The 442,486-nt window shown below is 68.7% G+C and carries 447 protein-coding genes, 1 tRNA gene, 4 pseudogenes and 1 riboswitch; of the genes and pseudogenes, 201 read left to right on the top strand and 251 right to left on the bottom strand.

Annotated elements, in window-relative coordinates; genetic code table 11:
* Positions 1-78 precede the first annotated feature (78 nt).
* Both aspS and A37E_RS0102285 read left to right on the top strand, forming a co-directional pair.
* On the top strand, positions 79-1,851 hold the full coding sequence (gene aspS / locus A37E_RS0102290; RefSeq protein WP_029555147.1) for an aspartate--tRNA ligase: 1,773 nt from the start codon (positions 79-81) through the stop codon (positions 1,849-1,851).
* Positions 1,852-1,958: 107 nt separating this feature from the next.
* A complete protein-coding gene (locus tag A37E_RS0102285; protein ID WP_029555146.1) occupies positions 1,959-2,417 on the top strand; it encodes a DUF2059 domain-containing protein in 459 nt (152 codons plus the stop codon).
* Positions 2,418-2,466: 49 nt separating this feature from the next.
* On the opposite strand, the gene A37E_RS0102280 is transcribed toward A37E_RS0102285, so the two are convergent.
* On the bottom strand, positions 2,467-4,506 hold the full coding sequence (locus tag A37E_RS0102280; RefSeq protein ID WP_029555145.1) for a hypothetical protein: 2,040 nt from the start codon (positions 4,504-4,506) through the stop codon (positions 2,467-2,469).
* 247 nt (positions 4,507-4,753) lie between these two features.
* On the opposite strand from A37E_RS0102280, the gene A37E_RS0102275 reads away from it, so the two are divergent.
* Positions 4,754-7,033: an NADP-dependent malic enzyme gene (locus A37E_RS0102275; protein WP_029555144.1), complete on the top strand. Its 2,280-nt coding sequence runs from the start codon at positions 4,754-4,756 to the stop codon at positions 7,031-7,033.
* Positions 7,034-7,102: 69 nt separating this feature from the next.
* Here the strand turns inward: A37E_RS0102275 and A37E_RS0102270 are convergent, their stop codons facing one another.
* Positions 7,103-7,774 (bottom strand): hypothetical protein, encoded by a 672-nt coding sequence (locus A37E_RS0102270; RefSeq protein WP_029555143.1) that lies wholly within the window; start codon positions 7,772-7,774, stop codon positions 7,103-7,105.
* A gap of 165 nt (positions 7,775-7,939) precedes the next feature.
* On the opposite strand from A37E_RS0102270, the gene A37E_RS0102265 reads away from it, so the two are divergent.
* From A37E_RS0102265 to A37E_RS0102250, 4 genes are all read left to right on the top strand, one after another.
* Positions 7,940-8,887, top strand: coding sequence for a GGDEF domain-containing protein (locus A37E_RS0102265; RefSeq protein ID WP_245279247.1), 948 nt, complete (start codon positions 7,940-7,942; stop codon positions 8,885-8,887).
* A 114-nt stretch (positions 8,888-9,001) separates the two neighbouring features.
* The gene (locus tag A37E_RS0102260) at positions 9,002-9,937 is read left to right on the top strand and encodes a sensor domain-containing diguanylate cyclase (RefSeq protein ID WP_051679347.1); all 936 of its coding nucleotides are present in this window, start codon (positions 9,002-9,004) and stop codon (positions 9,935-9,937) included.
* Positions 9,938-10,512: 575 nt separating this feature from the next.
* Positions 10,513-11,106, top strand: a complete 594-nt coding sequence (locus A37E_RS25765) for a helix-turn-helix domain-containing protein (protein ID WP_081837408.1) — start codon at positions 10,513-10,515, stop codon at positions 11,104-11,106.
* A gap of 4 nt (positions 11,107-11,110) precedes the next feature.
* A complete protein-coding gene (locus tag A37E_RS0102250) occupies positions 11,111-12,382 on the top strand; it encodes a terminase family protein (protein WP_029555139.1) in 1,272 nt (423 codons plus the stop codon).
* Positions 12,383-12,386: 4 nt separating this feature from the next.
* Here A37E_RS0102250 and A37E_RS0102245 read toward each other — a convergent pair whose 3' ends face one another.
* Positions 12,387-12,662 carry a hypothetical protein gene (locus tag A37E_RS0102245; RefSeq protein WP_029555138.1) on the bottom strand — a complete coding sequence of 92 codons (276 nt, stop codon included), beginning with the start codon at positions 12,660-12,662 and terminating at the stop codon, positions 12,387-12,389.
* 297 nt (positions 12,663-12,959) lie between these two features.
* On the opposite strand from A37E_RS0102245, the gene A37E_RS0102240 reads away from it, so the two are divergent.
* The 6 genes from A37E_RS0102240 to A37E_RS0102215 all read left to right on the top strand — a co-directional run bounded on the left by A37E_RS0102240 (position 12,960) and on the right by A37E_RS0102215 (position 17,379).
* Complete coding sequence (locus tag A37E_RS0102240; protein ID WP_348550871.1) at positions 12,960-13,382, top strand: HPP family protein; 423 nt, start codon at positions 12,960-12,962, stop codon at positions 13,380-13,382.
* A gap of 231 nt (positions 13,383-13,613) precedes the next feature.
* Positions 13,614-14,777, top strand: a complete 1,164-nt coding sequence (locus tag A37E_RS0102235) for a phage portal protein (protein ID WP_029555136.1) — start codon at positions 13,614-13,616, stop codon at positions 14,775-14,777.
* A 362-nt stretch (positions 14,778-15,139) separates the two neighbouring features.
* Positions 15,140-15,328, top strand: a complete 189-nt coding sequence (locus A37E_RS0102230) for a hypothetical protein (RefSeq protein ID WP_029555135.1) — start codon at positions 15,140-15,142, stop codon at positions 15,326-15,328.
* 27 nt (positions 15,329-15,355) lie between these two features.
* Complete coding sequence (locus A37E_RS0102225; RefSeq protein WP_029555134.1) at positions 15,356-15,547, top strand: hypothetical protein; 192 nt, start codon at positions 15,356-15,358, stop codon at positions 15,545-15,547.
* 3 nt (positions 15,548-15,550) lie between these two features.
* Positions 15,551-16,066: an HK97 family phage prohead protease gene (locus A37E_RS0102220; protein WP_051678726.1), complete on the top strand. Its 516-nt coding sequence runs from the start codon at positions 15,551-15,553 to the stop codon at positions 16,064-16,066.
* Positions 16,067-16,092: 26 nt separating this feature from the next.
* Positions 16,093-17,379 (top strand): phage major capsid protein, encoded by a 1,287-nt coding sequence (locus A37E_RS0102215; protein ID WP_051678725.1) that lies wholly within the window; start codon positions 16,093-16,095, stop codon positions 17,377-17,379.
* Between the two features lie 165 nt (positions 17,380-17,544).
* On the opposite strand, the gene A37E_RS0102210 is transcribed toward A37E_RS0102215, so the two are convergent.
* From A37E_RS0102210 to A37E_RS0102200, 3 genes are all read right to left on the bottom strand, one after another.
* Positions 17,545-18,441, bottom strand: a complete 897-nt coding sequence (locus A37E_RS0102210) for an AraC family transcriptional regulator (RefSeq protein WP_029555131.1) — start codon at positions 18,439-18,441, stop codon at positions 17,545-17,547.
* Between the two features lie 78 nt (positions 18,442-18,519).
* Positions 18,520-19,398: a lytic transglycosylase domain-containing protein gene (locus A37E_RS0102205; protein WP_051678724.1), complete on the bottom strand. Its 879-nt coding sequence runs from the start codon at positions 19,396-19,398 to the stop codon at positions 18,520-18,522.
* A gap of 1 nt (position 19,399) precedes the next feature.
* On the bottom strand, positions 19,400-20,164 hold the full coding sequence (locus tag A37E_RS0102200; protein ID WP_051678723.1) for a trypsin-like serine protease: 765 nt from the start codon (positions 20,162-20,164) through the stop codon (positions 19,400-19,402).
* A 624-nt stretch (positions 20,165-20,788) separates the two neighbouring features.
* Here A37E_RS0102200 and A37E_RS0102195 point away from each other — a divergent pair.
* The 5 genes from A37E_RS0102195 (at position 20,789) to A37E_RS0102175 (ending at position 23,023) form a co-directional block, all read left to right on the top strand.
* Positions 20,789-21,352, top strand: coding sequence for a head-tail connector protein (locus A37E_RS0102195; RefSeq protein WP_029555128.1), 564 nt, complete (start codon positions 20,789-20,791; stop codon positions 21,350-21,352).
* On the top strand, positions 21,349-21,672 hold the full coding sequence (locus A37E_RS0102190) for a head-tail adaptor protein (protein ID WP_029555127.1): 324 nt from the start codon (positions 21,349-21,351) through the stop codon (positions 21,670-21,672). Before A37E_RS0102195 ends, A37E_RS0102190 begins: the two co-directional genes overlap by 4 nt.
* Positions 21,669-21,962, top strand: a complete 294-nt coding sequence (locus A37E_RS0102185; protein WP_029555126.1) for a hypothetical protein — start codon at positions 21,669-21,671, stop codon at positions 21,960-21,962. The genes A37E_RS0102190 and A37E_RS0102185 overlap by 4 nt, the downstream gene beginning before the upstream one ends.
* Positions 21,959-22,393, top strand: coding sequence for a DUF3168 domain-containing protein (locus A37E_RS0102180; protein WP_029555125.1), 435 nt, complete (start codon positions 21,959-21,961; stop codon positions 22,391-22,393). Before A37E_RS0102185 ends, A37E_RS0102180 begins: the two co-directional genes overlap by 4 nt.
* A 108-nt stretch (positions 22,394-22,501) precedes the next feature.
* Positions 22,502-23,023 carry a phage tail tape measure protein gene (locus A37E_RS0102175; RefSeq protein WP_051679346.1) on the top strand — a complete coding sequence of 174 codons (522 nt, stop codon included), beginning with the start codon at positions 22,502-22,504 and terminating at the stop codon, positions 23,021-23,023.
* Between the two features lie 4 nt (positions 23,024-23,027).
* Here the strand turns inward: A37E_RS0102175 and A37E_RS0102170 are convergent, their stop codons facing one another.
* Both A37E_RS0102170 and A37E_RS25760 read right to left on the bottom strand, forming a co-directional pair.
* Positions 23,028-23,402, bottom strand: a complete 375-nt coding sequence (locus tag A37E_RS0102170) for a hypothetical protein (RefSeq protein ID WP_029555123.1) — start codon at positions 23,400-23,402, stop codon at positions 23,028-23,030.
* Between the two features lie 763 nt (positions 23,403-24,165).
* Entirely contained in the window at positions 24,166-24,861 is a 696-nt protein-coding gene (locus A37E_RS25760; RefSeq protein WP_029555122.1) for a hypothetical protein, read from the bottom strand.
* Positions 24,862-24,970: 109 nt separating this feature from the next.
* Between A37E_RS25760 and A37E_RS0102160 the strand changes: the two genes are divergently transcribed.
* The 13 genes from A37E_RS0102160 to A37E_RS0102095 all read left to right on the top strand — a co-directional run bounded on the left by A37E_RS0102160 (position 24,971) and on the right by A37E_RS0102095 (position 38,268).
* On the top strand, positions 24,971-25,612 hold the full coding sequence (locus tag A37E_RS0102160) for a DUF2460 domain-containing protein (protein WP_029555121.1): 642 nt from the start codon (positions 24,971-24,973) through the stop codon (positions 25,610-25,612).
* Between the two features lie 8 nt (positions 25,613-25,620).
* Positions 25,621-26,511, top strand: a complete 891-nt coding sequence (locus tag A37E_RS0102155) for a DUF2163 domain-containing protein (RefSeq protein ID WP_029555120.1) — start codon at positions 25,621-25,623, stop codon at positions 26,509-26,511.
* On the top strand, positions 26,508-26,948 hold the full coding sequence (locus A37E_RS0102150; RefSeq protein ID WP_029555119.1) for an NlpC/P60 family protein: 441 nt from the start codon (positions 26,508-26,510) through the stop codon (positions 26,946-26,948). The genes A37E_RS0102155 and A37E_RS0102150 overlap by 4 nt, the downstream gene beginning before the upstream one ends.
* 408 nt (positions 26,949-27,356) lie before the next feature.
* Positions 27,357-31,256 (top strand): glycoside hydrolase/phage tail family protein, encoded by a 3,900-nt coding sequence (locus A37E_RS0102140; RefSeq protein ID WP_029555118.1) that lies wholly within the window; start codon positions 27,357-27,359, stop codon positions 31,254-31,256.
* A gap of 29 nt (positions 31,257-31,285) precedes the next feature.
* On the top strand, positions 31,286-31,987 hold the full coding sequence (locus tag A37E_RS0102135) for a DUF2793 domain-containing protein (protein WP_029555117.1): 702 nt from the start codon (positions 31,286-31,288) through the stop codon (positions 31,985-31,987).
* 33 nt (positions 31,988-32,020) lie between these two features.
* A complete protein-coding gene (locus A37E_RS0102130) occupies positions 32,021-32,341 on the top strand; it encodes a hypothetical protein (protein WP_029555116.1) in 321 nt (106 codons plus the stop codon).
* 14 nt (positions 32,342-32,355) lie between these two features.
* Complete coding sequence (locus A37E_RS26760; RefSeq protein WP_156026214.1) at positions 32,356-32,499, top strand: hypothetical protein; 144 nt, start codon at positions 32,356-32,358, stop codon at positions 32,497-32,499.
* A gap of 92 nt (positions 32,500-32,591) precedes the next feature.
* Complete coding sequence (locus tag A37E_RS0102120) at positions 32,592-33,992, top strand: GDSL-type esterase/lipase family protein (protein WP_029555115.1); 1,401 nt, start codon at positions 32,592-32,594, stop codon at positions 33,990-33,992.
* An 85-nt stretch (positions 33,993-34,077) separates the two neighbouring features.
* A complete protein-coding gene (locus A37E_RS0102115) occupies positions 34,078-34,926 on the top strand; it encodes a glycosyl hydrolase 108 family protein (protein WP_029555114.1) in 849 nt (282 codons plus the stop codon).
* Positions 34,923-35,243 carry a hypothetical protein gene (locus tag A37E_RS0102110; protein WP_051678722.1) on the top strand — a complete coding sequence of 107 codons (321 nt, stop codon included), beginning with the start codon at positions 34,923-34,925 and terminating at the stop codon, positions 35,241-35,243. Before A37E_RS0102115 ends, A37E_RS0102110 begins: the two co-directional genes overlap by 4 nt.
* Before the next feature lie 233 nt (positions 35,244-35,476).
* Positions 35,477-36,148, top strand: a complete 672-nt coding sequence (locus A37E_RS0102105) for a response regulator transcription factor (RefSeq protein WP_024277889.1) — start codon at positions 35,477-35,479, stop codon at positions 36,146-36,148.
* A gap of 39 nt (positions 36,149-36,187) precedes the next feature.
* Entirely contained in the window at positions 36,188-37,606 is a 1,419-nt protein-coding gene (locus A37E_RS0102100) for a HAMP domain-containing sensor histidine kinase (RefSeq protein ID WP_051679345.1), read from the top strand.
* A 224-nt stretch (positions 37,607-37,830) separates the two neighbouring features.
* Positions 37,831-38,268, top strand: coding sequence for a hypothetical protein (locus A37E_RS0102095; RefSeq protein ID WP_024277891.1), 438 nt, complete (start codon positions 37,831-37,833; stop codon positions 38,266-38,268).
* A 115-nt stretch (positions 38,269-38,383) separates the two neighbouring features.
* On the opposite strand, the gene A37E_RS0102090 is transcribed toward A37E_RS0102095, so the two are convergent.
* On the bottom strand, positions 38,384-39,223 hold the full coding sequence (locus A37E_RS0102090) for a universal stress protein (protein ID WP_029555111.1): 840 nt from the start codon (positions 39,221-39,223) through the stop codon (positions 38,384-38,386).
* A 137-nt stretch (positions 39,224-39,360) separates the two neighbouring features.
* Here A37E_RS0102090 and A37E_RS0102085 point away from each other — a divergent pair, with 137 nt between their 5' ends.
* Positions 39,361-39,996, top strand: coding sequence for a MarC family protein (locus tag A37E_RS0102085; protein WP_029555110.1), 636 nt, complete (start codon positions 39,361-39,363; stop codon positions 39,994-39,996).
* A 34-nt stretch (positions 39,997-40,030) separates the two neighbouring features.
* Here the strand turns inward: A37E_RS0102085 and A37E_RS0102080 are convergent, their stop codons facing one another.
* The 8 genes from A37E_RS0102080 to A37E_RS0102050 all read right to left on the bottom strand — a co-directional run bounded on the left by A37E_RS0102080 (position 40,031) and on the right by A37E_RS0102050 (position 48,904).
* Positions 40,031-41,092, bottom strand: a complete 1,062-nt coding sequence (locus A37E_RS0102080; protein WP_029555109.1) for a DUF3445 domain-containing protein — start codon at positions 41,090-41,092, stop codon at positions 40,031-40,033.
* Positions 41,093-41,106: 14 nt separating this feature from the next.
* Positions 41,107-42,063, bottom strand: coding sequence for a PDR/VanB family oxidoreductase (locus A37E_RS0102075; RefSeq protein WP_029555108.1), 957 nt, complete (start codon positions 42,061-42,063; stop codon positions 41,107-41,109).
* On the bottom strand, positions 42,060-42,647 hold the full coding sequence (locus A37E_RS0102070; RefSeq protein WP_029555107.1) for a dimethylamine monooxygenase subunit DmmA family protein: 588 nt from the start codon (positions 42,645-42,647) through the stop codon (positions 42,060-42,062). The genes A37E_RS0102075 and A37E_RS0102070 overlap by 4 nt, the downstream gene beginning before the upstream one ends.
* A gap of 11 nt (positions 42,648-42,658) precedes the next feature.
* Positions 42,659-44,341 carry an APC family permease gene (locus A37E_RS0102065; protein WP_029555106.1) on the bottom strand — a complete coding sequence of 561 codons (1,683 nt, stop codon included), beginning with the start codon at positions 44,339-44,341 and terminating at the stop codon, positions 42,659-42,661.
* Positions 44,342-44,567: 226 nt separating this feature from the next.
* On the bottom strand, positions 44,568-45,092 hold the full coding sequence (locus tag A37E_RS27595) for a glycine cleavage T C-terminal barrel domain-containing protein (RefSeq protein WP_348550894.1): 525 nt from the start codon (positions 45,090-45,092) through the stop codon (positions 44,568-44,570).
* Positions 45,020-46,861, bottom strand: a complete 1,842-nt coding sequence (locus A37E_RS25070) for a DUF1989 domain-containing protein (protein ID WP_348550870.1) — start codon at positions 46,859-46,861, stop codon at positions 45,020-45,022. Before A37E_RS25070 ends, A37E_RS27595 begins: the two co-directional genes overlap by 73 nt.
* Positions 46,862-47,374: a flavin reductase family protein gene (locus A37E_RS0102055; protein ID WP_029555105.1), complete on the bottom strand. Its 513-nt coding sequence runs from the start codon at positions 47,372-47,374 to the stop codon at positions 46,862-46,864. It lies immediately after the preceding gene.
* A gap of 126 nt (positions 47,375-47,500) precedes the next feature.
* Positions 47,501-48,904: an acyl-CoA dehydrogenase family protein gene (locus A37E_RS0102050; RefSeq protein WP_029555104.1), complete on the bottom strand. Its 1,404-nt coding sequence runs from the start codon at positions 48,902-48,904 to the stop codon at positions 47,501-47,503.
* A 400-nt stretch (positions 48,905-49,304) separates the two neighbouring features.
* On the opposite strand from A37E_RS0102050, the gene A37E_RS0102045 reads away from it, so the two are divergent.
* Positions 49,305-50,435, top strand: a complete 1,131-nt coding sequence (locus A37E_RS0102045) for an aminomethyltransferase family protein (protein ID WP_029555103.1) — start codon at positions 49,305-49,307, stop codon at positions 50,433-50,435.
* 81 nt (positions 50,436-50,516) lie between these two features.
* Here A37E_RS0102045 and A37E_RS0102040 read toward each other — a convergent pair whose 3' ends face one another.
* Positions 50,517-51,482 carry a ring-cleaving dioxygenase gene (locus tag A37E_RS0102040; RefSeq protein ID WP_029555102.1) on the bottom strand — a complete coding sequence of 322 codons (966 nt, stop codon included), beginning with the start codon at positions 51,480-51,482 and terminating at the stop codon, positions 50,517-50,519.
* 308 nt (positions 51,483-51,790) lie between these two features.
* Between A37E_RS0102040 and A37E_RS0102035 the strand changes: the two genes are divergently transcribed.
* The 3 genes from A37E_RS0102035 to queD all read left to right on the top strand — a co-directional run bounded on the left by A37E_RS0102035 (position 51,791) and on the right by queD (position 54,064).
* Positions 51,791-52,951, top strand: a complete 1,161-nt coding sequence (locus A37E_RS0102035) for an alpha/beta hydrolase (RefSeq protein ID WP_197022912.1) — start codon at positions 51,791-51,793, stop codon at positions 52,949-52,951.
* A gap of 85 nt (positions 52,952-53,036) precedes the next feature.
* Complete coding sequence (queE, locus tag A37E_RS0102030; RefSeq protein ID WP_029555100.1) at positions 53,037-53,672, top strand: 7-carboxy-7-deazaguanine synthase; 636 nt, start codon at positions 53,037-53,039, stop codon at positions 53,670-53,672.
* 35 nt (positions 53,673-53,707) lie between these two features.
* Entirely contained in the window at positions 53,708-54,064 is a 357-nt protein-coding gene (queD, locus tag A37E_RS0102025) for a 6-carboxytetrahydropterin synthase QueD (protein ID WP_029555099.1), read from the top strand.
* A gap of 7 nt (positions 54,065-54,071) precedes the next feature.
* Here the strand turns inward: queD and A37E_RS0102020 are convergent, their stop codons facing one another.
* The 6 genes from A37E_RS0102020 to A37E_RS0101995 form a co-directional block, all read right to left on the bottom strand.
* Positions 54,072-54,632 carry an NADPH-dependent FMN reductase gene (locus A37E_RS0102020; protein ID WP_081837404.1) on the bottom strand — a complete coding sequence of 187 codons (561 nt, stop codon included), beginning with the start codon at positions 54,630-54,632 and terminating at the stop codon, positions 54,072-54,074.
* Between the two features lie 94 nt (positions 54,633-54,726).
* Positions 54,727-55,872, bottom strand: coding sequence for a DUF1513 domain-containing protein (locus A37E_RS0102015; RefSeq protein WP_245279246.1), 1,146 nt, complete (start codon positions 55,870-55,872; stop codon positions 54,727-54,729).
* Positions 55,873-55,876: 4 nt separating this feature from the next.
* Positions 55,877-56,968, bottom strand: a complete 1,092-nt coding sequence (locus A37E_RS0102010) for an imelysin family protein (RefSeq protein WP_029555096.1) — start codon at positions 56,966-56,968, stop codon at positions 55,877-55,879.
* A 48-nt stretch (positions 56,969-57,016) separates the two neighbouring features.
* Positions 57,017-58,264, bottom strand: coding sequence for a di-heme oxidoredictase family protein (locus A37E_RS0102005; protein ID WP_029555095.1), 1,248 nt, complete (start codon positions 58,262-58,264; stop codon positions 57,017-57,019).
* Between the two features lie 2 nt (positions 58,265-58,266).
* Positions 58,267-59,664 carry a multicopper oxidase family protein gene (locus tag A37E_RS0102000; protein ID WP_156026213.1) on the bottom strand — a complete coding sequence of 466 codons (1,398 nt, stop codon included), beginning with the start codon at positions 59,662-59,664 and terminating at the stop codon, positions 58,267-58,269.
* Between the two features lie 113 nt (positions 59,665-59,777).
* Positions 59,778-61,052, bottom strand: coding sequence for an imelysin family protein (locus A37E_RS0101995; protein ID WP_029555093.1), 1,275 nt, complete (start codon positions 61,050-61,052; stop codon positions 59,778-59,780).
* A gap of 514 nt (positions 61,053-61,566) precedes the next feature.
* Here A37E_RS0101995 and A37E_RS0101990 point away from each other — a divergent pair.
* Together A37E_RS0101990 and A37E_RS0101980 are read left to right on the top strand one after the other, a co-directional pair.
* A complete protein-coding gene (locus A37E_RS0101990; RefSeq protein WP_029555092.1) occupies positions 61,567-62,433 on the top strand; it encodes an FTR1 family protein in 867 nt (288 codons plus the stop codon).
* Positions 62,434-62,565: 132 nt separating this feature from the next.
* A complete protein-coding gene (locus A37E_RS0101980) occupies positions 62,566-63,042 on the top strand; it encodes a winged helix-turn-helix domain-containing protein (protein ID WP_051678720.1) in 477 nt (158 codons plus the stop codon).
* On the opposite strand, the gene modC is transcribed toward A37E_RS0101980, so the two are convergent.
* The 4 genes from modC to A37E_RS0101960 all read right to left on the bottom strand — a co-directional run bounded on the left by modC (position 62,936) and on the right by A37E_RS0101960 (position 66,463).
* Positions 62,936-64,150 (bottom strand): molybdenum ABC transporter ATP-binding protein, encoded by a 1,215-nt coding sequence (gene modC, locus A37E_RS0101975; RefSeq protein WP_081837403.1) that lies wholly within the window; start codon positions 64,148-64,150, stop codon positions 62,936-62,938. The genes A37E_RS0101980 and modC overlap by 107 nt on opposite strands.
* Positions 64,147-64,839 carry a molybdate ABC transporter permease subunit gene (modB, locus tag A37E_RS0101970; RefSeq protein ID WP_029555089.1) on the bottom strand — a complete coding sequence of 231 codons (693 nt, stop codon included), beginning with the start codon at positions 64,837-64,839 and terminating at the stop codon, positions 64,147-64,149. Before modB ends, modC begins: the two co-directional genes overlap by 4 nt.
* Before the next feature lie 111 nt (positions 64,840-64,950).
* Positions 64,951-65,748: a molybdate ABC transporter substrate-binding protein gene (gene modA, locus A37E_RS0101965; RefSeq protein WP_029555088.1), complete on the bottom strand. Its 798-nt coding sequence runs from the start codon at positions 65,746-65,748 to the stop codon at positions 64,951-64,953.
* A gap of 190 nt (positions 65,749-65,938) precedes the next feature.
* Positions 65,939-66,463, bottom strand: coding sequence for a DedA family protein (locus tag A37E_RS0101960; RefSeq protein ID WP_029555087.1), 525 nt, complete (start codon positions 66,461-66,463; stop codon positions 65,939-65,941).
* A 451-nt stretch (positions 66,464-66,914) separates the two neighbouring features.
* On the opposite strand from A37E_RS0101960, the gene A37E_RS0101955 reads away from it, so the two are divergent.
* Together A37E_RS0101955 and infA are read left to right on the top strand one after the other, a co-directional pair.
* Positions 66,915-68,558, top strand: a complete 1,644-nt coding sequence (locus tag A37E_RS0101955; RefSeq protein WP_051679344.1) for a DEAD/DEAH box helicase — start codon at positions 66,915-66,917, stop codon at positions 68,556-68,558.
* Between the two features lie 148 nt (positions 68,559-68,706).
* Positions 68,707-68,982 carry a translation initiation factor IF-1 gene (infA, locus tag A37E_RS0101950; RefSeq protein WP_012115181.1) on the top strand — a complete coding sequence of 92 codons (276 nt, stop codon included), beginning with the start codon at positions 68,707-68,709 and terminating at the stop codon, positions 68,980-68,982.
* An 88-nt stretch (positions 68,983-69,070) separates the two neighbouring features.
* Here infA and A37E_RS0101945 read toward each other — a convergent pair whose 3' ends face one another.
* The 8 genes from A37E_RS0101945 to A37E_RS0101910 form a co-directional block, all read right to left on the bottom strand.
* Positions 69,071-70,675, bottom strand: a complete 1,605-nt coding sequence (locus A37E_RS0101945; RefSeq protein WP_029555085.1) for a GMC family oxidoreductase N-terminal domain-containing protein — start codon at positions 70,673-70,675, stop codon at positions 69,071-69,073.
* Between the two features lie 20 nt (positions 70,676-70,695).
* Positions 70,696-72,897, bottom strand: coding sequence for an alpha-ketoacid dehydrogenase subunit alpha/beta (locus tag A37E_RS0101940; RefSeq protein ID WP_038192429.1), 2,202 nt, complete (start codon positions 72,895-72,897; stop codon positions 70,696-70,698).
* A gap of 137 nt (positions 72,898-73,034) precedes the next feature.
* The gene (locus A37E_RS0101935; RefSeq protein WP_029555083.1) at positions 73,035-73,787 is read right to left on the bottom strand and encodes an SDR family oxidoreductase; all 753 of its coding nucleotides are present in this window, start codon (positions 73,785-73,787) and stop codon (positions 73,035-73,037) included.
* The gene (locus A37E_RS0101930) at positions 73,784-74,626 is read right to left on the bottom strand and encodes a shikimate dehydrogenase (protein WP_029555082.1); all 843 of its coding nucleotides are present in this window, start codon (positions 74,624-74,626) and stop codon (positions 73,784-73,786) included. Before A37E_RS0101930 ends, A37E_RS0101935 begins: the two co-directional genes overlap by 4 nt.
* Positions 74,627-74,642: 16 nt before the next feature.
* Positions 74,643-75,347: an ABC transporter ATP-binding protein gene (locus A37E_RS0101925; RefSeq protein ID WP_024277923.1), complete on the bottom strand. Its 705-nt coding sequence runs from the start codon at positions 75,345-75,347 to the stop codon at positions 74,643-74,645.
* Positions 75,331-77,187 (bottom strand): branched-chain amino acid ABC transporter ATP-binding protein/permease, encoded by a 1,857-nt coding sequence (locus tag A37E_RS0101920; RefSeq protein WP_029555081.1) that lies wholly within the window; start codon positions 77,185-77,187, stop codon positions 75,331-75,333. Before A37E_RS0101920 ends, A37E_RS0101925 begins: the two co-directional genes overlap by 17 nt.
* A gap of 4 nt (positions 77,188-77,191) precedes the next feature.
* Positions 77,192-78,064 (bottom strand): branched-chain amino acid ABC transporter permease, encoded by an 873-nt coding sequence (locus A37E_RS0101915; protein ID WP_024277925.1) that lies wholly within the window; start codon positions 78,062-78,064, stop codon positions 77,192-77,194.
* Positions 78,065-78,257: 193 nt separating this feature from the next.
* Positions 78,258-79,487: an ABC transporter substrate-binding protein gene (locus A37E_RS0101910; protein ID WP_029555080.1), complete on the bottom strand. Its 1,230-nt coding sequence runs from the start codon at positions 79,485-79,487 to the stop codon at positions 78,258-78,260.
* Between the two features lie 300 nt (positions 79,488-79,787).
* On the opposite strand from A37E_RS0101910, the gene A37E_RS0101905 reads away from it, so the two are divergent.
* The 4 genes from A37E_RS0101905 (at position 79,788) to A37E_RS0101890 (ending at position 83,089) form a co-directional block, all read left to right on the top strand.
* Complete coding sequence (locus tag A37E_RS0101905) at positions 79,788-80,771, top strand: NAD(P)H-quinone oxidoreductase (RefSeq protein WP_029555079.1); 984 nt, start codon at positions 79,788-79,790, stop codon at positions 80,769-80,771.
* Complete coding sequence (locus A37E_RS0101900) at positions 80,768-81,529, top strand: SDR family NAD(P)-dependent oxidoreductase (RefSeq protein ID WP_029555078.1); 762 nt, start codon at positions 80,768-80,770, stop codon at positions 81,527-81,529. Before A37E_RS0101905 ends, A37E_RS0101900 begins: the two co-directional genes overlap by 4 nt.
* Positions 81,530-81,538: 9 nt before the next feature.
* Positions 81,539-82,279 (top strand): SDR family NAD(P)-dependent oxidoreductase, encoded by a 741-nt coding sequence (locus tag A37E_RS0101895; protein ID WP_029555077.1) that lies wholly within the window; start codon positions 81,539-81,541, stop codon positions 82,277-82,279.
* A 69-nt stretch (positions 82,280-82,348) separates the two neighbouring features.
* Entirely contained in the window at positions 82,349-83,089 is a 741-nt protein-coding gene (locus A37E_RS0101890) for a FadR/GntR family transcriptional regulator (RefSeq protein ID WP_029555076.1), read from the top strand.
* A gap of 368 nt (positions 83,090-83,457) precedes the next feature.
* Here A37E_RS0101890 and A37E_RS25065 read toward each other — a convergent pair whose 3' ends face one another.
* Positions 83,458-84,501 (bottom strand): hypothetical protein, encoded by a 1,044-nt coding sequence (locus tag A37E_RS25065; protein ID WP_029555075.1) that lies wholly within the window; start codon positions 84,499-84,501, stop codon positions 83,458-83,460.
* A gap of 98 nt (positions 84,502-84,599) precedes the next feature.
* On the opposite strand from A37E_RS25065, the gene A37E_RS0101880 reads away from it, so the two are divergent.
* Positions 84,600-85,298 carry a TIGR00266 family protein gene (locus A37E_RS0101880; protein WP_029555074.1) on the top strand — a complete coding sequence of 233 codons (699 nt, stop codon included), beginning with the start codon at positions 84,600-84,602 and terminating at the stop codon, positions 85,296-85,298.
* 120 nt (positions 85,299-85,418) lie between these two features.
* On the opposite strand, the gene phnN is transcribed toward A37E_RS0101880, so the two are convergent.
* The 8 genes from phnN to phnG all read right to left on the bottom strand — a co-directional run bounded on the left by phnN (position 85,419) and on the right by phnG (position 92,148).
* Positions 85,419-86,012 carry a phosphonate metabolism protein/1,5-bisphosphokinase (PRPP-forming) PhnN gene (gene phnN, locus A37E_RS0101875; RefSeq protein ID WP_038192426.1) on the bottom strand — a complete coding sequence of 198 codons (594 nt, stop codon included), beginning with the start codon at positions 86,010-86,012 and terminating at the stop codon, positions 85,419-85,421.
* Positions 86,009-87,145 (bottom strand): alpha-D-ribose 1-methylphosphonate 5-triphosphate diphosphatase, encoded by a 1,137-nt coding sequence (locus tag A37E_RS0101870; protein ID WP_029555072.1) that lies wholly within the window; start codon positions 87,143-87,145, stop codon positions 86,009-86,011. The genes phnN and A37E_RS0101870 overlap by 4 nt, the downstream gene beginning before the upstream one ends.
* Before the next feature lie 109 nt (positions 87,146-87,254).
* Positions 87,255-88,043: a phosphonate C-P lyase system protein PhnL gene (phnL, locus tag A37E_RS0101865; RefSeq protein WP_081837401.1), complete on the bottom strand. Its 789-nt coding sequence runs from the start codon at positions 88,041-88,043 to the stop codon at positions 87,255-87,257.
* Positions 88,044-88,138: 95 nt separating this feature from the next.
* Positions 88,139-88,915 (bottom strand): phosphonate C-P lyase system protein PhnK, encoded by a 777-nt coding sequence (phnK, locus tag A37E_RS0101860; RefSeq protein ID WP_029555070.1) that lies wholly within the window; start codon positions 88,913-88,915, stop codon positions 88,139-88,141.
* The gene (locus A37E_RS0101855) at positions 88,908-89,789 is read right to left on the bottom strand and encodes an alpha-D-ribose 1-methylphosphonate 5-phosphate C-P-lyase PhnJ (protein WP_029555069.1); all 882 of its coding nucleotides are present in this window, start codon (positions 89,787-89,789) and stop codon (positions 88,908-88,910) included. The genes phnK and A37E_RS0101855 overlap by 8 nt, the downstream gene beginning before the upstream one ends.
* Positions 89,790-89,815: 26 nt before the next feature.
* Positions 89,816-91,030, bottom strand: a complete 1,215-nt coding sequence (locus A37E_RS0101850) for a carbon-phosphorus lyase complex subunit PhnI (RefSeq protein WP_029555068.1) — start codon at positions 91,028-91,030, stop codon at positions 89,816-89,818.
* Positions 91,031-91,033: 3 nt separating this feature from the next.
* On the bottom strand, positions 91,034-91,648 hold the full coding sequence (phnH, locus tag A37E_RS0101845) for a phosphonate C-P lyase system protein PhnH (protein ID WP_029555067.1): 615 nt from the start codon (positions 91,646-91,648) through the stop codon (positions 91,034-91,036).
* On the bottom strand, positions 91,648-92,148 hold the full coding sequence (gene phnG / locus A37E_RS0101840) for a phosphonate C-P lyase system protein PhnG (RefSeq protein ID WP_280938438.1): 501 nt from the start codon (positions 92,146-92,148) through the stop codon (positions 91,648-91,650). The genes phnH and phnG overlap by 1 nt, the downstream gene beginning before the upstream one ends.
* A gap of 152 nt (positions 92,149-92,300) precedes the next feature.
* Here phnG and phnF point away from each other — a divergent pair, with 152 nt between their 5' ends.
* A complete protein-coding gene (gene phnF, locus A37E_RS0101835; RefSeq protein WP_081837400.1) occupies positions 92,301-93,098 on the top strand; it encodes a phosphonate metabolism transcriptional regulator PhnF in 798 nt (265 codons plus the stop codon).
* A 60-nt stretch (positions 93,099-93,158) separates the two neighbouring features.
* Positions 93,159-93,800, top strand: coding sequence for a pyridoxamine 5'-phosphate oxidase family protein (locus A37E_RS0101830; protein ID WP_029555064.1), 642 nt, complete (start codon positions 93,159-93,161; stop codon positions 93,798-93,800).
* A 205-nt stretch (positions 93,801-94,005) separates the two neighbouring features.
* Here the strand turns inward: A37E_RS0101830 and phnE (A37E_RS0101825) are convergent, their stop codons facing one another.
* The 7 genes and pseudogenes from phnE (A37E_RS0101825) to A37E_RS0101790 form a co-directional block, all read right to left on the bottom strand.
* A complete protein-coding gene (gene phnE, locus A37E_RS0101825; protein ID WP_029555063.1) occupies positions 94,006-94,866 on the bottom strand; it encodes a phosphonate ABC transporter, permease protein PhnE in 861 nt (286 codons plus the stop codon).
* Complete coding sequence (phnE, locus tag A37E_RS0101820) at positions 94,863-95,747, bottom strand: phosphonate ABC transporter, permease protein PhnE (RefSeq protein ID WP_029555062.1); 885 nt, start codon at positions 95,745-95,747, stop codon at positions 94,863-94,865. The genes phnE (A37E_RS0101825) and phnE (A37E_RS0101820) overlap by 4 nt, the downstream gene beginning before the upstream one ends.
* A gap of 244 nt (positions 95,748-95,991) precedes the next feature.
* Positions 95,992-96,900 (bottom strand): phosphonate ABC transporter substrate-binding protein, encoded by a 909-nt coding sequence (gene phnD / locus A37E_RS0101815; protein ID WP_029555061.1) that lies wholly within the window; start codon positions 96,898-96,900, stop codon positions 95,992-95,994.
* 152 nt (positions 96,901-97,052) lie between these two features.
* Positions 97,053-97,799: pseudogene (phnC, locus tag A37E_RS0101810) on the bottom strand (phosphonate ABC transporter ATP-binding protein); the annotation flags it as partial.
* A gap of 749 nt (positions 97,800-98,548) precedes the next feature.
* Positions 98,549-99,808, bottom strand: coding sequence for an amidase (locus tag A37E_RS0101800; protein WP_029555059.1), 1,260 nt, complete (start codon positions 99,806-99,808; stop codon positions 98,549-98,551).
* Between the two features lie 222 nt (positions 99,809-100,030).
* A complete protein-coding gene (gene glyA / locus A37E_RS0101795; RefSeq protein ID WP_029555058.1) occupies positions 100,031-101,305 on the bottom strand; it encodes a serine hydroxymethyltransferase in 1,275 nt (424 codons plus the stop codon).
* 162 nt (positions 101,306-101,467) lie between these two features.
* Positions 101,468-102,814, bottom strand: a complete 1,347-nt coding sequence (locus A37E_RS0101790) for an L-serine ammonia-lyase (protein ID WP_029555057.1) — start codon at positions 102,812-102,814, stop codon at positions 101,468-101,470.
* Positions 102,815-102,965: 151 nt separating this feature from the next.
* Between A37E_RS0101790 and A37E_RS0101785 the strand changes: the two genes are divergently transcribed.
* On the top strand, positions 102,966-104,015 hold the full coding sequence (locus A37E_RS0101785) for a GlxA family transcriptional regulator (RefSeq protein ID WP_038192423.1): 1,050 nt from the start codon (positions 102,966-102,968) through the stop codon (positions 104,013-104,015).
* Positions 104,016-104,049: 34 nt separating this feature from the next.
* On the opposite strand, the gene A37E_RS0101780 is transcribed toward A37E_RS0101785, so the two are convergent.
* The 4 genes from A37E_RS0101780 to A37E_RS0101765 all read right to left on the bottom strand — a co-directional run bounded on the left by A37E_RS0101780 (position 104,050) and on the right by A37E_RS0101765 (position 110,183).
* Positions 104,050-106,317, bottom strand: a complete 2,268-nt coding sequence (locus A37E_RS0101780) for a fibronectin type III domain-containing protein (protein ID WP_029555055.1) — start codon at positions 106,315-106,317, stop codon at positions 104,050-104,052.
* 386 nt (positions 106,318-106,703) lie between these two features.
* Complete coding sequence (locus A37E_RS0101775; RefSeq protein ID WP_029555054.1) at positions 106,704-108,749, bottom strand: NAD(+) synthase; 2,046 nt, start codon at positions 108,747-108,749, stop codon at positions 106,704-106,706.
* A 230-nt stretch (positions 108,750-108,979) separates the two neighbouring features.
* Positions 108,980-109,471 carry a ferritin-like domain-containing protein gene (locus tag A37E_RS0101770; protein WP_029555053.1) on the bottom strand — a complete coding sequence of 164 codons (492 nt, stop codon included), beginning with the start codon at positions 109,469-109,471 and terminating at the stop codon, positions 108,980-108,982.
* 217 nt (positions 109,472-109,688) lie between these two features.
* The gene (locus A37E_RS0101765; protein ID WP_029555052.1) at positions 109,689-110,183 is read right to left on the bottom strand and encodes an Rrf2 family transcriptional regulator; all 495 of its coding nucleotides are present in this window, start codon (positions 110,181-110,183) and stop codon (positions 109,689-109,691) included.
* 136 nt (positions 110,184-110,319) lie between these two features.
* On the opposite strand from A37E_RS0101765, the gene A37E_RS0101760 reads away from it, so the two are divergent.
* Positions 110,320-110,778, top strand: coding sequence for a carboxymuconolactone decarboxylase family protein (locus A37E_RS0101760; protein WP_029555051.1), 459 nt, complete (start codon positions 110,320-110,322; stop codon positions 110,776-110,778).
* 26 nt (positions 110,779-110,804) lie between these two features.
* Here A37E_RS0101760 and A37E_RS0101755 read toward each other — a convergent pair whose 3' ends face one another.
* Complete coding sequence (locus A37E_RS0101755; RefSeq protein ID WP_029555050.1) at positions 110,805-111,197, bottom strand: DUF4180 domain-containing protein; 393 nt, start codon at positions 111,195-111,197, stop codon at positions 110,805-110,807.
* A 101-nt stretch (positions 111,198-111,298) separates the two neighbouring features.
* Here A37E_RS0101755 and A37E_RS0101750 point away from each other — a divergent pair, with 101 nt between their 5' ends.
* Positions 111,299-111,844, top strand: a complete 546-nt coding sequence (locus A37E_RS0101750) for a hypothetical protein (RefSeq protein ID WP_051678718.1) — start codon at positions 111,299-111,301, stop codon at positions 111,842-111,844.
* Positions 111,845-112,432: 588 nt separating this feature from the next.
* Here the strand turns inward: A37E_RS0101750 and A37E_RS0101745 are convergent.
* The 4 genes from A37E_RS0101745 to A37E_RS0101730 form a co-directional block, all read right to left on the bottom strand.
* Positions 112,433-113,095: a uracil-DNA glycosylase family protein gene (locus A37E_RS0101745; RefSeq protein WP_029555048.1), complete on the bottom strand. Its 663-nt coding sequence runs from the start codon at positions 113,093-113,095 to the stop codon at positions 112,433-112,435.
* Positions 113,079-113,822: an MBL fold metallo-hydrolase gene (locus tag A37E_RS27325; protein WP_029555047.1), complete on the bottom strand. Its 744-nt coding sequence runs from the start codon at positions 113,820-113,822 to the stop codon at positions 113,079-113,081. The genes A37E_RS0101745 and A37E_RS27325 overlap by 17 nt, the downstream gene beginning before the upstream one ends.
* A 4-nt stretch (positions 113,823-113,826) precedes the next feature.
* Positions 113,827-114,438: a glutathione S-transferase gene (locus A37E_RS0101735; RefSeq protein WP_029555046.1), complete on the bottom strand. Its 612-nt coding sequence runs from the start codon at positions 114,436-114,438 to the stop codon at positions 113,827-113,829.
* A 98-nt stretch (positions 114,439-114,536) separates the two neighbouring features.
* A complete protein-coding gene (locus A37E_RS0101730; protein ID WP_029555045.1) occupies positions 114,537-115,028 on the bottom strand; it encodes a thermonuclease family protein in 492 nt (163 codons plus the stop codon).
* A gap of 114 nt (positions 115,029-115,142) precedes the next feature.
* On the opposite strand from A37E_RS0101730, the gene A37E_RS25755 reads away from it, so the two are divergent.
* The gene (locus A37E_RS25755) at positions 115,143-116,222 is read left to right on the top strand and encodes a HAMP domain-containing sensor histidine kinase (protein ID WP_051678717.1); all 1,080 of its coding nucleotides are present in this window, start codon (positions 115,143-115,145) and stop codon (positions 116,220-116,222) included.
* Between the two features lie 2 nt (positions 116,223-116,224).
* Here A37E_RS25755 and cobT read toward each other — a convergent pair whose 3' ends face one another.
* The 3 genes from cobT to A37E_RS0101710 all read right to left on the bottom strand — a co-directional run bounded on the left by cobT (position 116,225) and on the right by A37E_RS0101710 (position 118,212).
* Positions 116,225-117,247: a nicotinate-nucleotide--dimethylbenzimidazole phosphoribosyltransferase gene (gene cobT / locus A37E_RS0101720; RefSeq protein ID WP_029555043.1), complete on the bottom strand. Its 1,023-nt coding sequence runs from the start codon at positions 117,245-117,247 to the stop codon at positions 116,225-116,227.
* 117 nt (positions 117,248-117,364) lie between these two features.
* Positions 117,365-117,553 (bottom strand): hypothetical protein, encoded by a 189-nt coding sequence (locus A37E_RS0101715; RefSeq protein ID WP_029555042.1) that lies wholly within the window; start codon positions 117,551-117,553, stop codon positions 117,365-117,367.
* A complete protein-coding gene (locus A37E_RS0101710; RefSeq protein ID WP_029555041.1) occupies positions 117,505-118,212 on the bottom strand; it encodes a hypothetical protein in 708 nt (235 codons plus the stop codon). Before A37E_RS0101710 ends, A37E_RS0101715 begins: the two co-directional genes overlap by 49 nt.
* Positions 118,213-118,414: 202 nt before the next feature.
* Here A37E_RS0101710 and A37E_RS0101705 point away from each other — a divergent pair, with 202 nt between their 5' ends.
* Positions 118,415-119,011, top strand: a complete 597-nt coding sequence (locus A37E_RS0101705) for a superoxide dismutase (RefSeq protein ID WP_024277967.1) — start codon at positions 118,415-118,417, stop codon at positions 119,009-119,011.
* 395 nt (positions 119,012-119,406) lie between these two features.
* Positions 119,407-121,035, top strand: a complete 1,629-nt coding sequence (locus tag A37E_RS0101700) for a glycosyltransferase family 39 protein (RefSeq protein WP_029555040.1) — start codon at positions 119,407-119,409, stop codon at positions 121,033-121,035.
* 90 nt (positions 121,036-121,125) lie between these two features.
* Here A37E_RS0101700 and A37E_RS0101695 read toward each other — a convergent pair whose 3' ends face one another.
* The 5 genes from A37E_RS0101695 to A37E_RS0101675 all read right to left on the bottom strand — a co-directional run bounded on the left by A37E_RS0101695 (position 121,126) and on the right by A37E_RS0101675 (position 127,712).
* Positions 121,126-122,535 carry an esterase-like activity of phytase family protein gene (locus A37E_RS0101695; RefSeq protein WP_029555039.1) on the bottom strand — a complete coding sequence of 470 codons (1,410 nt, stop codon included), beginning with the start codon at positions 122,533-122,535 and terminating at the stop codon, positions 121,126-121,128.
* Between the two features lie 95 nt (positions 122,536-122,630).
* Positions 122,631-123,626: a zinc transporter ZntB gene (locus tag A37E_RS0101690; protein WP_029555038.1), complete on the bottom strand. Its 996-nt coding sequence runs from the start codon at positions 123,624-123,626 to the stop codon at positions 122,631-122,633.
* A 107-nt stretch (positions 123,627-123,733) separates the two neighbouring features.
* Positions 123,734-125,125, bottom strand: a complete 1,392-nt coding sequence (locus tag A37E_RS0101685; protein WP_029555037.1) for a M20/M25/M40 family metallo-hydrolase — start codon at positions 125,123-125,125, stop codon at positions 123,734-123,736.
* A gap of 111 nt (positions 125,126-125,236) precedes the next feature.
* Positions 125,237-125,668, bottom strand: coding sequence for a hypothetical protein (locus A37E_RS0101680; protein ID WP_156026210.1), 432 nt, complete (start codon positions 125,666-125,668; stop codon positions 125,237-125,239).
* Between the two features lie 289 nt (positions 125,669-125,957).
* On the bottom strand, positions 125,958-127,712 hold the full coding sequence (locus tag A37E_RS0101675) for a helicase HerA-like C-terminal domain-containing protein (protein WP_081837398.1): 1,755 nt from the start codon (positions 127,710-127,712) through the stop codon (positions 125,958-125,960).
* Positions 127,713-127,938: 226 nt separating this feature from the next.
* Here A37E_RS0101675 and A37E_RS0101670 point away from each other — a divergent pair, with 226 nt between their 5' ends.
* The 4 genes from A37E_RS0101670 to A37E_RS26275 all read left to right on the top strand — a co-directional run bounded on the left by A37E_RS0101670 (position 127,939) and on the right by A37E_RS26275 (position 129,943).
* Positions 127,939-128,319, top strand: a complete 381-nt coding sequence (locus A37E_RS0101670; protein WP_029555034.1) for a hypothetical protein — start codon at positions 127,939-127,941, stop codon at positions 128,317-128,319.
* 90 nt (positions 128,320-128,409) lie between these two features.
* Entirely contained in the window at positions 128,410-128,817 is a 408-nt protein-coding gene (locus A37E_RS0101665) for a DUF4332 domain-containing protein (RefSeq protein ID WP_029555033.1), read from the top strand.
* Positions 128,818-128,933: 116 nt separating this feature from the next.
* Positions 128,934-129,009 (top strand) — tRNA-Thr (locus tag A37E_RS0101660).
* Positions 129,010-129,331: 322 nt separating this feature from the next.
* Positions 129,332-129,943: a site-specific integrase gene (locus tag A37E_RS26275; RefSeq protein WP_348550869.1), complete on the top strand. Its 612-nt coding sequence runs from the start codon at positions 129,332-129,334 to the stop codon at positions 129,941-129,943.
* A gap of 18 nt (positions 129,944-129,961) precedes the next feature.
* Here the strand turns inward: A37E_RS26275 and A37E_RS25050 are convergent.
* The 3 genes and pseudogenes from A37E_RS25050 to A37E_RS26750 all read right to left on the bottom strand — a co-directional run bounded on the left by A37E_RS25050 (position 129,962) and on the right by A37E_RS26750 (position 133,555).
* Positions 129,962-131,131, bottom strand: a pseudogene (locus tag A37E_RS25050) (IS3 family transposase).
* Positions 131,132-131,265: 134 nt separating this feature from the next.
* The gene (locus A37E_RS0101640) at positions 131,266-132,675 is read right to left on the bottom strand and encodes a hypothetical protein (protein ID WP_051678715.1); all 1,410 of its coding nucleotides are present in this window, start codon (positions 132,673-132,675) and stop codon (positions 131,266-131,268) included.
* A gap of 25 nt (positions 132,676-132,700) precedes the next feature.
* Positions 132,701-133,555: an IclR family transcriptional regulator gene (locus A37E_RS26750; RefSeq protein WP_024278050.1), complete on the bottom strand. Its 855-nt coding sequence runs from the start codon at positions 133,553-133,555 to the stop codon at positions 132,701-132,703.
* Positions 133,556-133,849: 294 nt separating this feature from the next.
* On the opposite strand from A37E_RS26750, the gene A37E_RS0101630 reads away from it, so the two are divergent.
* From A37E_RS0101630 to A37E_RS0101605, 6 genes are all read left to right on the top strand, one after another.
* Positions 133,850-134,893 (top strand): NAD(P)-dependent oxidoreductase, encoded by a 1,044-nt coding sequence (locus tag A37E_RS0101630; protein WP_245279245.1) that lies wholly within the window; start codon positions 133,850-133,852, stop codon positions 134,891-134,893.
* 12 nt (positions 134,894-134,905) lie between these two features.
* Positions 134,906-135,664: a DUF4286 family protein gene (locus A37E_RS25745; protein ID WP_156026207.1), complete on the top strand. Its 759-nt coding sequence runs from the start codon at positions 134,906-134,908 to the stop codon at positions 135,662-135,664.
* The gene (locus tag A37E_RS0101620; protein WP_029555028.1) at positions 135,661-136,500 is read left to right on the top strand and encodes a fumarylacetoacetate hydrolase family protein; all 840 of its coding nucleotides are present in this window, start codon (positions 135,661-135,663) and stop codon (positions 136,498-136,500) included. The genes A37E_RS25745 and A37E_RS0101620 overlap by 4 nt, the downstream gene beginning before the upstream one ends.
* 11 nt (positions 136,501-136,511) lie before the next feature.
* A complete protein-coding gene (locus A37E_RS0101615; protein ID WP_051678713.1) occupies positions 136,512-137,336 on the top strand; it encodes an ABC transporter permease in 825 nt (274 codons plus the stop codon).
* Between the two features lie 224 nt (positions 137,337-137,560).
* The gene (locus A37E_RS0101610) at positions 137,561-138,589 is read left to right on the top strand and encodes an ABC transporter substrate-binding protein (protein ID WP_081837395.1); all 1,029 of its coding nucleotides are present in this window, start codon (positions 137,561-137,563) and stop codon (positions 138,587-138,589) included.
* Positions 138,586-139,410: an ABC transporter ATP-binding protein gene (locus A37E_RS0101605; RefSeq protein WP_081837394.1), complete on the top strand. Its 825-nt coding sequence runs from the start codon at positions 138,586-138,588 to the stop codon at positions 139,408-139,410. The genes A37E_RS0101610 and A37E_RS0101605 overlap by 4 nt, the downstream gene beginning before the upstream one ends.
* Before the next feature lie 146 nt (positions 139,411-139,556).
* Here the strand turns inward: A37E_RS0101605 and A37E_RS0101600 are convergent, their stop codons facing one another.
* Entirely contained in the window at positions 139,557-140,420 is an 864-nt protein-coding gene (locus A37E_RS0101600; RefSeq protein WP_029555024.1) for a transglutaminase family protein, read from the bottom strand.
* A 335-nt stretch (positions 140,421-140,755) separates the two neighbouring features.
* Here A37E_RS0101600 and A37E_RS0101595 point away from each other — a divergent pair, with 335 nt between their 5' ends.
* From A37E_RS0101595 to A37E_RS0101575, 5 genes are all read left to right on the top strand, one after another.
* The gene (locus tag A37E_RS0101595; RefSeq protein WP_024278065.1) at positions 140,756-140,968 is read left to right on the top strand and encodes a cold-shock protein; all 213 of its coding nucleotides are present in this window, start codon (positions 140,756-140,758) and stop codon (positions 140,966-140,968) included.
* A 205-nt stretch (positions 140,969-141,173) separates the two neighbouring features.
* On the top strand, positions 141,174-141,302 hold the full coding sequence (locus A37E_RS27590; RefSeq protein WP_280938289.1) for a hypothetical protein: 129 nt from the start codon (positions 141,174-141,176) through the stop codon (positions 141,300-141,302).
* Positions 141,303-141,311: 9 nt separating this feature from the next.
* Entirely contained in the window at positions 141,312-141,617 is a 306-nt protein-coding gene (locus A37E_RS0101585) for a hypothetical protein (RefSeq protein WP_051678712.1), read from the top strand.
* A 27-nt stretch (positions 141,618-141,644) separates the two neighbouring features.
* Positions 141,645-141,908 carry a DUF1488 domain-containing protein gene (locus A37E_RS0101580; protein ID WP_029555022.1) on the top strand — a complete coding sequence of 88 codons (264 nt, stop codon included), beginning with the start codon at positions 141,645-141,647 and terminating at the stop codon, positions 141,906-141,908.
* Positions 141,909-142,004: 96 nt separating this feature from the next.
* On the top strand, positions 142,005-142,226 hold the full coding sequence (locus A37E_RS0101575) for a hypothetical protein (protein WP_029555021.1): 222 nt from the start codon (positions 142,005-142,007) through the stop codon (positions 142,224-142,226).
* Between the two features lie 43 nt (positions 142,227-142,269).
* Here A37E_RS0101575 and A37E_RS0101570 read toward each other — a convergent pair whose 3' ends face one another.
* The 12 genes from A37E_RS0101570 to A37E_RS0101515 all read right to left on the bottom strand — a co-directional run bounded on the left by A37E_RS0101570 (position 142,270) and on the right by A37E_RS0101515 (position 153,796).
* Positions 142,270-143,082, bottom strand: coding sequence for a MipA/OmpV family protein (locus A37E_RS0101570; protein WP_051678711.1), 813 nt, complete (start codon positions 143,080-143,082; stop codon positions 142,270-142,272).
* The gene (locus A37E_RS0101565; protein ID WP_029555019.1) at positions 143,075-144,460 is read right to left on the bottom strand and encodes a sigma-54 dependent transcriptional regulator; all 1,386 of its coding nucleotides are present in this window, start codon (positions 144,458-144,460) and stop codon (positions 143,075-143,077) included. Before A37E_RS0101565 ends, A37E_RS0101570 begins: the two co-directional genes overlap by 8 nt.
* An 8-nt stretch (positions 144,461-144,468) precedes the next feature.
* Positions 144,469-146,205 carry an ATP-binding protein gene (locus A37E_RS0101560; RefSeq protein WP_029555018.1) on the bottom strand — a complete coding sequence of 579 codons (1,737 nt, stop codon included), beginning with the start codon at positions 146,203-146,205 and terminating at the stop codon, positions 144,469-144,471.
* 5 nt (positions 146,206-146,210) lie between these two features.
* Positions 146,211-146,699: a DUF2147 domain-containing protein gene (locus A37E_RS26745; protein ID WP_051678710.1), complete on the bottom strand. Its 489-nt coding sequence runs from the start codon at positions 146,697-146,699 to the stop codon at positions 146,211-146,213.
* Positions 146,687-147,115 (bottom strand): EamA family transporter, encoded by a 429-nt coding sequence (locus tag A37E_RS26740; RefSeq protein ID WP_029555016.1) that lies wholly within the window; start codon positions 147,113-147,115, stop codon positions 146,687-146,689. The genes A37E_RS26745 and A37E_RS26740 overlap by 13 nt, the downstream gene beginning before the upstream one ends.
* Positions 147,112-148,320 (bottom strand): GNAT family N-acetyltransferase, encoded by a 1,209-nt coding sequence (locus A37E_RS0101545; protein WP_081837392.1) that lies wholly within the window; start codon positions 148,318-148,320, stop codon positions 147,112-147,114. The genes A37E_RS26740 and A37E_RS0101545 overlap by 4 nt, the downstream gene beginning before the upstream one ends.
* Positions 148,310-149,230, bottom strand: coding sequence for an alpha/beta fold hydrolase (locus tag A37E_RS0101540; protein WP_051678709.1), 921 nt, complete (start codon positions 149,228-149,230; stop codon positions 148,310-148,312). Before A37E_RS0101540 ends, A37E_RS0101545 begins: the two co-directional genes overlap by 11 nt.
* Positions 149,231-149,237: 7 nt before the next feature.
* Complete coding sequence (locus tag A37E_RS0101535) at positions 149,238-149,603, bottom strand: EamA family transporter (protein WP_029555013.1); 366 nt, start codon at positions 149,601-149,603, stop codon at positions 149,238-149,240.
* Positions 149,600-150,523, bottom strand: coding sequence for a hypothetical protein (locus A37E_RS0101530; RefSeq protein ID WP_051678708.1), 924 nt, complete (start codon positions 150,521-150,523; stop codon positions 149,600-149,602). Before A37E_RS0101530 ends, A37E_RS0101535 begins: the two co-directional genes overlap by 4 nt.
* Before the next feature lie 5 nt (positions 150,524-150,528).
* Positions 150,529-151,938, bottom strand: a complete 1,410-nt coding sequence (locus tag A37E_RS0101525; RefSeq protein WP_029555011.1) for an aminotransferase class III-fold pyridoxal phosphate-dependent enzyme — start codon at positions 151,936-151,938, stop codon at positions 150,529-150,531.
* Positions 151,931-152,605, bottom strand: a complete 675-nt coding sequence (locus A37E_RS0101520) for an HAD-IB family phosphatase (RefSeq protein ID WP_038192415.1) — start codon at positions 152,603-152,605, stop codon at positions 151,931-151,933. Before A37E_RS0101520 ends, A37E_RS0101525 begins: the two co-directional genes overlap by 8 nt.
* Before the next feature lie 207 nt (positions 152,606-152,812).
* The gene (locus A37E_RS0101515; protein ID WP_245279244.1) at positions 152,813-153,796 is read right to left on the bottom strand and encodes a GlxA family transcriptional regulator; all 984 of its coding nucleotides are present in this window, start codon (positions 153,794-153,796) and stop codon (positions 152,813-152,815) included.
* Positions 153,797-153,905: 109 nt separating this feature from the next.
* Between A37E_RS0101515 and A37E_RS0101510 the strand changes: the two genes are divergently transcribed.
* From A37E_RS0101510 to A37E_RS0101485, 6 genes are all read left to right on the top strand, one after another.
* A complete protein-coding gene (locus tag A37E_RS0101510) occupies positions 153,906-154,652 on the top strand; it encodes a DJ-1/PfpI family protein (RefSeq protein WP_081837391.1) in 747 nt (248 codons plus the stop codon).
* Positions 154,652-155,728 carry a Glu/Leu/Phe/Val dehydrogenase dimerization domain-containing protein gene (locus A37E_RS0101505; RefSeq protein ID WP_051678707.1) on the top strand — a complete coding sequence of 359 codons (1,077 nt, stop codon included), beginning with the start codon at positions 154,652-154,654 and terminating at the stop codon, positions 155,726-155,728. The genes A37E_RS0101510 and A37E_RS0101505 overlap by 1 nt, the downstream gene beginning before the upstream one ends.
* A 123-nt stretch (positions 155,729-155,851) precedes the next feature.
* The gene (locus A37E_RS0101500; protein WP_245279243.1) at positions 155,852-157,111 is read left to right on the top strand and encodes an ABC transporter substrate-binding protein; all 1,260 of its coding nucleotides are present in this window, start codon (positions 155,852-155,854) and stop codon (positions 157,109-157,111) included.
* Positions 157,112-157,195: 84 nt separating this feature from the next.
* The gene (locus A37E_RS0101495; protein WP_029555005.1) at positions 157,196-158,716 is read left to right on the top strand and encodes an amidohydrolase family protein; all 1,521 of its coding nucleotides are present in this window, start codon (positions 157,196-157,198) and stop codon (positions 158,714-158,716) included.
* On the top strand, positions 158,709-159,638 hold the full coding sequence (locus A37E_RS0101490) for a GTP-binding protein (RefSeq protein WP_029555004.1): 930 nt from the start codon (positions 158,709-158,711) through the stop codon (positions 159,636-159,638). The genes A37E_RS0101495 and A37E_RS0101490 overlap by 8 nt, the downstream gene beginning before the upstream one ends.
* 46 nt (positions 159,639-159,684) lie before the next feature.
* Positions 159,685-160,899 (top strand): FAD-dependent oxidoreductase, encoded by a 1,215-nt coding sequence (locus A37E_RS0101485; RefSeq protein ID WP_029555003.1) that lies wholly within the window; start codon positions 159,685-159,687, stop codon positions 160,897-160,899.
* Between the two features lie 15 nt (positions 160,900-160,914).
* Here the strand turns inward: A37E_RS0101485 and A37E_RS0101480 are convergent, their stop codons facing one another.
* Positions 160,915-161,601 carry a DJ-1/PfpI family protein gene (locus A37E_RS0101480; RefSeq protein ID WP_029555002.1) on the bottom strand — a complete coding sequence of 229 codons (687 nt, stop codon included), beginning with the start codon at positions 161,599-161,601 and terminating at the stop codon, positions 160,915-160,917.
* Positions 161,602-161,695: 94 nt separating this feature from the next.
* Here A37E_RS0101480 and A37E_RS0101475 point away from each other — a divergent pair, with 94 nt between their 5' ends.
* The gene (locus A37E_RS0101475; RefSeq protein ID WP_029555001.1) at positions 161,696-162,634 is read left to right on the top strand and encodes a GlxA family transcriptional regulator; all 939 of its coding nucleotides are present in this window, start codon (positions 161,696-161,698) and stop codon (positions 162,632-162,634) included.
* Between the two features lie 306 nt (positions 162,635-162,940).
* Here A37E_RS0101475 and A37E_RS0101470 read toward each other — a convergent pair whose 3' ends face one another.
* Entirely contained in the window at positions 162,941-165,049 is a 2,109-nt protein-coding gene (locus tag A37E_RS0101470; RefSeq protein ID WP_038193741.1) for a HEAT repeat domain-containing protein, read from the bottom strand.
* A gap of 753 nt (positions 165,050-165,802) precedes the next feature.
* Between A37E_RS0101470 and A37E_RS0101465 the strand changes: the two genes are divergently transcribed.
* From A37E_RS0101465 to A37E_RS0101455, 3 genes are all read left to right on the top strand, one after another.
* A complete protein-coding gene (locus tag A37E_RS0101465; RefSeq protein WP_156026206.1) occupies positions 165,803-168,226 on the top strand; it encodes an arylsulfatase in 2,424 nt (807 codons plus the stop codon).
* Between the two features lie 66 nt (positions 168,227-168,292).
* Positions 168,293-168,907, top strand: a complete 615-nt coding sequence (locus tag A37E_RS0101460; RefSeq protein ID WP_029554998.1) for a hypothetical protein — start codon at positions 168,293-168,295, stop codon at positions 168,905-168,907.
* A gap of 406 nt (positions 168,908-169,313) precedes the next feature.
* Positions 169,314-170,447, top strand: coding sequence for a helix-turn-helix domain-containing protein (locus A37E_RS0101455; RefSeq protein ID WP_081837388.1), 1,134 nt, complete (start codon positions 169,314-169,316; stop codon positions 170,445-170,447).
* Here A37E_RS0101455 and A37E_RS0101450 read toward each other — a convergent pair.
* On the bottom strand, positions 170,437-171,678 hold the full coding sequence (locus A37E_RS0101450; RefSeq protein WP_024278076.1) for an ABC transporter substrate-binding protein: 1,242 nt from the start codon (positions 171,676-171,678) through the stop codon (positions 170,437-170,439). The two genes, A37E_RS0101455 and A37E_RS0101450, sit on opposite strands and share 11 nt — an antisense overlap.
* Positions 171,679-172,027: 349 nt before the next feature.
* On the opposite strand from A37E_RS0101450, the gene A37E_RS0101445 reads away from it, so the two are divergent.
* The 5 genes from A37E_RS0101445 to A37E_RS0101425 are packed head-to-tail and all read left to right on the top strand — an operon-like array spanning position 172,028 to position 176,439.
* Positions 172,028-172,495 carry a thioesterase family protein gene (locus A37E_RS0101445; protein WP_029554996.1) on the top strand — a complete coding sequence of 156 codons (468 nt, stop codon included), beginning with the start codon at positions 172,028-172,030 and terminating at the stop codon, positions 172,493-172,495.
* The gene (locus A37E_RS0101440) at positions 172,496-173,269 is read left to right on the top strand and encodes an enoyl-CoA hydratase-related protein (protein WP_029554995.1); all 774 of its coding nucleotides are present in this window, start codon (positions 172,496-172,498) and stop codon (positions 173,267-173,269) included. It abuts the gene before it with no gap.
* A 25-nt stretch (positions 173,270-173,294) separates the two neighbouring features.
* Positions 173,295-174,056: an N-acyl homoserine lactonase family protein gene (locus tag A37E_RS0101435; protein WP_029554994.1), complete on the top strand. Its 762-nt coding sequence runs from the start codon at positions 173,295-173,297 to the stop codon at positions 174,054-174,056.
* 47 nt (positions 174,057-174,103) lie between these two features.
* Positions 174,104-174,856, top strand: coding sequence for an SDR family oxidoreductase (locus A37E_RS0101430; protein ID WP_029554993.1), 753 nt, complete (start codon positions 174,104-174,106; stop codon positions 174,854-174,856).
* Between the two features lie 44 nt (positions 174,857-174,900).
* Positions 174,901-176,439 (top strand): class I adenylate-forming enzyme family protein, encoded by a 1,539-nt coding sequence (locus A37E_RS0101425; RefSeq protein ID WP_029554992.1) that lies wholly within the window; start codon positions 174,901-174,903, stop codon positions 176,437-176,439.
* 100 nt (positions 176,440-176,539) lie between these two features.
* Here the strand turns inward: A37E_RS0101425 and A37E_RS0101420 are convergent, their stop codons facing one another.
* The 3 genes from A37E_RS0101420 to A37E_RS0101410 are packed head-to-tail and all read right to left on the bottom strand — an operon-like array spanning position 176,540 to position 180,287.
* Positions 176,540-178,924 carry a xanthine dehydrogenase family protein molybdopterin-binding subunit gene (locus A37E_RS0101420; RefSeq protein ID WP_029554991.1) on the bottom strand — a complete coding sequence of 795 codons (2,385 nt, stop codon included), beginning with the start codon at positions 178,922-178,924 and terminating at the stop codon, positions 176,540-176,542.
* On the bottom strand, positions 178,921-179,403 hold the full coding sequence (locus A37E_RS0101415) for a (2Fe-2S)-binding protein (protein WP_029554990.1): 483 nt from the start codon (positions 179,401-179,403) through the stop codon (positions 178,921-178,923). The genes A37E_RS0101420 and A37E_RS0101415 overlap by 4 nt, the downstream gene beginning before the upstream one ends.
* Positions 179,403-180,287: a xanthine dehydrogenase family protein subunit M gene (locus tag A37E_RS0101410; protein ID WP_029554989.1), complete on the bottom strand. Its 885-nt coding sequence runs from the start codon at positions 180,285-180,287 to the stop codon at positions 179,403-179,405. The genes A37E_RS0101415 and A37E_RS0101410 overlap by 1 nt, the downstream gene beginning before the upstream one ends.
* A 127-nt stretch (positions 180,288-180,414) precedes the next feature.
* Here A37E_RS0101410 and A37E_RS0101405 point away from each other — a divergent pair, with 127 nt between their 5' ends.
* Together A37E_RS0101405 and A37E_RS25740 are read left to right on the top strand one after the other, a co-directional pair.
* The gene (locus tag A37E_RS0101405; RefSeq protein WP_029554988.1) at positions 180,415-181,545 is read left to right on the top strand and encodes a zinc-dependent alcohol dehydrogenase family protein; all 1,131 of its coding nucleotides are present in this window, start codon (positions 180,415-180,417) and stop codon (positions 181,543-181,545) included.
* A 101-nt stretch (positions 181,546-181,646) separates the two neighbouring features.
* Entirely contained in the window at positions 181,647-182,435 is a 789-nt protein-coding gene (locus tag A37E_RS25740) for a carbon monoxide dehydrogenase subunit G (protein WP_051678704.1), read from the top strand.
* Between the two features lie 85 nt (positions 182,436-182,520).
* On the opposite strand, the gene A37E_RS0101390 is transcribed toward A37E_RS25740, so the two are convergent.
* Both A37E_RS0101390 and A37E_RS0101385 read right to left on the bottom strand, forming a co-directional pair.
* On the bottom strand, positions 182,521-183,762 hold the full coding sequence (locus A37E_RS0101390) for an amidohydrolase family protein (protein WP_029554986.1): 1,242 nt from the start codon (positions 183,760-183,762) through the stop codon (positions 182,521-182,523).
* 40 nt (positions 183,763-183,802) lie between these two features.
* Positions 183,803-184,750 (bottom strand): LysR family transcriptional regulator, encoded by a 948-nt coding sequence (locus A37E_RS0101385; protein WP_029554985.1) that lies wholly within the window; start codon positions 184,748-184,750, stop codon positions 183,803-183,805.
* Positions 184,751-185,047: 297 nt separating this feature from the next.
* Between A37E_RS0101385 and A37E_RS0101380 the strand changes: the two genes are divergently transcribed.
* From A37E_RS0101380 to A37E_RS0101355, 6 genes are all read left to right on the top strand, one after another.
* On the top strand, positions 185,048-186,247 hold the full coding sequence (locus A37E_RS0101380; RefSeq protein ID WP_197022911.1) for an ABC transporter substrate-binding protein: 1,200 nt from the start codon (positions 185,048-185,050) through the stop codon (positions 186,245-186,247).
* A gap of 114 nt (positions 186,248-186,361) precedes the next feature.
* Positions 186,362-187,237 carry a branched-chain amino acid ABC transporter permease gene (locus tag A37E_RS0101375; protein WP_024278090.1) on the top strand — a complete coding sequence of 292 codons (876 nt, stop codon included), beginning with the start codon at positions 186,362-186,364 and terminating at the stop codon, positions 187,235-187,237.
* Positions 187,234-189,042 carry a branched-chain amino acid ABC transporter ATP-binding protein/permease gene (locus A37E_RS0101370; protein ID WP_029554983.1) on the top strand — a complete coding sequence of 603 codons (1,809 nt, stop codon included), beginning with the start codon at positions 187,234-187,236 and terminating at the stop codon, positions 189,040-189,042. The genes A37E_RS0101375 and A37E_RS0101370 overlap by 4 nt, the downstream gene beginning before the upstream one ends.
* Positions 189,039-189,797, top strand: coding sequence for an ABC transporter ATP-binding protein (locus A37E_RS0101365; RefSeq protein ID WP_029554982.1), 759 nt, complete (start codon positions 189,039-189,041; stop codon positions 189,795-189,797). Before A37E_RS0101370 ends, A37E_RS0101365 begins: the two co-directional genes overlap by 4 nt.
* A 41-nt stretch (positions 189,798-189,838) precedes the next feature.
* Entirely contained in the window at positions 189,839-190,534 is a 696-nt protein-coding gene (locus tag A37E_RS0101360) for a cyclase family protein (RefSeq protein ID WP_029554981.1), read from the top strand.
* Positions 190,535-190,661: 127 nt separating this feature from the next.
* A complete protein-coding gene (locus tag A37E_RS0101355) occupies positions 190,662-192,068 on the top strand; it encodes an amidase family protein (RefSeq protein ID WP_029554980.1) in 1,407 nt (468 codons plus the stop codon).
* Positions 192,069-192,170: 102 nt separating this feature from the next.
* Here the strand turns inward: A37E_RS0101355 and hpaI are convergent, their stop codons facing one another.
* The 4 genes from hpaI to A37E_RS0101335 are packed head-to-tail and all read right to left on the bottom strand — an operon-like array spanning position 192,171 to position 195,855.
* Positions 192,171-192,932, bottom strand: a complete 762-nt coding sequence (gene hpaI / locus A37E_RS0101350; protein WP_029554979.1) for a 4-hydroxy-2-oxoheptanedioate aldolase — start codon at positions 192,930-192,932, stop codon at positions 192,171-192,173.
* 22 nt (positions 192,933-192,954) lie between these two features.
* Positions 192,955-193,737, bottom strand: coding sequence for a 2-oxo-hept-4-ene-1,7-dioate hydratase (gene hpaH / locus A37E_RS0101345; protein ID WP_029554978.1), 783 nt, complete (start codon positions 193,735-193,737; stop codon positions 192,955-192,957).
* Positions 193,738-193,759: 22 nt separating this feature from the next.
* The gene (locus A37E_RS0101340; protein WP_081837386.1) at positions 193,760-194,599 is read right to left on the bottom strand and encodes a cyclase family protein; all 840 of its coding nucleotides are present in this window, start codon (positions 194,597-194,599) and stop codon (positions 193,760-193,762) included.
* Positions 194,596-195,855, bottom strand: a complete 1,260-nt coding sequence (locus tag A37E_RS0101335; RefSeq protein WP_029554976.1) for an MFS transporter — start codon at positions 195,853-195,855, stop codon at positions 194,596-194,598. Before A37E_RS0101335 ends, A37E_RS0101340 begins: the two co-directional genes overlap by 4 nt.
* Positions 195,856-196,074: 219 nt before the next feature.
* On the opposite strand from A37E_RS0101335, the gene A37E_RS0101330 reads away from it, so the two are divergent.
* Complete coding sequence (locus A37E_RS0101330; protein ID WP_051678702.1) at positions 196,075-196,971, top strand: LysR substrate-binding domain-containing protein; 897 nt, start codon at positions 196,075-196,077, stop codon at positions 196,969-196,971.
* Positions 196,972-197,007: 36 nt separating this feature from the next.
* Here the strand turns inward: A37E_RS0101330 and A37E_RS0101325 are convergent, their stop codons facing one another.
* Positions 197,008-197,943: a LysR family transcriptional regulator gene (locus tag A37E_RS0101325; RefSeq protein WP_051678701.1), complete on the bottom strand. Its 936-nt coding sequence runs from the start codon at positions 197,941-197,943 to the stop codon at positions 197,008-197,010.
* A gap of 112 nt (positions 197,944-198,055) precedes the next feature.
* On the opposite strand from A37E_RS0101325, the gene A37E_RS0101320 reads away from it, so the two are divergent.
* Both A37E_RS0101320 and A37E_RS0101315 read left to right on the top strand, forming a co-directional pair.
* Entirely contained in the window at positions 198,056-198,841 is a 786-nt protein-coding gene (locus A37E_RS0101320; RefSeq protein ID WP_081762565.1) for a class II aldolase/adducin family protein, read from the top strand.
* Between the two features lie 38 nt (positions 198,842-198,879).
* On the top strand, positions 198,880-200,190 hold the full coding sequence (locus A37E_RS0101315; RefSeq protein ID WP_029554973.1) for an MFS transporter: 1,311 nt from the start codon (positions 198,880-198,882) through the stop codon (positions 200,188-200,190).
* 109 nt (positions 200,191-200,299) lie between these two features.
* On the opposite strand, the gene A37E_RS0101310 is transcribed toward A37E_RS0101315, so the two are convergent.
* The 8 genes from A37E_RS0101310 to A37E_RS0101275 form a co-directional block, all read right to left on the bottom strand.
* Positions 200,300-200,827 carry a flavin reductase family protein gene (locus A37E_RS0101310; protein WP_038192410.1) on the bottom strand — a complete coding sequence of 176 codons (528 nt, stop codon included), beginning with the start codon at positions 200,825-200,827 and terminating at the stop codon, positions 200,300-200,302.
* Entirely contained in the window at positions 200,827-202,146 is a 1,320-nt protein-coding gene (locus A37E_RS0101305; RefSeq protein ID WP_029554971.1) for an LLM class flavin-dependent oxidoreductase, read from the bottom strand. Before A37E_RS0101305 ends, A37E_RS0101310 begins: the two co-directional genes overlap by 1 nt.
* A gap of 139 nt (positions 202,147-202,285) precedes the next feature.
* Complete coding sequence (locus A37E_RS0101300) at positions 202,286-203,512, bottom strand: ABC transporter substrate-binding protein (RefSeq protein WP_051678700.1); 1,227 nt, start codon at positions 203,510-203,512, stop codon at positions 202,286-202,288.
* Complete coding sequence (locus tag A37E_RS0101295) at positions 203,509-204,090, bottom strand: carboxymuconolactone decarboxylase family protein (protein WP_051678699.1); 582 nt, start codon at positions 204,088-204,090, stop codon at positions 203,509-203,511. Before A37E_RS0101295 ends, A37E_RS0101300 begins: the two co-directional genes overlap by 4 nt.
* Positions 204,090-205,010 (bottom strand): branched-chain amino acid ABC transporter permease, encoded by a 921-nt coding sequence (locus A37E_RS0101290; RefSeq protein ID WP_038192406.1) that lies wholly within the window; start codon positions 205,008-205,010, stop codon positions 204,090-204,092. Before A37E_RS0101290 ends, A37E_RS0101295 begins: the two co-directional genes overlap by 1 nt.
* Before the next feature lie 10 nt (positions 205,011-205,020).
* Positions 205,021-205,884: a branched-chain amino acid ABC transporter permease gene (locus A37E_RS0101285; RefSeq protein ID WP_029554967.1), complete on the bottom strand. Its 864-nt coding sequence runs from the start codon at positions 205,882-205,884 to the stop codon at positions 205,021-205,023.
* Between the two features lie 3 nt (positions 205,885-205,887).
* A complete protein-coding gene (locus A37E_RS0101280) occupies positions 205,888-206,646 on the bottom strand; it encodes an ABC transporter ATP-binding protein (RefSeq protein ID WP_051678698.1) in 759 nt (252 codons plus the stop codon).
* Positions 206,643-207,413, bottom strand: coding sequence for an ABC transporter ATP-binding protein (locus A37E_RS0101275; RefSeq protein ID WP_029554965.1), 771 nt, complete (start codon positions 207,411-207,413; stop codon positions 206,643-206,645). The genes A37E_RS0101280 and A37E_RS0101275 overlap by 4 nt, the downstream gene beginning before the upstream one ends.
* Before the next feature lie 180 nt (positions 207,414-207,593).
* Between A37E_RS0101275 and A37E_RS0101270 the strand changes: the two genes are divergently transcribed.
* Positions 207,594-208,475 (top strand): LysR substrate-binding domain-containing protein, encoded by an 882-nt coding sequence (locus A37E_RS0101270; protein WP_081837382.1) that lies wholly within the window; start codon positions 207,594-207,596, stop codon positions 208,473-208,475.
* A gap of 24 nt (positions 208,476-208,499) precedes the next feature.
* Here A37E_RS0101270 and mdoH read toward each other — a convergent pair whose 3' ends face one another.
* From mdoH to A37E_RS0101240, 6 genes are all read right to left on the bottom strand, one after another.
* On the bottom strand, positions 208,500-210,623 hold the full coding sequence (gene mdoH / locus A37E_RS0101265) for a glucans biosynthesis glucosyltransferase MdoH (RefSeq protein ID WP_029554963.1): 2,124 nt from the start codon (positions 210,621-210,623) through the stop codon (positions 208,500-208,502).
* The gene (locus A37E_RS0101260; protein WP_029554962.1) at positions 210,611-212,101 is read right to left on the bottom strand and encodes a glucan biosynthesis protein G; all 1,491 of its coding nucleotides are present in this window, start codon (positions 212,099-212,101) and stop codon (positions 210,611-210,613) included. The genes mdoH and A37E_RS0101260 overlap by 13 nt, the downstream gene beginning before the upstream one ends.
* Before the next feature lie 177 nt (positions 212,102-212,278).
* Positions 212,279-213,709 (bottom strand): fatty acid--CoA ligase family protein, encoded by a 1,431-nt coding sequence (locus A37E_RS0101255; RefSeq protein WP_029554961.1) that lies wholly within the window; start codon positions 213,707-213,709, stop codon positions 212,279-212,281.
* Between the two features lie 10 nt (positions 213,710-213,719).
* Positions 213,720-214,541, bottom strand: a complete 822-nt coding sequence (locus A37E_RS0101250; RefSeq protein WP_029554960.1) for an enoyl-CoA hydratase-related protein — start codon at positions 214,539-214,541, stop codon at positions 213,720-213,722.
* Between the two features lie 20 nt (positions 214,542-214,561).
* A complete protein-coding gene (locus A37E_RS0101245) occupies positions 214,562-215,791 on the bottom strand; it encodes an MFS transporter (protein WP_029554959.1) in 1,230 nt (409 codons plus the stop codon).
* 1 nt (position 215,792) lies between these two features.
* Entirely contained in the window at positions 215,793-217,028 is a 1,236-nt protein-coding gene (locus tag A37E_RS0101240) for an ABC transporter substrate-binding protein (protein WP_029554958.1), read from the bottom strand.
* 172 nt (positions 217,029-217,200) lie between these two features.
* Between A37E_RS0101240 and A37E_RS0101235 the strand changes: the two genes are divergently transcribed.
* Together A37E_RS0101235 and A37E_RS0101230 are read left to right on the top strand one after the other, a co-directional pair.
* Complete coding sequence (locus A37E_RS0101235; RefSeq protein ID WP_029554957.1) at positions 217,201-217,941, top strand: FadR/GntR family transcriptional regulator; 741 nt, start codon at positions 217,201-217,203, stop codon at positions 217,939-217,941.
* 56 nt (positions 217,942-217,997) lie between these two features.
* The gene (locus A37E_RS0101230; protein ID WP_029554956.1) at positions 217,998-218,984 is read left to right on the top strand and encodes an MDR family oxidoreductase; all 987 of its coding nucleotides are present in this window, start codon (positions 217,998-218,000) and stop codon (positions 218,982-218,984) included.
* A gap of 211 nt (positions 218,985-219,195) precedes the next feature.
* Here A37E_RS0101230 and A37E_RS0101225 read toward each other — a convergent pair whose 3' ends face one another.
* The 4 genes from A37E_RS0101225 to A37E_RS0101210 form a co-directional block, all read right to left on the bottom strand.
* Positions 219,196-219,870, bottom strand: a complete 675-nt coding sequence (locus A37E_RS0101225; protein WP_029554955.1) for a L,D-transpeptidase family protein — start codon at positions 219,868-219,870, stop codon at positions 219,196-219,198.
* Positions 219,871-220,210: 340 nt separating this feature from the next.
* The gene (locus A37E_RS0101220; protein WP_024278119.1) at positions 220,211-220,417 is read right to left on the bottom strand and encodes a hypothetical protein; all 207 of its coding nucleotides are present in this window, start codon (positions 220,415-220,417) and stop codon (positions 220,211-220,213) included.
* 154 nt (positions 220,418-220,571) lie between these two features.
* Complete coding sequence (locus tag A37E_RS0101215; protein ID WP_024278120.1) at positions 220,572-220,781, bottom strand: cold-shock protein; 210 nt, start codon at positions 220,779-220,781, stop codon at positions 220,572-220,574.
* Positions 220,782-220,995: 214 nt separating this feature from the next.
* Complete coding sequence (locus tag A37E_RS0101210) at positions 220,996-221,187, bottom strand: hypothetical protein (RefSeq protein ID WP_024278121.1); 192 nt, start codon at positions 221,185-221,187, stop codon at positions 220,996-220,998.
* Positions 221,188-221,402: 215 nt separating this feature from the next.
* Between A37E_RS0101210 and A37E_RS0101205 the strand changes: the two genes are divergently transcribed.
* Positions 221,403-221,702: a hypothetical protein gene (locus tag A37E_RS0101205; protein ID WP_029554954.1), complete on the top strand. Its 300-nt coding sequence runs from the start codon at positions 221,403-221,405 to the stop codon at positions 221,700-221,702.
* Positions 221,703-221,756: 54 nt separating this feature from the next.
* On the opposite strand, the gene rpsU is transcribed toward A37E_RS0101205, so the two are convergent.
* Entirely contained in the window at positions 221,757-222,041 is a 285-nt protein-coding gene (gene rpsU / locus A37E_RS0101200; RefSeq protein ID WP_024278123.1) for a 30S ribosomal protein S21, read from the bottom strand.
* Between the two features lie 137 nt (positions 222,042-222,178).
* Positions 222,179-222,994 carry a transglutaminase family protein gene (locus A37E_RS0101195; RefSeq protein WP_029554953.1) on the bottom strand — a complete coding sequence of 272 codons (816 nt, stop codon included), beginning with the start codon at positions 222,992-222,994 and terminating at the stop codon, positions 222,179-222,181.
* Positions 222,995-223,098: 104 nt separating this feature from the next.
* Here A37E_RS0101195 and A37E_RS0101190 point away from each other — a divergent pair, with 104 nt between their 5' ends.
* The gene (locus tag A37E_RS0101190) at positions 223,099-223,917 is read left to right on the top strand and encodes an N-formylglutamate amidohydrolase (protein ID WP_051678697.1); all 819 of its coding nucleotides are present in this window, start codon (positions 223,099-223,101) and stop codon (positions 223,915-223,917) included.
* A 142-nt stretch (positions 223,918-224,059) separates the two neighbouring features.
* Positions 224,060-225,424, top strand: coding sequence for a hypothetical protein (locus A37E_RS0101185; RefSeq protein WP_029554951.1), 1,365 nt, complete (start codon positions 224,060-224,062; stop codon positions 225,422-225,424).
* Between the two features lie 61 nt (positions 225,425-225,485).
* Here the strand turns inward: A37E_RS0101185 and A37E_RS0101180 are convergent, their stop codons facing one another.
* The 10 genes from A37E_RS0101180 to A37E_RS0101135 all read right to left on the bottom strand — a co-directional run bounded on the left by A37E_RS0101180 (position 225,486) and on the right by A37E_RS0101135 (position 236,832).
* Positions 225,486-226,190 carry an ABC transporter ATP-binding protein gene (locus A37E_RS0101180; RefSeq protein ID WP_029554950.1) on the bottom strand — a complete coding sequence of 235 codons (705 nt, stop codon included), beginning with the start codon at positions 226,188-226,190 and terminating at the stop codon, positions 225,486-225,488.
* Complete coding sequence (locus A37E_RS0101175; RefSeq protein ID WP_029554949.1) at positions 226,183-227,007, bottom strand: ABC transporter ATP-binding protein; 825 nt, start codon at positions 227,005-227,007, stop codon at positions 226,183-226,185. Before A37E_RS0101175 ends, A37E_RS0101180 begins: the two co-directional genes overlap by 8 nt.
* Positions 227,004-228,053 carry a branched-chain amino acid ABC transporter permease gene (locus tag A37E_RS0101170; protein WP_051678696.1) on the bottom strand — a complete coding sequence of 350 codons (1,050 nt, stop codon included), beginning with the start codon at positions 228,051-228,053 and terminating at the stop codon, positions 227,004-227,006. Before A37E_RS0101170 ends, A37E_RS0101175 begins: the two co-directional genes overlap by 4 nt.
* The gene (locus A37E_RS0101165; protein WP_024278130.1) at positions 228,050-228,922 is read right to left on the bottom strand and encodes a branched-chain amino acid ABC transporter permease; all 873 of its coding nucleotides are present in this window, start codon (positions 228,920-228,922) and stop codon (positions 228,050-228,052) included. Before A37E_RS0101165 ends, A37E_RS0101170 begins: the two co-directional genes overlap by 4 nt.
* A gap of 152 nt (positions 228,923-229,074) precedes the next feature.
* Positions 229,075-230,235 (bottom strand): ABC transporter substrate-binding protein, encoded by a 1,161-nt coding sequence (locus A37E_RS0101160; RefSeq protein WP_156026204.1) that lies wholly within the window; start codon positions 230,233-230,235, stop codon positions 229,075-229,077.
* 34 nt (positions 230,236-230,269) lie between these two features.
* Positions 230,270-231,484 carry a 2Fe-2S iron-sulfur cluster-binding protein gene (locus A37E_RS0101155; RefSeq protein WP_029554946.1) on the bottom strand — a complete coding sequence of 405 codons (1,215 nt, stop codon included), beginning with the start codon at positions 231,482-231,484 and terminating at the stop codon, positions 230,270-230,272.
* The gene (locus A37E_RS0101150) at positions 231,481-232,344 is read right to left on the bottom strand and encodes an FAD binding domain-containing protein (protein ID WP_029554945.1); all 864 of its coding nucleotides are present in this window, start codon (positions 232,342-232,344) and stop codon (positions 231,481-231,483) included. The genes A37E_RS0101155 and A37E_RS0101150 overlap by 4 nt, the downstream gene beginning before the upstream one ends.
* Positions 232,341-234,698, bottom strand: a complete 2,358-nt coding sequence (locus A37E_RS0101145) for a xanthine dehydrogenase family protein molybdopterin-binding subunit (RefSeq protein WP_029554944.1) — start codon at positions 234,696-234,698, stop codon at positions 232,341-232,343. The genes A37E_RS0101150 and A37E_RS0101145 overlap by 4 nt, the downstream gene beginning before the upstream one ends.
* Positions 234,695-235,558 carry an alpha/beta hydrolase gene (locus tag A37E_RS0101140; protein WP_029554943.1) on the bottom strand — a complete coding sequence of 288 codons (864 nt, stop codon included), beginning with the start codon at positions 235,556-235,558 and terminating at the stop codon, positions 234,695-234,697. Before A37E_RS0101140 ends, A37E_RS0101145 begins: the two co-directional genes overlap by 4 nt.
* Entirely contained in the window at positions 235,555-236,832 is a 1,278-nt protein-coding gene (locus A37E_RS0101135) for an amidohydrolase/deacetylase family metallohydrolase (RefSeq protein WP_029554942.1), read from the bottom strand. Before A37E_RS0101135 ends, A37E_RS0101140 begins: the two co-directional genes overlap by 4 nt.
* Before the next feature lie 199 nt (positions 236,833-237,031).
* Between A37E_RS0101135 and A37E_RS0101130 the strand changes: the two genes are divergently transcribed.
* Positions 237,032-237,490, top strand: coding sequence for a MarR family transcriptional regulator (locus tag A37E_RS0101130; RefSeq protein WP_245272364.1), 459 nt, complete (start codon positions 237,032-237,034; stop codon positions 237,488-237,490).
* Positions 237,491-237,539: 49 nt separating this feature from the next.
* Here the strand turns inward: A37E_RS0101130 and cls are convergent, their stop codons facing one another.
* The 7 genes from cls to A37E_RS0101095 form a co-directional block, all read right to left on the bottom strand.
* Entirely contained in the window at positions 237,540-238,985 is a 1,446-nt protein-coding gene (gene cls / locus A37E_RS0101125) for a cardiolipin synthase (protein ID WP_029554941.1), read from the bottom strand.
* A gap of 143 nt (positions 238,986-239,128) precedes the next feature.
* Complete coding sequence (locus A37E_RS0101120; protein WP_029554940.1) at positions 239,129-239,974, bottom strand: 3-keto-5-aminohexanoate cleavage protein; 846 nt, start codon at positions 239,972-239,974, stop codon at positions 239,129-239,131.
* A 16-nt stretch (positions 239,975-239,990) separates the two neighbouring features.
* Positions 239,991-241,364: a sigma-54 dependent transcriptional regulator gene (locus tag A37E_RS0101115; protein ID WP_029554939.1), complete on the bottom strand. Its 1,374-nt coding sequence runs from the start codon at positions 241,362-241,364 to the stop codon at positions 239,991-239,993.
* The gene (locus A37E_RS0101110; RefSeq protein ID WP_029554938.1) at positions 241,354-243,231 is read right to left on the bottom strand and encodes an ATP-binding protein; all 1,878 of its coding nucleotides are present in this window, start codon (positions 243,229-243,231) and stop codon (positions 241,354-241,356) included. The genes A37E_RS0101115 and A37E_RS0101110 overlap by 11 nt, the downstream gene beginning before the upstream one ends.
* Before the next feature lie 77 nt (positions 243,232-243,308).
* Positions 243,309-244,166, bottom strand: a complete 858-nt coding sequence (locus A37E_RS0101105; RefSeq protein WP_081837380.1) for an ABC transporter ATP-binding protein — start codon at positions 244,164-244,166, stop codon at positions 243,309-243,311.
* An 8-nt stretch (positions 244,167-244,174) separates the two neighbouring features.
* Positions 244,175-244,996 (bottom strand): ABC transporter permease, encoded by an 822-nt coding sequence (locus tag A37E_RS0101100; RefSeq protein ID WP_029554937.1) that lies wholly within the window; start codon positions 244,994-244,996, stop codon positions 244,175-244,177.
* Between the two features lie 10 nt (positions 244,997-245,006).
* Complete coding sequence (locus tag A37E_RS0101095; protein ID WP_029554936.1) at positions 245,007-245,978, bottom strand: ABC transporter substrate-binding protein; 972 nt, start codon at positions 245,976-245,978, stop codon at positions 245,007-245,009.
* Between the two features lie 353 nt (positions 245,979-246,331).
* Here A37E_RS0101095 and A37E_RS25735 point away from each other — a divergent pair, with 353 nt between their 5' ends.
* The 6 genes from A37E_RS25735 to A37E_RS0101065 are packed head-to-tail and all read left to right on the top strand — an operon-like array spanning position 246,332 to position 251,268.
* Positions 246,332-246,949: a thermostable hemolysin gene (locus tag A37E_RS25735; protein WP_051678695.1), complete on the top strand. Its 618-nt coding sequence runs from the start codon at positions 246,332-246,334 to the stop codon at positions 246,947-246,949.
* Positions 246,933-248,384, top strand: a complete 1,452-nt coding sequence (locus A37E_RS0101085; RefSeq protein WP_197022910.1) for an AMP-binding protein — start codon at positions 246,933-246,935, stop codon at positions 248,382-248,384. Before A37E_RS25735 ends, A37E_RS0101085 begins: the two co-directional genes overlap by 17 nt.
* Before the next feature lie 36 nt (positions 248,385-248,420).
* A complete protein-coding gene (locus A37E_RS0101080) occupies positions 248,421-249,089 on the top strand; it encodes an iron-containing redox enzyme family protein (protein WP_029554933.1) in 669 nt (222 codons plus the stop codon).
* Entirely contained in the window at positions 249,079-249,891 is an 813-nt protein-coding gene (locus A37E_RS0101075) for an SDR family NAD(P)-dependent oxidoreductase (protein ID WP_245279242.1), read from the top strand. Before A37E_RS0101080 ends, A37E_RS0101075 begins: the two co-directional genes overlap by 11 nt.
* 43 nt (positions 249,892-249,934) lie before the next feature.
* Positions 249,935-250,606: a tetratricopeptide repeat protein gene (locus A37E_RS0101070; protein WP_029554931.1), complete on the top strand. Its 672-nt coding sequence runs from the start codon at positions 249,935-249,937 to the stop codon at positions 250,604-250,606.
* Complete coding sequence (locus tag A37E_RS0101065; protein ID WP_029554930.1) at positions 250,606-251,268, top strand: class I SAM-dependent methyltransferase; 663 nt, start codon at positions 250,606-250,608, stop codon at positions 251,266-251,268. The genes A37E_RS0101070 and A37E_RS0101065 overlap by 1 nt, the downstream gene beginning before the upstream one ends.
* A gap of 4 nt (positions 251,269-251,272) precedes the next feature.
* On the opposite strand, the gene A37E_RS0101060 is transcribed toward A37E_RS0101065, so the two are convergent.
* The 3 genes from A37E_RS0101060 to A37E_RS0101050 form a co-directional block, all read right to left on the bottom strand.
* The gene (locus tag A37E_RS0101060) at positions 251,273-252,625 is read right to left on the bottom strand and encodes a HAMP domain-containing sensor histidine kinase (protein WP_051678693.1); all 1,353 of its coding nucleotides are present in this window, start codon (positions 252,623-252,625) and stop codon (positions 251,273-251,275) included.
* 10 nt (positions 252,626-252,635) lie between these two features.
* Positions 252,636-253,313: a response regulator transcription factor gene (locus A37E_RS0101055; RefSeq protein ID WP_024278151.1), complete on the bottom strand. Its 678-nt coding sequence runs from the start codon at positions 253,311-253,313 to the stop codon at positions 252,636-252,638.
* Positions 253,314-253,512: 199 nt separating this feature from the next.
* A complete protein-coding gene (locus A37E_RS0101050) occupies positions 253,513-254,685 on the bottom strand; it encodes an MFS transporter (protein ID WP_029554928.1) in 1,173 nt (390 codons plus the stop codon).
* Between the two features lie 103 nt (positions 254,686-254,788).
* On the opposite strand from A37E_RS0101050, the gene A37E_RS0101045 reads away from it, so the two are divergent.
* Together A37E_RS0101045 and A37E_RS0101040 are read left to right on the top strand one after the other, a co-directional pair.
* Positions 254,789-255,712, top strand: coding sequence for a LysR family transcriptional regulator (locus tag A37E_RS0101045; protein ID WP_029554927.1), 924 nt, complete (start codon positions 254,789-254,791; stop codon positions 255,710-255,712).
* An 81-nt stretch (positions 255,713-255,793) separates the two neighbouring features.
* Positions 255,794-256,747, top strand: coding sequence for an aldolase/citrate lyase family protein (locus A37E_RS0101040; protein ID WP_029554926.1), 954 nt, complete (start codon positions 255,794-255,796; stop codon positions 256,745-256,747).
* Here the strand turns inward: A37E_RS0101040 and A37E_RS0101035 are convergent.
* Positions 256,714-257,892: a GGDEF domain-containing protein gene (locus A37E_RS0101035; protein ID WP_051678692.1), complete on the bottom strand. Its 1,179-nt coding sequence runs from the start codon at positions 257,890-257,892 to the stop codon at positions 256,714-256,716. The two genes, A37E_RS0101040 and A37E_RS0101035, sit on opposite strands and share 34 nt — an antisense overlap.
* Positions 257,893-258,298: 406 nt before the next feature.
* Here A37E_RS0101035 and A37E_RS0101030 point away from each other — a divergent pair, with 406 nt between their 5' ends.
* The gene (locus tag A37E_RS0101030) at positions 258,299-259,783 is read left to right on the top strand and encodes a carbohydrate porin (RefSeq protein WP_051678691.1); all 1,485 of its coding nucleotides are present in this window, start codon (positions 258,299-258,301) and stop codon (positions 259,781-259,783) included.
* 70 nt (positions 259,784-259,853) lie between these two features.
* On the opposite strand, the gene A37E_RS0101025 is transcribed toward A37E_RS0101030, so the two are convergent.
* The 7 genes from A37E_RS0101025 to A37E_RS0100995 form a co-directional block, all read right to left on the bottom strand.
* Complete coding sequence (locus tag A37E_RS0101025) at positions 259,854-260,384, bottom strand: 4-vinyl reductase (RefSeq protein ID WP_029554923.1); 531 nt, start codon at positions 260,382-260,384, stop codon at positions 259,854-259,856.
* Between the two features lie 27 nt (positions 260,385-260,411).
* The gene (locus A37E_RS0101020; protein WP_029554922.1) at positions 260,412-261,386 is read right to left on the bottom strand and encodes a dipeptidase; all 975 of its coding nucleotides are present in this window, start codon (positions 261,384-261,386) and stop codon (positions 260,412-260,414) included.
* A gap of 39 nt (positions 261,387-261,425) precedes the next feature.
* The gene (locus A37E_RS0101015; RefSeq protein WP_029554921.1) at positions 261,426-262,481 is read right to left on the bottom strand and encodes an ABC transporter ATP-binding protein; all 1,056 of its coding nucleotides are present in this window, start codon (positions 262,479-262,481) and stop codon (positions 261,426-261,428) included.
* 11 nt (positions 262,482-262,492) lie between these two features.
* Positions 262,493-263,299 carry an ABC transporter permease gene (locus tag A37E_RS0101010; protein ID WP_029554920.1) on the bottom strand — a complete coding sequence of 269 codons (807 nt, stop codon included), beginning with the start codon at positions 263,297-263,299 and terminating at the stop codon, positions 262,493-262,495.
* 7 nt (positions 263,300-263,306) lie between these two features.
* Entirely contained in the window at positions 263,307-264,233 is a 927-nt protein-coding gene (locus A37E_RS0101005) for an ABC transporter permease (protein WP_081837377.1), read from the bottom strand.
* Positions 264,234-264,244: 11 nt separating this feature from the next.
* The gene (locus tag A37E_RS0101000; protein ID WP_029554918.1) at positions 264,245-265,312 is read right to left on the bottom strand and encodes an extracellular solute-binding protein; all 1,068 of its coding nucleotides are present in this window, start codon (positions 265,310-265,312) and stop codon (positions 264,245-264,247) included.
* A 91-nt stretch (positions 265,313-265,403) separates the two neighbouring features.
* Positions 265,404-266,114, bottom strand: coding sequence for an isochorismatase family protein (locus A37E_RS0100995; protein ID WP_029554917.1), 711 nt, complete (start codon positions 266,112-266,114; stop codon positions 265,404-265,406).
* A 126-nt stretch (positions 266,115-266,240) separates the two neighbouring features.
* Between A37E_RS0100995 and A37E_RS0100990 the strand changes: the two genes are divergently transcribed.
* Positions 266,241-267,134, top strand: a complete 894-nt coding sequence (locus A37E_RS0100990) for a LysR substrate-binding domain-containing protein (protein ID WP_029554916.1) — start codon at positions 266,241-266,243, stop codon at positions 267,132-267,134.
* Positions 267,135-267,220: 86 nt separating this feature from the next.
* Here the strand turns inward: A37E_RS0100990 and A37E_RS0100985 are convergent, their stop codons facing one another.
* The 7 genes from A37E_RS0100985 to A37E_RS0100955 are packed head-to-tail and all read right to left on the bottom strand — an operon-like array spanning position 267,221 to position 274,680.
* Positions 267,221-269,017 (bottom strand): BatD family protein, encoded by a 1,797-nt coding sequence (locus A37E_RS0100985; RefSeq protein WP_029554915.1) that lies wholly within the window; start codon positions 269,015-269,017, stop codon positions 267,221-267,223.
* On the bottom strand, positions 269,014-269,343 hold the full coding sequence (locus A37E_RS0100980) for a hypothetical protein (RefSeq protein ID WP_029554914.1): 330 nt from the start codon (positions 269,341-269,343) through the stop codon (positions 269,014-269,016). The genes A37E_RS0100985 and A37E_RS0100980 overlap by 4 nt, the downstream gene beginning before the upstream one ends.
* Positions 269,313-271,073, bottom strand: coding sequence for a VWA domain-containing protein (locus tag A37E_RS25030; RefSeq protein ID WP_038192373.1), 1,761 nt, complete (start codon positions 271,071-271,073; stop codon positions 269,313-269,315). Before A37E_RS25030 ends, A37E_RS0100980 begins: the two co-directional genes overlap by 31 nt.
* Positions 271,073-272,131 (bottom strand): VWA domain-containing protein, encoded by a 1,059-nt coding sequence (locus A37E_RS0100970; protein ID WP_051678690.1) that lies wholly within the window; start codon positions 272,129-272,131, stop codon positions 271,073-271,075. Before A37E_RS0100970 ends, A37E_RS25030 begins: the two co-directional genes overlap by 1 nt.
* Positions 272,128-272,763, bottom strand: coding sequence for a DUF4381 domain-containing protein (locus tag A37E_RS25730; RefSeq protein WP_051678689.1), 636 nt, complete (start codon positions 272,761-272,763; stop codon positions 272,128-272,130). The genes A37E_RS0100970 and A37E_RS25730 overlap by 4 nt, the downstream gene beginning before the upstream one ends.
* Positions 272,760-273,746 carry a DUF58 domain-containing protein gene (locus A37E_RS0100960; RefSeq protein WP_051678688.1) on the bottom strand — a complete coding sequence of 329 codons (987 nt, stop codon included), beginning with the start codon at positions 273,744-273,746 and terminating at the stop codon, positions 272,760-272,762. The genes A37E_RS25730 and A37E_RS0100960 overlap by 4 nt, the downstream gene beginning before the upstream one ends.
* 13 nt (positions 273,747-273,759) lie before the next feature.
* Positions 273,760-274,680, bottom strand: coding sequence for a MoxR family ATPase (locus A37E_RS0100955; protein ID WP_051460815.1), 921 nt, complete (start codon positions 274,678-274,680; stop codon positions 273,760-273,762).
* Positions 274,681-275,168: 488 nt separating this feature from the next.
* On the opposite strand from A37E_RS0100955, the gene A37E_RS0100950 reads away from it, so the two are divergent.
* The 4 genes from A37E_RS0100950 to A37E_RS0100935 are packed head-to-tail and all read left to right on the top strand — an operon-like array spanning position 275,169 to position 280,274.
* Entirely contained in the window at positions 275,169-276,422 is a 1,254-nt protein-coding gene (locus A37E_RS0100950; RefSeq protein WP_029554909.1) for a sarcosine oxidase subunit beta family protein, read from the top strand.
* A gap of 9 nt (positions 276,423-276,431) precedes the next feature.
* Positions 276,432-276,719, top strand: coding sequence for a sarcosine oxidase subunit delta family protein (locus tag A37E_RS0100945; RefSeq protein WP_029554908.1), 288 nt, complete (start codon positions 276,432-276,434; stop codon positions 276,717-276,719).
* Complete coding sequence (locus tag A37E_RS0100940; RefSeq protein ID WP_029554907.1) at positions 276,719-279,724, top strand: sarcosine oxidase subunit alpha family protein; 3,006 nt, start codon at positions 276,719-276,721, stop codon at positions 279,722-279,724. Before A37E_RS0100945 ends, A37E_RS0100940 begins: the two co-directional genes overlap by 1 nt.
* Positions 279,717-280,274: a sarcosine oxidase subunit gamma family protein gene (locus tag A37E_RS0100935; protein WP_029554906.1), complete on the top strand. Its 558-nt coding sequence runs from the start codon at positions 279,717-279,719 to the stop codon at positions 280,272-280,274. The genes A37E_RS0100940 and A37E_RS0100935 overlap by 8 nt, the downstream gene beginning before the upstream one ends.
* A gap of 3 nt (positions 280,275-280,277) precedes the next feature.
* Here the strand turns inward: A37E_RS0100935 and A37E_RS0100930 are convergent, their stop codons facing one another.
* From A37E_RS0100930 to A37E_RS0100915, 4 genes are all read right to left on the bottom strand, one after another.
* Entirely contained in the window at positions 280,278-280,946 is a 669-nt protein-coding gene (locus tag A37E_RS0100930) for a hypothetical protein (protein ID WP_029554905.1), read from the bottom strand.
* 81 nt (positions 280,947-281,027) lie between these two features.
* Positions 281,028-282,740, bottom strand: a complete 1,713-nt coding sequence (locus A37E_RS0100925; protein WP_245279241.1) for a solute carrier family 23 protein — start codon at positions 282,738-282,740, stop codon at positions 281,028-281,030.
* A gap of 225 nt (positions 282,741-282,965) precedes the next feature.
* Entirely contained in the window at positions 282,966-283,280 is a 315-nt protein-coding gene (locus A37E_RS0100920) for a hypothetical protein (RefSeq protein WP_024278177.1), read from the bottom strand.
* Between the two features lie 108 nt (positions 283,281-283,388).
* Positions 283,389-283,586, bottom strand: a complete 198-nt coding sequence (locus A37E_RS0100915; RefSeq protein ID WP_024278178.1) for a DUF2735 domain-containing protein — start codon at positions 283,584-283,586, stop codon at positions 283,389-283,391.
* Between the two features lie 538 nt (positions 283,587-284,124).
* Between A37E_RS0100915 and A37E_RS0100910 the strand changes: the two genes are divergently transcribed.
* Positions 284,125-285,159: a glutamine synthetase beta-grasp domain-containing protein gene (locus A37E_RS0100910; protein WP_024278179.1), complete on the top strand. Its 1,035-nt coding sequence runs from the start codon at positions 284,125-284,127 to the stop codon at positions 285,157-285,159.
* Between the two features lie 294 nt (positions 285,160-285,453).
* Positions 285,454-286,227 carry a trans-aconitate 2-methyltransferase gene (gene tam, locus A37E_RS0100905; RefSeq protein WP_029554903.1) on the top strand — a complete coding sequence of 258 codons (774 nt, stop codon included), beginning with the start codon at positions 285,454-285,456 and terminating at the stop codon, positions 286,225-286,227.
* An 18-nt stretch (positions 286,228-286,245) separates the two neighbouring features.
* Here tam and A37E_RS0100900 read toward each other — a convergent pair whose 3' ends face one another.
* From A37E_RS0100900 to A37E_RS0100865, 8 genes are all read right to left on the bottom strand, one after another.
* Positions 286,246-287,025 (bottom strand): MetQ/NlpA family ABC transporter substrate-binding protein, encoded by a 780-nt coding sequence (locus A37E_RS0100900; protein ID WP_197022909.1) that lies wholly within the window; start codon positions 287,023-287,025, stop codon positions 286,246-286,248.
* Between the two features lie 44 nt (positions 287,026-287,069).
* Positions 287,070-287,732, bottom strand: coding sequence for a methionine ABC transporter permease (locus A37E_RS0100895; protein WP_029554901.1), 663 nt, complete (start codon positions 287,730-287,732; stop codon positions 287,070-287,072).
* Between the two features lie 16 nt (positions 287,733-287,748).
* Positions 287,749-288,879, bottom strand: a complete 1,131-nt coding sequence (locus A37E_RS0100890; protein ID WP_029554900.1) for a methionine ABC transporter ATP-binding protein — start codon at positions 288,877-288,879, stop codon at positions 287,749-287,751.
* A gap of 292 nt (positions 288,880-289,171) precedes the next feature.
* Positions 289,172-289,735: a TetR/AcrR family transcriptional regulator gene (locus A37E_RS0100885; protein ID WP_029554899.1), complete on the bottom strand. Its 564-nt coding sequence runs from the start codon at positions 289,733-289,735 to the stop codon at positions 289,172-289,174.
* Positions 289,735-290,199, bottom strand: a complete 465-nt coding sequence (locus A37E_RS0100880) for a nuclear transport factor 2 family protein (protein ID WP_029554898.1) — start codon at positions 290,197-290,199, stop codon at positions 289,735-289,737. Before A37E_RS0100880 ends, A37E_RS0100885 begins: the two co-directional genes overlap by 1 nt.
* Before the next feature lie 120 nt (positions 290,200-290,319).
* Positions 290,320-293,451 (bottom strand): efflux RND transporter permease subunit, encoded by a 3,132-nt coding sequence (locus A37E_RS0100875; RefSeq protein WP_038192361.1) that lies wholly within the window; start codon positions 293,449-293,451, stop codon positions 290,320-290,322.
* Positions 293,451-294,695, bottom strand: coding sequence for an efflux RND transporter periplasmic adaptor subunit (locus A37E_RS0100870; protein WP_029554896.1), 1,245 nt, complete (start codon positions 294,693-294,695; stop codon positions 293,451-293,453). Before A37E_RS0100870 ends, A37E_RS0100875 begins: the two co-directional genes overlap by 1 nt.
* Positions 294,696-294,796: 101 nt before the next feature.
* Positions 294,797-295,447, bottom strand: a complete 651-nt coding sequence (locus A37E_RS0100865; RefSeq protein ID WP_029554895.1) for a TetR/AcrR family transcriptional regulator — start codon at positions 295,445-295,447, stop codon at positions 294,797-294,799.
* A gap of 196 nt (positions 295,448-295,643) precedes the next feature.
* Here A37E_RS0100865 and A37E_RS25025 point away from each other — a divergent pair, with 196 nt between their 5' ends.
* Together A37E_RS25025 and A37E_RS0100855 are read left to right on the top strand one after the other, a co-directional pair.
* Complete coding sequence (locus A37E_RS25025) at positions 295,644-296,141, top strand: DUF3574 domain-containing protein (RefSeq protein ID WP_051678686.1); 498 nt, start codon at positions 295,644-295,646, stop codon at positions 296,139-296,141.
* A 300-nt stretch (positions 296,142-296,441) separates the two neighbouring features.
* Positions 296,442-297,155, top strand: coding sequence for a sulfate transporter family protein (locus A37E_RS0100855; RefSeq protein ID WP_029554893.1), 714 nt, complete (start codon positions 296,442-296,444; stop codon positions 297,153-297,155).
* A gap of 179 nt (positions 297,156-297,334) precedes the next feature.
* On the opposite strand, the gene A37E_RS0100850 is transcribed toward A37E_RS0100855, so the two are convergent.
* The 3 genes from A37E_RS0100850 to A37E_RS0100840 are packed head-to-tail and all read right to left on the bottom strand — an operon-like array spanning position 297,335 to position 300,843.
* On the bottom strand, positions 297,335-298,681 hold the full coding sequence (locus tag A37E_RS0100850; protein ID WP_029554892.1) for an AarF/ABC1/UbiB kinase family protein: 1,347 nt from the start codon (positions 298,679-298,681) through the stop codon (positions 297,335-297,337).
* A 31-nt stretch (positions 298,682-298,712) separates the two neighbouring features.
* On the bottom strand, positions 298,713-299,210 hold the full coding sequence (locus A37E_RS0100845; RefSeq protein WP_029554891.1) for a DUF6790 family protein: 498 nt from the start codon (positions 299,208-299,210) through the stop codon (positions 298,713-298,715).
* A 37-nt stretch (positions 299,211-299,247) separates the two neighbouring features.
* Positions 299,248-300,843 carry a serine hydrolase gene (locus A37E_RS0100840; protein WP_029554890.1) on the bottom strand — a complete coding sequence of 532 codons (1,596 nt, stop codon included), beginning with the start codon at positions 300,841-300,843 and terminating at the stop codon, positions 299,248-299,250.
* 143 nt (positions 300,844-300,986) lie between these two features.
* Here A37E_RS0100840 and A37E_RS0100835 point away from each other — a divergent pair, with 143 nt between their 5' ends.
* A complete protein-coding gene (locus tag A37E_RS0100835) occupies positions 300,987-301,841 on the top strand; it encodes a hypothetical protein (protein WP_029554889.1) in 855 nt (284 codons plus the stop codon).
* 196 nt (positions 301,842-302,037) lie between these two features.
* Here A37E_RS0100835 and A37E_RS0100830 read toward each other — a convergent pair whose 3' ends face one another.
* Positions 302,038-304,350, bottom strand: coding sequence for a PAS domain-containing sensor histidine kinase (locus tag A37E_RS0100830; protein WP_029554888.1), 2,313 nt, complete (start codon positions 304,348-304,350; stop codon positions 302,038-302,040).
* Positions 304,351-304,826: 476 nt separating this feature from the next.
* Here A37E_RS0100830 and aroB point away from each other — a divergent pair, with 476 nt between their 5' ends.
* The gene (aroB, locus tag A37E_RS26255; RefSeq protein ID WP_081837770.1) at positions 304,827-306,545 is read left to right on the top strand and encodes a 3-dehydroquinate synthase; all 1,719 of its coding nucleotides are present in this window, start codon (positions 304,827-304,829) and stop codon (positions 306,543-306,545) included.
* 184 nt (positions 306,546-306,729) lie between these two features.
* On the opposite strand, the gene A37E_RS0100820 is transcribed toward aroB, so the two are convergent.
* The 3 genes from A37E_RS0100820 to trxA form a co-directional block, all read right to left on the bottom strand.
* Positions 306,730-307,953 (bottom strand): FAD-dependent oxidoreductase, encoded by a 1,224-nt coding sequence (locus tag A37E_RS0100820; RefSeq protein ID WP_029554886.1) that lies wholly within the window; start codon positions 307,951-307,953, stop codon positions 306,730-306,732.
* Between the two features lie 55 nt (positions 307,954-308,008).
* Entirely contained in the window at positions 308,009-308,347 is a 339-nt protein-coding gene (locus A37E_RS0100815) for a Rieske 2Fe-2S domain-containing protein (RefSeq protein ID WP_024278198.1), read from the bottom strand.
* Positions 308,348-308,441: 94 nt separating this feature from the next.
* Entirely contained in the window at positions 308,442-308,915 is a 474-nt protein-coding gene (gene trxA, locus A37E_RS0100810; RefSeq protein ID WP_051678685.1) for a thioredoxin, read from the bottom strand.
* 184 nt (positions 308,916-309,099) lie between these two features.
* Between trxA and A37E_RS0100805 the strand changes: the two genes are divergently transcribed.
* The gene (locus A37E_RS0100805; RefSeq protein WP_029554884.1) at positions 309,100-309,399 is read left to right on the top strand and encodes an antibiotic biosynthesis monooxygenase family protein; all 300 of its coding nucleotides are present in this window, start codon (positions 309,100-309,102) and stop codon (positions 309,397-309,399) included.
* Between the two features lie 76 nt (positions 309,400-309,475).
* Here the strand turns inward: A37E_RS0100805 and A37E_RS0100800 are convergent, their stop codons facing one another.
* Both A37E_RS0100800 and A37E_RS0100795 read right to left on the bottom strand, forming a co-directional pair.
* On the bottom strand, positions 309,476-310,381 hold the full coding sequence (locus A37E_RS0100800) for an AEC family transporter (RefSeq protein ID WP_029554883.1): 906 nt from the start codon (positions 310,379-310,381) through the stop codon (positions 309,476-309,478).
* A 119-nt stretch (positions 310,382-310,500) separates the two neighbouring features.
* Positions 310,501-311,679: an amidase gene (locus A37E_RS0100795; RefSeq protein WP_029554882.1), complete on the bottom strand. Its 1,179-nt coding sequence runs from the start codon at positions 311,677-311,679 to the stop codon at positions 310,501-310,503.
* A gap of 182 nt (positions 311,680-311,861) precedes the next feature.
* Here A37E_RS0100795 and A37E_RS0100790 point away from each other — a divergent pair, with 182 nt between their 5' ends.
* The gene (locus tag A37E_RS0100790; RefSeq protein WP_024278203.1) at positions 311,862-312,755 is read left to right on the top strand and encodes a LysR family transcriptional regulator; all 894 of its coding nucleotides are present in this window, start codon (positions 311,862-311,864) and stop codon (positions 312,753-312,755) included.
* 205 nt (positions 312,756-312,960) lie between these two features.
* Here the strand turns inward: A37E_RS0100790 and A37E_RS0100785 are convergent, their stop codons facing one another.
* The 7 genes from A37E_RS0100785 to A37E_RS0100755 form a co-directional block, all read right to left on the bottom strand.
* Entirely contained in the window at positions 312,961-314,010 is a 1,050-nt protein-coding gene (locus A37E_RS0100785) for a phenylacetaldoxime dehydratase family protein (RefSeq protein ID WP_029554881.1), read from the bottom strand.
* A gap of 30 nt (positions 314,011-314,040) precedes the next feature.
* Positions 314,041-314,772, bottom strand: a complete 732-nt coding sequence (locus A37E_RS0100780; RefSeq protein WP_029554880.1) for an ABC transporter ATP-binding protein — start codon at positions 314,770-314,772, stop codon at positions 314,041-314,043.
* Entirely contained in the window at positions 314,769-315,545 is a 777-nt protein-coding gene (locus tag A37E_RS0100775) for an ATP-binding cassette domain-containing protein (RefSeq protein WP_029554879.1), read from the bottom strand. Before A37E_RS0100775 ends, A37E_RS0100780 begins: the two co-directional genes overlap by 4 nt.
* Positions 315,542-316,735, bottom strand: coding sequence for a branched-chain amino acid ABC transporter permease (locus tag A37E_RS0100770; protein ID WP_197022908.1), 1,194 nt, complete (start codon positions 316,733-316,735; stop codon positions 315,542-315,544). Before A37E_RS0100770 ends, A37E_RS0100775 begins: the two co-directional genes overlap by 4 nt.
* 7 nt (positions 316,736-316,742) lie before the next feature.
* Positions 316,743-317,663 carry a branched-chain amino acid ABC transporter permease gene (locus tag A37E_RS0100765; RefSeq protein ID WP_029554877.1) on the bottom strand — a complete coding sequence of 307 codons (921 nt, stop codon included), beginning with the start codon at positions 317,661-317,663 and terminating at the stop codon, positions 316,743-316,745.
* Positions 317,664-317,866: 203 nt separating this feature from the next.
* A complete protein-coding gene (locus A37E_RS0100760) occupies positions 317,867-319,060 on the bottom strand; it encodes a branched-chain amino acid ABC transporter substrate-binding protein (protein ID WP_245279240.1) in 1,194 nt (397 codons plus the stop codon).
* Between the two features lie 76 nt (positions 319,061-319,136).
* Positions 319,137-320,195, bottom strand: coding sequence for a carbon-nitrogen hydrolase family protein (locus A37E_RS0100755; RefSeq protein ID WP_038192355.1), 1,059 nt, complete (start codon positions 320,193-320,195; stop codon positions 319,137-319,139).
* Between the two features lie 451 nt (positions 320,196-320,646).
* Between A37E_RS0100755 and A37E_RS0100750 the strand changes: the two genes are divergently transcribed.
* The 8 genes from A37E_RS0100750 to A37E_RS0100715 all read left to right on the top strand — a co-directional run bounded on the left by A37E_RS0100750 (position 320,647) and on the right by A37E_RS0100715 (position 327,317).
* A complete protein-coding gene (locus A37E_RS0100750; protein ID WP_029554874.1) occupies positions 320,647-321,192 on the top strand; it encodes a sigma-70 family RNA polymerase sigma factor in 546 nt (181 codons plus the stop codon).
* Between the two features lie 9 nt (positions 321,193-321,201).
* Entirely contained in the window at positions 321,202-321,837 is a 636-nt protein-coding gene (locus A37E_RS0100745; protein WP_029554873.1) for an NrsF family protein, read from the top strand.
* Positions 321,838-322,038: 201 nt separating this feature from the next.
* Positions 322,039-323,325: a hypothetical protein gene (locus A37E_RS0100740; protein WP_156026202.1), complete on the top strand. Its 1,287-nt coding sequence runs from the start codon at positions 322,039-322,041 to the stop codon at positions 323,323-323,325.
* Positions 323,326-323,413: 88 nt separating this feature from the next.
* Positions 323,414-324,376 (top strand): amidohydrolase family protein, encoded by a 963-nt coding sequence (locus A37E_RS0100735; RefSeq protein WP_029554871.1) that lies wholly within the window; start codon positions 323,414-323,416, stop codon positions 324,374-324,376.
* Between the two features lie 243 nt (positions 324,377-324,619).
* Positions 324,620-325,045: a hypothetical protein gene (locus A37E_RS0100730; RefSeq protein ID WP_029554870.1), complete on the top strand. Its 426-nt coding sequence runs from the start codon at positions 324,620-324,622 to the stop codon at positions 325,043-325,045.
* Between the two features lie 45 nt (positions 325,046-325,090).
* Positions 325,091-326,002 (top strand): hypothetical protein, encoded by a 912-nt coding sequence (locus A37E_RS0100725; RefSeq protein ID WP_051678684.1) that lies wholly within the window; start codon positions 325,091-325,093, stop codon positions 326,000-326,002.
* Positions 326,003-326,043: 41 nt separating this feature from the next.
* The gene (copC, locus tag A37E_RS0100720; protein WP_029554868.1) at positions 326,044-326,409 is read left to right on the top strand and encodes a copper homeostasis periplasmic binding protein CopC; all 366 of its coding nucleotides are present in this window, start codon (positions 326,044-326,046) and stop codon (positions 326,407-326,409) included.
* Positions 326,409-327,317 carry a CopD family protein gene (locus A37E_RS0100715; RefSeq protein ID WP_029554867.1) on the top strand — a complete coding sequence of 303 codons (909 nt, stop codon included), beginning with the start codon at positions 326,409-326,411 and terminating at the stop codon, positions 327,315-327,317. Before copC ends, A37E_RS0100715 begins: the two co-directional genes overlap by 1 nt.
* A gap of 10 nt (positions 327,318-327,327) precedes the next feature.
* Here A37E_RS0100715 and A37E_RS0100710 read toward each other — a convergent pair whose 3' ends face one another.
* From A37E_RS0100710 to A37E_RS0100655, 11 genes are all read right to left on the bottom strand, one after another.
* Positions 327,328-328,017 (bottom strand): response regulator transcription factor, encoded by a 690-nt coding sequence (locus A37E_RS0100710; RefSeq protein WP_029554866.1) that lies wholly within the window; start codon positions 328,015-328,017, stop codon positions 327,328-327,330.
* The gene (locus A37E_RS0100705; RefSeq protein WP_029554865.1) at positions 328,014-330,731 is read right to left on the bottom strand and encodes a sensor histidine kinase KdpD; all 2,718 of its coding nucleotides are present in this window, start codon (positions 330,729-330,731) and stop codon (positions 328,014-328,016) included. The genes A37E_RS0100710 and A37E_RS0100705 overlap by 4 nt, the downstream gene beginning before the upstream one ends.
* Positions 330,732-330,769: 38 nt before the next feature.
* A complete protein-coding gene (locus A37E_RS0100700) occupies positions 330,770-331,378 on the bottom strand; it encodes a K(+)-transporting ATPase subunit C (protein ID WP_029554864.1) in 609 nt (202 codons plus the stop codon).
* Positions 331,379-331,566: 188 nt separating this feature from the next.
* Complete coding sequence (kdpB, locus tag A37E_RS0100695; protein ID WP_029554863.1) at positions 331,567-333,630, bottom strand: potassium-transporting ATPase subunit KdpB; 2,064 nt, start codon at positions 333,628-333,630, stop codon at positions 331,567-331,569.
* 17 nt (positions 333,631-333,647) lie between these two features.
* Positions 333,648-333,779, bottom strand: coding sequence for a hypothetical protein (locus tag A37E_RS27585; RefSeq protein WP_280938437.1), 132 nt, complete (start codon positions 333,777-333,779; stop codon positions 333,648-333,650).
* A gap of 1 nt (position 333,780) precedes the next feature.
* Positions 333,781-335,490 (bottom strand): potassium-transporting ATPase subunit KdpA, encoded by a 1,710-nt coding sequence (gene kdpA, locus A37E_RS0100685; protein WP_029554862.1) that lies wholly within the window; start codon positions 335,488-335,490, stop codon positions 333,781-333,783.
* Between the two features lie 10 nt (positions 335,491-335,500).
* Positions 335,501-335,590, bottom strand: a complete 90-nt coding sequence (locus A37E_RS26250) for a K(+)-transporting ATPase subunit F (protein ID WP_081762578.1) — start codon at positions 335,588-335,590, stop codon at positions 335,501-335,503.
* 389 nt (positions 335,591-335,979) lie between these two features.
* On the bottom strand, positions 335,980-336,702 hold the full coding sequence (locus tag A37E_RS0100670; protein WP_024278224.1) for an ABC transporter ATP-binding protein: 723 nt from the start codon (positions 336,700-336,702) through the stop codon (positions 335,980-335,982).
* Between the two features lie 10 nt (positions 336,703-336,712).
* Positions 336,713-338,704: a branched-chain amino acid ABC transporter ATP-binding protein/permease gene (locus A37E_RS0100665; protein WP_024278225.1), complete on the bottom strand. Its 1,992-nt coding sequence runs from the start codon at positions 338,702-338,704 to the stop codon at positions 336,713-336,715.
* Positions 338,705-338,709: 5 nt separating this feature from the next.
* Positions 338,710-339,609: a branched-chain amino acid ABC transporter permease gene (locus tag A37E_RS0100660; protein ID WP_029554861.1), complete on the bottom strand. Its 900-nt coding sequence runs from the start codon at positions 339,607-339,609 to the stop codon at positions 338,710-338,712.
* 370 nt (positions 339,610-339,979) lie between these two features.
* Positions 339,980-341,200: an ABC transporter substrate-binding protein gene (locus A37E_RS0100655; protein WP_029554860.1), complete on the bottom strand. Its 1,221-nt coding sequence runs from the start codon at positions 341,198-341,200 to the stop codon at positions 339,980-339,982.
* Positions 341,201-341,527: 327 nt separating this feature from the next.
* Positions 341,528-341,728: riboswitch (cobalamin riboswitch) on the top strand.
* Between the two features lie 105 nt (positions 341,729-341,833).
* Between A37E_RS0100655 and A37E_RS0100650 the strand changes: the two genes are divergently transcribed.
* From A37E_RS0100650 to A37E_RS0100635, 4 genes are read left to right on the top strand one after another with little or no spacing between them, the layout of a single operon-like run.
* Positions 341,834-343,822, top strand: a complete 1,989-nt coding sequence (locus A37E_RS0100650; RefSeq protein WP_038192347.1) for a TonB-dependent receptor — start codon at positions 341,834-341,836, stop codon at positions 343,820-343,822.
* A gap of 31 nt (positions 343,823-343,853) precedes the next feature.
* Positions 343,854-344,771, top strand: a complete 918-nt coding sequence (locus A37E_RS0100645; protein WP_197022907.1) for an ABC transporter substrate-binding protein — start codon at positions 343,854-343,856, stop codon at positions 344,769-344,771.
* On the top strand, positions 344,771-345,757 hold the full coding sequence (locus tag A37E_RS0100640; RefSeq protein ID WP_038192344.1) for an iron ABC transporter permease: 987 nt from the start codon (positions 344,771-344,773) through the stop codon (positions 345,755-345,757). The genes A37E_RS0100645 and A37E_RS0100640 overlap by 1 nt, the downstream gene beginning before the upstream one ends.
* Positions 345,754-346,509 (top strand): ABC transporter ATP-binding protein, encoded by a 756-nt coding sequence (locus tag A37E_RS0100635; protein ID WP_029554856.1) that lies wholly within the window; start codon positions 345,754-345,756, stop codon positions 346,507-346,509. The genes A37E_RS0100640 and A37E_RS0100635 overlap by 4 nt, the downstream gene beginning before the upstream one ends.
* A 9-nt stretch (positions 346,510-346,518) precedes the next feature.
* Here A37E_RS0100635 and A37E_RS25725 read toward each other — a convergent pair whose 3' ends face one another.
* From A37E_RS25725 to hflK, 3 genes are read right to left on the bottom strand one after another with little or no spacing between them, the layout of a single operon-like run.
* Positions 346,519-347,628 carry a YjbE family putative metal transport protein gene (locus tag A37E_RS25725; protein WP_051678682.1) on the bottom strand — a complete coding sequence of 370 codons (1,110 nt, stop codon included), beginning with the start codon at positions 347,626-347,628 and terminating at the stop codon, positions 346,519-346,521.
* Positions 347,629-347,667: 39 nt separating this feature from the next.
* Positions 347,668-348,636, bottom strand: coding sequence for a protease modulator HflC (locus A37E_RS0100625; RefSeq protein ID WP_081837373.1), 969 nt, complete (start codon positions 348,634-348,636; stop codon positions 347,668-347,670).
* Entirely contained in the window at positions 348,633-349,718 is a 1,086-nt protein-coding gene (hflK, locus tag A37E_RS0100620) for an FtsH protease activity modulator HflK (protein WP_029554853.1), read from the bottom strand. The genes A37E_RS0100625 and hflK overlap by 4 nt, the downstream gene beginning before the upstream one ends.
* A gap of 455 nt (positions 349,719-350,173) precedes the next feature.
* Between hflK and uppP the strand changes: the two genes are divergently transcribed.
* From uppP to A37E_RS0100605, 3 genes are all read left to right on the top strand, one after another.
* Positions 350,174-351,046, top strand: a complete 873-nt coding sequence (gene uppP, locus A37E_RS0100615) for an undecaprenyl-diphosphatase UppP (protein WP_029554852.1) — start codon at positions 350,174-350,176, stop codon at positions 351,044-351,046.
* Between the two features lie 65 nt (positions 351,047-351,111).
* Positions 351,112-351,714: a cation transporter gene (locus A37E_RS0100610; RefSeq protein WP_029554851.1), complete on the top strand. Its 603-nt coding sequence runs from the start codon at positions 351,112-351,114 to the stop codon at positions 351,712-351,714.
* A 140-nt stretch (positions 351,715-351,854) separates the two neighbouring features.
* Positions 351,855-353,180, top strand: a complete 1,326-nt coding sequence (locus tag A37E_RS0100605; protein WP_081837372.1) for an MFS transporter — start codon at positions 351,855-351,857, stop codon at positions 353,178-353,180.
* Here A37E_RS0100605 and A37E_RS0100600 read toward each other — a convergent pair.
* From A37E_RS0100600 to A37E_RS0100590, 3 genes are read right to left on the bottom strand one after another with little or no spacing between them, the layout of a single operon-like run.
* The gene (locus A37E_RS0100600; RefSeq protein WP_051678680.1) at positions 353,093-353,560 is read right to left on the bottom strand and encodes a nuclear transport factor 2 family protein; all 468 of its coding nucleotides are present in this window, start codon (positions 353,558-353,560) and stop codon (positions 353,093-353,095) included. The genes A37E_RS0100605 and A37E_RS0100600 overlap by 88 nt on opposite strands.
* Positions 353,557-353,955 (bottom strand): VOC family protein, encoded by a 399-nt coding sequence (locus A37E_RS0100595; RefSeq protein ID WP_029554848.1) that lies wholly within the window; start codon positions 353,953-353,955, stop codon positions 353,557-353,559. Before A37E_RS0100595 ends, A37E_RS0100600 begins: the two co-directional genes overlap by 4 nt.
* 7 nt (positions 353,956-353,962) lie before the next feature.
* Positions 353,963-354,436 (bottom strand): cupin domain-containing protein, encoded by a 474-nt coding sequence (locus A37E_RS0100590; protein WP_029554847.1) that lies wholly within the window; start codon positions 354,434-354,436, stop codon positions 353,963-353,965.
* A gap of 97 nt (positions 354,437-354,533) precedes the next feature.
* On the opposite strand from A37E_RS0100590, the gene A37E_RS0100585 reads away from it, so the two are divergent.
* Positions 354,534-355,424: a LysR substrate-binding domain-containing protein gene (locus A37E_RS0100585; protein ID WP_029554846.1), complete on the top strand. Its 891-nt coding sequence runs from the start codon at positions 354,534-354,536 to the stop codon at positions 355,422-355,424.
* 37 nt (positions 355,425-355,461) lie between these two features.
* On the opposite strand, the gene A37E_RS0100580 is transcribed toward A37E_RS0100585, so the two are convergent.
* Positions 355,462-355,881: a DUF1330 domain-containing protein gene (locus A37E_RS0100580; RefSeq protein ID WP_029554845.1), complete on the bottom strand. Its 420-nt coding sequence runs from the start codon at positions 355,879-355,881 to the stop codon at positions 355,462-355,464.
* Between the two features lie 3 nt (positions 355,882-355,884).
* Positions 355,885-356,694, bottom strand: coding sequence for a crotonase/enoyl-CoA hydratase family protein (locus A37E_RS0100575; RefSeq protein ID WP_029554844.1), 810 nt, complete (start codon positions 356,692-356,694; stop codon positions 355,885-355,887).
* Positions 356,695-356,778: 84 nt separating this feature from the next.
* Here A37E_RS0100575 and A37E_RS0100570 point away from each other — a divergent pair, with 84 nt between their 5' ends.
* The 3 genes from A37E_RS0100570 to A37E_RS26735 all read left to right on the top strand — a co-directional run bounded on the left by A37E_RS0100570 (position 356,779) and on the right by A37E_RS26735 (position 358,843).
* On the top strand, positions 356,779-357,480 hold the full coding sequence (locus A37E_RS0100570) for a TetR/AcrR family transcriptional regulator (protein ID WP_081837371.1): 702 nt from the start codon (positions 356,779-356,781) through the stop codon (positions 357,478-357,480).
* A gap of 67 nt (positions 357,481-357,547) precedes the next feature.
* A complete protein-coding gene (locus tag A37E_RS0100565) occupies positions 357,548-358,522 on the top strand; it encodes an aldo/keto reductase (protein ID WP_029554842.1) in 975 nt (324 codons plus the stop codon).
* Between the two features lie 162 nt (positions 358,523-358,684).
* The gene (locus tag A37E_RS26735; RefSeq protein WP_155982261.1) at positions 358,685-358,843 is read left to right on the top strand and encodes a hypothetical protein; all 159 of its coding nucleotides are present in this window, start codon (positions 358,685-358,687) and stop codon (positions 358,841-358,843) included.
* 9 nt (positions 358,844-358,852) lie between these two features.
* On the opposite strand, the gene A37E_RS0100555 is transcribed toward A37E_RS26735, so the two are convergent.
* The 6 genes from A37E_RS0100555 to A37E_RS0100530 all read right to left on the bottom strand — a co-directional run bounded on the left by A37E_RS0100555 (position 358,853) and on the right by A37E_RS0100530 (position 364,377).
* A complete protein-coding gene (locus tag A37E_RS0100555) occupies positions 358,853-359,671 on the bottom strand; it encodes an alpha/beta fold hydrolase (protein ID WP_029554841.1) in 819 nt (272 codons plus the stop codon).
* Entirely contained in the window at positions 359,671-360,387 is a 717-nt protein-coding gene (locus tag A37E_RS0100550; protein WP_029554840.1) for an ABC transporter ATP-binding protein, read from the bottom strand. Before A37E_RS0100550 ends, A37E_RS0100555 begins: the two co-directional genes overlap by 1 nt.
* Positions 360,380-361,123 (bottom strand): ABC transporter ATP-binding protein, encoded by a 744-nt coding sequence (locus A37E_RS0100545; protein WP_029554839.1) that lies wholly within the window; start codon positions 361,121-361,123, stop codon positions 360,380-360,382. The genes A37E_RS0100550 and A37E_RS0100545 overlap by 8 nt, the downstream gene beginning before the upstream one ends.
* Complete coding sequence (locus tag A37E_RS0100540; RefSeq protein ID WP_051678679.1) at positions 361,116-362,102, bottom strand: branched-chain amino acid ABC transporter permease; 987 nt, start codon at positions 362,100-362,102, stop codon at positions 361,116-361,118. Before A37E_RS0100540 ends, A37E_RS0100545 begins: the two co-directional genes overlap by 8 nt.
* Positions 362,099-362,959 carry a branched-chain amino acid ABC transporter permease gene (locus A37E_RS0100535; RefSeq protein ID WP_029554837.1) on the bottom strand — a complete coding sequence of 287 codons (861 nt, stop codon included), beginning with the start codon at positions 362,957-362,959 and terminating at the stop codon, positions 362,099-362,101. The genes A37E_RS0100540 and A37E_RS0100535 overlap by 4 nt, the downstream gene beginning before the upstream one ends.
* Positions 362,960-363,129: 170 nt before the next feature.
* A complete protein-coding gene (locus tag A37E_RS0100530; RefSeq protein ID WP_029554836.1) occupies positions 363,130-364,377 on the bottom strand; it encodes an ABC transporter substrate-binding protein in 1,248 nt (415 codons plus the stop codon).
* Positions 364,378-364,524: 147 nt separating this feature from the next.
* Between A37E_RS0100530 and A37E_RS0100525 the strand changes: the two genes are divergently transcribed.
* Positions 364,525-365,208, top strand: a complete 684-nt coding sequence (locus A37E_RS0100525) for a GntR family transcriptional regulator (protein ID WP_245279239.1) — start codon at positions 364,525-364,527, stop codon at positions 365,206-365,208.
* 20 nt (positions 365,209-365,228) lie between these two features.
* The gene (locus A37E_RS0100520; protein WP_029554834.1) at positions 365,229-366,749 is read left to right on the top strand and encodes an aldehyde dehydrogenase; all 1,521 of its coding nucleotides are present in this window, start codon (positions 365,229-365,231) and stop codon (positions 366,747-366,749) included.
* 65 nt (positions 366,750-366,814) lie between these two features.
* Here the strand turns inward: A37E_RS0100520 and A37E_RS0100515 are convergent, their stop codons facing one another.
* From A37E_RS0100515 to A37E_RS0100455, 13 genes are all read right to left on the bottom strand, one after another.
* Positions 366,815-367,603 carry a DUF4239 domain-containing protein gene (locus A37E_RS0100515; RefSeq protein ID WP_029554833.1) on the bottom strand — a complete coding sequence of 263 codons (789 nt, stop codon included), beginning with the start codon at positions 367,601-367,603 and terminating at the stop codon, positions 366,815-366,817.
* A gap of 144 nt (positions 367,604-367,747) precedes the next feature.
* Entirely contained in the window at positions 367,748-368,689 is a 942-nt protein-coding gene (locus A37E_RS0100510) for a YncE family protein (RefSeq protein WP_051678678.1), read from the bottom strand.
* A complete protein-coding gene (locus A37E_RS0100505; RefSeq protein WP_029554831.1) occupies positions 368,686-369,234 on the bottom strand; it encodes an SRPBCC family protein in 549 nt (182 codons plus the stop codon). Before A37E_RS0100505 ends, A37E_RS0100510 begins: the two co-directional genes overlap by 4 nt.
* Positions 369,231-370,205 (bottom strand): vWA domain-containing protein, encoded by a 975-nt coding sequence (locus A37E_RS0100500; RefSeq protein ID WP_038192340.1) that lies wholly within the window; start codon positions 370,203-370,205, stop codon positions 369,231-369,233. The genes A37E_RS0100505 and A37E_RS0100500 overlap by 4 nt, the downstream gene beginning before the upstream one ends.
* The gene (locus tag A37E_RS0100495) at positions 370,205-370,777 is read right to left on the bottom strand and encodes a hypothetical protein (RefSeq protein WP_029554829.1); all 573 of its coding nucleotides are present in this window, start codon (positions 370,775-370,777) and stop codon (positions 370,205-370,207) included. The genes A37E_RS0100500 and A37E_RS0100495 overlap by 1 nt, the downstream gene beginning before the upstream one ends.
* Positions 370,774-371,817: a vWA domain-containing protein gene (locus tag A37E_RS0100490; RefSeq protein WP_029554828.1), complete on the bottom strand. Its 1,044-nt coding sequence runs from the start codon at positions 371,815-371,817 to the stop codon at positions 370,774-370,776. Before A37E_RS0100490 ends, A37E_RS0100495 begins: the two co-directional genes overlap by 4 nt.
* Entirely contained in the window at positions 371,817-372,683 is an 867-nt protein-coding gene (locus A37E_RS0100485; RefSeq protein ID WP_051678677.1) for a hypothetical protein, read from the bottom strand. The genes A37E_RS0100490 and A37E_RS0100485 overlap by 1 nt, the downstream gene beginning before the upstream one ends.
* A gap of 73 nt (positions 372,684-372,756) precedes the next feature.
* Positions 372,757-373,617: a DUF58 domain-containing protein gene (locus A37E_RS0100480; RefSeq protein ID WP_029554826.1), complete on the bottom strand. Its 861-nt coding sequence runs from the start codon at positions 373,615-373,617 to the stop codon at positions 372,757-372,759.
* Between the two features lie 8 nt (positions 373,618-373,625).
* Complete coding sequence (locus A37E_RS0100475; protein ID WP_029554825.1) at positions 373,626-374,657, bottom strand: MoxR family ATPase; 1,032 nt, start codon at positions 374,655-374,657, stop codon at positions 373,626-373,628.
* A gap of 170 nt (positions 374,658-374,827) precedes the next feature.
* The gene (locus A37E_RS0100470) at positions 374,828-375,118 is read right to left on the bottom strand and encodes a methanol dehydrogenase [cytochrome c] subunit (protein ID WP_029554824.1); all 291 of its coding nucleotides are present in this window, start codon (positions 375,116-375,118) and stop codon (positions 374,828-374,830) included.
* Between the two features lie 34 nt (positions 375,119-375,152).
* Positions 375,153-375,755, bottom strand: coding sequence for a cytochrome c(L), periplasmic (gene moxG / locus A37E_RS0100465; protein WP_029554823.1), 603 nt, complete (start codon positions 375,753-375,755; stop codon positions 375,153-375,155).
* 47 nt (positions 375,756-375,802) lie between these two features.
* Positions 375,803-376,762: a methanol oxidation system protein MoxJ gene (gene moxJ / locus A37E_RS0100460; protein ID WP_081837370.1), complete on the bottom strand. Its 960-nt coding sequence runs from the start codon at positions 376,760-376,762 to the stop codon at positions 375,803-375,805.
* Positions 376,763-376,903: 141 nt separating this feature from the next.
* Positions 376,904-378,790, bottom strand: coding sequence for a methanol/ethanol family PQQ-dependent dehydrogenase (locus A37E_RS0100455; RefSeq protein ID WP_024278268.1), 1,887 nt, complete (start codon positions 378,788-378,790; stop codon positions 376,904-376,906).
* Between the two features lie 508 nt (positions 378,791-379,298).
* Between A37E_RS0100455 and A37E_RS0100450 the strand changes: the two genes are divergently transcribed.
* Genes A37E_RS0100450 through A37E_RS0100440 form a run of 3 tightly spaced genes read left to right on the top strand, consistent with a single transcriptional unit; the run spans position 379,299 to position 382,167 of the window.
* Positions 379,299-380,003: a hypothetical protein gene (locus A37E_RS0100450; RefSeq protein ID WP_156026200.1), complete on the top strand. Its 705-nt coding sequence runs from the start codon at positions 379,299-379,301 to the stop codon at positions 380,001-380,003.
* Positions 380,000-381,517, top strand: a complete 1,518-nt coding sequence (locus A37E_RS0100445) for an ATP-binding protein (RefSeq protein ID WP_051678675.1) — start codon at positions 380,000-380,002, stop codon at positions 381,515-381,517. The genes A37E_RS0100450 and A37E_RS0100445 overlap by 4 nt, the downstream gene beginning before the upstream one ends.
* Positions 381,514-382,167, top strand: a complete 654-nt coding sequence (locus A37E_RS0100440) for a response regulator transcription factor (RefSeq protein ID WP_024278271.1) — start codon at positions 381,514-381,516, stop codon at positions 382,165-382,167. The genes A37E_RS0100445 and A37E_RS0100440 overlap by 4 nt, the downstream gene beginning before the upstream one ends.
* Positions 382,168-382,428: 261 nt before the next feature.
* Here the strand turns inward: A37E_RS0100440 and A37E_RS0100435 are convergent, their stop codons facing one another.
* The 23 genes from A37E_RS0100435 to A37E_RS0100320 form a co-directional block, all read right to left on the bottom strand.
* Positions 382,429-383,667, bottom strand: coding sequence for a tyrosine-type recombinase/integrase (locus A37E_RS0100435; protein WP_051678674.1), 1,239 nt, complete (start codon positions 383,665-383,667; stop codon positions 382,429-382,431).
* Positions 383,668-383,878: 211 nt separating this feature from the next.
* Entirely contained in the window at positions 383,879-384,373 is a 495-nt protein-coding gene (locus tag A37E_RS0100430; protein ID WP_156026199.1) for a thermonuclease family protein, read from the bottom strand.
* Positions 384,357-384,812 (bottom strand): single-stranded DNA-binding protein, encoded by a 456-nt coding sequence (gene ssb, locus A37E_RS0100425; RefSeq protein ID WP_029554817.1) that lies wholly within the window; start codon positions 384,810-384,812, stop codon positions 384,357-384,359. The genes A37E_RS0100430 and ssb (A37E_RS0100425) overlap by 17 nt, the downstream gene beginning before the upstream one ends.
* 3 nt (positions 384,813-384,815) lie before the next feature.
* Positions 384,816-385,151: a hypothetical protein gene (locus tag A37E_RS0100420; protein ID WP_197022905.1), complete on the bottom strand. Its 336-nt coding sequence runs from the start codon at positions 385,149-385,151 to the stop codon at positions 384,816-384,818.
* 2 nt (positions 385,152-385,153) lie between these two features.
* Entirely contained in the window at positions 385,154-386,407 is a 1,254-nt protein-coding gene (locus tag A37E_RS27320; RefSeq protein ID WP_245279238.1) for a hypothetical protein, read from the bottom strand.
* Positions 386,404-386,775, bottom strand: a complete 372-nt coding sequence (locus A37E_RS0100405; protein ID WP_029554815.1) for an ASCH domain-containing protein — start codon at positions 386,773-386,775, stop codon at positions 386,404-386,406. Before A37E_RS0100405 ends, A37E_RS27320 begins: the two co-directional genes overlap by 4 nt.
* Positions 386,772-386,975, bottom strand: coding sequence for a hypothetical protein (locus tag A37E_RS0100400; protein WP_029554814.1), 204 nt, complete (start codon positions 386,973-386,975; stop codon positions 386,772-386,774). Before A37E_RS0100400 ends, A37E_RS0100405 begins: the two co-directional genes overlap by 4 nt.
* A complete protein-coding gene (locus A37E_RS0100395) occupies positions 386,972-387,988 on the bottom strand; it encodes a phage Gp37/Gp68 family protein (protein ID WP_029554813.1) in 1,017 nt (338 codons plus the stop codon). The genes A37E_RS0100400 and A37E_RS0100395 overlap by 4 nt, the downstream gene beginning before the upstream one ends.
* A complete protein-coding gene (locus A37E_RS0100390; RefSeq protein ID WP_029554812.1) occupies positions 387,981-388,163 on the bottom strand; it encodes a hypothetical protein in 183 nt (60 codons plus the stop codon). The genes A37E_RS0100395 and A37E_RS0100390 overlap by 8 nt, the downstream gene beginning before the upstream one ends.
* 3 nt (positions 388,164-388,166) lie before the next feature.
* Positions 388,167-388,535 (bottom strand): hypothetical protein, encoded by a 369-nt coding sequence (locus A37E_RS0100385; protein ID WP_051678672.1) that lies wholly within the window; start codon positions 388,533-388,535, stop codon positions 388,167-388,169.
* A 3-nt stretch (positions 388,536-388,538) separates the two neighbouring features.
* Positions 388,539-389,711 (bottom strand): DNA polymerase III subunit beta, encoded by a 1,173-nt coding sequence (gene dnaN / locus A37E_RS0100380; RefSeq protein ID WP_029554810.1) that lies wholly within the window; start codon positions 389,709-389,711, stop codon positions 388,539-388,541.
* Between the two features lie 12 nt (positions 389,712-389,723).
* Positions 389,724-389,990: a hypothetical protein gene (locus A37E_RS0100375; protein WP_029554809.1), complete on the bottom strand. Its 267-nt coding sequence runs from the start codon at positions 389,988-389,990 to the stop codon at positions 389,724-389,726.
* Positions 389,987-390,244, bottom strand: coding sequence for a hypothetical protein (locus A37E_RS0100370; protein ID WP_029554808.1), 258 nt, complete (start codon positions 390,242-390,244; stop codon positions 389,987-389,989). Before A37E_RS0100370 ends, A37E_RS0100375 begins: the two co-directional genes overlap by 4 nt.
* A gap of 4 nt (positions 390,245-390,248) precedes the next feature.
* Positions 390,249-391,256, bottom strand: coding sequence for a DUF2303 family protein (locus tag A37E_RS0100365; protein WP_051678671.1), 1,008 nt, complete (start codon positions 391,254-391,256; stop codon positions 390,249-390,251).
* A gap of 38 nt (positions 391,257-391,294) precedes the next feature.
* Positions 391,295-391,627 (bottom strand): hypothetical protein, encoded by a 333-nt coding sequence (locus A37E_RS0100360; RefSeq protein ID WP_029554806.1) that lies wholly within the window; start codon positions 391,625-391,627, stop codon positions 391,295-391,297.
* A gap of 17 nt (positions 391,628-391,644) precedes the next feature.
* Positions 391,645-392,310: a hypothetical protein gene (locus tag A37E_RS25720; RefSeq protein ID WP_051678670.1), complete on the bottom strand. Its 666-nt coding sequence runs from the start codon at positions 392,308-392,310 to the stop codon at positions 391,645-391,647.
* Positions 392,307-392,672, bottom strand: a complete 366-nt coding sequence (locus A37E_RS0100350) for a hypothetical protein (protein WP_029554804.1) — start codon at positions 392,670-392,672, stop codon at positions 392,307-392,309. The genes A37E_RS25720 and A37E_RS0100350 overlap by 4 nt, the downstream gene beginning before the upstream one ends.
* Positions 392,669-392,992: a hypothetical protein gene (locus tag A37E_RS0100345; RefSeq protein ID WP_029554803.1), complete on the bottom strand. Its 324-nt coding sequence runs from the start codon at positions 392,990-392,992 to the stop codon at positions 392,669-392,671. The genes A37E_RS0100350 and A37E_RS0100345 overlap by 4 nt, the downstream gene beginning before the upstream one ends.
* Positions 392,992-393,327 carry a hypothetical protein gene (locus A37E_RS0100340; RefSeq protein WP_029554802.1) on the bottom strand — a complete coding sequence of 112 codons (336 nt, stop codon included), beginning with the start codon at positions 393,325-393,327 and terminating at the stop codon, positions 392,992-392,994. The genes A37E_RS0100345 and A37E_RS0100340 overlap by 1 nt, the downstream gene beginning before the upstream one ends.
* The gene (locus tag A37E_RS0100335) at positions 393,327-393,569 is read right to left on the bottom strand and encodes a hypothetical protein (RefSeq protein WP_029554801.1); all 243 of its coding nucleotides are present in this window, start codon (positions 393,567-393,569) and stop codon (positions 393,327-393,329) included. The genes A37E_RS0100340 and A37E_RS0100335 overlap by 1 nt, the downstream gene beginning before the upstream one ends.
* Positions 393,566-393,856 (bottom strand): hypothetical protein, encoded by a 291-nt coding sequence (locus A37E_RS25715; RefSeq protein ID WP_029554800.1) that lies wholly within the window; start codon positions 393,854-393,856, stop codon positions 393,566-393,568. The genes A37E_RS0100335 and A37E_RS25715 overlap by 4 nt, the downstream gene beginning before the upstream one ends.
* A complete protein-coding gene (locus A37E_RS0100325; protein ID WP_029554799.1) occupies positions 393,856-394,311 on the bottom strand; it encodes a hypothetical protein in 456 nt (151 codons plus the stop codon). The genes A37E_RS25715 and A37E_RS0100325 overlap by 1 nt, the downstream gene beginning before the upstream one ends.
* A gap of 1 nt (position 394,312) precedes the next feature.
* Positions 394,313-394,663: a hypothetical protein gene (locus A37E_RS0100320; RefSeq protein ID WP_029554798.1), complete on the bottom strand. Its 351-nt coding sequence runs from the start codon at positions 394,661-394,663 to the stop codon at positions 394,313-394,315.
* 135 nt (positions 394,664-394,798) lie between these two features.
* Between A37E_RS0100320 and A37E_RS0100315 the strand changes: the two genes are divergently transcribed.
* Entirely contained in the window at positions 394,799-395,338 is a 540-nt protein-coding gene (locus A37E_RS0100315) for a hypothetical protein (RefSeq protein ID WP_029554797.1), read from the top strand.
* A gap of 8 nt (positions 395,339-395,346) precedes the next feature.
* Here the strand turns inward: A37E_RS0100315 and A37E_RS0100310 are convergent, their stop codons facing one another.
* Both A37E_RS0100310 and A37E_RS0100305 read right to left on the bottom strand, forming a co-directional pair.
* The gene (locus A37E_RS0100310; RefSeq protein WP_029554796.1) at positions 395,347-395,694 is read right to left on the bottom strand and encodes a hypothetical protein; all 348 of its coding nucleotides are present in this window, start codon (positions 395,692-395,694) and stop codon (positions 395,347-395,349) included.
* 9 nt (positions 395,695-395,703) lie between these two features.
* A complete protein-coding gene (locus tag A37E_RS0100305; protein WP_029554795.1) occupies positions 395,704-396,327 on the bottom strand; it encodes a LexA family transcriptional regulator in 624 nt (207 codons plus the stop codon).
* Positions 396,328-396,401: 74 nt separating this feature from the next.
* Here A37E_RS0100305 and A37E_RS0100300 point away from each other — a divergent pair, with 74 nt between their 5' ends.
* The 52 genes from A37E_RS0100300 to A37E_RS0100040 all read left to right on the top strand — a co-directional run bounded on the left by A37E_RS0100300 (position 396,402) and on the right by A37E_RS0100040 (position 438,501).
* Positions 396,402-396,668, top strand: coding sequence for a hypothetical protein (locus A37E_RS0100300; protein ID WP_029554794.1), 267 nt, complete (start codon positions 396,402-396,404; stop codon positions 396,666-396,668).
* Positions 396,669-396,673: 5 nt separating this feature from the next.
* Positions 396,674-397,222, top strand: a complete 549-nt coding sequence (locus tag A37E_RS0100295; RefSeq protein WP_156026198.1) for a hypothetical protein — start codon at positions 396,674-396,676, stop codon at positions 397,220-397,222.
* A 65-nt stretch (positions 397,223-397,287) separates the two neighbouring features.
* Positions 397,288-397,785, top strand: a complete 498-nt coding sequence (locus A37E_RS25710; protein ID WP_051678669.1) for a hypothetical protein — start codon at positions 397,288-397,290, stop codon at positions 397,783-397,785.
* A 3-nt stretch (positions 397,786-397,788) separates the two neighbouring features.
* Positions 397,789-397,944 (top strand): hypothetical protein, encoded by a 156-nt coding sequence (locus A37E_RS26730; protein ID WP_156026197.1) that lies wholly within the window; start codon positions 397,789-397,791, stop codon positions 397,942-397,944.
* Entirely contained in the window at positions 397,934-398,632 is a 699-nt protein-coding gene (locus tag A37E_RS0100280; RefSeq protein WP_029554791.1) for a hypothetical protein, read from the top strand. Before A37E_RS26730 ends, A37E_RS0100280 begins: the two co-directional genes overlap by 11 nt.
* A 3-nt stretch (positions 398,633-398,635) precedes the next feature.
* Positions 398,636-399,019, top strand: a complete 384-nt coding sequence (locus A37E_RS0100275; RefSeq protein WP_029554790.1) for a DUF4326 domain-containing protein — start codon at positions 398,636-398,638, stop codon at positions 399,017-399,019.
* Positions 399,016-399,285: a hypothetical protein gene (locus tag A37E_RS0100270; RefSeq protein ID WP_029554789.1), complete on the top strand. Its 270-nt coding sequence runs from the start codon at positions 399,016-399,018 to the stop codon at positions 399,283-399,285. The genes A37E_RS0100275 and A37E_RS0100270 overlap by 4 nt, the downstream gene beginning before the upstream one ends.
* Positions 399,282-400,715 (top strand): CHC2 zinc finger domain-containing protein, encoded by a 1,434-nt coding sequence (locus tag A37E_RS0100265; protein ID WP_051678668.1) that lies wholly within the window; start codon positions 399,282-399,284, stop codon positions 400,713-400,715. Before A37E_RS0100270 ends, A37E_RS0100265 begins: the two co-directional genes overlap by 4 nt.
* The gene (locus tag A37E_RS0100260; RefSeq protein WP_029554787.1) at positions 400,712-401,359 is read left to right on the top strand and encodes a GcrA family cell cycle regulator; all 648 of its coding nucleotides are present in this window, start codon (positions 400,712-400,714) and stop codon (positions 401,357-401,359) included. Before A37E_RS0100265 ends, A37E_RS0100260 begins: the two co-directional genes overlap by 4 nt.
* On the top strand, positions 401,359-402,858 hold the full coding sequence (locus tag A37E_RS25015; RefSeq protein ID WP_245279418.1) for a DNA methyltransferase: 1,500 nt from the start codon (positions 401,359-401,361) through the stop codon (positions 402,856-402,858). Before A37E_RS0100260 ends, A37E_RS25015 begins: the two co-directional genes overlap by 1 nt.
* A complete protein-coding gene (locus tag A37E_RS0100250) occupies positions 402,855-405,008 on the top strand; it encodes a DNA cytosine methyltransferase (RefSeq protein ID WP_081837368.1) in 2,154 nt (717 codons plus the stop codon). Before A37E_RS25015 ends, A37E_RS0100250 begins: the two co-directional genes overlap by 4 nt.
* Entirely contained in the window at positions 405,005-406,972 is a 1,968-nt protein-coding gene (locus A37E_RS0100245; RefSeq protein ID WP_051678666.1) for a phage/plasmid primase, P4 family, read from the top strand. The genes A37E_RS0100250 and A37E_RS0100245 overlap by 4 nt, the downstream gene beginning before the upstream one ends.
* A 363-nt stretch (positions 406,973-407,335) precedes the next feature.
* Complete coding sequence (locus A37E_RS0100240) at positions 407,336-408,217, top strand: hypothetical protein (protein WP_038192324.1); 882 nt, start codon at positions 407,336-407,338, stop codon at positions 408,215-408,217.
* Between the two features lie 188 nt (positions 408,218-408,405).
* Positions 408,406-408,597 (top strand): hypothetical protein, encoded by a 192-nt coding sequence (locus tag A37E_RS0100235; RefSeq protein WP_029554782.1) that lies wholly within the window; start codon positions 408,406-408,408, stop codon positions 408,595-408,597.
* Positions 408,597-409,298, top strand: a complete 702-nt coding sequence (locus tag A37E_RS0100230; protein WP_051678665.1) for a phage tail protein — start codon at positions 408,597-408,599, stop codon at positions 409,296-409,298. Before A37E_RS0100235 ends, A37E_RS0100230 begins: the two co-directional genes overlap by 1 nt.
* A gap of 224 nt (positions 409,299-409,522) precedes the next feature.
* Positions 409,523-410,101, top strand: coding sequence for a hypothetical protein (locus tag A37E_RS0100225; protein ID WP_051678664.1), 579 nt, complete (start codon positions 409,523-409,525; stop codon positions 410,099-410,101).
* A complete protein-coding gene (locus A37E_RS0100220) occupies positions 410,098-412,041 on the top strand; it encodes a terminase gpA endonuclease subunit (protein ID WP_051678663.1) in 1,944 nt (647 codons plus the stop codon). The genes A37E_RS0100225 and A37E_RS0100220 overlap by 4 nt, the downstream gene beginning before the upstream one ends.
* Positions 412,038-413,723: a phage portal protein gene (locus A37E_RS0100215; RefSeq protein WP_197022903.1), complete on the top strand. Its 1,686-nt coding sequence runs from the start codon at positions 412,038-412,040 to the stop codon at positions 413,721-413,723. The genes A37E_RS0100220 and A37E_RS0100215 overlap by 4 nt, the downstream gene beginning before the upstream one ends.
* Complete coding sequence (locus tag A37E_RS0100210; RefSeq protein WP_029554777.1) at positions 413,720-413,950, top strand: hypothetical protein; 231 nt, start codon at positions 413,720-413,722, stop codon at positions 413,948-413,950. The genes A37E_RS0100215 and A37E_RS0100210 overlap by 4 nt, the downstream gene beginning before the upstream one ends.
* Before the next feature lie 120 nt (positions 413,951-414,070).
* Positions 414,071-415,153 carry a head maturation protease, ClpP-related gene (locus tag A37E_RS0100205; protein ID WP_029554776.1) on the top strand — a complete coding sequence of 361 codons (1,083 nt, stop codon included), beginning with the start codon at positions 414,071-414,073 and terminating at the stop codon, positions 415,151-415,153.
* Positions 415,154-415,208: 55 nt separating this feature from the next.
* A complete protein-coding gene (locus tag A37E_RS0100200) occupies positions 415,209-415,877 on the top strand; it encodes a head decoration protein (protein ID WP_029554775.1) in 669 nt (222 codons plus the stop codon).
* A gap of 79 nt (positions 415,878-415,956) precedes the next feature.
* Positions 415,957-416,982 carry a major capsid protein gene (locus A37E_RS0100195; RefSeq protein WP_245279237.1) on the top strand — a complete coding sequence of 342 codons (1,026 nt, stop codon included), beginning with the start codon at positions 415,957-415,959 and terminating at the stop codon, positions 416,980-416,982.
* Positions 416,983-417,015: 33 nt separating this feature from the next.
* Complete coding sequence (locus tag A37E_RS0100190; RefSeq protein ID WP_029554773.1) at positions 417,016-417,408, top strand: hypothetical protein; 393 nt, start codon at positions 417,016-417,018, stop codon at positions 417,406-417,408.
* 114 nt (positions 417,409-417,522) lie between these two features.
* Positions 417,523-418,263 carry a hypothetical protein gene (locus tag A37E_RS0100185; RefSeq protein ID WP_029554772.1) on the top strand — a complete coding sequence of 247 codons (741 nt, stop codon included), beginning with the start codon at positions 417,523-417,525 and terminating at the stop codon, positions 418,261-418,263.
* Between the two features lie 74 nt (positions 418,264-418,337).
* The gene (locus A37E_RS0100180; RefSeq protein WP_029554771.1) at positions 418,338-418,565 is read left to right on the top strand and encodes a DUF2635 domain-containing protein; all 228 of its coding nucleotides are present in this window, start codon (positions 418,338-418,340) and stop codon (positions 418,563-418,565) included.
* A gap of 29 nt (positions 418,566-418,594) precedes the next feature.
* Positions 418,595-420,067: a phage tail sheath subtilisin-like domain-containing protein gene (locus A37E_RS0100175; protein WP_051678662.1), complete on the top strand. Its 1,473-nt coding sequence runs from the start codon at positions 418,595-418,597 to the stop codon at positions 420,065-420,067.
* Between the two features lie 83 nt (positions 420,068-420,150).
* Positions 420,151-420,351 (top strand): hypothetical protein, encoded by a 201-nt coding sequence (locus tag A37E_RS0100165; protein ID WP_029554769.1) that lies wholly within the window; start codon positions 420,151-420,153, stop codon positions 420,349-420,351.
* A 170-nt stretch (positions 420,352-420,521) separates the two neighbouring features.
* A complete protein-coding gene (locus tag A37E_RS0100160; protein ID WP_029554768.1) occupies positions 420,522-420,905 on the top strand; it encodes a phage tail tube protein in 384 nt (127 codons plus the stop codon).
* 5 nt (positions 420,906-420,910) lie between these two features.
* Positions 420,911-421,300 carry a phage tail assembly protein gene (locus tag A37E_RS0100155; protein WP_029554767.1) on the top strand — a complete coding sequence of 130 codons (390 nt, stop codon included), beginning with the start codon at positions 420,911-420,913 and terminating at the stop codon, positions 421,298-421,300.
* A gap of 72 nt (positions 421,301-421,372) precedes the next feature.
* Complete coding sequence (locus tag A37E_RS0100150; protein WP_029554766.1) at positions 421,373-423,241, top strand: phage tail tape measure protein; 1,869 nt, start codon at positions 421,373-421,375, stop codon at positions 423,239-423,241.
* Positions 423,242-423,321: 80 nt separating this feature from the next.
* Positions 423,322-424,530 carry a DNA circularization N-terminal domain-containing protein gene (locus tag A37E_RS0100145; RefSeq protein ID WP_029554765.1) on the top strand — a complete coding sequence of 403 codons (1,209 nt, stop codon included), beginning with the start codon at positions 423,322-423,324 and terminating at the stop codon, positions 424,528-424,530.
* Between the two features lie 29 nt (positions 424,531-424,559).
* Positions 424,560-424,802, top strand: coding sequence for a hypothetical protein (locus tag A37E_RS0100140; RefSeq protein ID WP_029554764.1), 243 nt, complete (start codon positions 424,560-424,562; stop codon positions 424,800-424,802).
* Between the two features lie 9 nt (positions 424,803-424,811).
* Entirely contained in the window at positions 424,812-425,861 is a 1,050-nt protein-coding gene (locus A37E_RS0100135; RefSeq protein ID WP_029554763.1) for a phage baseplate assembly protein, read from the top strand.
* A gap of 112 nt (positions 425,862-425,973) precedes the next feature.
* Complete coding sequence (locus tag A37E_RS25705; RefSeq protein WP_051678661.1) at positions 425,974-426,450, top strand: phage baseplate assembly protein V; 477 nt, start codon at positions 425,974-425,976, stop codon at positions 426,448-426,450.
* A 97-nt stretch (positions 426,451-426,547) separates the two neighbouring features.
* Positions 426,548-427,120 (top strand): phage GP46 family protein, encoded by a 573-nt coding sequence (locus A37E_RS25700; protein ID WP_051678660.1) that lies wholly within the window; start codon positions 426,548-426,550, stop codon positions 427,118-427,120.
* Positions 427,120-428,223, top strand: coding sequence for a baseplate J/gp47 family protein (locus A37E_RS0100120; RefSeq protein WP_051678659.1), 1,104 nt, complete (start codon positions 427,120-427,122; stop codon positions 428,221-428,223). Before A37E_RS25700 ends, A37E_RS0100120 begins: the two co-directional genes overlap by 1 nt.
* Positions 428,216-428,869, top strand: coding sequence for a hypothetical protein (locus tag A37E_RS0100115; RefSeq protein WP_029554759.1), 654 nt, complete (start codon positions 428,216-428,218; stop codon positions 428,867-428,869). Before A37E_RS0100120 ends, A37E_RS0100115 begins: the two co-directional genes overlap by 8 nt.
* Complete coding sequence (locus A37E_RS27580; protein WP_029554758.1) at positions 428,870-429,979, top strand: hypothetical protein; 1,110 nt, start codon at positions 428,870-428,872, stop codon at positions 429,977-429,979.
* 11 nt (positions 429,980-429,990) lie between these two features.
* Positions 429,991-430,506 carry a DUF4376 domain-containing protein gene (locus tag A37E_RS0100105; protein WP_051678658.1) on the top strand — a complete coding sequence of 172 codons (516 nt, stop codon included), beginning with the start codon at positions 429,991-429,993 and terminating at the stop codon, positions 430,504-430,506.
* Between the two features lie 11 nt (positions 430,507-430,517).
* On the top strand, positions 430,518-430,958 hold the full coding sequence (locus A37E_RS0100100) for a hypothetical protein (RefSeq protein ID WP_029554756.1): 441 nt from the start codon (positions 430,518-430,520) through the stop codon (positions 430,956-430,958).
* A complete protein-coding gene (locus A37E_RS0100095) occupies positions 430,958-432,973 on the top strand; it encodes a hypothetical protein (RefSeq protein WP_156026196.1) in 2,016 nt (671 codons plus the stop codon). The genes A37E_RS0100100 and A37E_RS0100095 overlap by 1 nt, the downstream gene beginning before the upstream one ends.
* Entirely contained in the window at positions 432,973-433,977 is a 1,005-nt protein-coding gene (locus A37E_RS25690; protein WP_029554754.1) for a hypothetical protein, read from the top strand. Before A37E_RS0100095 ends, A37E_RS25690 begins: the two co-directional genes overlap by 1 nt.
* 75 nt (positions 433,978-434,052) lie before the next feature.
* A complete protein-coding gene (locus A37E_RS0100085) occupies positions 434,053-434,544 on the top strand; it encodes a TIGR02594 family protein (RefSeq protein WP_029554753.1) in 492 nt (163 codons plus the stop codon).
* Complete coding sequence (locus A37E_RS0100080; RefSeq protein WP_051678657.1) at positions 434,534-434,845, top strand: hypothetical protein; 312 nt, start codon at positions 434,534-434,536, stop codon at positions 434,843-434,845. Before A37E_RS0100085 ends, A37E_RS0100080 begins: the two co-directional genes overlap by 11 nt.
* 9 nt (positions 434,846-434,854) lie before the next feature.
* Positions 434,855-435,298, top strand: coding sequence for a hypothetical protein (locus A37E_RS0100075; RefSeq protein ID WP_029554751.1), 444 nt, complete (start codon positions 434,855-434,857; stop codon positions 435,296-435,298).
* The gene (locus A37E_RS0100070) at positions 435,295-435,597 is read left to right on the top strand and encodes a hypothetical protein (RefSeq protein ID WP_029554750.1); all 303 of its coding nucleotides are present in this window, start codon (positions 435,295-435,297) and stop codon (positions 435,595-435,597) included. Before A37E_RS0100075 ends, A37E_RS0100070 begins: the two co-directional genes overlap by 4 nt.
* Positions 435,594-435,749 (top strand): hypothetical protein, encoded by a 156-nt coding sequence (locus A37E_RS26720; RefSeq protein ID WP_156026194.1) that lies wholly within the window; start codon positions 435,594-435,596, stop codon positions 435,747-435,749. Before A37E_RS0100070 ends, A37E_RS26720 begins: the two co-directional genes overlap by 4 nt.
* 14 nt (positions 435,750-435,763) lie before the next feature.
* Positions 435,764-436,165 carry a hypothetical protein gene (locus A37E_RS0100060; protein ID WP_029554749.1) on the top strand — a complete coding sequence of 134 codons (402 nt, stop codon included), beginning with the start codon at positions 435,764-435,766 and terminating at the stop codon, positions 436,163-436,165.
* Between the two features lie 82 nt (positions 436,166-436,247).
* Positions 436,248-437,549 carry a hypothetical protein gene (locus A37E_RS0100055; RefSeq protein ID WP_029554748.1) on the top strand — a complete coding sequence of 434 codons (1,302 nt, stop codon included), beginning with the start codon at positions 436,248-436,250 and terminating at the stop codon, positions 437,547-437,549.
* The gene (locus tag A37E_RS24995) at positions 437,546-437,956 is read left to right on the top strand and encodes a DUF6378 domain-containing protein (protein WP_038192312.1); all 411 of its coding nucleotides are present in this window, start codon (positions 437,546-437,548) and stop codon (positions 437,954-437,956) included. The genes A37E_RS0100055 and A37E_RS24995 overlap by 4 nt, the downstream gene beginning before the upstream one ends.
* Before the next feature lie 109 nt (positions 437,957-438,065).
* On the top strand, positions 438,066-438,275 hold the full coding sequence (locus A37E_RS0100045) for a hypothetical protein (RefSeq protein ID WP_038193684.1): 210 nt from the start codon (positions 438,066-438,068) through the stop codon (positions 438,273-438,275).
* 1 nt (position 438,276) lies between these two features.
* A complete protein-coding gene (locus tag A37E_RS0100040; RefSeq protein WP_029554746.1) occupies positions 438,277-438,501 on the top strand; it encodes a hypothetical protein in 225 nt (74 codons plus the stop codon).
* Positions 438,502-438,672: 171 nt separating this feature from the next.
* Here the strand turns inward: A37E_RS0100040 and A37E_RS27310 are convergent, their stop codons facing one another.
* The gene (locus tag A37E_RS27310; protein ID WP_245279236.1) at positions 438,673-439,281 is read right to left on the bottom strand and encodes a tyrosine-type recombinase/integrase; all 609 of its coding nucleotides are present in this window, start codon (positions 439,279-439,281) and stop codon (positions 438,673-438,675) included.
* A complete protein-coding gene (locus A37E_RS27305) occupies positions 439,254-439,910 on the bottom strand; it encodes a hypothetical protein (RefSeq protein WP_245279235.1) in 657 nt (218 codons plus the stop codon). The genes A37E_RS27310 and A37E_RS27305 overlap by 28 nt, the downstream gene beginning before the upstream one ends.
* Before the next feature lie 344 nt (positions 439,911-440,254).
* Between A37E_RS27305 and A37E_RS27135 the strand changes: the two genes are divergently transcribed.
* Complete coding sequence (locus A37E_RS27135; RefSeq protein WP_051678656.1) at positions 440,255-440,524, top strand: hypothetical protein; 270 nt, start codon at positions 440,255-440,257, stop codon at positions 440,522-440,524.
* 179 nt (positions 440,525-440,703) lie between these two features.
* Here the strand turns inward: A37E_RS27135 and ssb (A37E_RS27300) are convergent.
* The 5 genes and pseudogenes from ssb (A37E_RS27300) to A37E_RS27290 all read right to left on the bottom strand — a co-directional run.
* Positions 440,704-441,050 (bottom strand): annotated as a pseudogene (gene ssb / locus A37E_RS27300) (single-stranded DNA-binding protein); the annotation flags it as partial.
* Between the two features lie 97 nt (positions 441,051-441,147).
* Positions 441,148-441,345, bottom strand: coding sequence for a hypothetical protein (locus A37E_RS0100020; protein ID WP_156026193.1), 198 nt, complete (start codon positions 441,343-441,345; stop codon positions 441,148-441,150).
* 46 nt (positions 441,346-441,391) lie between these two features.
* Complete coding sequence (locus A37E_RS26715) at positions 441,392-441,562, bottom strand: hypothetical protein (protein ID WP_156026192.1); 171 nt, start codon at positions 441,560-441,562, stop codon at positions 441,392-441,394.
* Positions 441,563-441,635: 73 nt separating this feature from the next.
* The gene (locus A37E_RS26710; protein WP_156026191.1) at positions 441,636-442,112 is read right to left on the bottom strand and encodes a hypothetical protein; all 477 of its coding nucleotides are present in this window, start codon (positions 442,110-442,112) and stop codon (positions 441,636-441,638) included.
* Positions 442,094-442,486 (bottom strand): annotated as a pseudogene (locus A37E_RS27290) (hypothetical protein); the annotation flags it as partial. The pseudogene A37E_RS27290 and the gene A37E_RS26710, both read right to left, overlap by 19 nt.

Here is a 442,486-nt window from a genome sequence, read left to right as displayed (position 1 = left end):
TGGCCTGCGCGCGGGCGTCCGGGCTGCAGGGCCTGATCGCCCCGTGTCTTCCCCGTTCAGCCTTGAAAGGGCGACCCCATGCATCGTTACCGCTCACATACCTGCGGCGCGCTTTCGACCGCCGAGGTGGGCCAGATCGTCCGCCTGTCCGGCTGGTGCCACCGCATCCGCGACCACGGCGGCGTGCTGTTCATCGACCTGCGCGACCATTACGGCCTCACCCAGGTGGTGGTGGACCCCGATAGCGCGGCCTTCAAGGACGCCGAGAAGGCGCGCTCCGAGTGGGTCATCCGCATCGACGGCAAGGTGCGCCTGCGCCCCGAGGGCACGGAGAACGCGGACCTCACGACAGGTGCCATCGAGGTCTATGCCACCGACCTCGAAGTGCTGGGCCCGGCGGCCGAGCTGCCGCTGCCGGTGTTCGGCGATGTGGAATACCCGGAAGAGACGCGGCTCAAGTACCGCTTCCTCGACCTGCGCCGCGAGAAGCTCCACCGCAACATCATGACCCGCGGCGCCATCATCGACGCCATGCGCCGGCGCATGAAGGATCAGGGCTTCTTCGAATTCCAGACGCCCATCCTCACGGCCTCCTCGCCGGAAGGCGCGCGCGACTTCCTCGTGCCCTCGCGCCTCCATCCCGGCAAGTTCTACGCGCTGCCGCAGGCGCCCCAGCAGTACAAGCAGCTCATCATGATGAGCGGCTTCGACCGCTACTTCCAGATCGCCCCCTGCTTCCGCGATGAGGACCCGCGCGCCGACCGCCTGCCGGGCGAGTTCTACCAGCTCGACCTGGAGATGAGCTTCGTCGAGCAGGAAGACGTGTTCGCCGCCATGGAGCCGGTCATCACCGGCGTGTTCGAGGAGTTTGCCGGCGGCAAGCCGGTGACCAAGAACTGGCCGCGCATTCCCTATGCGGAAGCCCTGCGCAAGTACGGCACCGACAAGCCGGACCTGCGCAACCCGCTGGTCATGCAGAACGTGTCGGACCATTTCCGCGGCTCGGGCTTCAAGGTGTTCGCCCGCATGCTGGAGGTGGAGAAGAACGAGGTGTGGGCCATCCCCGGCCCCGGCGGCGGCTCGCGCGCCTTCTGCGACCGCATGAACAGCTGGGCGCAGGGCGAGGGCCAGCCGGGCCTCGGCTACATCATGTGGCGCGAAGGCGGGGAGGGCGCCGGCCCGCTCGCCAACAACATCGGCCCCGAGCGCACCGAGGCGATCCGCGAACAGCTCGGCCTGAAGGCCGGCGACGCCGCCTTCTTCGTGGCGGGCGATCCGGAAAAGTTCGTGAAGTTCGCCGGCCTTGCCCGCACCCGCATCGGCGAGGAACTGAACCTCGTCGACAAGGACCGCTTCGAGCTGGCCTGGATCGTGGACTTCCCCTTCTACGAATATTCGGAGGAGGAGAAGAAGGTGGACTTCTCCCACAATCCCTTCTCCATGCCGCAAGGTGGGCTGGAAGCGCTGAACACGCAGGACCCGCTCACCATCAAGGCGTTCCAGTACGATATCGCCTGCAACGGCTACGAGATCGCCTCCGGCGGCATCCGCAACCATCGCCCCGAGGCCATGGTGAAGGCATTCGAACTGGCCGGCTATGACGAGGCGACCGTGGTGGAGCGGTTCGGCGGCATGTATCGGGCCTTCCAGTACGGCGCGCCGCCTCATGGCGGCATGGCGGCGGGCGTGGACCGCATCGTCATGCTCCTGTGCGGCACCACCAACCTGCGCGAAATCTCCATCTTCCCCATGAACCAGCAGGCGCTCGACCTGCTCATGGGCGCCCCGAACGAGGCGAGCCCGAAGCAGTTGCGCGAACTCCACATCCGGTCTGCGCCGCAGCAGAAGTGATGCGGTCCCCCAGTTGGGGGAGAAGCGCGGCCACGCCGAAGCCGATATAGATCCTCTCCGGGACATCACCGCGGGACGAAACCGCGGGCGCTCCCGGGAGGATGCAGATGCGGTTCGCCTATCCAATGCTCTTGGCCGCGGCCCTCGCGGTCCAGATTCTCGCCTTTCCCGCCGGCGCCGCAGCTGACGAGGCTTCGGACAAGGCCGCGCTGGCGCGGCAGGTGGTCGACTTCGCGGTCGTGCCGGGACTGGAGAAGCATTTCGGCCGGATGATCGGCCAGGCCGCCGAGAAGATCCCGGCTGACAAGCGGGATGCCGCACGTGACGTGCTCACGAAGGAATCCGCCAGCATCCGCGAGGATCTCGTGGGGGTCTTCGTGGGCTATTATGCGGATGCCTACACCCTGGCCGAACTCAAGGAACTGGCCGCCTTCTACGGCAGCCCCCTCGGCCTGAAGATGGTGCGGGTCCAGGAAAATCCACCGGAAGCCGTCAACATTGCCGTTCAGCAGCAGATCGTGAAGCTGGTGGCGTTCCTGAGCGCGGCCACCGGCGCCCCCCGGTGAGGGGCGCCGGGCTCTGAACCCGGCGCTTCCATCGCGCGCCTGAGCGCCCTCAGGGCGCCGTGGCGGTCGCCTCGAAGGTGAAGGTTTCCAGCATAACGGTCGGGTCGCCTGAGGAGACGAGGGCGATCAGCGGCACGAAGCCCTTCGGCTTTGCCGTCACCTTCAGCGTGCCCGGATTGCGCAGGAACGACACCAGGGCGGCACCCACCGGAGCCATCTCGGGCATGCCCTCCTCCATCTCGGCCGCGAAGCTTTCGGCCAGCGCCACGACCTGCTCGCGATAGTCCGCCTCGCTCACCCCGGCCGCCTTGGCGAACTGGGCGTACATGAGCTTGGCGAGCCCGAGGTCCGTCAGCGTTACCGTCACCGGCCCGGCACCGATTGCCGGCAGTTCGTTGACGAAGCCGCCGGCGTCGGCGAAGGCTGACTGCGGCACATCGGAAAGCTTGGTCTCGATGATGACCCGGAAGGCGTCCTTCACCTCGGTGGTGATGGGCGCCAGCGTGAGCGTGCTCTCGTTGACGTCGTAAAATGCCTTGGCGCCGAGCGAGACGGTCGCCCGCTTCATGCCTGCGTTCATGAGATAGATGAAGGGCTCGCCATCCTCCGGCCGGATCGGGCCCGAGACGTCGGTCAGCGCGAAGTCCACGTAGGACGGCAGCACCCCCAGCGACCCACCCCAGGACAGGGAGAAATTGCCGATCTTCACCGGCTCGTCCTTCGCATCCCCCTCGCCGTACGGCACTTCCAGATTCTTGATCTCGATGCCCGAGATCACCCGGAACAACACCAGCGCCGTGGTGGGGGAGGGGCTCTGCGCTTCGGCGGCGAGCGCCGCGAGCTGGTTGAAATCGAGCTGGCGCACGGCGATGCGGCCGATCTTGCCGGTGCCGCCCTCGGGCGTCTTGCCGTCCGCCCGTTCCAGCACGAACCCGTCGAGCACGCCGTTGGCGAGGCCGTCCATGCGGATCAGCCCGACACGCCCCGTCTCGCCCTTCTCCGAGGTGTAGGCTTCCGTGACCGCGACAGTGGTGAAGGAGATGCCGCCGATGGTATCGCGCACCAGCTCGGCGGCGCGGCGGCTGTCCTCGACGGACGGATTGGCCGGCGGCTTCGTCACCAGAGCCTGGAACTTGGCGAGCCGCCCGGCATCGAAGGCCGAGGGGCGGATGGCGAAATTCTCCATCAGCATGGAGGCGCCGCCCTGGGTGGGGCCGCCGTCCTGGGAGATGACGTAAGGGCCGGTGACCACCTTGCCATAGATGCGCCCGTAGGCGTCGGCTGCCTTGCCGGCGGGGCCGCCCGGCTGGGTCATCAGCAGCAGCGGCGCGGTGTCGATCTGCGCCGCGACCAGTCCCTCGATGCGCAGGTTGAACTTACCCGGCGCGGCCTGCCCATCGGCGGGCGCCGCGGCCGGCAGCACATAGGAGGCGGTCGAGCGGTCGATGATGAGGCTGCGGATCGCCCCGGCATTGATGCCCTCGGCGGCGAGATTGGTGTAGGTGGCCTCCATGGGCGGAGCACCGGCCGGCGCCATCCGCACGCGCGCCTCGGGGATGGTCACCTTGGCGGCGGTCGTCGCCGCCAACTGGCGCAGGGCCACCCGCAAGGCGCCATAGGCGCCGCCACCCTCGCCAGCCGCGATCAGGGTCATGGGACCGTTGTAGCGGTCGATCATCACCTGCGGCAGGCTGTAGGTGACGGTCCCGCCTTGTGCGGAATCGCCGGTGAGCGTCACCTCCACGCCGTCGAGGTCGAGGGCTTCCAGCGTCACCCGCCGGTCGATGGGCTTCTCGCTGCCCCGCGCGACGAGGCGCGCGATCTTCACGGCCGCTGTGCCGTCGGCCGAGGCGATGGCGATGCCCGAGACCGTGACGGCGCGATCGGCGGGGTCGAAGCCGGCATCCGTGAAGGACGCCTTGCTGCCCGCCGCGCGGATGCCGGCAAACGCCTGGTCCACTTCCGCCCGCACCTTGGCCCGCGACCAGGCGGCGAAGCCGAACCAGCCGCCCGCCCCCAGCACGGCGACGATCCCGATCGCAACGGCAACCTTCGTCCCGATTCCGCGCCCCGCCTTCCCCTCGGTCATATCCATTCCTTCCAGGCATCCGCCCGCATCATACCCGCAGACTCGCCGCCAAAAGGGCGAATCGCAGGCGCCCAAATTGCGAGCGCGCATCAGACACGCCCAAGATCGCGGCACCTGCGCCCCTCAGACCCGCCATGCGTGCGCAACATAACCTAATTTGTGCGGTCGCCCGTGACATAAGCATGCGTGGCCGCTAGGTTGCCGGCCGATTTTCCGCGGCGATCGTTATTCACGAAGGGGGAGGCGTATGGCGTCCAACATTTCCGAGGATCTGCGTTCGGGCGCACTTTATTACCATCGCACGCCGCGGCCGGGAAAGCTTGAGATCCAGGCCACCAAGCCCCTCGGCAATCAGCGCGATCTGGCGCTCGCCTATTCGCCCGGCGTCGCCGCCGCGTGCGAGGCCATCGCCGCCGATCCGCTGCAGGCTGCCGAGCTGACCATCCGTTCGAATCTCGTGGGCGTCGTCTCCAACGGCACCGCCGTGCTCGGCCTCGGCAATATCGGCCCCCTCGCCGGCAAGCCGGTCATGGAAGGCAAGGCCGTCCTGTTCAAGAAGTTCGCCGGCATCGACGTGTTCGACATCGAGATCGATGCCCTGACCGTCGAGCGCATGGTGGACGTGGTGAGCGCGCTCGAGCCCACTTTCGGCGGCATCAATCTCGAGGACATCAAGGCGCCAGAGTGCTTCGAGGTGGAAGCCCAGCTGCGCCAGCGCATGAAGATCCCGGTCTTCCACGACGACCAGCACGGCACCGCCATCATCGTCGCGGCTGCGGTGCGCAACGCGCTGGAGATCGGCAACCGCAAGATCGAGGATCTGAAGATCGTCACTTCGGGCGCCGGCGCCGCCGCGCTCGCCTGCCTTGGCCTCCTCGTCACCATCGGCGCGAAGAAGGAGAACATCTGGGTCACGGATATCGAGGGCGTGGTCTATGACGGCCGCAACACCCTCATGGATCCCTACAAGGAGATCTATGCCCAGAAGACCGACAAGCGCACCCTCGACGAGGTGATCGAGGGCGCGCACATCTTCCTCGGCCTCTCCGCCGGCGGCGTGCTGAAGCCGGAGATGGTGAAGAAGATGGCGGACAAGCCGCTCATCCTCGCTCTCGCCAATCCCATGCCCGAGATCATGCCCGAGGCCGCCCGAGAGGCGCGCCCGGATGCCATGATCTGCACCGGCCGGTCGGACTTCCCGAACCAGGTCAACAACGTCCTGTGCTTCCCCTACATCTTCCGCGGCGCGCTGGATGTGGGCGCCACCGACATCAACGCCGAGATGAAGATGGCCGCGGTGGAGGCCCTGGCCGCCCTCGCCCGCGAGACGCCGTCGGACGTGGTGGCCCGCGCCTATGGCGGCGAGACCCGCTCCTTCGGCTCCGATTCGCTCATCCCCTCGCCGTTCGATCCGCGCCTCATCCTGCGCATCGCGCCGGCGGTGGCGAAGGCTGCCATGGACACCGGCGTCGCGACGCGTCCCATCACCGACATGGACGCCTATATCGACCGGCTGGACACCTTCGTGTTCCGCTCCGGCTTCATCATGCGGCCGCTGTTCGCCAAGGCGAAGCAGTCCATCAAGCGCGTGATCTATGCCGAGGGCGAGGACGAGCGCGTGCTGCGGGCCGTGCAGGCTGTGGTCGAGGAAGGCATCGCCCGGCCCATCATCGTCGCCCGCCCAAGCGTCGTTGACACCCGCCTGAAGCGCTTCGGCCTCTCCATCCAGCCCGGCCGCGACTTCGACCTCATCAATCCTGAGGACGATCCGCGCTACCGCGACTATGTGCGCGATTACGTCGAGGTGGCCGGCCGTCGCGGCGTGACGCCGGATGCCGCCCGCACGCTGGTCCGCACCCATCCCACCGTGATCGCGGCGCTGGCCGTCCATCGCGGCGAGGCGGATGCGATGCTCTGCGGCATCGAGGGTCGGTTCGTGCGCCACCTCCGGCAGGTGCGCGACATCATCGGCCTCGCCCCCGGAGTCAAGGAGCTGGCGGCGCTCTCGCTGCTCATCACCTCCAAGGGCAATTTCTTCATCTGCGACACGCAGATCCAGACCGAGCCCACCGCCGCCGACCTCGCCGAGATGACGGTGCTGGCCGCCGCCCACGTCCGCCGCTTCGGTCTGGAGCCGCGGGTAGCGCTGCTCTCGCACTCCAATTTCGGCAGCCACGAGACGCTCTCGGCCAAGCGCGTCCGCTCCGCCCTCTCCATCATCCGCGAGCGCGATCCGAACCTTCAGGTCGACGGAGAAATGCAGGCGGATGCAGCACTTGTGGAAGATATCCGCAAGAAGTCCTTCCCCCATTCCGGGCTGTCCGGGGTGGCCAACGTGCTGGTGATGCCGGACCTCGACGCGGCCGACATCGCCTTTAACATGATCAAGGTGCTGGGCGATGCCCTGCCGGTCGGACCCATCCTCATGGGCACCGCCAAGCCGGCCCACATCCTCGGCCCGTCGGTGACGACCCGCGGCGTGGTCAACATGACCGCCGTGGCCGTGGCCGAGGCGCAGACGGACTGACAAGCCTCTGAAAAGACGGACCTTTCCTCCTCCCCGCGCGGGAGGGGGGAGGGGCCCCGGCGAGGCGCTTCAGCGCGACGGCGGGGGGCCGAGGATGCCGGCCGTATAGCGCTCGATCAGGGCGCTGAAGGGGGTGCCGTCGGGCAGGGTCAGCACCGCCCGGTGGCTCAGCACGAAGGCCGGCAGGGGCAGCGCGGCACCGGGGGCGGGCTTGAAGCCGGTTTCGTCCGCCGGCATCCACAGAACTGTGGAATCGAGGGTTTTGCGCCGAAAATCGAGCGGTTTCACCACCTTGCCGAACGGGGTATCGGTGGTGTCCAGCACCTGGTTCATGTCGGGTGTCAGCTTTTCCGGCAGATAAAAGTTATCCGCCTCCGACAAAACCGTGGGTCCGCACACCAGCCGCACCCGGCGATGCCGCACCGGCGTGTCGGGTCCGGCGCCGAGCAGAGCGCGCACCTCCGGGGGGGCGGCGCCCTCCCGCTCGTAGACCCGCTCGGCCACCACCTTGGACGGATCGGAGATGCCGCGGGTGGCGCACCAGCGCTCCAGGGTGGCGGTGGCGCTCGGATGGGCGAGGAGGTCGGCGTTCAGCGCCTCCACCAGTTCCTGCGCCTGCTGGCGGGCGGAGGCGGTGTCCGGCCACTGGGCCTCCAGCGCGTGGGCCGGCACCATCAGGCAGGCGGCCAGCATCAGCGGCACCAGCAGCGGCAGGCCGGACGGGAAGCCGGGCGGAAACATGGGATCGCGCACCCTCCAGAGTGGCGCGCCAGCGCGCCACCCCTCTCCATACCGCAGCGCGAAGCCGCTTTCCATGGCGGCCGTTGCCGCCGACCCGGCCCGCCCGCCAGCTGAGACAGCAGCACGCACCATGCGGCCGATCTGTACGTGCCCAAACAGACACGCATGACGTATAATGTCCTTGGTATGATCCTTGTCCCCGACCAGCTCGCTGCCCTCTACGACGCCACGCAAGTGCTGGTGGCGGCTTATGATTCCTTCGATCGGCTGCGCTATGCCAACGCCGCCTTCCGCTCTGCCTTCTTCCTGGCGCCGGGCGAGGAGGTGACCTGGGCGGAGATCATGCGCCGCAACCATGCCGAGCGGCGGGGCACCGTCATCACCGCCCCCGATTTCGACGCTTGGCTGGTCTCCACCTCCTCGCGCCGCGGCAAGGTGCCCTACCGGGCGTTCGAGACCGACCTTTACGACGGCCGCTGGCTGCTGATGACGGAGGGCGTCTCCGCCTCGGGATGGATGCTCTGCATCGCCAGCGACATCACCGCCTTGAGGGAGGACGGGCGGGATGTGCGGCAGGCCCGCGACCGCGCCATCAAGGAAGCGCAGACCGACGATCTCACCGGCATCGCCAACCGCCGCTTCATCACCGCGCGGGTGGACGACATGCTCTCGCCCGGCGCCCTGGGCGGGGCGCTGTGCGTGCTGGACCTCGACAATTTCAAATATATCAACGACCTGGTCGGCCACCTCGCGGGTGATGCGGTGCTGCGCGACTTCGCCGCCCGCATCAATGGCCTCATCCGCCGCAAGGATTGCTTCGGGCGGATCGGCGGCGAGGAGTTCGTGCTGGTGCTGCCGCAGACCGCGGCGGAGGAAGCGGTGCTCATCGTCGAGCGGATGCTCTCGCTGGTGCGCCAGTCGCGGCCGCTGCCGCAATGGCCGGACTTCGCCTACACCTTCTCCGCCGGCATCGCCACGGGCGGGCCGGGCACCACCTTCACCGATCTCTACGGCCGCGCCGACCGCGCGCTCTACATGGCCAAGATGAGCGGCCGCAACCGCATCCAGGTGGACGGCGAGGCGCCGCCCGCGGTCATGGCGGCACGGGGCTAGGGCAGGGGACGGGGCCGGGCCGGGCGCCCGCCGTCGTCTCACCCGAAAGCAGGAGGCAGGTGCTACAAAACCACTGCCCGTCGTCCCTCCACTTACGGTATGCTCGGCCGGGCCATGTTCGACATCCGTGACTTCGGAAACGCGGGCGCCGAAGACGGCGTGCCCGGCCTCCTGACCCGCCTCCGCACCCTCTACGAGGCGACGCCGCTGCTTGTCGGCCTTTACGATCCCACCGACCGGCTGCGCTACACCAACCCGGCCTACCGTGCCACCTTCGGGCTTCCGGAGGGCGATTTCCCCACCTGGGAGGAAATGGTCCGGCGCAGTCATGCGTCGGGGCACGGCATCAACATCACGGCGGATGATTTCGAGACCTGGCTCGCCTCCGCCAAGTCGCGCCGCGGCAAGGTGCGCTTCCGCAGCTTCGAGAGCGATCTCAGGGATGGCCGCTGGCTGCTGGTGAACGAGACCATGGACGCGGACGGCTGGATGCTGACCGTGGGGGTGGACGTCACCGCCTTCCGCGTCGACACGCGCGACATCCGGCAGGCCCGCGACCATGCGCTGCGCGCCGCCCAGACGGACGAGCTGACCGGCGTCGCCAACCGCCGCTTCGCCATCCACCGCGCCAACGAGATGATGGCGCCGCACGGCCCCGGCGGCACGCTCTGCGTCATCGATCTCGACAATTTCAAGCACGTGAACGACCGCTTCGGCCACCAGACCGGCGACGTGCTGCTGCGCGCCTTCTGCGCCCTGATGGCCGGCGCCATCCGCCGCTCCGACTGCTTCGGCCGGGTGGGCGGCGAGGAATTCGTGCTGGTGCTGCCGCAGACCGACCTCGCGGAGGCCGAGCGCCGCGTCGCCGACCTTCTCGCCCGCGTCCGCGCCTCCCGCCCGCTGCCGGATGTCCCTGACTTCACCTACACCTTCTCTGCCGGCCTCACCTTCACACCCCCCGGCGACACCTTCTCCGACGCCTACGGCCGGGCCGACCGCGCGCTCTATCTGGCGAAGCTGGCGGGGCGGGACCGGGTGATGCTGGGGTGAAGGAAGGATTTTTGGGATTTTAGTCCTTGACAGCGGTGCGCTGCCTGGGTATCTTTTCCCCATGTTCGAGACGTGTGCCTGATGGCCGAGGCCGGGGCACCTTCTCCCCTCGACCATCGTGATTTCTCACAGGCCGTCATGGCCGGGTTTGTCCCGGCCATCCACGTCGTGGGGCCGGGTGCCCGTTCAGGGCCATCGTCCCGTCGGCCCGACGTGGATTCCCGGCACGAGGCCGGGCATGACGGCGGCGCGGGGGGCTCCGTTGCCGATGTCCCCTCGGCTCCGGCTCGCCGGTCGTCATGCGATGAGTCTTCGCTCCTTTCACAGGTCGTCATGGCCGGGCTTGTCCCGGAAGTCGGCTGCTGCCGACTTCCGTCTCAGAGAACGGAACCCGCAAACATGCGGGTTCCGGCCATCCACGTGGTGGGGCTGGGCGCACATTCACGGTCATCGTCCCGTCGGCACGACGTGGATGCCCGGCACGAGGCCGGGCATGACGGCGGTGCGGTGGCGCGGTCGTCCTGCCGAACCGGCGCCCGCGCCTCTTCCTTCCTCCTCACCTCAGAGGTCCAGCCATGGAGCAGCCTCACGGCAGCGCCGTGCCGTCCGCGCGTCCGGCGCGGGGGGCGTTGGCGCGGCGGCTTTATCTGGAGGGGGCCAGCATGGCGGAGATCCGCCGGCAGACCGGCCTTTCCAGCGCCACCGTCTATTACTGGATCGACCGTGAGATGGGGCCGGACGGCACCTTCCTCTTCAATCCCGTGCCGCGCCGCACCGCCCACCCCGTGGGCGGGCAGCCGGCGAAGGCGCGCGCCGCCAGAGGCCCCGCAAACGCCCCCGCGAACGCCTCCGGCAAGCCGGACCGGCGCGGCCTGCTCAAGCGGCTGTGGCGGGCAGCGGAGCGGCAGATCAACGAGATCGAGGACCGCCTCGCCCGCGTCGCCGACCCCTCCGAGGCGCCGCGCCCCGAACCCGAGAAGGACGCCCGGGCGCTGGCCGTGCTGGCGCGGACTTTGCGCGAATTGACCGCCCTGGAAGCGGAGGCCCGCAAACGGCGCAAGGCGAAGGACCAAGATGGAACCGTCCGCGACCTCGACACCTTCCGCCGCGAGCTTGCGCGCCGCCTTGATCGCCTGCGCGAAGAAGGGGACGGCCCGGACGCTTCTTGAAAGCCTGCCCGAGGAAGACGCCGGCCGCCTCCTCGCCGACTGGGCCCTGTGGGCGCGGCCGGACCAGCTTCCGCCTCTGGAAGCCCAGGGCGGCGGGGCGTGGTCCACCTGGCTGGTGCTGGGCGGGCGCGGGGCCGGCAAGACGCGGGCGGGCGCCGAATGGGTGCGTGGCCTCGCCACCGGTACGGCCCCCTTCGCGGTGGCGCCGGTGAGCCCCATCGCGCTCATCGCCGAGACCATGGCCGATGTGCGCGAGGTGATGGTGGAGGGCGTCTCCGGCGTCCTCGCCGTCCATCCGCGCGGCGAGCGTCCGCGCTGGGAGCCCACCCGCCGCCGCCTCGTCTGGCCCAATGGCGCGGTGGCGCAGGGCTTTTCGGCGGAGGATCCCGAAAGCCTGCGCGGCCCGCAGTTCGCCGCCGCCTGGCTGGACGAGCTGGCCAAGTGGAAGCGGGGTGAGGCCACCTTCGACATGCTGCAATTCGCGCTGCGCCTCGGCGCCCAGCCCCGCCAGATGGTGACGACCACGCCGCGCCCCACCGCGCTGCTGCGCCGTCTTCTCGCCGATCCCGCCACGGCGGTGAGCCGGGCGAAGACGGCGGACAATGCCTTTCACCTCGCCCCCACCTTCCTTGGGCAGGTGATGTCCCGCTACGGCGGCACCCGCCTCGGCCGGCAGGAGCTGGACGGCGAGATCATCGAGGACCGATCCGACGCGCTCTTCTCCCGCCCCCAATTGGAGGCGCTGCGCGAGGCCGAGGCCCCGCCGCTTGCCCGCATCGTGGTGGCGGTGGACCCGCCCGCCTCCTCCCGCGCTGGCGCCGATTCCTGCGGCCTCGTGGCGGCGGGGGTGGATGGGGCGGGGGTGGTGCATGTGCTGGCCGACGCCACCGAGCAGGGCCTGCGCCCGGCGCAATGGGCGGCGAAGGCGGTGGCGCTGTTCCACCGCTTTTCCGCCGATCGCATCGTCGCCGAGGTGAACCAGGGCGGCGAGATGGTGCGCGCCGTCATCGCCGAGGTCGACCCCGCCGTGCCGGTGGAGCAGGTGCGCGCCACGCGCGGCAAATTCCTGCGCGCCGAGCCGGTGGCCGCCCTCTACGAACAGGCCCGCGTCCGCCACGCCGGCGCCTTCCCGGAGCTGGAGGACGAGATGTGCGACTTCGGCACGGACGGCCTCTCCTCCGGCCGTTCGCCCGACCGGCTCGATGCGCTGGTGTGGGCGGTGACGGCGCTGGCGCTCGGCCCGAGGGCCGGCGCGCCACGGGTGCGGGGGCTTTAGGCCGTCAGCTGCCGACCACGACGCCGCCCACCGGGATCTCCACCTGCACGCACAGGCCGGTGACGCTTTGGCCGGGCGCGAAGTCCGGCCATCGCTCGTTGCGCTTCAGGCTGGCGCCGAGGCAGCCGCGTTCGCTGCGGAAATAGCCGACGATCTGCTGCGAGGTCTCGGTGGTGACGAACCGGGCGCCGGCATAGGGGCCGCCCGCATAGCCCATGGCGGATGTCGCCGCGGGCTGGACCGTGGTGGTCGTGACGATGAGGACCAGGGCATAGAGCATGACGCCCTCCCGATCTGCTCCCAACCCACGGCCCGCATTCATTCTACGCCTGTGCTGCCCCAGCGCGAACCGGTTTGTTGGCTCCTTTGCGGCGACGACGCTTGCGTGGCATCCAGAATACGTCCATCATGTGCCTACAAATGAGGCTGCATGACAGTGTTGTGTGCAGACATTTGCCTTCCCTTGGCCCTCTCTGCCCCGTCTGGAGCCATGAGACATCATTGGAAAGCATTTTTCGCACGTCATGAGCCCCATTGCGGCTCCGTCCAGGTCGGGCTGAAGTCCGGCGCGGGCGGCATGCTGGGCATGGGCCTTGTCGGTGGCGCCGCGGCCTTCACCAGCCTTCCGCTGCTCATCGCGCCGTTCGGCGCGAGCGCGGTGCTGCTGTTCGGCCATCCCTCTTCGCCACTGGCGCAGCCGGCCAATGTCATCGGCGGCTATGCCCTGTCGGTCACGGTGGGCATCGTCTTCGCGCTGTTGTTTCCCGGTGCCTGGTGGGCGGCGGCGCTGGGGGTGGGCCTTGCCATCCTCGCCATGCTGCTGCTGCGCGTGTCGCATCCGCCCGCCGGCGCCGTGCCGGTGCTGATGGCGGCCTCGCCCATCGATCCGTTCGAACTGTCCGGCATCGTGATTGCGGGCGCCATCTGCCTCGTGGCGGTGGCGAGCCTCTACCACCGGCTGCCGCCGCGCCACCACGAATATCCGCGCCGGGCGGGCTAAGGCCCTGTTGCCGCGCCGGGCGGGCTGACGCCCTGTTGCCGCGCCGGCTGATGCCGGTCGTCGTTCCGCACGCTTTAACGCCGGCCGCCGCGCCGGCGCATCCTGTGGCCTGCAGCCGGTTCGCCGGTTTGCACCCTCCGGCCGCTCCTTGATCCGCACTTCCCGCAGAAGCCCCGATCTGCTGGAATGAGCGGCCTCAGGGGGCGGCCGTTTTCATTTCGGAGCCCCCTCATGCTGGCCAGCCTGCTTGCCCCCTTCCGCCGTGCGCCCGAGGAGGCGAAGGCGAGCCGCGCCGGACGCCTCATCGCGCTGCTCTCCGCCGGCCGGCCGCGCTGGACGCCCCGCGATTACGCGTCCCTCGCCCGCGAGGGCTATGCCCGCAATGCCATCGCCTATCGCGCCGTGCGGCTCATCGGCGAGGCGGCGGCCACCGTGCCCCTGGTGCTCACCGTGAACGGGCGCGAGCACGACACCCATCCCTTCCTCGATCTCCTCGCCCGGCCCAATCCCCGCCTCACCCGCGCGGCGCTGTTCGAGGCCATCGGCTGCCATCTCCTCGTGGCCGGCAATGCCTATGTGGAGGCGGTGGCCCTGGAGGGCGCCGTGCGCGAGCTGCATCTGCTGCGGCCGGACCGGGTGCGTGTGGTGCCGGGGCCGGACGGCTGGCCCGAGGCGTTCGACTACACCCTGGGCGCCGAGACGGTGCGCATTTCGCAGGACACCCTGGTGCCTGGCGCCGACGTGCCGCCCATCCTGCACTTGTCTTCCTTCAACCCGCTGGACGACCATTACGGCTTCGCCCCGCTGGAGGCGGCGGCGCAGGCGCTCGACCTCCACAATGCGGCGAGCGCCTGGAACAAGGCGCTCATCGACAACGCCGCCCGGCCCTCCGGTGCCCTCGTCTATGGCGGCACGGGCGCGCTCACCGAGGAGCAGTTCGAGCGGCTGAAGGGCGAGCTGGAAGCCTCCTTCCAAGGCGCGGTGAATGCCGGCCGCCCGCTGCTGCTGGAAGGCGGGCTCGACTGGCGCCCGCTCTCCCTCTCGCCCAAGGACATGGACTTCGAGGCCGCCCGCAATTCCGCCGCGCGGGAGATCGCGCTGGCCGTGGGCGTGCCGCCCATGCTGCTGGGCATTCCCGGCGACAACACCTATGCCAACTACGCCGAAGCCAACCGCGCCCTGTGGCGCCAGAGCGTGGTGCCGCTGGTGCGCCGCGTGTGCGACGCCCTCGCTCTGTGGCTCGCCCCGGCCTTCGGCGGCGGCCTGACGCTCGTGCCCGACCTCGACCAGATCGAGGCGCTTGCCGCCGAGCGCTCGGAGCTGTGGGCACGCGTGGGGGCGGCGGACTTTCTCACCGACGCGGAGAAGCGGGCGGCGGTGGGGTATCAGGGGTAGGGGAATTTCCCCGGACAAGCGACACCGGAGGTGGAGCGCTAATCCGGGGTCCAGCGTAAAGGTTCGCGCAGCGGGCAAAATCTGAGAGCGCCGAGGTTCGGAAGCGCCTTCGGCGGTCCCTTGCGCTGGGCCCCGGCGCGCATTCCGCTGGCGCTCCATGCGTCCAGGGCGCGAGGGCCGTTGCCGCCCCCGTCACGGTCATGCCCGGGCTTGTCCCGGGCATCCACGTCTGGCCGACGGCGCGTCCGTCCGGTGCGTGTTCCCGGCCGCTCCACGTGGATGCCCGGGACAAGCCCGGGCATGACAATGGTGCGGGTTTGCAGGTGCGCCGCCGCAACTACCAACACCTTCGCGAGCCCCCCATGGACACCCTCATCCGCACCTTCGCCGAGCGGGGCGATCTCGCGCATCTGGCGCTGCTCTTGTGGGCGCTGGCGGCCACTGCCGGCCTGTGGCGGACGCTGACCGAGCTGGCCCGCGCCAATGCGCGGATGGACGCGCTGGTGCGCGAGCTGGCCCGCTTCAACGCGCGGTTCGACGACCTCTCCTGACCTCCCAACACATTCCCGGAGACACCCATGCGATCGCCATTCCAGAAGGCGTCCTCGCCGCGCATCCGCGCGCTCACCGGCGGCCCCAAAACCAAGGCGCGTCCGCCCGCGCCCGCCGCCCCGGCGGGCACCGTCTTCCGCGAGTTCGTGGCCACGCTGGAGCGGCTGGAGAAGAGCCGCCGCCGCAAGAAGCCCAGCGCGCCCGGCGGGGGTGCGTGAGCCATGATCGCGCGTGTTTCCCCGGTCGCGTCTGACCTTCAGGCCGACGGCTACGCGATCGAGGGCTATGCCTGCCTGTTCGACGTGCCCGACCTCGGCCGCGATCTTATCGAGCGCGGCGCCTTCGCGGCGAGCCTCGCCCGCCAGGGCGCAGGCGGCGTGCGCATGCTCTACCAGCACGATCCGGCCGAACCCATCGGCGTGTGGACCGACCTGATCGAGGACGGGCGCGGCCTCTACGCGCGCGGCCGGCTCTCGCCCTTCGTCGCCCGCGCGCGGGAGGTGGCGGCGCTGATCCGCGACGGGGCGCTGGACGGCCTCTCCATCGGCTTCAAGGCGGTGACGGCCCGCACCGATCCGCGCACCCGCCTGCGCCGCATCGCCCGCATCGATCTGTGGGAGGTGTCGGTCGTCACCTTTCCCATGCAGCCTGACGCCCGGATCCGGCGCCCGGCCCCTTCGCCGGCCGCGATGCTCACCGCCGCCGCCGCCCGCCTGCGCGCCGCCGCCGGCGCCTGATCCCTCTTCAACGGAAGGTCTTTCCCATGTCGCTGAACATTGGTGCCCATGAGGGCTTGCCCGAAACCCGAGGCGCTCGCGAGGGCGCGCCTGAGACCAAGGTGGCCGGTGCCGAGCAGCGCATCGCCGTCGCCGATTTCCTGTCCGCCTTCGAGGCCTACAAGGAGACCAACGACGCGCGCCTCGCACAGATGGAGCGCCGCGGCGCCGACGTGCTGACCACCGAGCAGCTGACCCGCATCGATGCGGCTCTCGACGCCCACCAGGCGCGGCTCGATGCCCTGGCCACCAAGGCCCGCCGTCCGGCGCTGGGCGCCGCGCCGGAGCGCACGGCCGATGCCTCCCAGCACGGTTCCGCCTTCGACACCTATGCCCGCCACGGCGAGGCCGGCGGCCTGAAGGCGCTGGAGGCAAAGGCGCTTTCCGCCGGCTCCGGCGCGGACGGCGGCTATCTCGTGCCCTACGAGGCAGAGCAGGAGATCGGCCGACGCCTCGCCGCGCTCTCGCCCATCCGCGCGCTGGCCTCGGTGCGGGTGATCGGCGCCGGCACCTATCGCAAGCCCTTCATGACCTCCGGCCCCGCCTCCGGCTGGGCGGCGGAGACGGCCGCGCGGCCGCAGACCGACAGCCCGGTGCTGGCCGAACTCGCCTTCCCCGCCATGGAGCTCTACGCCATGCCGGCGGCGACGCAGGCCTTGCTCGACGATGCGCAGGTGAACATCGAGGAGTGGCTGGCGCAGGAGGTGGACGCGGCCTTCGCCGAGCAGGAGGGCACCGCCTTCGTCACCGGCGATGGCGTGGCCAAGCCCAAGGGCTTCCTCGCCTACACCAAGGTGGCCGACAGCGCCTGGGCGTGGGACAAGGTGGGCTATGTGGCGACCGGCGCGGCGGGCGGCTTCCCCTCCGCGACGCCGGCCGATCCGCTCATCGATCTCGTCTATGCGCTGAAGGGCGGCTATCGCCAGAACGCCACCTTCGTCATGAACCGCAAGACGCAGGGCGCCGTGCGCAAGCTGAAGGACGAGAACGGCAACTACCTCTGGTCGCCGCCCGCGGGGGTGGGCCAGCCGGCCAGCCTCCTCGGCTTCCCGGTGGCCGAGAGCGAGGCCATGCCTGATATGGCGGCCGACGCCTTCGCCATCGCCTTCGGCGACTTCCGCCGCTTCTACCTGGTGGTGGACCGCGCCGGGGTGCGGGTGCTGCGCGATCCCTATTCCGCCAAGCCCTATGTGCTGTTCTACACGACGAAGCGCGTGGGCGGCGGCGTACAGAACTTCGAGGCGGCCAAGCTGCTGAAGTTCGCGGCGAGCTGAGCCTGTTCCCCGGACCAGCGACGGCGCGAGCCGGAGCGCCGATCCGGGGGCCAGCGCAAATCCCCCGCGCAGCGGACAATGCCGAGGGCGCTCGATACGGAAGCGCCTTCGGCGTTTCCTTGCGCTGGGCCCCGGCCCAGCGCTCCACCTGCGGTGTCGCACGCCTCAGCCGGCCGGGGGCGACCTGAGCGGCAGGAACAGGTCGGTGACGGTCTCGTGCTCCGGAACGTCGGGGAAGAAGCTCAGCCTTTGGCAGAACAGCGGGAAGTCTCCCGCCTCCTCGCCGCTGTCCGGCAGCCAGTCGCGATAGAGGAAGAGCGCCGCGGGCTCCAGATCCTCGCTGTGACCGATGACGCGGAGCACCGCGCAGCGGCCGGCGGGGATGAGGCCGGCGGCGACGCCTTGCGCCGTGTCCGGGATGGGCCGGTCGCTGGCGGCGCACAGGTCGAGGCGGAAGTCTTCCGGGGGCGTCGTGCGCGGGTCGCTGTGGAACACCGTGAAGGTCGCGGCGACGCCGCGTCCGAGCCCCGCCGCACGCCGCCATGCGATGAAGCGCCGGACGGTGTCGTAGACCGCGGCCGGATCGCCCCTATGGGTCATGACCGCGACCGGGGTGGCGGGAAAGTCGCGAACTTCGACGTCTGTGGTGGTCCAGGTGGTCATGCGCAGGGTCCTTGCGTTGGTGAGCGGCGCGCAGGCCGCAAGCCACGGTTCCCACGCGGGCGATGTCCGGAACGCCGAAGGCGACTGGTCGAACCGCTGCCGGAAGGCGCGGGCGAAGGCGTCGGGCGCATCGTAGCCGGCGTCCAGGGCGACCTCGGTCACGCTGGCCCCCGTCCGGAAGGCGAGCTGATACGACGCGCGCCTCAGGCGGGCGAGCTGGACATAGCGGTGCACGGTGACACCGAACGTGGCGGTGAACTGCCGGTGGAAGTGAGCCTGCGAGAAGGCCGCGACGGCACTGAGCGCCTCAAGGCCGAGATCTTGATCGAGATGCCGGTCGATGTGGTCCAGCACCCGCTGCATCCTCGCCCGGTAGCGCCCGCGTGCGGCGTTGGTCATTGGCTCCTTCCCTGATGGCCCCGCCAGTGAACTGCGCCGCGGCGGCCCGCGCTCGACCGATCCTGCTGTTCTTCGCCCTCAGTTGGGCAGCACCAGGCAGGCGCCGCCGGCCTTGCGGAGGCGGTCGCACATCTTCATGCCCTCGGCCTTGGACTGGGCCGGCAGGCGCACGCGATAGAAGGTGCGCGGGCCGCGCCCGCCCACGCGGGTGGAGATGATGACCGGGGTCAGGTCCGCGAACACCTGCGGCGCCCGCTGCGCCTCGCGCCGGAAGGAGGCGAGGGCGATGTCGCGCGAATAATTGCCGGAGATCTGCACGCCCCAAGGCGCGAACAGCGCATTCGCCGGCTGGCCTGCGGCCGGGGCCGGCGCGCCCTTGCGTAGGGAAGCGACGGTGGCGAGGCAGGGCTCGGGCGGGAAATCCGCCGGGCCGAAGGCCGCCGTGCCCTGCTTCTTCAGGCCGGCCCAATCCTCCGCCGTGCGGCCGGTGATGATGCGCACATAGGCGCGCGTCTCATTGGGCAGGCCGCCGCCGGCCAGAAACCCGTTCACCCGCCCCGGCCCGGCATTGTAGGCCGCCGCAGCGAGGCCGAGATTGCCGAACCGCCGGTTGAGATCGGCAATCAGCGCGGCGGAGGCGGGGATCGCCGCCTCCGGATCGAACGGATCGACAAGCCCGCGCTCCTTCGCCGTGCCCGGCATGAACTGGGCGATGCCCTGCGCGCCCGCGCGGCTCACCACATCCGGGCGGAACGAGCTTTCCTGCCAGATGAGGCGGGTGAGGAAGGCGGCGGGCAGCCCCTCCTTCGCCGCCGCCCCGTCGATGAGGCGGCAGATGGCATGATCCACGGTCTCGCCGCCGGGCGACTGGGCAAGGGCCTGTGTATTGGCCGGCGCCGCGAGCGCGAGCAGGACGACGCCGCCGCGCCATGCGTGATGCAGGGCGGCGGTGCGCATGTCAGAGCCCGGTGGCGGGGAGGGGGCTCCCCAGGGCCTTCGCCGTGGCCATGATCCAGTCGCGATGCAGCGATACCAACGTGACGCCGGTGACGCCGCCACAGCCGCGCGCGCCGCCCGCGGCGGTGGCCCATCCGACCACGCCGGCCACCGCACCATCGAGGAAGGCCGGGCCGCCGGAATCCCCGGTGCAGGCCCCGGCCGCGCCCTCTGGCGTGGAGAGCCGCACCATGATGCCCCCGGTGGTGCCGATGGAGGGCAGGGCCACGCTGCGCAGCGTGCCCGCGCTCTTCATGGCGCCATCGGCGGTGACGCCATAGCCGGCCAGCAGAAAGGTGACGCCCTTCTCCGGCAGCCCCGCGGCCGCGCCGAGGCGGGCGACGCGGAACCGCGCGGGCAATGGCTCGGCCAGTTTCACGAGGGCGAGGTCCGGCGTCGGCCGGCGGGTCTGGAACTGGTCGGCGTCGAAGCGCGGATGCACCATCACGCGCGCCGCCGGCACCAGCCTGGGCTCGCCATCGCCGATGATGGCCACCGCATAGTCCGCCTTCGGCCCCACACAGTGTGCCGCCGTCAGCACCAGGTCGCGCGCCAGCACCGTGCCGGTGCAGGAGGCGCCGCGGGTGGAGACGATGAGCACCGTCTGCGCCGCCACATCCGCCGTCGCCGGCCCTCCGCCAACGATGGCGTGGGCCGCGTTCGGGCCGATGAGCGCGAGGGCGAGCGCCAGAAACGGCGCTGGGGCAACGAGGCGGAAAGGCTTCATCCCCCGTTTCTGCCGCCCGTGGCCGGAAGCGTCAATGGTTCCCCGGACAAGCGACACCGAAGCTGGAGCGCCGATCCGGGGACCAGCGCAAGACTTCCGCCCGGCAGGCAAACCCCGTCGTCCTCCGGCTCGACCGGAGGACCCATGGCGCCGTTTGTCCCGGCGCGCGGATGACGGCGCGCACGGAGGGATGGGCCCTCCGGTCGAGCCGGAGGGCGACGGCAGCGCAAGTTCCTCCCCTCTCCCCTCGCGGGAGAGGGGCCGGGGGTGAGGGGGGACGGCCTCACAGAAAGACCCGCCCCCCGTCCTCGCGGCGCCGCACCCCTCACCCCAACCCTCTCCCGCAAGGGGAGAGGGAGTTCTTCGGCCGGTACAGGGCGAGGCGCTGATCTCGGGGCGCGCATTTCTCCCCTCTCCCCTCGCGGGAGAGGGGCCGGGGGTGAGGGGGAGAGACCTCTCCTCAAGACCCGGCCCCCGTCCTCGCGGCGCCACACCCCTCACCCCAACCCTCTCCCGCAAGGGGAGAGGGAGCTTCCGCCGGTTTGGGTGGGCGGGCCTCTCCACCCCACAGGCGCCCGCCGCGCACCCAGCCTTTCGCCCATCCCTTTCACCCGGAGCCCCCCCATGGCCGAACTTCTCTCCGGCCCCGCCGCCGAGCCGCTGACGCGGGCGGAGGCGAAGGCCTTTCTGCGCGTCGAGACCGACGCCGAGGACACCCTCATCGATGCCCTCATCGCCGCCGCCCGCCGCCATGTGGAGGCGGAGACGGGTCGTATCCTGATGGAGCAGACCTGGCGCTTCTCGCTGGATCGCTGGCCCCTGCGCGGGGTGATCCCGGCGCCCGTCGCCCCGGTGCGCACCATCCTCTCGGCCACCGTGGCGGCGGCGGATGGCACGCCGGTGGCGCTGCCCGAGGGCGCGCTGACCCTGGTGGGGGACCGCGCCCCCGCCCTGATCCGGGTGGAGCCCGCGCGCGTCTCGGCGCCGCTCGTCTCCCATGGCGGCATCGTCATCACGCTTCTCGCCGGCTATGGCCCGGACGCGGCCGACGTGCCTGCGGATCTCGTGCAGGCGGTGCGGCTCATGCTCGCCCATCTTTATGAGCATCGCGACGGGCCGGGGGACGCCACGGCGCTCCCCGCCGCCGTTCGCGCGCTCATCGCGCCCTATCGCGTGGTGCGGCTGTGAGCGGCATCGGCGCGCTGCGCCATCGCCTCACCCACCAGACGCCGCTGGAGGTGCCGGATGGCGCCGGCGGCGTCGCGCGCAGCTTCATCTCGGTGGATGTGCTGTGGGGTGCGGTGGAGGAGGTCTCCACCGCCTACGGCCTCGGCGAGGATCGCCCCCGCGCTGCGCGCGTGCTGCGCATCACCGTGCGGGCGCCCAACACCATCGCCGCCGGCGACCGGCTGATCCATGCCGGCCGTGTGCTGGCGGTGGAGTCCATCATCGATGCGGACGGGCGCGGCCGGTTCCATCGCATCCGCTGCAGCGAGGAACAGATATGAGGACGGAATTCAGCGTCCGCACCCGCGGCCTCGACGGCCTCGCCCGCCGCATCGCCGCCCGCCATTTCCCGGATGCGGAAGCCGCTGCCGCCGCCCGCGCCGCCGCTGACTTGGCGGGGGAGATCGGGGCCGAGGCCGGCGCCGTCGCATCCGTGGCGGGCACGCCTGCGCAGCCCGTCATCGAGGTCTCCGGCGCGGCGTTCCTCGACCGCGTGCGCGGCGGCTTCGACCGGCCGGGCGATCCGGTGCTCGATCGCATCCGCCTGCTCTTCGCCCGGAGGCGCCCATGAGTCCTCCCCTCGACAGCCTGCCCCTCGACAGCCCCGCGCTGGCGTTGCGCGCCGCCATCCATGCCGCCCTCGTGGCGGATGCGGCACTGGTGGCGCTCCTCGGCGCGCCGCGCGTGCATGACGTGCCGACGGGCGATGCGGATTTTCCCTTCGTCACCCTCGGCGAGGCGGTGGTGGCGGACTGGTCCACCGCCACCGAGGCGGGCACCGAGCAGGCGCTGACGCTGCACGTCTTCTCCCGCTCCGGCGGGCGGGCGGAAGCCTTCGCCATCGCCGCGCGCTTGCAGGCGGCGCTGCACGACGCGGCGCTCACGCTTGAAGGCCATCGCCTCGCCAACCTGCGCGCCACCACCGCCGAGGTCCGCCGCGAGAGCGACGGGCGCACCTTTCACGCTCTGGTGCGGTTCCGCGCCGTCACCGAGCCCGTTTGACCGGAGACGAAAATGGCCGCGCAGAAGGGCAAGGATCTGCTGCTGAAGGTGCATGACGGCACCTCCTTCATCACCGTGGCGGGGCTGCGCACGCGCACCCGCAGCGCCATGGCGGCGCTGGGCGCGGCGGAAGTTTCCGCGCGTGGCTTTTCTTCCGCGCTCGCCTCCGCCTTCACCGGCCTCGCCGTGCAGGGCAAGGATCTCGGCACGGTGCTGGAGCAACTCGCCACGCGCCTCGCCAACCTCGCGCTCACGGCGGCGCTGAAACCGCTGGAGAGTTCGCTGACCTCTCTTCTCTCCGGCGCCGGCGGCGGGCTCGGCTTCGCCAAGGGCGGGGTGATCGGGGAGGGGCAGGTGAAGCCGTTCGCGCGCGGCGGCGTGGTGGCGGCGCCCACCTATTTTCCCCTCGGCGCCTCCCTTGGCCTGATGGGGGAGAAGGGGGCGGAAGCCATCCTGCCGCTGGCGCGCGGCGCCGATGGGCGGCTCGGCGTGCGAAGCGCCGAAGGGGCGGGGCGCGGGGCGGTGACGGTGAATATCGCGACGCCCGACCTCTCCGGCTTCCGCCGCTCGGATGCCTATGTCTCGGGCCTGGTGGCGCGGGCGGTGGCGCGGGGCCAGCGCGGCGGGTGAGCCTTCAGCGCGCGGTTTTCCACGGGTCCGCCGCCGGCGCCGTCGTGGAGGGCAGCGCGGACGACGAAGAGTTGTTGAACTGGTTGGGCGCGTTGCTCACCGAGCTGCCGCTATAGGCATCGCTGCGCACGACGGCGCCGGTCTTCACGCAGGAATCCGAGCCCGGCACCCGCTGGAAGCCCGGGCCGTAGCTGGCGCAGAAGCTGTCGCTCTTGCTGCCGGAAGGACTGCTTTTGCCGCTGGCCTGCGCCAGCGCCGGGCTTGCGGCGGCCGCAGCCACCGTCGCGCCGAGCACCACCGCGCCGCAGAGGCGCGCGAGGTCGAAGGCGGCGCCGGAGCGTCGTGCGGAGGAGAGGGGGCGGGGGGCGCTGATCGTCATGGCACGAAGAGTGGCGGTCCGGCAGCTCGCCCGGTGCGAGCCATCGGACCATAGCGTGGCCGCGCCCACCGGGAAATCCCCTGACGGACCGGCAGCTTGCCGGTAATGGCGACGTGTCGCGGCCGAGACATGTCGCGATTGACCCGCGGTCAATCGACTGAGGCGCCCGGCGAGGGAAGGCCTGCGCGCAGTCCGGCCTCAGCTGGGCGGCGGGCGCGTCATCCTTCGCCCGGATCTTTCGCCAAGGTCTTGCGCCAAGGTCCTGCACCAGGGTCCTGCACCCATGCGCGGCCCAAAGGCGCGGGGAAGCTCCGGCATGACGTGCGCGATGGCGCCGTCGTTCCGCTCGCGGCATTCCAGCCTTGCCCCACTGGCCGATGCCTGAACGGATACGACGTCCACCCGGATCAGCCCCCCGGACATCGGGAGGCCCGAACACACAAAGGCCCAGGCCTCACAGTGCCTGGGCGCACAGGGTGCAACACATGAAGAGCCCGGACATGAAGGCTGGGCGCCGATCGTGCCTGCGGCCCAGCCGGCCTGCCACCGATGGCGGCAATCGTCACGTCCGCTGCGCCTGAGGCGCCTTGCGTGATGACGCGCCGTGAGGCGGCCTCGTCTCATCTTGCCGCCCGTGGGCGGCAGGGTCCTGGCGACCTGATACGCCGCCCGTGGGCGGCCATATGGCTTGCGCCGCACCCGGCGGCGCTCCGATGGCGGTGGCGCGGGCCCTGAGCCGCACGCCGCCATCGGGGAGCGAAGATCACTTCTTCGCGGGAGCCTTGGGAGCCTTGGGCGCAGCGGCCTTCTTGGCAGCGGGCTTGGCGGCAGCCTTGGGGGCGGCGGGCTTGGTCTCCGGCGCGGGCGCGGGAGCAGCAGCAGGCTTCGCAGCGGCCTTGGGGGCAGCAGCCTTCTTGGGAGCGGCAGCCTTCTTCTCGGCGGCGGGCTTGGCAGCTGCCTTCGGAGCGGCAGCCTTGGGCGCAGCGGCGGGCTTGGCAGCGGCCTTGGGAGCCGCAGCCTTGGCAGGCGCCTTCGCGGCCTTGGGAGCGGCGGCCTTCTTCTCGGCGGCCGGAGCCTCGGCGGGCTTGGCGGCAGCCTTCGCGGAAGCGGCCTTGGGGGCAGCAGCCTTCTTGGCGGCAGCCTTCGGTGCGGCGGCCTTGGCTTCAGCCTTGGGCGCGGCGGCCTTCTTGGCGGGAGCCTTAGGGGCAGCAGCCTTCGGTGCAGCGGCCTTGGCCTCGGCCTTCGGCGCAGCGGCCTTGGGGGCAGCAGCCTTCGGGGCGGCGGCCTTCTTGGCAGGAGCCTTCGGTGCAGCTGCCTTGGCTTCGGCCTTCGGCGCGGCAGCCTTGGGGGCGGTGGTCTTGGGTGCTGTGGTCTTGGCTGCGGCCTTGGGGGCTGCGGCCTTCTTCTCGGCAGGTTTCTCGGCGGCGGCGGCCGGCTTCTTCGCGGGCTTGGTAGCCATGCTTTCGCTCCATGCTCAACGGGGCACAGGAAAGTCAAGGCGTCACGTTCAACTATGTCAAGGCCATCTCTACTGTTTTCGGCCAAGAATTAGGGGATGGGGGCATCATATGGCCGCCTTTCATGAGATTTTGTTTCCTCTGGAGGTCGCTCTCGGCGCTTCGGGCGGTCCGGAGCGCGTCACCGAGGTGGTCACGACCGCCTCCGGACGCGAGGAGCGCAACACGCGTCAGGCTGATTCGCGACGTCGATGGGACGCCGGTTACGGGGTGAAGACCTTCGCCGCTCTGGCCGAAATCGTCGCCTTCTTCGAGGAGCGCCGCGGGCGTCTCCACGGCTTCCGCTGGCGCGATCGTCTCGACCATTCCTCGGCCGCTCCGGAAGACGAGGTGAGCGCCCTCGACCAGCTCATCGGCGCGGGCGACGGAGCGCGCGCGACCTTCGCGCTGACGAAGCGCTACGGCGCGCTCCACGCGCCCTATCTGCGCGCCATCACCAAGCCTGTCGCGGGCAGCGTGAAGGTTGCGGTGAATGGCATCGAACACGTTGAAGGCGCACACTTCTCGCTCGACACCGCGCGCGGCGAAATCACCTTCGCGGAAGGTGCCATCCCGGCTCCCTCCGCGGTCGTCACGGCGGGCTTCCGCTTCGACGTTCCGGTGCGCTTCGACACCGATTTTCTCGAGGTGGATCTCTCCGCCTTCGCGGCCGGCGCGATCCCCCGCATCCCCATCATCGAAATCCGCGTGTGAGGCTCGCCATGCGCACTCTCGATCCCGCCCTCGCCGACCATCTCGCGAGCGGCGTCACCACGCTGTGCCGTGCCTGGCGCGTGACCCGCCGCGACGGCACCGTGCTGGGCTTCACCGACCATGATCGCGACCTCGTCCTGGAGGGCGTGACCTTCCTCGCCGCCTCCGGCATCGCAGGCTCGGAAAGCACGCAGGCGCAAGGACTTTCCGTCACCGGCGCGGAACTCTCCGGCGCCCTCAGCGCCGACGCGCTTGATGCCGCGGACCTCGCCGCCGGCCTCTATGACGGGGCTGGCGTGGACCTCCTGCTCGTCAATTGGCAGGCCCCCGCGCAGCACCTCCTGCTGCGGCGGGGAACCATCGGCGAGGTGCGCTGCGAGGACGGCGTGTTCACCGCCGAGATCCGCGCCCTCGCGGATGGCTTCAACCAGACGCGCGGCCGCCTCTTCACGCCCACCTGCGATGCCGATCTCGGCGACGCCCGCTGTGGCGTGGACCTCGCCGCGCCGGCCCATTCCGCGAGCGTGGCGGTCAGCGCGGTGGAGGGCGCGCTGCGCCTGCGCGTCACCGGCCTCGACGGCTTCGCGACCGGCGCCTTCGCGCGGGGCCGCGCGGTGTTCGCGAGCGGCGCCAATGCGGGTTTCGCCACCGAGGTGAAGGCACATCTGGTGGATGGGGAAGGGGTGGTCCTGCGCCTGTGGCAGCGCCCGCCGTTCGATGTGGCGGAGGGCGACGAGATCACCCTCACCGCCGGCTGCGACAAGCGCTTTGCGACCTGTCGCGACCGCTTCTCAAACGCACTCAATTTTCGCGGCTTCCCGCACATGCCGGGCAACGACGCGATCATCTCCGTCGCCATCCCCGGCGAGGGCGGATACGACGGGAGCCTCAGGGAATGAGCGGGGCTCCTGATCGTGCCGCGATCCTGGCCGAGGCCCGCGCCTGGATCGGCACGCCCTATCTCCATCGTGCCTCCCTGAAAGGTCACGGCGCGGACTGCCTCGGCCTCGTGCGCGGCATCTGGCGCGTCGTGGTGGGGCCGGAGCCGGAGGCGCTTCCCGCCTACGCCCCCGACTGGGCCGAGGCGGGCCGGCGCGAGACGCTGGCTGATACCGCGCGGCGCCATCTCGTCGCCGTTCCGCTCGCTGAGGCGCAGCCCGGCGACGTGCTGCTGTTCCGCTTCCGGGAGCACCTTCCGGCCAAGCACGCGGCGCTGCTCTCCGAGGGCGGGCGCATGATCCACGCCTATGACGGCGCGAGCGTGTGCGAGACCGCGCTGACGCCCTGGTGGCGCCGGCGGCTGGCCTATGCCTTCGCATTTCCAGGGGCGGGGTAGGGGGGCTCATCGAAACAGTTCCCCGGACAAGCGACACCGCAGGTGGAGCGCCGATCCGGGGTCCAGGGGCAAGGTCGGCGAAGCCGGCACCCGCCCGGAGAGCCTCGGAAAAGAGCCGCCTTCGGCGACGTGTTGCGCTGGGCCACGGCTCTCCTGCCACTGCGCTTCGCTCCGTTCCAGTCGGCCGAGGCGCGAGAGCGAAGCGGGGCGCTTGCACCGTCCTCCCCACCGTCCTCCCCACCGTCATGCCCCGGCTTGTCCGGGGCATCCACCGGGCCGCTTGCGCGCTGTCCGGACACCCGAACCCGCCCAACCGTGGATCGCCCGGGCACGCCGGGCGATGACGGCGCAATGTCGGGGTGAGGGGCCACCTTCTTCCCACATCCCTCCCATCCCGGAGCCTCACCCATGGCGACGCTGCTTCTCGGCGCGGCTGGCGGCCTTATCGGCGGCGCGCTGTTCGGACCCATCGGCGCGGTGGCGGGGCGGGCGCTGGGCGCGCTCGGCGGCTCGGTCATCGATGGCGCGCTCCTCGGTGGCAACCGCTCGCGCCATGCGGAAGGCCCGCGCCTCACCGACCTCGACGTGATGGCCTCCACCGCCGGCGCGCCGCTCCCCCGCATCTACGGCCGCGCGCGGCTCGCCGGGCAGGTGATCTGGGCGCTGAAGCTGAAGGAGGTGAAGAAGGAGGAGACGCAATCCGTCGGCGGCAAGGGCGGCAGCCTTTCGGCCAGCACGACCACCTACACCTATTACGCCAATTTCGCCGTCGCCCTGTGCGAAGGCCCGGTCTCGCGCATCGGCCGCATCTGGGCGGACGGCAAGCTGCTGGACACGCGGCGCCTCCACATCACGCCCCATCTCGGCGGCGCGGGCGAGGCGCCCGACAGCTGGATCGAGGCGAAGCAGGGCGCGGCGGGCACGCCGGCCTATCGCGGCGTCGCCTACCTCACCTTCCGCAATCTGGAGCTGACCGACTATGGCAACCGCCTGCCGCAGATCACGGTGGAGGTGGAACGCGCCATTGGCGCGCTGGAGAGCCAGGTGCGCGCGGTGACGCTGATCCCCGGCGCCACCGAGTTCGGCTACGACACGCGCAACATCCGGCAGGTCTATGGCGAGGCGAGCTACGGGCCGGAGAACCGGCACGTCACCAGCTTCTTCAGCGATTTCGAGGCCTCCCTCGACCAGCTCCTCGGCGCGTGCCCGAACCTCGCGCGCGTCTCGCTGGTGGTCTCCTGGTTCGGCGACGATCTGCGCGCCGGCCAATGCGCCGTGCGGCCGAAGTGCGAGCGCCTCAACAAGGCGACCGCTCCGGCGCTGTGGAGCGTGGGCGGGCAGACGCGCCTCACCGTCCCCGCCGTCTCCCAATACGAGGGCCGCGCGGCCTATGGCGGCACGCCTTCCGACGACAGCGTGGTGCGCGCCATCGCCCGCATGCGCGAGGCGGGGCTGAAGGTGACGCTCAACCCCTTCGTCATGATGGACATCCCCGCCGGCAACACGCGCCCCGACCCGTGGACCGGCGTCGCGTCCCAGCCGCCCCATCCCTGGCGCGGGCGCATCGTGTGCGATCCGGCGCCGGGGCGGGCGGGAACGGTGGACGGCACCGCCGCCTGCCGCGCGCAGGTGGCGGCGCTGTTCGGCACGGCCGTGGCGGACGACTTCACGCGGGTCGGCACGAGTGTGATCTATCACGGGCCGGACGAATGGAGCCTCAGGCGCATGGTGCTGCATTACGCCCATCTCGCCGTCGCGGCGGGCGGGGTGGAGGCGATCCTCATCGGCTCGGAAATGGCCGCGCTCACCCGCCTCACCGATGACACCGGCGCCTTCCCCGCCGCCGCCGCGCTCGCCGCGCTGGCGGCCGAGGTGAAGGCGGTGGTGGGGCCTTCCACCCGCGTCTCCTATGCCGCCGACTGGACCGAATATGGCGCGCAGGTGCTCGCCTCCGGCGACGTGCGCTTTCCCCTCGATGCGGTGTGGGGCGCCGATGCAGTGGACTTCATCGGCATCGACTACTACCCCCCGCTCGCCGACTGGCGCGACGGATCCGCCCATCTCGATACGGCGCTCACCCAGTCCATCCACGACCGCGCCTATCTGAAGGCCAACCTGCGCCGTGGCGAGGCCTTCGACTGGTTCTATCCGGACGATGACGCCCGCGCCGCGCAGGATCGCAGCCCGATCACCGATGGCGCCTTCGGCGAGCCGTGGGTGTATCGCCAGAAGGATCTCTGGTCCTGGTGGGCCAACGCCCATCACGAGCGCATCGCGGGTGTGCGCATCCCCGCGCCCACCGCCTACGTGCCCGGCGCCAAGCCCATCCGCCTGATGGAGGCGGGATGCCCGGCGGTGGACAAGGGCGCCAACCGGCCGAGCGCGTTTCCGGATGCGAAATCCGCCGAGAACCGCCTGCCGCCCTTCTCCTCCGGCGCCCGGGACGACCTCATCCAGCGCCGCGCGCTGGAGGCCATCCTCGCCACCTTCGGCGCGGACGCGGACACCGCCGACAACCCCGCCGCGACCCTCTATCCCGGCCGCATGGTGGAGCCCGACGCGCTCTTCCTGTGGAGCTGGGATGCGCGGCCCTACCCGCAATTCCCCTACGCCACCGAGGTGTGGGCGGACGGCGCCAACTGGGCCACCGGCCACTGGCTCACCGGCCGCCTCGGCGCTGCGCCTCTGGATGCGCTGGTGGCGACCCTCGCCGCCGATTTCGGCATTGCCGACGTGGACAGCGCGCACCTCTCCGGCGCCGTCGAGGGCTATGTGGTGGAACAGCCCATGACTGCCCGCGCGGCACTGGAGCCGCTTGCCCGCGCCTTCGCCTTCGAGGCGGGGGAGGAGGACGGCCGCCTGGTGTTCAGCCCGCGCGGGCAGGGCACCGTTGTGGAGGTCGCTACCGAGGATTTGGTTCAGGTGGAGGGCACGCCGCTTCTCGCCGTCACCCGTGCGCAGGAGACGGAGCTGCCGCTGGAGGTGACGGTGGGCTTTGTCGATGCCCTGCGCGACTATCGCCGCGCCACCGTCTCCTCCCGCCGCCTCGCGGGGAAGAGCCGGCATGTGACGCAGGCGGATCTCGCGGTCGTCGCCTCCGACGCCGTGATGGTGCGTGCCGCCGATGTCTGGCTTCAGGACCTGTGGGCGGGGCGCGAGACGCTCTCCTTCTCGCTGCCCCTCTCGTTGCTCGCACTGGCGCCCGGCGACCTCGTGCGGCTCACCTTCGATGGCCGCACCCGCCTCGTGGAGATCGTCCGCGTGGAGGAGGCGGAGGCGCTGGCGATGACCGCCCGCACCATCGAGCCGGAGGTGTTCGACGTGGCGCTGGCGGAGGAAGGGGCGGGGCACATTGCGCTGCCCGGCGCCTCCGGACCGCCCGCCGTGCGGGTGCTCGACCTCCCGGCCTTGTCGGAGGCGGAACCCGTTCCGCTGCAATGGCTTGCTGCCGCCGCCTCGCCGTGGCCGGGGACCCTCGCCATCTGGCGCTCCACCGATGGCGCGAGCTTCGAGACGCTGGCGCCCATCACCGCCTCCGCCACCTTCGGCACCCTTATCGCGCCGCTGCTGCCGGGGCCGCTCTGGCGGTTCGACCGGCACAACGGGATGGAGGTGACGCTTGAGACGTCTCTCCTCGTCTCGGCGAGCGAGGCCGAGGTGCTGGCCGGTGCCAACCTCCTCGTGCTCCTCGCCGAGGATCGCGCGCCGGAGATCGTCGCCTTCACCGAGGCCGAGCTGGTGGATGCGGGCAGCTACCGCCTCACCGGCCTCCTGCGCGGCCTCGCCGGCACGGAAGCGGCGGGGGCAGAAGCGTGGCCGGCGGGCACCTGCCTCGTGCGGCTCGACGGCACGCTGGTGAGCGTCGCCAGCGGCGTCGCGGCGCTGGGGCGCAGCTTCCGCTATCGCGTCGGTTCGGCGCGGGACGACCAGGGCGCGGAGGAGGTGACGGAAGTCGCCGCCACCATCTCCGGCCGCGCGCTCACGCCGCTTTCGCCGGTGCATGTGCGGGCGCGGCGGACCGAGGCGGGCGTCGCGCTCTCCTTCATCCGCCGCACCCGCATCGCGGGGGATGGATGGGAGGCGGTGGAGGTGCCTTTGGGCGAGGCGAGCGAGGCCTACCGGCTCGACATTCTCGACGGCGAGACCGTGCGGCGCAGCTTCACCCTCGCGTCGCCTGAAACTCTCTATGCGGCCGCCGACGAGATCGCCGATTTCGGCGCGCCGCAGGGCGATCTCACCGTCCGCATCGCGCAGCTCTCGGCCAGCGTCGGCGCCGGCGCGGCGGTGACGGCGACCGTAGCGCCGTAAGGCTCTTCTCCTTCCATCGAGGTCCAGCCATGTCCGAGCAATCGGCGAACCTGGCGCTGCCGTACATCGCGGCGGCCCAGGCGCAGAAGCATGTCACCCATAACGAGGCCATCCGCCGCCTCGACGCCTTCGTGCAGCTGGTGCTGGAGAGCGCCACCGCGCCCGCCCCGCCACCCTCGCCCGCCGAGGGGGCGCGCTGGTTCGTGCCGTCCGGCGCCACCGGCGCCTTCGCGGGCCGGGCGGGGATGATCGCGGCCTATGAGGCGGGCGCGTTCGACTTCCTGCCCCTGGCGGCGGGCTTCCTCGCCTTCATCCGCGATGAGGGGCGGCTCGCAGTGTTCGACGGCGGCGCGTGGGTCTCGCCTCTGGCGGCCAGCGCCCACCGCGGCGCCATCTCGGCCGAGGTACGGGAGGCGGATGTGCTCCTCTCCGGCGCCTTCGTGGACACCGCGCTCATTATTCCCGATCGCGCCATCGTGCTCGGCGTCTCCACCCGCACCCTCACCGCCGTGAGCGGCGCCTCCGCCTACGACTGCGGCATCGCCGGGGATCAGGCGAAGTTCGGCGGCAGCCTCGGTGTCGCGGCGGGCGCCACGAACATGGGGGTCATCGGCCCCACCGCCTTCTACGCGCCGACGCCGGTCCGCCTCACCGCCATCGGCGGCAGCTTCGGCGGCGGCACGGTGCGCGTTGGCCTGCACCTCCTCCTCCTCGCCATTCCCGGCGCGTGACCCGCGCCTCGCGCCCGCCTTTCGGAGCTTCCCATGTCCTATGATTCCAGCCGAGACCCGCTGCGCGGGCTCGCCGCCTCGCTCTCCTCGCCGACGCGGCTGATGAGCCGCATCACCCCCTCCGACAGCGACGAGCTTCCCGTCTACGCCAAGGCCGTTTGGGTGTTCGTGCCCGAGGAGGTTTCCGGCGGCGTCGCCACGGTGCGCCTCACCCCTGTCGGCGCGGACGATGCCACCCGCATCGACGTGCGCGCCTTGCCGGGCCTTCAGCCCTTGCCGCCGTGCCAGGTGCGCCGGGTGTGGGCGACAGGCACCAGCGCGGGCATCGACATCTACGCCTTGATCGACCGCTGAGCGGAGCGGCGGCGATGCTGTCCCTCTCCCTCTTCGCGGGCGCGGTCCTGCGCGGCCGGCGCGGCCGCCGGCCCCCGCGCGGCTTCATCTTTCTCGTCGATGCCGATGGCACGCCGCTGACCGACGCGGACGGCGCACGCCTCATCGAGCGCATCTGAGCCGCCGCTTCACCCCTTTCCCCATCCCCCGATCACCCGCGCCGGACACTCCGGCGCGGGCATGCCTGTGCTTTCGCCAAGGGAGTTGTTTCATGTCTTCTCGAAACTGGAACCAGAGCACTGCGGCCCTGAAGATCCGCCTCCAGCAGGCGCTGGATGCAGGCCGCCCGCTCTGGGCGCGCCCGTGGATCGCGCCCACTGCCTGGACCTCCGGCCAAACCATCCAGGTGGGCGAGGTGCGCAAGAATTCCGCGACGCCCGCGCAGTGGTACATCGCCGCCGCGCAGGGCGGCGTCTGCGGCGCCATCGAGCCGACCCAGACCAACGGCTCGGCCGTCTGGGACGGCACCGCCAACACCAGCGTCCTGTGGACCCATCTCGGCAGCTCGGCCGACTGGGACAATGTGGACGATCCGGCGGCGCCGACCCTGACGGCCACCGGCAGCACCAGCGTCCCGGCCGGCTATGTCAGCTTCAACCCGTGGGCCAACCGCCAGCTCCTGACGGTGCGCGGTGCCTATCTCACGCAGCATGTGGGCTCGGGCACCGGCATCGTTCTCAACACCTTCGACAGCAAGAGCGGCACCACCGTATACGGTGGCAGCGGCATCGCCTTCATGAGTGATGCGACGGGCATCTCGTTCCAGGTTCCCGCGTCCGTGCAGGGCATCCGGGTCTATGTGGACGGACGACCCGTCACCATGTCCAACATCGGCCCCAACCAGGGCGGCTGGTATTACCACACGATCGCCTTCGGCAAGCGCAAGGAGCGGCTGTGGGAGGTCTTCTTCGGCAAGGACACCGCGGCGATCTACAACGTCGCCATCCCGTCCAACGCCCAGATCTGGCCTGCGCCGTCGGTGGTCCCTCTCGTGGGGGCCTTCATCGGCGACAGCTACCTGCAGGGCTCCGGCTACGGTCCTTTCCTCGATGGCAACACGCTGTCCGGCCATGTCGGCCGGCTGATCGGCATCGACAATATGTGGCGCTTCGGAACCGGCGGCACGGGCCTGCTCAATCCGGGCTCCGGACCCTTCTATACCTATCGCGAGCGTCTGCCGCAGGTGCTGGCGCAGAGCCCCAACGTCATCCTCGTGCAGGGCTCCACCAATGACGCGAGCTATACCCAGGCGCAGGTGAACACGGAGGCGCTGGCCTTGCTCGATGCCATCCGGGCCGCCACCACGGCCCCGGTGTTCTGGTTCGGGCCGGCGCCGCTGTCGGGCGGGTATTCCAGCATCCAGATCGTGGATACCGCCATCGCGATGGCCATCGCGGCGCGGCCGAACAGCAACATCTTCTACAAGTCGCTGGTCACCTCGGTGCCGCCGGTCTTCATCGGCTCGCACAACAACACCAACTTCTCCGCGTTCAGCACCATCGGCGAGTACATCGGCGGCGACAATGTCCACCCGGTGGACAAGGGCACCATGTATCTCGCCCGGCGCATGGCCTCGGCCTACGCCAACGAGATGCTGCCGCTGGTCGCCTGACGCAGGCCATCGACGAGGCGGGGGCGCTCCGGCGCCCCCGCTTTTTTCCGTTTCTGTCGAGAGCCTTTTTCAGGAGAGCCTTGCCATGGCTGCCGAAAGCTTCGCGCCGGCGCTCGCCGCCGTGCTCCGCCACGAGGGCGGCTATTCCAACCATCCCGACGACCCCGGCGGCCCGACCATGAAGGGCATCATCCAGCGCGTCTACGACGCCTGGCGCCGCTCGAAGGGGCTGCCCGAGCGCCCGGTCCGCGAGATCGAGGATGCCGAGCTGAAGGAGATCTACCGCCGCCAGTATTGGGACGCGGTGCGGGCCGACGAGCTGCCCGCCGGCATCGACTATGTGGTGTTCGACGGCGCGGTGAATTCCGGCCCGGCCCAGTCCGCCAAATGGCTCCAGCGCGCGCTCGGTCTTTCCGCCGACGGGCAGGTGGGGGAGGTGACGCTCGCCGCTGCCCGCGCAGCCGCCGAGCACGCGCCGGCTCGCCTCGTGGACGAGATCTGCGACCGTCGCCTCGCCATGCTCCGGGCGCTGCGCACCTGGCCGGTGTTCGGCAAGGGCTGGGGCCGGCGCGTCGCCGACGTGCGCAAGCTCGGGAAATCCTGGGCGACCGGGGGGCGGACCTCCTCCGTCGCCGTGCCCGCGAAGGACGGGGAGGGGGCCAAGGGCGCGCTTGCCAGCGCGAAGCCCGCGCCGCGGCCGGAAGCCGGGGCGGGCGCGGTGGCTGGCGGCATCGTCGCCTCCACGGTGGCCGAGGCGGCACGGCAGATCGAGCCCCACACCGTTGGCTCGCCCCTGCTGGCGAATGTGTTCGCCACCCTAACTATCCTCGGCCTCGCCGCCACCCTCGCCGGCCTCGCCTGGGTCTGGTGGAGCGCGCATGCCGGTGCGAAGCGGGCCGAGGTGCTGGACCTCGGAACCGGGGCGAAGCCGTGAGCGGCGCGCTCGACGCGGTGGCCGGTGTCCTCGGCTATGCCGTGCCGTGGTGGGCCTGGGGCATTCCCGGCGCCCTCGCCGTGGCGGTGCTTCTGCGCCTGTTCGGCGTGCGGGCGGCTGGGATTGCCGCCGCTGTCCTCGCTCTCGTGCTCGTCACCCGGCGCGCCGCCCAGCGCGGCTATGACCGCGCCCTGAAGGAAGGAGAACGCGATGTCTCGAAGAGCCTTTCTGCCGCGCGGTCTGCGCGGGATGCTGCCGCTCGCCGCGACGGCGATGCTCGCCGGCTGCGCGACGACGACGGGTTCCGGCGCGACTAGGGTCTATTGCGGTGCGGCCGCGCCCATCCGCTGGTCGCTCTCCGACACCGACGAGACCATCCGCCAGGCCAAGGCCGCTAATGCGGTGGGGCGGCGGCTGTGCGGCTGGCGGTGACCCGAAGGACCAGCAAAGCTCACGGTGCGGCCTCCCGTCATCGCTGACAGGCGCGCAAGGCTCTGTCATTCTTTGTCTCTCTCGCTTAAGGAGGTTGTGGCGAAGGCGGAGGGGCACCGTGCGCTTGTTGGTGATCGAGGACGATCCCGAGCTGAACCGACAGCTCGTCGAGGCGCTCGGCGATGCCGGCTATGCCGTGGACCGCGCCTATGACGGCGTGGAGGGGCAGTTCCTCGGCGAGACCGAGCCTTACGACGCCATCGTGCTCGACATCGGCCTGCCCAAGCTCGACGGCATCTCCGTGCTGGAAAGCTGGCGGCGGGCGGGCAAGACCACCCCGGTCCTCATCCTTACCGCCCGCGACCGCTGGAGCGACAAGGTGCAGGGCTTCGATGCCGGCGCCGACGATTATGTGGCCAAGCCCTTCCACATGGAGGAGGTGCTGGCCCGCCTGCGGGCCCTGCTGCGGCGGGCCACCGGCCATGCGTCCAGCGAGATGTCCTGCGGCCCGGTGCGGCTCGACACCCGCTCCGGCCGCGTCACGGTGGACGGCAATCCGGTCAAGCTCACGTCGCACGAATATCGCCTGCTCTCCTATCTCATGCACCATGCGGGGCGGGTAGTGTCCCGCGGGGAATTGGTGGAGCATCTCTACGATCAGGATTTCGACCGCGATTCCAACACCATCGAGGTGTTCGTCGGCCGCCTGCGCAAGAAGCTCGACTGCGACGTGATCCAGACCGTGCGCGGCCTCGGCTATCTGCTCGCCGCCCCCGAGGAGCCGCGCTGAGATGGCGACCTCCTGACATGCCGGCCGCCTGACATGGCCATGGACGCAGCGCGACGCCCGCCGGAATACACGCCCGGCTCCCTCGCCTTCCGCCTCGTGCTCTCGGCCATGGCCATCACGGTCGTGGTGCTGCTGGTGGTGGGCTTCGTGCTCGCCTCCCTCTACCGCAGCTCCGCCGAGCGCGCGTTCGACCGGCAGCTGGACATCTATCTGAAGATCATCGTCGCCGACGTCGCCAATGCATCCGAGCGCCTCCCCGAGCCGGAGGCGCTGGCCGACCCGCTGTTCGCCTTCCCCAATTCTGGCTGGTACTGGCAGATTGCCCTCAATTCAGGTGAAAAGCTGGAGCGGCGCACGTCCCGCTCGCTGGTGGGCGCAAGCCTCCCACTGCTCGCGGAGCAGGGCATTCGCGGCCGCCCCGGCCTGATGCGGCAGGGCTATGCGACCGGCCCGGGCGGCGTCGCCCTGCGCATTGTCGAGCGCGACGTGGACCTCGGGGCGGATGCCCGTTACGTGGTTTCGGTTGCAGCGGTGGCGTCCGACCTTGAGGCGGAGATCTCCGCCTTCAACTTCTCGCTCGCGGCCACGCTGGTGGTGCTGGCCTGCGCCTTCCTGCTGGTGGTCATCGTTCAGGTGCGGTTCGGGCTGAAGCCGCTCACGCGCATCTCGGAGGCGCTGTCGGACGTGCGCTCCGGCAAGGCCGAGCGCCTGGAAGGCACCTATCCCATCGAGATCGTGCCGCTGGTGCGCGAGGTGAATGCCCTCATCGATGCCAACCACGAGATCGTGGAACGCGCCCGCACCCACGTGGGCAACCTCGCCCACGCCCTCAAAACTCCCCTTTCCGTGCTGATGAACGAGGCCGGCACCCGCGACGACCCGCTCGCCGTGCGCGTGCGCGACCAGGCCGGCGTGATGCGGGATCAGGTGGCCCACCATCTGGAACGCGCCCGCATGGCGGCCCGCATCTCGGTGGTGGCGAGCGTGTGCGAGGTGACGCCGGTCATCACCTCGCTCGCCCGCACCATGGAGAAGATCCACCGCACCAAGGACCTCGCCATCGACGTGCGCATCCCGGAAGACGTGCATTTCCGCGGCGAGCAGCAGGATCTCGAGGAGATGTTCGGCAATCTCATCGACAATGCCTGCAAATGGGCCTCCTCCCGCGTGGAGGTGGAGGTGCTGGTGGAGCGGCCGCGCACGCCGGGAGACCGGGTCTATTTCCACGTCAGCATCGACGATGACGGCCCGGGCCTTGATCCCGCCCGGCGGGTGGATGTGGGCCGGCGCGGGCGGCGGCTGGACGAATCCAAGCCCGGCTCCGGCCTCGGCCTCTCCATCGTGCACGAGCTGGCCCTGCTCTATGGCGGGCGGTTCGAGCTGAGCTCTGCCCCCATCGGCGGTCTTCGGACCGAGCTGGTGCTGCCCGCCGCCGCGGCGCCGCCCCCGACCACCTGACGCCTCGGGATGACGCGGGGCAGGGGGTGACACCGTGGCGCCACAGCCTGCGGCAAACCGTCTTCACACTGAGGCTTGCGGCGCCTAAGAGAGGCCGTCAGCCTCTCCGTCGCCCCATTCGGTGATCCGATGTGGTGGCCCGATCGTTGATGACGTGCACGGCGATTTGCCCGCAAAGGCAGATGGCCGCTGCGTCGCCCCGCTGTTTTGCCTGAGGCCCGTTCATGTCCGTCCGCGTGTTCCGCGTTTCTCCCGCATCCGCAGCGGTCCTCGCCCTTGCGCTGGGCGGGTGCGCGACCGACACGACCGGGACCAAGGCGACGGCGGCCCTCGCGGCCCTGCCCACGGCGCCTGTCATGTCGGGCACGGTCTCCGGCGGCCTTATCAGCGGTGGCATCGGCAACGGGCTCGACGACGCCGACCGCCAGCGCGCCTACGACGCCGAGATTTCCGCGCTGGAGACGGGCGGCCCCGGCTATCCCATCGGCTGGAAGGGCGACGGCACCGCGCGCGGCACGGTCATCGCCGGCCCGCCCTACAACCGCGCCGGCTACCAGAGCTGCCGCGACTATTCCCACACCATCTATATCGACAACCGCCCCCAGATCGCCCGCGGCGCCGCCTGCCGCACGGCGGAGGGCCGCTGGCAGCCGGTGAGCTGAGCGCCGGTGGAAGGCCCGCCGCCTGAGGCGGTGCGGGCGCAAAGCGGGCGTGACTTCTTGGGGTGATTTGGAAAAGCGACGCGAGGCGGCCTGAGGCGCGCCGCGCTGGCTGGCCTCAGTAGGACATCAGCAGGGGGACCTTGCAGTCCTCCAGCAGGGACTCGGTGACACCGCCCAGCACCCATTCGCGAATGCGCGAGTGGTTGAAGGCGCCCATCACGATGAGGTCCGCGCCGATCAGCCCGGCCTGCTCGCGCAGGGTCTCGGCGACGCCGTCCGGGCTCACCACCAAATTCTTCACGTCCACATGGACGCCGTGGCGGGCAAGGTGGGGGGCCAGCTCGGCGCCGGGAATTTCATGCGCCAGCTCCTTCTCCGAGCCGATGGCGAGCACTTCCACCGAGGCGGCGGACTTCAGGATGCCCATGGCGTCGTTGACGGCACGGGTGGCCCGTACGCTCGCATCCCAGGCGATGAGAACGCGGTCGTGCTTGAAGGTCTCCACCCCCGGCGGCACCACGATCACCGGCCGGCCGCTTTCGAACAGCAGCGCCTCGATGAGCCCCCGGTCGGCGTTGACGGTGGCGACCTCGGCATCCAGCACGGCGATGTCGTGCACCCGCGCCTGGGCGACGAACAGCTCCACCAGCTGGCCATAGCCGAGCTGCGGCGTCTCCACCGAGGCGGCGACGCCAGCGGCGGCCGCATCGCCCCGCGCCCGCTCTGCCACGTCCTGCGCGAGCTGCTTCAGCCGCCGGTTGTGGGCGGCGACGAGGCCGGTCGCGACATTGCTGACAAAGGTGTTGCCCATCACCACCTTGAGCGAGGCCGCCTGGATGGTCGCGTGGGCACCGGATTGCTGCGCCAGCGACAGGCCGTAGGCGAGCGCGGAGGACGGCTCGTCCACGCCCTCCTCCGTCATGCCGATGAGCACGCTTTTTATGTTCTGCACCATTTGGCGTTTCCTCCTGACACAAGATCAAGGTACCCGAAGGCTTCAGCTTGTCGTTGCGTCATGTCAAGGCTCGTCATTCCCGCCTGCCGGTTGCCAGCCCTTTCCCTTGAGGTAATAAGGGGCGCAAGGGAGCGCCCATGATCGATGATCTGAACCTGTTTGCGAGCCAGCTGGTCACGCTCTGGGTCGTGCTGGAGCCGCTGAGCCATCTCAGCATGTTCCTCGCCACCACCTCCCACCTCGACCGGCAGGAGCGCCACAAGGTGGCGGCGATGGGCACCGCCTTCGCCTTCCTCATCCTGGTGGTGTTCACGCTCCTCGGCCGGATGCTGCTGGAGGCGATGGGCATCTCCATCCTCGCCTTCCAGATCTCCGGCGGCATCATCCTGTTCTATTTCTCGATGACCATGATCTTCGGGGCGATGACGCGGCATGCCGTCACGCCCGATCCCGAGCGGCGGCTGGTCCATATCGCGGTCTATCCCATCGCGACGCCCATCGTGGCCGGGCCGGGCGCGATCCTCGCCATGGTGCTGTTCTCCGACAACAACCGCGGCGCGCCGCTGTCCCAGCACCTCGTCACGGTGAGCGTGCTGGTGCTGATGTCGCTGGTGCTGTTCGTCATCTTCTGGCTCGGCGACTACATCGCCAAGGTGCTGGGGGAGGGCGGAGCGAGCCTGCTGCGGCGGATCATGGGCATCCTGCTCGCCGCCTTCTCGGTCAATCTGGTGCTCAACGCCTTCCAGAAATGGCTCAACCTGCCGCCGATCTGAGCGGCGGCAGGCTGGTTGTCGCGGGGCCTGAGGATCAGGCCTCGATCTTCTCCATATCCGGGGCGATGCCGGGCGAGGTGGCCGAGCCGTCATCCAGCGGCGCCAGATAGTCCACCACCATCTGCTGATAGCGCGGGATGCCCTTGTAGGCGGCGATGTCCGGATGCAGGTCGCGCAGCACCCGGTGCAGCCGCCGGCGCCACTTCGGCACCTTGGCGATGTCTGCGACGCTGGTGAGATAGCAGCGGATGCCGAACAGGATGGCGTTGGAGCGGGGCAGGCGATAGAGCGTCTGCAGCTCCACGCGCAGATGCACCTTCTCCGCCACGTTCTCGGGCGTCACCGACGCCTTGTCCGGCCCCCAAACGGGATAATTCTCCGGCGAGGTGTCGAGGCGCGGGTTCACCGTCATGGTCCAGTTGAGGCGGCGCACCGGCTGGCCGTACTGGAGGCGCAGGAGATACTTCAGGGCGCGGTCGAACACGCCCTTCTCATGCGCCAGCGGCACCGGGCCGTGCCACTCCTGGAAGCTCATGCCGATATCGAATTCCAGCGACCAGTCGGCCTGGCTCGTCACCATGCCGCCGTCCACGAAGAGGTTGTCCTCGCGCTGGTCCTGAAGGGTGAAATCGCCCTGCGCCTGCCGGGTGATGTACTCGAACGGCCCGCAGGGCAGCGTCTCCGCCTTGCCGAAGATGAAGCTCTGCTGGATGCCGAGCGGCCGGTTCACCCAGGTCCAGGCGTCGCCGTCCTTCGACAGGGTGAAGTGCTCGGGATAGTCGGCCGCGAGGTTCTCCATGATCATCTCGAGGCTGTCCCACTCCGCCGTCATCATGTGCGGCAGCACCTGACAGCGCTTGGGGTCCTCGGCGAGGATGCGGGCGCGCTCCTTGCATTCGGCGATATAGTGCTCGTCAACGTCGAACTGCGCCTGGAAGGCGGCCGTGGGGCCACCGCGCACGTGCGGCTCGATGTTCACCGAATACATGTAGCTGTCTTCGGGGAACGGGAAGGGGAAGCGCAGGAGGTCCTCGGGCGACTTCTTGTAGGTGAAGGTGTCGCGGAAGGTCTCTGCGGGCTTGAACTGAACGGTCATGGGACCTCCCGGGATCACAGGTCGATGACGATGCGCGGGCCGCGGGCGCGCGACACGCAGGTCATAATGAGGGTGCCGGCCGCCTTCTCCTCCGCGGAGAGGAAGTCGTCGCGGTGTTCCGCCTCGCCCTCGACGAGGGGGGTGGCGCACTGGCCGCAGGCTCCGCCACGGCACAGGCACGGGGCCTCGACGCCGGCCGCCTCGATGGCCTCGAGCAGGCTCTGGCTCTCGCCCACCTCCACCTCAATGCCGGACTTGCGGAGCACGGCGCGGAAGGGCAGGCCGGTGATGTCACCGCCGAAGCTCTCCTTGTGCACCTTGGTCCTGGGCCAGCCGAGGGCCGCGGCGGTGGAGGCGACCGCCTCCATCAGGCTGTGCGGCCCGCAGACATAGACATGGGTGCCGAGCGGCTGGCGCGCGAGCAGGCCGGCGAGATCGAAGGCGGCGCGGCCGCCGCCGTGCACGCGGATTTCCTCACCCGCCGCATAAGGCGCGAGCAGGCGCTCGAACACCGGCACTTCCTCCAGCGTCGCGAGCTGGTGCAGCTCGAAGCGGGCCCCGCGCGCCTTCAACTCCGGCAGGAAGGAGAGCATCGGCGTGATGCCGATGCCGCCGCCGATGAGCAGGTGCTTCTTCGCGGTGGAGATGAGCGGGAAGAGGCTCACCGGATTGGCCATCTCCAGCACGTCGCCGGGGGCGACCTTGCGGTGGAGATGGGAGGAGCCGCCGCGCGACTGGGCGACGAGGCGCACGATGATGTCGTAGCGGCTCCGCTCGGAGGGCGGGGAGACGAGGGAATAGGCGTTCTTCATCACCCGGGCGCCGTCGCGCAGGGTGAGGAGGACGTGTCCGCCCGCCGGAGGGGTGGGGAACACGCCGCCATGGACGGGCTCGAAGGAGAAGCGCTTGAGGCTCGGCGCGAGCTCGACGATTTCGCGCACGCGCACATTGAAGGGCTGGGCGGCGGTCATGCGTAGAGCTCCTCGGCCTCAGGCACCTCACCCGGCACCTCGGCATCCACCTGGACGCCCATGAAGGCGGCGAGCCGCCGTGAGAAATGATCGCGCACGAACAAGGATGCGCCGCAACCCGGGCAGGTGAAGATGGAGGTGGTGACACCCTCGGTCACCGTCCGGCAGTGGACGCAATAGATGCGTCGCGCCTTCGGGCCGGCCTCGGCGAAGGCCGTCTCCTGGCGGCTGAGGCCGGCTTTTTCGGCGCGGCCCCACACGTCCCACAGGAACGGCTCGGCACCCGCCGCATAGAGGCGCAGCCCCATGGTCTCGCGGGCGAGCCGCTCCTCCAGCGCGGAGAAGAGGTGCGTCACGGACCGGAAGATGGCGACGCTGCCCGGCGCCTCCTCCATGGCCGGGGCGGCGGGCACGGCGCTGCGCCGGGCCACCGTCCAGACCTCGAAGGCGGAGGGGACAACCCCCTCCGCCAGTGCTTCAGCCGGAACCTCGGCCGCCTCGACCACCAGCAGGTGGTGCCGGCCGGACGGGTCCGGGGCCAGCGGGGCGTACGTCGGGCGGCTCTTCATACCCTGGTCGCTCATTTCGTCTCCGTTCAATAGACCGCAATGCTGCGGGCCACGATGATGACAACGGCGCCAAGCACGAGAGCGAGGTAGGGCAGCATCCCCGCTCGCGTGCCGGCACCGGGTTCGGCCTTGAGGTGCATGTCCTCCATCATCGCCGCCGGGAACTGACCCTTGTCCGTCACATAGTGGCGGAACAGGAACACCGGGATGATGGCGGCCGATACGATGAGCCCGGTGACCAGCGTGCCTGCGCCCCAGATGTCGGCACCCATGCCGAGCAGGAACAGGTTCACGTAGGCCAGCACCGTACCCATGCCGATGAGCCACATGGGGGCCTTGAAGGGGCGATCCCAGGCGGGACGGTCGATGCGGTGCATCCAGGCGGAATTGAGATTCAGGAAGTTGAACAGGATGTAGCAGACGTTGGAGATGGCGAGGATGAACACATAGTCCGACATCATCAGCAGGATGAGGTTGAAGCCAAGGTCCGTCCACATGGCGCGGGTGGGGGCGCCGTTCTCGTTCACGTGGCTGAGGTACTTGGGCAGCCAGCCGTCCACCGAGGCCTGGTAGAGCGTGCGCGAGGAGCCGGCCATGGAGGTGATGATGGCGAGCATGAGCGCGAGGATCAGCATCACCACGATGATGTTGTGCACCAGCGGGCCGCCCTTGAGCATACCCGCCATGGCGCTGGCGACGCCCATGCCGGAATAGATGTCGGCGGACAGGATGCCGTCATAGACCGCCGGCGTGGTCACGGTGCCGGAGGCGTCCACCACCGCCGGGGTCACGAGCTGGCCGAGGCCGAGCACGCCCTGGAAGGAGATGGGCACGATGGTGAAGACGAAGATGCACAGGAGCCCGGAATAGAGGATGGCCTTGAAGGTATCCTTCTTCGGGTCGCGGAACTCGCGCGTGTAGCAGACGGCGGTCTCGAAGCCGTAGGTGGACCACGCGGCGATGAACAGGCCGCCGGCCATCAGGGTGAGGCCCGCCATGTTCCATTCGCCGGCGATCACCCGGCCGGCCTCGTCCTTGGCGAGCGGGGCAAACGGCCCGAGATGGGCGGCGAGCACGTCGCCGGTGAACAGCGGCACGAGGCCGATGAGGATCAGCGGCAGCAGCGCCACGACACCGAGGATGACCTGCACCTTTGCGGTCTGGCTGATGCCGCGATGCTGGATGGCGAAGGCGATGAGCAGCAGCACGGCGCCGAGGACGAAGGTGGCGTTGATGCGCAGCGCGAGGCCCGCCTTCAGCCAGCCGAGATCCACCAGCGTGAGCTGCCAGGTATTGATGGCGGCATCGGGCGCGAACAGGATGGAGAGCACGTAGCCCGCCGCGAGGCCGGAGCCGATGGACAGCACCGGCGACCACGCCAGCCAGTTGCACCACACCGAGAACGGCGCGAGCAGCTTGCCGTAGCGCACCCAGGCGATGGCGCCATAGACCGAGGCGCCGCCCGACTTGTGCGGGAACAGGCCGGCGATTTCGGCGTAGGAAAAGGCCTGGATGAAGCCGAAGATGATGGACAGGATCCACACGAACCAGGCCGGCGCGCCCACGGTGGCGCCGATGGCGCCGATGGAGAAGAGCACGAGGGCGGGCACGCCGCTCGCGATCCAGAAGGCGCCGGTCCAGCTGATCTTGCGTTGAAGCGAGCCGGCCTCAGGCGCGGCGACCGCCTCGTTGGTTGCTGCGATACTCATTGTTTTTCCCCTCGAATTATGAGGGGAGTTTCCGGAGAAGAAACTTTTTTGTCAATGTATAAATTGGCCGACTGGACGGTAAAAGCGGCTCAATTTGCACGCATCTCCCGCCCAATGCATGAGCATTCTGTCGTTAGGGAAAGAAACGCCTTCGGCCCCGCGGCGCAACGCGCGGGGCCGGGCTGTTTCTACAAGGACCAAGGTGTCATCGTAGGGCGATGACAGGTCAGGCTCTCACCCTCGTCTTCTGCGGGTCGAAATGGGGGAAGGGCACGATCTCAGCGCCGATGCGCTTCCTGTGTCCGTCCAGCTTGCCGATCTCGATGCCCGTGCCGGTCGCGGCATGGGCGACATCGATGCGGGCAAGGGCGATCTGGGCTTTCAGGATGGGCGAGCGGGTGGCGCTCGTGATGACGCCCACCTGCGCCCGGCCGACATAAAGCGGGTCGCCGTGGCCCACCGCGTCGTTGCCCTCGATCACGAGGCCCACGAGCTTCCGCGCCGGGTTCGCCTTGCGCCGCGCCAGCGCCGCCTTCCCCACGAAATCCTCGTCCTTCTCCGCCACGGCGAAGCCGATGCCGGCCTCAAAGGGGTCGGTCTGGTCGCAGAAGTCGTAGCCGGCGAAGACCAGCCCCGCCTCGATGCGCAGCATGTCCAGCGCGGAGAGGCCGAGCGGCTTCATGCCCTTCGGCGCGCCGGCCGCCCACACCGCATCAAACAGCGCCTTGCCGTCCTTGGGATGGCACCAGATCTCGAAGCCCAGTTCGCCCGTATAGCCCGTGCGCGAGACGACCAGCGCCGGCCCGGTCGGCCCCCGAGGCGCGCGACCGCGAAGCGGAACCACTTCAGCTCGGTGATGGCGGGCTGGGTGGCCCCGGTCCAGATCACCTCGGCGAGAATCTTCCGCGACAGCGGCCCCTGCACGGCGATGTTGTGCAACTGGTCCGTGGACGAGCGCACATGCACGTTGAGGCCCCACTCCGCCGCCTTGGTTCGCAGCCAGGTGCCGGTGAATTCCTCGCCGCACACCACCCGGAAATTGGTCGGCGACAGGCGGAACACGGTGGCATCGTCGATCATGCCGCCGTGGTCGTAGCACAGGGCGGTATAGACCACCTGGCCGACGGCCAGCTTGCGCATGTCGCGCGTCACCGTGCGCTGGAGCAGGATCTCGGCGTCCGGCCCCGTCACCTCGAATTTGCGCAGGGGAGACAGGTCCATCACTGCCGCTTTCTCGCGGCAGGCCCAGTATTCGGCAATCGGCCCCTCGCCGGTGAAGCAGGTGGGCAGCCAGAAGCCGCGATACTCCACGACGTTGCGCGTGTGGGCGGCAAGGCTCTGGTGGAAGGCGCTCTCGCGCGTCAGGCGCGGCTCGGCGTCGGCACTCATGCGGAACGCGATCCCCTTGGAGAAGTTTTCGGCGCCGTCATAGACGCGCACATGGATGTCGGTGGGCTCCCAGCCATTGGCGGGGTCGATGTCGTCGGCGCAGGAGGAGGTGGCGCACACGAGGTCGGTGAGCGCCCGCAGCAGCACATAGTCGCCCGGCCGCGACCACGGCTCGTCCATGGTGATCGCGTTGGTGTGGTCCACGGCCGTATTGTAGAAGAAATTGATGGCCGGCCAGCCAGCGCGCTCGCGGATGCCCAAAGGCGCGAGCACGGCGTTGAAATTGTCCGTGCAGTTGGCGTGGCCGGGATAGCCCATGTCCTCGTAATATTTCGCCGAGCAGGCGAGGGCGAAGGTGTCGTGGCGGCCCACCGTGTCGCGGATCACCTCCACCAGCGGGAGCTGGCGCTCGTCATAATATCTGGAATGGAGCCCCGGCCCCGGATAGGCGGCGCCCATGAGGGTGCGGGTGGTGGTGGCGTCGAGGCCGAACTCCTCGCCCGTCTCCAGCGCGGCGGCGTCGAAGGCGAGGAAGTCCGCGCACTGGCGGCCATCCACGTCGATGATCTGGATGTAGTCGCCGGCCTTCACCGTATAGGCGCGGGCCTCGGCCGCGGGCACGCGCACATCGAGCTTCGGCGGCGCGAGCGGGGAGGGGAGGGGACGGCCGCGGCCCCGGGCGCGGGTCACAGTCACGATGAGGTCGGTGGGTGCGTCCTGCGCATCCGGCGACATGGGGCCACCGGGGGCGGCGACCACCACGAGCACATCGGCCTGCGCGACGATCTCCGCCGTCGCGCCCGCGCCGCCATCTCGCGACAGCAATGCCCGTCCCGCCAGCGATGCCGGCGCGCAGCTGTTTTCCGCCAGCAGCCGGGCGACCTCTGCGCTGCCCTCTCCCCCCTGGTCCATCAACGCCGGCAGCGTCTCCACGCTGGCGGCCTCCCAATCCTCCACCGCATCTCCATCGGTGACGAAGACCAGCGCCGGCTGGAGCCCTTCCGGGTCCAGCACGGTCAGCCGGTCCCCGGCGCCGAGCGTGAGGGCGGCCATACCGCCGCCGCGCACCACCACCCGCTCTCGGGCGGCGGTGGTCGGGGAAGGACCGGGCGGAAGCAGGGAGGCGTCCATTCACCCCTCTTGAGCGATGGAGGCGAGCAGTCGGTAGCTGCCGCGGTAATAGAGCAGCGGATCGCCCTCGCCCTCGGCGTGCAGATGCACCACGCGGCCGACGAAGATCACATGATCGCCGCCGTCGTAATGGGCATAGGGCACGCATTCGAAGGTGGCGTGGGCGGGCACGAGGCGCGGCGCACCGGAGGGACCGACCTCCCAGGGCGTGGCGGAGAACTTGTCCTCGCCGGCACGGGCGAAGCGGTTGGAGATGTCCTGCTGGCTCTCCATGAGGATGTTGACCGAATAGGCCTTGGCCTTCTCCAGCCGCGCCAGCGAGTGCAGCGAGCGGGCCATGGAGAAGAGAATCAGCGGCGGGTCCAGCGAGACGGAGGAGAAGGAATTCACCGTCACGCCGATGGGGCCGTCCTCGTCCTGCGCCATCACCACGGCGATGCCGGTGGCGAAGCGGCCGAGGGCGTTGCGCAGTTCGCGCGGATCAAAACGGGCGTCGAGATCAATGGTCGTCATGGCAAGGTACTTCCTGAAATGCGACAGCCCGTCCATGATAATCCCCTTCGATGGCGGGCGCGCGGGCCTTCGCCCCTCTCCTGAGCGACGGAGAGGGACGAAGGCTCCGCGTGGTGGCGTCCCGCGTTACGCCACCTTGGCCGGCTGAAGCTCGGCCAGCAGCTTTTCGGCGAAGGCGCGCTTCTCCGCCTCGTCCATCTTCTTGATCTCGTTGTTGAGCACGCGCTCGTTGATCGACTTGTTCCAGTAGTCCAGCGAGCCGAAGCCCAGCAGCGCGGCCTTGCCCACGAACTGGCGCAGCACCTCGTTGGTGGGGCCCATCACCCAGCCGGCCTTGCCGTCGCGCAGATAGCGCTCGATCTGGAGCGCTGGGCGGAAGCCCGTGCCGCCGGTGGCGTGGAGCATCTTGTCCACCACGTGGGCGACGTTCTTGGCCGCCTCGAACTTCACCTGCCACAGCCAGTGGAGCAGGGAGGACCGAGGCAGGGCATCGATGTCCTTGTGGATCGACCAGTCGCAGTTGTTGGTCACCGAATCCAGCGCCTGCGCCATCTGGTAGTCGAAGGCGCGGCAGGAATTGGTGTCCATGATCGCCTCGCCCACATAGTCCTGGATGGTGGGGTAGTCGGCGACGCGCATGCCCACGTCATTGTGGGTCTTGCGGGTGGTGTGGCGCTTGGCGATGTCGATGACCGCCAGCGAGATGCCGTTCCAGCAGGCCGACGAGCAGGTGAGGAAGAAGGGGTCCACCACCTCGTCGTTGGACTTGGCGCCGTCGCCGATGGGGCCGACGAGGGCCTCCTTCGGCAGCACCGCATTCTCCACCACGATGGGGCCGGACTGGTTGCCGCGCAGGCCGAGGCCGTCCCACTCGGAGGGGTTGGCCTTCACCTCGTCCTTGGTGACGAGGAAGCAGGAGAGGTCGGAATAATCGCCGGAGAAGCCGGGGCTGGTGGTCTGCACGATGTACCAGTCGGCGAAGCCGCCGGAGGTGGTCCAGGAGGCCTTCTTGGTCACCTTCCAGCCCTCGCCATGGGCTTCGGCCTTGGAGGAGATGGGATACCAGAAGTGCGAGCCGGTCTCGGGATCGGAATAGGAGAGCGTGCCGATGAGCACGTCCTTGTCCAGCCGCTTCAGGATGTCGGTGAGCAGCGGGTTGTCGTGGTGCCGCAGCAGCGCGGCGGCCACGGCGCCGAGGTGCATGGTGTAGCACATGGCGGTGGAGGGGCAGCCGTAGCGGGCGATGGTCTCGACGACCATGGCGGCGCAGACATGGTTCTGGCCGAGGCCGCCCAGGTCCTTCGGCACGTTCAGCGAGAGCAGGCCGAGGGTGGCCAGCGCCTCGAAATTCTTGCGGGGGTAGATGTAGTTGGCATCGCTCTCCACGGCGTTCGCGCGCAGCGTGGTCTCGCACAAGGCGATGAGCTTTGCCTGCAGATCCTTCTGCTCGGCGCTCAGCAGCCACTGGGGGTCCCACTCGAAGCCGAGCCCCCAGAACTCTTCCTTGCCCCACATCTTCGTCTCGGACATGTCTCAAGCTCCGCCCGGGCCGGCGCGCGGGCAGTCCCCGCGGCCGTCCCTGCCATTTGCGATCACGCTGTGGCGCGCCTGTTCCCCTCAGTGAACTTTTTTGACGCGGTAGAAACGAGAGTGCCACGGGCCAATTTTGGTGCAAGCCCATTAGTTGGGCGTTTGAGGCCCGCAGGATGACCACGATCTGGGCGACGCATGGGTCCACCTCGCTTTCCTTTGCCGCCTTTCGCGCCATGCTACCAAAGAAATTTCTTCTGAGGAAAAGTAATTGACAGGAGCGTTGGCCCGCCATCAGGATGCGGTCGTCGCGGCGCGCATGGCTGGCCTTGAGGCCGCCTGAGCCGCCCGCCTTAACGACGGGCCCGGCTACGGGCCGGCATCCTTCAAGAGAGGGCACATGACCAGCGCGACCATTCTGCGCCAATCGATCCTCAACGACCGTCACCGGGAACTCGGCTCCAAGCTCGAGGAATCCTGGAACGACATGGCGATCCCCCAGCACTACGCGACCGATCCCTATATGGAGACGGAGACGGTGCGCACCCGCGCCGGCCTGTTCGATGTGTCCGCGCTGAAGATCATCGACCTCTCGGGGCCGGACTCCCTCGCCTTCCTCAACAAGCTGCTCACTGCCGATATTTCCAAGATCCCGGCCGGCCGCTCCATGATCTCCTCCATCGTCGATGACGAAGGCGGGCTCATCGACGACGTGCTCGTCTATGTGGACGGCGACGGCAAGTTCCGGCTCTCCCACGGTGGCGGCGCGCTGGAAGAGGCGCTGCCGGTGGTGGCGCAGGGCTTCGATGTCACCTTCTCCCGTGACAACGACGTCCACATCCTCTCCCTGCAGGGCCCCCTCGCCCTCGACATCCTCTCCCCCCACACGCCAATGGTGCTGAAGGACCTGCCCTATTTCGGGCATGGCAAGACCACCCTGTTCGGCATCCCGGTGTCGGTGGCGCGCGGCGGCTACTCGGCCGAGCGCGGCTATGAAGTCTTCTGCGCGGCGAAGGATGCGGTGTTCCTCTGGGACAAGATCCTCGAGGTCGGAAAGCCGTTCGGCGCCATGGCCGTGTCGTGGGATTGCCTCGACATCGTGCGGGTGGAAGGCTCCCTGCTGTTCTTCCCCTTCGACATGCCGCACAAGGACACCACGCCCTTCGAGGTGCTGATGGACTGGTCGGTGGACCTCTCCAAGCCGGACTTCCGCGGCAAGGCCGCTCTCGTCGCCCGCAAGGGCACCGAGCGCACCCATCAGGCCGGGCTCGAGGTGCTGGCGGCGAAGGCGATCACGCCCGGCGCGAAGATATTCAAGGATGGCGCCGAGGTGGGCGTGGTGAATTCCACCACCTACAGCCGCCACCTCATGAAGTCGCTGGCGCTGGTCTCGCTGCGGCCCGACGTCACCGCGCTCGGCACCGCGCTCACCGTGGTGGACGGGGACGAGAGCTTCGAGGCCAACGTGGTGCGCACCCCCTTCTACGATCCCATGCGGCTGCGCACGCACCCGCTGGAAGAGCGGGCCTGACGCCCGCCTGAGACGCAAACAAAAGGCCGGCCGGACGGGATCTCCCCGTCCGGCCGGCCTTTTTTGCGTTTGGAGCTGCCCTCAGAGCGGCTTGAGCCCGGCCTCGATGGCGCTGCGGCGGCCTTCCAGGAAGGGCGGCAGGGCGAGGCGTTCGCCCAGATGGGCGGCATCCTCGTCGGCCGCAAATCCCGGACCGTCGGTGGCCAGTTCGAACAGCACGCCGTTGGGCTCGCGGAAATAGAGCGAGCGGAAGTAGAAGCGATCCACCATGCCGCTGTTGGGAATGCGCAGCTCCTTCAGCCGCCGCGCCCATTCCTCGTACTGGTCGAAGGTGGTGACGCGGAAAGCCACATGGTGCACCGCGCCCGCGCCCTGCCCCGCGGGGGACAGGCCCGGCTCCACCTTCACATGCACTTCCGCGGCTGGGCCTCCCGCGCCCATCTCGAACACATGGATGGCGCGGCCGTCCTCGGCGGCATAGGTGCGCACCTCCTTCATGCCCATCACGTGGAGAAGCACGGCGGCGGTGGGCGCAAGGTCCGGCACCGAGATCAGGATCGGCCCGAGGCCACGGATCTGGTGCGCCTCCGGCACCGGGCTCTTCGCCCAGGGCACGCCCGGCCCCTTGCCGTCATCCACGATCAAGGCGAGGCGCTGGCCTTCGCGGTCCTCGAACGGAAGCTGGTGGCGGTCGTCGCGGGTCTCGATGCCGGCATGGGCGACGCCCGCGTCGGTGAGGCGCGCGGCCCAGTATTCCAGCGCCGCCTCGTCCCGCACCCGCAGCGAGGTGCGCACGGCCGCATGGGTGCCCCGGTGCTCGCGCGGCACCGGCCAGTCGAAGAAGGTGAGGTCGGTGCCGGGGTTGGCTTCCCCATCCGCATAGAAGAGGTGATAGGCGGACACGTCGTCCTGATTCACCGTCTTCTTCACGAGGCGCATGCCGAGCGTCTGGGTGTAGAAGCGATGGTTGTAGGGCGCGTCGGCCGTGATGGCCGTGACGTGGTGAAGTCCGGTGAGCGGCCCGGTGGTCTCGGTGGTGTTCTGCATGGTGTCCTCCTCCGGCGTGCGGAGCCTCGTATCTGTCTGGCGCCAGAGATAGGCGGACAGCCGCTCCGGTACGAGAACCACGGGCGCAATCTGGGCTTGCCAATTTGCAAGTCGATTGGATGGAATAGGGCTCGGTCGCCTCTCTCATGCAATTTGTGGTAACCGGGAGCGTGGCCGCGATGGCACCATTTCACCGGTGTTCAGCATTTCCCGAGATCGCCGTTCATCCGCCTCATTGTTTGTGCCAAGAAAGTCCTCCATGCGGGGGGCATGCACTTGCGAGCGGCAGATTTCGGGGGATGTGGCGCATGACGCAGCGCAATCTGGTTCTGCGCCTCGTGGCGGCTGCGACGGTGGTGATGCTCGTCGCCGGCTGCTCCGACCGCCCCGGTATCGATGCGCTCATCCCGGTCTCCGCTCCGCTGGCTGAGGGCGCGCGCGAGCAGGTGATCCTCGTCGCCTCCACCCGCGAGCGCGATCCGCGGCCCGGCGTCTTCTTCAACGGCGAGCGCTCCGCCCAGCTCAATTTCGCGAAGATCGACCTCTCGGTTCCGCCCACGCACAAGCCGGGTGAGATCGAGTGGCCCAAGAACGGCCTCGGCAATCCCGCCACCGACATGGTGGTGCGGGAGGCCGTCTATCGCGACACCGAAAGCGAGTTCCTGCGCGACCTGAAGAGCGAGCTGGCCCGCCGGCCGGCCGGCAAGCGCAAGGTCTTCATCTTCGTGCATGGCTACAACACCATGTTCTCCGAGGCGCTCTACCGCCTCGCGCAGATGGCGACGGATTCCGATGCGTCGGCCGTTCCTGTCCTCTTCACCTGGGCCTCGCGGGCGACCACGGAGGGCTATGTCTATGACAACAACAGCGCCACCGCCGCCCGCGACCAGCTGGAGGAAACCATCCGCCTCGCCTTCGGCAGCGGCGCGGAACAGGTGAGCATCCTCGCCCATTCCATGGGCAACTGGCTGACGGTGGAGGCCCTCCGCCAGATCCGCATCTCCGGCAAGACCCTGCCGCTCAACAAGATCGGCGACATCATCCTCGCCGCGCCCGACATCGACGTGGACGTGTTCAAGACCCAACTCCGGCGCTTCGGCAAGCCGCCGAAGCCGTTCGTCGTCGTCGTCTCCCGAGACGACAAGGCGCTCGGCTTTTCCGACTTCCTCGCCGGCAAGAAGCCGCGGCTCGGCGAATACGCCAACGACACCGAACTCGTTGGTCTGGGCGCCGTCGTGGTGGACATGACCAACGTGGAGGCCCTCGACAGCTTCAACCACGGCAAGTTCGCGCAACTCGCGGCAATGGCGCCGCAGTTGCAGAGCGCCATTGCCGGCGCCAAGGGCACCGCAACCGCCGATACCGTGCAATTGCAGGGCGTGCGCATCACCGGCCTCGATCCGGCTCGGGCAGCACAGTCGGCCGGCCCTGCGCTGCCGGCCACCGCCCAGCCGGCTCCGGCGCAATAGGGCCAGGCCGGCGAGCCTTTCGCGGATGTGCCATGCCCGGCCGGCGCTTCCCTCGCGGGCGCGTTCGGTCTAAAGGCGTCGCCTCATGGCCTATTCAGTCAAGGAAATGTTCCTCACCCTGCAGGGGGAGGGGGCGCAGGCGGGGCGTGCTGCCGTCTTCTGCCGGTTCGCGGGGTGCAACCTGTGGTCCGGGCGGGAGGAGGATCGCGCCGCCGCCCAATGCCGTTTCTGCGACACGGATTTCGTCGGCATGGATGGCGAGGGCGGTGGCCGCTTTGCCGATGCCGCGGCCCTTGCCGAGGCCATCGCCGCCGTCTGGGGACAGGCCGGCGCCGAGCGCCGCTTCGTCGTCTTCACCGGTGGGGAGCCGCTGCTTCAGCTCGACCCCGCCGCCATCGCGGCGGTGCATGCGCGGGGCTTCGAGATCGCGGTGGAGACCAACGGAACGGTTGCCGCGCCGGAGGGGCTCGACTGGATCTGCGTCAGCCCCAAGGCCGGAACCGAGCTGAAGCAGCGCGCGGGTCACGAGCTGAAGCTCGTCTTCCCACAGGCCGGGCTCGATCCCGCCGAGGTTGCGGGCCTCCCCTTCGCCAATTTCTTCCTCCAGCCCATGGACGGGCCGGATCGCCGCGCGAACACCGATGCGGCGGTGGCTTATTGCCTCGCCAATCCGCGCTGGCGCCTGTCCGTCCAGACCCACAAGATGATCGGAATTCCATGACCACCCCTGACACCCCGGCGGCGCTGCCCGGCCGCGTGCGGATCACCCAGGGCTTCACCTTCGAGGCCGCGCACTTTCTGCCCAACGTGCCGGAAACCCACCGCTGCCGGCGCGTGCACGGCCATTCCTATCGCGTGGACCTCGCGCTGGAGGGGCCGGTGGACCCTGTGACCGGCTTCGTGGTGGACTTCTTCGACGTGGAGAACGCCTTCGGCCCGCTGCTGAAGCAGCTGGACCATTATTGCCTCAACGACGTCGAAGGACTGGAGAACCCCACCGCCGAGATCATCGCGGCGTGGATCTGGACGCGGATGAAGCCGCTCCTGCCCACGCTCGCGTCCGTGCGGGTCTACGAGACGCCCATGTCCTACGCGGAATATTCGGAGGGCTGAGCGGGCCTCAGCCTGCGGCATCCCCCGCCTGCGCCTTCTTCACGAAGGTCGCGAAGGCGGCAAGCTGCTTCTTCACGAAGTCCAGCGTGCCCTGGTCCGTGACGATGCCGTCGGCGATCTTGGTGTGGGCCTGGGCGACCATCACCTCCGGCACGTTCATGACGTGGGCGTTGAGCGCCACCAGCACCTGCCGCAGGTGATATTGCGCGCGCCCGCCGCCCATGGTGCTGGGCGAGGCGGACATGATGAGGGTGGGCTTGCCGGCGAGCGGCTGCGGCTTCAGGCGCGAGAGCCAGTCGATCGCATTCTTGAGGCCGCCCGGAACCGAGTAATTGTATTCCGGCGTGACGATCACCAGCGCATCCGCCGCCGCGACCTTGGCGCCCATGGCCGTCACCGGGGCCGGGAAGCCTTCCGCCTCGATGTCCCCGTCATAGATGGGGAATTCCGCGACGGAGGGCAGAATCGTGAGCGTCGTCCCCTCCGGCGCGATGCCGGCCAGTGCGCGGGCGAGCGCGGCATTGAGGGACCCCTTGCGAACGCTGCCGACAAGCACGACCCAGTTCATCGCCATTCTCCCGCTGCCCGCCATGGGCTCGCCGGGGATAATGGCGCAAAACCGGGAAGGTTGCGTGAGCCCAGGTGAAAACCACCGGTGAAAATCAGCCGATCCGCACCATGTGGTTGTCGTAGCGCGGCCCGCCGGTGCGCCGCGCGGTGATGGCGACGCCCTCGGGCGCGGCCTTCACCACGATCACTTCCCCATAGCCGGACGCGGCCACGAACATCCCCGCCTCCGCACCGGCCGCGAGGCCGCAGCCATCGGTGAGGGGCACTGCGCCGATATAGCGGCCGTCCGCCTGCCACACGGCGACCTGGTTTCCGCGCGGGGTGGCGCAGGCGACGAAGCGGCCGGACGGGTCATAGGCGACCGAGCCCACATATCCCCGCAGCGCCCGCCACGCCTCGTCCGGCGCGTCGAAGGGGGTGAGCGCGCCATCGGCGGCGATGCGGAAGAGGAGGGGGCGGGCCTCGCCGTCCTTCAAGAGGTCCTGCGCCGCCACCACGGTGCCGCCATTGCCGTCGCGGGCGAGGTGGCGGAGCGACAGGCTGGCGAGGTCGGCGGAGAGCTTGCCTTCGCCGCGCACGGCGCCGGTTGTGGGATCGACGAGGGTGACGCCGGAGCCCGTCACCTCCGCGTCGCGCGCCTCCGGCGTGTTGGGCTCGATGCCGCCATTGGCGATGACGAGGGCGGCGCCCGAGCGCATGAGATCATGCGGGCCGTCGCCGCCGCTCGGCCATTCATCATGGATGGCAAAGCCGCCATCGACCGCGCGCACGGCGACAACGCCCCGGCCCATGGCGCGAACGCCGTCCGCGGGATGCTCGATCTCGTTGGTCAGAAGCAGCCGGCCGTCCGCCGTGAAGCGGCCATGGCCGGAAAAGACGCGGCCTTCGCCCGGCCCGAAGCGTGCGACCACGCCGCCCTTGCGGCGGTCGAACACGAGGGCGATGCGCCCCGGCCGCCGCCCCACCGCCACCGCGAGCGGGCCGACGGGGCTCGCCTCGATGCCATGCAGCCGGGCGTCGGAGGGGGCCTCCGGTGTGGCCGCGAAGCTGGTGTCGAGGCCGACTGCGGCGAACCCCTCGCCCACGCCCGCCGTCGCCAGCCAGCCCTCGTCCAATTCGGCGGCACGCGGGCCGCCCGGCAGGGCCGCAGCGGCGAGGAGCGCGGCGCCGCCGAGCAGCAGGCCGCGCCGGCCGATGAGCGGGGCGTGGTCGAGGCGGGCGCGCATGTCCGTCGCCATGGCCTCAGTCGCCATCGAGGGCGTTGAAGCCCAGCGAGATGCCGAAATAGGACGCGATGGGCTTGTAGACAGCGAGCTGCGCCGCCTTGAAGGTCTTGATGGTCGCGTGGATGCCCTGCGCGCCCGATGCGGTGGCAGCAGCGGCGCCGATATCGGCGGGCAGCTTGTCGGCGGCGGCATCGGCGGCGGTGGCGGCCTTGTTGACCACGAATTGCGGCCGGCTCGGCATCTGCGTGCCCACGGCGACGAGGAGGGCGTCGGCGCTGTGGATCATGTTCGCGGCGACGCGGCCGGAGCGGCCGGAGCGCCAGCTGTCGGCGACCGTCGGCTTGGCGTCCGCAGGGCTGGCGCCCAGCACGGGCAGCAGCTTGGTGTCGGTCACGCGCTGGTAGGCGCCGGACAGGTCGGTGAGGATCATGCCGGGCAGGGCGCCCACATCCGGGAACAGGGCGGGATCGCCCTTGCCGGAGACGATGGCGCCCAGCGCGCCGGAGGACTTGTCGCCCCACGCGGTGCGGATTTCGCCGGTGATGGTGGCGAGATTGTTGGCGATGGCGGTGCCGAGCGCGCAGCGCCGTGCCGCCTCGGGGCCTGCGACCAGCGCCTCGGCTGCGCCTTCCTCATAGAGCAGCCGCTCCAGCGCCGGCAGGCCCTGCACCGCCGCGCTCGACTGCATGAAGCGCTCGGGCGCGAGGCGGGCGGGATCGCTGTCGGCGATAATCTCGGACAGCCCGCGGCTGATGCCGTTGCGCCGGTCCGGGAAGAAGGAGATGCGGTCGGCCCGGAGCGACAGTGTGATGGGGCCGAAGGTGACGAACTCCACCGCGTTCCACGCATCCGCGGCCTTGCCATAGGCCTCCTTGAGCGGGGCCATGCCGGCCGCCGAGGGGGCGGGGCAGAAGGCGGCCCAGGCCTTCGCCTGCGCGGCGGTGGCGGCGGCAAGCGCATCGTAGCGCGGCAAAAGCCAGCCCTCGATGAGCGGCACGGGATCGAGCTTCGGATCGGCCGCAACGGCGGGGCCTGTCCCAAAAGCGAGCATGGCGGCGAGGGCCGCGCCAGCAAGGCGGAAGGAAGAACGGTGCGTGGCTTCAATCATGACGTCGATCCGCAATATCAGGCCCACACCGGCAGCGGCCGGCAAAAATCACAGGGAAGAAACGTACCGCACCAGCGCCGCCCTGTCCTTGGGCGGAAGCGCGCCGAAGCGCCGCTGGGCCGTCGCCGCCTCGCCGCCGTGCCAGGCAATCGCCTCCTCCACCGTGCGCGCGCGGCCATCGTGCAGCAGGCCGGTGTTGGCGGCGAGCGCATCGGAGAGGCCGGCGAGGGGCGCGGTGCGCCAATGCGAGGCGCCCACACCGGGCTCCGGCATGGTGTCGCCGAGGTCCGGGCCCATCTCGTGCAGCAGCAGATCGGTGTACATGCGGGCCGCGCCGCCGTCGGCAGTGGGCAAGGACGGCCGGTGGCACTGGGCGCAGCCGGTTGAGGCGAACAGCGCAGCGCCACGCTTGGCCTCGGCCTTGGGCAGGTCTTCCGGCTCGGGCTGGGGCAAAGAGGCGACATAGGCGACCACCCGGTCGAGCACCGCCGAGCCGATTTCCAGTGCGTCGTCCGCATCCCCGGAGGTGGCATTGGCATTGCCGTGGAGGGCCTGCCGGCAGGCGGTCTGGGTGGGCGTGCAATCGCCCCACGGCTCGGGGTGGAAGCGGTTGGAGAGGCCGAGATCGAGGAAGAAGGCTTCCGCCGACTGGCCGGCGAGGGTCGGCTGCGAGGCCTTCCAGCCGAAGCGGCCGATGGCTGTGCTGCCGTCGGCCTGCGTCACACGCCGCGCCATGCCCTTCACGCCGTCTTTGCCCTTCGCCTGCTCGCGCTCCACCGCGAGGATGGCGGCATCGGGCACAGCGGCGAGCGCCCCGCGGCCCTTGAGGTCCGGCCCGACGCGGAGAGACAGGCCGCTCGCGGGATCGAGCGGGCCATAGCCCAGCGCCTCGGGGTGGGGCTTGCGGGCGATGCGGCCGTCCGGCAGCGGCGTGTCGGTGACGCCGATCATCCCCTCGCTGGGAATGCCCGGCACCGCATCGATCTGGAACCGGCGGCCATAGACGGGATCACCGCTGCCGTCCGGCCGTCCGATCATCAGCACGAAGCCGCGCTCCGCCGTGCCCTTCTCCAGACGCGCGGGGGCGCGGCGGTCGGCGGGATGGCAGGTGGCGCAGGAGCGGGCATCGAACAGCGGGCCGAGGCCGTCGTCGCCCCGGGTCGAGGCGGGGGCAGGCACCCAGGGGCGCTTGAACAGGGCCTTGCCGATGGCGAGGTCCAGCTTGTCCAGGGTCTCGGCAGTGGCCGGCGTCGCGGAGAGGGCAGCGAGCAGCGCGAGGAAAAGACGCACGCGCATCCTCACACCACCCTGATCCAGCCCATGAGACCGGAATCCATGTGCTCCAGGATGTGGCAGTGGAACACCCAGTCGCCGCTGGTGGCGCGGAAGGCGATCTCCACCGTCTCGTTGGGCTCGGTCATGACCGTATCTGCGAGATAGGGCGGGATGTCCTTCTTCTTGGAGGAGGACAGCACGCGGAAGACGTGCCCATGCAGATGCATGGGGTGGACGTGCTTGGTGACGTTGGTGATGGAGACGACGTAGCTCGCCCCGTCCTTCAGCGTCGCCAGCGGCGGCGGCAGGCGCAGGTCCGCGCCGGCGCCCCAGGAATTGCGGTTGATGGCCCAGAAGGTCTTGCTGCCGACGCAGGCGGAGGCAATCAGCGCCTTGGCCAGCGGATCGTCCGGCGGCAGGGGATCGCCGCTCACGATGGGGCCGGCGGCGGTCTGCACGAGATAATCGATGCGGCTGGCGCGCTTCACGTCCGGCAGCGGCACCTTGGCGGGGGGCAGAGCCTTGGGGCGGAAGGCGGTTTTCTTGCGGCCCGGCTTGCTCCCGGGAGCGTCCACGCCGACCAGCGTGGTGAGCAGATAGGGCTCGGCGGTGCGATAGTCGTAGACCTTCACCTCCTCGCCGGGGCCGGGCATGCGCACATGCACGTCGATCCGCATGGCCGGGCCCATGCGCCAGATCTCGTTCGGCAGCTTGGAGAAGGGGAGGGGCGTCAGCGCCTGACCGTCGATGGCGATGATGGCCGCGTCTTCCGTCTCGCAGCCGAAATCGATGGTGCGCGTGGAATCGGCGACGATCACCCTGAGCCGCACGTCCCCATAGGCCGGCGCCTCGACGCGGGGCGGCACGATGGAGCCGTTGGTGGCGCGCACCGTGCCGAAGGTGCCGGCGGTGGAGGCGCCCTCATCGGTAAACATCTCCAGCCAGCGGCCGTCCTTTTCGTCGAGCCGCCAGTCCTTCACCACGATGAAATGCTCGGCATCGAAGCCGAGCTTCGCCTCGGCCGGATCGTCCACCACGAGCAGGCCGACGAGGCCACGGCCCACCTGGCCCGTCTCGTCGCAATGGGGATGGAAGAAGTAGAAGCCCGGATCGGGCAAGGGCACGTTGTAGGTGAACGTGCTGCCCGCCGGGATCGGCGCCTGGGTGATGGGCGAGACGCCATCCGAGAGATAGGGCACGCGCACGCCGTGCCAGTGGACGGTGGTGAGGTCCGGCAGGCGGTTCTCGAAATCCACCATCAGCCGCGTGCCCACCGGCGCGCGCAGGGTGAGGAAGGGCGTGCCGTTATAGGCGCAGAAGCCCTTCGTCACCGGCTTGCCCGGCCCCAGCAGCGGCATTTCCATTTCCGCCGCCGAGAGGGCGAGCCGGCGCACCGGCGCGCTCTTCGGCAGGGTGTCCACGGAGGCCGGCACGCGGCCGAGGGCGGAGGGGCGAACCCCACCGCCCCCGCAGCCGCCGCGCCGGCCAGCAGCGCCCGACGCGAGATCATCGCGTCCGTCCCATCGTCATGGTCTCACTTCTTCTTCACGTTCTTCGGGTCGTCCAGGCTCTTGGAGCCTTCCATCTTGATCTGGAGCTTGAGGGCCGAGACGCCGCGCTCGATGGCGTGGGCCTGGGCCACGAGGGCGTCCACGCCGTCCTGGATCAGCTTGGCGCCCTTGGTGTTCCCCTCTTCCAGCATCTTGTCGTAGGTGATCTCGCCGGAATCCGCCACGTCCTTCAGGGCCTTGAGGGCGGCAAGGGCGGCAGCCGACTTGGCGTCGATCTCGTCGGCGATCTTCGGGTCGGCGGCGCGGATGAGGTCGGCGACCGAGGGGCCGGTGACCTTGGAGCCGTCCGGCTTCACGAAGGTGCCGTAATAGACGTCGCGGATGCCCACTTCGTCGTAATAGTGCGCGTTCTGAGTGTTGTTGGAGAAGCAGTCGTGCGCCTCCTCCGGATCATGGAGGATGAGGCCGAGCTTCATGCGCTCGCCGGCGAGCTCGCCGTAGGAGAGAGAGCCGAGGCCGGTGAAGATGGTGGCAAGGCCGGCCTTGTCGTTCTTCTTGATGAGCGCGGCGCGGGCCTTGCCCTTGGCGCCCCACAGGCCGGTCATCTCGTCGAGATCGGCGACCAGCGTCTGGGTGGCGACCTTGAGATACTCGCCGCGACGATCGCAATTGCCGTTGGTGCAGTTCTTCAGATCATAGTCGGTGTAGGGGCGCTGGCCCTGGCTGGGCGTCGCGTTGTGGAGGTTCTGGCCCCACAGCAGGAATTCGATGGCGTGCCAGCCGGAGCCCACGTTCGCCTCGACGCCGCCGGCCGAATTCAGCTCGTGCAGCAGCTTGGGCGTGATCTTGGTGACGTCCACCGTCTTCTTGCCGATGCGGATGGACTTCGAGGCGATCACATTGGCGGTGTAGAGCGGGTTCTCGTCGGACTTCTCGCCGTAGCTCTTCTTGTCCACGTAGTCGATCAGGCCTTCGTCGAGCGGCCAGGCGTTCACATTGCCTTCCCACTCGTCGACGATCTTGTTGCCGAAGCGGAAAGCCTCGGTCTGCTGGTAGTAGACGCGGGCCGCCTTCCACGCATCGCGCGCCTTGCCCAGGCTGTCGGCGCTGGGGGCGGCGAGGAAGGCGTCGATGGCCTTCTGCATGTCCTTGGCCGTGGCGGCGGACGAGCCGTACATCACCTCGGCGAGGTCGGCGTAGTGGACAATCACATCACGCGGCTTCGGCGCATCCGCGAGCACGGGGCTCGCGAAGGCTGCGACTGACGCGATGACGGCGCCGAGAAAATGCGCGCGCATCGACCTTCTCTCCTTGAAATTCGAAAACCGGAACCGGGGCCATTGCCCCATCGCGGCGGAGAGTATGAGCCGGGCCGATGGCGGGCAAGCGCTTGAGACAATAATGGAATTGTTCCATGTCCAGAGTGCGGGGCCTCGACTTGTCTCTCCCAAGTCAAAGCGACGCACCCCTTAGTAGAAGACGTTACGTCACTCTGTATCTGTGCGTCCTTGGGCCGTTTCGTCGCGCCCGGCTGCAAACGCTGGACACGGCGGGTTCGCGGGCCGGATGCCGGCGCCCTTGAACTATAGTCTCAATGGCCGCCGAGCAGGCACGCAGCTTTTCATTTGAACAATTCCAAACCTCTGCCGTTGCGGTGACATGGCCTGCCAGCGGGTGATAAGGTTTCGTCATATTCAATTGGTTTTCGTCCCGACGGCGATCTCTCCCGAAGGGCGAAGGCCATCAGGGCAGCGTTTATGCCCGCTCGTGCGTGCCGGCAGCGGCCGTCGGGGACAAAAAGGACAGGCCGCGATGATTGCCGCGCTTCTGATCGTTTTTCGTGAAGTCCTCGAGGCCGGCATCGTCACCGGTGTGGTGCTCGCCGCCTCCGAGGGCATCCGCCATCGCGGCCTGTGGATCAGCCTCGGCATTCTCGGCGGCATCGCCGGCTCTGCGGTCCTCGCCCTCTTCGCCGATACCATCGCCTCCACCTTCGACGGCTCCGGGCAGGACATCCTGAATGCCGCCATCCTCTCCGTCGCGGTGGTCATGCTGGTGTGGACGGTCGTCTGGATGGCGAGCCATGGCAAGCACATGGTCATGGAGATGCGGGAGGTCGGCCGCGAGGTGAAGGAGGGGCGCAAGCCGCTCGCCGCGCTGGCCATCGTCGTCGGCATGGCCGTGCTGCGCGAGGGCGTGGAGATCGTGCTCTTCCTCTATGGCATCGCCAGCACGGGCGCCGATTCGCCCGGTGCGATCGTGCTCGGCGGTCTCGGCGGTCTGGCGGCGGGTGCTGCCCTCTCGCTGCTGCTCTATCGCGGCCTCGTGGCGATCCCGCTCAAGCATCTGTTCAAGGTCACGTCCGTCCTCATCACGCTTCTCGCCGCCGGCCTTGCCGCGCAGGTGGTGGGCATCCTGCAGGATTCCGGCTTCATCCAGTCGCTGGCGGAGCCGGTGTGGAATTCGAGCTGGCTGCTGGCGGACGACAGCGCGCTGGGTCGTGTGCTGCGCACGCTCATCGGCTACCGCGCCGAGCCCACGGGCATGCAGGTGATCGCCTATGTGGCGACGGTGGCGGTCATCCTCGGCCTGTCGGCCATCGTCAACGGCCGCCTCGCTTCGGCTCCGCGCCGGCAGAGCGCCGGCCGCTCGGCCGGCGGCCACGTTTCCCGCGCCTGAGTGCTCGACGCGCTTTCCGGTGCCCGCCGGCGTTTCCGCGGTCTCCGGCTTCCGGTATGCTGACGCGCGATGTTCCGGGCTCCGGGACACGCGGCGCAGGCGGAACGCCGGGCGGCATCCGAGGAGAAGCACATGAGCGGCGGAACGAGCAGCAAGGAAAGCCGCGCCAAGGCCGGACAGGGGCGTGACGGCACCCGCCTGTTCCTGCGCGTGGACTTCGCCGATGGCAGGCGCCTCGGGCCGGGCAAGATCAAGCTGCTGGAGGCGATCCGCGAGCACCACTCTATCCTGGCCGCCGCCAAGGCCATCGGCATGAGCTATCGGCGCGCCTGGCTGCTGGTGGACGAACTGGACCGCATGTTCGAGCAGCGCGTGATCGTCACCTTCCCTGGCCGCCGCGGCGCCGGCACCGAGGTCACGGCCTTCGGCGAGCGGGTGATCGCGCTCTATCGCGCCATGGAGCGGCAGGCGGCGAAGGCCACCAGCGGGGCGCTGGACGAGCTCACGTCCGCCCTTGCGGCGGATTACCACCCGAAATCAGACGCAGAGCCGGGGGATCCTGAGGCGGATTCGCCGCTGGCCGGGCCGGCCGTGAAGCAGGCGGGCTGACGATCTCCGCGCCCGGTGAGTGGAAGCCCATCGGCCGGCTATCCACCGTCACCGCCTTGATCATCGCCCAAACCTGCATGCCGGGCTCAAGGCCCAGGCGCAGCACGCTTTCCTGCGTCACCAGCGAGCTGAGGCGGCCGGCGGACAGCGCCAGTTCCACTTCGGAGAACGGGCCTTCCGCCCGGGTGATGGCGGAGATGGTGCCGGAAATCCGGTTCGTCACCGACACGTCCATGGGCCGCGACAGGGACAGGGACACGTCACGGGAGCGGATGCGCGCCCGCGCCGGCGCGCCTACCGGGCGGCCCACCAGCGGCACCCGCAATTCACCATCGGCGAACGAGACGGTGGAGAGGCCAAGGTCGGGGTCGTGCGCCGTCACCGTGCAGTCGAGGATGGTGCCGATGTCGAAGCGGCCGATCACCGGCAGCAGCTCGGGCCGCGACAGCACGTCGGCGAGGGGGCCGCAGGCGATGACCTTGCCGTCCGAAAGCGCCGCCACCGCGTCCGCGAGGCGCAGCACCTCCTCGATGGAGTGGCTGACATAGAGGATGGGCAGGTTCAGCTCGTCCCGAAGCCGCTCCAGATAAGGCAGGATCTCGCCCTTGCGCATCTCGTCCAGCGAGGCGAGGGGCTCGTCCATGAGCAGGAGGCGGGGCTGGGACAGGAGCGCGCGGCCGATGGCGATGCGCTGCTTCTCGCCGCCGGAGAGGGTGTGCGGCCGGCGCTTCAGCAGGTGGCCGACGCCCAGCATCTCCACCACGGCATCGAACTGGATGGTGCGCGGCCGCCGGGTGCGGCGCTCGCCGTAGCGCAGGTTGTTCTCGATGGTCATGTGCGGGAACAGCCGCGCGTCCTGGAACACGTAGCCGACCGCGCGCTGCTCCATGGGCAGGTTGATGCCCGCCTGCCGGTCGTAGAACACCGTGTCGCCGACGCGGATGTGCCCGCTGTCCGGCGTCAGCGAGCCGGCGACCATCTGGATGATCGTGGTCTTGCCGCAGCCGGAGCGGCCGAACAGGGCCGTCACGCCCCTCTCGGGTGCCCGGAGATCCGCCTTCAGGTGAAAGCCGGTGGAGCGGGCGAGGGAAACGTCGATCTCGATCATATCTGGCCCAGCGCAACGCGGATGCGCTTGTCCGCCATCTCCGCCAGCATGAGGGAGCCGAGGGCGAGCACCACCGAGACCACGGTGAGGCGCAGGGCCATGGCGTCGCCGTCGGGCATGTGGGTGGCGCTGTAGATGGCGAGCGGGATGGTCCGCGTCTGGCCTTCCACATTGGAGACGAAGGTGATGGTGGCGCCGAACTCGCCCAGCGCCGAGGCCAGCGAGATGAGGCAGCCGGAGAGCACGCCGGGCATCATCAGCGGCAAGGTCACGGTGAAGAAGGCATCGAGCCTGGTGGCGCCCAGGGTCCGCGCCGCGGTCTCGATGCCCTTGTCGATGCCGCCGATGGCGAGGCGGATGGCGTTGACCGTGAGCGGGAAGCTCACCACCGCCGCCGCCACGGTGGCGCCGGCGGTGGAAAAGATCAGCGAGATGCCGAACCACTCGTGGAGATACTGGCCGAGATAACCGCGATTGCCGAGGGTGATGAGCAGCAGATAGCCCACCACCACCTTGGGCAGCACGAGCGGCAAATGGACGATGCCGTCGAAGATGCCCTTGCCGGGGAATTCGAACCGGGCGAGCACCCAGCCAATGAGAATGGCCGGCGGCAGGCTGCAGAGGGTGGCCCAGAAGGCCACCTCCAGGCTCAGCCGCACGGCCGTCCATTCTTCGGGAGTGAGCAACATCTCGAACAAATCCGACTGCGAAAAGGCCTCGCCTCGCTCCAGATCAGGCTCGGTCTTTTGCCCCCAATAAGCAATTCCCGTTCCGCTGCGCGCTGCCGCGCGCCGGGCGGATCAGTTCACCGAGAAGCCGTACTTCTTGAAGATGGCCTTGGCCTCGGGGCTCTGGATGAAGGCGAAGAAGGCCTTGGCGGCGGGGGTGTCCTGCCCCTTCACGAGGGCGAAGGGGTAATCAACGGGCGGATAGCTGTCGGCCGGGAAGGTCGCGACCACCTTCACGTTCTTGGCGATGGCAGCATCGGTGGCATAGACGACGCCGTAGGGCACCTCGCCGCGCTCCACCAGCGCCAGCGCCGCGCGCACGCTCTCGGCACCGACGATGCGGGGGGCGATCTTGTCCCACAGGCCGAGATTGGTGAAGGCCTGCTTGGTGTAGACGCCCACCGGGACGCTGTCGGTGAGGCCGGTGGCGATGCGGCCGTTGGGGCCGAGCAGGGCATCCACGTCGAGGCTCTTGGAGATGGTCACCGGCTTTGCCTTGTCGGCGGGGGCGACCAGTACCAGCTCGTTGCCGAGCAGCTTCACGCGGGTGGCGGGCAGGGTCAGGCCCTTGCCGTCGGTATAGTCCATCCACTTCAGGTCGGCGGAGGCGAAGATGTTGGCGGGCGCGCCGGCTTCCATCTGCTTGGCCAGCGCCGAGGAGGCGGCGAAGGAGAACTTGATGGCGTCCTTGCTGCCCTTGGCCTCATAGGCCTTGGCGATGTCCTGCATCGCGTTGGTGAGGCTCGCGGCGGCGAACACGGTCACGGTCTCCTGCGCGGCCGCGGGCAGCGGCGCGGCGGCAAACGCCGAGAGGACGAGACCAACGATCAGGCGGCGGGAGGCAAGAAAGGAGGCGGGAAATCCGGACATGGCAATGGCACCTCGGCAATGGGCCTGTGATATGTCCATCGATATACAGGATGCCGCTGCGAGACAATAGGCCCGCCCCTTCCGAAGGGGCACCTGGGGGCCGAAAGCGGTTCAGGATACCGCCAAGGCGCTGTCGTGGGATCGTCTTTGCTGCAGTGCGGCATGAAGCCGCGCACAGGCCGTTGGGCGCTCAGAAGCCCATCAGCTTCAGCGCGGCGGCGCCGGGCGCGAGCATGGCGAAGGCCCACAGGCCGGCGCTCGCGACGTTGGCCACCTGGAAGTGGGTCTGGCGCATGGCCAGCACGCCGGCGATCAGCGGCACCACCGCGCGCAGGGGGCCGAAGAAGCGGCCGATGGCGACGCCCCAAATGCCGAAGCGCTGGAAGAAGTCCTCGGCGCGGGCCACGAGGTCCGGCCGGCGCGAGAGCGGCCAGAAGTCCTTCGCGCGCTCCTTGTAGTGGAAGCCGAACCAGTAGGAGACCGCGTCGCCCAGCGCCGCGCCTGCGGCGGCGGCGAGCCAGATGGGGAAGAAGTGCAGACCCGCCGCCTCGATCAGCGCGCCGATGGCGAGCAGCAGAACGGTGGCGGGAATGAAGAAGGAGATCAGCGCCAGCGATTCCCCGAAGGCGAGCCCGAACACCACGGCCGGCGCGAGATAATGGTGCTGCTCGACGAAGGCGGTGGTGGTGGCAACGATGGCGGACAGATCGAACATGTCTTCTCCTGCCGCAAGGATCGGTGTCGCGGCTCCCGGACCCAAGGTCCCGCCGCATTCTACTCCCGCGGCGCCTGCTGGTTCCTTACCTTCTGGACGCACATTCGGGCGAAATGGCGCCACGAGGCGCATCCGGCAGCCGACAAAGCTGCGCCTGCCCAACCATTCGCCTTGAAATCGTCACGGGTCTCGTCCATATGCGGTGCATCGCGCCGATGGAGGCAGTTGCTTTCCTCCCCTTAGCGCGCTCGGGCCGCGTAGCGGAGACCGCTGGAGCTTCGATCTGGACGACGCCGTGACATGGCGTTTCGTCGGTGAGGCATCGCAAGCGGCTTTGCCCGATATCATCTTTTGCCCTGGACACCCCTGGCCACGCGGGATGTCGAAATCCCGCGAGCCGCGCCGCGCCCAAAAGGCTGCGCCGGTGCCGCTCGCATATGAAAGTCAGAGCTTGACCTCTTTTTCGAGCCTCGGCCTTGCCGAGCCCATCGTTCGCGCCCTTACCGAAGCGAATCACGTCACTCCCACCCCCATCCAGGCTGAAGCCATCCCGCAGGTCCTCAACGGCCGCGACCTGATCGGCATCGCCCAGACCGGCACCGGCAAGACCGCTGCCTTCGCCCTTCCCATCCTCGACCGCCTCGTGCGCCATCCCCGCCGTCCGGACCCCAAGTCCGTCCGTGCGCTGGTGCTCTCGCCGACCCGCGAATTGTCCGGCCAGATCGTCGACAATTTCGAGAAGTTCGGCCGCCACGCCAACATCTCGGTCACGCTCGCCATCGGCGGCGTGCCCATGGGCCGGCAGATCCGGGCGCTGGCCCGCGGCGTCGACGTGCTCGTCGCCACCCCCGGCCGGCTCATGGACCTCGTGGAAAACCACGCGGTGAAGCTGGATCAGGTCGAGGTGCTCGTCCTCGACGAGGCCGACCAGATGCTGGACATGGGCTTCGTCCATGCCATCCGCGCCATCGTGCGCCGGCTGCCGCACAAGCGGCACTCGCTGTTCTTCTCCGCCACCATGCCGCCGGCCATCGCCGAGCTGGCGGGCGGCATGCTGCATGATCCGGTGCGCGTCGCCGTCACCCCGGTGGCCAAGACCGCCGACCGGGTGGAGCAGCGCGTCATCCACGTGGACAAGCCCAACAAGGGCCAGCTCCTCGCCGAGGTGCTGTCCACCGAGGATATCGACCGCGCCCTCGTCTTCGCCCGCACCAAGCACGGCGCGGACAAGGTGGTGCGCGTGCTCGCCAAGTGCGGCATCGCCGCCGAGGCGATCCACGGCAACAAGTCGCAGAACCAGCGCGACCGCGTGCTCCTCGCCTTCCGCGAAGGCAAGATTCGCACCCTGATCGCCACGGACATCGCCGCCCGCGGCATCGACGTGACGGGCGTCAGCCACGTCATCAATTACGACCTGCCCAACGTGCCCGAGAGCTACGTGCACCGCATCGGCCGCACCGCGCGCGCCGGCCGCGAGGGCATCGCCATCTCCTTCTGCGATCACGAGGAGAGGGCGTATCTCAAGTCCATCGAGCGGCTCATCAAGCTGCAGATCCCGGCCACCGACCGTCGCGGCGCAGGCATGCGCTTCAACATTCCCGATGCGCCGCCGATCGAGCTGGAGGAGCGTGACGAGACCGCCGAGCGCAACGATTTCATCGGTGGTCGCGGCGGCCGTCCCGGCCAGCGTGGTCCCCAGCGTTCGCGCGGTCCGCGTCCCGAGGGCGGGCGTGGCCAGGGCCAGCGCGCCGAAGGTCGCGAGCAGCGTGAGCCGCGCGGTGAGCGTCCGGCCGGCGAGGGCCGTCCGGCCCGTGCCGCCCAGCCGCGTGCCGAGCGTACCGCAGAGGGTCATCGCAACGCCCAGGGAGCCGGCAACGGCGCCGGCCGTCGCGACGGCCAGAACCGCAGCGGTGAAGGCCGTGGCGCGCGTCCCCAGGGCGAAGGCCGTGGCGGTGAGCGGGCGGGCGATCGTGGCGGTGAGCGTGGTTCGCGTCCCGGCAATGATCTCGGCGGCCTCGGCTTCATGAAGGCGGTGTCCAACCGGGGCGAGCGTCCTGCGGGCCGCCCCGCCGGCGCCAAGCGGCCTGTGAACTGAGCATCCGCTCGCGCGTCACACTGCGTTGAACAGGACACGCCGGGCCTTTTTCCCGGGCCGGCGTGTCCCACCTATGGGAAATCGGGCGATTTTGTGAGATAAGCCCGCCAAATTCGTCCCGCGTCGCGGGACAGCTGGAGACGACTATATGGCGAAGGAAGAACTGCTGGAGTTCGAGGGGACTGTGACCGAAGTGCTGCCGGACGGCAATTTCCGGGTCCGGCTCGACAACGACCACCAGATCCTGGCCTATGCGGCCGGCAAGATGAAGAAGAACCGCATCCGCACCATCGAGGGTGACCGCGTGGTGGTGGAGATGTCGCCTTACGATCTCGATCGCGGCCGGATCAACTTCCGCCACAAGGCCGAGGGCAACGCCCCGCCGCCCGGCGCACGCCGTCAGCAGAATTTCCGCCGCCGCTGATCCCTCGGGATCGCGGACAGGGCGTTCGGCGCCGGCCGGGGAAAATCCCCGCGCCGGCTTTTGGCGTTTGACGTAGCGCTGCCGCTGATTAGGCTCTGCCGTCCGCCTTGATGAGATCGGCCGCCTTCTCCGCGACCATCATCACCGCCGCCGCCGTGTTGGCGGAGACCAGCGTCGGCATCACCGAGGCGTCCACCACGCGCAGGCCGGAAAGACCGACGACGCGCAGGTGCGGGTCCACCACCGCCAGCGGCCCGGTGCCCATGCTGCAGGTGCCGACGGGATGGTAGATGGTCTGCCCGGTGCGGCGGGCGAACTCCACGAAGTCGGCGTCGCTCCGGCAGTCCGGCCCGGGGTTCATCTCGAAGGCGCGATAAGGGTCCATGGCCGTCTGCCCGACGATGTCGCGGGCGATCCGCATGCCTGCGGCAAGACAGGCACGGTCTTCCTCCACGGCGAGGAAGTTGGGCCGGATGGCCGGCGGCGTCAGCGGGTCGGCGCTCTTCGCATGGATCGAGCCCACCGAATGAGGCCGCAACTGGGTGACGCCGATGGTCATGCCCGGCAGATGGTCCAGCGCCCGGTCGGCGGCGTTGGCGTAGCTCGCGTGCATGAAGAAGTACTGGACATCCGGCCCGGCGAGCCCCGGCCGCGTCTTCACGAAGCCATGGGCGAGGCCCGTGCCCAGCGTGAGGATGCCCTTGCGGGTGAGGAAATACTGCGCCACCGCCTTGGCGAGGGCGATGCCCCGCGTCTGCTCGTTGAGGGTGATGGGCTCTTTCACCCGCCAGTTCATGCGGGTGGCGAAATGGTCCTGATAATTGTTGCCGACGCCCGGCAGCGCATGGACCACGGGAATTCCCGCCGCCTTCAGCACGTCCGGATGGCCGATGCCGGAGAGTTCCATGAGATGGGGTGACTGGACGGCGCCTGCGGTGAGCAGCACCTCGCCCGCCGTGAACGCCGTCTCTTCCTTCCCATCCCGCCGATACACCACCCCCGTCACCCGCCGGCCGTCGAGCACGAGGCGCAGGGCTTGCGCGTGGGTGACGACCTTGAGGTTGGGGCGGGAGAGGGCAGGGCGCAGATAGCCGTCCACCACGGTCCAGCGCCGGCCGCCGCGCTGGTTCACCTGATAATAGCCGAAGCCTTCCTGATCCTTCCCGTTGTAATCGGGATTGCGGGGAAAGCCGGCCTCTTCGGCCGCTGAGAGGAAGGCCTCGGAGAGCACCGGCCGCTCCGTCACGCGCACGATGCTGATGGGGCCGTCCGTGCCGCGCACGCTGGGGTCCGCATCCGGCTCGTCGAAGCGCTCGAACTTCTTGAAGTAGGGCAGGACGTCGTCATAGCCCCAGCCGGTGGCGCCGCGCTGGGCCCAGCCGTCGAAATCCTGCTTTTGCCCGCGCACGAAGATCATGCCGTTGATGAGCGTGGAGCCGCCGAGGCCCTTGCCGCGCGGCACCACGATGGGGCGGTCGTAGGTGTTGGGCTCGGGCTCGGTGTTGAAGCGCCAGTTGAAGGCACTGCCCGACAGGAGCTTGGAGAAGCCGGCCGGGATGGGCACCCAGAAGCCCTTGTCGGTGCCGCCCGCCTCCAGCAGCAGCACGCGCCGGCGCGGGTCTTCCGAGAGCCGGGCGGCGAGGATGCACCCTGCGGTGCCGCCGCCCACCACGATGTAATCGAAACTGTCCATCGTCTTCGATCCGAATGGGACTAGAGGGCGGCGCCGGGCATTCCCGGCAGCGGCGTGCCTTTCGCGGCCATGGTGACGGCGAGGCCCGCGATGACCTCTTCCTTGCCGGCGAAGGCGGCGCGCTCGAGCACCTTGGAGATGGTGGGCGAGGCGATCTTGCCGGTCACGCGCTGGATGGGCTGGTCCAGCCAGTCGAGGTAGCGGCGCTGGATCTCGTCGGCGAGGAAGCCGCCATAGGAGGTGGAGAGGGAGCCCTGTTCCACGATCAGCACGTTGTTGGTTTTGCGGATGCTCTCGCCGATGGTGTCCCAGTCGAGCCCGGCGCGGTCGAGCGAGCGCAGGTCGATGATCTCGGCGTCGAGCCCCAGCTCCTCCACCGCCTCGCGGCTGCGGTGGACCATGGCGGAATAGGTGAGGATGGTGAGTTCCCGGCCCGGCCGCACCACCTTCGCCTTGCCGAAGGGGATGATGTAGTCGAGGTCGCCGTCGGGAATGGCGCCGGAGGTCTGGTAGAGGTCCACATGCTCGATCACGAGCACGGGGTCCTCGCAGGTCAGCGCGGCATTCATCAGGCCCACGTAATCGAACGGGGTGGAGGGCGCGACGATGCGCCAGCCGGGGGAGGTGGCGAACACGCCCGCCGGGTCCAGCGAATGCTGGGAGCCGTAGCCCGTGCCCATGGCGATCTTGGTGCGCAGCACCAGCGGCACCGGAACATCTGCCCCGAACATGTGCCGCGCCTTGCCGATCTGGTTGAACACCGGGTCGGCGGCGACCCACATGAAGTCGGGATACATGAACTCGATGATGGGCCGGTAGCGCCGGTCCATGGCGATGCCGCCGGCGAGGCCCGCGAACGCGCCTTCGGAGATGGGCGTGCCGAGGCAGCGGTCCGGGAAGGCGGCAGCGAGGCCGCGCGTGGCGCCGTTGGTGCCGCCCTTCAGCTTGTGGATGTCCTCGCCCATGATGACGAAGCGCTCGTCCATCTCGAAGCGGCGATGCAGCACGTCGGCGATGGCGTCCACGAACTTGCGCTCGGCGAGGCGCCCGCGATAGGTCGCCTCCTCCTCGGCGCGCTTGCCCGAAAGTTCGGAGAGATCGCCGCGGATGCCCTCGTCCACGAAGGACACGTCCGGCCACATGCCGGGCATCACCCGGCGCTTGTTGCCCACGGTCTCGACGAGCTGCGCGGCGGCGTCCGCCATGGCGGCCTGCGCGCGTTCGGTGAGGGCGTCGAGATCATCCTGCGTGAGCACGCCGCGCGCCACCAGCGCCGCGCCGGTGCGCTTGATGGGATCGCGGGCGCGCCAGGAAGCCTCTTCCTCCTTGGTGCGATAGCCGAAGGCGGAGCCGGGCAGGGCGCCGTTCTGGTGGAAATAGCGGTAGACGTCCGCCTCGATCACCGCCGGGCCCTTGCCCGCGCGCATGATCTTCAGCGCCTCCTGCGTGGCGAGATGGACCGCCAGCGGGTCCATGCCATCCACCTTCCAGGAGGGAATGCCGAAGCCGGTGCCTCGACCGGAGAGGCGCGTCTCGCGGGTCGCCTCCTCCACGGTGGTGGCGACCGCGTAGCCGTTGTTCTCGATGAAGAAGAGCAGCGGCAGATCCCACGCGGCGGCGAGGTTCATGGTCTCCAGCACCGCGCCGATGTTCACCGCGCCGTCGCCGAAATAGGAGATGGCCACATCCCCCGTGCCCGCGCGCTTGTGGGCGAAGGCGGCGCCCGCCGCCAGCGGCACGCCGCCGCCGACGATGGCATTGGTGCCGATGGCCCCCGCCTCGCCCCAGCGCAGATGCATGGAGCCGCCGCGCCCGTGGCCGAAGCCGGGCTCGAGGCCGAGGATTTCGGCGAGCGAGCGGTGGAGCAGGGCGTGGGTGTCGTCGCTGAGCGGCGCGGTGGGATCGAGCCCGGGCGCCACATAAGCCAGCGCCTTGGCGAGGAACTGGTGATGGCCGCGATGGGAACCGTTGACCTGATCGGTGGGGCGCAGGCCCACGATGGAGCCGGCCGCGCCGCCCTCCTGGCCGATGGAGGAATGGGCCGGGCCGTGCACGAGGCCTTCGCCGGCCAGCTCCAGCACCTTCTCCTCGAAGGCGCGGATGAGCGCCATCTGTGCCAGCAGCTCCTTGAGCAAAGCCGGGTCGGCGGCGGCCCAATCGGCCTCCGTGGACTTCAGTTCGACCCAGGGCGCGGCGGGATGAAGGGCAATGGTCTCGGGCATCTCTTGTCTCCGTGCCGCGGCGTCCTCCTGCGCTCGGAGTGGCGTCGGGACCGTCAATTAAAACGTTTCATTTCGATGCTTCCGGCACCTGCCGGGAGCTGTGTTCAGTACGCCTGCGGCACCCGCCGCAGACGTGTTCAGAGGTAGCCGTAGGCGGTCCAGCCGCCATCGACGGCCATGACCTGACCGGTCACGGCGCTTGCCTGCTCAGAGGCGAGGAAAACGGCCATGCGGGCCACCTCCTCGGTCTCGATCAGCCGGCCCATGGGCGTGCGGGCCTTGAGCCTGTCGAGGTCGAGGCGGCCGCGCTGGGCGAGGTCGTCGAGGAAGGGGGTGCGCACGTAGCCGGGGGCGAGGGCATTCACCCGCACGCCCTCGCGCGCCCATTCGCAGGAGAGCGCCTTGGCCATCATGGCGACGCCGGCCTTGGAGGCGCAGTAGCCGATGCGCTCCGGCGCGGCGACGATGCCGTACATGGAGGCCATGAGCAGCAGCGAACCGCCGCCCTGCGCGATCATCCGCCGGCCGGCTTCCTGCGCGGTGAGGAACACGCCGGTGAGGTTGATGGAGATGACCCGCTCCCACTCCTCCTCGCTCACCGAGAGGGTGGGGGCATTCTGCGAGACGCCGGCATTGGCGAGGCAGATGTCCACCGGACCGAACCGCACCTCGGCGGCGTCGAATGCGGCCACAATATCGGCCTTGCGCGTCACCGAGCCCTTGACGGCGAGGGTCTCGCCCAGCTCTTCCGCGACAGACGCGGCGGCGGGATCGAGGTCGAGCAATACGAGGGAGGCGCCCTCTGCCCGGAAGGCCCGCGCCACGGCAAGGCCGATGCCCGAGGCGCCGCCGGTGATGAGGGCGCAGCGGCCCGTCAGAGCGCCCGTCACGAGGCTGCTCCCGAGGAATGCGAGATGAGCGCGCGCATGCCGAGGAAGTCGGCCATCAGATCGAGCTGGCACACCAGCATGGGCTTGCCGGGATGGGTGCGGCAGCCCTTCGCTTTGGCGGCGGCGAGGATGGCGGTTTCCTCCGGCTGCATGATGACTTCGGCGACGATCTGGTCGCTGGTCAGCCGCGATGCATCGAGCGGCAGGGCATCGCCCGCCTTCAGTCCCAGCGAGGTGGCGTTGGCGACGATGTCGTGGCCTTCAGGGTCGGCGGTGCCGATATCCACCGGCGCGCCCGGGAAGGCCTCGGCGAGGCGTTGGGCGAGGTCTTCCGCCTTGGCCCGCGTGCGGTTGGCGATGGTGAGGCGGGCGACGCCGGCCTCCACAAAGGCGAAGGCAATGGCATTGGCCGCCCCGCCTGCACCCGCGAGATAGACGCTCTTGCCCTTCGGATCGATGCCGGCCGCGATGAGCCCGCCGACGAAGCCCTTGCCGTCCAGCATGTCGCCGACCAGCCGCCCGTCTTCCTCCCGGCGCACCACGTTGCAGGCGCCGATGCGGCGGGCGCTGTCGGAGACCTCGTCCAGAAGGTCCACGATGGCGGTCTTGTGCGGCACCGTCACCACGAAGCCGCCGAGGCTCTTCATGGCCTTCAGCCCGTCCACGAGGCGCGGCAGTTCCTCGGACGAAACGTGGAAGGGCACCATCACGCCGTCGCGGCCCTCGCGCGCCATGAGCGCGTTGAGCATCTGCGGCGTCTTCACGTGATGGATGGGGTCCGCGAGGATGCCGTAGACCTTGGTGAGGCCGGAAATCTCGCGGGATGTCGGGGCGGTCATGGGCAAAGGTCCGGTCTCAGATGCCGAGATAGGCGGTCTTGATGTGCGGGTCGGCGAGCAGGCCCGCGCCGGTGTTCTCGATGGCGATCTCGCCGTTCTCGATCACATAGGCGCGGTCGGCGATCTTCAGCGCGTGGAACGCCTTCTGCTCCACGAGGAGAACCGTGGTGCCGCTCTTGCAGATGCGGTCGATGACGTCGAACATCTGCCCGACGATGATGGGCGCGAGGCCCAGCGACGGCTCGTCCAGCATCAGGAGCTTCGGCTTCGCCATCAGCCCGCGGGCGATGGCCACCATCTGCTGCTCGCCGCCGGAGAGGGAGCCGGCGAGCTGGGAGAGGCGCTCGCGAACGCGGGGGAAGATGTCCAGCACCTCCTCGAAGCGCTCCATCATCCCGGCGCGGACGTTCGGGTGGTAGCCGCCCATTAGCACGTTGTCGCGCACGGTCATCACGGGAAAGAGCTGGCGCGCCTCCGGCACCATGATGAGGCCCGAGCCGACGATCTCGTCCGGGCTCATGCGGTCGATGCGCTTGCCGTCGAACTCGATGGAGCCGGAGGTGGGCTTCACCAGGCCGGAGATGGTGCGCAGGAGCGTCGTCTTGCCGGCGCCGTTGGAGCCGATGATGGTGACGACCTCGCCCCGCCCCACGTTCAGCGAGAGGCCCTGGAGGATGACGGTCCGGCCGTAGCCGGCGGTCACGTCAGAGACCTTGAGCATGGACGAAATCCTCCCCGAGATAGGCCTCGATCACTCGGCGCTCGCGCACGACGGTCTCCGGCGCGCCCTCGGCGATCACCTTGCCGCTGTCGATGACGACGATGCGGTCCGAGAGGCTCATGATGGCCTGCATGTTGTGCTCGATGGCGATGACGGTGACGCCGCTGTCGCGAATGGCGCGCACCAGCTCCACCATCTTCAGCGTGTCGGACTGGCTCTGGCCGGCCATCACCTCGTCGAGGAGGAGGATGGTGGGTTCGGTGGCGAGCGTGCGCGCCACTTCCAGCCGCTTCAGGCCGCCGATGGGCAGGGTGCCGGCTTCCACGTCCTTCAGCTCGTAGAGGCCGACCGTGCGGGCCACGCGCAGCGCCACGGCGCGGGCGTCATCCACCGAGCGATGGCGCAGGAAGGCGCCGATCATGATGTTCTCCAGCACCGTCAGCTTGCCGAACGGCTGGACGATCTGGAAGGTGCGGCCGATGCCGAGCCGGGCGAAGGCGTCGGGCGTCTTCGGCTGGTGCCATTTGCCGTCCTGTCCCAAGAGTTCCACCGTGCCGGCATTGGGCGCGAGGAAGCCGGAGAGCTGGGCGAAGACGGTGGTCTTGCCGGCGCCGTTGGGGCCGATGACGCCGAGGATCTCGCCGCGCTTCAGGGTGAGGGACACGTTGTCGGTGGCCACCAGACCGCCGAAGCGCTTCACGAGGTTGGTCGCCTTCAGCACCGGCTCGCCGACCGTGCCGCCCACCAGCTTGGCGGCGGGTGCAACGGTCTCCGGCCGGGTCCGCCCGCCGCCGGGCAGGCGGTCGATGAGACGGGTGACGAACGGGCCGAAGGTGCCCACCAGCCCGCCGGGCAGGGTCAGGGTGATGACGACCAGCACGGTGCCGTAGACGAAGCCGTGCAGGCCGTTGGCCGAGGCCCCGAGCCAGCCGCGGGCGAGTTCCGCGAGCGGAACCACCAGCACCGTCCCGAGGAGGGGCCCCGCCACCGTCCCGAGACCGCCGATCAGGGCGAACATGGCGATCTCGATGGCGGTGGCGAGAGAGAACAGCGTCGCCGGCTCCAGGAACGTCATGTACATGGCGTGGAAGGTGCCGACGGTTGCCGTGAGCGCCGCCGAGATGGCGATGGCCCACAGCTTGACGCCGTTGATGTTGATGCCCGCCGCCTGGGCCGCGCTGTCGCGTTCGCGCACGGCGGTGAGGGCATAGCCGAGCCGCGAGTTGCGGATGGCGTAGCTGACCGCGAGCGACAGGAGCAGCAGGCCGAAGGCGATGTAGAGATAGTTGATCTTCTCGCGGAAGATCATCCACGGCCAGCCGATCTGGAGCGGCACCACGAGGCCGGCCGAGCCGCCGGTGAGGCCGTTGAAATGGATGGCGAGCAGCCGCACCACTTCAAGGAAGGCGATGGTCGCCAGCGAGAAGAACGGCCCGCGCAGCCGGAAGCAGGGATAGCCGATGCCGACGGAGACCAGCGCCGCCAGCGCCGCGCCGCCGATCATGCCGATCCAGGGCGAGAGGCCGAAGCTGTCCAGAAGCAGCGCCGCCGTATAGCCGCCGATGCCGTAGAACACCGTGTGGCCCAGCGAGAGCTGGCCGGCATAGCCGCCGAGGATGTTCCACGCGGTCGCCAGCGCCCCGAACACGCAGATGGTGACGAAGACGTGGATCACGAAGGTCGAGCCCGACCAGGCCGGGATGATGACCAGCAGCGAGAGCGCGAGGAGCGCGCAATAGACCCGCGGATTGGCGAGACGCGCGAGGAGGGAAGGGCCGCCGGAGGCCGCCGGCGAGGACTTCCCGGCGGTGGAGGCGGGCGAGGAGTCTTGAAGGCTCATCGGATCACTCCGTGCCGCGGCCGAGGCCGAACAGGCCGGTGGGCTTGAAGATGAGAATGGCGAGGAAGAGCGCGAAATAGACGACTTCCTTCAGGTCGGGGGCGATGTAGTAGCCGGAGAGGCTGTCCACGAGGCCGATGATCATGGCGCCGAAGAAGGCGCCGTACATGGAGCGCATGCCGCCCAGCACCACCACCACGAAGGCGGTGAGCACGAAGTAGGTGCCGATGGTGGGCGTCACCGGATAGAGCGGCATCACCAGCGCCGCGGCGAGGCCCACGCAGCCGGCGCCGATGCCGAAGGCGATGACGTAGATCTGGTCCACCTTCACGCCCATCAGCAGCGCCGCATTGCGGTTCTGCGCGGTGGCGCGGATGGCGCGGCCGAGCGCGGTGGACTGCATGAAGAGGTGCAGCCCGGCGACCAGCGCCAGCGCGCACACAAACATCACGAGCTGTCCCTTCACCAGGGAGAAGCCGCCCACCATCACCGAGCCCTGCGCGGCCGACGGGGGGATGGAATAGAGGTCCGCGCCGAACACCAGCAGCGCGAGGTTCACCAGCGCGGTGGAGAGGCCGACGGTGGCGAAGATCTGGATGTGCTCCTCGGCCCCCAGCAGAGGCTGGATGAGGAAGCGCTGCACCGCCGCGCCGATGGCGAACAGCAGGATCACGATGGGCACAGCGGCGGCATAGGGGTGCAGGCCGAACTTCGCGGCCAGCAGATAGGCGGCATACATGCCCACCATCAGGAACTCGCCGTGGGCGAAGTTCACCACCCGCACGATGCCGAAGATCAGGGTGAGGCCGACGCTGATGATGGCATACATGCTGCCGAGCAATATGCCGTTGAGCACCAGCTGGATAAGAACGTCCATCGCGCTTGGCTCCAGTGCGCAGGTGGGTGAGGCGTGCCGTCGGGGCGCAGCGAACCGGCGCCGCGCCGGGGCAGGGGCGCGGCTTCGGCCGAGGGCGCAGCGGGCTGCGCCGGTCCGGTGTCGAAGGGCCCCGCCCGGAGCCAGACCGGGCGGGGCAGGGCGGCGCGGGAGGTCCGCCGCCTCAGTTTGATGCTCAGTTGGCGCCGATGCCGGTCTTCATCTTGGCGACAGCGGCGTCCGTCGGAAACACGGTGACGAGGTTGCCACCCTGCCACTGCATCAGGAAGGGCACGGCGCGGGTGTTCTGGCCCTGCTCGGAGAACTTGGCGCCCCAGCCGGTCGCGGTCTGGCCCACCGGGATGTCCACCGCGAGGACGGCGGCGCGCACCTTGTCGGCATCCGTGCTCTTGGCGCTGGCGATGGCGTCGAAGAACACCTTGGCGCCCATGTAGTTGGCGAGCGAGTGGCCGGAGCGCGGATCGATGCCGTACTTGGCCTTGTACTTCGCCGCGAACTCGGTGATGCCCGGCGCCGCCTTGGGGTTGGTGTTGTACTGGGTGAAGTCCACGTCGAGGGCGCCTTCCATGTTCTCCGCGCCCACGGCCTGCATGGTGTCACGGGTGGAATAGCCGCCGCCGGCGCCCATCACCGCCTTGGGCTTGTAGCCCTGGTCCTTCATCTGGCGGAAGAACAGCACGGTGTCGTTCTGGTAGGAGGTCTGGAGCACCACGTCGGCACCCGCGGACTTCAGGCGCAGGATGACCGGGGTGAGGTCCACCGACTTCGCCGAATAGGGCAGGACCTCGACCACGTTGAGGCCCTTCTCCTTGGCGCGGGCCTTCTGATAGCCGGAGACGGTCTGGCCGTAGAGGCTGTCCTCGTGGATGATGCCGATCTTGAGATCGCCGGGCTTGGTGTTGAGCGCAGGGGCGATGGCCTCGATGATCGAATCGACCATGCGGTTGGCGAAGTCACGCGCCGTGGCATTGGTGCGGAACACGTACTTGAAGCCGCGCTCGGTGATGGGATCGGAGATCGCGCCCAGCTCGAAATAGGGGATGTTGGCGAGTTCCGTCACCTGCGTCGCCGCCAGCGACAGTGACGAGGAATAGGTGCCGAAGATGGCCGAGACCTTGTCCACCGAGGTGAGGCGCCGCGCCTCGCCGACCGCCTGGTTGGGATCGACCGCGTCACCCTTGATGAACTCGATCTTCTGGCCGTTGAGGCCGCCGGCCGCGTTGCGCTCTTCCACCGCCAGCTCGAAGCCGCGGAAGCTCTCGTCGCCGAGCAGCGCGAGGGTGCCGGAGAAGGGATAGAGGGCGCCGAACTTCACGGTGCCCTGGGCCGCTGCGGGCTGGGTCGCAGCCAGCGGCACGGCAGCAAGCATTGCGGCGGCAATCGCCGCCCGCGCAAACAACTTCATGGTTTCCTCCCTCCGCCGACCCCGGTTCGGGCCGGGCGATTCAAACCGTTGCTCGGGCACGGTTTTCGTGCCCTTCGGCTGCGGTCCGGCGTGGTGGCCGGTCCGTCTGGCGAGGCGGATAATGCAGATAACCAAGTTGCCTGACAAGTACGACCTATGTATTTTCCTCGCCGACCAGAACGCGCCGTGATGAGGGCGCCGCCGGGACCGGGCGCGGCCGCAAGGACCGCCGCCGACAGGTGCCGGAAAGCCTCGCAGAAGGCGCAAGGGAGGAAGCCGGTGGCAGAGATTTCGAGCACGATGCGACAGGTCCGCTTTGCGGGCGCTGGCGGTCCCGAAGTGGTGACGGTCGAGACGGCGGACGTGCCGCGTCCCGGCTCCGGACAGGTGCTGGTGGAAGTGGTGGCGGCGGGCGTGAATCGCCCCGACTGCCTGCAGCGCGCCGGCAATTATCCCCCGCCCCCCGGTGCCACTGACGTGCCAGGCCTCGAGATCGCGGGCCGCGTGGTCGCGCTGGGCGAGGGCGTCACCTCCCCGAAGATCGGCGACGAGATCTGCGCGCTGGTGATCTCCGGCGGCTATGCGGAATACTGCATCGCCGAAGCGCCGCTGTGCCTGCCGATCCCGAAGCCGCTGTCGCTTCTGGAAGCCGCCGGACTGCCGGAGAACTATTACACCGTCTACGACAACGTCTTCACCCGCGGCGGGCTGAAGGCGGGCGAGACCATCCTCATCCATGGCGGATCGAGCGGCATCGGCTCCACCGCCATCCAGCTCGCGCACCATGCCGGCGCGCGCGTCATCGCCACGGCGGGCTCCAAGGAGAAGTGCGACTTCTGCCTCTCGCTGGGGGCCGACGCGGCGATCAATTATCGCGACACGGATTTCGTCGCCGAGGTGAAGGCGCTCACCGACGGCAAGGGCGTCGAGGAAATCCTCGACATGGTGGGCGGCCCCTACGTGGCGCGCAACCTCCAGGCCCTCGCGGTGGAAGGCCGCCTCGTGCAGATCGCCTTCCTCCAGCCGAGCGAAGTCACCATCGACCTCATGCCTGTCATGCTGAAGCGCCTGACCTTCACCGGCTCCACGCTCCGCGCCCGCCCGGTGGCGCTGAAGAAGGCCATCGCCGATCTGCTCATGCGGGACGTGTGGCCGCTGCTCGACGCGGGCAAGGTGAAGCCCTTCATCCACGCCACCTTCCCGCTGGAACAGGCGCGCGAGGCCCATGCGCTGATGGAATCCAGCGCGCATCTCGGCAAGATCATGCTGGAGACCGGCCGGTGAGCGCGCGGGTTGCTTTCGTCACGGGCGCCGGCCGAGGGATCGGCCGCGCCCAGGCGGATGCGCTGGCCGATGCGGGCCTCGCCGTCGCCTATGTGGACCATGATGCGGCGCTGGCGAACGAGGCTGCCGAAGCCGCCGTCGCCCGCGGCGTCGCCGCCATCGGCCTTGCCGCCGATGTCTCCGACTATGCCGCCGTCGCGGCTGCCGCCGAGGCCGCAACTGCGGCGCTCGGGCCGGTGGAGGTGCTGGTGAACAATGCCGGCATCTCGCCCAAGAGCGGGGCGGACGGCCGCCGCTCGGAAGCCTGGGAGATGCCGCCGGAGGAATGGCGGCGGGTGATCGACGTGAACCTCACCGGCGCCTTCAACTGCGTGCGGGCGCTCTCGCCCGGCATGAAGGCGCAGGGGCGGGGCCGCATCGTCAACATCGCCTCGGTGGCGGGGCGCACCTATTGCGACATCGTGGGCGTCCACTATGCCGCCTCCAAGGCCGCCCTCATCGGCTTCACCAAGCATCTGGCCGGCGAGCTCGGCCCCTACGGCATCACGGTGAACGCCATCGCCCCCGGCCGCATCGACACGCCCATGATGCGCGGCACCGCCTCCACCGCCAACGAGGCGGTGCGCCTCTCCACCCCACTGCGCCGTCTTGGCCAGCCGGAGGAGGTGGCGGCGACCTGCGTGTTCCTCACCTCCGACGCTTCGGCCTTCGTCACCGGACAGGTGGTGGACGTGGCCGGCGGCTGGCTGATGACCTGAGGCGTGAAGATGTTCGACTTTACGGGCAAGACCCTGCTGATGACCGGCGCCAACGGCGGCATCTCCCGCGCCATCGCGCGGGTGTTCTTCGACCTCGGCGCCAATTGCGTGCTCACCGATCTCGACCATGCGGGCGTCTCCGCCTTCGCGGCAGAGCTGGACCCCACCGGCGCCCGCGTGCTCCCGCTGAGGCAGGACGCGGCGAAGCCCGAGGAGGCGGATGCCGCGCTCAAGGCGCTGGCGGAAAAGTTCGGCGCGCTGGACGTGCTCGTCACCTCGGCCGGCCTCTACCGCGAGCGGCGCGTGGCGGAGATGACAGACGACTATTGGCGCACCGGCATCGCGGTGAATCTCGACGGGGTGTTCTACACCTGCCGCGCCGCCATCCCGCATTTCGCCGAGGGGGCGTCCATCGTCAACGTCGCCTCCATGGCCGGGCACAGGGGCAGCGTCGGCCACGCGGACTATGCGGCGGCCAAGGGCGCGGTGCTGAATTTCTCGCGCACGCTGGCCCAGGAGCTGGCGCCGAAGGTGCGGGTGAATGCAGTGTCGCCCGGCCTCATCGACACGCCCATGGTGCGTCCGCTGATGGCGGCCAATGGCGGGGCGCTGCTCGCCAATACGCCGCTGAAGCGGCTGGGCACGGCGGAGGAGGTGGCGCGGGTCGTCGCCTTTCTCGCGTCCGATTGGGCGAGTTTCGTCACAGGCGAGACAGTGCATGTGAACGGTGGTCTTTATATTGCTAGCTGAGCCGTGGGGCGCCGCACCAGCAGCGGGCGCAACAACAACACACGGCCGCCGGAGGTGAGGGAACACAGGATGGCGGACCCCCGCGAAACGCCCCGCGCGATGCCCCGCGACATTCTCGGCCGCGCGCCCTCGCTCGCCGACACGCTGGCCCAGCGCCTGCGCGAGGAAATCGCCTCCGGCCGCCTCCAGCCCGGCGAGAAGCTGCCCACCGAGCACAAGATGTCCGAGACCTACGGCGTCAGCCGCCCCATCGTCCGCGAGGCGGTGGGCCGGCTGAAGCACGACGGCCTCGTGACCAGCCGGCAGGGGGCGGGGGCCTTCGTCGCCGATCCCGGCGCCGCCTCCTCCTTCCGGCTGGAAATCGCCGATCTCAGCGACCGCGCGGAGATGAGCGCCATCGTGGAGCTGCTGATGGCGGTGGAGGCCAACGCCACCGCCCATGCCGCGGTGCGCCGCACGCAGGACGACCTCGGCCGCATCCAGACCCAGCTCGACGCCATGCAGGCGGCGGTGTTTCGCGGCGAGCCGGGGGTGGACGAGGACATGGCCTTCCACCGCGCTATCGTGGAGGCCACGGGCAATCCCTATTTCCGCGACCTGTCCCAGTTCCTCGACCACCGGGTGCGCCACTTCATCCGCACCGCCCGCGCCAACACCGCCCGCCTCGGCGGCCTCGCCCAGGCGGTGCAGGACGAGCACGTGGCCATCTTCTCCGCCATCGAACGGCAGGACGCCCCCGCCGCGCGCGCGGCCGCCGAGGAGCACCTGCGCAACGCCGCCACGCGGCTCGCGCTCTATCTGAAGCCGTGAGCCTGTCCAGGAACGGGACGGTCTTCGGGCGGGACTGGGATGGAGCGGGAACGGGCCGTGACCGAATCAGGCGGCGGCCGGTTTTCGGGATTTGTTCGTCCCCTTCTGTGCTGGCTGTCACCTCCTGACTTTGCAGGCCGTCATGCCCGGGCGTGTCCCGGGCATCCACGTGGAGCGGCTGGGAATCTGCCTTCGCACGGTGTCCTCTCGGCCCGACGTGGATGGCCGGGACAAGCCCGGCCATGACGGTGATACGGCGCGTGCATGTGTCCCAGAATCGGACGATCGATATCCCACCCCGCGCACACAGCGCGAACGGTGCATGACCGAATCAGGCGCCGCCCGGTCTTCCGGCTTTGTTCGCGCCCCTATCGCCCGACCGCCCGGAACCCGGCCTCCCCCGCGTCGGCATCGAAGAGATAGTCGAAGGCATTCAGCGCCCGCACGGTGGTGTTGACGAAGGGCGGCCGGTCGCCGCGGCCGACGAGGATGACGCGCTCCGGCGTCACCGGATTGCTCCGATCCCCGACCGTGAAGCTGTAAGCCGGGGCCGGCTGGCCCGCGCCGGGGGAGATGGCGAGGCTGGCGCCGTCCGCCACCACCCGCCCGCCGCGCAGGCCGGGCACGGCGAGGCCGTCCGTCTGCGCCGGCGGCAGGGTCAGGTACATGATGGACACCCCGGTATCGAGCAGCAGCGTGCCGCAGGCGGCGGGGGCGCGGGCGTTGAGGGAGAGGCAGGCGGGAATGGGCTGCCAGTCGCCGGTGGCCGGGTCGGCTGCGAGCTTCACCTTCTGAAAGCCCGCGCCGGTGTCCTTCGCCAGTCCCACCTGCACGCCTCGCCGCGTCACCACATAGCCGCGCTTGAAATCGGCCGTGCCCGTCCCTGCCTGCCCCATGCCGGCCACGTTGAGGAAGGGGTTGCGCCCCGGCCCCGCGCCCGGCTGGCGATCCTTGGCGCGGGCGAAGCCGATGCCGAGCATGGAGACCCGGCGCGGCGCATCCATGGGCCGGCATCTGCGGGCATTGCGCAGGCAGTCGATGCGCGTCACCGCCAGCACCGGGATGGGCTGGGTGGTGACGCTGGTGCCGTCCGCCCCGGCCACAGTCACCGGCACCATCACGTTCACCCCGCGCATGATGCGGCCGGAGGAGGTGTAGGTGAGCTCGCCCGGCCCCAGCGGCGTCAGCTGGTCGAAGCCGGGGATGGCGCTGGCCGAGACCACCACGCCGGTGGAGCCGGTATCCATGATCGCGCGGCGCGCCGGGCCGCCATTGATGGAGAGCGAGAGCGTCGGCGGGCGCAGGATGGGCGCGCCCTCGGCCGGGGCGTTGAGATAGGGCAGGACGGCCGGCTGCTGCGCGAAAGCGGGCGTGGCCAGCAGGGAGAGGAGAATGAGCGTGGCGGCGCGCATGGGCTTTTCCTCAGCTTGTTTCAGGCTTGGCCGGAAGGCTTGCTTGCGTGGGCCTTTCCTCACCCTAATCTCGGTGCGGCCTTACCGGGAGAGATAACATGCGCCACGAGATTTCCGGAACAACGCTGCCCGTGCTCACCTTCACGCTGGCGCCGGGCGAGACCGTGCTGGCCGAGACGGACCGCCTCTCCTGGATGACGTCCAACGTCGCCATGCGCACCACCACGGCCACCGGCGGCTCCACCGGCTTCTTCGGTGCCATCGGCCGCGCATTGGGCGGCGGCGGGCTGTTCATGACGGAGTTCACCGCCGAGGGCGGGGAGGCGCTGGTGGCGTTCGCCGCCACGGTGCCCGGCAGCATCTTCGAGATGCAGGTGGCGCCGGCGCGCGGCTATCTCGTCCACCGCCATGGCTTCCTCGCCGGGGCGCCGACGCTCTCCCTCGGCGTCGGGGTGCAGCAGACGCTGGGCGCCGGCGTGTTCGGCGGCGATGGCTTCATCCTCCAGCACCTCACGGGCGAGGGCTCGGCCTTCATCGAGCTGGGCGGCGAGATCGTCAGCTACACGCTGCAGCCGGGGCAGGACCTCCTGGTGCATCCCGGCCATGTGGGCATATTCGAGGACAGCGTCGCCTTCGAGATCACCACCGTGCGGGGCGTGAAGAACATGCTGTTCGGTGGCGACGGCCTCTTCCTCGCCCGCCTTGCCGGCCCCGGCACGGTGTGGCTCCAGTCGCTCACCCCGTCCAAGCTCGCCCACGCGCTCCAGCCCTATCTGCCGGCCGGCGAGCGGCGGTAGGGCCTCTGCCGTCAGGCCCCGGTCCTTGACCGGGGCCAGGCGGGCCCGCTCAGGCGCCGCGCGGGCTTTGGCTGGGTTGCTACGCTCAAGCGCCGCGCGGGCTTTTGGGGGTGGCCCCGGTCAGGCGACCGCGACCAGCTCCTCGGCGATGAAGTCGGTCAGGCGCGCGCCGCCTTCGGCGGGCGTGCCCACATTGTCGATGGTGAGGTCCGGGGCCACGTCCAGTTCCGGCGCGCGGGCGAGGCGTTCGGCGATGTCGTCGGCGCTCTCGCGGCCGCGCATGGCGAGGCGGGCGGCGCGCACCGGCACCGGCGCCGTCACATGCACCACCCTGACCCGCGCGAAGCGGCGGCGGGCTTCCGGCAAGGTGGCGCGGGAGCCGTTGGCCACCACGACGCCGCCCTGGGCGATCACCTCCGCCACCTCCGGTCCCAGGGCGTAGCTGAGCCCATGGGCGCGCCAGAAGAGGGGAAAGCGTCCCTCGGCCAGCAGCGTGTCGAACTCGGCTTCCGACAGCGTGCCGTGCGCCTCCCCCGTGCCCGAAGGCCGGGTGACGAGGCGGCGGGCGAACAGCACCCGCGGGTCGCCGGAAAAGCGCGCGCGGGCGATGTCGATGAGGGTGTCCTTGCCGGCACCGGAAGGTCCGACCACGAGGAGCAGGGTGCCGGGGCCGAATGTGTCGCCAGCCTTTGCGCCGGCCGCATCTTTCGTCATGCCACGCGCCGTCCTTCCCGCCACACGCCCTTCACCACCGGCATGTCGCCGGCCAGCGCCACCCGCACGAGGTCGGCGCGGCGGCCGGCGGCGATCTCGCCGCGATCGGCAAGGCCCGCCACCTCGGCCGGGGTCTTGGTGATCATCCGCACCGCTTCCGGCAGCGCAATGGAGGGCACCCGGTGGGTGAGGTCGAACGCCGCCCAGAGCAGGGACGAGGGCACATAGTCCGACGAGAGGATATCCAGCCGGCCGCCCCGCGCCAGCGATTCCGCCGAGACGTTGCCGGTGTGGGAGCCGCCGCGCACCAGGTTCGGCGCGCCCATGAGCACGCGGATGCCGGCCTCGTGGGAGAGGCGCGCGGCTTCCTCGGTGGTGGGGAATTCGGCGATGGCGACGCCGTCGCCGATGGCCTCGGCCACATGCTCGGGGGTGCCGTCGTCATGGCTCGCGACCACACAGCGGTGGGCGTGGGCGAGGGCCACCAGACCCGCTCGGTTCTCGCGGGCGTAGCGTTCGTGGAAGTCGAGCCGTGATGAGACGATCACGTCCATCTCCTCGGCGCTGATGCCGCTTTTCTTCATGTAATAGGAGCGGAACTGGTCGATGGTCGCAAACTGCCGCTGGCCCGGCGTGTGGTCCATGAGCGAGATCAGGTGCACGGGCGTCTTCTTCAGGATCGCCTCGGCGTCCTGAACCACCGTGTCGGTGGGCACCTCGCACCTGAGGTGGATGAAGTGGTCGGCGCGCAGCGCATCGGCGGCGCGGGCCGCCTCCAGTGCGGCGATGAGGAGCGGCGCGTCGCCGTCCATGCCCACCGCCTTCTTGTCCGGCCAGACCCGCAGCGAGTCGAACACGGTGGTGATGCCCGAGGCGGCGATCTGCGCGTCGTGGGCCAGCATGGCGGCAAGGGGGTTCCAGCGCACCTTGGGGCGGGGGGCGAGGTGGCCCTCCACATGGTCCGTGTGCAGCTCCACGAGGCCGGGGAGGAGATAGTCGCCCTCCATGTCCTCGGCGCCGGCCGGCACCACGCCGCTCCCGATGGCGGAGATGACGCCGTCCGTGACACTCACGTGGCCGGACACGATCTCGTCGGCGAGGACGAGGCGGGCGTTGGCGAAAACCTGTCTCATGAAAGGGGCTCCGGGATCAGTCCTGCGGCCCCGGTCTTGGACCGGTGCCGAGGGGGCGCTCAGGCGCCACGCGGGCTCGACCCGCGAGCCGGGCTCGCGGGCGTGGGGATCAGGCTTCGAAACGGGTGACGTCCACCACCCGGTCGGCGACGGCCTCGCGGGTCTCGGCATCGTGGAAGATGCCCAGCAGGCCGGTACCCGCCGCTTTCTTCTCGCAGATGAGATCGATGACCACCTGCCGGTTGGCGGCGTCCAGCGAGGCGGTGGGCTCGTCCAGCAGCAGCAGCGGCTGGGAGCCGATGAAGCCGCGCGCCACGTTCACCCGCTGCTGCTCGCCGCCGGAGAAGGTGGCCGGCGGCAGCGACCACAGGCGCTCCGGCAGGTTCAGGCGGGCGAGCAGGGTGCCGGCACGGGCCTTGGCGGTCTCTTCGTCCACGCCCTCGGCCCGCAGGGGCGCCGCCACCACGTCGAGGGTGGAGACGCGGGGGATGACCCGCAGGAACTGGCTGACATAGCCGACGCGGGCGCGCCGGAGTGCCAGCATCTGTCGCGGCGCGGCGTCGGCCACCTCGGCGAACGCTTCGCCATCGGCGATGCGCACGGAGCCGGTGTCGATGCGGTAATTGCCGTAGACCATCTTGAGGATGGAGCTTTTCCCCGCCCCCGACGGCCCGCCCAGCGCCACGCACTCTCCCGCCACCACGTCGAAGGTGACGCCGGACACCACCGGCAGGGTGAGCCCGCCGCGCAGGTGCAGGGTGAAGCTCTTGGCGAGGCTTTCGACGCGGAGGAGGGGGCTGTGCGTGTCCCGGACCAGCGACGGCGTAGCCGGAGCGCCGAGCCGAGACCCAGCGCAGGACTCCTGCGCAGCAGGCAAAGCTTGAGCGGTGGTTGGCATGGAAGCGCCTTCGGCGGAATGTTGCGCTGGGTCCCGGCTCGCGTTCCGCGCCACAGGTGGCGCTGCACTTGGCCGGGACACGAAAGTCTCGTTCATCATGCCGCAAGCACCGAGGAGACGAGGAGCTGGGTGTAGGGCTCGCGCGGGTCGTCGAGCACCTGGTCGGTGAGGCCCTGTTCGATCACGCGGCCGGACTTCATCACCATGATGCGGTGGGAGAGGAGGCGCGCCACCGCGAGGTCATGGGTGACGATGACCACCGCAAGGCCGAACTCCTCCACCAGCTGGCGGATGAGGTCGAGCAGGCGCGCCTGCACCGAGACGTCGAGGCCCGAGGTCGGCTCGTCCATGAAGACGAGGCGGGGGCGGGTGACGAGGTTGCGGGCGATCTGCAGGCGCTGGCGCATGCCGCCGGAGAAGGTGCGCGGATCGTCGTCGATGCGCTCGGCGGCGATTTCCACGCGCGAAAGCCAGTCGGTGGCCTCGCTGCGGATGTTCTCATAGTGGCGCCAGCCGACCGCCATCAGCCGCTCGCCCACGTTTCCGCCGGCCGAGACCGCCATGCGCAGGCCCTGCTCGGCATGCTGGCGCACGAAGCCCCAGTCGGTGCGCAGCAGCAGCCGGCGCTCGGCCTCTGAGAGGGTCGCGAGATCACGCGTGGCGCCGTCCCGCATCCGGTAGGTGACGCTGCCGGCGGAGGGGGCCAGCTCGGTGGAGAGGAGGCCGAGCAGGGTGGACTTGCCGGAGCCGCTTTCCCCGACGATGGCGAGCACTTCGCCCTCGTGCAGGGTCAGGTCCACGTCGCGGCAGCCGAGGCGGTGGCCGTAATATTTGGCGAGGCCCCGGGCGGTGAGAAGCGGCGCTTCAGTCATGGGCAGCCTCCTGGTAAGGCGCGCTCATGGTGCCCGTATGCCCCTCCGCCTGGCGGGTGGAGCAGTGGTCGGTGTCGGAGCAGACGAACATGCGCCCGCCCTTGTCGTCGAGGATCACCTCGTCGAGATAGACGCCGGTCGCCCCGCACAGGGCGCAGGGTTCCTTGAAGGCCTGCACCTTAAAGGGATGGTCCTCGAAATCCAGCGACACCACCTGCGTGTGGGGCGGGATGGCATAGATGCGCTTCTCGCGCCCGGCGCCGAACAATTGCAGCGCCGGGCTGTCGTTCATCTTGGGATTGTCGAACTTCGGGATGGGGGAGGGGTCCATCACGTAGCGGCCCTCCACCTTCACCGGATAGGCGTAGGTGGTGGCGATGTGGCCGTGGCGGGCGATGTCCTCATAGAGCTTCACCTGCATCAGACCGTAATCGGCCAGCGCATGCAGGCGGCGCGTCTCGGTCTCGCGCGGCTCCAGATAGCGCAGCGGCTCGGGAATGGGCACCTGGAAGACGATGGTCTGCCCGGCCTTCAGCTCCGCCTCCGGGATGCGGTGGCGGGTCTGGATGATGGTGGCGTCCTGCGTGCGCGTGGTGGTGGCGACGCCGGCCGTGGTCTCGAAAAAGGTGCGGATGGCCACCGCATTGGTGGTGTCGTCCGAACCCTGGTCAATCACCTTCAGCACGTCGTCGGCGCCGAGGATGGCCGCCGTCACCTGCACGCCGCCGGTGCCCCAGCCATAGGGCATGGGCATCTCGCGCGAGGCGAAGGGCACCTGATAGCCGGGAATGGCGATGGCCTTCAGGATGGCCCGGCGGATCATCCGTTTCGTCTGTTCGTCGAGATAGGCGAAATTGTAGGTGATGGCCGGCATGGAAGAGGCGGCGGTGGCGGGCGCGTTCATTCGGCGGCCTCCTTCATCTCGTCAGGGGCTTCGGCCTCCGCGCGCATGCGGCGGATGAGGTCGAGTTCGGCCTGGAAGTCCACGTAGTGCGGCAGCTTCAGGTGCTCCACGAAGCCGGTGGCCTGCACGTTGTCGCAATGGGAGAGGACGAATTCCTCGTCCTGCGACGGGGCGCTCTTCTCCTCGCCCAGCTCCTTGAAGCGCAGCGCGCGGTCCACCAGCGCCATGGACATGGCCTTGCGCTCGGACTGGCCGAACACGAGGCCGTAGCCGCGGGTGAACTGGGGCGGCTCGGTGGCCGAGCCCTTGAACTGGTTCACGCTCTGGCACTCGGTGACGGCGATGTCGCCCAGCGGCACCGCAAAGCCCAGCTCTTCCACGGGAAGGCTCACCTCCACCGTGCCGAAGCGGATCTCGCCCACGAAGGGATGGGTGCGGGCATAGCCGCGCTGGGTGGAATAGCCGAGCGCCAGCAGGAACCCCTCGTCGCCCCGCGCCAGCGCCTGAAGGCGCAACGGCCGGTCGGCGGGGAAGGAGAGCGGCTCGCGGGTGAGGTCGCGCGGCGGCGTGCCGTCGTCGGCCGGGGAGGGCTCGATGAGGCCTTCGCCGCCGAGGAGGTCGGTGACGCGGGGCATGGGAGCGGCCGGAGTGGCTTCCGCCTCCCGGAGCTCCTCCCCCTCACCCCAGCCCTCTCCCGCCTGAACTCGGCTGCTGCCGAGTTCGGTTCGTGGAGGTCGAAGTCGGCAAAAGCCGACTTCGAGGGAAGAGGGGGCGGGCTGGCGCGGCGCGTCGGCATCGCTCGCTTGCGTCGCCAGCCGCTCGTCCATCAGGCGGTGGGTGTAGTCGAAGGTGGGGCCGAGCACCTGCCCGCCGGGCAGGTCCTTGAAGGTGGCGGAGATGCGCCGTTCGATGCGCATGGCGCCCGTGTCCACCGGCACCGAGGCGCCGAACCGGGGCAAAGTGGTGCGGAAGGCGCGGGCGAGGAAGATGGCCTCGATCAGGTCGCCCCGCGCCTGCTTGATGGCGAGGGCCGCCAGCTCCCGGTCATAGAGGGAGCCCTCGGCCATCACCCGGTCCACGGCGAGGGAGAGCTGGCCGGCGATCTGGTCGAGCCCGATCTCCGGCACGCTCTCCTCGCCGCGCCGCTTCTTGGCGAGCAATGCGTGGGCATTGCGGATGGCGGCCTCGCCGCCCTTGACGGCCACGTACATGGATCAGTCCTCCATCACGGGCTTCACCGTGCGCGGCAGGCCCACAATAGCCCCCGGCGCGGTGAGGATGAGGTCGATGCCGAGCGGGTAGAGCGCCCGGTTGGCGGCGAGCCGCGCGGGCAGGTCGGCGGGCAGCGGCGCGGCGGAAAAGCTGCGCCGGCCCTTGATGCCGGGGCCTTCGAGGACGACCGCGCCGGCGCCCATTTCCGCCACTTGCACGATCAGCGTGGCCGAGCGGTCTGGATAGTCCGGCTCGCCCTGCGCGAAGACGCCGAAGTCGGGCAAAGCGGCCGCGTCGGCGATGAGCGCGAAGCGCGCGGCGGCGGGGTCGTCCACCACCGGCGCGCCGGTGTGGAAGCGCAGGAAGGCGGCCACCGCCGGCGCGGCGGAGAGCGCCGCGTCGAGGAACACCGGTGTCTCGTAATCCAGCAGCGCGAGGGCGCAGGCGGCGGCCTCTCGGGAGAGCGGCGCGGGCGGATCGAGATCGCTCGCCAGCGGCACGGGCAGGCCCGGCTCGGCCATGGCGCGCATCACCGCGGTAAAGCTGCGCTGGGCGTCATGCACCGGATCGGCGAAGCCGGCGGCGAGGGCAGTCACGGCGGGGGCAGTCACGGCCATCAGTCTTCTCCCCGCGCCATGGTGAAGAAATTGACCTTGGTGGCCTCCGTCTCCTCCGCCGCGCGCGCCGCTTCCACCGCGAGGCGGCGCCGCACGGGGGTGAGCGCGTCGGTGACGGCGAGGCGCAGCGCCGCGTCCTGCCACAAAGCGTCGAGGATGGCGGCGGCCTCCGCCTTCGCCGGGTCGCGGCCGAGCAGATAGGAGACGCCGGTGGCGCCGCCTGCGAGCTGCACGGCGGCACGCGTCACGGTCGCCTCGCCCAGATTGAAGGGGGCGCCGTCGCCGCCGGTGCGGCCTTGCACCATGATGAGGCCAGCCTCCGCCGGGCGCAGCCTTTTCAGCTGCGGCAACGGCTGGAAGCGCTCCACGGCGGCCTGAAGCTCGGCGCGGGTGGCGCGGGCATAAAGGCCCATCATCACCTCCCGCGCGGCCTGCTCGGCGGCGGGGTCGGGAACGGCGGCGATTTGCGGCTCGGTGATGTGCGGCGGTTCGGACCTCACGGGCGGTCTCCAGATGTCCCTGACCCTGGCGCAAACGGGCGAACCCTGCCGTGGGGCCTTGCTGGACATGGTTTGTATAATAGTCTATACAAATGCGCAAGAAGGTATCTGCGCCCTCGGTGACTTCCTGGGGCGGACGTGGAGAGGCAGGAATGTCTGGTGCGCCGCGCAGTCTCGCCGCCGATGGTCACAGCCCGATGACGGAGGACGAGGCATCGCCAGCCGTGCCCTCCGTCGCGCGGGGCAGCGGCGTCACTTTGTGGCGGCAGATCGCCGAGAAGCTGGAGGCGGACATCCTCGCCGGCACGCTCGCGCCCGGCGTGCGCCTGCCGGTGGAGGCCGAGCTGGCCGAGCGCTTCGGCGTCAATCGCCACACCCTGCGCCGCGCGCTCTCCCATCTCTCCGAGGCCGGGCTGATCGAGGCGACGGCGGGCCGCGGCACCTTCGTGAAGGAGCCACCGTTGCGCTATCCCATCGGCGCGCGCACCCGCTTCTCCGAGATCGTGGCGGCGGGCGGGCGCGAGCCATCCGGCCGGTTCCGCGGCTCCATGGTGGAGGCGGCGGATGCGGACGTGGCGCGCGAGCTGCAGCTTGCCATCGGCACGCCGGTGCTGCGCATCGAGACCACCCACGAGGCGGACGGCGTACCCATCTCCTGCGGCTCGGCCTGGTTTCCCGCTGCCCGCTGCCGCGACCTCGATCTCATATATGAAGCCACCGGATCGCTGACGCGGGCGCTGGCGACACTGGGCATCGAGGATTTCCGCCGCCGCGAGACGCGCATCACCGCCCGCCCCGCCAATCCGCGCGAGATGGACATTCTCTCCCTCGCCCCCGGCCGCGCGGTGATGGTGCTGGAGCGGCTGGACGTGGAGGCCAACGGCGCGCCGCTGCAATGGGGCCGCTCCTCCTTCGCCGCCGATCGGGTGCAGCTGGTTTTCAAGCCCTAGGTGCTTGCGTCAGCCCAATCGTTTGCGCGAAAAGTAGGTATCCGAAGGAGGTTCTGCCCCATGGCCGTCGTCGCCGATGAAGCCGCCCTGCGCCGTCTCTATGGTGCTGCTGCCGGACGCAGCGTCGCCAAGCAGCTGGACCGGCTGGACCGGCACTGCCGGCATTTCATCTCGCTGAGCCCGTTCGTGCTCATCGCCACGGCCGATGCCTCCGGCGCCGCCGATGTCTCGCCGCGCGGGGATGTGCCGGGCTTCGTCGCCGCGCGCGAGCGCGACCTGCTCATTCCCGACCGGCCGGGCAACAACCGGCTGGATTCCCTCACCAACATCCTCGCCACCGGGCAGGTCGGCCTGCTCTTCCTCATTCCCGGCGTGGACGAGACGCTCAGGGTGAACGGCCATGCCTTCATCCACGACGACGAGGAGCTGACGCGCCTCTTCACCGTCGGCGGCAAGGCGCCGCGCACGGTGCTGCGGGTGGAGGTGAAGGAGGCCTACCTGCACTGCGCCAAGGCCTTCATGCGCTCGCGCCTGTGGGAGCCGGAGGCGCAGGTGGAGCGCACCCAACTGCCCACCATGGGCGAGATGCTGCGCGACCAGATCGCCGCCAAGGACGCCGCCGGCGCCGCCTCGTCCTTCGCAATTGAGGCGCCGGAGAGCCAGGAGCAGATGGTCGCGCGCTATCGGGAGATTCTGTACTGAGGTTGAGCGAGACGCCGTTTCATCGCACCGTCATGCCCCGGCTTGTCCGGGGCATCCACCCCTCCGCCGAGCCGGGTGTCTGAACAACCGCACACCCCTCCGGCCCCGAAGTGGATCCCCCGCACAAGGCGGGGGATGACTGCGGAGCAGGCGGGGGAGCGGAGGAAAGGGCCCGGGTCCGTCCCAAGGCGATCTGTCCGCGCGTTCACCCGATGCGGGATTTGCCGATGATGGCGAAGCGCAGGCGGGAGGAGATGAAGTCGATCACCGCCACCATGATGAGCATCATCAGGACGAGGAACGACACCTTCTGCCATTCCAGCACGCGGATCTGCTCCGCGAGATGAAGGCCGAGGCCGCCCGCGCCGACGATGCCGACGATGGTGGATTGGCGGGCGTTGGATTCGAAGTAATAGAGCAGCTGGCTCGCCAGCACCGGCAGCACCTGCGGCAGCATGCCGAAGCGCACCGCCTCGACGGGTGAGCCGCCGGTGGAGACGATGCCCTCCACGGGCTTCCGGTCCAGCGCCTCAACCGCCTCCGAGAACAATTTGCCCAGCTCGGCGAAGCTCGCGGTGGCGATGGCGAGGACGCCGGCGAACGGGCCGAGGCCCACCACCGTCACATAGATCAGCGCCCAGATCAGCCGGTCCACGCCGCGCACGGTATCCAGCACGCGGCGGACAGTGAAATGGGCGAAGATGTTGGGAATGACGTTCTTCGCGGCGAGGAAGCCGAAGGGAAAGGCGATGATGGCCCCGCCCAGCGTGCCGAGGAAGGCGATGGCCAAGGTCTCGCCCAAAGCATGCATGTAAAGCGGCAGCTGCGTGCCGGGATCGGGCGGCATCATCAGCGTGACGAAATGCGCGAGCTGCGCGATGCCGCTGCCGAGCCGGTCGAAATTGAAGCCGAGCTGCCAGAAGCCGAAGGCCGCGATGCCGGCGAATACCGCGATGATCACGCCGACGCGGACCCGCGTGTTGATGGGCGGCGCGACCAGATGCGGATGGGCGGCGGCAAGGCGCGCGCGCTCGTCTCCGGAAAGGCGGATGCGGGCCCGGCTCATCGCTGCGCTCCGAAGCCGAGCAGGCGGTGGCGGACCTGCTCGGTGACGAGATCGATGATCATCACCGCCGCGATGATGAGGAGGAGGATGGCGGAGACATCGGAATAATAGAACTTGCGGATGGCTTCCACGAGATCCTGCCCGATGCCGCCGGCGCCGACAAAGCCCATGATGGAGGCCTCGCGCACGTTGATCTCGAAGCGCAGCAGGCCGTAGGAGGCGAAGTTGGAGAGCACCTGCGGCACCACGGCGAAGCGCACGGTGGTGAGCCAGGAGGCGCCGGAGGCGGTGGCGCCTTCCACCGGCTTCATGTCGATGTTCTCCACCACCTCGGCGAACAGCTTGCCCAGCGCGCCCATGGTGTGGATGGCCAGCGCCAGCACCCCCGGCAGCGGGCCGAGCCCGAAGGCCACCACGAACAGCAGCGCGAACACCAGCTCCGGCACCGTGCGGCAGAATTCCAGGAAGCGGCGGGCGCCGAGGCGGATCCACGGGCTCTTCACCAGATTGGCGCTGGCGAGGAAGCACAGGCAGAAGCCGCCGATGGCGCCGATGAGCGTGCCGAGATAGGCGATCAGGATCGTATCCAGCAGCAGCTTCAGCCAGTGGTCGAGGTTCCAGTACCACTCGGACAGATCGGCGCCGATAGTGTCCCAGTGCAGGACCGGCGTGATGCTGCGGAAATAGTTGGGCAACCGGTCCGCGTGGGCGAAGAACACGTCCGGCTTCACCTCGCCCATCCAGGCGGCGAGCACGGTGCACACGGCGATCACGCCGAACATGATCAGCGTATGCCGCCGCCGCGCCCGCACCGCCGCATCGTAATGGGCGATCAGCGGGGCGATCTGCTCGTCGGGCAGCCGGGTGATGGCGTGGGACACGTGGGCTCTGCCTGTTCCTTCCCTCCACCCTTACGGGAGAGGGGCCGGGGTGAGGGGGGCGTCTGGGCGCAGGATGTGATGGGCGCCGTCCGCGCCTCAGGAGCCGCCGTCATGGCCGGGCTTGTCCCGGCCATCCACGTCCCGCGGCCGGGAAGCCACCGCGGAACATCGCGCATGCGGCCCGACGTGGATGCCCGGGACAAGCCCGGGCATGACGCGCGCTCTTCGCCGGGAGGCGTCAGCCTCAGCTCTTCTTCTTGCGCAGTTCGTCGACGAACTTGTTCAGCTCGATGATGCCCACGTAGGATTCGTTGTCGATGGGCTGCCAGAGCTGGCTCTTGCCTTCATAGATCTTGTCGAAGGCGGCCTTGTCGTTCTTCTCGATGGAGAAGAAGGCGTCGCGGATCTTGGCCTTCAGGTCGGCCGGCAGGTCCGAGAGATAGGCGTAGGGCGAGTTCACGATCTGATCGGACTTGAAGATGATGCGGAAGTCGCCGTACTTCGCCATCCCCTTGCGCTCCATGCGCCGGAGGTTGGACTCGTTCTCGTCGTTCCACCAGTTGAAGGCGGCGTCGCACGTGCCCTGCTGCACGCCGATCACCGCGTTCTCGTGCGAACCCGCATAGACCACCTTGCCGAAGAAGTCGTCGGGCTTGAGGCCCATCTTGTTCAGGGCGAAGCGCGGCACGTTGTTGCCGGAGGTGGAGTTGGGATCGACGAGGCAGAGGTTCTTGCCCTTCAGGTCCTCGATGGACTTGTAGGGGCTGTCGGCCTTCACATAGAGCACCGAGTGATAGCCCTTGGTGCCGTCCGCATTCACTTCGATGGCGAAGGCGTCGATCTTGGCGCCGGTCATCAGCGCGCGGGCGAAGGAGGAGGGGCCGTAATAGGCCATGTGGATGTTGCCGGCGCGCTGGCCCTCGATCACCGCGGCATAGTCGTTGGCAACGCGCAGCGTCACCTTGGTGCCGAGCTGCTTGGTGAGATAGTCCATGAGCGGCTGGTAGCGATCGGTCACGCCGCTGCCGTTCTCGGCGGGGATCACCGCGAACACCAGCTCGGGATACTTGGCCTTCCAGTCCTGCGCGGCGGCAGCGCCGGCGGACATGACGAGCGCGGCGGCGGCCGCGATCAGGCTACGACGGTTCAGCATGTCTCGTGCTCCTGTCGGACGAAATCGAAACTGGGCAAGCAGGGTCGGCCGGCCCGCGGTCGCGGGTCGGCGCGGAAGGCACGCGCTCAGGCGAGCGCGGCCGCTTCGGGGATGCCGTCGTCGGCGGCGACGGGACGCCGTGCGGGCGTATCCATCACCTCGCCGGCCTCCAGGCCGTAGAGATCGTGCGCCACCTGCTCGGTCAGCGCCGCGGGCGCGCCGTCGAACACCACGCGGCCCTGCGCCATGCCCACGAGGCGGTCGCAATAGGTGCGGGCGAGGTCGAGGGAGTGCAGGTTGCACAGCACGGTGATGCCGAAGTGCTTGTTGATGCGCAAAAGCGCATCCATCACGATCTTGGTGTTGCGCGGATCGAGCGAGGCGATGGGCTCGTCGGCGAGGATCAGTGCCGGCTCCTGCGCCAGCGCGCGGGCGATGGCCACGCGCTGCTGCTGGCCGCCGGAGAGGCTGTCGGCGCGCTGGGCGGCGAGGGGAGCGATGTCGAACTGGTCGAGGGCGGAGAGGGCGATGGCCCGGTCATCCGCGCTCCAGCTCTTGGTGAGGGCGCGCCAGGCGGGAACGGTGGCGAGGCGGCCCATGAGCACGTTGGTCAGCACATCCAGGCGGCCGACCAGATTGAACTGCTGGAAGATCATCGCCGCCTCGGCGCGCCATTGGCGCAGCGCGTGGCCCTTGAGGGCGGTGACGTCGCGACCCTCGAAGGAGATGCGGCCGGAGGAGGGGTCCTGCAGGCGGTTGACCATGCGCAGCAGGGTGGACTTGCCGGCCCCGGACCGGCCGATGACGCCCACGAAGGCGCCCTGGCCGATGGCGAGGTTCACGTTGGATACGGCCTCCTTGTCGCCGAAGCGTCGGGTGAGGCCCTCGATCACCAGCATCCGGAGGCTCCCAGAGCACGCACCGGCCCGCTTGCAGGGCAAGCCGGCCGGGCAGCGCGGTCTCGATCACTGGCCGGCGGAGAATCGATCAGCCTGAGCCGAGGCGATCCACACCAGCGCGTCGGGAGGTTGGATAGCGCGGCTCCGCAACACCCATGTGACGATGCCGCGCCAAGCGCTGCGCCGTTCGGCCAAGGCGCCGCCAACGGCCAGGGTACCGCCAATCGTCGCGCCTCCGCGACTGTGACAGGCGGTTTGTGACGGCGCGCGCGGTCGTGCCGGCGGCGATGTCAACGACGTGTCATGAAGGGCGGGCAGAAGGGCGGCGGTATCCGGCGGCGCGACTGCCCGTGTTTCCGGACCTGGAACGAGTGGCGCCGGGGAGGTTGGCTCCCCGGCGCCTTCGATCGACCGGACCCCGGTTATTGCTGTTCTCGGGTCCCATGAGGGCGGTGGCGGGTCCTGACCTCAGACCAGACCGAGCAGCACAGCGCCAACGAAGCCGAAGGCCGCGCACGTCTCGATCACGGTGAGGAGATGGCCAAGTGTCACCTTATGCCTCGCAGGGTCGATCTTGAGAGAACTTTAACAAACTCTCAAAATGCGGAAAGAGGTAAGTTGTGCTGCATCGCCGCTGCAAAGTATTGCAGCGCATGACTTTCCGCAGTGCGGCGGGCGCCAAGTCGCGCCCCCTTCTACGCTTTCCCTTCCGCTGCGGCGCACGGTCGGCCGCGGTGGAATACTGCATGTCAGGCGGTAATGGCGGCTTCCACGAGGCTCGCGACGGCCAGTGCCTGCCGATCCCGCCCGAAACGCCCCACCACCTGCACGCCCACGGGCATGCCATTGGCGGCGGAGAGCCCCGCCACATTGATCGCCGGACAGCCCATCAGCGTCCACAGCCGGTTGAAGATGGCCGAGCCGGTGGTGGCGAATCCCTCCGGCGCGGGGCCGGGGGCGGAGAAGGTGAGGATGGCATCCACCTCCGCGAACACATCCCCCAGCGCATGCCGCGCCCGCTTGGCGGTGCGGCGCGCGCCGTCATAAAGGTCGGGCGGAATGGCGCGGGCGGCTTCGAGATGGCCGCGCAGCAGGGGTGAGAGCCGGTCGCCGTCATAGTCCAGCTCGTCGCCGAGGGAGAGCGCGGCCTCGAAGTCCTGCACGGTGCCATGGATGGCGTCGGCCGCCTCCAGCGCCTCGGGCAATTCCAGATCGAAGATGCGGGCGCCCCGCGCCTCGGCGGCGCGGGCGGCGGCGTCCAGCGCGGCATGGGCGTCGGGCGAGGCGGCGCTGGCGCGGGCGGTGCGCACGATGGCGATGCGCGGCGCCACGGCGGTCTCGTCCCCGATGTCGAGGCCGCGGCCGGCGATGGCATTGGCGGCGAAGGCCACGTCGCGCACCCGGGCGCCGAACAGGCCAACGGTGTCGAGATGCCAGGAGAAGGTCTTCATGCCCAGCGTGGGCAGCAGGCGGAAGGTGGGCTTGTAGCCGGTGACGCCGCAGAAGGCGGCCGGGCGGATCACCGAGCCGCCGGTCTGGGTGCCGAGCGCCAGCGGCAGCATCCCCGCCGCCACCGCAGCAGCCGACCCCGCCGACGAGCCGCCGGGGGAGAAGGTGAGGCGGCGCGGATTGCGGGTGCGCGTGGGCTGGAGGAAGGCGAATTCGGTGGTCTCGGTCTTCCCCACGACGAGGCCGCCGGCGCGGCGCGTCATGGCCACCACTGGCGCGTCGGTGCGCGGGCGGTAGCCGGCATAGATGGGGCTGCCGTAGGTGGTGGGCATGTCGCGGGTGTCGAGGATGTCCTTCACCCCCACCGGCAGGCCGGAGAGCGGCGTCGCGGCAAGCCCGGGCGCGCGGGCGGCGGCGCGGGCCGAATCGAGATCGAGCGTCACGAAGGCACCGACCTCGCTTTCGTGCGCGGCGATGGCGGCGGCGACCTGCTCAAGCACGGCTTCAGGCGTGGTGCGGCCGGACCGGATATCGGCGGCAAGATCTCGGGCGGAAAGCAGGCTCATGCGCTCACTCTGCGGCATCCATGGGCCGCCACCATGCGCAACCCCCGCCGCCGACGCAATGGCGGGGCGAGGGCGCTCCACGGCTACCCTCGCTCCCCGTGCGGAGGGGTATTCCGCCGACAGGGGATGGGCCGGCGCTTTCGGGAAAGGCCCGCCCCCCTCACCCCCGGCCCCTCTCCCGCGAGTGGAGAGGGGCGGAGGGCGGTGCATCGCCCCTCACATTCCCGCATACAGGGGGAAGCGGGCGCAGATGTCGCGCACGGTCGCGCGCGCCGCGACTTCGGCCTTGCCGTTGGCCTCGGCACCGTTGGCCGCGAGGCCGGTGAGCACGTCGGCGATCAGGTCGGCCACCGTCTCGAACTCGGCGACGCCGAAGCCGCGCGTGGTGCCGGCCGGGGTGCCGAGGCGGATGCCGGATGTCACGGCCGGCTTCTCCGGATCGAAGGGAATGCCGTTCTTGTTGCAGGTCAGGCCGGCCCGCTCCAGCGCGGCTTCCGCCGCCTTGCCGGTGACGCCGAAGGGCCTGAGGTCCACCAGCACCATATGGCTGTCGGTGCCGCCGGAGACGATGGCCGCGCCGCGCTGCGACAGCCGGGCCGCCAGCGCCCGCGCATTTGCGACCACCTGCGTGGCATAGGCGCGGAACTCGGGCGTCAGCGCCTCGCCGAACGCCACAGCCTTGGCGGCGATCACATGCATCAGCGGGCCGCCCTGCAGGCCGGGGAAAACAGCCGAATTGAGCTTCTTCGCCAGCGCCTCGTCATTGGTGAGGATCAGGCCGCCGCGCGGGCCGCGCAGGGTCTTGTGGGTGGTGGTGGTCACCACATGGGCGTGGGGGAAGGGGGACGGATAGGCCCCGGCGGCGATGAGCCCGGCATAGTGGGCGGCATCCACCATCAGCAGCGCGCCCACCTGATCGGCGATGGCGCGGAAGCGGGCGAAATCGATGATGCGCGGATAGGACGAGCCGCCGGCGATGATGAGCTTGGGCCGGTGCTCCAGCGCCAGGCGCTCCACCGCCTCGTAGTCGATCAGGGCGGTGTCCGGCGCGACACCGTAGCCGATGGCGTTGAACCATTTGCCGGAGAGGGTGGGCGGCGCCCCGTGGGTGAGGTGGCCGCCGGCCGCCAGCGACATGCCGAGCAGGGTATCGCCGGGCTTGAGCACCGCCATCAGCACGGCGGCATTGGCCTGCGCGCCCGAATGGGGCTGCACATTGGCAAAGCCCGCCCCGAACAGCGCCTTGGCGCGGTCGATGGCGATCTCCTCCACCACGTCCACATGCTCGCAGCCGCCATAGTAGCGCTTGCCCGGCAGGCCCTCGGCATACTTGTTGGTGAGCACCGAGCCCTGCGCCTTCAGCACCGCCTCGGAGACGATGTTCTCGGAGGCGATCAGCTCGATCTGGTCCTGCTGGCGCCGAAGCTCCGCGCGGATGGCATCGAACACGGCGGCGTCGCCGGACGGGGCGGGGGAGAGGTGGACGGTCATGGGCGGTTTCCTCGTTTGGGGTTCATTCGGACACAGATTTCCCTCTCCCGTCGCGGGAGACGGGGGCGGGCATGGGGGCTTCCCCGGTTTTCCCAGCGTCATGGCAAAGGGCGCGGACACTCCTTGCCCTGCCCCTCTTCCGCATGGGGAGAGGGCGGCGGCTCAGCACTCCGGGACGTTCACCGCGAGACCTCCCTGCGAGGTCTCCTTGTACTTGGACTGCATGTCCGCCCCCGTCTGGCGCATGGTCTCGATGACCTGATCCAGCGAGACGAAATGCACCCCGTCGCCCCGGAGCGCGAGGGAGGCGGCGGCGATGGCCTTGTTGGCGCCGAAGGCGTTGCGCTCGATGCAGGGGATCTGCACCAGCCCGCCGATGGGATCGCACGTCATGCCGAGATGGTGCTCCATGGCGATCTCGGCGGCATTTTCGATCTGCGCCGGGCTCGCCCCCAGAACTGAGGCGAGCCCGGCGGCGGCCATGGCGGCGGCGGAGCCGACCTCCCCCTGGCAGCCCACCTCCGCGCCGGAGATGGAGGCGTTGCGCTTGATGAGCGCGCCCACCGCCGCGGCGGTCAGCAGGAACGCGCGCAACTGGGCGTGGGTGGTGTCCGGGCAGATGTCGCGGACATAGCGCAGCACCGCCGGCACGATGCCCGCCGCGCCATTGGTGGGGGCGGTGACGATGCGTCCGCCGGCGGCATTCTCCTCGTTCACCGCCATGGCGAAGACGGAGACCCAATCCATGATCTCGTGCGGCGGCCGGCGGTTGGCGTGGCGGTCCGCCTCCAGTTGGTCGCGGATCGCCTTGGCCCGCCGCCGCACGCGCAGGCTGCCGGGCAGGGTGCCCTCCTGCGCGAGGCCACGATCGATGGAGGCGAACATGGCGGCGAGGATCGCATCCAGCTTCTCCTCCACCTCTTCCGCCGGGCGCAGCGCGCATTCATTGGCCATCTGCAGGCCGGCGATGGACAGGCCCGTGCGGGCGCAGGCGGAGAGCAGTTCGGATGCGGTGGCGAACGGGTGGGGCACCTCCACCGCCTCCGGTTCGCGCGGCTCCCCCTCGGCCACCACGAAGCCGCCGCCGATGGAATAGAAGACCCGTTCGTCGAGCCGCGCGCCGTCCGCGTCATAGGCGCGGAAGCGCATGGCGTTGGAGTGCAGCGGCATCAGCGTGTCGAAATCGAAGATGAGATCGGCCTCGGGATCGAAGGCGATCCGCGCGCCCTCCACCTCGATGGACTTGCGGATGAACAGCCGCGCCACCAGCGCCGGCACGTCGTCCGGGTCGAGCGTCTCCGGCCGCGCGCCCATGAGGCCGAGCGCGATGGCCCGGTTGGAACCGTGGCCCTTGCCGGTCCAGGCCAGCGAGCCGAACAGCTCGGCGGTGATGCGGGCGATGCCAGCGGGCAGCGCCTCCCGGAAGCGGCGCGCCGCCACCATCGGCCCCACGGTGTGGGACGAGGACGGCCCGATGCCGATCTTGAACAGGTCGAACACGCTGGTCATCCGTCTCCCTCCGGGAACGGTGCGGTTATTCTACCGCTTTTTCAAATACTTGTCGCGCATCACTTGACCCGCATCCAGGGCGGGGCGAAGCTTCATCATGCTTGCCCGCGGGGGCGCCTGCTCGTCCCCTTGCGACTTTCGTCTGGAACAGATGCGACACGTTCTTTCCACCCGTCCCGGCCCGTCCGCCAAGCTCAGGGTGGGGTTCGTGCTGCTGCCCAACTTCACGCTGACGGCCTTTTCCAGCTTCGTGGACATGCTGCGCCTCGCCGCCGACAAGGGCGACCGCTCCCGCCCCATCGACTGCTCCTGGCAGGTGATGAGCCCGCGCCTGCGTCCCGTCCGCTCGTCCTGCGGCATCGACATCCAGCCGACCGCGGACCTCTTGGACCCGAAGGCGTTCGACTACATCGTGGCGGTGGGCGGGCTGCTGCGCGGGGTGCCGGCGCAGGCCGACCCTCTGGCGGCGTATCTCAGGCGCGCGGCGGCGGCGGGCGTACCGTTGATCGGCGTGTGCACCGGCTCGTTCCTCCTGTGCCGGCTGGGGCTCATGGCGCAGCGCAAATGCTGCGTGAGCTGGTATCACTACCGCGATTTCCTGGACGAGTTCCCCACCCTCGTGCCGGTGGCGGACCAGCTGTTCGTGGTGGATGGCGATCGCATCACCTGCTCCGGCGGGGCCGGCGTGGCGGACCTCGCCGCCCGCCTCGTCACCGAGCATCTCGGCGCCGCCACGGCCCAGAAGGCGCTCAACATCCTCCTCATCGACCGCCCCCGCGCGGCCGAGAGCGCCCAGCCGGCCCCGCGCCGGGCGGAGGGGACGGTGGACGATGCCCGCGTCTCCCGCGCGCTGCTGCTGATGGAGCAGAACCTCGCCGAGCCATTGGCCATCGCCGACATTGCGGACGCCCTCGGCGTCGGCGTGCGGCAGCTGGAGCGGCTGTTCGCGGACCGCCTGCGGGAAAGCCCGCAGGAGAGCTATCTGGCGCTCAGGCTGCGCCATGCGCGCTGGATGCTGGCCAACACGCGCTTTTCCGCCGCCCGCATCGCCGCCGACCTCGGCTTTGCCGACGGCTCCCATTTCGGCCGCGCCTTCAAGGCCCGCTTCGGCGCCACCCCCGCCGCCTTCCGCCGGACACTCTCGCCGCGCTCCGAGCGGATCGAGGGCGATGGCGAGGGGCGGGTGTTCGAGACGCCGTAGGCGGTCTTGCGCACCTGTCAGACGGTCGCGAAGATCAGACCGTCGCGAAAATCTTGGCGAAGTCCCAGTCGTGCTGGGCCACGCCGCTGTTGTCGTAGGTCATGTGGCCGACCACATCCCCGTGGTCGCGGCCGAGGGACCACATGGCGAGCGAGGCGATGTGGTCGTTGCCATCCGCAAAATCCACCAGCTGCTGGGCATCCTGCAGGGTGAAGACCTCGCTCTGCACGTCGTTGATGCCGACCATGGGGGTGATGCCCACCTTGGCGTCGATGCCGAGGTCATGCAGCTGGGCGATGGTGGCTTCGGCCGCGTCGATGGCATCCTGCCCCATGTCGCCGGAATCGTTCCCCACGCCGTAGTTCATCACCATGAGGTTGACGGTGTCGATCTCCACCCCGGCGGCATGGGCGTCGGCCAGCAGCTTGATGTCGTCCTGCGTCAGGCCAGTGGGGAGCGCCGGCAGGGTGAAGGAGACCGAGAGGTCGGGATTGGCCTTCTCCAGCGCCGCGAGCGCCTCGTTGCGCAGGGCGTTGGCGGCGTCGTTGGTGAGGGCGTCGCCCTCCACGTCGAAGTCGAGGGACTTCACTCCGTAAGTGTCGATCACCGACTGGTAGGCGGCGGTGAGCGCGGTGGCATCCGTGTAGTAGAGCGCCGGCTCTTCCCCATGACCGCCGCCGAAGGAGATGGTCACGTCCACGCCATGGGCCTTCAGATCCTGGACCACCGAGGCGACCGAGCTGCCGTCGGCGAGCGTGTTCCCGGAGCCGAGGCCGGCCCAGCCGATCTCGTTGCTCCCGGTGCCCACCACGAAGGCGAGGGTGACGGCGTGGATGCCGGCCTCGCTCACGTCCTGCATCAGGTCCGCCGCGCTCGAGACCACGGAGAGGTCCACGTAGGGCGAGAACACCTGGTGGTCCGTCGCATCGGTGCCGACGGGATCGGTGGTGACGGAAATCGCCGAAGAGGGGTGCGAGGCGCCGGCCTCGTCCACGGCGACGATGCTGAACTTGTAGGGCGTGTCCGCGTCCAGCCCCGCCACCTTGAAGCTGCGCTGGTCGGTGGTGCCGATCAGCTCGCCGTCCTGATAGATGGCGTATTGTGAAACCGTGCCGACGCCGAACACCTCCGCCGCATCCCAGGTCAGGGTCACGGAGGTCTCGGTGGTGGTGGCGGCGTGGACATCCTGCGGCGTCTCGGGGGCCACGGGGGTGAGATCGGAGTAGCCGACCCTGGTCCAGACATGGCCGGAGCCGGTGGGGCCGTAATCGTGCTCGGGATCGCTGCCGAGGGTCCACCACTTGGCCTCGTAGACCACATGGCCCACCGTGACCTGATCGCCCGCCGTATAGACCGTGTCGGAAGACCAGTCCGGCGCCTCGATCACCTGGGGCGGCGTCGCGCCCGTCGTGCCGCTGCCGGTCGTCTCCCCCTTGGCCTCGGCGATGGCCTCGGCCCAGGCATCGGTGACGAAGCTGGTCTTGCCGATGATGTCGTCCGGCGTGAGGTCGGCGAGGGTCACGCCCTCCAGGGTGATGGTCTGCTGGTTGGCGGCGAAAATGATGACGAGGGAGCCGTTCACCTCGGCCAGCGAGAAATCCTGCGGCTGGAGCCAGCCGAAATCGAGCTTGTCGTGGGCGGGGTCGAAGGAGATCACCTGCTGCGTGTTCCACTGCCAGCCCACCCCGTAGGTGGTGCCGTCCGTCGCGCCGGCTGACGCGGAGAGGCTGGCCTTGGCGCTCACGCTGCCCGTGGTATCGGCGGCGGTGAGGGCGCCGCTCCACTCGGCGAGGAGCGCGCCGTCCGCCCCCTTGATGTTGCCGATGGAGAGGTCTGCGAGGCTAACGCCTTCGAGGATGTAGGTCTGCTGCGACTTGGGCAGGAAGATCACCACCGAGCCGTTGGCCTCGGCAATGGCGACGTCGCCCGCCGTGAGGCCGGAAAAATCCAGCGTGTCGTGCTTGGGATCGAAGGTCAGCACGGTGTCGGTGCCGTGCGCCACGGCGATGATGTCGTTGACGCCGCCGGTGATGGCATGGCTCGCGGCAAGGGCGTCGCTCCACTCGGCGAACATCGAGGCATCATGGCCGGTGACGTTGGCCAGGGAGAGATCCGAAAGGGAGACCCCCTTCAGCGTGTAGCTGTGGTTGTTGCCGGGCAGATCGATGACGACCGACCCGTTGACCTCGGTGATGGTGAAGCTGTCAGCGCCGATCCAGCCGAAGTCGAGCGTGTCGGTTGCCGGATCGAAATCGATGGTGTCGTGGGCGCCCCAAGACCAGTTGATCGCGACGGTTGCCATGCAGCCCTCCACAGGTCTTCCGCCGTGACGGCGGCAGAGGCTGAGCATAGCCCGGCCGCGCGCCAGCGACAGTGCAAAGTGCCGTCAAAGGACGAATAACATCTTGATAAATATCAGGAAATTCGTCGCAAAATGCGAAAACAATGGGCGCGTGAAAGTGCGGCCGGTTGTCTGTTGCAGTCCCGCTATTTCAGGCTGAAGCATGACCTGAGCCGTAGATGACCTGCGCCCGCGCCCGCGGACGACCAGCCGGCCGCCCGGGAGCGCCTTCGGGCATTCCGGGTCTGCAATTGCGCCTTTGGCCATTCCGGCGTGGGGCGCGGCCTCCGAAGGTTCGCGCGGCGCGCGGTGTCACGGCGCAAGGAGGGGAGCCGGGAGGGTTCCCCCTACGCCTCCGGGACGTTGCGCTCCAGCTCGGCGAGCCACACGCCGGGCCCGCTGTCGGAGGGCTGGCGCCAGTCGCCGCGGGGGGAGAGGGAGCCGCCGGAGGAGATCTTCGGCCCGTTGGGCAGCGCCGAGCGCTTGAACTGGCTGGTGAAGAAGCGCGAGAGAAACACCTTCATCCAGCGACGGATTTCGGCGAGGTCATAGGCCCGCTTCTCGCCCTCGGGGATGCCGCGCGGCCAGCGCCCCGCGTCCTTGTCCGCCCAGGCGTGCTCGGCGAGGAAGGCGATCTTGGACGGCGGAAAGCCGTAGCGGGTCAGGTAGAAGAGCGTGAAGTCCTGGAGCGGGTAGGGGCCGATGATGCTCTGGGTGGACTGGATGGTGCCGCCCTCGGTGGCCGGCACCAGCTCCGGGGAAATCTCGGTTGAGAGGATGGCGTGGAGGATGCTGGCGGTCTCCTCGCTCACGTCGCCCGAGGCGGCGACGAAGCGGATGAGGTGCTGGATCAGCGTCTTCGGCACCGAGGCGTTGACGTTGTAGTGGGACATCTGGTCCCCGACGCCATAGGTGCACCAGCCGAGCCCCAGCTCGGAGAGGTCGCCGGTGCCCACCACGAGGCCGCGATGGTGGTTGGCGAGGCGGAACAGATAGTCCGTGCGCAGGCCCGCCTGCACATTCTCGAAGGTCACGTCATAGGCCGCCTGCCCCTCGGCGAAGGGGTGGCCGAGATCGGCCAGCATCTGCCGGGCGGCGGGGCGGATGTCGATCTCTTCCGCGCTCACCCCGAGCGCGCGCATCAGCGCCCAGGCGTTGCCCTTGGTCTCGTCGGAGGTGGCGAAGCCCGGCAGGGTATAGGCCAGCACGTTTGAGCGGGGATGGCCGACGCGGTCCATGGCGCGCACGGCGACGATGAGGGCCTGCGTGGAATCAAGCCCGCCCGAGACGCCGATGACCACCCGCGACATGCCCGTCGAGGCGAGGCGCTGGGCGAGGCCCTGCACCTGGATGTTGTAGGCCTCGTAGCAGTCTTCCGTGAGCCGCGCCGGATCGTTGGGCACGAAGGGGAAGCGCGCCACGTCGCGCGCGAGGCGCACGGGCTCGGCGGGCGGCTCGTAGGCGAATTGGGCGGTGCGGAAGGGCGGGGCGCAGTCGCGCTCCAGCCGCGCGCACTCCCCGAACGTGTTGACCCGCATACGCTCCTGCCGCAGGCGACCGAGATCGATGTCGGCCACCGCCATGGTCGCGTCGGGGGCGAAGCGCTCCGCCTCGGCGAGGGTGTCGCCATATTCGAAGATGGCGGCGTGGCCGTCCCAGGCGAGATCGGTGGTGGATTCCCCCGGCCCCGCCGCCGAATAGGCATAAGCGGCGACGCAGCGGGCGGATTGCGAGCCGCACAGCAGGCGGCGGGATTCCGCCTTGCCGATGGTGATGTTGCTGGCGGAGAGGTTCAGCAGCACTTCCGCGCCGGCGAGCGCGGCCCGCGTGGAGGGCGGCAGGGGCACCCACACGTCCTCGCAGATCTCCACATGGAAGGTGAACGGCACCTCCCCCTCGGACCGGAACAGGAGGTCCACGCCGAACGGCACGTCTTCGCCCAGCAGGCGGATGAAGCCGCCGTGCTCGTCGAGGCCGGGGGTGAAGTGGCGGCGCTCGTAGAACTCGCGGTAGTTGGGCGGGTAGCTCTTCGGAACCACGCCGAGGATGGTGCCGCCATGGATCACCACCGCCGTGTTGTAGAGCCGCCCCTGATGGCGCAGCGGCGCGCCCACCGCCAGCACGGGGGAGAGGTCCTGCGAGGCGGCGACGAGGGTCGCGAGCGCGCCCTCCACCGCATCCAGCAGCGGGGCCTGGAACAGGAGGTCATCGATGGCGTAGGAGGACAGGCCCAGTTCCGGGAAGAGCATCAGGGCGACGCCGTCCTCATGGCCTTGGGTGGCCATCTCCAGCGTCTCGGCAACGGCGAAGCTCGGGTCCGCGACGGCTCCGCGCGGCACGCAGGCCGCAATGCGCAGGAAGTCGTGGCGGTAGAGGCAGCGGAAGTCTCGCATCGCGTCCCTGTCGTCCCGGGTCCGCGCGGCGGCGCGGGCAGGACTCTCCGGTGAATCTTGATCCGGAGCATAGGGCGCGGGGCGACGAATGCCAGCGCAAGGACGCCCCCTCTCATGAAGCCCGCCCCCGCCGGAGCGGGCTGCTCTTTCGTGACATCCGGCCCCCGCCGAAGCGGGCCGCTCTTTCATAACATCCGGCGCCCGCCGGAGCGGGCGCCGGGTGGGCCGCGTCAGGCCGCCTTCTTGTTCACGTTGGCGGAGGCAAGGCGGGAGAGGAGCTGGTCGGTCTCCTTCTCCTCCTTGAGGGTCGCCTCCAGTAGGGGCACCGCATCGGCGAGGCCGAGCTGGGCGGCCCAGGTCTTCAGCGTGCCGTAGCGGGCGATCTCGTAATGCTCCACCGCCTGCGCGGCGGAGAGGAGGCCGGCATCCAGCGCGTCGGTGCCGGCGAAGTCCTCCATGATCTCCTTGCCCTCGTCCACGATGCCGACGATGGCCGGGCAATGCTTGCCGCGCGCCGCCTTGCCCATCATCTCGAACACCTGTTCCAGGCGCTCGATCTGGCCTTCCGTCTGCTCCTGGTGGGTGAGGAAGGCGGCCTTCAGTTCCTCGGACTGGGCCGATTTCGCCATCTTGGGCAGCGCCTTCAGGATCTGCTTCTCGGCGTAGTAGATGTCCTTCAGCGTCTCGGAGAACAGATCCTGCAAAGTCTTGGACTGTGCCATGGGACGTTTCCTTTCGGTTGGCGTTGTCGCCGGTTGTTCTGGTGTCGCCGACCCAAATCACGCCGCCGCGCCGCCGCGTGCGCCGGCGCGCCTCCATCCGTGGAGCTACGGGTGGAACGTGGTCTGTCCTTGGGCGATCACCCGCGCAAATACGCACCGGGCTGCGAGCACAACGGGCAAGCGGCGGCGAAGTTCCGCAGCGTCGCGCGGTGCCGATCTAGCGCTGGGCCTCGCGCACGAAGGCGGCGATGGTCTTCTGGCTCTCGGCGTCGATCAGCGCTTCGCCATCCTGCGCGAGATCGGCGAGGGTCTGCGCGCGCAGCGACTGGCGCCACAGCTCTTCCGCCGCCAGCATCCGGCGCTTGATGAAGCAGTCCGTCTTGTAGGCGCAGGGGTCCTTGGACTTGCCCGGTCCGCGCCGGCGGATTTCCTTGCAGGTGAAGGCGGGCTCCTTGCCGTCGATGGCCTCCACGATGTCGAGGAGCGTGATCGCGCCGGGGCTCCGCGCCAGCCGGTAGCCGCCGCGCGGGCCGGGCAGGGCTTCCACGAGGCCGGCCTCGGTGAGGGCGCGCATGTGCTTGAGCAGGTAGCTCTCGGACAGGCCGTGCATCTCGGCGAGGCTCTTGCCCGGCAGCACCTTGCCCGGCTCCAGCCAGCACAGCACCAGCGCGCAGTGCAGCGCCGCCTCCACCCCGTCTCCCAACCGCCTCATGCGCGCTCCGGATGCTGCCTCGGGCCCACCACCAGCCGGCCTCTTTCCTACCTCGATAATCATCGATATAATATGTCTATGATTCTCGGCCAGAGGCTGGCGGGATCGCAAATCCGAGAGCAGACAGGAGAGAGGCATGGAACCCAGGATGAACGTGGCCGAGGCCGCCCCCGCCCTTTATGCCGCCGTGCGCGCGCTCGACGGGGCGGTGATGAAGTCGGGGCTGGAGAAGCGCCTCCTGCATCTGGTCAAGCTCCGGGCGTCGCAGATCAACGGCTGCGCCTATTGCATTGACATGCATGTGAAGGAGTCGCTCGCCGACGGCATTCCCGCCCAGCATCTCCACATGCTCACCGCGTGGCGCGAATCGCCGCTCTACAGTGCCCGCGACCGCGCCGCGCTGGAATGGATCGAGAGCGTGACGCTCATCGCGCAGACCGGCATTCCCGACAGCGCCTATGCGGCGGTGACGGCGGAATTCTCGCCCGAGGAGATCGCCAAGCTCACCATTGCCATCGGCACCATCAATGTGTGGAACCGCATCGCGGTCTCCTCGCGCATGCTGCACCCAGTGGATCGCCCCGCTGCCGCCTGAGGCGAGACCGCCGGCGCGCGGGGAGGCTATCCCCGCGCGGCCGTACCCTTGAGGCGCTCGGTCAATTCCTCCACCGTCCCGACGAACCAGAGGCTCTCGCCGCCATTGGCCTCGCGCACGAAGTCGCGCAGTGGCCCGCTCACCGCCAGATGGGCCGAGATGTCGCCGATGACGGCGACGCGCAGGCGATAGTTCACGAAGCGCTGGGTGATGCGCCCGGCAAGCCCGCTCGCCAGCCGGAAGAAGTCCGGGCTGAGGCGCGCCGCCGGAATGGCAATGAGCTCCGCCCCCTCGCCGAACGCCGTGCCGAGCAGATCGTCCGTGTCGCCCTCGCTGGCGATGGGCGCCGCGTCGGCCGCGCACAGGAGCACCCGCAGCCCGCTGATTTCGGTCACGACATCGGTGCTGGGGATACGCATGGGACTTCCGTTGCGTTCGGGTGGATGATCCGACCAGATTGAATCGATCCAGCGGGTGCACGTCCAGAGGGTGCGCGCGACGCGAGGCGGGAGAGACCGGGATGGTGGACAATCGCACGGCGGGTGGCGCACCCACGGACGCGAGCGCAGGCCGCGACTTCTGGCTGCGCGAGGGGCCGTATCTCGCCATCCTCGCCCTCACGGTGGGCGGCGTCGCCTATGTGGCGATGACCCGTCGGCCGCTGGTCACGTTCTGGGAGTTCGTGGCGGTGGCGAGCTGCGCGGTGGGCATCTTCGCCGGCTGGCGGCGCGCGGCGCTGAAAGAGCAGCGCTTGCGGCTGGTGGTGACGCAGCTCCTCCACTGGGGCGCCTTCCTCGCCGCCATGAACCTCGTGTTCCTGCCGAGCGTGCAGGCGGTGGCGGACGCGGATTCCACCAGCCTCATCGTGCTGCTGCTGCTGGCGCTGGGCAGCTTCGTGGCAGGCGTGCACACCCAGTCGTGGCGCATGGGGCTGAACGGCGTGTTCATGGCCCTGTGCGTGCCGGCGGTGGCGTGGCTCGACCAGTCCGCCCTGTTCGTGGCGCTGGTGGGCGCCGCCGCCGTGGGCGCCGCCGGCTTCATCCTCTGGGCGCGCCTGCGGATTTGAGGAGCAAAGTGGGAGCCGGAAGGGAGGGCGAAGCCGCCCCGCGCACGGCTCCAACCCGTGTCGTTCCAGAATCTCCGCTCGTCATCGCCCGGCTTGTCCGGGCGATCCGCTCCTCCGACTGTGCACTGTTGCCAAACCCGCCCCGGCCCAACCGTGGATCGCCCGGACAAGCCGGGCGATGACAGCTCAAAGCCTCGCCTCTTGCCTTGAGGGTAGTATTTGCGCCAGCAGTTCCCCGGACAAGCGACACCGAAGGTGGAGCGCTGATCCCAGGACCAGCGCAAAAAGTCCCGCGCAGCGGGACGAAGCCTGTGAGCGGTGGGGTTCGGAAGCGCCTTCGGCGGTACTCTTGCGCTAGACCCCGGCTCGCATTCCGCTGGCGCTGCATGCGTCCGGGGCGCGAGGGCGGTTATGGGGCCTCCCCTCTCCCCTCGCGGGAGAGGGGCCGGGGGTGAGGGGGCTGGCCGCGCAATCCCGGTGCTGGGGCAAATGGAGCGATACCCCTCACCCCAGCCCTCTCCCGCAAGGGGAGAGGGAGTGCAGCCTGCGCAAGGGCGTGGCCGTCGTTCTCCCGGAGCGCCCGCCCACTCAGCCCCGCCCGAGCGCCCTTGCGATGTCCGCCTGAAGCTGCGGCAGCAGCTCGGCCTCGAAATAGGGATTCTTCTTCAGCCAGCCGGTGTTGCGCCACGAGGGATGGGGCAAGGTGTAGACCGCCACCGGCTGGGCAAGCTTTTCCCCTGCCGCGCGCACCGCCCGCCAGTTGGCCACCGTCTCGGTGAGGCTCGGCTTCAAATGCGCCGCGAGGCCAAGGCGGGCGAGGTGATAGGCCTGCGCCGGCCGCCCCACGGCGAGGATCAGCCGGAACGGCGGCAAAGTGGCGAACAGCGTGTCGTGCCAGGTGGCGACGCATTCCCGCCGGGGCGGCAGATCGCCCCCTGATGCATCCTGCCCCGGAAAGCAGAAGCCCATGGGGGCGATGGCGATGTGGGCGGCATCGTAGAAGGTGTCCTTGTCCACCCCCATCCAGGACCGCAGCCGATCGCCGGAGGCATCGGTGAAGGGCAGGCCCGAAAGGTGCACCTTCGTCCCCGGCGCCTGGCTCGCCACCAGGATGGAGGCGGTGGCGGACACCCGCAGCACCGGTCGCGGCGTGTGCGGCAGGGGCGCCCCGCGCGGCGTCTCCCGGCACACCCGGCAGGCGCGGATGCGCGCGACGAGCGCGTCGAGGTCGTCCTCAGATGTCGCGCTCAAGCCCGTCCTCGGCCACGGTGAAATGGGCGGTGTCCACCTCGCCCCGCCGCGCCCACATCTCGTCGCCCATATGGGTGAGGAGGATATGTTTCGCGCCCAGCGCCTCCCGCTTGGCGGCGATGGTCTCATAGGCCATGTGGCCGTGCGGACTGCCCTCGAAGGCGAAGCACTCGCAGATGAAGAGGTCGGCGCCATGGGCGATGGGCAGGAGCGCGTCCGTCCACTCCGTGTCGCCGGAGAAGGCGAGGGTGCGCTTGCCGTCGGTGATCCTGAGCGCGGTGGAGGGCGCGCCCGAGCCGTGGATCACCTCGGCGGTGGTGAGGGTGAAGGGGCCGTGCCGGGAGGTCGAGCCGGGCTCCACCTCCTTGACCTCGAAGTCGAACCGCCAGGCATTGCTGGCCATCTTCGGGAAGAGGACCTCCATGGCCGCATCTATCCGTACCTTGGTACCGGGCGGGCCAATGATGGTCAGCGACTCGCTCCGGCGGTGGACGAACTGGCCGTCGAGCAGGAGGAAGGGCAGGCCACCGAAGTGATCGCCATGCAGATGGCTGATGAACACCTGCCGAACCGCACTGGAATCCATGCCGAACCGGTGCATTTGAACGAGTGAACTCGCACCGAAGTCGAGGGTTGCGACAAGCCCGTCCGTCTCGATGCGGTAGCAGGAATTTCCCCGCCCGCCCGAGCCGAACGCATCGCCGCAACCCACCACCTTAAGCTTCATGATTTCAAGCCTTTGCACTCGGTCGCTGGGAGACGACGTCGTACCAGCGCTTGAGGTGGGTGTGGTGCTCCGGCACCTCGGTGCGGATCACCCGCAGGAAATCCACCGCCACCAGCATGGTGATGTCCGCCACCGAGAAACGGGACCCCGCCACGAATGCCCGGTCGGCCAGCTGATCGTTGAAAAAGCCAAGCGCAGCCAAGACCTTGGGCTTGTTCGCCTCGCCCCATTCCGGCACCTGCGGCACCTCCATCTGGGCCATGGCCGGGTTGAGATGCCGCAGCACCATCATGATGGGATAGAACAGGTCCAGCTCCACCCGCCGCTGCCACATTTCCACCAGCCCCTGCTCCTGCGGCGTGTGGCCGAACAGGTTGGGCTCGGGCTGCAAGGCCTCGAAATAACGGCAGATCGCCATGGTTTCGGCGATGGCGCTGCCATCGTCCAGCACCAGCAGGGGCACGCGCTGGCGGGGATTGAGGCCGGTGAATTCGGTGCTCTTGTGCTCGCCCTTGCCCAGGTCGACGGGCACCAGCGGGACGGAAATTCCCTTTTCCGCCAGGAAGATGCGAACCCGGCGCGGGTTCGGCGCCCGGTTGGTGTCATAGAGCTTCATGGCGGCGCGTTTCCCCTGTCGTGACATTTATGGCCAGCGAAAAACCATGCCTGCGGCGACCGCGCAAGGTCCGCCCGTTCCGTCCGCCCGTTCCGCGTTCAGGGCGTGCGCGGATGCGCGGTCCGGTAGTCCGCGGGAGGCTGGAAGCTGCCCGCCCACAGGCCCCGCCGCGCCGCCCGGGCCTCCGCCTCCTCGCCTTGGTAGGCCTTGCCCAGATAGGCGACGGCCAGTCCTTTCTGGACCATCAGCGCGGCGATGTCGGTGCCGCCGACAGTGCAGAAACCGAGTGGCCGCCTGTATTTGTCGCGCTTCTCGGCCCGGCAGGATACCGGGCCGCCGGCCAGCGCCTCTTCGAGCGCAGCCCGCGCCGCCTCCCCGCAGCGCCACGGGCGGCCGTCGCTCTCGCAGGTCTGGCGCAGCTCCGGCGCGTCGATGCCGGCGAGGCGGACGTGGGTGCCGGCAATGTCCAGCGTGTCGCCATCCACCGCCTCGGCACGCCCGTCCAGATGCTCGGCGCGCGACAGCATTTCCACGGCGGCGGCGAGCACGGCGAGGATGACGGCGGCGCGCAAAATATCGAACAGACGCATAGGGTTGAACGATCCGACCTCGGTTGCGCGATGGGCGTCGCACGTTTGGCCGGGAGGATGGGGCGGGGGCGTTAACCAATCGTTAACCTACCTGCCGCAGGAGTCGGGACCAAGGTGACGTCACGCAGGGTCGTCGATTCCACCGACACTCCGACCGCGAAGGGCTTCCGCCGCATGTCCGGCCCCCTCTGCCTCCCGCTCGGCAACGCCGCGGCCTCCCAACCGGAGCCGGCGCAAGCGGGGGAGGGATTCGCGGCGCCGACGGTCACGTCCAAGGCCTTGATCCTGCTGGCGATCCTCGCCTCTGGTGGTCTCGCTCTGGCGGGTGGTCTCGCCGCGGGGCTTGCGGGTGCGATCCTGGGCGCCGCAGGCGCGGCCTTCGCCTTCATGCGCGTGGCAAAGCATGTCCGGCGCCTCGATGCGGAGCGGGCAGCCGCCGAGGCGCGGGCCCTGGCCGCCGAGGCGGAAAGCCGGCGGGTGGTGGCGGAAAGCCTTGCGAAATCTCGATTTCTCGCCGAGATGAGCCACGAGCTGCGCACCCCGCTCAACACCGTGATGGGCTTTTCCGAGATGATGGCGGAGGAGGTGCTCGGCCCACACCGGGTGCCCGCCTATGCCGGCTATGCCCGCGACATCCACGGCGCCGGCCGGCACCTGCTGGCGCTCGCCGACGACCTGCTCGACCTCGCGCGCATCGAGAGCGGGCACCGCACGCTGGTGGAAACCCCGGTGCGGCTCGATGTGCTGGCCGAAGACTGCCTGGCGATGATGCGCCCCCTCGCGGCGGAGCGGCGCCTCAGTCTGTCCCTGGAACGGCTTGGCACGCCCCGGCTGTGGGGCGATGAGAGGGCGATCCGGCAGATCGCCCTCAACCTCTTGGCAAATGCGGTGAAATTCACGCCCCTGGAGGGGCAGGTACGGCTCGTCGCGGCCGTGGACGCAAAGGGCGGTGCCGTCCTTATCGTCGAGGACAGCGGACCGGGCATAGCCGACAGCGAGCTGCCGCTGGGCGGCGCCCATGCCCGCGAGAGCCGGCTCGATCTCGCAACCGGCCGTGGCGCGGGCCTCGGTCTCGCAATCGCCCGGGGGCTCGCCGCCCTGCATGGCGGGGAGCTGGAGCTTTCCCGCCGCGCCGGAGGCGGAACGCGGGCGCGCGTGACGTTCCCGCCCGCCCGGACCTTGCGAGGGGCCTGAGTTCAACCCTCTGAGACGCCGGCCTCGGCGAAGGTCGCCATGCCGCGATGGCACGCCACGGCGGCCTTCACCACGCCGATGGAGAGCGCGGCGCCCGAGCCTTCGCCCAGCCGCATGCCGAGATCGAGGAGGGGCACGAGGCCGAGCCGGTCCAGCAACTGGCGATGGGCCTTCTCCGCCGAGACATGGCCGGCGAGGCAATGGTCGAGGGCGGCCGGGTTCAGGGCGTGAAGCACGGCGGCAGCTGCCGTCACCACAAAGCCGTCCAGCACCACCGGCACCTTTTCGTGCCGCGCGGCGATGATGGCGCCGGCGATGGCGGCGATCTCCCGCCCGCCGAGGCGGCGCAACACTTCCAGCGGATCGGACAGGTGGTCCTTGTGGAAGGCGACGGCGTCGCGCACGGCGGCGATCTTGCGCTCCAGCACCTCGCCGGAGGCGCCGGTGCCGGCGCCCACCCATTCCTCCGCCGTGCCCCCATAGAGGCCGTGGCAGATGGCGGCGGCGACCGTGGTGTTGCCGATGCCCATCTCGCCGAGGCAGAGCAGGTCCGAGCCGCCGGCAATGGCCTCCATGCCGAAGGCCATGGTGGCGGCGCAGGCCTTCTCGTCGAGGGCGGCGTTCGTGGTGATGTCGGGGGTCGGATAGTCGAGCGCGAGGTCGAACACCCGCAATCCGGCGTCGAAGGTGGCGCAGATCTGGTTCACCGCGGCCTTGCCGGCGGTGAAGGTGGCCATCATCTGCTTGGTCACGGCGCCCGGATAGGGCGAGACGCCGCGGTCGGCAACGCCGTGGGTCGCGGCGAACACCGCGACCATGGGGCGATTGACCGTGGGCATGGAATTGCCCTGCCAGGCGGAGAGATGGGCGGCGATGGCTTCGAGCCGCCCCAAAGCGCCCGGCGGCTTCACCAGCTGTTCCTGCCGGGCGATCGCCGCTTCGCGTGCGCCCTCGTTGGGGCCGGGCAGGGTGGCGACGAGCTGGCGGATGTCGTCGAAGGGCGAGCCGGTATCTTGCGGGAACATCGGACGGAATGACCTCTGGGCGCCGGCTTCGCCGGGCGGGGAACGCTGCCGCTCAATAGAGCGGGCGTCCCGATCCGGCAAATCCGCTCCGCCGCCCGGCGGGGCGACGGGTGCCGCTCAGCCGCCCTGCTGGGCCTGGGAGACGTGGTCGCGCAGCTCCTGCAGCGAGGCGAAGCGGACCACGCCGGTGGGCAGCTCGGCCTGGATCGAGCCGTCCGAATAGAGGGTGTAGGCCATGCCGCCGACGATGCCGGACTTCAGGATGCGCGGTTCGTCGGGCTCGCGGGCGGGAGCCGGCGCGGGCACCGGAGGCGGCGTCTCGGGGGCGGCGCGGGCCGGGCGGGGGGCGGCTCATAGCCGGTGCGCGGACGGGGCGGCGCAGGCGGGGCGGCCGGCGCCTCGGGGGCGGGCTCGGGACCGCGCTGAAGCCGCTGGCGGCGGGCCTCGACCATCGGGTCGGCCGGCTGGCCGGCCTCCGGGGGAGGCAGCAGCGGGGAGGGGCCGGCGGGTCGGCGCGGCGCCGGCGGGCGCTCAGTTTGGCGCTCGGGTTGGCGCTCTTGCTGGCGCTCGGGGGCGCGCTCTTGCGGCCGTTCCGCCGCCCGTTCACGGGCCGGAGGCGCTGCGGCCTCGGCGTCCGCCTCCTCGGGGGAGAGCAGATCATCCACGGAGAGGCGCGGCGTCGCGCTGCGGCCGGCGCGGGCGGAACGGGCCGCCGGCTGCGCTGCGGCTTCCTCGGCCTCGGCCTCACCGGCCGGATAGGAGCGCTCGATCTGCCGGGTCAGCCGGTCCAGCTGGCGCAGCACCAGCCCCATGGCGGTGATGACAAAGCCACCCGAGGCGGCGACGGCGCCGGTGGTGATGAGGGTATTGCCGAAGGCCGAGACGTAGATCGTCACCCCGAGGCCGATGACCGCAAGCCCGGCCAGAGCGATAAGAACGCCGAGAAGGACCAGGAACCACCACATCTCGCACCCCGCTTCCGCATGCCGGCCTCAGCCGGTCTAATCAAAGGTGGTACCTCGGCGCGAAAATCGGCCGCTTCAAGGTTGTTTGATGGCGAGCACGACCCTATCTAGGTCCACGCTCGGACATGTCGTATACCCGGTATGGCACCGGGGCAGCGATTTCGCCCCGGGCGAAATGCCGGATAGATTGCGGAGATGTTTCATGTCCTTCACGCTGCCCGACCTGCCCTATGCCTATGACGCGCTTGCGCCGTACATGTCGCGCGAAACGCTGGAATACCATCACGACAAGCACCATCTCGCTTATGTCAACAATGGCAACAATCTCCTAAAGGGAACTGAATTTGAAGGGAAAACCCTTGAGGAGATCGTCGTGGGCTCGTTCGGCAAGAACGCCCCGCTCTTCAACAATGCCGGCCAGCACTACAACCACCTCCATTTCTGGAATTGGATGAAGCCCAACGGCGGCGGCCCCATCCCCGGTGAGATCGAGAAGAAGATCATCGAGGACATCGGCTCGGTCGAGAAGTTCAAGGAGGACTTCATCGCCGCCGGTGTCGGCCAGTTCGGCTCGGGCTGGGCCTGGCTCGCGCTCAAGGACGGCAAGCTCGTCGTGCTGAAGAGCGCCAATGGCGAGAACCCGCTGGTGCAGGGCGCGACCCCGATTCTCGGCGTCGACGTGTGGGAGCACTCCTACTACATCGACTACCGCAACCGCCGCCCCGACTACCTGAAGGCGTTCGTCGACCACCTGATCAACTGGGACTACGTGGCCGAGCTTTACGGCAAGGCCGTCTGACGGTTTCCCTCCCGGCGGGCCTGCGCCTCCTCGGATCGCGCGGGCCCGCATGGGGTATGCGGGGCGGGGGCAACGCCCGGATGCAACTCCGACGCGCAAGTGCCTATCTAAGACGCGGCGGCTGCGTTCTTCTTTTCCCGCCAGTGATCGACTCTGCCTCCCAAGAACATTTAGCCGCTTAACCTTACCATTGGTCAGCGACGCTGCCGCAATTGCTCCCGAAGCTGCCTTAATTTTTTGCAACCTACAGCATAATTTTGTTGCGATCCTCCTCTACTCCATCTTAGCTGTGATCCGCGTAGCCATCTGCGGTATTATGGTGGCGTATCGCGCTGGGGGCCCGGGAGCGATCCTGGAATCGGCGCGACAGGAGTTGGGTTCGGGATCCTCCATCAATGTCGTTCCTCGATATCGAACGTCGGCCGGGCGCGATTGCGGACGCCTGCGCCCTTGTCCTGATCGCCGGTGTGGCGGTCATCGCCGCGCTCACCTTCTCCGACTACGGCCTCGGCTGGGATGACTTCACCCACTCCCAGTATGGCGACCTGCTCTATTCCTATTTCTCGTCAGGGCTGACGCACCGGAAGGTCTTTTCCTTCGTCAACCTCTACTACTACGGCGGCGGGTTCGACCTCGCCGCAGCGGCCCTCGCCAAGGCGCTGCCCTTCGTCGATGTCTTCGACATCCGTCGGCTTCTGGGGGGCCTCGTCGGCGTCATCGGCTTTGTGCTGGTGTGGCGGGCTGGCCGGCGGCTCGCCGGGCCCTGGGGCGGCGTTGCCGCCGTCGCGCTGCTGATGATCTGCCCGCTCTATTACGGGCACATGTTCATGAATGCGAAGGACGCGCCCTTCGCCGTCGCGGTTGCCGGCGTGCTCTATGCCTGCATCCGCGCGTTCGACGAATTCCCGCAGCCTTCGCCGCGCACGGTGACGCTCTTCGGCCTGTTCCTGGGTCTGGCCGTCGGTACGCGCGTCCTTGGGCTGCTCTGCGGCGTGTATCTGGCGGCGGCCATCGCCTTCGTGTTGGCTGTGGAATGCGTGCGCCTCGGGATCAAGCCGGCGCTGCTGCGCACCCTGCGTTTCACCGGCCTGCTGATGCTGGGGCTGCCGCTCGCTTATTTCGTGCTGGGCATCGTGTGGCCCTGGGGCGTCGCGGAACCGCTCAATCCGCTCGTGGCGCTGAAGTATTATTCCCACTTCTGGGAAGTGCCCTGGCGCGAGATGTTCGAGGGCCGGCCCATCCTGGTGCCGGACATGCCGCGCACCTATGTGCCGACGCTCTTCTCCGTGCAGATGCCCGAGCTGTTCCTCGGCCTTGCGGTCGGCGGCGCGGCGGGGGCGATCGTCTCGGCGTTCGTGGGCAAGGATACGCCGGCGAAGCGCGCCCGGCTGGTGCTCATCGTGACTGCGGCGGCCTTCCCGGTGCTGCTGACCGTCGTCACCCGCCCGGTGATGTACAACGGCATCCGCCACTTCGTGTTCGTCACTCCTGCCCTGGCGCTGCTCGGCGGCTACGCCGCATCCTGGCTGTGGCAGAAGGCGCAGGGGCTTCCGCGCCTCGCCCGGGGCGCCGTGGCTGCAACGTTCGCGGTGGGTCTCGCGGTGCCGGCGGTTGATTTCCACAACCTGCACCCTTACGAATATACCTACTACAACCATTTCGTCGGCGGCATCAAGGGCGCGGACGACCTGTTCATGCTCGATTACTGGGGCCTTGCCTTCAAGCAGGCCACGGAGGAGCTGGACGAATATGTCGAACAGCACCGGCGCACGCTGCCGCAGGGGCGCAAGCTGCGCGTGGCCGTATGTGGCCCGCACTTCGCCGCCGCCGCGGAACTCGGTCCGCGCTATGAGACGACGTACGACAGCAAGAACGCGGACTTCTATATGCGTCTCGGCGAGTTCTACTGCGCCGACGTGAAGGCGCCGCTGCTGGTCAAGGTCGAGCGCGAGGGTGTCACCTACGCCACCGTCTACGACGTGCGCGGCCGGCCCTTCCCGAGCGTCTTCGCGGCCGGCCAGTAGGCCGATCCACCCCACGCGATCCGCCAACCGCCAATCGAAAAGGCCGGGCTCGCGCCCGGCCTTTTGCTTTCGTGCGCTGGCCCTCCAGGCTCACTTGGCGCCGAGCAGCTCCGGCACGCTGAGGAGGACGAACTCATTGTCGTCGTTCTTCTGCGGGCTGCGGCCGGCCGAGTAGGGCAGGTTGTTGTCGTTGCCCACCACGATCTCGGTGGGGCTCACCATCACCACGTCCTCGATGGTGAAGAAGGGCAGGTCGAGAACGCCTTCGGTGCCACCCTGCTTCGCCTTGCCGTTCGGATCCTTGATGGCGAGGAGGTCGATATAGCCGACCTTGCGCACCGTCTGGCCGGCGGTCTCGGGCGAGAAGGCGATCTTGTAGACGCGCTTGAACTGCGCCGGCTTGTCGAAGCAGGAGGGCTCGGCCTTGCCGGCGGCGCAGGCCTTGAAGCGGGAGCCTTCCAGGCTGTCACGCTCGATGACGAGGCCGTGGGTGTCGTCGATCATGTTGAAGTCGCCGATGGCGTTGCCCGCCACAGCCAACGGATACTTCCACGAGCGGCCGGTCCATTCGCGCTTGCCGAGATCGAACTCGACGATGCGCAGCACCTCGGCCTCGCCCACCTTCTCCTTGCCGCCGGCGGCCGCATCGAACAGCGGGCCTTCGAGCAGGGCGTAGAGCTTCGTCTTGTCCGGGGAGAGCGCCATGCCCTCGAAGCCCTTGGAGCGATAGACGTTGAACGCCACCTTGCCGTCCGGCGCGCCGGGCGTGGTGACGGCCGGGTGATCGGGTGAGCGCACCACCTTGCCGTCCACCTTGGTCTCGAACACCGCCTTCACCTTCCCGTCGAGGTCGGTCTCGATGAGGAAGGGGCCGAACTCGTCGCCGAACCACAGGCTGTCACCCACGCGCTGGATCGATTCGAGATCGAAGTCCGAGCCGGTCAGGTAGCGCGTGGCGGTGCCTTCCATCGTGATCGGGTAGGGCACCTTGCGGTCCGGGTCGCTGATGAAGATGGTCTTCAGGCGCTCGATGGTGCCAGCCTTGAAGTCCATCTTCAGCCGGTGGGCGGTCAGCATGGCGTCCGGCGAGTTGGCCTTGGAGCCGAAGCCGTTGTCGGTGAGCACCAGGAACGTCCCGTCGCCCTCGGAGACGATGCCGGAGAAGCCCTGCACCGGCTGGCCCTGGAACGGCAGGGAAAGGCCGGTCTCGCGCGGGGCGGACGCGTTGGACAGGACGCTCACGCCCTTGACGCTGCCGATGGCATCGATGCGCACGCGGTCGGCGCCGGTGAACTTGCCCGACGTCTTGAGCGCATCCGGCGCGTCGGCGGGGGCGGGGACGAAGGTCGCGGCCGGCAGGACCACGTGGCCGGCGAGGACGGCCGGGAAGGCGGAGCCTTCCGCGGCCTTGTCCTGGCTGGACTTATCCTGGGAAAGAGCCGGCGAAACAAACGCGGCTCCGGCGAGCAGCGCGAGGGCAAAGCATTTCAGGGTGCGCATGGGAAACCTCCAAAGGTCCGTGCGCACCGCATCTGCGGCATCATCCTTGACGCAGCGGCGACAGCCCCGCGAACTTTGCATGACCTAGAGGAAGATCAGATCCATCTCAGCCGGCGGAAGCTCCACAGGAGGATGAAGCCGAGCAGCAGCAGGAACACCGAGAGCGCCCAGAAGGCGGCGGGATCGCTGCTGCCGGGAATGCCGCCCACATTCATGCCGAACATGCCCGAGATGAGCGTCATGGGTGCGAACACCACCGTGACCACGGCGAGCACCAGCATGGACTTGTTCATCTGCTCGGCGCGTGCGTCCACCATCTGGTCGCGGATGACGGCGGCGCGCTCGCGCACGCTGTCCAGCTCCTCGGAGAAGCGGGCGACGCGGTCGGCGGCATCGCGCAGGCGGTTCCTGTCCTTGGGTCCCATCCAGGGGTCGTCTTCCAGCGCGAAGTGATTGAGCGCCTCGCGCTGTGGCGCGATGTGGCGGCGCAGCTTGATGGCCACCCGGCGCAGCACGGCGAGCTTGGGCAGAAGCTCGGACGTCTCCGTGACGAGGACGGCGTCCTCAAGTTCGTCGGCCTCCTCGATCAGCGTCGTCACCACCGCATCCACCCGTTCCACGAGGCGCATGGAGAGATCCGCCACGAACTCACCCTGGGAGCGCGGGCAACGGCCGCGGCCGAGCGCATCCTCGAAGTCGGCGATGGCCGAGAGGAAGTCGTGCTGCACCGAGACGATGCGGCGAGCGTCCACCCACAGATGGACGGTGATGAGCTCCTCTGGCAGCGCGTTTCGCTGCAGGTTGATGCCACGCAGGGAGAGCAGGGCGCCATCGGCGAACATCACGCAGCGCGGGCGACACTGGTCCTCCGCCATGCTCTCCAGCGCCGGTGCGTCGAGACCGACATCCTGCCGCAGCCAGGTTTGCGACATCCGGGGCAGATGACGAAAATGCAGCCAGATGAAGCCGCCGTCGGGGGCGGTGGCCGACACGGCCTCCTCCGGCTTGATGCGCCCGGCGCCCCCTTTGCCGTCGAACCACCACGCCGAGACGAGGCCCTGCGTGTCGATGGTGGAGGCGGGAGAGGCCATGGCAGGTTCCGTCGCTGACGTATCGTGCCCTTCCTCGCACGATTGCACGACGCGAAAAAGTCTTGGCGTTGCGTCAGCTCACCGCTGCGCGTGTTTGCCTGGCGCAGCTAACGCCGCGCGAGGGCGTCGAGAATCCGCACCCAGCTTCGCGTGCCCTTGTGGAACGACGTGAGGTCGTACTTCTCGTTGGGCGAGTGGACGCGGTCGTCGTCCAGGGCGAAGCCGATCAGAAGGGTGTCCACGCCCAGCCGGTCCTTGAACTGGCCCACCACGGGGATGGAGCCGCCCGAGCCGATGGTGACCGGAGCGACACCCCACTCCGCCTCAAGTGCCCCGGCGGCGTGGCCGAGGTCCGGGCTCTCCGGCGGCACGAGGAAGGCGCGGGCGCCCTCGCCCCAGTGGAAGACGGCCCGGCAATCGGCGGGCACGCGCGCCGCCACGAACGTTTCGAAGCCCGTCCGCAGCTTGGCCGGGTCCTGGTCCGCCACGAGGCGGAAGGAGATCTTGGCGGTCGCCCGCGCGGGGATGATGGTCTTGGTGCCGGCCCCGGTATAGCCGCCGAACATGCCGTTGACCTCGAAGGTCGGCCGCGACTGGATCTGCTCGATCACCAGCCGGTCGCTCTCGCCGGCCGAGACCGAGAGGCCGACCGGCTTCAGGAAGGCTTCAGCGGTGAGCCCCAGTTCCTGCCAGCGGGCGCGGACTTCGGCGGGCGGTTCGCGCACATCGTCGTAGAAGCCGGGCAGCGTCACCCGGCCGCCGTCGTCATGGGCGTCGGCGAGGATGGCGGCGAGCACATGGATGGGGTTGCGCGCGGCGCCGCCGAACAGGCCGGAATGCAGGTCGCGGTCGGCACCCTCGATGGTCAGCTCGGTGTGCAGGATGCCGCGGAGCGAACTGGTGATGGAGGGGGTGCGCTGGTCCCACATGCCGGTGTCGCAAACGAGCGCGAGATCGGCCGAAAGCTCGCCCGCATGGGCGGCGAGGAAGCCGGGGAGGTTGGGCGAGCCGCATTCCTCCTCGCCTTCCAGCAGAACGGTGACATCCACCGGCAACGCGCCGCGGGTCGATCGGAACGCCCGGAGCGCCTCGAGGAAGGTCAGCACCTGCCCTTTGTCGTCGCAGGCGCCGCGGCCGACGATGGTGCGTCGCCCGTCCGGCGTGGTGCCGAGGCGCGGCTCGAACGGAGGCGTTTCCCACAGGTTCAGCGGATCGACCGGCTGCACGTCGTAATGGCCGTAGAACAGCACGCGCCGCGATGCACCGGTGTCTGTGTGGGCGACCACCACCGGATGGCCAGCGGTGGGATGGACGACGGCGGTGAAGCCGAGAGCCTCAAGCTCTCCCGCCACCCAGTCCGCCGCGCTCCGGCAGGCGGCCGCGTGGGCGGGGTCGGTGGAGATGGACGGAATCCTGAGGAAGTCGAACAAACGCTCCAGCGCCCCGTCGAGCCCCGCATCCACCGCCTTCAGAACCGGATCAAGTTCCGTTGCCGCCATCTCGCCCTCCGCCAGCGCAACCTCTGTCACGGGCCGCGATGGCCCCGGAATCGCTGGGATGCTGGCGGTAGCGGGACCGTCTGGCAAGGTGCCAGACGGTCAGGCGCCGGATCAGCTGGCGGTGACGAGATCGGCGGGCGTGGCGATCACTGCAGAAGCCGGGCGCCCTAGACGGCGCGCGCGCTGGAGGACCGAGCCGATGCGGCGATAGAGCAGTCGCGGCGCGACGGGCGTGCCGAGCGCGGCGTCATAGCCGGTCCGGCCGGCGATGCGCACGAGCTGCTGCGCCGGAACTTCGGCAACGAGCACGGCAGGAATGCCGGCACCGAAGCGGAAGGGATTGGTGGGGGCATCCTCGGGATCGTCCACCTGCACCACGAGCACATCGGCGGTGCCCTGGGCGGAAGGATCGGTCACTTCGTCGATGGACGCGACCTCGCGCACGGATCCGACCCCGAGGGCGGACAAAGCGAGGCGCGTCGCCTGGCGACGTTCCATATTGGCATCAAGGAGGACGATGCGGGCAGTGGGTAACACCTTCATGAGGCGCTCCAGGTCATGGCGCGCCTCGGTCCCCATCCGCACGGGAAGAAGGCTCGGGCACGCGTGGTGAGCATCCCTGCCGACGCGACCCCGCAATCCCGCCGACACTCTATGACTCTACCGCTAGGAGTCTTCTGACGCAACACTTTCGACGCCGCGACCGTTGAGCTGCCCTGTCGGACCGCCGCGATCGCGGCCACGCTGCCGTTAGGTACCGACGGACGGTGCGACAGCACCTTGAGCCGTGCTGCGGCCGGATCGGCCCGGCGCAGAGGCCATCACACGCCCGTCACCGTTTGCTGATGCTGCCCAGAATGCCTCTCAGGATGGCTTTTCCCAGCTGGGAGCCGACCTGAGTCGCCACTGAACGCGCCACCTGCCGCACCACCACTTCGGTGGTGGACATGCGCGTGCTCGGCCGGGTGCCGGTGGAGCCGGTACCGGCGGTTCGCCCGGTGGGGGAGGGGACGCGCGGCGTCGGCGCACCCGTAGCGGTTCCCAGGACGCCGCCCAGGATGCTGTCGAGAATGCTGCCGCCGCCCGAGGACGGCGCGGCGTCCTCGGGTTCCGGCTGGGTCTTTTCCTCGGCCCGCGCCTGCAGCATCTCGAAGGCCGATTCGCGATCCACCGGCGTGTCGTAGAGGTGCCCGACCGGGCTTTTCGCCAGAATGGCCGCGCGCTCGGCGGGTGTGAGCGGCCCGATGCGGCCGGAGGGCGGCCGGATGAGCGTGCGTTCCACCATGGAGGGAATGCCATTGCCCTCCAGCATGGACACCAGCGCCTCGCCCTTGCCCAGCTCCATGATGGCCTTTGCCGTGTCCAGGTCCGGATTGGGACGGAAGGTCTCAGCGGCCGCCTTCACCGCCTTCTGGTCACGGGGGGTGAAGGCGCGCAGCGCGTGCTGCACCCGGTTGCCGAGCTGGGCGAGAACCGTCTCCGGCACGTCGAGCGGGTTCTGGGTGACGAAATAGACGCCGACGCCCTTGGAGCGGATGAGCCGCACCACCTGCTCCACCTTCTCCAGCAGCGCTTTGGGCGCCTCGTTAAAGAGGAGGTGGGCCTCGTCGAAGAAGAAGACGAGCTTGGGCTTGTCCGGGTCGCCCACCTCGGGCAGGCGCTCGAACAGCTCCGAGAGCAGCCAGAGCAGGAAGCAGGCATAGAGGCGCGGCGAGCCCATCAGCTTGTCGGCGGCGAGGATGTTGATGGTGCCGTAGCCGGAGCGGTCCACCCGCATGATGTCGGCGATGTCGAGTGCCGGCTCGCCGAAGAACTTGTCCGCGCCCTGGTTCTCCAGCACGAGGAGCTGGCGCTGGATGGCGCCGACGCTCTGCGCCGAGACGTTGCCGTAGGTGGCCGTCAGGGTCGCCGCATTGGCGGAGACGTGGGCCAGCATGGCCCTCAAATCCTTCAGATCGAGCAGCAGTAGGCCCTGCTCGTCGGCGATACGGAAGACGATGTTGAGCACGCCTTCCTGCGTGTCGTTCAGGCCCATCAGGCGGGCGAGCAGCAGAGGCCCCATCTCGGAGATGGTGGCGCGCACCGGGTGGCCCTGCTCGCCGAACATGTCCCAGAAGATCACCGGGAAGCTGTCGGGCGTGTAGGTGATGCCCACCTCCTCGGCGCGCTTCAGCAGGAAGTCCTTGGCTTCGCCTTGGGCGGCGACGCCGGAGAGGTCGCCCTTGATGTCGGCAGCGAACACCGGCACGCCGGCCCGCGAGAAGCCCTCCGCCAGCACCTGCAGCGTCACCGTCTTGCCGGTACCGGTGGCGCCGGTGACGAGGCCGTGGCGGTTGGCGAGGCGCAGGGTGAGATATTCGTCCTTGGACTTGGCGTGGGTCGCCGCCGCCTCTGACCGGCCGAGGAAGCTGCGGCCCACGAGGATGCGGCCGTCGGATTCGGGCGCCGGCGCCCGCCCGCCCGCCGGCGCTGCGGACGAGGTTCTCGGAACTGACGTGCGGCTCCAGGGGCCGGCCGGCGGCGCGGCACCGGCCGGGGCGCTCTGTTCAGGGCTCGTCCCGGAATTCGTCCCTGGGCTCTTGACCATGGCGGTGTCCTCACTCGCGGCACGTGGTCCAGCCGAATCGCGCGTTCGGGTCCGGCCGCGGCATCGGGGAGTTTTCGCCCGCCTTCGGGATGCGGGCAAGTCCGTTGCAGCGCCGCTCACGCTTGAGGGCGCCGTTCGGCGGTCGCGGCCCGCCACGCTTGCGAAAGTGCGCCATGCCCGGCAATCTCACGCCAGTCTCGCCTGCGATGCGGCGCAAGGAGATGGCATGGACGAGTTGATTGCGCGTCTGACCGAGCGTGTCGAAGTGAATGGCCCGACGGCCGAGGCCCTGGTTGCCATCGTCATCCAGTTTCTCGCGCGCGAGGCGCCGGCCATCGCCATGGCGCCCCTCTACGAAACCCACCCCTGGGCTAAGGTTCTCGCTGATGCCGCCCCCCGCGAGGACGCCACCGCCCAGTCCGAGCGGCATTTCGGCGGCATGGCGCGTCTGATGCAGGTCGCCGACCGCATGATGGCCCATGGGCTGACCATGCCGCAGGTACAATTGGCCGTGCGCGAGACCGTGGCCTATGCCCGCGAGACTGTTGGCGCGGAACCCGTGAACCTGCTCGTGCGCTCGGTGCCCGGCCTGACCCATGTGGTGTGACGGCTAGGGTCGCGGGGCAGTTGACTCGGCCCACGATTGTGGCCTGATCTTGATGCCGGCATGCACAAGCCGGGTTCGAAGGGGGGTCGCATGTCCTATCCCATCATCGAGATAGAAGGCGTCGGGGCGGTCTTTGCCGAGAAGCTGAAAGCGGCCGGGATCACCACCACCGAGGGGCTGCTGGAGAGGGCCAAGTCGCCCAAGCTGCGCAAGGAACTCGCGGCGGCCACGGGGATCGACGAGAGCCGGGTCCTCAAATGGGCCAACATGGCCGACCTGATGCGCATCAAGGGCGTGGGCGAGGAATATTCCGAGCTGCTCGAGGCGGCAGGCGTCGACACGGTGAAGGAACTGAAGACCCGCGTGCCCGCCAACCTCACCAAGGCCATGGCCGAGGCGAACGCCAAGCGCAAGCTGGTGCGCGCATTGCCCACCGAGAGCATGGTGGAGAAGTGGGTGGCCCAGGCCAAGGAACTGCCGCCCGTGCTCACCTACTGAGCCTGTCCCACCTCACGCCGGCCGCACCGGACCGACCGCCGGTGCGGCGCGCGTGGGGATGCGTTGCGGCGGACCCTTGAAAACCGCCCGTCCTCCCCGTAATAGAGGGCGCGCGTGCCGCGGTAGCTCAGCTGGTAGAGCAACGCATTCGTAATGCGTGGGTCGGGGGTTCGAATCCCTTCCGCGGCACCATTCGACCATCTACTGACGTCGATCGGCGTCGAAAAATAGAACAAAATCAACCGGTGCCCGGCCCCGAGCGTTGCGGGGCGTCGATGGTCGTCTGTTGGCATCCGAGTTTGTTGGCATCGGCGACTGCCAACAAACTCGGATGCTAACACGATGCCCCTGTCGGACGTTGCTGTCCGCACTGCGAAGCCCCAGCCAAACCCTGTGAAACTGTCGGAGCGGGAGCACAAGGCCGGTTCGGATGATCGCCAAGGTGACTTGACTGCTCAGCATCGCGCGCGCCGAGCTTGGGACGCGTCCGATCTCGGAAATCACAGCTGCCGAAGTGCTCAAAGTCCTGAAATCGGTCGACGAACGAGGAAATCACGAGACGGCAAAGCGCCAGCGCGCGACGATCGGCTGCGTCTTCCGATATGCCATTGCCACTACCCGTGCCGAGAACGACCAGACCTATGCGCTCAAGGGCACACTTACTGGGCCGACCGTAACGCATCGCGCAGCCATCACGGATCCGAAGGGTCTTGGCGCGTTGCTCCGCGCGATTGATAGCTTCGATGGGCAACCGACCACGCGCGCGGCTCTTCGGCTTATGCCCATCCTCTTTCCACGGCCAGGTGAACTGCGCATGGCGGAGTGGAGCGAATTCGATCTGGAGAAGGGAGAGTGGACGATCCCTGCATCTCGCATGAAGATGCGGCGGCCCCATCGCAGCCCACTTCCTCGACAGGCTATTGAAATCCTGCGCGAGCTGCACGCGATCACTGGTCGCGGTAAGCTCCCATTTCATTCCGTGCGGACCGTCCTTCGCCAGATCAGCGAGAACACCCTCAATGCCGCTCTTCGGCGCCTGGGCTACGCGAAGGACGAAGTCACGGCCCATGGCTTCCGCGCCACTGAGGTGGTCCCCATTCGCCGGACATTTTGGCGGCTTCGCTAAGCTTGGTTCTGGTGTGTGTCACGCCGCCATGTCGATGCCGTCGCAGGCCATGTGGACCTCCTCCGGCGTTCTGCCGCCGAGAGCCGAGTGGGGCCTCGTACGATTGTAGTAGGTGATCCATCGGCCGATCCCGGCCCGCGTCTCGGAACCGGTTTCGAAGGCGTTGAGGTAGATGCACTCGTATTTCAGCGACCGCCAGAGGCGCTCGATGAACACGTTGTCCATCCACCGGCCGCGGCCATCCATGGAAAGCCGTACGCCGGCGTCCAGCAGCACCTGGGTGAACCGCGGGCTGGTGAGCTGGCTTCCCTGGTCGGTATTGAAGATGCTCGGCCGCCCGAACCGGGACAAGGCCTCCTCCCGCGCCTCGATGCAGAAGTCCACCTCCATGGTGTTGGAGAGGCGCCATAGCAATCCGGGACGGATTGCGTGCGCAATCCTAAGGACAGGACCCTGCGACTGTGCCAGTCCATGATGGCGACCAGGTACAGGAACCCGCGCCGCATCGGGATGTAGGTGATGTCGGCGCACCAGACCTGGTCTGGCTTGTCGATCGTCATGGTCCGCAAGAGATAGGGAAAGATGCGGTGCTGCGGGTGCCGCACCGTGGTCTTCGGTCGCTGGTAAATGGCGGCCAGGCCCATGCGGGCCATGAGGCGCCGCACCCGCTTGCGCCCGACCTCGTGCCCCTCCCGGCGTAAATGGCGGACCATCTGTCGCGAGCCGTACCACGGTGTCTCGAGGAACTGGCCGTCGATCGCCCGCATCAAGGCGAGGCTCTCAGCGCTTTCGGTGCGCGGGCCGCCGTAGAAGGCCGACCGGCTGATGCCGACCAGCGCGCACTGGCGTGTGATCGGCAGCTGAGGGTGATCCGGTTCGATCATGTCGCCTTTCGCCCTCACGCTCAGCGCCCGGAAGCCCGACGCAAAAAATCCCGTTCCACCACAAGCTGGCCGATCTTCGCGTGGAGTTGGTCGATCTCGCTCTCACGGGCAGCATCGGCCGCTTCCGCCTTGCCGGAAACACCGTCGCCATCCCTTCGACGGCCTGCTTCTTCCAAGCGTTGATCATGGTCTGGTGGACGCCGTGCTTCGCTGCCAGCTGGGCCACCGTCTGTTCCCCGCGCAGCGCCTCCAGGGCCACCTTCGCCTTGAAATCCGCTGAATAACGCTTCCTCTTCCCGGTCATCGGGCTCGTCCTTCCGTCAGGCCGAACCAAGCTTAACTCCCTGTCCGGATTTCGGGGACCACCTCACTGGACGGCTGACGCGCGGGCCGGGGCGAACGTGAAACTGCTGCGGCCCCTCCAGTCGGGGGGCCGCATCAACCCATGACGGGGGGGACGCCCACCGCAAAGCCTTGGCAATCCAGCGATTTCAGCCGCACGGCCCCATCGGCGACGGCGAGGCGGACAGGCCCGCCAGGGGGGCGGTGATAGAGGTCGGCGTGGGCGGCGAGGAAGGCGGCCTGCTCGTCCTCCGGGGCAAAGGACATGCCGTCGAGGTAGTGGTGGCCGTTGCGCTCCACATGGGTGAGGCCCAGGAGGGACACGAGGGCGAGGTCCTGCTGGGTGCTGATGCCGGCCCAGGTGCAAAGGTCTTCTGCGGAAAGGAAAAATCGGCTTTCGCCCAACTCCGCATTGGCCTTGGCGATGCGGGCGGTGTTGAGGATGGATTTGTAGAAGCCCTTGCAGGTCTTGCTGGAAACTCCTTGATATCCCAATGGGATAGCGCGAGGAAAGGCATCCAGGGTGGCGTCCGATTCGTCGATCATGACGGGCTTGAGGGCGGCCAATGCCCCCACCTCCCGCTCCAGCGCGACGGCGCGGCGGATGGGTTGCTCGATGTAGAGGGTGGAGGCGCAAAGCCTTGAAAGAGCTGGCGTTTCTGACATGCGTCGCCACAATTCGACGATGCCATCCACATCCGAATATTGCTCATTGCCGTCCAATGTGGCGCGATAATCGGCAGGGCCGGCGTCCAGCACCGCGGCGATGCGGGTGAGGCGGTCCAGATCGGCGGCGATGTCGCCGCCCGCCTTCAGCTTGTAGAAGCGGCAGCCGTAGGTTTTGACAACATCCTCAAGGGTTTGCGGTAGCCCGTCGGCCGGGCCTTCAAGCGGGTCGGAAGCCATGAGCGCGTCGACCATGCCCACCGTGTGGCGCACGCCGATGGTATCCTGCGGCCGCAGATTGCCCAGGAATTGGGCGATGTCGAAGCCCTGAAGGTCCTCTGTCAGTCCGGAGCTAACGGTGATACCTGCCACGTTCCCCCGGATCATCTGCGAAAACGACATCCCCAGCATCCGCCCGGTGGCGTCGAGGATGGCCCGGTCCACCAGCGCCGGACCATAGGACGCGACCAGCGGATTGAGGCCCAGCGCGGCGCAGCGCGCCTGCTGCTCCCGATAGACCGCAGCGGAGAGGCCGAACGGGGTGTCTGCGGGCAGGCCGGAATAGAGTTCCAGCGCCACGTTCAGCGCCGTGCGGAGCTGCTCCACATTATCGTCGTCGGAGAGCGCAGGGTTCTTGTCGAACCATTTGGGCAGAAGGCATTCGGCGGCGATGCCGACCGCGCCGCGCCCGTCCGTCGCCTCGATCCGCACCGTCAGTTCGGCCTGTCGGACCTCTCGCAGCGTGGCGACGCCGAAGCGGAACGGCATCCGCAGCTTCGCCGCGCGCTCGCGCAGGTTCGCCTCGGCCAGCCGCACGCGCGGCGCCGCGTCCTCTCCCATGATTTTATCCTTGTGTTTGCGCGGGTTATTCCACCATGCGCGGGAAGGCGCCGCTGCGGGCGCGGGCCTCCAGCGGCCAGGTCTCGCCCAGGCGGCGGGTGGTCGCCATCACGAAGGAGCCGCAGCTTTCGAGATCCGCCCGGCTCATGCGGTTGGTGGGGGCGGCAAGGCTCACCACGCCGACGCATTCCGGCGCACCTCCGAGCGTGGAGGCGAGGATGGGGGCGGCCACGGCGCCCACGCCCAACTCGTTCTCCTCATAGCTCAGCGCGAAGCCGCGCCGCGCCACCTCCTCCAGTTCCGCGCGGATGTCGGAAATGGAGGTCTTGGAATAGGCGGTGGAGGCCTCGATTCCCTGATGCATCAACAGCTTGAGCGCATCGGCAAAGGGCAGGGTGGAGAGCCACGCCTTGCCGGTGGCATGGGTGTGGAGGCCGATCTCCAGCGTGTAGTTGGGATCGATGCGCAGCGACCTCTTGCTGCCCGCAAAGGATTGCACCCACACGATTCTCTGCCCGCCCGGCTCGACGATGGCAAGGCGGACCAGTTCGCCGGTCTCCTCCGCCAGCTGGCGGAGCGCGGCGGAGCACTGGTCCAGCAGACGGCTGGTCTGGAGATGGCGCAGGCCGAGATTGCTGATGCGGTAGGTGAGGTAATAACGCTGGGCCCGCTCATCGCGCCACACCAGCATCTGCGACTCCAGCGTATTCAACAGCTTGGAGACGATGGCCTTGTTGAGGTCCAGGCGCCGCGCGATCTCCGCCAGGGGGAATCCGTCCACGGAATCGGCCAGCATCCCGATGATGTCGAAGGCGCGCTCCACGGAGACGATGGTCTCATCGATCTTTTCGGGACGGGCCCCGGCCGCAACTTTCGCCATCTCATCTACCCTTCGACGCACCACGCCTTCACTGATAACGATGTTATCCATGAATTCGAGCGTGGCAAGGCCAGATAGGCGCGGAAACAGCGGACTTCCTCTGAAAATACCCGCTTGACTCCGACTTTGGACGAATCTAGCCCTATAGATATGGGTAACGGCGTTACCCAATAAATGAGCAGGCCGGCACCCGAACCCCTCCATGTTCGGTGCGGTTCAGGCCCCGGTTCGGTGCGGTTCACCCCACCGTTCAGGTGCCATTCGAGGCCTGTCAGCAAAAATGGGAGCGGATTCGTGAGTGAACGCCTGACCTTCGACACCGTGCCGGACCTGATCGAGACCGAGGAGCAGCTCGAGGAGTTGGTCTCGCGTCCCACCCAGGGGCTGGTGGACGACTTCGCCACTTTGGACGGGGACATCATCGTTCTGGGTGTCGCCGGCAAGGTCGGCCCCTCCCTCGCCCGCATGGCCAAGCGCGCGGCGCCGGAGAAAAGGGTGATCGGGGTGGCGCGCTTCTCTGAAGCCGGGTCCAAGGAGGAGCTGGAGGGCTTCGGCATCGAGACCATCCGCTGCGACCTGCTGGATCAGGAGGCGGTGGCGCAGCTGCCCAAGGTGAAGAACGTGGTCTACATGGCCGGCAAGAAGTTCGGCACCAATGACGATCCCTCCTTCGCCTGGGCCATGAACACCATGGTGCCCGCGACCGTCGCCTCCCACTTCCGCGACAGCCGGATCGTCGCCTTCTCCACCCTGTGCGTCTATCCGTTCGGCGTCTTCGCCCACAACGGCTGGGACGAGCGGGTGCAGCCGCGCCCGGTGGGGGACTATGCGAACTCCTGCGTCGGTCGCGAGCGGGCGTTCGAATATGGCTCCCACGTGCATGGCACGCCCGGCCGCCTCGCCCGGCTGAACTATGCCATCGACCTGCGCTACGGCGTGCTGCACGACATCGCCAGCTGGGTCCATCGCGGCGAGCCGATCCCCATCCGCACCGGCCATGCCAGCGTGATCTGGCAGGGGGATTCCAACGCGCAGATCCTGCGCTGCCTGAAGCACTGCACGGTGCCCACCAGCCCCATCAACATCGGCGGGCCGGAGCAGGCGAGCGTGCGGGCCATCGCCCATGCCTTCGGCGAGAAGTTCGGCAAGGCGCCCATCTTCGAGGGCGAGGAGGAGCCCACCGGCTGGGCCAACAGCACGTACCAGGCCCAGCGCCTGTTCGGCTATCCCAACGTGCCGCTGGCCCGGATGATCGACTGGGTGGCCCACTGGGTGGAGAAGGGCGGCGCCATCTACGGCAAGCCCACGCGGTACGAAGTCCGCGACGGCCTCTTCTGAGGGGCCGCCGCCATGACAAGCGAAGATCCCCACCCCGCCCCCAGCCCGGCCCTCGGCTTCATGGGCTTCTGGGCCGACATCGATGCGGACTACGAGCTGCGCTATCAGGAATGGCACAATTGCGAGCACATGCCGGAGCGGGTGGGGATTCCCGGCTTCATCGAGGGGCGGCGCTATCGCGCCCTCCTCGGCAGCCCGCGCTTCTTCATGTGCTATGTCACGGATGGTCCCGAGGTGCTGGGCAGCCCGGCCTATCTCGCCGCGCTGAACCGGCCCACGCCCTGGACCAGCGAGGCCCTCACCCACTTCCGCAATCCGGTGCGCTCGCTGTACCGCAACCATTGCCGGGTGGGCCGTGCGGGGGGCTATGCCCCCTACATCCTCCAGCGCCGGTTCGACCATGAGGCCGATGCCGCGACGCTGGCGGGAATGGTTCGCGCTGTGGTGGCGGAGGACACCTCCGGCACGTTGTCCGGCGGGCTCTATGAGGTGGACGAGGCCATTTCCGGCATCATGACGGCCGAGCGCCGCATCTATTCCGGCGGGCCCGGGCGCCAGCAATATCTCTTCACCATCGAAGCCCTCGACCGCGACCAGGCGGAGGCGGCCGGGCGCCGGCTCGACGCCCTGATCACTGAGGGCGCCAGCGAGATCAATCCCGGCCTCTATTGGCTGGAGAACCGCATCCAGTCCGCCGAACTGCGCCGGCCCGTCGCCGCGCCAGTGGCGGCAGCTGCGGACACCCGCATTCCCGAAAGGCTCACCCCATGAAGCTCCTGCGCCACGGCGCGGCCGGCGCCGAGCGGCCCGGCCTCCTCGCCGCCGACGGCACGGTCCGCGACCTCTCCGGTGTCGTGGATGACATCGATGCCGCCCTCATCGCCGATCCCGCCCGGCTTGCTGCGCTGAAGGCGGTGGACCCGCTTTCCTTGCCCGTGGTGGAGGGGGAGGTGCGCCTCGCGCCGCCCTTCACCGGCATCGGCAAGATCGTGGGCGTGGGCCTCAATTATCACGACCACGCCCGCGAATGCGGCCTGCCCATTCCCGAAGAGCCCATCCTCTTCATGAAGGCCACCACCTCGCTCTGCGGCCCCTACGACGCCATCCGCCTGCCGGAGGGCTCGGAAAAGACCGACTGGGAGGTGGAGCTGGGCGTCGTCATCGGCACCACCGCCCGCAAGGTGTCCGAGGCGGGCGCGCTGGCTCATGTCTTCGGCTATTGCATCGCCCACGACGTGTCCGAGCGCGCCCACCAATTGGAACACGGCGGCCAGTGGACCAAGGGCAAGAGCCACGACACCTTCTGCCCCATCGGCCCCTGGCTGGTGACGGCGGACGAGGTGGGCGACCCGCAGGCCCTCGACCTCTGGTGCTCGGTGGATGGCGAGATGCGCCAGAACAGCTCCACCGGCGACATGATCTTCAAGGTGGCGGAGATCGTCTCCTATGTCAGCCGCTTCATGACGCTGGAGCCCGGCGACCTCATCATCACCGGCACGCCGGCGGGGGTGGGGCTGGGGCTGAAGCCGCAGGTCTATCTCGCCCGCGGGCAGGAGGTGCGCCTCGGCATCGCCCGCCTCGGCGAGCAGCGCCAATCCGTGGTCTGAGGAGGCATGCCATGACCGACACCCTTCTCGTCCAGTCCACGCGCGCCAACGTGCTGTCCAAGCTCATGAGCATGGATGCGATCCGCCCGCTCATCCTGGTTGCGGTGATCCTGGTGGGGTGGGATCTGGCGGTGCGCCTCTTGCGCATCCCGCCCTATCTCATCCCGGCCCCGACCCTGGTGATCGAGCAGGTCATCGCCCAGTGGCCCATGCTGCTGCGCGAGACCATGCCCACCCTCACCGCCACGCTGGGCGGCTTCGCCCTGAGCGCGCTGGTGGGCATACCGCTCGCCATGCTCATCGCCTCCTCGAAGACGGTGGAGAGCTATCTCTACCCCCTCCTCGTCTTCTCCCAGTCGGTGCCGAAGATCGCGGTGGCGCCGCTGTTCGTGGTGTGGTTCGGCTTCGGCGTGCTGCCGAAGATCATCTCCGCCTTCCTGCTCGGGGTGTTCCCGGTGGTGGTCTCCACCGTGCTCGCCTTCAAGAGCGTGGACAAGGAGATGATCGACCTCGCCCGCTCCATGCGCGCCGGGGGCCTGCGCACCTTCATCCGCATCCGCCTGCCCCATGCCTTGCCCGGCATCTTCTCGGGGCTGAAGGTCGCCATCACGCTCGCCGTGGTGGGCGCGGTGGTGGGCGAGTTCGTCGGCTCCAACTCGGGCATCGGCTACGTGCTGCAGGTGGCGAACGGCAATTTCGACCTGCCGCTCATGTTCGCGGCCCTGTTCGTGCTCTCCATGATGGGGGTGATCCTCTTCATGGCGCTCGATGCCATCGAGCACTTCCTCATCCCCTGGCACGCCTCGCGCCGGCCGGACCCCAACAGCGGGACGTGAGGGCTCGCGCCCTCCCGCCGTTGGTCGGGAAATAAACGGCCGTCATGGCCGGGCTTGTCCCGGCCATCCACGTGGAAAGGCCGGGAGCACCCGCCCGGCTTCGGTCCCATCGGCCCGACGGGGATGCCCGGGGCAAGCCCGGGCATGACGAAAGCGAGAGACGCTCCAAGCAAAGACGCAACACGACGACCCAAGCAAAACCAGAAAAACCGGTGGAGGAAACCATGATCTCGCGCAAGATCTCTCGAAGGACATTCGCCACGCACCTGTTATCCGGCGCGTTCGCCCTCGGCCTTGCCACGGCATCCACGCTGCCGGCGGCCGCGCAGGCCGGCAAGACGCCGGACAAGGCGGTGCTGATGCTCAACTGGTACGTCTATGGCGAGCACGCGCCCTTCATCCTCGGCCTCAAGAAGGGCTATTACGCGGAAGAGGGCATCGACCTCGACATCCAGGAAGGCCGCGGCTCGGCGGTGACGATCCAGGCGGTGGGCGCCGGCACGGCGACCTTCGGCCTCGCGGACATCGGGGTGATGATCAAGGCGGTGGCCAAGGGCGCGCCGGTGAAGACCATCGGCGTGCTGCTCCAGCGCACGCCCGGCGCGGTGGTCGCTCCCGAGGGCAAGATCAACGGCCCGAAGGATCTGCCCGGCAAGACCATCATGTTCACGCCCGGCGATGCCGTGACGCCCATCTGGCCGCTGTATCTGAAAAAGCTCGGCATTCCCGAGGGTGCGGTGAAGATGGTGGCTGCGGACGCGCAGGCCAAGCTCAACGCCGTGGTGAACAACCAGGCCGACGGCCTCATCGGCTTCACCACCGAGCAGGGCGCGCGCCTGCCGGACATCATGAACAAGCCGGTGACCATGCTGCGCTACACCGATGCGGGGGTGAACCTCGTCTCCCTCGGCATCGTCGCCAACACCGACACCCTCGCCAAGCGCGCCGACATGGTGAAGCGCTTCATGCGCGCCACCACCCGCGCGGTGGAGGAGGCGGAGAAGAACCCCAAGGCCGCCATCGACATCCTCATGGAGGCCTATCCCAAGATCGGCCTGCCGGACGCGCAGCTGCGCAGCCTGCAATATTCGCAGGCGCTCTACCGCGCCTCCGACGACAAGAGCACGCGCCCCTTCCGCATGAACCCGGCGCTGATGGACGAGAGCCTCGAGATCCTCACCCAGTACGGCGGCCTCGACCCCTCCGCGCGCAGCAAGGCGCAGGATTACTTCACGCTGGAGTTCCTTCCGTGAGCGCTGCCCTGCACAGGATCGACACCCTCGCCCCGCGCGCCGAGGCCTCCGGCACCCATATCGCCATCTCCGGCCTCACCAAGACGTACAAGACGCGCGGCGGCTCGGTGCCCTCCCTCAAGCCCATCGATCTCAACATCTCGAAGGGCGAGTTCGTGGCCATCGTCGGCCCCTCGGGCTGCGGGAAAAGTACCCTGCTCAAGCTGGTCGCCGGGCTTCTGCCGGCCACCAGCGGCACCATCACCATCGGCGGCGTGAAGGTGACGCAGCCGCCGGACGGGGTGGGCATGGTGTTCCAGAGCCCGGTGCTGCTGCCCTGGCGCACGGTGCGCGACAACGTGCTGTTGCAGGTGGAGATGCGCGGGCGGCCCGTCGCCGCCTATCGCGAAGCGGCGGCGCGCCTCCTCCACACCGCCGGCCTCGACGGCTTCGAGGAGCGCTTTCCGTGGGAGCTGTCGGGCGGCATGCAGCAGCGCGCCGCCATCTGCCGGGCGCTGGTGCATGATCCAGAAGTCTTGCTCATGGACGAGCCCTTCGGCGCGCTCGACGCCATGACGCGGGAGAAGATGAACGCCGAGCTGCAGCGCATCTGGTACGAGACGCGCAAGACCGTGCTGCTCATCACCCACTCCATCCCGGAGGCGGTGTTCCTCGCCGACCGGGTGGTGGTCATGTCCAGCCGGCCGGGCAGCATCGAGGCCGTCTACGACATCGACCTGCCCCGCCCGCGCGACCTCTCGGTGATGGGCGAGCCCCGGTTCGTCCGCTACACTCAGGAGATCCGCAAGCACTTCTTCGCCCAGGGCGATCTGGATCACTGAGCGATCCGCCCGGAAAGAAACGCGCCCGCCCCACACGGCGGGCGCTTTTTTTGTTACGCGCCTCTCTCGTCAGGCGATTGGGGCCATGCGGTGGATCACCTTGTCGGCGATCAGCGCGCCTCCCCCCGCCGCGGCGCCCCGTCCCGTCAAGACGTGACGTGGACGTCCACCGTCATGCCTCCGAAGGCGGAGCTGTCCCCGACGAAGCTGCCCTGCACCGGAATGGCCTGGCGGATGTCGCGCACCACCGCGACCGGGATGAGATTGAACCCGCCCATGCTGCGATTGGTGGGATCGAACGGGATCCAGCCTGCTCCGGGCACGAACACTTCCGCCCATGCGTGGGTGGAGCCCATGCCCTGAGACCCCACGAAAGTTCCGGCCGGGTTGTAAAGATAGCCCGACACGATGCGCGCGCCGAAGCCGAGGCTGCGGACCGTCTCCACGAACAGCACCGCGAAATCGCGGCAGGAGCCCCAGCCGCGATCGAGGGTTTCCGTCGGCGATTGCGTGCCCTCCTCGTCGCGGCTCTGATAGGAGATCTGGCGGGATACGCCGGCGCTCAGATCCTTCAGCAGCGAAAGGGTGTCGGTGGAATTCCCCCGAACGAAACCCATCGCCCAGCTCCGCAACCGTCCGCTGGCATCGGGAAACTGGGGGACCGCCAGCGCGCCGAGATCGGTCCATTCGTCGGCGGAATAGCTGAACGGAAAGGACGTGGCGGTGCCCGCGATGGCGAACACCGGCCATGGCACGGCATCGAGCTGGAGTTCTGTCGTGCTCTCGATGACCAGTTGATCGCCGGACGTCGAGAAGTTTGCGGTGGCGACCGCGTTGCCGAAGACATCCTGAGCCCAGTCCACCGTTGCCGCGGGGGTCAGCAGCAGCTGGTTCGACGTCACCCGAAGGTCGCGGCTTTCCCGGGGGCGGAGCATCAGTCGATGCGGTCCGAAGGTCACCGGCCGATGGAAGCGATAGGTGGTGGTGTGGCGGATCTGGAGGGGGATCAAGGGTGCTCCGTGGGGCTCTGCCGCGCTTGAGCGTCTGGACAGGCTGCGCAAACAAAAGCGCACCTGGCGAGCCTGAGGTCAGGTCTGCTCAAAGGGGGCTGGGCCATCAGCTTAGCACATGGGCGGGCTACCGCCTTGTTGAATTGATTGAGGTATAAATAATGTTGCACACTCGCGAATATCGGAGCATAGTGATCCGGTCGATACAAAGCCTGATCAATTGGTTTCGCGCAGATTTGTATTTTGCGCCCATCCAGAAATTCTCGCCAGAAAATGCGATGTCGACGACTGGCCATGGGCCGGTGAGCTAATTATCGAAATTGAGAGGGTTTCCCATGACTGAGGGAACCGTGAAGTGGTTCAACGCCCAGAAGGGCTTTGGATTCATCGCTCCCGATGCGGGCGGTAATGACGCGTTCGTCCATATCAGCGCTGTCGAGCGCTCCGGCCTTGGCGAGCTGCGCGAAGGCCAGAAGGTGGGCTTTGAGCTCGTCGCCGATCGCAAGAGCGGGAAGATGTCCGCGGACATGCTCAAGGATCTGAGCTGACCTGATGGCCGGCAGCCTGAGCCTTTCAGGACTGCCGGACTGATCATTGTTGCCGAAGGCTGACCGCGGATGTACCGGCAGCTCCGGTGGTGATGTGCCATCTCTTTGCCGAGCAGAGCGCCCGACGCCCTGTGGCCCTTGATGGTCGCAGGGCGTTTTTCGTTTCGCCGGCAGGATCGACCCACGTGCCCGAGAGGAAACGGCCATGGCCAAAGGACAGATGCGCGGCAATCGCGAAACCAAGAAGCCGAAGAAGGTCAAGGTGCCCGAGCCGCCGGCGTCGTTCGTGAAGGGGTCCCCCGTATCCTTGGGTCCGCCCAAGAAGAAGGGCTGAGGTGCTGTCATGAACGTCCGCACCCGTGAAACCACGGTCACGTTCGATCACGCCTTCCACCTCAGCGATACGGACGGCGACCTCCCGGCGGGAACCTACCGTCTCGTCATCGACGAGGAGCAGCTTCTCGGCGTCTCATTCCTGGCCTACCGGCGCATGGCGACGATGCTGCACACGCCCGCCCTCGCGGCGCCTCCGGGGCGAAGCAAGTGTCTTTCGGTGAATGCCGCCGAACTCGATGCCGCCGTGTTGAAGGACCAGCAGACATCCGCGAGGGCGCGTGAAGCTCCTTCGACGGACGCGCTCCTCCTTTGACGGACGGCCCGCAAACAGGAGGCTTCCATGACCCTTCAGTTTCCCAACGCGAGCCGCGTCTTTGATCCCGTCAGACGCTGCGTGACCTTCTGGGGACACGATTCCGCGTTCGAGATCGCGTTCCATCTCGACGCCGATGTGCTGACGCGGCTCAGTCCCCAGAGCGGCCAGGACGAGGCGGCCTCCCTGCGCACCTTCGACACCAACCGGCAGCGGATCGAGCGCGCCGCGAGCGGTGTGTATGCGCGGCGGCGGCAAAGCTTCCACCGCCTGTCCACGTCCGACTTCTAGGGCCCACCATCGGCCGGCGCCCCGGCCCCCTTCGCGCGATCGCACGCGAGCGGCGCGTCGCACGCCGTGCCTCCGGCAAGAAAGGCGTTCGATCGCATGAACAAGGGCCTCCACATCGTTTTCCAGTCGCTCGACGCGGAGCACGTCCTCGCCCGGGTCATCTGGCGCGAGCAGGACAGCGGCGGCGGCAGCCTCACGCTCGAGATTCCCGTCCGCAACAGCGCGGCCGCTCCCAAGAGCCCCGAGCAACTCCAGGCCGACGCCCGCGCCCTTGCCGTCCGCTTCGCCCGGGCCTTCGCGGACACCATTCAGGATTAGTGCGGTGTCCCGCCGGTCAGGAGACCGCACGCGAAGCTGCGTCTCAAGGCCCCAACACGAACGAATGCTCGAACCCCACCCCGATGGTGATCTGGTTGGGGCTTCCGGACAGTGTCGTCACGGGGCTCGCCGCCGCGGCGCCCGCCAAGCGCTGGTAGCTGCCGTAGAGGGTCGTCGTCCAGTCCGGTGACACCTCATAGGACAGGGACGAGGTGAGGCCGACGGACTTGATGCCGCCACCGGGCGCGTAGGGGGCGATGTGGCCGTTCAGCGCCGCTGCGAGGGGCGAGACACCGAACTCCGTCTGCATCAGCGCGCTGTCGGCCAGCGACAGGCGCGGCCCGATGGACCAGGTGAACAAGCCCTGCTTCTGCACGACATCGGCCGAGAGGTTGGCGGCAAGGCCACCGGCGCTGCCGAGGCCCTGGAGCACCTCCACGCGGGTCCGCAATATGCCGGCTATTGGCCAGTAGTCGGCGAATCCGCCGCCCTCCAGCGCCCAGGAATAGCCCGGCAGTCCAGGCAGGCCGCCGCTCGGCCGCCCCTCGCGGATGCCCGCGAGGGGGCCGAGGCTGAAAGCGCCGAGATTGAACAGGCTGAAGCCGAAATTGTCGTCGGGCGCGCCGAAAGTCGCCGGCTCGTCTGCGCGCCGGATGTCGAACGAGGGTGAGAAGAACGGCCCGAAGGTCCGCGCACCGTCAAAGGACGGCCCCAGACTGAAGCTGCCGCCAAGCGTGACGATCCACGCGTCGGCTGCGGCGGATGTGGACGAAGCCGTGCCGGCGTCCTGCGCCTGCGCCCCGCACGGGACCGAAACGGCCAGCATCAGGAGGAGTGCGGGAAGCGGCCTAGCCATCGCCGGCTCCTGCCACCTTGTCGATCTTGATCGCAAGCTTCTTGATGCGATGCCAGAGGCTGCGCTCGGTGATGCCGAGCTTCTCGGCGGCGCGGGCCTGCACGCCGCCGCTGTCCTTGAGGGCCTTCAGCACGAATTCGCGCTCGATGCGGGTCAGCTCGCCGTCAAGATCGCCGTTGAGGGTGTGAGGCTGTGCATCGGCTTCGCCGGTCGCCTCGAACAGCAGCAGGTCGCTGGGACCCACCAGATCGCCCCGCGCCACGATGGCCGCCCGCTCCATGCAGTTCTGCAGCTCTCGCACGTTCCCCGGCCAGCGGCAGCGCGTCAGCAGGGCCTGCGCGTCGGGTGTCAGACCCTTGATGCGCTTGCCCATGTCGCGTGCCGCGGCGGCAAGGAAATGATCGGCGAGGAGCACGATGTCGTCGCTGCGCTCGCGCAGCGGCGGCAGGGGGATGGGGAACACCGCGAGGCGGTAGTAAAGGTCCATGCGGAAGGTGCCGGCCGCGATCTCCTTCTGCAGATCCTTGTGGGTGGCGGCGATGATCCGCACGTCCACCGATACGCTCTTGCTGCTGCCCACAGGTTCGAAGCTCTGCTCCTGCAAGGCGCGCAGCACCTTGGCCTGAACCGGCAGGGGCATGTCGGCGATCTCGTCGAGGAAGAGCGTGCCACGGTCAGCGGCGGCGAAGCGGCCCTCGCGGGCGCCGGTGGCGCCGGTGAAGGCGCCCTTCACGTGGCCGAACAATTCGCTCTCGATCAGGGTCTCCGGAATGGCAGCGCAGTTGACCGCGACGAAGGGCAGGTCGCGCCGTGGGCTGTTGTAGTGGATGGCCCGGGCCACCAGCTCCTTGCCGGTGCCGCTCTCGCCCAGCAGCAGCACGCTGGCGCGGCTCGGCGCCACCTCCGTGACTTGGCGCAGCACGTCGCGGAAGGCCGGGCTGTCGCCCACCAGATTGTCGAAGCGGTAACGTCCCTCCAGCTCGGAGCGCAGCCGCGCATTCTCGCTTTCCACGGCCTTGAGCCGCAGCGCCCGCGCCATGGTGGCGACCACGTCGTCGAGGTCGAGGGGCTTGGCCACATAGTCGAAGGCGCCGTCCTTGACGAGATCCACCGCGCCCCGCACCGAAGCATAGGCTGTCATGATGATGACCGGCAGGTCGGGCCGCTCCTGCTTCAGCGCCTTCAATAGGTCGCTGCCGCTCCGCCCGGGCATGCGCAGGTCGCTCAGCACCAGGTCCACCGGCTGGCTGGCGCAATAGGCGAGCGCCCTGGCGACGGTGTTGGTGGAAGCGGCTTCGAAGCCGCGCTCGGCGAGGGCTGCCTCCAGCACCTCCCCGTGGCGGACCTCGTCGTCGACGATGAGTATCTTCGCGGCCATACGCGGCATCACCCCTGTTTGCCGAGCGGAAGGCGGATGGTGAAGATGGCGCCGCGCTCCGGTGCGTCGGCACACGTCACCTCGCCGCCATGCACCTCCACGGTGGACCGCACGGTCGCGAGCCCGAGGCCGGTGCCGTTCACCTTGGTCGTCACGAAAGGCTCGAAAAGGGTGGCCCGCACGTCTTCCGGGATGCCCGGGCCGTTGTCCTCCACATGGAGGACAACGGCATCCGCCTCGAGCTCCGCACGCACGATGATGTGGCCGCCATCGCCGGCGGCGTCCATGGCGTTGATGATGAGGTTCAGCAGCGCCTGGTGCAGCAGATCCTTGTCGCCCTGGATCGGCAGCGGGTGGTCCGGCAGGCGGGCGATGAGGCTGATGTTGCGGCGGCGCAGCTCCGGCGCCACGAAGTCGAGGGCCGGCCGGACGATGAAGGTGACGAGATCGAGCGGGACCGCGGTGCATTGCGGGGGTCGGGCATAGTCCAGCAGGTCCTTCACCAGCCGGTCGATGCGCTGCACCTCGTCGAGGACGAACATCATCAGCCGGTCCTCGCCGGGCGCCATGGGGGTCTTGCGGCGCACCAGCTCCGCCGATGTCTTGATGATGCCGAGCGGGTTGCGGATCTCGTGGGCGATCACCGCCGCCGCCTGCCCGAGGGTCGCGAGCTGGGCCCGGTGGCGCGTGGCGGTCTCCCGGTCGCGCAGGGTCTGAAGCTGCTCGGTCATCGCATTGAAGCCGCTGGCCAGTGCCTCGATCTCGCGGCCGCCGGTCTCGCGCACCCGGATGGCATAGTTGCCCTCGGCCACCGCGCGCACGCCGCGGGTGAGGTCATGCAGGGGGCGGCTCATGCGCCTTGAGATGCTGAAGCCCACCAGCAGCGACAGCACGCCCGCGACCGCCGCCAGGGCGCCGAAGAGCGAGACGGTGCCGAGCCGTTCGAACGTCGCCGACGTGCCGTTGAGCCGGCAGGCGATGATGCCCACGAGACGTCCGCTGTCGTCACGAAGGGCGCTGAACGCCGCCGCCGGCCCCAGGCCGAAGCTGCGCCTCTGGATGGCGAGGGGCGCGCCGGCGCTGAGGGCCGCCAGCGACTCCGGCGGCACCGGCAGCGGGGTCCGCCTGAGGTCTTCGAGATCGCGCAATTCACCGCCCTCGGTCACCTCGATCAGGTGCAGGTCGAGCGAGCGGATGGTCTGCGGGGCGGTGAAGAACTGCTCATCCAGCAGATTGGCGATGAACAAGAAGCCCGCCTGGTCGCCGATGCGCACCGGCTGGACCGCTCCGACCATCATGGCGCGGTGCCCGCCCTGCCGGACGAAGAAGATGGACGCGACCGCCTTGAGCGGCAACGGCTGCATCAGTTCCAGGTCGCCGGTCGAGAACAGGACCGTGCCGTCCGCCGTGTAGAGGCGCACGAAATCATAGCCCACGGTGGTGAGCAGGTCGGCGAACGGCGCGATGGGCTCGGTGCCGCCCCGCGACACGGCGGCGGCGACGACGGCGGTGGCGCGCTGGGCCTCCTCGCGGCCCTCCGCAGCCTCGTTGGCCATGAAGGTCGCGATCTCGCCGATCCACTGCTCCACGTTGCGCTCGAACGTCACCGAGATGACCTCGGCGGCGATGAAGCTCGCCACCAGCACGGGCGGCACGCTGACCATGACGAAATAGAGGGTGAGCCGCAGCCGCAGGGGCAGCAGCGACCACCAGTTCAGCCAACGCGAACCGCGCCGTCGCGTCATACGTCCTAGGACCTCTTGTTCCCGGCGCTGGCCTTCAGGGTGGGCGCGGCGTCGCAGCGTTGCAGCGTGGCGGCCGCGCGGTGCCAGTGGAGGGCACGGCCGAACGCCTTGATCCCAATGAAACCTGTCACGACGATGGCGTCGGCGCCGTCCGGCGCGATGGCCACGGAATAGCGTGCGCCGGCCTCCGGATCGTAGATCCAGCCGCCTTCCCAAGCGTCACCGCCCGGCGCGACACCGGACATCACCTCCATGCCGCAGAGGGGGCGATCGCGCAGGGTCAGGTCGGCATTGTTCTCGTCGCGCACCGGCTGCGCATGCGCGTCCAGCGGGGACTTCAGCCACACGATGCGTCCACAGAGCCTGTCGCCGCACGGTGCGATCTCAACGGCGCCCTCGCCATCCTCGGTCATCCAGATGCCGGTGACGTCCGGCGCGGCTGAGGCCGGGGTCACCAGACCCAGCGTCAGGAGGCCGGCGATCAGGTTTCGCATGGGGTCAGCTCCGGTTTCGCAACGGCATCGGCTTCGGCATCTTCCCCATGGCCGACGAGCGCGACACCCAGCAGGATGAGGCCGATGCCGGCGGCGGTGCGTGCGTCCACCGTCTCGCCGAACGCGAGCCAGGCGAACAGCGGCACGCTCACATAGCTCAGCGCCGTCAGGGGGAAGGCGCGGCTGAGGGCGGTCGTGCGCAGCACCAGCATCCACAGCACGTAGGTCGCAAGGTAGAGGCCGACCGCCAGCCACGCGAACGCGGTTCCGGCTGCGGCGGCGAGGAAGTCCAGCCCCAGCGGAATGTCGCCGATGGCCTCGGCGGCGCCCTTGAAGGCAAGTTGGGTCGCGGTGTCCACGGCGAGGAAGACGGCGACGAGGATCAGCGTCGCGACGGTGGCGGGACGCAGCGTCATCGCGCGCCCTCCCTGCCCAGCCGTCGCAGATCGGGGTCCCAGCGGGGGAAGGCCAATAGCGGGGCGGCGAGGCGCAAGACCGCATGGAGTGCCCGGTTGCGATGCTTCACCAGATGCGTGCGCGGCTCCAGCGCGCTGCCGAAGCGCAGCTTGGACGCATAGGCGGTCTGCCCGGTCTGCAGGTGGCGCCGGCCGATGCGCTGGCAGAAGCGCACGTTTTCCAGCCAGCTCAGGGCGTAGAGATCGTGCGCGGGGCCGAGCGGATAGGCCATGCCGAGAAACTTGTCGATCACCCGGTCGGGCTCGACGAACAGGAGGTTGAAGGCGGCAAGCTGCCCGCCCACCCGATAGCAGGCGAAGACGGCATCGGTGCCGAGCGCCCGCGACACGGTTTCGAAATAGCCGTCCGGCAAATCCTCGAAATCGCCGTAGCGCACCTGGCTGCGGGTGCGGGTGGCCTCATAGAGGGCGCGCACCTCTCCTTCCATGCCGGCGAGGGAGGTGCGCCATTCCACCTCCACCCGCTCGGCCCGCTTCATCTTGCGCCGGAGATCCTTGCGGGTGGCCGGCGAGAGGCGGGCGAGGTAGCCATCGAGATCGCCGGTGCCGTCGAGGTCCAGCACCGCGACCGGCAGGCTCTCCACCGCGAAGTAGCGGGCGGCGGCCAGATGCGGCGCCAGCAGCGCCAGCTCGCGCGGGGCAAGATCCTTGAACACCACGAGCCCGGTGCCGCGCCGCGCCGCCTCCGCCTCGACAGCGGCGATGAGGCCTGCGACGGCCTCCGCCCGGCCGGCCTCACACAGGCGCGGGTTCAGCGCCACCGGGCAGGCGTCGGTAAAGGTCGAGCCGACGCCGAGCATCCGCCATTCCAGGAGACCGGGCGCGCGGCGCGCGAGGCGATCGCAGAAGGCGGCCAGAGGTCCGTCCTGCAACGGGGTGTCGAGCCGGTATTTCAGGGCGAACAGCGGGGCCGCTGCGGCAAGGCCCGAGCGGTCGCCCACGCTGACCGCCGCCAGCTCAAGGGCGGCCGGCGGGGAGGTCTCACAGGCCGCGAGATAGGCCCACCCCTCGCTTTCGGGCGGGCGGGCGGCCTTCCAGGCCGTGGCGTCGATGCCGGCCATGCCGGACACCATGCGCACGAGCGGGGCAACCGGCGCGCGGGCCGTTTCCCCGGGCCAGTCGCCGACCAGGGCATCATGCGACATGCGCCACCTGTCCCTGAGGAGGCTGTGTGTGGGGGGCCTGTGTGTGGGGGGCCTGCCGTTCGGCACGGCCGGCCGTCGCGCGGCGCGGCTCGCTCGCGGGTTGGCGCAGCGGCGCCTCCACCACGCCCTGGATGAAGGCCGAGATCCGGTCGGTGACGAGATGGCGCTGCCGGTCGAGGGTGACGAGGTGGTAGCTGTCGTCGAGCACCAGGCAATCCACGGTGCCGCCGAGGCGGCGTTGCAGCAGCACGGCGTTGTTGAAGCTCGCCACATCGTCGTGGCGGGCATGGGCGATGAACACGGGCTGGCGAATGCTGCCGAGCTGCGGCTTCAGCACCCCCACCAGCCGCCACAGCTGCCGCAACGCCGCGGAGGGCGTGCCGAGGCTGCCGGCATCGGTATCGCCCAGCCGCATGGCGCGCACGATCACGCTGCGGATGCGCTCATCCTTCAGGCCGTAGGGCTCGCGCTCCACGAAGCGATAGCGCCGGCCCAGCGGGGTGTTGATGAGCAGGCGCAGCAGGAAGCCGTAGCGGGGGATGGACCAGCCGTCATAGCGCAGGGTCGGCGCCAGCATCACCACGCCGTCCACGCTCTCGGGATTGCGCGCGGCGAGCAAGGCGGCGAGCAGCGCGCCCATGGAGAGGCCGCCCACGATCACCTTGGTGCAGCGCGCCTCCAGTGTCGCGAGGGCGGCCGCGGCGCTGGCGTACCAGTCCTCGATCGTCGTCGCCGCCAGCTCCGCCTCGGTGCCGCAATGGCCGGCGAGCTGGCAGCACAGCACGGTGGCGCCGGTGGCGGCGAGCCGCCGCGCCACCTCGCGCAGTTCCACCGGGGTGCCGCCGAGGCCGTGGATGAGCAGCACCCCGACGGGGCCGCCTTCGATCATGATGCTGCGGTCGAGAGGCATGGGTTTCTCACAGGCTGGATGCGACGAGGGCGACACCGGCGGTGACGAGGGCGGCCCCGGCGTATTGCCGCGGCGCGATCCGCTCGCCGAGCCACAGGCGGCTCGCCACCGTGACTCCGAGGATGTTGAGGCTGGCGACGGGAAAGGCGATGGCGAGCGGCACCAGCGCGAGGATGCGCGTCCACACCAGGAACTCGATGGCGTAGATCATCAGCCCCGCGATCAGCCATGGCTCGGCCACCAGCCTCAGGGCGAAGCGCCCGGCGCCGGTGCTGACGGCCGGAAGGCGGTCGGCGCCGCGCTTGAAGGCCAGCTGCCCGGCCACGTCGCAGGCGACGGAGGCGGCGAACAGGGCGACGAGGGACACGCTCATTGCAGGATGTCCCCCATGTGCCGGAGGATGCGGCCGTTGGTGACGCCGTTGACGGCGTTGGCATTGCCGTGGGGATCGCGCCGTTGGTCGCGGTCCAGATAGGCACAGAGGGCGCGGAGCGCGCCGTTGTCGCCCTCCGGCGAATAGTCGCCGCACACGTCCATGCCCAGAACCGGGCGGTGCTCGGCGAAGACGGTGATGGCCTGAAGCACCTTGTGGAGGGGGAGCCGGCCCTGATCCCAGTTGGTCACCGCCTCGTCCCGGCTCAGCACATCCTTGTCGAGGGTGATCCAGAGCGGCGTGTGCGGCAGTTCGGCGGCGATGGCCTCCACCCGTTCCGCGAAATCGCCGTCCTCGAGGCCGTCCCAGCGCAGGCCGTCGGCACCGATCCCCGCCGCGCCGCGCACGCTCGCGACCTCGAAGCCGGGTCCGGCATAGAAGGTGGCACCGGCCGCCAGCGGATGCATCTGAAGGCGCCCGGAGCGCAGGAGCGGCAGATCCGCGCCCTTCAGCTGCGGCGCGCTTAGATCGGAGCTGCACGGGCCCAGCGTCACCACCCGCGCCACGTTCCGCTGTTCCAGAAGGCGGCTCACCCACGAGCCGCAATTGAGCGTGCGGGGAAAGCGGGTCCAGTCCGGATGGTTGTCGAAATGCACGACGCTGACCGGCTGATCGAAGCGCGACACCAGAAGGTGGCTCAGATGATGGAAGTCGCCCGAGCCGTAGAAGCAGATCTCGCCGCGCGTCGGCGGGCCGAGCCGGTCGGCCAGCGTCCTGAGCGCGCTCCGGCCCGCCAGAAGGCGCAGCCGGGGCGCAAGGTCGCGGGCAAGGAACAGGTCGGCGTCACAGCCGGGCAGGCCGGCCATGACCTCGTCCTGCACAGTGAGCGCACCGTCCAGATCGATGACCTTGATGCGCATGGTGCTCACCGGGGCGTCACGCGGGTGAACAGCTGGTCCATCAGCGCCAAGGCGAGGTCGATCTCGGCGTGGCTGATGGTCAGCGACGGCGCCAGCGTGATGACGTTCTTGTGGTAGCCGCCGATGTCCAGCACCAGCCCGAAACGCTCGACGCCATGGACGAGATCGCCCTTCAGCGCCTCATCCACCATGCGGTCGACGATGGCCTTGGAGGGGGTGAAGCTGTCGTGCGGCTCGCAGATCTCCACCCGCAGCGCGAGGCCAAGGCCGTCCACGTCGCCGACGATGGCGTGCTTCGCCTTCAGCTCGTTCAGGCCGTCGAGGAAACGGGCGCCCTTCTCGGCCACGGAGGTGGCGAAATCCTCCTCCTGCATCATGCGCATGGCCTCCAGCGCCACCGCGGTGCCGAGCGGATTGGCATTGAAGGTCGAATGGGTGGAGCCGGGCGGAAACGCCTGCGGATTGATGAGCGCCTCGCGCGCCCACAGGCCGGACAGGGGATTGAGCCCGTTTGTGAGGGCCTTGCCGAACACGATGATGTCCGGCGCCACGCCGAAATGCTCGATCGACCACAATTTTCCGGTGCGGTAGAAGCCCATCTGGATCTCGTCCACCACCAGCAGGATGCCGTGGCGGTCGAGCACCTCCTTCAGCTCCGGGAAGAAGTTCGCAGGCGGGATGACATAGCCGCCGGTGCCCTGGATCGGCTCCACATAGAAGGCGGCGTATTCGCACTTGCTGGCATTGGGGTCCCACACGCCGTTGTATTCGCTCTCGAACAGGCGGGCGAACTGCTGCACGCAGTGGTGGCCGTATTCCTCCTTCGTCATGCCGCGCGGGCCGCGGAAATGATAGGGGAAGGGGATGAAGTGGGCGCGCTCGCCGAAATGGCCGAAGCGGCGGCGATAGCGGTAGGACGAGGTGATGGCCGAGGCGCCCAGCGTCCGGCCGTGGTATCCCCCCTCGAAGGCGAACATCAGGCTTTTGCCGTCGCAGGCGTTGCGCACCAGCTTGAGGGAATCCTCGATGGCCTGGGCGCCGCCCACGTTGAAATGCACCCGCCCCTTGTGCCCGAAGCGCGCCAAGGCGCCTTCGGCGATCTCGGCGGCCAGCTCGATCTTCTCGCGATGCAGATACTGGCTCGCCACCTGAGGCAGGCGATCGAGCTGGCGGCGCATGGCCTCGTTCAGACGCGGATTGGCATAGCCGAAATTGACAGCCGAGTACCACATCTGAAGATCAAGGAAGGCGCGGTCCTCGTCATCATAGATAAACGACCCCTCGCACCGCTCGAATATCTTCGGCTCCTGGGTGTAATGGACCGTATCCCCATGAGAGCAATAGGTCTCCTCCAGTTCACGCAGGCGGGTGCGCTCGGCGGCGGACGTTGCGACTTCGGTCTGGCGATCAAGCATGGATGTCCTCGAACATGAGACGGGAGGGGGCCGCATGGCGGCGCGCACGAAGCGGGTCCAGGAAAGCCAGGGCGTCGGCGAAGCCTGAAATTGCGCGGTGGGGGATGCCCTCGGCGGCGCAGAAGGCGGCGAGCGAACCCTTGGCCAGGACAAAGTCGGCGCGGCGGGCAAGGCAGAAGTCGGATCGCCCGTCGCCCACCAGCACCACCCGGCGATTTGCGGGCACGGCGGCGCACTTGCAGGTGCCGCTTGGGCACTGTTCCCCGCGATTGGAGAAGGCCGCCTGCCAGCGGCCATTGGCCGTTTCCACCAGCCGGTTGCTGGTGACCGGCAGGTCGATCCCGTTGGCGTGCAACAGGTGAATGATGGCGAGATCGAACCCGTCGGACACCACGGAGACGGTCGCGCCGCAGAGCCAGGCCCGGGTGACGAAGGCGGCGAAGTGCGGATCGAGCTTCACATCGGCGAGGGCTGCCAACATGGCGGCGCGTGGCGCTTCCAGCAAAGCGACCTGCCGCGACATGCATTCCCGCGAGCCGATGCGGCCGGCGCACCATTCTTCTTCGATTTCCTGCCAGCTCCCATCCGCGAATGTCGCGAGCAGAAGATCCGTGGTGTCGACGAGGCTTATGGTGCCGTCAAAATCGAGAGCGAAGTGAAGTTGCATTTGGCCTCACGAACTGCGCGTCGTTCCCAACGCAAGCGTGGTGCCAACTTCTAACTGACTGATTTAAATACGTTATCCGTGGAAGCGTGATGGCAGGCTGCCCCGAGATACGAAGGTTCCTCCAAAAATTGGAGAGGCGCCCAGGCGGAACGCCATAGAGACGCGCTTCTCGCCCGCGCCGTGATGGGTGCGGCGCACGGATCGAGGTCAGCGCGCCACGCCGCCGGCCTCGATCGATCCGAACTTGCCGCGATAGTCCTGCGGGTTCACGCCCAACCGCCGGCGAAAGGCGCGCCGCATCCGCTCCTCGTCGGCGAAGCCGCAGCGAACCGCGATCTCCTTGATGCTCTGCCGTGTCTCCTCGAGTGCCCGGCGGGCGGCATCGAGCCGCAATTCCTCCACCACCTTCGCCGGTGTGCGGCCGGTCCGCGCGGCATAGAGCCGGGCGAAGGTGCGCGGGCTCATGGACACGCGCTCGGCGAGCGTCTCCACCCGCAGGTCCTGGTCGAGGTGGTCGCTGATCCAGCTGTGCAGGGCCTCGAAGCCGCCGTCGTCCGCCGCCTGCAAGGCCAGCGGAACGCTGAATTGGGTTTGCCCTCCGCCACGCTTCAGGAAGACCACCAGCCGCTTGGCGACGCGGATGGCCTCGGCGTGGCCGCGGTCGTCCTCGATCAAAGCGAGCGCCAGATCGATGCCCGCGGTCACGCCTGCGGAGGTCCAGACGGGACCATCGTGCTCGTATATCGCATCCGGCGACACCGTCAGGTCGGGATAGCGATCCTGGAGCAGCCGGCAGGAGCCCCAGTGCGTCACCACCCGCCGCCCGCCCAAAAGCCCCGCTGCCGCCAGCACGAAGGCGCCCGTGCAGACGGAGCAGACCCGGCGGATGCCTCCGGCGCGATCGGAGATCCATGCCAGCAGGCGGGGCTCGCATGCGGCCATGTGCACCCCCGGCCCACCGACGACCACCAGCGTATCCACCTCACCCACGCCGGAAAGCGGCTGGCTCATCAGCTCCAACCCCGACGACGTTCGCACCAGCCCGCCCGCCACCGACGCCACGGTCAGGCGGTAGGGCGGCGCGGCGCCTTCGGAGGTCTCGCAGGACAGCTCGAACGCTGCCAGCGGGCCGGAGAGGTCGAGGACCAGGGCATCGGGGAACACCACGAAGACGACGTGTCGCTGCTGCAAGCCGCCCTCCATCGCGTTGCCGGTCGTTGGCAGGAAAGGTGGGTAGAATGTCGTTTCCGCCGCGCCCTGTCATGCCCAATCTCATGCCGCAGCATCGAGAGGGAACGACGTGACTAAAACAACATTGGACATCGGACTTCTCTTTTTTCCCGGCATGACCCAGCTGGACGTCACGGGACCATTCGAAGTCCTGGCCCGCCTGCCCGGCGCCCGGATGCATCTGCTCTGGAAGTCCATCGAGCCGATCACGAGCGACGTGGGGCTTACCCTCATGCCGACGACCACTTTCGCGGACTGCCCGCAACTGGATGTGCTCTGCGTCGGTGGTGGTCCAGGGCAGATGGCGCTGATGGATGACGAGGAGGTCATGGCCTTCGTCGCCCGGGCGGGCGCGGGTGCGCGCTATGTGACGTCGGTCTGCGCCGGGTGTTTCATCCTCGCGGGTGCCGGGCTGCTCGATGGCTACAAGTCCGCGTGCCATTGGCTGTCGCGCGATCAGCTCGCAATCCTCGGTGTCATCCCGGTCAAGGAGCGCATCGTGGTGGATCGCAACCGCATCTCCGGCGGCGGCGTCACGGCGGGAATCGACTTCGCCTTCCAGGTGGCGGCCGAGCTGTGCGGCGATGATGTCGCCAAGCGGGTCCAGCTGATGCTGGAGTATGACCCAAAGCCGCCCTTCGACATCACCGAGGACAACGCTCCGGCCGAGCTTTTGGCCGAGGTCCGGTCCGCCGCGCGCCCGCTGCTCGAGGAGCGGCTTCGCTCCAGCCAGCGGGCCGTCGCGCGGATGCAGCAGGGCAGGGGCCCGCAGGAGGCTCATCCCGCCGTGTTCCCGTCCAGCACCGGGGCATCGTGATGACCTTGCAACTGACCCGTATGGAGGAGGACGGCCAGCTCATCTTCCGGTTCGAGGATCCCGGCTGCGACCTGTCGGGGGTCATCGTGGTGGACTCGCTGGCGCTGGGGCCGGCGACCGGAGGCTGCCGCTTCTGGCACTTTGACGATGCGGCCGCCATGCTCTCGGACGCCCGCCGTCTCGCGCGCGGCATGAGCTACAAGAACGCGATGGCGGGCCTGCCGCTCGGCGGCGGCAAGTCCGTCATCCGGCGGCCCGATGGCGCCTTCGACCGCGCCGCCCTGTTCCGCGCGTTCGGGCGGGTTCTGGAGGAGATCGGCGGCGACTATCTGGCGGCCGAGGACGTAGGCACGACGCCGCGCGACATGGAAGTCGTGCGCTCGCAGACGCCTTTCGTCTTCGGGCTTCCGGCCGATGCAGATCAGGCCGGCGGCGATCCCTCGCCGTGGACCGCCCTCGGCGTGTTCCTCAGCATCGCCCATGTGTGCGCACGGCGGGGCCGTCCGCTTTCGCAGAGCCGGATCGCGGTGCAGGGCCTCGGCAGCGTCGGCGCGGACCTCTGCCGGCGCCTGCACGAGGCCGGCGCCGCGCTGGTGGTCGCCGACGTGCACCCGGAGGCGGCGGAGCGCCTGCGCACGACGATCCCCGTGGAGGTGGTGTCGCCGGAGGCGATCCATGCGTCCGACGTCGACCTTTTCGCGCCCTGCGCGCTCGGTGCGGGGCTGAACCAGGTCACCATTCCGCAGATGCGCGCGCGGCTCGTCGCCGGCGCGGCGAACAACCAGCTCGCAACGGAGGCGGATGCCGCCCTCCTGCACGAGCGGGGCATTCTCTACGTGCCCGACTTCGTCGCAAATGCCGGGGGCATCATCAATGTCGCGGCAGAATATCTCGGGCATGACCGCGGCATGGTCCATGCCGCCGTGCACCGCATTCCAGATCGGCTGGCGCAGGTTCTCGACCGCGCTGAGGCAAGCCGGACGTCGCCTGCGCTGGTGGCGGACGTCATGGCCCGGGAATTGATCGCACGGGCCACCGGGGCGATGGCAGAAAACGAGGGAAAACGGCCGTTGTAGCCTTCCGCCTCACAGCGCAGGATTTGCAAAGGACCAGGCGACGGCGGACCATTTTGCCCGGTTCCACCCGCCGCCTGCAACCAATCCAGGAAGCCGATACGGCTCGCAGGGGAACACCGGAAAATGAACCACGATCAAGGCATGCGGAGCCGCAGGGGTCTCCTGCGCGCGTTCTGGATATCAGGTGTCGGCGCCCTCACGGCCCTCGCCCTTGCGGCAACACCGTCGGCCGCGGAAATCTCGGATGGAGTCGTCAAGATTGGCATCATCAATGACCAGTCCGGCCCGCTGTCGGATCTTTCCGGCAAGGGGTCTGTGGTCGCCGCCAAGCTTGCCATAGAAGATTTCAGGACGCGGTCGCCCGACATCAAGGTGGAACTCCTCGTCGCCGATCACCAGAACAAGGCGGACGTGGGCGCCCAGATCGTGCGGCGCTGGTTCTCCGAAGGTGTCGACATGGTGGCCGACATCGGAAATTCGGCAGTTGCCCTCGCCATCCAATCTCTCGGGCGAGAAAAGAACAAGCTGGTCATGTACTCCGCCGTGGGCACGGTGGAGATCACCGGCAAGCAATGCGCGCCGACCGGGCTGGCGTGGCTCCACGACAATTACAACCTGGTCGCCGGCCCCATCCGCAAGCTGGTCGGCCAGGGGCAGGACAAATGGTTCTTCATCGCGGCCGATTACGCCTTCGGACGCAACATGGTGGCTGAGTCCGAACGCATGCTGGGCACCGTGGGCGGCACGTCCGTCGGCTCGGTGTTCCACCCGCTTGGCAATGCGGACTATTCCTCCTTCCTCCTCCAGGCGCAGAGCTCGGGCGCCAAGGTCGTCGCCTTCGCCAACGCAGGTGAGCAGCTCGTTTCTTCCATCAAGCAGTGGAACGAGTTCAACATGAATGCCGGTCCCCAGACCCCGGTCGCGCTACTGATGTTCCTCACCGACATCCACGGCATGGGCCTGGAGATGGCGAAGGGCCTGACGGGTGTCACGGCCTGGTATTGGGACTTGAACGACAACACCCGCGCCTTCGCCAAGCGCTTCTATGCCCTGCACGGCGCCATGCCGACGGCGCCGCAGGCCGCGGTCTATTCCGCCGTGTTCCACTATCTGAAGGCGGTGGCGGCCATCAATTCCGACGACACGGATCGCGTGATCGAGAAGATGCGCGCGACGCCGGTCGACGATTTCTACGCCCCGGGCGCCAGGCTCAGGGCCGACAACAAGCTGATCCACGATTTCTACCTGGTGCAGGTGAAGGAGCCGAAGGAACTGGAAAAGCCCTGGGCCTACTACAAGGTCCTGGAGACGATCACCGCCGATGTCGCCTATCGCCCCTTAAGCGAGAGCGACTGCCCGCTGGTTGCCGGCAAGCCGAAATAGACCGAGCGCGCCACTCCTGCCCCCGGCGCCTGCAAAAGTGGCGGGGGTGGGCGGGCATTTGAAGACGGGCGGAGGCGGAACGTCGTGCCGAGCGAAGCTTTCGATTGCATCATTTCCGGAGGACGGTTGATCGATCCCGAGACCGGCCGCGACGAGGTCGCCGATGTCGGGGTGAGGGACGGCGGCATCGTGCGGATCGGACGCATTCCGGAAGCGGACGGGACGCGCCGGATCGATGCGACCGGACGCGTCGTGTGCCCCGGCTTCATCGATCTCCACGCCCACGGCCAGTGCGTCGCCGCGGACTGGATGCAGGCGTTCGACGGGGTGACGACGACGCTCGAGCTGGAGGTTGGCGTCCTTCCGGTCGGCGCCTGGTACGAGCGGCAGGAGAATGCCGGGCGGGTGCTCAACTACGGGGCTTCCGCCAGCTGGATCTTCGCCCGCAAGCAGGTGATGGCCGGCATCGTGCCCGATCCGGGCCGGCACCCGATGGAAATGATGGGGGAGGGGGCCGACAATCGCGGCGGGTGGTCGAGCGAGGTTGCGGGGGCGCGCGCGGTCGAGGACATCTGCTCCGTCATCGAGGCCGGACTGCGTGAAGGGGGGATCGGCATCGGCATCGCCCACGGCTACGCGCCGGGCGCCGGCATCAAGGAGATGACGCGGGTCTGCGACTTCGCCGCCCGCCATGCGGCGCCAACCTTCACGCACATCGCCCATATGGCCAATGCCGATCCGCTGAGTTCCGAAGACTCCTATGTCCGCATCATCGGCCTCGCCGCCGCCACCGGTGCGCACATGCACATCTGCCACCTCAACTCGACCTCGCTGCACGACATCGCGCGTTGCCGGGCGCTGATCCAGCACGCACAGGCGCGCGGTCTGCCGGTCACGGTGGAGGCTTACCCCTACGGGACAGGCTCGACGGTGATTTCGGCGAGCTTCTTCGCGGCCACGGATTTTCCGGAGCGGACCGGGTCGGGATATGACAGCATCGAGCTGATCCACAATCGTCAGCACCTGAGGGACAGGGCCGACCTCCTTTCGGCGCGGGACGCGGACCCCGCCGCGCTGGTGGCGTGGCATTTCCTCGATATAGAGAGCGAACCGGCGTTCCAGAACCTTCTCGACTTGTCGGTGCTCTACCCCGGCGGCATCATCGCCTCGGATGCAATGCCATGGGTGGAGCCCGACGGCGCCATCTATCGTGGCGAGGAATGGCCGCTGCCCCGGCGCCTGTCGTCCCATCCGCGCTCAGCCGGAACCTTCACCAAGTTCATCGGCGAGTATTGCCGCGACCGCGGCAAGATCGGTCTCGTGGAGGCGCTGGCCAAGTGCACGGTGCTGCCGGCCCGCCTCATCGAAAGTTGCTCGCCCGAAATGAAGCGGAAAGGGCGCCTCCAGGAAGGCTGCGACGCGGATATCCTTGTGCTCGATCCCGCAACCATCGCCGCCCGGGCCAGCTTTTCCGACATGACGGCGCCGGCCGCAGGGGTCGAGGCGCTGCTGGTGGGTGGGCGACCGGTCATTCTGGACGGCCGGCTTGACGCGCGCGCCCGGCCGGGGCGTGCGCTGCGTGGCCGAGGGCCGGCGCATGCATGAGGACCGTGCCGCGCGTCCTGTTCCCGTTGTCGTGGTCACGGGCGCGCTCGGAGCCGGAAAGACGAGCCTGATCAATGCCATGCTGGACGGTGACGTGAAGTTGTCCCTGGCTGTCATCGTCAATGATTTCGGCGCCATCGCCATCGACGAGGCGATCCTCTCCGCCACCGGCCTTCCGGTCTTTGCATTGAAGAACGGATGCATCTGCTGCTCGTTGCAGGGCGATCTGCTGCGCACCCTTGCAGGGGTGCTGTCGGCCGGCCGGCCAATCGATGCCGTCGTGATCGAGGCAAGCGGCGTGTCCGACCCGCGCGGGATCATCGAGGCGCTGCATGATCCCGTCTTGCAGAAGGCCGTGCGGCTCGACGTCGTGGTGACGGTGGTGGATGCCGAGGCGCATGATGTTGCCGACGACCTCTGGCAGGCCCAGGTCCGGGCTGCCGACATCATTGTCCTCGCCAAGGTCGGCGAGACGGCCGCCGCCGATCATGCAAGCTTGCGGGTGAGGCTGGAGGGCATGGGCAAGTCGCTGGTCTTCGTCGCGGACGAGGGCGGCGGCATTCCGCTGGAGCTTCTCTTCGCCCAGCCCTTTCCGCGCGAGCCGGCCGCTCCCGCCGAGGCCCCTGTGATCCGCGACGATCGCTTCGTCCAGGTCGAATGGATGTCGCTGCGTGCCGTGGTCCTCGCGCGGTTCAGGGCCGTCATCGAGAACCTTACGCCGCGTCTCGTGCGGGCCAAGGGCCTGATCCGAGTCGCCGAGCGGCCGGGCCAGACCTTCCTGTTCCAGCTCGTCGGCCGCCGCGCCAGCCTGCTGCCCTCGGATCTGCCCGTGGAGGGCGCGCGGCTGGTGCTCATCGGACGCACGGGCATCTTCGACGCAGCGGCGGCAACGGCCGAGCTCGAAGCGATGGCTCAGGAATAACAGTACAGTCTGCGGCCCTCACGCGGGCGGCTCTCGGGGAAGCAGCATGGCTGAAATCGTAGTTCTGGGTGCCGGCATGGTCGGCGTGGCCACGGCGCTGGCTCTGCAGGAGCGGGGACACGACTGTGTCGTCATCGATCGCGCGCCACCCGGCTCGGAAACGAGCTACGGCAATGCGGGCATCATCCAGGCGGAAGCTGTCGAGCCGTACGCGCTGCCGACAAGCCCGCTGGCGCTTCTCGCGATGGCTGGAGGCGCCAGGAACGCCGTCAACCTGCACTGGCCGTCTTTGCCCGGGCAGGCGCCCGCACTGTTCGGCTATTGGCGATCGTCCCTGCCCGGTCCGCTGGGCAGGGTGATTCCGCTCTGGCGCCAACTGGTATCGGAGGCCGTGCCCCGTCACGCCGCCCTCATCGAGGCGGCGGGCGCCGACGAGCTGATCCGCCGGGACGGCTATTGGGAGGTCCATGATACGGAGCAGGGCCTTGCAGCCGCCGTGCGGGAGGCGGAGCGCAAGGGGCGCGAGCATGGTGTTACCTTCTCCGTCGCCGACAGGGCGGGGCTTGCCGCAGCCGAGCCTGCCTTGCGGCGGGCGCCGGCAGGGGCCGTTCACTGGACAGCGCCCTGGACCTGCCTTGCACCGGGAGGGCTGGTCGATGCCTACGCGCGGCTGTTTGAGGATCGCGGCGGTCGGATCGTCGCCGGCGATGCACGGACCCTCCAGCGCTCCGGCGCCGGCTGGCAGGTCGCGGGGATGGACGCGAAAATCGTCGTCGTGGCACTCGGGCCCTGGTCGCCGGAGCTGCTCCGGCCCCTCGGCTATCGCGTGCCGATGGTGCGCAAGCGCGGCTACCATCGCCACTATGGCGGCACCCACGGCCTCACCCGGCCCATGTTGCTTGCCGACCACTCCGTGGTGCTGTCGCCCATGCGAGACGGCCTGCGCATTGCGACCGCCGCAGAGCTGTCCGCCGCTGCGCCCAGCACCAGCCCGCGCCAACTCGCGCGGGGCGAGGTCGCAGCCCGGTCCCTCGTGGATCTGGGATCGCCCGTGGAAGCAACGCCCTGGTCTGGCACGCGTCCCTGTCTGCCGGGCCTGCTGCCGCTCGCCTGCCGCGCGACGCGCCACCCCGGCCTGTGGTTCCATTTCGGCCACGGCCACCAGGGATTCACCCTTGGGCCGGTGACGGCCGCGCGTCTGGCACGGGCCATCGACGGCGATGCGGCCGCGGTCGACGGTCTCGACCGCGGGGTAAAATAGCCGCCGATGGCCGGATCACCGCCCGCGGGCCGCTGCCGCTCTGGCAAGGTCGAGCCGGCGCGCCTTCGCCACCTTCATCCTCTCCTGAAGCAGCGCCAGAACGTCGGCCGGGGCCGTCTCCGGCGATCCGGCATTGAACGGGGGCGCGGGGTTGTATTCCAGCCGCAGCTGGATGGCTTCGGCGGTCCTGCGATCCACCAGCTCGGAAATCACGGTCAGGCCGAGATCGATGCCGGCGGTGATGCCGCCGCCCGTGATGCGGTTTCCGTCGATGCACACCCGCTCGCGGCGCGCGGTCACGCCGAAGATGGGCAGGACATCGATGGCGCTCCAGTGGGTGGCGGCCTTGCGGCCCTCCAGCAGCCCGGCCGCGGCAAGCACCAGCGAGCCCGTGCAGACCGAGGTGACGAACTTGGCGCCGGCGGCCTGCGCGCGCAGGAAATTCAGCACCTCGTCGTCGCCCATCAGGTCGTCGGTGCCGTAGCCGCCCGGAACACAGATGACGTCGAACTGGGGGCAATCGGCGAAGGCGGTGGTGGGCAGGATGGACAGCACCGTGTCGCTCTGCACCGCCTCGATACGCTTCCAGACCAGATGGACCTCAGCGCCGGGCAGGCTGGAGAACACCTGCAGGGGCCCGGTCATGTCGAGCTGCGTGATGCGGGGAAAGACGAGCAAGCCGAATTTCAGGGATGAAGACATTCTACGACCTTCGGGGTCCGATCTTGACCCGCCGAGCATGGCATGGTGCGATCATATGTAGAATGTCACGGTTCCCTCGTTTTCAGCCATGGCGATGATCGGCATCCTGATCTTCCCGGATTTCCAGCTTCTGGACGCATCGGGCCCGGCATCGGTGTTCGAGATCGCGCGCCGCCTGGTTCCCACCGCGCCGAACGTGCAGATGATCGCCGCACAGCCCGGGCCGGTCCGCAGCTCCTGTGGCGTGGAGGTGGTGGCCTCCAGCCTCAAGTCGGCCAAGTCCATCACGACGCTCGTCGTCGCCGGCGGGCTGGGGGTCGAGGCCGCCATCGACTGCCGGACGACCCTCGCCTTCGTCCGCCGCCATGCCACGCGTGGCGGACGGGTGGCGAGCGTGTGCTCCGGCGCCTACGTCCTGGCGGCGGCGGGACTGCTGGACGGCCGCAAGGCCACGACCCACTGGTGCCGCACCCAGGATTTCGTCTCCCGCTATCCGAAGGTGCGGCTCGATCCCGATCGCATCTTCCTGCGCGACGGCAACGTCTGGACCTCTGCCGGCATCACCGCCGGGATCGACCTCGCGCTGGCCATCGCCGCGGAGGAGCACGGGGATGCGGTTGCAAAGGACATCGCCTGCCAGCTGGTGCTCTACCATCGCCGCAGCGGCGGGCAGTCGCAATTCTCCTCGCTGCTGGAACTGAAGACACCGAACGGACGGTTCGGCACCCTGCTCACCTGGGTGCGGGAGCATCTGGACAAGCCGCTCACCGTCGACATGCTGGCCGACCGGGCGGGGCTGAGCCCCCGCCATTTCGCGCGCATTTTCACCGCCGAGACCGGGACGACGCCCTCCAAGGCCATAGAGCGCTTGCGCCTGGAAGTCGCGCGAGAGCACGTGCAGTCATCTTCGGACCCCATCGAACGGGTCGCAGAAGTGACCGGCTTTCGCGATCCGGAGCGCATGCGCCGCGCCTTCGTCCGCGCCTTCGGCCAAGCCCCGCAGTCACTGCGGCGAGCGGCTCGGACCATCTAGGACCGCGCTTGAACTCTTACCCTGGCTCTAGGTTCAAGAACCTGCGTCCCGACCGTCACAGTTGTGCTGGATGCGCCGGTGGAGGAGCAGCCGCTTTCCCAATCCGGGGTCATCCAGGGCACCGCTGCGGCATCCATCCCCGCAGGTGGCTCCACCGCCGACAAGGCGCTGGAGGTGATCGACCAAGCGCAGGGGGGTATTGACCGGATCACTCAGGCGACGAATTCCGACCCCCGTCCCGGCAGCGAAGGCGGTAACGGTTATGGCGCATGCGGTATCGTTCGAAGACTTCGTCGCGCAGGCCTGTCAGCGCGCTCGGAGCCGCGCAGCAATGCGTGCGACTTCGGGATTGTCCGGCTGAAGGCCCGCCAGGTGTTCCGCAAGCGCGCGGGCGCGGCTGACGTCTCCGGCGCCCAGCGCCGCATTGAGGACAAGTCCGATCAGCGCCGGATCGTTCGGGCTCTGCTCCAGCCCCTGCCGGGCCACGTCCTGTGCTTCGGTTTGGCGGCCAAGCGATTGCAGGGCGATCGCCTCCACATAGGCGTAGCGCGCTTCGGCGGGCGCCAGCGCGCGGGCGGTGGCGAGCGCCACCAGCGCGTCGTCATAACGCTTCTGCCGCACGAGGGTGAGCCCGAGCGCATGGTGGAGGGCGGCGTCATTGCGCATGGCGAGCCCCTCGCGCAGCACCGTTTCGGCGTCCGCCTCGCGCTTCTGCCGCTGATAGAGGTCCGCCATGTTGACGCGCAGGGGCGCGAAGGTCGGATCGAGCTTGAGACCGGCGCGGTACTCCATCTCCGCCCCGGCTCCATCGCCCCGGCGCAGAAGGAAGGTGCCGAGATTGGCCCGCGCATCCGCCCGGTCCGCATTCAGCCTCTGGGCTGCCTCGTATTCGCTGAACGCAGCGAGGAGGCGGCTGCGCTCAGGCTCGCCCACCTCATCCAGCGGGACATCGGCGAGCTGGTCCGCCGCCTCCAGCCGCACCGCGGCGGACGGGTCTGACAGAAGCGGCGATGCCCTCCGCCAGCGCTCCGCGCGCGGCAGGCCGGCCGCCGTCCGCAGCCCCGCCACACGAACCATGGGATCGGGATCGGCGAGGGCTGCCCGAACCGCGTCGTCGCTTATGCGCGCCGGGAACTGCGCCAGCGCCCCGACGGCGGTGGCCCGAACGAGGCCCGGCACGTCCCGATTTCCAGCCAGCGCGACAAGGGCCGCACGGGCCTCTGCTGCCCCAAGGCGCGCGGCATGAAGCGCCGGCCCCCAGCTCTGGAAGCCCTTGCGCTCCGGCCCATGCCAGCGCTCGACCGCCTCGGCGGCCCAGATCGCAGGCTTTTGAGTGTGGCAATCGGTGCAGGCATTGGGCGTGTCGAGCGCAACGGAGAGATCCGGGCGCGGAATGCGGAAGGAATGGTCGTGGCGCGCGTCGACCACCATGTAGGTGCGCTTCGGCATATGGCAGCCGATGCAATCCGGCGCGCCGGGTCCCGGGACGTGGCCAGTGTGGCTCTGGACCGCGAAGCGCTCCGGCAGGTGACACTGGCTGCACACCGCCGCGCCGGGCGCCTTCAGGGCCGCGGTGTGCGGATCGTGGCAATCGGTGCAGGCGACGCCGCGCTTGTACATCAGACTCTGCTTGAAGGCGTGATCGTTGAACACCTCGTCCTGATTCTGCCCGTCGGGCTCGAACAGACCCTGCTCCAGCAGCACGGGCATGTGGGTCTGCGTCAGCGGCTGGCCGGGTTGCCAGCTCTCGGATGAGACGCCGCGGCGGGCGTGGCAGCGCGCGCAGGTCTCGACAACGTCCCCAGCCGACCGGTCCACACCATGGGCCGGGCTTCCGGTCTTCGGATCGGGAGTCCAGTCCACGACGGGCCGGGGTGCGGCCGCACTGGCAAATCCCGCATGAGACGTCGCGCGATCGCGCGGCCCCTTCGCCCAGGCGAGGTGTCCTGCCCCGGCGCCGTGGCAGCTCTCGCAGCCGACGCTGATCTCGGAGAGGCGCGTGTCGAAGCGGTCGGCCGCCGCATCGTAGGCCTTGCGTAGCGCCGTGGAATGGCATTCCGCGCACATGTGGTTCCAGTTCTGCTGCGGCCCGGTCCAGAACAGAGGGTCGCCGGGCATGGGCGGATCATCCCCATAAAGATGGAACCAGCGCTGGCCGCCCTCGGACGCGGGACGCGTATCATAGGCGAAGGGCAGCGCCTGCACCCGCCCGTCCGGCATGGCGACTAGATATTGCTGGAGCGGGTAGAGCCCGAACGTATAGGCGATGGGGTAGACCGTCCGCTTCCCGTCCGAGCCGGCGATCTCCACGCGATAGCCCGTCCCCTCCCGGAAGAAGCGAGCGCTCGCCGGACCTCGACCGACCTCCGCCCCGTCGAAGCGACCCTTGACGGTTGCTTCCGTTGGAAGGCTCATGGCGCCGGAATGCTGCGAGGCCAGCCAGGCCTTGGCCTCCGCCGCATGACAGCCCGCGCATGCCGCCGAGCCGACATATCCCTCCGGCGCCTGCGGCGTTAACGCCCCGATACCGCCGGATGAAAGTTCGGCAGGTGCGGCCAAGGCCCCCGCTTGGCGGCCTCGGTCGCTCCGCGCCGCCGCGATGAACGAGATCATCAAGGCTGTGAGGACACCAGCCAACAAGACTGACAGGATGCTCCTGAGCCGCATCCTCTTCTACCTTCCACGGTACAGGTCCAGCAACGAAGACTATGTCCCGGAGCGTTCCCGCCGCCCCGCCGGGGTCGACCTCATCTCTACCGCACTCATCGCTCCCGCGCATCAGCCAAGGTCGCGTACCGACAGGGGACCATAGCTGATTTCGCCTTTAGAGATCATTGGATGGCCGTGATCGGGCGCGAGGGCGGCCGGCGCGACCTTCCCCTCGCTCGGCCAGCGCACTCCCATCGCACTGCATGGCCTTGGCACGCAAATTTTGAATGAATTGACTGACGTCAAGGCTATAATCGAACCTCCGATATCCTGATATACATGTAATTATGTTCAGAGGTTTCAGAGTAGCGACGCCAGACTGAGCGTGTAGCGGTGGTAAATTCGAGACGCGGGATAAAAGCGGGTCGGCTGACGTGAGCGGATATCTGGTCCGGCGCCGGCCAATGCCATGCATGAAAAGAAGAACGCGATCACAATCGCCAACCAGGGAGGTCCGCCATGAAGCCAGCCACTCTCCTTTCGATGGCCTGCATCGGCCTCGGCGTGGCCATCGCCGGCCCCGCCGCGGCCCAGCAGACCCAGCCTGTGGGGCCTTACAAGGACTTCAAGGGCAAGATCGAGCTTGATGTGCGCGACTCGGTGGCGGATTGGGGTCCATTCACGCCCAGGAAGGCGCCGGAAGGTGCGCCCAACATCCTGTTCGTGCTCTATGACGACACCGGCCTGGCTGCATGGTCGCCCTATGGCGGGCGGATCAATATGCCGACTTTGGACAAGCTGGCTGCGGAAGGGCTGACCTATACGCAATGGCATACGGCGGCGCTGTGCTCGCCCACGCGTTCGACACTGCTGACCGGCCGCAACCACACGCTCAACGGCATGGCCGCGATCACCGAGGGGGCCAACGGATTTCCCGGGGCGAGCGGGCGTATTCCCCCGCAGGCTGCGACCATCGCCGAAATCCTCAAGGACAATGGCTACAGCACCTTTTGGCTGGGCAAGAACCACAATGTGCCGGAGCAGGACGTGGCTTCGGGTGGAAATCGCAGCACCTGGCCCCTGGGCATGGGCTTCGACCGCTTCTACGGCTTCATCGGCGGCGAGACCAATCAATGGTATCCAGATCTCGTCGAAGACAATCGCTTCATCGAGCCGCCTTCTGCACCGCAGGACGGCTACCATTTCTCGAAGGATCTGGCCGATCAGGCCATCCGCATGATCCGCGACCAGAAGGCCACCAACCCTTCGAAGCCGTGGTTCATGTGGTACAACCCCGGCGCCAATCACGCTCCGCATCAGGCGCCGCAAGACTTTATCGACAAGTACAAGGGCAAGTTCGACGACGGCTACGAGGCCTATCGCGGTTGGGTGCTGGCGCGCATGATCGAGCGAGGCGTCCTGCCCAAGGACACGCAGCTGACGCCGCTCAACCCGCTGCCGGCGGACGCTGCCTATGCCCCGGACATGGTGCGGCCCTGGGACAGCCTCTCGCCCGACGAGAAGAAGCTGTTCTCGCGCCTCGCCGAGGTCTATGCCGCCTTCTCGGAATACACCGATGTCCAGATCGGTCGCATCATCGACTATCTGGAAAAGTCCGGACAGCTTGAAAACACCATCGTCATCTACGCGGCGGACAATGGCGCCTCCGGCGAGGGCTCGCCGAACGGCTCGGTCAACGAGAACAAGTTCTTCAACGGCTATCCCGACGATATCGCCGAGAACATGAAGCTGATCGACAAGCTCGGCGGCCCCGACACCTACGAGCATTTCCCCACCGGCTGGGCTGCGGCGTTCTCGACCCCGTTCCAGATGTTCAAGCGCTATTCGCAATATTCGGGCGGCACGGCGGACCCCCTGGTCATTTCCTGGCCGAAGGGCATCAAGGCGCGCGGCGAGATCCGCAATCAGTACCACCACTCGGTGGACATCGTACCGACCTTGCTTGATATCATCGGCATCGAGATGCCCAAGGTCTATCGGGGCGTGGAGCAGTTCCCCCTGTCCGGCGTCTCCATGCGGTATACGTTCGACGCCGCGCCCGACGCCCCCACGCAGAAGAAGCGGCAGTTCTATGCGATGCTGGGCACGCGCGGCATCTGGGAAAATGGCTGGCTGGCGTCCGCCGTGCACGCGCCCTTCACGGGCAAGGGCAAGTTCGATCAGGACCGCTGGCAGCTTTACAACGTCGAGGCGGACCGCTCGGAATCAAAGGATCTGGCCGACGCGCACCCCGAAAAGCTCGCGGCGCTCATCAAGGCCTGGAACGAGGAGGCGCGCACCAATCTGGCACTGCCGCTTGATGACCGCACCGCGCCGCAGATGCTCGGCGTCGAGCGACCCAGTGCCGAGCCAGTGCGCGACCGCTACATCTATTATCCCGGCACGGCGCCGGTGCCGGAGGGCGTTGCGGTCAACGTGCGCAACCGGTCCTACAAGATTCTCGCCAATGTGGAGATCGACACCCCCGATGCGTCCGGCGTGATCTTCGCCCACGGCTCGCGTTTCGGCGGGCATGCCTTGTTCATCAAGGATCACAAGCTCTACTACGTCTACAACTTCCTCGGCATCAAGCCGGAGCAGACCTTCATTTCCAATGTCGATCTGAAGCCCGGTAAATACACGCTGGGGATGGAATTCACCCGCACAGGCGCCGGTCCGCACAGTGAATCGCTCGGCACGACCAAACTTTACATCAACGACAAGGTCGTGGCCGAAGGACCCATGCGGACCCAGCCGGCCAAGTTCACGCTCTCCGGCGACGGCCTCTGTATCGGCTATGACAGCGGCGACGCGGTGAGCCAGGACTATACGTCGCCCGGCACGTTCAGGGGTGGCACCATTCAGGGCATTGCCGTGACCGTGGAGAAGGCCGCCTACACCGATCTTGCCCAGGAGGCCCAGCGTGCGCTTGCCCGCGACTGAGGCCATCGGCACATCGCAAGCGGCCAGTGGCCATCTGGGTGCGACCGCTGGGCGGCGGCGCGGGGCGTGCGCGCGGTCATGATCCCGACCGCAATCCTGATCGTCGCGCTCGTCATCGTCGCGCTGAGCGCGCTGATCGTGGTGGACATCCGAACCGGCGGTGACAACCCGCAACTGGGTCTGCTGCGTCAGTGGCAGACGCTGATCGGCACCATGCTTGGCTTCGTGACAGGTGCGGGCATCCTGGCCATCTCCACCGCCATTTCCGCGGAAACCGAACAGGCGCGCAAGGCCGAGGAACTGCGGCGTGTCGGCGAGGCCCTGCTGGTGGAGGCCAGCGCGCTCAACGAGGTCCTGAAGCGGGCCGAGGGGCTGCAGGCCAGGATCGACAGTGCCAATGGTTCCTGCCCCTCGCAGGTGCTGGACATCAACGCCTCCATGGCGCGCGACACGCCCATGTTCGATGCGGCCGTTCCGCATTTCGTCGCCGTAGGCGCACCCAACCTGTCGCTCTTCGTCGGCTTCTACGCCACCTATGGCGAGCTGCGGCGCAATCTGGCCTCGTATGTGAGTCACGGCTGCCCGCCGGTCAGCCCTGGGACTGCGGTATCGGTATTCGAGAAGCTGGCGTCGGCACGAAAGGCGTTTGACGTGATCGAGGCGCATTACCGCAAGGGGTAGGTTTCGTTGCAATCGTGACGACCACGCGGACAGACAGCCACCGTTCCGAGCAGCGTGAACAGAGCCGGCAGCACCACGATCGCCTCACCGAAAAACCGAGCAGCTTCGTCGATCGCCCATCAGGCCCGTGAGCCGGCGTTTTGCGTGAACAAGCTGGTCCTTAGAGGGAGCCGCGCTTCAGTCCACGCCGGAAACCCTCCGGCGCAAGGCCGATTGCCTTACTAATCAGGGTGATCGCTTTATACTTTCTGTTTAGATAGTTCAGATTGTCGTTTTTGATGAGTTTCGGGATTCGCTGGAATTTTCAGTGCGCAACCCGCGCTGCGCGACGGCGCGATTCGCGCGACGAGACGAGTGGTTGGTACTATAAGTAGACGATAATCCGATGCATGGAGTCTGCGTCCAGATGCCGAACGAAAAGCGTGCGGGCCCTGCATCGAATGCGAAGGCCGCATCGCGGAACCGTGCCGTGCTTCAGCTGTTTGAGCGCAACTGCTCGGTGGGACGCACGATCTCGATCATGTCGGATGCGTGGAGCTTCCTGGTTATCCGCGAGGCGTTCTTCGGCGCGCGCCGCTTCGAGGAGTTCCGCACCGCGCTCGGGCTGCCCCGCGGCACCCTGGCGGAACGGCTCAAGCGCCTCACGGTGCGGGGAATTTTTCGGCAGGTCAGCTATTCGGCCAGTTCCAGCCGGGCGGAGTATCACCTCACCCGCTGCGGGATGGAGCTTTATCCGAGCTTCGTCGCGCTCATCCGGTTCGGTGACCGCTGGCTTTCGGGTCCGGAGGGGCCGCCGCTCAAGCTCATCCACGCCACTTGCGGGCAGGAATGCGAACCCTATGTGGCGTGTTCCCACTGTCTCGGTGAGGTGAAGGCGAACCGCGTGCGCTACCGCGACGGGCCGGGCGCCGGCCGCACCCCCGTGGAACCTGCGAAACGGGCGCGGCGTACCGCGGAATCCGCGAGCTTCTCGCGTGGGCGCCCGAGCTCGGTGTCGCGCTCCCTGGAGATCATCGGCGACCGCTGGAGCTTTCTCATCCTGCGCGAGGCGTTCTTCGGTGTCCGGCGGTTCGACCGGATGCAGACCGAGCTGCGGATCGCGCCCAACATCCTCACCGAGCGGCTCGGCCGGCTCGTGGCGCGCGGGGTCTTCGATCGGGTCAAGTATCAGGATCTGCCCGAACGCTACGAATATCGGCTGACCGAGATGGGCAAGGACCTGTACGGCGCATTCATCACCATGGGCGCCTGGGGCGACCGCTGGCTGTCCTCCGGCGATCCGCCTCTGATCCTGACGCATCTCGACTGCGGCCACGATTTTTCCGCCGTGGTGGTCTGCGACAAGTGCCGCAAGCCGATCGAGGCGCCGGACATGCGCTACCGCCTCAATTACGACCCCGCGCGGTATGGCGCCCCGCAGGCCGGCGACCGTATGGTTGCTGTTCTGGTGCCGGGCGAGGATGCTCCGGCGGAGGATGTGGCCCGGCCGGAGAAGCAGGCGGCCCCGCGCCGGGGCCGCCCGGCGCGCGCTACTTCTTGACCAGCGGGCACTGGCTCTGGGACAGCGGGCGGAACGCCTGCTCGCCCGGGATGACCTGCACCAGCTTGTAATAGTCCCACGGGCCCTTCGATTCCGACGGGCTCTTCACCTGGTAGACGTACATGTCGTGGATGAACCGGCCGTCCGCGCGGATGTAGCCGTTCTTGGCGAAGAAGTCGTTGACCTTCATCTCGCGCATCTTGGCCATGACGGCCTGCGCTTCGTCGGTCCCCGCCGCCTCGACGGCCTTCAGATAGTGCATGGTGGAGGAATAGTCGCCCGCGTCGCCCATGTGCGGCTTGCGGCCCATGCGCGCCTCGAAGCGCTTGGAGAAGGCGCGGGTCTCGTCGTCCCGATCCCAGTAGAAGGCATTGGTGAGCACGAGGCCCTGGGCATTTTCGAGACCCATGGAATGGATGTCGGTGATCCACACCAGAAGCCCGGCGAGGGACTGCTTGCCGGACTGCGTCAGCCCGAAATCATGCGCCGCCTTCACTGCGTTTATGAAGACGGTGCCAGAGCCGGCAACCGCGATCACGTCCGCTCCCGATCCCTGCGCCTGAAGCATGAAGGAGCCGTGATCGAGCGTATTGATGGGGTAGCGCACAGAGCCCACCACGTTGCCGCCGCCGGCCTTCACCACCGACGCGGTGTCGGCCTCCAGGGCGTGGCCGAAGGCGTAGTCCGCGGTCAGGAAGAACCAGTTCTTCTTGCCCTGCTTGATGAGCGCATTGCCGGTGCCGACGGCCAGCGCGTAGGTGTCGTAGGCATAATGGATCGAGTTCGGCGTGCACATGTCGCCGGTGAGGCGCGAGGAGCCCGAGCCGTTGATGATGGCGATGCCGTTCTTCTCCTTCGCCACCCCGGCGACGCCGATGGCCACGGCCGAATTGATGAGGTTGGCGATCATGTCGACCTTGTCGACGTCGAACCATTCCTTCGCCTTGGCGATGGCGACTTCGGTCTTGTTCTGGTGGTCGGCGACGATGACCTCGATGGGCTTGCCGAGGACCTTCCCGCCGAAGTCCTCGACGGCCATCTTCACCGCCGTGACGGATCCCTCGCCGGCTTCGTGGGAGAACTGCCCCGACATGTCGGTGAGAACACCGATCTTCACCACGTCGTTGGAAATCTTGCCGGCGGCTGGCGGAGCCGCGGGGCTCTGGGCATAGGCCGGCAGCGACATGGCAAGCGCGGCGCAAATCGTCGCCACGTGTGCGATCCTGGACATCCGTCTTCCTCCTGCATGATCCGGCGCGCCTTTCCGGCTTAGCGTCCGGCTGGTCTGTCCCTGCGCCGACCGATGTCTTTCATAAATGGACGTTTGAATTGCCGCGTCTCGGTCGCCCTATCCTGCAATGCAGTATGGATTGGTGCTTGCTGCAGGAAATGCTGTCGAAGGCCGGGCAGTTGGTCCCGTGTCGGTCGGTGCGGCATTGACAACAGCACTTTCAGTCTATTAATGCAAGTTACGAATTGATCAGCGGAACCGATCATCGCGGTCGCCATCGGGCGGCCTGGAGCGGCGGGCAAAAACCGCAGGTGCCTGCCCGCGGGCAGTCCTTGGAGGGAGGCGTCAGGTGAGCGCGCGCACAACGCCGGACCGGCGGCAGGACTACCGACACTTCCGGGAAATCGCGACACGGTGGATGGACAATGACGTCTACCAGCACGTGAACAACGTGGTTTACTACTCGTTCTTCGATACGGCTGTCGGCCATTACCTGATCGAGACGGGCGCGCTGGATGTCCAGGCAAGTCCTGTCATCGGGCTCGTGGTGGAGACGCGCTGCCAGTATTTCTCGTCCCTGTCGTTTCCCTCGACGGTGCATGCGGGCCTGCGCGTCGGGCGTCTCGGCACCACCAGCGTGCGATACGAGATCGGCATCTTCCGCGATGCGGACCAAGTCGCGGCCGCGCAGGGGCATTTCATCCACGTCTATGTGGACCGCGCCACCAACCGGCCTGTTCCACTCCCGGACAAGCTGCGCCAAGTTCTTGCGCCCCTCGTCGTCGACGAGGCGGGCACCGGGGCCAAGGAGGGCTGAATGGCGGATATCGAAGTCGCCGTCGAGGACCACATCGCGACTGTCACGCTCAATCGTCCGGCGCAGCGCAATGCCATGACGCTTGCCATGTGGCGGGATGTGGCGCGGATATTTTCCGAGCTTGGCGCTGACCGTGACGTGCGGGCGATCCTGCTCGCAGGGGCTGGCGCGGATTTCAGCGTCGGCGCCGACATCTCCGAATTTCCGGTGGTGCGCCATACGCTTGAGCAGAGCGTGGACTACGAGGTCGCGGTGGATGCGTCGTCCGACGCCATCGCCGGGGCGGGCAAGCCGACCATCGCCGTGGTCTCCGGCTATTGCCTCGGCGGGGGCTGTCACCTCTCCATGTCCTGCGATTTCCGCATCGCCGCGCCGACCGCCATTTTCGGCATTCCGGCGGCGAAGCTGTCCATCGTCTACGGCGTGCGCAGCACCCAGCGCCTGCTGTCCCTCGTCGGGCTCACGCAGGCGAAGCGCATTCTCTACACTGCCGATCGCATCCCCGCCGGGGAGGCCCTGCGCATCGGCTTCGCGGACGAGATGGCCGACGACCCGATGGCTGCGGCCCGGAGCCTTGCTGGACGCATCGCGGCCAATGCACCGCTATCGGTGAGCGGGGCGAAGTTCATCCTCGATGGCCTCGCCATGGGGCCGGGCGCGCTCGATCTCGATGCCGCGCAGGCGCGCATCGACGGCGCATCCCGCAGCTTCGACTATCAGGAGGGGCGCAACGCCTTCGCCGAGAAGCGCCCGCCGCGCTTCGAGGGGCGGTGAGCGGTCCCGCACGGGAGGAACAGCCATGAAGATGCATGTGCTTTCGGGCGGCCGCCTCCGGATGAAGCGGCACATCTACCAGCCCGACGCCGACCGCAGCGAGAGCATCGAACTGCCCGTTGCCTCCATCCTGCTGCGCCACGCCCAGGGCAACGTCCTGTTCGACACGGGCTGCCACCCGTCCGTTGTGGACGACGCCGAGGCGCGATGGGGCGGCGTGGCGCGGGCCATGACGCCGATCATGGGGCGCGAGGACAATGTGGTCTCCCAGCTCTCCTGCGTGGGGCTTGGGGCGGATGACATCGACGTGGTGGTGTGCTCGCACTTCCATCCCGACCATTGCGGCTGCAACGGCTTTTTCCGCAAGGCGACGGTTGTCGTGCATGCGGCGGAACTCGCTGCGGCGAAGGCGGAGAATGCAGCTTCCGCGGGCTATCTCCCGGTGGAGTGGGATCAGGGCAATCCGCTTGAGCTGATCGACGGGGAGAAGGATCTGTTCGGTGATGGACGCATCACCCTCATCCCGTTTCCCGGCCACACGCCGGGCCTCACCGGCGCGCTCGTCGCGCTCGACCGCGACGGCCCCTTCCTGCTCGCCTCGGACGCGGTGAGCGTGCGCACCAGCCTCCACCCCGGCGTGGTGCCGAAGAACACCTGGAACGTCGATCTGCACAACCGCTCCATCGCGGAAATCCGCAGGATCGAGGCGGGCGGCGCCACCGTCCTGTGCGGCCATGACGACGCCCAGTGGCAGACCCTGCGGAAAGGGGCCGACGCCTACGAGTGAGGCGCGGGCCCGTTTCCATCCATCATCTCACGCAAGGCGGATTTTCCATGGATCTCAATCTGAAGGGCAAGGTTGCGCTGGTCACCGGCGGCGCGCGCGATGTGGGGCGCGAGATCTCGCTCGCCCTCGCCGCGGAGGGGGCGACGGTCGCGCTGAACTATCGCAATTCGGCGGAAGAGGCGCAGGCGGTCGTGGACGAAATTCGCGCGCGCGGCGGCGAGGCCAAGGCCTACAAGGCGGACGTGGCTGATTTTGCCGCCGTCAAGGCGATGGTCGAGGCCATCGTCACCGATTTCGGCGGCCTGAACATCGTGGTCAACAATGCCGGCCTCGCCATCCGGCAGAAATTCACCGACTCCACCGAGAAGGAGTGGAAGGCGCAGATCGACACCTGCCTCTATGGCGCCATCCATCTCGCCCACGCGGCCGTCCCGCATCTGGAGAAGGCGGGCGACGGGCGTCTCATCGCCATCGTCGGCGACTCCTCGCGCGTGGGCGAATCCGGCCTCGCCATCGTTGCTGCGGCGCGGGCGGGCACCATCGCCCTCATGAAGTCGCTGGCCCGGGAGCTGGGCCGCAGCGGCGTCACGGCCAACACCGTGTCCCTCGGCCTCGTCGAGACCGCCCATGACCGCTCGTGGGTGGAAGCCAACCGCGACAAGCTCACCAAATTCTATCCGCTGCGCCGTCTCGGCCAGCCGGAGGACATCGCACCCACAGTTGCCCTGCTGGCCTCGCCCAAGGGCTCGTGGATCACCGGGCAGGTGATCTCCATCTCCGGCGGCTTCTGCATGGTGTGAAGACAGCCGCGCACAAGAACGCGGTGATCAATGGGGAGGAACAGATGCTCAAGGCCGATCTGATCGCTCCGGTACCGGAGCTGTTGCGGCGGCATGCGACGGAACGCGGCGCGAAAGTCGCGTTCCGCGATGCGCGACGCGCCGTCACCTATGCCGAGCTGGAGCGGCGCACGGCGAACCTCGCCGGGCATCTCGCCGGGCTCGGCGTCGGGGCCGGGGACCGGGTGGCGATCCTGCTGCCGAACTGCGTCTCCTGGGTGGAGGCCTGCCTTGCCATCGTCCGGGCCGGGGGCGTCGCGGTGCCCATCAGCGCGGATGCGGCGCCGGGCGAAGTCTCCTACCGCCTGTCCGATGCCGCATGCCGGATCGTCATCACCACAGCCGCCCGCGCGGAGATGGTGGAGGGATTGCGCGCCGAGGCGCCCAGCGTCGCCGGCCTGCTATTGGTGGACGCCCCCGCCGGCGACCTGCGCAGTTTCGAGGCGCTGGCGGAGCTGCCGCCCGCCACGCCTGCCCGCGATCCCGCAGATATCGATGCGGCGTCCTTCATCATCTACACGTCCGGGACCACTGGACGTGCCAAGGGTGTGCTGCTCACCTGCCGCAGCATGCTGTGGGTGACGGCGGCGTGCTGGAGCCCCGTGGTCGGCCTCGGCAGCGCGGACAATGTGCTCTCGCCGCTGCCCCTGTTCCACTCCTACGCCCTCAACTTCTCGGTGCTATCCATCCTCGCCACCGGTGCGAGCGAATACATCCTGGAGAAATATTCGACGCGCGAGGCCATGCGCCTGCTCGGGACCGGCGAATTCACCGTCTTCCCCGGCGTGCCCACCATGTTCCATTATCTGATGGAGGCGGCGCAGGCGGAGGGACGAAAGATTCTGCCGGGCCTGCGTGTATGCGTCTCCGCGGGGGCGATCATGCCGGCGACGCTGAACACCGCCTTCGAGACTCAATTCGGCGTGCCGCTACTGGATGGCTACGGCATCACCGAGACCTCCACGATGGTCACGATGAACGCCGCCGCGTCCTCGCGCGTCATGGGGTCGTGCGGCCTGCCCCTGCCGGGCGTGGCGCTGCGCATCGTCGATCCGGCGAGCCTGCGCGACCTTGATGCGGGACAGGAGGGTGAGCTGATCGTGCGCGGGCCGAATGTCATGCTCGGCTATCACAACAAGCCGGAGGAAACGGCCAAGGCCCTGCGCAACGGCTGGTACCACACCGGCGACCTCGCCCGCGCCGACCGCAATGGCTTCGTCACCATCACCGGCCGGCTGAGGGAGCTGATCATCCGCGGCGGGCAGAACATCGCGCCAGCAGAGATCGAGGAGGTGGTGCTGCTGTTCTCCACCGTGCTCGATTGCGCGGTCGCGGGTGTGCCCCATCCCCAGCTCGGCGAGGTGCCCGCGCTGTATGTGGTGCCGCGCGATGGCAGTTTCGATGCCGACCTGCTGCTCGACCACTGCCGCCATCACCTCTCATCCTACAAGGTGCCCCATGTGGTGCATCAGGTGGACGAAATCCCGCGCACCGGCTCCGGCAAGATCATCCGCTTCCGGTTGAAGGAGATGGTGCAGTCTTAGCCCTGACACGGCTGCATCGACCTTCCCGTGGAGCGACGGGCGCCGGATCCTCGGGGTTCGGCGCCCGATCCGCTTCTGCGGATCGCAGCCGGAGCCTGTTTCAAGGGTGCGCGGAGCCTCGTGCAGCCTGCACCAGCCGGAACAGGCGATCCGGCGTTACCGGCAGGGTGTCCACCTCGATGCCGAGCGGCGCGAGGGCGTCCGACACCGCATTGGCGATGGCCGCCGGCGCGCCAATGGTGCCGCCCTCTCCCATGCCACGGAACCCGCCGATGTTGTTCGGCAGGTCCGCCTCCACATGGAGGATCTCGATCTCAGGCATGGTGCTGGCGATGGGCACGAGATAGTCGGCAAGGCTCGCGGTCATCAATTGCCCGCCGTCGTCATGCACCACTTCCTCCAGCAGGGCGGCGCCGATGCCCTGGGCGACGGCGCCGTGCACCTGCCCGTCGACGATGAGCGGATTGATGATGCGCCCGCAATCCTCCGCCACGGCGAAGCGTGTCACCGTCACCGCAAAGGTCGCGGGATCGATCTCCACCATGGCGAGATGGGTGGAGGCGCAGGCCGTGCCGAGATGGGGGTCGTAGCTCTCGGAGCCGACGAGATCCTCCCGCTGCTCGTGGGGGATGCGCCCCATCTGCGCATAGACCGCGTGGGCGACTTCCCGGAAGGTCATTGTCGCATTGGAGGAGCGGGCGCGGATGACGCCGCCTTCAGCCTCAAGGTCGTCCACCGGAACGTCCATGAGGAAGGCGGCGGCCTTCAGCACCTTTGCCTTCACCACGCGCGCCGTCTTGGTGGCGGCGCCGCCACCGAGCACGGCCGAACGGCTGGCATAGGTGCCCGTGCCCATGGGCACGAGGGCGCTGTCGCCGTGCTGGATCTCGATGTCCTCCATGCGGCAGCCCAGCTCGTCGGCGACCACCTGGGCGAGCGTCGTCTCCAGCCCCTGGCCGTGGGAGGAGATGCCGAACGCGGCCGTCACGGCACCGGTGGCATCGATGCGGATGGTGGCGGTCTCCGTGCCGGTGTTGATGGGCATGCCCGGCGCAACGGCGATGCGCGAGCCGATGCCCGTCAGCTCCGCATAGCTCGCGATCCCGATGCCCACCCATCGCCCCTCGGCCCGGGCCGCGTCGCGCTGGCGCAGGAGGGCAGGGTAGTCCACCAGCTCGCATACGCCCTGCAGGCATTCCTGGAATGCGGAGCGGTCCCAGATGATGCCGGAGCCGGTGCGGTAGGGAAATTCCTCGGCCGTGACGAGATTGCGCCGGCGGATCTCGGCCGGGTCCATGCCGAGCCGGCGCGCCGCCATGTCCATCAGCCGTTCCATGGCGAAGGTGGAGGAGGGCCGACCAACCCCGCGATAGGGGCCTGTCGGCGGCTTGGGCGTGAGCACGCCGCGCACCCGGCCGCGATAATGCTCCATGCGGTAAGGGCCGGGCAGGAAGCTCACCACCTGCACGGGCTCCAGCGCGCCGGTCCACGGGTAGATCGAATAGGCGCCGATATCGCCGATCACGTCCGCCCGGAGGCCGAGCAGGCGCCCATCCGCATCGACCGCCAGCTCCGCCTCGATGGTTTCATCGAAGGCCTGGCTCATGGCGGTGAGGTCTTCCATGCGGTCGGCGACGAACTTCACCGGCCGCTCCAGCTTGCGCGCGAGCACGCAGACCAGCATCTCCTCGTGGTTCAGCGAGCCCTTGCCGCCGAAGCTGCCACCCACGTCGGGCGCCACCACCCGCACCCGATTGCCCGGAAGGTCGAGGCAGACGCCGAGCACGTCGCAGATGATGCCGGGGATATTGGTGGAGGAATGCAGGGTGAGGGCCTGTCGCCGCCGGTCCCACTCGGCGAGGTAGGAGCGGGTTTCCATGGGCATGGGCGTCTTGCGCGTCATGCGGAAGCGCCCCTTCACCACTACTGCCGCCGCGGCGATGGCTGCGTCCACATCGCCGCGGGCGAAGGTGCGGGAGATGATGACGTTGGTGCCGGCCTCGTCATGCAGGAGCGGGGCGTCATCCATAGCTGCGTCGTCTTTTGAGACGGCGACGGGCAGCGGCTCGTAATCGATGGAGATCAGCTCCAGCGCATCCTCGGCGGCGTAGCGGCTTTCGGCGACCACCGCGACCACGGGCTCGCCGACATAGCGCACCTTGCCCTCGGCGAGGGGGCGGAAGGGCGTCGCGTAATAGCCCTTCATGCGGGAGGTGGGGATGGCCGGCTTGAAGTCTCCGGCGATGTCACCGGCGTCGAAGATCGCGACCACGCCGGGCACCGCGAAGGCTTCCCCGACATCGATGGACCGGATGCGCGCATGGGGCTGGTCGCTGCGCAGCACCGCCACATGCAGGAGGCCCTGCGGGGCCATGTCGTCCACATAGCGGCCCGAGCCGGTCAGCAGGCGCGGGTCCTCGGTGCGCTTGATGCGCTGGCCGACCAGCCGGGGGCGCATCTCCACGGAAGCGTCGAAGGCGGTCATGTCAGCGGCCCCCGTTCGCGCGCCAGCTCGCGCACCGCATCCACGATGTGCTGATAGCCCGTGCAGCGGCAGATGTTGCCGGAGAGCGCCTCGCGGATCGCGTCGTCGCTCTCCAGCGGGTGATGGCGCAGCATGTCGGTGATGGTCATCAGGAAGCCGGGCGTGCAGAAGCCGCACTGGAGGCCGTGGTGCTCGCGGAAGGCCTGCTGGACGCGGCCGAGATCGCCCATCCGGCCGAGCCCTTCGACCGTCTCGATGGTCGCGCCGTCCGCCTGAATGGCGAGGGTGAGGCAGGAGCGGGCGCTGCGCCCGTCCAGAAGAATGGTGCAGGCGCCGCACACGCCGTGTTCGCAGCCCACGTGCGTGCCTGTCAGGCCGAGCTCGTGGCGCAGGAAATCGCTCAGCAACAGCCGCGCGTCCACCGCGCGGGTATAGGTGAGCCCGTTGATGGTGAGCGTGATGGTGGCTTGATCCTGCATCACGCCGTCCCGCCGGTGGTTTCGCCCGCCCGTTTCCAGGCGTCGGCGAGTGCGCGCCGTGCGAGGGCGCCCGCGAGGTGGCGGCGATAGTCGGCGGAGGCATTGAGATCGGAGTTCGGCTGGATGGCCGCCTGGAGCAGCGCTGCGGCCTCATCGAAGGCCGCAGGGGTGCCCTCGCGCCCCTCCAGAGCCGCTTCCACGTCTGCGAACCGCAAGGCGGTGTCCGCGATGCCCATCATGGCGATGCGGACGTTCCGCATCCGTCCATCCGCCCGCGCCATGAGCACGGCGACGGCTGCCAGCGCATAGTCGCCGTGGCGGCGCGAAAACTCCTCGAATGCCCAGCCTGTGCCGTCCGCGGGGATGGCCAGATCGACGGCCACGACCATCTCGTCCGGCTCCAATGCGGTGGAGAGGGAGCCGACCAGAAAGTCCCGTGCCGCCATGGTCCGGTCGCCGCGCGGGGAAGCGATATGGACCGTGCCGTCGAGCAGCAGCGTCATCATGGGCATCTCGGCGGCGGGGTCCGCGTGACACACGCTGCCGCAGAAGGTGCCGCGGTTGCGCACCGTGAGATGCGCCACGTGCTTCATGGCGGCGTGGAGCACCGGGATGTGCCGCGCCACCAGCCCGTCCTCCGCCGTCATGCGGTGGCGCACCAGCGCGCCGAGGCGCAACACGCCGGCCTCATGCGTGATGCGGTCGAGGTCCGGGATGCGGTTGATGTCCACGAGGACCGACGGCTTCACGAGGCGAAAATTCATCATGGGCATGAGGCTCTGCCCGCCCGCGAGCACCTTCCCGTCGCCGCCCGCGCCCGCAAGCGCCTCCACCGCGTGGGCGATGCTCTCGGCGCGCACATAGTCGAACCGGGCGGGCTTCATCGGCGCATTTCCGGCATGTCTGGTTCCGTTCCCTAGTGACTTGCATTATTAGACTATGATAGATCATGTCAAGCTGCCCGGAGTTGGCGGCAGGCGCGTTCGACGACCGTCAGGGAGCCTCAAAGCCATGAAGATCAAAGCCGCCGTCCTGCGCAGCATGGGCGCGCCGATGCCCTACGCGCAAAGCCAGCCGCTGTGCATCCAGGAGGTGGAGCTGGACCGGCCAGGCCGCGACGAGGTGCTGGTGAAGATCGCGGCGGCGGGCCTGTGCCACTCGGACCTTTCCGTCATCAACGGCAGCCGCCCCCGGCCCATGCCCATGGCCATCGGTCACGAGGCGGCGGGTGTCGTGGTCGAGGCCGGCGACGGGGTGGACGACCTGAAGCCGGGCGACCACGTGGTCATGGTGTTCATGCCCAGCTGCGGCCATTGCCAGCCCTGCTCGCAGGGCCGCCCCGCCCTGTGCGAGCCGGGCGCGGTGGCCAACGGCAAGGGCGAACTGCTGACCGGCGCGATCCGCCTGCACGAGGGCGAGGAGACCATCCATCATCACCTGGGATGCTCGGCCTTCGCCGACCACGCGGTGGTTTCGCGTCGCTCATTGGTCCGGATAGACAAGGATATCCCCCTCGATGTCGCTGCGCTGTTCGGCTGCGCGGTGCTGACGGGGGTCGGCGCCGTGGTGAACACGGCCCGTGTGCAGGCGGGGGAGACGGTGGCTGTGGTCGGTCTTGGGGGCGTGGGTCTCGCCGCCGTCCTCGGGGCTCTGGCGGCGGGCGCCGCGCGGGTGGTCGCGGTGGACCTGTCGCCGGAAAAGCTGCAACTGGCCAAGGACCTCGGCGCCACCGGCGTCGTGGATGCCCGCGCGCCCGATGCCATCGAGCAGGTGCGCGCGCTCACCGGCGCCGGGGCCGACTTCGTGTTCGAGTTCGCCGGCTCCGCGCGGGCGCTGGAGAATGCTTACAAGATGACCAAGCGTGGCGGCACCACCGTCACCGCCGGTCTGCCGCCGCCGGATGCGGTGCTGCCGGTGAACATCGTGAGCCTCGTGGCGGAAGAGCGCACGGTGAAGGGCAGCTATATCGGCACCTGTGTGCCGGTGCGCGACGTGCCGCGCTACATCGAGCTTTACAAGGCGGGTCGTCTTCCCGTGGACCGCCTCATGAGCGGGCGCATCCCGCTCCAGGACATCAACGCAGGTTTCGATCGGCTGCATGACGGCTCCGTCGTGCGGCTCGTGGTGGACTTCCAGGGCTGAGAGAACGCAATGACCGACAAGCATTCCGCCACCCTGCTCGGCCTCGCGGACTGCCTCGGCGGCATCGACGCACCGGCCTGAAGGGGAAGGGAGACACGCACATGGACATGAGCGGCGAACAGTTGATCCCGGCCCCGCGCGAGGTGGTCTGGCAGGCGCTCAACGATCCGGAGATCCTCAAGCTCTGCATTCCGGGCTGCCAGGAGCTGGTGAAAAGCTCCGACACGCAGATGAGCGCCAGGGTGGTGCTCAAGGTGGGGCCGGTCAGCGCCCGTTTCGAGGGGGCCGTGACCCTTTCGGACCTCGATCCGCCCAACGGCTATCGCATCAGCGGCGAAGGGCAGGGCGGCATGGCCGGCTTCGCCAAGGGCGAGGCGAGGGTCACCCTCGAGGCGGCCGGGGCGGACACCATCCTGCGATACGAGGTCAATGCGCAGGTGGGCGGAAAGCTGGCTCAGCTCGGCGCCCGCCTCATCGACGCGACCGCGAAGCAGATGTCGGGCGCCTTCTTCAAGCGCTTCGCGCAGGAGATCATTGCACGCCGGACCCTCGGGCAAGGGGATGCGCCGGCATCGGCTGCCATGCCTCCGCCGCCCCCCACCACTGCCGCTCCTGTCGCGCATTCGCTTGGCGCACCTTCTGCCGCGGCACCTCCGCCCCACGCCGTGTCCGCCGGAATGCGCCTCGCCGGGCTCGGTATCTTCGCGGCTTCGCTCGTCGCTTCCGCCTATTTCCTTTCAGGGGCAGGGGAGCATGGCGGTCGAACGGGAGTCTCTCCCGACTTTTCGGCGGCGGTGATCCTCCTCCTGACGGCAGGCTTGGGATACCTTCTTGGTCGCCTGCAAGGCGTTGTGACGACAGTGGTCACGATCAGGCACGAGGCAAGTTAGACCAGGGCCGGCGCGGGGGGCGAATGCGGCGCTGGGCCGGGCGAGGCGGGGCCGGGGATGAAGGCGCCGAACGCATCGGCACCGCTCATCGTCCGCACCCGCAGCCGGGAAAGTGCAGTTTCGCCCGCTCCCGCGTCAAGGTGCGCCGACCGCCCTTGAAGGCCGCGAGGACAGGCGACAGCTCGGCCACCGCATCGCGCGGGGAGGGGCTGTCGATGATGACGAAATCCGCCGCCTTGCCGACTTCCAGCCCGTAATCGGGAAGGTTCATGAGGCGGGCGGGGCGGCTCGTCACCATGTGGAAGCACTCGGTCATGTCGTGGGCCGAGCCCACGTGGCAGATGTTGGCGTTGAGGTTCGCCATCCGCAATTGCGAGCAGTCGCCGAACGGGGTGAAGGGGTTCAGCACATTGTTGGTGGAGAGCGAGCAGTTCACCCCCTGCTGCAGCAGCAGGTGCGCGGGGGTGACGCCGCGCGTCTTGGCGAAGGTGCGATCCCGGCCCATCAGGAACAGGTCGGTGGAGGGCAGCACGGTGAGCGCGACGCCGGCATCGCGCATGCGCGTGGCGATCTCCACCAGCCGCTCCGGTTCCACGTAGGCGAGCTTGGTGACATGGCCGATGGCCACCCGCCCGCCCCAGCCGAAGCGTTCGGTGAGCGTGCAGACGTATTCGAGATCGAGCGCCGTGGGATCGGCGCCGAAATCCAGATGCATGTCGATGTCCACGTCGAAGTCGCGGGCCATCTGGAACACCCGGTCGATCTGTCCGTGCGGGTCGGTGTCCGTATAGGGCGCCGCGCCCACCGCCTTCGCCCCGCGCCGCAGCGCCTCCACCATCAGCTCTGCGGTGCCCGGATTGTTGGTGAGGCCCTCCTGCGGGAACACGCAGACCTCGATGTCGATGGCCCAGCGATAATCCGCCACCAGTTGCATCACCCCCTCGAAGCCGCGCAGGCCGATGCCGGGGTCCACCTCCAGGTGGGTGCGCATGTGGGTGGTGCCCTGGGCGATGGCTTTCTCGATGGTGCGCCGGCCCCGGGCGTACACGTCCTCCGGAGTGAAGTCCTTCTTGGCGCGGGCCACCTCGGCGATGGCCTCCTCCAGATCGCCCCGCCGGGAAGAGCAACGATCGAGGATGCAGGACTTGTCGAGGTGGATGTGGGTTTCCACGAAACCGGGGGCGACGAGGCATCCCCCGGCATCCACCACCTCGGCGTCAGCCGTGATCTCGGGCGCGATGGCTTCGATGCGGCCGGCGGTGATGGCGATATCGACGATAGGGTCCGGCGCGTCCGGCAGGCGGGCGTTCTTGACAATCAGGTCCATGGGGGGCCTCGACGGCTGGCAGGGGTTGATTTCCGCGATTTCACTTCACGCTGGCGCGGGCCTTCTCGCCCTTGAGCTTGGCGCGCCAGGTTCCGGCTTCGACCATCTCGGCGATGACATTGGCCATCACCTTGGCCACCGCCTCGGAGCCGCGCGGGTTCATGCTGCGCTGGGAGACGACGACGGACAGCCGCCAGGACGGCGTCGGATCGAGGATGGGGACGGCGACCATCTCGCCGCGCGCCATCTCGTCCATGAAGGCGAAATGCGGCATCACCCCCAGCGCCCGGCCGGAGCGCACCAGACGGGCGATGGTGGGCAGGCTGTCGCAGGCCGTGGCGATGGGTTCCACGTCGTTGCGGGCAGCGAACTGCTCGATCACCGTGCGCATCACGTTGGGCGCGCCGGGCAGCACGATGGGCCACGCGAACATGTCGCGGAACGCGATGGCGCCCTTGGCTGCCAGAGGGTGGTCGGGCGCTGCGAACAGCATGAGGTCCTCGACCATCATCTCGGTCCAGGCCACATGCTCGAACGCCTTGTGGTCGTACAGCAGGGCCACGTCCAGCCGGCCGGCCTGGAGGAGGTCGTCGAGATAGCCGGTCATGGCCTCCACCACGTGGAGGGCGATCTTGGGCTGCTGTTCGGCCATCGCCGAGATCAGCGGCAGTCCGAGGCCGCGGCAGGCGGAGGTGGGCAGCCCCACCGACACCCGTCCCGATGGATTGAGCGACGTGGAGCGAACCTGGTCCTTCACCCGGTCCACCTCCTCAAGGATGCGGCGGGCATGGTCGTAGAATTGCTGTCCCAGCTCGGAGGGCGTGACGCCGCGCGCATGGCGCATGAGCAGTTCGACGCCCAGCTCTTCCTCCAGATTCTTCATCTGCTGGCTCAGCGAGGGCTGAGCAATGCGCAAAACCTCTGCCGCACGCGAGAAGTTCCCGCTCTCTGCAATCTGGACGAAGTATTTGAGCTGACGAAGGTCCATGGCTCACCTTTGCATTATCTGAAATGGCATTGCCTAAAGGCGATTGTCAAATTGCATGATATATAGCCATATGCACAAACTATGGGCTATAAAGTGGCATAAGCCGATAATAATCAATGGTTTGGTATGGTTGATTTGGGTTTGGTGCAGCCTATTAAAGCACCCTATAGGCTGGGCCTATATATGTGATCGGAAAATAATCTTTGTCCTGAGGCAGCGCCTATATCAGCCTCATCTCGCAGATGATTTTCGGGCGGTCATGCCCGGCGCGTCCTGTACACGGCAGGAGAAACAGACATGCCTCCACAGAGCATTTTGCGCGGCCAGCTCCTGGCTGCGACGGTGGCGCTCGGCCTTTGCACCGGCCTCTCGGCCACGGCGCTGGCCGATCAGGAACCCTGTATCGGCAATTCCGCCGCCGTCACCGGCCCGGCCGCCTTCTCGGGCCTCGCCATCAAGATGGGCGCCGAGATCGCCATCGACGAGATCAACGCGGCCGGCGGCGTGCTCGGCAAGAAGCTGCGGCTGGTGCAGTATGACGATGCCGGTGCCCCGCCGCGCGGCGTCGACAACACCCGCCGCATCGCTCTGGCCGACAAGTGCATCGCCGTGCTCGGCGGCTTCCATTCCACCGTCGCTCTGGCGCAGGTGGACCCGATCCACGAGATCGGCATTCCCTACATGGGCGTGTGGGCGGCCAACACCAAGGCCATCGAGAACGGGCGCGATCCCAACTTCATGTTCCGCGTCTCCGCCAAGGACAAGTGGGTCGCCCGCTTTCTGGTGGACGAGGCGCTGAAGGCGTCGAAGACCGGCAAGGTGGCGTTCTTCTACGAGAACACCGGCTGGGGCAACGGCGCCTTGCCGGACGTGAAGGCCGCGCTCGCCGCCAAGGGCAAGGAGCTGGTCGCCGCCGAGACCTTCAACTGGAACGACCAGGACATGTCGCCCCAGGTGATCCGCGCCCGCGACGCCGGGGCGGACGTGGTCATCGTGTGGTCCCTCGACCGCGAGGCCAACCAGATCCTGCGGTCCATGGACAAGGCGAGCTGGAAGCCGGCCATCATCGGCGCCTGGGGCATCTCCGGCAATCTCGGCGAGCTGGCTGGTCCCCTCGCCAACGGCGTGCGGGTGATGCAGACCTACTCCTTCCTCACCCCGCAGAGCGAGGCGGGCAAGAAGCTGCTTGCCGCCGTCGAGGCCAAGACCGGCATCAAGGACCCCAAGGACATCAAGGCGCCGTCCGGCATCGCGAATTCCTATGACGCGGTCTACGTGCTGGCCGACGCCATCAAGATCGCCGGCTCCTTCGACTGGAAGAAGGTGCAGCAGGCCCTCTACCAGGTGAGCCGCGACGGCCTCGTCGCCCCCTACAAGCCCGCCTTCGACAAGGCCGATCCCGAGCGCCAGGACGCCATCCTGCCGCAATACTACCTGCTGACCGTTTGGCACGACGGCAAGCTGATCCCCCTCAAGGGCTCGCCCTACGACAAGTGAGCCCGCGCGGGAGGCGGTTTCCCTCGCCGCCTCCCGCTTCTGCCTCTCCCGCGCAGCCGCCCCGCGCCTCGACCGGCCACGGCCGGGTCCCCTCCCATCGACAGGTCGCCCGCAATGACCACAGTGGTGCAATACATCCTGTCCGGCCTTGCCATCGGCGGCATCTACGCCCTGGTAGCCCTCGGCTTCCACATCATGTGGTCGTCCGCCAAGGCCGTGAACTTCGCCCATGGCGACACGCTGATGATCGGTGGCCTCTTGGCCGTCTATCTGCTCGCTGCCGGCCTCCCGCTGGGCCTCGCCTGCCTCGTGGCGGTGCTGGCCGGCGGCCTGTTCGGGCTGGTGCTGGAGCGCATCGCGGTGCGCCCGTTCCTGTCCCAGCAGGGCTCGGTGGGCTGGATGCTCACCACCATCGCCGTGGGCATCATGGTGGAGAGCTTCGCCACCATCCAGACCCAGGGCTACGCCCGGCCGCTGCCCTCGCCGGGCGTGGCCTCCTCGGTGCATATCCTCGGCGCTGGCATCTATCCGCAGGAACTGGTGATCCCGCTGGTGGCGGTGGTGGCCATGCTTGGCCTGCGGGCCCTCCAGCGCCACACCCTGGTCGGCCGCGCCATGCGGGCGGTAGCCCATAACAAGAATGCCGCTGCCCTCATGGGCATCAACGTGAATGCGGTGGTCGCCTTCTCCTTCGCCCTTGCCGGGCTTCTGGGCGCGGCGGCCGGCGTGCTGGTGGCGCCGGTGGTGCAGGCCTCCGCTGCCATGGGCGTGCTGCCGGGCCTGAAGGGCTTCGCCGTGGCCATCATCGGCGGCATCACCTCGGCGCCGGGGGTGGTCATCACCGGCCTCGTCTACGGGGTGATGGAGAAGTTCGTCGAGGGCTACATCTCCACCGCCGCGCGCGAGATCATCGGCTTTTCCCTCATGATCCTCACTTTGCTGGTGTTCCCCCAGGGCCTGTTCGGCAAGCGGGAGGTGATGAAGGTATGAGACACCTCACCCGCCATCTCACCCTGCTGGGTTTCGCGGCCCTCGCCGCCATCCTGGTGATCGTGCCGCTCACCTCCGGCAACGAGTATGAGCTGCGCCTGTTCATGCTGTTCCTGATCTACGGCATCATCGCCGTGGGCCTGAACGTGCTGGTGGGGCTGACCGGCCTCGTCTCCCTCGGACAGGCGGGCCTGTTCGCGCTCGGCTCCTACACCGGCGCCATCGTGGCGACGCGGCTTGGCTTCGACATGATCTCGTCGAGCCTCATCGCCGCGATCGTGGCGGCCGGGTTCGGCGTGCTCCTCGCCTATCCCACGGTGCGGGTGCGCGGGGTCTATCTCGCCGTCGTCACCATCGCCTTCGGCCTCATCGTGGAGAATGTCGCCATCGAATGGCAGTCGCTCACGGGCGGCACCACCGGCATCACCTCCATTCCCTCGGCCAATGCGTTCGGGGTGCGGCTGTCCGGCTATGCCTTCTACGGCGTGCTGGCCGTGGTGCTGTTCCTCGCCACGGCGGCCGCGCACAATCTCAAGGTTTCGCGCTACGGCCGCGCCATGCTGGCGGTGTCCCAGAGCGAAATCGCGGCGCGGGCTCTTGGCGTGGACGCCACCGCCATGCGCACGCTGGCCTTCGTGGCGGCGGCTGTGACGGCTGGCCTCGCCGGCACCTTCTACGCCTTCCTCAATTCCTACATCTCGCCCGACATTTTCACCTTCTCGGACAGCGTGCGCTTCCTGCTCATGGTGATCCTGGGCGGGGCCGCCTCCACCTTCGGGCCGGTGCTCGGCGCCTATATCCTCACCTATCTGCCGGAATATCTGCAGGAGTTCGCGGTGTGGCAGAAGTTCGCCTATGGCGCGCTGCTGCTCATCGTGATGTTCGTGATGCCGCGCGGCATCATGGGCTCGCTCGCCGCCGGCCTGAAGCGTCTCGTGCCGGTTCCCCGTGCGGTCGCCGCGTCCGAAGGCCTGCCCGCCGAGGACACGCTGCGGCTCGATCCCCGCGCGCAGAAATCCGAGCTGGTGGCGCGCGACCTTACCGTGCGGTTCGGCGGGCTCACGGCGCTGGCCAAGGCCTCGCTGCGGGTGAAGCCGGGCGAGGTGCATGCCCTCATCGGGCCGAACGGCGCCGGCAAGTCCACCTTCGTCAACACCATCTCCGGCTTCTACCAGCCGAGCGAGGGCGCCTTCGAGCTGGACGGCATCCAGCTCGCCGGCAAGCCTTCCCACGAGATCGCCCGCGCCGGCCTCTCCCGCACCTTCCAGAACACTGAGCTGTTCGGTGAGATGACTGTGCTGGAGAACGTGATGGTGGGCTACCAGCAGCGCCTCGGCTACGGGCTCCTCGCCGCGGTGCTCCGCACCGGGGCCATGCGGCGGCAGGACGAGGAATGCCGGCGCGCTGCCATCGGCCTGCTCGTGTTCGTGGGGCTTGAGGACTATGCCAACGAGGAGGCGCGCTTCCTGCCCTTCGGCCTCCAGCGCCGCCTTGAGATCGCCCGCGCCTTGGCCCCCCGGCCGCGCCTGCTGCTGCTGGACGAGCCCGCCGCCGGGCTCACCACGCAGGAAATCGACGAGCTGGAAGCCATGATCCGGCGCATCGCGTCACTGGGTGTCTCGGTGCTGCTCATCGAACACCACGTCGAACTCATCATGGCGGTGGCTGACACGGTGACCGTGCTGGACTACGGCCAGGTGATCGCCAGCGACACGCCCGCCGTGGTGCAGGAGAACCCGCGCGTCATCGAGGCCTATTTCGGCACCTCCCTCGATCACGCGAACCCGGCCGAGGTGACGGCATGACCCCTCCCGATACCCACACGGCGGACGTGCTGCTCGACATCCAGTCCATGGAATTGCGCTACGGCGCGGCGGTGGCGGTGCGCGACATATCCCTTCAGGTGAAGCGCGGCCAGCTGGTGGCGGTGATAGGCAACAATGGTGCCGGCAAGTCGTCCATGGTGAAGGGCGCGACCGGCCTCGTCGCCCCCTCCGGTGGCAAGGTGTTGTTTCGCGGCGCCGACACCACCCGCTTGAGCGCGAATGCCAAGGTGGGGCAAGGCCTCGTCATGGTGCCGGAAGGCCGGCTTATCTTCCCCGACCAGAGCGTGGAGGACAATCTCATCCTCGGCGCCTACGTCCATGGCGGGCTGAAGGGCGCGCGGGCGAAGCAGACCCGTGACAAGGTGCTGGAGCTGTTCCCGCGCCTCAAGGAGCGCCTTACCCAGCAGGCCGGCTCCATGTCCGGCGGCGAGCAGCAGATGCTGGCCATCGCCCGCGGGCTGATGGCCGAGCCGGAACTGCTCATCATCGACGAGCTGTCGCTCGGCCTCGCGCCCAAGATCGTCGACCAGCTCATGGGCGTGCTCTCGACCCTCAACAAGGCCGGCCTCACCATCCTTCTGGTGGAACAGCTCGCCTCCTATGCGCTGGCCATCGCCGACCATGCCTATGTCATCGCCAACGGCCGCGTCGCGCGGGAGGGGCCGAGCCAGGTGCTCGCCCGCGATCCCGAGGTGATGGAAGCCTTTCTCGGCCGCAAGAAACCGGCGGCCTGAGCCTCATCATTTTGCAAGTCCGTCCAGTCCAAGGAGCCCCCATGTCCAGAATCGTCGACCTCAGCCTGCTCATCGAAGACAACATGCCGGCCCACAAGCTGTTTCAGCGGCCGGTCATCACCACCCACATGAGCCACGAAAGCTCGAAGGCGCTGGGCCTCGGCGTGCCCGGCGACGCCATGACCTTTCAGACGAATTTCATCGCCATGCTCGACCATGTGGGCACCCATGTGGATGCCTTCCGCCATGTGAAGCCGGACGGCGCGCCCATCGACGAGATGCCGCTGGAGATGTTCATGGGCAAGGCCGTGTGCTTCGACCTGCGCCACATCCCGGACCTCGGCGAGATCACCGTCGAGGATATGGAGAAGGCCGAGGCGGCCGCCGGCGTGAAGGTGGACGGGCACATCGTGCTGCTGTGCACGGGCTTCCACAACCGCAACTATCCGAGCCTGGATTCCGTGTGGAAGAATCCGCTGCTCACGGCGGAAGCCACCAAGTGGCTGTATGACCGCGGCTCGAAGATGCAGGGCGTGGAAGGCCCCTCCACCGACAAGCCCTCCGACAACATCTTCGCCCAGCACCGCCTGTGCCGCGACCTCGGCATGAGCCACTGGGAATGGCTGGTGAATCTGGAAGAACTGGTGGGCAAGGGCGAATTCCAGTTCTTCGGCGTGCCGCTGAAGTTCAAGGGCGGCTCCGGATCGCCGGTGCGCGCCTTCGCCATCCTCAACTGATCATTGCGAATACGTCTCTTCTGCCCTGACTAGACGTATGGGTCTGCTGGATGGTCACTGCCGACCATCCAGCAGCGCTCATTTTTTCGGTCTTCACCCAAGATCAATCCCGCGCGGGAGCAGCCCCATGTCCGCCGATTTCGACACCCTGAGCGCGACGGCCCTGCGCACGCTGGTGGCCCGGCGCGACGTCTCACCGGTGGAGCTGACGCGCCGCGCGCTCGATCGCGCCATCGCCACCCAGCCGACCCTCAACGCCTTCTTCGTCATCCTGGAGGAGGAAGCCATGGCCGCCGCCCGCGTCGCCGAGGATGCGGTGATGAAGGGCGCGCCGCTCGGCCTCATCCATGGACTGCCGTTTTCCGCCAAGGACCTGATGGCGGTGAAGGGGGTGCGCTATGCCTCCGGCTCCCGCGCCATGGCCGACAACATCGCCGAGGTGGACGCCCCCGCCGTGGAGCGGGCGAAGGCGCAGGGCGGCATCCTCATCGGCAAGACCACCACCAGCGAATTCGGCTGCAAGCCCATCGGCGATAGCCCGCTCACCGGCATCACCCGCAATCCGTGGAACCTCGCCATGACGCCGGGCGGGTCGAGCGCGGGGGCGGCGGCCTCGGTGGCGGCGGGCATCACCCCGTTCGCACTGGGCACCGACGGCGGCGGCTCCATCCGCATTCCCTGTGCCTTCAGCGGGCTTTCGGGCCTGAAGGGCCAGTTCGGCCGGGTGCCGGTCTGGCCCACCTCGGCGACGCCGACGCTGGCCCATGTGGGTCCCATCGCCCGCTCCATGAGCGATGCGGCGCTGCTGTTTTCCGCCGTGGCCGGGCACGACCGGCGCGACCCCTTCGCCGTCGCCGGCCCGGTGCCGGATGTGTTGGGCGCGGCTCAGGCCTCGGTGGCCGGCATGCGCGTCGCCTACAGCCCCACCTTCGGCTACGCCCGCCCCGCGCCCGAGGTGATTGCCGCGACCGACCGTGCTGCCCAGACATTCGAGGCGCTGGGCTGCCACGTGGAGCAGGTGGATGAGGTGTTCGACACCGACCCCGCCGATTTGTGGACCGCGGAATTCTATGCCGGCGTCGGCACCCGCCTGCGCGATGTGCTGGAAAACCGCCGCGCGCTTCTGGACCCGGCGGTGGCCGACATCCTGATGCCGGCCCTCGGCCAGGAGATGAAGAGCTACTATGCCAGCGTCTTTGCCCGCTACGCCTTGCGCGAGAAGATGCGCCTGTTCTTCGAGCGCTACGACCTGCTGATCTCCCCGGTGCTGCCGGTGAGCGCGCTGGAGGCGGGGCGCAACTTGCCGGAGGGGCTGGAGGACCGCAACCTCGTGTCCTGGGTGTTCTACACCTACCCCTTCAACCTCACCGGCCAGCCCGCCGGGGCGGTGTGCGCCGGCCTCTCGCCGCAGGGCATGCCCATCGGCCTTCAGATCGTCGGCCGTTCCTATTGCGAGGACGATGTGGTGCGCGCGGCGGCGGCGTTCGAGCGCGCCCAGCCGCCCGGCTACAACCGCCCGCCGGCAGAGGCCTGAGACGACCCGGTCCCGAAACCGCCCGTACCCAAGGCCGATTTGCGGCGGCCGTTTCCGGTGCGCCTGACGCGATTGGCTTCCCGGCCTAAATCCAGCGCTGGTCTAGCGGAAGGCCGCGAGCGCCTGCTCCGACTGGCGCGCGAGGATGCCCGCGTCGACGCCGATGGCCGTGAAGGTCGTGCCGAGATCGATGCAGCGCTTGGCGAAGGCCGGGTCGCCCGTGAGGATGCCCGCCGGCTTGCCGGCGGCGCGGATGCGGACGATGGCGTTTTCCACGGCATCCACCACGCGGGCATGCTTCAGGTCGCCCACGTGGCCGAGGCTCGCGGCAAGGTCGCCGGGACCGATGAAGATGCCATCGACACCCTCGACAGCGGCGATGGCGTCGATCTGGTCCAGCGCCTCCTGAGTTTCCACCTGAACCAGCAGGCACAATTCCCGCGCGGCGGCGTGGGCATAGTTCTTCACCCGGCCGAAGCGGGTGGCGCGGGTGAGGGCGGATACCCCCCGGATGCCGTCGGGCGGATACCGGGTGGCGGCCACCGCGGCGCGGGCCTCCTCGGCATTCTGGACGTAGGGGATCAGCAGGCTCTGCGCGCCGATGTCGAGCAGACGCTTGATGAGCACGGTGTCATTGGCCGCCGGCCGCACCACCGGGGACACCGGATAGGCCGAGACCGCCTGCAATTGGGCGAGGACCGTCGTCAGTTCGGCCGGGGAATGTTCCGTATCGAGGAGCAGCCAGTCATAGCCGGCACCGGCCACCACCTCGGTGGCGTAGGCGCTGGAGAGGGTGCACCAGAGGCCGAGCTGCTGGCGGCCCTCGATCAGGGCCGCCTTGAAGGCGTTGCGGGGCAAGTCCATGAGAAAGCCTCAGGTGAAAGCCTCAGGTGAAGGAGACGCTGATGGCGCCCACCGGTCCATAATCGGCGGTTATCACGTCGCCGGCGGCGATGTCCACGGGCCGGGTGAAGGAGCCCGCCAGCACGATCTGCCCCTTCTCCAGCTTCGCGCCCACGGCGGAAAGCTTGTTCACCAGCCAGGCGATACCGGCCGCCGGATGGCCCATGATGGCGGCCGAGACGCCGCTCTCCTCGATGATGCCGTTCTTGGAGAGAGTTGCGCCCACCCAGCGGATGTCGATGTCCATGGGGCGGATGACCCGGCCGCCCACCACGATGGCCGCGAAGGCGGCGTTGTCGGCGATGGTGTCCACGATGGCGCGGGGCACCTCGGTGCGATAGTCGATGATTTCCAGCGCCGGCACGACGAACTCGGTAGCGCGCATCACGTCATAGATGCGCACGCCCGGCCCTTCGAGGTCTTCGCCCATCACGAAGGCCAGTTCCACCTCGAGGCGCGGCTTGATGAAGCGCGCGGCGGGAATCTGGGCGCCGTCATTGAACAGCGCGTCGTCGAGGATGCGGCCATAGTCCGGCTCGGTCATCTTCGAGGCCATCTGCATGGCGCGGGAGGTGAGGCCGATCTTGTGCCCGGCCACGCGGGCGCCGTTGGCGATGCGCGCCTGCGCCCACAGATCCTGCACGCGGTAGGCGTCCTCGATCTCCATGTGTGGGAAGGTGCGGCTGAGCTGGACGACGGGCTTGCCCTCGCGCTCGGCCTTGAGAATCGATTCAGCGCCGAGGCGGCGCTCCTCTTCGGTCATCATGGGTGCGTGTTCCGGCGCGGGGTCACAGGAGGGCGAGGGGGCGGACCGGCGAGCCCGTGGCGCCGGTGATCCGCAGTGGCTGGGCCACGAAGGCGAAGGAGCCCTGGCCTGCCGCGCCCAGCTCGTCGAGGGTGAGGTTCTCGATGATGTGGATGCCGTTCTGGGCGATGAGGATCATGTGCACCTCCAACGTGATGTTGTGGTGGTTCATCACCTCGAACGCGGACGTATCCGAGCCCACGGAGAACGGCTTGCGTGCCGCGAGCCAGCGCCCGCCCTCCACGCCCGGTCCCGGCGCGCCGGCGGATTCGAGGCCGAGATATTTCGGCGAATCCTGCCAGTAGGCCGCCCAGCCGGTGCGCACCAGCACCACGTCGCCCGCCCCCACACGGGTGCCGGATGCGGCCTCTGCCGCCTCCAGCTCCGCCACGGTGATCTCGTGGGCGGGATCGAGCGCCTCGACACCGAGCGCGCGCGCCACGTCGAGCAGTACGCCGCGCCGGAAGATGGGGGCGATGGTTTCCGCCCCGTGCACCTTGAACAGGCCGGTGCCCTGCTGCTCCTTGCCCGCATCATACTTGCCATAGAGCGCGCCATGCTCGGAGACGTGGCACAGGGCATCGATGTGGGTGGACGAGTGGGTGCTCGTCACCATCAGCTCGTTGGACGAGGAGTGGCCGCAGGAGCGCAGCACGTCGCCGTGCCGGTTGTTGAGGGTGATGTGGAAGGGGGGATGCGCCGGGTGAATGGGCATTCCCTTCTGCATGGGGTGGCTGAGGTCGATGCTGCGGGCAGCCTCGGCGGCCTTCAGCCAGTCCTCGAAATCGAAGCTGCGGGACGGCGCGGAAGTGACGGCATTCATTGGAGCTTGGCTCCCTTCGTCTCGGGCAGGAAGATGAGGACGATGAGGCCAGCGAGCAGGAAGAAGCCGGCCGTGAAGGCGAGGGCACCGGAGAGGCCGTAGCTTGCCGCGAGGAAGCCCACCATCATGGGGGCGAGGGCGCTCACCGCGCGGCCCGCGTTGTAGATGAACCCCTGCGCCGTGGCCCGCACGTTGGTGGGGAACATCTCGGCGAAGGTGGGGGCGAAGCCGGAATAGAAGCCGGTGCCGAAGAAGGCGACGATAGGGCCGAAGGCCAGCAGCGCCGTGGGCGTGGAGATCATCGTGTAGACCGGCACCGCGATGGCCGACAGCACGAAGTAGACGACGAACGCCACCTTGCGGCCCAGCGAATCCGCCACGTAGCCGAAGGAGATGAAGCCGAGCGCCGCGCCCACCTGCATCACCACGATCCAGGTGGTGGACTTCACGAGGTCGAGGCCGGGGCCGCCATTGGCGACGGGGGTGGCGAGCCAGGTTGGAATCCAGGTGAACAGGCCCCAGTAGCCGCACATGGCCGCCGCGGTGAAGGCGAAGCACACCAGCGTGCTGCGTCCATGCTCGCCGCTCAGCATCCGCACGGTTTCCATGAAAGTCAGGCGGCGGGTCTGCTGCTTCCAGATCTCCGGCTCCGGCGTGTGGCGGCGGATCCAGAAGGCGAGCATCGCCGGGGCGATGCCGAAGAAGAACACGCCGCGCCAGCCGATCACCGGCAGCAGCACCGCCGCGACGATGGCCGCCAGCGCATAGCCCGAGGCGAATGCGCTCTGCACCCAGGCCATCACCTTGCCGCGGTGCTGGGCGGGCCAGGTCTCGGTGATGAGGGCGGCACCCGCCGACCATTCACCGCCGACGCCGAGGCCGACCACCATGCGGAACAGCAACAGCTGCGCGATGCTCTGCGAGAAGCCGCACAGCAGGGTGCCCACCGAATAGCAGAGGATGGAGAGCACCATGGAGCGGGTGCGGCCGATGCGGTCGGCGAGGAAGCCGAAGACGAGGCCGCCGAAAGCCGTGGCCACGAGGCTCGCCGAGGCGATCATGCCGGCGGTGGACCGCTCCATGCCGAGGTCCGCGCTGATGTGGCTGATGAGCATCGCGAACAGCAGCAGGTCCATGATGTCGAGGGCCCAGCCGAGATAGGCGGACCAGAACGACTGCCATTGGGCCTTGGTGGCGCCCACATACCAGCGCGCGCCGGCGGCCGCGGGGCGGCTGCCAGAGACATCGAGGCTCATCGGTATTCCTCCACGATTATTGCTTGCCGCGCCTTTTGCGCGGGCCTTTCCGCCTCGGCCACGAAATGCCTTGGCGAACAGGGCTTTGGACCTTGATAGGAATGGCGGATGCGCGCCGCAATTGGTCAATTTTCAAGCGGGATGTGAGCGGAATTGACATGCGGGCGGCGGGGCCCCATGCCTCAAGGGCATTTATCCGTGGCCGCGTGTGAAATTGGAATGTCTCAACTCTATCGCTCCCTGCCGTCGCTCCAGACGCTGCGCTGCTTCGAGGCGGCGGCGCGCCTTGGCAGCTTCACGTCGGCGGCCGAGGAGATGTGCATCACCCACAGCGCCGTGAGCCACCAGATCCGCGCCATGGAGGAGGCGGTCGGCCAGCCGCTCTTCACGCGGCAGGGCAACCGCATGGCGCTCACCGTGGTCGGCCGGAGCCTCGCGGCGGAGACGAGGCGTGCGCTCGACTATCTCAGCCAGGCCTATGCGGTGGCCCACGCCCAGGCGGTGCCGCGGCCGCAGATGCTGAACCTGTCGCTCCAGGTGGCGCTGGCGGAGCATTTCCTGCTGCCGCGCCTCAATGAGTTCAAGCAGGTGCTCGGCCCCGTCGTGCTGCGCATGACGAGCCTGCCGGACCTTGAGGAAAAGTGCCCTGAAGACACCGACATCGCGCTGGTCTACGGCACCGGCGACGTGCCCGGCATGATCGTGGAGAAGATCGCGGACGAGGAGGTGTTTCCGGTCTGCAGCCCCGCCTTCCTCGCGCGCTATCCGGACCTGTCGCTGGAACGGATGCCCGAGGTGCCGCTGCTGCTGCATTCCCAGGTGACGTGGAACCTGTGGCTGGAAAAGGCGGACCTGCCCATCGTCTACCCCACCCAGTCCACGCTTCTGGACGACATCGCCCTCACCATCCGCGGCGCGCTGGCCGGGCAGGGCATCGCCATGGCGCGCTCCCTCGTGGTGCGGGACTATCTCAGGACGGGCGAACTCGTGCGCCTGTTTGACCTCTCGGTGCCCGGCATCTTCTCCTATCACCTCGCCTGCCGCAGCCAGGACGTGCGCACGCACTATGCGCCGCAGATCGACTGGATCGTCCGCGCCATGCGCGCGCTGCGATAGGTGCGCGGCGACGGTGCGGGCGACGCCGGCCGCTGTTCAGGTCGCACCGCGGGCGCCCCCCGCCTGGTGGCCGAAACCCAGTTCTTTCCGCAGTTGCTGCAGCGCGCGGGATGCGGCGACCGTCAGCAAGCTGTTGGTCCGGCAATAGATCGAGAAGCTCCGGCTCGATTGCATCTGCGCCTGTCTCACATCCAGCGCTACGAGAGGCGAAGCGACCCCCTCAAACAGCATCGGTGGTAGCCAGGTCAAAAAGCCGGCCCGCTCCACCAGGGCCTTCATGACCAGCAGGGATTGCGTCTCGACGCGAACGTCGGGGGCGGGAACGCCGTTGCGGGCGAACACCTCGCTGACTTGGGAGCGCACCGAAGTGCCTTCGGGCGGAAGCACCCAATTTGCCTCCCGGATATCCTCCAGCGACAGGTTGGCGCGCGATGCGAGCGCGTGCCCCCTGCCGGAGACGAAGCAGCAGCCCTCGTGCGAGGGGCCGCGGACAAGACACTGAATGTCCTGTCCCTCCGGCAAATGGAAGGCCACCGCCAGATCCAGCTCGCCGTGCACGAGGCGCACGGCCAATTCGTCTTCGAGCCCGACGACGATGGAGAACACCGTCTCCGGAAATGCGGTCCCCATGCGCATGATCGACGGCGGAAGAAGGACTTCGGCTGCGCTGGACACAACCCCGAGCCGGACGCTGCCCTGCCCGATACCCCGCAGCGCACGGATCTCCGAGAGCGTGGTCTGGGTCTCGCTTTCAAGGATGCGCGCGCGGTGCAGCAGCACTTCGCCGTAGGCGGTCAGCGTCATACCGGTCGGCTGGCGCTCGAACAGTGGCGCGCCCACCTGGGCCTCCAGGCGCTTGATCGTGCGGGTCAGGGCGGGCTGGGTCAGGTTGAGCACCTGAGCCGCGCGGCTGAGAGAGCCCTGCTCGGCGACCGCGAGGAACGCCGTGACCAATCTCGAATCCAGGGGCATGATTTTTGGTTATGTCCTTAGCTCACACGGCATTGGATTTCGCAGGACGGCTGCTGCAGCTTCACCCCCGCCCAAACATGGCTGAAAGAGATGATAGGGAGCATCCTGGGTGATGAACAACGATAAAATGCAGCAGTCACTGCTGCGTCGCGCCACCTTGCGCCACCGGGTCAGCGATGGGGAATGGGCGGCGCGCGTCGAGCTTGCCGCATGCTACCATCTGTGCGCCCACTACGGGATGACCGATATGATCTACAATCATATCTCCCTGCGCATCCCCGGCGAGAATGAGCATTTCCTCATCAATGCCTTCGGCCTGCTCTATGAGGAGGTGAATGCATCGAACCTGGTGAAGGTGGATATCGACGGCAACCAGCTGGATGACGACCCGCTGGATGTCAGCCCCGCCGGCTTCGTCATCCACTCGGCCATACACCGCGCGCGACCGGACGCACGATGCATCTTCCACACGCACACGGCCGCCGGCGTCGCCGTCTCCGCGCGGAAGGAGGGGCTGCTGCCCATCTCTCAGCACGCCCTGCGCTTCTTCGAGCGGATCGGCTATCATCCGTTCGAAGGCATCGCCCTCGATCTCGACGAGCAGACGCGTCTCGTGCGCGATATCGGCTCGCACAACGCACTCATTCTTGAAAATCACGGGCTTCTGACGTGCGGAAAGACGGTCCGGGACGCGTTCGAGCTCATGTATTACCTGGAGACGGCCTGCAAGATCCAGGTGGCCGCCCAGTCTGCCGGCTCGTCCCTCATCTTCCCGTCAGAGGCCGTCGCCCGGCGGACGGCGAAGCAGTTCGAGGATATCGACCCCTTCATCGACGAGCGCGACTGGAAAGCTCTGCTGCGCCTGCTGGAGCGCCGGCAGTCGAGATACGCGGCGTGACGTGCAAACAACGATAATATGAATTCGGGGGAAGCCACATGAGCTCCGATACAACAGCAATCGCCAGCGCGGGCGCCAGTGACGAGGACGGGAGCCTGTTCGCAAGAATCAGCTGGAAATTCATCCCGTTCATCATGCTGTGCTACCTGTTCGCCTATATCGACCGGGTGAACGTGTCGTTCGCGAAGATATCCATGGCGAAGGACCTGCAATTCAGCGACTCCGTGTACGGGTTCGGCGCAAGTATTTTCTTCATCGGATACTTCTTCCTCGAGGTGCCGAGCAACCTCATCCTCGATCGCGTCGGCGCCCGGCTCTGGCTGGCGCGCATCATGATCAGCTGGGGCGCTATCAGCTGTGCGACACTTTTCGTGCAGGGCGAGGTCTCATTCTACATCCTGCGCTTCCTGCTCGGGGTTGCGGAAGCCGGGTTCTTTCCGGGCATCATCTACTTCCTGACCACATGGTACCCGAGCAGGCTGCGCGGGCGCATCATGGCGGCCCTGATCTGCGCCATTCCCATCTCCGGCCTGATCGGCGGCCCGGTCTCCGGTTGGCTCCTCGACGCCCTGCATCAGGTCGGTGGGCTGAAGGGGTGGCAGTGGCTCTTCCTGGTCGAGGGCTTTCCGTCCATTCTCCTGGGAATTGCCTGCCTATTCATCCTGCGCGACGGGCCCGAGGATGCCGAATGGCTTTCGCCGGACGACCGGGGGCGGCTGAAGCAGATCAAGGTGGAGGAAGCTCATGCGACCCCGGGCCATTCATTCCGCGACGCGCTGACGTCCCTGGCGCTGTGGAAGCTGACTTTCATCTACTTTTCGCTGGGCGCCGGCTTCCTCGGAATTGCATTCTGGATGCCCACCCTGCTCAAGGAGGCGGGAGCTGGGTCGAATACGATGATCGGCCTTCTGTCGGCCATTCCGCACCTGTTCTCCATCGTTGTCATCATCGGTGCGGGGTGGTCTTCGGATCGCTTCCGGGAGCGGCGCCTACACCTCGTGGTGCCCATCCTCGTCGGAGCCCTGGGCATCGTGATCGCCGTCAAGTCCAGCGGCGATCTCACCACGGTGCTGATCGGGCTGACGATGGGTGTGGCGGGAATAAGCTCGGCCATCGCCACGTTCTGGACGCTGCCGGGCCTTGTCCTCGGCGCCCCGGCATTGGCGGGCGGCCTCGCGCTCATCAATTCCGCCCTTGCGCTGGGCGGGTTCGCCGCGCCGTTCGCGATCGGGTGGCTGCGCGATCATGTCGTTGATGGTGGCATGGTTGCCCTGCACACCCTGGCGGCAATTCTGGTGCTCGGTGCGGTGATGGTCCTGACCTTCCGCGGCCGTGTCGTGAACCGCTAGCTTTGGCGGGCGTGTCTCAGGGCTCGCGCGGCCGTCCTGGCCGGTCGCGAGCCCTGAGCGCCAAGGGGACCTGAGATTGTTGGCGCACGCCTGAAACCGCCGCGTACGTTCACCGCCAAGACGGAGGGGCGCCATCCGACGCCGCGAGCCGGCGATAGGTGCCGTCGAAATAGAGCAGCGGCTCGGCGCCACGGCAGCTGACGCCGACCACCTCGCCGACGAAGATGGTGTGCGTGCCGGCGTGGTGACGCTCGCGCAGCCGGCACTCGATCACGGCCACCGCCTCGGCGAGGAGGGGACAGCCGGTCTCGCCCAATCCATGCGCCACGTCCTCGAACGGCCGGTCGAGCCGGCGGGCGAAGCGGCCCGCCAATTCCTGCTGGTGTGCGGCGAGAATGTTCACCGCGAAGGCGCCGCTGTCGGCGATCAGGCCGTGGGAGGTGGTCTCGCGGTTCACCACGGCGAGGAGCTGCGGCGGGGCGGTGCTGACGCTGCACACCGCCGTCGCCGTCATGCCATTGAGCTGGTCGCCGCGGCGCGAGGTGATGACCGTGACGCTCGCCGCCAGAACCCGCATGGCGGCCTTGAAGTCGGCCGCATCCACGGGCGGCTTCTCCGCGGCGGAGGAGGGACGCATCAGGCCGCCCCCTCGGTGAGGAGGTCGCGCAGCTGCCCGCCGCCATACCCGCGCCGCAGGTAGCCGCGCGCCTGCAAGAGCGGCACGACCTCCCTCACGAAATCCTCGAACGTGTCCGGCAGGAAGGCCGGCGACACCACGAAGCCGTCCGCCGCGCCGCTGTCGATGATGGCGATGAGCTGGTCCGCCACGTCCTCTGCCGTCCCCACGGCGCGCGGGCACATGACGCCCCGCGCATAGACGCCGCCCGCCTCGGCGATGGTCATGCCGCCATCGGGCGTGATGCTGCGGAGCGCGGCGAGGTTGCCTTGACTGCCCGAGGCGGCGATCTCCTTCACCGTGGCCTCCATCGGCAGGCTGGAGAAGTCGGTGTTGGCGTGGGCGGCCAGCGTGGAGAGGCCGGCGACCGGATCGGCCAGGGAATCGTGCAGGGCCTCCTTCGCCTCCGCCTCGGCGCGGGTGGCGCCGATGAAGGGCATGATGGCCATCAGCACCTTGCTCGCCCCCGGCGGACGGCCCGCCGCTTCGAGCGCGCCCGCCACATCAGCCTTGAAGGCGCGCATCCGCTCCATATTGGGCTGGAGCGCGAAGATCACGTCGGACCAGCGCGCCGCGAACGCCTTGCCGCGCCCGGAGGAGCCGGCCTGCACGATCACCGGCCGCCCCTGCGGGCTGCGCGGGATGTTGAGCGGCCCGCGCGACTGAAACCACGGCCCGCGATGGTTGACGTAATGCACCTTGGCGGGATCGGCATAGATGCCCGCCGCCCGATCGAGGATGAGGGCGTCTTCGTCCCAGCTGTCCCAGAGGCGGAAGGCGAGTTCCATGAACTCGTCCGCGCGGTCGTAGCGCTCGTCATGGCCGAGATGCGGCACGGTGCCGAAGTTCAGCGCCTCCCCGTCGTTCATGGAGGTGACGACGTTCCACGCCGCCCGCCCGCCGGAGATGTGGTCCAGCGTCGCGAACTCGCGGGCGATGTTGTAGGGCGCGTCATAGGTGGTGGAGCGCGTGGCGCCGAGGCCGATATGGCGCGTCACCGCCGCCATGGCGCCGAGGATCGGCATGGGGTCCATGCGTGTCGCGTCCTGGTCGCCACGGGCGAGGCCGGCGGCATGGCTGTCGCCGTAGCGATCCGCGATGGCGAGGCGGTCGGCGAAGAACAGGAAGTCGAAGCAGCCCTGTTCCAGCAGGCGGGCGATGCGCACGTAGTGGTCGAGGCTGAGGAACGGCGTCTCGTGCGCCGGATTGCGCCAGATGGCGTGGCTGTGCACCACCGGGCCGGCGATGAGGAAGCCGCACAGATGCATGTGTTTCGACATGGTAGATCCTCCCTGTCCCGATCCTGGGCAAGGCTTTCCGGTTCACGCGCCGGATGCCCTGCGCATGCTGATGATGAGACCTTGGTGCTTTGACTGAATGGTCATCCCCCGGCCGGGCCGGGGGATGGGAGCCTGGGCGTCAGGTAATGATGCCGAGGGAGACGTTCTTTCCGCCCTTGATCTCCTGAACGAGGAAGGAGCGGTTGATCTGGTCGCCACGGGCGTCGAAATCGCAGGTGGCGCCGGCACCGACGAACTTGATCTTCTTGCCGGCGCGGATGAGCTCAAGGCCCTTTACCACGTCGTCCACCTCCTCGCCGGGCGGGTTGCAGACCTCGAAGACGGATTTCGCCCACACCTTCGCGTCGGATGACTTGGCGTGCTCCATGGCGAGGGCGGTGACGCACATCTGGTCGTGGGCGTTGCCGGCGAAGAGGAAGACGGTGCCGGGCGCCGCGCCCATCTCCTTCACGAACTTCTTGTAGGACGGCGAGTCGAGCGGCGGCGCGGGCTGAAGGTGGTAGATGCCGTTCGCCACCTCCGGTCCGACGGCCTGGAGGAACTTGCCCTCCGCATCGGCGCCGATGGACAGCGCGACGATCTTGGACTTGAAGCCGCCGCGATAGACTTCCTTGGCGATGGAGACGAAATCCGTCAGCAGGGAGAGGCAGAACACCGCGTCCGGATCGCCGCCGAATGCCTTCTCGACTTCCGAGCGGTAGGACGGCTGGTCGGGGTTGTACATCACCACGTCGAGCACCTTGCCGCCGAGCTTGGCGAATTCGGCCTTGAAGGGCTCGATCATGGCCACCACGAAGGGGTTCTGCTGGGCCAGCACCACCGCCGTCTTGGCGCCGATGGTCTTCATCACCTTGGCGCCGGCCGGGCCCCAGGACGTGCTTTTCGCCTGGAAGCGGAAGACCATGCCCTTGGTGTCGCCCTCGGTCACGGCATTGGCCGAGCAGGAGACCATCTGCACCTTGTCGGCGGCGAGGATGATGGGCTTGGCCGCCAGCGCGATGGGGCTGCCCCAGAAGCCGCCGACCAGCTCCACCTTGTTCACTTCCAGCAGCTTTTTGGTGCCGGTGACGCCGACGGTGGGATTGGTCTCGGAATCCTCGATGAACAGCTTCAGCGGGCGTCCGCCGAGGATGCCGCCGGCATCGTTCACCCATTTCACCGCCATCTCGGCGGCCTTCTTCATGTCCGGGCCGTAGGGGCCGGTCGCGCCGGAGAAGGGCAGCACCATGCCGATGGGGATCTCGGCTGCCTGCGCCGCGGCTGGCCGCCCAAGCAGGGCAGCCGCCGGGAGCGAGGCGAGGCCGGCGATCACATGCCGGCGAGTGAGGGGCAGACTGCGCGTCACGGCTGTTCTCCTGCTGCTGTATCGGGTTCGGGATGGAGTTGGAGCAGCGCTTCCGCGGCGCCGTCGTCGATCTGGAGCGCGTCGTTGAAGCGGTTGAAGAAGCCGGCGAGCGCTGCCCGCAGGGTCAGCTCGACGATCTGCGCCTCGGTGAAATGCTGCCGGAGGTCATCGAACATCTGGTCGCGGATGCCCCAGGCGCGCTGGGTGACGAGCCGGGCATAATCGATCACCGCGCGGTCGGCCGCATCGAAGGCCGGATGATCGCTCGCGGGGAGGGCGGCCACCGCTTCCTCGGGCACACCCTCCACCTCCAGCAGGGGGGTGTGGTGGGAGACGCAATAGGGGCAGGCATTGAGCTTCGAGACGGTCACGACCGCCAGCTCGATGTAGCGGAACGGCACGCCTTCCCGCGCCCGCAGCTCCATCAGCATCCGGTAGAGATGGTCGAGCGCGGGCGGCACATGGGCGAGCACCGACGCCTGGTCGCGAAAGTCGGCATAGCCGCCGGCGAAGGCTGTGAAGACCTCCGCATAGGGGAGCGGCAGGTCGGCCGCGGTGAGGGGGGCGACGCGGGGCATCAGGCTTTCTCGCTTTCGGGCGGGAAGAAATCGGCGAAGCGGCGCTTCGGCTCGGAGACGAGGCCTTCCGGCCGCAGGATCAGCAGCAGGACGATGCCCACCCCGATCATCCCGAGCCGCAGGGCGGAGAGCTGGACGCCATCGACGCCTGGGATCACGTCCTTCAGGAAGCGCGTCGCCTCCAGGATCAGCATGATGGAGCCGGCGCCGAGGACGAGGCCGAGGTTGGAGCCGCGCCCGCCGGCGATCACCGCCATGAAGGCATAGGCGGTGATGATGGGGGTGAACTGGCTCGGGTCGATATAGGTGAGGAAGAAGGCGTGAAGCGCCCCCGCCAGCCCCATGATCGCCCCGCCGATGGCGAAGGCGCGCACCCGCAGGGCCAGCACGGGCTTGCCCAGCGCCGCTGCGGCTGTCGCATCGTCGCGCACCGCCCGCAGCGCCCGGCCGAAGGGCGAGCGGACCAGCGCCTCGCTGAAGGCGAAGACGATCACCACCAGCCCCAGCGCGAAGGCGAGGATCACCGCATCGCCCCATCCCGCCGGCGTGATGCCCGCGAACGGGCGGGGAATATCCGCGATGCCGAGCGCCCCGCCGGTCAGCTCGCCGAGATTGAGCAGCAGGATGCGCACGATCTCCGCGAAGCCGATGGTGACGATGGCGAGGTAGTTTTCCTCCAGCCGGATGGTGAGCAGCGACAGCAGCATGGAAAGGCCCGCGCAAACGGCCGCAGCGAGCACCATGCCGGCGAGCCAGCCCACGTGCGGCGCGCTGATGGCCAGCGTGTAGGCCCCCAGCGCGACGAAGCCGGCGACGCCGAAATTGACCAGCCCGGCAAGCCCCCATTGCAGGTTCAGCGCCAGCCCCACGAGGGCCGCGATGGCGACGAGGATGACGACGGTGACGAGGTAGGAGATCATTGCCGCACCCTCACTTTCGGATGGCCTTGGCCCCGAACAGGCCATTGGCGCGGAACAGGAGGAGCAGCAGGATGACGCCGAAGCTCACGATCTGCCGGAAGGAGACGGGCAGGACGAGGGCGGACATCTCCTCCGCCAAGCCGATGAGAAGCGCGCCCGCCACCGCGCCGATGGGGCTGCCGAGCCCGCCGAGGATGGCGGCGGCGAAGATGGGGATCTGGTAGTTCCAGCCCATCAGCGGATCGATGGCGCGATCCAGCCCCGCCAGCACGCCGGCGAGCCCGATGAGCGCGCCGGTGAGGGCGAAGGTGATGCGGGCGATGGTGCGCCGCTCCACGCCGCGCACGGCGGCAAGGGAGGCATTGTCCGCCACCGCCCGCATGGCCCGGCCGAGCGGCGAGGCGGTGATGAGAAGGTGCAACAGCACCAGCGCGATGATCACCACGCCGGCGGTGATGAGCTGTTCGTGGTTGATGCGCAGACCGTTCCAGCGCATGGGCCGGGCCACCGCGAGATCGAAGCTTCTGGCGGCATTGCCGAAGATGAAGCGGCAGATGTTCTCCACCACCAGCGACACGCCCATGGAGGCTACCAGCAGCGTGATGGAGCCGCGCGTCCGCAGCCGCTCGAACACCAGCGCATCGGCAATGAGGGAGGCGAGCGCCACCGTACCCGCGGCGAAAGCGGCGGCGATGGGCAGCGGCAGGCCGAGCACCACATTCGCCGTATAAGCCGCATAGGCGCCGAGGGTGAGGAGCGCCCCCACCGCGAAATTGGCGAAGCGCAGGATGCCGAACACCAGTGTCAGCGCCAGCGCCGGCAGGGCGAGCAGCAGGCCGGTGACGAGGCCGTTGAGGAAGAGCTGAAGCGCCATGGCTCAGGCCGCCTTTCCGAAGAAGAGGCCGGCGAGGTCCGCCTGGCGGATGTCGGCGGCGGAGGCGCGGAGTGTGAGCCGGCCGGCGACCAGCACCACCACCTCGTCGGCGATGCCGAGCGCGGCGGCGACGTTCTGCTCCACCAGCAGCACGGTGACGCCGGCCTCCCGCACGCGCACCACCGCTTCCATGGTCTCGCCGACAATCTTGGGCGAGAGACCGGCCGAGGGCTCGTCGAGCAGCAGCACCTCGGGATTGGCAAGGAGGGCGCAGGCGAAGGCCAGCATCTGCCGTTGGCCACCGGAGAGGTTGCCGGCGAGCGTGCGCGGCCGCTGCCGCAGTTCGGGGAAGAGATCGAGCACCTTCTCCCGCTGCTCCGGACCGACGCCGGCGCGCCCGCGCAGGAATTCGGTGGCGAGCTTCAGGTTCTCGGCGATGGTGAGGGTGGCGAAAATGTTGGCTTCCTGAGGCACATAAGCGAGCCCCGACGCCACCCGGCGTGCCGGCGAGAGCGTGGTGATGTCCCGCCCCGTCACCGTCACCGTTCCGGCCCGCGTCGGCACAAGGCCGGCGATGGTCTTGATGAAGGACGATTTGCCCGAGCCGTTCGGGCCGATGACGGCGACAATGCTCTCCGCCGTCTGGGCGAGATCGATGCCGCACACGATATCGCCGCCCCGGCCGTAGCCGGCGCGCAGGCCCGAGACGGCGAGCGCGAGGGAAAGTTCTTCCGCCTTCGGATCGCAGGGGCGCGCAGTCATGCCGCCACCCCGAGATAGGCGGAGACGACGCGCGGGTCTGCCGTGGCCTCGGCGAAGGTACCGGAGACGAGGGCGCGCCCCTGGGCGAGGACGTGAACGTGGTCGCACACCTCCTCCACCAGATGCATGTCGTGCTCGACGATGCCGAAGGACAGGCCCTCCGCCTTCAGCTCCCGTACCAGCCGCACGATCTCCAGCCGCAGCGGCGGCGAGACGCCGGCGCCCGGCTCATCCAGCAGGATCAGTCTCGGCTTCATCAGCAGTGCGCGGGCCATTTCCAGCAGCTTCTTCTGGCCGCCGGAGAGCATGGCGGACGACTGGTCGGCGAGCTTCACGAGCCCCACCCGCTCCAGCAGCGCACGGGCGAGATCGGCGTTGGCGCGCTCCTGCGCCCACCATTTGCGGCGGCCGAACAGGGCGCCCGTCACCGTCTCCCCACTCTGGGCCGGCGGGGCGGCGAGAAGGGTCTCGAACACGGTGAGGCTTGAGAGCTCCCGCACGATCTGGAAGGAGCGGACCACGCCCTTGGCAGCCATCACGTGGGCCGGAAGGCCGGTGACGTTCTCGCCCTCCAGGAGCACCGTTCCGGCCTCCGGCCGGGCGAGCCCCGTGAGTGCGTTGAGCAGCGTCGTCTTGCCGGCACCATTGGGGCCGATGAGGCCAGTGACCTGGCCACGGGCGAGATCGAGGGTGACGCCGTCGAGTGCGGCGACGCCGCCATAGCGCCGGGTCAGACCGTGGACCTGAAGGAAGGGGCTGGGGTTCACATCGCCTCCACGGCGCAGGGCGACAATGCCTTGCGGTTGCGCAAATGCCTTTTTGATGTGCATCAAAATCGCAGATCTTGAGCAGGTATTGGACAGTCGATCGCGACCGCTCATAGATTAGACAGATGCATTGCGATCAAATCAAATTTATATTGCTTTGCTCTTGGCAAAGTTATTTTAATGGGCGGCATGTCCCGGCCGCTGGAAATTGCCCTGCTGCGCACCTTCGTTCTCCTGGTGGAGGAGAAGAGCGTGACCCGTGTCGCCCGGCGCCTGAACCGCACCCAGCCGGCCGTGAGCCTGCAGATCCGGCGGCTGGAGGCGGCGGCGGGCTTTCCCCTGTTCGAGCCGGACCTGCGGCATCTCAAGCTGTCGCGGCACGGCGAGATGCTGCTGCCCCATGCGCGCACCATGCTGCGGCTGGATGAGGAAGCCCGGCTGCGGCTTTCCGCCGACGATGTGGCGGGCCGCGTCACGCTCGGCTGCCCGGATCTCTATGCCGCCTTCCTCCTGCCGGAGACGCTGGCCCGCTTCCGCGATACCTATCCGGGCGTCGAGGTGACGGTGCGCTGCGCGCTGTCGCGGCAGCTGGCGCAGGACATGACCGAGGGCCTTCTCGACATCGCCATTGCCACCCGCATGCCGGGCGTCTCCCCGCGCGTCGGCACCGGAACGCTGCTGCGGCCCGAACCGCTGATCTGGCTGGGTGCGGAGGGCGGCAGCGCCCACCTTGCGGACCCCATTCCGCTGGCCATGCTGCCGGACGGCAATCTCTACCGGGACTATGCACTGGCGGCGCTCGACCATATCGGCCGACGCTGGCGCATCGCCTGCATCTCGGAGAGCATCGCCGGCCTGCAATCCATGGCTCTGGCGGATTCCGCCGTATGCGTCCTCGCGCAATCTGTCCGCACGCCGGGGCTTGTGCGTCTCGGCAGCGCGGAAGGTCTGCCGCCGCTCGAAAGCGTGGATCTCATCCTGTGGGAGCGCCACCCCGGCGGCTCGTCGGCGGCGGATCACCTCGCCGCCCACATTCGCCGGTCCGTGTCGGACCGGGACTGATCGCGCCGGTCCCGGGGTGGGCGTTCAGGTGAGCGCGAGCAAGCGGGCAAGGGCCTGATCGTCGGCGAGGGCGGCGGCCTTTTCCTTAGGCGAGAGCCCCGTCAGCGCCTCCGCGCGCGAGCGCGCATCCTCGATCTTCGCCCGCGCGACGAGGCGATCGGGGCGGACATCGCCGGGCAGGCGCTTGCCCTGCGCGGGCAACGCATTGCGATGGAAGGCGAGGAGGTCGGGATCGCCGGCGAGGTGCGCGACGGCCTCCGCCGGACCGTCGGTTCCGGCGAGGGCGGCGCGCAGGTCCGTGGCCGAGCGCAGGACGGCCGGAGGGGTCTTCGCCTCCGGCGTTTCCAGAAGTCCGCCGGGACGGCGCGGACGGCTGGTCCACACCGCGAGCGGCACCGCCATCAGAAGCCCAAGGATCACCGGCGACATCCAGGCCATCAGCGGCCACGCGATGGCGGCGGTCGCGGCCGCAAAGCCGAGGCCGAGGAGCGTGTGGGGCCAGAAGTGCCGGAACGCCTCCCGCCAGCCGAGGCTGCCGTCGTCCCGCCGCTGCGGATTCCACCCGCCGTCCCGCCCCATGAGGATGCTGACCACGGCGAAGGACTGGGACACCATGGTCACCGGCGCCATGAGGCCCGAGAGCAGGATCTCGCTGATCATGCCGAGGAAGGTCCGCCCCGCGCCGCCGAAGCCGCGTCGCACGGTGCCATCACCGAGCATCAGCGCGAAGGCGATGAATTTCGGCATCAGCAGCACCGCCATGGTGGCGCCGAACACCCAGGCCGCGCGTACCGGGTCCTGCGCCGGCCAGACCGGGAACAAAGCGAAGCCGGAGGGGAAATAATCCGGCGGCACGAAGCGCGCCTGAAGGGAGGTGAGAAGGCCCGCCAGCAGCATCAGCAGCCACAGCGGCGCCGAGACATAGGAGCCGATGCCGGTGAGCAGATGAATGCGGCTCGCGAAGCGGAGCCCGCGCACTGGCAGCACGGCCGCGTGCTGGAGATTGCCCTGGCACCAGCGGCGGTCGCGCACGGCGAGATCGGTGAGGGAAGGGGGCCCCTCCTCATAGCTGCCGGGAAGGCCGGCCACCATGTGGACGCCCCAGCCTGCGCGCACCAGCAGGGCCGCCTCCACGAAATCGTGGCTCAGGATATGCCCGCCGAACGGCTTGCGCCCCTTGAGGTGCGGCAGGCCCGCCGCCTCGGCGAAGGCGCGGGTGCGGATGATGGCATTGTGGCCCCAATAATTGCTCTGCGGTCCGTGCCACCAGGCAAGTCCGTGGGCGATGAGGGGGCCATAGAGGCGCCCGGCGAATTGCTGGAGCCGGGCGAACAGCGTGCGGCCACCCACGATCACCGGCAGTGTCTGGATCAGCCCTGCATCCGGATTGCGCTCCAGCGCGTCGGCGAGGCGGACCATGCAGTCGCCGGTCATCACGCTGTCGGCGTCGAGGATAAGCATCGCCTCATATGCCGTGCCAAAGCGGGTGACCCAATCGGCGATGTTGCCGGCCTTGCGGTCCGTGTTCTGCGCGCGGCGGCGATAGAAAAAGCGGCCGCCGGTGCGCCGGCGCAGGGCGAGGAAGGCGGCTTCCTCCGCGACCCAGACATCCGGATCGGTGGTGTCGCTGAGGATGAACACGTCGAACAGGCCGGCGCGCCCGGTCGCCTCCAGCGAGCACCATGTGGCTTCCAGCCCGGCGAAGACGCGGTTCGGCTCCTCATTGTAGCAGGGCATGAGGAGGGCGGTGCGGATGGTCGGAGCGGGCAGGGGGGCGTCCGGGTCGATGCCGAGCGCCTTGCGGCCCGACAGAAGGCTGATGGCGCCGCCGAGGGCATTGGTGAAGGCGAGGGCGATCCACGCGAAGAGGACGACGAACAGCACCAGAACCGCGTATTCGAGGTAGGTCAGCCCGCCCACGTCGAGCACCTTGTACATCTCGTAGGCGGCAAGGCCGGTCAACGCGATGGCCCCGCCGAACACGAAGGCACGGCGGACGATGAGCGATGCGCCGAGCCGCGTCCCGGACCTGACCCGTTCCGGCCTGCGACGGAAATCCTGCGCCGGCATGGCGAGGGGCGCTTCGGGCGGCAAAGCGGGCGCCGGGGCCTGGCGCGTGGCCGGCCGGGCGTGCGCTAGGGCGTCCATCGATAGAGCCAGGTTTCGGTGAGGGGCATATCGCCCTTCATGAGACGTGCCCGCAATTCCGAGAGGTTCGCGCCCTTCGGCTCGAAGGCGAAGGAGAGACGGGCGCCGGAGATTTCCGGATTGGGCTGGAGCACCACGTCGCGGACCTCTCCCGCGCTGGCGGAGACATCCAGCCGGATGCCGTCCGGCGTCAGCCCCGCCATGGGGCCGTCCACCAGATCGATGACCAACAGTCGCCGCTCGTCGGTCCCACCCGCACGCGTGCCCGCCACGCGGCCGAGGGCCGGCGGGGTGGGCATGTCCCACGTCCAGTGCAGGCGATAGGTGTAGGTGTATTCGCTGCCCTTGCGCAGGGTATCCTTCGGGCGCCAGAAGGCGACGACGTTGTCGTGGACTTCCTGCGGCGTGGGGATTTCCACCAGATGCACCGCGCCTTCGCCCCAGTCGCCGATGGGCTCCACCCACACGCTCGGCCGCTTCTCGTAGCGTGCTTCCAGATCCTGATAGTCGAAGAAGGAGCGCTGGCGCTGCATCAGGCCGAAGCCGCGCATGTTCGAGCCCGAGAACACGCTGATCTGAAGCCGGCCGGGATTTGAGAGCGGCCGCCAGAGCTGTTCGCCCGTGCCGTCGGTGATGGCGAGGCCCTCGGCATCGCGAACGGCGGGGCGGAAATCGTCAAAGCCGGCATGGTCGGCCGGTCCGAACAGGAACATGCTGGTGAGCGGCGCGATGCCCGCCTCGGTCAGGTCCGTGCGGGGGTACAGTGCCATCTCAACGGTCATCACGGTCGCATCGCCGGGGCGGATGGTGAAGCGATGGGCCGCCGTGGCGCTCGGGCTGTCGAGCAGAGCGTGAACCACGATGGAGGGCACGTCCGGTCGAGGCTGCTCCACATAGAAGGCCTTGAAGACAGGGAATTCCTCGCCGGAGGCCGAAGCCGTCTTAACAGCCAGACCCCGCGCGGACGTCCCGTAGCCCTGCCCCTTGGCGACGGCGCGGAAATAGCTCGCGCCCTGAAACACCGCGATCTCGTCGAGATAATCGGGGCGGTTCAGCGGTCCGTGCAGGCGGAAGCCGGAAAAGCCGAGGTCGGTGCCGGGCTGGGGCGTCTTCAGCCCGTGCTCGAAACGGAACAGGCCGGGATCATAGGCAATGCGCCGTGCCCGTCCCTCGGCCACCACGAAGACATCCACCTGATCGCGGAACAGGAAGCCTCGATGCAGCAGCTGCATCTCGAACGGCAGCCGCTGGCCGCGCCAGATCGAACGATCGGCGTTGAAACGGATGTTGCGGTAGTCGTCATAGCTGAGCTTGTCGAGCTCCGCCGGCAGGGACTGGTTGCCCTGCTTGAAGGGCTTCGCGGCAAGCTGGCGCGCGGTGTTGCGTACCGTGTCGGCATCGAACCGCTCGCCCTCCTGGGCAAGCGCGGGATGAGCTGCGGCGGCCTGAAGAGCCGAAAGCGCAGTCGCACCCAGCATGAATGATCGGCGGTCGAGCAATGCGTCCCTTCGCCCCCGGATGTTCGGACATGCCTCTACGGCATCTCGGAAGGAAGGCGCGAAGGCGGGTCCGGGTTCCAGGGCGGGAGCGCGACATTGGGTCTCGCTGGCGGGAGCGGCGGGCAACGGCGGTGCTGGAAAGAGCCGCCGCCGGTCCTAGCGGCCTTGCGTTGCGGTCGGAACTGCCGCGTCGGCGAGGGCGCGGATGCCCGGCCGGTAGGCCTTTCCCGTGGGGCCGGTGGGAAGCGCGGCCACCACATGGATGGCGTCCGGCACCTTGAACCGCTCGATGCGCGCCGCGCACCACGCCCGCAGTTCATCCGCAGAGGCAGAGCTTCCCGCGCGCAGCACCACGGCTGCATGGAGCGCCTCGCCGAGGCGCGGGTCGGGCACGCCGGCGGCGAGGGCCTGGGCGACGGCGGGATGGGCGCACAGCACCGTCTCGATCTCCGCCGGGGCGATCTTGTTGCCGCCGCGCGAAACGATCTCCTTGATGCGGCCGACGATCTCCACGCATCCATCCGGCCGTCGCCGTGCCACGTCGCCGGTGCGGAAAAAGCCGTCCCGGAAGGCGGCCTGCGTGAGGTCGGGATTGTCGAGATAGCCGATCATGCCGAAGGGCGTGCGGATGAGCAGTTCGCCCGCCGCGTCTGGCCCCGCGCCCGTGGCCCCGGCGGCAGGATCGTCCGAGATGAGGTAGTCGATGCCCGGCGTCGGCCGGCCGATGGAGCCGCGCCCCGTCTCCGCGTCCGCGGGCCTCAGGCAGAAGTCGCACGAACCAGTTTCGGTGAGACCGTAGAGGTCGAACACGCCGGCACCGGGCAATTGCGTCGCGATCGCCCCGGCCAGATGCGTTCCCAGCCCTTCGCCGCCGGTCAGGATGGCCCGCAATTGCGGTGCCGCCACCTCGCCCTCACCGAACAGGGTGCGCAGCATGGAGGGGACGGTCGCGAGCACGGTCGCGTCGGGAAGACGCGCCTTGAGGCCGGCGGGCGTGAACTTTCCCACCAGTTCGAGCCGCGCGCCCGTCTTCAGGGAGAGCAGCGCCACCCACAGGCCGAAGATGAAGATGAGCTGGAGCGGCAGCACCACCTTGTCGCTGGGCGTCAGGGCGAGCAGTTCCTGAAGCGCATCGAGCTTTCCGGCGAAGCGGTCGTGGGCGAGCACCACGCCCTTGGGCTTGCCGGTTGAGCCGGAGGTGAAGACGATGAGCGCCGCGCCGTCGAGCAGCGGTCGGGCCGGCGGCGGCACCTCCGCAAGGCGCGCCACGGTGCCGTTCGCCACGAGATTGCGGGCGCCGGTCTGCTCGAGGATGGTGGTGCGGGTCATCTCGGCCGCGCCGGCGTGGAGCGGCACCGCGACGCCGCCCGCCTGCCAGACGCCGAAGAAAGAGGCGAGGTCCGCGGCGCGATTGGCCACGGCGACGATCACCGGCTCATCCGGCGTGAGCCCCTCCGCGCGCAGCTGCGCAGCGAGGCTGGAGGCGGCGGCACGCAGGGCGTCGGCGGTGTGAGCCGCGCCGCCGTCCTCGGCCACGGTGCCGGCCGCGTCGTCCAGGATGCGGCAGAGCGCGCCCGGTTTCGCCATCACGGCCTCCTCAGCCTTCGCGGGTCGGGAAGCGCGCATCGCGCCAGGCGATGGCGGCGCGCAGGCCCTCGCGGCGGGCGACATCGAAGAAGGCGATCTTGTCGGCCGAGCCGGCGCCCTCGATGGAAAGGTCGATCTCCAGCGCGCTCTCCAGCGCCTGCAACATGCCCTGCGTCTCCAGTGCGCGATTGAGGGCGCGCTTGGTTTCCTTCACGAGGCTGGGATCAATGGCGCCGATGTGCCGGGCGATCCGCAGCGCCTCCTCCTCCAGCCGATCGGCGGGAACGACGCGGTTGATCATGCCGATCTCGGCCGCGCGCTGCGCGCTCACCCGGTCCTCGCCGAGCAGGATGATTTCCTTGGCGATCTTGGGGCCGACGATCCACGGCAGCAGCATCACCACGATGCCGGCGCCAAACTTCAGCTCCGGCTCGCCGAAGAAGGCGTCTTCCGAGGCGATGGTCATGTCGCAGGCCAGCGCCAGCTCGCAGGCGCCAGCGAGGCAGGCGCCGCGCACCATGGCGATGGTGGGCTTCGGGCAGTGCCAGAAGCGCATCACCGTGTCGAAATCCTTGCGCAGCACGGGCCGCCACGCATCGACGCCCACCGGGCGCGCCTCCATCTGCGCTTTCAGGTCGAAGCCGGAAGAGAAGGCATTGCCGGCGCCGCGCACGATCACGGCTTTCACGTCCGCATCGGCCTCGGCGCGGTCCATGGCCGCGTTGATCTCGCCCAGCATCTCCTGGTCCAGCGCATTGGTGCGCTCGGGCCGGTTGAGGGTGAGGAGGGCGATGCCGTCGCGGGTTTCGTAAGCGATCTTGGTGAAGGTCATGAAAGCCTCGTGGAGAGGGATCAGCGCCGCCCGCCGGCCATGGCAGCGGCTTCCGGCCGGAGCCGCAGGCGCAGCATGGCGAGGACGCCGAGGAAGGGGCCGATGGCGAGGATGAGGAAGGCGAAGCGCCAGCCGAACGCATCCACCGCGTAGGGCAGGAGGTGGATGCTCACCAGCGTGATGAGGAAGCCGACGCAGGTCTGCACCGTCAGCATGGTGCCGATGAGGCTGCGGTCGGACAGCTCCGTCACGGCGGCGGAGAATTGGGCGGAATCGGAGATCACCGTCACCCCCCACACCAGCGCCAGCGGCAGCACCAGCCAGATCGAGGCGCCGAACAGGAAGCCGATGCCCGCCGCGCACAAGCCGCTCACCGCCATGGACAGCGCCGTGACAAAGGTGCGCCCCAGCCGGTCGGCCGCGAAGCCGCCGCCCAGCGCGCCCACGGCGCCGATGGCGACCACGCAGAAGGTGGCAAGGCGCGGGTCGAGGGGCGGGGCATCGCCATAGCGCGCGGCGAAGCTGGCGGCGAAGAAGGCGCCGATCCACGCCCACATGGCGTAGAGCTCCCACATGTGGCCGAAATAGCCGAGATTGGCGAGCCGGAGCGCCGGCCGCCGGAACGCATCGAGGGCGTTGGAGAGCTTCAGCGGCGGCGCCTTCGCATGGTTGGGGCCGACCTTGGCGAAGCGGATGAGGAGGGCGGCCACCAGCGCGCTCGCCGCCGCTCCCGCCACCGGCGCGCGCCAATCCAGCCCGCCCACCGCCGCCATGGCGTGGGGCGAGGCCGAGCCCAGCGTCAGGGCCGCCACCAGCATGCCGATGAGCAGGCCGAGATCGCCCTTCGCCCAGGTGGCCGCGAGCTTCATGCCCACGGGATAGACCCCCGCCATGCACATGCCGGTGAGAAACCGCAGTAGCGGCACGGCTGGATGGGTGGGCTCGAACAGCAGGATGGCCCCGTTCGCCAGCGCGGCCACAAGAGCGGAGACGGAGAAGAGGGTCCTCAGATCGGCGCGGTCCGCGAGGGAGAGCAGCGCGCTGAGGAGGGTGCCGGCGACGAAGCCCGCCTGCACGGAACTGGTGAGCAAGGCCTCCTGAAAGGGCGACAGGCTCCACTGCGCCCGGATCGCCCCCAGAGAGGCGGTGGTGGCGAACCAGGTCGCCATCGCCGCCACTTCCGCGACCACGAGGATCGCGAGGGAGAAAGCCTTGCCGTCCGTGCGGGCGGCTGTCGCCGGCGCCGTCACCTCAGCCGGCCTTCTTCAGCATCGGGCAGGCCTCGGGCGACATGGGCCGGAAGGCCTCGTCGCCGGGGATGGTCGCCACCAGCTTCAGATAGTCGTAGGGGCCCTTGGACTCCTCCGGCGTCTTCACCTGCCACAGGTACATGTTGTGGATGGTGCGGCCGTCGGCGCGGATGTGGCCCTTGCCGAACAGCGGATCGTCGGTGGGCATGGCCTTCATCTGTGTGACCACGGCGGCACCGTCATGGGCCTTCGCCTTGTCCATGGCGGCGATGGCCTTCATCCAGTGCAGCGTGGCGGCATAGGTGCCGGCCTGGTTCATGGTCGGCATGCGCCCGTTGTTGCGCGCCCCGAACGCCTTGCCGAAGGCGCGGGTGCCGTCGTTCAGGTCCCAGTAGAAGGCATTGGTCAGCATCAGGCCCTGCGCCGTCTTCAGGCCCAGAGAATGGATGTCTGACAGGAAGATGAGAAGGCTGACGAGCTTCTGCTTCTGCGACAGGCCGAACTCCGCGGCCTGCTTCACCGAATTGATGGTGTCGCCGCCGGAATTGGCCAGCGCCACCACCTTCGCGCCCGAGCCCTGCGCCTGGAGGATGAAGGAGGAGAAATCCGAACTCTGGAACGGTGCGAGCGCATGGCCCAGCACCTTGCCGCCGTTGGCCTTCACCACTTCGGCCGCGTCGCGCTCCAGCGCATGGCCGAAGGCGTAATCGGCCGTCAGGAAGTACCAGGAATCGCCGCCCTGCTTGATCATGGCGCGGGCGGTGCCGTTGGCGAGCGCCCAGGTGTCGTAGGTCCAGTGCACGGTATTCGGCGTGCAGGACTTGGCGGTGAGGTCGGACGTGCCGGCGCTCGCCACCAGGAACACCTTGTTCTTGTCGCGGCTGATGTCGGCGACGGCGAGGGCCACCGAGGAGGTGGGCACGTCGACGATGGCGTCCACCTTGTCGAGGTCATACCAGCGCCGCGCGACGGAGGAGCCGATGTCCGCCTTGTTCTGGTGGTCGGCGGAGACCACTTCCACCTTGAAGCCGTGCTTCTCCGGATTGAAGTCCGCGACCGCCATCTGCGCGGCGGTGACGGAGCCGGGGCCGGCGATGTCGGAATAGAGGCTCGACTGGTCGTTCATGACGCCGATGCGGAACGTCGGCAGATCCTGAGCCGAAGCCCTGTGAGCGGTCGTGATCGGGACGGCGACGGCGCACGACAGCACGGTCGCCGCTACGAGGGCAGCGCGCATTTTTTCTCTCCCGGCGTTTCCAGTGTCTTCTTGTGCCGCGGCATCTCCGTCCGCGATCTGTGGAACCAAAAGGCTCATTTGAAGATTTGTCAAACGAATAATTTTTAGGTTGATTTGAAGCCGCCGATCTGAGACCAAGGGGATGACCACAGGCGTCCCCGGAACGGATCAGATGGAACCGAGCTACGGCCAGATCGTCACCACCAGCGCGGCGAGCCAGATCGCCGATCAGCTCCAGCAGGCCATCATGGACGGCCGGCTGAAGGTGGATGAGCGCCTGCCGACCGAGGAGGAGCTGGCCGCGCAGTTCGGCGTCTCGCGGCCCACCGTGCGCGAGGCCCTGAAGCGGCTCGCCGCGCGCCACCTCATCCGCTCCCGGCGCGGCCCCACTGGCGGAACCTTCGTCACCGGCCCGTCGCCGGAGGAGCTGGCCACCAGCCTCGGCACGTCCGTCACGCTCCTCGTCGCCACCGGTGGCGTTTCGCTGGAGGAGATGGCGACGGCGCGGCTGGAGATGGAAGCCGTGTGCTGCCGTCTCGCCGCCCTGAACCGCACGGACGCGCACCTTTCGGCGCTGGAGGCGGAGATCGCCCTGCAGCGGACCGCCAGCCTTTCGGATCAGGATTTCTGCGCCTCCGACGTGCGCTTCCACCGCACCATCGTGGACGCGGCGGGCAATGCCCTGCTGCGCTTCCTCATGAATGCGGTGGTGGAAGCGCTCATGCCGGTGAGCAACATGATCATCTTCCGCGTGCGCGACCGGACGGAGATCGTCGCCCACCACGAGACGCTCCTCGCCGCGCTGCGGGACCGCGATGGCGAGGCGGCGGTGGCCGCGCTCGGCGGCCTCGTGCGCTACATCCGCGCCCAGTACGAGAAGGCCGAAGAGGCCCGCAAGGCCATCCGGCCCTGAGCCGAGGCCCCTGATCCGCGCCCGCGCGGTCCACGCACATCACAGGGAAACGTCCAATGAGCACCGAGACCTTCCGCGCCCTTATGGCGCGCAAGACCGACGCCGGGCAGGCCATTGCCATCGAGACCATCACAGAGGCCGATCTGCCGGCCGGCGACGTGACGGTGGACGTGGAATATTCGTCCTTCAACTACAAGGACGGCCTCGCTTTGAAGGGCATGAGCCGCATCCTGCGCGCGCTGCCCATGGTGCCGGGCATCGATTTTGCCGGCACGGTGCGCGCCAGTGACAACCCCGCCTTCGTCCCCGGCGACAAGGTGGTGCTGACGGGCTGGGGTGTCGGCGAGAACTGGTCCGGCGGATTCGCCGAGCGGGCGAAGGTGAAGGGCGAGTGGCTGGTGAAGCTCCCCGAGGGCCTCACCGCGCGCCAGGCCATGGCCATCGGCACGGCCGGCCTCACCGCCATGCTCTGCGTGGATGCGCTGGAGCGCTATGGCATCGCGGCGGGTGGTGATGTCCTCGTCACCGGCGCGGCCGGCGGCGTGGGCAGCGTCGCGGTGCGCCTGTTCTCGCGCCTCGGCTACAAGGTGAGCGCGCTCACCGGTCGTCCGGCGGAAGCCGACTTCCTGAAGAGCCTCGGCGCCACCGATATCGTCGATCGCGCCACCTATGCCGCCGCGGGCAAGCCGCTGGCTGGCGAGCGCTGGCACGGGGCGGTGGACACGGCGGGCGGGACCATCCTCGCCAACGTGCTCGCCGCCACCCGCTACGGCGGCGCGGTGGCCGCCTGCGGCCTCGCGGCGGCGACGGATCTGCCGACCACCGTCTTCCCCTTCATCCTGCGCAACGTGGCGCTGCTGGGCGTCGATTCCGTCAACTGCCCGACCTCGCGCCGCCTCGCCGCGTGGACCCGGCTGGGCGAACTCCTCACCGAGGCCGATTTCGATCTCGTCACCCGCGAGGTCACGCTCGAGGACCTGCCGCAGGTGGCCGAAGACATCATCGCCGGTGGGGTGCGCGGGCGCACGGTGGTGCGCATCTGAGCGGACAAAGCGGGCGCGCTGCGATGGCGCGCCCGGTGAGGATGCCGCTGGCGTAGAACACAGCCTTCACGTCCCCAGCGGCGAGCGCGCCGAGGATGCGCCGGGTGCCTGAACTTGGGCGGTAATCGGGAATGCGGCCGCTTCGTCTTCGACGCCGTGCAACAGGGGCCGCTGTAGAGGCTGAAACTGGGGCTTTGAGCTTGCCCCTGCGTCAGGCTGGCATGACGACGACCTTGGTCTTGACCGGCGTCTTTTCGTAGAGGTCGATCATGTCCTGGCTGAGCAGGCCAACGCAGCCGCTGGTGACGCCGGTGCCGATCGACTCGGGGTCGCTGCTCGCATAGATCGTGTAGAGCGTATACTGCCCGTTCTGGTAGAGGTAGAGCGTGCGGGCGCCGAGGGGGTTTTCCAGGCCACCCGGCATGCCGTTGGCCCATTTGGCCGCTTCGGGCTGGCGCTTGATCATCTCCTTGGGCGGAGTCCAGACCGCCCACTCGCCCTTGCGCCCCACATAGGCGTCGCCACTCCACAGGAAGCCGGCGCGGCCTACATTGGCGCCGTAGCGGGTGGCCTTGCCCTCGCCCTCGACGCGGTAGACGTAATAATTGCTGGGATCGACGATGATCGTGCCGGGCGCTTCATTGCTCTCGTAAGCGACGGTCCGGCGGTAATATTTGGGATTGACCTTGCTGATATCCGGCGCGGGGATCGGGAATTTCTCGTTGGGCATCGGCCCATAGAGCTTCTGCGCCTCGGCAAGGCTCATGACATCCGACGAGCAGCCGGCCAGCCCGAGCGCGCCGATGCCGAGGGCGGAGCCGAGCAGGAAAGAGCGTCGGCTGAGAGCGCCGGACCCGAGCCCGGACATGGCAACTTCGTCCCTCATGATGATCTCGCAGTGTCCCTTGATACCGTTGCCGACGGTGTGTGCGCACCAGACGCAACCGTTAAGCATTTTTCGGCGCGGACTTTGCCGCCAAGCGGCGCGGCTGGCAAGCGGCAGCCTTCGCCGCGCAGGGCAGCCATGCACCAGAGACGCCAGCATCGGCGCCGTTTCGGCCAAGTTGCGACGGGGGCGGGGTGATGGTGTCCAAGCGTGAGGTGCGGCAATTATGCCCGTCGCCGTCCCGGATGCCGCGGCGCACCGCCGGCAGGGATCACGGGCTTTGCCCCGAGTTTTGGCGGGTCTTGCTGCTTCAGGTCTTCTTGGTTCAGGTCTTCTTGCTTCAGGCCTTGCGGCGGCGCTTGGGCGGCGGCGCGGCGGGGGCTTCCCGTTCGCTGGCCTCCCGCAGGGCCCGAAGCCGCGCGCTCTTCTCGCGCACCGCTTCCAGTTCACCCTTGTTGCGCTCCATGGCCCGCTCGATGGATTCGTCCAGCTGGCGGCGGCTCTCGGCGCTGGAGAGCGTGTTCTGATGTGTCGTGATTGGGGTCATTCCGAAGGATATCATGATCCGGGTCGAAGCCCGAGAACTAAGATTTGAGAAAAATGGATAAAGAAAAAGGCCCCGCCTGTTCAGGCGGAGCCCTTCTTGAATTCATGATGCATTAGTCCAGCGGCCAGTACATCCGTGGTCCGCCGGAGCAATGTCACGCGGCCTGGAGATTCCCGGCCGAATTCTTTCCGGACTTGTTGTCCCGGACGATGTCGAACTGGAGCTTCTGGCCTTCGGCGAGGCCCTGCATTCCAGCGCGCTCGACGGCCGAGATATGCACGAACACATCCGCGCCGCCGTTGTCGGGCTGGATGAAGCCGAAGCCCTTGGTGGCGTTGAACCACTTCACGGTGCCGATATTCATGACGATTTCCTTTCAATCGCGCGTAGGAGTTCCGCCCGAGAGGTCGAGCAGAACAAGAGTTAGAAATTGAAGGGAGGTATCGTCAGACGCGGCTTGGCGTCAGAAAATCAGCCGTCAAATTCAGACAAACGGAACATAGGGGGCTATTGTGTTGATAGCAAGGCCTGGATTTATGTCCGGCCAGCTTCTCTGTTCGCCGCCTCTATTTCTCCGCCTATATTTCCCCGGGATGGCGAAGTTCGGATTCGCGAGCGATGCGTTCGAACGCCTCGTTCTCGCCCTTCACGCGATAGCTCGGCTCGCCCTTGTCCTGAGGCATGATGCGGACGATCTGGAACCGCCCTTGCGGCGATCGGAAGCCCGCAATGAACTCAACCCAGCCATTGGCGTTAAATTTCGTAACCATGCTTTTCCTTTAGCACACTTTCTCGCCCAAGCGTGCTCAATTCTCGTTCAGATGAGAGATTTATCGGACAGTTTTAATCACGCGTCCGAGCATGTTCATGATAGGATTGAAACGGTTTCGATGCCGAGACCGAAGGAGCTGCCATGAAAAAAGCGTGCGTCTTGATCTGCCTCCTCTGGGCAGGTGCATCACCCGCTTGGGCGAACTCCCCCGTCATGACACTGGATTTCACATGGATCGGAACGACCCTGTGCGCGCCGCGGCCAAGCAGCCCGGAATTCCAGGTGGATAATGTCCCATCCGGGACGGCACGGCTGCGGTTTGCGCTGATGGGCCCCAGCGGACGTGAGCTTGGCGGGGCCGATGTGCAGCTTCCCGCTCGCGGAGCCATCCCTAAGGGCGCTGTCTCCTACCGGTCGCCTTGCGTCGGTGGAATCTACACCTGGACCGTCGAAGCCATCGACGCCGAAGGCAAGCTCCTCGCCTCCGCCAGCCTCGCCCGGCCGTTCTACTGAACGCGGTCGAGGGGCCGGGACAATGTGCCCCCGGCCCTCTGACGGCTGAAGGGATCAGCGACCGGTGAAGGTCGGCGTGGTGCCGGGTGCCGGGCCGCGGGCGTTGGTGGGCCGGACGCGGCGCTTGGGGGCGGCGATCAGGCCTTCCCACTGCGCCTTCTTCCGGGCGGCCTTGCGATGCCGGCGGATCGCCTCGTCATGCTCGCGCGCCTTGCGCTCGGAAGGCTTCTCATAGGCCCGGCGCTGCTTCATCTCCCGGAAAACGCCCTCGCGCTGCATGCGCTTCTTGAGAACCTTGAGGGCCTGCTCAACATTGTTGTCTCTGACGAGAACCTGCAAAAGATATCCAATCTGAAGGTCGTCCCGGGTCCCCGGCCAGATGTCTGACCGCTCGCCCGGATGCCGGCCGTGGCCGGTGTGTGGTGAGTGTAGAGCGATATGGCCGCTAAAGCGATGCGCCCTATTGCGTCATCGCCTCACGGGGCTTCCGGGGCTTCGACGGTCAACACCTTGAAGGAGGTGAGCGTCGACGGGCCAAAGGATGTCACGAGCGCCACATCGGTCGCGTCCCGCCCCCGCGCCATCAGGATGCGGCCGATGCGCGGCGTGTTGTGCCGGGCGTCGAACGTGTACCACCGCCCGCCGAGATAGACCTCGAACCACGCGCTGAAATCCATGGGCGCCGGATCGGCCGGAACGCCGAAGTCACCGAGATAGCCGGTGCAATACCGGGCCGGGATGTTCATGCACCGGCACAAAGTGACGGCGAGATGGGCGAAGTCGCGGCACACGCCCTGACGGCTGGTGTAGGCGTCGAAAGCGGTCTTCAGCGGGCTGGCGTGGGCATAGTTGAAAACGATGTGGCCGTGGACGAAATCGCAGATCGCCTGCACCAGCGGCCAGCCCTTGGGCAGGTGGCCGAACTGCGACCAGGCGAACGCGCTCAGGCGATCGGTCTCGCAATAGCGGCTGCCCAGAAGGAAGAGGAGCACGTCCACCGGCAGGTCGCCGAGGGCATGCTGGGGCGCGTCGGGTACCACGACGTCGGGCAGTCCGCTGTCGCGGATCTTGAAGTCCGTGCGCATGGTGAGCCCGCCGGCGGGCGCGGAGATGACGTGGCAGAAATTGCCGAAGCTGTCGTGATAGGTGTTGGCGGGAATCGGCGGGTCGAACATCACCCGGTCCGGATTCAGGAGATCTGTGATCCGGGAGGGATGGACGCTCAGGGTGAGAATCATGGGTGTCGGCTGCGGGCAGCCGTAGGTAATTTCGTAGCCGGCGTGAATCAGCATCTGGGCCTCAGCTCTGTGCGGACATGGCCCGCAGATCGGTTATGGTGCGCGCAGCCTCGGGGCTGTCGCGTCAGGTGCGTGGCCCGTGCCGGAAAGGTCCTGACGTGAGCGCGCCTGTTTCCTTACTGACGGCGGACGACATTCCGCCGGTCACTGTGATAAATCCCGAAGGGCGTTCCGCGTTCCTTATCGTCTCGGATCACGCGGGAAACAGGCTGCCCCGCTCGGTCGGAACGCTGGGCCTCCCGGCGGTGGACCGCGAGCGCCACATCGCGTGGGACATCGGCATTGCCGGCGTTTGCCATGCGCTTTCAGAATTACTCGATGCCACGCTCATTCAACAGAATTATTCTCGCCTGCTGATCGACTGCAACCGGCCACTGGGCGCCGCGCAGTCCATCCCGGCGGAGAGTGATGCGTCGCCCGTTCCCGGCAATCAGGGGATCGGCGCGGCGGAGCGCCGGGCACGCGAGGCCGGGATCTTCCTGCCGTATCACGCGCGCATCGCGGCCGAACTCGACCGGCGGCAGGCCGCAGGCGCACCGGCCATCCTCATCGCCATGCACAGTTTCACGCCGGTTTTCGCCGGCTTCGTGCGGCCATGGCACGCCGGCCTGCTCTATCATCGCGACAGCCCGTTCGCGCGGGCGCTCCTCCCCCTGCTGCGCGCCGATGCCGCGCTCACGGTGGGAGACAACGAGCCGTATGCGGTGAGCGAGGCGACGGACTGGACCATCCCGGAGCACGGCGAGCGGCGCGGCATTCCCCATGTGGGCATCGAGATCCGGCAGGATCTGGTTGCGGAGTCCGATGGCCAGCGGCAATGGGCCGAGCGGCTCGCGCCGTTGCTCGTCGCCGCTGCCGCGCGGCTCGAGGAGACGGGAGAATTGGGCGCGGACCGCACGGCGCTGCTTCAGGATTAGCCTTCAGCTCCCCTCCGGCGGCGCGATCCTTGCTTGCCAATGGGGTCTGACTTTCGAGATCGAGGCTGACTTCCTCCGCTCGGCACTTCAGATGGCCGTCGCTGTCCTGCGCAGGCCATAGGCGCGAACGGGAAGTGTGAACATGGCCACCTCGGTGCGGCAGCGCAGCGTCTGCGAATGGGACGATCTCGCGCCCGAAGACATCGCCATCGGCGCAATGCTCGCCGGCGATGGCGATCACCTGCTGCCGCCCTTCCATCTTCTGTCCACGCCCGGCGTGAGCGCGAAGCAGCAGCGGGCGTGTTCGGAATTGTGGACCCGCGCGCGCCGGACCGCGGCCGGGACGGCAGATTCCGGGCTGCGCTATGCCTTCGATGACGGGCGCGGCCGGAAAATGCGCCTCGGTTATCTCTCCAACGATTTCCAGGAACACGCCACCGCCCACCTTCTGATCGAGGTGCTGGAGGCCCATGCCGGTGCGGATTTCGAGGTGCTTGCCTATTCCTTCGGCGCGGACGACGGTCAATCCATGCGCCGCCGGACCATGGCCGCCTGCGACCATTTCATCGACATCTCGGACATGGACGACCAGGCTGCGGCCGCGCGCATCCATGCCGACGGCGTGGACATTCTCATTGATCTGAAGGGGTTCACGTCCGGGGCGCGCAGCGGCATCGTCCTCCTGCGGCCGGCGCCGATCATCGTGAACTATCTCGGCTATCCCGGCACCATGGGCGCGGGGATGTGCGACTACCTCATCACCGACCGCTTTCTCACGCCCGCCGCCAGCGCCCCGGACTATGCCGAGGCCCTGGCCTACATGCCGCACACCTATCACCCTCACGGCCGGCGGACGCTTCCGGGCACCCGGCCGGGGCGGCGGGAGGTCGGGTTGCCGGAGGAGGGCTTCGTCTTCTGCTGCTTCAACCAGCCCTACAAGATCTCCCCCGACATCTTCGCAATCTGGTGCCGGCTGCTCGCCCTGGTGCCCGACAGCGTGCTGTGGCTGCTCGACCATCCCCATGCCGCCGGCAACCTCCGTTCGGAGGCAATCCGCCATGGCGTGGACGCGCGGCGGCTGGTTTTTGGCGCAAACCTGCCACAGGCGGCCCATCTCGCCCGACTCCAGCTCGCCGACCTGATGCTCGACACCGCGCCATTCAATGCGCACACCACGGCGAGCGACGCGCTCTGGGCCGGCGTGCCGATCGTGACGTGTCCGGGGGAAACCTTTCCGTCGCGGGTGGCGGGCTCCATCCTGCACGCGGTCGGTCTCGGCGAACTGGTCGCCGAGGACCATGCCGGCTATTTCGAGCTGGCCTACGGCATCGCCACGGAGCCCGACCGCCTCGCGGCCATCAAGGCGCGGCTGGACGCCAACCGGCTGGAGACGCCTCTGTTCGACGTGTCAGCCTACACCCTCGCCCTCGAAGGCCTCTACCGGGCGATGATCGTCCGCCACCGCGACCGACTTCAACCCGCCACCATCGGCGCGCCCGCACCCTGAGCGCGGCGAACTCTATGCGCTTGCCGCGTTCGGACGCGACCGGCGGGGCGGGATGCCGGCGTCAGCTTCCCAGATACGCCGCCCGCACGTGCGGGTCGTCGATGAGGTCCGCGCCCTTGCCGGACATGACGATGCGCCCGGCCTCCAGCAGATAGGCGTAGTCGCACAGTTCCAGCGCGGCGAAGGCGTTCTGCTCCACGAGGAGCACGGTGGTGCCGGCGTCGCGGATGGAACCGATGATGGCGAACATCTGCTCGACGATGTTGGGCGCGAGACCCAGCGAAGGCTCGTCGAACAGCACGAGGCGGGGCCTCGACATGAGCGCGCGGCCGATGGCGAGCATCTGCTGCTCGCCGCCCGAAAGGGTGCCGGCCATCTGGTGGCGGCGCTCGGCGAGGCGGGGAAAGCTCGTATAGATGCGCTCGTAATCCGCCTTCAGCCCGGCATCGCTGGCGCGCAGATAGGCGCCCATGGCGAGGTTTTCCGAAACACTCATGTGCGGGAACACCCGCCGGCCTTCCGGGCAGTGGGCGACGCCGAGCTTCAGCATCTTCTGCGGCCCGGCGCGGGTCACGTCGTCGCCCTGAAGGAAGATGGAGCCGGCACGCGCCGGCACGAGGCCCGAGATGGTGCGCAGCGTCGTGGATTTGCCCGCACCGTTGGCGCCTACCAGCGCCACCAATTGCCCTTCGCCGACGCTGAGCGAGATGCCCCTGAGCGCCGCCACCTGGCCGTAGCCGCAGACGAGATCGGAAATCTCAAGCATGGGCCACCTCCCGCTGCTCCAGCTTCGCGGCGCTCTTGCCGAGATAGGCCTCGATGACCTTTGGATCGGTGCGGATGGCCTCGGGCGGCCCTTCCGCGATCAGCCGGCCGTAGTTGAGGCAGACGATGCGGTCGGAGACCTCCATCACCATGGGCATGTCGTGCTCTACGAGGAGGATGGTGACGCCCTCGTCCCGCACCTTGCGGATGAGGCGCACGAAGCCCTGCGTCTCCGAGGCGTTCATGCCGGAGACCGGCTCGTCCAGCAGCAGCATTTTCGGCTCCACGGCCAGCGCCAGCGCGAAGCCCACGAGCCGCTGCTCGCCATAGGAGAGGGAACCCGCCTTGTCGCCGGCGCGGGCGGTGAGGCCCACCATGTCGATGATGGCGTCCGCGCGCTCGCGCACCGCATTCTCCGCCCGCCGTGCGGCGGGGGTTGGGAACAGGCGGTCGAGGAGGGCTGCCGCGCGCGTGTCGTCGCCATGGCGGTGCAGGCCGATGAGCACGTTGTCGCGCACCGTATCGTCGGCGAACACGCTGGTGCGCTGGAAGGTGCGGGCAAGGCCCAGGCGGGCGATCTCGTTCGGCCGCGTCTGCGATAGGTCGCGGCCCCGGAACAGCACCCGGCCCTGCGTGGGCTTGAGGAAGCCGGTCATGATGTTGAAGGCGGTGGTCTTGCCGGCGCCGTTGGGGCCGATGAGGCTGAGGATCTCGCCCTCTTGCACGTCGAAATGCAGGTCGGCGATGGCCGTGAGGCCGCCGAACTTCATGCCCACATGCTCCACGTTCAGGATGGCGTTGCCACGCGTCGTGCTCATGGGTTCGCTCCCATCTTGGCAGGCATCACGTCCGTCGGCTTGTTGCCGGCTTTGCGGCGGGCGGCGATGCGCTCGCCGAGGCCTTCCAATGCCGGCACGATGCCGCGCGGCATGAGGAACAGGATGGCGATGAGGATGGCGCCGTAGACGATCCACTGGGCTTCCGGCGCCATCACCGGGCGCAGCGCCACCGGCAGCAGGCCGAACAGGATGCCGCCCACCAGCGGTCCCGCCAGCGTGCCCTTTCCGCCGGACACCACCATGATGACCATGGTGACGGTGTAGGAGAACAGGAACACGTCCGGATCAATGATGCGGATGTAGTGGGCATAAAGGCTGCCGGCCGCCCCCGCCATGGCGGCGGATATGGTGGCCGCGACGGTGAGCGTGCGCGTCGCGTTGATGCCGAGGGACAAAGCGAGGGATTCGTTCTCCTTCAGCCCCCGCATGGCGCGGCCGAAGCGCGAGGCGACGAGGCGCGCGATGAGGAGATAGCTCGCCACCGCCACCGCCAGCACCAGATAATAGTTCTGCATCTTGGAGCGCAGCGCCACGTCGCCGAGGCCCGGCACCGGCAGCACTATGTTGGGAATGGCGGTGAGGGCGAGGGGGCCCTGCGTCAGCTCCACCCAGTTCAGCGCGACGAGCCGCACCACCTCGGCGAACGAGATGGTGACGATGACGAAATAGGCGCCGCGCACCCGGAACGACAGCCGGCCGATGAGGTAGCCGGCGAGTCCCGTGATCAGGATAGCGAGCAGGAAGCCGAGGAGCGGCGCGCCGCCCTCGTGGGTCACGCGCAGGCCGAAGGGCAGGCTCACGTCGAAGCCCAGCGAGGTGAGCGCGCTCACATAGGCGCCGATGCCGAAGAAGGCCACGTGCCCGAGGCTGAGCTGCCCGGTGAAGCCGAGCAGTAGGTTGAGGCTCATGGCGCAGATGGTGAGGATGCCCGTGATGATGAGGGCATTCAGCAGATAGGGGTCGGTCAGGCCGAGCGGCAGCAGGGCGAAGACGACGAGGAAGAGGGGGGCGATGAAGCGCGTCATCCGATCCGCTCCGCACGCGCGAACAGGCCGGTGGGCTTCACCAGCAGAACCGCGATGATGATGAGGAAGCCCATGGCGTCGCGATATCCCGAGGAGATGTAGCCGGCGCCCAGCTCCTCGGCGAAGGCGAGGATGAAGCCGCCGATGGTGGCGCCCGAGATGGAGCCGAGGCCGCCGAGAATGACGATGGCGAAGGCCTTCACCGCGGCGAGGTCGCCCATCTGCGGCGTCACCACATACACCGGCCCGAGCAGCGCACCCGCCGCCGATGCCAGCGCCGAGCCGATGGCGAAGGTGGCGGTGTAGATGAGGGAGACGTTGACGCCCATGAGAGACGCCGTGTCGTGGTCCTGGAAGGTGGCGCGCATGGCGCGGCCGAGCTTGGTGCCGTTGATGGTGAAATAGGTGATGGCGATGAGCGCCACCGCCGCGCACAGCACGAACAGGTTCACATAGGAGAGCGACACCGGCCCGAAGGTGAGGGGCTGGGCCGGGAAGGGCGTCGGCACAGCCTTGGCAACGCCGCCGAAGATCCAGAGCGTGCCCGACTGCATGATGATGCCGGCACCGATCATCACCAGCATGGTGGTGTCGATGTCGGAGCGCCGCAGCGGCCGCAGCAAAGTGAATTCGATGAACGCGCCGACCAGGAGGCCCGCCACGAGGGCCACCGGCAGCGCGACGAAGAAGTTCAGCCCCAGCGCCACGGCCGCCAGATACATGGCGTAGCCGCCGAAGGTGTAGAGGGCGCCATGGGTGAAGTTCACCACGTTCATGATGCCGAAGATCAAGGTGAGGCCGATGCCCAGCAGCGCATAGGTGCCGCCGAGCACCAGCGCGTTGAAGATGTGTTGCAGCAATTGGTCCATCTGGCCTGTCCGGTCTGGCGTTCGGGGCTGAAGCATGTCCGCTCGGCGAGAGCGGGGTGAGGGCGGGCGGCGTGGCCGGGCAGTCGGTCCCGCGCGCCCGCCTTCACCCCGACGCCCCCGCCCGAAGGCGGGGGAATGCGCGAGGCGCCGGATCAGCCGCCGAGCTGAACCTGGTTCACCTTTCCGCCGGAAATCTCGATGATGTAGACGTTGGGCTTGGACTGCCCGCTCTCCTTGCCCGCCGGGCCGCTCTTGTTGAACTTGATGGGGCCGTTGAGGCCCTTGAAGTCCACCTTCCAGAAGCCCTTCTGGATGGAGGCGGGATCGGTGCCGCCGCCCGCCGCGATGGCGGCCGCCACCGTGCGGATGCCGTCATAGCCACGGAAGCTCTCGGTGGCGCCGGCGAAGTCGAAGCCGCGCTTCTTCCACTCGCTGAGGAAATAGGCGGTGGCCTCGGGGTTCGGGGTCTTCTCCGGCCACCAGGGCAGGAAGGTGGTCAGGTGCATGGTGCCGTCCGCCGCAGCGCCGGCCTGCGCGATGATCTGGTCGGGGTTCTGCGAGCCGCCGGTGGTGATGATGCGCTTCTTCAGGCCAAGGGCCGCCATCTGCTTGAACAGGAGGGTGAGCTGATCCACGGCGCTCGTCACCATGATGGTGTCGGCGTCGGACGCCTTCAGCTTGGCGAGCTGGGCGCTCATGTCCTGGGCCGACTGGTCCATGGTCTCCACGAGGCCGACCTCGACGCCGTTGGCCTTCAGCATCTTGGAGAAGTCGGCGGCGGCGCCGCGGCCCCAGTCGTTGTTGATGACGAGGAAGTCCACCTTCTTCAGGCCGAGCTTCTTGACGCTGGGCTCGAACGCCTCGGCTTCCACGGAGGAGGGCGGCGAGATGCGGAAGATGAAAGGGTTGCCGGAGGTGGTGATCTTGCCGGAAGAGGAGGTCTCCACCAGCATGGGCACGGAATATTCCTCCAGCTTCGGCATGGTGGCCAGCGTCAGCGAGGAGCCCCAGGCGCCCATCAGCACCGGCACCTTGTCGGAGGTGATGAGCTTTTCCGCCACCGAGGCGGCCTCGGTCGGGTTGCTCTTGTTGTCCTCGATGACCAGCTCGACCTTCTTGCCGAGGATGCCGCCCTTGGCGTTGATCTCGTCGGCGGCGATCTTGGCGCCGTTCACCACATAGGTGCCGGAGGCCGCAAAGGCGCCGGTGAGGGGCTCGTTGACGCCGATCTTGATGGTGTCGGCGGCGAAGGCCGTGCCGGCAAGGAGGCTGAAGGCGAGAGCGGCGAGTGTCGTCCGGCGTGACATCAACATTGTTGGTCTCCAGTCTCGAGAAGGGCAGTCAGGGTCAAGAAGTGGGACCGCCACGGCGCCACAGGCGGCCGATGCGATCGGAAACGAGTGAGATGAGAAGCTTGAGCGGGTCGAGGCCGCGCGCCTGCGTCGGCGAGGGCTGCGTGCCGCCGAGGCGGGCCTCAAGGTTGGCTGCGAACTCGGCGATGAGACGGCCCGCCACCTCGCGCACGAGGCCGGGGCGGCCGAACTGGGCGAGCGGCCCCTTCAGCGTGTAACCCACGTCGAGCACCACGCGGGCGCTGCCGGGTGTTGCGCCGTCTGTCACGCGATAGCGGATGAGGCCTTCCGTGCGCGAGCGACCGTCGGCCCCCGCGCCATGGATGGTGCCGCTCTTCGTCGCGTCGTCGCGGCCGATGCGGGCGCTGCCGCGAAAGGTGGTGGCGATGGGGCCGAGCTTCACCCGCATGCCGCCTTCGACCTTTTCAGGCGAGGGCACGGCATCGATGACCGCGCCGGGCAGGCAGGCGGCCACCTCCTCAATGCGGCCGAAGAAGGCGAACACCTCGGCCGGCGGGAAGGGCACCTCGAAGCTCTGCTCGAAGCTGTGGGCGGGGGTAAAATCCTCGGCGAGAGCGGTGGTGGTTGCCGAGGGCGCCGCTGCGGTCGCGACGGTGGTCGGCAAAGCGGCGGAAACCGCGCCGCCAGCCCGCGCGCCCACCGGGCCGAGAGGCCGCTCGGCGGTCAGCGGGCCGATGCCCTGCGCCCGACGCGCTGATATGACGGAGGCCACCGCCTTCACGATGCCAGCATAGCCGGTGCAGCGGCAGAGATTGCCGGCGAGGCCGAGGCGGATGCGCATCTCGTCCGCTTCCGGAAGGCGCAGCACCAGGTCGCGGGCCGAGACGAGCATCCCCGGCGTGCAGAAGCCGCACTGGAGCGCGTGTTCGCGATTGAAGGCGGCGCGCAGCTCGGCGGTGACGGGATCGTCGTCCAGCCCTTCGATGGTGACGACATCCGCCCCCTGGCAGGCGCCGGCGAAGGAGAGGCACGCACGCGCCGGCTCACCGTCCACGAGGATGGTGCAGGCGCCGCACACGCCGTGCTCGCAGCCGAGATGGGTGCCGGTGAGATTCAGCGTGTCACGCACGAAATCGGCGAGGTTGGTGCGCCCCTCCGCCTCGGCCGTCACTGGGCGGCCGTTGAGGGTCAGCGAAATCATGCGGGACGCGCCCATGGCGATTGTCTCGGGCCTTGGCGAAGCGGTCATGCGGCGCTCCGCGTGTCGGTGAAGAGGCTGGCGGCCTGCGTGGCGGCGCGGCGCAGCACCTCCACATGCACATGGCGGTCCACCGCGTCCGTCAGGCCGGCGGCGACGAGCGCGGCATCGGCGGCGGATGCGTCGAAGCGGACGGCGAAACCGGCATCGATCCGGCCGCCGAAGAGCGTCGCGGCGTCGGCGAAGACGAGGGGCGGCGCGTCGATGGCGCCCATCAGCGCGCGGCCGGTGCCGGTGGCGGGATCGATCAGCATGGCGCCGATGGCGTGGGCGAATTCGCCCACCTTGCGGCAGTGCTTCACATAGCCGAAGCGCGCGGTGGCGGGCACCTTCGGCACTCGCACGGCGACGAGGATTTCGCCCGGCTCGAGCGCCGTTGCGAGCGCGCCGGCAAGGAAGGCGCCCATGGGGAGGCGGCGCGCGCCGGCCGGGCTCGCGATCTCAACTTCGGCACCGAGCACGGAGAGGGCATTCACCCAGTCGGCAGCCGGATCGGCATGGGAAAGGCTGCCGCCCATGGTGCCGCGATTGCGCACGGCGCGATAGGCGATGCCGCCGGCCACCCGCCGGAGGATGTTCGTTCCCACGTCCGGGGCGCGACCGTCCTCCACGTCGGCGTGGGTGACGAGGGCTCCGTAGACCATGTGCCCGGCCTCTTCGCGCACGGTGCGAAGTTCGTCGATGCCGGACAGATCAACGATGAGATCGGGCGTCGCGAGCCGCAAATTGAGCATGGGGCCGAGGGACTGGCCGCCGGCCATCACCTTCGCGCCGTCCCCGCCGGAGGCGAGCAGCGCGACGGCGTCGGCGATGGTGCGCGGGCGCTCGATGCGGAAGGGAGCGGGCTTCATGCCGCGCTCCTTTCGCCGGCGCGCACCGCCAGCACCTGCTCCATGATGCGCCGGGGCGTGACGGGGGAGCGCAGCATCTCCGCGCCCAGCGGGCGCAGCGCGTCGTTGATGGCGTTGGCGATGGCGGCGGGTGGCGCGATGGCCCCGCCCTCGCCGATGCCCTTCACGCCGAACTTGGTGTAGGGCGAGGGCGTTTCCATGTGGCCGATGAAGGGCATGGGCACCTCCGGCGCGCCGGGCAGCAGATAGTCCGCCAGCGTCGAGGCCAGCGGCTGGCCGGCGGCGTCGAACGCCATCTCCTCGTAAAGCGCGGTGCCGATTCCCTGGGCGAGGCCGCCGATGATCTGGCCGTCCACCACCATGGGATTCACCAGCGTGCCGCCGTCCTCCACGATGGCGTAGTCGAGAATCTCCACCTCGCCGAGGTCCGGGTCCACCGCCACCACCACCGCGTGGGCGGCGTAGCTGAAGGTGCCGCTGTCGCGAACCGGCTTGTAGCCGGCGGTGACTTCGAGGCCATGCGGGTCCACGTCCGCCGGCAGGTCCTGCGGGCGGCGATACCAGGTGTGGGCCACCTGCTGGATGGTCACGTCGCCCGAGGGGCCGATGACGCGCCCGGCCTCGAGCCGCACATCCTCCGGCCGGGCCTGCAGCATGTGCGCACCGATGCGGCGGATGTGCTCGGCGAGCTCGGTGCAGGCGGTCGCCACGGCGCCGCCGGCCATCACCATCACGCGCGAGCCCCAGCTGCCGGTGGAATAGGGCGTCATGGCCGTGTCGCCATGCACGAGGCGGGTGCGGGCGACGGGCATTCCAAGGATTTCGTGCGCCACCTGCGCCAGCGTCGTCTCCAGCCCCTGGCCGTGGGAATGGGCGCCGATGCGCAGTTCCAACCCGCCGTCCGGCGTCAGGCGCGCGCCGGCCTGCTCGTGGCCGGGCACCATGGGAATACCCCAGCCGGAATAGACCGAGGTGCCGTGCGCCGCCTGCTCGCAATAGATGGAGAGGCCAAGGCCGATGCGGCGGCCGTCCGGCTCCCCCGCGAGCTGACGCGTGCGCACCGCATCGACCTTGATCGCGTCGAGCGCCTGCCGCAGCGCTTCCGGATAATTGCCGCTGTCGAAATGCTTGTTGGTGATGTTGTCGAACGGCATCTGCTCCGGCCGCACGAGGTTCTTCAGCCGCACCACTTCGGGGGCGAGGCCAAGTTCCGCGGCGAGCGCGTCCAGCGCCACTTCCAGCGCGAAGCACACGCCGGTGCGCGCCACGCCGCGATAGGGCAGGATCGGGCATTTGTTGGTGGCGACCGACCAGGTGCGGCAGCGATAGGCGGGGAAGTCGTAGGGGCCGGGCAGGATGCTCGCCACCTGCGCGGCCTCGAGGCACGCGGAGAAGGGATAGGCGGAATAGGCGCCGCTATCCACGCTCGCCTCGCAATCGATCCCGCGCAGCGTGCCGTCGCGCTCGGCATAGAGCGTGATCTCGTAATGATGCTCGCGGCAGTTCGCGCTCGCGGTCAGGTGCTCGCGGCGGTCCTCCAGCCAGCGCACCGGCCGGCCGATCTTCCGCGCGAGCCAGCCCAGGCAGACGTCTTCCGTCAGCAGGATGGCCTTGTAGCCGAAGCCGCCGCCCACATCCGGCGAGATGATGCGGACCTGGCCCTCTTCCAGCCCCAGGCATTCGGAGAGGCCGGAGCGGACGATGTGCGGCATCTGGCTGGCGGTGTGCACCACCAGCTGGTCGGTGCGGTGATCGAAATGCACCACGGTGCCACGCCCCTCGATGGGCGCCATGCACTGGCGGGCGGTGGAGATGGTGCGCGAGATCTTCACCGGCGCGTCGAACGCGGCCTCGATGTTGATGTTCACGAGGCTTTCGAGGAAGACGTTGTCGCCCCAGTGCTCGTGCACCAGCGCCGCGCCCGGCTTGCGGGCGTCCAGCATGTCATGAAGGGCGGGCAGCTCTTCCAGATCGAGTTCCACGCGGGCGGCCATGTCCTCGGCCTGGGCGCGGGTGTCGGCAACGCACATGGCGATGAGCTCGCCCACCTGCCGCACCTTGCCGGTGGCGAGCACGGGCTGCTCCGACACCTTGAAGCCGGGCAGGCCGGAGACGGCGCGGATGGGCTTCACCCCGTCAAGGTCGGCGGCGGTGAAGACGCGCCCCTTCAGGTCCTCCGGCACATGGATGGCGCGGATGCGTGCATGGGCCAGCGGACTGCGCACGAAGGCCACGTCCTGCATCCCGGCGAGGCGGATGTCGGCGATGAACTGGCCGCGCCCGCGCATCAGCCGGTCGTCTTCCTTGCGGGGAAGACGGGCGCCGACGCCCTCTTTGGTGTGCGGCTCGCTCATGCGTGGGCTCCCGGCATCAGGTCGAGCGCGGCGCGCACCAGGAGGCCGTCGGGGCGGCGAAGCTCGTCGAGGATGGAGAAGTGGTTGGCGCCGAGGATGGGCAGCAGCGCACCCGGCGCATGGGCGGCCACCCGCTTTGCCGCCAGCGCGCGGGAATCATGCACCAGCGCCGGCACTTCCGCCGTGCCGTAGGCGATGGCCAGCGGCTTCGGCGAGGGGGCATGGCGCAACGGCGAGCAGGCGGCGATTTCTGCGTCCGTCAGGTCCAGCGCGCCGTTCAGAAAGGTGTCGCGCAGCGGCGCCAGCTCATAGACGCCGGAGATGGCAAGGCCGGCGGCGACGGCGGGATGGTCCAGCTGCATCACCGCCAGCTGCGCACCAGCCGACCAGCCGGAGACCACCACCGGGCCGGTGAGCCCATACTGAGGGCCGTCCTTCGCGATGAGATCGAGGGCTGCGCCCATCTCGGCGACGATCGCGCCGAGGCGCGCCTGCGGCGCCAGCGTGTAGCTCGGCGTCGCCACGGACCAGCCGTGGGCGAGCAGCCCCTCGGCGTAGTGGGCGAAGACCTCGCGGCTGTTGCGCTGCCAATAGCCGCCATGGATGAAGACGAGGCAGGGCGCGCCCGGCGTGCCGGGATAGATGTCCAGCTTCTGCCGGGCGCCGGAGCCGTAGGGAATGTCCAGATGGGCGGGCGTCGCGGCGCGGAAGAGCGGGGCCGCCTTGTCGCGCGCCTCGACCCATGCCGCGCTGTCCTTCACCGCGGCATTGTTGTTGTAGGCCGCATCCCGCTCGGCCTGGGACAGGGTGTCCCAGACCTCCTGCGGGGCCGGCCGAACGGGTGCGGATGCCGGGCTCACGCCGCCACCGCCCGGGGCAGGATGACGGCATCGGCATCGAACTTCTTGCCCGCGCGCAGGCAGAAGGCGGGGGTGAGCAGGCGCTCGGCCACCACCTTCGTGTCCTCGTTGTCGCGCAGCAGGAAGCGGCCGCGATTGTCGTCCAGCACCGAGATGTCGGCCGCATAGCCCACGGTGAGCGAGCCCACCCGGTCGGTCAGGCCGATCATCTTCGCGGGATTGATGGTGACCATGGGCACCACCTGTTCCAGCGAGAGGCCCAGCGCCATCATGGAGCTCATGGCCTGGGTCAGGCTGAAGCGGGCCTGGCCCTTGAAGGGGTGGTTCTCGTCGTCATAATGCTCTTCCGGCGTGCCGGCAGGGGCGGGGACATGGGTGTTGTAGCCGTGCATGTCGGCGCCCAGGGTGTGGGGCACGACGCCGGCGGCGATGGCCTTCTTCGCGAGGCGGTAGGAGAAGTGGCTGCCGTGGCCCACGTCCACCTTCAGCCCGCGGTCGAGCGCCGCCTGGATGACGTGATGGACCTCGCCCTGCTGGTTCACGAAGCCGCCGGGATGGCGGGTGAAGGGGTGGGCCAGTACGTCGCCCTCCTTCAGAAGCGGGATGACCCGCTCAAGGATCGTGTCGGCATCCTCGCCGTTGGCGCCGCTTTCCGGCAAGCCCCAGAGCGTTCCGAAATGGACATAGAGCGGGATTTCGGCGCGGCGGGCGATTTCAGCCGCCATTTCCATCACCTTGATACCCCAGCGGGCGAAGCCGCCGATCTCGGCGTGGCCCTTGATGCCGCGCACGAGGTCGCGGTTGGCGATGGCCGAGCGCACGGTGGCGTCGATGTCCACGCAATCCGGGCTGTAGAGGTTGGGGTAGTAATGGCCCTCTAGGCCGCCCACGAGATAGGCGGAGAGGAAGGCGTAGATGCGGGTGTCGGAAGGCTCGACGATGAACTTGCGGAAGCCCGGCAGCGTCATGCAGGAAGGGCCGCCCTGGTCGATCACCGTGGTGACGCCGGAATGCACGCCCACCATGTCCGGGTTCAGGCCGAAGCGGCCGGTCACGTACTGGTAGATGTGGCCGTGGGTGTCGATCATGCCCGGCAGCACCAGCTTGCCGGAAACGTCGATGGTCTCGGTGGCGCTCGACGGGAGGATCGTCTCCTCCACTGCGGCGATACGCCCGTCGCGGACGGCCACGTCGCGGATGCCGTTGATGCCGGTGGCGGGGCAGATGACATGTCCGCCCTTGAGGAGGATATCGTAGCCGGCGGGTTCAGCCATCAGGGGTCTCCGTCCATGCATGTGCGGTCTCGGGACCGCCTTGGAAAAGCGAAGCATACGTCGCATTTTTCAAATGCAGGGCGCGTGCCAGTTTTGATTTAGATCAATTTTTCGAGAGCGGCGCCGCGCGCCGGAGGGGATGGACGTGACGAGATCGCGTGAAAAATCAAAGGGCTCCACGGTGGAGCCCGAGGCTGGGATGCATGAGGATTGGCCGCTTGCCGACCGCCCCGGCTTCCTCGCGCGCCGGGTGCATCAGATCCATGTCAGCCTGTTTTCTGAGCTGTGTGCTCCGTTCGGGGTGACGCCGGTGCAATACAGCCTGCTGTCGGCGCTCGCGGACCGGACCGAGGCGGACCAGACCACCCTGTCGCGCATCGTCGCGCTGGATCGCACCACCACCACCGGAGCGTTGAAGCGCCTTGAGGCGCGGGGCCTCGTGCGGCGCGGCACGTCGGCCACCGACCGCCGCTCGCAAAGCTGCTCGCTCACCGAGGAGGGACGTCGCATGCTGGAGGAGATGGAAGCCGGCGCCCGCCGCGCCCATGCGGTGACGGTGGAGATGCTGGCGCCCGAGGAGCGTCGGCAATTCATTGAAGCCATGAAGAAAATCGTCGCGGCCCATGGCGGGCGGCAGGCCTCGTCCGATCTGCTCTGATTTCGGTCGTTGGCGCCTAAGAAATGGGCGACTGGAAAATCGGCAGCGCCTACAGCACCGGGCCGAGCATGGCGATGGTGTTGTTCCACAGGCGGCGGGGCGCGCTGAAGGCGTCCGCATCGTCCTGTGTCACCGGCGTCGCGGCATTCAGGAACACCTGCTGGCGCGCCCGCAGGGCCCGGGTGAAGGTGGGGTCGTAGAGGAGGATGTTGTTTTCCGCATTCAGCTCGAAGCTGCGGCGGTCGATGTTGGCGGAGCCGATCAGGGTCACTTCGCCGTCGAGGGTCAGCGTCTTGGCGTGGAGCAGGCCGCCGACGTATTCCCGGATCTCGACGCCTGCCTCCAGCAACTCGTGGTAATAGCTGCGGCTGGCGGCGGCGACGATCCAGCTGTCGTTGCGCTTCGGAAACACGATGGTGGTCGCCACCCCGCGCCGGGCGGCGGAGCACAGCGCCGCCTGAAGCGGCTCGTCCGGCACGTAATAGGGCGTGGTGATGACGAGTTCGCGCCGCGCCGCATTCATCAGCGCCACGAACATCTCCGGCATGGCCGAGTAGCGCACGCCCGCCCCCGAGCCGATCACCTGCGCCACGAAGCCGGGCTGCGGCGGCGGCAGGGGCTCGGCGAAGAGGGGGGCGAGGTCTTCCTCCACCTGCGCCATCCAGTTGCTGGCGAACAGGTGCTGGTTCTGCCGCACCACCGGCCCCTCGAAGCGCGCCATCACGTCCACCCAGGGGGCGAACTTCGCCTTCACGGCGAAAGCGGCATCGGCGCAGTTCTGGCTGCCGCAATAGGTGATGGTGTTGTCGATGACCACGATCTTGCGGTGATTGCGCAGGTCGATGCGGCCCTTGAACGGGCGCAAGAGTGGGTTGCCGATGGGCAGGGCCGTGGCGAGCCGCACGCCTGCCGCCGCCATATCCCGCCACAAAGGGGAGCGGATGAGGGCGCGGGAGCCGAGATCATCCGCCATTGCCCGGCAGGTGACGCCCCGCGCCGCCGCGCGCTTCAGCGCCTCCATCACCGAGCGTCCGCTCGCATCGTCCAGCCAGATATAGAAGAGCACATGGACGTTCTGCCGCGCGGCGTCGATGTCCTTGACCATGGACGCAATGGCAGAGGCGGAATCCGGCAGCAGCTCGGCGCGGTTTCCGGCCACAGGCAGGAAGTGGTTCACCGACTGGCCGACCCGGAACAGCGGCACGTGGCGCTCGGGAAGTTCCGCCTCCGCCGAGGGGCCGGCGACACCCTCCGCAGGCGGCAGGGCGGCCACCGCCGCGCGCAGGCTTTCCACCGCCTTGCGCCCCAGATTGACCTCGCCGAACAGGACGTAGGCGAGCATGCCCACCACCGGCGCCAGCAGGATCACCAGCACCCACGCCATGCGTGAGGCGGGCTCGCGATGGGGGCGCAGCAGCGCGCGGATGACGAAGATGATCTGCAGGCTGAGGTGGGCGGCGTAGAACACCCAGGCGAGGACGGCGGAGTCTTGCATGTCGGCGGCACGCCCGGTGAGAGGAGCGCTGCCGTTCTAGAGCATTTTCAAGCGAAGTGGATTCCGGTTCGCATGAAGAAAATGCGTATCGCAAGACGCCTGCATCTTCGCCGCCTGCATCTTCGCCGCCTGCGCGAACGCCGTCAGGCGTTGTAGAGCCCGCGCACCACATCGGCCGTGGCGAGCGGGAGGTTGAGCAGCCGCGCGGCCTCCGCCGCGCGCCGCACCTGCGCGGCATTGTTGTCCGCGAGGGTGCCGTCCGGCGCGAAGAGATTGTTCTCGAAACCCACCCGCACATGCCCGCCCAGGCCGGCGGCGACGGTGGCGCAGGCATTCTCCTTCGGCCCGAAGGCGCACATGGCCCACAGCCGCGGCGGCGTGCCGGCGGCGAGGAAGGGCACCAGATCGGCCGGCGTCGAGACCTGCCCGCTGGTGTAGCGGCCGAGGACGAAGAGCGGGAAGTCCTCACCCTCGCCCAGAACGCCGCGCCCCTTCAGCGCGTGATAGCGCAGCACCTCCTCCGGCGAATAGAGGATGATCTGCACAAGGACGCGCTCGCGCCGCAGCCAGGCGAAGAAGTCGGCGGCAGCAGCCTCGTGCGCTTCATCCGGAATGATCTCGCGCAAGGCGAGGGAGACCGCCTCCGGCCGCAGGGCGCGCACCACGGCGATCTGCTTCGGCGCCTTGTAGCGCCCCGCCGCCTCGGACGTCGCCTGCACCACCAGCCTGTCCCCCACCTCGCGCCGGATGGCGGTTGTGGCCTCGCGATAGGCGTCGGCATCCAGGAGATGGCGGCCATCGGCGTCGCGCACATGGATGTGGATGAGGGCGGCGCCCGCCTCGACGATCTCGGCCGCGTTGCGCGCCAGCTCGGCGGCGGTCATGGGCAAAGCCGGGTGGTCCGCCTTGGTGCGGGTGGCGCCGTTGGGAGCGTTGGCGATGACGAGGGGCGGCCAGAGGAGGGCCTCGGCGGGGGCGGTAGCGGTCATGAACGGTCCGGATGTGTCAGTCGGTGGTGGTGAGGCCCAGCCGCTTCATGCGGTCGTGAAGGGTCTTGCGAGGAATGTTGAGGGCGAGCGCGGCAGCGGAGACGCGGTTGCCGGAGGCTTTCAGCGCATCCTCGATGACGAGGCGCTCCACCCGGTCCAGCAATTCGTTGAGGCTCGGGGCGGCGGCCGCGCCGCCGGTGAAATCGGGCGCGAGGAAGCCCAGCATGTGGCGCTCGGCGGCGTTCTTCAGCTCGCGCACATTGCCCGGCCAATCGGCGAGCATCAGGGCCCGCCGCAGCGAAGGGGGCACCTCCACCACCGGGCGCTGATACTTCACCGCCGCCTGCACCAGGAACAGCTCGAACAAAAGCGGGATGTCCTCCCGCCGATCGCGCAGGGGCGGGAGGACGAGCTTCACCACGTCGAGGCGGAAGAACAGGTCTTTCCGGAAGCCGCCGGCATCGGCCAGCGCGCCGAGGTCTTCCTTGGTGGCGGCGATGACGCGCAGGTCCAACGGCACCGGCGTGTTGGAGCCGAGACGCTCGATGCGCCGGTCCTGCAGCACCCGCAGCAGCTTCACCTGCATGGCGAGCGGCATGCTCTCCACCTCGTCGAGGAAGAGCGTGCCGCCGGAGGCATGCTCGATCTTGCCGATGCGCCGCTTGCCTGCCCCGGTGAAGGCGCCGGCCTCGTGGCCGAACATCTCGCTCTCGAACATGCTTTCGGGAATGGCACCGCAATTGACCGCCACGAACGGCCTGTCGCGCCGCGCGCCGCCCTCGTGCAGGGCGCGGGCGACCTGCTCCTTGCCGGCGCCGGTCTCGCCCAATACCAGCACGTCGGCGCTGGTAGAGGCCAGCTGGGCGATGTCGTCCCGCAGCCGCCGCATGGCGGCGGACTGGCCGACGAGATGCCGCTCGATGGCATCGCCACGGTCCAGTGCCGTGCGCAGGCGCCGGTTTTCCAGCACGAGGGCACGCTTCTCCAGCGCGCGCTTCACCACCTCCACGAAGGCGTCGCTCACGAACGGCTTCTCGATGAAGTCGTAGGCGCCCTCCCGCATGGCGCTGACCGCCATGGCCACATCCCCATGGCCGGTAATGAGCACCACCGGCAGCTCCGGATCGCGGCGGCGGATATCCGCCAGCAGCTCCAGCCCATCGCGCGCGGGCAGGCGCACATCTGTGACGACGATGCCGGGATAGTCCCGGCCGATGGCGGGCAAAGCGGCTTCGGCGCTTCCGAAGGCGGTCACGTCGATGCCGGCGAGATCCAAGGTCTGCTCGATGGAGAGGCGGATCATCTCCTCGTCGTCCACCAGCAGCACCCGGGGGCGGTTGGCGTGGCGGGGCGCTTCGGCCTCGGCGGAGAAGGCGCGTTCAGGAAACATGGCGCAGCGGCTCCGCGGGAAGGGTCAGGTGCTCTTCGGCCTCGGCCGCGTCCATGACGAGATGGAACGCGGTGCCGCCTTCCACCCGATTGCGGGCCGAAAGGGTCGCGCCGAAATCGCGGGCGATGGCGAGCGAGATGGGCAGGCCGAGCCCCAGCCCCTCGCCCGCCGGCTTGGTGGTGAAGAAGGGATCGAAGATGCGCGCCGCTGCCCCCTCCGCGAGGCCCGGCCCGTTGTCCTCCACGGTCAGCACGATGCGGCTGCCGTCGCGATGGGAAGCGATGCGCACCATTGCCTCCGGCCGTCCCTTTACCGCGTCGAGGGCGTTGCCCACGAGGTTCACCAGCACCTGGCTGAGGCGGATGGGCTCGAACATCACCTGCGTCGCATCGGGAGAGAGATCACTGACGACGCGCGCGCCCGATGCCCGAAGGCGCGGGGCGAGGATGGCGAGGCTTTCCGCCAGCACGGCGGCGGCATCCACCGGCCCCTTCTCGCTGGAGGTGCGGCGGGCGAAGGCGCGCAATTGGCCCGTGATCTTGCCGAGGCGATCCACCAGCGCGGCGATGCGGGCGAGGTTCGCCTCCGCATCCTCCTCGCGCCCGTGCTGGAGCAGCTTGGCGGTGTTGTCGGCCAGCGCCCGGAGCGCGGTGAGCGGCTGGTTCAGTTCGTGGGTCACGCCGGCCGCCATCTGGCCGAGGGTGGCCATCTTGGCAGCCTGCACCAGCTCGTCCTGGGCGGCGCGCAGGTCGTTCTCGGCGCGGCGCCGCTCCTCGATCTCGGCGGCAAGGCGGGTGTTGGCGGCGGAGAGGTCGGCGGTGCGTTCGGCGACCTTGCCTTCCAGTTCCCGATGGGCAGCCGCGAGTGCCGCCTGCGCGGCGAGGCTTTCGCGCGCCCGCCTGAGATGCTGGCGCCAGTAAAGGCCGATAAGGCCGAGAATGACCAGCGCCAGCGTCATGCCGATGCGCGCGGAACGTCCCGCGAGCACCACCGGTGCGGCATCGGTGAAGAGAAGGAGCCGCCAGTCGTAGGTCGGCAGGTCCTTCTCATCGCGGATGACGAGGCCGGCGGGGCTCAGGTCGGAGCCGGAGAGCACCTTCAGGCCGCCTTCGTCCTGTGCCTGCCCCATGCGCAGCAGGGGATAGGACTTGTGGCCATATTGGCGGGTCTTCGCGATCTCGGCGGCGGCGGTGGCATCGATGGGCCGGAGGGAGCGGAACTTGAACTTCGGGTCTGAGGCGAGGAAGACGATGCCGTGCCCGTCCGCCACCAGAACGGTATCGGCGGCCTCGTGCCAGACGGCTTCCAGCGGGTCGAGATTGACCTTGGTCGCCACCACGCCGGCCACCTTGCCGTCCACCATCACCGGCGCGCTGATGAAATAGCCGGGGACGCCGGTGAGCGTGCCCACCGCATAGAAGCGGCCGGTCTGGCCTGCGATGGCCTCGGTATAATAGGGGCGATAGCTGAAATCCGCGCCCACATAGGTTTGCGGCGTGTTCCAGTTGGACGCGGCGATGGTGATGCCGCCGGGCGCCAGCAGATAGAGCACGGTGCCGCCCGCGGCGCGGTTCAGCGTTTCCAGGTAGGCGTTCACCTGCGCCAGCTGTTCGGTGTCATGCGGGGTGGCGAGGAGGCGCTTCACATTGTCGTCGAGGGCGGCGGCGGTGGGCAGGTAGCCGAAGCGCTCGATGACACCTTCGAGGCTCTGGGCATAGATTTCCGCCCGGTGGCGCGCATCCGATGCGAGGCGCTCGCCCACCCGTGCCTCGGCCATCTCTCCGGCTTCGAGAACGGCGAACACCGCAGCCGCCGCCAGCACGGCGGACAGCACGGCACCGAGGGCCGTGATGCGGTTCGATCGCATGGAAAATTCCGCGTCCTCAAGGTGGTGCGGCCGGGCCTCGCGCGGCCCGGCCATGTCGCGGGGATGCTGGTCCGCCCTCAGTCGGTGGTCAAGCCTTTGACCTCCACCTCCTCGAAGCGGTGCTGCTCGGCGGTGACGAGGGCGGACAATTCCCGCTTCAGCTCGTTGAAGGCGGTTGAAGCCGAATCCCGCGGGCGCGGCAGCTCCACCTTGATGTCCCGCTTGATGGTGCCCGGCCGGTAGGTGAGCACGACGATGCGGTCCGCCAGATAGATGGACTCTTCGATGGAGTGGGTGACGAAGACGATGGTCTTGCCCGTCGCCGACCAGATGCGGATGAGTTCATCCTGCAGCGAGCGGCGGGTGAGGGCGTCGAGCGCGCCGAACGGCTCGTCCATCAGCATCACCGGGCTGTCGAGGGCCAGCACGCGGGCGATGGCCACGCGCTGGCGCATGCCGCCGGAGAGGTCTTTCGGGAAGCGGTCGCGGAACTCCGCGAGCTTCAGCATGGCGAGCAGCTCGTTCACCTTGGGCTCGATCTGGGCGCGGCTCATGCCCTTGATCTCAAGCCCGAAGGCGATGTTCTGCGCCACCGTCATCCACGGGAACAGGGCGTATTCCTGAAACACCATGCCCCGGTCCGGCCCGGGGTCCTTCACCGCGCGGCCGTCCACCGTGATGGTGCCGGTGGTGGGGGCGGAAAAGCCGGCGATGGCGTTGAGCAGGGTGGACTTGCCGCAGCCCGAGGGGCCGAGCAGGCACACGAACTCGCCCTCATTGATGGTGAGGTCGATGTCCTTCAGGGCGACGATCTCGCCGCCTGGAATGACGAAGCGCTTGTCGACACCCGAGACCACGATGTGCGGCCGGGCAGCGTGCGCGAGTGCGGCGGGGGAGGGGGCGGGGCTGGCCGCGAGGGGAGCTGCGATGGGCATGTCGGTCCTCACGATTCCAGGCCGCGATGCCAGCGCAGCAGATGATTGTTCAGGCGGCTGACGGCGAGATCGATGGCGAGGCCGATAAGACCGATGGTCAGCATTCCCGCGATGATCTTGTCCGACCAGAAGTATTCCCGCGCCTCCAGAATGCGGAAGCCGAGGCCGTTGTTGACGGCGATCATCTCGGCCACGATCACCACGATGAAGGCGGTGCCGATGCCGATGCGCGCGCCGGAGAGGATGTAGGGCGTCGCCGCCGGCAGGATCACCCGCCGGAAGATGGTGAGGCGGCTCGCCCCGAGGCTGCGGGCGGCGCGGATGTAGATGCTGTCCACGTGCCGCACGCCGGCGATGGTGTTCATCAGCACCGGGAAGAAGGCGCCGATGGCGATGAGGAACACCGCCGGCGCGTTGCCGAGGCCGAACCACAGGATGGAGAGCGGGATATAGGCGATGGGCGGGATGGGTCGCAGCAGCTGCATCAGCGGATTGACATAGCGATAGATGGAATCGCTCGTGCCCATGAACAGGCCCAGCGGCAGCGCGAGGCCAGCGCCCACGGCAAATCCCATCACCACGCGCGAGAGGCTGGCGAGGGAATCGTGGATCAATTCGCCGGAGAAGATCCACGCGATCCAGCTTTCCGTTGCCGGATCATAGGCTTCCAGTGGGGCAAGATAGCTCCACCAGCGCGCCGCGACGGCGGCGGGGGAGGGCAGGACCATGGGGTTCACCCAGCCTGCGGAGCAGGCCACCTGCCAGAGGAGCAGCACGGCGACGGGCACGAGAAGCCCCTCGCCGAGCGCCTTGAAGCGCGAGATGTTCATGGGGCCGCCCTCACTTCACGCCGTTGGACGCCTTGGCGGCATTGAGCAGGTCGAGCTTCACCCAATCCTCGGCCTTGGCGGGGGCGGACATCTTGCCGACGCCGTACTTGGCCATCACGTCCGTGGTCTTCTGGATGTGGTCGGCGCTCATGTCGAGGGAGTAGGGCGAGTTGGCGAGGGCTTCCTGGAATTCCTCGCCCGTCAGCTGGCCCTTGAACACGTCCTGCGTCACGAACTTCTCGGCGGCCTTGGGGTCGTTCATGAAGGTCTTCTGCGCCTTCACGAAGCAGTCCATCAGCTTCTTCGCCGTCTCGGGGTGGTCCTTGTAGAACTTCTCGCTCATTACCAGCGTGCGGATGGGCGAGCCGATGGGCGTGTCGTAGGGCTTCAGCACTTCCACGCCGAAGCCACGGGCGATGGCCTGCGCCGACTGCGGCTCGGTCTGCATGATGGCGTCCACCTGCTTCTGCAGCAGCGCCTGGTTAAGGTCGGGATAGCCGAGATAGACGATGGTGATGTCCTTGGCGGACATGCCGTTCTTGCCCAGTTCGGCGGCCAGCAACACCTCCTGGATGGAGCCACGGGTGACGCCCACGCGCTTGCCCTTCATGTCCGGCACCGACTTGATGCCGCTGTCGGGGGTCGCCAGAAGGCGCGCGCCGCCACTGGCGAAGCCGCCGACGATATAGATGGGCGCGCCGTTGCCACGGCCGGAGATCGCCGCCTCGGAGGCGGTGGCGCCCACGTCCAGCTCGCCGGCGAGGATCGCCTGCATCACGTCCGGACCCTTGGGGAAGAGCTTGAGGTCGATGGTGATGCCGCAGCTCGGCGCGATCTCCTTCATGTAGGAGACGCCGGCGAAATGGGCGAGCTTGAGGTTGCCCACCCGCACCGTCTCCTGGGCCGAGACCGCCCCCGCTGCGACAGCGGACATCAGGACAGCGGACACAAGGGTGGCGGTGATGCGAAGTCGTTTCAGCACGGCGTTTCTCCCAGGGAGTCCGGCATTGGTGCCGGTTCGGATGATGCCCCCGCCCTTGCACCGCGCATGCCACCCCTGCGGAATGCGCGGGGCTGGCATTACTCATTGAAATAACACAATATTTTCCAAGCTCGTCCGCATGGGGATGGCGGAAATCCGCCATCTTGGGTGCTGGCGCGGCGGAAGTTCGCCGCGCGACGCTGGCCCCGTCGCGTGGCGCGAGGGCCTTCCGGTGCCCCGAAACCGCCTCAAATTCTCCCCGCCCTGACCGCTCACCTGTAAGCGAGGCGTAAGCTCAGCCTTGCAACGTCCGTGACAGAGCAATCAACGCACGAGCGGACGGACGAGCGGACATGGGATCTGCACATATTGTTGAACCCGGCGACGCCGAGCGCGCCGAGGTCGAAGCTTTCATCCGATCGGTTTATGCCCGCGAATACGGCGCCCATGTCGGCACGTTTGCCGAGCGCCTCCTGTGCCGACGGAATGCGGCGGGCGAGATCCTGTGCGCCGCCGGTCTGCGCCTCGCCGAAGACGGCTTCTTCTCCGAGCTTTATCTGGACGGGCCCGTGGAAGCCGCACTCTCCCGCTCCACCGGTCGCAAGCTGCGGCGCTCGGACGTCTATGAGGTGACGACGCTGGCCAGCGGAGCGCCGCACGACCTCGTGCCGTTCATCGCCGATATCGTGGCCTTCGGTGGCGCCAACGGCCTGTCCTGGTGCTTCTTCACCCTCACCCGCCGCCTGAGCCTGCTGGTGCGGCGGCGCGGCCTGTCGCCGATCTATCTCGGCGATGCTGATCCCGTCCGCGTCGCCCATCCCGAGGTCTGGGGTCGCTATTACGAGACCGAGCCGAAGGTCTTCGGCGTGTGCGGTGTGGACATGCTCGCCGCCTATCGCCGGGCGCAGACGGCTTCCGTCTGCATTCCGTCAGACGCCGGCCGGGTGCTGCATCATGCAGACATTTTTTGAGGCCGTGGCGGGCCACGCCCGCCGGGCACCGGATCGCGTCGCCTTCACCGATCCGGATGGCGCCATCACCCGCGCCGGGCTGCTGGCCGATGCGGCGCGCCTCGTCGCCGCGCTTCCTCCGGCCGCGCGGGTGGTCGGGCTGCTCCTGCCGAACGGGCGGGCCTATGCCGTGGCTCAGCTCGCATTGGTGGCATCGGGGCGCATCGCCGTTCCGCTGCCCGGCTTCTTCAGCCCGGCCCAGATCGCCCATGTGGTGCGCGATGCGGGCATCGAGCTGATCCTCGTCGCGCCGGGCGGGGAGGGGGCCGTGCCGGAAGGCGTCGCCTGTCAGCCGGTCACCGTGACCGGCGCGCCCGGCGCCACGCCGGCCTTCCGCGCGGGCTATGGCACGCTCATCTACACCTCCGGCAGCACCGGCCAGCCCAAGGGCGTGCGGCACGAGAGCGGGCAGGTGGGCTGGTCCGCCGCCGCGCTGGCGGAAGCGATCGGCGCGCGGGAGGACGACACCTATCTCTCTGTGCTTCCGCTCTCCCTGCTGCTGGAGAACATCTGCGCGCTGTTCATCCCGCCCCTCGTGGGCGGCAGCGTGCATTTCGACACCGCCGTCTCGGAGCGAATCGGCCGCGGTGCGGTCACCGGCATCGCCGAGGCGTTCGCCCGCCATCGGCCGACCACCGGCGTGCTGGTGCCCGAGCTGCTCCGGCTCTGGGTGGCGGAGCTTGCCGCCGCGCGGGCCTGCGCCCCGGACAGCCTGCGCTTCGTCGCCGTCGGCGGCGCCGCCGTTCCGCCTCAGGTGGCGGAGGCGGCATGGAATCTCGGCATTCCCGTGCACGAAGGCTACGGCCTGTCCGAATGCTGCTCCGTGGTGGCGGTGAACCGGCCGGGCCGGCGCGTGGCCGGCACCGTGGGCGAGCCGCTGCCGGGCCTGACCCTCACCGTCGTCGATGGGGAGTTGCACGTGGACGGGCCGTGCGTCACGGACGGCTATCTGCGCGGCGCGCCGGCCCTCCGGCCATGGTCGACGGGCGATCTGGCGGCGCTGGATACGGACGGCCGGCTGACGATCTCCGGCCGCAAGGACAATCTCATCGTCACGCCGCTTGGGCGCAACGTCAGTCCCGAATGGGTCGAGACGACCCTCCTCGCCGATCCCTTCATCGCCGCCTGCGCCGTCGCGGCGGATCCTGAGGGCCTCGCGGCTCTGGTGGTGCCGGTTCCCCCCGCGGCCGAATGGTTCGCCCATGCGGGCCGCGCGGCGGTGGAGGCGCGCATCTCCGCCGCCTGCGCGGGGCTGCCGCCCTATGCGCGGCCGGCCCGTGTGCGCGTCATCGAAATGGCTCCCGCCCGGGCCGCGGGCCTGTTCACCGACAACGGCCGCATCCGCCGTCGCGTGGCGCACGATCTGCTCGCTGCCGACGTGGCCGTGACCCTCTGACACCCCTTCCCGGCCATCATCAGAAAGGCATCGGCCATGAGCTTCCATGAACGCCTGACCCGTGAGACCGCGGCGGCGCGCGAGAGCTTCCTCGCCATTCCCCTCGTCGCCAACGCGCCCCGCACGGGCGGCACGCGCGAACTCTATCTGGCCTTCCTGACCGAGGCCTACCACCACGTGAAGCACACCTTCCCGCTGCTGGCGCTGGCCGCCTCCCGCACCACGGACGAGCGCTATCAGGCAGCCCTCCTCGAATACATGGAGGAGGAGCGCGGGCACGAGAAATGGATCCTCGACGACATCCGCGCCATGGGCGGCGATGCCGAGGCGGTGCGCACCGGCCAGCCGGGGCAGGCCTGCCGCGTGATGGTGGGCTTCACCTATTACGCCATCGAGCATGTGAGCCCCTATGCCATGCTCGGCAGTGTGCATGTGCTGGAGGGCATGTCGGTGCTGCTCGCCGACCAGCTCGCGGCGACGCTGGCCAAGACGTTCGGGAGCGCGGGCGGCGCCGGCTTCTCCTACCTCACCTCCCACGGCAGCCTCGATCAGGCGCACGTGGCCTTCTTCCGCGCGCTGGTGAACGGCATCGAGGATACGGCGGTTCAGGACATCATCATCGACCATTCCAGGATGTTCCATCGCCTCTACGGCGACATCTTCCGCGAGCTTGGCGCTCGCGCGGAGCTGAGCCGTGCGGCGTGAGGACATGTCGGACCAGGGCGCTCCCCGCACGGGCTTGCCGCGCGAGGTGAAGTGCGTGCTCGTCACCGGCGGCGGCTCCGGCATCGGCCGGGCGCTGGCGCTGGAGGCCGGCCGGCGTGGCATGTTCGTGGCGGTGTGCGGCCGCCGCGCCGCGGCGCTGGAGGAGACGGCGGCGGCGCTGCCGCCCTCCGCCCGCCCCATCGTCATCCCGGCCGATCTCACCCGCGCGGAGGACCGCGCCCGCATCGCCGCCGGGCTGAAGCAGGCCTGGGGCCGGCTCGACCTGCTGTTCAACAATGCAGGCCGCGTGGATGGCGGCGATGTGGAGCAGATGGCCGACGCAGCGCTGGAAAATCTGTTCCGCACCAACGTCCTCGCCCCCATGGCGCTGACGCGGGACCTCGCCCCGCTGCTGGCCGCCGCCCGTCCGTCGCGGGTGGTGAACGTGGGCTCGGTGTTCGGCGACATCGCCTATCCCGGCTTTGCCGCCTATTCCGCCTCCAAGTTCGCCCTGCGCGGCTATTCCAGTGCGCTGCGGCGGGAATGGAAGGGGCGCGGCATTGCCGTCACCTACGCGGCGCCGCGGGCGACGCAGACCGATGCGGCGGCGGCCTTCAGTGACCTCATCGTCCGGACCGGCATGCGCCTCGATACGCCGGAGAAGGTCGCCGCCCACATCTGGCGGGCGGTGGATGCGGGCCGCGATGCCGTCTATCCCGCCGGCCCCGAGCGCCTGTTCGTGCTGCTCCAGCGCCTGTTCCCGAAGCTGATTGACCGGTCCCTCGCGCGCTCCGGCGCCTGAGCCGACGGATCACATCCACGCATTGCACACCAAGGACATCACCATGCGCGCAACCCTCCTCCTCGGCGCTCTCCTCTCCGCCACTTTCGCCGTTTCCGCCCATGCGGCCCCCGCCGCTTCCGCCCCCGCCGACGACCCCGTGCTCGGGCAGGTGAAGCAGATCCAGACCCGATGGGAGACCATCAAGTTCACCGTGCCGGAAGGCGACAAGCAGACCGACGAGATGACCGCCCTCGGCGCCGATGCCGACAGCCTCGCCGCCAAATATCCCGACCGGGTGGAAGTGCTGATCTGGGACGGTATCGTCACCAGCGAGCGGGCCTCCCTGGTCAATCCCATCTCGGCGCTGTCGCTCGCCTCCCGCGCCCGCGACACGCTGGAGAAGGCCTACAAGATGAACCCCACCGTGCTCGATACCGGCGCGCCCACCAGCCTCGGCGTGCTCTACTACCGGGTGCCGGGGTTTCCCGTAGCGTTCGGCGACAAGGCGAAGGCGCGGGCGCTGCTGGAACAGGCCACCAGGACCGCGCCGGACGGGCTCGACGCCTGGTATTTCTACGGCGATTTCCTGATGACCCAGGGCGAGTATGGGAAGGCCCGCGAGGCCTTCATCCACGCGCTCGCCATTCCCGTGCGCGCAGACCGGAAGGTGTGGGACGAGAACCGCCGGCTGGTCATCACCGAGAAGCTCGAACAGATCAAGGCCAAGCACTGATGGCGAACATCGCCTCCGCGGGCGTCGCCCCCCTGTGGCGCTGGCTCGGCCACCAGCTCGCCCACCCCGAGGGGGGAGGGGGCGTGCTGGTGGGGCGAGCGATGTCGCTCGCCAATCGCGCGCCTTACCGGCTGGCCATCGGGGCCCTTCGCCCCGCGCAGCGGGACCGCGTGCTGGAAATCGGCTTCGGGCCCGGCGCCGGCATCGCGGCATTGGCGGAGTGCGTGCCGGGTGGCCATGTGGCCGGCATCGAGGGCTCGCCGGCCATGCTCCGGCTCGCGGCGTCTCGCAATCGCGGTGCCGTCGCGGGCGGTCAGGTGGAGTTGAGGGAGGGGGACTTCCGCGCTCTGCCGTGGGCCGGTGCGAGCTTCGACGGGGTGCTCGCCGTCAATGTCGCCTATTTCTTCGATGCGGGGGGCGCCGCGGCGTCCGAGATCCGGCGGGTGCTGAAGCCCGGCGGGCGCGCGGTGCTCTACGTGACGGACCGATCGACCATGGCGCGCTGGCCGTTCGCCGGCGCGGATACCCACCGGACCTATGACGCGGCCGGGCTGCGGCGCCTCCTCGTCGAAGGCGGATTCCGCGATGCGGATATCCGCGTCGTTGCCCACCGGCTGCCGTTCGGGGTCGAGGGGCTGGTCGCCGTCGCACGGGCCGCGTGAGCGGTCAGGCCGCCGGCAGCCAGCCGGCATCGGGAAAGCGCATGATGGCGCGGCCGCCCGGGCCGGGATCGTTGGACAAGGTGAGGTCGCCACCGTGCGCCATCATGGTGCGCTCCACGATGGAGAGGCCAAGGCCCACCCCCTCCCGGCGCTCGCTGCGCACCCGCCCGCTGCGCCTCGCCTCGCGGTCGAGCACCTGCGCGGGAAAGCCCGGTCCCTGATCGCGCACGACGATGGCCGGCTCGCCGGTGATCTCCACCGAGATCAGCCCCTTTTCCGGCGTATGCTCAAGGGCGTTCTCGACCAGATTGCGCACTGCCCGGAACACGTCGTCCCGCCCGCCGGCCACGAGGACGGGGACATCCGGCGCGATCACCTCGATCATCCGGCCCCGGCCGACGATGCGGGGCGCGAGGAAGGCGGAGGCTTCGCGCGCCACCTCCCTCAGGTCCACGATCTTGCCGGGTTCGAGATTGAAGCGGCAGACCCGCGCGCGGTCGAGCAACTGCTCCACCAGCCGCGCCATGACACCGAGGTCGTGCTCCAGGATGCGGGCATGCGGGTCCTTCATGGTCGCAAGCTCGGCCTTCATCACCGCGAGCGGGGTGCGCAGCTCGTGCGCCATGTCGGCGACGAACTCCTCCTGCAGGCGGTGGGCCTCCCGCAGGCGGTCGAAGGCGGCGTTGACGGTGCGCACCAGCGCCAGAAGATCGTCCGGCAGCCCCTTCTCGGTGAGCGTCGCCGGGCCGCCGGGCTGGATGGCGCGCGCCTCCTCCACCGTCTGCGAGAGGGGGGCGAGGGCGATGCGCACGACGATGACGTTGACCGCGAGAATGGCGAGCAGGAAGGGCAGCCAGATCCAGGCGATGTCCTTCATGAATTCGTGCAGCACCGACTCGAAGATGATGTGCCCCTTGGGGAACATCAGCTGCACATAGACCGGGACGGGCACCTCCGGGATGCGGGTCGAGAGGCCGTAATATTCCCCCTCCTCCGCCTGCCGGGGAATCCAGAAATAGAGCGGGCGAACCGTGCGGAACGAGGTGAAGCGCTCCGTCACGCCGGGCGAGGCGGCGACGATGTCGCCCTTTTCATCCAGCACCACGTAGCGGCCGGATTCGTCCGCGATGCGTTTGCGGGTGGTGGCGTCGACATTGGCGGTCAGCTTGCCGTCGACGAAGTGGATGTCGTCGGCGATGTCGCCGATGAAGGCCTGCAGCGTGCCCTCGAAGAACAGCGAATGGGTGTTGTGGAAGCGGGTGTAGAGATAGAACGCGCCAACCGCCACCGCGACGAGGCTCACCCCCACGAGGCCCAGCACCAGCCGGCCGAACACGTCGCGGGGCAGGATTTTCACGGCTCTTGCCTCATGCCCGCGGCTCCGCCAGCAGATAGCCGATGCCGCGCAGGGTCACGATTTCCCGGTTGGCGCCAGCGCCGGAGAGCTTCTTGCGCAGCCGGTGGACCAGCACCTCGATGGCGTTGACGCTGACTTCCTCGTCATAGCCGTAGAGCGCTTCCTCAAGCGCGGACTTCTGCACCACCCGACCGGAGGAGCGCATCAGCATCTCCAGCGCACCGACCTCGCGGCGGCTGAAGTCGATGGCCGTGCCATCCACCACGGCGCGCCGCTCGGAGGGATCGAGGGCGATGTTGCCTTCCGCAAGGACCGTCTGGAAGGCGGTGCCCGGACGGCGCAGCAAGGCGCGGATGCGGGCGATCAGCTCGTCCACGTCGAACGGCTTGCGCAGATAGTCGTCGGCGCCCCGGTTGAGGCCCTGCACCACGGAGGCCTTGTCGTCCCGCGCCGTCAGCAGCAGTACCGGCGTCGAGGAGCCACGCCGGCGCAGCGCCTCCAGCAGGTCCATGCCGTCGCCGTCGGGCAGGCCGAGGTCGAGCACGATGCAGTCATAGGCGGTGGTCTCGGCGGCTGCGCGGGCGTCGGCGAGGGTCTCGAAGGCGTCGGTGGCGAAGCCGGCGGCGCGCAGGGCTCCGGCCGTCAGCGCCCGCAGGCGGGAATTGTCTTCGAGAATGAGAACGCGCATCGACCGTCCGGGGAAGTGGTGCGCCAGAGGGCGCACGGCACCACCATGCGCTGCACTAAGGCATTTCCACGGCCACGCCGGTCCCCCTCGGGATGATACGGAGGGGGCGCGTCCCTTCCGCGCGCATCGGACCAATCCGGCGTCGGTCTTTTCCGTTGGGGAATGGATGGCCGCTTCCCCAGCGGCCTTCCCTTGGTCTTCAGCCCCGGGCGGGCGCGGCTTCGAGCCCCCGGCGGCCACGCCGCAGCAGCAGGGTGAAGGCGAGGCCCGCGAGGGCGGTGCCAGCGCCGGCGAGGGAGACGGCGGGATAGCCGAGGCCGGCATCGATCACCGCGCCGCCCAGCGCCGCGCCCAGCGCATTGCCGAGGTTGAAGGCGCCGATGTTCATGGCCGAGGCCAGGTGCGGCGCCTCGGCCGCCTCGTGCACCACCCGCATCTGCAACGGCGGCACGAGGGCGAAACTGGCGATGCCCCACAGGAAGACCAGCGGCACCGTGGCGAGGTGCGAGTGCATGCCCGGCACGAACAGCATGAGGAGCACCGCCACCGCCGTCAGCGAGCCGATGAGCGTGCCGTCGAGCGAGCGGTCGGCGAAGCGCCCGCCCAGCCAGTTGCCCAGCGCGAGCCCCAGCCCGTAGACCACCAGCATGGCGGTGACGAAGCCGGAGGCGGCGCCGGTCTCCACCTGCAGGATCGGCGCGATATAGGTGAAGACCGTGAACATGGCGCTGGAGCTGACCACCGTCAGCAACAGGGCGGCGAGCACCGGGCCGCGCATGAGCACCTTCAGTTCCGCGCGCATGTCGCTCTCGCCCTGAACCTCGAGCGGGGGCAAGGAGAGGCGCACCGCCACCATGGCGATGGCACCGATGACGGCGATGCCGAAGAAGGCCGCGCGCCAGCCGATGGCCTCGCCCACCCACGCCGCGAGCGGCACGCCGCCGATGGTGGCGATGGTGAGCCCCGAGAACATGGCGGCGACCGCTCCGGCGCGCTTATGCGCCGGCACCACGCTCGCCGCCACCACCGCGCCGACGCCGAAGAAGGCGCCGTGGTTGAAGGAGGTGACGATGCGGCCGGCGAGCAGCATCCAATAGCCGTCAGCCAAGGCGGAGATGAGGTTGCCCACGGTGAAGATGCCCATGGAGAGCACCAGCAGCCGGCGGCGGGGCATGCTGGCGAAGGCCAGCGTCATGATGGGTGCGGTGACCAGAACGCCGAAGGCATAGGCGCTCACCAGCAGGCCGGCGGCGGGGATGGAGACGCCGAGGTCCGTGGCGATGATCGGCAGCATTCCCATGGGGGAGAATTCTGTGACGCCGATGCCGAAGGCGCCGATGGCGAGCGCCACCAGCGGCAGGTTGATCTTCATGGGAGGAACTCCGGGGCAGATCGTGTTGCCCCGGAATATGGTTGACATTGCAGTGCAGCAATAGAGAGCATCCGAGACCAGCATCTGTGCGCCGGAGTCACGAATGGACCGCCCCGACCGGACCGGAGAGATGGCCGCCTTCCTCAAGGTCGCGTGTGCCGGCAGCCTTTCTGGGGCGGCCCGCGAGCTGGGCCTGACCCCCTCGGCGGTGAGCCGCATCCTGGCCCGCATCGAGGCGCGGCTCGGCGTGCGCCTGATGGTGCGGACCACCCGGCAGCTGCGCCTCACGGCGGAAGGCGAGGCCTATGCCCGCGCTGCCCGGCGCATCCTTGCGGATATAGACGAGACGGAGGCGGCGCTGGCCGACCGCGCCAATCCGCGCGGGCGCATCCGCGTCAGCGCCTCCATGGCCCATGGTCGCCTCGTTATTGTGCCGCTGCTCGGCGAATTCGTGGCCCGCTATCCGGATATCGAGGTGGAGATGGAGCTGAGCGACGAGATCGCCGACGTGCTCGGCGGGCGGGTGGACGTGGCCATCCGCTTCGGCCCCCTCGCCGACAGCCCGCTGACCGCCCGCCGCCTCGGCGAGACCGGGCGCACCGTCATCGCCGCGCCGGCCTATCTCGCCCGCCACGGCACGCCCCGCGTGCCGGCCGACCTTGCCCACCACAACTGCCTCGATTTCAGCTTCCGCCGCATCGAGCCCGGCTGGCCGTTCCGCGAGGACGGGCGCGACTACATGCTGGAGGTGAAGGGCAACATCACCGCCAACAACGGCGAGACGCTGGTGCAGCTCGCCGCGCAGGGGGTGGGCATCACCCGCGTCGGCAATTTCCACATCGATGAAGCCAATGCGCGCGGCGAATTTGCCTGCGGCGCGCTGGTGCCGCTGCTCGAAGCGTTCAACCCGCAGGACAAGGAAAGCATTCACGCGGTGTTCGTGGGGGGCGCCAACACGCCGGCCCGCGTGCGCGTCTTCGTGGATTTCCTCGCCGAAAAGCTCCGCGGCGCCCATCCGGGGACGTGACGCGCCCCAAAGCCCACCGCGCCGCCTCTTGTGCGCCGGCCGCGTTCCGGCTCATCTCGCCGCCTCGGGAGAGAAAGACCCATGTCGGCGACAGAACAGAAGACCACCGCACGGCAGGACAGCACCCGCCGGCCGCCGGAGCTCCGGCGCAGCTGGCTCTTCGCGCCCGGTGGCGACAAGAGTGCGCTGATGGCGGCGATGGCCTGCGGCGCGGATGCGCTGATTCAGGAACTGGAGGATTTCACGCCGCCGGAGCTTCGGGCCGCGGCGCGGTCCATGTCTGCGGAGGTGATGGCGGCATGGCGCGCGGCGGGCATAGTCGCGTGCGTGCGCATCAATCCGCTGGAGGGGGACGGCCTCGCCGACCTCGCGGGCGTGATCGCGGGGCGGCCGGACGCCATCCACCTGCCCAAGATCGCCGAGCCCGCGCAGGTCATCGCGCTGGATGCGGAGATCAGCCGCCACGAGGCGCGGCTCGGCCTGCCGCCCGGCGCCATCGAGATCGTGCCCAACATCGAGACCGCGCGCGGCATCATGCAGACCTATGCCATCGCCACCGCCAGTCCGCGCGTGACGGCCGTTTTGTGCTCCACCGAGGATCTGGCGGAAGACCTCGACGCGCCGCGCAGCCGGGCGGCCCTGGAGCTGGCCTATGCCCGCCAGCGCTTGCATCTGGAGGCACGGGCGGCGAAGGTGCTCTCCATCGACTGCCCCTACACCTTTGCCGATCTGGAGGGCTGCGAGGCCGATGCCCGCGCCGGCCGGGCGCTGGGCTACAGCGCCAAGAGCGCCGTGGAGCCCGGCCACATCGCGCTCATCAACACGGTGATGACCCCTTCCGCCGTCGCTGTCGCCGAGGCGGTGGAGATCGTCGCGGCCTTCGAGGCGGCCCGCGCCGCCGGTCAGGACCGGGCGCGACTGGGAGATCTCATCATCGAGGTGCCGTTCTATCTCTCGGCCAAGCGGCTGCTCGCGCGCGCGGCGGCGCTGGGGGAGGGCGCTCAGGCGGCTTCCGGGCGGTCCGCCATCCGGTAGCGGTTCCGGCCGTCCGCCTTGGCCTGGTAGAGGGCGATGTCGGCGCGGCGGATGGCGGAGGCGAGGGGCTCGCCGGGGGCGATCAGCGTGCCGCCGAGGCTGGCCGTGATGCGCCGCTCCTCCGGCAGCCAGGCGAAACGCATCTGCTCCGCCCCGGTTCTCAGCGCGGCGGCGATGCGGGCGAGGGCCTCGACATCGGCGGCGGTCATCAGCAGGCAGAATTCCTCTCCGCCGATGCGGCCACACAGATCCCGCGGGCGCGCGCAGGCCGCGAGCAGCGCGCCGAACCGCCGGATCACCTCGTCGCCGGCCGGGTGGCCGAACCTGTCGTTGATTGCCTTGAAATGATCGAGGTCGCAGAGCAGCAGTCCGATGCGGGTGCCCGGCGGCGCGGCTTCCGCGAGGCGCTCCGCGCGTTCGAGGAAGGCCGTGCGTGTGAGGACGCCGGAGAGGCCGTCCCGCTCCAGCCGTCCGGTGGCTTCGGCGATGACCTCCCTCACGACGAGCGCGAGCAGCGCCACGCCGAGCATGAGCGAGAGGATGCTGCCGGCTGTCTGCGAATAACGGGCATAGGCGCTCGTCAGATAGTCCCGCACCCCGTTGTCGGCACCTTCGAGTGGAATGAGCACCGCCTTCGCTGCGAACTGCAGAGCGCAGAGCCCCAGCACGCCGGCGAGGACAAGATCCACCGCCCGCCCGGGCGCGTGCCGCAGCACGGTGCCGGCGGCGAAAGCGAGGATGGCCGCGAAGGGCAGTTGATAGGTCAGCGCCTGCGCCCAGCCTCCGCGCGGCAGGTCGACGCCCGCAAGCGCCGTGAAGGCCACCGCGAGGAGCGCCGCCGCGCCGAGCCAACCGAGGCGCGAATCAGGTCGGTAATGGCGCCGCAGCCCCGCCGCGATCAGGGACAGCGCCGCCATGAGCGATCCGAACGAGAGGGTCGAGGTGAGCCTGACCGAGGGGATATCCGGCGCCAGCGCCTCGATGAGCACGGTGGCGGCGGCGCAGACGAAGGCCGCGGCGCACCAGCGCCCCAGCTCCACCGACGAGCGCCAGGTGGTTCCAAGGAACGCCGCTGCGAATGTCAGGCCGATCGCGCCATTGATGAGCAGAAGGAATGTGGCGTCGGTCAATTTGGCGTCGGTCATGGCGCCCAGCGTGTCGCTCCCGTCCCGGTCGCCGTCGCGGCGCGTTGCATAGTTACCACATCGGCCAGCGAACCATCATGGCCCATTGGCCTGTCCGGCTGGTCGTGGAGGTTGGCGGTAACCGGGGCGGGCGATCTAACTATCGGATATCGCGGCATGAATTCCTCAGGTTGGCAAAAGTTCCCGTCATCTCCATACCGCCAGTTTAGAGATATTCTATATCAATAAGGGGGCCGACCTGATTGACAAAGCATGGCCGCTCGCCCCCAATCCGGCCTCGTTAGCGGCGATTTGCGGGTCTTTTTCAGCCTTGCGGAAGGCCGCGCTGTAACATGGTAGTCGCGCCGGCGCGGTAGGGCAGTTCGGGCCTTCTGCTGCGCTCCTTCTGCCGATGGGGGAATTTAAGATGCTGGACACCGTGTTTCGGACCGCCGCCCGCGGCAGCCGCGGGGACCTTCCGGGTACGCGGACCCTCCTTGCCCGCTATCTCCTCGCCGGCGTCGCCGCCGGTGCGCTGCTGGGCACTCCCCTGCTCGGCACCGCGCACGCGGCCGACGTGGCGACCAAGGCGCCGGCCGCAGCCGCTCCCGCCGAGGAGGAGGCCGAGCCCTCCATCGCCCCGCAGCTCGGCTGGCTGGGCGACTGGGGCGGCTACCGTCCCAAGCTCGCCGAAGCGGGCATCAAGATCGGCGTGAACTATATCGGCGAACTCTGGCGCAACACCGAGGGCGGCCTCGGCACCGGCACCGCCTATAACGGCCGCTTCCAGTTCTCCCTCGATGCGGACCTCGACAAGCTGTTCAACTGGAAGGGCGCGACCTTCCACGCCAGCGTGCTGCAGATCCAGGGCTCGGGATTCTCCGGCCAGTATCTCGGCAACATCATGGGCGTCAGCAACGTGGACGCCCTCTCCACCACCCGCCTGTTCGAGCTGTACATCGAGCAGGCGTTCGGCGACGGCAAGTCCTCCATCCGCTTCGGCCAGCTCTCCGCCGATTCGGAATTCGCCATATCGGACAACGGCTCGCTGTTCCTGAACTCGACGTTCGGCTGGCCGGCCCTGTTTGCCGCCGATCTGCCGAGCGGCGGCCCCGCCTATCCCCTCGCCACCCCCGGCGTGCGCGTGAAGTGGGTGCCGAACGACGAGTGGACGGTGCTCGTCGGCCTGTTCAACGGCAACCCCGCGCCCTGCTGCGGCGACCCCCAGGAAGAGAATAAGTACGGCCTGAACTTCATCGTCGATCAGGGCGTGTTCGTGATCGGCGAAGTGGCCTACAGCTACAACAAGGCCGAGAACGCCGCCTGGCTGCCCGGCACCGTCAAGGTGGGTGGCTGGTACAATTCCAATTCGTTCAACAGCCAAGTCTACGACATCTTCGGCGTGCCGCTGGCGAGCCCCGCTTCCATCGGCCTCCCCAACCAGATCCAGGGTGACTACGCCTTCTACGCCATCATCGACCAGATGATCTGGCGCAAGCCCGGCACCAAGGACAAGGGCATCAGCGTCTTCGGGCGCGTGACGGCGGCCCCCAGCGAGCAGAACCAGCTCGGCTTCTACTGGGATGGCGGCATCACCTTCAAGGGCCTCGTCCCGGGCCGCGAGGACGACTCGTTCGGCGTCGCCTTCGGCAATGCGCGGGTGACCAACGCGGCCCAGCAGGCCGACCTCTACACCGCCCTCTACAACGGGTCCTACTACCCCATCCGCAGCAGCGAGACGGTGCTGGAAGTGACCTATTCGGCGCAGGTGATGCCCGGTTGGACCATCCAGCCCGACTTCCAGTACATCTGGAACCCCGGCGGCGGCGTGCTGAACCCGAACGATCCCCTCGGCATCTCGCTTGTGAAGAATGCCGCCGTGTTCGGCGTGCGCACCACCATCAACTACTGATCGATCCAAAGAAAAGCCGGGCGGCCGCGAGGTCGCCCGGCTTTTCTGCGTCCGGCGTGCCGGCTGGCGCTCAATCTATGGCGGGAGCCACCTCGAACAGGCAGTGGTCAAAGCCCTCGGCGGCGCATTGCACCTCGCGGGCCTGAAGCCGGCGCGGTGCGCCCGCCTGCTCGCAGACGAATTCCAGCGCTCCGGCGAGCCACGGCGCGAACATGTAGCAGAGCTTGCGGCCCGCGCCCTTTGTCGCCTCGGTGACGAAGGAGGAGTGATCGAGCCGGATCGTCCCCGTCCCCGCCACCGGGTCCAGCGCGAGGATGGAGAAGTGCCCCCAGCCGCGCTGCGACAGCCGTTTCATGTAATGCGCGAACACGTCAGTGCCGGTGAGGCCATAGACCTCCGCCTGCCGCTCGCACCACACGAAGGCCGAGAGCCGGCCGGCGGGCGCCAGCGTCGCGTCGAACGCCTCCGCCCCCAGCGCCGCCTCGATGGCGAAGTGGTTGTTGTTGTAGAAGTGCTGCGGCACCAGGATCATGGGCATCTTGTCCACGAACCAGCGGCCGGTAGCCTCGTCCACATCGATCTCGATTTCAGGCTTCGCCATCGGGACCTCGCTCCGGAGCAGGGGGACTCACTTTCCCCACACATCCTTCAGCAATTGCAGCCAGTTTCCACCCATCACCTTCTCGATGCGCCCCGTGGACCAGCCGCGCTTCTCCATCGCCGCGGTGAGGTTGGGGAAGTCGCCGATCACGCGGAAGCCCTCGGGATTGATGACCTCGCCGAAGTCGGTGAGCTTGCGGCCGGTGCCCTTGTCGTGGGTGATCCAGTCGAAGAAGGGCTTGCCATAGCCCTGGGTGAAGTCCGTGCCGACGCCCACCATGTCTTCGCCGGCGATGTCGATGACGTATTCCATCGCCTCCACATAGTCCGCGACGGTGGAGGCCGGCCCCTTCTTCAGGAAGGGCGGGAACATGGTGACGCCGATGAAGCCGCCCTTGTCGGCGATGAAGCGCAGCTGCTCGTCGGTCTTGTTGCGCGGGTGGGCCTTGAGGCCGGCCGGCAGGCAGTGGGAATAGGCGACGCGCTGTTTGGAGGCGAGGATGGTGTCTTCCGAGGTCTTCGGGCCGACGTGGGAGAGATCGCACAGGATGCCGAGGCGGTTCATCTCCGCCACCACGTCGCGGCCGAAGTCGGAGAGGCCGCTGTCACGGCCCTCGTAGCAGCCGGAGCCCACCCAGTTCTGGGTGTTGTAGGTCATCTGGATGATGCGCACGCCCAGCTCGTGGAACAGCTCGAGATATTCCAGGTGGTCCTCGATGGCGGTGGTGTTCTGCCAGCCGAGGATGATGCCGGTCTTGCCGTCCTCTTTCGCCTTCAGGATGTCGGCGGTGGTGTAGACCTGCGAGATGAGGTCCGCGTTGGCCGCGAAATCCTTCTTCCACCGGGCGATGTTGCGCATCGTCTCGGTGAAGTTGTCCCAGATGGAGCAGGTGCAGTTGGCGGCGGTGAGGCCCCCCTTGCGCATGTCCTCGAAGACGGGACGGGAGAAGTCGGAGATGATGAGCCCGTCGATGACGATGAGCTTGTCGTGAAGGTCGGACACCGGGTTTTCCCCTTTATTGGAAACGAAATTCAGGAAGGCTCAGGCGGCCACCAGCGTTCCGGCGTTTGGATGCCAGGAGACGCGCACGGGCTGGCCGGGCTTGAGCGGGGCGGGGCCGCCCACGGCGGGTGAGGGGCGGCGGGCGATGAGGGCGAGGCCGGAGGCGGTGGCCACGCGATAGTCGATGACGAGGCCGCGATAGGTGGCGAGCTCCACCACGGCGGGAAGCGCGTTGTGGTCGTCCTCCGCGCCGTCCAGCACCAGCCGCTCCGGCCGCACGGCGAGGGAGAGGTCGCCGGAGAGGCCCGCAGGATCGACACGCACCTCCTCGCCGCTCGCCAGCCGGAACCGGCCGACGCCAGCGAGTTCGCCGGGCAGCAGGTTCGTCACGCCCATGAACTCGGCAGCGAAGCGCGAGGCTGGCCGGCCGAAGAGGTCGTCCGGCGAGCCCTGCTGCTCGATCTTGCCGGCGCGCATGAGCACCACGCGGTCGGCCACCGACAGCGCTTCGTCCTGGTCGTGGGTGACGAAGATGGTGGTGATGCCGAGCTGCTGCTGCAGGGTGCGGATCTCCGTCTTCATCTCGTGGCGCAGCTGGGCGTCGAGGTTGGAGAGCGGCTCGTCCAGCAGCAGCACGTCCGGCTCGATCACGAGGGCGCGGGCCAGCGCCACGCGCTGCTGCTGGCCGCCGGAGAGCTGCTTGGGCAGGCGCTCGGCGAGGTGGGAGAGCTTCACCCGGTCGAGGGCGGTCTTCACCTTGCCGGCGATCTCCGCCTTGGGGAGCTTGCGCATCTGAAGCCCGAACGCGACGTTCTCGGCGACGCTCATGTGCGGGAACAAAGCGTAGTTCTGGAAGCCGAAGCCCATGTTGCGCTTGTTCGGCGGCAGATGGGTGAGGTCGCGCCCGCCCACGAGGATGCGACCTTCGGTTACGGGGATGAAGCCGCCGACCATGCGCAGCGTCGTGGTCTTGCCGCAGCCGGAAGGGCCGAGCAGCGCGACGAGTTCGCCCTCGCCGATGGTGAGGGAGACATGGTCCACGGCGGTCATGGCGTCGTAGCGCTTGACGATGGATTGCAGCACGACATCGGACATGAGCACGCTCCTCAGAAGGCGCGGGAGAGGCGGGCGTAGCGATCCGACACGAGGAGCAGCACGCCGATGATGAGGATCTGCACGGTGGCCACCGCCGCCACCGTCGAATCCAGGTTCCATTCGAGATAGGAGACGAGCGCGATCTGCAGCGTGGTGCGCCCCGGCCCCACGAGGAAGATCGACTTCTCCAGATCAATGAAGGAGATGACGAAGGAGAAGAGCGCCGCCGCCACGATACCCGGCTTGATGATGGGCAGCGTCACCCGGAAGAAGGTGGTGAGCCGGCCCGCCCCCAGCGATTGCGCCGCTTCCTCGTAGGAGGGGCTCATGCCCACCAGCGAGGCTGTGACGAGCCGCACGGTCCACGGCAAGGCGATGAGGCCGTGGGCGACGAACAGGCCCGGCAGGGTGCCGGAAATGTCCACGTCCAGCAGGATCTCCAGCTCGATGAAGGCCATGAACAGCGCGGCGCCCCCGACGATGCCCGGCACCACCATGGGCGAGAGCAGAAGCGTCTGGATGGCATCGCGCCCGGGGAAGCGGTAGCGCACCAGCGCGAGGCTCGCCGGCACGCCGAGCGCCAGCGAGAGGGCCACCGCCACCAGCGCCGTCTCGACGCTGGTGATGAAGCCGTTGCGGAAGGAGTCGAGCTGCCAGGCGCGCGCGTACCAGTCCAGCGTGTAGCCCGTCGCCGGGAAGGAGAGGATGCGGTTGGCGAAGAAGCTGACCCAGATCACCGCGCCCAGCGGCAGCACCACGAAGGCGAGCACGAGGGCGGTGATGGCGGCATAGATGCGGTTGACGGCGAGAAGTCCCATTTGCCCCTCACTCGCTCCAGCGCCGGTAGCGGCGCTGCACCAGGACGTTGGCGGTGGTGGTGAGCACCAAAGTCACCGCCATCAGCACGAAGGCGAGCGCCGCGCCGAACGGCCAGTTCATGGCTTTCGCCACCTGCTGGTAGACGGTGGGCGCCATCATGTGGAAGCTCGGCCCGCCGATGAGGACGGGCGTCGCATAGGCGTTCATGGAGAGGATGAAGCAGAGCATCGTCCCGGCGAGGATGCCGGGCAGAGCGAGCGGCAGCACCACGCGCCACAGCACCGTGAGGTGGGAGGCGCCCAGCGACTGGGCGGCGGACTCAAGGTTCGCGTCGATGCCCTCGATGACGCTCTGCAACGTCACGACCATGAAAGGCAGCAGCACCGAGACGAGGCCGATGACCACGGCGGTGGGCGTGTACATCAGCTTCACCGGCGAGAGGCCGACGGCGCCGATGACGGCGTTGAACAGCCCCTTGTCGCCGAGGATGACCATCCACGCCGCCGTCCGCACCGCATTGCCCATCAGGAGGGGCAGCACGATGAGCAGGAGCAGCCGCCCCTTCCACTTGTCGCTGGCCTGCCGCACCAGAAAATAGGCGACCGGGAAGCCCGCCACGAGGCACAGCAGGGTGGAGAGGGCGGAGATCCACAGCGTGGTGCCCAGTACCTCCTGATAGAAGCTGTCGGCGAAGAAGCGGGCGTAATTGTCCAGCGTCAGCGCCTCCACCATCATCTGCCCCGGCACGAACCGGTTCAGCGAATAGCGGAACATGAGCGCCAGAGGCCCCATCAGCGCGACCAGCACGAAGATCGTGGCCGGCGCCGTGAGGCCGTAGGCGGGGGCGAGCCGCCGCCCCTCCCGCCCGCGCGGTGCGGGCGGAGATGTTGTTGCCACCGGCGCGGTGGCGCCGGAGCTTGCGGAGGAGGTCATGGGGGCCTCGCTCAGCGGGCGATGTTCTTGTTCCACCACTCCAGCCATTCCGCCGTATTCTTGGCCACGTGCGCGTAATCGGGGAACTTCAGTGCGGCGGCCTCGGCGGCGGTGAAGTCCACCTTCGCCTTGAGTTCGGGCGAAAGTTCCGCCTTGCCGTTGGCCGGGGCGTAGAAGCTCGCGCCGGCAAGGCCGGCCATGGCTTTCGGGTCCAGCATGGCGTTGAAATAGATGTAGGACAAATCCGGGCTCGGCGCCTTCTTCGGCAGGGCCGCGCCGAACATCACCGCGATGGCGCCCTCGGACGGGTAGCCGATGGCGAGGGGGGCGCCGTCATTGGCCCATTGCAGGCCGCGCGCCTTGTAGTTCACCGCGATGTCCACCTCGCCGTTGACGAGGCCGGCGCCGAGCTGCTGGTGGGCGGCATAGATGCGCGGCTGGGTGAGTTCCTTCAGCTCGAGGAGGCGCGCCTTGCCTTCCTCGGTATTGGTGACGTTGCCGCCCTTAATCAGGCCGGCCATCATGATGTAGTTGAAATAGAGCTGGTTGGTGAGGCCGATCTTGCCAGCCCATTTCTTGTCCCACAGCTCGGCATAGGACTTGGGCGGGTTCGGTACCTTGTCCTTGTTGTAGATGATGGTCACGCCGCTGTAGAGCCACGGCACGAAGAAGGGCTTGGACTTCAGGGCGGGGACGACGTTCGCGTAGTTCGGCACCTTGGAGAAGTCGATGTTCTCGATCACCTCCTGCCCGTACAGCTCGACGCTGTCGCCTTCGTTGATGTGGATGACGTCGATGGTGCCGCGCCGCAGCCGCTTCTCGGCGATCAGCTTCGCCTTGCGCTCGGGCTCCATGCCGAGATCGCGGACGATCTTGATGCCCTGGCTCTCCACGAGCGGGGCTTCCACGAACTTGATGGTGCGCTCGTTCCAGTCGCCGCCCCAGTTGGAGACGACGAGGGTCTTGTCCTGCGCGCGGGCGAGGCCGGGCATGGCAAGGGCGGTGGCGCCCGCGCCGAGGCCGGCAAGGACGGCGCGGCGGGAGGGGGCGCCGGTGAGCTGGGTAATGAGCTTGGTCATGTTCGCCTCTGGATTATGATTTGAAGTCGAACGCTTAAAACCGGCGGCGCTGGGGGCGCCACCGGCAGGTCTTGTCAGAAGTACTTCGGCCTCACGCGGCCGCCCTGGATTTGCCGCCCACCTCATCGAGATAGGCAATGCAGCGCTCCAGCGGCTCCACGTCGGCGAACTTGGCGTCGATGTCGAACAGGTTCCACGCCACGGCGCCGGGCACGCGATCCCCGATGCATTCCTTCACCGCGATGGTGCGGAAGCCCTCGGCGAGGCCGTCGCACAACGTGGTGCGCACGCAGGCCGAGGCGGTGACGCCGGTGACGAGGATGGTGTCCACGTTGTTGGCGCGCAGGAAGCCGGCGAGATAGGTGCCGTGGAAGGCCGAGGCCCGCTTCTTGATGAGCACCTGCTCGCCTGCCACCGGCTCGATGCGGCTGTCGATGGCCCACAGCTCGGGCTTGGCCTGGTCCACCACCTCGATCGGGATCTTGTGGTGCCACAGGCCCATGTCGGTGGCGGCCTTGGTCTCGTCCGTCACCTGGTAGCAGGTGGTGACATGAACCACCGGATGGCCGTTGCGACGGCAGGCGGCGAGCAGCGCCTGCACGCCGGGGATGATCTGGTCGTCGATCTTCTCGCAGGTGAACGGGTTGCCCGGGCGGGTCCACGCATTGGCGAGGTCCACATTGATGAGCGCCGGCCGCCGGCCGAAGCCGACCCGCCGCTGGAAGCCGTTGCGCTGGTACAGCTGGGTTGCCTGCTCGAAGGCGCGCGTCAGCGCTGCGTCGAGGTCTTCCTCGAAGGCCATGTCCTTGATCCCTGATGGTTTTGTGCCCGTTGCCACCGGGCTCGCAGGGAGAAGATTGGGCGAGGTCAGTCGGCTTGGGAAATTCTAATTTCGGCGCTATTGATATCTTTTGTGGTATCAATAGGCATGCGCTTCGATCTCCGCCACGTCCGCTGCTTCGTGATCCTCGCCGAGGAGCTGCATTTCGGCCGCGCCGCCCAGCGCGCCCACATGACCCAGCCGGGCATGAGCCGCCTCATCCGCGATCTGGAGCAGGATGTCGGCGTGCCGCTGTTTGCCCGCACCACCCGCACCGTGGTGCTCACCGAGGCGGGGAAAGCCTTCCTTGCGGAAAGCCGAGAGGCGCTGGCGCGGCTGGAGCGGGCGGTGACCAGCGCGCGGCGCACCGCGGGCGGCGAGGTGGGCGTGCTGCGCATCGGCTACATGGACTTCGCCATCAACGGCCGCCTGCCGGAATTCCTGAACGCCTTCAGCCGCTACCGGCCGGAGATCCGGCTGGAGCTGTCGTTCACCCCGACGCTGCAGCAGCAGGAGGCGCTCCTGGTGGAGCGCATCGACATCGGCTTCATGATCGGGCCGTTCGAGGAGGCGGGCATGGAGAGCTACACCTTCGACGACCATCGCTACGTGGCGCTGCTCCCCATCACCCATCCCCTCTCCAACGTGCGGGTGCTGCGCCTCGCCGACCTTGCCGACCAGCCGTTCGTGCTGGGCTCGGGCGAGAACTGGGGCGCCTTCCGCACCGCCTTCTTCGCCGTCTGCCACCGCGCCGGCTTCACCCCGCGCATCGTGCAGGAGGCGTCGTCCTCCGAAGGCATCTTCGGGCTGGTGGCGGCGGGGGCGGGGGTCTCGGTCTATGCGAGCTGCGTGCGCAACCTGCAGCGGCGCGGCATCGTCATCCGCGATCTCGACGACGTGGCCGACAAGCTCGTCACCTGCGCCGCCTGGGCCACCCCGGTGCGCGCGCCTGCCGTGACGGTCTTCACAGACTACATGCGGCGGGTGTGGGGCGGGACTTGAGCGTTGCCTCCGCTCAAGCGCCGCGCGGGTTTTTGACATGGCTTTCGCTCAAGCGCCGCGCGGGCTTCTGGGGCAGCGCAGCCCCCTCAGCGCGCCTTCGGATAGAGCGGGGCGAGGCCCCGCGCGGTGCGTGCCTTCGTCGGCTTCAGGGCAGCCTTCCGCTCCGCAGTGAAGGCGGAGCGGAAGCCGCGGCCGTCCCAGGTGTCCCCTTCCCCTGCATAAAGGTGGCGGCTGACCTCATGCAGCGCCGCCGCCATGGCCGGGGTGCGGGCTGAGGCTGTGCCCGAATGGCCGGGCCCTGAGGCGCGGTTCCAGTCGAGATAGGCGCGATAGGCGGCCGTGGCGTGGCCGGCCTTGCACGCGGCTTCCACCGCACCGGCGGCGGCCCTTTCATCCGGCGCCATCACCATCGGCCGGCGCACGGCGGGGCGCGTCGGTGTCGGGCGGCCGGGCCTCGCAGGCGGGGCGGCGACGGGCCGCTCCGGCGGCTGGGGAATGGCGCTCGCCCTGCGTCCGGCGCGCCGGCCGGAAAACAGCAGGAAGCTGGCGATGATCACCACCACCAGCGCGATGGCGGCGATGTCGCGCCAGGGCAGGGGGGCGTCGTCGCCCGGTGTCGCCTGCGGCTTGGGCGCGGACTTCGCCGCCGGCGCCGGGGGCGGGGCGAGACCGGCGGGATCGGCCGATCCCGCCACCTGCAGCGTCACCGGCGGCAGCTGGGCGGTCTCGGCACGGTTGGTGGCGATGTTCCACCAGGGCACGGTGACGGCGGGCAGCGTGATCGATCCGGCACGGGTGGGCACGACGGTGATGTGGACTTCGGCGACCGCGCCGGGCGCGCCGCCCACCTGGGCCGCCTCGGGATGCTCCTCGTCGGCATATTGGCGCACGCCGTCCGTCTCCGCCGGCTTCAGCGGCGGCAGCTGGGCGGGGCTGGCACCCTGCACCTCCAGCCGCAGCGTGCGGGTGAGGGCGACACCCACCTTGGCCTTGGCCGGCGGGCTGCTCCAGGTCTCCTTGAGGCGCACCGCGCGGGCCGGCAGGAACCATCCGGTGACGCCGGCCGGGCGGGGCAGGATCGTCACCTCCACCGGATTGGCGAACACCGTGACCTTGCGGCCGGAATCGAAGCCGCCGCCGAGCCACGGCATGGCGGGGCGGCCCAGCGCCCGCGCCTGCTCCTGCGCGCCCGGCGGGGACGTGGGAATGGAGGCGCGCAGGGCCACCGAGGAGATCTGGATGGTGCCGGTGCGCTGCGGCCGCATGATGTAGCGCAGCTCCACCACGCGGTAGCGCTGGCGGCCGTAGATGCGGGAAAAGCGCTTCAGCGTCCCGTCGGGGGTGAAGGTGGCGCCGTCCGCCGCCGGCTGGTCGGCCGACGCCTCCAGGGCGCCCACGCTGTCATACATGCGCACGACCACGGGAATCTCGCTCTGGAGATAGAAGGGCGGTGTGCCCAGCACATCCACGGAGAGGGCGATGGGGCCGTCGTCCGGCGGCTCGGCGGTGGAGCCGGGCGCCACGTTCATCTCGATGGGCGCGCTCGTCTCGCTGCCGAGGGTGAGGGCCGGGATGACGAGATGGCCGGCGCGCTTGGGCGCCAGCGTCAGCACCCACTCGTTCACCTCCACCATGCGGCCGTTCAGGCTCTCCATGCGGCTGCGCTTGCCGCGGTCGAGGATCTCGAAATCCTTGTTGAGGGGGCTGATATTGGGCGGCTCGAGGCTGTCCCGGCCGATGACGCTGAGCACCAGCTCGAAGGTGTCGCCCTGGTCCGCCGGCGGCTTTTCCACCGTGGCCTTGAAGGATGCGGCGAGGGCTGCCGTCGCCCCCAGCGCAAGGGCGAGGGAGATCAGGCCTGTGCGGAGCGCGGCACGGATCATTGCGCGTCTCCCTCGGAGAGGAACACGGGCGCGCCGGTATATTGGGAGCGGATGCGCGCGCGCAGCAGCCCGCCGGGATCGTCCGGCACCTGCCGCAGCGCCTGCTCGCGGCTCTGGTCGTCGTCGCTGAACGCCACGGTCGGCGGCGTCTGGGGCGCGGGCTGGGCCGGCTTGGGCTGGGCGACCTGGGCGGGCGAGGGCGGGGGCGCGGCGAAGGCTGAGTTGGGGTCCTGCTTGCCCGCCTCCTGCCCGTCGCCCTTGTCGTCCGGCATGGGCGGGGGCGGCTCCTTGGGCGTCACCGGCGCGGCGGGTATGCCGCCGGCCATGGCCTCCGGCTGCTCGGACGGAGGCTGCTGGGGATTCTGCAGCGGCGGCTGGGCCGGCGGGGAATCGGGCGGCGGCGCCTGCTGCGCCTGCTCCTGCGGCGGCGGCTCCTGCGGCGGCTGCCGGGGCGGGGGGGCGGCTGTTGCGCCAGCTCGGGCGGACGGCGCGGCGGCAGCGGCGCAGGCGGGGGGAGCGGGCCCGGCTGCGGGCCGTTCTGCGCCTCCTGCGGCTTGTCCCCGCCGGGCTTCTGGTCCTGCTTCTGCTTCTGGTCGGACTTGGGGTCGGGCTTCTGGTCCTTGTTCTGGTCCTTGTTCTGGTCTTGCCCACCGCCGCCGCCGGCCTGGTTCTGCTTCTGCTTGTCTTCCTCTTGCTTCTTCTTCGCGTCGATCAGCTTCTGCACGAGGTCGCGGTTGAATTTGGCGTCGGCATTGTCGGGGTTTGCGGCCAGCGCCTTGTCGTAGGCGGCCACCGCCTCCTCGAGCTGCCCGGCGCGCGCGAGCGCGTTGCCGCGGTTGTAGTCGCGGCCCGGCAGGCGGGAGAGCGCGGCGGAGGCGCCTGAATAGTCGCCGGCCTTGTAGAGCGCATCGGCCTTCCAGGCGGGGTCTTCGAACTTCTGCGCGGCGGCGGAATAGTCGCCCCGGGCGTAGTTCGCCGCGCCCTGCTGGTCGGGCCGCCACCACAGGTCGGCCCAGCTCTGCGGCAGGTTCTGCGACACGGTCTCCTGGATCGTCTGCGCCTCCGCCCGCTGCGGCGTCGCGAGGCCGCCGAGGGCCGTGACGGCGAGGACGGCGATCCAGCCGCGCCGGAACGCGAGGGGGGCGAGCAGCAGAGCGAGCAGCAGCACGTAAGGCCCCATGTCCGCCCACACGTCGGCGGTGAAGCCTTCGCTGTCGGTGACGGCGCCGTTCGATGTCGCCACCGGGGGCAGGGCCGCGGCGATGTCGCGGTCATCGGCGGTGAGCGGCGTATAGGCCCCCTGTCCGGCGGTGGCGATGGCCTTCAGGGCGGCGGTGTCCACCGCCGGCGCGCCGTTGGCGCCATCCGCGCCGACGCCGATCACGTTGACCTTGTAGCCCTCCGCCGCGGCCGCCTTCGCCGCCGCCTGGGTCTTGCCCGGCTCGTCGCCCGGCCCGTCGGTGACGAGCAGGATGCGCCCGCTGGCCGCCCCGGCCCCCTTCAGCAGGTCGACGGCCATGGCGATGGCGGCCTGCGGGCGGTTGGCATTGCCGCGCATGAGGCTGGTGGAGAGGTCCGGCAGCATCTGCGCCACCACGTGCGCGTCCTCGGTCAGCGGCGCGGCGGCGAAGGGGATGTCGGAATAGAGCACCAGCGCCACCTCGCTGCCGCGCATCTGCTGCAGCACGTCGGCGATCTTGTAGCGGGCGGCGACGAGGCGCGAGGGGCTGGCGTCGGGCGCGTTCATGGTCGGCGAGAGGTTGACCGCGATCACCAGCGGATCGAGCCGGCCCGTCACCGGCTGCGGCAGCTTCTGCCAGGTGGGGCCGGCCATGGCGAAGGCGGCGGCGACCCATCCGGCGAACAGCAGCACGGCCGGCCATTGGCCCGAGGCGCGCCGTCCCGGCAGGGCGAGGTGAGCGAGGAGGTGCGGGTCCACCTCGCGCGCCCAGTCGTTGCGGCCCTCGCGCAGGCGGTGGTGGAGCAGGCCCGCGAGGATCGCCGCGGGCAGCAGCGCCAGGAGCCATTCCGGCCGCAGGAAGTGGAAGCTCGCCATCAGCGCGCCTCCGCAACCGGCAGCGCCGGGGCATCGGCCGCCGGGCCGTCCTGCGGCGCGGGCGCTTCGGCCGCGCGGCGGGCCGGCAGCCGAAGCAGCACGGCGGCGGCGAACAGGAAGCTCGCGACCAGCGCGGCGCCGAGCGGCCAGAAGAACAGGGTGAGGGCCGGCCGCACATATTGCGGATCGCCGGCCACCGGCTCCAGCTTGTCGATCTCGGCATAGATGCCGGCCAGGGCCTGCTGGTCGCGGGCGCGGAAATACTTGCCGCCGGTGAGGCCGGAAATGGCCTTGAGCGCGCCCTCGTCGAGGTCCGAGGACGGGTTCATGGGCGCGCCGGGGATGAACTCCCCGGCATCGGAGCCGACACCGATGGTGTGGATGCGCAGGTGCTCCTTGGCGGCGATGGCCGCGGCCTGGAGCGGATCGAGCACGCCTGACGTGTTGGCGCCATCGGTCAGCAGCACCACCACCCGCTCCTTCTCCGGCCCGTCGCGCAGGGTCTTCACCGCGAGGCCGATGGCGTCGCCGATGGAGGTGTTGCGCCCGGTCATGCCGATGGTGGCCTGCGCGAGCAGTTCGCGCACCGCCCGGCGGTCGAGGGTGAGGGGCGCCTGCACATAGGCGCGGGTGCTGAACAGGATGAGGCCCACCCGGTCGCCGGCGCGGCGGGCGATGAAGTCGTCCGCCACCTTCTTGACCACCTGCAGCCGGTCCATCGGCTGGTTGAGGGCGAGGTCGCGCTGCGCCATGGAGGCGGAGAGATCGATGACCAGCATGATCTCTCGCCCCTCCACCGGAACCTCCACCGGCCGGCCCACATAGATGGGCTGGGCGGCGGCGATCACGAGCAGGGTCCAGATGAAGGCGAGCGCGGCGAGGCGCGTCTTGCGCCACGCCGGCCGGCCCGGCGTCACCAGCCCGGCGCGGGCGAGGGCGGCGAAGAAGGGCAGGCGCAGCGCGCCGGCCTTCTGCTCGCGGGCGCGGGGTATCGCGAAGTAAGCGAGGAGGGGGACCGGCAGCAGCGCCAGCATCCAGGGCCAGGCGAGCGTGATCATCGGCGCGCCCGGATATGGCGCCGCACCGCGTCGGCGAGGGTGGCGGGGGTGATGCTGCCGGCGGCGACCTGCTCCGCCGTCTGCGCCGGCATGTAGGGGGCGCGGGCGAGGAAGGCGGCTTCACGCGGGGCGAAGGGCGCACGGCCGGTGACGAGCAGGCGGGCCCAGGCCTCGCCGGTGAGCGTCGCCTTCGCCTCGCCGGACTCGGCACGCACCAGCCGGCGCAGCACGTCCGAGGCGGCGACCGCGACGGCGTGGGTATCGTCCGGTTCGGCGCGGCCGACCTCGGCATCGAACATCTTCAGGGCCTTGTAGGCGAGCGTCTGCCGCCAGCGCCATTCGCGCACGGCGAGGATGATGAGCACCAGAACCACCAGCCCGGCCAGCACGTACCAGCCCGGCGCCAGCGGAAAGAGGGGCACGTCCGGGGGCAGATGGATGTCGCGCAGCGCCGCCAGCGGGTCCTCGGCCGATCCCGGCACGGGCGGGGCGGGCGGCGCTCCGTTGAGGAAATCCGGCGTCTGGAAATTGGGCGGTGTCGCCGCCGGAGCACCGCCGGGCGCAATGAGCTGGGTGGGGCCGGCGGCGGCCCCCGGCGTGGTGGTTGCGGGCGGGACGGCAGGGGTGGTCATCGCGCCGCCGTCCGTCCTGCGCCAGGGGCGATCGCCCCGGCTGCGCCGGCGCGCGCCGAGACGGCCGCCTGCCGCATCCGCTCGGGGTTGAGGACTTCCGCCGGGTCGCAGCCGGTCTCGAGGTCCATCAGGGTGAGACCGCGCTCGCGGCAGAGGCGCTCCAGCGCGCCGCGTCGATCGGCGAAGCGCCGGGCATAGCCCTCCCGGGCCGACGCGCGGCTGTCGTCGAGGCGGGCGACGGCCACTCCGTCGGTGACGGGGAAGACGCCGCCGGAGGGCATCTGCGTCTCCAGCCGGTCATAGACGAACAGGCAGGTGACGTGCCCGTCCAGCGCGATGCGCCCGAGCTCGCGGGCGGCGTGCTCGTCGAGGTCGGCGAAATCCGAGACGAGGAAGATCAGCGTGCCGGGCTTCACCAGCGGACGCAGCCGGGCCAGCGCTTCGCCCAGCGTCGGTTCGGAGCCGGGCGGGCCGAGGCGCTCGGCCGTGGCGTCGGCGATGGAGCGCACGAAGGCGAGGATGCGCCGGCGGGTGCGTTCGGCGCGCAGCGCGATGATGCCGGAGGGGGAGAGCACCAGCCCGCCCACCCGGTCGCCGCCGCCGATGCCGATCCACGCCAGCACCGCCGCCGCCTTGGCCGCCAGCACCGACTTGAAGCAGTCACGGGTGCCGAAGCGCATGGAGGCGCGCGCATCCACCAGCACCAGCACCGGGCGCTCGCGTTCCTCCTGGAACAGCTTGGTGTGCGTCTTGCCGGTGCGGGCCGTGACCCGCCAGTCGATGGTGCGCACGTCGTCGCCCGGATGGTAGACGCGCACCTCGTCGAACTCCATGCCGCGGCCGCGGAAGGAGGAGCTGTGGCCCCCGTAGAGCTGGCTGCTGACGCGCTTGCCGCCCGAGAAGCCGCCCTGCACGCGCGGACGCGCTGCCACCAGGTCGGCGAGGCGGGCAACGACGCCCCGGAGCGGATCGCGCTCGGCCATGGCGTGTGTCGCCTCAGCCCACCGGCACGCGGGCGAGCAGCAGGTCGATGAAGTCGTCGCTGGTCACGCCGTCGGCCTCGGCCTCGAAGGTCATCAGCACGCGATGGCGCAGCACGGGCTTGGCGATGGCCTGCACGTCCTCGGGAATCACATAGTCCCGCTTGCGCCGCCAGGCATGGGCGCGGGCGCAGCGGTCGAGGGCGATGGTGCCGCGCGGGCTGGCGCCGAAGCCGACGAGGCCCTGGAGATCCGCTCCGTAAAGTTCGGGACGGCGCGTCGCCTGTACCAGCTGGAGCAGATATTCCTCTACCTGCTCCGCCATGTGCACGGCCAGCACCTCGCGCCGGGCGGCGAACACCACTTCCTGCGGCAAGGGCGCGCCGAAATCCGGCGACTCGCCCCGGGCCTCGCCGCGCACGAGGCGCAGGATCTGGCGCTCGGCGTCGAGATCAGGGAAATCGATGCGCACATGCAGCAGGAAGCGGTCGAGCTGCGCCTCGGGCAGGGGATAGGTGCCTTCCTGCTCGATGGGGTTCTGGGTCGCCATCACCATGAAGAGCGGCGGCAGGCGGCGGGTGGTGCGCCCCACCGTCACCTGACGCTCCGCCATGGCTTCCAAGAGCGCCGACTGCACCTTGGCGGGCGCGCGGTTGATCTCGTCCGCCAGGATGAAATTGTGGAACACCGGCCCTTCCTGGAACTGGAAGCTGCCGTCTTCCGGCCGGTAGATGTCGGTGCCGGTGAGGTCGGAGGGCAGAAGGTCCGGCGTGAACTGGATGCGCTGGTCGGTGAGGTCGATGGCATGGGCCAGCGCCTTGATGGCCTTGGTCTTGGCAAGGCCCGGCGCGCCTTCCACCAGAAGATGGCCGTCGGCGAGCACGGCGATCAGCAGCAGTTCCACGAAGGCCGGCTGACCGAGGATGCAGGCATTCATATAGACCGAGAGGTCGTCGAAGGCGCGGGCGAGGCTGCTGCGGTCGATGACCGGCGGGCGCGGACGGGCAGACGAGGCGGCGGGCGGCTCCCGGCGTGCGGCATCGAGGAAGGACGCGTCTCGGCTCGTGCTCATCTCTTGCTCGCGCTCGACTCTCGGGTTCGGCCACGGGGCCCGTCGGCGCCATGGCGGGGCGGCTGCTCCCCCTGCACCACCGCCGGGAGAGCGCCTCATCGGCTCCTTATAGCGTCGCGGCTTCCGCGTCACACCTTATCTTGCGTTCATTTTTGAGGGATGGCGCCATTTTCTGCCCGGCCGCGCCGGTGCCGGAGGGGCATACGGCGCAGCGGCAGACGGAAGGGCAGACCGGCGTCTGTGTCGCTTTCATTCCAGTTTGCCGTCGCATTTCCACGAGAGCCTCGCACCGGGCAGGCGCATTGTCGCGGTCGAACAGGGGACACCCCCGGTTTCTCCATTCAGAGACCCCCATGCGCCGCTTCTCCCTTCCTACCCTCCTCGCCGAGGCGCTGAATGCCCACAAGGGCTGGAGCCGCCAGTGGCGCAACCCGACGCCCAAGCCGGCCTACGATGTCCTCATCATCGGCGGCGGCAGCCACGGCCTCGGCGCCGCCTACTACCTCGCCAAGGAGCATGGCATCCGCAACATCGCGGTGCTGGAGAAGGGCTGGATCGGCGGCGGCAATTCCGGCCGCAACACCACCATCATCCGCTCCAACTACCTCTATGACGAAAGCGCCGCCCTCTACGAGCACGCGGTGAAGCTGTGGGAAGGGCTCTCGCAGGAGCTGAACTACAACGTCATGTTCTCCCAGCGCGGCGTGCTGATGCTGGCCCACAACCAGCACGACGTGCAGAGCTTCAAGCGCCACGTCTATTCCAACCGCCTCAACGGCATCGACAACGAGTGGCTGACGCGGGAACAGACGAAGGAGTTCTGCCCGCAGCTGAACATCTCGCCGGACATCCGCTATCCCGTGCTCGGCGGCGCCCTCCAGCGGCGCGGCGGCACGGCGCGGCACGATGCGGTGGTGTGGGGCTATGCGCGTGGCGCGGACGCGCTCGGTGTCGACATCATCCAGAACTGCGAGGTCACCGCCATCCATCGCGGGCCGGACGGCGCCGTGACCGGGGTGGAAACCACGCGCGGGCCGATCGGGGCGAAGAAGATCGGCGTCTCGGCGGCGGGACACACCTCCATGGTCATGGCCATGGCCGGGGTGCGGATGCCGCTGGAGAGCTTTCCCCTTCAGGCGCTGGTCTCCGAGCCGGTGAAGCCGTGCTTTCCCTGCGTGCTCATGTCGAACGCGGTGCACGCCTATATCTCCCAGTCCGACAAGGGCGAGCTGGTGATCGGCGCGGGCACGGACCAGTATGTCTCCTACAGCCAGCAGGGCGGGCTCCACATCACCACCCACACGCTGGACGCCATCTGCGAGCTGTTTCCCCAGTTCACGCGCATGAAGATGCTGCGCAACTGGGGCGGCATCGTCGACGTGACGCCGGACCGCTCGCCCATCATCGGCAAGACGCCGGTGAAGGGCCTCTATGTGAATTGCGGCTGGGGCACGGGCGGCTTCAAGGCGACACCGGGCTCGGCCCATGTGTTCGCACACACCATCGCCTGCGACGAGCCCCACCCCGTCAACGCCCCCTTCACCCTCGACCGCTTCCGCACCGGCCGCCTCATCGACGAGGCGGCGGCGGCGGCGGTGGCGCATTGAGATCAGGCCATGCTGCTCGTTCCCTGTCCCTATTGCGGGCCGCGGCCCGAGGTGGAATTCCGCTGCGGCGGCGAGGCGCACATCGCCCGCCCGGCTGATCCCGATGCCCTCGATGACGCCGCCTGGGCCGAATACCTCTTCGCCCGCACCAGCCCGAAGGGCGTCCATGCCGAGCGCTGGCTGCACGCCCACGGCTGCGGCCGTTGGTTCAACGCGCTGCGCAACACGGTGAGCGACGCCTTCATCACTACCTACGAGATGGGCCAGCCGCGCCCCGATATCGCGGGAGATCGCTGATGGCCCAGGATTTCCGTCTTCCCGGCCGGGGCCGCATCGACCGCAAGAAGCCCATTGCCTTCACCTTCAACGGCCGCACCGTCGGGGGCTATGAAGGGGATACGCTCGCCTCGGCGCTGCTCGCCAGCGGCATCCGGCTGATGGGCCGCTCCTTCAAATATCACCGCCCGCGCGGCGTGCTGACCCATGGCGCGGACGAGCCCAATGCCCTGTTCCAGGTGGATCGCGGCCTCGGCCGGGCCGATCCCAACAACCGAGCCACGGTGGTGGAGGCGGTGGCGGGCCTGAAGGTATCGTCGCAGAACCACTGGCCCTCTCTGGAGCATGACATCGGGCAGGTGAACGACCTCGTCGCCCCGGTGCTGACGGCGGGCTTCTACTACAAGACCTTCATGTGGCCGCGGTCCTTCTGGGACAAATTCTACGAGCCGGCCATCCGTGCCGCAGCCGGCCTCGGCGTCGCGCCGGACGCGCCGGATGCGGACCGCTACGTCCATCGCAACACCCATTGCGACGTGCTGGTCGTCGGCGCGGGGCCGGCCGGCCTCGCGGCCGCGCTGGCGGCGTCTGAGGCGGGCAAGCGGGTGATCCTCGCCGACGAGCAGGCGGAGATGGGCGGCAGCCTCCTCGCCGATCTCACTTCCACTATCGATGGCAAGACCGCCTCGGCCTTCGTCGCCGACGCGCTGAAGACGCTGGCGGCGCGGGCAAATGTGACGCTGCTCAGCCGCACCACGGCCTTCGGCTATTACAACCACAACCACGTCGTCCTCACCGAGCGTGTCACCGACCATCTCGCCGCCCCTGACCCGAAGCTGCCGCGCGAGCGGCTGTGGCAGGTGCGGGCGAAGGAGGTGGTGCTCGCCACCGGCGCCCACGAGCGTCCGCTCGGCTTCGCCGACAACGACCGGCCGAGCATCATGCTGGCCGAGAGCGTGCGGACCTATGTGAACCGCTACGCCGTCGCGCCCGGCCGTCGCATCGTCTTCGCCACCAACGGTGCCTCCGCCTATCGCGCGGCGGCGGATGCCAAGGCGGTGGGGCTGGACGTGACCCTCGTGGACCTGCGCCCCGAGGCCGAGATCGGCCCCGAGCGGGCGCTCCTCTCCGGGATCGAGCTTCTCGCCGGCCATACGGTGGTCGGCTCCACCGGCGGCAAGGCGGTGACGGGGCTGATCGTGGCGCCGCTTTCGGGCGGACGCGTCGGCGCGCGTCGGACGCTGGCCTGCGATTGCGTCGGCATGTCCGGCGGCTGGACGCCGGCGGTGCATCTCTTCTCCCAGTCGCGCGGCAAGCTCACCTTCCGCACCGAGATCGACGCCTTCGTGCCGGGCACGTCGGTGCAGGCGGAGCGCTCGGCCGGCGCGTGCAAGGGCACCTATGACCTCGCGAGCATCCTCGCCGAAGGCTGGGCGGCCGGCGCGGATGCGGCCGGCGTGCCGTCAACCCGCGCCTTCGCGGCGACGCCCGCAACGCCCACCGGCTTCAAGGCGGCGCGCGTGCTGCCCACCGATGCCGATCCGAAGAAGGTGCGCGCCTTCCTCGACTTCCAGAACGACGTGACCGCCAAGGACATCGGCCTTGCGGTGCGCGAGGGGTTCGAGAGCGTCGAGCATGTGAAGCGCTACACCACCAACGGCATGGCCACCGACCAAGGCAAGACCTCCAACATGGCCGCCCTCGGCCTCGTGTCGGAGATCCTGGCCAAGGACATCCCGCAGGTGGGCACGACTACCTTCCGGCCGCCCTACACGCCCGTCACATTCGGCGCCATCGTCGGCACGGCGCGGGGTGAGACCTTCGACCCCATTCGCACCGCGCCGGTGCACGACTGGGCGGTGAAGCAGGGCGCCAAGTTCGAGAACGTCGCCCTGTGGCGCCGCGCCTGGTACTTCCCCAAGCCGGGGGAGGACCTGCACGCGGCGGTGGCCCGCGAATGCCGGGCGGTGCGCGAGAGCGTTGGCCTGCTCGATGCCTCCACGCTGGGCAAGATCGAGGTGGTGGGGCCGGATGCGGCCGAGTTCATGAATCGCATGTATCCCAACGGCTGGACCAAGCTGGAGCCGGGCAAGTGCCGCTACGGCCTGATGCTGAAGGAAGACGGCTTCATCTTCGATGACGGCATCGTCGCCCGCATGGCGAGCGACCGCTTTCATGTCACCACCTCCACCGGCGGCGCGCCGCGGGTGATGGCGCACATGGAGGATTATCTCCAGACGGAGTGGCCGGACCTCGACGTGTTCCTCACCTCCATCACCGAGGAATGGGGCGTCATCGCCGTGCAGGGGCCGCGGGCGCGGGAGGTGATCGCGCCATTCGTGACCGGCATCGACCTCTCGCCCCAGGCCTTCCCCCAGATGACGGTGCGCGAGGGGGAGATTCTCGGCGTGCCGACGCGGCTCATGCGGGTGTCCTTCACCGGCGAGCTGGGCTTCGAGATCAACGTGCCGGCGGATTTCACGCAAGCGGTGTGGGAGGCGCTGTTCGGCTACGGCCAGCGCTTCGGCATCACGCCCTACGGCACCGAGGCCATGCACGTGCTGCGCGCGGAACGCGGCTTCATCATCGTCGGGCAGGAGACGGATGGCACGGTGACGCCGGATGATGTCGGCCTCTCCGGCATGGTTTCCAAGGCGAAGAAGGACTTCGTCGGCAAGCGCTCGCTCGCCCGGCCGGACATGGCGCGGGCGGATCGCAAGCAACTGGTCGGCCTGCTCTCGGCGGACGGGCGGACGGTGCTGGAGGAGGGGGCGCAGATCGTCGCCGATACCAGGCAGGCGCTGCCCATGACCATGCTGGGGCATGTCACCTCGTCCTATCTCAGCCCCACCCTCAACCGTCCCATCGCGCTGGCGGTGGTCTCCGGCGGGCGGGCGCGGATGGGCGAGACGCTCTTTGTGACGACACCGGCCGGTTTCACGGCGGTGAAGGTGGTGGCCCCGGTGTTCCTCGATCCCGAGGGCAAACGGGTGGAAGGTCTTGTGGAAGGAGGCGTTCATGCCTGAGCCGGTTGCCATCCACGCGCGGCGCGCGCCCATCCTCGCCCCTTCGGCGTCCGGCCGAGTGCGGGTGCTGCCGCCCGCCGACCGCTTCGTGCTGCAGATGAAGGCGCCACGCGGCGCCGAACTGCCGGCAAGCGCCGGGGGCTTCGATCTCTCCGGCCCGCTCAATTCCGCGCGCGGCACGCCGGAGCGCTTCGCCGCCCGCCTCGGGCCGGGGGAATGGCTGCTCGTCTGTCCTGCAGGGGAGGGGGCTGCCGCCGGGCCGGCAATCGCCGGCGATCTCGCCGGCCGCTTCTTTTCGCTGGTGGCGGTGGGGCACCGCAATGCGGCGTTCCTGTTGAGCGGTCCGCATGCGGCGGACATTCTCAACGCCGGGATCGCCCTCGACCTCTCGGATGCCGCCTTCCCGCCCGGCTCGGCCACGCGCACGCTGCTCGGCAAGGCCGAGGTGGTGGTGGTGCGGGTGGGTGACGCGTTCCGGCTGGAGTGCTGGCGCTCGTTTGCGCCCTATGTGCACGCTTTCCTTCAGGACGCGGCGCGGGAATTCGGCTGAGGTCTACTTCGTCAGCTCGCGGATCTCGGCGGGGCGCTGGTTGATGGTGGTGCCGGTGGCGTCGGGGATGAATTCCAGCGGCACCGCCAGCATCTTGCCGCAGGCCGCGACCGTCCAGGTCTCGCGCCATGGCCCGCTCTCTGGCGCCGACTTGTCGCCGGGGGTAAGGCCGAAGCCGTCGAATGCGGTATCCGCCACGTCCATATCCTTGCAGTCGGCCACCTTGGTGCCGGCGCCGATGAAGGCATAGGTGAGCGCATCGCGCTGGAGCACGATGTTGGCGCGGGTGTGGCCCGGCAGCGTCACGAGGAAGCGCACGCCCGAAGGCTCGGCCCGGAACAGGATGTTGATGGTGCGCTCCGTGCCGCAGCCCTTGATGGGATAATGTCCCCACCACGCGCCGGACTTGGGCAGGCCTTTTGCGTCGAAGGACACTTCCTGCTGCAGCGTCACCGAGACATCGCCGTCCGAGAGGTTGGTGCAGGCGGGCAGTGAGATCGGGGGCACCTTCTTCCACGCCGCGGCCAGCGCGGCCCGGTAGGCGTCCGAATAGAGATAGCTCTGGAATTTCTTCGAATCGGTCGCCCCCGGCGCTGTCGCCGCCATGGTGGCGCCCGCCGGGATGAGAAGTCCGAAGGCCAGGGTGACAAGGGTTGCCCCGACAGCGCGCATGTCCGGCATCATCCTGCCCCCGAAAGATAGTGCGACCAACCGCGTCAGGCATACCACCCGCAGTTGCTGCCCGCCATCCGCCTACTGGTCCACCTCGCAACGCAGTTCCTGTCGGCCATCCGGCAGCGTGCGGCGGTGGGTGCGGTCGGCGAGGCGCTGGATGAGGTGGAAGGTGATGCCGTTGAGCATGGCGTCCTCGTCCACGCCGGCATCGAAGCTCGGCACCGGCCCCGGCTGGAGTGCGCCGCCGGTCCAGGCGAAGGCCACGTCCAGCACGAACTCGTCGAATCGCGTCGTCACCTCCACCGGCCCCTCCACGAGGGAGGGGGCGGCGGTGGCGAATTCCTCGGCGATCTGGGCGATGCGCCCCACCTCCTCGGTGCGGGCGCCATCGGCGGCGGCGCTATCCATGAGGAACTGGCGCAGCACCGCATGGCCCGCCGCCGGCGTCCAGACGAGGTGGCGGCTCTTCACCGCCCCGATGCGGAACAAGGCATTGAGGCCGAGCGCGGTGAACAGGCCCAGCACCAGCGACGAGGTGAGCAGTTCCTGCGCCGAGGCGGAGAGCGCCCGGGCGTAGAAATCCGGAATCTCGTCGAAGGAGATGCCGACGAGAAAGCCGAGGCCCACCACGATGGTGCGCCGCGCATCCAGCATCCTTTGGCCGAGGATGGAAATGCCCGACAGCACGATGAAGGCGGAGGCGAACAGCAAGGCGGCCCCGAGCACCGGGCGGGGAATGGCCATCACCACCACGGACGAGCCGGGGATGAAGGCGAGGGCGATCCAGCCGAGGCCGACGCCCAGCCCCACCCGCCGGGCCTTCACCTCGGTGGCGACCGACAGGCCGACGCTGGCCGAATAGGTGTTGAGGCCCATGGTGCCGATGAGGCCGGCAAACAGGGTGCCGAGGCCGTCCGCCATCACGCCGGCCTCGATGTTGGCATAGTCCGGGCGGCGCCAGTTCGGATCGTTGGCGCGCTGGCTCGCCACCATGTCGCCGAAGCTGCGCAGGATGCAGGCGAGCGCCCCGGCGAGGAAGCCAGGCAGCAGCCCGACGCTGAAGCTCGGCACCGCCAGCGGCCAGCGGATCGGCTCCAGCAGGGGCGCGACCGCCACGGGCGGCCGCGGCGCGCCGAGGCCGAAACCAAGGCCCACATGCACCAGCGTGCCGGCGGCCAGCCCCGCCAGCACCGCCATGGCGCGCAGCGGCGGGCTACCCCAGGCGGCGAGGGCGACCATCACCGCGAGGCCGGCCAATGCGCCGCCGGTGCCGGTGAGGGTCACCTGCGCCATCGACGGGCTGTAGCCCACCATCAGCTTGATGGCGACGACGCCGAGGATGATGCCGATGAGCATCACCACCAGCCCGACGATCTCGATGGGCAGGAAGGGGCGGACCCGATGCATCACGCGGCTGAACAGCACCTGCGCGAGGCCGGCTGCGATGGTCATGCCTGCCACCGCGCCCAGCCCGCCGGCGCGGGCGGCGTAGAGGGCGGCAGGCAGATAGGCGGCGGTGAAGACCGCGGGCAGGAGATAGCCGCAGCCGATGCGGGGCAGGAAAAGGACAGGCCGGCCCCAGCACTGGAAGAGGGTCGCGACCCCCATGGCCAGCATGGCGAGATCGATATAGCGCCGCTGCATCTCGGCATCGACGCCTGCTGCCTGCGCCACCAGCAGCGGAAACACCAGCGTCACCGCCATCAGGCCCATGTGCTGCGCCACCGAGCCGACGAGCACGGCCAACGGCGGATGGGACTCGTGATCGTATCGCAGCCTGCCCGTTCCCACGCGCCCCTCCCGAACCCGGCCGCTTGGCGGCTCTTTGTCTGCTCTGCCGAGACCCCGCTCAGGGCGGCCCGCGCGACTCATCTTGCATGGCGCGTGACGGCATGAGGCGATCCGGCGGAAACCGGCCGGGTGAACCTAAAGGGTTTGGGAAAAAGGGGAAAGCGCTCCAGAGGCTTGTCCCGCGTGCTGCACGCGGGACCGTTGCCGGCACAGCGCGCGGCGCGGCTACAGCGCCACGTAGATGAACTTGTCGGCCTTCAGGGTGGGGTAGTTGGCGCGGAGCGCGGTGGCGATCTTGCCGATCAGGTCCTTGTCGCCCGCAGCCGAGGGGCCGACGAAATCGGTGCCGGCCATCCAGGTCTCGAAGAAGCCGTGCAGGCCCTCGTCATAATCCGCGCCGGTGGGATTGGCTGATTTGTCGGCGAGGGAGGCGATGCCGTCCTTGCTCACTTCCAGACGCCAGTCGCGATCATCCACCACGGAGCCGATGAGGGCCGCAAGCTCCGCGTTCGTCCAGTCTGTGTTGAGGTCGAGGGCCATTGTCGCAAGTCCTACCCGATGAGGTCTCGGGCAGGACGTCACGCAAGAAGCGGTCCATCGCGGACGCGGGATGGCCGGCGCGCAGGGCGCCGACCCAAACCCGATGGTTCAGCGGCGGTTGGGGAGATCGGCGGCCTTCACCGCCTCTTCGTGATACCAGCTGCTTCCGATCACGGCCTGCGCGGCTCCCACGGCAGCGATCTCGGCAGCCCATTTCGCCTCTTTGGAGGGCATGCCGTTCTTCGCGTCATTCTTCACCGGGAAGACATAGATTTTCGCGGTCTCGCGCTCGTGGTTCGCAGTCATCACTCCGGTCTCCTGTCCGATGAGCCTCCTGGGCGCCATCACTTGGGAACTTCATAACATGATTTGCACCCTGCATATACATCAAGTCCGGTATATTTTAGTTTAGTGCCTATTTTTTAGGCGGATATAAATTGACGTCACTTATCTCTTTTATTTGCGCGTTTGCTGCATAGCCCGCGCGCGTCTTTCGCAGTGCAGCGGAATGCCTTGTTCCAAGCGTGGGCGCCGCGCTTTTGTTCCCGGGCGATGGCGAATGTTCCTGGCGCCGCGCTGCGCGCGGGGTGGCTGCACAGCGGGTGTGCGGGGCGCCTAAGGGTTCGGCCTAATCCTGATGCAGTAATGGGCAGCTGACGTTGCGGCGGCGGTCAAAAAGCCGTTGTCCGGCTATGGGGTCGCCGCTGGCACGCGGATTGCTAGATAAGCGCCGGCCCCCGCGGCCGGTGGATCCTTCACGGCCGGACGCTTCAAAGAGTTCCTGAATCAACGAGTTCGAGAAGCAAAGTCCCGAATTTCACGTCATCGGCTCAGAGAGACTGCAATGCCAAAGTTTAAGCTCGAGTATATCTGGCTCGACGGCTACACCCCGGTTCCCAATCTCCGGGGCAAGACCCAGATCAAGGAATATGACGTGTTCCCGAGCCTCGAGGAGCTGCCGCTGTGGGGCTTCGACGGTTCGTCGACCCAGCAGGCCGAAGGCCGCAGCTCGGATTGCGTGCTGAAGCCGGTCGCCGTCTATCCCGACCCGGCCCGCACCAACGGCGCTCTGGTGATGTGCGAAGTGATGATGCCGGACGGCGTCACCCCGCACCCGACCAACAAGCGCGCCACCATCCTCGATGATGCCGGCGCCTGGTTCGGCTTCGAGCAGGAATACTTCTTCTACAAGAACGGCCGCCCGCTCGGCTTCCCCGAGGCCGGCTATCCCGCGCCGCAGGGTCCCTATTACACGGGCGTCGGCTTCAAGAACGTGGGCGACGTCGCCCGCCAGATCGTCGAGGAGCACCTCGACCTCTGCCTCGCCGCCGGCATCAACCACGAGGGCATCAACGCGGAAGTCGCGAAGGGCCAGTGGGAATTCCAGATCTTCGGCAAGGGCTCCAAGAAGGCCGCCGACGAAGTGTGGATGGCCCGCTACCTGCTCCTGCGTCTCACCGAGAAGTATGGCGTGGACATCGAGTTCCACTGCAAGCCGCTCGGCGACACCGACTGGAACGGCTCGGGCATGCACGCCAACTTCTCCACCTCCTACATGCGTGAAGTGGGTGGCAAGGCGTATTTCGAGAAGCTGATGGCGGCGTTCGAGGCCAACCTCGACGACCACATCGCCGTCTACGGCCCGGACAACCACATGCGCCTCACCGGCAAGCATGAGACCGCGCCGTGGAACAAGTTCTCCTACGGCGTTGCGGACCGTGGCGCGTCCATCCGCGTCCCGCACTCCTTCGTCAAGAACGACTACAAGGGCTATCTTGAGGATCGCCGCCCCAACTCCATGGGCGACCCCTACCAGATCGCCTCCCAGATCCTGAAGACCATCTCTTCGGTTTCCACCGACGTCTCGGCTGCGGCCTGACGCCTTCGCCACGGCGCCCTCCGCGCGCCGTGGCGTTTTTTTGTGGCCGTGACGACCTGTTCGTTCCGCCGACTGCCGCGCGCGCGTCTTCTCGCGCCCTCCCTCCGGCCTTTGCCGTCGAGCCCGCGCCATTCGCGCCCGATTTTCCGTCCGATCTCCGGCAAGCCCGTCCCCTGGGGATGGGAACCTTCGCCGTGCCGGTCGCCCTCCGCGGCGAAGCTGGTATAAGCGGGGGGACATCCCTTGCGGCGCCGCGCCGTGGCGCCGCCGATCCCCTCGCGCCCGGAGCCGCCGATGCCCGCCGACTGGAACGCCAGCCAATATCTGAAGTTTGAGGACCAGCGCACCCGCCCGGCGCGCGATCTTCTCGCGGCGGTGCCGCTTCAGAGCGCGGCGTTCGTGGTGGATCTTGGCTGCGGCCCCGGCAATTCCACCGAAATCCTGGCGCAGCGCTTTCCCGGCGCGGAGCTGCTCGGGCTCGACACCTCGCCGGCCATGCTGGAGGCCGCCCGCGCCCGCCTGCCCGGCGTAACCTTCGCGCTCGGCGACGCCTCAACCTTCACGTTGCCGAAGCCGGCGGACCTCATCTACGCCAATGCCGTGCTGCAATGGGTGCCGGACCACGCCACCCTCCTGCCGCGCCTCATGTCGCTGCTGGCGCCCGGCGGGGTGCTGGCGGTGCAGATGCCGGACAATCTGGAGGAGCCGTCCCACGTCGCCATGCGCGAGACGGCCATGGCCGGCCCGTGGGCGGACACGCTCCACGCCGCCACCCGCGCGCGCACCGTTCTGCCCGAGCCAGGAGCCTATTACGACATGCTGAAGCCCCACGCGGGGGCGGTGGACGTGTGGCACACCATCTACAACCACCCGCTCGACGGCATCCCGGCCATCGTGGAATGGGTGAAGGGCACGGGCCTGCGCCCGTTCATCGATCCGCTGGAGGGGGACGAGCGCACGCAATTCCTAGAGGAATACGCCGCCCGTCTCGCCGACTCCTACCTGCCGCGGGTGGATGGCAAGGTGCTCCTCGCCTTCCCCCGCTTCTTCATCGTGGCGGTGAAGTAGAGATTCACCGCCAACCACTCACCAGCTCGGCAGAACGGCGCCCTTGAAGGTTTCGAGGATGAAGGTGCGCGTCTCCGGCGACTGGTAGGTCTCGACGAAGGTTTTCACCCACGGCTTGTCCTTGTCCTGCGCGCGCACGGCGATGACGTTCACGTAGGGCCCCTTGGGGTCCTCGCGCAGGATGGGGTCCTTCACCGGATCGAGGCCGGCCTCCTTGGCATAGTTGGTGTTGATGCCCGCCGCCGCGAGGTCGGGGAGGGAGCGCGGCAGTTGCGCCGCGTCGATCTCCACGAACTTCAGCTTCTTGGGGTTCTCCACCACGTCGATCACCGAAGCCTTCACGCCCACGCCGGGCTTCAGCTTGATGAGGCCCTTGTCGGCGAGCAGCAGCAGCACGCGGCCGCCATTGGTGGGATCGTTCGGGATGCCGATGGACGATCCGGCCGGGATGTCCTCGAACTTCTTGTACTTGGTGGAATAGATGCCGATCGGGAAGTTCACCGTGCTGCCCACGGAAACGATCTTGTAGCCGCGATCGGCGATCTGGTTGTCGAGATAGGGTTGGTGCTGGAAGGAATTGGCCTCGATGTCGCCGGACGACAAGGCGGCATTGGGCACCACATAGTCGGAGAACTCGATCACCTTGATGTCGAGCCCCTTCTTGGCCGCCTCTTCCTTCACCTTCTCCAGGATCTGGGCATGGGGGCCGGGGGTGACGCCGACCTTGATGGTCTCGGCGGCGGCGGAGAACGCGACGAGGGAAATGCCGGCGGCGAGCGCCAGAGCGAGGGCCTTCATGGAAACCTCCATCTGAACTTGTAAGGGTCTGCGCGCGCCGGGGCTCAGCCGCGGCTGCGCTTGTCGAGGCGGCGGGCGAGGCGGTCGCCGAGGGTCTGTACCGCCTGCACGAGAAGGATGAGCACGAGCACCACCGCCGCCATCACCTCGGGCATGAAGCGCTGGTAGCCGAAGCGGATGCCGAGGTCGCCGAGGCCGCCGCCGCCCACCGCGCCCACCATGGCCGAGTAGCCGAGCAGCGACACCGCCGCGAGGGTGAGGGCCAGCGTGATGGCGGGGAGCGCTTCCGGCAGCAGCACCTTGGCGACGATCTGGATGGGGCTCGCCCCCATGGCCCGCGCGGCCTCCACCAGCCCCTGGTCCACCTCGCGGATGGCGGCTTCGATGAGACGGGCGATGAAAGGCGCCGCCGCCACCGTCAACGGCACGATGGCCGCGCTGGTGCCGATGGAGGTGCCCGCCACGAGGCGGGTGAAGGGGATGATGGCGACCACGAGGATGATGAAGGGCGTCGAGCGCGCCGCATTCACCACGAGGCCGAGGGACTGGTTGAGCCACGGCGCCGCGAACAGCTCGCCCGACCGGCTGGTGGCGAGGAACACGCCGAGCGGCAGGCCGATGAGGGTGCCGAGCGCGCCGGAGACGGCCACCATGTAGAGCGTCTGTTGGGTGGCGTCGATGATGAGGTCGACGATGGTGGGCGGCAGCAGGCCGAAGGTGATGTCAAACATAGCCGAGAACCTCCGCCGTCAGATTGAGCCGTTCCACGGCATTGATGACGGCGCTGAGCGTGGGCGCGTCGCCCGGCACCGAGACCACGATGACGCCGAAGGGCGTGCCGGCGATCTCGTCCACCTGGGCCTGGATGATGTTCACGTCCACCGAGAGCAGGCGCGACACCCGCGACAGCACCGGGTCCTGCGCGTGCTCGCCGGTGAAGACGATGCGCAGCACCGCCTGGTCGCGGCCCTCGCGCGGCTCGGCGGAAAGCTGCTCTGCGACGCGGCGCGGCAGGCTCTTCGCGGTCAGCGCGGCGAGGAAGGAGCGGGTGGTGGGGTGGCGCGGGCGGGCGAACACCTCATAGGTGGCGCCGTCCTCCACGATGCGGCCGCCGTCGATCACCGCCACCTTGTCGGCCACCGCTTTGATGACCGCCATCTCGTGGGTGATGAGCAGCACGGTGAGGTTCAGTTCCGCATTCACCCGGCGCAGCAAAGCGAGGATCTGCTCGGTGGTCTCGGGATCGAGGGCCGAGGTCGCCTCGTCGGAGAGCAGCACGCGGGGGCGGGTGGCGAGCGCGCGGGCGATGCCGACGCGCTGCTTCTGGCCGCCGGAGAGTTCGGCCGGGTAGCGGTCGCGCTTGTCGGACAGGCCGACGAGATCGAGCAGCGGCTCCACCCGCGCCTTGATTTCGGTGCGCGGCACGCCGGCGATCTCCAGCGGCAGGGCCACATTGTCAAAGGCGGTGCGGCGCGCCAGCAGGTTGAAGTGCTGGAAGATCATGCCGATGGAGCGCCGCTCCTTGCGCAGCGCGGCCTCGTCGAGGGCGCCGATGTCCACATCGTCCACCAGCACGCGCCCGCCGGAGGGCTTTTCCAGCCCGTTGACGAGGCGGATAAGCGTGGACTTGCCCGCCCCCGACCGGCCGATGACGCCGAGGATCGCGCCTTCCGGCACATCCAGCGTGATGTCGGAGAGGGCATGCACCGCCGCGTGGCCGCTCCGGGCGGGATACGTCTTCGCCACCCGCTCGAAGCGGATGATGGAGCGCGCGGGCGCGGGGATGGCGGCGGGGGCGGCGGACGGGTCTGGAAGGGTAGGCACGGCGGCCGCCAAAGTCAGGGGGGCGTTCATGAAAGGCTCCGGCATTGCCGGCTGTTCGTCAATCCGGTCTTTCGTCCGGCGCGGAGAGGCGGCGGGAGGGAGCGGAGGACGGGGGAACAGGCGGCTCGGGAAGGGATGGGTGTCGGCGCAACCGGGACAGGGCCACGCTCTGCGCGGCATTCGGCGGTTTCACGCCGCTCCAGCGGCTGTCAGCGACACATCATCATAGGAAGGCCCATCCGTTCCGGGGCGAACATGGTGGCAATATTGTTCGTTTTATCGAACGCGTCAAGTCTGAATTAAGTTGATTATATTTGTCTGGTTAGAGTCCGTCCAGCAGCCGCCGGCCCAGTCGCTCCAGCGCCCGGCCGAACACGGCGGGATCATTCAGCGCCCGGGCCAGCACCAGCGCACCCTGGATGGCGAGCACGGCCTCCTCCGCCCGGTCGTCCGCTTGAGCGGAGGGGAAGCCCGCGCGGGTGAGGGCGGCGGCCAGCGCATCGCGCCAGCGGGCGAAGTAGGAGGCGACCGCTGCGCCGAACCGGTCCCGCACCTCGCCCAAAGCGAACACGCCCACGAGGCAGACGCGCCGGCCCGAGCGGAAATAGGCATCGGTGCGCGCCAGCATGTCCCGCACGGCGGCGGCTGCATCGTCCTGCTCGCGCAGGGGGGCGTAGACGTTGGCCTCGAACCAGCCGTCGATCTCGGCCAGCACGGCGGCCGCCATCTCCTCCTTCCCGCCGGGGAAGAAGTGATAGAGGCTGCCCTTGCCGAGCCCGGTGCGGGCGGTGATGTGGGCGAGGCTCGCCCCCTCGTATCCGTGCTCGCGGAACACCTCGCCCAGAAGGGGCAGGATGTCCGCGCGCTCGGCCACCGTTCGTGCCATCACATCCCCAGTTCGGTGAGGCCCGGATGGTCCGCCGGACGCGGGCCGAGGGGCCAGTGGAAACGGCGGTCGCTCTCGGCGATCGCCACGTCGTTGATGGAAGCCTCGCGCCGGCGCATCAGGCCCTCGGCGTCGAACTCCCACTGCTCGTTGCCATAGGAGCGGTACCACGCGCCATCGGCATCGTGCCACTCATACTGGAAGCGCACCGCGATGCGGTTGTCGTTCAGCCCCCACAGCTCCTTGATGAGGCGATAGTCCAGCTCCCGCCGCCACTTGGCGGTGAGGAAGGTGACGATCTCCGGCCGGCCGGTGAGGAAGTCGGAGCGGTTCCGCCAGCGGCTGTCGGGCGTGTAGGCGAGGGAGACGCGCTCGGGGTCGCGGGTGTTCCAGGCATCCTCCGCCATGCGCACCTTCTGCGTGGCGGTCTCGACGGTGAAGGGCGGAAGCGGCGGGCGGGCCATGGGTTTCTCCTGTACCAATCGGTCAATATTTGACCAAATGGTACAGATTGCGGCGCGAGTCAAGCGGCCCTCCCGTCCGGGTGGAGGGGAGGGCCGCTGGCTTGGGGGATGAAAGGCCGGCTACTCGCCTGCCGGGTGGTGCAGGGCCGGGGGAAGATCGTGGCCGTCCGGCTCGTCCTTGGCGCCGATGAAGCGACCGAAGATGCGGCCGAGGATGTGGCTCAAATCGTCCATCACCGTGAACACCGCCGGCACGAACACCAGCGACAGCACGGTGGAGGTGATGAGGCCGCCGATGACCGCGATGGCCATGGGCGCGCGGAAGGCGCCGCCTTCGCCCAGCGCCATGGCCGAGGGCACCATGCCCGCCACCATGGCGATGGTGGTCATGACGATGGGCTGCGCCCGCTTGCGGCCGGCCTCGATGAGGGCGGTGAAGCGGTCGACGCCCTGGTGCATGGACTCGATGGCGAAATCCACCAGCAGGATGGCGTTCTTCGTCACGATGCCCATCAGCATCAGGAAGCCGATGACCACCGGCATCGACACCGAATTGCCGGTGATGAGCAGCGCGATGAAGGCGCCGCCCACGCTCAGCGGCAGCGAGACGAGGATGGTGATGGGCTGCAGGATGTCGTGGAACAGCAGCACCAGCACCGCCAGCACCAGCATCAGGCCCGCCGCCATGGCCATGGCGAAGCCGGAGAACACCTCCGCCATGATCTCGGCGTCGCCGGCCTCCTTCAGCGTCACGCCGGCGGGCAGGTTCTGCGCCGCGGGCAGGGCCTTCACTTTGGCGAGGGCGTCGCCCAAAGGCGTGTCGCCCACGAGGTCCGCCTCCACCGCAACGCGACGCGCGCGGTCGTAGCGGTCGAGCGCGGTGGGGCCCTTGCCGAACTGGACATCCGCCACGGCGGAGAGCGGCACCGCGCCGCCGGAGGCGGTGGGCACCTTCAGCGCGTCGAAGGTGGAGAGCCGGGTCCGCGCGTTCTCGGCGAGCTGGACGCGGATATCGATCTGCCGGTCCTTGGCGGAGAATTTGGCGAGGTTGGCGGAGATGTCGCCGATGGTGGCGATGCGCACCGTCTCGGCGATGGTGTCCACCGAGACGCCCAGCTCCGCCGCCTCGTCGAGCTTGGGCACGATGCGGATCTCCGGCCGGTCCAGGGCGGCGGAGGAGACCACGTTGGCAAGTTCCGGCACGCCCGCGCGCACCGCCTTCTCCACCGCCACGGCGGCGTCCGCGACGGACGCGCCATCGCTGCCGGAGAGGATCACCTGGAAGCCGCGCTGGGTGTTCTGCCCGTTCTGGCTCCAGGAGACGCGCAGGTCCGGCATGGCGGCCAGCGTCTTCGAGAACTGGGTCTCGAAGGTCTTCTGGTCGATCTTGCGCTCGCTGCGCGGCTTCAGGTTGATGACGACCTGCGCCTTGCGCACCTCGCCGGAGGTGAGGGCGAGGCCGCCGGAGCCGCCGGAGCCGGCGGTGGCGTAGACGCTCTTCACCTCGGGCAGGCTGAGGGCCGCGCGGGCGATCTCGTCCGACACCTTCTGCGTCTCCGCGAGCGTGCTGCCGGGCGGCAGCTCCACCGAGAGAAGGGCGCGGGAGATGTCGTTGGTGGGCAGGAAGCCGGAGGGCAGCAGCGTGGACAGCCAGATGGAGCCGGCGAAGATGGCGATGCCCATGCCGATGGTGGCGAAGCGGTGCTTCACCGACCAGGAGAGCAGGCGCACGTAGCCGCGCATCACGAGGCTGTCCCGGCCCTCGCGGTGGCCGGTGTCCTTCAGGAAATAGGCCGCCACCAGGGGCGTGATGAGCCGCGCCACCGCCAGCGAGAACAGCACGGCGATGGCCACCGTCAGGCCGAACTGCTTGAAGTACTGGCCCGCGATGCCGCCCATGAAGGACACGGGCGCGAACACGGCGGCGATGGTGAGGGTGGTTGCCACCACCGCGAGGCCGATCTCGTCCGCCGCCTCGATGGCCGCGCGATAGGGAGATTTCCCCATGCGCATGTGGCGGACGATGTTCTCGATCTCCACGATGGCGTCGTCCACCAGAATGCCGGTGACGAGCGTGATGGCCAGCAGGCTCACCGCGTTCAGCGAGAAGCCCAGCATGTCCATGACCCAGAAGGTGGGCAGGATGGACAGGGGGATTGCGAGCGCGGTGATGAGCGTCGCGCGGATGTCGCGCAGGAACAGGAACACCACGATGACCGCGAGGATGGCACCCTCGATCAGCGTGTGCATGGCGCTCTGGTAGTCCGACTTGGTGAAGCGGACCGTGGTGTCGATCTCGGTGATGGTGACGTCGGGATGGGCGGCGCGCAGCTTGGCGAGTTCCTCGGTCACGCGGTCATAGACCGTCACGTCCGAGAAGCCCTTGGCGCGGTAGACGCCGAAGGCCACAACGCTCTTGCCGTCGAGCCGCGCGAAAACGCGCTGCTCGGCCGCGCCGTCCACCACGGTGCCCAGCTCCCCGAGCCGCACCGAGCGGCCGTTGGAGAGCACGATGCGGGTATCGGCCAGCGCCTCCACCGAGGACGCGCCGGCGAGCGTGCGGATGGGCTGTTCCTGCGTGCCCACCTCGCCGCGGCCGCCGGAGACGTCGAGATTGGTGGCGCGCAGTTGCCGGCTGACCTCGGCGGCGGTGATGCCGAGCGACATCAGCCGGTCGGGATTGAGGGAGATGCGGATCTCGCGGTCCACGCCGCCCTGCCGCTTCACCTGCGCCACGCCGCGCACGCCCTGCAAGGCGCGGGCGAGGGTGTCGTCGATGAACCAGCTCACCTGCTCCGTCGTCATGTTGGGCGCGGAGACCGCGTAGGTGACGATGGGCAGGCCTTCGATGTCGATGCGCTGGATCTGCGGCTCGTCGATGGAGCGGGGCAGGTCCATGCGGATCTTGGTGATGGCGTCGCGCGTGTCGTTCACGGCGCGGTCCACCAGCGTCTCCAGGTGGAACTCCACCAGCGTGACGCTCGCCCCCTCGCTGATGGAGGAGGTGATGTGCTTGACGCCGGAGATGCCGGCGATGGCGTTCTCCACCTTCTTCGTCACCTGCGTCTCCAGCTCGCTCGGCGCGGCGCCGGACTGGGTGACGGTGACCATGACGATGGGCAGGTCGATGTTCGGCATCTGCGTCACCGGGAGTTCCCGGAAATGCACGATGCCGAGCGCCGTCAGGATGAAGAAGAAGACGAGCGCGGGGACGGGCTTGCGGATCGCCCAGGCGGAGACGTTGAGGGCCATCAGCGCGCCTCGCCCACGGAGAGCGGCGAGCGCACCGGAGTGACCCGGTCGCCGTCGCGCAGGAAGCTGCCGGCCCGCGCCACCACGTCCGCGTCGGCGGAGAGCCCCTCGGTGACGAGGATGCGGCCGTCCTTCTTCAGGCCGGGCGTGATGCGCTGGATGCCGACGATGCCGTCGGTGACGGTGAGCACATAGGCGCCCTCTGCATCGAACATGACGGCGGACTGGGGCAGGCTGAGGCCCTTCACCTCGCCGAGCGCGATCACCGCGCGGCCATAGGCGCCGGACTTCAGGCGCGGGTCGTCGGGCAAAGCGATCTTCACCTTGCCGAGGCGCGAGGCGCGGTCCACCTCGGCGGAGACGAGGCGCACCTTGCCGCCGATGGGCTCATCGAAGCCGGCCGGCACCACCTGCACGGAAAGCCCGTCCTTCATGCGCGGCATGGCGCCTTCCGGCACGTCGGCGTCGAGGTCCATGGCGCCGTCCTCGGCGATGCGGAACAGCGGCGCGGCGCGTGTGGAGAGGGCGATGGCGCCGAGCTTCGCCTCACGCGACAGCACGAGGCCGGCAGCGGGGGCGCGCACGTCGGTGCGCTTCAGCTTCACCTCGATCTCGTCGCGCTGCGCCTTCACGAACACCGCTTCCGCCTGGGCGGCAATCAGCGTCTCGCGGGCGGCGGCGACCTGGGCGGTGGCGACCTTGGCCGCGCGCTCGCGCTGCTCCAGCTGCTCCTGGGAGGAGGTGCCGGTCTTGCTGAGCTGGCGGGTGCGCTCCACGGCGGAGGTGGCTTCGGTCTCCTGCGCGATGGCCTGATCGAGGGCTGCCTGCTGCTGGGCGATGGCGGCGCGGGCTTTGGCGGCGGAGGCGGTATTCTGGGCGAGCTGGGTCTCCAGCACGTCGCGCGAGAGGCGGGCCAGCACCTGGCCCTTCTGGACCCGGTCGCCGGCCTCCACCAGGATCTCCATGAGGCGATAGCCCTCGATCTCCGGCCCCACCTCGATCTCTTCGCGCGGCTTGATGGAGCCGGTCACGAGCAGCGTGTCGGTCAGGGTATCGGGCCGGGGCTTCACCACCGTCACCGAGAGCGCCGACGCGCGGGCCGCATCGGCCGCCTTCGCGGGCTCGGCCGCAGTCGCAGGGGGCGCGGCAAGGGCGCCGGCGGCGAGGACAAAGCAGGCCGAGACGGCAAGGCGGGACGCCGCGGAGCGGGCGGGACGGAGCGCCGGACGGACGGACGCGGACATGGCGGAAAGAACCTCGTTCCGGATGGGCGCGGGAACGTGCGGTTCAACCGCGGCATTCCCGTGACGTAAGGGGGCGAAGATGCAGTTCTCGATGGTGCGTGTCATTCCGGCACCGCTTTCGGTTGGGCCGGGGCCAGCATCCGGCGCACCATCGCCTCGATGGCGGGCATCCGCTCCTCCAGTTTCCATTCGGGATGGAGCTGGTGATGCAGCAGCACGCCGTCGCCGATGAGCTGGATCACGATGGCGACGCTCTCGATGTCGAGCGCGGGGTCGATCTCGCCCTGCTTCACGGCGGCCGCAAGCGCATCGGCCAGGAGGGTGCTGGTTTCGGCCTCGCAGGCGTCGATGGTCTTGCGCAGGTCGGCATTGCGGATCGCCTCGGCCATGATCTCCGGGCCGAGCCGGGCTGAGGCCATGTGATCCTCGGTCAGCAGCAGGGCGAGGCAGGACGACAGGGCGCCCAGCACCGACGGCGCCCTGGTGATCATGTCGAACATGCCGAGCCGTTCGGCCCGCTCGCTCTCGACGATGGCGGCGATGAGGGATTCCTTGGAGGGGAAATAGCGGTAGAGCGCCCCCGGGCTCATGTCCGCCTCGGCGCAGATCTTCTGCATGGAGGCGCCATGGAAGCCGTCGCGGCCAAAGCAGGCCTTGGCGGCATCAAGGATGCGCTTGCGCTGCTCCTGCCGGTGGTCGGGGCGCGGGGCGGCGGCTTCGCGCAGCGCGGTCTCTGGAATGGGGCGTGACATCAGCGCGGATCGGCACCTTGGGACATGAGCGAGAGCGAATGTTCGTTCGCAATACTGCGGGCACGATTGCGGCGCAAGAGTGAACGTTCGTTCGCAGTCCGGGCGAGGGCCGGTCCCGTGCGCACGGCGGCGGGTGCTTGCGGCCGGGCGCGGGGCCGCCAATGCTCAGGCTTCCTTAGCGGAGCCCTGATTCCCGATGCCGCTTCCGACGCCCTTTCCCGCCAGCAGACGCGAAGCGTGGCGATGCGCCGCGCTGCCGTTCGCCTGCCTGCTGCTCACCTGCCTGCTGCTCACCTGCCTGCTTCTGCCCACCGCCGCCCGCGCGGAGGAGGCCACCCCCGCGACGCTCAAGCCGGGCATCAGCGTGGTGATGATCGAGACCAAGCTCCTGTTTGGCCTCGCCAGCGCCGACGGCAGCGGGGTGAGCGAGCAGGAATGGGAGAGCTTCCTCACCACCGAGGTGACGCCCCGCTTCCCGGACGGACTTACCGTGATCGCTGCCTACGGGCAGGTGAAGGGCGAGGCCCACGGCACGGCGCAGGTGGTGCGCGAGGGCATGCGCCTCGTGCTCATCTATCACCCGGACACGCCGGAGGCGGCGGCCAAGCTCGCCGAAATCCGCAAGCTCTATTCCGAACGCTTCCACCAGTGGGGCGTGCTGCAGGTGACGAACGCGGTGCGCGTCACGCTGTGACCACTTCGGATCGTCGGCGATCCGTCCCCGGCGCTTTCAACCCTCACCACCGTCATGGCCGGGCTTGTCCCGGCCATCCACGCGGCTCGGCCGGGAGTACATTTTCGGCCACCGTCCCGTCGGCGCGACGTGGATGCCCGGGACAAGCCCGGGCATGACTCGTGTGCTGGGATGACGAGCGCGACGGTGATGACGCCACTTTGATTATCGGTGCTGGATGGTCCTGGCGCACTTGAGCCCCAGCGCCCCACACCCTACCTCTCGCCTGCGCCTGAAGGTCCGCGCTCACCGGGAACGATCATGCTCGCCGCCGCCATTCTCGCCTTGCGACAGACCTTCTCGCCGCTGCTGCGCGGCGTGCTGCTGAAATCCATGGGGCTGGCGCTGGCGCTGCTCATCGCCCTCGCCGTGGGACTGGAGGCGGCGCTCACCCACTTCGTCCACATCGCGTCCTATCCGTGGATCGAGACCACGCTGGCCGTGATCGCGGGGCTGGGGCTGGCGTTCGGCGTGGTCTATCTGATGCCGGCGGTGTCCTCGCTGGTGGCGGGCCTCTTCCTCGACGACGTGGCCGATCGGGTGGAGACCACGACCTATCCAAACGATCCGCCCGGCCAGCCGCAGCCCTTCCTGCGCGCGCTGTTCTATTCGGTGCGCTTCTTCGGGCTGGTGCTGCTGGTGAACCTCGCGGCGCTGCTCCTGCTGCTGGTGCCGGGGGTGAACGTCATCATCTTCTACGTGGCCAACGCCTATCTCATCAGCCGGGAATATTTCGAGCTGGCCGCCATGCGCTATCGTACGCCGGAAGAGGCACGGGCGCTCAGGCGGGCGAACGGGGTGACAGTGTTCGTCGCCGGCCTGCTCATCGCGCCGATCCTGTTCGTGCCGATCCTCAACCTGATCCTGCCGGTGTTCGGCACCGCCTTCATGGTCCACCTCCACCGTCGCCTCGCCCCGCTGCCGGCCGCGCGGGCGGGGGATGGTTCGCTGGTGATCGAGGGGCGGCCGGTCTAGCGGCTCTGTACCCCGGCCGAGCGGAGCGTGAGCGGAGGGAGAGCCGGGGTCCAGCGCAAAGGTACGCCGAAGGCGGCTCAAGCGGGGATGCGGCAGGCGTTGCCGGCTTCGCCGCCTTTTCCCCTGGGTCCCGGATCGGCGCTCCACCTTCGGTGTCGCTGGTCCGGGACGCGGTGGCCCTAGAGCCCGGCCACCGTCATCGCCTCCGCCTGCCGCGCGGCGACGCCCTCGGCGGAGAAGTCGGCGATGGCATCCTCGAACAGGCGGTGGAAGTTCAATTCCGCCTTGAGGTGCAGGAAGACGCCGCCGAGGCCGATGGCGGCGCGGTCCATGAACACGAACTCCCGCGGCACCGTCACAGGCCCGAGCTGCTTCAGCGCGGTGTGGACGGTGAAGGCCTCCTTGCGGCCATAGGCGGCGGGCGACACCCCGTCGGCGATGGTGCGCACCCGGTCGTCCATGAGCGGGCCGTAGATGAAGCGCGCCCAGATGTTCAGGACATCGATCAGCTCGCGCTTCAGCCCCTTGAAGCCCCACGTCTCGTAGGCGTGCACCACCCGCGCGTCGTCGCCCGCCATCAGCCCGCGATAGAGGTCCACCACGCCCGCCACGAAGGCCGGCGGGAAGATGCGGATGCAGCCATAGTCGAGCAGGTTGATGCCGGCCGGACGGCCCTCCACCGAGAAGACGGTGTAATTGCCGAGGTGGGGATCGCCATGGATCACGCCGAAGCGGGAGAAAGGCTGCCACCAGGCGGCGAACATGGCCTCAGCGAGCGCATTGCGCTCGGCCAGCGGATGGTCGGTGAAGCCGAGGATCTTTTCGCCGTCCAGCCAGTCCATGGTCAGCAACCGGCCGGTGGAGAGATCGGCATGGGTACCGGGCACGCGGACCTTGGGCTCGTCCTTCAGGATATGGGCATAGAGCGCGGCGTGCTTGGCCTCGCGCCGATAGTCCAGCTCCTCGCGCACCCGTTCGCCGATCTCGCGGGCGATCTCGCGGGTGTCGATGGCGCCGTCCATGCGGCGATGGATGGAGAAGAGCACGTCGAGCTGGGAGAGGTCCGCCTCAACGGCGGCCTGCATGTCCGGATACTGGAGCTTGCAGGCGACGCGCGCGCCCTCCAGCGTCACCGCCTTGTGCACCTGCCCGAGGGAGGCGGCGGCGGAGGGGGCGTGCTCGAAACTCGCGAATTTCTGCTCCCAGTCGCGGCCCAGCTCCGCCATCATGCGGCGGCGCACGAAGGCCCAGCCCATGGGCGGGGCGTCGCTCTGCAGCTTCTGCAATTCCGCGGCATATTCGGGCGGCAGCACGTCCGGAATGGTGGCCATGAGCTGGGCCACCTTCATCAGTGGCCCTTTCAGGCCGCCGAGGGCGGAGGCGAGGGCGGCTGCGTTGTTGCCGTCGCGGTCGAGCCCCATGAGGCGGGCGCCGGCGATGCGCGCGGCGACCCCGCCCACATTGGCGCCCACCCGGGCATAGCGCGCGGCCCGCGCGGAGAAGCGGTTTCTTTCCTCGTCCACCATGCCCGTCCAGGCGCTCCAGCTCTATCCCGTCCTACGGGCGCGAAGCCCGGTCGGATCGGTAGGTGAGGGCGAGGAGGATGACGAGCAAAAGCGGCGTGAGCAGGTCCGTATAGAGAATGGGGCCGGCATTGCCTGCGGCCAAATTGCCGGTCCTGCCGATCTCGATGATGTGGTTGATGCCCGCCCCGCCGAGGAAGCCGGCCATCATCACCGCCACGGCGGCGCGGAAGCCCCAGTCGCGCCAGAAGGCGGCGATGACGCCGGCGAGCCCCATGCCGAGATTGGCGAGGCCCACCTCGGTCTGGAACGGGCTCGTCGCCCAGCCGATGGCGGCGGCGGACTGCGCCGGGAACACGATATGCCCGAGCGCCCCCCACAGCCCCATGAGGCCCACGGGGAAGAGGTTGATATAGCGCAGGAGCGCCCGCGCGAGATCGAGGGGCCGGCGCGGCGCAGGCTGGCGGGCGAAGGAGAGCGCCGTCAGCAGGACGACCGCCGCATAGGCGATGAGCGGAACCCAGAAGACCATGGCGCTCTCCCTGTCTGCCCGTCACTTGTGGGCACACTCACTTGCGCGCAAACGTGCCGAGCCCGTTGTCGTTGAAGACTTCCACCGTCATCCGCCCGTCGGCGAATTTCACCTGCGAGATGGTGCCCGGCGGGAACGTCTCCTCGCCCACCGGGCGGAAGGTGAAGGTGTCGCCGCTCCAGTGGGCGAGGGGGTAGCGGCGGGGCAGGGGGCCGATGATGAGCACGAGGCCGCCCGCCTCCTCCGCCACCGTGGCGTCGCCGAAATAGGCGTTGGCATAGGTGCCGGTATAGTTCGCCAGCGGCTTGGCCGGCTCCGGCTTCTGCGGCGGCGCCTTGCCCACGAGGTCGCCGGCCGGCTTGTACATGGGCATGATGAGGGGCTGGTAGGCGGCGTACCAGTCGCGCGTGAGCCCGCCGAACTGCACGAAGTCCATGAAGCTCATGGCCAGCGCCTCGGGGGCGCCGGTGGGCTGGGCATTGGTGAGCACGACGATGCCGAGCTTCTCCGAGGGCAGCAGCACGAAATTCGTCGCCGCGCCGAGGATGAAGGCGCCGGAATGGTCCAGCGTCACCCGCCCGGCCGGGGAGACGCCGACGCCGAAGCCGTAGCCATAGGTGCCGGGGCGGGCATCCACCGCATAAGCGGGGGAGGAGATGGTCTCGCCCCGCATGGCCGGCAGCAGCGCGGCGGCGGGGACGATCTCGTTGCCCTCAAAGGTGCCGTTGCCGAGCACGAAGGCGAGCCACTTCCCCATGTCCCGCGCGGACGAGGACACCCCGCCCGCCGGCGCCTGGGCATCGGGATCGCGCTGATATTTCGGCACGAAGGCCCCATCCGCCTTCCCGTCGGCCCGCACATGGGGGATGGCGCGGTTGGGGCGAGCCATGAAATCCGCAAAGCGCGAGGAGGTCGCCGCCATGCCGAGGGGCTTGTAGAGCACCGCCTGCGAGAGGTCCGCCCACTCCTTGCCGGCGGCGGTGGCGACGCCCTCGGCGGCGGCGGTGAGGCCGAAATTGGTATAGAAATAGCTCGCGCGGAACGGCGCCAGCGGCAGCAGCCTCAACCGTTCCAGCACCTGCCGGCGGTCGAAGCCGATGCTCTCCAACTCGTCGCCCGCATGGTCCGGCAGGCCGGAGCGGTGGCTGTAGAGGTCGGCGAGGGTGACGTGATCGCTCACCCACGGGTCGCTCAGCACGAACCACGGCAGCAGGGTGCGCACCGGCATGTCCCACTTCACCCGGCCTTTGCCCACCTCATGCGCCACCACGCCCGCGCCCACCGCCTTGGACAGGGAGGCGAGCTGGAACACCGTGTCGGCATCGATGGGCACCGCCTCGCCCGCCTTGCGCACGCCATAGCCCTTGAGCGCCAGCACCTTGCCGTCCTGCACCACCACCACGGCGAGGCCCGGCACGCCGGAGCGCGCCATCATCTCCTGCGCCAGAGAGTCGATCTCCTTCACCGCCCGCGCGATCTGGCCGGGCGGGATGGAGACGCCCGAGGTCTGCGGCGGCGGCTTCGACCCATCGATGGGGTCGTGGGCGAGGGCGGGGAGGGGCGCGGTCGCGAGGAGGGCGGCGAGGAGGGGGCGAGTGAGCAAGAGACGGGCGAGGCTGAGCGGGGTCATCATGGGGCGGCCTCCGGTGGCGGGCATCGTGCCGTGCACCCGCAGCCGACAGGCTTAACGGCTCCGCGCGGTCGCGTGCAAGGGCAGGTGCCGTTGCGGCGCCACGGGACGGGGGCTAGCGTGGCGCGGCTGCTGGGGGGATCGTCATGCTGGAGGGGCTTCGTCCGGTCACCTGTCGCCTCACGCCGGATGCGCGCCGGCAGATGGCGGCGCTGGTCGCCACGTGTTCGCAGGACGAGGACGGCGGTCCGGCTTTGCTGATCGTCTCCCTCGGTCTCGTTCCGCTCGACAGCGGCTCGGCGGTCGAGACCGTCCAAATCGTCGTTGAGCCGGCCTCGCGGTCCGCGGAATTGCGCGCCCTCGCCGGGATGCTGGATGGCCTCCTCATCCTCTTCATCACCGACGACGGGGACCACGCGGCGCTCGATGGCCGCATCATCGACCATGCCGAGGGCGACGGCTTCTTCCTGCGCGATCCCGTGAGCGGCGCGGACAACCGCTTCCGCGCCCTCGGCGGCTCGGATTGGCCGCGCTGGGTAGCACGCGGGGCGCGGCTGGGGGCGCTCGGCCCCGAGATCCGCTGGCCCGGCATGGTGCCGCTTCAGGCGATGTGGGACGAGGGATACGACGCGCTGCTGATCGGCGACCGGGCAACGGGCGCGCCTGCAGTGACGCTCTCGGACGCGGCGGTGGCCGCTCTCTCCGCCTGCCGCGATGTGGTCGCTGATACCCCGCTCTCCGGGCATGTGCGGCTTGATCCCGGCGCCACCTTCTGGCTGGACGGCAGCCCGTGTCGCGAGGTGGCGGCGGTGTTCCTGCGGCCGGGCGATCCCACGCCCGCCGGGCCGTCTCTGAAGGCGGGCGGTCTGTCGCTGGTGCTGTCGGACGTGCCGCCGGGGCGCTGGGCCGATGGCGTGATCGATTATGCGGCCGGCCTCGGCTTCTGCCTCAGGATCACAGCAGGGCCGTTCGGGCAGGCGGCGGGGAATGACAACGGGTGATGTCCCTTCGCTGCCGTCATGGCCGGGCTTGTCCCGGCCATCCACGTGGTTGGGCCGGGAACAGCTTTCAACGGTTGCGCCGTCGGCCCGATGTGGATGCCCGGAACCCGCGTGTTCGCGGGTTCCGTTCTCGGGAGCGGAAGTCGGCAACAGCCGACTTCCGGGACAAGCCCGGGCATGACGAGAGCGGGAGCCCTCACATCACCGCCGCGAGCCGCGGCGTCTCGTTGGAGTTCGCCGCCCGTCCGTCCACCGGCAGGCGGACGAAGACGGTGGTGCCGGAGCCTTCGATGGAGCGGATGCGCATGGCGCCGCCGTGCAGTTCCACCAGCGACTTGGCGATGGCGAGCCCCAGCCCGGACCCCTTGTGGGTCTTGGTGAACTGGCTCTCCACCTGCTCGAACGGCCGGCCGATGCGGTCGAGCGCGCCCTTGGCGATGCCGATGCCGGTGTCCTCGATGGCGATCACCGCCGCCGCCCCGTTCACCCGCGCCTTCACCGCGATGCGGCCGCCCTCGGGGGTGAACTTCACGGCGTTGGAGAGGAGGTTGAGCAAAATCTGCTTCAGCGCGCGGCGGTCGCCCTTGATGACGAGGTTGTCGGCGGCCTCCATGGTCATGGCCACGCCCTTCTCGTCGCCGTTCACCGCCGTGACGCGCATGGCGTCCGCGATGATCTCGCCGAGGGCCACGTTCTCCACCTCAAGCTGCATGCGGCCCGCCTCGATCTTCGACATGTCGAGGATGTCGTTGATGACGTCGAGGAGGTAGGTGCCAGAGCCCTTGATGTCGGAGCAGTATTCCGCGTACTTCGCCGAGCCGAGCGGGCCGAACATGCCGCTCTCCATGATCTCCGAGAAGCCGATGATGGCGTTGAGCGGCGTGCGCAGCTCGTGGGACATGTTGGCGAGGAATTCGCTCTTGGCGCGGTTGGCGTCCTCGGCCTTGTTGCGCTCTTCCGAATATTTCTCGGCAAGTTCCGCGAGCTGCTGGGCCTGATGCTCCAGCGTCTGCTGGGATTTGCGCAGGTCGGCGACCAGCGCCATCAGGCGCTTCTCATTGTCCATGAGGCGCTCTTCGTGGCGCTTCATGGTGGTGATGTCGGTCCCCACCGAGACGTAGCCGCCATCCTTGGTGCGGCGCTCGGCGATCTTGAGCCAGCGGCCGTTGGAGAGCTGCGCCTCGAACGCGCGGGAGCCTTCCTCCGGCTTGTCTTCCGGCTTCAGCGGCGTGCGCGTCACCGGGTGGCGGCCGACCGAGGCGATGGTGTCGAAGGAGGTGCCGGCGACGATGGTCTCGTCCGGCAGCTCGTGCAGCGACTGGAACTTGGAATTGCACAGCACGAGGCGGTTCTGGCTGTCCCACAGCACGAACGCCTCGGAAATGCTCTCGATGGCGTCTCTGAGGCGCATGTCGGCGGTGACGGTGCGTTCCGCCATGCGCTGCGCCTCGGTGACATCCATGGCGATGCCGATGAGGTGGGGGCCGTCCTCGCCCGCCTGCTGCACCACTTCGGCGCGCATGCGCAGCCACACGAAGTCGCCCTTGGCGGTGCGCATGCGGAACACCCGGTCCACCGGCGTGCCGGGCCGCTCGGCGAGTTCCTGCGCCAGCTCGTAGAGGTCGCCGTCGTCGGGATGGACGAGGCGGGAGATCTCGCCGAAGGAGACCAGTTCGTCCCGGTGCTCCAGCCCGAGGATCTCGAACATGGTGTCGGACCAGTACATGCGCCCGCGCGCCATGTCCCAGTCCCACATGCCGCAGCGGCCGCGGTTCAGCGCCGTGTCGATGCGCCGGCGCACCGTCTCGTAGATCACGTCCGCCTCACGCGCCCGGCTCGCCTGCCAGTGGAAGGAGAAGCCGAGGATGAGCAGCACCGCGCCGGTGGTGGTGAACAGCGTCACCGTGAGCGTGGTGGTGTCCGACCACGCGGCCAGCGCCTTCTCGGTGGGCTGGAGATAGACGATCTGACCCAGCGGCGCCTGGAGATTGCGCACGGTGGCGAGCGCGGTCCCGGTGCCGTAGGGCACTTCGAGCACGCCCGCCCGCTCGGCGAAGATGACGAGGGGCTGGGAGGGATCGAGAATGTCGGAAAGATTGGCCGGGGCCTCGCCGGTCGGTGCGGCGGCGATGACGTGGCCTTGCCCGTCGGTGACGAACACCCGCCGTCCGGCCTCGGTGGCGCGGGGGGGCAGGCTCTCGGCGAGGGCGCCGGGCACCTTGGCGAGCGCATTGCCCGCGCGCAGCGTCAGCGCATCGGCGGTGGCGAGGGCGAGGAGGGCGATGTCGTCCTTGGCGTTGTTCAGCTCGGCGACGCGGTGGGCGTGCACCTGCACGACCGCGCCGACGCCGATGACGCCGAGGAAGGTGATAATGAGGGCCGGGACGATCCGGCGCAGGACCGGCTCCGCATCCAGCAGGCGCTGGTAGGCAGGGCGCGCGATCGACCTTGCCAGGCCTCGCATGGCTTGGTCGCGCGCGCCTACGCTCGCAGCGTTGGCGCGTGCCATCGCCGGTCTCCTCCGGGTCTCCGGGGGCACCGGACGGCCTAAGTCCCACGCCCCCACGTCCTCGATCTGGAGGGACGTGCCGCATCTCTCCGAATCAAGGCCATTGGAATCGAATCGGGGGGCTGTTGTCTAGAGTCCGCGTGAGTCAAGAGGCACAAAACTACGGCCACGCCTCGGTTTGTGAAGGGGCAAAGCCTTGCGGCGGTAGGCCGGGAGGGCGATTGGGGCGTTGCCCGTGGCAGGGCTGTCGGCTGGGGACGGATGGCGCCTGCGGACGCCGGGGCTGGGGACAGCCCTGATTGCCCGCTCGCGCGGCGGATGCTAGAGCCGCAGGCTCGGCAAGGGTGGAAATCCTTGAGGCCCGATCCCCCATCCGTCCTGAGCGCGCTGAACGAGGCCCACCGGTGCAGACGCAGAAGTTCCCCGAGCCCCGCACCGGCGAGACCGAGACGACGGGGCCGATCTCCTCCCCCGAGATGCTGAAGCGGCTGGGGCGACGCTCCATCGTGCTGGTGGGGATGCCGGGCGCCGGCAAGTCCTCCGTGGGGCGGCGCCTTGCGAAACGGCTGGGGCTCACCTTCGTCGATGCCGACGAGGAGATCGAGCGCGCCGCCTGCATGAGCATTCCGGAAATCTTCGCCCGCCACGGCGAGGCCGAGTTCCGCGAGGGCGAGAAGCGTGTGGTCGCGCGCCTGCTGCAATCCGGCCCCTGCGTGCTCGCCACCGGCGGCGGCGCCTTCATGAATGCGGACACCCGCGCGGCCGTGGGACGTCATGGCGTCTCGGTCTGGCTGCGGGCCGATCTCAACACTCTCCTGCGGCGCGTGAAGAAGCGCACCGACCGCCCCCTCCTCGCCCAGGGCGACCCGGCACAGAAGCTCGCCGCGCTCCACGCCCAGCGGGCCGACACCTACGCCCTCGCCGACGTGACCGTGGACAGCCGCGACGTGGTCCACGAACTGGTGGTGGAAGAGGTGATCGGCGCCGTCCACGCCCATCTCGTCGCGCATCCCGAAAGCATTGCCATGGCGCCCCTCTCCTCCGCCACCGCCATCTCCGCCGAGGCGGAAGGCCTCCCCATGGGTGAGATCACCCGCAGCACCGTGCGCGTGGACGTGGCCGGCAAGCCCTATGACATCTATATCGGCCCTGGCCTCCTGGCCGAGGCCGGCACCCATGTGACGGCCCTGCGCAAGGGCGCGCGCGTCGCCATCGTCACCGACGAGAACGTGGTGGCCGCCGGCCATCTCGCCACCGTCGCCGCCTCGCTGGACGCCGCCGGCATCACGCACACCGCCATCGTCGTGCCGCCCGGCGAGAAGACCAAGGGCTGGCCGGGGCTGGAACAGGTGGTGGAGGGGCTGATCGCAGCCCGCATCGAGCGCCGCGACCTCGTGCTGGCGCTGGGCGGCGGCGTGGTGGGCGATCTCGCGGGCTTTGCCGCCTCGGTGCTGCGCCGGGGCGTGGACGTGGTGCAGGCGCCGACGACGCTGCTTTCCCAGGTGGATTCCTCCGTGGGCGGCAAGACCGGCATCAACTCGCCCCAGGGCAAGAACCTCATCGGCGCCTTCCACCAGCCCGTGCTGGTGCTGGCCGACACCGCCGCGCTGAACACCTTGCCGGTGCGCGAGGTGAAGGCCGGCTATGCCGAGGTGGTGAAATACGGCCTGCTCGGCGACTACGCGCTGTTCGAGACCCTCGAGCGCGATTGGCCGGGCGTGATCGGCGGCGGGCAGGAGCGGATCACCGCCGTGGCCGCGAGCTGCATGGCCAAGGCCGCCATCGTCGCCCGCGACGAGAAGGAGACCGGCGACCGCGCGCTGCTCAACCTCGGCCACACCTTCGGCCACGCGCTGGAGGCCGGCGCCGGCTATTCCCAGCGCTTGCTCCATGGCGAGGGCGTCGCCATCGGCATGGCGCTGGCTTTTGCGTTTTCCGCGAAGCTCGGCCTGTGCTCCGGGCAGGACGTGACGCGGGTGGTGCGGCATCTGGAGGCCGTGGGCCTGCCGACGAAGATCTTCGACGTGCCCGGCGAACTGCCCGACACGGACGGGCTGATGACCCTCATCGCCCAGGACAAGAAGGTGAGCCGCGGCGCGCTGACCTTCATCCTCGTGCGGGGCATCGGTGAAGCCTTCATCGCCAAGGACGTGAACCCGGACGAGGTCCGCGCCTTCCTCGCCGAGATGCGGTGAGGGGCGTCTTTCCTGTGAACTGCGGCTCCTACAGCATGGGTGTCATGCCCGGGCTTGTCCCGGGCATCCACGTCGGGCCGCAGGCACGATGCCCGAAGAGATGTCCCCGGCCAGCCCACGTGGATGGCCGGGACAAGCCCGGCCATGACGGCGGTACGGGCCCGAACACCGGCCCATAGCTCCCTCACTTCGTCGCCGGTGGCGCCTGCAGCACCGGTGCGGCGGCGGCGAACATGGCCTCCTTCGTCGCGGGCAGCGGAGGGTAGATGCGGCTGCAATTGATGGTCTGCTTCACCGTCTTGGCGGCGGCACCCGACGCGACAAGCGTGCCGCGATCCCAGCCGGAGGTGTAGACCGCGCCCTCCGGGCCGAGGTCCATCACCGTCACATAGTCCGGTGCGGAGAAGGCGACGCGATCCTGAAGCCGGCCCGCGAGGTCGCACACCGCATTGTGGCCGGCGAGGCGGCCCATGGGGCGGGCGTGCTGGCAGGACATGACGGTGACGTGGCCGAGACCGTCCGCCGCCGCCACCGCGCAATCCCCCGCCGCATAGACATCTGTGACGCTGTCCACTTTGAGAAAGGCATCCACCGCCGCCCGCCCCAGCCGGTCGAGCGGCACGCCGAGCTGTCCGGCAAGCGGGCTCGCATGGGCACCGGTGGTGAAGACGACCGTGCGGGTGGGGATCATCGTGCCGTCCGCGAGCCGCACGCCGTCCGCCTCCACGGCCGCGATGCCCGCATGGTCGCGCGCCTCCACGCCGGACGCCGCGAGGGCGGTGCGGACCGTGGCCGCGCCCGCACCCATGGCGGCGCCGATTTCGTGGCGATCCACGAGAACGACGCGCACCGGGGCGCCTTCGCCCAGAAGGGCACGCAGTCGGCCCGGCAGCTCGCAGGCGATCTCCACCCCCGCCAGTCCGCCGCCGATGATCACGGCGGTTCCTGCCGCCCCATCGCGCGGGCCGGCGGCGAGGCTGGCAAGGTGCGCCGCGAGCCGCTCGGCACCGGCGTAGCTGTCCACATCGAAGGTGGGCTGCGCGCGGGGGATGTCCGGCATCCTCAGCGCGCTGCCGGCGGCGAGGATCAACCGGTCATAGGCGAGCGGCCCGGCCCCGGTGGCGAGGGTCCGCGCGGCGGGATCGATGGCCGTCACGGCGGCCTCGATGCGCGTCACGCCGATGGGGGCGAGCAGATCGTCCAGCGGCAGGCGGATGGCGGCGAGGTTGTCCTCGTAGCAGCGCACGCGGATGGTGTGGAACGCCTCCGGCGCCACGAGGGCGATCTCCAGCGCGCCGGGATCGATGCCGAACAGCTCCCGCGCCCGCGCCGCCGCAGCGGCGGCCCACAGGCCGGCGAAGCCGCCTCCGATCACGACGATGCGCTGTGTCCCCGCGTTCTGTGTCATTGCCGGAGCCTCCCGGCCCCAGCATAGGACAGGCGCGAAGAGCCTGCGACGGGGATCAGGCGGGCGCGCGGGCGGGTTTCACCGGGCCGACATCCACCTGGATCTCGTCGCCCTCGATCTTGATCTCATAGGGGTGCAGCGCATTGCGCACGAGGTGGGTGGAGCATTTGCCGGTGGCGCAGTCGAAGCCCCACATGTGGTGCGTGCACATGAGGGTCTTGCCGTCGAAGGTGGCTTCCGTCAGCGGCATGTCGGCATGGGGGCAGCGGCCGCGATAGGCCTTGATCTCCCCGCCCGCCGGCCACACCAGCAGCACGCTCTTCTTGCCGACCTGGAAAAGGCCCATCGCGCCCTCGGCGAGGGCATCCTTGTTGCAGATGACAGTGAAGGCCATGGCGCGTGCGTCCTGTCCGGTGAAGCTTCGGCAGGGCGCATCGCAAGATCAGGGCCAGCCCGGAACCGCTCGAATTGTCGGAAATCCGACGTTCCTATTTCGCCTCCCCGGCGCGGGAGAGGGCGTCATAGAGCCAGCGCCTGAGGTCGCCCGCGAACAGGGCGCCGGCCACCCGCGCCACCTCGTTGCGGTTGGCGATGAAGCTCAAGGTGGGGATGGAACTGATGCGGAAATAATCGGCCAGCTCCCGCTCCTTCTCCGTATCCACCTTGGCGAAGCGCACATGGGGCTCGAACTCCGCCGCCAGCGCCTCGAACACCGGCGCCATGGTCTTGCAGGGGCCGCACCAGTCCGCCCAGAAGTCGATGACGAGGGGCAGGTCGCTTTCGGATGTGTGGGCGGTGAAGCTCTCGGCGGTGAGCGTCATGGGCTTGCCGGTGAAGAGCGGCCCGCCACAGGCCGGGCAGGAAAGCGCGCGGGCGTCCGTACCGGCCGGCACGGGTGCCACCGTGTGGCAGGCGGGGCAGGCGATGGTCCGCAAGCGGGTGGCGGTGTCGGCTTCGGTCATCACGGCTCCTCGGGGCGCGGGCGTGTGGGAATGGCCGAGCAAGAACGGGGCCGGGGGAGGGGTGCGTCCCGCCGCCCATGCGCTATGGTGGCGCCGGCCGCGCCGGGCGGCCGGGATCGAGACCGCCTTTCCTGTCCGCGAACCGGTACCCACTTCGCGGGGAAACGCTTTAGGGAACTGAGACATGAGCGCAGCACCCCTCACCGTCATCGCCATCATCACCGCGAAGGAGGGGCAGGAGAGCGCCCTGCGCGCGCTTCAGGAAAAGCTGGTGGTGGAGACGCACAAGGAAGACGGCTGCCTGCGCTACGAGCTGAACCAGTCGCTGGACGACGGGCGCATCCTGATCTTCGTCGAGACCTGGGAGACGGAGGCCAAGTGGCGCGCCCATATCGACGGCGCGGCGCTGGCCAATTTCGCCGCGGCCGGCGGAGGGGACCTGATCGCCGACAAGGTGATCCACCGAATGGCGAAGGTTGCCTGAAAAGGTGGCCTGACGAAAACGTGCCCGCCGGCTGAAACGCTGGACTGCCAAGGCTTCGCAGTCGGCGCCCCGCAGCTCATGGTTGGATGACGAGGCCCCACCACATCCACGCCGTGAGCATGGAGAGCGGCACGCCGATGCCGATGACCAGCGCCACGAGGTCCGGCTCCAGATCGTGATCCAGCGCGATGATGCTGGCGCCCAGCATGGGCGGCATGGCCATTTCCAGCATCGCCACCTGCGCGATCGGATCGCCGGTCCGTCCAAGCGCCGCATACATCAGGAAGATGGCCAGCGGCGCCAGCAGCAGCCGATAGCCGAGCCCCACCGCCAGCGCCCCGACCCGGCCGGAAAAGCGGTCCAGTCGAAGGGCAAAGCCCACGGCCGCGAGGGCGATGGGGGTGAGCGTCTGGGCCAGCGCCTCGACCAGATGGTCGAGCCACTCCGGGCGCGGCAGATCGTTGGTGGCGAAGGCGATGAGGATGGCCCAGAAGGGCGGGAAGGTGGCGATCCGCTTCGCCACCGCCCGCCAGTCGAAATGCCCCGCGCTCGCCACGGCGGCGATGGCGAGGCCCAGCGTGGACAAGGCGAGGTAGGAGCCGAATAGGTCGATGACGATGCCGAGCCCCAGCCACTGGCTGCCGGCGAAGGCCGCGATCATGGGCAGTCCGACGAAGGAGGTGTTGCCCCAGCCGCCCACCAGCAGCAGAGCGCCGGCCCGCCGGTGCGACCAGCCGAAGGCGCGGCACAGGGGCACGATGACGAGGATGGCGAGGAGGGCGCCCATCCACGGCGTGGCCGCGGCCAGCCACCAGCTGTCATCCATCTTCAGGTGATGGACGCTCCGCAGGGCGGTGGCCGGCAGCGCGACATTGATGACCCAGCCGCCGAAGGCCTTCGTGGCGGTGTCGGGCAGCCGGCCGGACCAGCGCAGCAGGACGCCGATCAGGAGGCAGGTGACGATCAAGGAAATCTCGTGCATCCCGATGCCCCTCCCCCCCGGGGCGGCGCCGCCAATCCCCGGGACAATGGCTTGGGCTTCACCGCAAGGGAATAGGCGGGGGCAGTGCTATCCGCAGACGGACGCTCTGCCCGAGCCCATCATCGAGCGCGAGCGACGGCGACGGCCAAGGCGAGCAGCATCTCGTCCTTGCCGCGCGGGGCCATGGCGGAGAGCCCGAGCGGGCAGCCCTCCAGCGTCGCCAGCGGCAGGGAGATCTGCGGCGTTCCGGCATGGCCGGAGAGGCACAGAAGCTCGATGGCGCGGGCGCGGAACGCCTCCAGATCGGCCAAGGGCGTGCCGCGCAGGGGTGCGATGCCGGGCGCGGTGGGCAGAAGGAGGATGCCGTCCTCTCCCAGCAGTGCATCGATCCGGGCGCGCACCTGCGCCCGCAAGGCACGCGCCTCGGCCACTTCGGCGGGATCGAGGGTGGCGGCGGCGGCGAAGCGCTCCTTCACGCCCGGGCCGAAGTCCGGCTGCGCCGCGCGCACCCAGTCGGCATGCGCCGCCCAGGCATCGGCCGATTGCAGGATGCGGAAGACATTGCGCCAGTGGGGCAGGGCGCCGTGGGCCACGTCCACGGCCTCCGCCGGACCATAAAGCGCGGTCATGCGCGCGAGGGCCGGCGCCAGCGCGGCCGTCACCTTCGGCCCGGCGGCCTCGAACAGGTCGCGGGCCAGCAGCAGCCGCGGCGCGGGGGGCACCACGGGGTCGCCCAGCAGCACGGCGCCCACCTTCTCGAAGGTCTGCGCATCGCGCGCAAACCAGCCCACGGTGTCGTAGGAGGGTGCCAGCGGCACGGCGCCGGCGATGGGAATGCGCCCGTGGGTCGGCCGCAACCCGAACAGGCCGCAATAGCTCGCCGGCAGCCGCACCGAGCCGCCGGTGTCCGATCCGATGGCGAAATCCACCAGCCCGCCGGCCGTCGCCGCCGCGGAGCCGGAGGAGGAGCCGCCGGGAATGCGCTCCGGCGCGGCGGGGTTGATGGGCGTGCCGTAATGGTGGTTCTCGCCGTTGAGGCTCCAGGCCATCTCGTCCGTATGGGTCTTGCCCACGAGGCGCGCGCCGGCGCCCAGCAGGATGTCCACGACAGGGGCGCTCGTGTCCGGCACCCCATGGCTCGCCAGCCACGCCGGGCTCCCGGCCGCGGTGGGCACGCCGGCCACATGGAACAGGTCCTTCAGCGCGAAGGTGAGGCCTTCGAGCGGCCCCGTGCTTGTGGGGGCAAGCTCGAAATGGCCATGGGAGACGAAGGCGTCGAGCGTGTCATTCACCGGCATGAGCGATCCGTGGGGCGGCGGGTGGCGAGAGGGGAGGGTGAGGCGACAAGGCTTATCCGATCCGCGCGCCCGTGTCTCCGCGTGCTCCAGTGTCTTCGCGTGCCGTGTCCTGCAACCGGGGCGGGGTTGGGCGGGGCGCCTGCTGCTGCTATCACCGGGCGGGCGCCCGAGGATCTTCAGCCATGTTCAACTGGAACGACCTGATCTTCTTCCTCGAACTGGCGCGGCAGGGCCGGCTGATGCCGGCGGCGCGGCGACTGAAGGTGGACCACACGACGGTCTCCCGCCGCATCAGCGAGCTGGAAAAGGACCTTTCCCTCAAGCTCTTCGATCGCAAGCCCGACGGTTTCGTGCTGACCGAGCCGGGCCATCGCCTGTTCGCGGTGGCCGAGCGCATCGAGCAGGAGGCGGTGGGCGTCGAGGAGACGCTGCAGGCGGCTCCCAGCGCGCCGCGCGGGCATGTGCGCGTCGCCTCCATGGAGGGCATCGGCGCCTTCTACCTCGCCGAGCGCTTCGCCGAACTGGCGGAGAAGGAGCCGGGGCTGGTGGTGGAACTCGTCACCGAGCGCCACCTCATCAATCTCACCAAGCGCGAGGCGGATATCTCCATCTCCTTCGTGCCGCCGCAGGGCCAGCGCCTCGCCGTGCGCCGCCTCGGAGCCTTCCGCCTCGCGCTCTATGCGGCGCCGGACTATGTGCGCCGCTTCGGCATGCCGAGGACGCGGGCGGAGCTGCCCGCCCACACCTTCGTGGACTATGTGGAGGATCTCGTCGCCATCCAGCCGGTGCACTGGCTGCTGGACGTGCTGGAGCCGCTGAAGGTGTCGTTCCGCTCCACCTCCATGCACGCCCAGCAGAATGCGGTGGCGCGCGGCGCCGGCATCGGCCTCCTGCCGCTGTTCTCGGCCAAGAGCAATCCGCGCCTCATCCCCATCCTCACCGACGAGGTGGTGGTGATGCGCGACATCTATGTGAGCGTCCACGAGGATCTGGAGTTCATGGGCCGCTTCCGCGCCGTGCTCCAGCACCTCGCCGAGGTGGTGCAGCGGGACGCGGCGTATCTGACGGAGTTTTGAGCCGATCGGCGGCCGCCGGGCGCCCGAACAGCCGTCATCCCCCGGCTCGACCGGAGGGCCCATCCCTTCGCCTGAGCCATCACGCGAACACCGGCTCAAGCGCCACCATGGGTCCTCCGGTCGAGCCGGAGGACGACGGGCAGGAAGGACCGGTGTCGCAGTCGACGTGGATCGCGGTGAGAGGATTTCCCGCCCACGCGCGCCCCTACACCCGCTCCCCCGGCAAGAACCCCAGCAGCCCCGTGCCCGGCGCGCAGTTCACATACTCGAACTGGTGCGTGTCGCCCTCTGGCAGAACGAACACCTCGTGCCAGGTGCGCAGCTGGTTGGCCTTGCCGTATTTGCGATAGCGGGCCATGGCGGCGGAGAAGATGGCTTCGTGGGTGGGGTGGTGCTCGGCCCAGTTCTCCAGATGGCCGAGGGAGAGGAAATAGCCCAGCGCGTGGGTCTCCAGCACCGGCACGCCGGCCGCGTCGCAGGTCTGCTGGAAGCGCAGGGAGGCGCAGCCGGATGCTTCGCCATTCTCTTTCAGGAAGTCCATGCCCTTGAGCAGCGGTTCGCGCAGCTCGCGCATGTAGTTCTCCGCCTGCTCGGGATCGCAGCGGCCCCAGAAGGCGGCGGAGCGGATGACCGCGAAATTGTGCGGAATGGCGAGCCGCCAGCGAGCGCCCTTCGTCTCACGCTCCACCTGCACCAGCGCGGGGACAGGGCTTTCCAGCGTGTCGGCGGCGGCCAGCGGAATGCGGTCGCGCATGGCGCCGTAATAGCCGCACCACGGCGTGGGATAGAGCGCCACATCCGGCGCGGCTGAGAGGCCGCCGGCATAGTCCTGCCAGTAGATGCTCTCCTGCCGCTCCACCGGCACGGTCATGCTCTCGCGGAAATAGCCGGTGGGTTCGCTGAGGCGGGCGGCGTCCTCCCACCAGCCGGCGACGACCGGGTCGGCGAGGAAGCGGTCGCGCTTGGCCTCATCCAGCCAGTAGGCGGCAAGGATGTGGGTATAGAGCCCGTTCGGGTCCACGAAGGCGGCATGGTCGCTGACGGTCGGGCCGTCCTGCAGGGCCAGCGCCTTTTCGATCCAGCCGAAGAAGGGGGAGGCGTGGACCTCCTCCGCGCTCCGCCCCTGCACGCCGTGGAAGGCGACGCAGAGCGCGCGGCAATTGTTGGCGAAGGCGGTGGACCAGCGCTGCACGACGGGCTCGAAACCCTTGGGCTTGCGCAGGGGATGGACGCGGTCATAGACGGGCATGGCCATGGGGTATCGTCCCGAAGTGTTGTTGATTGTTCAATGAACGCCGAAATAGGCCTTGTGCAGCTCCCCATCGGCGGCGAGCGCTGCGCTGGTGCCGGAGGCGACGACGCGGCCCTGCGCCAGCACATAGCCGTCGTCGGCCACATCCAGCGTCTGCCGCACGTTCTGCTCCACGAGGAGGATGGTGTAGCCCTCCTCCTTCAACTGCCGCACGATGCGGAACACCTCCGAGACGAACAGCGGCGACAGGCCGAGGGAGGGCTCGTCGAACACGATCAGCTCCGGATCGGTCATCAGTCCGCGGGCGATGGAGAGCATGGAGCGCTCGCCGCCGGAGAGGGTGCCGGCGAGCTGGTTGCGCCGCTCCTTCAGCCGCGGGAATGTCTCGAACATGCGCTCCATGCGCGCGGCGAGGCGATGGCGGTCCTTCTCGAGCAGGCCGCCGACCTTGAGGTTTTCCAGCACGGTCATGCGCGGCAGCACGCGGTTGCCCTCCGGCACCGTGGCGATGCCCAGCGCGGCGATGCGGTGGGTGGCGAGATTGGTGATGGTGTCGCCCCCGAACGCCACCGATCCCCGCCGCACCGGGGTCAGCCCCAGGATGGAGCGGATGAGGGTGGACTTGCCCGCCCCGTTGGCGCCGAGGATGCAGGTGATGCGGCCGGGCTTCGCCTCGATGGAAACGTCGTGCAGCACGTCCGCCCGGTCATAGCCGGTGGTGACGCCCGAGACGGAGAGGCGGCGGGAGGCTTCGGGGCGGCTCATTGGGCACCTCCGAGATAAGCGGTCTGCACCTCGCGATCGGCGATGAGGGCATCGAACGGCCCCTCGAAGATCTTCCTGCCGAAGTTCAGCACGATGCAGCGGTCCGAGATGCGGCGGATCACGTCCATCTCATGCTCCACGAGGACGATGGCGAGGTCCGGCATCTCCTCCCGGAAGGCGAGGAGGTCATCCATCAGCGCCCGCGTCTCCTCATGGGTCATGCCGGCGGAGGGCTCGTCCAGCAAGAGCAGGCGCGGGGCGCCGACCAAAGCCCGGCAGATCTCGATGCGGCGCCGGTCGATCATGGTGAAGCTGCCGGCCGGCTTGAACAGATTGGCCGCGATCTGCGGGTTGAACCGGCGCGTGAGGGCGGTCGCCCGTTCCACCAGCTCGGACAGCTGGCGACGGAAGCGGCCGCGCAGCACGAGGGCGGAGAGGAGGCTGAGGTCGAGCCGCCCAAGCGCCCCCAGCGCGATGTTGTCGAACACCGTCTGGTCCAGCATCAGCCGCGAGCGCTGGAAGGTGCGGGCGACGCCGGCCCGGCCGATCTCCTGCGCCGAGCGGGCGAACAGGTCCTGCTCGGCGAGCTGCACCGCCCCGGCCGAGGGCTTGTAGAGGCCGGTGAGCACGTTGAAGAAGGTGGTCTTGCCCGAGCCGTTCGGCCCGACGAGGCCGATGGTCTCGCCCTTGCCGACGCGGATGTCGAGGGCGTCCAGCGCCGTCAGGCCTCCGAAGCGCATGGTGAGGCCGGAGCAGGCGAGCAGCGGGCTCATCGGGAACCTCCCTTCACGAGCGCGGAGAAGTCGCGCACCGCGCGCGGCATGAGGCCGGAGGGGCGGAAGCGCAGGATGGCGATGACGAGCAGGGCGAAGATGACGAGGCGGAATTCCTGGATCGCCTGTAATTTCTCGGGAATGACGAGGATGACCACCGCCGCCACCACGGCGCCCCAGAGATTGCCGAGCCCCCCCAGCACGAGGATGGACAGCATGATGAGGCTGTCGCCGAAATTGGCGCTGTTGGGGTTCACGAAGCCGTTCATCATGCCGTAGAGCGCGCCGGCGACGCCGATCATGGCGTTGCCGAGCAGGAAGGCGGTGGCCTTCCAGCGGGCGATGGAGAGGCCGAACACGCTGGCCGCCACCTCGTCCGAGCGCACCGCATCGAGCGCCACGCCGACGAACGACGTCTCCAGCCGCCGCACCAGGAAGAAGGCGAGGCCGAACAGGGCGCAGGAGGCGAGCGCGTAAGGCAGATAGAAGGAGACGTCGTAGGGCCCGATCTCGGTCACCCGGCTGAAGTCGAGGCCGAACAGCGAGAAGGATTTCACCTTCATACCCTGCGGGCCGCCCAGCACGTCGTTCACCTCCAGAAAGGCGCGCAGCAGCAGGCCGAAGGCGATGGTGACGAGCGCCGCATAATGGCCCCGCGTGCGCAGCACCGGCAGCAAAAGCACCAGCCCCAGCACCGCCGCCGCAAGGCCGGCGATGAGCAGGACGAGAAGGTGCGGGATGCCCGTATTCCCCAAGAGAGCTGCCACATAGGCGCCCACCGCGAAGAAGGCGGCGCCGGCGAAATTGGGCACGCCCGCAAAGGCCATCTGCAAGGTGAGGCCCGCGGCTGCCGTGGCGAAGAGGGCGACGGTGGCCATCATCAGCAGCGTGTAATGCTCCTCGCGCAGCGCGGCGGCTATGGCGAGGATGCTCACGGCGGCGGTGAGGTTCACCGTGCCGGGATGGGCGCGGCAGAGGCCGACGATGCGTCGGCCCACGGGCACCTTCTCCGCCAGCGCGAACACCGCGACGAAGGCGGCCAGCAGCGCGATCACCTGGCCCTGCTGTTCGGCATGGAGCAGGAAGCCGCCGCCGGCGAACAGGAGGGCCACGGTGGCGGCCACCGCGAGGCGCGCGCGGCCGCTGGTGCGGGCCGTATCGGCGGGAAGGGAGGGGGCAAGGTCCGCCATGCTCATCTCACACCCGCTCGCTGGATTTCTCGGCGATGAGGCCGGTGGGGAACAGGCCGATGAGGGCGATGATGACGGCGAAGGCCACCACGTCCTTGTAGGCGCTGGTGAAGGGCAGCACGACGGTGACGAGGGTCTGCACGCCCGCGAACAGGAAGCCGCCGATGATCGGCCCGATGAGGCTGCCAAGGCCGCCCACCACCGCGCAGGCAAAGCCGATGATGCCCAGCATGACGCCCATGTTGAAGTTGATCTCCCGGTAGTAGAGCCCGAGCATCAGCCCCGCGAGGCCAGCGAGCATCGATCCCAGAGCGAAGGTGCCGAGCACGGTGCGGTTGAAGCTGACGCCCGCGAGCTGCGCCACCTCCTCGTCCTGCGCCACCGCGCGGATGGAAAGGCCAAGGCGGGTGCGGGTGATGACGAGATGGGTCGCCAGCACCACCGCGAGGCCGGCGAGGAGGATGATGACGCTGTCGATGCCGACGCTGAACGATCCCGCCTTCAGCACCCCCTCCGGCAGCAGGGCCGGGAAGGGCTTGGGATTGCCGCCGTTGGGCACGCCGAGGCGGATGGCCTCGCGCAGCACGGTGCCGGCCATGAGGGTGGCGAGCAGCACGTTCACGCCCGGCGCGTTCTTCAGCGGCAGCACCAAAAGCCGGCCGATGATGACGCCGGAGAGCGCGCCCGCCCCGAGCGCCGCGATGAGCCCCACCGCCAGCGCCAGCGGGCCGGAGAGGGTGGCGAGCGCCGCCATTAGCCCCGCCGCCCCGAAGGCGGAGAAGGCGCCCACCGTCACCACGTCGCCGTGGGAGAACTTGATCACGTCCAGCACGCCGAAGAACAGCGAGAAGCCGACCGCGACGATGGCGTAGATGGTGCCGAGCATCAGCCCGTTGAACAGGTACTGGGCGAGAAGTCCGGGGTCCATGGCGGGTCTCTCAAGGGGAGCACAGGCCGGCGCGCTGCAAGAAGGGCGCCGGGGGCGAAGGGGAGCTGTCATGCCCCGGCTCGTCCGGGGCATCCACTTGGCCGCGGGTTCGCTGCTCGAAAGCCAGGCGTCGGTCGTGTCGCTGCGGTGGATCCCCCGGACAAGCCGGGGGATGACGGGCGGAGGGGCCAGAGCCGGCTCGCTCAGTTGCTCGCTGCCTTGCCCGGCAGCTTCTTGGTGCCCGTCGCATAGGCACTGTCCGGCCAGTAGACCCACTTGCCGTCCTGCGAGACATAGACGTTGGCGGAGACGATGTTCTGCCGGTGGTCGTCGAAATTGATCTCGCCGACCAGCGCCTTGTAGCCCTTGGTGGTGTTGAGGATGTCACGCACCTTCTTGCGGTCCGGGCCGGCCTTCTCGATGGCGTCCATGATGAGATTGGCGGCGGAGAAGGCGAACGGGCCGTAGGCGTCCGGGTCCTCGCGATAGCCGGCCTTGGCATAGGCGTCCATGAAGGCCTTGCCGTCGGCATACTTGGTCAGCGGCGCGCCGTTGTGGAAGGAGACGGTGCCTTCCGCGGCGGGGCCGGCGCCCTCGATGAAGCCGGCGCTCATGATGCCGGAGACGCCGGCAAGCTGCGCCGGGATGCCGAGCCGGTCCATCTGCGAGCGCACGCGCACGCCGAGCGGGGTGAGCCCGCCGATGAACACCACGTCCGGCTTCAGCTCCTTCACCTTGGTCAACTCGGCGGTGAAGTCCTGCTGGTCCGGCGGCACGGGGAAGGTGGCGAGGATCTCGCCGCCCTGGGGCTTCAGATTCTCGGCGAAATACTTGTTCTGACCCTTGCCGTAGTCGGTGGTGTCGTGGATGACCACAAAGGTCTTGAAGCCCTGCTTGGTGAGGAACTCGGCAGCCATCTTGCCTTCGTTGATCATCGTGCCGTTGACGCGGTGGATTTCCTTGTAGTCGTTGCCGTAGGTGATTTCCGGCAGCACTGCGCCCCACACCACCACCGGCAGGCCGAAGCGGTTGTAGGTGTCCACCGTGGCGATGGCCACCGCCGAGCAGTAATGGGTGATGCCGGCGATGATGGACTTGTCGGAGGCCGCCTTGGTGGCCACCTGCACGCCCACGTTCGGCTTGCACTCGTCGTCAAACGGCACGAGCTCGTAGGTGTATTTGGCGTCGGGCTTGGCGTTGTGCAGGTCCACGGCCAGCGACGCGGAATTGCGGCCGCCGAGGCCGGTGGCGGAATTGCCGCCGGTGAGCGGGCCGATGAAGGCGATCTTCACCGTGTCGCGGGCCAGCGCGGGCGCCGTCGCCAGCGACAGCGCGGCGAGCGCCGCGCCGGCGACGTTGAGCAGTTTTCGGCGGGCAAACATTTGATCCGTTGCCATGTGATGATCCTCTGGAAGGGTTTGTTCTGGTGAGGCCGTGCGGCGCCGGTCGTTGCCGGCCCCGGTCGAGGAAAATTCAGGCCGCGCCGTCGGCGAAGAGCATGTCCGCCGTGGGGTCGAGCGCCCCGTCGTCGGCGGCGCGGGCGATGGCCGCGCCCTCGGAGAAATAGGCCGGCTCGCGGGCGGAACGGTCCACCTCCAGGTGGAACACGTCGAAGCGGTTGTAATAGCCCACCACGTCATGGAACTGCTTGGGCTCCACGCAGCGGGCAGTATCGATCTCGGCGTAGAGGATGCCCTCGTGCTCGCCCAGCACCTCGCCCACCACCTGCGAGGTGGGATCGAGCACCATGGAGATGCCGCGCGGGGACTTGTCCATCACCTCCAGGCTCGCCTTCCCCATGCTGCCCATGGCCTCGCGCATGGCGGCATCGACGAAGCCGGAGGCGACGATGTTGAACACCTTCGCCTCGAAGGCATGAGCGCCGGCGCGGATCTCGATGGCGCGCTTCAGGTCGTAGGCGCCATCCTCCTCGGGCGGACGGGTCGGCCAGATCGGCGGATAGGAGGAGATGTGCACCTGCTCCCCCTGCGCCATCAGGGCATAGCGCGCGAGGGGATTGGTGTTCTCTCCGCAGATCAGCATGCCGACCCGGCCGATCTCGGTGGCGGTGACGCGCAGGCCGCGCGCGTCGCCGTTCGCCCACACCAGCTTCTCGTAGAAGGTGGGGACGAGCTTCCGGTGGTGGTTGAGGATCGCGCCGTCCGGCCCGATCAGCACGTTGGAATTCCAGATGCAGCCGACGCTGGCGTCGGTGCCCTCGGTGAAGCCGAGGGAGACGTGGACGCCGTGCCGGCGCGCCGCCATGCGGATGGTGCGGATGGCACCGTCCGAGAGCTTCTGCGCCTCAGCAACCAGCGCGCGGAAGAAGCCGTGATTGTAGATGGGCGCTTGCAGCGCCGCCCACACCGGGAAGCCCGGCAGGAAGGATTCCGGGAACACCACCAGCGCGGCGCCGTTGGCGGCGGCCTCGGCGATGAGGTCGCAGGCCTTCTCGGCGGTCTTGTCCGCATCGAGGAAGACGGACGAGGCGTGGCAGGCGGCGGCCTTGAAGCGGGGATATTGGACGGTCATCGGGCTCTTCTGCCAGTGGGGCGGCGGTGGGTACGCCGGCTCATGATGGCGTGGTGTCCCGTGTGCGGAAGGGCGCAAATGTGCAGGGGCACTTGCGCATATTCCTATGCGGCAGGTGTGGGCGCGGTTCCGGGGCCGGTGCCGGGGGCGCTTTGCCTCGACAGGGCGCAATTGCCCGGCTGCGCGCCGCCTCTGGATGAGGCGCGGTGCGCAAAGGATGGCCTTCGGGCCGACCATCGCCCTCTTTGCGCACCGCGCCTTGCACGATTTCCGATGGCGCGGCGAAGTTCGGGGGCGGCCAATATCCGGGTGGCGCGGCCAAGCGCCCCGCCTTCGCCCATTGCCTTGCGGGACGCGGCGAAGAATGATCCTTGCGAAAAATGAGCGCGTCGCCGGTTCGGGCTGTAACGTTCGGGTGGGCGCGTGCGAACTGACCCTCGGGAACGTGTAGATGGACGACCGCGAACTGCGGTGGGCGCAATTGATGCGGAGCGCGCTTGCCGGCGATGGCGCGGCCTATGAGCACTTGCTCCGTGAGCTGGCGCCCGCGCTGCGCATGGTGGTCCAGCGCCGCCTTGTCCGCCTTGGCGCGCCCACGGCGGAGACGGAGGACATTGTGCAGGAGACGCTGCTGGCGGTGCACCTGAAGCGGCACACCTGGCGCGCCGAGGACCCCCTCGGGCCCTGGCTTTGGACCATCGCCCGCAACAAGATGGTGGACCATCTGCGTCGGCGGGGGCGGCGGGTGGAGGTCCCGGTGGAGGATTTCGCCGAATTTCTCCCGGCGCCGGAGGAGCGGCCCGACACCGGGGCCATGGAGGTGGAACAGCACCTGGCCCTGCTGCCGCAGAAGCAGCAGGCGGTGCTGCGCTCGGTGGCGGTGGAGGGCGCCTCCGTCGCCGAGACGGCGGAGCGGATGCGCATGACGCCCGGCGCGGTGCGCGTGGCGCTGCATCGCGCCTTTGCGAGCCTTTCGGCCCGCCTGAGGGAGGAGTGAAGGAACGACGTGAAGACCGATGACCTCATACGCGCCCTCGCCGCCGACGCGCGGCCGGTGCGCAGCTTCAGGAGCACGCTGGCGCTGGCGCTTGTCGTCGGCGTCGTGGCGGCGGCGTGCGTGTTCGCCCTGCGTCTTTCGCCGCGGCCGCATCTTCTGACCCAGCTGGTGGAATGGCGCCTCGCCTTCAAGTTCGCGGTGACGCTCACGCTCGCCGCATCGGCGGTGGTGCTGGCGCTGCGCCTGTCGCAGCCCGGCGCGCCGGTGGGACGGGCAGCGCGGGCCCTGCTGGTGCCGGCCCTCCTGCTTGCGGCGGGTGTCGCGTCCGAGCTGGTGACGACGCCCGCGAGCCAGTGGCGGCACGAACTCGTCGGCCGTTACGCCATCTATTGCACGACGCTCATTCCCATGATCGCCGCCCCGGCATTGGGCGCGCTCCTCCTCGCCCTGCGGCGCGGCGCCCCCACCCACCCGACGCTGGCCGGCGCCGCCGCGGGCCTCGCTGCGGGCGGCATCGGCGCCGCCCTCTACGCCCTCCATTGCGTGGACGATTCCCCGCTGTTCGTCCTCGCCTGGTACAGCATCGCGGTGGCGGTGGTGACGGCGGTGGGCGCGCTCGTGGGTAGCCGATTGCTGCGCTGGTAGGGCAGGGGCTTCGGTTCCCGCGCCGCCGTTGCCGCGGGTTGCGAACGGGCGGCTCTTCGGCGGCCGGCGCCGCCGCCCGTCACTGTTGCCCTTTGGTCGCTTGCCGGCTCCGTCTTCCGCCTGCCGTTCCGTCACCGCCTAGACCGCGCCACGGCGCTTAGCTACCCCTAATTGCAACTCTGGTCAGGGAGAGTTGCGGTCATGGCGGCAAAGGCAAAAACCGGCTTCAGCGGGCTCGATAAGAGCAAGACGCTGGCCGAGAACACGGTGAATGCGGGTCCGGTGGTGCTGGATTCGAATGTGACGTTTACGGCGACATCGCCTGATATTTTCACCCAAGGATACTTTCTTGTCGATGTTACCAATTTTGGTGGAAATGACCATTTCTACCTTAAAGACGGTGGGGGTATAAAGGTCGTTTACGGACAAGATTTTGGATCTGTTTATTATAATGATGTGCTGGTCGGAACAGTCACGTCAGGCGGTCCGTACATATCGGTCACTCTTGAGCCGAACGTAACAGCAGAATCTATGACCGCTATGGCGAGAGCGGTCTCATATTACTACGATGGCGACACACCCTCAGCGTTCGGTCGCGTCGTCACTTATAGAGTTTTAAACTCGTCCGGTGCGGATACCTCAGCCACCATGCAGCTCAAGCTGAAGCCCGAGAACGACGCGCCCGTGTTCTCCGGCCTCGATGCCCAGTCGGTCCATTCCGCCTCGCAGGCCGCAGCGGGCGTCGTCATCGACGCCGACGTCCATGTGGCCAATCCCGATTTGACCGGCTTCAAGGGCGGCAAGCTCGCCGTCCATCTCGCCGGCGCGACCGCGACCGATCAGCTTTATCTGTCGGATGGGCATTTCAGCATCACCGGCAAGAAACTCTATCTCGATGGGAAGCAGGTCGGCACGGTCTCGGCCGATGGACACAACGGGCACGACCTCGCCTTCACCTTCTCCGCCGCCATATCGGATGCGCAAGCGAGCCAACTCGCCGAGCAGGTGTCCTATCGCTCCACCGCCGCCTCCGCCCCGAGCGGCGCGCGGGACGTGACCTTCACCGTCACCGACGCCGAGAAGAGTTCGACGAGCGCGCATGTCTCGCTGGGGTTCGAAGCGGATGCGCCGACCCTCCTGTCCGCCAACGCCATGGTCTCCGACCCCTTCGCGACCCTGAAGGCGGCCGCGTCCGGCGCGCCGGACGATCTCTCCGCCGTGTTCGCCACGCTGGAAGCGCGGGCGGCGGGGTTGCTGGAGGCGGCGTCGCACGCTCATGGGGCCTTGGGCGCGGATCATCTGCCGGACCTCCATTTGCCGGCGGCGGTCGCCGACTATCTCGATGCCATCGGCTCATCCATTCTCGACCATGCGCAGTCGGCGCATCCCGCGCTGGTGCACGAGCTGTCCGACCGGGCGGCGGCGCTGGCGGCGCATGTGCATGACGTGCTTCATCCCGTGCACGGGAGCGCGGATGCGCTGATCTGATCCGCGGCCGGCGGCGGTCGATGCTCTTGCCAGAACGGCACGGGCCGTGCCCATCTAGGGCGCGGCTGTTCCGGGCGGGAGGCAGGCGATGTCGCAAAGCGAGGGCCGGGTCGGGGCGCGGGACAGAGGCGGCTTTGATCGCCGCAGCCTGCTGAAAGGCGCGGCGGCACTCGCCGTCGCCGGGGGTATCGCTTCGGGCGCACGGGCCGCGGCCGGCGGGCTCATTGATGCACACAGCCACAGCTGGGGCGGCGATCTCTCCCGCTATCCCATGGTCAACGGCCAGACCGCGCGCGACCGCGATCCGCCGGACTACGATATCGACACCGTGCTGGCGCGGGAGGCGGCCATCGGGGTGTCGCGGGTCGTGCTGGTTCAGCACATCGGCTATTTCGGTTTCGACAGCTCCTACCTGACGGATGCCGCGCGGGCGCACCCCGGCACCTTCGCCGTGGTCGGCGCGGTGGACGATCGGCGGGCCGACGCGCCGGAGGCCATGCAGGCGGCCAAGACGGCGGGCGTGAAGGGGGTCCGCCTGAGGGGCGTCAATACCGCCTCCTGGCTCACCTCTTCCGTGATGGCGACCATCTGGGCGACGGCGGCGGAAGAAAACCTCGTGCTGTGCCCGCTCCTGCGCGACAGCCCGGATATGAGCGACGACGCGCTCGTGCATGTGGCCGAGATGTGTCGGCGCTACCCCGCGACGAATGTCTGCCTCGACCACATGGCCCATGTGAAGCCCGGCGACACCCGGCAGCTGGACAGGCTTCTGGCGCTTTCCGCCTTTCCGGGCGTGACGGTGAAGGTGTCGGGCCTCAACAAGTTCGACACGCCTCCTTACGACCGGGTGATCCCGCAACTCGTCGCCCTCATCGCCACCTTCGGTGCCGGCCGGCTGATGTGGGGCAGCGACATGCCGGTGCTGGAGCGCGAACCGCCCAACACCCTCCAGGCGGCTTTTGACTTCATTGCCCGCCGCGCGCCCCTCGACGATCAACAAAGGGACTTTCTGCTGCGGGGAACGGCCGAGCGGGTGTTCTTCGGCGGATAGGGGCTGCCCGCCCAGGTTGTGTGGGGAGGGGTGGCGAGGTTTTACCTAGCGTCATTTCCGGCTTTTCTCTGTAATTCGACGAATGCTGCAAGACGAACCGAGCCGTCGGTTGCGTCATCCTCATCTTCGCTGGTATTCTCGTGGCCTTCGGGACACGAACACACGCAGGGTGGGATGCGGGGCGGGGCAGGCAGTGGAGCGCGTGACCGCGCGGCCGGATGGGCCGGACGCGCGCGCTCGGCTTTGCGCCTTCCGGTCGTCCTGCGCCTTCCCGTTGCGCTGCGCCTGCTTTTCGTCGTCCTGATCCTCGTCAACGGTGTCGCCAGCTTCGTCCAGGCGGGCAATGCCGCCGGCCTCAGGTGGAATGCGGTCCAGGTCGAAGGGCTCGTCGCCGCTGGCCTGCTGTGCGAGCACGAGAGCGGGCAGGCGGGCTCTTCCGCCCCCGATCAATCCCCCGCCCATCCCTGCTGCGCGGACTGCATCGCCTGCCCCTGTGCCGACGGGATGCTGGCGCCGCCGCCGACGCCTGTCGCCCTCGGTGCCGTGGGCAGATTCCACATGGTGCGTGCCGATCTTCCGGCCGCCCAGCTGGCCACCCAATTTCCCTTCAAGCGCGGGCCGCCGCCGCGCGCACCTCCCCACCTCGTGACCGCCGTCAAGGCCGCCTGAACCGGCGCGCGAGCGCGCGCCTTCGGTTTCTCACGAGGATTTTTCATGACCCGGCTTCACAGTGCCGTCAGCCTTTGCGCGCTGACCGGCCTTCTTCTCGCTGCGCATCCGCCCTCCGCGCACGCCCATGGAATCGCGGGCGACCGCGTGTTCCCGGCGACCCTCACCTTCGACGATCCGGCCGTGGCCGATGAGCTCGCTCTGCCCACCGTGCAATATCTGAAGGATAGCGACGGCGTCGGCGGCACCGGCTATTCGTTCGAATATGCCAAGACCATCACCCCGTGGCTCGGCATCTCGGTCGAAAGCGGCTGGCTGCAGAATACCCCCGGCCATTCGGGCTTCGACAACATCGAGACGACGCTGAAATGGATGCTCCTCAACAATGCGGAGCATGAATTCATCTTCTCGGTGGGCCTCAGCATCGAATGGGGTGGCACCGGCAATTCCAAGGTGGTGGACAGCTACACCACGGTCTCGCCCAACCTCTATTTCGGCAAGGGCTTCGGCGACCTGCCGGACAGCCTCGCCTTGCTCCGGCCCTTCGCCATCACCGGCCAGCTGGGCTATGGCCTGCCCACCCAGCTCACCGATCCGCTGACCTTCGAATCCAACCCGCGCGTGCTCACCTGGGGCCTGTCGCTGCAATACAGCCTGCCCTACCTCAATCAGAACGTGCGCGAGATGACGGGCCAGCCGGATTTCATCAAGCAGCTCACCCCCATCATCGAAGCCAGCTTCCAGTCGCCGGTCTCCAACATCGGCGACGGCGCGCGCATCACCACGGGCACCATCAATCCCGGTGTCATCTGGTCCAATGGCGCGGTGCAGGTGGGCCTTGAGGCCCTCATTCCCATCAATGCCCAGAGCGGCAGCCATGTGGGCGTGATCGGCCAATTGCATTTCTTCCTGGACGATATCTTCCCGAACGGCATCGGAAAGCCTCTCTTTCCCTGAACGTCCGTTCCTTCCCTGATCCTCTTTTCGCGAGACCCATCATGAAGCGCATCGCAACCCTCGTCGCCGCCGCGGCCCTCGGCCTTTTGTCCGCCACCGCCGCTTTCGCCCACGCCCATCTGGAAAAGGCCGTGCCAGGCGTCGGCACCACCGTTTCCGCCGGCCCCAGCGAGGTCCGCCTCGTCTTCAGCGAGGCGGTGGAGCCCCGCTTTTCCTCCATCGTCGTCACTCGCGCGGATGGTTCCGCCGTGGCCTCGGGCGCGGCGGCCGATGCCTCCGATCCCAAGGCGCTGGTGCTGAAGCTGGGGGCGGCGCTGCCGGCCGGCGCCTACAAGGTGCAGTGGAAGATCGTCTCCGTGGACACCCACAAGACCGAGGGCAGCTTCAGCTTCCAGGTCGGCAAATAGTGGACGTCTTTCCCCTCATCCTCGCCGCGCGGTTCGTGCATTTCGCGGCGGGGCTGGTGCTGCTCGGCGCGCCGCTGTTCGTGTTCACCGCCGTTCCGGCGTGGGCCGGGGCAGCGGGCGCCTCGGCCGTGCGGGCGGCGGAGCGGATGGTGTTGCTCGCGCTGCCGGTCGCGCTCGTCTCCGCCCTCGTGTGGGCGGGGGCGTCGCTGGTGGATATCACCGGCATGCCGGCGAGCCTCGCCGACCCGAGCCTCGTCTCCGGCTTCCTACTGGAAACCGGGTTCGGCCGGGCCATGGCGTTCCGGCTGGCCGTGCTCGTCGTGGCCGCGCTCGCGGCGCTTGCCCTGCGCGGACGGCGGAGGCTGGCGGCGGTCGCCGGCGCGGGGGTGGTGCTGATGGCGAGCGAAAGCCTCCTCGGCCATCCCGGTGCCGCCGAGGGCGCGCGGGCGGTGATGCTGGTGGCGGTCCATGCGGTCCATGGCACGGGCGCGGCGGTGTGGATCGGCGGCCTGCTGCCGCTCATCGTGCTGCTGGACGGCTGGGCGAACGCGCCGGATGAAGCCGGAAAGGCCCCGGGCGCCGTGCTGCGGCGGTTCTCCTGCGTCGGCATCGCCGCAGTGCTGATGGTGGGCTTCGGCGGTAGCCTTGCCGCGATCCTGCACATCGAGACGCCAGCCGCGCTGCCGGGGACGATCTACGGCCGCATCGTTCTGCTGAAGGCGACGGTCTTCGCCGGCCTCGTCTGCCTCGCCTTGCGCAACCGGCATATCGCCCTGCGCCTCGCCCGCTCGGACGCACGGGGCGCGGACCTTGCGCGCATCGCGATGAACAGCCGGCTGGAGGTGGCGCTGGCCCTTGTCGCCGTCTTCCTCGCCGCGCTGCTGGGCATGAGCGATCCGCAGCTTTAGCCGGGGCGGCTCACTCCGGCTCGGCGAGGCGATAGCCGACGCCGGTCTCGGTGCGGATGTAGCGGGGCTTCTCCGGATTGTCCTCCAGCTTCTGCCGGAGCTGGCGGACATAGACGCGCAGATATTGCAGATCGTGCATCTCGCCCCACACCTGCGAGAGCAGGTAATGGTGGGTGAGCACCTTGCCAGCGTGCTGCACCAGCACCCGCAGGATGGCGTATTCCTTGGGCGAGAGCTTCACCTCCCGGTCCTTCACCTTCACGATCCGCCGCACCAGATCCACCGAAAGGTCGCCCACAACGAAGACCGGCTTCTCCCCCTGCTGCTGGAGGCGGTGGCGCAAAGCGACGCGGATGCGGGCCACCAGCTCGTTCATGCCGAACGGCTTGGTGACGTAGTCGTCCGCCCCCGCCTCCAGCGCCTCCACGATGCCGGGCTCGTCGGTGCGGCTGGAGAGGATGATGATGGGGCAGGTCACGCCGTCTTCCCGCCAGCGGCGCAGCAGGTCGCGGCCGGGAATGTCGGGCAGGCCGAGGTCGAGGATGACGAGATCGGGCGCGCCAGCGGCCATGAGCGCCAGCGCCTCGGCGCCGGTGGCGGCGCTCTCCACCCCGTAGCCCTGCGTCGGCAGGCCGGTGGCGAGCAGGCGGCGGATGGCGGGTTCGTCGTCCACCACGAGAAGCTTCACGGCCGCGCTCACGGGGCGGCCTCCAGCATGGGGGCGACCGCCCCCGCCGGCAGGTCGATGGTGAAGACGGCGCCGGAACGGTCGGCCCGGTTGGCCACGGCGATGGTGCCGCCCAGGGCTTCGATGAAGCCCCGGCAGATGGCGAGGCCGAGCCCGGTGCCGGCGCGGACCTGATCCTGCTTGCGGGCGCGGAAGAACTTGTCGAACACCTTGTCCACGTCCTCGTCCGGAATGCCCGGCCCTTCGTCCAGCACCTGCAACGTCACGTGGCCGCCCTCCTGCCCGTTCTCGGCCCAGCCGTGCAGGGAGACGAGGGAGCCAGCGGGCGCGTATTTCGCGGCATTGTCGAGGAGGTTGAACAGCGCCTGCTCGAACAGCACCGGGTCGACGTTCAGCATGGGCAGGTCCGGCGCAAGGTCGATCTCCACCCGGTGGTCCTTCAGGATGGAGGCCGCCCGCCGCATGGCGCTGCCGACGATCTCGGCGAGGTCGTTGGGCGAGGCATTGGGCACGATGGCCCCGGATTCGAGCCGCGTCATGTCGAGCAGATTGGCGATGAAGCGGTTGAGCCGCAACGCCTCCTCCTCGATGGTCGCCAGCATCTCCCCGCGCTGGTCCTCGCTGAGGGCGGCGGCGAAGCTCTTCAGGGTGCCGGCCGCGCCGAGGATGGAGGCGAGCGGCGTCTTCAGATCATGCGAGATGGAGGTGAGAAGGGCCGAGCGGAGGCGGTCGGTCTCGGCGTCGAGCCGCGCCTTCTCCACGTCGGAGACGAGGTTCGCCCGCTCCACGGCCAGCGCCGCCTGATCGGCGAGGGCGTCGAGCAGCCGGCGTTCCTCGGGCGAGAGGGGCGGGCCTTCCTTGTCCTTGTCGATGCCCACCACGCCCACCGCCCCGCGCCCGGTGTGCATGGGCAGGAACAGGCGGCGCGCGCCGGGCAGCGTGTCGGCGCCGCGGCCGGCGGGGCGGTTGTTCTCATAGGTCCAGTTGGCGGCGGCGAGGTCGGCGGCGTCGATGGCGTCTTCCGGGGGGTAGCCGGCCTTCACGGTGAGCGCGCCATCCTCCGGCAGCAGCATCACCACGCGCACCTTCAGCATGGAGGCGATCTGGAAGGCGGTGGCCCAGAGGAGATCGTCGAGGCTCACCGCGCTCGCGAGCTTCTTCGAGAAGAGATAGAGGTCTTCCGTCGTCTTCGCCCGCGCCCGTGCGGCAAGCGCCTGCCCGCGCACCCGCGCCGTGAGATTGCTGGCGATGGCCGCCACCACCAGGAAGAAGAACAGCGCGATCACGTTTTCCGGATCGGCGATGGTGAAGGTGTAGAGCGGCGGGATGAAGAAGAAATTGAACGCCAGCATGGCGGCGACCGAGGTCGCCAGCGCCGGCCACAGGCCCGAGCGCACGGCGCTCACCAGCACGGCGGTGAGGAAGACGAGGGCGACGTTCTGCAACCCCAGCAGCCGTTGCAGGGCGACGCCGACGAGGGTCGCGGCGGCGACGAGGAACGCGCCCTCCGCATAGGCCCGCACCTCCCGGCGCACCGGCAGCGGGGCGGCCGCGCGCGCCTCCTCCGATGCCGGCGGCCCGGCGTCGCCGGCGATCACATGGACGGAGATGTTGCCGGAGCGGCGCACAAGGTCGTGCACCACCGAGCCGTGCAATATCTCGAACCAGCGCGAGCGGTCGGACTTGCCGATGACGATCTGGGTGGCGTTGGCGGATCGGGCATAGCTGAGCACGTCGTCGGCGATGTGCGCGCCGCCGGGCACGGTGACGGCCTCCGCCCCCAGCCGCTCGGCGAGGCGCAGCACCTCAGCGATGCGGTCCCGTTCCGCGTCGCCGAGCTGGAAGCTGCGCTGGGTCTCCACATAGAGCGCCACCCAGGGGGCGCGCAGCCGGTCGGCGAGGCGCTTGGCGTAGCGCACCAAAGCGGCGCAGCGCTTGTCCTCGCTGATACAGACCAGCACCCGCTCACCCGCAGCCCACGGGCCGGAGATGGCATGGGCGCGCATGTGGCTGAGCAATTGCTCGTCCACCCGTTGGGCGGTGCGGCGCAGGGCCAGCTCGCGCAAAGCGGTGAGGTTGCCGGGGGAGAAGTAATTGTCCACCGCGCGCCGGGCGGTGTCGGGCACGTAGACCTTGCCGTCATGCAGGCGCTGGATGAGATCGGAGGGGGTGATGTCGATCACCTCGATCTCGTCGGCGCGGTCGATGATGGCGTCCGGCACCGTCTCGCGCACGCGGATGCGGGTGATCTGCGCCACCACGTCGTTCAGGCTCTCCACATGCTGGATGTTCAGCGTGGAATAGACGTTGATGCCGGCGGCGAGCAGTTCCTCCACGTCCATGTAGCGCTTGGCGTGGCGGCTGTCGGGGGCGTTGGTGTGGGCCAGCTCGTCCACCAGCACGAGGTCGGGCTTGCGAGCGAGGATGGCGTCGAGGTCCATCTCCTCCAACTGCCGGCCCTTGTAGGAGACCCTGCGGCGGGGGACGATCTCGAAGCCCTCCACCAGCGCCTGTGTCTCGCGCCGGCCGTGGGTCTCCACCACGCCGATCACCACGTCGGCGCCGTCCTTGAGGCGGGTGCGGCCGGAGGCGAGCATCTCGTAGGTCTTCCCGACGCCGGGGGCGGCGCCGAGGAAGATCTTCAACTGGCCACGGCTCTCCCGCTGCGCCTCCTTCAGGAGGGCGTCCGGCGAGGGGCGGTGGTCGCTCTCGCGCTCTTCGGGCATTGCCGTCTCCCGGCCGGGCCGCTCAGGTCCCGCCTGTTCTATTTTGCGCCGGCGAAGCGGTCCAGCGCGAGATTGAGGGCGAGCACATTCACCTTGGGCTCGCCGAGGAGTCCGAAGGTGCGCTCGTCCGTCTCGTGCGTCACCAGCCGGCGCAGCACGTCCTCATTGAGGCCGCGCGCTTTGGCGATGCGCGGCACCTGGAACAGGGCCGCCTCCGGCGAGATATCCGGGTCGAGCCCCGAGGCGGAGGTGGTGACGAGATCGACCGGCACCGCCGCGCCGGGATTCTCGGTCTTCAGGGCCGCCATGTCGCCCTTCACCCGCTCCATGAGGGCGGGATTGGTGGGGCCGAGGTTCGAGCCCATGGAATTGGCCGCATTGTAGGGCTGCGGCACGGTCTTGGAGGCATCCGCCGGATCGGCGCCGGTGGTGGCGGAGGGCCGGCCGTGGAAGTAGCGGTCGGACGTGAAGGCCTGCCCGATGAGGGCGGAGCCGACCACGGTGCCGTTCTTCTCGATGAGGCTGCCATTGGCCTGCGACGGGAAGACGAGCTGCGCGGCGCCGGTCATGGCGAAGGGGTAGGCGAGGCCGGTGATCCCCGTCAGCAGGACGATGAGGACGAAGGCGGGGCGAAGGGTGTTGAGCATGATCTATCTCCCTGGAGCCGTGGCGCCTGCCTTCACCTGCGTCATGCCCGGGCTTGTCCCGGGCATCCACGTCGTGCCGCTGGTGCGCTGCTCGATTTGCGGGCGCCCGGCCGCCGGACGTGGATGGCCGGGACAAGCCCGGCCATGACGGCGTAAGGGAGAAGGGAGGCGTGCTCCTTTTCAGACGTTCAGACGAGGTGCAGGGCGGTGACGGCCACGTCGATGATCTTGATGCCGGCGAACGGCACCACGATCCCGCCGAGGCCATAGATGAGCAGGTTCCGCTTGAGCAGCGCCGCCGCGCCGATGGGCCGGAACTTCACGCCCTTCAGCGCCAGCGGAATGAGGGCGATGATGATGAGGGCGTTGAAGATGATGGCCGAGAGGATGGCGCTCTGCGGCGAGGCCAGCCCCATCACGTTCAGCGCGCCGAGCTGCGGGTAGAAGGCCACGAACATGGCCGGGATGATGGCGAAATACTTCGCCACGTCGTTGGCGATGGAGAAGGTGGTGAGCGACCCGCGCGTCATCAGCAGCGCCTTGCCGATCTCCACGATCTCGATGAGCTTGGTGGGGTCGCTGTCGAGGTCCACCATGTTGCCGGCTTCGCGGGCGGCCACCGTGCCGGTGTTCATGGCGACGCCCACATCCGCCTGGGCCAGCGCCGGGGCGTCGTTGGTGCCGTCGCCGCACATGGCGACCAGCTTGCCTTTGGCCTGTTCATCGCGGATGAGCTTCAGCTTTGCCTCGGGGGTGGCCTCGGCGAGGAAGTCGTCCACGCCCGCCTCGGCGGCGATGGCGGCGGCGGTGAGCGGGTTGTCGCCGGTGATCATCACCGTGCGGATGCCCATGCGGCGCAGCTCGGCGAAGCGCTCGCGGATGCCGCCCTTCACGATGTCCTTGAGATAGACCACACCCAGCACCTTGCCGTCGCGGGCCACGGCCAGCGGCGTTCCACCGGCCTTGCCGATCTCCTCGGCGATGGCCTGCACCTCGCGCAGCGTCTCCGGAGAGACGGGACGCACGGCCGAACCGGGGGACTGGAGATCCTTCAGGATGGCATCCACCGCGCCCTTGCGGATCACGGTGCCGTCCACGTCCACGCCGCTCATGCGGGTCTGGGCGGTGAAGGGCACGAAATGGGCGTTGAGGGTCGCCATGTCGCGGCCGCGGATGGCGTATTTCTCCTTCGCCAGCACCACGATGGAGCGGCCCTCCGGCGTCTCGTCGGCGAGCGAGGCGAGCTGTGCCGCGTCCGCCAGCTCCTGCGGGCTCACGCCGCGCACCGGGCGGAATTCCGCCGCCTGACGGTTGCCCAGCGTGATGGTGCCGGTCTTGTCGAGGAGGAGCGTGTCCACGTCGCCCGCCGCCTCCACCGCGCGGCCGGACATGGCGAGCACGTTGAAGCGCACGAGGCGGTCCATGCCGGCGATGCCGATGGCCGAGAGCAGCGCGCCGATGGTGGTGGGGATGAGCGTCACGAACAGCGCCACCAGCACGACCACGGAGATGGTGCCTCCCGCATAGGCGGCGAAGCTCGGGATGGAGGCGGTGGCGAAGACGAAGATCAGCGTCATGCCCGCGAGCAGGATGTTGAGGGCGATCTCGTTCGGCGTCTTCTGCCGCTCGGCGCCCTCCACCAGGTGGATCATGCGGTCGAGGAAGGTGGAGCCCGCCGCTGCCGTGATGCGTACCTTGATGTGGTCGGAGATGACCGTGGTGCCGCCGGTGACGGCCGAGCGGTCGCCGCCGCTCTCGCGGATCACCGGCGCGCTCTCGCCTGTTATGGCCGCCTCGTTGACCGAGGCGACGCCTTCCACCACCTCGCCGTCGGAGGGGATGACATCGCCCGCCTCCACCAGCACCACGTCGCCGACTTTCAGCGACGTGCCGGCCACTTCGCGCCAGTCATTGCCGGAGCCGGTGAGGAGCTTTGCCTGCGTCTCCGTGCGGGTGCGGCGGAGCGAATCCGCCTGCGCCTTGCCGCGCCCCTCGGCCACGGCTTCCGCGAAATTGGCGAACAGCACGGTGAACCACAGCCACAGGATGATCTGGAAGGAGAAGCCGAGGCCGCTCCCGCCGGTGGCGAGGTCGCGCACGAAGAGGACGGTGGTGAGGAGGGCGACCACCTCCACCACGAACATCACCGGGTTCTTCACCATCGCGCGCGGATCGAGCTTCTTGAACGACGCGCCGATGGCCGGCACCAGGATGGCCGGGTCGAGGATGCTGCTGGAACGGGGCTTGGCCATTTATGGCTCCCGATAGATCAGGGTGTGCCGACAACGAGCACCACCATCTGGATGGCGGCGACGAGGACGAAGGCGGCGAGGGTCACGAGGAGAATGAGTTCGGAGGTGCGCAGGGCCGAAGCCTGCGCGTGCAGGGTGCGGCGTGCCATCTCAGCCCCCGAAGGTCTGGCCGGCCACCGCCGCGAGGTGCTCCACGATCGGCCCGAGCGCGAGCGCCGGGAAGAAGGTGAGGCCGCCGACGATGAGGATGACGCCCACCAGCAGGCCGACGAACAGCCCGCCATGGGTGGGGAAGGTGCCCGCCGAGGCCGGCACGGTCTTCTTCGCCGCCAGCGATCCCGCCAGCGCCATGGCCGGCACGATCATCATGAAGCGGCCGATGAACATGGAGACGGCCAGCGTCACGTTGTAGAAGGGCGTGTTGGCGGAAAGCCCCGCGAAGGCCGAGCCGTTGTTCGCCGTCGCCGAGGTGAAGGCGTAGAGGATCTCGGAGAAGCCGTGCGGGCCGGGATTGCTGATGGCCGCCACCGTTCCCGGCAGCACCGTCGCGACCGCGGTCCAGCCGAGCATCATCAGGGGCAGGACGAGGATGGCGAGCATGGCCATCTTCACTTCCTTGGCCTCGATCTTCTTGCCGGCATATTCGGGCGTGCGGCCCACCATGAGGCCGGCCACGAACATGGCCACCACCACGAACAGCAGCATGCCGTACATGCCCGCGCCCACGCCGCCGACGATGATCTCGCCCAGCTCCATGTTGATGAGCGGGATCATGCCGCCGAGCGCCGTGAAGCTGTCATGCATGGCATTCACCGCGCCGCAGGAGGCGGCGGTGGTGATGACGGCGAACAGGGCGGACGCGACGATGCCGAAGCGCACCTCCTTGCCTTCCATGTTGCCGCCGGTGAGGCCCAGCGCATTCAGCCCCGGCGTGCCTGACGCTTCCGCCCAGTAGGTGACGGCGACGCCCGCCACGAAGATGACGCCCATGGCGGCGAGGATCGCCCAGCCCTTGCGCTCATCCCCCACCATGCGGCCGAACACGTTGGTGAGGCCGGCACCCAGCGCGAAGATGGAAATCATCTGCACGAAGTTGGAGAGGGCCGTGGGGTTCTCGAACGGGTGGGCGGCATTGGCGTTGAAGAAGCCGCCGCCATTGGTGCCGAGCATCTTGATGGCCACCTGCGAGGCCACGGGGCCGACCGCGATGGTCTGCTTCGCGCCTTCCAGCGTGGTCGCGTCCACATAGGGGCCGAACGTCTGCGGGATGCCCTGCCACACCAGGAACAGGGTGTAGGGGATGCAGAGCGGCAGCAGCACGTAGAGGGTGCAGCGGGTGACATCCACCCAGAAATTGCCCACCGTCTGCGCCGAGGCGCGGGAGAAACCGCGGATCAGCGCCACCGCCAGCGCGATGCCGGTGGCGGCGGAAAGGAAGTTCTGGTGGGTCAGCCCCAGCATCTGGGCGAGATAGCTCAGCGTGCTCTCGCCGCCGTAGTTCTGCCAGTTGGTGTTGGTGAGGAAGCTGATGGCGGTGTTCAGCGACAGGTCCGGCGGCACCGCAGCCATCTCCTGCGGGTTCAGCGGCAGCAGGTCCTGCAGGCGCAGGATGGCATAGAGGATCAGGAAGCCGCCGACATGGAACACCAGCATGGCGAGGGTGTAGCCGAGCCACGTCTGCTCGCGCTTCGGGTCCACGCCGGCGAGGCCGTAGAGGGCGCCTTCCACCGGGCGCAGGACGGGGGAGAGGAAGGTGCGCTCGCCCGCGAACACGCGGGTCATGTAGCCGCCGAGCAGCGGCGTCAGCGCAAGGATGATCGCGCAGAACAGGGCGATCTGGATCCAGCCGTTGGGAGTCATCGGGGCCTCCTCAGAACCGCTCGGGCTTCAGCAGCGCGAGGGTGAGGTAGAAGAGGAGGCCCACGGTGATGAGGCCTCCCAGTGCGAAATCGAGGGTCATTGGAGTATCCTTCGATACGGCCGCGCACGCGGCCTGTATTCGGCCGCCTCTAGAGCCGCTCGCAGGCGTAGCCGTAGCCGATGGCCAGGGCGAAAAGCCCGGCCGCCAGGGCGAGCATCAGAATGTCGAGCATGGGACGTTGGTCTCGCAGAAGTGTCGGGCCGCGAAGACGCGGGAAGACCTGCGTCGCGGTCGGCCGCAGCGCCGGGAACCTTTTGCCCGGCCGCTGCTCAGCGATGGGAAGGTGTCACCTTGCGCATAAAGATTCGAGACGGGCCGCAATGGGCCGAAATAAAAATCGCATAAAGAAAAGCGCGGCTCGGAGGCCTCCGCAAAAGCAAAAAGGGCGCCCGTGGGGGCGCCCTTCGCATGGGTTCAGGCGGCTGCCCCTAGTGGGCGTGGCCGAGATAGGCGGCGCGCACGGCGGCGTCGTTGCGCAGGGCTTCGGCCGGGCCTTTCGCGGCGACGCGGCCGTTTTCCAGCACATAGCCGAAGTCGGCCACCTCCAGCGCGGCGGCGGCGAACTGCTCCACCAGCAGCATGGTGATCTTCTGTTCCTTGAGCCGCGCGATGGTGGCGAACACCTCCGCCACGAGGCGCGGGGCAAGGCCCATGGAGGGTTCGTCCAAGAGCAGCACGCGCGGGTTCAGCATCAGCGCGCGGGCCATGGCCAGCATCTGCTGCTCGCCGCCGGAGAGGGTGCCGGCGAGCTGCGCGCGGCGCTCGGCGAGGCGCGGGAAGAGGGTGAACATGCGGTCGAGGTCGCCCTCCACGTCGCCGCGCTCCCGCGCCCCGGTGAGGCGGGGGAAGGCGCCGAGCAGCAGGTTGTCCTTCACGCTCTGGGTGGGGAACACGCGCCGCCCCTCGGGTGAGTGGGCGAGGCCCTTCTTGGTGATCTTGAAGGAGGGCTGGCCGGTCAAATCCTCCCCGCCCAGGCGCACCGTGCCCGATTCCGGCACGATCATGCCGGAGATGGCGCGCAGCGTCGTGGTCTTGCCGGCGCCGTTGGAGCCGATGAGGGTGACGAGCCGGCCCTCCTCCACATGGAGGGAGAGGCCGTGCAGCACCTTCACCTTGCCGTAGCCGGCGACGAGATCGTTCACTTCGAGCATGGCGATCTCCTCATTCCGCCGCAGCGGCGACGCCGCCGAGATAGGCCTCGATGACGCGCTCGTTGGCCTGCACCTCGGCCGGCTTGCCCTCGGCGATCTTCTGGCCGAAATCCAGCACCGTCACCGTGTCGCACAGGCCCATGACCACATCCATGTGGTGCTCGATGAGCACGATGGTGAGCCCCGCGTGGCGCACCTTCCGGATGATCTCCACCAGGTGCTTGATATCAGGCGCGGTGAGGCCGGCGGCGGGCTCGTCGAGCAGCAGCAGCGCGGGGTCGAGCGCCAGCGCGCGGGCGATCTCAAGGAGGCGCTGCTTGCCGTAGGGCAGGTTGCGCGCCTCCTCGTTGGCGAGGTCCGCGAGGCCGACGAAGTGGAGCAGGCTCATGGCCCGCTCGCGCGCCGCCTTCTCCTCCCGCCTGATGCGCGGCAGGCCCAGCGCCACCTCGGCGAAGGTCGCCTGATAGGTGTGGTGGAGGCCCACCAGCACGTTCTCGATGAGCGTCAGCTCGGCGAAGAGCTGCACGTTCTGGAAGGTGCGGGCGATGCCCTCGCTGGCGATGTCGGCGGAGGTCTTGCCGGTCACCGCCTGCCCCTTGAACCGGACGGCGCCGGCGGTGGGCACATAGATGCCGGTGAGCACGTTCATCATGGTGCTCTTGCCGGAGCCGTTCGGCCCGATGAGGCCGTGGATGGTGCCGGGCTTCACCTCGATGGACACCTGATCCAGCGCCCTGAGGCCGCCGAACTGCATCACCACATTGTCCACGTGGAGCAGCACGCCCTCATGGCCCTCGTGCGAGGCGGTGACGGCCTTGCCGTGGGTATCGGCATGGATCACCGCGTGGGTCTGCACGAGACTCGGCCAGAGCTGGGCGGCGGCGCGCTTCAGGAAGCCGACGATGCCATCCGGCAGGTAATAGACCACGAACAGGATCATCACGCCGAAGACGGCAAGCTTGTAGTCCGTGATCTTCTGCAGCAGCAGCGAGAAGACGAAGAAGGCGAGGCACAGCACCACGGGGATGGCGTTGCGCACCCGGTTCTCCGGGTCCTTCACGAAGGCCCGCGCGCCGGCGATGACGGCAATCAGCGCGATGGTGCCGGCGATGTAGCGGAACAGTTCGATGTCGGAGAGCAGGTTCGGCAGGAACACGATGATGACCGCGCCGAGGATGGGCCCCAGCCGCGACTTGCGCCCGCCCACCGTGACCGCCAGCAGGAACTGCACCGACAGCTCGAAGCCGAAATTGTTCGGCGCGATATATTGCTCGGAATAGGCGAACAGCGCGCCCGCGAGGCCCGCGAGGCCGGCGGAGACCACGAAGGCCAGCACCTTGTGCTTGTACACCGACACGCCCATGCAGTCGGACGCGATGGGGCTGTCGCGCAGCGCCTCGAACGCCCGGCCGAGGTGGGAGGCGAGGATGCGGTTGATGATGATGAGCGTCAGCACCAGCGCGATGGCGGCGATGTAGTAATATTCCACTTCCTTCATGCGCTTCAGCGACATGTCGAACAGCGGGATGCTGTCGCCCAGCCAGCGCAGGTCGAGGAAGAGGGGCGTGGTCAGCTTGATGCCGAGCGGGCCGTTGGTGAGGTCCGTCATCTCGTTGATGAGGATCTGCACGATGGTGCCGAAGGCCAAAGTCACCATGGCGAGATAGGGGCCGGTGACGCGCAGCGCCGGCAGCGCCAGCACCACGCCGAACACGGAGGCGACGATGATCGCCAGCGGCAGCGCCGGCCAGAAGCCGATGCCGAAATGCATGGCGAGGCAGCCGGCCGTGTAGGCGCCGATGCCGAACAGCGCGGCATGGCCGATGGACACCTCGCCCGTATAGCCGAACACCACATCGAGCCCGAGCAGCAGGATCGAGAAGATGGCGATGGTGACGAGCAGGTGGAGATAATAGGGGCTCGTCACCACGAAGGGCAGAACGACGAGCACCGCGAGGCCGAGGAGCGACCCCGTGGAGGAGAGGAGGCGGCGCGCGAGCATGGGGCTCAGACCTTCTTGATGGTGGCGCGGCCGAACAGGCCCGAGGGCTTCAGCGAGAGCACCAGCAGCAGCAGGACGAGGCCGGGCACGTCCTTGTATCCGGTGGAGATGTAGTAGCCGGTCAGCGTCTCGGTGATGCCGAGGATGAGGCCGCCGACGATGACACCCATGCCGCTCGACAGGCCGCCGATGATGGCCACCGCGAACGCCTTCAGCCCCAGCACCGCGCCCATGGTGGCGCCGGTGAGGGTGACGGGGGCGATGAGCACGCCGGCGAAGGCGGCGGTCATGGACGACAGGGCGTAGGAGAAGGTGATGACGCGCCGCGTGTCGATGCCCATCAGGCCCGCCGCGTCGCGGTCATTGGCGGTGGCCACCACGGCCTTGCCGAAGATGGACCGCCGGTTGAAGATTTCCACCGCCAGCATTATGGCGAGCGCGCCGATGACGATGGCGATCTCCATGGGCTGGATGCGCACCGGCCCGATGGTGAGCGCCGCCTCGGGCAGCGGGGAGGGGAAGCGCAAAGCGTCGCGGCCCCAGATGTTCTCGGCGAGATTGCGGAAGATGATGCCGAGGGCGATGGTCGCCATGATCCAGCCGGCTTCCGACTTCGCCTTCACCGCCTGCCGCACGCCGAGCCATTCCACCACCGCGCCCTGCGCGAGGCCGAAGGCGAAGACGATGGGCAGCATGAGCAGGTAGGCCCACAGGGTGCCGAGCGCCTGCCCGATGAGGAAATTGATGGTGGTGAGGCCCACCAGCGCCCCGAGCATCAGGGCCTCGCCCTGGCCGAAGTTCAGGGTTTTCGAGGTGGCGAAGGTGAGCTGGTAGCTGAAGGCGATGACGCCGTAGATCATGCCTACGGCGATGCCGCTCACGATGAGCTGCGACAGGACGTTCATGACGGTCTCCGGAAGGGGGCGCGGCCCCCGCGTCGGGGCAGGGTTCCGGGCGAACCGGCCGCCGCGCTCCATGGCGCGGCGATCCGAATGGTGTGGGCGAAGGGGCGGGTCGTTGGGGCCGGTTATGAACCGATACCCCACCCAGTGCCGTCATGCCCCGGCTTGTCCGGGGCATCCACTTCGCCGCTGGGCCGGCGCCCATTCATCAGAGCGGCCTTCCAGACTTTCCGTGGGTCCCCCGGAACCCGGCTGGTGCCGGGTTCCTTTTCCAAGAGCCGGAAGTCGGCAGAAGCCAACTTCCGGACAAGCCGGGGGACGACGGTGCACACAGTGGCTGGGTCAGCGAACCGGAACTCGAGCCCGCTCAGCCTCAGTTCTTGGGCTTCACACGCACCGCCTTGTCGCCGGCGATGTCTTCGGGATGGGCGGCGACGACGCGGCCGTCCTTGACGAGGCCGAACACCGGGATGTTGGCGGTGATGGCCTCGTGGTCGGTGGCGGAGAAGGGCTTGTCGTAGACGGTGACGACGCCCTCGACCTTGGTGTTGAGGTTTTCCAGCGCGTCGCGGACCTTGCGGCCGTCGGTGGAGCCGGCCTGCTTGATGGCGGCGGCGAGCAGCAGCACCGAATCATAGCCCTGCGCGGCCGAGACCGGCGAAGGCATGCGATCGATCTTGTAGGCGGCCTGATAGGCCTCGATGAACGCCTTGCGCTTGGGGGTGTCGGGCAGCTGGATGAAGGTCTGCGGCATCATCGCGCCGTTGCCGTTGGCACCGGCGGTGTCGATGAAGTTGGCCATGGAGAGCGTCCACGAGCCGATCATGGGCACCTTCCAGCCGAGCTTGGCCATGCCGTTGGCGATCTGCGCCAGCTCGGGGCCGATGGCGTAGGTCAGCACCACGTCGGCGCCGGCTTCCTTGGCGCGCAGCAGCTGCGCGGTCATGTCGGTATCGCCGATGTTGAACTTCTCTTCGGCGACCGGCTTCACGCCCATGGTGGCGAGGGCCTTCACCAGATCGGCGCGGCCGAGCTGGCCGTAATTGGTCGAGTCGGCGAGGATGGCCGGCTTCTTGAAGCCCTGCCGCTTCACCGCTTCCTCGGCGATCATGGCGCTCTGGATGGCGTCGTTCGCGGAGGTGCGGAAGATGTAGTTGTTCTTGTTGTCCGGCGGCACGAACTGCTTGGAGATCAGGGTGCCGGTGGCCACGTTGTTGATCACCGGGATCTCGGCTTCCTGGTAGAAGCGCTGGGAGGCGAGGGCGACGCCGGTGTTGATGTAGCCGAGGGTGGCGACGACGCCTTCCTTGTTGATCAGCTCCTGGGCGATCTGCACGCCCACCTCGTTCTTGGCCTCGTCATCGCGCTCGATGAGCTGCAACGGACGGCCGAGCACGCCGCCGGCCTTGTTGACCTCTTCCACCGCGAGCTTCACGCCGTCGCGCATGCTGACGCCCATGGAGGACGAGCCGCCGGTGAAGGGGCCGGTCAGGCCGATTTTGATGGGGTCGGCGGCGTAAGCTGCACCGGAAAAGGCAAGCCCGAAAACGGCAACGCCTGCGGCCAAAGCCGCGACCATGCTCCTCAGTCGCATCTTCTACTCCCTGTGTTCCCGATTATTCGGTTATTATACTTTTGTAGTACCCGCCCGCTCGGTGGCGGGGCGGCTCTCAATCGTTTAAGCGAATTGAGCGGGGCGCGCCACCATAACCTAGCGGAATGTCGGGTGCGGCCTTTGCTGCTGCCGTTTTTGCAGGCAGCCGCACGCTCGCGATGCGGGTCGCCGGTGATTTCGGACCACGCATTGTTGAAGCAATGAGCAAGATGTGATCGGGCGATACGCCTCCCGGCGCGGTCTTTCCGCAGTTGCGTTCAGGTTTTTGCATCTGCGAAGGTGCCGTTGACGCAGGGGGCGGCCGCCGCCTATGGTCGCGGTGACGGTTCCCGCAAGGGATCAAAAGGGAACGCGGTGCTCCGGTCTCACCGGAAATGCCGTGGCTGCCCCCGCAACTGTAAGCGGCGAGTCCTCTGCCATCAGCCACTGGGTCGCGAGACCTGGGAAGGCGGCAGTCTAGGCGATGACCCGCGAGCCAGGAGACCTGCCGTCAGCCGTGGTCACGCGCGAGCACGTCGGGCGGGGTTCTCCTGATGGCGGTTTTTCCGGGCCCGATATGGCCGGGAATGCCTCGTTCGCGGTGACGGACCACCCGTGCCGTCGAGTGCCTTCATGTCTTCCGCCGTCCCGTCCCGATCCCGCCGCGCACTGCCGGCCGCGGCCCTGCTCACGCTCGCCTGTGTTCCGCTTGCCTGTGTTGCGCCCGCCCTCGCCCAGACGGCGGACGACCAGAATGCGGGCGACCTGCCCACCATCGTGGTGAGCGCCACCGGCATTCCCACGCCCGAGACCGAGGTGGCGAGTTCCGTCAGCATCGTCACCGAGCAGGACATCGCCCGCAACCAGCAGCGCACCCTGCCGGACGTGCTGCAATCGCTGCCCGGCCTCAACGTGGTGCAGACGGGCGGGCCGGGCGGCACCACATCGGTGTTCATCCGCGGCACCAATTCCAACCATGTGAAGGTGCTGATCGACGGCATCGACGCCGGCAATCCCGCCGCCACCAACGGCGCGTTCGATTTCGGCAAGTTGCTGGCGTCCGATCTCGAGCGGGTGGAGGTGCTGCGCGGCCCGCAGTCCGGCCTCTATGGCTCGGATGCCATCGGCGGCGTCATCTCCATCACCACCAAGAAGGGCGAGGGGCCGCCCAAGGTGTCCGCCTATGCGGAGGGCGGCGCGCTCGGCACCTTCAACCAGTATGCGAGCCTCACCGGCGCCACCGAGAAGCTGGCCTATTCGTTTAACGTCACCCACTTCTCGTCCACCGAGATCCCGGTGACGCCGCAGAACATCGTGCCCCCCTTCTGGCCGCGCAATCCCAACGCCTACGACAACTGGACCTACTCCACCCGGCTCGACTGGCAGGCCACCGAAACCTTCGCGGTGAATTTCGTCGCCCGCTACATCGACACCAGCCTCGCCTTCACGCCGGACGTCTTCCCCCCGCCCACCTATGCCGGCATCCCGGCGGCGCTGCGCTCCACCGCCTATACGGGCATGTTCTTCACCAAGGGGGAGGGCGTGTGGACCGCGCTGGACGGCGCTCTCGTCACCTCCTTCGGCGCCAGCGAGCTGACCACGTCGAACCCCACCGTGGGGCCGAACCCGAGCGTGAACGGCACCTATGACGGCGACCGGCAGGTCTATTACGTGCGCTCCAACTATCTGATGGCGCCGGGCCAAAACCTGCTGGTGGGCGCCGAGCGGCGGAACGAGTCCATCACCTCCTCCACCGCCTACACCAATGTGGACGCCTCCACCGGCGACACGGGCGTCTATGCCGAGTACCAGGGCAACGTCTGGAACCGGCTCTTCTTCGCCGCCAACGTGCGCTACGACGCCGACGACAGCTTCGGCGACCACACCACCTTCCGCCTCGCCCCGGCGCTGCTGTTCGACGAGACCGGCACCAAGCTGAAGGCGAGCTACGGCACCGGCTTCAAGGCGCCCACGCTTTACCAGCTCTACGCGCCCTACTACGGCAATGTGAACCTCCAGCCGGAGGAGAGCGAAGGCTGGGATGCGGGCTTCGAGCAGAAGGCGTTCGGCGAGCGCGTGCTGTTCGGGGTGACATACTTCCACAACAACATCACCAACCTCATCAGCTACGATCCGGTGACGTTCCAGAACGTCAACATCTCCAGCGCCGTGACCCAGGGCGTGGAGGCGTTCGTGGCGGTGAAGGTGACGGACCGCATCGATGCGCGGGTGGACTACACCTACACCGACGTGGTGGGCTATGTGCCGCCGGGCCAGCCCTTCGGTGCCGCCTGCGCGCCCATCAACGCCACCTCCTGCTATCCCCTGCGCCGGCCCAACAACAAGGTCAGCCTGACGCTGGGCTGGCGGCCGACCGACGAACTCGATCTGGCGGCGAGCCTCGTCTATGCCTCTTCCTGGTGGGACATCGTGCGTCTCACGTCGAACTACATCGACCAGCCCGGCTATACCGTGGTGAATCTGGCGGCCAACTACCGGCTGAATACCGTCACCACCGTGTTCGGGCGCATCGACAATCTGTTCAACCAGACCTACGAGAACCCCAACGGCTTCCTCGCCCCCGGCTTCGGCGCCTATGGCGGGGTGAAGCTCACGTGGTGAGGTTTGATTGGTGAGGAATGATCGGTGAGGCTTGATCGGTGAGGTTTTGGTGAAAGGCGCGGCGGCCGGGCTGATGCTCGCGGCCCTTCTGGCCTGCGCTCCGGCGCGGGCGGAGGAGGCCCATGGTCGGCCGCTCGCCCGGCCCCGCGTCGTCTCGCTCAACCTGTGCACGGACGAGCTGGCGCTGCGCCTCGCTGATCCCGGGCAGGTGCTCTCCGTCACCCATCTCGCGCGCGACCCGCTCGCCTCCAACGTGGCGGACATCGCGCGCGACGTGCCGGTCAATCGCGGGCTGGCGGAAGAGGTGGTGCCGCTGAAGCCGGACCTCGTGCTCGCCGGCGCCTACACCACCCGCACCGCCACCGCCGTGCTGCGCCGCCTCGGCTTCGAGGTGCTGGAGCTGACGGAACCGCAGACCCTCGACGAGGCCTACGCCCAGATCCGCATGGTGGCGGCGCGGCTCGGAGTGCCGGAGCGGGGCGCGGCCATGGTGCGGGGGATGAAAGAGGCCTTCGCCCGCCTGCCGCCGGTGGCGGGTCCACGCCCCACCGCCGTGGTGCTGCGGCCCAACGGCTTCACCACCGGGCGCGGCTCGCTGGCGGACGAACTGATGGAAAAGGCCGGCCTCACCAACCTCGCGGCCCAGCTCCCCACCGACAAGATGGGCCAGCTGGCGCTGGAGGAGATCGTGCGCGCCGCGCCCGATCTCGTGGTGGTGAATGCCGATGAGGCGGCGCCGCCCTCGCTGGCCGACGCCCTGCTGCACCACCCCGCGCTCGCCCCCTTCAAGGACCGCACGCTGGCGCTGCCGCTCAAGCTGTGGACCTGCGCCGGGCCGGACCTCGCCGAGGCGGCGGCGCAGCTCGCGGCGGCGCGGGCGCGGCTCGCCGGGCCGGAAGCGGCGCGACCGGCCCCCATCCACCACGCATCCGCCGAGGGTGTGCGCTGATGCCCTCGCGCCTCGTCCTTGCCCTTGGCCTTCTGGTGCTGGCGCTGTTCTCAGCCTCGGTGGCGGTGGGCTATGCGCCGCTCGATCTTGGCGCCGCTTTCGGCGATCTTCTCGCCGGCCGGCAGAGCCTTGCGGCGCTGGTGCTGTCCGAACTGCGCCTGCCGCGCGCCATCCTCGGCGCGGCGGTGGGCTTCAGCCTCGGCCTCACCGGGGCGGCCTTGCAGGGACTGATGCGCAATCCGTTGGCCGATCCCGGCGTGGTGGGCGTCTCCGGCGCGGCGGCGCTGGGGGCGGTCATCGCCTTCTATTTCGGCTTCTCCGCCTCCTTCGCGCTGGCGCTGCCCTTGGGCGGGCTGATGGGCGCGGCGGCGGCGACCGCCGTGCTGCTCGCTCTTGCGGCACGCGGGGCGGGAACGGTGATGCTGATCCTCGCCGGCGTCGCCCTCTCCAGCCTCGCGGGCGCGCTCACGGCGCTGGCGCTGAACCTCGCGCCGAGCCCCTATGCGGCGCTGGAGCTGGTGTTCTGGCTCATGGGCTCGCTCGCCGACCGCAGCCTCGTGCATGTGGCGCTGGCGCTGCCCTTCATGGTGGTGGGCTGGGGGCTGGTGCTCGCCACCGGGCCGGCGCTCGATGCCCTCACATTGGGCGAGGACGCGGCCGAAAGCCTCGGCTTCCCGCTGCGCCGGGTGCGGCTGCTGGTCATCGGCGGCACGGCGGCGGCGGTGGGGGCGAGCGTGGCGGTGGCCGGGGCCATCGGCTTCGTGGGGCTCGTGGTGCCGCATCTGGTGCGCCCGCTGGTGGGCCACCGGCCGGGCCGGCTGCTGGCCGCGAGCGGGCTCGCCGGTGCGGCGCTGACCCTCGGCGCGGATATCGTGGTGCGGCTCGTGCCCACCCGGCCGGAGCTTCAGCTCGGCGTGGTGACGGCGCTCATCGGCGCGCCCTTCTTCCTGTTCCTTCTTGCCCGGCTCAGGGGGAGGGAGGCATGAGGCTCGCCGCCCGTTCCGTCAGCGTCACGCGCGGCGCCGCGACTTTGGTGCGCGACCTCAGCCTCGATGTCGAGGGCGGCACCTTCCTCGGCCTCCTCGGCCCCAACGGTGCCGGCAAGACGAGCCTGATGCGGGTGCTGGCCGGCCTCGAAGTGCCGACCTCGGGCAACGTTCTTTACGATGGCCGCGCCGCCGCCGAGATCGGCCGGCGCGGGCTCGGGCGGACCATCGCCTACCTGCCGCAGGACGGGCGCATCCATTGGCCTTTGCCGGTGGTGGAGGTGGTGGCGCTGGGGCGCCTGCCGCACGGCACAGCGGCGGTGGATGAGGCTGCGCGGCGGGCCATGGCGGCGGCCGGGGTGGAGGCGCTCGCCACCCGCTCTGCCGATGCCCTCTCCGGCGGCGAGCGGGCGCGGGTGCTGCTCGCCCGCGCGCTGGCGGTGGAAGCACCCATCCTGCTCGCCGACGAGCCCTCCGCCGCGCTCGATCCGCTGCATCAGCTGGAAGTGATGGCCCTGCTGCGGGACACCGCCCGGCGTGGCGCCGTGGTGGTGGCGGTGCTGCACGACCTGACCCTCGCCGGCCGCTTCTGCGATCGCCTCGCTTTGATGAAGGACGGCCGGCTCCTCGCCGAGGGCGCGCCGGCCGAGGTGCTTGACGACACCTATCTCGCCGAGGCCTTCGGCGTGGACGCCGTGCGCCTCACCCATGACGGCGAGACGGTGGTGCTGCCGTGGGCGCGGCGCGGATAGAGCGCCGTTTCAGCCGACCCCGTGGGCCATGATGAGCACGCTGATCATCACCACGGCGACGAGGCCGAACAGCCCGATCAGCCCGTAGATCATCACCTTGTCCGAATAATCGGGCGCAGGCGGCAGGTTCTGGGACGGCCGCCGCACCGGGGCGGCGGGCCGGGCGGGAGGCGCGGGGGGCGGGGCTGCCGGGACTTCCGCCACCGCGGCGACGGGCGCGGCGGGGAGGACGGGTTCCGCCGTGCGGACGGGCTCGGCCACGGCAATGGCCATGGGGGCGGGGACGAGGGCTGCGGCCGCACTCACGGGCGCCGCAACACTCACGGGCACGGCCACGGCCATCGGTGCCGGCGTTGCGACCGCCGGCAGGATGTGTGCGCGCTTGGGTGGCGGGGCTTGCCTTTTCCCCTCCCCGGCGGTCCGCGCATCCGCCGTGAAGCGCGCGTTGGCGAGCACGAAGATGGCGGCGGCGGGCGGCACCAGCACGAACAGGGCTTCCGCATTGGCCGCGACCCAGCCGGACCACAGCGGATCGGTGACGATGAGGCTGCCGGCGATCCAGCCGAGGAAGGCGGTGCCGATGAAGGTGAGGGCGGGGATGTGCTTCATCGCCTCGGCCATCACGAAGCTGCCGAAGAAGATGAGCGGCACCGACAACAGCACGCCGCCCACGAGATAGGAGAGATGGCCTTCCGACACGGCGGCCAGCGCCACCACATTGTCGAGGCTCATGATGGCGTCGGCGATGAGGATCACCAGCGCCGCGCCCAGCAGGCCGCCGCCCTGGCCGAGGGAGGGGTCGAGTTCGACCTCCCGGTCGCCCTCGCGCCGCCGCCGGTATTCGCCAGCCAGGAGGTTGATGGAGATGACGGCCAGCAGCAGCCCGCCGCCGATCTTCAGGAGCGGGATGGCCATGAGCGTGCCGGCGAGGGCCGCGATGACCAGCCGGAAGAAGACCGCCCCCGCCGCACCGAGCATCACCGCCTTGCGCACCTGCTCCGCCGGCAGGCTGCGGCAGGCGAGCGCGATGAGCAAGGCGTTGTCGCCGCTCAGCAGGATGTCGATCAGGAAGATCTTCAGGCTCGTGCCGAACCAGGAAAGGTCAGCGCCGAGGTCCATGGCCGGGTGTCCTTCTCAAATGCGTCGGGGGGCGGCCGGTCAGGGCTTCGGGGTGCCGGTCGGGGCTGGGCCGGGCAGGGGCGTGCCCTTGGCCGGTGCGCCCGGGCCTGTCGCGCTCACGCCTGTTGCGCTCATGCCGTCGGCGAGGGTCGGTCCGCGCGTCAGGGCGCCGAGGAAGTCGGCATCCGGCGAGAGCAGCAGCATGGGCGAGGCGCCCGCGAGCGTCTGCCGGTAGGTCTGCTGGGTGCGCAGGAAGGTGTAGAAGGCGGGGCTGTGGTCATAGGCCTCGCCGAGGATCTGGGAGGCCTTGGCATCGGCCTCGCCGCGGGCGACCTTGGACTTCTGCTGCGCCTCCGCGAGGATGACGGTGCGCTGGCGGTCGGCGCGGGCCTGGATCTCCTGCGCCCATTCGAAGCCCTGCGCGCGCAGCTCCTTGGCCTCGCGCTGGCGTTCGGACTTCATGCGGTCGTAGATGGCCTGGCTGGTCTCGGCCGGCAGGTCGGCGCGCAGCAGGCGCACGTCCACCACGTCCACGCCGAGGGAGCGCCCGCGCTCGATCACCTCGTTGCGGATCTTGTCGATGATGCGATCGCGCTCGGTGGAGAGGAGATCCACCAGCTTGGCCTGTCCCAGCTCCCGGCGCACTGCCGAGCTGACGATCTGCGCGAGCCGCGACTGGCCCTGCTCCACGCCGCCCACCGCCTGATAGAAGGCGAGCGGATCGGTGATGCGGAAGCGGGTGTAGGTGCTCACCTCGATGCGCTTCTGGTCGCCGAGGATGATCTGCTCGGCGGGCGGCTCCAGCGAGATCAGGCGGCGCTCGAAATAGATCACCGTGTCGATGAACGGCGCCTTGAAATAGAGCCCGGGCTGGTCGTGGATGGCGATGGGCATGCCGAGCCGCACCACCAGCGCGCGCTGGGTCTGCTGCACCGTGAAGGCGAAGGAGGAGGCGAAGGCGACGAGGAGGATGCCCACCCCCAGCGCGATGAAACCGGCGCGCTTCATTTCGCGCCTCCCGTGCTGGCCTGATCCGCGACGGGCGGGGCGGGGAGGGTGGCGGCGCGCTTCTCCGCCTCGGTGAGCGGCAGATAGGGCACGATGCTGCTGCCGTGGGCGGAGAGGTCCACGATGACACGGCCGGAATGCTTCAGCACCTCGTCCACCCCTTCCAGATAGAGGCGGCGCAGGGTCACGTCCTTGTGCCGCTCATAGGCGGCTTCCACGGCGAGGAAGCTCTGCGCCTCGCCCTTGGCGAGGTCCACCGCCTGCTCGCCATAGGCCTGCGCCTCCTGCACGATGCGCTCGGCCTCGCCGCGGGCGCGGGGCAGGATGTCGTTGCGGTAGGCCTCGGCCTCGTTGCGCGCCCGCTCCTGATCGGCCCGCGCGCGCTGCACGTCGTTGAAGGCGTCGATGACGGCGGCGGGCGGATCGATGCGCAGCAATTGCACCTGCGTGATGACGATGCCGGCCTGATACTTGTCGAGCAGGCGCTGGAGCACGACTTCCGTCTGCTGGGCGATCTGCTGGCGCTTGTCGGAGAGGGCGGCCTGGATGGGGTTCTGGCCGATGACCTCGCGCAGGGCGCTCTCGGCGGTCACGCGCAGCGTGCCTTCCGCATCGGCGACGTTGAACAGGAACTGGCCGGCATCGCGGATGCGCCAGAACACCACGCAGTCCACCTCGACGATGTTCTCGTCGCCAGTCAGCATCTGGCTGCGCTCGCGCCGTCCATCGCGGGAGCCGAGGACCATCTGGTTGATCTGGGTGATCTTGGGCAGCAGGATGGTGTCGATGGGGTAGGGCCAGTGGTAGTGAACGCCGGAGGGCTCCGTCGCCACCCACTTGCCGAAGCGCAGCACGATGCCCTGCTCGTCCGGCTGCACCCGGTAGAAGCCGCTCGCCGCCCACAGCACCGCGATGAGCCCCACCGCCACCCAAGCCCCGCGCCGCCCGAAATGGGGCAGGCGCAGCATCTCCGACACCTGCTCCCGCGCCAGCCCCTCGAACGGCTGCGGACGCGCCGGTTCCGGAACGCCCGCGGGCGGTGTGGGCTCTTCAGTAGGCGGCACGGCTTCAATATTCGCCATTCAGGCTGACCTCAGGTCAGGTAATTTTTGATATTACCTAAAGTAATGGGCGGCGCAGGCCCAATGGATGGCGACGGACCATAGAAGATTTCAATCTCTGTTCGCAATTGCCCGCGTCTCGCCTTGGGTGCGGCATCTCGCGGCCCCGGTTCCGGCCCCGGTGAGGTGCAATTTTATTCTATTTGGCAGTGTGTTGGCTGATGCTTGTCGAGCCTGGCCGGCGGCGCGCGGCATCCCTTCCGTTCCGCGAGGTGGCGCACCGGGAGCAGCCGGCAACCGCCGTTGCGCAAGTCTTCCGCTGCGGCACTGCGGTGACAACGCGCACCCCGCCCGGTTCCGTCGCGCGTGCGAAGCAGATAGCAAGGGACGCCTGTATTCGCGCGCGCCTGCTTGTGCTTGCGCGCGCTCTTCCTGCGGGCGCCACGCCGTCCTCACAGCAAGCGGAATTCGACACCATGGCCAGCGTCTGCACCAATGGGGTGGACACCGGGTTCGTCGCCCTCGGCACCGGCAAGGTGGCCGTCCTCGGCGTCGTCCAGGGCATCACCGAGCTTCTGCCCATCTCCTCCACGGCGCACATGCGCCTCGTGCCGGCGGTGCTCGGCTGGCCCGATCCCGGCTCCGCCTTCTCGGCGGCCATGCAGCTCGCTGCTCTGTTCGCGGTGGTGACCTATTTCTGGAGCGACCTGCGGGCGCTGGCCTGTGGCTCCATCTCGGCCGTGCGCGCCGGCGATTTCACCGCCCACGCGCCGAAGACCGTGCTCGGCATCATCCTCGGCACCATCCCCATCGTCATCGCGGGCGTGCTCTTGAAGAGCAAGCTGAACGCCTGCGGCTCATCCTTCCGCGAACTGTGGGTCATTGGCGCGGCGAGCCTCGTCATGGGTCTCCTGCTGGGCATCGCGGAAATGACCAGCCGCCACACTCGCACCTTCGCGCAGATCAAGCTGCCCGACGCGCTGGTGGTGGGCCTCGCTCAGGTGGGCGCCCTCATTCCCGGCGTGTCGCGCTCGGGCTCGACGCTGACGGCGGCCATGTTCCTCGGCCTGCGCCGCGAGGATGCCGCCCGCTTCTCCTTCCTGCTCGGCCTGCCGGCCATCTTCGCGGCGGGCGTGAAGGAATTGCTGGAGCTGCACCACGCCGGCCTCGACATGCAGGGCTGGGAAGTGCTGGGCGTCGGCCTCCTCACCGCCTCGCTCTCCGCCTTCGTCGCCATCTGGACGCTGATGCGGGTGATGGAGCGCCTCTCCTCCTGGCCCTTCGTGTTCTACCGCATCGGCATGGGCGTGTTCCTGCTGGTGGCGGTGTGGCGGGGCGTGCTCTCCTGAGCGCTCGACACACCGGGCGCCTCGCGTAACCTCTGCGCCACGGCCGCAAGGAAAGAGGGGGCGCGATGACGGAGGGGCAGGTTGCGGACCACGCCGGCCTGCGCCGGACCGTGCTGGTGGTGGCGTTGGCGAACCTCGCCTATTTCGGCGTGGAGTTCGCGGTGGCGCTGGCCATCGGCTCGGTCTCGCTGTTCGCCGACAGCGTGGACTTTCTGGAAGATGCCAGCGTCAACCTCCTGATCTTCGTCGCCCTCGCCTGGTCGGCGCGGGCGCGGGCGAAAGTGGGCATGGCGCTGGCGCTGATCCTGCTCATTCCCGGCCTCGCCACGGTGTGGACCGCCTGGGACAAGTTCCTCGATCCGGTGGCGCCGCAGCCCCTCGCCTTGTCGCTCACCGGCCTCGGCGCGCTGGTGGTGAACCTCACCTGCGCCTTTCTTCTTGCCCGCTACCGGCACCATCGCGGCAGCCTGACGAAGGCCGCCTTCCTCTCCGCCCGCAACGATGCTTTCGCCAACGTGGCGATCATCGCGGCGGGCGCCGTCACCGCCTTCCTGTGGCGCTCCGCGTGGCCGGACCTCATCGTCGGCCTCGCCATCGCCGCTTTGAACCTCGATGCCGCCCGCGAAGTCTGGGAAGCCGCCCGCGAGGAGCACCGCGCCGAGCCGTGAACCCGCCGTCGCAATCTTGAGCATGAACTGGATCTGGACAGCACCAAGCGGCGTTGTCACGCTGCCGCTGCTTCCTGCCGGATGGCGGGACGCTTCGGCCGCCTTTTCCGCGCATGGAATGACGAGTTTGGGGGCTGCCGATGGTCACGGGTGATGTTCAAAGGGTGGGGCGGGATGGCGCCGGCGCGGAGACGGCCCACCCGGGGCCGTCCCGGCGTGCGGCGCTGGGGCTCGATGCGCTCAATTTCTTCCTGGCGGACGTGCGCGACGGGCTGGGGCCCTATCTCGCCATCTATCTGCTCGCCGTGCGCGGGCCGGAGCAGGGCTGGACGGAGGCGACCGTCGGCTTCGTCATGACCATCGCCGGCCTCACCGGGCTGCTCGCGCAGACCCCGGCGGGCGCGCTCATCGACAGCAGCCGCAACAAGCCGGCCATCGTCATCGCCGGTGCGCTGGCGGTGACGTTGACCTGCCTCTCGCTCCCCTTCCTGTCGAATTTCTATCTGGTGGCGGGCAGCCAGTCTCTTGCGGCCATGGCGGGGGCGATCTTTCCGCCCGCGCTCTCCGGCATCACGCTGGGCCTCGTGGGGCCGAAGGCGTTCGCGCGGCGCATCGGGCGCAACGAGGCGTTCAACCATCTCGGAAACGCGGTCTCCGCCGCCATCGCCGCCGGGACGGCCGTGATCTTCGGCCCCATCGTGGTGTTCTGGCTCATGGCGGTGCTGGCGGTGCTCAGCATCGGCGCCATGCTGGCGGTGCCGCGCCGGGAGATCGACGACACGCTGGCGCGCGGCCTCTCCCATGATCCCGCCCACCACGAGCAGCCCTCCGGCCTGAAGATGCTGCTGTCGAGCCGGCCGCTGCTGATCTTCGCGCTCACCTGCTTCCTCTTCCACCTCTCCAACGCGGCGATGCTGCCCACCACCGGGCAGTTGCTCACCTATGTGGTGGGCAAGGATCAGGCGACCTCCCTCATCGCGCTCTGCATCGTGGCGGCGCAATGCGTGATGGTGCCCATGGCGATCATGGTGGGCGCGAAGGCGGACGCGTGGGGCCGCAAGCCCATCTTCCTGGTTGCCTTCGCGGTGCTGGCGCTGCGCGGCGCGCTCTATCCCTTGTCCAACGATCCGTTCTGGCTGTTCGCCGTGCAGTGCCTCGATGGCGTGGGCGCCGGCATCTTCGGCGCGCTCTTCCCCGTGGTGGTGGCGGACCTCACGCGCGGCACCGGGCGGTTCAACGTCAGCCAGGGGGCGGTGGCCACGGCGCAGGGGCTGGGGGCGGCCTTCTCGGCCTCCATCGCCGGCGTCATCATCGTCTCCGCCGGCTACAGCGCCGCCTTCCTCACCCTCTCCGCCATCGGGGCGGCGGGCTTCCTGCTCTATCTGTTCGCCATGCCGGAGACGGGGGCTGCGGGCACCAAGGAACCCGCCGTGCCGCCGCCCGGCAGCGCGACCGTATCGCCATAGAGCGCTTCGGCCTCGCTCTTCAGCCCGCCGCGAAAGACGAAGATTTCGCACGCGCGGCGGGTGGTGTCCCCGAGGGTCGCCTCGTAATGCACCACCATGCGCTGGCCCGGCTCGTCGCAGATGGCGGCGAGCAGGCGGAATTCCAGCCGCTCGATCCGCGCCAGCGCGGCGCGCCAATAGGCCTCCATGGCCGGGCGGCCCTCCAGCGTGGGGCTCCCGGTCATCTGCAGGGCGATGGGGCTGCGGAACCGGGCATCGTTGGTGAAGGCGGAGAGGACCGCCTCCACGTCGCGCCGGTTCCAGGCGGCGATCCAGGCATCGGCATGGTGGAGCATCTGCTCGCGGGTGAGCGTCACGGTCGGGTCCTCGGACTGGCTCATGGCGCCTCCGCCGCGTGGCAGCACACGCAGATCTTGTTGCCGTCGCGGTCGCGGAAGTAGGCGCCGTAATAGTTGGGGTGATAGTGGGGCCTGAGGCCTGGGCCGCCTTCGTCCGTGCCGCCGGCGGCCAGCGCCATGCGGTGGATGTCGTCCACACTGGCGCGGTCCGGCGCGAGCAGGGCGACCATGGCGCCGTTGCCGGGGGTGGCCGGGCCACCGTCGAAGGGCCGGCACAGCAGGAACAGGGGAAAGCGCCCCTCCGCCGGCTGCCATCCGGCCTTCCCGTCGGCGGCATCGAAGAAGCGCAGGCGCCAGCCGAGCCGCGCCATCAGCGGGTCATAGAAGGCCTGCGCGGCGACGATGTCGTTGGTGCCGACATTCACGTGGGAAATCATGCGGGCCTCACCATGGGGTGCCGTCCTTGCGGGTGAAGGACCAGCCGGTGGCGGAGAAATGCGCCACGAGATCGTCCTCGGGATAGGTGCCGGCATCCTGCGGGTCGCGGTCGCCGATTTCCAGATAGCGGACCTCCGCCGCGCTCCGGTTGACGAGGTGATGGGCAAGCCCGTTGGCGGGGAAGCCGATGCACATGCCGGGGCCGAGCGGGAATTCGCCTTCGTCCGTGCGCAGGGTGGGCGTGCCCGCAAGGATATAGACGAACTCCTCCTGCCGCGTGTGCCGGTGCAGCAGCGCGGACTGGGCACCCGGCGCCAGCGTGGTGAGGTTCACGCCGAAGCGGGAGAGGCCGAAGGCATCGCCGAGCTGCCTTTTTTCCCGGCCCGCCATGCGCGCGGCGAAGGGGGCGGGATAGTTCGAGGGCTTGGTGCGGGGCGGCACGTCCTCGGCGGCAAGGGGCGTGCGGGCGGGGCCTGTCATCGGGTGTCCTCATCAAGAACTTGCTGGAAGCTAGCGGATGTTTGGGCTCAAATGGGTGAGAAATCCTCACCTGTCTGGGGCGTGCGGGGAAGCGTCCATGTCGTCCAATCTGCCTTCGCTCCGGGGCCTTGCGGCTCTCGATGCGCTGGCGCGGCACAAGAGGCAGGGGGCGGCGGCCGAGGCGCTGGGCATCTCGCGCTCGGCTCTCTCCCACCGCATCGCGGACCTTGAGGCGGAACTGGGCGCGCGGCTCGTCACCCGTTCGGGCCGCGTCTCCATGCTGACCGACGAGGGCACCGCGCTGCTCGCCGCCATGGGCGATGCCATCGGCCGGATCGAGGCGGCGGTGGCGCCCCTTCAGCGACGTCTGCGGCAGATCCGGCTTTCCACCGTGAATACGCTGGCCGCCAACTGGCTGCTGCCGCGCCTGCCGCGCTTCCAGCGCGCTTATCCCGACATCGAGATCGCGGTGCTGACCACCCAGCGGGTGGTGGACCTCGACGGCGAGGATGTGGACTGCGCCATCCGCAACGGCATGGGCGACTGGCCCGGCATTCAGGCGCGGCTGCTCTTCCGCGAGACGCTGGTGCCCGCCGCGGCGCCCGGCCTCGCGCTGGGCCGGCCGTCCGATTGGCCGGTCATCCGCGCCCGTGCCCGCTTCCGTGACTGGCCGCTGTGGTGGCAACAGACGCGGCAGAAGGGGGAGGCCCCGGCCGGCGGCATGGTGGTGGAGAACCGGGCGCAGGCGCTGGAGGCGGCGCTGGCCGGGGCCGGCGTCGTCCTTACCGACGCGCGTTATCTGGACACGCACCTCGCCGCCGGCCGCCTGCGGGTGCTGGGGCCGGTGATCGCGATGGAGAGCGGCTTTTATTTCGTCCGCAGCCGGGCGCCGCGCAATCCGCGCAACGTCGATGCCCTCGCCCACTGGCTGGAAGACGAGGGCCGGGCGGCGCCGCAGGCCGGGTGGCCGCCGGGCGCTGCCGACTGAGGGAGCGGCGCGGCACCCTGCGATGCCGCGCCGCCAATCATCCCGCAAAGCCGGCACCGGCCGGCAGGGGATCGAAGCGCACGAGCCGGCTGTCGGCGACGCCCGCCTGCCGGTGCGCCATGGCCTCGCGATAGCGCGGATCGCGCAGCATCTGCACGAACGCATCGGGGCTGGGATATTCGGCGATGAAGGCGATGTCCCAATGGGTCTCCGGCGGCCCGACGAGGGACAGCTCGAAGTCGCCACGCCACACGATGCGCCCGCCGATCTCCGCCAGCACCGGCGCGCTGAGGCGGCTGTAGGCCTCATAGGCCTCGGCGCCGGTGGTGACGCGGCCGTCCGCATACGTCACGCGTGGGCGCAAGCGGATGAGGTTCAGCAGGTGCACCGGGCCGGGGCGGTCGTTGGTGGCGAAGGCGGCGAACGTCTCGCGGGTGAAGCTGGTGTGTCCCTCCATGGCTCAGCCCTCCGCCGAAGCCGTCCAGAGGCCGGGATAGGCCGGTGCGCGGCGGGCGATCCAGGCGTCCAGCCCCTCGCGCAGGTCGGCGGTGGGGGCCATGCGGGCGAACTGCTCGGCCTCCACCAGCAGGCCCTCGGCGATGGGCAGATTGATGCCGCGCGTCACCGCCGTGAGGATGGTCGAAACCGCGAGCGGGGAGTGGACGAGGATGCGCTCCAGAAGATCGCGGGCGCGCGGCAGCAGGTCGTCGTGGGGCACAACGGCATTCACCAGCCCCAGCTCCAGCGCGCGCTCCGGCGTGAAGGTCTCGCCGGTGAGCAGCAGCTCCATGGCCCGCTTGCGGCCGGCGAGGCGCGGCAGGCGCTGGGTGCCGCCGAAGGTGGGCGGCATGCCGAGCAGGATCTCGGGCTTGGCGAACACCGCCCGGTCGCTGGCGATGGCGAGCGGCGCCGCTTCCGTCACCTCGCATCCGCCGCCATAGGCGAGGCCGTTCACCGCCACCACCAGCGGCTTGCGGAACGCCTCCACCCGCGCCGTCAGCCTTTGGCCGCGCGCCACGAAATCCCGCAACGCCGCCTCCGGGCTCTGCGCCACCGAGCGGGAGAATTCGGGAATGTCGCCGCCCGCCGAGAAGGCGCGTCCGGTGCCGGTGAGGATGACGCCGCGGATGGCGTCGTCGCCCTCGATTTCGTCGAGGTGGCGCAGCAGCGTCTCGATGGTGGCGTAGCTCAGGGCGTTGAGCTTTTCCGGGCGGTTGAGGGTGAGGGTGGCGATGGCGCCGTCGACCGTCTTCAGCACAAGGTCCGTCATGAGGGAACTCCCCGTTCGATGAGGCCCCGACCATGCCCGCGGCGTCCGGTTGAGTATACTCACTGTACGGTATACCTTGCGGCCATGCAGAAGCCCCCGAATGCCCGCGTTCAAGACAAACGCGCCCAAGAAGCCCGCGCCCAAAATGCCCGCTCCCAGGACAGGCGCGCCCAGGACGGCCGTGCCCAGGACATCCGCGCCAAGGACACACGGGCGAAGATCGTCCAGGCCGCCTCCAAGCTGTTCTATGCGGAGGGGATCGGCCGGGTGAGCATGGATGCGGTGGCGGAGAATGCGGGCGTCACCAAGCGCACGCTCTATTATCATTTCGACAGCAAGGACGACCTCGTCGCCGCCTATCTCGACGCCCGCGACCAGCCCAACCTGACGCAGATGGCGGGGTGGTTCGCCGCCGCCGAGGGCGGGGTGGATACGAAGGTCGCGGCCATCTTCGCGGCGCTCGCCAAGAGCGCGCGGCATCCCAAATGGAAGGGCTGCGGCTTCCTGCGCACCACGGCCGAACTCGCCGCCTTGCCGGGACATCCGGCGGTGAAGATCGGTGCCCGCCACAAGGCAGCCTTCGCCACGTGGCTGGCGGGCGAACTGGAGAGCGCCGGCTTCGAGACGCCGACCGCCCTCGCGCGGCAGATCCTGCTGCTGCTGGACGGCGCCTTCTCCGCCTCGCTGGTGCACCGGGATGCGAGCTGGTTCGAGGAGGCGGGCGCGGCCGCCGGCGCGCTGGTGCGCGCCCATCCGCGCCAGCCGAGCCCGAGCGCGGTATCGTGATGCATTGAGTGCTTGCAAGTCCGCCGCCGGCGGCGATGGTAGGCGCCTCAATCGCGGGAGACGGGCAGTGGACTACGTGAAATTCGGCGCGACCGGCCTTGAGGTCTCGAAATTGTGCCTCGGCTGCATGACGTTCGGCGAGCCCGGCCGGGGCTCCCACGCCTGGACCCTGAAGGAGGAGGAGAGCCGCCCGCTCATCCGGCAGGCGCTCGACCTCGGCATCACCTTCCTCGACACAGCCAACGTCTATTCGGACGGTACGTCGGAAGAGATCGTCGGCCGCGCGCTGAAGGATTTCGTGCGGCGCGAGGAGGTGGTGCTCGCCACCAAGGTGTTCAACCGGATGCGTCCCGGCCCCAACGGCGCGGGCCTGTCGCGCAAGGCCATCATGGCCGAGATCGACGCCAGCCTGCGGCGCCTCGGCACCGACTATGTGGACCTCTACCAGATCCACCGCTTCGACCACGCGACCCCCATCGAGGAGACGCTGGAAGCGCTGCACGATGTGGTGAAAGCGGGCAAGGCGCGCTACATCGGCGCCTCCTCCATGCCGGCATGGCGCTTCGCCAAGGCGATCTACATCTCCCGCCTCAACGGCTGGACACGCTTCGTGAGCATGCAGAACCACATGAACCTCCTCTATCGCGAGGAGGAGCGCGAGATGCTGCCCCTTTGCATCGAGGAAGGGGTTGCCGTGATCCCCTGGAGCCCGCTGGCGCGTGGCCGGCTGGCGCGGGCGTGGGACGAGGCGACCTATCGGCTGGAGAGCGACGAATTCGGCAAGACGCTCTATGTGGCCGGCGACCGGGAGGTGGTGGACGCGGTGGGCGCCATCGCCGCCAACAGGGGCGTGCCGCGCGCGCAGGTGGCCCTCGCGTGGCTGTTGCAGAAGAAGGGCGTCACCGCGCCCATCATCGGCGCCTCGAAGCCCGGCCATCTCACGGACGCCGTGGCGGCCCTCTCGCTGACCCTGACGGCGGAGGAGATCGCGGCGCTGGAGGCGCCTTACGTGCCGCACGGCGTCGCCGGCTTCACCGACTGAGCCCCCGCGTCCGCCGTGGCGAAAAGATCACGTTTCGTCGATCTGTGGGCGCCCGCTCTGCCCGCAGCAAAGTCGCCGCTTTGCCGTCGAAATTCCGCCCGCCGTCCGGAGCATCAGACGAGAGCGGGCAGGTTGGCCCGATCGTGTTTCTGGACAAGACCCATGAAGGGCATCGCTTTCGGAATTCTCCTCACCGTCGTCGCCGGTCTGCTGAGCGTCGGCGTCACCTTTGTGTTCGGCGGCAGCGGCGGCCTTAACTTCCTGCTCGCGCTCGGCGCCACGCTGGTGGCCCTCGCCATGGACGTGCCGACCGTCGCCTGACGCGCGCGCTCAGCCCGCCTGGGAGGCGGCGACCGGCTCCGGCGGCGCCTCCACGGTACGGACGAACCCCGTGAGCAGCACCGCGACCTCGGCCGGCGCCTGAAGGGTCGGCACGTGCGCGCAATCGGGGATCTCGTGGAAGGTGCCGTTGGGCACGAGGTCGGCGAGTTCCCGCGCCATCACCGGCGGCGTCGCCGCATCCAGCGCCCCGGCGCAGGCGAACACGGGCACGGCGAGATGCCGCGCCACGTCCTTCAGATCGAGCGTCGCGAGAATCCCGCAGGCTTCGCCGAACACCTCCGGATCGGTGGCGACGAAGGCCGCGCGCCGCTCCGCCAGAGTCTGCGGCACCCGCGCCGCCATGGCCGCCGGGAACAGGCGCAGCATGGCGGTCTCGGCGATGGCCTCCAGCCCGTCCGTACCGGCCTTCGCGGCCATGAAGCGGAACGCCCCGCGCCCCTCCTCGGTGAAGCCGGCGCCGCAGCCGGCCAGGAACAGGCCGCTCGACAGCTGCGGATGGCGCAGGGCCGTGGCGAGGGCGAGGAACGAGCCGTAGCCGTTGCCGAACAGGATCGGCGTCTCGCCGGGACAGGCCGCCGCCACCGCCGCCGCCACCGCATCCGCCTGCGCATCGAGCCCGCCCGCGCGCGGTGAGCCGCCGAAGCCGGGCAGATCGAGCAGCACCAGCCGGAACCTGTCGGACAGCAGCGGCACCATGGGTTCGAGGCTGCCGCGATCGGACAGCAGGGAATGCAGGAACACGATGCTGGGGCCGGTGCCGGTGACGTGCGCGGAGAGGCCGGCGGCGCTTGTGTTGGCGGTGAGCATCAGTGCACTCCCAGATGTTGGGCCATGAGGGCGGGATCGTCGGCGAGGACCTGAGGCAGTCCGCGCCAGACCACCTCTCCCGAAGACAGGACGACGCAGGTGTCGGCGAGCCGCAGCGCAAGCGGCAAATTGTGTTCAACGAGGAGGATGGAAAGTCCGTCCGCCTTGAGGGCGGCGATGGCGTCGGCCACCTCGGCGACGATCTGCGGGGCGAGGCCTTCCGCCGGCTCGTCCAGCAGCAGCACGCGCGGATTGGTCACGAGCGCGCGGGCGATGGCCAGCATCTGCTGCTCGCCGCCGGACATGGAGCCGGCGAGCTGCCGGCGCCTTTCCTTGAGGCGCGGGAAGAGGGTCTCCACCGAGGCGATGTCGAACGCCCGCGTAGCCTTGTGGCGCGGCGGCCGGTAGGCGATGGCGAGGTGTTCCTGCACGGTGAGGGAGGGGAAGATGCGCCGCCCCTGCGGCACCAGCCCCACGCCCAGCCGGCAGATGGCCTCCGGCTTGCGGTTCTCCAGCGCCGTGCCGAACAGTTCGATGCGGCCCTGCCGGGCGTCGTTGAGGCCGGCGATGGCCGAGAGCGTCGTGGACTTGCCCGCGCCGTTGCGGCCGAGGAGGGCAGTCACGGCGCCTTCCGCGCAGGTGATGTCCAGCCCGCGCACGGCGCAGATCTCGCCATGATAGACGTGGAGGTTGGACAGGGTGAGGGCTTCAGGCACCGAGATACACCTCCCGTGTGCGGGGATCGGCGGCGATGTCGGCGCGCGATCCGGTGGTCACGACCCGGCCGTGGTGGAGCAAAGTGATGCGTTCGGCGAAGGCGAGGGCGACATCCATGTCGTGCTCGATGAGCACCACCGTCATCTCCCCGGGCAGATTGGCGAGCAGGTCCTGCACCATCACCCGCTCGTCGCGGGAGAGGCCGGCGAGGGGCTCGTCCAGCAGCAGCACGCGTGGGGCAAGGGCGAGGGCCATGGCGATTTCCAGCCGCCGCCGGTCGCCATAGGCGGTCTGGGACACCGGGCGGTCCGCGAGGTCGGCGAGCTTCACCCGGTCGAGGATGGCGAGCGCTTCCGCCCGCAGCGACGCATCGGCGCCGAAGGGGGACCAGGCCCGCCATTTGTCGCGCCTGAGGCCGTTGAGGGCCAGCATCACGTTCCGGCAGAGGGTCTCGTGCGGGAAGAGCGTGAGGATCTGGTAGGTGCGGGCGAGGCCGAAGCCGGTGCGCTTGCGCGGCGGCAGGCCCACCAGCTCCGATCCGAACAGGCGGATGGAGCCGCCGGTGGGCGTGAGATCGCCGCAGATCAGGTTGAACAGCGTGGTCTTGCCCGCGCCGTTGGGGCCGAGCAGCAGGTGCCGCTCGCCGGGCATGATGTCGAGGCTGACGTCCGCGATGGCGGGCAGGCCGCCGAACTGCTTGGTCAGGCCGTCGATGTGGAGTGCGGGCTCAGCCATCGGCGCGCTCCCTCGGCACGAGTTTGGGGGCGGGGCCGGGCCTGAGCCGCTTCAGCGACGCGGTGAGGCGGTTGAAGCCCGGCACGATGCCGTCCGGCATCAGCAGGACGATGACGACGAAGGTGAAGCCGAGCAGCATCACCCAGCGGTCGATCCAGATGGAGGCGAGGTTCTTCAGGAGCACCACCAGCGCCGCGCCGATGAGCGGGCCGGCCAGCGTCCCGGCCCCGCCCGCCACCACCATCAGCAGCACCTCGGCGGAGGCCGTCACCGCCATCATGTGCGGGCTGACGAACTGGTGATACCAGGCATAGAGCAGGCCGGCGGCGGCGCCCCAGGCGGCCGCGAGCATCCAGGCGACGAAGCGGATGCGCCACACGTCATAGCCCACCGCGCCCATGCGGCGCGGCTGGTCCCGCGTGCCGCGCAGCGCCACGCCGAGCGGGCTGTCGAAGAAGCGGCCGAGCTGGACGAGGGCCAGCGCCAGCACCGCGAGGCACAGCCACAGGAAGTATTCCGGCTTTTCCAGCGGCAGCCACGCGCCGCCGGGGCGCGGCACGCCGGAGAGGCCATTGTCGCCGCCCGTCACCGAGGTCCAGCGATAGGCCGCGCCCCAGACGATCTGGCACAGGGCCATGGTGATCATCACGAAGCCGAGGCCGGTGGTGCGCAAGGCGACGAGGGCGAACAGCGCGGCCACCGACAGCGTCCCGCCCAGCGCCACCAGCGCCGCGAAAACCGGATCGATCCCGCCCACGGTGGAGAGCCACGCCACCAGATAGGCGGCGAGGCCCGGAAACACCGCGAAGCCCAGCGAATTCAGCCCCGCATGGCCGACCAGCACGTTCAGGCCCAGCGCGCCGATGGCGGCGATGGTCACCTGGCTGGTGAGGTTCACATAGAAGGGCGAGGTGGAGAACAGCGGCACCAGGGCCATGGCGGCCAGCGCCACCGCGAAGGGGAGGGCGCGCGCGCTCATCCGAGCCTCCGGCCGAACAGGCCCTGCGGCGCCACGGAGAGCACCGCGATCATGGGCAGGAACAGGATCACATAGGCGAGGTCGGGCACGAGCACCTGTCCGAATGTGTAGATGAAGCCGATGGCGTAGGCGCCGACGAACGCCCCCGCGAGGCTCCCGGCGCCGCCGAGGATCACGACGAGGAGCGCCAGCGGCAGCATGTCCTGGTCGAGGCTGGGATAGACCGAGAGGATGGGGCCGCCGATGACCCCGCCGAGGCCGGCCAGCGCCGTGCCGAGGCAGAAGACGGCGGTGAAGAGGGTGGAGGCGGAGACGCCGATGGCGCGGGCCATGCCCACGTCGTCCACCGCCGCGCGGATCATGGCGCCGGCGCGGGTGCGCTCCACCAGCAGCCACAGCCCCAGCGCCACCGCCGCGGAGGCGCCGATGACGAACAGCCGGTAGCGCGGGAACACCGCATCGCCGATGCGCACCGCGCCGGAGAGTTCCGGCGGCGGCGGAAGACGCATGGGGTCGCCACCCCACATCATCAGGCAGGCATCGGCGATGATGAAGGCAAGGCCCAGCGTCAGCAGCACCTGCGGCAGGGTGCGCCCGGCAAGGCGGCGCAGCAGCGTGCGCTCGATGATGCCGCCGAGCAGCCCCACCGCCACCGCCGCCGAAGCCGCCGCCGCCCAGAAGCCGAACCCGGCCTTCACCGCGGCAAGGCCGAGATAGGCGCCCAGCATGAACAGCGCGCCGTGGGCGAGGTTCGCCACCCGCATCAGCCCGAAGATGAGGCTGAAGCCCGACGCCAGCATGAACAGGAGCCCGCCGAGCGCGAGGGCGTTGAGGCTTTGGCTGACCCAGAAGGTCATGATTGGTCCTCGGATAAGGTGCGGAAACGAGACCGGCTGTCGATCATCGAGCTGTCATCCCCCGGCTTGTCCGGGGGATCCACGGTGGGGCTGGGCGGGCTACCGCAACTCCTGCACCCCGCGTGCGGCGAAGTGGATGCCCCGGACTAGCCGGGGCATGACGCGTCAGTTCACTTCCCCAGATTCTTCGCCGGCGGGTAGTCGCGGCTGTAGACCGGCTCGGCGAGGAAGGCCTTGGGGTCGTAGGTCCAGAACTGCGTCACCTTCGGATAGGTCTTGATGACCACGTTCTGCAGCCGCCCGTCCTTCTCCTCGGTCTTGCGGATGGTGACGTTCATGATGGGGTTGCCGTATTCGTCGAGGGTCACCTCGCCGTACGGTCCCTTCTCCAGCTTGACGGAGCGCAGCGCCTTCATGAGCGCCTGCTTGTCCTCCACCTTGCCGTCGATGGCCTTCACGGCCGCATCGAGGAAGGCGCACGCCTCGTAGGCGCCGGCGGTGTAGTAGCCGGGGTCGGCGCCGTACTTGGCGCGGATGCCGGCGGCGAATTCCTTGTTGCCGGGCACGTCCTGGGTCGCCGTGTACCAGCCGGAGGAGATGACGCCGACGGCTTCCTTGCCCATGGACTTGAGGATGCCCTCGTCCACCGTGGTCATCTGCGCGATCACCTTCACCGGCGCGCCGTATTCGGCGTACTGCTGGAGGAAGCGCAGGCCGTTGCCGCCGGCGAAGGCGGCGTAGACCGCATCCACGTCGGTGCGGATCTGGCTGATGTAGCTGCCGTAATCGGCGACGTTCAGCGGCGGCCACAGCTTCTGCACCACCTGTCCGCCATTGTCCTCGAAGGCGCGCTGGAAGCCGGCGGTGGCCTCGTGACCGAAAGCGAAGTCGTCGCCGATGGTGACGACGCGCTTCAGCTTGAGATCCTTGGCGGCATATTCGCCGAGCGCGTGGTTGGCCTGGGCCGAGGTGCCCACGGCGCGCACGAACCACGGGTTCTGCTTGCGCTGGGTGAGGTCTTCCGCCGCCGCCGAGGGCGAGATGACCGGCACGCCCACCTGCCGGATGTAGTCGTCGATGGCCAGCGCCTCGAAGGCGGCCAGCGGGCCGATGATGGCGTTGACGCGCTCGCGCTCCACCAGCTCCTGGGCGCGGGTCTTGGTGGTGGCGGGCTGGCCGGCGGTGTCCACCGTGATGAGCTCCACCTTGCGGCCGCCCATCATGCCGTTCCGCTCGGCAAGGCAATATTCCATGCCCTGCTCCATCTGCTTGCCGCCGGCCGCCAGCGCGCCGGAACGCACGGTCATGAAGCCGATCTTGATGGGCGTCTGCTGCGCCGCCGCGGGCAGGACCGCGAGCGCGGACAGCGCCGTCGCGGCGAGCCACGAGGCTGTTGTGCGCTTCGTGAGTGTGGGCATTTTTTCTCTCCCTGAGATGCTCTTGACGGCTAAATTTTTTGTCGTGATATTTCAGACAGAACCGAAAACCCACGTCAAGCGACATTTTTCCGTTGTTCTGTCGTTATCTCTCCTCCAAACTTCCGCCAGTTCGTCAGGGCATGAAATATGTTGATCGATCAAAACATCGCCTCTGATAAGGCCATGGGCGGCTCCGGCCTGCTGCGGGACGCGGTCTATGCGCGGCTGAAGGACGAGATTCTCGGCTGCCGTCTCCAGCCCGGCGAGGAGCTGCGCGAGCAGGAGCTGGCCGGGCGTTTCGAGGTGAGCAAGCAGCCCGTGCGGGAGGCCCTGCTGCGGCTGGAGCAGGAGCGCCTCATCACCGTGCTGCCGCGCCAGGGCTATCGGGTGAACCCGGTGTCGCTGGCCGACGCGCGGGACATCTTCCGCTTTCGCGAGGTGATGGAGCCGGCCTGCGCGGCCGACGCCGCCCGCCACGCGACCGACGAGGTGCTGGCCGCCCTTGATTCCTTCCGCACCTTCGATGCGTCGAAGTCCGATTTCATCCGCTACAACCGCGCCTTCCATGTCGCGGTGGCCATGTGCTCGCCCCATCGGCGCATGCGGGAAGAGGTGGTAGATCTGGTCGCGCAGGCCGACCGGCTGGTGCTGGTCAGCATCGGCACCATGCAGGGGCGCGACCCCGACCGGCTGATCGCTGAGCACGTCGCCATCATCGAGGCGCTCCAGTCCCGTGACGGCCGCAAGGCCGCCCGCCTGCTGCGGGACCATATCGCCGATGCCGAGAAACGGGTGGTCGCGGCCCTGTCGCGCCACGCCGTCGTCCTTTGAGAAAAAACCGGAGAAACGTCATGAACGCCAAAGCCGAAGCCGCCGTCGCGGCGCGGGGCAATTTCATCGATGGCCGCGAGGTGGAGAGCATCGGCGGCGGCACGGTGGAGGTGAAGAACCCCGCTACCGGCGCCGTCATCGCCATCATTCCCGACAGCACCCGCGAGGACGTGGATGCGGCGGTGAAGAGCGCCCGCGCCGCCTTCAACGGCGACGCCTGGGGCGGCATGGCCATCCGCGAGCGGGTGAAGCTCATCAACCGCATCGCCGATGCCTTCGAGACCGCGCTGCCCGAGCTGTACCAGCTCGAAACCCAGAACAACGGCCGGCCGGTGAACGAGACTCGCGCCCAGCTCGGCCGCCTGCCGGACTTCCTGCGCTATTTCGGCGGCCTCGCCCTCGCCCGCCGCGATGACGTGATCCCGGTGGAAGGCAATTATCTCAACTACACCCGCCGCACGCCCATCGGCGTGGTGGCCAATTGCACGCCCTTCAACCACCCGCTGATGATCCTGTGCAAGTCGCTGGCGGCGGTGCTGGCCTCCGGCTGCACCACGGTGGTGAAGCCCTCGGAATACACGCCCCTCACCACGCTGCGCCTTGCCAAGCTGATGAGCGACAACGGCCTGCCGCCCGGCGTGTTCAATGTGGTGAACGGCATCGGCGCCAGTTCCGGCCGCTTCCTCGCCGAGCATCACGACATCAACAAGCTGGTGCTCACCGGCGGCACCGAGGCCGGCCGCATCGCCGGCTCGGCGGCGGCGAAGGTCTTCGCCCACCAGACGCTGGAACTCGGCGGCAAGACGCCGGTGATGGTGTTCGACGATTACGATGTGGAGCAGGCGGTGAACTATGCCGCCTTCGGCGCCTTCGTGGGCGCGGGCCAGACCTGCGTCTGCGCCGCCCGGCACATCGTGCAGAAGACCATCTATGACGAGTTCGTGGAGCGCCTCGCCGCCAAGACCAAGGCCATCCGCATCGGCGATCCCCGCGATCCCGAGACCCAGCTCGGCCCGGTGGTCTCCCAGCGCCAGCTCGACCGCGTGCTCTCCTTCGTGCAGGCGGGCCATGACGATGGTGCGCGCCTCGTGGCCGGCGGCCAGCGACGCATCGTTCCCGGCCACGAGAACGGCTTCTTCGTGGAGCCCACCGTGTTCGCCGATGTGGCGCCCCACATGCGCATCGCCCGCGAGGAGGTGTTCGGCCCCTTCACGGTGGTGATCCCCTTCGAGACGGAGGAGGAGGCCCTCGCCATCGCCAATGACAGCCCGTTCGGCCTCGCCGCCGCCATCCGCACCCGCGACGTGCACCGCGCCCATCGCGTGGCGGCGAAGGTGAAGGCCGGCATCGTCTGGATCAACGACCACCACCGCCTCGATCCCGCCTCGCCCTGGGGCGGCGTGGACGACAGCGGCATCGGCCGTGAGTTCGGCATCGAGAGCTTCAACGACCATTTCGATGTGAAGTCGGTGATGCTCTCCACCGAGGGCAAGCCCTTCGACTGGTACAAGGGCACGTCGCAGCAGCCCCGCCTGAACTGAGGCGGCTTCCCTCAAGGACCTGTCGGCGGCCGGGTCGTGCCTTGCGCGATCCGGCCGTCGCCGTTTCAGCCCTGCGGCGGGGTGGGGCAGGTTTGCGCCTGCATCCGCTGGAGCAGCCGCTCGACCGGCGCCGGCGACACCTTGATGGGGCCGGTGAAGGGCTGGCCCATCTCCATCACCAGGAAGATGGCGGCGGAGATGCCGATCATGCCCAGCGCATGGCCCGTGAGCACCAGCGCGTTGCGCGGCGCGAACACGCCGGAATAGAGGAAGATCAGCGCGAACCAGCAGATGACCACGAAGATGAAGCCGGCCGGCGTGGTGGTGCGGGCGACGCCCGTCACCTTCCAGCGATACTCCACCAATTGCCGCGAGAGAGCGAGCAGGGTGCCCCGTACATCCTGCTGGTCGGCGGTCTCGCTCTTGAGGTTCCGCACACCGGCGTCGAACCGCAGCAGCGCGGTGAGGGCCGACACCTGCGCGGAGCTTGAGGCGTCATCCTCGCCCGTGGTCCAGGTCTCCGCCACGAGCTGGCGGGCATAGGCCTGGAGGTCGCCCCGGAGCGGGCAGGCCGGCGCGCCGAAGCTCAGCAGGTTGAGGTCGGTGATCTGGAGGACGGCGGCGTATTTCTGGACGTCGGAATAGGCGTCGCTGAAATTGTAGCGGGCCGAGTTCACCATCAGACCCAGCAGCAGGGACGACATGGTCGCGATGATGGCGACGCTGGTCCGCAGGTTCTTGACCGAGCCGTCCTCGTAGCGGGAGTTCGACAGCCGGCTGCCGATGGCCATCCCCGCCGCCATCGTCACGGCCATGGTGACGAATGCAATCCCGGCTGCAACCCATGCGTTCATGTGCGACTCTTCATCCGTTCCGGGCGGGGGGCGGCGCGAAAATCTGACTCTCGCGCTGACTGTCCGCTGACACCGGCCTGAACATACCGATTCCGGTGGTGAAACGCAGCCGAATGCAGCTGAATCCGGCCATGCCGGGAAGGGTCAGGGCACGAGCGCCATCACCCGCGGCCCGTCGCAGACCGCGATGCGCGTCGAGATGGATAAATCGTCGAGATTCAAGGCGGTTACGCGGTTGGCGAACCATTCGGCGACATAGGCCCGCCCCGCCGCCGCATCCACCACCACCCCCTCCGGGGAGCCGCCCAGCCTGATGCGGTGGATGATGGTTTCTGTTGCAATATCAATGACATTCAGCATGCCCGCCTGCTGGTCCGTCGCCAGCAGGAGCCCCTTGCCGGGCACGAATGCGACGCCATAGGGCATCTTCATGCCGGCGATGCGTTTGATGTCGTGTTTTTCCTTTGTTATCAATGCAATATCGCCACTCCGCACATCCGCCACCGCCACCAGCTCCGGATGGGAGGGATCCAGCGCATAAGGCGCCCGTCCGACCGGGATGACGGCGGTACGGGTGAAGTCTAAGGTATTGATAATGCTGACTTCATCGCCCTCCCGATCGGCGCTGTAGAGCGTGCGCCCATCCGGATCGATGGCGAGATGCGCCGGCGACCGCCCTACCGCAAGGGTGCCGGTGACAGCGAGGCCGCGGGCGTCAATGCGCAGAATTCTGTCGCCAGACCAGTCACTTACATACAACGCCCCGCCAGCCGCCACGATGCCGAACGGCTGCCCGCCGATATGGGCGGTGCCCGCGACTGTCCATGTCTTCACATCGAGACGGGTGAGAAGGCCGATGTCCGGGTGGGTAATGTAAGCGGCTGTGCTGTCAGAAGAAATCGCGATCCCGGCCGGCACCTTGTCCACCTTCACCCGCGTCGATACCGCACCGGTCGCGGTGTCGATCACATCCACCTCCGCGGCCCCCTGGCACAGGGCGAGGAGCGTGCCGGCGGTCGCGGGCGCGCTCCAGCCGAGGAGCAGGACGGCGAGGGAGGAAAAGACAATCGCCGTCAGTAACTTCACTTGCCTTCGGCCTTGGCCTTGAGCCCGTTGACACCGGCCTCGAAGAACGCCGTCATGGCCGCGACGGCGGCTTCGTCATTAAGTTCGTCGGGTGGGAAGTTGGAGGTATCGCCGCGATAGAAGCGGCCAGCCATCACCACCTCGCTCTTGCCGCCACCGGCATCGTTCACGGAGAGGGTGATGGTGTAGAAACTCACGGGCAGCGCCTCCACATTCTCGGTGTTGAGCCGCCACGAGAGGCTGCGCTGGGCGGCATCCACATCATCGAGCCCGTCGGTGATCTCGCCCTTTTCCAGCACCAACACACGCTCCGCGCCGGCCACATTGCCGCCCTTGGCTTTCACCGCCTTCACCATGGGATGCCAGGCGCCAATGCCGGCGAAATCGCCGGCGATTTTCCATACGGCGTCGGGCGTCGCGGCGACGGTGGCCTTGGCCTCGGCCTTCTGCGGCGTCGGGCCGTGGGCCTGTGCGGGCGCGGCAAGCGCGACGAGGACGCCGAGGGTGGGCAGGAGGGCGCGGCGGGAGAGGCGGGCCAAAATCATGAAGTGGAAATCCTTCGGTTGCGCAGGAAAGTCGGGCGCCGGTCCCACACTTGGGCGAGGTAGAGCCCGGTGAGCAGCAGCAAGGCGAGGGCGGCCGGTAGGGGCGCGGTGTCCATGATGCCGGCTACCGGATGGGGGCGGGCCGATGCCTCGACTTCGGCGGCAAGGGTCGCGGCATCGGCCAGCGGCGCGTAGGCAAGGCCCGTCGCCTCGGCGAGATCCTTGAGGTGGTCGGTGCGGACGGCGCTGAGATGTTCCTGCCCAGTCGCCTCGTCGGCGCCCCACGGAGCGTTGCGCGGGTGCCAACCCTCCCGCTGCTCCGAGCCGGAGGGCGGCAGGCCGTGTCGGTTCTCCTGCGGCACGTCGGTCATGGCGTAGAAGCCGATTTCCCGCCCGTCCCGGTCGAATTTGGGAATGGGTGCCGGCTCGATGCCGCCGACGCCGACGACCAAGCCGTGCACCTTGCCCGGCTCGCCGGAAAAGGCAGGCGCGCCCGAGGCTGGCAGCGGTGGCGCCTCCTGTCCGTCAGTGAAAAAAATGAGGTCGGCGTCGAGGGGCCCGGCGAGGTCGATGGCGGAATAGAGGCCAGAATAGATGTAGCTGTCCCCCTCCCACGCCATCCGCCAGTTGAGCGCACCGATGGCACCATCGAGCGGCGCGAAGTCGGCGCAGACCTCGACCGGCTCGAACAGCAGATAGGTGCGCCGCTCGGTGAAGATACCGAGCCCCACGCGCGAGCCGCATGGTAACCGGGCGGCGAGGCCGCTGAGGGCCCGCTTCACGGTGTCGAGCCGCGAGGCCGGGCGGCCCTCGAAGCTGTAGTCGCGCACATTCATGGAGCCGGTGATGTCCACCACCGCCAGCAGCCGGTAGGCGTCGGTCGGCCGTTGGAGCCTCGGCGCGACGATGGCCGCTAGCGCCAGAAGGAATGCCGCGGCGAGGACAAGAGTGCGGGCGTCCGGTCGCCCCATCACGGCAGTCCCTTGGGCAGGCCGGGAAGGTCGGTCCAGAGCCGCTTCGGCGTCTCCTGCGCCTCGTCCTGCTGGTCCTGCTCGATCTGCGGGAAATCGCGCACGAGGCGCATGGCGATGTCCAGATTATACTTGGCGTCCCAGAAGTCCGGCGCGCGCACCAGCGCCGCGCGATAGCCCGCCTTGGCGAGACGCACCTGCGGCACGGCGGGATCGATCTCTGTCTTCTCCAGAAACGAGATGGCAGTCGCGAGGCGGGCGTTGGCGAGATCGTAGAGCGCGGCCACCGCAAGCGGGCTGCGGTCCGCGGCGAGCCGATCCACAAGCGGCTGCGCCTCGTCCAGCCGGTCGCGGATCATGAGGAAATGCGCGCGGGCCATGAGCAGTCGATCCGGCGCATCGAGTTCGACCGGCAAGTCGCGGCCCGCAGCGAGCGCTGCGATGGTGCGGTTGGCTTTGGCATGGAGGGCCATGCGAGTTCCCGTTATGGCCAACGCCGCCAGTGCCACTGTCATCACCGCGAGGGAGGTCAGTGCGGCAATGCGGCGGAGGCTGAGGATACGCAGCTTCATGCTGCCCTCCGCGTGTCGATGCCGGGCAGGTCGGTGGCGGTACGCCGCCGGGCGCCGAGGCCGCGTTCGGCCAGGCGGGCAGCGAGCAGCAATGCGGACGCGGCGGCGGCAAGCCCATAGCAGAGCCGCGTGAGGTCGCGGCGCGGGATGCGCTCCAGATAGGGGATGGGTTGGCTCTCCTGCCGGTCGATCTCGGCGATGGCGTCGGCAACGGCCTGCGGGCTGCCGGCCTCGAAGGCGCGATAGGGCACGCCGAGGCTGGCGAGGAAGAGATTGAGGTGGCGCTCCGGCATGGCCTGCGGCGTGTCCTCGCCAGGCACGCGCGGCTTGTCGAAGATGCCGGGCGAGCCAACGGTGCGCAGGAACAGCCAATAGAGCCGCACCGGCGAGCGCTTCAGAGAATCGCGCAGCGCTGCCTGTACCCGTGGATCAATGACGGCGGCGCCGTCCGACACCAGCAGAACGGCGCGCGAGCCGCCGGAAGCGGCTGATGCGTCGAAGCTGTCGAGAGCGAGCGCGAGGCCCCGCCCCACGTCGGTCAATGCGAGGCCCGGCCGGTCTATGGCGGCCACGGCTGCGGCGACGGCCTCGTGATGGTCGGTCAGCGGCAGCACCGGGATGGGTGACGTGGAGAAGGCGGCGATGCCGATGCGATCCCGCGGGCGGCGACCCAGAAACTCCGTGAGCAGGCGCTTGGCGGCAGCGGATTTCGACTCCTCCCCGGCGCCCGGCGCGCGATCGGCGAAGGTGTTGTCCATGCTGGCCGAGCGGTCGATGAGCAGCATCAGGTTGGCGCCGGAACCGATGCGCTCGACCTCCCGCGCCTTCAGGTTCAGCCCCGCGAGGCCGAGAACGAGGGCGCCTATGGCGAAGGTGCCGGCGAGGCGTATTCCGAGGGAAACAGCGATCGAAAGCCCGTCGTGCGGCACCATCGCCACCGACGGCAGCGCGGCGCCGCGCAGGGGCAATGCGCCGAGCGGGAGCAAGGCGAGCGCGAGCAGGAACAGGAGCGCGGGATGATCCACATCGAGGCCGAGCATCAGGCCGCCTCCTTTCGCGTTCCCTGCCCCGTGCCGCCCCGCCGCTCGACGGTGGCGAGCCGGCGGGCGAGATCGATCATCGCTTCGGGCGGCAGCAAGGCCATGGCCGTCTCAGGCGCATCGCCGAAGAAGGCGATGCGGGAGGCCGTGAAGAAGCGGTCTATCGCCTCAGCCTCGCCTGCGAGCGCGGGTCGTAGCGCGAGGAAGCCGGGCACATCCTCGGCGAACAGCCGTTGTCCCGCTGCCTCGTCGAAGGCGCGGTGGAGGAGTTGGAGGGCGTCCTCATAGCCGAGCTGTGCGTCGAGGTCGGGAAGCCGCCGCATGTGGCGCAAAGCGGTCGCAAATGGTCGGCTCCGGCCGGCGAACGGTCCCCATCCCGAGGCCGCCGCGAAGGCGAGGAGGCTTGCCGCGGCCACGGCCGCCGCAGCAGCGGCGAGTTGCGCATCCCTGACGAGGGGATAGGGGCGGGGGCGGATATCCGGCTGCAGTGCCATGGGGTTGCCCCGCTGGCTGGCGACCAGTTCGCGCAAGGGTGAAGAGACGAAGGTCCACGCCGGAATGGTCAGCGTCTGTCGCGCGTCGCCCTTGCGCGCGGCGAGGGGCACTGCGGGAATGTCGAGCGCGCGTGGCTCCAGAGGGGAATAGAAGGTCTGGTAGGTGAGGGTGAGGCGATAGCGCGGGGCGCCATCCGGCGCGGTTTCCGGCTTTACGTCGAGGCGCTTCAGGTCGAGCCAGTAGGTGACGGGGCGGGGACGGGGCAGGGCGCTTTCGTCGAGCCGCCAGCCGGCATCGAGGGTCACGACCGCTTCCAGCGAGATGGTGTCGCCGATGAGATAGCCGAAGGCGCGCGGTGCGTAGAGGTCCACCCCCGCCGCGTGGGCGGGCGCACCTGCCAGAAGCGCGCCGAAGAGTAGCGCCAGGGCTGCCGTGCGACAGTGCCTAGCGGCCGGCAAGGAACGCGACCAGCGCATCGGCATCGAACCGGTTCACGAGGTGGAAGGGCGCGTATCCGCGCGTGACAAAGCGGGCCTCCAGGGCGGCGATCCTTGCCCGCGCCGTCGCCTGCCACCTTGCCCTCAGCCCCGGACGCATGAACACCAGCCGCCGCCCGCCAGTCTCCGCATCGGCAACTTCCATCAGTCCCCAGGCCGGCACGTCGCCCTCGGTGCGGCTGTCGCGTAGCAGCACCGGCACCACATCGTGCCGCCACAGAGCATCGAGGGTCAGGTCGAGATCGGCCTCGGGCATGAGGAAGTCGGAGACGAGGAAAACGAGGCAGCGGCGCCGCGGCAGGCGCTCGGCTGCGGTGGCTAGGCCCCTCGTGCTCGTGCCGGACGGCGTCGCGTCCGAGATGGTGGCCGCCACCTGCGCGCCGAGCCCCCGGCGTCGCGTGGCGGGAATGAAGGCATCCTCCCGCAGGTCGCCACCAGCGCCGATGAGGGTGAATTCATCCCCCGTTGCGGCGGCCGAAGCTGCGAGCGTCGCGGCGAGGCGCGCGACCTCAGCGCCCGTGCCGTCGAAACCCATGGAGCCGGACAGATCGGTGAGCACCGCGACCGTCGTGGCGCGTCGAGGAGCGAAGGTGCGGACATGCACGCCCTCGAACGGGTCGCGCAGCGAGGCGCGCAGGTCAATGCGGCGGGGGTCCGGCCGCGCCACCAGCGGCACGAGGGTGCGGAAGGTGCCGTCACCGCCATCGCCCTGGCCCGGATGCGCGCCGGGCCGCACCCCGCGCGGGCGCCACTTGAGGCGATAAGGCACGACGTTGCCGCCGTATTCCCCTTCGGGTTCCCCGGTCATGATGTGGCTCATGGCGCTGGCACCGTGGCGAAGGCGGCGCGGCAGAGGTCGGCGGAAATCTCCTCGCGCCGCATCTCGTAGACCGGATCGAAGAAGATGCGATGCGCCATCACCTCGGGAAAGACGGCGCGCAGATCCTCCGGAACGATGATGGACCGCCCCTCCAGCCACGCACGCACACGCGCGGCACGGATGAGGTAGGACATGCCGCGCGGACTGGCGCCGCCCTGAACAAGGCGATCCATCCGCACGCCGGGAAGGGCAATGCCGGCCTTGTCGGGGGTGCGGATCGCATCCCACAGCGCGATTGTGTAGGCGACGATGGCGTCGCTGGCGGGGATGGCGTTCTGGATCTCGCGGGAGACCTGATCGAGGCTCCGGTAGTCGATGATCGCCTCCGGCACCTCCGCGATCAGGAGATCGGTATCGTGGAAGCGCGGGTCGAACACCAGCGCGCGGCGGGCGGCGAAGTCTTCCGGCGCTTTCACCTGCACTTCCATGAAAAAGCGATCACGGGCGGCGGCGGGCAGCTCGAAGGTCTCCTCCCGCTCCACGCGGTTGCGGTCGGCGAACACTTGGAGGAAGGGGAAGACGTATTCGCGCCCGAAGGCGGAAACGGTGCGCTCGGCCATCAGCCTGAGCAGCATGGCGTGGACCTGCGGCCGCGCCCGGTTGATCTCGTTGAAGAAGAAGACGGAGAGCTCCGGCCCCCGGCGCAGGAGCGGGCCGGGATCGACCCGTGGGCGTCCGTCCTCGCCGACGCGGGCGTCATAGACGAGGTCGGCCGGCATGAGGTCGATGGTGCCTTCAACCCGCTCATAGGCGCCGCCGATGGCGCGGGCGAGTGCGCGCAGCAGCGTGGTCTTGCCGACGCCGACGTCGCCCTCCAGCAGCACATGGCCGCGGGCGAACACCGCGATGGTCAGGAGACGGATGACCCGCTCCTGGCCGAGCACGATGTGCCCGACCGCCCGTTCGAAATCGAGCGCGCGGTCGCGCCACTGGGCGAGCGCGCCGTCCGGATCGGCGATGGCGTGCATCAGGTGTCCCCTTGGCCTTGCGGCAAGAAAGGCGCAGCCGACGGGAGCGGGGGATGTTGGTCCCGCGCGGAGGTCCCGAGCGGCCGCGCCAGTTGCCCACCATCCATCGGAGGATTGCCCGGCTTCGCGGAAAGGCTCAGCCTTGCTGGTGGGGGTCGGGAAAGGCCAAGTCAGTTGGACGGAATCTTGCTCACGTCATAGACGAACTGGCCGGTCTTCTGAAAATACTCAACGCGCTTCTTGTTGCGCGCTTCCATCTGGGTGATGGATTCGCCCTGCTTCGCCAGCTCTGCCGGGTTGTGCTTGGGGTCGTATTTGCTGCCGGCCACCTTGTCGGGATAGCCGGGCTTCGGCTCCCAGCAATTGCCGGGCGCCTTGCAATTGGTGCCGTCATAGGCAGCGGCACCGCCGGCGGCGAGGGCCGTGACCGCGAACGCGGCAGCGGCGGCGAGCATGGGCATGCGAACCTTATGCTTCATCTGTTGTCCTCCCTTCTCACTTGCTCCCGGCCGCGCTCGCGGCCGTCGCCTTGCACACCGGTGCCTTGTCGAGATCCGGCGTTTGATCTTCCTTTTCGTTGAAGCGCTTGAAGGCCGCGCGCTGGGCCGGGGTCAGCCACACCGCGTCGTTGGGATCGTCCTTGTAGAAGTGGCGCACCCAGGCCATCACCAGCAGCATCTCGTCGAGATTGAGCGCGCCGTACATGGGACCCATCTGCCCCTGCGCACCGCCGAAGATGGTCTCGAACAGGCCCTGATCGGTCATGTTCTTCGGGTAGGTCCAGTAGCTGTCGTTGAGGCCGGGGCCGATCTTGCCCTCGCCGTAATGACCGTGACAGCCGGAGCACATGGAGAGGAACAAATCCTTGCCCTTGGGCAGGCAGGTCGGATTCTCCACGTAGACGTTCACGCCGGTGGCGAGGAACTTCTTCACCGCTTCGGTATCGCGGCCCTCCGCGGGAGCGTCCGACAGGTCCAGTGGCTGGCCGGTCACCGTATTGGTGAAGTTGAGCGTGGCCTGCGCAGCAAGAGCGAAGCCGGACACGAACGCGACGGCGAGGAGGGCCTTGACGCCCCGCGACAGAAAACGGCTGTGCATTGGACCTTCCAGAAAAGTTCCGATGGAAATGACGGCTTTGGGCCGGATCAGGAATTGGGCTTGAGCAGGGGGATGCCCTCGTCGGCCAGGATCTCGTCGATCTGCGGCCGTGCCTTCACCAGCGCCGCGTCGATCTCGGCGAGAAGCGCGGTGTCGCCAAGGCGAACGGCGACCGACTGGTCGTAGTGGAGGGGCATCTCGGTGCCGTCGAACTTGGTGACGGAGTTGCCGGCAAGGCTCATGCGCAGCGGCACCTGGGACGATTTCACATAGCGGGCCACTTCCGGCGCGAAGGCGAAGGCGATGTCCGCCTCGCCATTGGCGACCTCGGAGACGACGCGCTCGCCGGGCACCTGCACATACTGGTTTCGCGGCGAGCGGAAGTTCACCAGGCTGTAGAGGTACGCGGCATTGTCCTCATACTTGCCGAGGCGCTTCAGCACGGTCTCGCCCGGCGAGTAGAAGCGGACGACGAAGCGGTTGAGCGCCTTGACCTGCGGGTCGTTCCAGTCGGTGGCGGTGATGTTGCGGTCGGCCTTCGTTACCAGCACGTAGGACGTGCGGTAATAGGGCTTGGAGCTGAGCACCCGCGCGTCGCCGGTGTCGACGCCCATCACCACGTCGCAGAGCTTGGCGTCGAGCTGGTCGCGCACCTGGTAGATGGCGGGCTTGGAGGTCCAGACGAAGACGGCCTTGCGGCCCATGGCCTGCGCCAGCACCCCGGCAATGCGGTTCTCGAAGCCCTTGCCGTCCTTCTGCGAGAACGGGGCTTCCACCTCGGAGGCGCAGACGCGCAGGATCGAGGGATCGGGAGGAGTCGCGGCCTGCGCCGGCGCGGCCGAGCCGCCGGCGGCTGTCTGCGGCGACATCTTGCCGGATTCCGCCGTCTGGGCGAGCGCTGGCGCGGCGAAGAGGGCCAGTGTCCCGGCGACAAGGGCTCCGGCGACGAAACGGCTGGTGGCGGACGTCGCGGCGTGGCGCGCGGGTGTGCTCGCAGAACAGGTCATCGGTTCGGCCTCCGTCTGGCTCGCGTCCGGTCGCGCCGTCGTTCGGCAGGCGATCAGGGTGGCGATGGATGCGCTTGTGGCGAAAGAAGAAACCGGCCGCCGCCGAGGTGACGGCGGCCGGCAAGGGGCGGTTGTCGGAGGTCAGCCGCCGGAAGCGTATTCACCCACCTTCGGGTCGTCGTAGGGGCCCTTGCCGTCGAGCGAGAACACCATCACGCCGCCACCCATCTGGGTGTAATTCTGCAACTGCTTGAACGCGCCCACGGAGCCGAGGCCGGCGGTGGGATCGTTGAGGTCGAACACCAGGCCCACACCCGGCCAGCCGCCGACGCCGTAATAGATGGCGACGTACTGCACGCCCTTGTGGGTGTAGGTCATGGGATGGCCGATGACGCCGGACGGCAGCTTGAACTTCCACAGAAGCTCGCCGGTGTCGCTGTCGCGGGCCTTGATGAAGCCGTCCAGCGTTCCGTAGAACATCACGCCGCCGGCGGTGGCGAGCGTGCCGCCCCAGGCCGCGAAGCGCTCCATCACTTCCCACTTGTACTTGTTGTTGATGGCGTCGTAGGCCTTCACTTGGCCGAGACCTTCATAGGTCTGCTTGTTGCCCTTCGGGCCGGGATACATCCACAGGGTCGCGCCGACGAAGAACTGACCCGCGCGGTAGGGGAGCATGAAGGGCTCCCAGTCCATGCAGATGTGGTTGATGCCCATGAAGAAGGACTGCCGCTCCGGGTCGTAGCTGTCGTGACCCTGGTTGTGGTAGCCCATCGCCGAGGGGCAGATGTCGCGGCCCTTGTGGTCCATGCGCGTCGCGTATTCCGGATCGCGCTGGGGCAGGCCGGTCTTCAGGTCCACCTGCTTCACCCAGTTCACCGTGTCGTCGATCTTGTCGGCGGACACGAGCGAGCCGTCGGTGCGGTCGAGGGTGTAGACGATGCCGTTGCGGTCCGGATGCGTCAGGAGCTTGCGCATCTTGCCGGCCTTGTCCTTCTGCTCGGAGAGCATCATGACGTTGACGCCGGCATAGTCCCACTCGTCGTGGGGGGTCTTCTGGTAGCCGAAGTGCGCTTCACCGGTGTCGATGTCGCGGCCCCAGATGGTCATGGTCCACTTGTTGTCGCCGGGACGCATGGTCTCGTTCCACGGCGCGGGGTTGCCGGAGCCGTAGTAGATCATATTGGTGCCGGGATCGAAGGCGTACCAGCCCCAGTTGGTCCCGCCGCCGATCTTCCAGGCGTCGCCTTCCCAAGTGCCGGTGCCGAGGCCCTTCTGGCCGTACTGGGGATTGGCCTTGTTGAAGTCGTCGGCGAGCTTCACCTGCTCGTCTGGGCCGGTGGCATAGGCCCGCCACTTCTGCGCGCCGGTCTTCACGTCATAGGCGGTGACGTAGCCGCGCACGCCGAGCTCGGCGCCCGAGGAGCCCACCAGCACCGTGTCCTTCACCACATAGGGGGCGATGGTGAGGGTGGAGCCGACCTTGATGTCGGAATTCTCCAGCTTCCAGAACTCCGCGCCGGTCTCGGCATTGAGCGCCACGATGTGGCCGTCGAGCTGGGTCTTGAGGATGAGCGCCGGGGTCTTGCCGTCGCCAGGCCAGTAGGCGAGGCCGCGGTTCACCACGTCGCAGCAGGCGACCGCGCGGGCGGTGGGGTTCTGCTTCGGCTTGTGCTGCCACAGGATGTGGCCGGGATCATCCAGGCCCACCGCGAATGTCGTGTTCGGGTAAGGCGAGTGGATGTACATCACATTGTTGACGACGAGCGGGGTGCCCTCGTGGCCGGACAGCACGCCGGTCGAGAAAGACCAGGCCGGGCGAAGCTGTTTCACGTTCGCCTTGTTGATCTGCTTCTGCGGGCTGTAGTTGTTGGCGTCGTAGTTCTTGCCGGTCATCGGCCAGTTGTCGTCGCTCTTGGCGAGTTCGACGAGCTTGTCGTTGGCGAGCGCCTGCGAACTAACGGCCGCGGAACCCGCCGCCAGGGCGAGGGTCACGGCACAGAGGGAGACGGAAGAAAACAATCTCGTCATTTGGCGTTTTCCTTGGGTGGTTCCTCACTCGGTTGGACTTGTCCCTCCCGCACCCGTGCATGCCCCACGCGGCCGGATGGCAGCGGGAGCGACACGGGAGCCGAAGCTTCCCCTCCGCTTGCGCAGATGGTCCGCACTTCCGCCCCATGGCCGGGACGCAGGAGATCGCACCTCGCGGGAAGCAGAGCTGGTGATGGCCAGGGTGGCGGTCGTCCTCCGATTGCGACCTGAGACCCGTTCTTCTTTTTCTTATTGAATTCTTATGGTTCGTTATCTTGTGTGGCACCAGTTGAAGCGGTATCCGCACCTTTGTCTGCCGATCATTCGGCAATTCATTGTGGGAACACTTGGCAAAGACGGTTGCCGGACTTCCATAAGTGTCTGATAAGTATGTTGTTTGCCGACCGATGCCGCAGCCTTCCAAGCCCCGTCCGGGTTGGTTTATTTGTGCTGTTGTCGGAGGTGTTGTGCTTTATATCATTCGTGTTTTCGCCAAGATGGAATCTGAATGCCTCTTGTTCTGAGAAAATATTCAGAGATCGACGCGGCCTACGCAGATGGCCGGGCGATAAAGATGTCAGCGGAGACGGCAGATTACGTGGGAGAGACTGCTTTGCCGATGCGCCTTGGCCGTGCTTCCCGTCGGCTGTCCATCGCCCGGCTCTTCGCAGTGTGCCTTCTGGCAACGGCGGGCACGCTGGTGCTGGCGTCATGTGGCGAGGAGGAGGAGCGTCGGCCGGTTGCCTCCAGCGCGGCTTCGGCGCCGGAGGCCGCGCCACCGCCCGGGGCCGGCAGCGCCGCCAAAGGAGCCGGCCCGCGAGGCGGTGCGGCGCGCGAGTGGCTGGATGTCGGCGATAATACTCCGCCCGAGGTCTTTCTCGCCACGCGGTCCGCGCCGGCCGGAGCGCCCGCGTCGGCCGAGGCCGTGGCGGAGATCGCGGCGCTCTTGAGCGAGGCCGACGCCGTGTTCGACGAGAACCGCCGCATGCTCGCCAACCGGACGCTCCAGCTGGAGCGGATGCTGGGCGAAATTTCCGTGGTCGAAAGCCCGCAGGCGCTGCTCGGGGGCTTCATCACCGTCGGTCGCGCGGTCCGGCGGATCGGCTATAGTGATTTGTGCCAGCACTATTTCAATCTGCGGGCCGCCGGGGCGAGTCGCGAGGACGCCCTCGCCGCGCTTGCCGCGCCGGCGGCCGAACGGAGGAACCCATGAGCGTCCACCCCGCCACGCGCGCCTCGTTGCCGCGGGGCATCGCGGGCGCGAAAGACGAGGCGGGACAGGCGGGCGCAGGGGAGGCGTCGGTGCGCCGCGTGTCGCTGCGCACCCGCGTGCTCGGCGCCGTTCTCGCCATCAATCTGGTCGCCGCCGTGGTTGCGGGCGCCGTGGTGGTGGTGAATGCGCGCGTCGCGGCCGGGCGCGAGATGGTGGCCTCCATCGAGATGGCGGAAAATATGGTCCGCGAGGTGGCCGAGCGTGTGGCCACGGAGCAGGGAACGACCCTCGCCGCGGCCTTTCCGCCCCACCTGCGCCACCTGCGCCATGTGCGCATCTCCCTTGAAGGGCCGGACGGACGCCCGGCCGTGTTGCCCGCTGATGGCGCGCCGGCAAACAGCGAGGCGGCGCCCTCTTGGTTCGCCCGGCTCATCGGCGTGTCACAGGTCACGCGACGGATCGATGTGGTGGCCGACGGGCGTCTCATCGGCCGGGTGCGGATCGAGGGCGTTCCCGATGACGAGGTGGCGGAGGTCTGGGACGACGTATTCGATTTCGCCAGCGTCGCCCTCGCGGTGAACTTCGCCATCCTCTCGGCCCTGTTCGTCGCCCTGGGACAGGTGCGACGGGATCTCTCGCGCTTTCGCGGCGCTCTGGACGAGCTGGAGCACAACGAGTTCGCCTGCCGCGTCGAACCACCCCGCACCCGCGAGCTCGCCGAGGTGGCGGAGCGCTTCAACGCCTTCGCCGAAACCCTCGGCGCGGCGCGGGAGGAGAATGCCCACCTCTATGGCCGTCTCGTGAGCCTGCAGGAGGACGAGCGGCGCCAGATCGCCGGTGATCTGCATGACGAGCTGGGGCCACTCATGTTCGGCCTGAAGGCCAGCGCCGATTCGCTCGCCCGCCTCGCGGCCACCGCTCCTGCGGAGAATGCCGAGCGCATGGTGGCGCGGGCGAAGAGCCTCATTGAGATCGTCGAGCGGATGCAGGTCGCCAACCGCCGCCTGCTCACCCGCATCCGCCCAGCCGCGCTCGACCACGTGCCGCTGAAGGACGTGCTTTCCAGCCTCGTCGCAGATTTCCGCCAGCACGATCCCGAGCGGCGATTCGCGCTGGAGCCCGGTGTGCTCGCCGATCATTACGAGCCGTCGTTCGACGCCACCGTCTATCGCTGCGCGCAGGAAGGCGTGACCAACGCGCTCAAGCACGGCAATGCCCGTTCGGTGCGCATCATCGTGGGCGAGCAGGGCCGACGTGGCGCAGGGGGCATGCTGCGCCTTGTCGTCGCGGATGACGGGCAAGGGCCGCCGGCCATTCCGTCGATGGGCCACGGCCTCTCGGGCATGAAGGAACGGGTGCGCGCGCTGGGCGGCATCTGTCGACTGGAGCGGGGTAGCGAAGGAGGGGCGCGCCTTTTTGTGGAGCTTCCCATCCCGTTGGGGCATTCTGCCTCTGCGTCTTCGGCCTCCGCCGAGGGCAGGCGCGTGCGTTCAGGGCCAGGGCATTCGGTATGACCAGCGTTCTCCTCATCGACGACCACCCCATCGTGCTGCAGGGCTGCCGGCACTTGCTGGAGGACGCGGGCATCAGCGACCTGATGGAGGCGCAGACGGCGCTGGCCGGCTATCGCCTGTTCCGTCGCAAGCGGCCGGACGTGGTGATCGTGGATCTCGCGCTCAACGGCAGCGGCCTCGCCGGCCTCGCTCTGGTGCGGCGGCTCAGGGCGCAGGCGGCGCGCATGCCCATCCTGGTCTTCTCCATGCACGCCGACCCGGTGATCGCCAGCCGCGCGCTGGAGGCCGGCGCGACCGGCTATCTCCTGAAGGACACCTCGCCCGACGACCTCCTCGAAGCTTTCGAAAAGGTGCGGCGGGGCCAGCCCTACATCAGCCACGACCTGGCGCTGGAAGTGGCCCTGCTCGGCACACGCGGGCGCAGCGGCGTGATGGCCGATCTCACCCCGCGCGAGCTGCAGGCGCTGGCGCTGCTTGCCGAGGGCAAGGCCTATGGCCAGATCGCCGACGAACTGGGCGTCAGCTACAAGACGGTGGCCAACACGTGCTCTCAGCTCAAGGCCAAGCTCGGTGCGACGAATCTGGCCGAGCTGATTCACCGCGCCATCCAGTACGTGGCCGGCGCCCCGACCGGACGGGCGAAGAACTAGGCTCGCCTTCCCGGTGAGTCTGAGCTTCACAGGTTCGGACGCCGTCTGTGGACATTGTGGTAGCCGCTCTCAGCCAACAGAGTGAACGCGACACCCGAAAGCCATTCACAGGTGGCGTGCCTAGCCGCCGAATGCGTGAGCGCTCCAGAACACACTTCGTCCACAAGCCATTGAGATTTGGTGGGCCCGGCAGGACTCGAACCTGCAACCTAACCGTTATGAGCGCGTGTGGTTCTCAGCAAGACGGCGCGAATGCTCGCATCATCGGTTCGTTCCGACCCCGCTTGTTCCCTTACCGTTCAGGGTTTTCGTTGGCGTTTTGTTGGCGGTGCCCGGCCTGCTCCCCAGAGCCGTGGCAGCGCCCTTGAGGTGGTCCGGGTGATGGTGGCCATAGGTGCGTTCCACCATCTGCGTGCTCATGCCGAGGAATCCGGCCGCCTCCCACATCGGAACGCCGGCCTGCATCAGCCACGTGGCCGCCGTGTGTCGCAGGGTATGTGGCGTGATCTGACCATCGAGTCCGGCAAGATCGACCGCACTCCGGAACGCTGTCTTCACCGACTGCACCGGCTGGCCATGGTACTCGACCAGATAGCCGGTTGGCACAGGCGGTTCTATTCCCGCCGCGCGCGCGTCTTCGGCGGCGACTTCGTACCAGCGGCGCATGTGGGCGAGGAGGCGGGCTGGGATGGGGACGGGCGGCTGCCGCTTCTTCGTCGGCCGCGCGCCCACGGCGAGCCGATAGAACACCCCTTGCTTGAGATCGACATATGATCGCCCGGCCGAGGCCGACCAGCTCGCAGACGCAATGGCGCCGGCGCGCGTGCCGGTATAGAGCCCGATCAAGACGAACCGCGCCAGATGGCGCATTGTCCACCTCCGGGTGGGCCGGGGCTCGCCGGGGTCCCCTTTGCGGCCCCGACGCTGCTGCTCTCTTGCGCGCCAGCCCGCCCACAGCAGGGCGGCAGCTTCGTCGCGGGTCAGCCAGCGCTCGCGGGGCGCGCCCTTCGCCGGCAGAGCGACGCGCACCTCGCCGCGGTGCAGCCCCTCCTTGGCGTGGTGCCCGATGGCGGCACGAAGATCCTCAAGGTCGCGCCTGGCCCCACCCGTATTGCCCCGGCCAGCCACATAGGCGGCGCAGGTGGCGGCCGAGACGTCGGCCAGCGTCTTCCCTTTCCACCACATCAGGAGCCGGGTGCAGCGCTCGGCGGCGGGCTTGGGGCGCGATTGATTCGGAACCACATCCTTCAGGTAGATGTGGATGACGTCCGTGACGGGGATTTCAGCGAGATCACGGTCCCGCCGCGGCGCCTCGTATTTGGCGGCGATGTGGTGGGCGAGGGCGCGCTCAGCTTCTTTGCGAGCATCAGCGCCGAGGCCAGTGACACGCTGTCGTCCACCGTCGAGGATGATCCATGTGGCGGCGTGCGTGACCCGGCCGGACGCGTCGCGCCGCGCGGGGCGGAGCCACAGGCGGGCGCCTTTGGCTGGACGCGGCATTTTTCCCTCATCTCCTCGATGGCCTGCAGCGTGGTGTAATCCTTCCCCGCGATACGCTCAACCGCAAGCCGTCCGCGCGCCGCTTCCCGGCGCAGGCCGCTCGCGCTCATGCTCCCGTCCGGAAAGGCGAGCGCGGCGGCGACATCGATGCGCAGGGGCGTGACGCGGTCGATCTGGTCACGGGAGGGCAGGGGGCGAGCCGGCGTGCCCATCACGGCCTCCCGCACCAGCTGTCCGGCGGGCGCGGAGCGTCCGGGTCGTAGGCGTAGGGCTGGGCGTAGCCTTCGGCGAGAAGGGTTTCGCCCACGTCCTGGCCGTTGGCGGTGAGCCGGCCGCAGAGGCGCCCATGGTTGCAGCGCAGCGTGCCGGCGGTGCCGGGGCGGCAGCGGCAGTCCACTTCCTGAAGGTCGAGCCCGCCGCCGGCCACGATCTGCCGCAGGCGCTGCGTGGCGAGGGTCGAGAGCATGCGCTCGGCCGGGCAGCGGGCGCGCTCGCCGGCCTCGGGGGTGTCGAAGCCCACGAGACGGTAATGCACCGTGCCGACGGCGATGGTGTCGCCATCGATGACATGGATGGCGGCGGGGGCGATGGGCTCGCCGCGAACCTGCGACAGTAGAATGATGAAGATGAGGAAAACGCCGAGCACGGCCAGCCCGGCGACAATCAACGCATCCCGCGCCCGCTCGTAGTCAGAAGGGAATTTCATCGTCGATCCCCATGGGCTGGCTGCCGCTGCGTTCGCGCGGCGGGTCGGCGCGGTTGTAGTCTTCGGGGGTGCCGGCGGGCGGGCGGGTGCTCTGGCCGTCGAGGAGGTGGATCTCGCCGCGGAAGGGGCGCAAGACCACCTCCGTGGTATAGGTCTCGCGCCCGTCCTTCTCATATTTGCGGGTTTCGAGCTGGCCTTCGATGTAGACCTTCGAGCCCTTCTTGAGGAACTGCTCGACCACGGCCACCAAATTCTCGTTGAACACGACGACGCGGTGCCACTCGGTGCGCTCGCGGCGCTCGCCCGTGGCCTTGTCCTTCCACGTTTCGGACGTGGCGATGGAGAGGTTGGCGATGCGCCCGCCATTCTGGAAGGAGCGCACCTCCGGGTCGCGGCCGAGATTGCCGATGAGGATGACCTTGTTGACGCTGCCGGCCATGGCTTAGGCTTCCTTCACGGTCGTGGTGTTTGTGGGGGAGAGGGCGGCGGTGCCGGCGTCGGCGGCAGGCCGTCGCCCTGTTGCTGCGGCGCGAAGGTCATCGCGAGCTTGATCGATCTCGCGCAGACGGGGGAGCACGTCGCGTCGGATCGTCTCGAAGAGGGAGCGGAGGCCCTTTTCGTGGTCACGAATATAGGCCTCGCCGAGCTTATCCTTGAAGGCCTTCAGGAAAGCGGTGTCGCCATATCCCACGAGTGCATCGAGCGCGCGGATCTCGGTCTCGTTGAGCGACAACGTGGTCGAGAACTCTATGGTGAGATGATTTTTAGTGTGCGCCATCGTCAGCCCTCCCCTGCCGGCTGGGTGGGGAGGGGAAGGGCTCCTCCCTTCGCGAGGGATTCGATCGCGCTGGCGTACCCCTGGATCTTGTCCAGCCGCGCCCGCAGGTTGGCTTCGCGCTGATCGGCAAGCGCCTTGTCCGCCCCCGCGTCCCGCTCTCGGCGAATACGCATAGCCTCTCGAAGTGTGCCGAGTTTTCCCTTGGCATCTTCTCTAGCCTCAACGACTGCGGCGAAGTATGTGTCATCACGGCTTCCGGTGAATACAGAGATTTTTTCCCCTCGTTGGTGGAGCATCATGCAGAAATTTGCGACATCGACCGGGTCGCCTTTGCTGACATGGTCGCGCAGGAGGCCGGATAGGCGGTAGGCTGGGCAGTCGTTTTTGTCTTCCCAACCGCCTTTTCCTTCTGCGCGTTTCTGTGCAAGCTTTGTTTTCATTGCGCTGGCGAACCGGTCAACAGCAATGTCATCGGAGTGGACCGCCTTGTCCTTCATCTCCTCGGTGAAGATCGCTTGCAGCCGCTTCAGCTCATGCACCACCAGTATGATCGACTCGCCGAAAGATTGCTGGTTTTCGATCTCATCCAGGGCGTCGCTGCTATCGAGCCACGCATCCAACTCGGCAATTGATGCCCGCAGGGCACCATGCTCGGCGGGATATAGTTTCATTTCCGGAATTGCATCGCGGGCAAGGGCGGCTAGGTTCGCCCACGCCATCGGGAGCGCGCTGCCGGTCGGCTTCGCCGCCTGCTTCGCGCGGATGGCTTCGACCTTCGTCCAGATGCGCGCGAGCTCGGTCTCGCCGGCCAAGTGCATGTCGATCTCATGGGCGAGGCAGTAGGCCGCCAGCGTCACCTTCACGCCGCCCGCTTCCTGCGGCGGCTCGCCAGCCGGTCGGCTCCAGACATAGCCCGTCAGAGCCGCGACGCGCTCGGGCGGATAACCGCCCGATTGCAGCAGCTCCAGCACCTCCTCGAGAAGGCGGTCGCCGCGCTCCAGCCTGTCGGCGGAGATGGCCGGGCCGAAGCACGCCTGCATCCAGTGCCCCACCCGCCGCTGGAAGGAAGACGCGTCGAGTGCGCGCTCCGCGATACGGCGCTTCTCCACCTCGCGGTTGTTCGCCTCCAGCAGCTCGGCCACGCGGGCGGAATGGGTGGCCGCCGTGTGGGCCCGGTCCTCCGTGAGACGGGCGATCTGGGCGAGGAGGTCCTCGCGGGTGCCTTCTTCGGCGAGGGCATTGAGATAGGCGCTCACGGCAGGACTCCTTCCGACACGTCGAACAGGCCGAGCGCGCCCTTGAGCGGGATGAAGGGGAGGGGCTCGACCTCTTCCAGCACCAGGCCGTAGCGGCCGAAGAACCAGGGCGAGGGGTGGCTGGTCACGCAGTCCACGAGCTTGGCCCGGCCGACGATGCCGCCGCGCGGCAGGTCGGCCATGGGCGGGAGGGCGAGGCCGAGGCTCGCGGCGAAGTCGCGGCACTCCTCGTATTCGTCGCGGGTCATGCCCTTGGCGGCATGAATGTCGAGCGGGCCGCGGTAGCTGGTCCACCAGTTCCGGTTTTCGACCGGCTTGCCGTGAAGGATGCACCAGGCCCACGGCTGGCGGATGGAAAGCGCCTTCATGCTGCGGTCCTCGCGATGCGATTCAGGCGCATTCTCAGGTTGCGGCAGTCGGCGATCTTCCTGTTGGCCTCGCCTGTATCTTCGTTGCTGGCCTTGAGCTTGAGGCGCGCGTCGCGCCAGCGGTCCTCCCATGTGTGGAGCGCCACACAGAGAAGAAAGCGTTCGTCGTTGGTGAGGTTGACGCTGAAGGGGCGCTTCATGCTGCGGTCCTCCGGGGGAGATCGTTGTGCTCGCGGCCATCTAGCAGGCGGCCGGCGCGGGCCTTGCCGACGCGGCGCATCACGTGGAATCGCTCGCCGTGGAAACCCTGGCCGCCGTCGAGGTTCAGCCAGGCGATGTCGGGCTTGCTGCCATCGAACTTGCGGGCGTAGTCGGCGCGCCAGTCCGGGTCTTCATTGTCCCGGTCGATAGCCACTTCCCAAGCGCCCCACTGCTTGAAGAAGTAGGGAATGCCGTGCGCGGCGCAGAAGTCGCGGGCGGCGCGGTGCCAGTCAGGGTGCGTCGGCCGGGCGCAGGGGCCGCTCTCGCCGCCGGAGATGAGGCCGGAGAGGAACTCCCATCCGGTCCAATCCACCGGGCCGAGGGCGGGCTCATAGCTGACGAAGGTAGACGCCCCGCGCTTGGCAAGAATCGAAAGATATGGCCGATGTTCATTCGCCCGCCGCTGGTCCTCGACCGAGACGCCGTGCAGTACATTCGGAAGACACGAGTGTTCATAAAGCGAGTTGCGAGCCGTTAGCGTCCCCGTGCGAGTCCGATTTGGCCAAGCTTTTCTAGACGGCTCGTCGTAAAGACGCTCATAGAGCGACCGTCCAAACAAATACGCGCGCATTCTCCGGGGCCGCTTTGTGAGCATTTGGAACGTGTGCTCCGGGCACAACGCCATCACGGCAAAGACGCGGTCAATCCACTCGTCAGGGACGCTTTCATGGAAGAGGTCGCCCATGGAATTGACGAAGATGCGGCGTGGGCGGCGCCAGCGCCGGGGCTGTGTCAGGATGTGATCGGGCGCGGGCGCGAGTTTTCCCGTCCAAACCGCGCCAGCCTTCCCGGGCATGGTGGTGCCAGCATAATGCGAAGCGGACCCCATAGCCTCCAGCCGCGCCGCCATGCGCATGGCGTAGCAATTGGTGCAGCCGGGCGAGACGAGCGAGCAGCCGACGATGGGATTCCACGTGGCGTCGGTCCACTCGATGGCGGAATTGTCAGCCATGGGCGCCTCCTTCCGGCCGGGCGGCGCGGATGATCTCGGCGCGGGTGGCGCGCTCGCCGGCGAGGTAGCCGGCCTTGAACTGCTTCTCCATGTCGCCCACGGCCTCGATGCGGCCGATGGCGTAGCCGACGAGGAAGGCGAGGGCCATCAGGCCGATGGTGACGGGGTCAGCCATGGCCTAGTCATCCTCGTCTTCGTCGTCGTCCTCAGTGGGCGTTAGCGCCACCACGGCCACGGCGACGTGAGTTCCGTTGAAGGACTGACGGGGCAGGCACAGGATGGGTTCGCGGCTGGGGTGGTAGTGCCCGAGCGTGTAGACAGCGGCGATCAAACGATCATCGGGCACGCAGGAGATGGAATAAGAGCCGCCGTGCTCCTTGTAGTGGGCCTCGGCGGCGGCGTTCAGGGCGAGCACTGCCGCCTTCGCCTCAATCATGTCGGACAGCGTAACATCCTTGAGGCTGCCGGCTTCGACCTCCAGCCCAATTGTGAGCATGGCCCGGGCGTTGATCGCCTTGACGATCTCTTTGGCGCGTTCGATTTCCATCGCTCACACCCGCATCGGCATGAGGACGAAGAGGGACCCGGTGCCCTCCGCCTCGGGGGTGATGAGGCAGGGCGATCCGGGGTCGGCCATGGCCATCTGCACCCGCGCGCCGGGCACCGCGGCGAGGATTTCGGCGACGTAGGTGACGTTGAAGCCGATATCGAGCGGCTCCGCGTCATAGACGGCTTCGAGCTCGTCTATCGCATTGCCCGTGTCCGGATTCTGCACGATGACCGTAAGCGCGCCGGTTGCGAACGAGAATTTCCCCGCCCTCCCGCGCTCGCTGGAAACGGTGGAGACGCGGTCGACGGCCGCGGCGAGCGCCTCCTTGTCGAGCGTCGCCAGCTTGTCGTTGCCGGAGGGGATGACCCGCCCATAGTCCGGGAAAGTGCCGTCGATGAGCTTGGTGGTGAGCGTGGTTACGCCCGCCGTGAGCCGCAGCTTGGTGGTGCTCACTTCCAGCCGCACGCTTTCCTCGCCCAGCGGCTTGAGCAGGCGGGCGATCTCGCCCACGGCTTTGCGGGGCACGATGATGCCGGCCATGCCATCGGTGCCCTGGGGGGCCAGCACCTGGTGCTGCGCCAGCCGGTGTCCGTCCGTGGCCACGGCGCGCAGGGCCGGGCCGTCCTCGGCACCGACAACGTGCAGGTAAATCCCGTTCAGGTAATAGCGGGTTTCCTCGCTGGAGATGGCGAAGCTCACCCGATCCAGCATGTTCAACAGCGCGGACGCCTGTAGAACAAAGGTGTTGGAGAAGTCGCCGGCGGAGAGGTCCGGGAAGTCGCCCGCCGCCAGCGTGTTCACGCTGATGCGGCTGCGCCCGCTCCTGATGGTGAGCTTGCCCCGCTCGCCGTCATCCGCCAGTTCCACCTTGGCGCCGGCCGGCAGCTTGCGCACGAAGTCCGCCGCCATCTTGGCCGGCAGGGTCGTCTCGCCCGGGGCGGCCACCTCCGCCTCGGCGGCGCTGATGGCCTCCATGTCGAGATCCGTGCCGGTGATGGCAATGGTGCCGTTGCTCGTGCCGCCGTTCGCCACGGCCGCTTGCGCGGCCTGCTCGGGCGGGCGCGCCACAAGGCGGACGTTGGAGAGAATCGGGATGGTGTTCCGGGTCTCGACCACGCGGCCGACGCGGTCCAAAGCGGCGGCCAGCGCGTCGCGGCTGATGGTGAGTTTCATCGGACGGATTCCTCAGGTGTCGCCATTCGCTGCGGCATCCGGTCCGGAATCCGCAGAGAACGGCGCGTAGGGGTCGGCGGGTGGCACCAGGTGCGCTGGCATCTGCCGGCGGTAGCGCCATGCGAGATGCTCCACGTGGCGCACCTGTGCCCGCGTGAATTTGCGCGGATCGATCCTTCCGATGTCCCGGGCGAAGCGCTTGTGGGGCGAGCCCGGCAGGAAGGTGACGCCTTGCAGGGCCGCGATGCGGTCGAGCACAAGCCCGGACTGGTGCATCATGCTGCCGCCCTCTGGTCTGCGCCGTTCGCTCCGGACGGCGCGGTGAACAGGTCCGGTGCGGCGTTTGCCTGGCGGGCGGCGGCCTGCTCGGCCTTGAGTTCGGCGCGCAGCGCATCGCAGGTCGCGCGCACCAGTTTTTGGGCGAGGGCGGCGCGCGGGGCATGCCGGCGCGTCGCTTTCACATAGGCCGCCGCCATCTCCCGGCGGCGCCGTTCAAGATGCGTAATCCGGGAGGTGCCGGCGGCGCGGGTCATGGCGTCAGGCCGCCATCTCGGGCGCGCCCTCGAAGGCGGGTAGGCTGGTTTCCTTGGCGGCGCGGGCGAGATCGTCCTGCACGCGCTCGCGCAGGAAGAATTCCCAACGATAGAGCTGGTAGAACCAGACGACCTCGCCGCCGGCCGCGCGATAACGCAGGCGGGCGGGAATGCGCACCACCTCGGGCTCGGCATCGCCCGCGAGGAACGGCGCGACCGAGACGATGAAGATGCCGGGGATGTCGATGGGCTGGCCGTTGGCGCCCGTGTGCTCGGTTTCGAACACCATCTGGCGCTCGCCGGAGGCATTGCGCACGGCGCTCTTCATCTTCGCGCCCACGTTCACCTCGAGGTGGCGGCTGAGGTCGAGGATCTCGGCGGGCGTGCCGAACCGCTCCTTGAACATCGGCTCGAAGGTGTTGATTTCGTACTGGTCGGGTGCGGCCAGTTCCGCCGCGTGCTCCTCCATGAATTCGGCGAAGTCGGCCTGCTTGAACGTCTTGCCATGGCCGGCCACCCACACCTTGAACTCGTCGGTGAGCGGGAACGGATAGGCGATGCGGTGCTTGCCCCGGCGGGCCGTCTTGGTCTCGCCGGGCATGTGATAGTCGATGACGGCGGTGAGCTTGGGCTCGGGCCAGGCGGTCTTGGCGAAGATGGCGGAGCCGTCATCCTTGTGGCGGTTCGTGAGTTCGATGAAGCTCGCGAGCGTGGTGACGACGGCGGTGCCGACCCGCTCCAGCGGCGGCTTGGCGGCGCGCACCTCTTCGAGCAGCGAGATCGGCTTCTGCGCGTGGCGGTCCCAGAGGATGGGGACATTATCGGGCAGGTCCGGCCCGAGGCCCTTGGTGGGCACCTGCAGGATGGTCGGCACCGAGCCCTCGCGGGCAAGCGCGGCGATGGCTTCCACGGTGGCGCCCTCGACGCTGCCGAGGAAGGTGGGGGGAGAGGTGAGCAGAAGCTCGCCGGCGGGTTCCTCGCTGGGCGGCGGCGACGTGGTCTTGTCGGTCATGGTCGGTCCTTTGCTTGGTGAGAGGGCGGTGCAGGCGGTCAGGCGGTGTCGCGGCGCGTGATGTCGCGCGGGCCGAACATGTCCTGTTGGCTCGGGTGCTCGACGGAGAGCGCGCCGTCGACGATCCAGAACGTGCAGGCCTTGAACCCCTTCTTCTTCGGGGGCTTCATGTCGATCTGCGGCAGGCAGTCGATCCGGTCGCCGACCTTCTGGACCTTGATGGTGAGGGTGATGGTGCCGCTGGCGGTCTCATCCGGGTGCTGCTCGACGGCCTCGATGAGGCGATGGAGTTCGGAGTCGGCCTCCTCCTCCACCCGGCCGCGGTGCATGATGCCAACCGCCTCGAAAAACTTGCGAAGGGTGCGTGCCATTTGGTCCTCGGGAGCGCTCAGGCCGCCTTTGCGGCGAGGTGGGGGAAAAGGGTGTGGAGGCGGGCGCGCCATTCGTCGGCGGCCTTGGGCCAAGGCCACACCTTGATGCGGCCAAGGCGGGCGGGCGGGGGCACGCGCTCGACGCTCGGGTGCCAGGGCTTGGGCGGCTTGCAGAGCAGGTCGCGCCGCTCGGCGGCGAGCATGGCGAGATCCCACTGGCGCACGCGCGCGGCGATGTCGGGCGGTAGGGGCCACGGGTGGCCGGCGGCTTCATGGATCGCCGCGTCGATCTTGGATTCCATGGCGGCGAGGGCCTGGAGGAACAGCCCGTGGCCATATCCGCCGCGATGGTCAAGCCCTTGGTCCGCTGCCACCACCTCACCCACATGGGCCGCGAACGCCTGCTTCAGCGGCGTCATCTGGTCCTTGATGTAGGCTTCCTTGGCGTCGTGCAGCAGGAAGGCGCGGGCCGTATCGATGGAGCCGGTCTCGGCGATGATGGTGTCGGCGCCGAGCACGCAGTGCTGCGCAACGCTGTAGGGGCCGGAGCGCACATGCCCGCCGAACCGTGGCTCGCGGGCCAGCGCCTCGGCCACGTCGTGCTCTAGGTCCACCATGCCCGGCGTCGGCGCCATGAGGTCGAAGGCGCGGCCGGTCCCGGTCTGCATCCAGATGTCGGTCATTGGGCCGCCCCCGTGGTGGGAGCGTTGGTCTGGATGATGTCGCCCGCCGCCTCGGCCTGCGCCCAGGCAAGGCTGCGCCCGTGCTGGAAGGCGCCCGAGCAGAGCGTGACCACATCCTTCCGGCTGCAGCCCGCGTTCATGGCGATGAACTCTGCGCGGGCGGCCAACCCGCCGGCCATGTTGGACACGAAATCGGCGATGGACGCTTGCATCACTAGGCTTGGATGCGTCTCGGTCGCGGTGCGAATGCTCTGCATCGCCACATTCATGGCGCGGATCACATCGACGCCCATGCTTTTCAGGGCGGCGGCTTCTGCGTCCGTGAGTTCGGCCTGGTTGCGGCCCCTACCGGACTTGCTCATGCCACCTCTCCGTCGTCGGGCTGGATGGGTTCGAAGCGCCAGGGGCGCAGAGGGACGACGGCACAGGGATGCGCCTCGGGCGCGGGTCCGGCGTCGAGGCGGCGGGTGGCGGCCTCGATCGTGTGGTCGATGACGCGGACCATGGTCGGCGTGCAGCGCGGGTCCTGGCTGGTGTTGATGAGCCAGATGCCGAGCTTGTCCACCACCTGGCGATGGCCCTGCATGGCGGCCTGAAGCATCCCCTGCGAGGAGGCCCACACCAGATGGGCGATGGAGCCCGGCCCGGTGCCGCTGGGGGTGAAGGTGATGAGCGTGCCCATCAGGGTTTCCTCTCCGTTTTGCGGGCGAGTTTCGCCATCGCCGCGAGGGCGAGGCTGGCGGGGAGACAGGCGGCGGTGAGCGCGAGCACCGTCGTCGCCGTGGTGAAGGCGACGGCGGCACCGATGAGGTCGGAGCCCTGGCGGGCGCGCGCCCCCGCCTCTCTCGCTGCGCGTTCGGCCTTCGCGTCATAGAGCGTGGCGGCGCCGGCTGGGCCGGGGGCGTTGGTCCCGCCGGGCGCCGCCACGGCATCGGCGCTGGGGGGCACCGCCGATGCATCCCGCGCGCGGCCCCGCTGCCGCCGCTTGGGAAGGGTGAAGGGGAGGAGGCGGCCCATCAGGCGTGCTCCTTCTCAATTTCGACGAGGCGCCGTCGTGCCTCGGCGATGGTGAGGCGCGGCGCCTTGCGCCGGGCAAGCATCCAGCAGAAGAAGCAGATTCCGCCGGTCCACTGCATGGCATCGCTGCCCATCCAGACACCGATGCCGATCATGGCGCCGAAGGTCGCGAGGGTGACGGCATCGCTGACGATGGATTGGGCGGCCGTCTCGTGGATGATGATGATTTCCGGGCCGCTCATGCCGAGGCGCTCCCCTGCTGGCGGGCCCGCCGGGCGGCGAGCACCTTGGGCGGGCGGCCGCAGCCGCGCTCGGCGCGGAGCGCGCGCAGCATGGCGCCGCTGTAGCGGGAGCGGTCGACATGGTGACCGCGCACAAAACGCACGCGGCGATGCGGGACTCGTGGCGTCATGAAGGCCGGATGCAGCCGCTGCGACGCGGCGGCCTGAACCATCGCCTTGATCTCGGGGCCGGAGAGCCCGTTGAAGCGCGCGGCGAGGGCGGAGAGAGCGGAACCGACGCCCAGCATCACGCCACCTCGCCACATTCGGGGCAGACGGGGCCGGCGATGCGGCGGGCCTCGTCGGCGTATTCGGTGATCTGCGCCGTGGTGAAGCCGGCGCGGGCGAGGTCGTGCACGTCGCAAAAGCCGCGGGCGGCGGCGCATTCCTTGAACACCTGCGCCATCCGGTGCGGGATGGTGACGGCCTCGCACGGCTGGTCATTGGCGGGGGCCTTGATGACGAGCTTGAAGCGCACCGCGAGGAACGGCCGCTCGTAGCCGTGCAGGTAGACCAGCGGCGCCTCTTGCCCGAGGGCCGCGTCGAGGCTCTCGGCCTCCTTGACCGCGCGCACGGAATAGATCTGCTGGAGGACCAGCGGCAGCGGCGCGCCGGAACCGGCGATGTCGATGCACCGCACGATGTCGCCGGGGCCGAAGGGGCAGGGCGCCGGGAAGATGGTTTTCGTGGCGAGCGCGGTCATGTCAGGCCGCCTTTCCGAAAAAGGCATCGAACACATCGCAGCCTTCCGCCTGCTGCGCCTCGTTCAGCGCCGCGTGAAGCGCGGGAATGGCCGTTCCCAGCCGACGGTGCAGGGTGTGGGCGAGCGCGAGCACGGTCGCGGCGTCGGTGGCCGCCTCCTGCTGCCGCGTGGTGAGTTCGGTCTCGTCCCCCGAAAGCGTCGCCTCGCCCACGATGCGTGGAAGCACAATGGCCGCGTTCCGCAGGCGGTCGAGCGCGCCCTGGATGTCCTCGATGACGTGAACCGCCGGGCTGACCGCGGCAAACGCCGCCGCCGCCTCCTGCGGGGTGAGTTGGTCCGGGTGGGGGGTCATGGGTGGCTCCCGTGAAGGTGAGCCAACGTCTACACGATATGTGTTGATAGTGTCAACATGCTTCGTGTTGATGTCTGCCGCGGTCTACATGACGCGCGTTGAAAGTGGCGCCTAGCCTTCCATCGGAGGGCGCGCATGGAGGGGATCGGCTTTATCCTTGCCGTAGTCGGGATGATGGCTGCCGCCATTATCCTCGTCCGTCGCATGTTGGCGGGTGGCAGCGCTGCCCGTGGCGAGGCCCCTGTGCCGCAGGATGTGCCGCGCCCTCGTCCGAAGGCTCAGGACGTGCCAGACTTTTTGACTGAGCTGCGAGATGAGATCAGGGAACGCCAGAACGCGGCGACCCGGCGGCCCGTTTCGGCTTTCATGCGCGTGCCGCTGACCAAGCAGCAACGGGAGTTCGCGACCGCCGCCCACGAGTTCCTGCGTCGGGATGATCCTGTGATGGCGCAAAGGTTTGCCGTCGAGCCCGGCGGCTTGCGCGCGCCCTGCGATGCCGAGATGCTGGATGTCTTCGCGCATCGCGGCTTGTGGCTGGTTGAAACGTCCCTTGATACGATGCTGCGGGACGGCGAAATCACGAAAGCAGAAAAGCTATCCTATCATCGTTCGCTGCGCAGTCTTGAGAACAAGATGCACGCATGTCTCGATGAGAAAAAATACAGACTGTCGTGAATGGCCTACTATTGCTTGAGCCGAACCAAGCCTTTTACGTTTTCACCATTGGGCCCATAGAGCAGGAGCCCCGCAATGCAGGCGGCATCAGGATTTACGCCTTTCCAAGGCGCAATCTGTTCCTTGTATTTCTCAAGGAACGCAGATTTGACGGTCGCATCGGAAAAATCCAGCCCGAACCCCTGCATGATGACCGCCATGACGAGGTCGTTGGTCTCCAGCTTCGGGCAGATGTCTGCCGCCGCCTGGGCCTGGGCGATGTGACCAAGCGCGTTCTTCTGCTTCTGCGTCAGGCTCGCCGCCGCTGCAGTGCCGCCGAGCGCCACGAGGGCAAGGAGAGTGGCAAGCATCCGCATGGGCTGGTCCTATCCCGAATAGCGCCAGTCCACCGGCGCCGCCCACTTCAGGCGCACGTCCGTCATGGGCATGGCGTTGTAGCTCCACAGCGTCCAGAAACCGGCCCGTGAGCCGGGCTGAAGCCGCTTGACGAAGATGCGGCCGTCTTCCAGCGCCACCACGCATTCGCGCTGGCCAAGCTGGCGGATGCTGTCCGGCGTGTTGTAGATGCGGTCGTAATAGAGGATCTCGCCCTCGTAGAACCGGGGCTCCATGGAATCGCCCTTGACCTTCACCGCGACGCAATCGTGGCTGACGGCGGGCGGTGCGGGCACCTCGTCGAGGCCGGCACCCTTGGCGTGGTCGTCGATCAGGTGAACCTCGGTGCCCGCGCCGACATAGCCCACCACATTGACCATGCGCGCCGGGGGCGGTTCCTCGCCCTTGTCCTCGACGCCGAGGAGCCACGCGGCCTTGACCTTGAACTTGCGTGCATATTCGCGAGCGCGCTCATCGTCGAAATCGTTCTGGCCGTTCTCGTGGGCGGCGTAGGTCGACTCCTTCCAGCCGAACCGCAGCGCCGCCTGGCGCGCCGAGGGAAACCCTGCGTCGGCCCGTGCCTTGCGGAGACGTTCGTTCTTTGATTCGCGCATAAGCGGATCATCACGAAACGTGTAAACACATGTCATGTTGACGCGATCAACATACATCGTGTAGATACTCCCTCATGATGACCATTGCCGACCTCATGGATGCATTCGGCGGGGTCACGGCCTTCGGGCGCGTGATCGGCAAGAGCCAGTCCGCCGCGAGCGAGATGAAGCGCCGGGGCGCGATCCACGTGCGCTATTGGCCTGCCGTGATCGCAGCGGCGGCGGCGCGGGGCATCCCCGGAATTACCGCCGAACGCCTGATGACGCTGCACGCCGGCGAGGTGCCGCTCCCCACCCCCGCCAACGACACCCGCCCCACCAGCGCGGAGGACGCGGCATGAGAGATATGCGCAATCTCGTTGCCGGGATGGAGCGGCTCATGGAGGACTTGCCCCGCCCGGACCGCGCCAAGCTGGTGGAGGATCTCTCCTCCCTCACCGGCCGTTCGGACATCACAGTCAGGGAGGGGCGCCTCACGCTCAGCGTGCCGATCCCGGTTGCGCTCGACCATGTCATGTCCTCCGCTCTCATCACCGCAGCGAGCCTGATCCGCGTGAATGCGGAGACCGTTGTGCGGGCCGCCGCTGTGCTCGACGCCGCCTCATTTGAAGTCTGGGTGTTGAATGCCGGCCACCTGCCCGATCCGTCGGCTCAGGGCTTCGAGCTCGGTGCGCATGGGGCTGCCTTGCGGCATGGGCCCGTAGGCCTCGGGGAGGAAATGCAGGGCGATGGGTCCGAGGAAATCCCGGGCCTCGCGGTCCTTGTCGACGATGCGCTTGGCGAGAAGCCCCACCAGGTCCTGCACGAAGTTGCAGAAGACCACCTCGTCCCCGGAAAAGCCATGCCTGGACATCCCGAACCCCTCGTGCCCCGGAGGTCAACGCCTCCGCCGTGATCTGACCGGCAGACCCTCGCACCAGAACACCGTTTTCGGAACGAAAAAGCAGAGGAGCTTTTTTCGTGGACGATACCGCTTTGCCCGATGGGCTCATCACCCTCATCAAGAGCACCACGCGTGCCGCCGTGGCGTCCCTTGCCGTGTCCGGCACCACGGGGCCGCAGCGGCTGGAGCATCTCACCGGCTTTTCCGCCGGCACCATCAGCCGCTGGCAGGGCGACGCCCACAAGGATCTGATGCCGCTGGAGGTGGTGTTCCTGGCCGAGTTCATCAGCCAGAAACCCGTTTTCGCCCGCGCGCTGGCGGCCCTCACCGGGCACCGTCTGGTGCCGATCGATGCCGGCGACGGCGCTCACGAAGGCGACCTCACCCGCGACATGGTGGAGCTGGCCGCCTCCGCCGCGCAGGTGACCATGGCCTATGGCTCCGCGCTGGCCGACGGCGTGGTGACGCCGCGCGAGCGCGAGGACATCCGCCGCGCCAAGGCAAAGCACCAGGAGATGCTGGCCCGCGCCGGCCGCAACCTCGCCGATCTGCCCACCGCCGGCGGGGAGGGCTGACCCATGGGCTGGCCTTCACGCGCGGTGCGGCGGCAGTGGCGGGCGGTGCGCGACGGCGTGCGCGGCAGCGCGGCGCTGCTTGACGCCCTCGTGCGCATCCACGGCCAGCCGCCCGCCGACGTGCGGGATGACACGGCGGAGGCCAGCCATGCGCGATGACTTCCCGGTGGTGAACCGCTCGCGCGGCAAGCTGCTTCCGCCCCTCCCGGTGCAGGAGATCGCCTGTAGCCGCTGCCCGAATACCGATTCCATCGGTGCCGCCGCCGGGCGCCGCCCGCCCCACACCGTGGCGCGGGATTTCGGACGGCGCGGCTGGCGGGTGGTGGACGCCGGAAAGCACGTCTGCCCCGCCTGCATTGCCGCAGAGATCGAGCGCCGCCGGGCGCCGCAACCCGAGAGCACCGCCATGGCACCCAAGCCCAAGGAACCCGCGCCGCTGCCGGCTCCCGCCAATGAGAATGCCGGCCATGCCTCGGCGGCGGCGAGCGACGCCATCGTCAACCTCTATTTGCTGCTCTCCGACCATTACGACAAGGCCCGCAAGGCCTATGCCGAAGGGTGGGATGACGACCGCGTGGCGAAGGAGGCGGGCCTGTCGCCCGTCCTCGTCGCCGAGCGGCGCGAGAAGGATTTCGGCCCGCTGGTGAAGGACACCACGCTCGAAGACATCGCTGCGGCGACGTTGGCCCTCGCGCAGGAGGTCGCCGGGCTCGAAGGGGAGATCGACGCCCTCCAGCGTGCCACGGCCTCGGCGATCACCACCTGCGGGCGTCTCAAGGTGAGCCTCAACGCCCTGCGCAAGGTCCAGGGCCGTCTCTCGGCAGCCCCTGCCATCAAGGCGGCCTGAGCCATGACCGCGCCCGCGCCCACCCCTCGCCGCATCCAATTGTCCCGCGCCAAGGGCTGGCGCATGCCGGAGAACACCGTGCGGGTGGACCGCGCGACCGTGTTCGGAAACCCGTTCAAGATCGAGCAGTGCCGCGAGGCCGGCTTTCGCGGCACCGACGCGGAACTGGCGGACCGGTGCGCCGAGGCGTTCCGTGTGTGGCTTGGTCCCCATTGGCGCATGAACTGGGACGGCCCCGAGAGTGAAGCCGCCCGGGGCGCTCTACTGGCGCGGCTTCCCGACCTGCGCGGCAAAAGCCTCGCCTGCTGGTGCAAGCCCGGCGCGCCTTGCCATGCCGACGTGCTGCTGGATATGGCCAACCGCCCGACCTGTGAGGCGGTGTCGTGAGCCCCGTCGCGTCCATCGCCGCGCGCGAGCTGGAGGCCTGCGGGCTCGATCCTGTGGCGGCATGGCTTGTCGCCGTCGCCGTCCTTGGCGCGCTGCGCCGGGCCGGCTTTCGCCCGGTGCCCGTGGAACCCACGCGCCGCATGGTGGTCGCATCCATGGATGCGCTCGGCCCGCCCACGGGCCGGCCGTGGATCAGGTCGACCCGCGTCAAGCATCGCCGGCGCCTCACGGCCGCGATTTCCGCTGCGCCCGAGGTGCTGCCATGAGCGGAACCTCCTCCGCCGACCTCGCCTTCTCCGATTGGGTGGCCGAAGCCCGCGCCGTCGGCGTTCTGGATGAGCTTGGCCGTCGGGGCGTCGCGCTCAAGCGGGCCGGGTCCGAGATGGTCGGGCCGTGCCCGGTGTGCGGCGGGCGGGACCGGTTCGGCGTCCATGTGCGCAAGGGCATCTGGCATTGCCGTCATGCCGGGCGCGGGGGCGATGCCATCGCTTTGGTGGAGTATCTCGACGGGGCGGATTTCCTCGCCGCGTGCGAGACGCTCACCGGACGCCCGCCGCCGCGCGGGGAGGGGACGCGCGCGACGCCGGAGGAACTGGCGGCCCGCGAGGAGGAGCGCCGGGCGAAGGCGGCCGAGCGCGAGGCCGAGAACAACCGTTACCGCGAGGTCGAGCGGCGGAAAATCTATGGCATGTGGGGCGCCTCGATGCCCATCGCCGGCACGCCGGCAGCGGACTATCTGGGCGGGCGGGGCATTCCGGACCCGCGCTCGCGCGCCCTGCGCTTCAAGGCTGATCTCGCATTCTGCCACGGCGAGGAAGAGGACACGGACGGGCGCAAATATGCCCGCGTGCTGCATCGCGGCCCGGTCATGCTCGCCGCCATCACCGGCCCGGATGGGCATTTCCGCGGCCTGCACATGACATGGATCGACCTTAGCCGGCGCAAGGGCAAGGCGGAGATCGTCGATCCCGACACGGGCGAGGTGCTGCCAGCCAAGAAGATGCGCGGGTCGAAGCTGGGCGGCGCCATCGTGCTGGTGCCGGCCTGGAGCGGCATGGCGCGCACCGTCTATGCCGGCGAGGGCATCGAGACCTTGCTCTCGGTCTGGGCGGCGCTGGTGGCGGCGGGGGTGGACCTGCGCGATACCGCCTTCATTTGCGCGGCGGACCTCGGCAATCTTGCCGGGCGGGCGATGGAGTCCATCGTCCACCCGACCGACAAGGTGGCCGACAAGCGCGGCCATATGCGGCGCGTGCATGTGCCCGGCCCGGTGCCGGATTTCGACAGCCCGGCCATGCTTATTCCGCCGGAATGCACCGAGCTGGTGCTGCTGGCGGACGGCGACAGCGAGCCCTTCTTCACCCGCATGGCGATGGAACGGGCGACGGCCCGCCACGCCGCGCCCGGCCGCACCGTCCGCATCGCCTGGGCGCCGCCGGGCCAGGATTTCAACGATGTGCTGATGGAGGCGCTCGCCCCCGAGCAGCCTGCCGGCACGGCAGGCGTGGCGAACGGGGCACGAGAAGACCTCGCCCCCGAGCAGGGGCGAAGCCCCGTAGCGAACGGGGCCAACGATGTTCCCGAGCAGGCAGGCGGAACTCCTGCCGTGGCGAACGGCGCACACGACGCGCCCGAGCAGCCCGCCGGCCCGGCGGGCGTGGCGAACGGCGCCAGCCAACACGGAGAGGCCGCATGAGCCGGGAAGGCAAATCGCTTTGGGCGGACGGGGTTGCGGATCAACACCTGCGTCGTCTGGCGGGCGAGGGGTATTCGGCCGCGCAGATCGCCGAGGCCTTGAGCCACAAGGGATGGTTCGTCAGCAAGGCGGCCGTCATCGGCCGTGCGCACCGTACCGGCGTGAATCTCGGACAAGGGCGCGTGGTGGTCACGCCCGTCGAGCGTGTCGAGCGCCGCCGCGAACAGGATGCCGCCAATGCGCGCCGCCGCCGGGCCGAGCGGCGCGAGAGCGCACCATCTCCCGCGCCCGCGCCGAAGCCTGTCACAGGCCGCAAGCGCATCTCCGGGGGGGCGCTGCCGCCTTTGCCCTTGGCCGCCGACGTGCCTGCGGAGGAGGTGGGCGGCATTGCCTTCGCCTCGCCGGACCTGCGCCACGATGCCTGCCGCTGGCCGCTGCGCGGTGAGGGGCTGGGCCTCGTGGTCTGCGGCGACAGGACGGGAGAGGGCGCTAGCTACTGCGCGGCGCACCATCGCATGGCCTATGTGCGCGGCACCGCCCGCGAGCCCCGCCCCGCCTATGACGTGCACGTCATGCCCGCCCGCAGCAGCAAGCGCCACGAGGCCGACCTGGTTGACGCCTTCGCTGGCGGAAGGGCGGCGTGATGGCCCCGGAAACCTTCCTCGGCGGGCGGGTGACCCTGCATTGCGGGGACAGCCGCGAGGTGCTGCGCGCCATCCCCGACGCGAGCATCCATGCCGTGGTGACGGACCCGCCCTATGCGCTGGTGTCCGTCCGTGAGCGATTTGGTAATTCCCCCCGAAGTGAAGCGACAGAAAATCTGGCTAATCCGTATGGCCGAACCGGCCGTGGGTTTATGGGGCAGAAGTGGGACACGGGCGAAACCGCCTTCGCGGCGGAGTTCTGGGCCGAGGTGCTGCGCGTGCTCAAGCCCGGCGGCCATGTGGTGGCGTTCGGCGGCACGCGCACCGACCATCGGCTCAAGTGCGCCATTGAGGACGCCGGCTTCGAGGTGCGGGACACGCTGCTCGAGCTGATGAGTCTCGATCCCATCTTGTGCGACTTCATCAATTCGCTCTCCGACACGCAGCTCGCCGCCTTCATGCGCGTCGTCGACCTGATGGGCTTCGAGGGGCTGCGCGCCTGGGTTTATGGCACCGGTTTTCCGAAGAGCCACGCCGCCGCCAAGGGCATCGACAAGGCACTGGGCGCGGAAGGCGAGGTGGTGCCGGCCGGCTCGCCCGTGCGGCGCATTCGGCCGGGCGCGGACCAGAACAAGGGCGGGACGTGGGAGAAACTGACGGACCGCACCTATCAGCCGGGCGCCTATGTTCCCGGTTCGGCCGAGGCCGAGGCGTGGCAGGGCTGGGGCACGGCGGTGAAGCCGGCGTGGGAGCCCATCATCCTTGCCCGCAAACCGCTGGAAGGCTCGGTTGCCGCTAATGTGCTGGCGCATGGCACGGGCGCGCTGAATATCGACGGATGCCGGATTGATGCCCCCGAAGGAAGCGTGGTGCGAATGGCACACGCCGAAACAGGCAGCAAGCGGGGATATGATGGTGGATTGAAAGGCGGGGCGCGAACGGAGCCGCAAACCCTCGGCCGTTTTCCCGCAAACCTCGTGCATGACGGCTCACCGGAGGTGATGGCCGCCTTCCCGGACGCGCCGGGACAGCAGCGTGCGGTGACGGGCAAGGAGCCATCCAGCCCCTTCGCCAATGTCTATGGCGACATGCCCTCGCGCGCTGGCGGCGCTATTCCGCGTGGCGACTCCGGCTCGGCCGCCCGGTTCTTCTATTCCGCTAAGGCGGACGCCGACGACCGGCTGGGCTCCAAGCACCCGACCGTGAAGCCGGTGGATCTCATGCAGTGGCTCTGCCGGCTTGTGACGCCGCCCGGCGGCACGGTGCTCGACCCCTTCGCCGGCACCGGCACCACGGGCGAGGCGGCCTGGCGGGAGGGGTTTTCCGCCGTGCTGGTGGAGCGCGAGGCCGAATATCAGGCCGATATCCGCCGCCGCATGGCCCTCTGCCGCGCCGGTCCCGCCGAGCGCAAGCGCGAGAGCGCCAAGGCCCGCGCCGCCAATGACGATCCCGGCCCGCTCTTCGGCGCCGCTTCCCAACAGAAAAGGGCCGCCGAATGAACGCCCACACCCTCCCGGCCGGCATCACCGTCCGCGAACTCGTCATTGACAGCTTCGCCGGCGGCGGCGGGGCCTCCACGGGCATCAGCATGGCGCTCGGGCGCGACCCGGACATCGCCATCAACCACGACCCGCTGGCGCTCGCCATGCACCGCGTGAACCATCCCGGCACCCGCCACATGGTGCAGGACGTGGCGACGGTGGACAGCGTGAGCATGTGCGCCGGCCTGCCCATTGGCATGCTCTGGATGTCGCCCGACTGCACGGACCATTCCAAGGCCAAGGGCGCGGCGCCGCGCCGGGATGGGGACCGCACCACGCGCGGCATCGGCTGGGCCATCGTCGGCTGGGTGAAGGCGCTCCCGGCGTGGCAGAGGCCGCGCGTCGTCTTCCTTGAGAACGTGGAAGAATATGTCGATTGGGGGCCGCTCACGGCAGACGGCAAGCGCTGCCCCGTGCGCAAGGGCGAGACCTTCCGCGCGTTCGTCGCGGCCTGGACCGCGCTCGGCTATGGCAAGATCGAATGGCGCCAGCGGCGCGCCTGGTGGAGCGGCTCGGGCACCATCCGCCGCCGGCTCTACATGGTGATGCGCCGCGACGGCGCGCCCATCGTCTGGCCGGAGCGCGCCTTCGGCAATCCGGCCGATCCGGAGGATGCGGCCCGCATCGCGGCGGGCGCGCTGAAGCCGTGGGTGACGGCGGCGGACAGCATCGATTTCACGCGGCCCATCCCCTCCATCTTCGACACGTCCGCGCAGATCCGCGCGAAGCTCGGCATCACCGCCAAGCGCCCGTTGGCGCCGAAGACGGGCGCGCGCATCGCCAAGGGCGTGCGGCGCTATGTGCTCGATGCTGCGCGGCCGTTCCTGGTGAAGGTGAACCACACCGCGCGGGACGAGGCGCGCGACCGCGCCTTGGGCCTGCCGCTCACCGCCATGACCAGCAAGCGGGACGATGCCCTCGTCGCGCCTGTCATCGCGTACGCGCAGCAGGGCGGCGGTGTGCGCTCTCCGGCCGATCCGCTCCACACCATCACGGCGTCGCCGAAGGACCAGAACGTCATCATCGCGCCCGTGCTGGCGGGCTGCGGCGGCCGGGCGGGTCAGTCCGAGCCCCGGCCGGGTGATGTGCCCGTCCTGACGCAGACGGCGAAGGCGGACCTCTGCCTTGTGGCGCCCTATCTCGTGCCGCGCTACGGCGAGCGGGAGGGGCAGGAGCCGCGCACCTATCCCTGCGACAAGCCGGGGCCGACGCCTGCGCCGACCGGCAATGAGGGCAGCGTGGCGGTTGTCCACCTGTCGCGGCAGTTCGGCGCCTCGGTCGGATCGGAGGCCGGTGAGCCCGTGGGCACGGTGACGGCGGGCGGGGGCGGCAAGACGGCGCTCGTGTCGGCTTTCATCGCCCAGCACAACACCGGCGTGGTAGGGCACGACGTTCGCAAGCCCATCTCCACCATCACGACGGGCGGCGCTTTCGGGATCAGCCAACACGGCCTCGTGGCCGCTCACATGCTGACCCTGCGCGGCTCCGACCGGCGCGACGCGGCGGCGGGCGAGCCCCTGCGCACGGATTCGGCCCACGGCCAGCATCATGCCGTTGTCTCGCTGCCGCTGATGACGGCCTATTACGGCTCCGATGAAGTGGGCGGCGCCGTGGATGCGCCGATGCGCACGGACACCGCCAAGCCGCGCTTCGGCCTCGTCTCGGCCAATGCCGCCGTGCCGCCCTTCGGGCCGGAGCACGCGGCGCGGGCGCGCGAGGTGGCCGAGTTCCTGCGCGGGCATGGCTGCTGGGAGGGCGGCGACCTGGTGACGGTGGAGATCGACGGCACCACCTTCGTCATCGTCGATATCTGCATGCGCATGCTCACGCCGCGCGAGCGCTACAACGCCAACGGCTTCCCGCGCGACTACATCATCGACCACGGCCTCGACGAGGACGGCCGCGTCATCCGCTTCACGCAGGAGCAGCAGGGCCATATGTGCGGCAACGCCGTCTGCCCGACCGAGGCCGAGGCGCTGGTGGGCGCGAACTATGTGCCGCGCGAGGTGGTGGTGCCCAGCGCCCGAGCCGGCGGGCGGAACGCCCGCCGTGGCGAACGGCGCCACGAAGAGGCGCAGCCGTCCTTCTTTCAGGAGGCGGCGGAGTGACCGAGCCGGCCGAACAGCGCCCGCCGCAGCCGGTGCCCGCCCCCCAAGGCGCGCCCATCGTGCCGCCCGAGGCCGCCGCGCGCATCGCCGCGCTGGTGCGGGGGGGCGCACCCATTCCGTCGCCCGCCAATGACGACCTGCGGGAGGAAAGCTGGGATGACGTCAGGCCCCCGGCTTCCCCCTTGGTCGCCACGCCGCAGATGGGGAGGGAAGGCGAGCCTGCCGGCGGTGACGATGGTGATTTTGAAGGGCTGGAGCCGCCTCCGGATGGGTTCGATCCTTCCGACGCGACCCTCAACGCCTGCGCTCGCGAGCCCCTGAACGACATCGGCAATTCCCGGCGCCTGCGCGTGCGGTTCGGGCCCGACATCCTGTTCGTGCCCAATCTCGGCTGGCACTATTGGGACCGCCGCCGCTGGCTGCGGCCAGAGAATGACGAGGATGTGGTGCGCCGCTTCGCGCACCCGACCGCCGAGGCCATCGCGCTCGAGGCTTTCGTGCTCCAGCCCACGCCGCGCGAGCGCGAGGCCATGGAAGCGGCCGAAGTGGCGCTCGAACGGCTCCGGGAAATCCCCCACGACATCATCGCCCTCGATGACGAGGACATCGCCAAGACCGAGAAGAAGCAGCGCACGCGCGTGCTGCGCGATGAGGCGGAGAAGACCAAGGCCATCGTGAACCGTGGGGTGGTGGCGATGAAGGCCCTTCAGGCGCGCCAGGCGCAGCGGCGGCGCTTCGCCACCTCCAGCGGCAATTCCGGCAAGCTCGACGGCATGCTGACCGAGGCGCGGCCCTATCTCGGCCGCCCGCTGGCGGCACTCGACGCCGACCCGCTCGCTCTCAACGTGGCCAACGGCACGATCCGCTTCATCAAGGTCGAGGAGCCGGACCTGGAGTGCCCCGACCCGGACACCGTGCGCACCCGCGTGGAATGGCACTTTTCCATGCTGCCGCACGCCCGGGCCGATTTCATCACGAAGGTCGCACCGGCCTATCACTGTCCCGAGGCGCAGGCGCCCGTGTTCGAAGCCTTCCTCAACCGCATCATGCCGGACCATGAGGTGCGGGCCTTCCTGCAGCGCTGGTTCGGCTATTGCCTCACGGCGCTCACGGTGGAACAGGCCTTCTGCATCTTCTATGGCGGCGGAAAGAACGGCAAATCCACCCTCGTGGACATCATCTCGCGCGTCATGGGCGACTATGCCACCACCGTGCCGGTGATGAGCCTGGTGACGGACCAGAATCGCAAGGGCTCCGAGGCGACGCCCGACCTCATCCGGTTGCCGGCCGCGCGCTTCGTCCGCTCCGCCGAGCCGAAGGAGGGGCTGCCCCTCGATGAAAGCTTCATCAAGGATGCCACCGGCAGCGAGCCCATCAATGTCCGGCGGCTGCACCATGAGTTCATAGAGGTCTATCCGTTCTTCAAGCTCGTGATCTCCTGCAACAACAAGCCGCGCATCTACGGCAATGACGACGGCATCTGGCGCCGCGTCATGCTGGTGCCGTTCGAAGTGCAGATCCCCGAAGGCGAGCGCGACAAAAACCTGCCGCTCAAGCTGCAACGCGAGCTGCCCGGCATCCTCAACTGGATGATCGCGGGCGCCATCGACTATCTGAACCGTGGCGGGCTGCATCCGCCCGACAAGATCATGGCGGCCACGCAGGAATACCGGGACGAAAGCGACATCGTCGGGGCTTTCATCCGCGCCGCCGTCGACGTGACACGCAACCCTGCGGACACGGTGGAGGCGGGCGACCTCTACGGCGCCTTCACGGCCTATTGCACCAAGAGCAACCTCACGCCGCTCGGCCGCAACACCTTCAACAGGCGCATGCCGAAGGCGGCCGAATCCTACGGCTTCGAGAAGGGCAAGGCCTCTGTCTCGCTCTACACGGGCATCCGCATCCGTCGCGAGTTCGATCCCTCGCACACCCCTTATACCTATGGCGCGGCGAGGGAGTGAAGCGCGGCCATGGGAGGCTAGGGAGCCTAGGGAGGGTAGCGTCTCGTCGGCAGGTCTATGCCGGGGGTGCGGGGGATCAATGGGTTAGCTGGCGCTATGGGAGGCTAGGGAGCCTAGGGAGGGTAATCCGCAGGTACGCGTGAGACGTGTTGCGTCATTATTATTCCCTGCGGGAGAAAAACGTCTCCATGCTCTCTCTATGCGTAACACAAGATCTATCCTCCCTAGGCTCCCTAGCCTCCCATATAGTTACAAATATCATTGTTTATCAATGCATTAGTCTCATGGCTGGGGTTTGGTCAGATGTGGAGCTAGCCTCCCTTTGCCTCCCTAGCCTCCCATAACGGGCGAGGAGAAGGTGGGATGGGTCGGAAAACCGTTGATATTGAAGCACTTCTGCGCTGGGCCTATCGCGAGGAGCTGCCGAAGGCGGCGGCGGCTGGCTCGCGCCTGGTCGTCGGGTTCAAGACGGGGTGGGGCGGGGTGGAGCGGTTCGGCGAGCTGCTGGCCGTGATCGATGAACCCGACATCCGCAATCGCTATGGCCTCGTGCCCGATGGCACCGCCAGCACCGATCCGCACCCGGACGCGGTGCGCGTGCACGACGCGGTGATGGCCCTGCGGCGCTGCGAGCTGGACGTGCCGCAGGAGTGGAACCCGCTCGCGGACATGGGCGACCTCGGCCCGGAGGGCGCCGCCGCCGTGGTGCGCGGCCTCGCCGGCATGACCATCATCAACGACAAGGGCGCGCGGGTGCTGCGCCGCTCGGTCGCCCGCATCGTCATCCGCCAGGCCATCCTCGGTGGCGCCCCGGACTGGGAGGGCGAGACGCCGGAACGGCACGTTGTGTGCGCCCACGGCAAGCCGCAATGGTTCCGCCGCGAGGTGGTGGTGACGGACGGCGCGTTCGGTCCGGCAAGCCATGAGATCGAGGTGGACGGCTTCAACCATTCCAGGCGCATGCCCTATGCCGACGCCTATACGAAGATGGTGCTCGATCCGGATCCCGCGCCCGTGGTGCAGGGGCGGGCCGAATACGAACTCTGGCGCGGGGCGCTCGATCTGCTGGCCGAAGACCTCGCCGAAGGGTTGGAGGCGCATAAGGTTCTTCCCTCGGATCGGTCGGCGCGGCCCTGGGAGGCGCCCGATCCTGAGCGGCGGATCTTGCCCTCGCTCCTCGTGCCGCCCGCGCCCGAACGCGAGTCGCGCGCGGCGGGTCGAAAAAGGAAGCGAGATGCCGCTTGACTTGCGACAGTTTCTTGGTGCATCACTTGTCACGGATAAGAAGAAACCCCGGAGCGCATCGCTGCCGGGGTTTTTTGTTGCGCCGCGCCCGAGCAGGGGCAAAGCCCCGTGGCGAACGGCGCAACGACCCGCGCCCGAGCAGGGGCAAAGCCCCGTGGCGAACGGCGCAAACGAAGACGGAGGCGCGCATGGGTTGCCGGTGCAGCGAGCGCGCCCGCCAGATACGCACCGCCGCCGGCGCCGCCGTGCGCGGGGATTTCTCCACCACCCGCCGCGAGCTTGCCGCCGCCGGCCGGACCTTCGCTGAGGATGCGCGCTCCGGCGCCCTCGCCAAGGAAGCCCGCCGCCTCGCCGCTGCGAAGCTCACCCGCCGCCGCTGATGGCCGCGCCACTCAAGGGCTGGGCGAAGCACAACGCGCGGCAGAATGAGCTTGCCCGCGATGATCTGGGCGGCAAGGGCTGGGTTCGCGGCCACGTTCTCAACCCGGACGGCAGCGTTGGCGCACGTCGCAGCGCAATGGCGCCGGGCCCGGGTGGCCTGATCTCCGGGGGCGTCGTCGTCTCGGTGCGGATGGAAGGTTTGCCCCGCATCCGCGCCATGCTGGAGCGGGCTGAGAAGCTCTCGCCCGCGGCCGTGGCTCGCGCCCTGAACCGTACGGCAGAGCGTGCGCGCACCGACATCACGCGCGCCCTTGTGAAACAGACCGGGCTCAAGTTCGGCCGCATCCGCGCCGCCACATCGCTGTGGCGTGCCAGCGCCGGGAGCTTGCAGGCCGAGATCAAGGCCAAGGGCGGCTTCACCTCGCTCAAGGAATTCGGTGCCCGCAAGACCGCAAAGGGCGTCAGCGCCGCGCCATGGGGCCGCCGCCAGGTCTTCGACGGCACCTTTATCGTCCGGCGCTATGGCGGTCACGTCTACAAGCGCGAAGGGCGGCGGCGCTTCCCGATCCAGAAGCTCTATGGTCCTGCCATCCCGGTGGAGATGGTGAAGGGGCAGTCCCTCACCGCCTTCAACCGCGCGGTCCAGACCGAACTTCCGAAGCGGCTGGAGCACGAACTCGGCCGCATCTTCGGCCGCTGACCCGGGGGTGTCGGGCGGGGCAGGGGGCGTGGCCATCGTGCCACACCCCCCTCCCCCCATAGGGACCGTTTCGCCACACCCGCCCGACACGGGGCCGCAGCCTCCCGAGATGTCGCCAGACAGAGGCTCAATCAAAGCCTCAAGTTTAGGACAGCCTAAAACGGACCCTAAAACAGATGACCAGCCCTGCTCCTGAGGTTGTGAGCAAGGGGGAGTTCGCGGCCATGATCGGCGTCTCGGCCGGTCGCGTGTCGCAGTACATTTCGGAAGGCAAGATCACGCCTGCTGCTCTAGTGGGTGAGGGGCCACGCGCAAAGATCAACGTCCGGCTGGCGCAGTCGCAGCTCCGCGGACGGCTTGACCCGTCGCAGCGCTTCGGCATGAACGGCCTCGGCACCAGCCTGGACGCGCCGCCCGCCCAGCCGCCCTTTGCGGCCCCAACGCCGGCCGGCGACTCCATCGACGAGCAGATCCGCGCCCAGCGCCTGCGGCAGGAGCAGATGAAGAGCCGCCGGATGGCGGAGGAGGAAGCCTCCCGCACGGGCCGCTTCATGCTCACGAGCGCCGCCGAAGAGCAGATGGCGAAGGTCGCGGGCGCCATGATGTCGGCGTTCGAAGGCGCGCTGCCGGACTTCGCCGGCGCCCTCGCCGCAGAGTTCGGGGTCGCGCAGCGCGACATCATGCACGTGCTCAAGGTGTCGTTCCGTTCCTTCCGCGAGCGCGCCTCACGTCAGAGCGCAGAGGCTGCTGCCGAGATGCCGGAGACGGTCCCGGATGAAAGCACCGCCCCGGAGTCCCCGTGAGCGCCATCGCCCTCGCCAACCCGGATCGCATCGCCGCCGAGGTGAAGGCCCGCGCCTTCGCCCCGCCGCCGCCCATCGATTACGAACGCTTCGCGGTCGACCACATCGTCTTTTCGAAGTCGGACAGCCCGGACTTCCCGGGCCCCTACAACCCGGACCTGTTCCCCTTCTTCACCGAGATCCTGCGCGCCCTCGGGCCGGACGACCCGTGCGACACGGTCTCCCTGAAGAAGTCGGCGCAGGTCGGCGGCACCGTCGTCGCCAACATCTTCACCCTTGGCTCGCTCGTGATGGACACGGGCGACGTCATGTACATCCACCCGACGGAAGACAACGCCCGCCGCTGGAGCAAGATGAAGCTCCGTCGGATGATGGAAGAGACGGACATCGTCCGAGCCGCCTTCCCGCGCAACACGCGCGATGCCGCCGATAGCGTGCTCTACAAGGAGCGGCGCGACGGACGGTCGGCCCTCCTCATCTCCGGTGCCAACTCGCCGTCGAGCCTCAGCCAGGTCACGGTTCCTCGCCAGGTGCAGGACGACCTCTCCAAGTGGGTGGTCAACGACGGCGGTGATCCAGAGGCCCAGGCGGACAGCCGCTCATGGGCGGTCGAGTTTTCCAAGAAGTTCAAGATCGGTACGCCCCTCATCATGCCGGGCTGCCGCATCTCGAAGAATTTCGAAGACGGCAGCCAGGAATACCTTGAGGTGCCGTGTCCCCATTGCGGGCACTATCAGGCGCTCGAATGGGAGAACCTCAAGACCAACATCGAGGCTGGCCACGTCGAGGACGCGCATTTCACCTGCCTCGAGTGCGGCTGCGCCATCGAGGATCACCACCGCCGCGCCATCGTCCGGCAGGGCAGATGGGTGGCGCGCAACGCGAAGGCGCGGCGGCGCCACCGCTCCTTCCACCTATGGAGCGCATACTCGCCCCTGCAGACGCTGCGCCGCATCGCCTATGCATGGCTGAAGGCGCGCGGCGACCAGTCGTCGGAACAGACGTTCCTGAACGATGTCGCCGGCCTTGAATTCATCACCCACGGCGAGGCTCCGCCCTGGGAAGAGATCAAGGCCCGGGCGGAGCATCAGGGCTACCGCATCGGCACCATCCCGCTCGGTGGACTGGTCACGACCATGGGCATTGACGTCCAGGGCGACCGCATCGAGTGGCAGGCCATCGCCCACACCCGCAACCGCGGATGCTTCGTCATCGAAGTCGGCGTCATCGATGGCCACATTGCCGATGATGCGGCCCGAAACCATCTCGACTCCCTGCTGAAACGCCGCTGGCGCAACGCCGCCGGCCGCGAGATCGGCCTGGACCGCGTCGCCATCGACGGCAACGCCTATACCGACGACGTGCTGGAATGGGCGCGCCGGCATCCCTCGTCGCTGGTGATGATGGTGCGCGGCGTGCCGAAGGATTCGGCGCCCAAGCTGGCGGTGGTCAAGCGCGAGCGGTCGAAGTCGGGCAAGATCCGCAAATATGGCGGGCGCTTCTACAATGTGGGGACGAGCAGCTTCAAGCTGCGCATCTACCACAACCTTGCGAAGGCCGACCCGCTGGACGTCGGATATATCGGCCATCCCGCCGGGTTGCCCGATGACTATTACCGGCAGCTGACCTCGGAGCGCCGCCGCGAGATCCGCCGTCGCACGGGTGCCATCGATTACGAATGGGTGCCGGACCCGAAGGTGCGCAACGAGGCGCTCGACACTTTCGTTTATGCGATGGCTGCCGCCTATCGCCTGCTCGGGCCGGATGCGCCCGATACCGTATGGGATCGTTACGAGGCGGAGCGGGAAACGCCGCTCGCCGCCGCGCAGCTCGATCTGGAAGACATGATGTCGGCGCCGGCGGCTCCCCTTCCGGCGCCGCGTCCCGCCACATCGCAGTCCCGCGAGGACCGCAAAGCCAAGTGGAAGAACCGGACATGAACAAGCCGCGGGTGCGGGTGAAGGCGGGAAGCATCGCTTTCCCCACCGGCACCCTTGCGCTTGGCGCTTCCTCGTCCGCGCCGATGCAGGCGCCGCCGGCCAACCCGCCTGCCTCGGCGCGGGTTAGGCAAGCTCCGCAAGCCCGCTGGATGCGCGATGCCTCCACCGGCGTGCTTTCGGCCCGCCGCTCCAGCCTCATCGACAACCGCGACGACGTGCGCCGCGTGTGGGACCGGATTTCCGGCCTCGCCCTCGACTTCATCCAGAATTCCGGCCGCCTCAAGGGCGCCGTGGACCAGGTGCTCGCCGACACCGTCGGCACCGAGCTGAAGCTCTTCGCCCGCCCGGACCTCTCCCGCCTCGGCTACGACGCGAAGGAGGCGGCGGATTGGGCGCGCATGGTGGAGACGCGCTGGCGCCGCTGGGCGTGGAACCCAGCCGAATGCGACCTCAAGGGCAAGTGGACCCTGCCGCAGCAGGTGGATGTGGCGCTCCGCCACCACGTTGCCTATGGCGAGGCGGTGGGCGTCATCGACTATCTGGACCCCGCCCAGCGCGCGGCCTATGGCGCCACCACCGGCACCAAGTTCCTCCTCGTCGCGCCGCACCGGCTGGTGCGCGACACGTCGGAGCTGGAGCGCCTGCACTCCGGCGTGCTGCACGATGTGAACGGCCGGCCGGTCGCCTATCGCCTGCTCGAGCGCGTCAACGGTATGGACGTGAAGGTCGACCACGCCGCCCACGACGCCGACGGACGCCCGCAGGTGGTGCATGTCTTCGACCCGTGGGATTCGGGCGACGTGCGCGGCATCTCGGTCATCGCCTCGGTCCTGCGCACCCATGCCAGCGCCGAGCAGCTCGGCGACGCGACGCTCGCGACCGCCATCCTGCAGACCATCTTCGCCGCCACCCTCACGTCCGACCTGCCGTCCGGCGATGCTTTCCAGGCCCTGCAGGCGCTGGAAGGGGAGGAGGGGGGCGAGCTCGCCGAGGAGTTCGCGGGCTATCTCAACGCGCGGCTCGACGCCGCCGCCAAGAGCAGCCTCGTGGTCAATTCGGCGAGCCAGGTGAACCACCTCGCACCCGGCGAGAAGATGGAGTTTCACACGGCGTCCACGCCGGGCTCGAACTACATCCCGTTCGCGGCGGACCTGCGCCGCGAGATCGCCCGCGCCATCGGCGTCAGCTATTCCAGCTTCTCTTTCGACTTCAACGGCGCCACCTATTCCTCGACGCGGATGGAAGGCTCTTCCATCTGGCCCGTGGTGCTGCGCCGCCGCGAACGCATCGCCGCGCCCATCCACCAGGCCGTGTATGAGGCTTGGCTCGACGAGGAGATCGGCGAAGGCCGCATCCCCATCAAGGGCGGCTATCGCGCATTCCGGGCGAACCGGGATGCGGTGTGCTGGGCCGACTGGCAGGGGCCGGCGAAGCCCACGGCCGACGACAATAAGGCGGCGAAGGCCTCCAGCGAACGCCTCGTCAACGGCACCTCCTCGCTCGCTATCGAATGCGCGGAGCTGGGCCTTGATGTGAACGACGTTCTCGCCCAGCGCGCGGCGGAACTGGCGCGGATCGAGGAACTCGGCCTGCCGAACCCCTTCGTCCGCTCGCCCGGTACTGCGGCGAACGATCCTGCGGAGGAACCCGACCCCGCCACTCCCGTAAGAGCCGCCGCATGACCGTCGATCCCTGCGCCGAGGCCACCCGCCTGCGCGCTTTGCGCACGCAGATCGTCACCGATGGCGCCGTCGTGCGCATCAAGGAAGGCGAGCGCGAGGTGCAGTACAGCGGCGCCAACCTCGCCCGGCTCGACGGCCTCATCGCCGAATACGACGCCGCCTGTGCCCGCGCCACCGGCGCCCCGCGCGGCAGGTCGGCCCGCCGCATGCGCTTCGGCCGCTCGTGATGACTGCCTGCGACTACATCCCATGGATCGGCGTCGGCCTTGTGTGGTTCGCCGTCGGCTGGATCTGCGGCGCCGCCTGTCGCGACTGACAGTCCACGCCCCTTTTGACTGAGGAAACCCATGGCCCGTGATCTCATCGTCGACGGCGAGCTGGTGCTCTATGGCCCTGTCGGCGGCGACTGGTGGGATGATTCCGGCTTTACGGCCATGGATGTCATCCAGTCGCTGGCGCAGATGGATGGCGACATCACCGTCCGCCTCAATTCCGGTGGCGGCGTCGCCTGGGATGGCGTCGCCATCTACAACGCGCTGAAGGCCTATGCGGGCGCCGTCACCATCGTGGTGGAAGGCGTCGCCGCCTCCGCCGCCTCCATCATCGCCATGGCCGGCGACGAGGTGGAGATGCGGGCGGGCGCCCTCATGATGATCCACAATGCCTCCACCATCACGTGGGGCACGGCGGAGGATCACGAGAAGAGCCGCGAGCTCCTCGCCAAGCTCGATGGCCAGCTCGCCGCCATCTATGCGGAGCGCACCGGCCTCGACCTGGCCGAGATCCGCGCCCTCATGGACGCCGAGACCTGGATGGACGCCGCCGAAGCCATCGACAAGGGCTTCGCCGGCACCGCCGACGACGAGAAGGCGGCCAAGGCCTCGGCCTTCGACTATCGCCTCTATGCCAAGGCGCCCAAGGCCCTGCAGAGCCAGTCGAAGAAGCTCAAGGCGCCCGCCGCCGCCCAGCCCTGGGGTGTGCTGATGAACGCCGCAGCCCCTGCGGCTGCACCCCGCAAGCCCGTCAAGACTACCCCTTCCGCGGCCCCCGCCGCAAAACCGGAGGCTTCCATGCCCGACACCAGCACGGCCGCCCCGGCGGCTGCGAACGACAATGCCATCACCGAGGCCAAGGCCGCCGCCAAGGCGCGCATTGGCGGCATCCTGAACCACGCCGAGGCCGCCGGGCGCGAGGCGCTGGCCAAGCACCTCGCGTTCGAGACCGACCACGATGTGGAGGCGGCGGCCAAGATCCTCGCCGTCGCCGCCAAGTCGGGCGAGACCGCGCAGCAGGAAGAGAGCCCCGCCGCCCACGCCGACCGCCGCGCCAAGGCCTCCGGCCTCACCGCGCCCACCGGCGGCGACAAGAAGCCGGCCGCCCGGGCCGACTGGTCCAAGATCACCGCCCGCTTCAAGCCGCGTTCGGCCTGAGCGTCTTCCTGCCGCTCCAGCGGCGGCCCCCTCTTCCCAGAACGGAACCTGAGCCATGCCGGTGTTCACCGAAGGCCGCCACGCGGCCGAATTCATCATGCACGAGCAGGAAAACAACTTCTGCCGCGAGGCCATCGCCATCGCCGCGTCGCAGGATATCGACCCCGGCGAGGTGCTCGGCCGGGTCGCGGCCACCGGCGTGGTCGTGTCCAAGACCGACGTGCCCGGCGCCGGCAAGGGTGTCCTCACGCTGGCGTCTCCCGCCTTCGGTTCCACCGTCAAGCCGGGCGAATACAAGGTGGTGTTTGTCGAGCCGGCGGCCAATGCCGGCACCTTCGTGGTGGAGGATCCCGACGGCATCACCGTCGGTGGCGGCAATGTCGCGGTCGCCTATGACGGCCCGGTGAAATTCACCATTGCCGATGGCAGCACCGATTTCGTCGCCGGAGATGTCGCGAAGGTGCTCGTCACCGTCGCCGATATGGACGACGCCTTCCAGTACAAGGTGCTCGACCCGGCCGCCACCGACGGCACGCAGATCGCGGCTGCCCTGCCCATCTATGCTGCTGTCACCGGCGCCGGCGAGACCAAGAAGATCGCCGGCCTCGTGCGCGGCCCGGCCATCGTCAACGGCAAGACCCTGACGTGGCCCTCCGCCATCACCGATGCGCAGAAGGCCGCTGCCATCGAGCAGCTCGCCGACCTCGGCATCCTCGTCCGCTGATCGTCCATCCCGCCGCGGACGCGCGCCGTCCGTCACCCCAAGCGCTGGCGGCGCCTCACTTCGCGAAGGATCAACCCCCATGCCCATGCTGAACATCTTCGACGGTGACGAGTTTGGCGTCGTTCCGCTGACCGACGCCATCAACGAAATCCCCTTTGTCCCCGGGCGTGTCGGGGAAATGGGCATCTTCTCCGACACGCCGGTGGCCACGCTGACGATCGCGCTCGCCAAGAAGGGCGACGAGATCGTTCTGGTCGCTCCGTCCCCGCGCGGCACGTCCGGCCAGACGGTCGACAAGAAAAAGGCCGACCTGCGCTCCTTCATCATCCCGCACTTCCAGATCGACGACGCCATCATGGCGGACGAGGTCCAGGGCGTGCGTGCCTGGGACAGCGAGAGCGAGGTCGAGACCGTGATGGGCGTGGTGGCCGGGCGCATGGCCACGCACAACCAGTCCATGGAAGCCACCCTGGAATATTCCGCCATCGGTGCCGTGAAGGGCATCGTCACCTATGCCGACGGTTCGACGCTGAATCTGTTCACCGAGTTCGGCGTGTCGCAGGAAGCCGAAATCGATTTCGACCTCGACAATGCCACCCCCGTGGATGGCGAGCTGCGTGAGAAGTGCGCAGTGCTCGGCCGCAAGATGGCCGAAAACCTGGGTGGTCTCCCGCACAGCGGAATCCACTGCTTCGCGGGCGACAATCTCTTCGACAACCTCCTCAAGCACCCCGAGGTGCGCGCGACCTACAAGGGATGGACCGAAGCGCAGATCCTGCGCGACGGTTACATCTCGCCCAGTGGCAAGTCCTATTCCGCCTTCGAGTTCGGCGGCATCGTGTGGGAAAACTACCGCGGCAAGGTCGGCAACACCGGGTTCGTCGACACCGACAAGGCGCACTTCTTTCCCGTGGGCGTCCCGAACCTGTTCCGGACGTATTACGGCCCGGCGGATTACGTCGAGACCGTCAATACCCTCGGCCAGCGCATCTACATGAAGCAGTGGCTCATGCCCAACAACAAGGGCATCAACATCGAAGTGCAGTCCAACGCTCTCAAGATCTGCACCCGGCCCAAGGCCCTCATGAAGGGCAAGCGTACCTGACCGGTGCGCGGTGTCTGATGAGGACTTTCATCCATGCCCTCGCCCTTCGACGCCCTTGCCGCCCGACTCAATGGGGCAGTGAATGGCCTGAGGGGTGAGGGCTTCACGCTGGTGCCCATGGCCAAGGCGGACGTGAACGCCCGCCCCACGCCCGACGGCACCCGCGTCGAGGTGGCCTTCACCGCCACCTTCGACGATCAGGGCAACCGCGCCGGCTCCGGCGTGGAGGACTGGCGGGCGGCCAGCATCCGCAAGGACAAGCCCGGCCACACCACGGACCGCCCCGAAATCCATGCCGAGCGTAGCCTCTTCGCCGAGCGCCCGCGCCAGGGCGACCGCCTGCGCCGCACGGCAACGGGCGAGGTCTTCGAGGTCGCCGAGATCGTGCCGTCCGGCTCGCTCTTCATCTTCCAGCTGCATCGGTAGCGCCCGAGCAGGCGGACGGAACGTCCGCCGTCGCGAATGGCGCCAGCAACCAGCCCGAGCAGGCAGGCGACACGCCTGCCGTGGCGAACGGCGCCGAGAGAAAGGGCGGCTCGCATGTCCTTCGTGCGCGAAGCCCTCGCCTTGACAGTGCTGGAGGCGCTGTGCCCGGCGACGGCGGTCACGAGCGGGGAGGGGTTCACCACCAATGCCGGCGGGCGCGTCTTCCTCGAAAAGGTGGACGCGCTCGACGATCTGGCGGTGGGGCACCGCGCCGCCGTCATCACCATCTATACCAACACCGACGACGGGCAGCGGCTCTCGGTGGGGGAGTATGGCCGCGTCATCGAGGTGGAAATCGTCATCTCCATGGTCTCCTGTCTGGAGGCGGAGGATGGCGCGGCCTTCTTCAACGTGCCCATCACCGACCGCGAGCTGTTCTCTGCCCTCAACGTGGCCGAGGCACAGGTCCGCGCTGCCCTGCTGTTCGGCGCCTCCGGCCTCCTGTTCCGCAAGGTGGCGAAGAAGATCGCGACCATCCGGTCCGAGCCGGTGCGCGATGCGGAAGAGGGGTTCAAATTGGCCGAGCGACGGCTCACGCTGTCCTGCGAGGTGCCCGACGATTGCCTTGCGCCCGCGTCGGCCGAGGGCACGGCCCGCCTGCCGGATCCGCTGCGCACGGTCGCCGATGCGCTGATGACGGCGGGCTATCAGGCCGAAATCGCCGCCGCCATTGCCCAGGCAGCGCCCGTGCAGTCCGCGCCCGTGCCGTTCACCGGCATCACCCTGGACATCGACATCTCGCAGCCCTCCGACGGCACGGTGGATATCACCGCCGAAGTAGCCATTCCGCAGTGACGTTTCCGCCGCGGTCGCGCCGCCGCCGGCCAACCCGTCGCGCCCGCGGCGGGGCAATTGTGAAGGAACCTCCCATGCCGCGCCTGCGCCCCACCCTCGTCGACATCGGCGAGGGCCCGGTCCCGCGTCTCGTCCGCGATCCGCGCGACGGCAAGCCGCTTCCCGCCGAAGGTCGGATGGTGCCGCTCAATGCCTTCTGGCAGCGCCGCCTCCGTGATCGCGACGTGGAGATCGCGCCCGATCCCCTGCCTTCGGAGCCCGAGACCGCTGCCGAAGCGCCCTCCGGCGACCAGCCCGCCTGACACCAATTTCATAGAATCTGGAGCGCCAAATGGTCGCCTTCAACACCATCCCCGGCAACATCCTGGTGCCGTTCTGGTATGCCGAGATCAATTCCGGCGGCACGCCCTATCAGGGCCAGTCGCGCCTGCTCCTCGCCGGGCAGAAGCTCGCCGCCGGCACCGCCACGGCGGGCACCCCCATCGGCCCCATCCAGTCGAAGCGCGAGGCGGAAAGCCTGTTCGGCCCCGGCTCCATGCTGGCCCATATGTATGTCGCCGCCCGCAAGGCCGCCGCGCTCCAGCCCATCTGGGTGCTGCCGCTGGCTGATCCCGCCGGCGCCAAGGCCGCGGGCACCGTCACCATCGGCAGCGCGCCGGGCGAGACGGGCGTGGGCGTGCTGCATGTGCTCGGCCGCCGCCTCACCTCCCAGATCCTCTCCTCCGATGCCGTCGCGGACGTGGCCGAGGCCATCGCCACCGCCATCAATGCGGAGGGGCTGCCCGTCGTCGCCACCTTCGCGGCGGGCGTCGTCACCGTCACGGCGCGGCACTACGGCACGCTCTTCAACGGGCTCGATTTGTGGCTCGCCAATGACGAGCCCAACGTCCTCACGGCGTCCAACACCACCATCGTCGCCATGTCCGGCGGCACCGGCGTGCCCGACCTCGCCGCCGCCTTCGCCAATCTCGGCGATGACGAGTTCGACTGGATCGCCGGCCCCTACGCCGATTCCACCTCGCTGAACGCGGCGCGCGATCTCCTCAGCTCGGTCACCGGCCGCTGGTCGCCCATGGTGCAGCTTTACGGCCATTACATCACGACCTTCTTCGGCACCCTGTCGGCGGCCGTCACCCTCGGCGACGCGCGCAACGACCCGCACACGTCCATCATGGCGAGCCAGGTCTCGCCCTCGCCGCAGTGGGAATGGGCGGCGGTGCTCGGCGCCGTCATCTCGGCGCACCTCACCGATGCGCCCGAGCTGTCCCGGCCGCTGCAGACGCTGCTTCTCCCCGGCATCCTGCCGCCGCGCGACCGCGCCGTGTGGTGGGACAAGGCCGACCGCCAGGCGCTCTACACCGACGGCATGAGCGGCTACACCGTCACCATCGACGGGCAGGTCGCCATCGACCGCGTGCGCACCACCTATCAGGTGACGAGTTCCGGCGTGGCGGATGGCACCTTCGGTGACATCGAGACCATGGCGCAGGGCGTCTTCGCCGTGCGCTGGTTCCGCACCGAGGTGTCGAACACCCATGCCCGGCAGGCGCTGGCGGACGACAATCCGCACAACGTCGCCGAGATCACCACGCCGAAGGACATCCGCAACACCCTCATCCATGCCTATCAGGGGCTGGTGGAGCTGGGCGTCGCGGAAAAGCCGGAGCTGTTCGCCGAATATGTGGTGGTGGAGCGCGACGGCAACGATGCGGGCCGCGTCAACGCCTCCATCCCCATGGATGTGGTGAACCAGCTTCGGGTCTTCGCCGCCAACATCACCATCAACCTCCAGTACGAGGGCTGAGGGTGGAGCGCCTCGTCACGATCCTCCTCATCGGGGTGGTCGTGATGCTCCTCATCGCCGCGCTCCACCAGCCGGAGGCGTGAATGGGCCACGTCCTCGTGCTTCTCGCCTGCCTCGCCGCAGACCCGGAGGTTTGCCGCGAGGAGCGCGTGCCGCTCGACCTCGCCGCCTCCCGCGCGCCGCTCCCCATGGAGTGCGCAGGCGCGGCCATGGAATGGGCCGCCGCCCATCCCGCTTTCACCGTCCGCCGCTTCGCCTGCCGCCCCTTTGAGCGAGAAGCTTGATGTCTTGGCGGCGGGCGCACCGCCGCAGCCGAGCCCGGTGTTCCGGGTTCGGCATGTCGCGTCTCTCGTCTCTTGCAACCCGTTGCGCCCGCCGCCGCGCGGCTGCGCCGCCAACTTGTAAGCATCGCTTACAGGTTCGCCTCGCCTGACTCTCACCGCGGAGAAACGCCGTGTCCGACTGCTGCAACCAATTCGGTGGCACCATCTATCTCACCGTCGACGGCGAGCGCTTCACGCCGTCCGAGGGCGACATCACCATCATGCCCACCAATGCCGAGGTGGAGGGCATGGCGAACCAGGACGGCTCCGCCGCCTACAAGGTGTCGCCCCGGCTGCCGCGGGCTGAAATCTCCTTCCGCCAGGGCTGCGGCTTCAAGTGGGCCGATTGGATGGGCAAGTGCAAGGTCAACGCCACCATCGTGGAAGAGACCAACGGCCGCCAGCACCTCTTCACCGGCACGCGGTTCGTCGGCCGCCCCTCTCTCAATATGTCGTCCGGCGAGGTGACCGGCGTCGCTCTCGAAGGCGGCACCTATCAGTATGTGGCGGGCTGAAGGCGATGGCCGGCAAGATCACCGACAATCCGGACGGCACCAAGACCGTCCGGCTCGAAGCCCCCGTCACCACCCACGACGGGCAGGTGCGCGAGGTCGTGCTGCGCGCGCCGACCTATGACGACTACATGGCGCTGGGCGATCCGACCGCGCTCATCATCGCCACAGCCTCGGCCCTGCCGCAGGACGACATGGTGGTCATCCGCCAGTATGTGGAGCGCCTCTCCTCCGTGTCTCCCGAGCACCTCTCCCAGATCCGCGCGCTCACCGATGCCATGGCGCTCGCCGAGGCGGTGAAGCGTTTTTTTCGGGAGGCGTCGGCGGGCATCTCCACGCCCTCGCCGACGCATTCCTCTTCGACCTCCGATGGTCTCTCGGAGACGTCCGCCGCCTGACCGTCGCGGAAATGATGACGTTCGGCGACCGCTGGGTGCGCTGGCTGAAACTGCGGAACACGAGGTAAGCCAATGGCGCGCGTCATGGAAGCCCGGGCGGTCATCTCCGCCCAGGACCGCACCGGCGGCGTGTTCCGGCAGGTGGCGGCCAAGATCCGCGGGCTGGAGCGCGCCTCCGCCATGCAGTCCCGTGCCGCCCCGCTGCTGGAGCGCGGCGCGCGCGCGGCGGCCGGCTGGGGCACCGGCCTCGCCGTCGCCGCTGGCGGGCTCGCGGCCATGGGCGGCGCCGCCATCGGCGGCAAGATCAAGGATGCCGTGGTCGATTACGCCGCCCTTGATCGGCAGATGAACCGCATCGGCATCACCGCCGGCGCCACGGAAGGCGAGACGGCGCGCGCGACAGGCCAGATCAAGCAGATGGCCGAGGACATGAAGATGCCGCTCGATCAGGCGGTGTCCGGCCTCGATGCCATCGTCTCCACCGGCAAGACCATGGAAGAGGCCATGGCCTTTCTTCCGTCGGTGCTGGCGACGGCGCAGGCCTCCGGCGCGGCGACCGAGGACATGGCCAAGTCCGCCAATGCCATGGCCGTGTCGCTCAAGGTGCCGGTCGGGCAGATGCAGACGGCGTTCGATGCCCTTGTCACCGGCGGCAAGCTCGGCCAGTTCGAGTTGAAGGACATGGCCGAGTTCCTGCCGAAGGTGGCGGCCTCGGTGCAGAAGCTCGGCTTGGTCGGGGTCGATGGCGTCCAGCGCCTGACCGCCATGTTGCAGGTCTCCCGCCAGGTGGCCGGAACGTCCGAGCAGGCGGCCACGGGCGTGAGCGACGCCTTCGAGAAGCTGCTCTCGCCGACCGTGCTCAAGGCCGCCAAGAAGGAAGGCCACGACTTCGCGAAGATCATGCTTGCCGCCGAGAAGCAGGGCAAGAACAGCTTCGACGCGGTGATCGAGTATCTCAGGGACAAGACCAAGGGCACGGACCTTGAGAAGAACCTGCTCCTGTCCTCCATCTTTTCGGAGTCCGACAGCCGCCGTTTCATTGTGTCGATGCTCAAGAATTACGACACCTATCAGAGCTACCTGAAGGAAATCCGCAACGGCACGGGCGCTGTCGCGACCGATCTGGCTCGCATCCTCAAGGATTCGCAGGCGGCCCTCACGAAGGCGCAGACGCAATTCAACAACGCCTCGCTCGCGCTGGGAGAGCAGGCCTTGCCGGCGGTGACGCAGTTCCTGGAACGCGCGGACCTCGAAGTGCAGCTCTTCAAGCAGCATGTCGAGGCGGTCGACGGCTGGATGAAGCGCAATCTGGGCTTCAGTCTGGCCGATTTGCAGAAGACCACGGGCATCGGTGGCGAGAGCAACGACGAACTGAAGAAGCGCATCGACCGCAACAAGGCCGAGGCGGAAAACCCCGCCAAGGTGCGTGCCGACGACCTGCGCACTCAGATCGCCAAGAAGCAGGAGACCTTGAAGGGCAACCCGGTCGGCGCCTTGTTCATCCAGGAGCAGATCAAGCAGTTGCAGGCCCAGCTCGCTGCGGCCGAGGTTGCCGCGCAGATCCATGCTGGCGGCCACAAGCCCGCCGACCAGGGCGACCGCATGGCTGTCCGCGACACCGTGGGCGTGCGTCGGCCCGCCGACATGGGGGACTGGCAGGCCGCCCGCGATGCCTATCAGCCGCCTTTCCCGGTGCCGGTCGACCGCAGCGTCCCGTTCCCGACCCCCGTGGATCGCGGCCCCATCACCGCTGTGGTGCAGGACCCGGTGCCCGTCACCGGGACCGCCGAGGTAAAGGTCACCGTCACGGTGGACCCCTCCAATTACCTCATCGCCACCCTCAAGGAGGCGAAGGGAGCCATGAAGATCCAGAGCGGCCCCTCCGTCGGCCGCTCCATGCAGGAGGCCGAGCCGTCCTCTGGAGCCTCGTCCGGGCCTTAGTTCGTGGCGCCGTTCGCCATGGCAGGCGTGCCGCCTGCCTGCTCGGGCGCGTGCCCCTCGCGTAAAGTGAAGGAACCTCCATGCCCTGCCGCGACTGGCTCAAGACGCTGTGGCCGGCCTCCTTCCGGGGCGTGCCCTTCTATGTGCAGCATGACGAGGAGATGCCGGGCCGCCGCCTCGTCGTCCATGAGTTCCCGAACCGCGACCAGCCCTTTATTGAGGATCTCGGCGAGGCCGCGCGCCACTTCACGGTGGAGGCCTATCTCGCCTCCGACACGGCGGATTCGCAGGCGGCGGCCCTGTCGGCCGCCATCGCCCGCAGCGGTGCCGGCGTGCTGGTGCTGCCGACCCATGGCCCGCTCAACGTCCGCGCCCTCAACGGCTCCCGCTCGCGCGACAAGGATGCCCACGGCTTCATCGCCTTCCGCATCGAATTCGTGCGCGAGGGCTTCGGCTTCGCCCTCGCCTCGGTGGGTATGGCCGCGTCGCAGGTGCTCGCCGCCGCCTCCGGCCTCTCCGGCGTTGCCGCGTCGGCCTTCGCGCGGATGGATGTCGCCGGACGGCCCGAACGGGTCGCCATCGCCGCCTCGTCCACGTTGGTGGAGGCGGCCTCCGCGCTGGAGGCCATGCGCACCACCTATCCGGTGGAGGCTTCCGCCTCCGCCACGGCGCGCGATGCCATCGCCGCGCTCGCGGATGATGCCGCCGCGCTGGTGAGCCGGGCCGGCGGTGCCGACGGCAGCGCCGCGACCCGGCTCTACGACATCGCCTCCGGCCTCGCCGCCGGCATGGATGCCACGGACGCCCGCGCGGCTTTCGCCGACCTGGTGGACTTCGGCGTCGCGGAGGCGCCGGTGTTCCGCAGCGCCACCTCGCGGGCGGCCTTCGCCGCGGCAGGGGAGGCGGCCCGGGCCATGCGCCTCGCCGTGCTCGCCGCCTATGCCGAGGCATTGATGGCCGCCACCTTCGCCGACCGTCCGTCGGGCATAGCCGCCCGCGCCGAGGCCGCCGAACGCTTCGGGGCGGAAATGGCCCGCTGCGTCGGCGGGCCGGACGCCGAACTCTTCGTCGCCCTATCCGAACTGCGCGGCCTCGTCTGCGCCTATCTCACGCGCCTCATCACCGACCTCGCTCCGGTGGCGCAGGTGGAGGCGCCCCGCGCCATGCCGTCGCTCTGGTGGGCCTGGCGCCTCTATGGCGACCCGGCACGGGCCGACGAGATCACCGCTCGCAACCGCCTGCCGCATCCGAGCTTCGTGCCGCGGACGTTCGAAGCGCTGGTTTCGTGACTGACATGGTAAAATTGAGGAGAGTAGAAATGTCCGACATGCGCGCCAAGATGGTCATTGAGCGGGTCGAAAAACTTGAGAATGTGGAAATTCTCCATTTCCGCGCGGTCTCGAAAAGCACGTCCTACCCGCCCGACGGCAGCGACGAAGACAACACTTATGCCAAGTTCTCGCCCATGGGTTCGCTGTCCCTGACCGTGGCCAATCCGAACCTGCTCGGGAAATTCCTGCCGGGCGAGAAATACTATCTCGACTTCACCAAGGCGGAATAGCAGCAGGCCATGGGTGAGGAGATTGTCACCGTCGCCGTCGGAGGGCGGCGCTATACCTCCTTCGAGCGGTTCGAGCTTTCGGCGGCGCTGAACGAGGCGGCGCGGACCTTCGAGATCGAATGCGCCCACGAGGGCGGGCCCGGCGTCACCGCCTGGACCTTCTCGGCCGGGGCGCAGGTGACGATCGCCTTCAACGGCACCACTGCCCTCGTCGGCTACGTGGACAGCTACAAGCCCCGCGTCTCCGCCACGGCGCGCACCGCCATCGTCGCCGGACGCTCCAAGGGCGCGGACTTCATCGATTCGTCCGCCGAGCACGACACGGGGGAGCTGCGCGACAAGACCGTCGAGGATCTCGCCAAGGCGCTGGACAAATACGGCGTCGGCATCAAGCTCGACGTGTCGGAGGCGCTGAAGAAGATCAGGGTGATGCGCATCACTCCCGGCGAGACGGCCTTTCGCGCGGTGGAGCGCTATTGCCGCTCGCAGGGGCTCACGCTCTGCGGGCAGGCGGACGGCTCCATCGCCATCACCAAGGGCGGACGGAAGCGGCATGCCGGCGGGCTGATCGAGGGGCAGAACCTCCTCGAGGCCGAAGCCGACCACAACTGGTCCAACCGGCACAGCGAATATCGCGTCCGCGGCCAACGGCCGGACGGCCATGGCGCCTCCGCCATGGAGATCGAGCGCATCGCCCGCGACAGCGTGGTGAAGCGCCATCGCCCCGTGATCGTGGTGGTGGAGGAAGACACCGACGACGAACGCGCGGAGACCCGGGCGAAGAACCGGAAGGACCGCGCCGCCGGCGCCGCCTTGCGCGCCACGGTCCACACGCAGGGCTTCCGCGATCAGGGCGGGACGGTGTGGGAGCCGGGCCGCCTCGTCTATGTGGAAAGCCCAAGCCTCTCGATCCAGCAGGACATGCTGGTGGAGAAGGTGAGCTTTCGCCAGGACGACGGCGGCTCCATCGCCGAGGTGGGCGTCGTCGATCCGCGCGCCTACGGCAACAAGGCCGGCAAGGGCAACAAGTCCGGCAAGGCCTGGAGCACAGGGGATTGAGCCCCGCCGCAAGGCGGCCCCGTTCATGCGGGGTGGGTTGCGAGGTCTGTTCGCAAGCCGAACCCGGAAACATCCGGGTTCGGGCGGCACACCGCATGAACGGGAACGCAAAATGACTTATGACCCCGCCAGCTCCGACAACATCCGCGCCATGCTGCGCCGGGCGACCGTGGAAGAGGTCGACGATTCCGGCTCGCAGCAGCTGGTGAAGATGCGCGGGCTCAAGGGCGAGACCTTCACGGAGGTCTATCGGGCCCAGCCGCACGGCTTTTCCTCGGTGCCGCCCAAGGGCTCCGAGGCGCTGCTCCTCGCCCTCGGCGGGCGATCCGACCGCGTCATCATGATCGGCGCGGAGCACCGCGACCATCGTCCACGAAACCTGCCGGGCGGCGCGCAGGCGCTCTACGGAATCAACGGCGAACTGGTCTCCCTCATCGGCGGCGTCGTCCGCATCGTCGGGGCCACCCTGATGGTGGAGGCCGACACCAATATCGTCCTCAAGGCCCCGCGCGTGGACCTTGGCGAGGAAGGCGGCGCCAAGGTCGTCACCGAGGCCGGCCCCTCGTCCAAGGTCTACGCGAAGGTTTAGAGCCCCGCGCCCACCGCCCGAAGGGCGACCCGCGCGGCGCAACGGGTTGGCCGGCGGCGGTGCGCTGCGCGGGCACGAAAAAACCCGGGGTCAAACAATGCAAATCTATATCCGCGTCAATGAGGGCTGCGCCGAGCAGCCGCTCCTCCTGTGGGATGCCCTCTGGGATGCCGAGGCCGGGGAGGCCGATTGGGCGCTCGCCGGTCCGTCCGAACGCCTCAACAGGGGCGGCCTCTCCGCCACGGCGCCGCTGGCGACGGCGGTGGTGCTCTGCCTGTTCACCGACAAGCGCGCGCCGCAGGAACTCGAGGACGGCAGCCCCGGCCCGGCCGGCTTCCCGCCGCGCCTCGATGATGGCGACCCGCGCGGCTGGTGGGGCGATGGCATCGATGTGCGCAGCGAGGAGGGCGAGGCGGCGCTGGGCTCCCATCTCTGGCTGCTGGAGCGCGCGCCGCTTACCGAGCGCACCGCCGAGCTGGCGAAGCTCTACGCCACCGAGGCGCTGGCGCCGCTCATCGCCCAGCAGGCCTGCGCGCGGGTGGATGTATCAGCCGATTTCTACGCCATCGCCGGCCGCCTCGACCTTACCGTCGACCTCTACGGACGCGACGGCGCCAACGTCTATTCCCAGAAATTCGCCGTGTACTGGCGCAATATCGGAAACATCTGATGGCATGGCAGACCCCCACGCTCGCCGCGCTCATCGACCGGATGCGGGGCGCCTTCCGCGCCGAACTGCCGGGATCCGACGCGTGGATCTGGCCCAACAACATCTCCCCGACCGCGAAGGTGGTGGCGGGCGGCATCTTCGAACTGTTCGGCCGGCTCGACTGGCGCATGCGCCAGATGTTCGCCTCGACGGCGGAAGAGACCTATCTCGACCGTCATGCCTATGAGCTGGGCCTGTCCCGCCGTCCGGCGGCGCCAGCCTCGGGCACCGTCACCGTCACCGCGACGGCGGCGAGCGCCGTCTCCGGCGGCGCGCGCTTCTCTTCCGCATCGGGGCAGGAATATCGGGCGCTCTCGGGCGCCGCCATCGGCTCGGCCGGAACCTTCGACGTGTCGGTCGTCGCGGTGTCGGATGGTGCCGCGGCCAATGCCGTGAGCGGCACCCCGCTCGCTGCAGTGTCCGGCTTCACCGGCGCCGGCACCCTCGCCGTCGCGGCGGGCGGCATCACCGGCGGCAGCGATGTGGAGGGCGACGAAAGCCTCAGGGCCCGCATCCTGTTCCGCAAGCGAAACCCGCCCCATGGCGGCGCGCCGGCGGATTATGTGGGCTGGGCCATGGAGGTGTCGGGCGTCACCCGCGTCTTCGTCGAGCGTCTCCATGCCGGCGCGGGCACCGTGCGCGTCTTCTTCCTCATGGATGACCTTTACGCCGACGGCATTCCCCCCTCGGGCGAGATCGCGCGGGTGCGCGCGCATCTGGAGACGGTCATTCCGGCCAGCGCCGGCCTCACCGTTGCCGCGCCCGTGGCGGTGCCGGTGGATGTCACCGTCTCCGGCCTCTCGCCCGATACCACGGCGGTGCGCGAGGCCATCCGCGCCGAGCTGAAGGAGATGCTGCTGCGCCGCGCCATCGTCAGCGGCACGGATTCGACCCATTCGGCCATGCCCTACCTCGCCAGCCCCTTCACGCTCTCGCGCTCATGGGTTTCTCAGGCGGTCTCCGAGGCCGCCGACGAGGCCCGCCACGTGCTGGCGGCGCCGACTTCCGACCTGGCTTTCGACCCCGGCGAGATTCCCGTGCTCGGAGATCTGAACTTTGTCTGAGCAACCGCTGGCTTGCGGCCCCGGGCGTGGGGCCGACATCTGCCCGACGCTGGATGAATGCCACGGCGCGCTGCGCGATCTGCTGCCGCGCGGCCGGGCATGGAATGCGGCGCAGCGCGCGGGCACCACGCTGTGGCGCTTCTGGCGCGCGCTGGCCCATCTGTTCCAGTTCATCAATGCCCGCATCTGCGCCGCGAGCGAGGAATTCTTCTGCTCCACGGCCAATGAGACCCGCGACGGCTGGCTCTATGAATACGGGCTGCCGGACGCCTGCGACCCGTTTCCGGATCTCTGCACCAAGGTCGCTGCCATCGGCGGCACCCGCTGCGACTATTACGCCGCCGTCGCCGCCCGCGCCGGGTGGTCCGTCACATGCAATGAGGGCTCCGAGGCCTGCGGCGCCATGGCCGGTTGCGGCAAGGCGGGAACAGCCGTGGCCGGCCGCCGCCCCGGACCGGCACAGCTCCGGATCATCATCCATCTCGACGAGAGCCCGGCTTACCAAGCGCCCACGGCACCCCGGTCGCAGGCCGGCTGCCTCAAGGCGGGACAGCGCCTCTCCTGCGGGCCGAACGTCGCGCCCGCCATCTGCCTCCTCGAGCGCGTCGTGCACGCGCATCTCAATGTCACCTATGAGGTCGCCTGAATGACCGATATCATCGGCCCATCCACCGCCACCGCCGGCGCGGTGACGGTCCGCCCCACCGATAGCCGGGTCTTCGGCCCCGACGATTCGTGGTTCAAGGATTGCACCTCCGCCGAGGCGGCCGACGGCACCGATCTGCCCGCCAGCTGGTTCAACGGCGTCACGGCCATGCTGCGCATGGCTGTGCGCGGCATGGGCATTTCCGAGGGGATCACCCCGGACAATTTCCTGCGCGACGCCATTCGTGCCGGTATGGTCCGCATGGCAATTTCCTCCGGCACCGCCGACGATCTGGTGGTCGCCTTCGCACCGCCTTTCACCGCCTTCGGGCAGATCACCTTCATCGTCACCTCGGCCCACGAGAACACCGGCGGCGCCATGACGGTGACGGTGGACGGCCTCGCCACCAAGGATCTTCTCTATCAGGATGGGGATGTTCCGGCGGGCACCTTCGGGCCCGGCCGCTACGTGCTCGTCACCTATGACGGCAATGATTTCCAGGTGGTCTCGGGCGGCGCGTCGTCGTCGCCGAAATTCTCCGCCATCACCACGTCCGGCACATGGACGAAGGAGGCGGGCAACCGCTGGGCCTTCATGCTGGCGCACGGGCCCGGCGGGGCGGGGGGCGGCGCCTCGGGCTTTTCGCCCAATGCCGCGGGCGAAGGCGGCGGTGCCGGCGAGTGCCGGCTCGGCCTGTTCGATGTGAGCGCCACCACGTCGGAGACCGTCACCATCGGCGCCGGCGGCGCCGCCGCGGTCAACGCCAACGGCGGCGATGGCGGCGGGCCGACCTCCATCGGCACGCTCCTGGTGGCCAATCCCGGCAAGGGCGGCGGGCGCAACAATTCGGGCTCCGTCACCACGGCCGTCGGTGGGTCCGGCGGATCCGGCGGCTTCGGGATCAATGGTTCCGGCGGCGGGTCCTCCCAGGCCGGCACCGGTGGAACCGGCGGGCCGGGCGCGCTCGGCGGCGGCGGCACGGCGGGTAACGGCTCCAACTCCAAGAGTACCGGCGGCGCCGGCCATCGTGGTGGCGGCGGCGGCGGCGCGGACGGCAATGCCGCGGGTGGTGCCGGCGGCGGCGGCTTCGCCTTCATCTTCGAATTCTGACCGGAGCGACCATGCGCATCGCACTCATCGAGAACGGCACCGTCGCCCGCATCATCCTCGCCGGGGCGGACTGGCCGCAGCTTTTCCCCGGTGCCGTCGGCGTCGAGAGCGACACGGCGAACGTCGGCGACACCTGGACGGGCTCGGCCTTCGTGCCGCCCGCAGCGCCGCCGCCGAGTGAGGCCGACCTCATGGCCTATGCCGCCGACCTGCGCTGGCGGATCGAGACCGGCGGCATCACCGTCGCCGGCACCTCGGTGCGCACCGACGAGAAGAGCCAGGCCAAGATTTCCGGCGCGGTGATCCTGCTCACGGCCGACCAGACCATCGGCGCCATCGACTGGGAGGCGCAGCCCGGGGTGTGGGTGAGCCTGGACGCCGCCACCATGCAGGCCATCGGCGTCGCCGTCGGCCGTCACGTGCAGGCCTGCTTCACCGCGCTCAAGGCGGTGCAGGAGGCCATCACGGCGGGCGAGATCGTCAATTTCGAGCAGATCGACGCGGCCGACTGGCCGGCGAACGGCTGAGGGAGGCGCGCATGGTTCCCCGCCTCGGGTCCGTCCGGGACAGCTTTTCGCTCCCCTCTGCCGCGAGCCGGCTCAAGGCCAATCTCGATCCCGTCGTGCCGCCGGCGCCCGGGCTCCCGGGCTTCCGCCGCCTGACGCTGTGGAAGGGGTCGCCTTTGCAGGTGTCGTTCCGGCTGCGTTCGTCGGACGGCGAGCCGGTGGACCTCGCGGGCTCGGACATGGTGTTCACCTTCGCATGGGCCGACGGCGGCGCGCTGACGCTGTCCTCCGCGGCGGACGAGGTCGATGTCGACGAAGCCCAGGGCCTCGTCACCCTCGAGCTCTCGCCCGAGCAATCCGCGCCGTTCCCGTCCGGGGGCAGCGCGGTGCAATACCAGCTCGCCCGCGTCGTCGCGGCCACGCCTTATCCCATCGTCCACGGCCCGGTGGACGTCTACCAATGGATGCCGTGATGCCTGATATCGAGGTCATCGAGGTTCTGGTGCCGGGGCAGCCCGGCGCCACGGGTGCGACCGGTGACAAGGGCGACAAGGGCGAGACCGGCGACGTGACGCCGGCGGCGCTGGCTGCCGTTGCGAGCGCGGAAGATGCGGCGGCGGAAGCCGAAGCTTTTGCCGCCGCCGCCGCCATCGCAGCGACGACGGTCTCGGCCGGATCATGGGCCGCGCTCGCCGCCATCACCCCTGCCTTTGTCGGGCAACGAGCCCAGGTCTCCGAGGTCGATCTCGGCACCCATACGGGTCGGACGTCCGCATCTCCGGACAGCGACGTGACGGGCGTGGCCAACCCTGGCGTCTATGGCGCCCATGCCCTCACAGCAGGAGCGTGGCGGCGGGATGGGTCAATCTCTGCGGTTGGTGCCGCATCCGAAGCCGAGGCCGTGGCGGGCGTCGTCTCGGATCGCTTTGTCGCGCCATCCTCCCTGCGCGCTGCGCTGCAGGACCGTGCCGCGCGCGTGCCGGGGGATGTGGATCGCTTTGTGGTGGAGGACGACGACAACAATATCCTGGTGGAAGTGACCGCCGAGGTTATCAACCATCCGGACATCAATACGATCCGGGAACAGGCCGGGGCGGGGGCGGCCGTAGCGGAGGTGGTCACGACGTCCGTCGGAGAAAATGCGGCCGTGGTGGTCGACGGCGGCGGCAACATCCTGGTGCGGATCACGCCCGATACGATGGATCACCCCGACGTCAACGCGATCCGGTCGGCCGTGCTGGCAGGGCGTGGGGCGGTGGCCAAGGCTCGCGACCCCCAGTGGAACGGCATCCGCGCCCTGGCCGAGATGCTGCACGTCATCAGCTATGGGCAGTCCCTGAGCCGCGGGCACAACACCATCGAGCCCGTCACCACGACCCCGCTGGATTATGCCTATCGGTTTATCGGCGGCGCCCGGCCTGACGACGGGGGCTCTGATCCTGCCGTTGTCTATGCCTCCCTCGTCCCGTTCATCGAGACGGCGGTGGTGCCATATGATCCGGCGGGCGGCCTCGCGGAAACGCCGCTTGGCGGCTGTCTCCGCATGATCGCGCAGCTGCTGCGGGATGAGGATGACGTCGATCTCGTCGCTGCCGGCCAGGCGCTGCTTGGCTCGGCGCCGGGCGCGGGCGGCAAATCCATGGCGGAGTTGTCGGACGGGACGCCCTATTTTGCGCGCCTCGAAGACCATATCACCTACGGCATGACCCGCTCCGGCGGCCTCGGGCGAAGCTACGCGGTCAGCGCGATGCTCTGGCTGCAGGGCGAACGTGATTATCAGATCGGCACCACGCAGTCCGCCTATCTGGCGGCCCTGCGGCAGCTCCGGCTCGATGCGCAGGCGTCCGCACAAGCAGCGACGGGGTTCGCCTCTCCGCTTCCGCTGGTCACCTACCAGACGGCAACGCATCCGCGGCTCGGCGTTTCCACGCCATCCATCGCCCTCGCGCAGTTGGAGGCTTGCGGAGACGACTATATCGCGCTTGCGAGCCCGACTTACCACCTGCCCTACTCGGCAACTTCGGATGTGCATTTCGACGCGGCCGGGTCAGCGTGGTTCGGGGCTTACTGCGGCCTCACGCTCAAGCGCTGGCTGTGGGACGGGCAGAAGCCCAAAGCCCTGACGCCCCTCGCGCCGATGCGGCAGGGCCCCCGCATCATCGTTCCGTTCGATGTGGATGCCGGACGGCGACTGGTGCTGGACGCGACGGTCGGTGGCTTTGCGAATCAGGGCTTTACACTGGTGGATGGCAGCGGTTCTGCGCTCACCATCTCGTCGGTGGCGCTGTCCGGCCCGGCGGCGGTCCAGATCACCGCCGCGGCCACTGTGCCGGTCGGCGCGCGGCTGCGCTACGGCTGGGCCGGAGACGGCCACATCGGCGGCGGCAACGTCCGCGACAACGCGGGCGACAGTCTCGTCTTTGATCCGGGCGGGCTCTCCAAGCCCCTCCACAAGTGGGCTCCCATTTTCGAAATCGAGGTGCCGTGATGCCTGCGCTTATCCTGAAGGTTCCGGGTGCTGACTTTTCCGGGACCGGGCTCGGGAAATACAGCCTTCTCCCGAATATTCGCGACAGTCTTTATGCCGGATACCTCACCGGGACGATCTATTCCGGTAACCCGCTGGAAGATCATTCCGGCAACGGGCAAGACCTCACCTGGAGCGGCAATCCCGCCGCCCCTGGCGCCGTCGCCTACGTGTCTGTCACCAATGGAGGCTCCGGGTATACCTCCGCGCCGTCCGTTTCGATTGCCGGCGGCGGCGTCAATGCCGCTGCTACCGCCGTCGTTTCCGGTGGCGCAGTGGTCGGCGTCTCGGTGACGAATTGCGGCGTTGGGTATTCCAACCCCACGGTGTCTTTCTCCGGCGGGGGCGGCTCCGGCGCCGCGGCGAGCGCCGTGCTCACGGAGGTCAAGGACAAATCTTTCCAGGCGTCTGCGCGCGGGCTCGCGGCTTTGGCGCCTTTCACCGCCCAAACCGTGGCCGGCGCCAACGGGGAACTGACCCTTGTCGCCTTCACGAAGTCGGTTGACGCCATCGCCCACGCGCCGATCGGAAACTGGACCAACACGGGTTCACCCGCCTCGGTGACGGTGGCGCAGAACATCGCCTCGACGTCCGCCGCCGCCGCGTTGTGCTGGGCCACCGGGATGGCGACCAGCTCCGGTGCAACCCTGGCCGCCGGAATTGGCCGTGGGGCGCAGGTCGAAATGGTGGCGGGGGCGTTCTCGGCGACGGCTGGCTCGAAACTGGCTTATCGCGGTCGGACGGGGCTCGCGACGGTGACGGGCGTGGGGACACCGGTCGCGCTCACCGGCTTCCCCGGCACCAACAACATCGTGCTCGGCGGTTATGTCGGGTCGAGCTACCAGTATTCCGCGCCGGAAATCTTCGGTGCGCTGGTCTACGACAAGGCGCTTACGGCGGTCGAGTTGGCCCAGGTCCAAGCACGCATGACCACGCTCTTTGCTGCTTACGGCGTGACCCTCTGATCTGAGGCGCCCCCTCCCCGCATCTGTGCCGCCTCCGGGCGGCTTTTTCATTTCCATCACCTGAAGGACAGCCCCATGGACACTCCGTGGATCGCCCACGCGCGCTCGTTTCTCGGCCTGCGCGAGGTGCCCGGCACGCGGCACAACGCCACCATCCTCGGCTGGTGGCAGAAGATCTTCGCGGACTTCCGCGATGACGAGACGCCCTGGTGCGCCGCCTTCGTCGGCGGCGTGCTCGAGGAGGTGGGCGTCAAGTCCACCCGCTCCGCCGCGGCGCGCTCCTACCTCAAGTGGGGACTCCCTCTCAATCGCCCCGTGCCCGGCTGCGTCGTGGTGTTCTGGCGCGGCTCGCCGTCCGGCTGGTCCGGCCATGTGGGCTTCGTCGTGGGCAAGGATGCCGACGGCAATCTCATGGTGCTCGGCGGCAACCAGGGTGACGCCGTGAACATCAAGCCCTTCGGCCGCGACCGCGTGCTCGGCTATCGCTGGCCCGATGGCCTTCCCCTTCCGGGCGGCGATCTGCCGCTGCTGCGCTCCGATGGCCGCCTCTCCACCAATGAGGCGTAAGCGGGCGGCGGGGGAGCCGCAATGGTTCTTCCGCCGCCTCGTCGCCATCGGCGTCATCGGCTTTGCCGCGTGGCGCCTCATGATGCTGGAATCGGCACCGGACACGCGGGTCAACGAGACCATCGCATGGGGCTGGATCCTGCTGATGGCAACCGTGGTGCTGGGCTATCTCGGCTTCGCCTCCGCGCAGGACATCGTCGCCATCTTCGCGACCCGCTCCGGCACGCCCTACGCGGCGCCGGACGATCCGACCGACCCTCCCGAACGCCCATCCGAACCGCCCCGCAACTTCGCGGGGTGAGGAGGTCCCATGCTCCCCGACTTTTCCGGGATGTTCGCCACGCTCATCTCGTGGCTGCCGTCCGGCTTCACCCTCGCGACCTCCGGCCTGCTGTTCGTCGTGGGCATCGGCGGGCTCGTCTACCAGCGCTTCCCTCTGTTGCCCTATCGCGCGCTGGTGCTGGTGGCGGCCGTCGCCGCCATCTATGCCTCGGCGTGGGCGGCCGGCGCCGGCAACATGCGGGCGGCGCAGGAGCGCCAGGCGCTGCTCGCTGCCAACCGCGCGCTGGTCAAGGAAGTCACCTCGGAGCGGCTCAAGGTGGAGGGCCTTCAGGCGGACGCACGCAAGGCGGCCGAAAACCTGCAGGCGGCCACGGCGCGGGCCGAGGCGGCGGAAGCCGTGGCGGCGACGCTGCCGGCCGATTCCCTCGACCCCGTCACCAGTGAAGCCATCCGGAACCTGTGGGGGCGATGATGCTGCGCATTCTCATCCTGTTCGCCGCGGCCCTGCCTCTCGCGGGCTGCTTCGCCACGGCCCCCGCGCCGAAGCCGCGCATCACCCTGACCGAGGTGCCGGAAGATATCCGCGCCTGTGCCCGCAAGGTCGTGGGCAAGCCGAAGGGCGCGGGGCCGATCCCCAAGCGCGATCTCTTTCTCAAGATCGACGAGCTCAAGGGTTCGGAGGCGGACAAGTCCGCCTGTCTCTTCCGCCTCATCGCCTTGCATGAGGCCGATGCCGCCCGCCTCGCGCTGATCCTCGATGGTGCGCTGTGAGGGCGGCGCTCCGGCTCGTTCTCGTCGCTGCCCTCGCCGGCTGCGTCACGTCCGGCAACGGCCTCATCGGCTCGGGCGGCGGCGTTTCCCGCGGCTCCTATGTCGACATCGCGCCCGACGGCACGCGCCGGGTGGTCCACGTCTCGCCTTGAGGGGATGGCCATCGATGCCGCCGCGTCCGCTTTCCCTTTCCGCGCAGGTCTACCAGCAGCTCGGCGCGTTCGCCGCCACGCAGGAGGCCCAGGGCGCCCACCTCGCGCGGATGGACGAGACCATGCGCGAGGACCGCCACGTCGCCAGCGAGGACCGCCGGCTGATGCTGGACAAGCTGGACGCCATGGCGGAACGCCTTGGCCAGCTTGAACCGGTCATCAAGCCCTTGCCCGCCCGCGTGACCGCACTGGAAACGGAGGCATCGGCCTCCAAGTTGTTCCGCTCCCGCGTGGGGGCTGTGGTGGGCCTCATGGGCCTCGCCGCCTCCGGCCTCGCCGCTGGCCTCTGGTACCTGCTGACGACGTTCTGGGCCGACCTCCTCGCCGGCCTCGCCCGCCTCTTCGGCCGGCCCTGATTTTATTTCGCTGCGGCCCACGCCCGAGCAGGCAGGCGGAACGCCAGCCGTGGCGAACGGCGCCAAACCAAAGGTATTGCTCATGCCGCGTCCTGTCGGCGCCCACCTCGGCGAGGCCGAGGCGGAGCGCATTCGTCTGGCCCTTGCCCGCAACCCGAACATCTCGCAGGTCGCCCGCGAGATGGGCGTCGAGCGCTCCACCGTCCGCCGCGTGCGCGACCGGGCAGGGGAGGGGGCCGCATCTGACGCCCCTGCCAAGCCGCCGCCGTCCACCGCTCCAGCCTCGGCCTTCCGCCTCGGCGGGTCGCCGGAAAGCCGGCGCATCGTGCAGCTCGAGGACGAGGTGCGGCGCCTGCGAACCGAACTGAAGGCCGCGCACCGGGCCGCCCTCGATGAGGAGGCGGTGCGCGAGATCATCGGCAGCCTCGCCCGCGCGCCCACGGAGCCGCCGGACTGGCTGTTGAAACCCGCCACGCAGCGCAAGGGCGAGAGCACCGCCGAGGTGCCGGTATGCACCTGGTCCGACTGGCACCTCGCCGAAGTGGTGGCCCTCGCCGAGACCAACGGCATCAACGCCTACAATCTCGAAATCGCCGAGCGGCGGATCCGCACGCTGGTCGAGAACATCATCAGCATCTGCACCCGCCACGGGCCCGGGCGCTATCCCGGCATCGTCGTCAACCTCCTCGGCGACATCGTGAGCGGGGGGCTCCACCCCGAACTTGCCAAGACCGACCAGGAAGGCGTGCTGCCGGCGGTGCTGCGCGCGCGCGACATCCTGGTGTGGGCGTTCGAGCGGATGATTTCCGCCTTCGGGCAGGTCTATGTGCCCTGCGCGGCCGGCAACCATGGGCGCAACACCCTCAAGCCGGAATACAAGCGCTACATCTTCAAGAACCATGACTGGCTCATTTACGAGCTGCTGGCCCGCCACTTCGCCGGCCGGCCGCAGATACGCTTCGACATCCGCGACTCCAACGAAGTGCGCTACCGCGTCTTCGGCCAGCGCTATCTCGCCATGCATGGCGACATGCTGGGCGTGAAGGGTGGCGACGGCATCATCGGCGCCATCGGCCCCATCGTGCGTGGCGAGGTGAAGACGCGCGGGCAGGCGGCCTCGAGCTGGCGCGATTACGACGTGCTCGTCATCGGCCACTGGCACCAGGAACTCTGGCTGCCCCGCGCCATCGTCGCCAACGCCCTCAAGGGCTTCGACGAATATGCCCGCCTCGCGCTGCGCACCATTCCCTCCGAACCGTCGCAGCCCTTGTGGTTCGTCCACCCCCGCCGCGGCATCACCAGCCGCTGGAATGTGCGGGTGGAGGCGCCGCCCGAGCGCGCCGAGGGCGAAGGGTGGGTGAGCTGGGAAGGAGAGGCGGCATGAGCGGCGATGCAGAGCGCGCGATGACAAAGCACGGGCTTCTTAATCTGGCGTTGGAGGCCACCAAGGACCGGGGGCTCAACTATGGCCGGCCCGCCGACAATTTCCGGCGGATTGCGCGGCTGTGGAATGCGCACATCCTGAATCGCTATGGTGATGGGTTCGGAGGGGACACCACAATCTCCGTCCCCGCGCTAGATGAGGTTGACGTCGCGCTGATGATGGATCTCATGAAAACGGCGCGGCTTGAGAACGCCCCCGCGCACCTGGATAGTTGGATCGACAAGGCCGGCTACACGGCTTGCGGCGCGGAAATAGCGCTCGAAAAAGAAAGGCGGAGCTTCAATCCGCCCGCCCCGAGCGAAGGGGATGGCCTGCCGTCCCACTTCATAGGCGCGATGGGGGAATAGCGCGCGCAGCTCCAGCCCGCTGCCCGGCCTTTACCGCCCCTATATGTAGCGGCTTGTTCTTCGTTCGTTCCCGTGGCAACGATGGGGGAGATCAGCATTGGAGACGGCCATGTCGAGCGAGCCCGCGCCCGCCGAACACTCCCCTTTTGACGTGAGCGAGACCGAGATCGACGAGGCCTTGGCGGCTTGCGATGGCGACGCCCGCGCGACCATCCGCGCGCTTCTGGTGGGCCAAGCCTACCTCGAGCGCGAGATGTCGCAGGTCAAGGCCGACGCCTCCTCCGGCTTTCGCCGGCGCCGCCACGCCTTGGGAGACTGACGTGGGCAACAAGGTGTCGCACGACTTCAAGGTCGAGGAATGGGATGACGCAGGCCTGCGCATCGTCGATGTGATGGCGACATGCGGCAACGCCATCGTCGCCATCACGCAGCGCGAAGGCCGCTACATCCTCCTCCGCCACGGCGCCCGCGTCCTCCGCCGGTCGCCACTGGCCGAAAAGGTGGATGCCGAAGAGAGGGCGGCGGGGTCGTCCGAGCGCCAATAGGTGCTGATGCCGAGCATGTTTCGTTGGCGAATTCATTGGCGGATCTGCACGGCGCGCAAAACGCTATCCGGCAAGTTATTGAAATATTTGGTGGGCCCGGAGGGACTTGAACCCCCAACCTAACCGTTATGAGCGCGTGTGGTTCTCAGCAAGACGGCGCGAATGCTCGCATCATCGGTTCGTTCCGACCCCGCTTGTTCCCTTACCGTTCAGGGTTTTCGTTGGCGTTTTGTTGGCGGTGCCCGGCCTGCTCCCCAGAGCCGTGGCAGCGCCCTTGAGGTGGTCCGGGTGATGGTGGCCATAGGTGCGTTCCACCATCTGCGTGCTCATGCCGAGGAATCCGGCCGCCTCCCACATCGGAACGCCGGCCTGCATCAGCCACGTGGCCGCCGTGTGTCGCAGGGTATGTGGCGTGATCTGACCATCGAGTCCGGCAAGATCGACCGCACTCCGGAACGCTGTCTTCACCGACTGCACCGGCTGGCCATGGTACTCGACCAGATAGCCGGTTGGCACAGGCGGTTCTATTCCCGCCGCGCGCGCGTCTTCGGCGGCGACTTCGTACCAGCGGCGCATGTGGGCGAGGAGGCGGGCTGGGATGGGGACGGGCGGCTGCCGCTTCTTCGTCGGCCGCGCGCCCACGGCGAGCCGATAGAACACCCCTTGCTTGAGATCGACATATGATCGCCCGGCCGAGGCCGACCAGCTCGCAGACGCAATGGCGCCGGCGCGCGTGCCGGTATAGAGCCCGATCAAGACGAACCGCGCCAGATGGCGCATTGTCCACCTCCGGGTGGGCCGGGCTCGCCGGGGTCCCCTTTGCGGCCCCGACGCTGCTGCTCTCTTGCGCGCCAGCCCGCCCACAGCAGGGCGGCAGCTTCGTCGCGGGTCAGCCAGCGCTCGCGGGGCGCGCCCTTCGCCGGCAGAGCGACGCGCACCTCGCCGCGGTGCAGCCCCTCCTTGGCGTGGTGCCCGATGGCGGCACGAAGATCCTCAAGGTCGCGCCTGGCCCCACCCGTATTGCCCCGGCCAGCCACATAGGCGGCGCAGGTGGCGGCCGAGACGTCGGCCAGCGTCTTCCCTTTCCACCACATCAGGAGCCGGGTGCAGCGCTCGGCGGCGGGCTTGGGGCGCGATTGATTCGGAACCACATCCTTCAGGTAGATGTGGATGACGTCCGTGACGGGGATTTCAGCGAGATCACGGTCCCGCCGCGGCGCCTCGTATTTGGCGGCGATGTGGTGGGCGAGGGCGCGCTCAGCTTCTTTGCGAGCATCAGCGCCGAGGCCAGTGACACGCTGTCGTCCACCGTCGAGGATGATCCATGTGGCGGCGTGCGTGACCCGGCCGGACGCGTCGCGCCGCGCGGGGCGGAGCCACAGGCGGGCGCCTTTGGCTGGACGCGGCATTTTTCCCTCATCTCCTCGATGGCCTGCAGCGTGGTGTAATCCTTCCCCGCGATACGCTCAACCGCAAGCCGTCCGCGCGCCGCTTCCCGGCGCAGGCCGCTCGCGCTCATGCTCCCGTCCGGAAAGGCGAGCGCGGCGGCGACATCGATGCGCAGGGGCGTGACGCGGTCGATCTGGTCACGGGAGGGCAGGGGGCGAGCCGGCGTGCCCATCACGGCCTCCCGCACCAGCTGTCCGGCGGGCGCGGAGCGTCCGGGTCGTAGGCGTAGGGCTGGGCGTAGCCTTCGGCGAGAAGGGTTTCGCCACGTCCTGGCCGTTGGCGGTGAGCCGGCCGCAGAGGCGCCATGGTTGCAGCGCAGCGTGCCGGCGGTGCCGGGGCGGCAGCGGCAGTCCACTTCCTGAAGGTCGAGCCCGCCGCCGGCCACGATCTGCCGCAGGCGCTGCGTGGCGAGGGTCGAGAGCATGCGCTCGGCCGGGCAGCGGGCGCGCTCGCCGGCCTCGGGGGTGTCGAAGCCCACGAGACGGTAATGCACCGTGCCGACGGCGATGGTGTCGCCATCGATGACATGGATGGCGGCGGGGGCGATGGGCTCGCCGCGAACCTGCGACAGTAGAATGATGAAGATGAGGAAAACGCCGAGCACGGCCAGCCCGGCGACAATCAACGCATCCCGCGCCGCTCGTAGTCAGAAGGGAATTTCATCGTCGATCCCCATGGGCTGGCTGCCGCTGCGTTCGCGCGGCGGGTCGGCGCGGTTGTAGTCTTCGGGGTGCCGGCGGGCGGGCGGGTGCTCTGGCCGTCGAGGAGGTGGATCTCGCCGCGGAAGGGCGCAAGACCACCTCCGTGGTATAGGTCTCGCGCCCGTCCTTCTCATATTTGCGGGTTTCGAGCTGGCCTTCGATGTAGACCTTCGAGCCCTTCTTGAGGAACTGCTCGACCACGGCCACCAAATTCTCGTTGAACACGACGACGCGGTGCCACTCGGTGCGCTCGCGGCGCTCGCCCGTGGCCTTGTCCTTCCACGTTTCGGACGTGGCGATGGAGAGGTTGGCGATGCGCCCGCCATTCTGGAAGGAGCGCACCTCCGGGTCGCGGCCGAGATTGCCGATGAGGATGACCTTGTTGACGCTGCCGGCCATGGCTTAGGCTTCCTTCACGGTCGTGGTGTTTGTGGGGGAGAGGGCGGCGGTGCCGGCGTCGGCGGCAGGCCGTCGCCCTGTTGCTGCGGCGCGAAGGTCATCGCGAGCTTGATTCGATCTCGCGCAGACGGGGGAGCACGTCGCGTCGGATCGTCTCGAAGAGGGAGCGGAGGCCCTTTTCGTGGTCACGAATATAGGCCTCGCCGAGCTTATCCTTGAAGGCCTTCAGGAAAGCGGTGTCGCCATATCCCACGAGTGCATCGAGCGCGCGGATCTCGGTCTCGTTGAGCGACAACGTGGTCGAGAACTCTATGGTGAGATGATTTTAGTGTGCGCCATCGTCAGCCCTCCCCTGCCGGCTGGGTGGGGAGGGGAAGGGCTCCTCCCTTCGCGAGGGATTCGATCGCGCTGGCGTACCCCTGGATCTTGTCCAGCCGCGCCCGCAGGTTGGCTTCGCGCTGATCGGCAAGCGCCTTGTCCGCCCCCGCGTCCCGCTCTCGGCGAATACGCATAGCCTCTCGAAGTGTGCCGAGTTTTCCCTTGGCATCTTCTCTAGCCTCAACGACTGCGGCGAAGTATGTGTCATCACGGCTTCCGGTGAATACAGAGATTTTTTCCCCTCGTTGGTGGAGCATCATGCAGAAATTTGCGACATCGACCGGTCGCCTTTGCTGACATGGTCGCGCAGGAGGCCGGATAGGCGGTAGGCTGGGCAGTCGTTTTGTCTTCCAACCGCCTTTTCCCTTCTGCGCGTTTCTGTGCAAGCTTTGTTTTCATTGCGCTGGCGAACCGGTCAACAGCAATGTCATCGGAGTGGACCGCCTTGTCCTTCATCTCCTCGGTGAAGATCGCTTGCAGCCGCTTCAGCTCATGCACCACCAGTATGATCGACCTCGCCGAAAGATTGCTGGTTTTCGATCTCATCCAGGGCGTCGCTGCTATCGAGCCACGCATCCAACTCGGCAATTGATGCCCGCAGGGCACCATGCTCGGCGGGATACGGATAGATTTCATTTCCGGAATTGCATCGCGGGCAAGGGCGGCTAGGTTCGCCCACGCCATCGGGAGCGCGCTGCCGGTCGCTTCGCCGCTGCTTCGCGCGGATGGCTTCGACCTTCGTCCAGATGCGCGCGAGCTCGGTCTCGCCGGGCCAAGTGCATGTCGATCTCATGGGCGAGGCAGTAGGCCGCCAGCGTCACCTTCACGCCGCCCGCTTCCTGCGGCGGCTCGCCAGCCGGTCGGCTCCAGACATAGCCCGTCAGAGCCGCGACGCGCTCGGCGGATAAGCCGCCGATTGCAGCAGCTCCAGCACCTCCTCGAGAAGCGGTCGCCGCGCTCCAGCTGTCGGCGGAGATGGCCGGGCCGAAGCACGCCTGCATCCAGTGCCCACCCGCCGCTGGAAGGAAGACGCGTCGAGTGGCGCGCTCCGCGATACG

The sequence above is a fragment of the Xanthobacter sp. 91 genome (genome assembly GCF_000702385.1).
GTDB classification, from domain to species: Bacteria; Pseudomonadota; Alphaproteobacteria; order Rhizobiales; family Xanthobacteraceae; genus Xanthobacter; species Xanthobacter aminoxidans.
Note: the sequence above shows the minus strand (reverse complement) of the source record. Positions and strands in the feature narration are given on the sequence as shown.

Bases quoted from the DNA above. Each gene is read 5' to 3' on its own strand.
- A37E_RS26730 (WP_156026197.1), top strand. From the start codon at position 397,789: ATGGGCTGGCCTTCACGCGCGGTGCGGCGGCAGTGGCGGGCGGTGCGC.
- A37E_RS0101420 (WP_029554991.1), bottom strand. From the start codon at position 178,924: ATGACCGCCTTCGACGCTTCCGTGGAGATGCGCCCCCGGCTGGTCGGC.
- A37E_RS0101250 (WP_029554960.1), bottom strand. From the start codon at position 214,541: ATGACCTTCACCAAGATCGCTTACGAAACCCGCGACGGCATCGCCCTC.
- A37E_RS0102080 (WP_029555109.1), bottom strand. From the start codon at position 41,092: ATGACCGTTCAGTTCAAGCCCGCAGAGACCTTCCGCGACACCTTCACC.
- A37E_RS0102115 (WP_029555114.1), top strand. From the start codon at position 34,078: ATGGCTGCCGAAAGCTTCGCGCCGGCGCTCGCCGCCGTGCTCCGCCAC.
- A37E_RS0101690 (WP_029555038.1), bottom strand. From the start codon at position 123,626: ATGGCCTCTCCCGCCTCCACCATCGACACGCAGGGCCTCGTCTCGGCG.
- A37E_RS0100260 (WP_029554787.1), top strand. From the start codon at position 400,712: ATGAGCCGGGAAGGCAAATCGCTTTGGGCGGACGGGGTTGCGGATCAA.
- A37E_RS0101310 (WP_038192410.1), bottom strand. From the start codon at position 200,827: ATGCGTCCCTCCTCCGCCGCGGAGAAGCCGCCCGTGGATGCGGCCGAC.
- hflK (WP_029554853.1), bottom strand. From the start codon at position 349,718: ATGGCGAATATTGAAGCCGTGCCGCCTACTGAAGAGCCCACACCGCCC.
- A37E_RS0100545 (WP_029554839.1), bottom strand. From the start codon at position 361,123: ATGGCTGAGCCCGCACTCCACATCGACGGCCTGACCAAGCAGTTCGGC.
- A37E_RS0100335 (WP_029554801.1), bottom strand. From the start codon at position 393,569: ATGAGCGGCCCGGAAATCATCATCATCCACGAGACGGCCGCCCAATCC.
- A37E_RS0101405 (WP_029554988.1), top strand. From the start codon at position 180,415: ATGAAGATCAAAGCCGCCGTCCTGCGCAGCATGGGCGCGCCGATGCCC.
- A37E_RS0101045 (WP_029554927.1), top strand. From the start codon at position 254,789: ATGGACCGCCCCGACCGGACCGGAGAGATGGCCGCCTTCCTCAAGGTC.
- A37E_RS0100150 (WP_029554766.1), top strand. From the start codon at position 421,373: ATGGCGCGCGTCATGGAAGCCCGGGCGGTCATCTCCGCCCAGGACCGC.
- A37E_RS0100915 (WP_024278178.1), bottom strand. From the start codon at position 283,586: ATGACTGCGAACCACGAGCGCGAGACCGCGAAAATCTATGTCTTCCCG.
- hpaI (WP_029554979.1), bottom strand. From the start codon at position 192,932: ATGGACTTGCCCCGCAACGCCTTCAAGGCGGCCCTGATCGAGGGCCGC.
- A37E_RS0100885 (WP_029554899.1), bottom strand. From the start codon at position 289,735: ATGGCACGAACGGTGGCCGAGCGCGCGGACATCCTGCCCCTTCTGGGC.
- A37E_RS0101415 (WP_029554990.1), bottom strand. From the start codon at position 179,403: ATGCAGGATCAAGCCACCATCACGCTCACCATCAACGGGCTCACCTAT.
- A37E_RS0101210 (WP_024278121.1), bottom strand. From the start codon at position 221,187: ATGGTTACGAAATTTAACGCCAATGGCTGGGTTGAGTTCATTGCGGGC.
- A37E_RS0102275 (WP_029555144.1), top strand. From the start codon at position 4,754: ATGGCGTCCAACATTTCCGAGGATCTGCGTTCGGGCGCACTTTATTAC.
- A37E_RS25725 (WP_051678682.1), bottom strand. From the start codon at position 347,628: ATGGACCTCGGCGCTGACCTTTCCTGGTTCGGCACGAGCCTGAAGATC.
- A37E_RS0100540 (WP_051678679.1), bottom strand. From the start codon at position 362,102: ATGAGCGCGCGCGCCCTCCCCTTCGCGGTGGCGCTGGCCGCCATGGCC.
- A37E_RS0102205 (WP_051678724.1), bottom strand. From the start codon at position 19,398: ATGCGCACCGCCGCCCTGCATCACGCATGGCGCGGCGGCGTCGTCCTG.
- A37E_RS27590 (WP_280938289.1), top strand. From the start codon at position 141,174: ATGGCCAAAGGACAGATGCGCGGCAATCGCGAAACCAAGAAGCCGAAG.
- A37E_RS0102010 (WP_029555096.1), bottom strand. From the start codon at position 56,968: ATGATTGAAGCCACGCACCGTTCTTCCTTCCGCCTTGCTGGCGCGGCC.
- A37E_RS0100310 (WP_029554796.1), bottom strand. From the start codon at position 395,694: ATGCGGATGCTTGCCACTCTCCTTGCCCTCGTGGCGCTCGGCGGCACT.
- A37E_RS0101565 (WP_029555019.1), bottom strand. From the start codon at position 144,460: ATGGCCGCGAAGATACTCATCGTCGACGACGAGGTCCGCCACGGGGAG.
- A37E_RS0100120 (WP_051678659.1), top strand. From the start codon at position 427,120: ATGGCATGGCAGACCCCCACGCTCGCCGCGCTCATCGACCGGATGCGG.
- A37E_RS0101615 (WP_051678713.1), top strand. From the start codon at position 136,512: ATGACCGACACCCTTCTCGTCCAGTCCACGCGCGCCAACGTGCTGTCC.
- A37E_RS0101995 (WP_029555093.1), bottom strand. From the start codon at position 61,052: ATGCGCGCGCATTTTCTCGGCGCCGTCATCGCGTCAGTCGCAGCCTTC.
- A37E_RS0100760 (WP_245279240.1), bottom strand. From the start codon at position 319,060: ATGGCAACGGATCAAATGTTTGCCCGCCGAAAACTGCTCAACGTCGCC.
- A37E_RS0101525 (WP_029555011.1), bottom strand. From the start codon at position 151,938: ATGCTTGATCGCCAGACCGAAGTCGCAACGTCCGCCGCCGAGCGCACC.
- A37E_RS0101700 (WP_029555040.1), top strand. From the start codon at position 119,407: ATGTCGTTCCTCGATATCGAACGTCGGCCGGGCGCGATTGCGGACGCC.
- A37E_RS0100770 (WP_197022908.1), bottom strand. From the start codon at position 316,735: ATGGCGGACCTTGCCCCCTCCCTTCCCGCCGATACGGCCCGCACCAGC.
- A37E_RS0101330 (WP_051678702.1), top strand. From the start codon at position 196,075: ATGTCTCAACTCTATCGCTCCCTGCCGTCGCTCCAGACGCTGCGCTGC.
- A37E_RS0100055 (WP_029554748.1), top strand. From the start codon at position 436,248: ATGCCGCGTCCTGTCGGCGCCCACCTCGGCGAGGCCGAGGCGGAGCGC.
- A37E_RS0101290 (WP_038192406.1), bottom strand. From the start codon at position 205,010: ATGATCTCCTACCTCGTCACCGTCGTCATCCTCGTCGCCATCGCGGCC.
- A37E_RS0100430 (WP_156026199.1), bottom strand. From the start codon at position 384,373: ATGAAATTCCCTTCTGACTACGAGCGGGCGCGGGATGCGTTGATTGTC.
- A37E_RS0102140 (WP_029555118.1), top strand. From the start codon at position 27,357: ATGGCGACGCTGCTTCTCGGCGCGGCTGGCGGCCTTATCGGCGGCGCG.
- A37E_RS0100375 (WP_029554809.1), bottom strand. From the start codon at position 389,990: ATGATGCACCAGTCCGGGCTTGTGCTCGACCGCATCGCGGCCCTGCAA.
- A37E_RS0100350 (WP_029554804.1), bottom strand. From the start codon at position 392,672: ATGAGCAAGTCCGGTAGGGGCCGCAACCAGGCCGAACTCACGGACGCA.
- A37E_RS0101280 (WP_051678698.1), bottom strand. From the start codon at position 206,646: ATGACTGCGCGCCCCTGCGATCCGAAGGCGGAAGAACTTTCCCTCGCG.
- A37E_RS0101115 (WP_029554939.1), bottom strand. From the start codon at position 241,364: ATGTTTCCTGAACGCGCCTTCTCCGCCGAGGCCGAAGCGCCCCGCCAC.
- phnH (WP_029555067.1), bottom strand. From the start codon at position 91,648: ATGGCCGTGACTGCCCCCGCCGTGACTGCCCTCGCCGCCGGCTTCGCC.
- A37E_RS27580 (WP_029554758.1), top strand. From the start codon at position 428,870: ATGACCGATATCATCGGCCCATCCACCGCCACCGCCGGCGCGGTGACG.
- A37E_RS0100875 (WP_038192361.1), bottom strand. From the start codon at position 293,451: ATGGCCCTCAACGTCTCCGCCTGGGCGATCCGCAAGCCCGTCCCCGCG.
- A37E_RS0101295 (WP_051678699.1), bottom strand. From the start codon at position 204,090: ATGCCCCGCGTCGCCCCCCTCACCGCGGCCGACCTGCCGCTCCCCTAT.
- A37E_RS0100580 (WP_029554845.1), bottom strand. From the start codon at position 355,881: ATGGAGGGACACACCAGCTTCACCCGCGAGACGTTCGCCGCCTTCGCC.
- A37E_RS0100185 (WP_029554772.1), top strand. From the start codon at position 417,523: ATGTCCTTCGTGCGCGAAGCCCTCGCCTTGACAGTGCTGGAGGCGCTG.
- phnK (WP_029555070.1), bottom strand. From the start codon at position 88,915: ATGACTGAAGCGCCGCTTCTCACCGCCCGGGGCCTCGCCAAATATTAC.
- A37E_RS0101260 (WP_029554962.1), bottom strand. From the start codon at position 212,101: ATGCTGGGTGCGACTGCGCTTTCGGCTCTTCAGGCCGCCGCAGCTCAT.
- A37E_RS0101215 (WP_024278120.1), bottom strand. From the start codon at position 220,781: ATGAATATCGGCACCGTGAAGTGGTTCAACGCCACCAAGGGCTTCGGC.
- A37E_RS0101110 (WP_029554938.1), bottom strand. From the start codon at position 243,231: ATGCGATCGAACCGCATCACGGCCCTCGGTGCCGTGCTGTCCGCCGTG.
- A37E_RS0101380 (WP_197022911.1), top strand. From the start codon at position 185,048: ATGCCTCCACAGAGCATTTTGCGCGGCCAGCTCCTGGCTGCGACGGTG.
- A37E_RS0101450 (WP_024278076.1), bottom strand. From the start codon at position 171,678: ATGTCCAGGATCGCACACGTGGCGACGATTTGCGCCGCGCTTGCCATG.
- A37E_RS0101545 (WP_081837392.1), bottom strand. From the start codon at position 148,320: ATGTCGCATGATGCCCTGGTCGGCGACTGGCCCGGGGAAACGGCCCGC.
- A37E_RS0101775 (WP_029555054.1), bottom strand. From the start codon at position 108,749: ATGCGAGACTTCCGCTGCCTCTACCGCCACGACTTCCTGCGCATTGCG.
- A37E_RS0101780 (WP_029555055.1), bottom strand. From the start codon at position 106,317: ATGGCAACCGTCGCGATCAACTGGTCTTGGGGCGCCCACGACACCATC.
- A37E_RS0100610 (WP_029554851.1), top strand. From the start codon at position 351,112: ATGACGGAGGGGCAGGTTGCGGACCACGCCGGCCTGCGCCGGACCGTG.
- A37E_RS0100960 (WP_051678688.1), bottom strand. From the start codon at position 273,746: ATGGCCGAGCGCGATCCGCTCCGGGGCGTCGTTGCCCGCCTCGCCGAC.
- A37E_RS0102195 (WP_029555128.1), top strand. From the start codon at position 20,789: ATGGCCGAACTTCTCTCCGGCCCCGCCGCCGAGCCGCTGACGCGGGCG.
- A37E_RS0100085 (WP_029554753.1), top strand. From the start codon at position 434,053: ATGGACACTCCGTGGATCGCCCACGCGCGCTCGTTTCTCGGCCTGCGC.
- A37E_RS0100295 (WP_156026198.1), top strand. From the start codon at position 396,674: ATGCGCAATCTCGTTGCCGGGATGGAGCGGCTCATGGAGGACTTGCCC.
- A37E_RS0102045 (WP_029555103.1), top strand. From the start codon at position 49,305: ATGACCAGCGCGACCATTCTGCGCCAATCGATCCTCAACGACCGTCAC.
- aspS (WP_029555147.1), top strand. From the start codon at position 79: ATGCATCGTTACCGCTCACATACCTGCGGCGCGCTTTCGACCGCCGAG.
- A37E_RS0100700 (WP_029554864.1), bottom strand. From the start codon at position 331,378: ATGCTCAACACCCTTCGCCCCGCCTTCGTCCTCATCGTCCTGCTGACG.
- A37E_RS25690 (WP_029554754.1), top strand. From the start codon at position 432,973: ATGCCTGCGCTTATCCTGAAGGTTCCGGGTGCTGACTTTTCCGGGACC.
- A37E_RS0102185 (WP_029555126.1), top strand. From the start codon at position 21,669: ATGAGGACGGAATTCAGCGTCCGCACCCGCGGCCTCGACGGCCTCGCC.
- A37E_RS0100315 (WP_029554797.1), top strand. From the start codon at position 394,799: ATGGAGGGGATCGGCTTTATCCTTGCCGTAGTCGGGATGATGGCTGCC.
- A37E_RS0101905 (WP_029555079.1), top strand. From the start codon at position 79,788: ATGCGACAGGTCCGCTTTGCGGGCGCTGGCGGTCCCGAAGTGGTGACG.
- A37E_RS0101735 (WP_029555046.1), bottom strand. From the start codon at position 114,438: ATGAAGCTCTATGACACCAACCGGGCGCCGAACCCGCGCCGGGTTCGC.
- A37E_RS0102220 (WP_051678726.1), top strand. From the start codon at position 15,551: ATGATCGCGCGTGTTTCCCCGGTCGCGTCTGACCTTCAGGCCGACGGC.
- A37E_RS0101180 (WP_029554950.1), bottom strand. From the start codon at position 226,190: ATGCTTGAGATTTCCGATCTCGTCTGCGGCTACGGCCAGGTGGCGGCG.
- A37E_RS0100240 (WP_038192324.1), top strand. From the start codon at position 407,336: ATGGGTCGGAAAACCGTTGATATTGAAGCACTTCTGCGCTGGGCCTAT.
- A37E_RS0100585 (WP_029554846.1), top strand. From the start codon at position 354,534: ATGTCGTCCAATCTGCCTTCGCTCCGGGGCCTTGCGGCTCTCGATGCG.
- A37E_RS0102230 (WP_029555135.1), top strand. From the start codon at position 15,140: ATGGACACCCTCATCCGCACCTTCGCCGAGCGGGGCGATCTCGCGCAT.
- A37E_RS26745 (WP_051678710.1), bottom strand. From the start codon at position 146,699: ATGCGAAACCTGATCGCCGGCCTCCTGACGCTGGGTCTGGTGACCCCG.
- A37E_RS0101440 (WP_029554995.1), top strand. From the start codon at position 172,496: ATGGCGGATATCGAAGTCGCCGTCGAGGACCACATCGCGACTGTCACG.
- ssb (WP_029554817.1), bottom strand. From the start codon at position 384,812: ATGGCCGGCAGCGTCAACAAGGTCATCCTCATCGGCAATCTCGGCCGC.
- A37E_RS0100400 (WP_029554814.1), bottom strand. From the start codon at position 386,975: ATGAAGCGCCCCTTCAGCGTCAACCTCACCAACGACGAACGCTTTCTT.
- A37E_RS0100740 (WP_156026202.1), top strand. From the start codon at position 322,039: ATGGCGGCAAAGGCAAAAACCGGCTTCAGCGGGCTCGATAAGAGCAAG.
- A37E_RS0100845 (WP_029554891.1), bottom strand. From the start codon at position 299,210: ATGGTCTTCTGGGTTCCGCTCATCGCCTATGCGGCGGTCGTCCTGCTG.
- A37E_RS0100635 (WP_029554856.1), top strand. From the start codon at position 345,754: ATGAGGCTCGCCGCCCGTTCCGTCAGCGTCACGCGCGGCGCCGCGACT.
- A37E_RS0101425 (WP_029554992.1), top strand. From the start codon at position 174,901: ATGCTCAAGGCCGATCTGATCGCTCCGGTACCGGAGCTGTTGCGGCGG.
- A37E_RS0101225 (WP_029554955.1), bottom strand. From the start codon at position 219,870: ATGAGGGACGAAGTTGCCATGTCCGGGCTCGGGTCCGGCGCTCTCAGC.
- mdoH (WP_029554963.1), bottom strand. From the start codon at position 210,623: ATGGACGCCCTAGCGCACGCCCGGCCGGCCACGCGCCAGGCCCCGGCG.
- A37E_RS0101195 (WP_029554953.1), bottom strand. From the start codon at position 222,994: ATGCTGATTCACGCCGGCTACGAAATTACCTACGGCTGCCCGCAGCCG.
- kdpA (WP_029554862.1), bottom strand. From the start codon at position 335,490: ATGACTCCCAACGGCTGGATCCAGATCGCCCTGTTCTGCGCGATCATC.
- A37E_RS0100670 (WP_024278224.1), bottom strand. From the start codon at position 336,702: ATGCTCGAAGTGAACGATCTCGTCGCCGGCTACGGCAAGGTGAAGGTG.
- A37E_RS0101570 (WP_051678711.1), bottom strand. From the start codon at position 143,082: ATGGCTAGGCCGCTTCCCGCACTCCTCCTGATGCTGGCCGTTTCGGTC.
- aroB (WP_081837770.1), top strand. From the start codon at position 304,827: ATGCTGAAGCGGCTGGGGCGACGCTCCATCGTGCTGGTGGGGATGCCG.
- A37E_RS0100575 (WP_029554844.1), bottom strand. From the start codon at position 356,694: ATGACGGACCTTGTGCTGAAGACGGTCGACGGCGCCATCGCCACCCTC.
- A37E_RS0101335 (WP_029554976.1), bottom strand. From the start codon at position 195,855: ATGAGCCTCGATGTCTCTGGCAGCCGCCCCGCGGCCGCCGGCGCGCGC.
- A37E_RS26735 (WP_155982261.1), top strand. From the start codon at position 358,685: ATGAAGGGCATCGCTTTCGGAATTCTCCTCACCGTCGTCGCCGGTCTG.
- A37E_RS0100835 (WP_029554889.1), top strand. From the start codon at position 300,987: ATGCTGGAGGGGCTTCGTCCGGTCACCTGTCGCCTCACGCCGGATGCG.
- A37E_RS0101010 (WP_029554920.1), bottom strand. From the start codon at position 263,299: ATGGGACTTCTCGCCGTCAACCGCATCTATGCCGCCATCACCGCCCTC.
- A37E_RS0101165 (WP_024278130.1), bottom strand. From the start codon at position 228,922: ATGGACCAATTGCTGCAACACATCTTCAACGCGCTGGTGCTCGGCGGC.
- A37E_RS0100135 (WP_029554763.1), top strand. From the start codon at position 424,812: ATGGGTGAGGAGATTGTCACCGTCGCCGTCGGAGGGCGGCGCTATACC.
- A37E_RS0100190 (WP_029554773.1), top strand. From the start codon at position 417,016: ATGCCCTCGCCCTTCGACGCCCTTGCCGCCCGACTCAATGGGGCAGTG.
- A37E_RS0100940 (WP_029554907.1), top strand. From the start codon at position 276,719: ATGGCCCAGGATTTCCGTCTTCCCGGCCGGGGCCGCATCGACCGCAAG.
- A37E_RS0102240 (WP_348550871.1), top strand. From the start codon at position 12,960: ATGCTGGGCATGGGCCTTGTCGGTGGCGCCGCGGCCTTCACCAGCCTT.
- glyA (WP_029555058.1), bottom strand. From the start codon at position 101,305: ATGACCGTCCACCTCTCCCCCGCCCCGTCCGGCGACGCCGCCGTGTTC.
- modB (WP_029555089.1), bottom strand. From the start codon at position 64,839: ATGTTGCTCACTCCCGAAGAATGGACGGCCGTGCGGCTGAGCCTGGAG.
- phnD (WP_029555061.1), bottom strand. From the start codon at position 96,900: ATGCTGAACCGTCGTAGCCTGATCGCGGCCGCCGCCGCGCTCGTCATG.
- A37E_RS0101080 (WP_029554933.1), top strand. From the start codon at position 248,421: ATGAGCTTCCATGAACGCCTGACCCGTGAGACCGCGGCGGCGCGCGAG.
- A37E_RS0101285 (WP_029554967.1), bottom strand. From the start codon at position 205,884: ATGGCGCTTCAGCTCTTCCTCAACGGCCTCGTCACCGGCCTGCTGCTC.
- A37E_RS0101160 (WP_156026204.1), bottom strand. From the start codon at position 230,235: ATGTTGATGTCACGCCGGACGACACTCGCCGCTCTCGCCTTCAGCCTC.
- A37E_RS0100785 (WP_029554881.1), bottom strand. From the start codon at position 314,010: ATGGCCATGCCCGTCTATGACCGCGTCCATCCCCTGCGCAAGCCCAAG.
- A37E_RS0101830 (WP_029555064.1), top strand. From the start codon at position 93,159: ATGGCCGTCGTCGCCGATGAAGCCGCCCTGCGCCGTCTCTATGGTGCT.
- A37E_RS0101500 (WP_245279243.1), top strand. From the start codon at position 155,852: ATGAACCACGATCAAGGCATGCGGAGCCGCAGGGGTCTCCTGCGCGCG.
- A37E_RS0100305 (WP_029554795.1), bottom strand. From the start codon at position 396,327: ATGCGCGAATCAAAGAACGAACGTCTCCGCAAGGCACGGGCCGACGCA.
- A37E_RS0101240 (WP_029554958.1), bottom strand. From the start codon at position 217,028: ATGCGCGCTGCCCTCGTAGCGGCGACCGTGCTGTCGTGCGCCGTCGCC.
- A37E_RS0101100 (WP_029554937.1), bottom strand. From the start codon at position 244,996: ATGAACATCTCGCGCTTCAAGGCGCTCGGCGAGGGGCTTCTCGTGCCC.
- A37E_RS0100325 (WP_029554799.1), bottom strand. From the start codon at position 394,311: ATGACCGCGCTCGCCACGAAAACCATCTTCCCGGCGCCCTGCCCCTTC.
- A37E_RS0100800 (WP_029554883.1), bottom strand. From the start codon at position 310,381: ATGCACGAGATTTCCTTGATCGTCACCTGCCTCCTGATCGGCGTCCTG.
- A37E_RS0101030 (WP_051678691.1), top strand. From the start codon at position 258,299: ATGCTGGACACCGTGTTTCGGACCGCCGCCCGCGGCAGCCGCGGGGAC.
- A37E_RS25715 (WP_029554800.1), bottom strand. From the start codon at position 393,856: ATGCTGGGCGTCGGTTCCGCTCTCTCCGCCCTCGCCGCGCGCTTCAAC.
- A37E_RS0100795 (WP_029554882.1), bottom strand. From the start codon at position 311,679: ATGCCGGTGAATGACACGCTCGACGCCTTCGTCTCCCATGGCCATTTC.
- A37E_RS0101270 (WP_081837382.1), top strand. From the start codon at position 207,594: ATGGGCGGCATGTCCCGGCCGCTGGAAATTGCCCTGCTGCGCACCTTC.
- hpaH (WP_029554978.1), bottom strand. From the start codon at position 193,737: ATGATGACCGAAGAGGAGCGCCGCCTCGGCGCTGAATCGATTCTCAAG.
- A37E_RS0100525 (WP_245279239.1), top strand. From the start codon at position 364,525: ATGTTGATCGATCAAAACATCGCCTCTGATAAGGCCATGGGCGGCTCC.
- A37E_RS0100650 (WP_038192347.1), top strand. From the start codon at position 341,834: ATGTCTTCCGCCGTCCCGTCCCGATCCCGCCGCGCACTGCCGGCCGCG.
- A37E_RS25760 (WP_029555122.1), bottom strand. From the start codon at position 24,861: ATGGCTACCAAGCCCGCGAAGAAGCCGGCCGCCGCCGCCGAGAAACCT.
- A37E_RS0102065 (WP_029555106.1), bottom strand. From the start codon at position 44,341: ATGAGTATCGCAGCAACCAACGAGGCGGTCGCCGCGCCTGAGGCCGGC.
- A37E_RS0100725 (WP_051678684.1), top strand. From the start codon at position 325,091: ATGACCCGGCTTCACAGTGCCGTCAGCCTTTGCGCGCTGACCGGCCTT.
- A37E_RS0100555 (WP_029554841.1), bottom strand. From the start codon at position 359,671: ATGCTCACCGCCAACACAAGCGCCGCCGGCCTCTCCGCGCACGTCACC.
- A37E_RS26715 (WP_156026192.1), bottom strand. From the start codon at position 441,562: ATGCGTATTCGCCGAGAGCGGGACGCGGGGGCGGACAAGGCGCTTGCC.
- A37E_RS0101880 (WP_029555074.1), top strand. From the start codon at position 84,600: ATGCGCCACGAGATTTCCGGAACAACGCTGCCCGTGCTCACCTTCACG.
- phnL (WP_081837401.1), bottom strand. From the start codon at position 88,043: ATGCCAACCACCGCTCAAGCTTTGCCTGCTGCGCAGGAGTCCTGCGCT.
- A37E_RS0101370 (WP_029554983.1), top strand. From the start codon at position 187,234: ATGAGACACCTCACCCGCCATCTCACCCTGCTGGGTTTCGCGGCCCTC.
- A37E_RS0102050 (WP_029555104.1), bottom strand. From the start codon at position 48,904: ATGTCCGAGACGAAGATGTGGGGCAAGGAAGAGTTCTGGGGGCTCGGC.
- A37E_RS0102215 (WP_051678725.1), top strand. From the start codon at position 16,093: ATGTCGCTGAACATTGGTGCCCATGAGGGCTTGCCCGAAACCCGAGGC.
- A37E_RS24995 (WP_038192312.1), top strand. From the start codon at position 437,546: ATGAGCGGCGATGCAGAGCGCGCGATGACAAAGCACGGGCTTCTTAAT.
- A37E_RS0101945 (WP_029555085.1), bottom strand. From the start codon at position 70,675: ATGGACAGTTTCGATTACATCGTGGTGGGCGGCGGCACCGCAGGGTGC.
- A37E_RS0101390 (WP_029554986.1), bottom strand. From the start codon at position 183,762: ATGGACCTGATTGTCAAGAACGCCCGCCTGCCGGACGCGCCGGACCCT.
- A37E_RS0101760 (WP_029555051.1), top strand. From the start codon at position 110,320: ATGGAACCCAGGATGAACGTGGCCGAGGCCGCCCCCGCCCTTTATGCC.
- A37E_RS0100535 (WP_029554837.1), bottom strand. From the start codon at position 362,959: ATGACCTTCTGGGTCAGCCAAAGCCTCAACGCCCTCGCGCTCGGCGGG.
- A37E_RS0100235 (WP_029554782.1), top strand. From the start codon at position 408,406: ATGGGTTGCCGGTGCAGCGAGCGCGCCCGCCAGATACGCACCGCCGCC.
- A37E_RS0101325 (WP_051678701.1), bottom strand. From the start codon at position 197,943: ATGCCCCTGGATTCGAGATTGGTCACGGCGTTCCTCGCGGTCGCCGAG.
- A37E_RS0101480 (WP_029555002.1), bottom strand. From the start codon at position 161,601: ATGTCTTCATCCCTGAAATTCGGCTTGCTCGTCTTTCCCCGCATCACG.
- A37E_RS0101155 (WP_029554946.1), bottom strand. From the start codon at position 231,484: ATGACCGCTTCGCCAAGGCCCGAGACAATCGCCATGGGCGCGTCCCGC.
- A37E_RS0100515 (WP_029554833.1), bottom strand. From the start codon at position 367,603: ATGAACGCATGGGTTGCAGCCGGGATTGCATTCGTCACCATGGCCGTG.
- A37E_RS0100840 (WP_029554890.1), bottom strand. From the start codon at position 300,843: ATGATGACCCCGCTCAGCCTCGCCCGTCTCTTGCTCACTCGCCCCCTC.
- A37E_RS0101730 (WP_029555045.1), bottom strand. From the start codon at position 115,028: ATGCGTCTGTTCGATATTTTGCGCGCCGCCGTCATCCTCGCCGTGCTC.
- A37E_RS0101765 (WP_029555052.1), bottom strand. From the start codon at position 110,183: ATGAGGCGGTTGGGAGACGGGGTGGAGGCGGCGCTGCACTGCGCGCTG.
- A37E_RS0100100 (WP_029554756.1), top strand. From the start codon at position 430,518: ATGGTTCCCCGCCTCGGGTCCGTCCGGGACAGCTTTTCGCTCCCCTCT.
- A37E_RS0101025 (WP_029554923.1), bottom strand. From the start codon at position 260,384: ATGGCGAAGCCTGAAATCGAGATCGATGTGGACGAGGCTACCGGCCGC.
- A37E_RS0102040 (WP_029555102.1), bottom strand. From the start codon at position 51,482: ATGCAGAACACCACCGAGACCACCGGGCCGCTCACCGGACTTCACCAC.
- A37E_RS0101305 (WP_029554971.1), bottom strand. From the start codon at position 202,146: ATGTCGAAACACATGCATCTGTGCGGCTTCCTCATCGCCGGCCCGGTG.
- A37E_RS0101680 (WP_156026210.1), bottom strand. From the start codon at position 125,668: ATGAAGGTGTTACCCACTGCCCGCATCGTCCTCCTTGATGCCAATATG.
- A37E_RS0101770 (WP_029555053.1), bottom strand. From the start codon at position 109,471: ATGGCACAGTCCAAGACTTTGCAGGATCTGTTCTCCGAGACGCTGAAG.
- A37E_RS0100970 (WP_051678690.1), bottom strand. From the start codon at position 272,131: ATGATCACGCTCGCCTGGCCCTGGATGCTGGCGCTGCTGCCGGTCCCC.
- A37E_RS0100805 (WP_029554884.1), top strand. From the start codon at position 309,100: ATGAGCGCAGCACCCCTCACCGTCATCGCCATCATCACCGCGAAGGAG.
- A37E_RS0101915 (WP_024277925.1), bottom strand. From the start codon at position 78,064: ATGGACGTTCTTATCCAGCTGGTGCTCAACGGCATATTGCTCGGCAGC.
- A37E_RS0101705 (WP_024277967.1), top strand. From the start codon at position 118,415: ATGTCCTTCACGCTGCCCGACCTGCCCTATGCCTATGACGCGCTTGCG.
- A37E_RS0101355 (WP_029554980.1), top strand. From the start codon at position 190,662: ATGTCCGCCGATTTCGACACCCTGAGCGCGACGGCCCTGCGCACGCTG.
- A37E_RS0102085 (WP_029555110.1), top strand. From the start codon at position 39,361: ATGATCGATGATCTGAACCTGTTTGCGAGCCAGCTGGTCACGCTCTGG.
- A37E_RS27325 (WP_029555047.1), bottom strand. From the start codon at position 113,822: ATGAAGCTTAAGGTGGTGGGTTGCGGCGATGCGTTCGGCTCGGGCGGG.
- A37E_RS0101910 (WP_029555080.1), bottom strand. From the start codon at position 79,487: ATGAAGTTGTTTGCGCGGGCGGCGATTGCCGCCGCAATGCTTGCTGCC.
- A37E_RS0100455 (WP_024278268.1), bottom strand. From the start codon at position 378,790: ATGACGAGATTGTTTTCTTCCGTCTCCCTCTGTGCCGTGACCCTCGCC.
- A37E_RS0101990 (WP_029555092.1), top strand. From the start codon at position 61,567: ATGATTGCCGCGCTTCTGATCGTTTTTCGTGAAGTCCTCGAGGCCGGC.
- A37E_RS0101230 (WP_029554956.1), top strand. From the start codon at position 217,998: ATGAGCACCGAGACCTTCCGCGCCCTTATGGCGCGCAAGACCGACGCC.
- A37E_RS0101535 (WP_029555013.1), bottom strand. From the start codon at position 149,603: ATGAGCGTGTCCCTCGTCGCCCTGTTCGCCGCCTCCGTCGCCTGCGAC.
- A37E_RS0101485 (WP_029555003.1), top strand. From the start codon at position 159,685: ATGGCTGAAATCGTAGTTCTGGGTGCCGGCATGGTCGGCGTGGCCACG.
- A37E_RS0101005 (WP_081837377.1), bottom strand. From the start codon at position 264,233: ATGACCTCCTCCGCAAGCTCCGGCGCCACCGCGCCGGTGGCAACAACA.
- A37E_RS0102225 (WP_029555134.1), top strand. From the start codon at position 15,356: ATGCGATCGCCATTCCAGAAGGCGTCCTCGCCGCGCATCCGCGCGCTC.
- A37E_RS0101105 (WP_081837380.1), bottom strand. From the start codon at position 244,166: ATGCCCATCGCAGCTCCCCTCGCGGCCAGCCCCGCCCCCTCCCCCGCC.
- A37E_RS0101015 (WP_029554921.1), bottom strand. From the start codon at position 262,481: ATGTCCGATGTCGTGCTGCAATCCATCGTCAAGCGCTACGACGCCATG.
- A37E_RS0101790 (WP_029555057.1), bottom strand. From the start codon at position 102,814: ATGACCAGCGTGTTCGACCTGTTCAAGATCGGCATCGGGCCGTCCTCG.
- A37E_RS0102130 (WP_029555116.1), top strand. From the start codon at position 32,021: ATGTCCTATGATTCCAGCCGAGACCCGCTGCGCGGGCTCGCCGCCTCG.
- A37E_RS0101620 (WP_029555028.1), top strand. From the start codon at position 135,661: ATGAAGCTCCTGCGCCACGGCGCGGCCGGCGCCGAGCGGCCCGGCCTC.
- A37E_RS0102070 (WP_029555107.1), bottom strand. From the start codon at position 42,647: ATGAGCGACCAGGGTATGAAGAGCCGCCCGACGTACGCCCCGCTGGCC.
- A37E_RS26740 (WP_029555016.1), bottom strand. From the start codon at position 147,115: ATGACGCTGCGTCCCGCCACCGTCGCGACGCTGATCCTCGTCGCCGTC.
- A37E_RS0101595 (WP_024278065.1), top strand. From the start codon at position 140,756: ATGACTGAGGGAACCGTGAAGTGGTTCAACGCCCAGAAGGGCTTTGGA.
- A37E_RS0100595 (WP_029554848.1), bottom strand. From the start codon at position 353,955: ATGATTTCCCACGTGAATGTCGGCACCAACGACATCGTCGCCGCGCAG.
- A37E_RS0100230 (WP_051678665.1), top strand. From the start codon at position 408,597: ATGGCCGCGCCACTCAAGGGCTGGGCGAAGCACAACGCGCGGCAGAAT.
- A37E_RS25700 (WP_051678660.1), top strand. From the start codon at position 426,548: ATGCAAATCTATATCCGCGTCAATGAGGGCTGCGCCGAGCAGCCGCTC.
- A37E_RS0100180 (WP_029554771.1), top strand. From the start codon at position 418,338: ATGCCGCGCCTGCGCCCCACCCTCGTCGACATCGGCGAGGGCCCGGTC.
- A37E_RS0100865 (WP_029554895.1), bottom strand. From the start codon at position 295,447: ATGTCACGCCCCATTCCAGAGACCGCGCTGCGCGAAGCCGCCGCCCCG.
- A37E_RS0100155 (WP_029554767.1), top strand. From the start codon at position 420,911: ATGGCCGGCAAGATCACCGACAATCCGGACGGCACCAAGACCGTCCGG.
- A37E_RS0101920 (WP_029555081.1), bottom strand. From the start codon at position 77,187: ATGAGCCTTCAAGACTCCTCGCCCGCCTCCACCGCCGGGAAGTCCTCG.
- A37E_RS0101255 (WP_029554961.1), bottom strand. From the start codon at position 213,709: ATGGCGAAACCGGGCGCGCTCTGCCGCATCCTGGACGACGCGGCCGGC.
- A37E_RS0101470 (WP_038193741.1), bottom strand. From the start codon at position 165,049: ATGAGCCTTCCAACGGAAGCAACCGTCAAGGGTCGCTTCGACGGGGCG.
- A37E_RS0100140 (WP_029554764.1), top strand. From the start codon at position 424,560: ATGTCCGACATGCGCGCCAAGATGGTCATTGAGCGGGTCGAAAAACTT.
- A37E_RS0100490 (WP_029554828.1), bottom strand. From the start codon at position 371,817: ATGCTCGGCCTCGATGTGGATCATCCCGCGCTCCTGTTCCTGCTCGCG.
- A37E_RS0102075 (WP_029555108.1), bottom strand. From the start codon at position 42,063: ATGACCGCCGCCCAGCCCTTCAATGTGCGCGTGCGCGAAATCGTCGAG.
- A37E_RS0100870 (WP_029554896.1), bottom strand. From the start codon at position 294,695: ATGTCCGCGTCCGTCCGTCCGGCGCTCCGTCCCGCCCGCTCCGCGGCG.
- A37E_RS0100570 (WP_081837371.1), top strand. From the start codon at position 356,779: ATGCAGAAGCCCCCGAATGCCCGCGTTCAAGACAAACGCGCCCAAGAA.
- A37E_RS0101455 (WP_081837388.1), top strand. From the start codon at position 169,314: ATGCCGAACGAAAAGCGTGCGGGCCCTGCATCGAATGCGAAGGCCGCA.
- A37E_RS0100640 (WP_038192344.1), top strand. From the start codon at position 344,771: ATGCCCTCGCGCCTCGTCCTTGCCCTTGGCCTTCTGGTGCTGGCGCTG.
- A37E_RS0101340 (WP_081837386.1), bottom strand. From the start codon at position 194,599: ATGAATGCCGTCACTTCCGCGCCGTCCCGCAGCTTCGATTTCGAGGAC.
- A37E_RS0102150 (WP_029555119.1), top strand. From the start codon at position 26,508: ATGAGCGGGGCTCCTGATCGTGCCGCGATCCTGGCCGAGGCCCGCGCC.
- A37E_RS0100435 (WP_051678674.1), bottom strand. From the start codon at position 383,667: ATGCCGCGTCCAGCCAAAGGCGCCCGCCTGTGGCTCCGCCCCGCGCGG.
- A37E_RS0102265 (WP_245279247.1), top strand. From the start codon at position 7,940: ATGACGTATAATGTCCTTGGTATGATCCTTGTCCCCGACCAGCTCGCT.
- A37E_RS0102155 (WP_029555120.1), top strand. From the start codon at position 25,621: ATGCGCACTCTCGATCCCGCCCTCGCCGACCATCTCGCGAGCGGCGTC.
- copC (WP_029554868.1), top strand. From the start codon at position 326,044: ATGAAGCGCATCGCAACCCTCGTCGCCGCCGCGGCCCTCGGCCTTTTG.
- A37E_RS0101070 (WP_029554931.1), top strand. From the start codon at position 249,935: ATGCGCGCAACCCTCCTCCTCGGCGCTCTCCTCTCCGCCACTTTCGCC.
- A37E_RS0100280 (WP_029554791.1), top strand. From the start codon at position 397,934: ATGCGCGATGACTTCCCGGTGGTGAACCGCTCGCGCGGCAAGCTGCTT.
- A37E_RS0100200 (WP_029554775.1), top strand. From the start codon at position 415,209: ATGCCGGTGTTCACCGAAGGCCGCCACGCGGCCGAATTCATCATGCAC.
- A37E_RS27585 (WP_280938437.1), bottom strand. From the start codon at position 333,779: ATGGCACGCCGCACCCTGCACGCGCAGGCTTCGGCCCTGCGCACCTCC.
- A37E_RS0102100 (WP_051679345.1), top strand. From the start codon at position 36,188: ATGGACGCAGCGCGACGCCCGCCGGAATACACGCCCGGCTCCCTCGCC.
- A37E_RS0100395 (WP_029554813.1), bottom strand. From the start codon at position 387,988: ATGGCTGACAATTCCGCCATCGAGTGGACCGACGCCACGTGGAATCCC.
- A37E_RS0100735 (WP_029554871.1), top strand. From the start codon at position 323,414: ATGTCGCAAAGCGAGGGCCGGGTCGGGGCGCGGGACAGAGGCGGCTTT.
- A37E_RS0101540 (WP_051678709.1), bottom strand. From the start codon at position 149,230: ATGCCTCTCGACCGCAGCATCATGATCGAAGGCGGCCCCGTCGGGGTG.
- A37E_RS0101150 (WP_029554945.1), bottom strand. From the start codon at position 232,344: ATGAAGCCCGCTCCCTTCCGCATCGAGCGCCCGCGCACCATCGCCGAC.
- modA (WP_029555088.1), bottom strand. From the start codon at position 65,748: ATGTCCGGATTTCCCGCCTCCTTTCTTGCCTCCCGCCGCCTGATCGTT.
- A37E_RS25025 (WP_051678686.1), top strand. From the start codon at position 295,644: ATGCCGCTTCCGACGCCCTTTCCCGCCAGCAGACGCGAAGCGTGGCGA.
- A37E_RS0101175 (WP_029554949.1), bottom strand. From the start codon at position 227,007: ATGAGCACGACGCGTGGCAACGCCATCCTGAACGTGGAGCATGTGGGC.
- A37E_RS0101855 (WP_029555069.1), bottom strand. From the start codon at position 89,789: ATGCCGGCCATCACCTACAATTTCGCCTATCTCGACGAACAGACGAAA.
- A37E_RS0100390 (WP_029554812.1), bottom strand. From the start codon at position 388,163: ATGGCTGACCCCGTCACCATCGGCCTGATGGCCCTCGCCTTCCTCGTC.
- A37E_RS0100205 (WP_029554776.1), top strand. From the start codon at position 414,071: ATGGCCCGTGATCTCATCGTCGACGGCGAGCTGGTGCTCTATGGCCCT.
- modC (WP_081837403.1), bottom strand. From the start codon at position 64,150: ATGATCGAGATCGACGTTTCCCTCGCCCGCTCCACCGGCTTTCACCTG.
- A37E_RS0101130 (WP_245272364.1), top strand. From the start codon at position 237,032: ATGCATGAGGATTGGCCGCTTGCCGACCGCCCCGGCTTCCTCGCGCGC.
- A37E_RS0100480 (WP_029554826.1), bottom strand. From the start codon at position 373,617: ATGACCGGGGAACCCGAAGGGGAATACGGCGGCAACGTCGTGCCTTAT.
- A37E_RS0100075 (WP_029554751.1), top strand. From the start codon at position 434,855: ATGCTCCCCGACTTTTCCGGGATGTTCGCCACGCTCATCTCGTGGCTG.
- A37E_RS0101560 (WP_029555018.1), bottom strand. From the start codon at position 146,205: ATGACGCGACGGCGCGGTTCGCGTTGGCTGAACTGGTGGTCGCTGCTG.
- A37E_RS0101895 (WP_029555077.1), top strand. From the start codon at position 81,539: ATGTTCGACTTTACGGGCAAGACCCTGCTGATGACCGGCGCCAACGGC.
- A37E_RS0102135 (WP_029555117.1), top strand. From the start codon at position 31,286: ATGTCCGAGCAATCGGCGAACCTGGCGCTGCCGTACATCGCGGCGGCC.
- tam (WP_029554903.1), top strand. From the start codon at position 285,454: ATGCCCGCCGACTGGAACGCCAGCCAATATCTGAAGTTTGAGGACCAG.
- A37E_RS0101640 (WP_051678715.1), bottom strand. From the start codon at position 132,675: ATGGGAGAGGACGCGGCGCCGCGCGTGCGGCTGGCCGAGGCGAACCTG.
- A37E_RS0101410 (WP_029554989.1), bottom strand. From the start codon at position 180,287: ATGAAGCCCGCCCGGTTCGACTATGTGCGCGCCGAGAGCATCGCCCAC.
- A37E_RS0100910 (WP_024278179.1), top strand. From the start codon at position 284,125: ATGCCAAAGTTTAAGCTCGAGTATATCTGGCTCGACGGCTACACCCCG.
- A37E_RS0100600 (WP_051678680.1), bottom strand. From the start codon at position 353,560: ATGAGCCAGTCCGAGGACCCGACCGTGACGCTCACCCGCGAGCAGATG.
- A37E_RS0100475 (WP_029554825.1), bottom strand. From the start codon at position 374,657: ATGCACGCCATCGCCGATCCGGACGGCGCGCTCGCCCAGTGGCGCGAC.
- A37E_RS0100955 (WP_051460815.1), bottom strand. From the start codon at position 274,680: ATGAATGCCTGCATCCTCGGTCAGCCGGCCTTCGTGGAACTGCTGCTG.
- phnN (WP_038192426.1), bottom strand. From the start codon at position 86,012: ATGACGAAAGATGCGGCCGGCGCAAAGGCTGGCGACACATTCGGCCCC.
- A37E_RS0100830 (WP_029554888.1), bottom strand. From the start codon at position 304,350: ATGGCACGCGCCAACGCTGCGAGCGTAGGCGCGCGCGACCAAGCCATG.
- A37E_RS25030 (WP_038192373.1), bottom strand. From the start codon at position 271,073: ATGGCGAGCTTCCACTTCCTGCGGCCGGAATGGCTCCTGGCGCTGCTG.
- A37E_RS0100890 (WP_029554900.1), bottom strand. From the start codon at position 288,879: ATGAACGCCCCCCTGACTTTGGCGGCCGCCGTGCCTACCCTTCCAGAC.
- A37E_RS0101065 (WP_029554930.1), top strand. From the start codon at position 250,606: ATGGCGAACATCGCCTCCGCGGGCGTCGCCCCCCTGTGGCGCTGGCTC.
- A37E_RS27310 (WP_245279236.1), bottom strand. From the start codon at position 439,281: ATGCGCCATCTGGCGCGGTTCGTCTTGATCGGGCTCTATACCGGCACG.
- A37E_RS0101980 (WP_051678720.1), top strand. From the start codon at position 62,566: ATGAGCGGCGGAACGAGCAGCAAGGAAAGCCGCGCCAAGGCCGGACAG.
- A37E_RS0101385 (WP_029554985.1), bottom strand. From the start codon at position 184,750: ATGGACCTTCGTCAGCTCAAATACTTCGTCCAGATTGCAGAGAGCGGG.
- A37E_RS0102260 (WP_051679347.1), top strand. From the start codon at position 9,002: ATGTTCGACATCCGTGACTTCGGAAACGCGGGCGCCGAAGACGGCGTG.
- A37E_RS0101085 (WP_197022910.1), top strand. From the start codon at position 246,933: ATGCAGACATTTTTTGAGGCCGTGGCGGGCCACGCCCGCCGGGCACCG.
- A37E_RS0100605 (WP_081837372.1), top strand. From the start codon at position 351,855: ATGGTCACGGGTGATGTTCAAAGGGTGGGGCGGGATGGCGCCGGCGCG.
- A37E_RS0100060 (WP_029554749.1), top strand. From the start codon at position 435,764: ATGCCGCCGCGTCCGCTTTCCCTTTCCGCGCAGGTCTACCAGCAGCTC.
- A37E_RS0101610 (WP_081837395.1), top strand. From the start codon at position 137,561: ATGATCTCGCGCAAGATCTCTCGAAGGACATTCGCCACGCACCTGTTA.
- A37E_RS0101755 (WP_029555050.1), bottom strand. From the start codon at position 111,197: ATGCGTATCCCCAGCACCGATGTCGTGACCGAAATCAGCGGGCTGCGG.
- A37E_RS25065 (WP_029555075.1), bottom strand. From the start codon at position 84,501: ATGCGCGCCGCCACGCTCATTCTCCTCTCCCTGCTGGCCACGCCCGCT.
- A37E_RS0102200 (WP_051678723.1), bottom strand. From the start codon at position 20,164: ATGAAGCCTTTCCGCCTCGTTGCCCCAGCGCCGTTTCTGGCGCTCGCC.
- A37E_RS0100790 (WP_024278203.1), top strand. From the start codon at position 311,862: ATGTTCAACTGGAACGACCTGATCTTCTTCCTCGAACTGGCGCGGCAG.
- A37E_RS0101665 (WP_029555033.1), top strand. From the start codon at position 128,410: ATGTCCTATCCCATCATCGAGATAGAAGGCGTCGGGGCGGTCTTTGCC.
- A37E_RS0100095 (WP_156026196.1), top strand. From the start codon at position 430,958: ATGCCTGATATCGAGGTCATCGAGGTTCTGGTGCCGGGGCAGCCCGGC.
- A37E_RS0100530 (WP_029554836.1), bottom strand. From the start codon at position 364,377: ATGCCCACACTCACGAAGCGCACAACAGCCTCGTGGCTCGCCGCGACG.
- A37E_RS0101750 (WP_051678718.1), top strand. From the start codon at position 111,299: ATGGTGGACAATCGCACGGCGGGTGGCGCACCCACGGACGCGAGCGCA.
- A37E_RS26760 (WP_156026214.1), top strand. From the start codon at position 32,356: ATGCTGTCCCTCTCCCTCTTCGCGGGCGCGGTCCTGCGCGGCCGGCGC.
- infA (WP_012115181.1), top strand. From the start codon at position 68,707: ATGGCGAAGGAAGAACTGCTGGAGTTCGAGGGGACTGTGACCGAAGTG.
- A37E_RS0100930 (WP_029554905.1), bottom strand. From the start codon at position 280,946: ATGCGCGCTGTCGGGGCAACCCTTGTCACCCTGGCCTTCGGACTTCTC.
- A37E_RS0100070 (WP_029554750.1), top strand. From the start codon at position 435,295: ATGATGCTGCGCATTCTCATCCTGTTCGCCGCGGCCCTGCCTCTCGCG.
- A37E_RS0102120 (WP_029555115.1), top strand. From the start codon at position 32,592: ATGTCTTCTCGAAACTGGAACCAGAGCACTGCGGCCCTGAAGATCCGC.
- moxJ (WP_081837370.1), bottom strand. From the start codon at position 376,762: ATGACCTGTTCTGCGAGCACACCCGCGCGCCACGCCGCGACGTCCGCC.
- A37E_RS0101925 (WP_024277923.1), bottom strand. From the start codon at position 75,347: ATGCTCAAGGTCTCTGACGTGACCGCCGGCTACGGCCGGACCGTCATC.
- A37E_RS0101580 (WP_029555022.1), top strand. From the start codon at position 141,645: ATGACCCTTCAGTTTCCCAACGCGAGCCGCGTCTTTGATCCCGTCAGA.
- A37E_RS0102285 (WP_029555146.1), top strand. From the start codon at position 1,959: ATGCGGTTCGCCTATCCAATGCTCTTGGCCGCGGCCCTCGCGGTCCAG.
- A37E_RS0100945 (WP_029554908.1), top strand. From the start codon at position 276,432: ATGCTGCTCGTTCCCTGTCCCTATTGCGGGCCGCGGCCCGAGGTGGAA.
- A37E_RS0101585 (WP_051678712.1), top strand. From the start codon at position 141,312: ATGAACGTCCGCACCCGTGAAACCACGGTCACGTTCGATCACGCCTTC.
- A37E_RS0100665 (WP_024278225.1), bottom strand. From the start codon at position 338,704: ATGCTCGCGCGCCGCCTCCTCTCCTCCACGGGGTCGCTCCTCGGCCTC.
- A37E_RS0100505 (WP_029554831.1), bottom strand. From the start codon at position 369,234: ATGATTTTGGCCCGCCTCTCCCGCCGCGCCCTCCTGCCCACCCTCGGC.
- A37E_RS0100985 (WP_029554915.1), bottom strand. From the start codon at position 269,017: ATGATCCGTGCCGCGCTCCGCACAGGCCTGATCTCCCTCGCCCTTGCG.
- A37E_RS0100210 (WP_029554777.1), top strand. From the start codon at position 413,720: ATGACCGTCGATCCCTGCGCCGAGGCCACCCGCCTGCGCGCTTTGCGC.
- A37E_RS0101870 (WP_029555072.1), bottom strand. From the start codon at position 87,145: ATGAGACAGGTTTTCGCCAACGCCCGCCTCGTCCTCGCCGACGAGATC.
- A37E_RS26710 (WP_156026191.1), bottom strand. From the start codon at position 442,112: ATGGCGTGGGCGAACCTAGCCGCCCTTGCCCGCGATGCAATTCCGGAA.
- A37E_RS0102035 (WP_197022912.1), top strand. From the start codon at position 51,791: ATGACGCAGCGCAATCTGGTTCTGCGCCTCGTGGCGGCTGCGACGGTG.
- A37E_RS0101430 (WP_029554993.1), top strand. From the start codon at position 174,104: ATGGATCTCAATCTGAAGGGCAAGGTTGCGCTGGTCACCGGCGGCGCG.
- A37E_RS0101940 (WP_038192429.1), bottom strand. From the start codon at position 72,897: ATGCCCGAGACCATTGCCCTTCATCCCGCCGCGCCCTGGGTCGAACTG.
- A37E_RS26250 (WP_081762578.1), bottom strand. From the start codon at position 335,590: ATGACCCTCGATTTCGCACTGGGAGGCCTCATCACCGTGGGCCTCCTC.
- A37E_RS0101960 (WP_029555087.1), bottom strand. From the start codon at position 66,463: ATGTTCGATCTGTCCGCCATCGTTGCCACCACCACCGCCTTCGTCGAG.
- A37E_RS0100045 (WP_038193684.1), top strand. From the start codon at position 438,066: ATGTCGAGCGAGCCCGCGCCCGCCGAACACTCCCCTTTTGACGTGAGC.
- A37E_RS0100500 (WP_038192340.1), bottom strand. From the start codon at position 370,205: ATGGGGCGACCGGACGCCCGCACTCTTGTCCTCGCCGCGGCATTCCTT.
- A37E_RS0100495 (WP_029554829.1), bottom strand. From the start codon at position 370,777: ATGAAGCTGCGTATCCTCAGCCTCCGCCGCATTGCCGCACTGACCTCC.
- A37E_RS0102090 (WP_029555111.1), bottom strand. From the start codon at position 39,223: ATGGTGCAGAACATAAAAAGCGTGCTCATCGGCATGACGGAGGAGGGC.
- A37E_RS26750 (WP_024278050.1), bottom strand. From the start codon at position 133,555: ATGGCGAAAGTTGCGGCCGGGGCCCGTCCCGAAAAGATCGATGAGACC.
- A37E_RS25745 (WP_156026207.1), top strand. From the start codon at position 134,906: ATGACAAGCGAAGATCCCCACCCCGCCCCCAGCCCGGCCCTCGGCTTC.
- cobT (WP_029555043.1), bottom strand. From the start codon at position 117,247: ATGTTCCCGCAAGATACCGGCTCGCCCTTCGACGACATCCGCCAGCTC.
- A37E_RS0101205 (WP_029554954.1), top strand. From the start codon at position 221,403: ATGACACTGGATTTCACATGGATCGGAACGACCCTGTGCGCGCCGCGG.
- A37E_RS0100320 (WP_029554798.1), bottom strand. From the start codon at position 394,663: ATGACCCCCCACCCGGACCAACTCACCCCGCAGGAGGCGGCGGCGGCG.
- A37E_RS0100990 (WP_029554916.1), top strand. From the start codon at position 266,241: ATGCGCTTCGATCTCCGCCACGTCCGCTGCTTCGTGATCCTCGCCGAG.
- A37E_RS0101930 (WP_029555082.1), bottom strand. From the start codon at position 74,626: ATGACCGCCCCGACATCCCGCGAGATTTCCGGCCTCACCAAGGTCTAC.
- A37E_RS27305 (WP_245279235.1), bottom strand. From the start codon at position 439,910: ATGCCGCGTCCAGCCAAAGGCGCCCGCCTGTGGCTCCGCCCCGCGCGG.
- A37E_RS0100275 (WP_029554790.1), top strand. From the start codon at position 398,636: ATGACCGCGCCCGCGCCCACCCCTCGCCGCATCCAATTGTCCCGCGCC.
- phnF (WP_081837400.1), top strand. From the start codon at position 92,301: ATGTCTGGTGCGCCGCGCAGTCTCGCCGCCGATGGTCACAGCCCGATG.
- A37E_RS0101465 (WP_156026206.1), top strand. From the start codon at position 165,803: ATGAAGCCAGCCACTCTCCTTTCGATGGCCTGCATCGGCCTCGGCGTG.
- A37E_RS0101170 (WP_051678696.1), bottom strand. From the start codon at position 228,053: ATGACGCGCTTCATCGCCCCCCTCTTCCTCGTCGTCTTCGCCCTGCTG.
- A37E_RS0100900 (WP_197022909.1), bottom strand. From the start codon at position 287,025: ATGAAGGCCCTCGCTCTGGCGCTCGCCGCCGGCATTTCCCTCGTCGCG.
- A37E_RS0100655 (WP_029554860.1), bottom strand. From the start codon at position 341,200: ATGCGACTGAGGAGCATGGTCGCGGCTTTGGCCGCAGGCGTTGCCGTT.
- A37E_RS0100340 (WP_029554802.1), bottom strand. From the start codon at position 393,327: ATGGGCCGCCTCCTCCCCTTCACCCTTCCCAAGCGGCGGCAGCGGGGC.
- A37E_RS25705 (WP_051678661.1), top strand. From the start codon at position 425,974: ATGACTTATGACCCCGCCAGCTCCGACAACATCCGCGCCATGCTGCGC.
- A37E_RS0101050 (WP_029554928.1), bottom strand. From the start codon at position 254,685: ATGAAGATCAACCTGCCGCTGGTGGCGCTCGCCATCGGCGCCTTCGGC.
- A37E_RS25070 (WP_348550870.1), bottom strand. From the start codon at position 46,861: ATGGACGCCTCCCTGCTTCCGCCCGGTCCTTCCCCGACCACCGCCGCC.
- A37E_RS25735 (WP_051678695.1), top strand. From the start codon at position 246,332: ATGGGATCTGCACATATTGTTGAACCCGGCGACGCCGAGCGCGCCGAG.
- A37E_RS0101365 (WP_029554982.1), top strand. From the start codon at position 189,039: ATGACCCCTCCCGATACCCACACGGCGGACGTGCTGCTCGACATCCAG.
- A37E_RS25765 (WP_081837408.1), top strand. From the start codon at position 10,513: ATGGAGCAGCCTCACGGCAGCGCCGTGCCGTCCGCGCGTCCGGCGCGG.
- A37E_RS25015 (WP_245279418.1), top strand. From the start codon at position 401,359: ATGGCCCCGGAAACCTTCCTCGGCGGGCGGGTGACCCTGCATTGCGGG.
- A37E_RS0101520 (WP_038192415.1), bottom strand. From the start codon at position 152,605: ATGCAACTTCACTTCGCTCTCGATTTTGACGGCACCATAAGCCTCGTC.
- A37E_RS0100105 (WP_051678658.1), top strand. From the start codon at position 429,991: ATGCGCATCGCACTCATCGAGAACGGCACCGTCGCCCGCATCATCCTC.
- A37E_RS0100365 (WP_051678671.1), bottom strand. From the start codon at position 391,256: ATGACCGACAAGACCACGTCGCCGCCGCCCAGCGAGGAACCCGCCGGC.
- A37E_RS0100820 (WP_029554886.1), bottom strand. From the start codon at position 307,953: ATGACACAGAACGCGGGGACACAGCGCATCGTCGTGATCGGAGGCGGC.
- A37E_RS0101375 (WP_024278090.1), top strand. From the start codon at position 186,362: ATGACCACAGTGGTGCAATACATCCTGTCCGGCCTTGCCATCGGCGGC.
- A37E_RS0101670 (WP_029555034.1), top strand. From the start codon at position 127,939: ATGGACGAGTTGATTGCGCGTCTGACCGAGCGTGTCGAAGTGAATGGC.
- A37E_RS0101315 (WP_029554973.1), top strand. From the start codon at position 198,880: ATGAGCTCCGATACAACAGCAATCGCCAGCGCGGGCGCCAGTGACGAG.
- A37E_RS0100920 (WP_024278177.1), bottom strand. From the start codon at position 283,280: ATGGCCCTCGACCTCAACACAGACTGGACGAACGCGGAGCTTGCGGCC.
- A37E_RS0100750 (WP_029554874.1), top strand. From the start codon at position 320,647: ATGGACGACCGCGAACTGCGGTGGGCGCAATTGATGCGGAGCGCGCTT.
- A37E_RS0100765 (WP_029554877.1), bottom strand. From the start codon at position 317,663: ATGGACCCCGGACTTCTCGCCCAGTACCTGTTCAACGGGCTGATGCTC.
- A37E_RS0100370 (WP_029554808.1), bottom strand. From the start codon at position 390,244: ATGACCCGCGCCGCCGGCACCTCCCGGATTACGCATCTTGAACGGCGC.
- A37E_RS0100165 (WP_029554769.1), top strand. From the start codon at position 420,151: ATGGGCCACGTCCTCGTGCTTCTCGCCTGCCTCGCCGCAGACCCGGAG.
- A37E_RS0100250 (WP_081837368.1), top strand. From the start codon at position 402,855: ATGAACGCCCACACCCTCCCGGCCGGCATCACCGTCCGCGAACTCGTC.
- A37E_RS0101055 (WP_024278151.1), bottom strand. From the start codon at position 253,313: ATGCGCGTTCTCATTCTCGAAGACAATTCCCGCCTGCGGGCGCTGACG.
- A37E_RS0102015 (WP_245279246.1), bottom strand. From the start codon at position 55,872: ATGGCGACGGACATGCGCGCCCGCCTCGACCACGCCCCGCTCATCGGC.
- A37E_RS0102245 (WP_029555138.1), bottom strand. From the start codon at position 12,662: ATGCTCTATGCCCTGGTCCTCATCGTCACGACCACCACGGTCCAGCCC.
- A37E_RS0102170 (WP_029555123.1), bottom strand. From the start codon at position 23,402: ATGACGATCAGCGCCCCCCGCCCCCTCTCCTCCGCACGACGCTCCGGC.
- uppP (WP_029554852.1), top strand. From the start codon at position 350,174: ATGGCCAGCGTCTGCACCAATGGGGTGGACACCGGGTTCGTCGCCCTC.
- A37E_RS0102180 (WP_029555125.1), top strand. From the start codon at position 21,959: ATGAGTCCTCCCCTCGACAGCCTGCCCCTCGACAGCCCCGCGCTGGCG.
- A37E_RS0100855 (WP_029554893.1), top strand. From the start codon at position 296,442: ATGCTCGCCGCCGCCATTCTCGCCTTGCGACAGACCTTCTCGCCGCTG.
- dnaN (WP_029554810.1), bottom strand. From the start codon at position 389,711: ATGAAACTCACCATCAGCCGCGACGCGCTGGCCGCCGCTTTGGACCGC.
- A37E_RS0100175 (WP_051678662.1), top strand. From the start codon at position 418,595: ATGGTCGCCTTCAACACCATCCCCGGCAACATCCTGGTGCCGTTCTGG.
- A37E_RS0100520 (WP_029554834.1), top strand. From the start codon at position 365,229: ATGAACGCCAAAGCCGAAGCCGCCGTCGCGGCGCGGGGCAATTTCATC.
- A37E_RS0101530 (WP_051678708.1), bottom strand. From the start codon at position 150,523: ATGCGCATCAAGGTCATCGATCTGGACGGTGCGCTCACTGTGCAGGAC.
- A37E_RS0101220 (WP_024278119.1), bottom strand. From the start codon at position 220,417: ATGACCCCAATCACGACACATCAGAACACGCTCTCCAGCGCCGAGAGC.
- A37E_RS0101435 (WP_029554994.1), top strand. From the start codon at position 173,295: ATGAAGATGCATGTGCTTTCGGGCGGCCGCCTCCGGATGAAGCGGCAC.
- A37E_RS0100445 (WP_051678675.1), top strand. From the start codon at position 380,000: ATGAGCGTCCACCCCGCCACGCGCGCCTCGTTGCCGCGGGGCATCGCG.
- A37E_RS0101185 (WP_029554951.1), top strand. From the start codon at position 224,060: ATGGCCACCTCGGTGCGGCAGCGCAGCGTCTGCGAATGGGACGATCTC.
- A37E_RS0100755 (WP_038192355.1), bottom strand. From the start codon at position 320,195: ATGACCGTCCAATATCCCCGCTTCAAGGCCGCCGCCTGCCACGCCTCG.
- A37E_RS0100590 (WP_029554847.1), bottom strand. From the start codon at position 354,436: ATGACAGGCCCCGCCCGCACGCCCCTTGCCGCCGAGGACGTGCCGCCC.
- A37E_RS0102020 (WP_081837404.1), bottom strand. From the start codon at position 54,632: ATGAACTGGGTCGTGCTTGTCGGCAGCGTTCGCAAGGGGTCCCTCAAT.
- A37E_RS0102160 (WP_029555121.1), top strand. From the start codon at position 24,971: ATGGCCGCCTTTCATGAGATTTTGTTTCCTCTGGAGGTCGCTCTCGGC.
- A37E_RS0100215 (WP_197022903.1), top strand. From the start codon at position 412,038: ATGAACAAGCCGCGGGTGCGGGTGAAGGCGGGAAGCATCGCTTTCCCC.
- A37E_RS0101695 (WP_029555039.1), bottom strand. From the start codon at position 122,535: ATGCGCACCCTGAAATGCTTTGCCCTCGCGCTGCTCGCCGGAGCCGCG.
- cls (WP_029554941.1), bottom strand. From the start codon at position 238,985: ATGCAAGACTCCGCCGTCCTCGCCTGGGTGTTCTACGCCGCCCACCTC.
- A37E_RS0100660 (WP_029554861.1), bottom strand. From the start codon at position 339,609: ATGAACGTCCTGTCGCAGCTCATCGTGAGCGGCATCGCCGTAGGCATG.
- A37E_RS0102270 (WP_029555143.1), bottom strand. From the start codon at position 7,774: ATGTTTCCGCCCGGCTTCCCGTCCGGCCTGCCGCTGCTGGTGCCGCTG.
- A37E_RS0100950 (WP_029554909.1), top strand. From the start codon at position 275,169: ATGCGCCGCTTCTCCCTTCCTACCCTCCTCGCCGAGGCGCTGAATGCC.
- A37E_RS0100440 (WP_024278271.1), top strand. From the start codon at position 381,514: ATGACCAGCGTTCTCCTCATCGACGACCACCCCATCGTGCTGCAGGGC.
- A37E_RS0101475 (WP_029555001.1), top strand. From the start codon at position 161,696: ATGATCGGCATCCTGATCTTCCCGGATTTCCAGCTTCTGGACGCATCG.
- A37E_RS0101710 (WP_029555041.1), bottom strand. From the start codon at position 118,212: ATGTGGTGGTTCCTGGTCCTTCTCGGCGTTCTTATCGCTCTGGCCGGG.
- A37E_RS0101785 (WP_038192423.1), top strand. From the start codon at position 102,966: ATGCGACACGTTCTTTCCACCCGTCCCGGCCCGTCCGCCAAGCTCAGG.
- A37E_RS0100880 (WP_029554898.1), bottom strand. From the start codon at position 290,199: ATGGCCCGCCCGCCGCTTCCGCCCTTCACCGTCGAGACCGCCACGCAG.
- A37E_RS0100780 (WP_029554880.1), bottom strand. From the start codon at position 314,772: ATGAGCCGCCCCGAAGCCTCCCGCCGCCTCTCCGTCTCGGGCGTCACC.
- A37E_RS0100935 (WP_029554906.1), top strand. From the start codon at position 279,717: ATGCCTGAGCCGGTTGCCATCCACGCGCGGCGCGCGCCCATCCTCGCC.
- A37E_RS0101145 (WP_029554944.1), bottom strand. From the start codon at position 234,698: ATGAGCGAGCCGCACACCAAAGAGGGCGTCGGCGCCCGTCTTCCCCGC.
- A37E_RS0101850 (WP_029555068.1), bottom strand. From the start codon at position 91,030: ATGTACGTGGCCGTCAAGGGCGGCGAGGCCGCCATCCGCAATGCCCAC.
- A37E_RS0100225 (WP_051678664.1), top strand. From the start codon at position 409,523: ATGATCGGCGTCTCGGCCGGTCGCGTGTCGCAGTACATTTCGGAAGGC.
- A37E_RS0100850 (WP_029554892.1), bottom strand. From the start codon at position 298,681: ATGGTGGACGAGGAAAGAAACCGCTTCTCCGCGCGGGCCGCGCGCTAT.
- A37E_RS0101120 (WP_029554940.1), bottom strand. From the start codon at position 239,974: ATGACCGCTACCGCCCCCGCCGAGGCCCTCCTCTGGCCGCCCCTCGTC.
- A37E_RS0102095 (WP_024277891.1), top strand. From the start codon at position 37,831: ATGTCCGTCCGCGTGTTCCGCGTTTCTCCCGCATCCGCAGCGGTCCTC.
- A37E_RS0101235 (WP_029554957.1), top strand. From the start codon at position 217,201: ATGGAACCGAGCTACGGCCAGATCGTCACCACCAGCGCGGCGAGCCAG.
- A37E_RS25720 (WP_051678670.1), bottom strand. From the start codon at position 392,310: ATGACCGACATCTGGATGCAGACCGGGACCGGCCGCGCCTTCGACCTC.
- A37E_RS0100195 (WP_245279237.1), top strand. From the start codon at position 415,957: ATGCCCATGCTGAACATCTTCGACGGTGACGAGTTTGGCGTCGTTCCG.
- A37E_RS25730 (WP_051678689.1), bottom strand. From the start codon at position 272,763: ATGACCACCCCTGCCGTCCCGCCCGCAACCACCACGCCGGGGGCCGCC.
- A37E_RS0100705 (WP_029554865.1), bottom strand. From the start codon at position 330,731: ATGCCCGAAGAGCGCGAGAGCGACCACCGCCCCTCGCCGGACGCCCTC.
- A37E_RS0100080 (WP_051678657.1), top strand. From the start codon at position 434,534: ATGAGGCGTAAGCGGGCGGCGGGGGAGCCGCAATGGTTCTTCCGCCGC.
- A37E_RS0100980 (WP_029554914.1), bottom strand. From the start codon at position 269,343: ATGGCCGGCGGCATACCCGCCGCGCCGGTGACGCCCAAGGAGCCGCCC.
- A37E_RS0100360 (WP_029554806.1), bottom strand. From the start codon at position 391,627: ATGGCACGCACCCTTCGCAAGTTTTTCGAGGCGGTTGGCATCATGCAC.
- kdpB (WP_029554863.1), bottom strand. From the start codon at position 333,630: ATGGCCAAGCCCCGTTCCAGCAGCATCCTCGACCCGGCCATCCTGGTG.
- A37E_RS0100405 (WP_029554815.1), bottom strand. From the start codon at position 386,775: ATGAAGGCGCTTTCCATCCGCCAGCCGTGGGCCTGGTGCATCCTTCAC.
- A37E_RS0101035 (WP_051678692.1), bottom strand. From the start codon at position 257,892: ATGACCGACGCCAAATTGACCGACGCCACATTCCTTCTGCTCATCAAT.
- A37E_RS0101040 (WP_029554926.1), top strand. From the start codon at position 255,794: ATGTCGGCGACAGAACAGAAGACCACCGCACGGCAGGACAGCACCCGC.
- A37E_RS0101490 (WP_029555004.1), top strand. From the start codon at position 158,709: ATGCATGAGGACCGTGCCGCGCGTCCTGTTCCCGTTGTCGTGGTCACG.
- A37E_RS0102210 (WP_029555131.1), bottom strand. From the start codon at position 18,441: ATGACCAACGCCGCACGCGGGCGCTACCGGGCGAGGATGCAGCGGGTG.
- A37E_RS0101360 (WP_029554981.1), top strand. From the start codon at position 189,839: ATGTCCAGAATCGTCGACCTCAGCCTGCTCATCGAAGACAACATGCCG.
- A37E_RS0100300 (WP_029554794.1), top strand. From the start codon at position 396,402: ATGATGACCATTGCCGACCTCATGGATGCATTCGGCGGGGTCACGGCC.
- A37E_RS0102005 (WP_029555095.1), bottom strand. From the start codon at position 58,264: ATGCGCGTGCGTCTTTTCCTCGCGCTGCTCGCTGCCCTCTCCGCGACG.
- A37E_RS0102235 (WP_029555136.1), top strand. From the start codon at position 13,614: ATGCTGGCCAGCCTGCTTGCCCCCTTCCGCCGTGCGCCCGAGGAGGCG.
- A37E_RS0101890 (WP_029555076.1), top strand. From the start codon at position 82,349: ATGGCGGACCCCCGCGAAACGCCCCGCGCGATGCCCCGCGACATTCTC.
- A37E_RS0102055 (WP_029555105.1), bottom strand. From the start codon at position 47,374: ATGACGACCATTGATCTCGACGCCCGTTTTGATCCGCGCGAACTGCGC.
- A37E_RS0102175 (WP_051679346.1), top strand. From the start codon at position 22,502: ATGGCGGCGCTGGGCGCGGCGGAAGTTTCCGCGCGTGGCTTTTCTTCC.
- A37E_RS0101685 (WP_029555037.1), bottom strand. From the start codon at position 125,125: ATGGCGGCAACGGAACTTGATCCGGTTCTGAAGGCGGTGGATGCGGGG.
- A37E_RS0100995 (WP_029554917.1), bottom strand. From the start codon at position 266,114: ATGGCCTTCGAGGAAGACCTCGACGCAGCGCTGACGCGCGCCTTCGAG.
- A37E_RS0101135 (WP_029554942.1), bottom strand. From the start codon at position 236,832: ATGGCTGAACCCGCCGGCTACGATATCCTCCTCAAGGGCGGACATGTC.
- A37E_RS0101320 (WP_081762565.1), top strand. From the start codon at position 198,056: ATGAACAACGATAAAATGCAGCAGTCACTGCTGCGTCGCGCCACCTTG.
- A37E_RS0100625 (WP_081837373.1), bottom strand. From the start codon at position 348,636: ATGAAGCGCGCCGGTTTCATCGCGCTGGGGGTGGGCATCCTCCTCGTC.
- A37E_RS0100775 (WP_029554879.1), bottom strand. From the start codon at position 315,545: ATGAGCCCGCTGCTCGCCTGCTCCGGCCTCACCATGCGCTTCGGAGGC.
- trxA (WP_051678685.1), bottom strand. From the start codon at position 308,915: ATGACCGAAGCCGACACCGCCACCCGCTTGCGGACCATCGCCTGCCCC.
- A37E_RS25740 (WP_051678704.1), top strand. From the start codon at position 181,647: ATGGACATGAGCGGCGAACAGTTGATCCCGGCCCCGCGCGAGGTGGTC.
- A37E_RS0100345 (WP_029554803.1), bottom strand. From the start codon at position 392,992: ATGGGCACGCTCATCACCTTCACCCCCAGCGGCACCGGGCCGGGCTCC.
- A37E_RS0100265 (WP_051678668.1), top strand. From the start codon at position 399,282: ATGAGCGGAACCTCCTCCGCCGACCTCGCCTTCTCCGATTGGGTGGCC.
- A37E_RS0101675 (WP_081837398.1), bottom strand. From the start codon at position 127,712: ATGGTCAAGAGCCCAGGGACGAATTCCGGGACGAGCCCTGAACAGAGC.
- A37E_RS0100385 (WP_051678672.1), bottom strand. From the start codon at position 388,535: ATGGAAATCGAACGCGCCAAAGAGATCGTCAAGGCGATCAACGCCCGG.
- A37E_RS0101575 (WP_029555021.1), top strand. From the start codon at position 142,005: ATGAACAAGGGCCTCCACATCGTTTTCCAGTCGCTCGACGCGGAGCAC.
- A37E_RS0101505 (WP_051678707.1), top strand. From the start codon at position 154,652: ATGACCTTGCAACTGACCCGTATGGAGGAGGACGGCCAGCTCATCTTC.
- A37E_RS0100145 (WP_029554765.1), top strand. From the start codon at position 423,322: ATGCCCTGCCGCGACTGGCTCAAGACGCTGTGGCCGGCCTCCTTCCGG.
- phnE (WP_029555063.1), bottom strand. From the start codon at position 94,866: ATGAGCCGGGCCCGCATCCGCCTTTCCGGAGACGAGCGCGCGCGCCTT.
- A37E_RS27135 (WP_051678656.1), top strand. From the start codon at position 440,255: ATGGTTGCAGCGCAGCGTGCCGGCGGTGCCGGGGCGGCAGCGGCAGTC.
- A37E_RS0100470 (WP_029554824.1), bottom strand. From the start codon at position 375,118: ATGCCCATGCTCGCCGCCGCTGCCGCGTTCGCGGTCACGGCCCTCGCC.
- A37E_RS0100815 (WP_024278198.1), bottom strand. From the start codon at position 308,347: ATGGCCTTCACTGTCATCTGCAACAAGGATGCCCTCGCCGAGGGCGCG.
- A37E_RS0100420 (WP_197022905.1), bottom strand. From the start codon at position 385,151: ATGGCGCACACTAAAAATCATCTCACCATAGAGTTCTCGACCACGTTG.
- A37E_RS0101000 (WP_029554918.1), bottom strand. From the start codon at position 265,312: ATGACCAAGCTCATTACCCAGCTCACCGGCGCCCCCTCCCGCCGCGCC.
- A37E_RS0100450 (WP_156026200.1), top strand. From the start codon at position 379,299: ATGCCTCTTGTTCTGAGAAAATATTCAGAGATCGACGCGGCCTACGCA.
- A37E_RS0102280 (WP_029555145.1), bottom strand. From the start codon at position 4,506: ATGACCGAGGGGAAGGCGGGGCGCGGAATCGGGACGAAGGTTGCCGTT.
- queE (WP_029555100.1), top strand. From the start codon at position 53,037: ATGGCCTATTCAGTCAAGGAAATGTTCCTCACCCTGCAGGGGGAGGGG.
- moxG (WP_029554823.1), bottom strand. From the start codon at position 375,755: ATGCACAGCCGTTTTCTGTCGCGGGGCGTCAAGGCCCTCCTCGCCGTC.